The following is a 458,363-nucleotide window of genomic DNA, read 5'->3' as shown; positions in this document are numbered from 1 at the left end:
AGGCGCCCCTCTATCTCTTCGATGACAGCTTTTCGGCGTTGGACTACGACACGGACACCAGGCTGCGGCAGGCCCTGGACCAGCAGCTCGCCGCTGCAACCACCATCCTGGTTGCTGAGCGGATTTCCGCCGTGGAGGACGCAGAGCTCATATTGGTGCTCGACGACGGTGGGCTCGTGGCGCAGGGGACGCACCAGGAGCTGCTGGAAACCTCAGCCACCTACCGGGAGATTGCCGAGTCCCAGCTTGCGTTGGACGGCACGCTGTGACGGCCGCGGAGGAAGGCGGGGAAGCGGAGCAGGGGTTTTGGCCGACTGCCGGCAGGCTCCTGGGACTCCTGCGCCCCTTCCGGCTGCACATGCTGGGGGCAGTGGCGGCTACCTGCGCGTTCGCGGGGCTCAACGTTGCCGCCCCAAAGTACCTGGGTGATGCCACCGATGTGGTGGTAGAGGGCATCTTCGAAGGCGCCCTGGACCAGCGCCTCGGAATCCTGCTGGCCGCCGTGGCCACGATGTACGTCTTCGCCTCCCTGTTTAACTGGGTGCAGGGCGCGCTGACAGCCCGCGCCGTGCAGGGCCTCATGTACGGCCTGCGCGCCTCGGTCGAGGACAAACTTTACCGCCTTCCCTCCACCTACTTCCGGGAACGATCCCGGGGTGACGTCCTCAGCCGGGCCACCAACGACATCGACAACATCGCGCAGGCCCTCAACCAGGTCCTGACCCAGCTCATCGTGTCGGTGCTGATGCTGTTCGGTTCTTTGGCCATGATGCTGTGGATCTCGCCGCTGCTTGCAGCCATTGCCGTTGCCACCGTTCCCATCTCCACCTGGATCACTTTCCTGGTGGCCCGCCGGTCGCAGGAGCACTTCGCCGTGCAGTGGAAGGAGACCGGCGAACTCAACGCCCACGTGGAGGAATTCGTCAGCGGGCACGAGGTCATCAAGGCTTTCGGCCGGCAGGGACATGCGGAGGAGGTCTTCCGCCACAGCAACGGGCGCCTGGCACGGGCAGCTGCCAAAGCCCAGTACTCGGCGGGGGTGGTCCAGCCGCTGATGGTGCTGATGTCCAACCTCAACTACATAGCGGTTGCAGTGGTGGGAGCCCTGCAGGTCATCGCGGGAGCCATGACCATCGGGGGCGTCCAGGCCTTCATCCAGTTCAGCCGGTTGTTCACCCAGCCGGTGGGCCAGATCGGGGGGCTCCTCAATGTCATGCAGTCCTGCGCGGCGTCCGCGGGCAGGGTTTTCGTCCTCCTGGATGCACGTGAGGATCCCCATGAGCCAACCCTGCAGGAGCAGGATGGGCGGCCTTCCATTGCCCCGGCCGGAGGCCCCATCGTTTTCCAGGACGTCACGTTTGGCTACCCCGGCTCCGTCCCCGCGGTCCGCAACCTCACCTTCACGGTGGAACCGGGTCAGTCGGTGGCAATCGTGGGACACACCGGCGCAGGCAAGAGCACCGTGGTGAATCTGCTGATGCGGTTCCTGGAGCCCACGTCCGGCCGGATCACCATGGGCGGAACAAACATCGCGGACATCCCCCGGGACCACCTTCGTTCCCGGTTTGGCGTGGTGCTGCAGGATTCCTGGCTTTTCGCGGGCACCATCCGCGACAACATCGCCTACGGCCGGCCCGACGCCCCGGATGCCGCCATTGTGGCCGCCGCAGAGGCCACCCATGCCGACCGCTTCATCAGGTCCCTGCCGCACGGCTACGACACAGTCCTGGAAAACGGCGGGGAGCCACTTAGCCAGGGCCAGCGGCAACTCCTCACCATCGCCAGGGCCCAGCTCGCCGGGCGCTCCGTTCTGGTCCTTGACGAAGCAACCAGTTCGGTGGACTCCAGGACTGAGTTGCTCATCCGCCAGGCGATGCAGCGGCTCCGCCACGGACGGACAAGCTTCGTGATCGCCCACCGTTTGTCCACCATCCGTAACGCTGATCTAATTCTCGTCATGGACCACGGACGCATCGTCGAGCAGGGCACGCATGCAAGCCTCCTTGCCGCCACCAGCTACTACGCCAGGCTGTACAATGCCCAGTTTGCAGAACGCGACGGCAAGGCCGGCGCCTTGGAGGGCGGCCTGTGAAAGCTGCTGCCGACTTTCCCGGGTCCTGGCGGCCCAACCAGGCCAGCAGCGTAGCGCTCTTCGAGCAGCTTCGGCTGCAGGTCATCCACCTGGCGGACAGCGGTGCACTGGCGCCCGGCACCAGGCTCCCCGCGGTGCGGGCCCTCGCGGAACAACTCGACGTCGCCCCCCACACGGTGGCCAGGGCCTACAAGGAGCTGGAGGCGGCCGGCGTCGTCGCCACCCGTGGCCGCAACGGCACCGTGGTTTGTGCCCGTGATGAGCGGCTGGGAGGCCTCTCCGACGCCGCGGCCGCGTATGCCGCCGTCGCAAAATCCCAAGGCGCCAGCTTCGCCGAAGCGGTGAAGCTGCTGGCCGCGGCATACGATGTTCCCTGAGGGCGGAACGGTCAGTGTTCGAAAAAGTTTTCGATTAGCATTATGGGGTGCCTAAAGCCTTAGCTGAAGAAACCCCTGCCCCCTCCGCTTCCCTCGCCGTACGCTCAGCGGCCGCCCTGGAGCGCCCCGACCTCTCCCGCCTCGTGGTGAAGGGTGCGCGGGAGCACAACCTGCGCAACGTGGACCTCGACCTGCCGCGCGATGCCATGATCGTCTTCACCGGCCTCTCCGGATCCGGCAAGTCGTCCCTGGCGTTCGACACCATCTTCGCCGAGGGCCAGCGGCGCTACGTCGAATCACTCTCCGCTTATGCACGCCAGTTCCTGGGCCAGGTGGACAAGCCCGACGTCGATTTCATCGAGGGACTCTCCCCGGCGGTCTCCATCGACCAGAAATCCACCAGCAAGAACCCCCGCTCCACGGTGGGCACCATCACCGAGATTTACGACTACATGCGCCTGCTCTGGGCGCGCGTCGGCCGGCCGCACTGCCCCGTTTGTGGCGAACCGGTGTCCAAGCAGACCCCGCAGCAAATTGTCGACCAGCTCCTTGAACTCGACGAAGGCACGCGCTTCCAGGTTTTGGCCCCCGTGGTGCGCGGACGCAAGGGGGAGTTCGTCGACCTCTTCAAGGACCTCAGCGCCAAGGGCTACTCGCGGGCACGCGTGGACGGCAACCTCGTCCAGCTGAGCGATCCGCCCAAGCTCGGCAAGCAGTTCAAGCACACCATCGAGGTGGTGGTGGACCGCCTGGTGGTCAAGGAAGGGATCAGCCAGCGGCTGACCGATTCCATCGAGACCGCCCTGGGACTGGCCGAGGGCCGCGTCCTGGCGGAGTTCGTTGACGTTGATGCGGACGCTCCGGAGCGGATCCGGGCGTTCTCTGAAAACCTCGCCTGCCCCAACGAGCACCCCCTCGCCATCGACGAGATCGAGCCCCGCTCCTTCTCCTTCAACAACCCCTTCGGCGCCTGCGCGGCCTGCAGCGGCATCGGCACCCGGCTGGAGGTGGATGAGGAACTCATCGTTCCCAACCCGGAACTGTCCCTGTCCGAGGGCGCCATCGCACCCTGGTCCATGGGAACGGCCACCACGGAGTACTGGAACCGGCTCCTGGAGGGCCTGGCCAAGGAAGTCGGCTTCTCCATGACCACGCCGTGGGAGAAGCTGGGCAAGGACGTGCGCCAGATCGTCCTGCACGGCAAGGACCACAAGGTAGTGGTGCAGTACCGCAACCGCTTTGGCCGTGAACGCAAGTACAGCACCGGGTTCGAAGGTGCCATCCAGTACGTCCACCGCAAGCACGGCGAGACCGATTCCGACTGGGCGCGCGACCGCTACGAAGAGTACATGCGGCAGGTACCCTGCCCCGCGTGCAACGGCGCCCGCCTCAACCCGGCCTCCCTGTCCGTCCTGATCAACGGCAAGTCCATCGCCGAGGTTGCCGCCCTTCCCATGCGGGAATGCGCAGACTTCCTTAACAACCTGGTGCTGACCGGGCGCGAAGCCCAGATCGCCCACCAGGTCCTCAAGGAGATCCAGGCCCGGCTGACCTTCCTCCTGGACGTCGGACTGGAGTACCTCAATCTGGAGCGGCCCTCGGCCACCCTTTCCGGCGGCGAAGCCCAGCGCATCCGCCTGGCCACCCAGATCGGCTCCGGCCTGGTTGGGGTCCTCTATGTCCTCGACGAACCCTCCATTGGCCTGCACCAGCGCGACAACCGCCGGCTGATCGAAACCCTCACCCGGCTTCGCGACATGGGAAACACCCTGATCGTCGTGGAGCACGACGAGGACACCATCCACGTGGCCGACTGGATCGTGGACATCGGACCCGGCGCCGGCGAGCACGGCGGCCAGGTGGTCCACTCCGGCACATACGAGGAACTGCTGGACAACAGGGAATCGCTGACCGGCGACTACCTGTCCGGCCGCAAGGCCATCGAGGTACCCAAGAAGCGCCGCAAGTATGATAAGAAACGCGAGATCAAGGTCGTGGGCGCCCGGGAGAACAACCTCGTGAACGTCGATGCCGCCTTCCCTCTGGGCCTCTTCACCGCGGTGACCGGCGTGAGCGGTTCGGGCAAGTCGACGCTCGTGAATGAGATCCTCTACAAGGTCCTGGCGAACAAGCTCAACGGCGCCAAGCAGGTAGCCGGGCGGCACAAGACGGTCCAGGGCCTGGAGCACCTGGACAAGGTGGTGCACGTCGACCAGAGCCCCATCGGCCGGACCCCGCGGTCCAACCCGGCCACGTACACCGGCGTCTTCGACAACATCCGCAAGCTCTTCGCGGAAACCACTGAAGCCAAGGTGCGCGGCTACCTTCCGGGCCGCTTCTCCTTCAACGTCAAGGGCGGCCGCTGCGAGGCGTGTTCCGGTGACGGCACCCTGAAGATCGAGATGAACTTCCTGCCTGACGTTTACGTCCCCTGCGAGGTGTGCCACGGGGCCCGCTACAACCGGGAGACCCTGGAAGTGCACTACAAGGGCAAAACCATCGCGGATGTCCTCAACATGCCCATTGAAGAGGCCGCCGAATTCTTCGCGGCGTTCTCACCCATTGCGCGGCACCTGAACACCCTGGTGGACGTCGGACTGGGCTACGTGCGGCTGGGCCAGCCGGCCACCACCCTCTCCGGCGGCGAAGCGCAACGGGTCAAGCTCGCGGCGGAACTGCAAAAGCGCTCCAACGGACGCAGCATCTATGTCCTGGATGAGCCCACCACCGGCCTGCACTTCGAAGACATCCGCAAGCTGCTCATGGTCCTGCAGGGCCTGGTGGACAAGGGCAACACCGTGATCACCATCGAGCACAACCTGGATGTCATCAAAAGCGCGGACTGGCTGGTTGACCTCGGGCCTGACGGCGGTTCGGGCGGTGGCCAGATTGTTGCCGCTGGAACGCCGGAACAGGTGGCGAAGTCCAGCGCCAGCCACACCGGGAAGTTCCTCGCCGAAATACTGGGCTGAGCGAAGGAATTACAAGAGAAGTATTCCTCGCCGGGAATGCGAGTTTCAGGCACTCCTGCTGTCGTGAGAAACTAACCCGGTGACTTCAACAACAGTGCCCGTGATCTTTGACCTGGACGGCACTCTTGTCGACCCGGCCGGTGGAATAACCGGGGGGATTGCATCGGCCCTCCGCGGGCTGGGGCTCCCCGTTCCCGGCCAGGACCTGCTTGACTCGATGATCGGCCCCAAGCTGAGCGATTCACTGCTCAACGTGGCAAAGGTTCCGGCCGACCTCCTGGAAGAGGTGGTCCGCCGGTACCGGGAGTACTACGTCGCCACGGGCATCGCCCAGAGCCGGCTGTACCCGGGCATCCGCGAAATCCTCGAATCATTCGCAGAGGCTGGACGCCCCGTGGCCGTTGCTACCCAGAAACCGCAGCGGCTTGCCCATACGGTCCTGGCGCACCACGGCATCGACGGATTCTTCCACGGCATCCACGGCTCCGCGGACGACGAAACGTTGGTGGAAGGCGTCCCGCTGGGCAAGACGCAGATCATCGCCGCCGCCCTGCGTGACCTGGACACCCGGCACGCCATCATGGTGGGGGACCGAGCCCAGGACGTCTCCGGAGCGATCGCCAATGGACTGGACTGCATCGGGGTGGTCTGGGGCTTCGCGCCGGACGGCGAGCTGGAGGAAGCCGGCTCAGTGGCGGTTGTCAATACCGGCGAGGAACTCGTTGCCGTCATCGAGCGGCTCCAGGCGATCCACACTGCGGCCATGAGCGGGGTGAGCAACGATGGAAATGTTTGATGCCGTCCGCTGGACCACCCGCAACCTCATCGCCGGCACCTGCCGGCCCACCGTCGTCGGACTCGAAAACGTCCCTTCCGACGGCCCCTTCATCGTGGCACCCAACCACCTGTCCTTCTTCGACAGTGTGATCGTCCAGGCGCTGATGCCCCGGCCCGTCGCCTTCTTCGCCAAGGCCGAATACTTCACCACCGGCGGAGTTAAGGGCAGGGTCATGAAGGCCTTCTTCCAATCCGTGGGCTCCATCCCCGTGGAGCGCGGGGAACAGGCTGCCAGTGTGCAGGCCCTCAAGACCCTGCTGGACATCCTCGAAGCCGGGCGCGGCATCGGCATCTACCCGGAGGGCACCCGCTCCCGCGACGGCATCCTCTACCGGGGCCGTACAGGGGTCGGCTGGCTGGCGCTCACCACGGGGGCACCCGTGATTCCCGTAGGCCTGATCGGGACCGAGCAGCTTCAGCGCGCCGGCGAAAAAGGGGTCCGGCCCCAGCACTTCACGATGAAGGTGGGGGAGCCGCTGTACTTCGACAAGACAGGACCGGACCACTCCCTTCCCGCCCGCCGCGAAGTTACGGACCGGATCATGGACGCCATCGCCGAACTCAGCGGACAGGAACGTTCTGCCAGCTACAACCAGAGCAAGTCCACCGAATAGCCCGGCTGGCAAGGAGACCCGGCGCGACTCAGTAGACTTGATAGGTGGCAAATCCAGCAACTTACCGCCCAAAAACCGGTGAAATCCCCACCAACCCGGGCGTCTACCGGTTCCGTGATCCGCACGGCCGGGTCATTTATGTAGGCAAAGCCAAGAGCCTCCGGTCGCGGCTGAATTCCTATTTCGCCAACCCGGCCGGGCTGCTGCCCAAAACCTACGCGATGGTCCATGCGGCCAGCAGCGTCGAGTGGACCGTGGTGGGCAGCGAACTGGAATCGCTGCAGCTGGAATACACCTGGATCAAGGAGTTCAAGCCCCGGTTTAATGTGGTGTTCCGGGATGACAAGACGTATCCCTACCTCGCCGTGACCATGAGCGAGAAGTACCCCCGGGTGCAGGTGATGCGCGGCGACAAGCGGAAGGGGACCCGCTACTTCGGTCCCTACACAGCAGGGGCCATCCGGGAAACCATGGACACCCTGCTCCGCGTCTTCCCCGTCCGGAGCTGCAGCGCCGGCGTGTTCAAGCGCGCCGAGGCCAGCGGGCGGCCGTGCCTGCTGGGATACATCGACAAGTGCTCAGCACCCTGCGTCGGCCGGATCTCGCCGCAGGACCACAGGGCGCTGGCCGACGACTTCTGCGCCTTCATGGGCGGTGAAGCCACAAGGTTCATCAACAAGCTCGAGAAGCAAATGGGCGACGCCGTGGCGAAGCTCGACTATGAGCACGCAGCCAGGCTGCGGGACGATATCACGGCGCTGCGCAAGGTCTTCGAACGGAACGCAGTGGTCCTGGCCGAGGACACGGACGCCGACGTCTTCGCCCTTCATGAAGACGAACTCGAAGCGGCCGTCCAGGTGTTCCACGTCCGCGGCGGCAGGATCCGGGGCCAGCGCGGCTGGGTGGTGGAAAAGGTGGAGGACTTCAGCACCCCTGATTTGGTGGAGCACCTGCTCCAGCAGGTTTACGGCGAGGACGGCGATACCCACGGCCGGCTCCCGCGCGAGGTCCTGGTGCCCGTGGCGCCCAGCAATACGGAAGACCTGGCGAAGTGGCTGGCCGGCATCCGCGGCGCCAAGGTGGACATCCGGGTACCCCAGCGTGGGGACAAGGCGGCGCTGATGTCCACGGTGCGCGAGAACGCCGAGCACGCGCTGAGGCTCCACAAGACCCGGCGCGCGGGGGACATCACCGTCAGGTCCCAGGCCCTCCAGGAACTCCAGGAAGCCCTGGACCTGCCCGTGCCGCTGCTGCGGATCGAGTGCTTCGACGTTTCCCACGTGCAGGGCACCAACGTGGTGGCCTCCATGGTGGTGGTGGAGGACGGACTCCCCAAGAAGTCCGACTACCGCAAGTTCTCCATCACGGGTCCCGCGGCGGCCGATGACACCGCGGCCATGCACGACGTCCTGACCCGCCGTTTCCGCCACTACCTGCAGGACAAGTCCGCGCAGGTGGATGAGTCCGTCCTGGCGGCGGACGCGCTGGAAACGGACGGAGTGGCAGCGGACGGCCGGCTCGAGGATGTCCAGGCGGCCGAAACCGAAGCAGCCGCCCTGGACACCACCACCCCGGCGCCCAAGGCCAAATTCGCCTACCCGCCCAACCTGGTGGTTGTTGACGGCGGCCAGCCCCAGGTCAATGCCGCGGCCCGCGCCCTGAAGGACTTGGGTATCGATGATGTGTACGTCGTGGGCCTGGCCAAGCGCCTGGAGGAAGTGTGGCTGCCGGACAGCGACTTCCCGGTCATCCTGCCCCGCACCTCCCAGGGACTGTACCTGCTGCAGCGGATCCGTGACGAGGCGCACCGCTTCGCCATTACTTTCCACCGCCAAAAGCGCGGCAAGGCCATGACCGTTTCGGCGCTGGATGCCGTTCCCGGGCTGGGCGCCTCCAAGCGCAAGGCCCTGCTGGCGCACTTCGGCTCGGTCAAGGGCGTGAAGGCTGCCACCGCGGAAGAGCTCGCCCAGGCGAAAGGGATTGGCCCCGCACTGGCCAATGCCATCGTTAACCACTTCGCTGCCGACGGGCCCGAAGCGGTCACAGTGCCGGCCATCAACATGACTACCGGCGAAATCATTGAATCTTAGCTAGGGTAAAGGACGGGGCAGCGCCATCGCCGCCCATGGGGACAACGAGGAAACGGGGCAGGATTCATGGCAGACACGACGGCGGAATCCGGGGCCGGCCACGACGGGATGGAACCCGTCAAACCGGTCGAAGCGGAGCTGCTGGTGGTCACCGGAATGTCCGGCGCCGGACGAAGCACGGCCGCCGACGCCCTGGAGGACCACGGCTGGTATGTCGTGGAAAACCTGCCGCCGCAGATGCTGGGCACGCTGGCGGAACTCGTCTCGCACGCACCGCAGTCCATTCCCCGGCTGGCTGTGGTCATCGACGTCCGCAGCAAAGGCCTCTTTGCCGATATCCGTTCGGCGCTGCATGCACTTGCGGCAAGCGGGGTCACCTTCCGGGTCCTGTTCCTCGACGCAAGCGACAACGTCCTGGTCCGGCGGTTTGAACAGGGGCGCCGTCCGCACCCGCTGCAGGGCGGCGGACGCATCCTTGACGGTATTGCTGCAGAACGTGAACTGCTGCAGGAACTGCGCGACAGCTCCGACGTCGTCCTGGATACTTCCAACTACAACGTCCACGGCCTGGCCACCGCCATTACGGAACTGTTCAGCGAAACCGGCCCCGTCGCCCTGCGGCTCAACGTCATGAGCTTCGGCTTCAAGTACGGCCTGCCGGTGGACGCCAACTACGTGGCAGACGTCCGGTTCATCCCCAACCCGCACTGGGTGCCCCAGCTCCGCCCGCAGACGGGCCTGGACAAGGACGTCAGCGACTACGTGCTGGAGGCGGAAGGCGTCAAGAACTTCGTGGACCGCTACGTCCTGGCCCTGGAGCCGGTGCTGGAGGGGTACCGCAGGGAAAACAAGCACTACGCCACCATCGCCGTGGGCTGCACCGGCGGCAAGCACCGCTCGGTTGCAGTAGCCGTGGAACTTTCCAAGAAACTCGCGCAGTACCCGCGGGTCACGGTGACCACCGCGCACCGGGATCTGGGCCGCGAGTAATGGCCCTGTTCACCGGAGCCCTGCCCCTGGTGCCGCCGGCCGCTGGTAAGGGCTCGGGCCAGCAGGACAAGGGCCCCAATGTGGTGGCCCTGGGCGGCGGCCACGGCCTGGCGGCCTCGCTTTCGGCACTGCGGCTGCTCACCTCCGAGCTCACCGCGGTGGTCACGGTAGCGGACGACGGCGGTTCTTCCGGGCGTCTGCGCGAGGAGTACGGCGTCCTTCCGCCGGGAGACCTGCGCATGGCACTGTCCGCGCTCTGCGACGACACCGACTGGGGCCGGACCTGGCGCGATGTCATGCAGCACCGGTTCCGCGCCGGGAAGGGCCCCGGTGGCTCCCTGGACGAGCACGCCATGGGCAACCTGCTGATCGTGACGCTCTGGGAACTGCTGGGAGACGCCGTGGCAGGACTCAAGTGGGCCGGGGCCCTGCTCGGCGCCCGGGGGCAGGTCCTGCCCATGTCAACCGTTCCGCTCACCATCGAAGGCGATGTGCGCGTGGCCGCCCCGGACGGTGGCACCACCCTCCAGACCATCCGCGGCCAGGCGCGTTGTGCCGTGGCCGGCTCGCTGGAGGAAGTGCGGCTCCTTCCCAAGGCAGCCCCGGCGTGCACTGATGCCCTGACGGCCATCGAACTGGCGGACTGGGTGGTCCTGGGCCCCGGCTCCTGGTACACGTCGGTCCTGCCGCACCTGCTCCTCCCGGAGATGCGGCAGGCACTGTGCAGCACGCCTGCCAAGCGCTGCCTGACCATGAACCTTGCCACGGACACCAAGGAAACCACCGGCATGACGGCCGCGGACCACCTGCACGTCCTCCGGCGCTACGCCCCGGAGTTCAGCGTGGACGTGGTCCTGGCCGATCCCGCATCGGTGCCGGACCGGCAGGAGTTCGAGAAGGCTGCCGGCATGCTCGGAGCGGAAGTTGTCTTGGGTAAAGTAGGGGCGTCGGGACGCCGGCCCGTCCATGAGCCGCTTCGGCTGGCCACGGCGTACCAGGACATTTTTGGGAACAGTTAGGAAGGTGCCATGGCACTGACAGCATCAGTCAAGGAAGAACTGTCCCGTCTGGACATCAAGAAGTCATCAGTGCGCAAGGCTGAAGTCTCCGCAATGCTCCGGTTCGCCGGGGGACTGCACATCATCTCCGGCAGGATCGTCATCGAGGCGGAAGTGGACCTGGCATCCACTGCCCGCAGGCTCCGTGCCGCCATCGCCGAGGTCTACGGACACCAGAGCGAAATCATCGTGGTCTCCGCCGGCGGGCTCCGGCGCGCCAGCCGCTACGTGGTGCGCGTGGTCCGTGACGGCGAAGCGCTGGCACGCCAGACCGGCCTCCTGGACGGACGCGGCCGGCCCGTGCGCGGCCTGCCATCCGCCGTCGTCAATGGTTCAGCGGCGGACGCCGAGGCCGTGTGGCGCGGCGCCTTCCTGGCCCATGGCTCGCTCACCGAACCGGGGCGTTCGTCGTCGCTGGAGGTCACCTGCCCGGGACCCGAATCCGCCCTTGCCTTGGTGGGCGCCGCCCGCCGGCTGGACATCCAGGCCAAAGCGCGCGAGGTCAGGGGAGTGGACCGCGTGGTCATCCGGGACGGGGACACCATCGCCGCGCTCCTGACGCGCATGGGCGCCCATGACGCGCTGATGGTGTGGGAGGAACGCCGCATGCGCAAGGAGGTCAGGGCCACCGCCAACCGGCTTGCAAACTTCGATGACGCCAACCTGCGGCGCTCCGCGCAGGCCGCCGTGGCCGCCGGCGCACGCGTGGAACGGGCGCTGGAAATCCTGGGCGACGACGTTCCGGACCACCTGAAATACGCGGGCGAACTGCGGGTGGCCCACAAGCAGGCAAGCCTCGACGAGCTGGGCCGGCTGGCCGACCCCGTCATGACCAAGGATGCCATCGCCGGACGGATCCGCCGCCTGCTGGCCATGGCGGACAAGCGTGCGCTCGACCTGGGCGTTCCCGGGACGGACGCCAATGTGACGCCCGAAATGCTGGACGAGTAAGCGCCCCATAGAATCAGAAAGAATTCCGGGCACCAGCTGCCCGGATGCACAATCCGAGCGTTACCAAACCGGACCTCCGGGTCCACGATATTGGAGGATTTTGTGACCGAGTACGTATTGCCGGAACTCAGCTACGACTACGCCGCCCTTGAACCGCACATCTCCGCGCGGATCATGGAGCTGCACCACAGCAAGCACCACGCCACCTACGTGGCAGGCGCCAACAACGCCCTGGCCCAGCTGGCCGAGGCACGTGAAAAGGGCGACTTCGCCAACATCAACCGGCTCTCCAAGGACCTCGCGTTCCACACCGGCGGCCACATCAACCACTCGGTGTTCTGGAAGAACCTGTCCCCGGACGGCGGCGACAAGCCCGAAGGTGAGCTGGCTGCCGCAATCGATGACGCGTTCGGCTCCTTTGATGCCTTCCGCGCCCAGTTCTCCGCTGCAGCCCTTGGCCTGCAGGGATCGGGCTGGGGCTTCCTGGCCTACGAGCCCATCGGCGGAAACCTGGTCATCGAGCAGCTCTACGACCAGCAGGGCAACACCGCACTGGGAACCATCCCGCTGCTGATGCTGGACATGTGGGAGCACGCCTTCTACCTGGACTACGTCAACGTCAAGGCCGACTACGTCAAGGCTTTCTGGAACATCGTGAACTGGGCAGATGTTGCCCAGCGCTTCGAGGCAGCACGCACCAACGCCACGGGGCTCATCACCCTCCCGTAGTGACCCGCGTTATACATCGCTGTAACAAACTTCACATTCCGACTTAAAGCAGCCGGGATGTGGACCGTCCGCCCCCGCACTTGCGGGGGCGGACCCAGTTAAACGTAAGATAGGTCACGGAAGGCGGTTAGCCTTCAGCAATGAGGCTGGTCGCCCTCCGTGTAAATCATCTCTGCCCAATGGCGTGCGGGATCTGTTAGTTGGCTTCAACGCCCGCTCAACTAGTAGTGCTTCTCAAAGCACCAAGGAGACTGTAAAAGTGACGACCCGTATTGGTATCAACGGCTTTGGCCGTATCGGCCGCAACTACTTCCGCGCAGCGCTTGCCCAAGGCGCGGACCTGGAGATCGTTGCAGTCAACGACCTCACCAGCCCCGAAGCCCTGGCGCACCTGTTCAAGTACGACTCGGTCGGCGGCCGCCTGAAGGAAACCATCGAGGTCAAGGACGGCAACATCGTCGTCAACGGCAACGTGGTCAAAGTCCTGGCCGAACGCGACCCCGCAAACCTTCCCTGGGGGGAACTGGGCGTGGACATCGTCATCGAATCCACCGGCTTCTTCACCAAGGCGGCCGACGCGCAGAAGCACATCGCCGCCGGCGCCAAGAAGGTCCTGATCTCCGCTCCGGCCTCGGACGAGGACATCACCATCGTGATGGGTGTCAACCACAACCTCTACGACAACGCCAAGCACAACATCATTTCCAACGCATCCTGCACCACCAACTGCCTGGGCCCGCTGGCCAAGGTGGTCAACGACGAATTCGGCATCGAGCGTGGCCTCATGACCACGGTCCACGCCTACACCGCCGACCAGAACCTCCAGGACGGACCGCACAAGGACCTGCGCCGGGCCCGCGCCGCCGCCATCAACATGGTTCCCACCTCCACTGGTGCCGCCAAGGCCATCGGCCTGGTGCTGCCGGAGCTCAAGGGCAAGCTGGACGGCTACGCCATCCGCGTCCCCGTGCCCACCGGCTCCGCCACCGACCTCACCGTCACCGTGTCCCGCGAGACCACCGTCGAGGAAGTCAACGCCGCACTCAAGCGCGCCGCTGAGTCCGAAGAGCTCCAGGGCTTCCTGACCTACACGGACGAGCCCATCGTCTCCTCCGACATCGTGGGCGACCCCGCCTCCTCCATCTTTGACTCCGGCCTGACCAAGGTCATTGGCAACCAGGTCAAGGTTGTTTCCTGGTATGACAACGAATGGGGCTACTCCAACCGCCTCGTCGACCTCACGGAGCTTGTGGCATCCAAGCTGGGCTAGGGTTAGACACATGACATCTCACACCCTCAACGAACTGATCGCTGAAGGTGTCCGCGGGCGGTACATTCTGGTTCGAAGTGACCTGAATGTGCCGCTCGACGGCTCTACAGTCACTGACGACGGCCGCATCAAGGCCTCACTGCCAGTGCTGGCAAAGCTCACGGACGCCGGTGCCCGCGTGCTGGTAACAGCCCACCTTGGACGCCCCAAGGGCGCTCCGGAGGACAAGTACTCCCTGCGGCCCGCAGTGGACCGGCTCGCCGAACTGGCCGGCTTCAAGGTGACCCTTGCGGCCGACACCGTCGGTGATGCCGCCAAGTCTGCGGCGGCATCCCTGCAGGACGGCGAAGCCCTGGTCCTCGAGAACGTCCGCTTCGACGCCCGCGAAACCAGCAAGGACGACGCCGAACGCGGCGCCTTCGCCGATGAGCTGGTTGCCCTGACCGGCAGCAACGGCGCGTACGTGGATGATGCCTTCGGCGCCGTCCACCGCAAGCACGCCAGCGTCTACGACGTCGCCACCCGGCTGCCGTCGTACCAGGGCGACCTGGTGCACACCGAGGTGGAGGTCCTCCGGAAGCTGACCACCGATACCCAGCGCCCTTACGTGGTGGTGCTCGGCGGCTCGAAGGTCTCGGACAAGCTCGCGGTCATCGCCAACCTGATCGGCAAGGCCGACACCATCCTGGTGGGCGGCGGCATGCTGTTCACCTTCCTGGCAGCCCAGGGCCACAAGGTCGCCTCGAGCCTGCTCGAGGAGGACCAGATCCCTGTGGTCCAGGACTACCTGAAGCGGGCCGCTGACGCGGGGACCGTGTTCGTGGTTCCCACGGACGTCGTGGTGGCGGAGAAGTTTGCCGCCGACGCCGCCCACGAAACGGTTGCCGCCGACGCCATCGAAGGCAGCAGCTTCGGCGCCCAAGGCATCGGCCTGGACATCGGACCGGATACCGCTGCCGCCTTTGCTGAACAGATCAAGGGCGCACGCACCGTCTTCTGGAACGGCCCCATGGGCGTCTTCGAGTTCGAGGCATTCTCGGCAGGCACGCGAGCCATCGCCCAGGCCCTGACCGAAACCGACGGCTTCACCGTGGTGGGCGGCGGCGACTCCGCTGCAGCAGTACGCACCCTGGGTTTCGCCGACGACCAGTTCGGCCACATTTCCACGGGCGGCGGCGCCAGCCTGGAATACCTTGAAGGCAAGGAGCTCCCGGGCCTCAGCGTCCTGGACCGGTAGTACGGCCCCGCAGTCCTCCGGCCGGCAGGTTGCCCGCGGCAGCCTGCCGGCCGCACACATATCAAGAATCTTTTGGAGATCACGTGACTACGTCAACGAACGGCGCTTTCGACCGCAAGCCCTTCATCGCGGGCAACTGGAAAATGAACATGGACCACGTGCAGGGCATCACCCTCCTGCAGAAGCTGGCATGGACCCTCTCCGACGCCAAACACGACTACAGCCGCGTTGAGGTGGCCGTCTTCCCGCCGTTCACCGACCTCCGCGGCGTGCAGACCCTGGTCCAGGGCGACGACCTGCAGGTCGCCTACGGCGGCCAGGACCTCTCGCAGTTCGACTCCGGCGCCTACACCGGCGACATTTCGGGTCAGTTCCTGAACAAGCTCGGCTGCAAGTACGTCCTGGTGGGCCACAGCGAACGCCGCACCATCCACAACGAATCCGACGACGTCCTCAATGCCAAGGTCAAAGCGGCCTTCAAGCATGGCGTCATTCCTGTTCTTTGCGTCGGTGAGGGCCTGGAGATCCGCCAGGCCGGAACCCACGTTGACCACACCCTGCAGCAGCTTCGGGCCGGAGTGGCCGGGCTGACCAACGAACAGGCTGCCGAACTGGTGGTAGCGTACGAGCCGGTCTGGGCCATCGGCACTGGCGAGGTGGCCGGGCCGGAGGACGCACAGGAAATGTGTGCCGCCATCCGGGCAGAACTCGAAGGCATCTTCGGCGCCGACGTGGCAGCCAAGACCCGCCTCCTCTACGGCGGTTCGGTCAAGGCCAACAATGCCGCCGCCATCCTGCAGGAGCGCGACGTTGACGGCCTCCTGGTGGGCGGCGCCAGCCTTGACCCGGCGGAGTTTGCTAATATTGTCAGGTTCGAGAGCCACCTGGTCGCGGACTAATTCGCAACCAGCGCACACTCCCGCAAATCCAACTTCCGAAAGGCCGTCGTGGACGTTCTTCATGTCATTCTGCAGATCCTCCTGGGCATCACCAGCCTCCTGCTGACGCTGCTGATCCTCCTGCACAAGGGACGCGGCGGCGGCTTGTCCGATATGTTCGGCGGCGGCATGAGCTCGGGACTCAGCTCTTCAGGGGTGGCAGAACGGAACCTGAACCGCTTCACGATCATCCTGGGCGTCACCTGGGGCGTGGTGATCATCGCACTGGGCCTGATCATGCGTTTCAGCGGCGGGGACTCCTAGGCGCTGGGCAACGACACAAGGTCCTTTCGGCCCTGCCGGCCGCCGGGACTGCCAACTAAACTGTGGCTGACGGAATTCGTCAGCCACAGTTTTTTTGTCGCTGAACGCAGACATGAGGCAGGAGTTGCCATGGTCCACCCAGCATCAGGCTTCCGGGGCACCCGCGCCGGTGTGATCGCAGGCTCCGGCTCGACGCTGCAATCGAATGATGACTCGTCGTCCCAGCCTTTGCCGCGCATCAGGGTGTCTTACTGGTGCGCCAAGGGCCACGAGACCCAGCCCGTATTCCTGAAGATGCCTGAGGACCAGATTCCCAGGACATGGGACTGCAGGCGCTGCGGCGGCACTGCCATCCGTGACAGCCAGGCGGCGGCGCCGGACGACCTCTTCGAGGACGGCTACAAGAGTCACCTGGAATACGTTAAAGAGCGGCGCTCCGGCCAGGACGCCGAAGATGTCCTGGCCGGAGCGCTGGAAAAGCTACGCGCCCGCGGCGTCCTTCCGGACCAGCTGCTGCGGGACACGTGAGGCTGCGTTCTCGTCAATCAGCCACAGGGTGCGGGAGGTGCCTCGGGGGCCTGAGGCAGGCACCTGCACAGGGTTTGCCCCGGCCAAGGCAAGTCCCACTGCCCCAGCCTTGTCCTCGCCTGCCACCACCATCCACACCTCGGCCGCCGTGTTGATGGCGGGAAGGGTAAGGGAGATCCGCAGCGGCGGCGGCTTGGGGGAGTTCCGGACGCCCACCACAGTCCGGTCCTTTTCCCGTATTCCGGCCTGTTCCGGGAACAGCGATGCGATATGGGCATCCGGCCCAACACCGAGCAGCACCACGTCGAGCCGGGGGAGCGATGACGGTTCCTCTGGCCGGTCGTCGGACATGTCCGCCGCATGCTCGGCCGCTGCCGCTTCCCTCAGTTGCCGGGCGTAATCATCCGCGGCCTCCTCGGGAGTGTCGAAGTCGTCAGACGAGCCGGGCGAATGGATGCGTTCCGGGTCCACCGGAATATGCGAGAGCAACGCATCAAACGCCTGCTTCGTGTTGCGGTCCGGATCGGCAGAACCAACAAAGCGTTCGTCACCCCACCAGAAGTTGACTTTGGACCAGTCGACGGCGGGCGCCGCCGGTGAGTCCGCAACGGCCTTCAGCGTGCCGATCCCCACGGTTCCCCCGGTGAGCACCACGGTGGCTTCGCCGTACTTGTCCTGCACATCGACGAGCTTGGTGATCAGTCGTGCAGCGATGGCGGCCATAAGGACGGACGAATCAGGATGGATGCTTACTCGTGGATCAACGCTCACTGGGTCGGACGCTCCTTAGATTGGTACGTGGCAGTCCAATAGTAATCACTTCACCAAACACTTCATCCGGGTCCAGGCGGCGGAGTTCTTCGGCGAGGCAGTCGCGGAGGCTGCGTCGCGGAAGGGAGATCCGCTGGGCCGGCTGGCCCGGCTGGGTCAGTTCCGCCACGGACAGTCCCGGCCGGAAGAGCTGGACGTCGCCGCCCGGGCGGGTGAGCCGGACGCGCCGGATCCCGGTTCCGGCCGGGTCCGCCACGATGGTCACGGGGGCATCCAGGGTCAGGGTGAGCCAGGCCGCGAGCAGGATGGTGGAGGGTGAGTCCGAGGCACCCTCGACGGCGACGGCCGTCACCGGGGACGAATCCACTTCATCAAGGGCTGCAGCAAGTTGGATGCGCCAGTTGGTGAGGCGGGTCCAGGCGAGGTCGGTGTCGCCGGCCTTGTAGGTGCGGTGGATGCGTTCGAGCGCAGCCTGGGGATCGGGTTCGTTCGCGGAGTCGGTGATCCTGCGGTGCGCGATGGCGCCGATGGAGGTTTCGCAGGCGTTCTCGGGGGCGCCGTGCGGCCACCAGGCCACGATGGGCGCGTCCGGCAGCAGCAGCGCTGCGACCAGTGACTCGGATTCGTGTGCCAGCTGGCCGTAGCCGCGCAACACGATGACCTCCGAGGCCCCCGCGTCCCCGCCTACCCGGATCTGCGCGTCCAGCCGGTCCTTGGCGTCTTTCCCGGCGTCGGCGAGCACGATGATGCGGCAGGGGTGTTCGCGGGAGGCGTCGTTCGCGGCCTCGATCGCTTCTTCCTCCAGCCCGGACTTGGTCACCACCACCAGGGTCAGGACCCGGCCCAGGGCTATCACCCCGCCCTGCTCACGCAGGGCCATGAGTTTCTTGGAGACCTTGGACGTGGTGGTATCGGGCAGGTTAACGATCATGGCCTTCTCCAGGTTCGTCCGTCGCGGGCCAGCAGCTCATCAGCGCTGGCGGGGCCCCAGGAGCCGGGGGCGTAAGGTTCGGGCTGTTCGTTCAGCGATGCCCAGTATTCCTCGAACGGGTCAAGGATCTTCCAGGACAGCTCCACTTCCTCATGCCGCGGGAACAACGGCGGCTCACCCAGCAACACATCCAGGATCAACCGCTCGTAGGCCTCGGGGGAGGATTCGGTGAACGAATGCCCGTACCCGAAGTCCATGGTCACGTCCCGGACCTCCATCTGAGTGCCGGGAACCTTGGAGCCGAACCGGATGGTCACGCCTTCGTCAGGCTGGACCCGGATCACCACGGCGTTCTGCCCAAAGTCATCCTCGCCGTGGTCACGGAACAGCAGGTTGGGGGCGCGTTTGAACACCACCGCGATCTCTGTCACCCGCCGCCCCAGGCGCTTGCCGGCGCGCAGGTAGAACGGCACCCCAGACCAGCGGCGGGTGTGGATGTCCACCCGCACTGCCGCGTAGGTTTCCGTGGTGGAGTCGGCCGGGATGCCTTCCTCCTCCAGGTAGCCCAGGACCTGCTCTCCGCCCTGCCAGCCACCGCTGAATTGACCCCGGGCCGAATGGGTGGAGAGGTCTTCGGGGAGTTTGACCGCGGCGAGGACCTTTTCCTTCTCTGCGCGCAGGTCATCGGCGTTGAAGGAAATGGGCTCCTCCATCGCCGTCAGGGCCAGCAGCTGCAGCAGGTGGTTCTGGATCACGTCGCGGGCCGCTCCGACGCCGTCGTAGTATCCTGCCCGGCCGCCGGTGCCGATGTCCTCGGCCATGGTGATCTGGACATGGTCCACGTAGTTGGCGTTCCACAACGGCTCGAACAACTGGTTAGCGAACCGCAGCGCCAAGATGTTTTGAACCGTTTCCTTGCCCAGGTAATGGTCAATCCGGAACACTGCATCCGGCGGGAACACCGACTCCACGATGTCGTTCAGCTTCCGCGCCGATTCCAGGTCGTGGCCGAACGGCTTCTCGATCACCACGCGCCGCCATTTATCCCCTTCGGCCTGCGCCAGGCCGTGCTTGGACAGCTGCCGGCAGACTTGTTCGAACGCCTTGGGCGGGATCGACAGGTAGAACGCGTGATTCCCGCGGGTGCCGCGGACGTCGTCGAGTTCCTTGATCGTCTCGCCGAGCCGCTCAAAGGCTGCGTCGTCGTCGAACTCGCCCTGGACAAACCGGATGCCCTCGGACAACTGGTTCCAGACCGCCTCATCAAACGGCGTCCGGGCGTGAGCCTGCACCGAGGCCTTCACCTCAGCGGCGAAATCCTCCTTGTCCCACTCCCGGCGGGCGAAACCCACCAGCGCAAAACTCGGCGGCAACAGCCCGCGGTTGGCCAAGTCATACACGGCCGGCATCAATTTCTTCCGGGCAAGGTCCCCCGTCACCCCAAACAGCACAAGCGACGACGGACCCGCGATCCGGTTCAAACGACGGTCACGCGGATCACGCAACGGATTACGCGCGCGGCCCGCGCCCTTCCGGCCGTATTCAGTTTCTGGCATGTTGCTTTTGCGCCTTAGCTTTCGGTTGCGGATGCGCGGGTGGACAGTGCAGCGATGACGTCCTGCAGCTGCGCCACGCCGGCGGCACGGTCAGTGAGGTGGAGGCGCAGCACGGGACGGCCGTGTTCGCCCAGGACCTGGGCGTCGCCTGCAGCCTGCGCGGCGATCAACTCGCCGAAGGTGAACGGGCGGTCCGGGATGCCCAAATCCTCGGCTGGAGCGGCGGTGACCTGGAGGAAGACGCCGATGGCCGGACCACCCTTGTGGAACTGGCCGGTGGAGTGCAGGAACCGCGGGCCCCAGCCGAAGGTCACCGGGCGCCCGGTGGCGGCGGCCAGTTCGTCACGGATGCCCTCCAGCCCGGCGAACGCCAGCCGGTCAAAGTAGGCCTGGACGCTCAGGTAGCTGTCGGAGGCGAGCGTGCCCAGCAAGGCCTTGACCGCACCTTCCGCCGTCGCGGCGTCGCCGAGCCAGTCACCGCCGCGCACCTCGATGGCGCCATCAACGAACGCGGCCGGAGTGGGTTCCGGCTGGGCGTCCAGCAGTCCGCGCGCAGCCACCTTGGCAGCCTCGACGTCGGGCTGGTCGAAGGGGTTGATGCCGAGCAGGCGGCCGGCCACGGCGGTGGCGAACTCCCACACCATCATCTGGGTGGCGAGGCCGCCGGCGATGGCAACCTGGTTTTCGCCGAGTTCCACGTCGGCGTCAGCTGCCACAAGCCGGACCACCACGACGTCGGGCGCACCGGACGTGACCTCGGGGGCCTGCGGACCTGCAACCACCGGAAGGATGCCGGTGCCCAGCTTGCCGGTTGATTCGGCGATGAGCTGTTCGGCCCAGTCGGCGAAGCCAACGATGCCGGAGCCGTCTTCGGCGATGACGATCTTGTTCCGCAGCGGACTGGTTCCGCCCAGGGCGGTGCCCAAGGCCAGCCCGATGTTCTCGGGTGCGTCATCGTTGAGGATTTCCGCCGCTTCCTCGGCCTCGTCAAGGAAGGCCTGGATGTCCACGCCGGCCAGGCCGGAGGGGACCAGGCCGAAAGCGGTCAGGGCGGAGTAGCGGCCACCGACGTTGGGGTCGGCGTTGAAGACGGCCCGGTAGCCGGCCTCCCGGGAGGCCTTGTCCAGTGGCGAGCCCGGGTCCGTGACAATGATGATCCGGCTCTTGGCGTCCACGCCGGCCTCGGTGAAGGCCTGCTCGAAGATGCGCCGCTGGGAATCGGTCTCCAGGGTGGAACCGGATTTGGAGGAGACCACGATGGCGGTCTCGGCCAGCCGGTCCGCGAGGGCAGCCCTGACCTGGTCCGGGTCGGTGCTGTCCAGCACTGTCAGCTCGACGCCGGCGGTGCCTGCGATGACCTCGGGGGCCAGTGAGGATCCGCCCATGCCGCAAAGCACGATCCGGCTGACTCCTTCGGCACGCAGGGCATCACGGAGTTCCAGGATGTCCTTGACCAAGGGCTGGGAGACTGTGGCTGCCTCCACCCAGCCGAGGCGGATTGCCGACTCGGACTCCGCGTCGGGACCCCACAGCGTGTGGTCCTTGGCAAAAATCCGCGTGGCAATCCGGTCCTCAACGAGGGCGGAAAGGTGCTGTTCAAGCGCCTTCTGCGCCGCACCGGTGGCGTCGTAGCTGAGAGTGCTCATGGGTGTTAGGAAGCCTTCCGTGCAGAGGCGAGGGCGCCTTCGACGTCGGCCAGCAGTTCTTTCCAGCTGGCCACGAACTTGTCCAGGCCCTCGGTTTCGAGGAGTGCGACGACCTCGTTGTAGGACACGCCAAGCTCTTCCAGGGCGTCGAGCGTGGCGTTGGCGTCATCGTAGGTGCCCTTGATGGTGTCGCCGGTGACCACGCCGTGGTCGTACGTGGCGTCCAGGGTCTTCTCCGGCATGGTGTTCACGACGCCGGGCGCCACCAGTTCGGTGACGTACAGGGTGTCCGGGTAGGCCGGGTCCTTGACACCGGTGGAGGCCCACAGCGGGCGCTGGGGGAGTGCGCCGGCGTCGGCCAGCAGGGCCCAGCGTTCGGTGGCGAAGAGTTCCTCGTAGACCTGGTAGGCCAGGCGGGCGTTTGCCAGACCGGCCTTGCCCTTCAGAGCCTTGGCTTCGTCAGTGCCGATCTTGTCGAGGCGCTTGTCGATTTCGGTGTCCACGCGGGAGACGAAGAACGAGGCGACGGAGTGGATCTTGGAGAGGTCGTGACCGTTTTCCTTGGCCTGTTCCAGTCCGGACTGGAAGGCGTTGATGACCGCGCGGTAGCGCTCCAGGGAGAAGATCAGCGTCACGTTGACGCTGATGCCTTCGGCCAGGGTTGCCGTGATGGCTTCGAGGCCCTCGATGGTCGCCGGGATCTTGATGTGGACGTTGTCCTTGTTGACGCGCTGGGAGAGGTGCTTGGCCTCGGCGATGGTTCCTGCCGTGTCCCACGCGAGGCGCGGGTCCACTTCGATGGAAACGCGCCCGTCCACGCCCTTGGTGGCGGCGGCAACGGGGGCGAACAGGTCGCAGGCATCGGCGACGTCGGTGGTGGTGATCTCGAAGATCGTGTCCTCCACGCTGGCACCTTCTGCTGCCTTGCCGGCAATGATGTGGTCGTAGTCAGTGCCGGACGTGATGGCGGCGTGGAAGATTGACGGGTTGGTGGTCACACCAACCACGTTCTTTTCCTCGATGAGCTTGCGGAGGGTGCCCGTTTCCAGGCGTCCGCGGGAGAGGTCGTCGAGCCAGATGGAAACTCCGGCGTCGGAGAGCTGCTGGGTGGGAGTAGTCATTGCTGTATCTCCTGGAATTTGGGTTTAGGCCTGGGTGGCGGCGAGGGAGTCCTTGGCGGCGGCGGCAACTGCTTCTGCCGTGATGCCGAACTCCTGGAAGAGCCGCTTGTAGTCGGCGGAAGCGCCGTAGTGCTCGAGGCTGACGGAACGGCCGGCGTCGCCGACGAATTCCCGCCAACCCAGGGCCAGTCCTGCTTCAACCGAGACACGTGCCTTGACGGCGGCGGGCAGGACGGATTCGCGGTAGGCGGCGTCCTGCTTCTTGAACCATTCAACACACGGCATGGACACGACCCGCGCTGCGATGCCTTCGGCCTGCAGTGCTTCGCGGGCCTGGACGGCCAGCTGGACCTCGGAACCGGTGGCAATGAGGATGACGTCGGCCGGAACGGTGGCGCCGTCCTTGGATGCCTCGGCCAGGACATAGCCGCCCTTTGCCACGCCCGCGGTGGACGCGAAGGTATCGCCGTCGGCGTCGCCCTCGCCGCGTTCCCAGGTGGGGATGTTCTGGCGGGTTAGGACGATGCCTGCAGGGTTGGCGTGGTTTTCCAGCATGGTCTTCCATGCCGCTGCCACCTCATTGGCGTCGCCGGGGCGGACAACGTCCAGGCCCACGATGGCGCGCAGTGAGGCGAGCTGCTCAACCGGCTGGTGGGTGGGGCCGTCCTCGCCCAGGCCGATGGAGTCGTGGGTCCAGACGTACAGGGACGGCACACCCATCAGGGCGCCGAGGCGGATGGCGGGCCGCTGGTAATCGGAGAAGATCAGGAAGGTGCCGGAGAACGCGCGGGTGTTGCCTGCCAGGGTGATGCCGTTCACGATCGAGGCGGCAGCGTGCTCACGGATACCGAAGTGCAGGACGCGGCCGTAAGGGTTTCCGGACCATGCATCGGTCTGCTTGGAAGCAGGGACGAAGGACGGCGAGTCCTCGATGGTGGTGTTGTTGGACTCGGCGAGGTCGGCCGAACCGCCCCACAGTTCGGGCAGGACCGGGCCGAGTGCGTTCAGGACCTTGCCCGATGCCGCGCGGGTGGAGACGTCCTTGCCGGCCGGGAAGACCGGGAGGGCTGCGTCGACGTCGGCGGGCAGTTCCTGGGCCTCGAGGCGCTGCAGGAGTGCGGCGCCTTCGGGGTTGGCTACCTGCCATGCGGTGAAGGATTCTTCCCATTCCTTGCGCTCCGCGGCGCCGCGCTCCACTACCTGGCGCGCGTGGTCCAGGACTTCCTGGTCCACCTCGAAGGACTTGGCGGGGTCGAAGCCGAGGACTTCCTTCAGTGCGGCGACCTCGTCGCCGCCGAGGGCGGAGCCGTGGATCTTGCCGGTGTTCTGCTTTTTGGGGGCCGGGTAGCCGATGATGGTGCGCAGCGAGATGATGGACGGCTTGGAGGTCTCGGCCTTGGCTGCCAGCAGGGCGCTGTAAAGCTCCTGGACGTCTTCCTTGTATTCGCCGGTGCGGGTCCAGTCCACGCGCTGGGTGTGCCAGCCGTAGGCTTCGTAACGCTTGAGCACATCCTCGGTGAAGGCGATGTCGGTGTTGTCTTCGATGGAGATGTGGTTCTCGTCGTAGATGACCACGAGGTTGCCGAGTTCCTGGTGTCCGGCCAGCGACGAGGCTTCGGCGGTGACGCCTTCCTGGAGGTCGCCGTCGGAGGCGATGACCCAGATGGTGTGGTCGAACGGCGACTGGCCGGCGGGAGCGTCAGCGTCGAACAGGCCGCGCTGGCGGCGCTGGGAGTATGCAAAGCCGACCGAAGATGCCAGACCCTGGCCCAGCGGGCCGGTGGTGATCTCAACGCCGGCTGTGTGCTTGTACTCCGGGTGGCCGGGGGTCAGCGAGCCCCACGTGCGCAGTGCCTCCAGGTCCTTCAGTTCCAGACCGTAGCCGGAGAGGAACAGCTGGATATAGAGGGTCAGCGACGTGTGGCCGGGGGACAGGACGAACCGGTCACGGCCCAGCCACTGCGGATCGCGCGGATCGTGGCGCATCAGCTTCTGGAAGAGAAGGTAGGCGGCCGGGGCCAGGCTCATGGCGGTTCCCGGGTGTCCGTTGCCCACCTTCTCCACGGCGTCGGCGGCCAGGACGCGGATGGTGTCCACCGCCTTCTGGTCCAAGCTGGTCCATGACAGTTCTTGCTCTTCCAAATGTGGCACGAAAACCGGGCCCCTCTCTGTGCTGGCGGCGGCCGTACACCGGATCCGGTTGAGGGCGCCTGTGTGGCGCCCGCTGCGGTGTGTACCAGCCGTCCGCCATCGAAACGTTGATCCTTGCATTCAGTCACGGACAGCAGCGGGAATGCGTATTCCACCGCTTTCTTGCTGCGTGCTGATCTGGTGACAGCTTAGCTCTTATCCATACTCCGGGCGGGCCAAATCTCACGTTATGGACGCAATTTCCCCTTTTGTGAATCACCGTCACGACGCCGTGAGTTAATCTGCTCGAATGGGCGCGTGAGCGATCAAATGCGCATATCGCGGGGCAGGGACACGGCCATCGGCGCGGTATGATATTCGGAGGCCAACGCCGGGCGTGCATCTCTATCGCCGTCCGGGGTTCCCCGGCTGTTGCACGCACCTGATGCATTTCCTTCCTTTGTGCCGTGCCCGGGCCCGGGCCGCACGACCGGAGCTGCACTGCCAGCCTCAAACTGCCACACAGAACGGGTGACTGCCACCGTGAGCACAACAGATACGCCGCTGAAAGCATCCCGGGCCTCGGGCGCCGGGTTTGCCCGTAAGGCCAAGGCGTATCTCGCCCTCACCAAGCCGCGGGTGATCGAGCTGCTCCTGGTCAGCACGCTGCCCACCATGATCTACGCGGAGCGTGGCTTCCCGTCCATCGGGCTGATCCTCGCCACCCTGGTGGGGGGAGCCTTTGCGGCCGGCAGCGCCGGAGCCTTCAACTGCTACATCGACCGGGACATCGACAAGCTGATGCACCGCACGGAAAACAGGCCGCTGGTCACCGGTGAAGTCACCCCGCGCGAGGCGCTGGTGTTCTCATGGCTGCTTGGCGCAGCCGCCATCGCCATCCTCTGGTTCGGTGCCAACCCGCTGTCGGCCTGGCTGGGGCTGGGGGCCATTTTCTTCTACGTGGTCATCTACACCATGATCCTTAAGCGCCGCACCGCGCAGAATATTGTGTGGGGCGGTGCTGCGGGCTGTTTCCCCGTGCTGATTGCGTGGGCCGCCGTGACCAATTCCGTGGAGTGGCCCGCCGTCATCCTGTTCATGGTGATCTTCCTGTGGACCCCGCCGCACTACTGGCCCCTGTCCATGCGCTACGGCGAGGACTACCGGAACGCCAACGTCCCCATGCTTGGCGCCATCGCCGGCGCCAAGGTGGTGTCCGTCCAGGTGGTCCTGTACGCCTGGGCCATGGTGGCCTGCTCGCTGCTGATGATCCCGGCAGGCGGCGCCGGCTGGGTCTATACCCTTACCGCCGTCCTGGCGGGGGCCTGGTTCCTCTATGAGTCCCACGCCCTGTACGGCCGTGCGCAGCGCGAGGACATCCCGGACAAGCGCGCCATGAAGGTGTTCCACGGCTCCATCAGCTACCTGACGCTGCTGTTCATCGCCCTCGCGGTGGACCCTTTTATCGGGCATGCCATCATCGGCTAGCTCCGGCTAGCCATATGGGCTGAAAGGCAGCGGCTTCCGCTTCACGCGGGGGCCGCTGTTTCGTTTAAGCGGGCGGGCCACGCGTGCCGCCGCCCCTGAAGCTGTCCGGCCGCACTTCCCTCCGCTCCACGGTTGAGCTTCCCTGGCGGCAGATTTGTTGCCCTGGTCAACGACATGACATTTTTGTCACATCCATCACCTTTTCTGTCATTAAGCGCAGGTTCCTGCTTACGGTGGAGCGGACCCTTCCCCTGAAGCAAAGGAAATTCCATGGAAGTCCGTCCGTCCGCCGTGCCCGCCCCCTGCCACAGCCCGCCAGCAGGGAGGGGAAACCGCGGTCGGTTCTCCTTCCGCAGCGCTCCAATTCTTCGCCACCTCGGCGCCGATGTACCGGCATCCCTGGTGGTGTTCCTCGTGGCCCTCCCGCTCTCCCTCGGCATTGCGGCCGCATCGGGAGCGCCCATCATGGCCGGACTCATCGCCGCCGCCGTTGGCGGAATCGTCGCCGGAAGCCTTGGCGGTTCACCGCTGCAGGTAAGCGGACCCGCGGCGGGTCTGACCGTCGTCGTGGCCGGTCTGGTCCAGGAATTCGGCTGGCGGGTGACCTGCGCCATCACAGCCGCGGCCGGCGTCGTGCAGCTCCTTCTTGGAATCAGCCGCGTGGGCCGCGCCGCCCTTGCCGTCTCGCCGGTAGTGGTCAAGGCCATGCTCGCGGGCATCGGTGTCACCATCATCCTGCAGCAGCTCCATGTGCTGCTCGGAGCCAAGCCCGCCGGATCTGCGTTGGAAAACCTCGCAGCCTTGCCCGCCGCCATCACCAACCTTGAACTGCATGCCGCCCTGCTGGGTTTTGCCGTGGTGGCAATCCTCCTGCGTTGGAAGTTCCTTCCGGCGGCTGTGCAGCGGGTGCCCGGTCCTCTTGCAGCGGTAGGTGCGGGCACTGCGCTGGCCGTGGCGTTCGCCCCCGGTGTGGAGCGTATCTCCCTGGACGGATCCATTCTTGACGCCATTGCCCTGCCGCAGTTGCCTGGCGGAAACTGGCGCGCCTTTGCCTTCGCCATTCTCACCATGGCCCTGATCGCCAGCATCGAATCCCTCCTGTCCGCCGTGGCCGTGGACAAGATGCAGACCGGCCCCCGTACCAATCTCAACCGGGAGCTCATTGGCCAGGGCGCGGCGAACATCGTCTCGGGCTCCCTCGGCGGACTGCCCGTGACAGGCGTTATTGTCCGCAGCGCCACCAACGTGGAGGCGGGCGCCGCCACCCGCATGTCCGCGATTCTGCATGGCGTCTGGGTCCTCGCGTTCTCGGCCCTCTTTGCAGGCCTGATCCAGCTGATCCCGCTGGCGGTCCTGGCCGGTTTGCTGGTGGTGATCGGCGGGCGGCTGATCAAACTGGCGGACATCCGCACCAGCCATCGGACCGGAGACCTGGCCGTTTACGCCGTGACCCTGGTGTGCGTGGTGTTCCTGAACCTGCTTGAAGGGGTCATGATCGGCCTGGCCCTCGCGGCCGCCCATGTCCTGTGGCGTGTACTGCGCGCCCCCATCCGTGCCCACCGCCCCACAGCGCCGTCGTCGCCCTGGCGTGTGACCATCGGCGGCTCGTGCAGTTTCTTCGGGCTGCCGAAGCTCAACGGGGTACTTCAGTCCGTTTCGTCCGGGGCGGACGTGGTGGTGGAGCTCAACGCCGACTACGTGGACCATTCGTTCCGTGAGGCCCTGCTGGCCTGGCAGCGCCAGCAGGAGGCCACGGGTGCCACGGTGATCCTTGAAGAGCATGGCAACACCGTGTTCCGGGATGCTGCCAGCCAGGCCCCACGGCGCGAGGACGCCACCGAACTGCCGCTGCCGCCGCGCAAGGTGCCGCTGCTGGTGGGCATCAACAAGTACCACCGCCGGTTTGCCCATCAGGTGCGTCCGCTGGTCACTGACCTGACGGACGCGCAGAACCCAGACGGTTTGTTCGTGGCCTGCGTGGATTCCCGCCTCAACCCAAACCTGATCACCAGCAGCGGCCCGGGGGACCTGCTCACCCTGAGGAATATCGGCAACGTGGTGTGCAGCAACGCGGGCCAGGAGGCTTCGATTGACGCTGCCTTGTCCTTCGCGGTCAACGGCCTTGGCGTGCAGTCCCTGGTCATTTGCGGCCATTCCAACTGCGGTGCCATGAAGGCAGTAATTGCGGAGGCTGACGGCGGCGGCAACAGCTCTCTGGGGCAGGCATTCACGGGCTGGCTGGACCACGTCCGTCCGAGCTACGCGGAACTACTGGCCGGGCATCCGGTGGGCAGGCAGGCTGCGGCGGCCGGCTACAGCAGGGTGGACCAGCTGGCCATGGTCAACGTGGCCCTGCAGCTGGCCAAGCTGCAGGAACACCCGGTGGCCGGGCCGGCGCTGGCGGCCGGAAAGGTGCAGGCCGTGGGTCTGTTCTACGACATTGCCACGGCGAAGGTCCTGCGCATCAATGCCGACGGTCTCGAGGACCTGGAGGCGGAGTTCGACGCCGGGCTGCAGGGGAGGGCCTTGGCCGACCGGTAGCACGGGCAGCACCATTAACGGCAGGCGCCCCGGTCCCAATCGGGGCCGGGGCGCCTGCCGTTAATCCGTGGGCGGGCCGCTTACTGCAACCGTCTACCTTGCGGAGCTGCGCGTTTCCACCGCGCTGGAGTGGGCGATATCCCAAGCGTTGGTGGATGCGGCCATCAGCAGTGCCGCGCCCAGCATGTGGGCGGCAACCAGCAGCGCCGGGATGCCGTTGTAGTACTGCGTGAAGCCGATGATGGCCTGGAGGATGGTGACGCCCAGGAGCATCAGCACAGCGGTGCGGAACTTGCCGGTGATGCGTCGCCTGAAGACCAGCACCAGCGCCACGACGGTACCGGCGGTGACCAGGTAGGCCGGCACGGCGTGGATGTGCGAGAACAGGTCCCAGTCGAGGTCGTTGCGGGGAGCATTGGCGTCACCGGCGTGCGGCCCGGCCCCCGTGACCACCACGCCGAGCATCACGGCGACGGCGGAGAAAAGGGCGACGGCGGCTGTCACCGGGCGAAGCACGGAAGGCAGTGCGGCGGGACGGGCGGCGAGGAAGCGGCCGGTACGGCCGAACGCGCGGTTCACCAGCAGGGTGGCGAACACCACCAGGGCCATGGACACCATGAAGTGCAGGCCCACCACCCACGGGTTGAGGTTGGTGAGGACCGTGACGCCGCCAATCACCGCTTGTGCGGGGATGCTGGCGAGCAGTCCAAGGGCCAGCAGGAAGAGGTCTTTGCGTTCCTTCCGCAGATTCCACAGGTACACCAGCATGAGGGCGGCGACGGCGGCCAGCGCGAACGTCAGCAGCCGGTTGCCGAACTCGATGAAGCCGTGGATGCCCATCTCGGGGGTGTTCACAATCGAGTCCGAGGTGCAGCGGGGCCATGTGGGGCAGCCCAGGCCTGATGCGGTCAACCGGACTGCGCCGCCGGTGACCACCAGGAGCGTCTGGCCGATCAGGGACGCTACGGCAAGCCGGCGGATGCGGACGTCCACGGTGCGGGGGAGCCGCGAGGCCAGGCGGCCGGCGAACTGGGGAAGGCGTGAAGCCGTGGTCACGATTATCTCAATTCCACTTGAACCAACGGATGGCTGCAGCCCCGGCGAGAACCGTCCAAAGCAGCAGGATGAGGGCGGCGCCGCCGTTCACGGCCCCGCCCAGGAATGCGGCGCGCATCGATTCACCCAGGGCGCCGGACGGCAGGAAGTGCACCACCGCCTGCGCCGCGGCAGGCAGCCGCTCGGCCGGGATCACGATGCCGCCCATGGCCCCCAGAAGAATCCAGAGCAGGTTTGTGATGGCCAGCGTCGCTTCCGGCCGGACTGTCCCGGCCACCAGCAGCCCCAGGGCAGTGAACGCCGCGGCGCCCAGCGCAAGGAGTGCCAGCCCCGGAAGCCAGCCCGCCGCCGTCGGCTGCCATCCCAGTGCAAGGGCAACCAGGCCCACCACCACTACCTGGATGCACAGGACAGCCAGGACAGAGATGACTTTGCCTGCGATCAGCCCGCCCCGGCCCAGCGGCGTGGTGGACAGAAAGCGGAGCACGCCGTAGCGGCGGTCGAAACCGGTGGCGATGCCCTGCCCGGTGAAGGCGGTGGACATGGCGCACAGAGCCAGGATCCCCGGGACGGCCACGTTGATGCGGCTGGAGCCCGTGCCGTCCAGGAAGGGGGTCACGGTCAGGCCGACGAGTGCCAGCAGCGGCAGCACGATCGCCAGGATCAGCTGTTCGCCGTTCCGCAGCATGGTCAGTGCCTCGTATTTGCCCTGGAGCAGGACGCGCCGCGCCAGGGACGCCGGCTGCTGCGTCTCCTGCAATGCTGCCCCGCTCATCGGATGTCCTTTCCCGAAATGTCCAAAAAGACGTCTTCAAGGCTACGCGCCTCAAGGCTCAGTGATGCCGGCATGATGCCCTTCGCTTCCCACCATTGCGCCAGCGCGGACAGGTGGCGCGGTGTGAGCGCGCCGGTCACCGTGTAGCTGCCGGCCCGGGCTTCGGAGAAGTCCACGTCGTCCGGCAGCACTGCAGCCAGGTCGAGTCCGGCGGGTGCTTCAAACGCGAGCGTCCGGACGTGGTCTGCGCCGTGTTCCGTGGCCGGGCTGCGCTGCAGCAGTTCCTGGACGGTTCCTTCGGCGACGTTGCGGCCGCCGTCGATGATGTACACGTAGTCCGCCAGGCGCTGGGCGTCATCCATGAGGTGGGTGGTCAGGATGATGCCCATGCCGCCGTCGCGCAGTTCGGCGATCAGGTCGAACACGAGCTGCCGGGACTGCGGGTCCAGGCCGGCGCTGGGCTCGTCAAGGAACAGGACTTCGGGCCGTCCGATGAGGGCCGCGGCAAGCGCCAGCCGCTGCTTCTGGCCCCCGGACAACCTGCGGACGCTGGTGCGGCTGAAGGTATCGATGCCCAGCCGGGCCACCAGGTCCTCCAGCGGCCAGGGGCGGGCGTACAGCCCGGCGATGTGCCGCAACAGCGGCAAGGGACGGGCCGACGGCGGGAGGCCGCCGTCCTGGAGCATCACACCTACGCGGGAGCGCAGCTCAGCGCCGGCAGTTGCGGGGTCCTGGCCCAGCAGCGAGATGCTGCCGCCGGTACGCTTCTGCAGGCCCTGGGCGCATTCGAGGGTTGTTGTCTTCCCGGCACCGTTGGCGCCGAGAAGGGCAGTTACCTGTCCTCGTTCCGCAACGAGGGAAACGCCGCTGACAACCCTAAGCATCTTGCCGTCCATACTGGACAAGGGGCCTACGTCCTTGATGAGCCCATGGATGGACAGGACGGGGGACTGGGGGGATCGCACCACAGTATTCTACGGGATGTAGTATTTAGCGCTGTCCCGCCCACCCTCTCGGGTGCTGGGCATGGGTGCGGGAAATCGCCCCCCGGTCATAATCGGTTCAAACCCCGCAGGTCAGCCTGCCCTTACTGGAGCCCGGGACTAAATTACGACATGATTGTGTTGTGTATTCCATGACCAACACCACCGCTGTGCCCGTGGCCGGGCCCGGTCGTGCCGCATCCAGTCCTGTGGCTGATGCGGACGAGCGCACCCGGGACCGGGTCCTCGCTGCCGTCCTGGAACACGGGCCGGTCAGCGCCGCCGAACTCGGAGACATGCTGGGCTTTACCCCGGCGGCAGTCCGGCGCCATCTGGACCACCTCTCGCGTGCCGGCGTCATTGAAGTAAAGCGGGTTGCCAAGCCGGGAGCGGGTGCCGGCCGCCCCGCGCGCCGCTACGTCCTCAGTTCCCAGGGCCAGTCAAGCCTGGGCAACGACTACCTGGACATCGCCGCGCTGGCGCTTCAGGAGTTGCAGAAGGTTGCCGGCCCGGATGCGGTGCGGGCCTTCGCCGAGGAACGGTTTGCGGACATGGAGCGCCGGTACGCACCGGAAATCGAACAGGCCGGCCCGGACATCCGCGACCGTGCCACCGCACTTTCAACCGCACTGAGCCGGGACAATTTCGTGGCTTCCGCCGCGACCATCGAAGCCAAGGCGCCGCTGCCCGCGGCACTGTCCAGCGTGCAGCTGTGCCAGGGCCATTGCCCCATCCAGCAGCTCGCGGCCCGGTTCCCGGTATTCTGCGACGTCGAAACCGAAGTCTTCTCAAGGCTGGTGGGAGTGGACGTACGCCGGCTTTCCACCTTGGCGCGGGGCGGCCACGTCTGCACCACCCACATACCTACAGGCAGGCTGTCTGCCAAACCGGCCCCCGCGCCGGCGGCAGCCCCCGCCGGCCTGGACGAAGTAATCAACCATCAGCAAGAAAGGCCGTGATGACGGACCAACTATCAGAGAAAGCAGTAGCCGAAAACACTGTGATCTCGGAGATTCTGCAAAAGAATCCCGAGCTCCACGGCATCGGCAACTACGAGTACGGCTGGGCCGACAAGAACGACGTTGGCGCCAATGCACGGCGTGGTCTCGATGAAGAGGTAGTCCGGGACATTTCGGCCAAGAAGAGCGAACCGGAATGGATGCTGGACCTCCGCCTCAAGGGCCTGAAGTACTTCGACCGCAAGCCCATGCCCACCTGGGGTGCAGACCTCTCCGGCATCGACTTCGACAACATCAAGTACTTTGTGCGCTCCACCGAGAAGCAGGCTGACAGCTGGGAAGACCTCCCGGAAGACATCCGCAACACCTACGAGAAGCTGGGCATCCCGGAAGCCGAGCGCAGCCGGCTTGTCTCGGGCGTTGCCGCCCAGTATGAGTCCGAGGTGGTCTACCACCAGATCCGTGAGGACCTCGAGGCCCAGGGCGTCATCTTCCTGGACACCGATACTGCCCTGAAGGAACACCCGGAGATCTTCCAGGAGTACTTCGGCACCGTGATCCCGGTGGGCGACAACAAGTTCGCGTCGCTGAACACCGCGGTGTGGTCCGGCGGATCCTTCGTGTACGTGCCCAAGGGCGTCCACGTTGACATCCCCCTGCAGGCCTACTTCCGCATCAACACGGAAAACATGGGCCAGTTCGAGCGCACCCTGATCATCGCGGACGAGGACTCCTACGTCCACTACATCGAAGGCTGCACGGCACCGATCTACACCTCGGATTCGCTGCACTCCGCCGTCGTGGAGATCATCGTGAAGAAGGGCGCCCGCGTCCGGTACACCACCATCCAGAACTGGTCCAACAACGTGTACAACCTGGTGACCAAGCGCGCTGTCTGCGAAGCCGGCGGCACCATGGAATGGGTTGACGGCAACATCGGCTCCAAGGTCACCATGAAGTACCCGGCCGTTTACCTGGTGGGCGAACACGCCAAGGGCGAGACCCTGTCCATCGCCTTCGCCGGCGAGGGACAGCACCAGGACACCGGCTCCAAGATGGTGCACATTGCGCCAAACACCAAGAGCTCCATCATTTCCAAATCGGTTGCCCGCGGCGGCGGCCGTGCCGCCTACCGCGGCCTGGTCCAGGTCCGCGAAGGTGCCAAGCACTCGGCCAACACCGTGCGCTGTGACGCCCTCCTGGTGGACACCATCTCCCGCTCGGACACCTACCCGTACATCGACATCCGCGAGGACGATGTGCAGCTGGGACACGAGGCCACCGTTTCCCGCGTCAGCGAGGAGCAGCTCTTCTACCTCATGTCCCGCGGCATGCCCGAGGACGAGGCCATGGCCATGATCGTGCGCGGCTTCATCGAGCCGATCGCCCGCGAACTGCCCATGGAATACGCCCTTGAGCTGAACCGCCTCATCGAACTCCAGATGGAAGGATCCGTCGGTTAATGACTGCCGAAGCAACTACCGAAAAGGCGCGCATCGGCGCACCGTCGATCGCAGGTTTCACCGAGGAAGGCGAACACCTGGTCGCCTCCAAGGTTGACCGCCACCACAGCCACGGCACCCAGGTCATGGCTTCCCGGGCCGAGCGCCTCACCAGCCACGATGTGGCCGACTTCGCAGTGCCCAACGGCCGGGAAGAGGAATGGCGCTTCACGCCGGTTCGCGAACTGGCCAACCTGCTCTCCGACGCTCCGTCGGAGGACGGCGTCCTGGACGTTTCCGTCGAGGCGCCCGCCGCCGTCGTGCAGCGTACCCTTGGCGCAGGCGAGTCCCCCCGTGGTGCCACCCTGGTCCCCGCCGACCGTGCCGCCGTCGTCGCTTCCGCCAACGCCGCTGGCGCCCAGCTGATCTCGATCCCGGCCAACGCCGAGCTGGACGCTCCGGTACGTGTTGTCCTGACCGGCAACGGCGCGGGCCGCCGCAGCAACTCCCACGTGGTGATCGAGGCCGGCGCCAACAGCCGCGGCGTGGTGATCCTGGAACATGGCGGCATCGCCGACCACAACGGCAACGTCGAGGTCCTGGTCCGCGAGGGCGCCCAGCTGACCGTGGTTTCCGTGCAGCTGTGGGAAGACGACGCCAAGCACCTGGCCCAGCACGACGCCGAGGTTGCCAAGGACGCCGTGTACAAGCACATCGCGGTGACCCTTGGCGGCAAGATCGTCCGCCTGAACTCCAACGTCCGGTTTGCCGGTGAAGGGGCCGAGGCCGAACTTCTGGGCCTCTACTTCGCGGACGCAGGCCAGCACCTGGAGCACCGCTCCTTCGTGGACCACAACGTGGCCAACTGCAAGTCCAACGTCCTGTACAAGGGCGCGCTGCAGGGCAAGGGTGCGCACACGGTCTGGGTGGGTGACGTGCTGATCCAGAAGCAGGCCGAAGGCACCGACTCCTACGAGAAGAACCAGAACCTGGTCCTCACCGACGGCTGCCGTGCGGACTCCGTGCCCAACCTCGAGATCGAGACCGGCCTGATCGAGGGTGCCGGCCACGCCAGCGCCACCGGCCGGTTCGACGACGAGCACCTGTTCTACCTGATGGCCCGCGGCATCCCCGAGGATGTTGCCCGCCGCCTGGTGGTCCGCGGCTTCCTCAACGAGATCATCCAGCAGATCAAGGTCCCGGCCCTCGAAGAGCGCCTGACCGAAGCTGTTGAGCGCGAACTCGCGGCAACCGAAAACTAGGAACGGGCAGGGACGTATGAGCGGTACACCCAAGGGCGAACTGGTCTGCAGCGCCAATGACATCCAGGTCAAGCAGGCACTGCGGATCCTGATCGACGGCTACCCCGTAGCTGTGGTACGGGACTCGATGGGGGAGATCCATGCGATCGGCGACACCTGCTCGCACGCGGACATTTCCCTGTCCGAGGGCGACGTGGAAGGCTGCGCCATCGAGTGCTGGGGCCACGGCTCCCAGTTCGACCTGCGCAGCGGCCAGCCGCTGCAGCTCCCCGCCTACGATCCTGTCCCGGTGTTCGCCGTCGAACTCGACGGGGACGACGTCTACGTGGACGTCACCAACGTTTTGAACGGCGCGGCAGTAAACAACTACTGAGCGCCCGCAGCACCAGACTTACGAGCGAAAAAAGAAAGAAGAGCATGTCAACTCTTGAGATCAAGGACCTGCACGTCAGCATTGAGACGGAACAGGGCACCAAGGAGATCCTGAAGGGCGTCAGCCTGACCATCAGGACCGGCGAGACCCACGCCATCATGGGCCCCAACGGCTCCGGCAAGTCCACCCTGGCCTCCACCATCGCGGGCCACCCCCGCTACACCGTGACCAGCGGCAGCATCACGCTGGACGGCGAAGACGTGCTGGCCATGAGCGTTGACGAGCGCGCCCGCGCCGGCGTCTTCCTGGCCATGCAGTACCCGGTGGAGGTTCCTGGTGTCACCATGACCAACTTCCTGCGCACCGCAAAGACCGCAATTGACGGCGAAGCACCCAAGCTGCGTACCTGGACCAAGGACGTCAAAGATGCCATGGAGAAGCTGCGCATCGACGCCGACTTTGCCCAGCGCAACGTCAACGAAGGCTTCTCCGGCGGCGAAAAGAAGCGCGTGGAGATCCTCCAGCTGGAACTCTTCAAGCCCAAGTTCGCCGTCCTGGACGAGACCGACTCCGGCCTGGACGTTGACGCGCTGAAGATCGTGTCCGAGGGCGTCAACCGCGCCCACGCTGAGGGCAACATGGGCACGCTGCTCATCACCCACTACACGCGCATCCTCCGCTACATCAAGCCTGAATTCGTCCACGTGTTCGTGGACGGCCAGGTTGTCGAGGAGGGCGGCCCCGAACTGGCTGACCGCCTCGAGGAAGAAGGCTACGACCGCTACGCCAAGGGCGCCGGATCAGCCACCATCGCGGCCGAGGCCGCAGTACAGGCCTAGTAAGGACTCATTGTCATGACCGAAATCACGCCGGGCCGCACGGCCCTGGAGGACGTCGAAGAGGCGCTCAAGGACGTCATCGACCCTGAGCTTGGCGTCAACGTTGTGGACCTCGGCCTGCTGTACGGCCTGAAGTATTCCGACGACGACGGTGCGCTCCTGATCGACATGACGCTCACCACCGCCGCCTGCCCGCTCACCGATGTGCTCGAGGAGCAGGTAGGCCAGGCCCTGGACGGCGTCGTGGACGACTGGCGCCTGAACTGGGTATGGATGCCGCCATGGGGTCCCGAACGGATCACCGACGACGGCAAGGACCAGATGCGGGCCCTCGGCTTCAACATCTGAAAAAAGTACGACGACGGCCGGGCACCTTCTCCGCGAAGGTGACCGGCCGTCGTCGTTGGCTCATCGATTGCTCCATAAGCGCCGTTTGGGGCGCCAAAAGGGCGCTTACGGAGCAATGGATTGGGTTAGTTGATGAGTTACAGGGTTGCCGCGGAGAAAGTGTCGCACTGCTGGATGTCCCCGGACTGGTAGCCGCGCGTGAACCAGCGCTGGCGTTCCTCGCTGGAGCCGTGGGTCCAGCCTTCGGGGGAGACGCGGCCGGTGGCTGCCTTCTGGATCCGGTCATCGCCCACCGACGCGGCTGCCGACAAGGCATCGTTCACGTCCTGCTGGGTGAGGGGTTCCAGGTAAGGCTGGCCGGTGGCGGGGTCCTTTGTGGTGGAGGCGTACTTGGCCCAGAGTCCTGCGTAGCAGTCGGCCTGCAGTTCGGTGCGGACCGAGCCGGACTCCGGCCCCTGCGGATCCTGCTGCGCCCGTTTCAGGTCACCGAGCAGGTTCTGAACGTGGTGGCCGAACTCGTGGGCCACCACGTACTCCTGGGCCAGGGGACCACCGGAGGAGCCGAACCGGTCCACGAGTTCCTGGAAAAACCCGGGATCGAAGTAGGCGGTGGTGTCCGTGGGGCAGTAGAAAGGACCCACCTCGGAGGTGGCGGGCCCGCAGCCGGTGTTGGTGCTGCCGCTGAAGATCACTGCCTCGGGCTGCGGGTACTGCACCTTGTACTGCTTGAGGTAGCCGGGCCAGAACGCGTTGAGGCTGTTCACCGTGCCGGTGATCCTGCAGTCCAGCCGCGCATCCGCATCCGCTCCGGTTTTGCAGGCCGGAGCCGTGCCCTGGGACTGCCCGGCGGTGCCGCCGTCGGTCAGGCCGCCGAGCATGTTCGGGTTGATGCCCAGGAGGAGCGCAACAAGCAGGACCAGGCCGCCGCCGATTCCGCCGCCGACCTTCACACCGGTCCCCATGCCCCTTCGGTCCTGGACCTGGCTGGGATCAAGCTGCGCGTTGTCATTGAAACTCATATCGTCACAATACCCGCGGGCCCGGTCCTCAATCCGTGCCGGCCGGTAAAGTTGGTCCGTGCCATTCCTGAACAAGATCCAGCGCTGGGCTGAGCACCGGCCGCACGAAACCGCCGTCGTGGTTGGCGGGCGCCGGCTTGACTGGGCAGGGCTGTGCGATGCGGCCGCCGGGCTGGTGGCCGGGACGAAGTCGGTGACCACGCTCTGCGAAGCCAATTCCGTGGATTTTGCCGTGAGGTTCGCCGCTGCTGTGGCCGGCAACCGGCAGTGCGCCGTCCTGGATCCGGACTGGCCCGCGCCCCTGCAGGAAGACATCGTCAGGCACGTGGAGGTGAACAGTATTGCGGCGCCGGTGTCCCCGGACGAGGACCTCGTGGATGGACCGCCGGAGTCCACCTTCCTGATCGGCCTCACTTCCGGGACCACGTCGGTACCCAAGGCCTTCACCCGCTCCCGCGGGTCCTGGCAGCAGTCCTTCGATGCCTCGATCGAATTCTTCGGCCTCCGCCAGGATGACGTCACCCTTGCCCCGGGACCGCTGGCAGCCAGCCTCAACCTCTACGCCCTGGCTGAGTGCCTCTACGCCGGTTCCGAGTTCCAGACGCTGGAGACGTTCGACGTCGGCGACGTCCACGCCGCCATCACGCACGACCGCGTCACCCGGCTTGTCCTGGTGCCCACCATGCTGCGGATGCTCAGCGAACGCGGCCTGACGGGATGCGTTGACGCATCGGGGATCCGCAGCATCATCTGTGCCGGCTCCAAGTTGGACGCCCGGACGCTGGAAGCTGCCCGCCGCTGGGCCCCGAATGCCACCATCTACGAGTACTACGGCGCGTCGGAACTGAGCTTCGTGTCCGGGCTCGGACTGGCACCCGGCCAGGCTGCAGCCCCCGGTGGAACGGGAATCGGGCGGCCCTTTCCCGGCGTTGACGTCGCCATCCTGGATGACGGCGGCAGCGAGGTGCCGGACGGCGGGTACGGCAACATCTGCGTCCGCAGCGGCATGGTGAGCAACGGGTACCTGTGGGGCGACGACGGCCAGGCACTGCGCTCTTTCGGCAGTTGGTACACGGTGGGGGACCAGGGCTATCTCGAGGACGGGGAACTGCACATCCTGGGCCGGCGCGCCGACATGATTCTTACCGCCGGCCGGAACGTCTACCCCCACGAGGTGGAGTTGGCCCTGGCGGCAGTCCCCGGTGTGGCGGCCGCCCTCGCAGCCGGAATGCCGGACGATCTGCGCGGCCAGCGGGTGGTGGCCGGCGTGGTTCCGTCCCACGGCGGGATCACCGCCACCCAGCTCAGGGCAGGCCTGGAAGAACTCCTGTCCCGGCATAAGCGTCCCCTGCAGTACTACCTCCTGCCGGAACTTCCCACCACGGACAGGGGCAAGGTCAGCAGGAGCCTGCTGCTGGAGTGGATCAATTCCCGGGACCCAAGGGCGCGGCCCCTTGCCGGCTGACCTGCTGCCGCCGGAGCGCCAACCCGTCATCGTTGCCGCCCGGCGGACACCGGTGTGCCCGGTCAACGGTGCGCTGCGGAACCTGCGCGCCCATGAACTCCTCGCGCCGGTCCTAAGGGAGCTGGTCTCGGAGGTTGCACTCGATCCCGCGTCCGTCACCGACGTTGTCATCGGCAATGCCGTGGGCGGTGGCGGCAACGTGGCCCGGCTGGCCCTTCTCGAGGCCGGACTTCCGGTCAGTGTTCCCGGGATTACTGTCGACCGGCAATGCGGTTCGGGCCTGGACGCCATTGTCCTCGCCGGCCGATTGGTGGCAGCAGGGGGCAGCCCTGTCTATCTCGCTGGGGGAGTGGAAAGCACCAGCACAGCGCCTTTGCGCGCCCACAGGACGGACGACGGCGGCGCGGACTTTTACCGCCGTGCCCAGTTTGTGCCGGAAAGCTTCGGCGATCCGGACATGGGCGTCGCGGCAGAGACTGTGGCGCAGGAATTCGGCATTGGCCGGGAGCGCCAGGACGCCTTCGCGTTGGCCAGCCACCACAAAGCCTTGGCGGCCATCCAGGACGGTCGCTTTGCCCGCGAAATCGTCCCGCTGGCCACAGACACTGGCACGGTCTCGACTGACGGTGGCCCCCGGCGCGGCCTCACCCCTGCCATCATGGGCCGGTTTCCGGCCGCCTTCGTGACAGGAGGAACTGTCACCGCCGGGAACTCCTGCTTTGATGCCGATGCCGCCTCCGCCGTCGTTATCACTTCCCTGGAGCGCGCGCGGCAACTGGGTGCCCGCGACGGGCTGCTGGTGCGGGGCACCGCAACCGCTGGCGTTGAGCCCGGGCTGCTGGGCATCGGTGCTGTGCCGGCTGCCCGCGGACTGCTCGCGGAGGCCGGTGTAACGGCTGACGAGGTAGACCTCGTGGAGTTCAACGAGGCCTTCGCGTCGCAGACCCTCGCGTGCCTGGACCAGCTGGGAATCGACCCCCACCGGGCCAATCTCGATGGCGGGGCGCTGGCGCTGGGGCATGCCTATGGCGCCTCGGGAGCGGTGCTGGTGACCCGGCTGCTCGCGCAGGCGCGGAGGGCAGGAACATCGAAAGCCCAGGCGCTGGCCATGATCAGCATGGCGGGCGGAATGGGCACCGCCGCGTTGTTGGAATACCGGTGCCTCTAGCCTTTCACGGCAGCCGGCTTCAGTCCTCGGCCTCGCCCAGGCCCCGGGCGGCGAGTGCTTCACCCGTTTGCCGCGCATAAGCCACTGAGGTGATGAAGACCGGCAGGACCAAAGCCCGCGGATTGCGCTCCAGGCCGCGGGCCTTGGCGGAGTCACGGACATCGGCGAAGGTGCCGGCGATGAACGGGATGCTGCGGAGCATGATGCCGATTGTCAGGGCAAAGCGCTCCGGATCCGCGCCGAACCTCGTGAAGGGACGGGCAGCCCGGACGATGCCGTCGAGGAGCCGCTGAATGGGGGTGGTGGCGGTTAGCAGAGACGCGGCCACCACGCAGAGCAGGATGTTCAGCACGATCCTCGCCGCCGTGGGGCCACCGAGTTGCCACCACTGGAAGAGCGCAATCACCAACAGCACGGGGGCAAGCGGCCGGATGGCCTTCCAGAGCCTTTTCACTCCGGCGCCGGAAAGCAGGAAGAGGGCGCAAAGCGCGGCGAGTACGGCTGCGGAGATGCGCCAGTCAACAATGATGAAGGAAACCAGGCCGCAGGCGACGACCAGGAGGAACTTCAATGCCAGCGGCGCCCGGTGCAGGAGGGAATCGCCGGGCACATAGTTGGCCAGGAGGAAGCCGTGTCCCCTCACTGGACGTCCCGCCCCGTGTTGAGCCCCTGCATGCACCAGGAACGGTAGGCAGTCACTGCTTCTGCAGGGGCACCGTCGAAGGCCACGCGTCCGTCCTCGATCACCAGGACCCGGTCCATGTCCAGGGCCAGTTCGAGGTCGTGCGTGGACAGGATGATCTGCTGGTCCAGGCCCGCCAGCGTCCTGCGTAGCAGTTCGCGGTTGCGCAGGTCCAGGAGGGTGGAGGGCTCGTCGAGGACCAGCACTTTAGGGTCGACGGCGAGCACGGCGGCGAGCGCCATGAGCTGGCGTTCGCCGCCGGACAGTTCGTAGATGCTTTGGTCAGCCAGGTGCAGCAGGCCCAGTCTTTGCAGTGCGGCTTCTGCCTGGCTGCGGCGTTCGGCCGCGTTCCGGATGGACCGGCGCAGGGACAGCTCCACGTCCTCCCTGCCCGTGGGCATGACCAGCTGGGACAGCGGATCGGTGAACACAAACCCCACGTTGCGCCGGACTTTCCGGACGGCACGGACTGTATCGTCGCCGTCGACCGCTACTGTGCCTGTGGTGGGCTGGATCAGCCCGTTGACCAGGCGCAGCAGAGTGGATTTGCCGGAACCGTTGGCACCGATGATGCCTATGCGCGCTTCCTCCAGCCGGAGGTTCACCGGGTGAAGGAGCACCTTGGGGTGCGGGGAGTCCTCCCGTTCTACGGCGACGGACGCCTGGGCGAATGTCACAGCGGGCATGGGGGCCTAGGCGCTCTCGGCGGGCAGGGTACGGCGCCGGACGCGGCGCACCAGGACGTCCGGGAAGGCCCGATGAAGGGCGACGGCGATGGCGGCTGCCAGGACGTTCTTGATAATGTCGCCGGGGTAGAAGACGAGGTCGCTTAGGAAGGCCTGCTCCAGTGTGGCCTTGGAGTTCATCGCGATGCCGACGAACCCGAGCGTGTGCACGAAGACGATGCTCGTGGCTGTCGCGGCGAGGAAGAACCAGAGGGCACGGGCCTTCACGGTCCGCCGGATCACCAGGGTGGCCAGCCATCCCACGACGAATGCGGCGATGGGGAAGGCGATGATGTACCCGGCCGAGGGGCCGGCGAGGATGGCCAGGCCGCTGCGGCCCTGGCTGAAGATGGGCAGGCCGGCCAGGCCCAGGAGCGTGTAAAGGCCGACTGCGGCGAATCCGCGGGCGGGTCCGAGCACCAGTCCGGTGAGCATCACCGCCAGGGTCTGGAAGGTGATGGGGACGCCGAAGCCGTTCAGGGCCAGGCCCGGCACCAAGGCTGCGGCGGCAACCAAGGCAGCGAAAACGGCGATGAGGCCCAGGTCTGTGCCGTTCCAGCGGCGACGGTCCGTCGGAGGAGTGGTCTTGGTGGTGATGCTGCTCATGGCGGTCCTGTCGGGGTTGTACAAGCGGAATCTAATGTACAGCCGACGCTACCGGGGTGGCGCGGGGTCCATTTTGTAGGGGTTCCACTAACGCGGAGGGTCGCTGTTTTCGGGTTGGGCACAATGAGCGCATACCTAGAGTTCTTGATGCCTTCGGACGTTATGCGGGCCGACTATCAACGAAGGAGTCTGGACGGCGGTGGCTTCTAGGGTCGTAATCGAGGCGTTACTGGTCTCTTCTATAGCCTCGGTGTTTACGCCATAGAGCTCTGACTAAGCCTGCTGCGAAAGCTGTCACCAGGAAGAGGGAAACTGTGGTTATGGTCCAGGTGGCGGTGTAGCCAGCTGGGGGGCCTACGTAACAGGAAGTGTCTCCTTCATAGTCCTCGGTGTATCCAGCGCACCGTCCTATGGGCATCCAAAGCCATCCCGTGAATAGGACGATCGGGGTTATGAAGAATATCCATGGCCAGGATCTGTTCCACGGCCGCTCATCAATTTTTCCCATCATCCTGCCCCCTGTGGCGAGTGTATCGAGGAAGGACGGGGGAAAACATATGAAGGGGCTCTGGCCTTTTGACTTCCGGTCTTACTGTCATGGACCCAGCCGATGAGTAATAGCACCAGGGGTCCTGTGAGCGACAGGTTTGCGTGTTCCCCTCCGTATGACGCAGCCGGATGTGTCGGGGTGGACGCGCTGCGCGGCCGGCCCACAGGGCATAGGGTGTTCCACATCAGACGACTTTTGACAGCTTAGTTTGTGTCGCGCGGCGCCCAGTGGCGTCCGTTGGTTCTCAGGGGGAGGGATCGGGCTATGGCGAATAAAATCTCAGATGCTCTCACTTCCTTTGACGCGTTCGCGGAGTTGAGGGATGGGGTGGGAATCAACCCGTTCAAGCTGGCCTGTACCCTTACAGCTCCCGCGTCCCTTGAAGAAATCGAAGCATATTGGCGCAACGGCGTTCCGGCCGAGCTGCGGCAACTCTGGCTAACCAGCCGAAATGCACGTCTCTTTGAGGACACTGAATACGGACAGTGGGGTCTGGCCCTTCTCTCACCTAAGGAGGCGGCGGCACGGACGCTCGAGTTTCGTACTGCCCGGTCGGAAGACGCCATGCCAGCAGACATCGTCTGCGGTGAATTTTTAGGTGACTCGGACCTTCTAATCCTGTCTGGCAACGGAGACGGGATCCTGGTTGCTCTCCCGCTGGACCCTAGATCAGACTGGTACCGTCCTGCTCCAACCTTGTTGAGCTTTCTCGCCCAGTACCGTGAGGCGCTCGGGGAGAAGTACTGGGAATTCGAAATCCCCAGGGCTGGACTCTAGGGTGGGCAGCATCGCGGATGACGAGAAGGCGACATTGGGGGATGCAAAAGGCACTCGTGACCGCGGTCCATGGACGTTCGCGGCGGTTTGCGTCATGGTCGTCTCAATGGGCCTGCTGCTCTACGGCTTGGCCCAGGTGCCGCCGGGCCAACTGCTGCCCGGCTATACCGCCTCTTACCTTCTGATCGGTGCCTGCATCTTCGGTCCATTGAAGAAGGTGTCGTTGCGGCAGGCCGCGGCGTTCCTGCTGCCCGGCGCCCTACTCGCTGTCCTGGCACTGCTGGATTTTGGTTTCTGGGCTGGCGGCTGGCTGCTAGGGCTGCCGGCATGGGGTCTGCTGCTGAGCCGGTGGGCGCCGGAGAGCCCGCTCCGTGTGCTGCAGCTGCTGAAGTTCCTCGGCCTGCTGGTGCTGGGCATGGCCATCTTCACGTTCAACGTGATCTACCCGATCCCGAGCCTGGGCCTCTTTCTGCTGCCGGTGATCCCACTTATCCGGCTGGTCTTCCTGGTGTACCGGGCCCGGCCGCTGCAGGGCACCGTCGAAGTTCTCCTGGGGATCGCCGCCCTCGTGGTCGCCTTCATGATTGCCACCCCGGAAGGCTCCTGGTCGTCGCCCCGGACCCTCGCCGGCGGGGCCGCCACGGTCGGACTCATGATCGCGTTCTGGGCACGTGGTCAACCTCGCCGCTCCCGGGCACGCTGGGCACTTACGGCATCCCCGGCAGCGCCTGGTACGGGCTCCTAATCGGACCTTTCTTGGCTACCGGTAGCTGGCCGCCTGACGGTCTGCGGAGACCCTCGTAAGGAAGTCCTCGACTATCGCCGCGAACTCGTCGGGCCGTTCGATCTGCGGCATATGTCCGGTCTTGGCAAAGACGTGCGTCTCCGCGCGGGGCAGCGCCGCGGCGGCCGCTTCAAGGTGGCTGAACGGCAGGACGTGGTCGTGGTCACCCCACACCACCAGCGCCGGAACGTCGGACGTGGCGAGCGCCCCGATCAGAGCGGTGCGCCACCCGTCCCGGACACCGGAGATCGTTCCCAGGTCGCGGGCGACGTCGAGCAGTGTCCGGCGGTGCGCCTCCCGCTGCGACAGTGCGAGCGCGTGGCCGATGCGGTCGTCCGTGACCAGCGTCTTGTCGTAGAACAGCGACTGGACGGTCCGGCGTGATGCTTTCTCGTCGGGCCGCAGGAGCAGGGCCGCGAGCGGGCGGACCGCAAGGAGGCGAAGGACCAGTGCCACTTCCTTGCCGAATCCGGCGCTGTTGGCCAGCACGAGCGCGGAGACGCGGTCCGGGTGGTCGGCGGCCAGCTTCATGGCCACGGCACCGCCGAGCGAGTTGCCCATTACGGGCAGCGGCCCGGAAACCCCGATGGCGTCCAGGAAGGCCGGCAGGATCCCGGCCAGCTTTGCGAGGGTCGTCGTGCCGGGGAGCCGTTCGGAGTACGCGAAGCCGGGAAGGTCGACGCTGTAGACCGTGTGCCGGTCCGAGAGCCGCTCGTGCTGTTCGTTCCAGTCCTCAAGGCTCTGGCCGATGCCGTGCAGCAGCAGCACCGGATCCCCGCTGCCGGTCTTCCGGTAGCGCAGGCGTGTCCCCGCGACGGTGACATGGCCCGTTCCCGGCAGTGCGAGGGGATCCCGAGACGGGGGCGCGGGTTGCCGGCCGGTTTCCCGCACCGGCTGCCCGCGCCGGCCGAACCGGACGTGATTGGTCACCCGGCCGGCCCGGAGCAGGGCGAAGTCACGGAAGTAGTTCTGGTGCAGCCGCCACGGCGAGCCTGCGCCCTGCCGGGGCAACTGGTCGGCGCCACGGAAGATGTAGCCGGCCTTCAGGTCGATCAGCGGGGACAGCGTGCCGCTGGCGACGTCGGCGGGTGCCACGGGTACCACCCACTGGAGGTTCCGGCGGTCGAGCTGTTTGATCAGCCTACAGATGTAGCCGGCGACGAGGTCCGCCTTCAGGGTCCAGGACGCGTTGGTGTAGCCGATGGTGAGGGCAAAATTCGGCACCCCCTCCAGCATCATGCCCTTATAGGTGAGTGTTCTTCCGACGTCCACGGGCTCGCCGTCGACGGAGACCTTCATGCCGCCGATCACCAGTAGGTTCAGTCCCGTGGCCGTGACGATGACGTCGGCGGGCAGTGATGTGCCGGAGGCCAGGTCGATCCCGTCCGGGGTAATGCGGGAGATCGTGTCCGTCACTATCTCGGCAGTGCCGGCACTGATCGCCCGGTACAGGTCCCCGTTGGGGATCGCGCAGACCCGCTGGTCCCACGGCTGGTACGACGGGGCCAGGTGCGTGTCCACCGGGAAGCCCGCCGGGAGTTTGGCTACTGCCGACTTGCGCAGGATCGCCTTCATCGTCTCGGGCCGCCGTCGGCTGAGCTGGTAGGTGAACATGGAGAAAAGAATGTTCTTGAAGCGTACGACGTCGTACGCCAGTTGCGCGGGCAGCTTGCCCCGGAGGCGGTCGGCCAGGTGGTCCCGCGCGGGCACGGGGGCGATGTAGGTGGGGGAGCGCTGCAGCATCGTCACCTTGGCCGCCGACTTTGCCATGGACGGCACCAGCGTCACGGCCGTGGCGCCGCTGCCGATGACCACCACGCGCTTTCCCTCATAGTCGAGGTCGGCCGGCCAGTGCTGCGGGTGGACGATCGTTCCGGCAAAGGTGTCGGCCCCGTCGATGGCCGGGGTGAACCCCTCGTCATAGCGGTAGTAGCCGGAACAGACGGACAGGAACGAGCAGGTGAAGGTGACCGGCTCGGGGGAGGAGGCGGGGTCGCCGGACCGGAACTCGCCGCCGGAGGTGTGGATCGCCGTCACGGTCCACAGTGCGGTTTCGCTTGACCATGCGGCGGAAATGACCCGGGTGTTCAGGCGGATCTGCGGCGCCAGGCCCTCGTCGGCGACCGTAGCCTCAATGTACTCGCGGATGGACTCGCCGTCCGCGATCGCCTTGGCGCCGGCCCAGGGCCGGAAGGAGTAGCCGAGCGTGTACATGTCGCTGTCGGACCGGATCCCGGGGTACCGGAACAGGTCCCAGGTTCCCCCGACGGCGTTCCGCGATTCCAGTACGGTGAAGGTTTTTCCGGGTAGGTCGCGCTTCAGTCGGCTGGCGAAACCCACGCCGCTCAGCCCGGCGCCGACAATCAACACATCTAGGTGCTCGCTCATGCCGCCAAGTTATCGACTTAATGTTGAAGCAGTCAACACTGTGTTGAGAACCGGGACTAGGATGGGCGCATGGATCAAAGAGGAAGACGCAGCGCGAGGGTTTCCGGCGATGAGCGGCAGGACGCGATCCTGGTAACCGCGGAGACCCTCCTGGCCAGCCGTGCCTTCGACGACGTCTCCATCGAGGACCTGGCCCGGGGTGCCGGCATTTCGCGTCCCACGTTTTACTTCTATTTCCCCTCCAAAGATGCCGTGCTGCTGGCCCTGCTGGACCGGGTCATCACCGAGGTCGAGCACCGGGTGGGGCACCTTTCGCGCGATTTCGAGAGCGACCCCGCGGGCGCCTGGACCCGTTCCATTGGGATGTTCGTTGAGGTGTTTGTCTCCCACCGCGGCGTGTCCACCTCGGCCATCGCGGCGCGCGCCCGCAATGACGAGGTCCGCGGGCTGTGGTCCAAATCAATGCAGTCCTGGGTCGACTTCTCAAGCGACGTCATTCGTGCCGAGCAGGCCCGTGGGGCGGCGCCGGGCGGCATCGACGCGCACGATCTCGCGGTGAGCCTGAACCTGATGAACGAACGGGTCATTACTGCTGTCCTCAACCGGGAAAGTCCCGCCATCGCGGAGTCCGGAGCCCTGGACGTCCTGTCAACCATCTGGATCCGCAGTATCTACGGGTCCGACAACCCCGGCGGCCGCTAGGCCCGCGCCGAAAGGAAACTCTTATGCCCTCCATCAAGACGCTCACCGTGCTCGGCACCGGAGTGCTCGGCTCCCAGATCGCCTTCCAGGCCGCATTCCACGGTTTCGTGGTCACCGCATATGACGTCGACGAGGACGCCCTTGCCAAAGCGCGGGACCGTTTCACCCGCCTCGCCGGCATCTACCGGGCACAGGTAGCCGGCGCCTCAGAGGGCAAGACCGAAGCAGCCCTGGCGAACCTCCGCCTCACCGCAGACCTCAGGGACGCCGTCGTCGACGCGGACCTTGTGATCGAAGCCGTTCCCGAACTGCTGGAACTCAAACGTGACGTCTACCGCAAGCTCGCGGAGCTGGCGCCCGCCAAAACCATCTTCGCGACCAACTCGTCCACCCTGCTGCCCAGCGACCTGAAAGACTTCACCGGACGCCCGGACCGCTTCCTGGCCCTGCACTACGCCAACAACATCTGGGCGCAGAACATCGCCGAGGTCATGGGCACCGCCGAAACCGATCCGGCGGTATACGCCGCCGTCGTCGATTTTGCCCGGAACAGCGGGCTGGAACCGATCGAGATCAGGAAGGAGAAGGCTGGCTACGTCCTGAACTCGCTGCTGGTTCCGCTACTGAACGCGGCCGCCGGACTGCTGCTGCAGGGCGTCGCCGACCCGCACACCATTGACAAGACCTGGCGCATCGCCACGGGGGCGCCGAGCGGACCGTTCCAGATCTACGACGTCGTCGGCCTCACCACGGCGTACAACATCGCCTCGGCCTCGCCGGATGCCGGTTCGCAGGCGTTCGCCGAGCATCTGAAGGAGCACTACATCGACCAGGGCAAGCTGGGCGTCGCCTCGGGGGAGGGCTTCTACAAGTACTGAGCCGAGGACCTTAAGTGCTGCTGTAGTTCTTCCCGCTCCAGATCTTGGACAGACTGGCAGAGCAGGCAGAACTCATTGCTTGACTCCAAGCAACAATAACAAGCATGCTTATCATTCAAGCTGCGGCAGAGGCTCGACGATGAGGTGAACGATGGAGTGCAATGAAGAACAGCACGCTGTGGTGTCGGTTATCAACACCCTTGCCTGCAAATTCCCGGGACGCTCCAGGACTGACATTGAGGACGCAGTCTGCGAAGAGTATTCAGCCTTCAACTCGGGTCCGGTGCGGACGATGGTCCCCGCGCTGGTCGAGCGAGCAGCCATCAAGCGACTGCAAGGCATCCGCGTCTAGAAGCGCTGCGGACACACGTTCCCCAGGGTCCATATCCTGTGCTGCCGACGTACTGTGTTGAGCCGGCCGAATGGGTGTCGGCCAACTGGAACACTGGACGGTGTATCTGACATGGGATCAGGTCCTAGTCGCGTCGCATCTGAATGGTGACTTCGGAGGTGTCCGGGCCATCCTCAGCTTCGTCGATGCAGAGCGATTCTTCGCCGGTGCCGTCGAACTCCCTCTTGACGCACCCCATGCACCGCCCCGATACCGGGCCGCCTTCTTTGGAGTTCATGCCGAACCTGCTTGCTACTTCTTCAAGGCTGACCTTGTGGTCCACGGTCCACCTGGCGCTCAGCCGCAGGCAGGAGGTGTCGATGGAGAGACAGCCCGGATCGACCTTAGGGTTCTCGCGATAGACCTCGACCCAGTCTTTCTGCGGGACCTTGTCCGCCCGGGCCATTATCGCGGCGGCTTTCTCAGCTTGGGAGCCGCCACCGCCGTTGATGCTCTGATTAAGTGCTGTACATGCCGTGAATCCAAGACCGCACGCCAGGACCACCACCAGAACGATTCCACCCACGATCCAGGCTGTTTTACTCTTCTTTTTTTGCGGCGGTGGTCCCTGCCACCCGGGCTGCGGAGGCCCGTAGTAGGACTGTTGCTGATACTGGGCCTCGCCAGGCTGGGCCAGCGGAGCGCTAAAAACCGGCGCGGTGCCTCGCTGGGGGGCTGCGCTGTGGTCGTTTCCGGGGTGCTGCAAGGAGGATCCGGCCGATGTGGGGAAGAATGGGCGCCGTGACAAGTCCCCAAACCATGAACAAAAAGCCCAAGTCGCTCCTGCAACGCGTAGGGAATGTGTTGCTCGCCGCCGTGCTGATGCTGGTGGGGCCTGCCCTGATGGTGACCAGCTATCAGCAGGTGGACGCCGACGAAGAGCTTGCCCGCACCGGCGTCCAGGTCTCCGGAACCATCACCTACTTTAGCGACGCCAGGAAGGCATCGAACCGGGACATCACGGTGGAATACGTGGCGGCCGACGGAGTGACCCGATACGCCAATGCAGCGGTGGATCATGAGCAGCACCCATCCGTTGGCGAGCAGGTCACCGTCGCGTACAGCGAACAAGACCCAAACCAAGCAATCGTGCTCGGCTACGAAAGCAAAGGCGAGTTCCTCGGCGGTGTAGGCCTGATCCTGACGGCGATCTTTACAACGCTTGGTGTCATCATCATCGTCACCGGGCTGAGGAGGAGACGGCGGGACGAAGTCCGCAGCTCCAGCATGCGCGGCAATGTGGCAGAGTCGTGACGGACGGACCTGCGCCTCGCCGGGACCATGGAGAGAGACACTTCCAGGTGGCAGCCGAAGATCGAGATCCTTCCAGACGTCTTTCCAGTCAAAGGCTGCGTCTTGGCCGTAGGGCCGGTTCATCCGCCGGCGTTGCTGCCACTTCCCCCATGTCGTGAACCGGATTCTCCAGGCGCAAAGCGAGCCGTTGCACGGCCGCTAGGCTGAGACAACACATCATCAACCTGGGGGAACGATGAAACGCCTTGCTGCCGTACTGATTGCCACGCCACTGTTGCTGACTGGCTGTGTTGTGCCCTACGGAGGCGTAACGCCCTCCGCCACGACTGAACCTGTTGGCGGGCAAACCACAGCAACCGGTACACAAGCGCCGACTGTTGGAGCCAAGGAGTTTTCAACCCTGGACAAGGCCGGCATCGAGAAGATCAAGTCGTCGAAGTGTGCCCGGTTCGACATGACGACAGGCTGGCTCTCCAAAGAGAGCGTGGGACTCGAAGATGGCAGCAGCCAGGCGCCGGACGTCAGCATCAAGGACGGCACGATGTCCCTGGTCATCGAAGGACCGACGGGTGAGGTCTCTGCACAAACAGACCGATTACGTATGAACGGCATGAACACAGGGTCAAACTTCAGCGAGGTCACCTACTTCCTCACCGCCCAGTCCCTGGCCGAGTACACGACCATGATTCGCGACGGGGTGGACCGCTACGGGATCGACCACGAGTCAGCGGAACGGGTGATCGAGTCGATCTCCAGCAACCCGGAGGGCAAGACCGACTTCGCGATCAGCACCGGCATGAAGACCGGGCTCCAAGTCACCTATGACCTCCGCTACGACGGATCGAAGGGCACCCAGGTCATCATCGTGCACGTCAACCCCTTGTAGCAGCAGACACCGCGGAAGGAACGAGCCTTGCACGACCGACACCAGCTCATGCCTGTCAGCTACGTGATCTTCCGACGCGGGGATGCTGTGCTTCTCCAACAGCGACACGGCACCGGATACCTGGCCGGACACTGGTCCACCGCGCCTGCCGGCCACACCCAGAATGACTTCTGCTGCATCGAGCAATGGCACGAGCGCCCCCGCGCAGAGGTGCGAAAAACTCTGCGAATATGCCTGGGCCACGCCGGCCCAGCCGCTGGCTCTCTGTTGGTGGATACCGATGGTCGCCACGTTATCTTCGCCCCAAGCTGTTCGTTATTCTCCCGGTGGGCGATCGCCTTGCGGACGGCTACAAGGAGTTTGAGGTGTTCGTGGCGGTCTGGCTGATGAGCTTGTCGAGCAGATGAGCCTCTTCTGCGTTTGTGAGGCCGGAGGCGGGCTTGTCTGCTGAGGACAGTGGAAGCTCGCTTGTGAGGATATCGGCGAGTGTGGTGTGAAGGGCACGCAGTGCCAGGCCAGCTTCGACAGCTCGCCTGTTCGAGCGGGCATTCAAGCCATACCAGTCACGGTCTGCCAGCCACAACGGCAGGGACCGTTCACCCGACCACTGGTTCACGCCTTGCTCCAGCAGCCATTGCTCCGGTGCGTGAACCACAGGGCCTTCGTGGTGCGCCACCAACCGGGCAGCCTCGATGTGCTCCGGAAACGGGACGGGGTCGCCACCGGCGTTGAAGATCCCACTGGTCTTCATTTCAGCGACGTGCAAGAGCCAGGTCGCGAGATCCCGGACATCGATCAGTGCGGTCGGAAGCTCAGGGGTGTCTTGCACGAGGACTGCGCCGGCATCATTAGAGGGCTCCGCGAACCGGCGAACCCAGTACGTGGTTCGTCCCGAGGGGTCTCCGGGACCACCGATGAGTCCAACACGGGCTACGACGCTGCGCTCGGGGCCGAAAGCATCAAGTACGGCATCCTCGCATGCTACTTTCGCCGGTCCGTAGTCATCCGGGGCACTCATCCGCTCGGCCTCGAGTGGAGGCAAACGCTTCGCGTCCTCGTCGGCGCCCGTATCTTTGTGCGAGGCGTAGACGTTGACTGAGGAGACAAAGATGTACCGCTCTGCCATATCACGAAGGTCCCGAACCGCACGACGAACGTGGAACGGCTGCCGCGCGACATCAATGACCGCATCCCACTGATCCGCTGAAACCGCGGCCAAAGCATTGTCGTCGTCACGATCAGCGCGAATAAGGGTGGCTCCGTCCGGGACCCCCTCACCCCGAGCCAGGCATGTGACCTCGTGCCCCGACTCCACGGCAGTCTGAGCCACCGTGTATCCAAGCCACGCCGTTCCCCCAAGCAGAAGAATTTTCATGCTGGGAGCCTTCCAGCCATCACGTCCCAACGCACTGGCTTTCACTATCAGCACAACACTTCACGCTGCAGCGGGACGGGTGACGCGAAGTCCGCAAGCGGTCGCTCAAGGATCTCAGCTACCCCTTTGCCGATCCTTCTCGGGGACGCACAGTGTGGCTTCGCGGCATCAGGCGGGGTGGCAACCCGGTCCTTTTGACCCTGGGGCCCGGCTTGGCGCAACACTACAGTGATGCCATGAGTGAGGTGCTGGCGCTGAGTCCTCCGGTTCAACGGAACGTAGGCGCCAACCGGGCGCTGCACCCGGACCGTCTCTGGATCCGTCTGGTACGCGGCGGCGCCGGACTTGCCATGCTCGCGGCCCTCGGCCAGGAGCTATACGACGCAACCCAGCCCGGCAACTCCGTCGACATCCCCCAGCTCATCTCCCAGTTCACGTTCCAGTCAAACCTCGTCCTCGGGCTCGTGTTCCTTGTCTCCGCCGCGCGGCCCCGTGCGCGGCTGCCGCAGTGGTGGGATCACCTCTTCGGCGCCCTCGCGTTCTACCTGGTGATGACGGGCATTATTTAGGTGGTGCTCGTGGCTCCGCCTGACGAACCGTGGTGGATCCTGGACATGTACTGGCCGTGGATGGTCACCCATCGCATCGCACCGCTGGTCGCGGGGCTCGACTGGCTCCTGGTCACGCGCACCGTCCGGGGCCCGTGGCGGCGGCCCCTCGTCTGGCTTTGCTACCCGGGGGTGTTCCTGATCTTCTCCTGGGTGCGCGGCGCGCTCGACGGCTGGTACCCCTACCACTTCCTCAACCCGGGGCTCGACGGAGGCTGGCCGGCGGTCATCGCCACCAGCGCCCTGGTACTCGCCGCGTTTCTCTTGGTCGGCCTACTCGTGCACCTCGCCGGCAATGCCCGGGTGCGTCTCGCCCGCGGACCCGGAAGGAAAACCCCTGCCCAGCCCGCAGTCCCGGCCGGCTAGATGCGTCGTCACGCGGGCAACTGCGTCCGGCGAAGGCCGAACCCGAGATCGTTCGAGCAGGGGGGCGCATGGGACCGAACGGGGCGCGCTGGGACATTCCGTTACAGGCACCAAACGGGATCTTCCCCGGAGCGTTCGGACCAGTGACCCGGCGTTCCTGAATTGGTAACGTGTGGCACATGCCCATCAAACTCGAAAACGTTGGCATCGCCGTCCGCGACCTGGAAGAGGCCATATCGTTCTTCACCGACCTCGGGCTGACGGTACTGGGTCGTGACACGGTCAGTGGGGAATGGGCGGACACAGCTGTAGGCCTCGATGGCAACTACGCCAAAATCGCCGTGCTCCAGACCCCGGACGGCAAAGGCCAGCTGGAGTTCTTCGAGTACATTCATCCGGATGCCATCGAGACAAGCCCTACGCTGCCGAACGAGATCGGGATGCATCGCGTTGCCTTTTCGGTCGATGACATCGACGCCGCCCTTGAGATCGCCGCGAAGCATGGATGCCACCCGCTGCGCGGCGTCGCAACCTACGGAGACGTGTACAAGCTGACGTACGTCCGTGGCCCCAGCGGCATTATTGTGATGCTCGCCCAGGAACTCAACAAGTCCAGCAGAGACTAATCGCCCGGCGCACAACGGGTAAGGGGGCCCGCGCCGTGCTGCCATATACTCCGAACATGCCCATCACGCACCCACCCACCCATCCCCAACCGTCCGTCCCGCACCCAGACGGGGGCCACCTGTGAGCGGCGGGCTCGTCGCCCTGCTGGATGACGTCGCCGCCCTGGCCCGCATCGCGGCTGCCTCGGTGGACGACGTGGCAGCCGGTGCCGCCAAGGCTGGGACCAAGGCCGCCGGCGTCGTAATTGACGACGCCGCCGTCACCCCGCAGTACGTGTCCGGGGCCGACCCGTCCCGCGAGCTGCCAATGATCAAGAAGATCTTCTGGGGCTCCATCCGGAACAAACTCCTGATCATCCTCCCGGCGCTCCTGCTGATCAGCGCCTTCATCCCGGGGGTGATCCCCTTCATCCTCATGCTGGGCGGCACCTACCTCTGCTATGAGGGCGCAGAGAAGGTCTGGCACAAGCTCCGCGGCGGCCACCACGAGGCCGGAGAAGCGCCGGCTGTGGAGCGCGGCCCCGACGCCGAGGCAAAGGTGGTCAAGGGTGCCATCACCACCGACTTCATCCTGTCCTGCGAGATCATGGTCATCTCAATGAATGAGGTGGCAGCGGAGTCCATCTGGGTCCGGGCGTTCATCCTGGTCCTGGTGGCATTCGCCATCACCGTGCTCGTCTACGGCGCCGTCGGGCTGATCGTGAAGATGGACGACATTGGAATCCACCTGACCGGCAAGGATTCCGCCCGTGCCAAGCGTTTTGGTGAACTGCTGGTACGGGGAATGCCGGCCGTGCTCGGTGCGATTACGTTCGTTGGAACCATCGCGATGCTCTGGGTGGGCGGCCACATCATGCTGCAGGGCGCCCACGACCTGGGCTGGCATGCACCGTACGACCTGGTCCACGCCCTTGAGCACCCGGTGGCCGGCGTTGCGGTTGTCGGCGGTCTCTTGGCCTGGCTCGTCAACACCCTGTGTTCAGCAGTCCTTGGACTCATCTGGGGCCTGGTGGTCCTTGCGGTGATCGGCCCGCTCCTGAAAGTCCTGCCTTTTGGCAAGGCGAAGGACGGCCACAGCCAGGCCGCCGCTCCGGCTGCAAATGACGGACACCGCCCGGAAGACCACAAGGGCTGACCCTGCGCGGCCGGCGCCGCCGACACGAGCACAGTGCCTAAAACGCGTAGCGGATCCGGCAGTAGGGTGCGATCCTGTCGATCAGCGTTGTCAGCTGCTGGACGTAGCCCGCCTTGGTGCGCGCCCGGTACCGGACATTGCTGAAACCGTTCGACGAAACCTTGGCTTCCTGGAGGTCGGGACGCCACAGGACGTTCTCGGCCTGCGGGTGCCAGCCCAGGTTTACTTCGTGCAGTTGCTCGTTGTGGGTCAGGAAAATGACCTCGGCCGCCAGCTGCGCCTTGGCTGCCGGGGTCAGCGTCGCGTCGAGCTGGCGGAGCAGCTCCTCCCAGTCGGCCAGCCAGGTGTCGGTGATGATGACGGGGGAGAAGTTCACGTGCACCTCGTACCCGGCGTCGACGAACTCGTTGATCGCAGCCAGCCGTTCCGCCACTGGTGACGTCCGGACATCCACCGACTTCGCCAGGTCCGCCGGCATCAGCGAGAAGCGGATCCTGGTGTGGCCACCATGGTTCCAGCTAAGCATCTGCCGGTTGACGAACTTGGTGGCGAAGGACAGCTTGGCATTGGGCAGTTCGCGGAAGAGCGTGACGAGGTCCTCCACGTTGTCGCTGATCAGGGCGTCCACCGAGCAGTCGCTGTTTTCGCCGATGTCATAGACCCACAGCTCGGGGTCGCACTGGTTGGGTTCCAGTTTGAGTCCCTGGCGTGTAGCGTGCCGTTCCAGCGCCGCGGCGATCTGGCCGATGTTGGCGAACACCGTGACCGGGTTGCTGTAGCCCTTGTGCCGGGGGACGTAGCAGTAGGCGCAGGCCATGGCGCACCCGTTGGCCGTGGACGGGGCAATGAAGTCCGCCGACCTGCCGTTCGGCTTAACGGTCAGGGACTTCTTGACCCCAAGGACCAGGGCTTCCGTTTTGATCCGTGACCAGCGCGGCACGTTGGTTTCGTCACCGTGAAGGTCCGGAATGTTCCAATGGTTTTCCACCGGTACGACGTCGGCTTCGGGCCAACGTGCCACGATCTCCCGGCCGCGCGGCAGCTCCAAGGCGGCAGGCTGCGCATAGATACGGCGGATTTGCAGCAGCCGGTCGAATTCCATGTCCTCATTCTCCTTGAAGGGCCGTTCCGCTGCGGTCAGTTAAGCCGACGGCGTCCGTCCCAGCCTCCTTGCACGTGCAGAATGGAAAGTGCGCCGCCTGCCGGACGGTAGACTGGATTGTGCCGTTCTGACGGCCACTCTGCCCCAGCGTCCCCTGGCACTCCGTGTGCGGACCGTGGCGTTCCCTGTTGTGAAAGGCCTTACCTGCTGTGATTACTGTCCAGGATCTTGAACTGCGTGCCGGTGCCCGGCTCCTGATGGATCAGGTGAGCTTCCGCATCGACAAGGGTGACAAGATCGGCCTCGTGGGCCGCAACGGAGCCGGCAAGACCACGCTGACCCGCGTCCTTGCAGGCGAAGGCCTTCCTGCCGCCGGCAAGGTGACCCGCAGCGGCGAGATCGGCTACCTGCCCCAGGACCCCCGTACCCCGGACATGGAGCAGCTCGCACGGGACCGCATCCTGTCCGCCCGTGGCCTGGACGTCGTCGTCGGCAAGCTCCGGAAGGCGCACGACGAAATGGCCAGCGAGGACGCCGAGGTACAGCGGAAGGCCATGGGCCGGTACGACCGGCTGGAATCCGAATTCCTCGCGGCCGGCGGCTATGCGGCCGAAGCTGAAGCTGCCTCGATTTGCTCAAACCTGGCGCTCCCGGACCGCCTGCTGAACCAGCCGCTCAAGACGCTCTCCGGCGGCCAGCGCCGCCGTGTTGAACTGGCCCGCATCCTCTACTCGGACGCCGAGACCATGCTTTTGGATGAGCCCACCAACCACCTCGACGCCGATTCCATCGCCTGGCTGCGTGACTTCCTCAAGAACCACCAGGGCGGCCTGATCGTCATCAGCCACGACACCGACCTGCTGGAAGCCACGGTCAACAAGGTGTTCCTGCTGGATGCCAACCGCGCACAGATCGACTTCTACAACATGGACTGGAAGCGCTACCTCCTGCAGCGGGAGACCGATGAGCGGGCCCGGAAGCGGGAACGGGCCAACGCCGAGAAGAAGGCACAGGTCCTCATGGACCAGGCCAACAAGATGCGGGCCAAGGCAACCAAGGCTGTTGCGGCCCAGAACATGGCAAAGCGCGCCGAGCGCCTGCTCAGTGGACTCGAAGCGGTCCGCGAGCAGGACCGGGTGGCAGCCCTGCGGTTCCCGGACCCTGCACCCTGCGGCAAGACCCCGCTCACCGCGGACGGGCTCAGCAAGTCCTACGGGTCCCTGGAGATCTTCACCGACGTGGACCTGGCCATCGACCGCGGTTCCAAAGTGGTCATCCTGGGCCTCAACGGTGCCGGCAAGACCACTCTCCTGCGGATGCTCGCAGGAGTGGACGCCCCCGATACCGGCGAAGTCATCCCCGGCCACGGGCTCAAGGTGGGCTACTACGCCCAGGAACACGAGACCCTGGACCACCACCGGACCGTCCTGGAGAACATGCGCTCCGCCGCACCGGACATGAAGGACGCCGAGGTGCGCGGCATCCTGGGCTCATTCCTGTTCTCCGGTGACGACGTGGACAAACCCGCCGGCGTGCTGTCAGGCGGCGAGAAGACCCGCCTGGCCTTGGCCACCATCGTTGCCTCCAGCGCCAACGTCCTGCTCCTCGACGAACCCACCAACAACCTCGACCCCGCCAGCCGCGCCGAAATCCTGGGCGCGCTACGCAACTACACCGGCGCCGTCGTCCTGGTCAGCCACGACGAAGGCGCGGTCGAGGCCCTGAACCCGGAACGGGTTGTCATGCTTCCCGATGGCGTCGAGGACCTCTGGAACGAGGACTACCTGGACCTCATCACGCTGGCTTAGCGCACCTGCAGCTCCAGCGCTCCGGTAATGCTCCGGAGCTGTTCATAGGTAATGCTGAACATTGAGTTGTGGTCGCCTGCTCCGGCCCACAGCAGCTCGTGGGGCTGCAGGGACTCATCCAACAGGGTCCGGATCTTTTTCGGGTGGCCAACAGGTGCCACGCCACCTACCTCCTGGCCGGTGTGTTCCAGCACGAAGGCAGGGGAGGCTCTGCGAATCTTGCCCGTGCCGAGTTGCGCTGCGACCAGCGCCGTGTCGACGCGGGAGGCGCCGCTGGCCAGGATCAGCAGCGGTTCACCGCTGAGCTCGAAGATCAGGCTGTTGGTGATCGCGGCAAGCTCGCATTGCAGGGCCTCAGCTGCTGCGGCCGCCGTGGGGACTCCCGCTGGAAAGGTGCGTACGGTGTCGGCGAGCCCCGCCGTCAGCAACGCTGAGCGGACCAAGGCGACCGGGCCGCCGTCGTACGTCTCCATGCCTCAGTAGCCCTGCGCGTCCAGGAGGGCGTCTTCTTCTTCCTCGGCGGTGGCCTTCTTGCGCTTGCGCGGAGGAGCCGGCCGACGGCGAGGGGTCACCGCGGCATGGACGGCCTCATCGTCAAGCAATTCCTCGTCCTCGGCATCGATCGCTGCGTTCCGCGCCTGCTGCCGCGCCGCGTAGCCGAACCCGACGAACATGAGCACGCCGAAAGCGAACCACTGCAGGGAATAGGACAGGTGCGTCCCCTCGTCCGTGGACGGTTTGGGGAAGGCAACGGGCATCTCGGGGGCCGGCGGCGTTTCCGAGGCAAGCTGGCCGTACGCGCCCGTCATCAGCGGATAGCCCAGCTGCGCGGCGTACGTAGGGAGGTCGATGGACGCCAGCTGCCCTTCGGGGGCGCCGCGTTGAAGCTCCGGCTCGCCATGCTTCAAACGCACGACGGCGGTTACCTCACCTTGGGGAGGGGCAGGCACCGAATCGGGGCTGCCCGGATTCTTGTTGCCGATGGGCAACCAACCCCGGTCGATGACGACTGTCTCACCCGTGGTGAGGCGGAAGGGGACCACTACCTCGTAGCCGGGCTGGCCATTGAGCGGCCGGTTGCGCACAATCCGCTCCCCGGCGGCGTCGTACGTTCCCTTCAGTTCAACCTGGGTCCACTCCTTGGCCGGGTCCAGCTGGTTGAACTGGTCCCGTGCCTGGGCGAAGGGGATGGGCATTGCCGAGTAATTGCTGACCACACGATTAATTTCAGCGAGGGTCTCCGCACGGCGGTCCATCTGCCAGCGGCCCAGGAAAACACAGGCGGTGGCAAAGATGGCGGCCAGCAGGAGATAGCCCAGCCACTTGCTGGAAAAGAGGAAACGGTACATCTAAATGTCCTGCTCCAGCGATCCGCCGTCCCCGGCAAGAGGGAGGGTTTCCTTCCATAGCCCGCGCGTCTGCAGGTAGTCCTCGAGCCATTCCCGGTGGTCGGCGCAGGCCAGCCAGGTCTTGCGCCGCTCGGGTGTATGGATTTTGGGGTTGTTCCACAGAAGCTGCCAGGACGCCTGTGCCCTGCACGCCTTCCGGGAACACATGGCGGTCTCAGACGCGACGTCGGATCCTGCTGCAAAATCGAAAATGCTCATTTGGCTTGCCCCTGCTCTCCGCGCTCCTGGTCATCGTCCTTCACCAGCTCGCCCTGGAGCACGGCGCTTTCCGGTAAGTCTTCGGTGGCCGGGGGAGGCGGGCTTTCAAGCTCGGCCAACGGGGCCGAGTCCAGCAGCAGGTCGCTGGGCGTCTCCGCCTTGTCGCTGCCGTTGGCGATGACCACCGCAATCCAGGGCAGGAAGACTGCTCCCGCCACGGCAATGATCTTGAACCAGCCGTCCACCACGAAAATCAGGATCAGGCAGACCATGCGGATCCCCATGGCCAGGGCGTACTTGATCATCCGCTGGCGCATATCTTCCGAATGTGCGGCCGCGGCGTCCGTAATGCTGTGGACCTCGGCGTCGCCGGAGAACCGGCCCGGTTCTTCGGGCGCGGAACGTCCCGCATGGTTTTCAAGGGTCACGGTGGATGATCACGCTCCAAAGGCTTCCCTTAATTCTCGCACCATTGGCAGTGCTGCCCAAACCCGCCGCGGCCCTGCCGCTAAGATCGGAGGCAGCCCAAACCACACCCCGCTACCGCGGCGCAGCCTGCCGCAGAATTTCGGAGCACCCCTATGACAGAAACAGCGTCCGCACCCCGCAGCGTCCTGGTGACCGGCGGCAACCGCGGTATCGGCCTGGCCATCGCGCAGGCGTTCCTGGCCAATGGCGACAAAGTTGCCGTGACCTACCGCAGTGAAACGCAGCTTCCGGAGGGAATTCTCGGCGTCAAGGCGGACGTCACCGACGAAGCCTCGGTGGACGCCGCCTTCAAGGAAGTGGAAGCGGCCCACGGTCCCGTGGAAGTCCTGGTGGCCAACGCAGGCATCACCAAGGACACCCTGCTCCTGCGCATGAGCGAGGACGACTTCACCTCTGTCATCGACACCAACCTGACCGGAGCCTTCCGGGTCATCAAGCGCGCGTCCAAGGGGATGATCCGGCTCCGGAAAGGCCGTGTGGTCCTCATCTCCTCTGTCTCCGGCCTCTACGGCGCGCCCGGACAGATCAACTACTCCGCCTCCAAAGCCGGCCTGGTAGGCATCGCCCGGTCCCTTACCCGCGAGCTTGGCTCCCGAGGCATCACCGCCAACGTGGTGGCCCCCGGCTTCATCAACACCGACATGACCGCAGAACTCCCCGAAGCAACCCAAAAGGACTACCTGGCCAGCATCCCCGCAGGACGCTTCGCCGAGGCGGCAGAGGTGGCCGACGTGGTGCGCTGGATCGCCAGCGACGAAGCCGCCTACATCTCCGGCGCTGTTATCCCGGTTGACGGCGGCCTGGGCATGGGACACTGACCCTGCCGGTCTCCCGCCCCTGCAGGGTAGGCGCTGGAGGAAACTAGCCTCCGGGTCCTTCTTTGTCGAAGTCGGACAAGGGATGCCGGCCCCCGCCGCTGGCATGATGGACTGCAGGCCACAACGATTTAGATGTTTCGAACAAAGGAAGCTTGTATGGGACTGCTGGACAACAAGACAGCGATCGTCACCGGATCATCGCGCGGCATTGGCGCTGACGTAGCCAAGATCCTCGCCTCGGAGGGCGCCGCCGTCGTGGTCAACTACCGCCAGAAGGCGCCCCGCGCCAACAAAGTGGTGCAGGGGATCGAAGCCGCGGGCGGCCGCGCCGTCGCCGTGGGTGCGGACCTCACCACCCAGGAAGGCGTGCAGGCCCTCGCCAGCGCCGCCATGGAAAACTTCGGGTCCCTGGACATCCTGGTCCTGAACGCCTCCGGCGGCATGGAAACCGGCATGGGCGAGGACTATGCGCTCAAGCTGAACCGCGACGCGCAGATCAACATGCTCAACGCTGCAGTGCCCCTGATGCAGGAAGGGTCGCGGGTGGTCTTCGTGACCAGCCACCAGGCCCACTTCATCAACACCGTCCCCACCATGCCGGCCTACGAGCCGGTGGCCCGCAGCAAGCGCGCCGGCGAGGACGCCCTGCGTGAACTGATCCCGAACCTGGCGGAGAAGGGCATCTCCCTGGTGGTGGTGTCCGGCGACATGATCGAAGGCACGGTCACCGCCACGCTCCTGGACCGTTCCACCCCGGGCGCCATTGAGGCCCGCCGCGCGGAGGCCGGCAAGCTGTACTCCGTTGAAGAGTTCGCCCAGGTGGTGGCAGGGATGGCAACGGCCGACGTCGAGTCCGGCCACACCGAATACGCCGGCGGAGCGGATTACTTCGGCAAGAGCGCCGAGGCTTCCAGCTAGCAGCAGTTTGCAGAAGGCCCGGCCACTGGTTATCCGGTGGCCGGGCCTTCCCGCGGTTAGGGGGTGTCAGACGCCGGCGACGTGGCGGACTGCGTCCAGGTAGGGAATGTTCAGGGCGGCGTCGGCCACGGCGCGGACGGCCGGCTTGGCGTTGAAGGCCACCCCGATGCCGGCGGCGCCGAGCATGTCCAGGTCGTTGGCGCCGTCACCCACGGCCACGGTGTACTCAAGTGCAATCCCCTCGGCCGCAGCCCATTCCCGCAGGTACTTCTCCTTTGCAGCCCTGTCCACCACGGCGCCCAGCACCTTGCCGGTCAGCGCGCCGTCCACGATTTCCAGCTCGTTGGCCTGCCAGTAGTCCAGGCCCAGGTCGGCGGCGATCGGTTCGAGGATCTGGTTGAATCCGCCGGACACCACCGCAACGGTGTGGCCGGCGGCCTTGAACGCGGCCACCAGCTGGTCGGCGCCTTCGCTGAGCTTCACTTCCTTGCGGACGGAATGGACGACGTCGGCCGGCAGCCCCGCGAGTACGGCCACACGGGCGTGGAGGCTTTGGGCGAAGTCCAGCTCACCCCGCATCGCAGCTTCGGTTACGGCCGCGACTTCCTCCCGCTTGCCTGCATAGGCGGCCAGAAGCTCGATGACCTCCTGCTGGATCAGGGTGGAGTCCACGTCCATGATCAGCAGCTTGCGGGGTGCGGTGCGAAGGGCGGCGGGCACGATGGCAGTGTCGAAACCATCCATTGCCGCCTCCGCCACCGCGCGGCGCAGGGCGGCAAGCCCAGCAGCGGTCGCGTCGGGAAGGGCCAGTTCGAGAACCCGGACCTGGTAGCGGTCGTCGCCGGCAGCCGTTTCGGCAAGCACCTGGGCGCCCTCGGAGGCAAGGACGGAACGCAGCTGCTCCAGCCCGGCGGAGGTCATATTCAGGCCATAGCTGACCGCAGTCACGTTCGAAGTCATGCCTGCAATCTTAGCCAGCGGTCAGGGGGTGGCTTGAATTCATTGCGGGCCTCTGCCGCAGGGCCGTTAGGCACCCTTCACACCGGTTATCAGTCATCTTCTTTTTTGTCCTAGTGTCTACTCCTATGAGTGATGTTCTGGAACTGGACTCCGTCAGCGTTGTCCGAGGTAAGAAGACCCTGCTGGACAAGGTTGACTGGCAGGTCAACGAGGGCGAACGGTGGGTCATCCTCGGCCCCAACGGCGCCGGCAAGACCACCCTCCTCCAGATCGCGGCGGCCCGGCTCCACCCGAGCAGCGGCACGGCCGGCATCCTCGACGAAATCCTGGGCCGCGTTGACGTCTTCGAACTCCGGCCCCGCATCGGTCTCTCCTCCGCAGCCCTCGCCACCCAGATTCCCGAACACGAAAACGTCCTGAACGTCGTGGTCACCGCCGCCTACGGCGTCACCGGCCGCTGGCGTGAAGGCTACGAGCGCGACGACGAACGGCGCGCCTTCCGGCTGCTGAACGACTGGGGCATGGGCCCGCTGCTGAACAGGACCTTTGCCACCCTGTCCGAAGGCGAACGCAAGCGCGTCCAGATTGCCCGCGCCCTCATGACCGACCCGGAGCTGCTCCTCCTGGACGAGCCAGGCGCCGGACTGGACCTAGGCGGCCGCGAAGAGCTGGTCCACAAGCTCGCCGAGCTCGCCCGGGACGAGACCGCTCCTGCCATGGTCCTGGTCACGCACCACCTTGAGGAAGTCCCGCCGGGATTCACCCACGCCATGCTGCTGCGCGACGGCGGCGTGGTGGCTGCCGGACCCATTACCGAGGTCCTGACCGAAGAACACCTCAGCACTACTTTTGGGTTGCCGCTTGCGGTGACCGAGAACGCGGGACGCTACACCGCCACAGCGCGCCGCTAGAAGAGGCCTGCGCAACTACCTTGGAATTCTTCAGCAGCATCATTGTGTTCGTCGCCGGGCTGTGGGCCGGCACCATCAACGCGGTGGTGGGCTCCGGCACCCTGGTCACCTTCCCGGTGCTCATCGCCCTGGGCGTGGCGCCGGTGACGGCCTCCATGAGCAACGCGATGGGCCTGGTGTTCGGCACGGGCGCAGGTGCCTTCGGGTACCGCCGGGAACTGGCCGGCCGTGGGCGGCAGGTCATGCGCCTGCTGCCGGCGTCCGTCCTGGGCGGCATCACCGGGGCATACCTGCTGCTCCACCTGCCCGAAAAAGTCTTCCACTACGTGGCCCCGGTCCTGCTGGTCCTGGCCATGCTGATGGTTGTGTTCCAGCCACGGCTGCAGGACTGGGTGCGCAACCGCGAGGCCGATCCGGCGCAGGCCGCCAAGGATAAACGCCACGGGATCCTCCTGGTGGTGCTGGTCTATTTGGCCGGCGTGTACGGAGGCTACTTCGTGGCGGCGCAGGGGATCCTGCTGGTGGGCATCCTGGGCGTCTTCCTCAAGGGCACCATCCAGAACGCCAACGCCATGAAGAACTTCCTGGTCCTCGGCGTGAACATGGTGGCGGCCATCTCCTACCTGCTGTTCGCCTTCGACCGTGTGAACTGGCTGGTGGTGCTGCTGATCGCTGTGAGTTCCACCATCGGGGGCCTCATGGGCGCGAAGGTGGGCCGCAAGCTGTCGCCCCGCGTCCTGCGTGCCGTCATCTTCAGCCTGGGCATCGTGGCCCTGGCCGTCATGATCGCCAACCTGCTGCAATAATCACCCGGTGACTTTCCACTACCTCGAATCCGCCGACGACCCCCGGGTCAGCGACTACACCACCCTGACCGACGTGCACCTGCGGAAGCTCCGCGAACCGGCCGAGGGCATGTACATCGCCGAATCGTCCCGGGTGCTCCGCCGGGCGCTGGCCGCCGGGCACCAGCCAAGGTCGTTCTTCCTCGCCGAGAAGTGGATGGCGGACCTCGACGACGTCTTCAAGGCGTTCCCCGACGTTCCGGCGTTCATCGGCTCCGCTGCACTGCTGGAGGAAATCACCGGCTTCCACCTCCACCGCGGGGCCATGGCGGCAATGCAGCGGCCGGCCCCGGTGCCGCTGCCGGAGCTCCTGGCCGGGGCCCGCCGCGTGGCGGTGCTGGAAGACATCGTGGACCACACCAACGTGGGAGCGATCTTCCGCTCCGCGGCTGCGCTGGACATCGACGCCGTCCTGGTCTCCCCGCGCTGCGGCGATCCCCTGTACCGCCGCAGCGTCAGGGTCAGCATGGGCACGGTGTTCCAGGTTCCCTGGGCGCGGCTGCATGACTGGCCAGGGGACCTGCAGATGCTCAAGGACCATGGCTTTGCCGTCGCGGCACTGGAGTTGACACCGGACGCAGAGGACGTCGACGCCGTCGCGTCCCGCAACCTGGACAAGCTCGCCCTGGTGCTCGGCACCGAAGGCGCAGGTATGAGCCCGGAGACGCTTGCCGCCGTCGACCTCGCCGTCAAGATCCCCATGCGCAACGGCGTGGATTCCCTCAATGTGGCTGCCGCGTCCGCCGTGGCCTTCTGGGAGCTTCGCGCACGGGCCTAGCCAATGGTGCGCGCGTTCGTCAGCCCCACCGGCATCGGCTATGATGGATAGCTGGTTGTCCTGCTTTTTCAGCTTCGGCTGATGCAACAGAATCCAGCCATTCCATTCATACCTGGCAGCTGGCAAAATCCAGCTGCGCGAACAAAGGTCCCATTATGAAGTCTGATACCCACCCGAAGTACGAAGCTGTTGTCTTCAACGACCTGGCCTCCGGCACCAAGTTCCTGACCCGCTCCACCGTGTCTTCCTCCAAGACCATCGAGTGGGAAGACGGAAACACCTACCCGGTCATCGACGTCGAAATCTCTTCCGAGTCCCACCCGTTCTACACGGGCAAGCAGCGCATCATGGACTCTGCAGGCCGCGTCGAGCGCTTCAACGCTCGCTTCAAGGGCTTCGGCGGCAAGAAGTAATTCCTTCGCCCAAGCTGTTGTCAGGAAGCCCGCACCGGAAACGGTGCGGGCTTCCTGCGTTAACCGCGCACCGGATTTCTGGGGCAGGATGGGAAGCATGAGCGAGTCCGGATTTCCTGCCATTAATGCCGACAACCAGCGCCTGCACGGGGAGTACAAGGTGCCCGGTGGCAAGCTGGTGGTGGTGGACCTGAAGGTGGTGGATGGGGCCCTGGCGGACGTTTCCGTCAGCGGCGACTTCTTCCTGGAACCCGACGAGGCACTGGCTGATATCAACCGCGCGCTGACCGGGCTTCCGGACACCACGCCTGCCAAGGACCTCGCAGCCGCCGTCACCGCCGCGCTGCCGGTTGGAGCTGTCCTGTTCGGCTTCTCTGCTGACGCCGTGGCCGTCACAGTCCGCCGCGCGTTGGCTAAGGCTACCTCCTGGGGAGACCACGAGTGGAACGTCATCGCGCCCACCGTGCTGCCCACCGAAATCAACGTGGCCCTGGACGAGGTCCTCACCGAGGCAGTTGGCGCGGGGGAGCGTACCCCCACCCTGCGGTTCTGGGACTGGCAGGAACCATCGGTGGTAATCGGGAGCTTTCAGTCCGTGCAGAACGAGGTGGACCCCGAGGGGGTCGCCAAACATGGCATCAACGTGGTCCGGCGCATCAGCGGCGGCGGCGCCATGTTCATGGAGGCCGGCAACTGCATCACCTATTCGCTCTACCTGCCCCAGACCCTGGTGGACGGGCTGAGCTTCGCCGACTCCTACCCGTTCCTTGACGCCTGGGTCATGGCCGCATTGGAGAAGCTAGGCATCAACGCCTTCTACATCCCGCTGAACGACATCGCCACTGACCAGGGGAAGATTGGCGGCGCCGCGCAGAAGCGCCTGGCCAACGGCGGCATGCTGCACCATGTCACCATGAGCTACGACATCGACGCCGACAAAATGGTGGAGGTCCTCCGGATCGGCAAGGAGAAGCTTTCCGACAAGGGCACCCGCAGCGCCAAGAAGCGTGTAGACCCGCTGCGCCGCCAGACCGGGTTGGCCCGGATGGCCATCATCGAGGCGATGATCGAGGTGTTCAGCGAGCGCTATGGGGCTAGGCCGTCACAGCTGGCCGGACACGAGCTGGCAGCCGCAGAGGAGCGGGTGGCCAGCAAGTTCGGGACCGAGGAGTGGCTCCACCGCGTCCCCTAGTCCCATCGAGTGCTGAGTAATTGTCCTTTTGGCGCCCCAAAACGGCAGTTACGGAGCAATCGATGCGTGTTGGGGAGCGACGGCGGCCTGCGCCGTGAGTGCGCGCAGCAGGTGGCTGCGCTGCTCCACGATGATCCGCCGCAGGGCGTGCGGGGCGTCCGGATTGGCGGCCAGCCATTCGTCGGTCCGCCGTACCACTGGATGCCCTTCGGGGCGTGTCCCGGGGACCAAGTCCTGCGCCGCGGGGTAAAGGCCGCGGACGATGCGGCTGGCAATTTCGATGCTGCGCCTGTCCCACACCGCGCGCAGGCAGCCGAAGTAGGGCTCCACGTAGGGTTCCAGCAGCGCCGGCGGGGCAGTTGTGAAGCCGCTGATGGTCGCCGTAAGGATCTGGTTTGAGAGCTCGGTGCCTTCGACTGCTGCATCCCAAGCCGCTGCTTTGACAGCAGGGTCCGGCCGGGATGCCATTGCGGTCGCGTATCCTGCCCGGCCCGACGCCGTGGTGTCCCGGGCCAGTTCGGCGTCCAGTTCTTCTGCGCTGGCCTGTCCGTTGGCAGCGAGTGCATGCCACAGGTGCCAGCGGAGCTCGGCGTCCACTGCCAGCCCCTCCACGGGAGCGCTGCCGTTTAGCAGGCCGCGGAGGCGGGGGAGCAGGGTCGAGTCGTGCCGGCTGAGGGTGGCCAGTGTGCGGGCCCAGGCAAGCTGCTGGTCCGAGCCGGGGGTGGCCCGGTCCAGTTCGGCATCGGCCGCTGCCAGGAAGGCGGAACGCACCTGCTCCCTGCTGTCTACGGGCGTGTAGCGTTCGACGGCGGTGGTCGCGTTGTCGAGGACGTTCAGCAGGACTCCAATGCCGGTTTCAGCGGGGGCGAAGGCGGCCACGGCGTCCACGTAGAGCGATGCGGGGCTTTCGCCATCGCGGGCGGAGTTCCACAACGACGTCCAGCAGAGGGCGCGGGTCATCGGATCGGCGATCCTGTCGAGCGAGGAACGAACCGTTGCTTCAGAGGCCGGGTCCAGCCGCACCTTGGCGTAGGTCAGGTCGTCATCATTGAGCAGCAGGAGCGCCGGCCTCGGCTGGCCAGCGAGCTGGGGGAGGTCTGTCCGGGCACCGGTCACATCGGTTTCGATGCTGCCGGTCCGTACCAGGGCGCCGTCGGTGTCGAAGTCGTAGGAACCAACGCGGAGGCGGTGCGGCCGCAGCTCTTCCCGTCCCGTGACGGGGTCCGTTGCTTCCTGGACGATTGCCACCGCGCCCAGCAGCCCGTCGTCGTCCGCTGTTTTTGTGCCTTCCGCCGCACCCTCCGACCCGAAGTCCAAAGACAGCGCGGAGATCCCCGAGGTCTGCAGCCACTGCCGGGCCCAGCCGGACAGCTCCCGACCGGAAGCAGCATCCAGCGCGGCCAGCAGGTCGGCCAGCGAGGTGTTCCCGTAGGCGTGCTTCCGGAAGTACTCCCGGGAGCCGGCGATGAAGGCATCAAAACCCACGTAGGCCACCAGCTGCTTGAGGACCGAGGCGCCCTTGGCGTAGGTGATGCCGTCGAAGTTCTGCTTGGCCGCCTCGAGGTCCGGGATGTCCGCCACGATGGGATGGGTGGTGGGCAGCTGGTCCTGGACATAGGCCCAGGCCTTGCGTTTGTTGGCGAAGTTCACCCACGCCGTGTCCCAGTCCGTGGCCCGGTCGACGCCCAGCGTCCCCATGTAGTCGGCGAAGGATTCCTTTAGCCACAGATCGTCCCACCACTGCATGGTCACCAGGTCCCCGAACCACATGTGGGCCATCTCGTGCAGCAGGGTGTTGGCCCGTCCCTGGTACTGGGCGTCGGTGGCCCGGGACGTGAAGACGTAGCTCTCGGTAAAGGTAACCAGGCCCGGGTTCTCCATGGCGCCGAGGTTGTACTCGGGGACAAAGGCCTGGTCGTACTTGCCCCAGGGGTACGGGTAGTCAAAGAGCCGGTTGAAGAAGTCCAGCCCCTTCTTCGTGAGGTCGAAGAGGTGGTCCGTGTCGAAGGATTCGGCCATGGACGCGCGGCAGTAAAGGGCCAGCGGGACGTCCAGGCTCGTGCCGTCGTCGAGCGTTGCCTGCCAGCGGTCCTCGGCCTTGAAGTACGGGCCGGCCAGGACGGTGGTGATGTAGGTGGACATCGGCAGGGTGGTGGCGAAGTCCCAGCAAGCGGTAGCCGGATCGCTGGTGAGCAGGGTGCGGTTCACCTCGGCACCGTTGGAGGCAACCTGCCAGTGCGCCGGGGCCATGACGTGGAACGTGTAGGTGGCCTTGAGGTCCGGCTGCTCAAAGTTGGCGAACACCCGGCGGGCGTCGGCGGGCTCGTACTGGGTGTACAGGTAGCACTGGCCATCGGCGGGATCCACGAACCGGTGCATGCCCTCGCCCGATCGGCTGTAAAGGGCTGTTCCGGTGACCGTCACCTGGTTCTCGGCCCGCAGGTTCTCCAGCCGGATCCGTGCACCGTCCACCACGTCCTCCACCTGCAGGCTTCTGCCGTTAAGCAACACGCTGTGCACACTGCTGCCGATGAAGTCCAGGAACGTGCTGGAGCCGGCCTCGGCCGTGAAGGTGATGACGCTGCGGCTGGTGTAGCCGGCGACTGCCGGATCAGCTGCCTGCCGCACATCCAGGGAGATGTCGTAGCTGGTGGTGCTGATCAAGGCTGAACGTTCGGCGGCTTCGCGGCGCTGCAGATTCTCATTTGACACCCGGCTATCTAATCACGGTGTCCGGGCAAGCTCAGCCGGCGATGAGGAACGCTGCCCCCAGACCCAGCGCGGCAATCAGGAACCAGGATGCCAGTGCGGCCAGAAGGGCCCGGCCGCCGGTGTGCAGGAGGCTCCGGATCCGCACCGCCGAGCCCAGTCCAAACAGGGCCGCGCCCAGCAGGATGTCCTGCAGCGTGGCGCCGGCTTCGAGCCAGCCCTGGGGCAGCCAGCCGGTGGAGCGGAGCGCCACCATGACGATAAACCCCACCACGAACAGCGGCACCACCGGCGGCATCTTCGCCGCACCGCCCTCCGCCGCGCCAACAGACCGCGCAGCCCTCCGATGATGGGCACCCGCCATGGCGGCAACAGGCGCCAGCAGCAGCACCCGGGTGAGTTTGACGACGACGGCGATTGCCAGGGCAGCGGTGCCGGCGGTCTGCGCCGTGGCCACCACCTGCCCCACGTCATGTACGGACGCGCCGGTCCAGGCACCGAACACTGCTGCCGTCAGCCCCAGTGGATGGGCGACGAGGGGCAGGACACCGATGGCGAGCGTTCCGCAGAGGGTCACCAGTGCCACCGGCAGGACGGTTTCGGGGTGCCGGATGCGGCGGACGGCTGCCATGGCGCCAATGGCGGAGGCCCCGCAGATGGAGAACCCCGTGGCCACCAGGAGCGAGGTCACCGGCGGGAGGCGGAAGAGGCGCGAGATAGCGTACGTCCCACCGAAACTGGCCGCCACCACCGCCACGATAAGCAGCAGCGAAAGCCACCCCAGGCCCAGGACGTCCATGACGCTGACCTTCAGTCCCAGGAGGACGATGCCGGCGCGCATCAAGTGCTTACCGGCGAAGTCCAGCCCGGCACGTGCCCGCCCTTCGGTCCATCCAGCGGCGCCGGGAAGGTTGGCGGCGAGCACCCCCAGCACCACGGCCAAGGTCATCGCGGGGAGTGCAGGCAGCAGTCCATGCACCAGGAACGCCGCGGCGACGGCGGCTGCCGCGGTCAGCAGGCCGGGCGCCAGCCGCGCCGGGATGGGCCCGAGACGGCCATGGCCCGGCTCGGGGAGGCTTCTGCTGACTGGCACTTACCTACTGTGCCCGAAGAGGCCAGTAAAGTACGAACCGGGCCTTTGGTGCCAACACGCCACAATGGATGGCTGTAAATGAATTCGAAACAAAAAGATGGTTGGCTATTGGACATGTCAGACCTATTCCAGGATTACTCCGAGGCTGCAGGCCGCACCGGAGCCTACGACGAGATGTTCGCCCCCGGGCAACAGGCCAGGGACTCGTACGGGCAGGTGGCGGAAGCGCTCCGGAAGCTCTCCCTGGCGGACGTCAGCGCACGCGCGGACTCCATGGCCCGCACCTTCCTGGACCGCGGTGTCACGTTCGACTACGCGGGTGAGGAGCGGCCCTTTCCGCTCGATATCGTGCCGCGGGTCATCCCCGCAGCCGAGTGGGATGTCCTGGAACGCGGCGTCGCCCAGCGGGTGCGCGCCCTGGAAGCCTTCCTGAACGATGTCTACGACAAGATGACAGTGGTGTCCGACGGCGTGATCCCGCGCCAGTTGGTGACCACCAGCGCGCACTTCCACCGGCAGGTCCACGGTTTCGAGCCGGCGGGCGGGGTCCGGGTGCATATCTCCGGCATCGATGTTGTCCGCGACGCTGCCGGCACCTTCCGGGTCCTTGAAGACAACGTCCGGGTGCCCTCCGGTGTCAGCTACGTGCTGGAGAACCGGCGCGCCATGGCCAAGGGCCTGCCCGAAGCCTTTGGCCAGCAGCTCATCCGGCCCGTGGAGGAATACCCCCGCCGGTTGCTCTCGGCCCTCCGCAAAACCGCGCCGGCCGGCGTTGACGATCCCACCGTCGTCGTCCTGACCCCCGGCGTGTTCAACAGCGCCTACTTTGAGCACACCCTCCTGGCCGGCCTCATGGGCGTGGAGCTCGTGGAGGGCCGCGACCTCATCTGCCGCGGAAACCGCGTGTACATGCGGACCACCGCCGGCGAGCAGCGGGTGGACGTGATCTACAAGCGGATCGATGACGACTTCCTGGATCCGCTGCAGTTCCGCTCGGACTCCATGCTCGGCTGCCCTGGACTGGTGAACGCCGCCCGCGCCGGCGGCGTCACCATCGCCAACGCGGTGGGCAATGGCGTTGCCGACGACAAACTGGTTTACAGTTACGTGCCTGACCTGATCCGCTACTACCTCAGCGAGGAGCCCATCATCGCCAACGTGGACACCTACCGCCTCGAGGAAAAGGAGGCCCGGGAGTACACCCTGGACAACCTCGCGGAACTGGTGGTGAAGCCCGTGGACGGCTCCGGTGGCAAGGGCCTGGTCATCGGCCCCGACGCCTCCAAAGACGAACTGGACGCCCTCCGCCAGCGGATTATCGCCGATCCCCGCGGCTGGATCGCCCAGCCGGTCCTGCAGCTCTCCACGGTCCCCACACTGGGCGGGGACAAGTTCGGCCCCCGGCACGTGGACCTTCGCCCCTTCGCGGTAAACGACGGCGACAACGTCTGGGTGCTCCCGGGCGGCCTTACCCGCGTAGCCCTGAAGGAGGGCTCCCTGATCGTGAACTCCAGCCAGGGCGGCGGATCCAAGGACACCTGGGTCCTTGCCGACTCACCCCAGATGCCGGTGGAAACCGTGCCCCGGCAGTCGGTCAGCGTCCGCGAGCGGGTCTCCGTCTGGCCGGTGGAGAGCAACTGGCGCGACCGCCAGTCGGAGCAGCAGCAGTGAGCGGGGCACTTGACCACATTGCCGCCAGCGGGCATTTCTTTTCCAACGTTCCGGGCGCGCAGGAGGTAGCCGCGAATGCTTAGCAGAATTGCCGAGTCCCTTTTTTGGATCGGCCGCTACGTGGAGCGGGCGGACGGCACCGCCCGCATCCTCGACGTCCACCTGGAACGCCTGAACCACCTCCCCATGGAGGAGCGGAAGAGCGTTGCGCAGGAACTCCTGGCCGTCATGGGAGCCCGGCCGCAGAGCGAGGACTTCGGCCTGCCGGAACTGCTCCACGCCTTGGCCTACGACAAGACCAGCGCCACCTCCATCGCCGGGTCCCTTGGTGCTGCCCGCGAAAACGCGCGCCGGGCCCGGGAGACCGTGTCCTCTGCGCTGTGGGAGAGCCTCAACACCACCTACTACGGGCTGAGCCAGCACCGCAAGGACGTGGTGGGCACGTACCGGTTCTGCAACTGGACCCTGGAGCGCACCGCCATGGTCAGCGGCCTTGCCGATACCACGGTGAGCCATGACGAAAGCTGGCTCTTCCTGGTTCTGGGCCGCTCCCTGGAACGCGCGGACATGACGGCACGGATGCTCTCCACCCGCGACGTGCTCTCCGCGGGCATGTCCTGGGTCAACATGCTCCGCTGCGCCGGCGCCTATGAGTCCTTCCTCCGCACCCGCCGCGCGGCATTCGGGGACCAGCACGCCGCCGAATTCCTGCTCCTGGACCGGCTCTTTCCCCGGTCCATCGTCTACGCCCTGCGGGACGCCGACGAATGCCTGGCCAAGCTGGACCCGTCCGCGCAACGCGTGGGCTTCATCAACGACGCCCGCCGCATCGTGGGACAGGCACGGACCTTCCTTGAGTTCCACCGCACTGACGACCTCATGTCCGAGCTGCCCGAACACATGGAGCGGGTGCAGAAGGCAGTGTCCCAGGCCTCGGACGCCATTTCCCGTAAGTACTTCAATCAGGCGGATGAACTTGCCTGGGTGGGAGAAGTGTCATGACCCGGTTGAGCATCGTCCACAGGACGGCCTACAAATACAACAAGCGGGTGACCCTGTCCTACAACGAGGCCCGCATGACACCGCTGACCGACTCGCAGCAGGTGGTCCTGGAATCGGTGGTAAAGGTGGCTCCGTCGCAGGCGGCGGTCAGCACCTACCGTGACTACTGGGGGACCAGGGTCACGGCCTTCGACATGCAGATGCCGCACGAAAGCCTCGAGGTGGTCTCAAACATCACCGTCGAGGTGCACCGGGCGGAAAAGATCCCGGCCGAAGCCGACATCGTGGGCTGGGAGGACCTGAAGTCCCCGGAGACACTTGACGCCTTCAGCGACTGGCTGCCGCAGTCCCGGCTGAGCGGCCCGGGCGACGAAGTGCTGGGCATCATCCCCGCTGTGGTGGCCGGGAAGAACCCGCACGAAGCAGCCATGGCCGTCTTTACCTGGATGCGCGGCGAGATGACCTACATGTCCGGCTCCACCGCCGTCACAACCAACGCCGAGGAGGCCTGGGGCCAGCGCAAGGGCGTGTGCCAGGACCTGGCCCATCTGGCCATCGGTGCCCTGCGCAGCTGCGGCATTCCCGCACGCTACGTCTCCGGCTACCTGCACCCGCGCTCCAGCGCCGGGATCGGGGAGACCGTTGCCGGGCAGTCCCACGCCTGGCTTGAATGGTGGGACGGGGACTGGCGCAGCTGGGACCCGACCAACCACAAGCCCGCCGGCGACTTCCACGTCACGGTGGCCCGGGGCCGCGACTACCGGGACGTGCCCCCGCTGAAGGGCATCCTGTCAGGGGGCGGCGGGTCCGCCCTCAAGGTGAGCGTCGAAATCACCCAACTGGCGTGATACAGCTGGTTCCCCGGCCTTCCCGGCCGGGGAACCCGTCGTCGTGCAGTTGTTGATGTTCGCCGTCGTTCTATTCCTGCGACGCTTTTGCGGATCCGTTGATTTGGGTCCACCAGGTCATGGGATCAGTGACCTTGAAGCGGCGTCCCGTGACCGAGTCCGGGGTGATGCGGACAAAGGCATCCTTCCGGCCGGCCTGCCAGGGGAAAAGGTACAGGCGGGAGGTTTCCAGCACTTCCTCAGTGCTTTTGACCAGGGCAGCGGTGCCCTTGACCACCACGCTCCAGGCCAGGCCCGTGTCGGGGTCCACCCCGTCCGCCTCGACGGCAACGGCGGCTTCACCGCCGGTGGCAGCGGCCAGCTTGGTTCCCTGGGCGGTCCGGAAGACCAGCGTGCCGCCGTCCACTGTGTAGTTCACCGGGAAGATATCCGGACGTCCGTCCGCCAGCACGGCCAGCCTTCCCACGGACACCGTCCGCAGCATGGCCCAGCATTCGTGGTGTTCGAGGTTCTGCACTTGGGTGGATGACTCGTTGCTCATGCCGTGAGCATACGCCCATCACCAGGGGCTGGGCTTGTAATCCTTCAGGAAGACGCCGTACTGGTCCTCGCCCTTTTCACCCATGACGATGGGATCGTAGACGCGGGCCGCGCCGTCCACCAGGTCCAGGGGAGCGTGGAAGCCTTCCTCCATCAGCCGGACCTTGGTGAAGTGCGGACGTTCGTCGGTGATCCAGCCCGTGTCCACGGCCGTCATCAGGATGCCATCCGTGTCCAGCATTTCCTGCGCGCTGGTGCGGGTCATCATGTTCAGGGCCGCCTTGGCCATGTTGGTGTGCGGATGCCCCGGTCCTTTATAGGCCCGGGAGAACTGGCCCTCCATGGCGGAGACGTTCACAATGTACTTTCGCCGCGCGGTGGAGCGCCTCATGGCGTCCCGGAGGCGGCTGACCAACAGGAACGGCGCGGTGACGTTGCAGAGCTGCACCTCGAGCATTTCGAGCGGATCCACCTCGTCCACCACCTGCGTCCAGCTGTTGATGGTGGCCAGGTCGGGAACCAACCCACCGGCGTCGATGGCTGTTCCCGAGGCGATCCGTTCCAGGGACGCAGACCCGGTGGACAGCGCCAGCGAAGTGACGGCGTCGCCGGCCAGGACGGGGTGTTCCGTGACGCTGCCTGCGATGGCCAGCGGGTGCTTGTCATGGGCGTGGCCGAAGGTCAGCAGCTCCGGGCCGCCGTTGGCGTGCTCCAGCGCTGCAGGGAGGGGTTCATCCTCTGCATCCACCAGCGGTTTGTAGGCGTTGCCGGAACGGCGCACAGTCTGGGCAGCGTTGTTGATGATGATGTCCAGCGGGCCGGCTTCATTGAGGGAATCCGTGAGGGCCATGACCTGGGCAGGATCACGCAGGTCGATTCCCACGATCCGGAGCCGGTGCAGCCACTCGCCGCTGTCCTCCATAGCGGCGAAGCGGCGGGCCGCGTCCTTGGGGAACCGGGTGGTGATGGTGGTGTGCGCCCCATCCCGCAGCAGGCGCAGGGCGATGTACATCCCGATCTTGGCCCGGCCGCCGGTGAGCAGGGCCCGGCGCCCGGTGAGGTCAGCCCGGGCGTCACGCTTGCTGTGGCTGAAGGCGGCGCACTCCGGGCACAGCTGGTGGTAGAACGCGTCCACCTGGGTGTAGTGCTGCTTGCAGATGTAGCAGGGGCGGGACCTGATGAGATGGCCCGCGATCTTGCCCGTAGCAGACGGTTCCAGCTTGTTGCCGCGGGTCTCGTCGTCGATCCGGTCCGGCGCGGCGGTGGCGGTCTGGGCGATGACTGCCCTGTCAGCCTCGGCAATCGAATCACGCTTGGTGACCCTGCGGTGGCGCTTGACCGCTTTGAACATCTTTCCCGTCGCACGGCGTACCGCGAGATAGTCCGGGTGCTCCTCGTCGTAGGCGTGGATGGTGTTCAGGACCTTGAGGCAGGCCTGGATGTCCTCAGGGGTCAGATCGGGGGAGCTCATTGGGTCAATTTTACCGCGTGCGCAGCAGGCCGCGGCACCATCAGTGGTGCCCCGGCCTGCTGGCTTGCTGCGGGGAAAGCGGCGGCGGCGCGGGCGTCAGGAAAGCCTGCCGGCCGGTGCGGCCTCCGCGGCTGCGGCAGCATGCGTGCCGGCAACCTTGTCCGCGGCCTCGCGCATGTCGGGATACTGCTCCGCGGCGGCCCGGATGGCGTTGGGCAGGATGCTGACATGCTGCGCGGCAAGCTTCCGTTCTTCCTCGCCGGGCTCGGGAACCTCCTGGCCCTTGGACAGGACCGTGATGCCGGATTCGGTGACCTTGAACCCCCGTGCCCGGTCCAGGTCATGGTCAAGACCGATGGCAGCACCTGCGGGCACCTTGACGTTCTTGTCCAGGATGGCGCGGTTGATCACTGCCCCTTCACCCACCTGCACCTTGTCCATCAGGACCGAATCGATCACGCGGCCGCTGGTGGCTACGTAGACGTCGTTGGACAGCACCGAGCCTTCCACCACGCCGCCGGAAATTACCACGCCGTTGGCCACGATGGAGTCCAGCGCCGTGCCCACGGTGTTGTTCTTGCCGCGGACGAACTTGGCCGGCGGTGAAGTGGTCTGACGGGTGTAAATGGGCCACTCGGAGTTGTAGAGGTTGAAGACCGGCAGCGGCGAGATGAGGTCCATGTGGGCGTCGTAGAAGGAGTCGATGGTGCCTACGTCGCGCCAGTAGGTGCGGTCGCGCTCAGTGGAGCCGGGGATCTCGTTGAGCGTGAAGTCGTACACGCCGGCCTCACCGCGGTTGACGAAGTAGGGGATGATGTCCCCGCCCATGTCGTGCTTGGTGTCCAGGCGCTCGGCGTCCACGTGCAGCGCGTCCACCAGGGCGTCGGCGTCGAACACGTAGTTGCCCATGGAGGCCAGGAATTGTGAGGGGTCGGCGGCAAGACCCGGGGTGGTGGCAGGCTTTTCGACAAACGCGGCGATCTTCTGGGGATCGTTCTGGTCCGTTTCGATGACGCCGAACTGGTTGGCCATGTGCAGCGGCTGCCGCACGGCGGCGACGGTGGCCTTGGCACCGCTGTTCACGTGCTGGGCCACCATCTGGGCGAAGTCCATGCGGTAGACGTGGTCAGCCCCCACCACAACAACGATGTCCGGGTTGGCGTCATGGATGAGGTTCAGGGACTGGTAGATGGCGTTGGCGCTGCCCAGGAACCAGCTCTTGCCCACGCGCTGCTGTGCCGGGACGGAAGCGATGTAGTTGCCGAGCTGGGTAGACATCCGCCAGGTCTCGGAGATGTGCCGGTCAAGGCTGTGCGACTTGTACTGGGTCAGCACCACGATCTGCAGGTAGCGGGAATTCACCAGGTTGGACAGCGCGAAGTCGATGAGGCGGTAGCTGCCGGCGAAAGGCACAGCGGGCTTGGCCCGGTCTGCCGTCAGTGGCATAAGCCTGTTTCCCTCGCCGCCTGCGAGGACAATGGCCAGGACTTTTTTGGTTAACGGCATGATGGTCGCTCCTGTACGCCTTCGTAACTCCCCAAGACAGTCCGGTATGCCCGGACTCCTTCACACTAGAACAGTTATCCGTGAACGACTACCTTGGGTCTTGTGCGAATAGACATTGTGACTAAAGAGTTCCCGCCGGAGATCTACGGTGGCGCCGGGGTGCATGTAGCCGAATTGAGCAGGGTGCTTAGTAAGCACGTTGACCTGCAGGTTCGTGCTTTCGGCGCTCCCCGTGATGCCGATTACCATGGCGCAACGGTAACGTCCTACCAGGTCCCGGAGGACCTTGGCGGGGCGAACGCGGCGGTCCAGACCCTCGGTGTGGACCTGCGCATTGTGCCGGACGTGCAAGGCGCGGACCTGGTCCATTCGCACACCTGGTACGCCAACATGGCCGGCCATTTGGCCTCCCTGCTGCACGGAATTCCGCACGTTCTCAGCGCCCACAGCCTCGAGCCGCTGCGTCCCTGGAAGGCTGAACAGCTGGGCGGCGGCTATGCCCTTTCCTCCTGGGTGGAGAAGACGGCGTACGAAGCTGCGGCCGCGATTATCGCGGTGTCCGAGGGCATGCGCCAGGACATCCTGCGCAGCTACCCCAACGTGGATCCGGCAAAGGTCCGCGTGGTGCACAACGGAATCGACGTGGAGCTTTGGCAGCGTGACGAAAACGACGACGACGTCCGCGCCCTGGGGATCGATCCCGCCAAGCCGAGTGTCGTCTTTGTGGGAAGAAACACACGCCAAAAGGGCGTCCCCTACCTCCTGCGGGCGGCAGCGAAGCTGCCGGCCGACGTCCAGCTGGTCCTGTGCCTCGGCGCGGCGGACACCCCGGAACTCGCAGCAGAGACCGCGGCCCTGATCGAGGACCTGCAGAAGCAGCGCACGGGCGTGGTGCTGATCGAGCGGATGCTGCCGCGCCACGAGCTCATCCAGGTGCTCAGCCACGCCACCGCATTCGCCTGCCCCTCCATCTACGAGCCGCTGGGCATCGTCAACCTTGAGGCCATGGCCTGCGGCGCGGCTGTGGTGGCCAGCGCCACCGGCGGCATCCCCGAGGTCGTGGAGCATGGCCGCACCGGCCTGCTGGTGGATCTGGAGCAGGTCACGGACGGCACAGGGACACCCCTGGATCCGGAGAAGTTCGTCAGCGAGTTCGCTGACGCACTCACCGAGGTGGTGTCCGATCCCGACCGCGCCCGGGCGATGGGACAGGCCGGCCGGGAACGGGCTGAGAAGCACTTCTCCTGGGAGTCCATCACCGAGACCACCCTTGAGGTGTACCGCTCCGTGCTGCCAGCCGCCGGCTGATCGTCCCCGGCCGTACAACCTGCGACGGCGCCGCTCCCCTTGGCGGGGGAGCGGCGCCGTCGTCATTTCCTGGCTTTGCCGACAGGCGCGGCAGTTTGGCTGGTTAGCCCTTGCGGCCCGGCGCGGCGGTCCTCGCGATCAGCACCTTCTCATCCACCGGGGCCTGTCCGCTGGCACGTTCATTCCGAAAATGCGTACGGGCTTCGTCCTGGCGTGTCTTTTCGGCACCGGTAGCGATGGCTGCACGGACGTGCTCCTCGCCGTATCCAAAGGCGTCCACCAGGTCCAGCGCATGCGGGCGGATCTTCTCCAGCAGCCGGTTGATGTATCCGCCCACGGTGCGGGCCCGCTGCATGGAGAGGCGGCCGTTCATGAGGTACCAGGACAGGTTCTTCTCGATCAGCGACAGGCCGAACAGATCGCGCAGCCAGGTCAGTACCGTCCTGGTTCCCGGGTCCGCCACCTTGTGCAGGCCTTCCGTGAAGGCCTCCCACTGCAGCAGCTCCGCGTGGGCCTGGGCGGCGTCAATGAGTTCGTTCTGGTGCCGGTTGAACAGGGCGGCACCCTTGTCCTGCGGGAGGCGCTTGCTGCCCTTGAGGGCGGCTCCCGCCTCGGCCACCATGCTCTGCACCCGATCCGTGAGGAGCGCGCGCTGGCTTTCCTCGTCCCGCAGTGCGTTCGCGGCCTTCTGGACCGACCCGGAGTCCGCCACGAACTGGGCCACCTGGCGCAGGCCGGTGCGGTGCACGGCGACGCCGGCTGCCTGGTTCACCACGTAGCGGGCCAGGACGCCGAAGTCCACGTTGCGGAATTCCTTGGCGTAGTCGGCCAGCAGGCGCTTGGCCACCAGCTGGAGCAGGACCGTGTTGTCGCCCTCGAAGGTGGCGTACACGTCTAGATCCGCGCGCAGTGAGGCGAAGCGGTTTTCGATCAGGAACCCTGCGCCGCCGCAGGCCTCACGGCATTCCTGCAGGGTGTCCAGGGCATGCCAGGTGCTCAACGGCTTCAGCGCTGCCGCCAGGGTCTCCAGGTCCTGGCGGTCTGCGTCGGTGTCGTGGGCGCCGGAGAAGACATCGTCGAACTTCTCCAGGAGCTGTTCGTGGGCGAAGGCGGCCGCGTAGGTGGTGGCCAGCCTGGTGAACAGCCGCCGCTGGTGGCGCTGGTAGTCGAGCAGGACCTCCTCCTCCGTGTGGGAGGATGCGTTGAACTGGCGGCGCTCGGTGGCGTACTGGATGGCCGCTTTCAAGGCCACCTTGGAGGCGGCGACGGCGGCGCCGTCCAGGGACACCCGGCCCTGGACCAGGGTGCCCAGCATGGTGAAGAAGCGCCGGCCAGGGCTGGCGATGGGCGAGGTGTACGTTCCGTCCTCGTCAACGTTGCCGTACCGGTTCAGGAGGTTGGTCCTGGGGATGCGGACGTTGGTGAAGTGCAGGCGGCCGTTGTCGATGCCGTTCAGGCCGCCCTTGATACCGTCGTCCTCGCCGCCGATGCCGGGCAGGAACTCCTTGGTCTGCGGGTCCCGCAGGTCCACGTAGAAGGCGTGGACACCGTGGTTCACGCCGCGGGTGACCAGCTGGGCGAAGACCACGGCGCCCAGTCCGTCGGTGGCGGCGTTGCCGATGTAATCCTTCCACGCTGCCCGGAAGGGGGTATGGATGACGAACTCTTCGGTGTCGGGATCGTACGTTGCGGTGGTGGCGATGCTGGCCACATCCGAGCCATGCCCGGTTTCCGTCATGGCGAAGCAGCCGGGGATCTCAAGGTTCATGATTCCCGGCAGCCACTTGGTGTGGTGTTCTGCCGTTCCCAAATGCATCACTGCCGAACCGAAGAGTCCCCACTGGACGCCGGCCTTGATCTGGAGCGACGGGTCGGCCACCACCAGTTCCTCAAACCCTGCAATGTTTCCACCGTGGTCGTCCGAGCCGCCCAGCCCGGACGGGAAGGCGCGGTGCACGGCTTCGTTGTCCACGAGATATTTGAGCTGGCCGAAGACGCGCGCACGGTGGTCCGTGTGGGTCAGGCCTTCCACTTTGTGCAGTTCCGGCCTGGCAGCCAGGTCCCTTGCCTGGAGGCGGACGTCGGCCCACTTTCCCAGGAGCTGCCTGCCCAAAGCCTCGACGTCGATGGCGGGGGCGGGGCTCTTGTCCGGAGTGGCTGCAGGGGTTGCCGCGGGGCGCAGGCCCCTGCCGGCTTGGCGTTCCACTACATCAGTCATGTCACAGTCCTTCTTTGGCGGATAACTTGGTGGTTGGTGAAGCGGGGGTGAGTTCAGGGGCTATGCCAACACACAGCCACGCCGTGATCTGGCGGGCCATGGTCTCCTGCGTGGGCTTGGCGGGGGAGTCGGGGGTGCTGAGCCACTGTTCGCCGGCGTTGCGCACCAGGCCGATCGCTGCTTTGGGCCAGTACCCGATGACAGCTTCTCCAACGTCGCCGAGGTGCGAGCGCATGGGCTTGGCGATCATGTCCGCGATGGCGTCGAAGAAGTGCCCCAGCGGGCCGCCGGCGGCTGCAGGATGGGCAGGCACGGCCTGATCGGCGGGGGCGTAGCTGGTGACGAACGCGTAGACGTTGGGGCTGGTGTCCGCCATTTGCAGGTAGGCCGAGACCATCGCCAGCAGCCCTTCCCGGGGTGTGAGGGCGCTTTGCGCAGCCTCCTGGATGCGGTGCTGCATCTGGCTCAGGACCACTTCGCCCACAGCCTGCTGAAGCCCCGCCTTATCCCCGAAGTAACGGTAAAAGACCGACTTGGAGGTTCCGGCGGCGGTTGCGATGTCCTCCATGGACGCGTCGCTGCCAAGTGCATGCACTGCACGCCGGGCCTGCTTGATCAGTTCCCTGCGGCGTTCCTCACGGTGGCTTTGCCAACGCGAGGAACGCCCGTCGGAGCTTGCGGTCTGCTCAGGCCCGACGGCAGGAGGGAGGGTTGTGTCCTGAAAGTTCACGATACCCAGCGTATCAGGTACGCTGGGTATCGGTAACCGCATGTGACCCGAGGAGCCTTCCATGTCCATAGACGGACAGTCCACCCCCGCGCCTGATGGATCAGTTTCAGCCGCCTTCCCTGCAACCCGCAGGGCGGTGATCGTCGGCGGAAACAGGATTCCCTTCGCCCGTGCCGGCGGCGCCTATGCAAAGTCCTCCAACCAGGACATGCTGACCGCTGCCCTGGACGGCCTGATTGCACGCTTCGGACTTCAGGACGAGCGGATCGGCCAGGTGGCAGCGGGCGCCGTGCTCAAGCACTCCAGGGATTTCAACCTCACCAGGGAGGCGGTGCTGGGTTCTGCACTCTCCGCCGAGACTCCCGTTTATGACCTCCAGCAGGCTTGTGCCACCGGCCTTGAAACGGTGGTGGGACTGGCGAACAAGATCAAGTTGGGACAGATCGATTCCGCCATCGCCGGCGGCGTCGATTCTGCTTCTGATGCGCCGGTGGTTGTCAGTGAAGGGCTTCGTGAGGTCATCCTGGACCTGCACCGCGCCAAGACGCTTCCCCAGCGCCTCCAGATCCTGAGCCGCCTGCGGCCCAAGGACCTTACCCCACTGGCCCCCGGCACGGCAGAGCCCCGGACCGGCCTGACCATGGGCGAGCATCAGGCGCTCACCACCGCACAGTGGAAGATCTCCCGGGAAGCCCAGGACGAGCTGGCCCTGAACAGCCATCACAACCTTGCCGCCGCCTACGAGTCAGGGTTCTTTGATGACCTGATGACCCCCTACCGCGGTCTGACGCGCGACGCGAACCTGCGCGCGGATACTTCGATGGAGAAGCTCGCTGGCCTGAAGCCGGTCTTTGGCCGCAACCTTGGGGCAGATGCCACCATGACCGCGGGGAACTCCACCCCACTGACAGACGGCGCCTCCACTGTGTTGCTGGCGTCCGACGAATGGGCAGACGCCCGCGACCTGCCCAAGCTGGCAACCGTGGTCGACGCTGAGGCCGCCGCAGTGGATTTCGTCCACGGCAAGGACGGCCTCCTGATGGCGCCGGTGTTCGCTGTGCCCCGGCTCCTGGCCCGCCAGAACCTCACGTTCGCCGACTTTGACTACTTCGAAATCCACGAAGCCTTTGCGGCCACCGTCCTCAGCACGCTGGCCGCATGGGAGGACGAGGAATTCGGCCGGACCCGCCTGGGCCTGGAAGGCGCCTTCGGCAGCATCGACCGCTCGCGCCTCAACGTCAATGGTTCTTCGCTGGCGGCAGGCCACCCGTTCGCCGCAACCGGTGGCCGCATCGTCGGCACCCTGGCCAAGATGCTGCACGACAAGGCGGCCTCCACTGGCCGCCCCGCCCGCGGCCTGGTCTCCGTCTGCGCGGCCGGCGGCCAGGGCGTCGTCGCGATCCTGGAATCCCTGTAGGAGCGCGGCATGGCAGATAAATACACACAACTGGTCAACAGCGGCCCGGGCCGCAACCTTGCAAAGAAGCTCGGCCTCCCGCAGCCCGCTGTCCTGCGCCGGTACGAGCCCGGCCAGCCGCTGGTGGCGGGCCCCATCGTCGTCGTGGGGGACACCGCAGGAGCGGACAAGCTTGCTGTGGAACTGCTGTCCTGGGACCTTGACGTCAGGCGGCACGCGGTCCCGGCCGAAAAGCTCGGCGCCATCATCCTGGTGCTGGACGAGGTGGAGCACCCGGCGGACCTGGAAAAGCCCGTCCTGGCGGCGGCCGGTTCGCTCCGCGACCTGCGGGCCGGCGGCCGGATCATCACGTTGTCGCGTCCCGCGGCGGAGGCGTCCTCGCCCCAAACGGCAGCGGCACGGCAGGGGGTGGACGGCTTCCTGCGCTCCCTTGCCAAGGAACTGCGGGCGGGGGCAACGGGAAATGGGGTACTCCTGGCAGACGGCACCACGTCCACCAGCCCCAGCGCCCTTGGTGCGATCAGGTTCTTCCTCTCCGCCCGCTCCGCCTTCGTGGACGGCCAGTTCCTCACGGTTTCAACGGAGGACGGCGTGCTTCCCGCCGACCCGGAACGGCCGCTGGAAGGAAAAATTGCCGTCGTCACCGGCGCCGCGCGCGGCATCGGAGCCCAGATTGCCCGGACCATGCACCGGGACGGAGCCACGCTCATCCTGGTGGACATCCCGGCTGCCGGGGACCAGTTGGCGTCCGTAGCCAACGAGGTGCGGGGCACCGCCTTGCAGCTGGACATCACCGGCGCGGATGCGGGGCAACGGATCCTCGACCATGCCGTCCAGCGGCACGGGCGGCTGGACGTCGTAGTGCATAACGCAGGTGTCACGCGGGATAAGCTGCTGGCCAACATGGACCAGGCGCGTTGGAACAGCGTCATCAACATCAACATCGCCGCCCAGCTCCGGATCAACGAGGCACTGCTGCAATCAGGGCATTTGGGACCTACGCCGCGTATCGTTTCAGTTGCCTCCACCAGCGGCATCGCCGGGAACCGGGGACAGACCAACTACGCCGCATCCAAGGGGGGAGTGATGGGAATGGTTCGGGCCAGCGCCCCGCTGTTCGCATCCCGCGGCGGCACCATCAACGCCGTGGCTCCCGGCTTCATCGAAACCGAGATGACGGCCCGCATCCCGTTCGCCGTGCGGGAGGTGGCACGGCGGCTGAACTCGCTCCAGCAGGGCGGCCTTCCCTCCGACGTTGCGGAAACCATCGCGTTCCTGGCCAGCGACGCCGCGGGCGGCATCAACGGCGAGGTGCTGCGGGTGTGCGGGCAGAACCTGGTGGGGGCATGACACTCCAGCAACCAGTGATCCTGGCCGAGATGCCGTCCCTGTCCAAGCTCTACGTCAACGCCGCTGCGATGGCTGCACGGCGCAGGCTCCTGGGAAACCATGACACCTCGGTCCTTCCGGCGGAAAGCCACGAAGTCAGGGGCGTCGCTGTAGACGTCGAAAACCTCACTGCCTACCAGCACCTGATCGGTGAGACGGCCAGCGACGTGCTGCCGGCCGGTTTTATCCATGCCATCGCATTTCCCCTGGCCATGAGCGTCATGAACCGGGACGACTTTCCGCTTCCGCTGCTGGGCATGATCCATTTGCGCAACAGCGTGGAGCAGAGGTCGCCATTGGTTTTCACCGACGTTCTGGATATGACCGCCAAGGTGGAAAACCTGCGCGGACACCGTGCGGGCACCCAAGTGGACGTTGTGGCGGAGGTCCGGCCTGCCGGCTCTGCCGAGGTGCACTGGCGCGGGGTTTCCACCTACCTGGCCAAGGGGGTGTTCCTGCCGGGGATCGACAAACCCACCGCCGTGCCGGCAAGGGCTGACTTCACGGCACCGGACCCAACCGCCCTGTGGCACCTGGGTGTGGACGCCGGCCGTGCCTATGCCTCAGTGTCGGGGGACTTCAATCCCATTCACCTGAGTGTGCTCTCGGCCAAGGCATTGGGAATGCGCCGTTCGATCGCCCATGGCATGTACCTGGCGTCGCGGGCCCTTGCAGATGTGGGCCCGGCCCGCGGCGATTCCTTCACCTGGGAGGTGGAATTCGAGGCGCCCGTCTTCCTGCCGTCCCGGGTGGCCCTGGAGATCGACAGCGAACAAAGCCCTTCGGGGGCATGGAAGCACTCCAACTTTGTGGCCTGGAGCCCGCGCTCCGGGCGGCGCCATTTCACCGGCACCGTTGCAGCGCTTTAGTTCGCGGCGCGGCACATCCGGCATTAGTCCTTCGGCCGGACCGCGCGCAGGATCCGGTGAAGGCTGAGCAGGACCGATTCTGACGCAGGGACCGTTCCCTGCGAAGCGGGCCTGCCGGCGGTGGCGGCCATGCAGGCCTCCACCGCCGCAATGGCAGCGTCGTAGCGGTCCCTCCACTCCTGGGCGTCACCATCGGTGTCCGTGGACACCAGTTCCCCGGTGGCGGTGATGGCATTTGCGAGAGGTTCGTTGTCCTGCAAAGGGATGGCGTAGGGCACGTCGTCTTCCCAGATCACGTCGGAAAGCACGTCTGTCATGTCCTGGATATGGAAGGTGACCCGTTCCAGGTTTCTCAGGTCCTGGTAGTCCCGGTCGATGTCGCGCGGGTGCAGTTTCCGGCGTGGATTGGCGCGGCGGCTGGCATCGGCTTCCTTGACCAGGTGCCGCACCGACCTTGCCGCCTCGGCCAGTTCGTCCGACCTGCGGGACCACTCCTCGTGCTCGGGCGGCCATTTTTCCGTGAGGGCAGCGCCCATGTCCGTCAGCTGCCGGCCCAGTGCGAGCCGCAGGTCAGCCAAGCTTGAGGCAGCCGCATTGAGGTGCAACGGAGGGAAGATCAGGAAATTCACTGCAATGCCCACCGCTACTCCTGCCGCCATCTGCACCAGGTAGCCGTACGAGAAATCTTCCGCATTACTGCCGCCAACCAGCAGAACCAGCAGGGCCGCCGTCGGAATCCAATCGCTGCCTGACCCGATGCCCGGCAACCCGCCCAGCAACACGCCCACCCCCATGAACAGGGCGACGGTCAGTGGTGAGGGTTCGCTGATGCTCACCAGGACGAAAGCGAGGCCGATACCCATCGCAAGCCCCGCCAAGGCCTGTGCCCCCTGCTTCACCGAGCCGGCGACGTTGTGGTACATCGCCACCAGTGCACCCAGCGGCGCGTAATACGCGTAGTGCGACGCCGCGCCCGGCATGTGGGGAGCGATGGCGAAAGCCAGCCCGGCGGCGAGAGCCGCTTTGGCGGCCAGCTGCAGCCGCTGTGCCGCAAAGGCGGCAGAGAGTCCCCCTACCGCTTGTCTAAGTAATTGGGTCCCCCGAGCCCAGCGTGCGTCCGGCCGTGCCTGAGTATTGCCCATCCGGACAACAGTAGGGCCGGGCCTGCGTCAGGACAAACCTGCTGTTGAGCGCCGCACGGCAGCGGCCAGGCGGTGGGCCCGGCCCGGAGTGCGCCCCTCTTCCGCCCGCCGGGGGATGTAGCCGAAGCTCAGGCCATAGGACGGGTCGGCGAACCCGAGAGCAGCGTTGGCGCCCTCGTGGCCGAAGGCACGGTGGCTGCCAAAGTTCCGCGAGGGGTGCGGTTTCATGAAGACGACGGCGAAGACATTGTCCAGCCCTGAGGACCGGTCCAGTCCCCACACCTGCTCCCGGGTCATTGCCGTGATGGTGTCCGCTGTGAGGAACGGCTCAATGCCCTGGACGCCGGTCGTAGCGGCGGCGTACAGCCGGGCCAGGCCGTCAGCAGAGCCCACGCCGCCGGCGGCAGACATGCCCGCGGCGCGCACAGACCGGATGTTCGGCAGTTCCATGATGCTGCTCACGGGGGCGTTGCTGTTGAGGCCCTCAAGGCTGAGGGGGTCCACCCACGGTTGGCCCGGCTCCTCCTCGTAGAGGACGTCCCGGTACCGTGAGTCCAGGTCCTCGGGAAGGCCAAGGAAGAAATCCACTTCCTGCGGTTTGCGGATCCTCCGCTCATAGACATCCTGCAGCGCCTCGCCTGTGGTCCGGCGGCACAACTCCTCCATCAGGATCCCAATGGTAAGCGCGTGGTAGCCGAACTGCCGGCCAGGCTCCCAGGCGGGAGCAGCGGCGGCGAGCCGGCCGGCGGCCCGGGCGGTTGTGAACTCGTCGATGGCGAAGCCGCCGTCAACGCCCAGAAGCCCGGCCTGGTGGGACAGTGCCTCCCTGACCAGCAGCCTGTCCTTTCCATGAGTTGCGAACTCGGGCCAGTAGTGGGCCACTGTCTTGTCCAGGTCCAGAGCGCCATCCTGCACAAGGAGGGCGATAACCATGGCGGCAACGCCTTTCGAACACGAATACCCGCCGGTCAGCGTGTCGGCGGTCATTTCGGGCCCGCCGGTCAGGCGCACTACCGGCACACCCTGGTGGTAGGCAGCCAGTTGCGCGCTGTAACGGGAATCCTCGGCGAGAAGGGACTCGAACAGGGCCAAGACGTTTTCGTATCCCGGCGCCACAAAACCAAGAGAAGTCTGCATGCCTGACAGTGTAAAGGGAAAGCGGTTTCCTCTGTAGGGACTAGCGCTCTTTGGTGGCGCCGTGTCCCGGTGCCACTTCCTCACCCTGCCGGACAGGCCCGGGAGCGGTGCCATCGCCGAACGGCCGCCCGCCCAGGGCCCCACGGCCGTGCTCTTCCAGCCATCCGCCCAGGTCCGGGCCGGCGGGAACAATTCCGGTGGGGTTTATGTCCTCATGGACGATGTAGTAGTGCCGCTTGATCTGCACGAAGTCGATGGTGTCGCCGAACCCCGGAGTCTGGAACAGGTCCCGGGCATAGCCCCAAAGGTTGGGCATCTCGCTGAGTTTCTGCCGGTTGCACTTAAAGTGTCCGTGGTAAACGGGATCGAACCTGGCAAGCGTCGTGAAGAGCCGCACGTCTGCCTCGGTGATGGTTTCACCCACCAGGTAGCGCTGCCGCGAGAGGCGGTCCTCAAGCCAGTCCATGGCGGTCCACAAGCGTTCGTATGCTGCATCGTAGGCTTCCTGCGAACCCGCGAAACCGCAACGGTAGACGCCGTTGTTGACCTCGGTGAAGACCCGCTTGTTCACTTGGTCGATCTCGTCACGAAGGTGCTCTGGATAGAGCCGGGGCGCGCCCGGGCGGTGGAACTCGGTCCACTCGGTCGAAAAGTCCAGGGTTATCTGCGGGAAGTTGTTGGTCACCACTTCGCCGCTGCGCACGTCCACGATGGCAGGCACAGTGATGCCGCGGGGGTAGCCGGGGAAGCGTTTGAAGTAGGCCTCCTGGAGGCGCTCGATGCCGAGGACCGGGTCCACGCCGCCGGGATCGAGGTCGAAAGTCCAGGACCGCGCATCGTGGGTGGGGCCGGGCTGGCCCAGCGAGATTGCCTCTTCCAGCCCCAGCAGCCTGCGGACAATCACGGTGCGGTTGGCCCACGGGCAGGCCCTGGCGGCAATGAGGCGGTAACGCCCTGCCTCCACAGGCCAGCCCGGCTCGCCATTGCTGCCCGGAGCGGCGTTCCTGGTGATGCGGTCCTCAATGTAATTGGTGTCGCGGGTGAATTCCGCTCCGCCCGTCACATAAGCTCCGCGGGTGCTGTGCCCGTTGGTGCCGTCGGACGCTTTGTGGGTGCTTTCCGTTTCCTGGCTCATGCCTTCCAGCCTAGGCGCCGGCTTGGGAATCTAGGCGCCTTTGAACAGGATCATCGAAATTGGCTGCCAGGCCACAAGCCAGGCCCCGGTGACGATCAGCGTGAACAAGGTGATCCAGATCCCGGACGGAATCGAGGTGGCGCGGTACAGGAGATAGGCATCGGAGCTGGACAGCCGGTCCCGGCGGCGGAGGTGGACGTTGGTGAGTTTCAGCAGGTCGCGGACGCCGGCCACCAGCAGTGCCAGGCCGACGACGACGGAGACGTGACCCACGACGGAACCAGGCGCAAGGAACCCCAGGCCAGCGGCGCCGGCGATGGCTGCAGTGGTGATGGCGAATCCTGCCAGGTTGCGCAGGAAGACCAGTGACGCGGCCAGGACCAGCGCGCTGGTGGCCATGGCTGCCGGGCCCCAACCGTTGAGCCCACACCATACAAAAGCTGCACCAACCATGGCCGGCACAGGGTAGCCCCAGAAACACGACCACGCAGCGGCGAGCCTGCTCCGGCTATACGTGGTGGTGGTCCCCGAGTGATCAAGCCGGAGGCGGATTCCTGTTAATCGCTGGCCGGAGCTCACGGCTGCAAAGGCGTGGCCCAGTTCGTGCGTGGCGGTGGCGAGGAGCCCGAAGTAGCGCCAGCTGCGGCGCGGGATGGACAGGGCGACGGCGGCTGCCAGGGCCAGGAGCATCTCAGCCCACGTGACGGTGGGTACGTTTGTTTGGGTGAAGGCTGCGCTCAACGCGCTCCACACGCTGGCGGGGCTGTCCACCGCTGCCTCCTGGTTGCCGGGGCCGGCGTCGTACGTCTTGTGCCCAACTTTACGAAGCTGGGCTGGGTGAATGCTTAAAACCGAAAGGCACGCCTGGTGTGGCGTGCCTTTCGGGCAAAAGTAGTGGTCTTTGCCACTGGAAGCTTGTGACCCTAGCCTTCGCACTCGGTGCAGTAGCTGTGGCCGTCTTTCTGCCGGGCGATCTGGGACCGGTGGCGGACCAGGAAGCAGGAGTAGCAGGTGAACTCGTCCTCAGCCTGCGGGATGACCTGGACTACGAGCTCCTCAGCGACGAATTCGCCGCCAGGGACCCCGGCGCCGTCCAGCCCGTCAGCTTCGTCCAACTCCTGCACAACGCTGCGGGCGTCGGGAGCGTTAGCTGACTGGAGCTGCTCGAGTGAGTTGTCCTGCGATTCCTTGACGTCGGAACGCAGTTCATCGTAATCGGTTGCCACTTTGGGTGCTTCTCTTTTCTTAGATGGGCTGTCGGGTATGAAACGTACAGCATGGAGCCGGTATTCCCCAACAGGGAGCGTAGATCCGCCGCCGATTGGGTAAAGGATCAAAGGAATGGCCGCGGGTTTGGCACCGTATCGCGGCGGCATGGGCAGTGGAGGGACGGCCGGTAGCTGTTCCCTCTGCGTGACGGAAGGGGCAGATTTTGGAGCAACTCACCGCAGAGTTCGGCGGTGCGGGACAAGTCGGCGTGGGTGTCGGTCCCGTGCTGGAGAAGTTCGACGCAGTGTCCAGGATCGTGGTCCTGCGTGGGGGCGGCCTCGGGGACCTGATTTTCGCGATCCCGGCCATGGCGGCGCTGAAGGCGGCCTACCCGGCAGCAACCATCACCTTGCTGGGAACGCCGATCCACCAAGCGCTGCTCGCGGCACTGAAAAGCCCGGTCGATGAAGTGGTGGTCCTGCCCTTCGCTGAGGGAGTCCGGCCCGGCGAAGAGGACCCGGAAGAGCTGGAGCGGTTCTTTGCGCAGATGCACAGCCGCAACTTCGACCTCGCCGTCCAGGTCCACGGTGGCGGACGGTATTCGAATCCATTCCTGCTGCGCTTGGGGGCGCGCCACACAGTGGGCACCAGGACAGCCGATGCCGCCAGCCTGGAACGCACCATCCCCTACCTCTATTACCAGCACGAACCGCTGCGCGCCTTGGAGGTGGCCGGCTTCGCGGGCGCCTTCCCCGTTGACCTCGAGGCCCGGTTGGCACCCATCGAAGGGGGAGCGGCCCCGGAAGCTGCCGACGGCGGCCCCGGCCAGCCACTGGTGGTGATCCATCCCGGCGCCACCGACCCCCGCCGTCGTTGGCCGGCGGAGAAGTTCGCCGAACTGGCGGCCGCCTGCGCGGCCGACGGCTCCCGCGTGGTCATCGTGGGGGACAGCAGTGAGCAGGAGCTGGCGGAGGGCATTGCGGCGCGGGCGGCGTCAGCAGGCGTCCGCTCCGTGGCCGGGGCACTCGACATGGGCGGACTGGTGGCGCTGCTGGCCGAAGCTGATGTTGTGGTGGCGAACGACAGCGGCCCCCGGCACCTTGCGCAGGCGCTGGGCGTGCCCACAGTGGGGATCTTCTGGGCCGGCAACGTGATCAACGCCGGCGCCCTGGGCAGGAGCCTCCACCGCGTGCACGCCTCCTGGGTGACCACCTGCCCCACCTGCGGCATTGATGTCACCCAGGTTGGTTGGACCGCACCACGCTGTGAACACGACGACTCAGTGGTGGCCGCCATCGGGGTGCCTGAAGTCTACGAGGACGTCCTCAGCCTCACCGCCACCAAGTTTGCCAGGCAGGACGCATGACGGGCGCCGAAGCTGCCCGGCAGTCCAGCGACGCGATTCCTGCCGATGGTAAGCCGGAGCTCCTGGTCCTGCGCGCCTTGAAGCTGGGTGACCTGCTGGTCGCCGTGCCGGCCTTGAAGGGAATCCGGCGCGCATTTCCCGAGCACCGGCTGCGCTACGCGGCCCAGGGCTGGTTGTCCGAAGCCCTGGGATTGGTGGGCGGCTATGAGCTGCTGCCGACGCACGGCCTGGATGAGCCGCTGGCGATGGAACCGGGTGTGGTGGATGTGGCTGTCAATCTGCACGGCAGCGGTCCAGAGAGCCAGGGGCGGATTGAGGCGTTGAAGGCACGGCAGACCGTTGGCCACCGAAGTGCGCACCGGGATGGCCCTCCTTGGCGGCCCGAGCTGCACGAGCGCGAACGCTGGGTCAGGCTCGTGGAGTGGCATGGCATCGAGGCGGATCCGCTGGACGTGCAGTTGAACACACCGCACATGCCCAGTCCGGTTCCGGGCGCCACCGTCCTGCATGTGGGGGCTGCATACGGCAGCAGGCTGTGGCCGGCGGAGCGCTTTGCGGCGGTGGCCGCCGCGCTCGCAGAAGCGGGACACCAGGTGGTGTTCACCGGCGGGACATCGGAACGGGAACGGGCAGAGGAAGTGTGCCGTCTTGCAGGTCTTCCGGGCACCGCCGTCCTTGCCGGGGTACTGGGCCTTGGCGAGTTCGCCGCCACGATCGCCTCCGCACGCCTGGTGGTCTCGGCCGACACGGGGGCCGCCCATCTGGCATCCGCGTATGGGACACCCTCGGTGGTGCTGTTCGGTCCGGCGCCGCCGGAAATCTGGGGGCCCCCGCCGGGACCCCATGTGGTCCTCACCCGCGCGGATCTCCGGCGCGGGGACACCTTCGCGGTCCAACCCGATCCAGCCCTGCTGGCCGTCCAGGTGCCCGATGTCATGGCTGCGGTACGGGGGCTGGGGCTTCTGTAAACGCTGTGGAGTTGCTGGCCGTTGATGTGGGTCCGCAGGGGTTGGAGTACCGCCCCTGCGGCCTAAAATTGGTGCATGAGCACTGAGCTGGAAATCGCCTTGGTGTTGGGGACGGCGTTCTTGTGGATTACCGTGACGCTGACGATCCTGTCAGCCATCGACCGCCCCGAAAGGAAAGCGCGGCGGCAGGAACGGCGCGATATCCGGACGGAGAAGCGACGGATTGAGTACCGGCCGGTCGCTGCCGGTTCCCACCCCCAGGGGCGGAACCGGCACCCCCGGAGCCGCAGGCTGCACCCGCACTGACGACGGCGGGACTACCGCGGGTGCATCGGCGTGGAGCACCCGACGGCGGGCGGGGCGCCCGGGCTGGCGCCCGCCGTCGTGCTCCTTGCTGCGATGGGCTGCTGGACATAAGACTGCCGCTGCCCTTGCCTGCCGCAGCCTTGCGCGTCAAGTCTTGACGGCCTTCCTCGAAACCCTGACACTTTCCCGATGGGAGTAAGCGAAGAGTTGCGTGCCCTGGGCGACGTGGTGGACAGGCTGGCGGCGAAGTTTCCCGCCCTGTCCAGGGAACACATCGAGGACGTGGTCCAGCAGGAGCACAGCCTCTTGGACACCGGCAGGGTCCGCGCATTCATACCTGTCCTGGTTGAACACGCCGCCCGGGACCGTCTCTCCCGCTGAAACCGGCGAAGGCGCTTAAGGTGCAGGTGCGACGTCGATGAGCACCTTCCCGATTGCTCCCTGTTCCACAGCATCATGCGCTGCGGCCGTCTGCTCAAGGGTGAAGCGCGTCAGGGGCAGCCCGTGGTCGTCGCCCACCCGCAGCGCGCCCCCCGCCAGGGCCTCGGCGACGGCCGCTACAGCATGCTCTTTCTGTCCGTCCGTCACCGTGTAGGTGAGGATGAACTGGTAGCGGACGTTCTTGGTCATGCTTTCGCGGATGGGAACGTTGAGCGATTCGCCGGGGTTGGCTGCGTAAATGGAGACGGTGCCGCCAGGTTTGAGGACCTGCAGGTCTGTTTCGATGTTGGCCGGCGCGTTGACGTCCACGATGATGTCCACACCGTCCGGGGCCGCTGCCTTGACGGCCTGGACCACGTCCTCCGACCGGTAGTTGATGACCGTACCTGCGCCGGCACGGCGGGCAAGTTCAGCCTTCCGGTCTCCGCTGACGGTGGTGATGACGGCAGCCCCGGCCCAGCGTGCCAGTTGGATGGCCGCGTGCCCCACAGCCCCTGCACCTCCAGTGACCAACACGCTGCGGCCCGCCAGGGCTCCGGGGGAGAGCCTGTCCGGTCCGTCTTCGTTCGAGGTCAGGGCACGGTGTGCTGTCAGCGCAGGAATTCCCAGCGAGGCACCGGTGTCGAAGGATTCCGCGTCGGGCAGGGCCACCACCTTGTGGGCGGGCACCACAACGTATTCCTGCGCTGTACCTTCATTCCCGGCCCACGCGACATCCCAGAGCCACACACGGTCGCCCACGTTCCAACCGGCTACCCCGGACCCCAGCTGGTCGACAACCCCGGCTCCGTCCTGGTTGGGAACCTTGGGGGCGGGCAGCTTGTTGCTTCCGCTGCCGGACCGTGACTTCCAGTCGGTGGGGTTCACTCCGGACACCACCAGACGGACCCGCACTTCGCCCGCACCCGGGTCAGTTATCGGTTTATCCTGCAGCTTCAGTACAGATGAAGGACCTGTTGCTTCGTACACGATTGCTTTCACGTCTTCTCCCACGTCCGGTTGCATAGTTCCTACGGGTTCCAAGCTACCGCTGCCGGTCAGGGGTTGCGGGCGGCATCGGGGTCGGTGGGTGCCTCCGTGCGGCGTTTCTGGATAAGTTCCTTTGTCCGCACCAGGCGCAGGAGGGTTACCAGGATGATGCCGCCGAGCACGTTGAACAGCAGCGTGTAGCCGAACCAGCCCAGCCACTGCACGTAGCTGATGTCCGCGCCAGAGTGGATCGCAGCGAAGATCAGCAGGGAGTCGAGGATTGAATGGAAGAGCGGCAGCGCAGCCAGCAGGAACCCGCCGATAACGGTGGCCACAATGCGCGCCACGTCGTTGTCCGTGCCCTGCTGCATCCGGCTCATGAGGGTGATGGTGCTTCCGCCCAGGACCGCCAAGGCGATGGACTGCAGTGAGAATGGGGCATCAACGAAATGGTGGGCGCTCTCGCTGACCACCATTGACCACTCGGGGAATGCCACCATGACGATCCAGACGAAGATCCATCCGCCCAGCAGGTTGGATACGAGAGTTCCTCCCCACAGTTTTGCCAGTTGGGTGTAGCTCGCTTCCTTCGCAGCAACGGCCGCCACGGGCATCAGGAAGTTCTCCGTGAACAGCTCGCTGTGTGCCAGCAGGAGGGCGATAAGCCCCATGCTGAAAGCCAGGCCCGCGAGCAGATGGTTTCCCGTTTCATGGAGTGTCGCGAGGTAGGCCATGATGCCAAGTCCCACTTCAAAACCGCCGAACACGCCGGTCACAAGGATGTTCCGCATTGTTCGATGCAGCCGCTCAGCCCCCTGGCCCACCGTCCGTTCGAACGACTCCTGAAGGTCATGCTCAAGTGGGGCGTCAGACTCCCCGAGTTCCCGCCGTCGTTCTTCGCTCATGTGCCTCTCCACCGCCGGATCACCTGCACTGCTACTGGGTAAGTACCCGCAGGAGCCGGCCCCACCCATCCGGGTGCCTGAAATCAGAAGGAGACGAAGGCGGGACAGGCGGGGGCGGGAAGAGGCTTGGGAGCTAAGGTCCCCGGTTTGGCGGCGCGTCCAGTGTCGCCTGGCGTCCCAGGATCCATGAACCGTCCGTGTCCTGGTCAGAAGTCCTATGCCGCATCCTGCGGACCAAAATGACCAGGGGCAGCAACAACAGTTGAAGGAGACCGGCCGCGACCAACAGGGCTACGAACAGGGCGATGACCGGGAGATACAGGAGAAAGACGCCCACCAGGGTTGCGACGTATCCTGCGATGAACCCGAGTATGGTCCCGGCATCCATGTTGTGCTCCCTGAAAGACCATCCCGAAACGGGGGATGCAATAAGTGAAAGCCCACTGCACGACCTAAGGATGATCCAAGATCCACGAAGATCCGGTGTCAAGGGCAGGGAACGCCCTACGGGCAAGCTTGGGGGAATTCAGCCGGGGTTAAGGACCAGCCGGTAGCAGGCAGGGGTGGTTGCAAAGCCGGCCCGGGGGAAGACAAAAGGGCGCACCCCGTTCGCTGGGTGCGCCCTTTTAAGAAGTTGCTCGTTAGTCCTTGAAAGCGTCCTTGACCTTTTCGCCGGCCTGCTTCAAGCCGCCCTTTGCCTGGTCCGCCTGGCCTTCGGCCCGCAGGCTCTCATCGCCAGTGGCGTTACCCGCCGCTTCCTTGCCCTTACCGCCGGCTTTTTCGGCAGCGTTCTCAATCTTGTCGCCCAGTCCCATGGTGTTACCTCCTGTGGTTGGCAGCCGTTCGCATTCGGCTGACAACATCATAAGCATGCTTAGGATCTGTTTTTCAAGTCCGCGGGTGTGTCCGGGTTAGAAACGGGTGGTGCCGCGAAGCCCGCGGGGACGGCCGTCCGGGTCAACAATGAACTGGTAGATCCGCTCGGCCCAAAGGCGGTGGAGGGCCGGGACGGGTTCGGGGACGTGGCGGCGCACCTGCCCGGCGGGCCGTGGCGTGCGGCGGCCTGTGCTGTGCCAGTGGTCCAGGGCGTCGGCCGTGCGGTTCCATAACTGCAACGCCCCATCCATTTGCAGTTGGGGGTCCTCTTCGTCCAGGCCGAGGTGTTCGGCCCACAGCTGCCGCCGCAGCTCCGTGGCGAGCGGGCGGGACTCCGGGGGACGTCCTCCTGAGTCCTGCCGGCCTTCGGCGGACGTGTCGATGACGGCGCAGGTAAGCTCACTGTCGGTGGTCCAGGACCGGCGGTTGAAGTTGTCGGATCCGCAGGTGAACCAGGTGTCATCGATAATGCAGATCTTGGCATGGACGTAGATCGGTGTCCCCTCGGTGTTCTCAAGGTCAAACACCCCCACCCGGTCCGGTGCGGCCCTGCGGAGCATGCTGATGGCGCGCAATTGCCCCAAGCGCCTGGGCGGGCCGCCCAGAAAGCCGTCGGAGTCAGGGTACCTGGGCACCACGATGATCACATTCAGTTCCTGGTTGCGCTCCAGCGCGGCTGCTATCCCGCTTGCCACCTCCGGGGACCACAGATACTGGTCCTCGATGTAGATGAGGGAACGCGCCTGGCCAAACGCTTTTGCATAGCCCCGCGCGATGCTGCGCTCGCCGTCCGGCGCGAACGGGAAGGGCGGGTGCTTCAGGCCGTACGTGCGCAGCAGCTGAACCGCGTGAGGGCCGGCCGGGGGCGGGGGAGGAGCGGCCTCCGGGAGCGGTTTGGGGTGCCGTGGCATCCGGGCAAGGCGCTGCAACAGCATCCGGTACGGCGTGTGCCGGTCAAGCGGGTGGGGGTCGTTCCACCGTTCAGCAAACACGGCCAGCACATCGGCGACTACCGGGCCCCGCAGTTCGAGGGCGGCGTCATGCCACGGGGGCCGTTGACCGTACTTCGGATCCATCTTCACCGCCTGTGGGTCCCCGGCATGCCCGGCGTCGTCCCGGCGGCTGTGCGAAAGGTCGATTCCCCCCACGAAGGCGACGTCGCGGGAGGGGTCGTCGCGACGGCGGATGACCACCAGTTTCTGGTGGTGCGAGCCGAACAGGCGCACCCGCTGATCCAACAGGGCCTCCCCGCCGGCGTCGTTGATCTGCCGACTAAGAAGTTCGTTGGAGCGGCCGCTGATGGGCGCAGAAATGCGCTCGCCGTGGGATCTCCAGACGAGGCCGCGCACCTCCACTCCGGACCTGGCAAGCCCGGCCAGCAACCCGCCAATCGTGGTCCCGTCCGCTGCGATCTGCTCGTCGGCGTCGCCGCGCCAGTCGGTGAACCAAACCCTGTCGCCCGCCTGGAGGCCTCGCAACTCTTCCTGCAGCCTGGAGAAGTAGGCCGCTCCGTGCACCAGGGGGCGGACCAGGTTGCCTTCTGACCATGCCGGAGTTCCTGCACCACCCGCCTGGATATCGGAGGCGGGGTTGCCGCGCTCGACCCAGTTCAGAAACCACTTGCCAACCGTGCTGTCCACTCGGTGCTCCTTTCGGGGCCCGGGGGACCGGGCGACTGGGTTCCCAAACTAGCCTACGGACCTGAGCAACCGCTGTCCTCGGAAGGGGCGGCCGTCAGTCCAGCCGCAGCGGCAGCAGGAACGGCGGAATAGGCTTGACCATAGCCATTACCCCTGCCAATGGAGATTGAGGCACAACACCATGTCACTGAAGGAAAAGCTGAAGGGCGACGTCGTCGTCCACATGAAAGCCGGCAACAAGGTGGCCCTGACCACGGTCCGGAACGTCCTGGGCGAAATCGAAACGCGGGAAAAGTCCGGAAAGACACCCATCGAGCTCGATGACCTCCAGGTCACCGCGCTGCTGCAAAAGGAGGCTGCCAAGCGCAGGGATACCGCTGCCACCTATTCCGCGGCGGGCCACGCCGACCGGGCGGACGCGGAGATCGCCGAGGCTGAGGTGATAGAGACCTACCTGCCCAAGGCCCTGACCCGTCAGGAAGCCGAAGCCATCGTCGACGAGGTCATCGCCGGCCTGAAAGCGGACGGTACCGAGCTGACGGTGCGCTCCATGGGCTCCGTCATGAAATCCGTCACCCCGAAGATCGGCGGACGCTTCGACGGCAAGGCCGTCAGCGAGATCGTCAGGGCCCGGCTGGCCTGACCACTACCCCGGTGCATTGGGGGATTTGACCGAAATGCATTGGGGGATGATGAGGGGTCCCGCGGGCGGGATGATCTTAGTAGGCTCGCTGGTGGAACTGGGAGGCCCGGAGGAGTGGATATGCGCACTAAGACTGGTATGAAAAAAGCCCGCATCTGCAACAGGGCCATGGGTCTGTTGATGGCCACCACACTTGTTGCCTCTGCCACGGCAGCAACGGCCAGCGCGGCAAACAATCCGGCGGTGCCTCCTGGTCCGTCAGCCCGGGCAAGTTCCGCAAGCGCGCCGCTGCCCACCGATCAGTTCATCGTGAAATTCAAGCCTTCTGCGGCCGGCAGCGCCGTAGAACGGGGCAAGACATATGCGAAAGCTGCCGGCGATACCTCCATCGACGTCCGGGAGGTCAAGACAACGGCCGGGGACGCGAAGGTAGTGAAAGCAAGCCGCCGGCTCAACGCTGCCGAGTCCCAGCGGATGCTGGAGAGCATTGCCGCAGGTGCGAATGTCGCTTCCGTGGAGCCTGACATCCTCATGTACCCGTCGGCCACACCCAACGACCCCTACTACGCCCAGCAGTGGGCCCTGTCCGATCCCAACGTCGGCATCCGGGTCCCCTCGGTCTGGGATAAAACCACCGGTACGGGACAAACCGTCGCCGTGGTCGACACCGGCATCACGGCGCACAGCGACCTCAAGGCCAACGTCGTGGCGGGCTACGACATGATCGCGGATCCAGCTTCTTCAGGAGACGGCGACGGCAGGGACCCTGATCCCTCCGATCCGGGGGATTTCCGGACCGCAGGCGCTTGCGGTTCCGGCTCGTCCGCCAACTCGTCCTGGCACGGAACGCATGTGGCCGGGATTATCGCCGCCGTCGCCAATAACGCCGAAGGAGTCAGCGGCGCGGCTCCCGGTGTGAAGATCGAGCCGGTCCGCGCACTCGGTTCCTGTGGTGGTTATCTGTCGGATGTTTCCGACGGCATTACCTGGGCCTCCGGGGGGACTGTCACCGGGATACCCGCCAACCCCAATCCGGCGAAAACCATTAACCTCAGTGTGGGTGGAACTGCCGCGTGCCCTGCCACGATGCAGGCTGCCATTGATGGCGCCGTGAACCGGGGCTCCGCTGTTTTTGTGGCTGCAGGCAACGAGAACCAGGCAGCTTCGAACGACGCGCCGGCGAACTGCAACAACGTCATCGCCATCGGCGCCACCAATAAGTCCGGCTCCCAGGCGTCGTACTCCAATTTCGGTCCCGCGGTCGACGTCATGGCCCCGGGCGGCGACACGGATGCCGGGATCCTCTCCACGTTGAATGCAGGAACAACCAGCCCGGGCGCCGAGACCTACGGGTACATGATGGGAACGTCAATGGCCACGCCCATGGCGGCCTCTGTTGGCGCTTTGATGAAAGCGGCCGATCCCTCACTGGCGCCATCCCAAATCGAAGCAAAGCTCAAGGCCACCGCGCGTCCCCTTCCGGGAACCTGCTCAGGAGGATGTGGTGCCGGGCTGATCGACGCCTCGGCCGCCGTCGCCGTTCCAGTCCCGCAGACCCCGATAGCTGCCAAGGCAGCGTCCCTGAACGGCGCTCTCGGAGCGGCCACCACGGGCGAGGTTTACGGCCTCAAGGACAACGGTGGATACCAATGCTTCGAGCAAGGATGCATCCTCTATTCGCCTGCGTCCGGAGCACATGTCTCCAAGGGTGCGATCCGGGGCCTCTGGGCGGCCACGGGCTTTGAGAACGGCCGGCTGGGATACCCGGTGACGGATGAGGTCTCCGGACTCCGTGACGGCGGGGTCTACCAGAACTATCAGGGCGGAGCGATCATCTGGTCACCGGCAACGGGCGTGCACCTCTCCGTGGGAGCAATTCGCGGACTTTGGGCGGCCACGGGCTTTGAGAACGGCCGGCTGGGATACCCGGTGACGGATGAGGTCTCCGGACTCCGTGACGGCGGGGTCTACCAGAACTATCAGGGCGGGGCCATCATCTGGTCACCGGCAACGGGCGTGCACCTCTCCGTGGGAGCAATCCGCGGCGAATGGGCGGCGACCGGTTTCGAGAACGGCGTCCTGGGGTACCCGGTAACAGACGAAGTAACAGGGCTCCGCGACGGCGGCGTCTACCAGAACTACCAACGCGGGGCCATCATCTGGTCACCGGCAACCGGAGCGCACGCTTCTTTTGGGGCCACCCGATCCATCTGGGCCTCAACAGGGTTTGAATCCGGACGCCTTGGCTACCCGATAAGTGATGAGTATCCCACCGGCAATGATGGAAGTGTCGCCCAGAACTACCAAGGTGGCGTCATCCACTGGAGTCCGGGCGGTTATTACATCTCCTGGCAGTAAGGGCATGCTGGCCATCGGCTTTCTCTCCGTCCGTCCGGCAACCAATGACCATCTTGCCGCCGTCAGGGTGGGCGTCAGCGTTGCGGTTCCCCTGGCGGCCCTGCTTGTCCTCGGCCGCCCGGACCTGTCCATCTACGCAGTGTTCGGCGCCTTCACGGGAATGTACGGCAGGGACGAGCGCCACCAGCTGCGGCTCTACCACCAGCTGACGGCCGCGGCGCTGCTGATCGCCGGGGTCACGGCCGGTGCTGTTCTCTCGGCAGCCCATGCCGGGTCCTGGGTGCTGATCCTGGTTGAATCACTCGCGGCGGGTGCCGGCTCGTTGGCGGCAGACCGGGCGAACCTGAAACCTGTTGGACCTTTCTTCGGCATCTTCGCACTTGGCGCCTGCGCGTCCGTTCCACCCATTGCCCCGGTTCCGGTCGTCGGCGCTGTCGCCGCCGCCTCTGCAGGCTTTTCGGTAGCGGTCGGCGTGGCGGGCGGGGTGTGGCGCCGGACGGCATGGGAGGCAGGCGTACGCAGGGTAGCCCCATCGCTGACAGGGGCGCGGCTGCGGGTGGCGATGATCCATGCCCTGGCGTATGTCCTCGCCGTCGGCAGCGCGGGAGCGGCAGGCCAGCTCACCGGTGACCGCCACGCCTACTGGGCAATGGCTGCCGCGGCAGTGCCGCTTGCCGGCGCCGACTTTACGGGCCGTATACGGCGCGGGCTCCACCGCATCTTGGGAACTTTCGTCGGTCTCGGCCTTACCGCCCTGATCATGTCCCAGCAACCTGGCACGGTGCTCCTGGTGGCCTTGATCGCCGCCTTGCAGTTCCCTACTGAATTGTTCATGACCCGGCACTACGGCCTGGCATTGGTGTTTTTCACGCCATTGATACTGATCATGACCGAACTGGCCCACCCCACTGACCCGGGCCTTCTGATTGCGGACCGGGGCCTGGAAACTCTGATCGGTGCGATCATCGGCATGGCGGTAGCAGTCCTTGTCCTTGGGCGCGGCTCGCGCACGGCAGGGAGGCACAGCCGTTCGGCGCACCGGGAAAGTTGATAAGGGCCGGTGTAGCTATGGAAACGAAAGAAGCCCCGGAAAATCAGTGATTTTCCGGGGCTTCCCATTTGTGCGCGGAGGGGGACTTGAACCCCCACCCCCTTTCGAGGACTAGCACCTCAAGCTAGCGCGTCTGCCATTCCGCCACCCGCGCAGGTGGTATTCGCAGAAGCCGTCCCGCCTTTCAGCGTTTCGCGCCTCTCCGAAGCAGCGAGAAAAACTCTAACACGACTTTTCGGAGAACAACGAATCGGGCCAAGTGGGTAGGCTGAGGACAGCGATTCAAGCACGCGCCGCCCAGTCATTGCCTACCAAGGAGCCTTAAATGCCTGATGTCCTGCCCGAGGACGAAGTTGTCCGGATCTGCCAGGAACTCATCCGGATCGACACCTCCAACTACGGGGACGGATCGGGGCCGGGGGAGCGGGCGGCAGCGGAGTACACGGCGGGGCTCATTGAGGAAGTAGGCATGAGCGCGGAGATCTTCGAGTCCGCGCCCGGCAGGGCCAACGTTGTGACCAGGCTTGCAGGGGAGGACCCGTCCGCCAGCGCTTTGGTGGTCCACGGCCACCTGGACGTCGTCCCCGCGCTCCGTGACCAGTGGTCGGTGGACCCGTTCGGCGCTGAACTGAAGGACGGCCTGATCTGGGGCCGCGGCGCCGTCGACATGAAGGACATGGACGCCATGATCCTTTCGGTCCTGCGGAACTTCGCCCGGGAGGGCAGGAAGCCCAAGCGGGACATCATCTTCGCGTTCTTCGCTGACGAGGAAGCCGGCGGTGTCTACGGCGCCCGCTACGCCGTGGACAACCGCCCCGAACTGTTCGAGGGGGCCACCGAGGCCATTTCCGAGGTCGGCGGGTTCTCGGCCACTATCGGTGGCCAGCGGACGTACCTGCTGCAGACGGCCGAGAAGGGCATCTCCTGGCTCCGTCTGGTTGCCCACGGAAGGGCCGGCCACGGTTCCCAGATCAACACGGACAACGCGATCACCCGCCTTGCCGCTGCCGTCACGCGGATCGGCGAATACAAGTGGCCCATCGAGCTCACCCCCACCACACGGCAGTTCCTTGACGGGGTGACCGAACTCACCGGCGTGGAGTTCGACGCCGACAATCCTGAGCTCCTGCTGGACCAGCTTGGTACGGTGGCCCGGTTCGTCGGCGCCACCCTGCAGAACACCACCAACCCCACCCTCCTCAAGGGCGGCTACAAGCACAACGTCATCCCCGAGTCCGCCGAAGCACTGGTTGACTGCCGTACCTTGCCCGGCCAGGAACAGCAGGTCCTCGAGATCGTCCGTGAACTGGCCGGCAACGGGGTGGACGTCAGCTACGTCCATAACGACGTTTCGCTTGAGGTCCCGTTCGCCGGAAACCTGGTGGACTCCATGATCGACGCCCTCCACAAGGAGGACCCCGGCGCCAAGGTGCTGCCGTACACGCTCTCCGGCGGTACGGACAACAAGTCGCTGAGCCGCCTTGGGATCACCGGCTACGGGTTTGCGCCCCTGATGCTTCCGGACGAGCTGGACTTCACCGGCATGTTCCACGGCGTCGACGAGCGCGTCCCGGCGGACTCCCTGAAGTTCGGCGCCCGGGTACTGAATACCCTGCTCACCAACTACTGAGAGGAGCCGGCCGTGACCCCCGACGAACTGCTGCCCGATGAGCTCCTCGAGCGCATTCGCGGCCGCGCCGCCGCATATGACCGGGACAACGCCTTCTTCCACGAGGACCTCCAGGAGCTGGCAGCGGCCGGGTACCTGAAGCTCTTCGTGCCAACGTCCGACGGCGGCGCGGGGCTTGGACTCGAAGCGGCGGCGCAGTGCCAGCGGAGGCTGGCAACGGCTGCCCCCGCCACCGCGCTGGCCGTCAATATGCACCTGGTCTGGACCGGCGTCGCACACGTCCTGGCTGCCCGGGGCGACCACTCGCTGGCCTTCGTCCTCGAGGAAGCTGCCCAGGGCGAGGTCTTCGCGTTTGGCAACTCGGAAGCCGGCAACGACTCTGTCCTCTTCGACTCCCGGACCACCGCCACGCCGGATCAGGACGGCGGCTACACGTTCACCGGAACAAAGATCTTCACCAGCCTCTCGCCGGCCTGGACCCGCCTGGGCATTTTCGGAAAGGACCCGGATGCCCGGAACGGAACGGGTGAACTCGTCCACGGCTTCATCACCCGCGGGACCCCCGGCTACCGGATCCTGGACGACTGGGACACGTTGGGCATGCGGGCCAGCCAGTCCGCCACCACTGTCCTGGACGGTGTGGCCGTCCCAGCGGACCGGATATTCCGGAAACTTCCCGTAGGCCCCAACGCCGATCCGCTGATCTTCGCCATCTTCGCCTGCTTTGAGAGCCTCCTGGCGGCTGTCTACACGGGTCTGGGCGAACGTGCCCTGGCGGTGGGCGTGGAGACAGTGAAGCGGCGGACGTCCTACAAGAACGGTGGACGCAGCTATGCCCAGGACCCGGACATCCGCTGGAAGGTGGCGGACGCCGCCATGGCCATGGACAACCTCTACCCCCAGCTTCGGTCCGTGACGGCCGACGTCGACGCCCTGGCCGACCACGGAGCCCAATGGTTCCCCAAACTGGTGGGCCTGAAAGTCAACGCGACCGAAACAGCGCGCCGTGTTGTGGACCTGGCCATTCGCGTCAGCGGGGGATCAAGTTACTTCAGGGGCTCGGAACTGGAGCGGCTCTACCGCGACGTCCTGGCCGGGATGTTCCACCCCTCCGATGACGAATCGGCCCACAACACGGTGGCCAACGCCTGGCTGGGCCCCCTGGAAGATTAGGCGGTCCGCTGGGCCCGCATCAGCTAGACGGTCCGCTGTACCTGCATCACCCGGCGCCGCAGCCAAAAGCGCCTGCCGCCGCCCACGTAGAGCTTGCTGCGTTCCAGTTCCCACTTGCCGTATTCGGAGTGTTCAACCAACCGGCGCCGCGCCTCGGGCAGGGAATCATCAGGGCTGACGGTCAGTACGAGGTACTCGTACTGCCGCAAATAATCCCGTTCCCGCTGGACCGAGCTGGTGAGAAATTGTTCCTTCATTTGCTCTCCATTTTCGTCCTTTTCCCGCTAACGTGAAGTCATGAGCATCGATCCGCGTGTCGCGCTTTCGTCCCTGACCACCGCTTTGGAAGAACACCTTATAGCAGCATCGAACCGGCGCGGGGACGGTGACCCCTCAGTCGAGGCAGCATTTTTCGCAGTTGCCGATGCCTTCGAAGTTTACGAGGACGCGCTCTACGAGGCCTACAACGAGGTGACCCCGCTTCAGGTCTTCGACGACGAGGACGAAGAGGACGAGGAAGCCGACGTGGACGACGACGAAGACCTGGAGATCGTCGAGGAATAGCGCCGGCGGAACACCAGCAGGGCTAGGACGCTGCCGAAACGTCCTCCAGGGCGCGCGCAATCTGCGGCGGCAGCGGCGAAAGCTGGGCGTCGATGATTTCCTTCAACTGCACCGGCGTGCGGGCGCCGACGATGGCCGTGGCAACTCCGTGCTGCGACAGCAGCCACGAAAGCGCCACGTCCTGGGGAGTCCGCCCCAGCCCGTTGGCGGCCATGCACACGGCATCGACGATCCGCGACGGCTTCTCCGCAAGGTACGGCTCCACGTATGCGGCGTCGCTCACCGAAGCGCCGCGGGAACCGGCCGGGATAGTGCCCCGGTACTTCCCGGTGAGGACCCCACGGCCCAGCGGCCCCCATGCCATGACGCCAAGCCCTGCGTCCTCTGCGGCCGGCATCAGCTCAGCCTCAGCCGACCGGTTAAGGAACGAGTATTCGGCTTGGACCGCCACCAGCGGGACACTGCTGACGGCTGCCGCCTTCGCGGCCTGCCAGCCCTTGAAGTTGGAGATCCCTGCATACCTGGCCCGCCCGGACCGGACCGCGAAGTCAAGTGCGCCCAGCGTCTCGTCAAGGGGAACGTTTCCGTCCCACGCCTCGGCAAGCCAGAGGTCCACATAATCGGTGCCCAGCCTGGTCAGGCTGGCGTCCAATCCGGTGAGCATCGCCGTACGTGACGTGTCCACCGCGCGCCGGCCATCCGGCGTCGTCATTCCTGCTTTGGTGGAGATGGAAACCTCGGTGCGGGACACCACGTCACCCAGCAGGGAACCAAGGACTGCCTCTGAAGCGCCGCCCGCATATGAAGCCGCGGTGTCCACGTGCCGGCCACCGGCGTCAAGGAAGGTGCGCAGCAACTCTGAAGCGTCCTGGTCGTCAGTTTCCCCGCCCCAGGACCGGGTGCCCAGGGAGAGGGCCGAAACTCGCAAACCACTGTTGCCAACGTAACGCTGCTGCATAGCAGCAAGCTTACGGCCAGAAGCACCGGTGCCATGCCGTAGGGTCTTAGCGTGAACTGGTTTGAAGCGGCCCTGCTGGGCCTTGTGCAGGGACTGACCGAATTTCTACCGATTTCATCGAGCGCACACCTGCGGATCGTGGGGGAGTTCCTCCCCAACGCTGAGGACCCGGGGGCCGCCTTCACGGCCATCACCCAGCTCGGTACGGAAACCGCCGTACTGATCTTTTTCTGGCGCGACATCGTCCGCATCGTCAAGGCATGGGCCGGGTCCCTCACGGGCAAGGTGCCGCGGCAGGACCCTGACGCCCGGATGGGCTGGCTGGTGATCCTGGGCAGCCTCCCGATCATCGTGCTGGGACTGCTCTTCCAGGACCAGATCGAATCCGTGCTCCGCAGCATGTGGATCGTGGCCACCATGCTGATCGTCTTCGGCCTGATCCTTGCCGTGGCCGACGCCACCGGCGCCCAGAAGCGGGACCTGACCCACCTGACCTACAAGCACGGCATCCTCTACGGCCTGGCACAGGCCCTGGCGCTGATCCCCGGCGTCTCCCGCTCCGGCGGCACCATCACCGCGGGCCTGCTCATGGGTTACACACGGGAAGCCGCGGCACGGTATTCGTTCCTCCTGGCCATCCCCGCAGTGTTCGGCAGCGGGCTGTACCAGCTCTACAAGGTGCTCACCAAGGAAGGCATTTCCGGACCGTTCGGCCTTCCGGAGACCGCCCTTGCCACCGTGATCGCCCTGGTGGTGGGGTACGTCATCATTGGCTGGTTCCTGAAGTTCGTATCAACGCGCAGCTACCGCCTTTTCGTCTGGTACCGGATCGTCCTGGGCCTGGCGCTGTACCTCCTGCTCGGTTTCGGCGTCATCAGCGCCTAGGGCTAGGCTTGGGCTTGTGAAATCCTGGACTTCCCGCCCCGTTCCTGCCCTGCCCGGAAACATGCCCGCCATCCGGCTGTTCGACACTGCGGTGGGCCGCGAAGTGGCGCTTGAGCAGGAGACCAGGCCCTCCATGTACGTCTGCGGCATCACCCCCTACGACGCAACCCACATGGGACATGCCGCCAGCTACGTTGCTTTTGACCTGCTCAACCGCGCCTGGCGAGATGCCGGCAGCGAGGTTTCCTACGTCCAGAACGTGACGGACGTGGACGATCCCCTGCTGGAACGTGCCACCGCCACCGGTGTCGACTGGCGTGACCTCGCGGCAGAACAGGTGGAACTCTTCCAGACCGACATGGAAGCGCTGAACGTCCTGGCGCCGGACCACTACGTTGGCGCGGTGGAATCCATCGGCCTGATCGTCCCAGAGGTGGAACGGCTCGTCAGTATGGGGCTGGCCTACACGGTGCCAGGTACCAACGGCGAGCCTGACGGGGATGTGTATTACGACGTCGAAGCCGCCGGCAAGCAGTCCACCGCGCCTGACGCCTGGGTACTGGGCTGCATTTCCCACCTGGGTGAAAGCACCATGCTGGAGCTCTTCGCCGAGCGGGGCGGGGACCCGGGCCGGGCGGGGAAGCGGCAGGCCCTTGACCCGCTGCTCTGGCGCGTGGAACGGCCGGGCGAACCCAGCTGGCCCGGTGGCAGCCTGGGCGCCGGAAGGCCGGGCTGGCACATCGAATGTACGGTCATCGCCCAGAAGTACCTGCCGTCGCCTTTCACCGTGCAGGGTGGTGGCTCGGACCTGATCTTCCCGCATCATGAGATGGGCGCCGGCCACGCATATTCGCTTTCCGGCGTGCCCCTCGCCCGGCACTACGCCCATGCAGGCATGGTGGGGCTCGACGGCGAGAAGATGAGCAAGTCCAAGGGCAACCTGGTGCTGGTCTCCAAGCTCCGCGCTGCCGGCGAGGACCCTGCTGCAATCCGCCTGGCCATCCTGGCGCACCACTACCGCTCCGACTGGTCGTGGACGGACGAAGGCTTCGCGGCCGCCAAGGCTGACCTGGCGGCGTGGCGGACCGCACTGGACCACGCTCCCGCAGGATCCGGCGAGGCACTCCTGGCCGAAATGCGTGCAGCGCTGGCGGCAGACCTCAATGCCCCTGCCGCGGTTGCCGCAATCTCGCGCTGGGCACGTTCAGCGAACGACGGCGGTGCTGCCGCCAGCGCAGCTGACAGCGCACTGGCCAAGGACGCGGTGGACGCCCTCCTGGGCATCCGGCTCTGACGTTTTAGTTTCAAGGACCACAAAAGAGAGGGGCCTGGGCGGGAACTTTCCCGCCCAGGCCCCTCTCTGGTTGTCAATCAGGGCCGGTCCTGGCCCCGCCGCTTCAGGTACCGCTCAAATTCCCGGGCGATGGATTCGCCGCTGGCCTCGGGGAGGTCAGCGGTGTCCTTGGCTTCCTCCAACTGCCGGACGTAGGCGGCAATCTCCGGGTCCTCGGTAGCCAGCTCGTCCACGCCGCGTTCCCAGGCGTCGGCCTCCTCGGCCAGCTCGTGGGTGTCAAGGGGAACCTGCAGCAGTTCCTCAATGCGGTGCAGGAGGGCCAGCTGCGCCTTGGGGGAGGGAGCCTGCGCCACATAGTGCGGCACGGCGGCCCACAAGGACACCGCAGGGATACCCGCCAGGAGTGCCACCTCGGAGAGGACACCCACAATGCCTACCGGACCTTCGTACTGCGAGGCCTCCAGGTTCATGCGCTCCCTCAGTGGGGCGTCGTCGGAGGACGTGCTCACTGGAATGGGGCGGCTGTGCGGGACATCGGCCAGCAGTGCGCCGACCAGCACCACGTAGTCCACATTCAGCGCCTCCGCGTGGGCCAGCAGCTCTGCCGTGTAGGCCCGCCATTTGTAGGACGGTTCCGTACCCTGCACGAAGATGACGTCCACGTTGGAGTTGGGCGCTGCGGCCTTGTAGATCCGGGTGGAAGGCCATTTGATCTTGCGTTCGCCGGCCGCGTTCCTGCGGACCGTGGGGCGCGTGAACTGAAAGTCGTAATACTCGTCGGCATCGATGGATGCCACCTTCTTGCCGCCCCACAACTTGTTCAGGTAGCGCAGCGAATCGCTGGCCGCTTCTCCGGCATCGTTCCACCCTTCAAAGGCGGCAAGCATCACCGTTACGCGCTGTCCGTCAGCCACTGGCTGCAGGAACCGTTCCGGCTCGGGTCCGGCACCCTGTTCGGCGGTGTCTCCCTCGAAGCTATTCATTTCTTCACCCTACGTCCAAGGTGCAGGGTCGCGCATGGAATGAAGCGCCGCAAATCCGCGGGAACCAGTACAAACAGGACCGGCCCGGCACCATATTCGCCAAGGGCGTAGCCCACAGCCGCCGTCCAGCCATGCCCCGTAGACTGGCGTCATGGGATTTCCTGCAGCCGGTTCACCGCTCAAAGCCGTCCTTTGGGACATGGACGGCACCATTGTGGACACCGAGCCATACTGGATTGCCGCGGAACATGCGCTGGTGGAGGCCCACGGCGGAACGTGGAGCCACGACCAGGCAGTGCAGCTGGTTGGCCAGTCGCTGACCTTTTCCGCGGGCCTGCTCCAGGAGGCCGGCGTCGAGCTCGAAATCCGGGAAATCATCGACACCCTTACCGCGCAGGTGGTCAGGAGTGTCCAGCAGCAGGTGCCCTGGCGGCCGGGTGCCCGTGAGCTCCTTGAGGAACTGCACCTGGCCGGCGTCCGCTGCGCCCTGGTCACCATGTCCGAGGGCCCGCTGGCCCGCGAAGTGGTGGCAAGCCTTCCCCGGCCCTACTTCGAGGTGCTGGTCACCGGCGATACCGTGAGCCAGGGCAAGCCGCACCCGGAGGCATACCTGACCGCCGTGGAACTGCTTCAGGAGAACGACCCCCATCTCGGCATCCACCACTGCGTCGCCCTTGAGGACTCCGTGCCGGGCGTGGCCGCGGCCGTAGCCTCCGGCGTCGCCACCGTGGCCGTGCCCCACATTGTGCCGCTGCCGGACGACGGCAGCTTCGCCCTCTGGGACACCCTCGCGGGCCGCAGCCTTGGCGAACTGGAAGCCCTCCTGCTGCAGGCCGACCCAACCGGAGCGGCCGCCGCTTCAGCGGGTGATGCACGTGGCTGATCCGGGCGCCGGCCAAGGCACCAACCCGGTACGCCGCGAAGGGATCCCGCTGGGACGCATCGCCGGCGTCCCTGTCGTCCTTGCGTACTCGTGGTTCGTGATCGCGGCGTTCACCGTGATCGTCTATGGTCCTGTGTTGGCCAGGAACAACCCCATGCTGGGCGTGAGCGCCTACGTCGTGGCCTTCGCGTACGCCGTCCTGCTTCTGATCTCGGTGCTCGTCCACGAACTCGCCCATGCCCTGACGGCGAAGATCTACGGCTGGCCCACGCAAAAGATCGTCCTTAACCTATGGGGCGGCCACACCCAGTTCGAAAGCTTCACATCGTCCCCGGGCCGGTCAGTGCTGGTGGCGCTGGCGGGGCCGGCTGCCAACTTCGTCCTGGCGGGCGGAGCTTGGCTGCTGCTTGGCACGGACAGCCTGGGAAGCGTTGCGGAAATCCTGACGAACATCTTCATGTGGGCGAACTTCCTGATCGGCGTCTTCAACGTCCTGCCGGGCCTGCCACTGGACGGCGGCCGGCTGGTCGAGTCCATCGTCTGGAAGGCAACCGGCAGCCAGGCCAAAGGAACCGTGGCGGCCGGCTGGGGCGGCCGGATCATCGTCCTGGCCATTGCCTACTGGTTCCTCCTTCGTCCGTTCCTCGCCGGAGAGAACCCGGACTTCAGCCTCCTCATGATCACCATCCTGGTGGGCGGGTTCCTCTGGATGGGGGCGTCGGCGTCCATCCAGCAAGGCACGCTGCGCGGCCGGCTCCCGCTGGTCAGTGCCGCGGCGTTGTCGACGCCGGCCGCCGGAATGCCTGCCACCGGCACCGTGCGGGATGCCCTTCGCTTGGGGGCGGCAGGAACAAAGTCCGTAGTGGTCTGTGGACCCGATGGCAGGCCCCAGGGCGTGGTGGACCCGGACGCACTGGCGTCAGTGCCCGCTTCTGCCGCTGACACCACCCCCATCACGGCGGTTTCATTTCCACTGGCTGCCGGCGCCTACGTCCCCGAATGGTCCAAAGGGCAGGAGCTGATCCAGTTCCTTTCACAGGTTGAGGGACGCCACTATGCAGTGGTGGACCACAACGGCACCGTCACCGGGCTGATGACCCAGGAGGCGGTCCTGGCGGCCATCACCGGCAAGCGCCCGCGCAACGATAGGCACCCGCAGGGCCAGAACCGGTAGAGTTACGTGCCGGTCGTGCATTGCCGCCGCTAAGGCCACAACGTCCCGGGGGACTATCCGGCCGCGGCACAACAGGTTTACAGGAGCGAGGAAAAACATGAGCAGCGAAACTGCCGTCAACGACGCCAACGGAGCAGCACAATCCGGTGCTGCCGCCAGCGGCTCGCAGCCGGTGGGAGCTGCCCGTCGCCGCGGACCCTTCCGCGAAGGCGAACGCGTCCAACTCACTGATGAGCGGGGCCGCATGAACACCATCACGCTGGAACGCGGCGGCGCATTCCACACCCACCGCGGGTTCCTGAACCACGACGAAATTATCGGCAAGGTTGACGGCTCCGTAGTGGTGAACAACGTGGGCCAGCAGTACCAGACCCTCCGCCCCCTGCTCTCCGACTTCGTCCTCTCCATGCCGCGCGGCGCCGCCGTCGTCTATCCCAAGGACGCCGGCCAGATCGTCACCATGGCTGACATCTTCCCCGGGGCACGCGTGGTGGAGGCCGGCGTCGGTTCCGGCGCCCTCTCCATCTCCCTGCTCCGCGCCGTGGGCGACAACGGCTACCTGCACTCTTTCGAGCGGCGCCAGGAATTCGCGGACATTGCCCGCGGAAACGTGGAGACCATCTTCGGCGGCCCGCACCCCGCCTGGCAGATCTCACTGGGTGATTTCCAGGAGGAAGTGGTCAAAGCCGAGGAACCCGGTTCCGTGGACCGCGTTGTCCTGGACATGCTCGCTCCCTGGGAATGCCTCGACGCCGTCGCTACCGTCCTTGCCCCCGGCGGCGTGTGGATCAACTACGTTGCCACCGTTACCCAGCTCTCCCGCACCGCGGAAGCCATCCGCGCGGACGGCCGCTTCACCGAACCTGACGCCTGGGAGTCAATGGTCCGCGGCTGGCACCTGGAAGGTCTTGCCGTCCGTCCCGACCACCGCATGGTGGCCCACACCGGGTTCCTGCTGGTTACGCGGCGGCTGGCCGATGGCGTCACCGGCATTTCGGTCAAGCGCCGCCCGTCCAAGACCGAGTTCAACGAAGAGGACGTCAACGCCTGGACCCCGGGTGCCGTGGGGGAGCGGGCCGTATCGGACAAGAAGCTCCGCCGCGCCGCCCGTGACGCCATCGCAGGGACCAATGTCGTCGACACGCCCGAGGTCACGAACTAGTCCACATTTCGGGAGTCTCCATCCCTACCCGCCATCTTGGGACTAATGTCTTAAGAGAAGCGCAGGAAGGGGCTGATACATCATGGAGACACCAAACACGGACTCCGGACGTACACCGGCAGAGCAGTCTGCCGCCAACGACCTCTCGGTTGCTGACCGCCAGGTCAACATACTTCGGGACAAGCTCAGGCATATCGACCGCCAGCTGGCAGCAGCCACGCAGAACAACTCCAAGCTGGTCAGCATGCTTGAGACGGCGAAGGCAGAGATCCTCCGGCTGAAAAACGCCCTGGACCAGGAAGGGCAGCCGCCCTACAGCTTCGGCACCATCCTCCAGATCAACCCAAAGCGGCAACCCGCTCCGGGCAACAGCGGCCAGGCGGCCACTGAAGAATCGGTGGACATCTTCAACGCCGGGCGGAAGATGCGGGTAGGCATCAGCCCGCTGGTGAACATCAACCAGCTTGCAGTTGGGCAGGAAGTGCTCCTGAACGAGGCCCTCCTGATCGTGGCGGGACTGGGCTACGAGCGCGCCGGGGAGCTTGCCACCCTGAAGGAAATGCTGGGACGCGACCGGGCCCTGGTGGTTGGCCGCGCGGATGAAGAACGCGTCGTCCGGCTTTCCGGCGCCCTCCTCTCCGAGAAACTCAGGGTAGGGGACGCCCTCTCCGTTGACTCCCGGACCGGCTACGCCCTGGAAAAGGTGCCGCGCTCCGAGGTGGAGAACCTGGTCCTTGAGGAAGTTCCGGACATCACCTACGAGGACATCGGCGGCCTTGGCCCGCAGATCGAACAGATCCGCGACGCCGTCGAACTGCCGTTCCTGCACCCGGACCTTTACCGGGAACATGGCCTGAAGGCTCCCAAGGGCATCCTCCTGTACGGCCCTCCCGGCTGCGGCAAGACCCTGATCGCCAAGGCCGTGGCCAACTCGCTCGCCGCCCGCGCCGCGGAACGGTCCGGAAATGTTGACTTGAAGAGCTACTTCCTCAACATCAAGGGGCCTGAGCTCCTGGACAAATACGTGGGTGAAACAGAGCGGCACATCCGCCTGATCTTCTCCCGCGCCCGGGAAAAGGCCTCGGACGGCAGCCCGGTCGTGGTGTTCTTCGACGAGATGGACTCACTGTTCCGCACCCGCGGCACCGGCATCTCGTCCGACGTCGAGACCACCATCGTGCCGCAGCTCCTCAGCGAGATTGACGGCGTGGAGCGCCTCGACAACGTCATCGTCATCGGCGCGTCCAACCGCGAAGACATGATCGACCCCGCCATCCTCCGGCCCGGCCGGTTGGACGTCAAGGTCAAGATCCAGCGGCCCGACGCCGAGGCTGCTGCAGACATTTTCAACAAATACATCACCACGGACCTGCCGTTCCACGAGTCCGACCTGGCCGAACACAACGGGGACATCCAGGCCACCGTTGACGCCATGGTCCAGCGCACGGTGGAAGCGATGTACTCCACAGACAAGTCCAACGAGTTCCTGGAGGTCACCTACGCCAACGGTGATACCGAGATGCTGTACTTCAAGGACTTCAACTCCGGGGCAGTGGTGCAGAATGTGGTGGACCGGGCCAAGAAGTACGCCATCAAGGACCTGCTGACCACGCACCAGAAGGGGCTCCGGATCGAGCACCTGCTGCGCGCCGTGGTGGACGAGTTCCGCGAACACGAGGACATGCCCAACACCACCAATCCGGACGACTGGGCACGGATCTCCGGGAAGAAGGGCGAACGGATCACCTACATCCGCACCATCGTCCAAGGCAAGGCCGGCCAGGAGCCGGGTAAGTCCATCGAGACCATGCCGACCACAGGACAGTATCTATGACGGGTGCACAGGGATCTGCCGGCGGGGAGGCCCTCCCCGCCGGCGGGGCCATGCGCGTCATGGGAGCGGAGACCGAATACGGGATCCACGCTCCTTCCGCACCTTCCGCCAACGCCACCATGATGAGCGCCAGGGTGGTGCAGGCCTATGCCCAGGTCACCCGGCAACGCGCTGCGGGCGGAGCCGAAACCCGCTGGGACTACACCGACGAAGAGCCGCTGCATGATGCCCGCGGCTGGACAGTGGACAGGGGGGCCGCACATCCCACCCAGCTGACCGACCAGCCGCCGGTGCTTGACGCCGAAGCGGTGGCCCTGGCGTACGGCCGCGAGGAACTTGAGCTCGACGGCCAGGACGAGTCCGGGACCCTGCTGATGAACATGGTCCTGGGCAACGGGGCCCGGCTGTACGTGGACCACGCACACCCTGAGTACTCAAGCCCCGAAGTCACCAATCCGCGCGACGCCGTGACCTGGGACGCCGCCGGTGACCTGGTGGGCCTTGCCGCCGTCCGCCGGCTGGCCGCGGACCCTGCGCTCCCACCGGTCAACCTGTACAAGAACAACACGGACAACAAGTCCGTATCCTACGGTTCGCACGAGAACTACCTCATGCCAAGGTCGGTGCCATTCGGGGATATCGTGCGGGGGCTGACGCCGTTTTTCGTGAGCCGGCAGGTGGTTTGTGGTGCCGGCCGGCTGGGACTCGGCCAGGACAGCTCCATCCCCGGCTTCCAGATCAGCCAGCGGGCGGACTTCTTCGAAGCTGAAGTGGGCCTCGAAACCACCATCCGCAGGCCCATCATCAACACCAGGGATGAGCCGCACTCCACCGCGGACAAGTACCGGCGCCTGCACGTGATTATCGGGGACGCCAACCTCAGCCAGGTGTCCAACTACCTCAAGTTCGGGACAACGGCGATGGTCCTCAGCCTCATTGAAGCGGGGCTTGCGCCCAAGATCGAGGTCTATGAGCCCGTCGCAGCGCTCAAGACTGTCAGTCATGACACCTCCCTGACCGCGAAGCTGCGCCTACTGGACGGGAGGCGCGTCACGGCCCTGGACCTCCAGTGGATGTACCACGAAGCTGCGGCCAAACTCGCGCAGGACACCGGTGTAGGTGACGCCGTGGACGGTGACGGACATACCCACGAGGTCCTGGAGCGGTGGGCGTCCGTCCTCACCCAGTTGGACAGTGACAGGGCGGCCGCCGCCACCTCTGTGGAATGGCTGGCCAAACTCTCCCTGCTGGATGGCTACCGCCAGCGCGACGGACTGGAGTGGAGCGACGCGCGGCTGGGCCTGGTGGATCTCCAGTGGGCGGACATCAGGCCTGAGAAGGGCCTTTACTACCGCCTGCTGTCCAGGAACAGGATGCAGCGCGTGGTGGATGATGCCGCAATCGCCGCCGCTGTAGCGGAGCCACCGGCAGATACCCGTGCCTTCTTCCGGGGCAAGTGCATCAGCAGCTTTGGCAAGGATGTGGTGGGGGCAAGCTGGGACTCTGTCATCTTTGACGTGCCGGGTTACGGAAGGCTTCAGCGGGTGCCCACCCGGGAGCCCCTGAGGGGAACCAAAGCCCTGACCGGAGCGTTGTTCCAGCGCTATCGGGAAGCGGGACCATTCCTCGGAGAACTGCTGGGACACAACAGCACTCCGCCTGCGGCGTAAACCGCGCCGGAACGTCCGTCCCGTGGCAGGATGGGCATATCGGAGGATCCGCCGGATCTACCGAAGGAAGAAGGAGGGAACCCAATGGCAGGCCAGGAGCAGCAACAGCCGCAGTCACGCGACAGCCAGGTCGACGAAGACATCCCCGAGGCACCCCCGGCACCGCCTGAGGCGCAGGCTTCGGCATCAACCGAAGGCGTGGACGATCTGCTTGACGAAATCGACGGCGTCCTGGAATCCAACGCTGAGGAGTTCGTCCGGGCATTCGTCCAAAAGGGCGGCCAGTAACCCGGACCCGGAAGGTGGCGGAAGCCGCGGAAGGCCGGGATCTGTACCGACGTTGAAGTACCACGTTCAAGGAGTGATGAGTGCAGGAATCAACCGCCAACCAGGTAGCCGCAAACGCCACCTCGTCCTTTACGGAACACCTTCTACGGGACCGGCCCGAGCTATTGCCCTTTAACCGGTCCCTCCAAGGTGGTGCGTCCGCGGCTGCTCCGGTGCAGGTCCCACATGCCACCACCATCGTTGCCATGAGCTACGGCGGCGGTGTCCTGATGGCGGGGGACAGGCGGGCCACCATGGGCAATGTCATCGCCAGCAGGCACATCGAGAAGGTTTTTCCTGCGGACCACTTCTCGGTTCTCGGCATCGCCGGAACGGCGGGCATTGCGATTGACCTGACCCGGCTCTTCCAGGTCGAACTCGAACACTACGAAAAGATCGAAGGCACCCAGCTGAGCCTCGAGGGAAAGGCCAACCGGCTGGGGGCAATGATCAGGGGAAACCTTCCGCTGGCCCTGCAGGGTTTGGCGGTAGTGCCCCTGTTCGCGGGATTCGACACCACTGCCGGTGTTGGCCGCTTGTTTTCCTATGACGTCACCGGCGGCAGGTACGAAGAACACGAACACCACACCGTGGGCTCCGGTTCCGTCTTCGCCCGCGGTGCCCTGAAGAAGCTTTGGCGCCCCAACCTCACCGCAGCGGAGGCACTCTCCGTTGCCGTGGAGTCCCTGTACGACGCCGCGGACGACGATTCGGCCACGGGCGGTCCGGATACGGTCCGCCAACTCTGGCCTGTGGTCTACACGGTGGACAGGACGGGTGCCCGCCGGGTGCCGGAGCCGGAACTTGCCGCTGCCTCCCGCGGCGTGATCGAAGCGCGTACCATCGCCGGACGGGAGGCCTGAGATGACCCAGCAGTTTTATGTCTCGCCCGAACAGCTGATGAAGGACCGCGCGGATTTCGCGCGGAAAGGCATCGCCCGCGGCCGCTCGGTGGTGGTTATCAGCTGCGCGGACGGCATTGCACTCGTCGCCGAGAACCCCTCGCCATCCCTCCACAAGATCGGCGAGATTTATGACAAGATCGCCTTCGCCGCCGTGGGCAAGTACAACGAATTCGAAAGCCTCCGGCAGGCCGGCGTCCGCTACGCCGACGTCCGCGGCTACTCCTATGACCGCGAGGACGTGACCGCCCGCGGCCTGGCAAGCGTCTACGCGCAAAGCCTCGGTGCCGTCTTCACCGCCGAACAAAAGCCTTTCGAGGTGGAACTTGCCGTCGCCGAGGTGGGCAACACGCAGGCCGAAGACCACCTGTACCGGCTGACGTTCGACGGCTCGATCGCCGACGAGCACAGCTTCGTGGTGATGGGTGGCCAGGCTGAGAAGGTGTCATCGGCCATCGACGCCGGTTGGCAGGCCTCACTTGGCTTCGCCGACGCCGTGCGGCTGGCACTCAAGGGTCTTACGCCCGTCCAGGAGGGGGAGCAGTCGGCTGCGCCATTGCCGCCCAGCGCACTCGAAGTAGCCGTACTGGACAGGCTTTCCGAGAGCACCCGCGGCACGCGGCGCGCCTTCCGCAGGCTTAACGACGCGGACATCACAGCACTGCTGGCCTAGGAGGACCACATGGACAAGAGAATCTTCGGCATCGAAACCGAGTTCGGGATCTCTTACTCGAGCCCGGACTCCAGGCCTCTTGCTCCCGAGGAGGTGGCCCGGTACCTGTTCCGCAAGGTGGTCAGCTGGGGCCGTTCGTCCAACGTGTTCCTTACCAACGGTTCGCGGCTGTACCTCGATGTAGGGTCCCACCCGGAATACGCCACGGCAGAATGCGACGATCTTGCCCAGCTGATCGCCCATGACCGTGCGGGTGAGCTGATCCTTGACGACCTGGTGGATGAGGCGCAGGCCAGGCTGGCTGCCGAAGGGTTCAACGGCACCGTGTACCTGTTCAAGAACAACACAGACTCCGCGGGCAATTCCTACGGCAGCCACGAGAACTACCTGATTCCCCGGCGCGGTGAGTTTTCCCGTCTTGCCGAGATCCTGATTCCGTTCCTCGTAACCCGGCAGCTCATCGCCGGGGCCGGCAAGATCCTGAAGACTCCCCATGGGGCGACCTACGCGTTTTCCCAGCGCGCCGACCACATCTGGGAGGGTGTCTCCTCCGCCACCACCCGGTCCCGCCCCATCATCAACACAAGGGACGAGCCGCACGCGGATGCCGAGTTCTACCGGCGGCTGCACGTCATCGTCGGAGATTCCAACATGTCCGAAGCGACGGCCCTGATGAAGATCGGCACCGTGGACCTGGTTCTTCGGATGATCGAAGCGGGCGTGATCATGCGCGACATGCGGATGGAAAACCCCATCCGCAGCATCCGGGAAATCTCCCACGACCTCAGCGGCCGCGCCCTGGTCCGCCTGGCCAACGGCCGCCAACTCACAGCCCTTGAAATCCAGCAGGAATACCTGACCAAGGTCACGGCGTTCGTCAAGGAACACGGCGCCCACAACCAGCACGTTCCCGTGATCCTGGATCTGTGGGAACGCACGCTGCACGCCATCGAATCGGGTGATACCAGGGGCATCGACACGGAAATCGACTGGGCCATCAAGAAGAAGCTGATGGACAACTACCGCGATCGGCACGGTCTGGGCCTGGAGGCCCCCCGGATCGCCCAGCTCGACCTTACCTACCATGACATTTCCCGCAGCCGGGGACTCTTCTACCTGCTGCAGTCCCGGGGCGCGGTACGCCGGATCGTCGACGACACGGTCATCAAGAGTGCCGTGGACGCGCCACCGCAGACCACCCGCGCAAAGCTCCGCGGGGACTTTGTCCGCCGGGCACAGGAACTGGGGCGCGACTACACGGTCGATTGGGTGCACCTGAAGTTGAACGACCGTGCGCACCAGACAATCCTCTGCAAGGACCCCTTCCGAAGCGTCGATGAGCGGGTGGATGCGCTGCTGGACTCCATGGGTTGATCGGCTCCGGGCTGACGTCCAGCTTCAGGGTCTATTCTGGATAAGGTCCTTTTTAACGGGACCTCTCCACGGCACTGTCCGCCGCCACGCGGAATGTCGTATCCACCCTGCCCCGACGAAAGTTTTCCTACGTGCGCCGACTACTAGCAATCCTCCTCCCCGGCCTGCTGCTCCTGACCGCCTGCGGAGGTACAGCCTCCCAGCCCGAACCCAGCAGCCAGTCCGCCGGGGAGACTGCAAAGTTCGACTCCCTCAAGCTGACCGACAACGGCGACAAGAAGGCCCCGGGTGTGGACTTCGACAAGCCGCTGACCGTCACCCAGCCCACCATCAAAGTGGTCTCCGAAGGCAGCGGCGACACCGTGAAGGCCAACCAGGTCGCCAAGATCTCCATCCTGGCCCTGAACGGCACGGACGGATCCCAGCTGGAGGATACGTTCCCCAACGAACCTCAAAGCTTTGAGCTCAACGATGAGCTCAAGACCAGCAACGCCGTCATCTACAACGCTTTCGTGGGCGCAAAGGTGGGCTCCAGCCTTGCCCTCGCCGTCCCCGGCCAGCAGAGTGCGCCGTCGGCAAGCCCCAGCCCGTCCGACAGCGCAAGCCCCAGCGCCAGCCCCACTGCCGCTGCCGATCCCACCCAGTTGCTGATCATCAAGGTTCTTTCCGCCTCAGACCCCACTCCCGTTCTGGACAAGCCCCAGGGTGAAACCGTGTCGCCGCAGGCGGGGCTGCCCACGGTGACTGAGAAGGACGGCGTACCGGAAATCAACGTGGCCGGTGCAGCCGCGCCCACGTCCCTCGTATCGCAGGACCTGATCAAGGGCAGCGGTGCCACCGTGAAGGAATCCGACACGCTCACCGTGAACTACGTCGGCGTCAACCTCAGCGACGGCACCAAGTTCGATTCCAGCTTCGACCGTGGCCAGCCGGCCACCTTCCCGCTCTCCGGCGTCATCAAGGGCTGGACCCAGGGCCTCACCGGTAAAACCGTAGGCTCCCGCGTCCTGTTGGTCATCCCCAAGGACCTGGCCTACGGCGACGCCGGCCAGGGCCAGGCGAAGGGCGACCTGGTGTTCGTAGTGGACATCCTCGGGGTCAAGTAGCAAGACTTACAGGGACGCCGCGTCCTCCGCGGCAACCATAAGCACCGACACTTAGGAGCAAGCATGTCGTTTGGACAGCGGGAATTCGACCGCCAGAAGCCCGAGATCGATTTCCCGGAAGGCGACGTCCCCACGGAACTCGTCATCACCGACCTCATCGAAGGTGACGGCCGCGAAGCCAAGGCAGGGGACACCGTCTCCACCCACTACGTCGGCGTTGCCTGGTCCACTGGCGAGGAATTCGACGCCTCGTGGGGGCGCGGCGCACCGCTGGACTTCTGCGTCGGCGTCGGCCAGGTCATCCAGGGCTGGGACCAGGGCCTGCTGGGCATGAAGGTGGGCGGCCGCCGCCGCCTGGAGATCCCGTCGGAGCTGGCTTACGGCTCCCGTGGCGCCGGCGGCGCCATCGCCCCCAACGAAGCCCTGATCTTCGTCGTGGACCTCGTTGGGGTCCGCTGACCGCATTTAGGGACGCGGCCATGAGCGCGGCTGGATGGAGGAAGACCCTCCGTCCAGCCGCGCTTTCTGCTTTCCCCCGGGGAGTTTAGTAACGTAACCAACGTGTCCGTAACCCGCACTGAACGCCTCCTCAACCTGTTGATCGCGCTGCTCAACACCCGCTACGGGCTCCGCCGCAGCGAGCTGCGCGACAAGGTCTACCACGACACGTCCGGCAACGACGTCGCATTCGGTCGGATGTTCGAGCGGGACAAGAATGACCTCCGGGCGATGGGCTTTGACGTCGAGACATTGACGGAGCTGGGCTGGAGCGAAGACGATCCCGCCACAACGCGGTACCGGATCGGCAAAGAATCCAACCGGCTCCCTGATGTCGAGCTCGGGCCCGAGGAGTGGACCGTCCTCCTGCTGGCTTCCCAGCTCTGGGAGCGTGCTGCGCTGGGCACGGCAGCCCAAAGTGCGCTGCGGAAGCTGCAGGCATCCGGGCAGATGGCAGAGGTGGAACTGCCGGCCGGAGTCCAGCCCCGGATCAAACCGGCAGGGCAGGCCTTCGACGACATCGTGGCAGCCATGCACGGCCGGCATCCCGTGACCTTCACCTACCTGGCAGGCAGCACGGGCAAGGAAGAAGAACGGACTGTTGAGCCTTGGGGCCTGGGCAGCCGCTTCGGCCAGTGGTACTTGATGGGCTACGACCGGACCCGGAAGGCCGCCCGGCAGTTCCGGCTTTCCCGCATCACCAGTGCCGTAAGCACGCTCCCAAGAGAGCAGTACGAGCCGCCGGCCGACTTCAACATCCGGGCGGAGCTGGACCGGCTGCCTGAACTCCCGCTGCGCACCGCCGTCGTGGATGTCCGGAAAGGGCACCTCCTGGCCCTTCGCCGCCGGGCGGTCCAGGATGCCGGCGCGCAGGCCTCCGGCCGGCCCCGCGACGGCTACGAACGGCTCGTCCTGGAGTACCGCGACCCGGAAGTCCTGGCCGAAGAACTGGCATCCTACGGGCCGGACGCCCTGGCAGTGGAACCAGCCGGACTTGCCGGGGCCGTACGGCGGCGGCTGCAGGGCGCGGCAGACTTCAGCGCCGCACCTGTCCCCGCATACTCCTTCACCGACAGCCGTGCGCGCACCGGCAGGAAAGGGACCTCCGAGGACCAGCTCAAGCGAATGCTGCAGCTGGTGCCCTTCCTGGTCCACAACCAGGGCCTCCACATTCAGGATGTCGCCCGCCACTTCGGCGTCACCCGCGAAGAACTCGAGGCGGACCTCCGGATTCTCATTTGCTCCGGATTGCCCGGGGGCTATCCGGATGACCTGCTCGACATCCAGTGGGAGGACGACCACGTCTTCATCACCCAGGACCTCGACCTGAAAAAGCCGGTCCGGTTCACCGTCGAGGAGGCGTGCGCGCTGCTGACCGGGCTTGAGACACTCAATGGGCTGCCTGACCTGCCGGGCGGGGGCGCCCTGGAATCGGTCACCCTGAAGCTCCTGGCCGCCGCGGGGGAGGAAGGCCTGCGCGCTGCTTCCATCGCCGGCCCGCAGGTGGCTCCCGCGGACGCGGAAACGCACGCCACTGTCCGCCAGGCCATCGAGTCCCGTTCGCAGCTCCATCTCACGTACTTGTCACCGCAGCGGGATGCGGTCACGGAACGCGACGTTGACCCACTGCGGCTTTATTCCCTGGACAACACGTGGTACTTCGAAGCCTGGTGCCACCGGGTGGACGGCCTAAGAAACTTCCGCCTGGACCGGGTGCAGGACGTGCACCCCAACGGGGCGCCCGCCGGCAAGGCGGGGGAACGGGACAGGGGCGTCCCGGCCAAGCTGTTCACCCCGAACGACGACGACACAACCGTCACGGTCCAGCTCACCCGGCAGGGGAGGAGGCTGGCGGAGGATTATTACGCGGAGCGGACAGCCGAACTTCCGGACGGCGGCCTGGTGGCAGAGATCCGGTTTGGCAGTACGGGGTGGCTGCCGATGTTCGTGGCCCAGCACGGTGGCGCGGCCCGCATCCTGGCACCCGCCGATGTAGCCGCCGCCGCGCGGGACTGGCTGGCGGCCGCCCTGGACAGTTACGCCGGATAGACTTTTCATCATGCCTTGGTGGTCCTGGATTCTCATATGGGTGGCGCTCGTCGCCGTAGCCCTTCTTTTCTATGTCCTGCTGGGCATCCGTCTTTTCCAGCAGTTCATGGCGACCATGAAGGACCTCAGCGCCGCAGGCGCGAAACTGGGGCACCTGGGCTCCATTGAGGTCCCGGACGAAACCGGTGATTTGTCACGTACCGTGCCGGGCTCTGCCGTTTTTGCCTCACCCGCTGTCATGCGACATGATTACGAGGCATCCAAACTGGCCCGGCGCGAAGAACGCCGGCGCAGGCGAGTGCAGCGCAAAAAGGACCGGGGCCAGCCGCAGGCGCTCGGAGATCTCGACTTCACATAGAAGTAGGATGTAGTTAGAGGAAAGGATTTCCCGTGGGAAGACTCTTTGATGGCCCCTGGCCAATCGTAATCATCATCATCGTTGCTTTGCTTCTCTTCGCCGCCCCCAAGCTTCCGGCCATGGCCCGCAGCCTGGGCCAGTCCATGCGGATCATCAAGTCCGAGGTCAAGGAAATGAAGAACGACGGCAAAGCCGACTCCACCACCGACGCCTCCGGGCCGGTGGAAGGCACCATCGTGAACCACCCCAAGGCGAAGCCCGGTGAGCCGACAGACGGCACTGACGTTCCGCCGTCGACCCGCGCCTGACCTCCCGTGGCACTGTCGCGGGCCCGTAAAGCCAATCCCGAGGGGCGGATGTCGCTTTGGGAGCACCTCAAGGAGCTGAAGAACCGGCTGATTAAGTCGGCAATCGGCGTCGTCATCGGCGGCATTGGGGGCTGGATACTTTACGATCCGCTGCTGAAGGCACTGGCGGAGCCGGTAAACCGGATTTCGAATGAGACCGGCGGCCTCGCAGCCATCAACTTCGGGACCATCGCGTCGCCCTTCGACTTCAAGCTGCAGATGTCGCTCCTGATCGGGGCTGTCATCTCCAGCCCCATCTGGATCTACCAGCTCTGGGCGTTCATTACGCCCGGTTTGACCTCAAAGGAGCGGCGCTACACCCTGGGCTACATGGCCGCCGCCATCCCGTTGTTCCTGGCCGGAATCTGGGTGGGCTGGCTGGTGGTTCCCCAAGTGGTCCACGCGCTGACCCAGTTCACCCCCGCCGGTTCTTCCAGCGTCATTGACGCCAGGACCTACATCGAATTCGTCACCCGCATGGTGCTGATGCTCGGCCTGGCCTTCCTGGTGCCCGTGGTGCTGGTGGGCGTCAACATGGCGGGCATCGTGTCCGGCCGCACCATCCTCAAGGCCTGGCGCATCACGGTTTTCCTGGTCTTTGTCCTGGCTGCGATCGCCGCACCGGGTGCTGACGCCATATCGATGTTCATGCTCGCGGGACCGCTGCTGGCACTGTTCTTCGCAGCAATCGGCATCTGCATCATGAACGACAAGCGCCGCGACCGCCGCCAGGCCCGGCAAGTGGAGGAGACCGAGGCCACCGCCGACATCGCCACCCCAAGCAGCGAGCTCAAGAAGCTCTAGGCTGCCGTTAGGCTTGGGGTATGTCCTCCACCACCGGACCCTTCTCCACCGGCCCCATCGAACCTGAAGAGCTGTCTCCCGCTGAGCGTTACCGTGCCAGCGCCGAACGCAGGGCCGAGTCCGCCACCCCCCTCGGAGCGTTCAGCAGGACCCTGGACTTTGAGCTGGATGACTTCCAAAAGCAGGCATGCCGTTCCCTCCAGGAGGGCAGGGGAGTACTGGTGGCGGCCCCGACCGGTGCCGGCAAGACCATCGTGGGGGAATTTGCCATCTACCTCGCCCTGCAGCGTGGCCTGAAGGCCTTCTACACCACGCCCATCAAGGCACTCAGCAACCAGAAGTTCAGCGAACTCACCGAAAAGTATGGTGCGGACAACGTCGGCCTCCTCACCGGGGACACCAGCATCAACGGTGATGCCCAGGTGGTGGTCATGACCACCGAAGTCCTGCGGAACATGCTGTACGCGGAGTCGGCCACCCTGGACGACCTCGGCTACGTGGTGATGGATGAAGTCCACTACCTTGCCGACCGGTTCCGGGGTGCAGTGTGGGAGGAAGTCATCATCCACCTGCCAACCGAAGTACAGGTCGCCTCGCTCAGCGCCACCGTCTCCAACGCGGAGGAATTCGGCGCCTGGCTGGACACCGTCCGCGGAGACACTGACATCATCGTTTCCGAACACCGGCCGGTGCCGCTGTGGCAGCACGTCATGGTGGGCCGGCAAATCATGGACCTGTTCGCCGGGGAGACCACCTTTGACGAGATCGCCCCGCCCGTTGAGGATGAGGACCGGCAACCGGTCAAGCCCGGCAAATCTGCGGACAACGCCAAGGGGCGCGGCTTCGACGTCAACCCGGACCTGCTCACGGTGGCGCAGAGCGAAACCCAGCAGAGTTTCCGCAGCCGTCCAGGCCCCGGAGGCCGCGGCCAACGCGGCAGGCGCGGAAACGACCGCCTGGGGCGGGGCGGAGAGCCCAGGGGCGTCCGGCCGGCCAGCCGCCCCCAGGTCATCGCGAGCCTGGACCGGATGGACCTCCTCCCCGCCATCACCTTCATCTTTTCCCGCGCCGGCTGCGAAGCAGCGGTGGCCCAGTGTGTTGGTTCCGGCCTGTGGCTCACCACGGAAAGGGAGCAGCGGATCATCGCCCAGCGCGTCGATGAAGCCGGGCAGGACATCCCGCCGGACGACCTCGACGTCCTGGGCTTCTGGACCTGGCGGGATGGCCTGGTCCGCGGTTTTGCCGCCCACCACGCGGGGATGCTGCCCACCTTCAAGGAGGTAGTGGAGAAGCTCTTCGCCGACGGACTGGTGAAGGCTGTCTTCGCCACGGAAACCCTTGCCTTGGGCGTCAACATGCCCGCGCGTTCCGTGGTGCTGGAAAAGCTGGACAAGTTCAACGGCGAAGCCCACGTGGACATCACGGCGGGCGAATACACCCAGCTGACGGGCCGGGCGGGCCGCCGCGGGATCGACATCGAGGGCCACGCGGTGGTGCTGTGGCAGCCCGGAACTGACCCGACGGCGGTGGCAGGCCTGGCATCCCGGCGCACCTACCCGCTCAACTCGAGCTTCCGGCCCACCTACAACATGAGCATCAACCTCCTGGCGCAGTTTGGCCGGTCCCGGGCCCGCGAAATCCTGGAATCCTCCTTTGCCCAGTTCCAGGCCGACCGCTCGGTGGTGGGGCTGGCCCGGCAGGTACGCAGCCGCGAGGAATCGCTGGCAGGCTACGCCAAGTCCATGACCTGCCACCTGGGTGACTTCACCGAGTATGCCCGGCTGCGGAGGGAACTCTCCGATGCCGAGAGTGCCACATCCCGGACCAAGTCACGGGTCCAGAAATCGCTCAGTGGGGACTCCCTTGCCCGTCTCCTGCCGGGGGACGTGGTGAACGTTCCCGGCGGACGTGCCCCGGGACCCGCCGTCGTCCTCAGCTCCGACCACGGCAGCCGCGAACCCCGGCCTGCCGTGCTCACGCTGGACAACCAGTTGCGCCGCATTGGTACGGATGACCTGGAAGGTCCCATCGCGCCGGTGACCCGGATCCGCATCCCGAAGTCCTTCAATGCCAAAGTGCCCAAGTCACGGCGCGATCTTGCGTCCTCCGTCCGGAACGCGCTGCGTGAGAACCGGCCGCCCGCTCCCGGGCAGAACCGCAACCACGATTTCGGCCGTGGCGCCGCCTTCCCCAACCAGGAGAAGCGCATTGCCGCCCTGCGCCGGGCCCTGAAGGCGCATCCCTGCCATGGATGCAGCGAACGGGAAGACCACGCGCGGTGGTCGGAGCGCTGGTGGAAGCTGCGGCGCGAAACGGACGGGCTGGTCCGCCAAATCCAGGGCCGGACCAACACCATCGCCAAAACCTTCGACCGGGTCTGCGATGTCCTGTCCGCCTACGGATATTTGGAGGACACCGGGGACGGCGGGCTCAAAATCAGCCCGGATGGCCAACGCCTGCGCCGGATCTACGGCGAGAAGGACCTGCTGATCTCGCAGTCCCTGCGCCTGGGCGCCTTCGATGACCTGGACGCCGCCGAAGTGGCCGCCCTGGCCAGCGTGCTGGTATTCCAGGCCAAACGCGAAGACCGGGGACTGCGGCCGCGCATGCCCAGCGTCTCCCTGGAAACTTCGGTGGACATCGTGGTGAGGGAGTGGTCCGCGCTTGAGGACGTGGAAGAGGAAAACAAGCTTCCGTTGACCGGCGAGCCTGAACTTGGCCTGGTCTGGCCTCTCTACAAGTGGGCCCGCGGCCGCCACCTGCAGGATGTCCTCAGCGGCACCGACCTTGCGGCCGGCGACTTTGTCCGCTGGGTCAAACAGGTGGTGGACCTCCTGGACCAGCTGGCAAAGATCCCCGGCCTTGATCCGCGGCTGGCACGGCTTTGCGCCGAAGCCATCAACCTCATCCGCCGCGGCGTCGTGGCCTACTCGTCCGTCCTCTAATCCCGTATTTAACACCGCCGGCCGCCGCCGGCATGCCCAAACCCCAGGAGTCACTCCCACCATGCCCAGCCCTGAAGCCACGTCCCGTCCCGCCCCGGTGTTGTACCGGAATGGGTCCGTCTACACCGCGGCAGACCCCTTCGCCACGGCCATGCTGGTGGACGGCGACACCGTTGCCTGGGTCGGGTCGGAGCAGGCGGCATCGTCCATTGCGGACAGCTCCATGGAGGTCATCGACCTCCATGGCGCCCTGGTGGCCCCTGGGTTCGTCGATTCGCACGTGCACCTGACCGAAACCGGGATCGCCCTGGAGTCACTGCAGCTGGGGGCCGTGACCTCCGCCCGCGCCCTGCTGGACGCGGTTGCCGGGGCCGGTGGTAACGGGCCGGTGCTTGGCCACGGGTGGGACGAGACCACCTGGGCGGACTCCACCCTGCCCAGCGCCGAGGAACTGGAGCGGGCAGCGGGCGGCCGTCCGGTGTACCTATCGCGGGTGGACGTGCACTCGGCGCTGGTCTCGCCGGCGCTGGCACAGTCCGCGGACCTGCGCGGCAAGGACGGGTACGACGGCGGCGCCCGGGTAACGCGGGCGGCCCACGAAGCAGCCCGGCTGGCAACGCGCCGGTTGCCGCAGGAAGCACTGAAGCGGCACCAGGAGCGTGCCTTGGCGGAGGCAGCGGCCAACGGTTACGTTGCCGTAGCAGAGATGGGGGCGCCGCATATCGGCGGCGCCGAGGATCTCAAGCTTGCTGCCGCCTGGAACGGTGTGGACGGAGGGGCGCAGTTTCCCGAGGTGCTGCCGTACTGGGGTGAGCTGGTTTCGTCCGAGGAGCAGGCCCGCGTCCTCGTTGGGCAGTTCGAAGGAGGCATCCGCGGCCTTGCCGGTGACCTCAACATTGACGGTTCGCTGGGTTCCCGCACCGCCGCGCTGCGATCCGGCTACAGCGATTCAGCCCAGGAGCGCGGCGCGCTGTACCTCAGCGTGGACCAGGCAGCAGCCCACCTTGCCGCATGTTCCCTCGCCGGGATCCAGGGCGGGTTCCACGTAATTGGCGACGCCGGGCTTGACGCCGCGCTGGAAGCCCTGGACCTGGCGGCCAAGGAAGTGGGGGAGCAGCGGGTGCGTGCCGCCGCCCATCGCTTTGAACATGTAGAAATGGCTGATGCGGCTGCTGTGGCCAGGCTGGCCCACTACTCCGTGACGGTCAGCGTCCAGCCGGCCTTCGATGCAGCCTGGGGCGGGCCGGGTGGACTTTACGAGCAGAGGGTGGGGGAGCGCAGCCGGGCCATGAATCCGTTCGCCGCCTTCTACTCGGCAGGAGTTCCTGTGTGCTTCGGCAGCGACAGTCCCGTCACCCCCCTCCGTCCGTGGGCCAGCGTGCGCGCCTGCGTGGAACATCACAACGCTGCAGAACGAATCTCCGCACGGGCGGCGTTCCTGGGCCACACCCGCGCCGGCTGGAGGGCCGCCCGTCACGCGAACCCTATGGCCGGGCAGCTTGTTCCCGGGGCGCCAGCCAGTTTCGCCGTCTGGGAGGTGGAAGAACTGATGGTCCAGGTGGCCGATGGACGGGTCCAGTCCTGGAGCACCGATCCGCGGGCCAGGACCCCCCTGCTGCCGGCCCTGGACACCGGCTCGGACCCGGTATGCCTTCAGACCGTCAAAAACGGCACCGAACTGTTCGCCAGCCCGGCACTGCGTTCCTGACCCGGGAACCGTCCGCCCTATAATGGGGAGTTGCGCCCGGCGCCGGCAAGCCCGGCACCCGGTGCACCGACCACTTCCACCAGGAAAGGCCCTTTGTGCGCGTCCTTACGATCATTCCCACCTACAACGAACTGGAATCACTGCCCAAGACGCTCCAGCGCCTTCGGAAGGCCGTTCCGGCGTCGGACGTGCTGGTGGTTGATGACAACAGCCCTGACGGCACCGGGCAACTTGCCGACGGCGTCGCCGCCGAGGATTCCCAGGTCCATGTCCTGCACCGCAAGGGCAAGGAAGGCCTGGGCGCAGCCTACATTGCCGGCTTCAAGTGGGGCCTGGAGGCCGGCTACGACGTCCTGGTCGAAATGGACGCAGACGGTTCGCATCAGCCCGAACAGCTTCCCCAACTGCTCGAAGCGGTGGACCAGGGCGCAGACCTGGCCATGGGCTCGCGCTGGGTTCCCGGCGGCAGCGTAGTCAACTGGCCCCTGTACCGCCAGGCAATCTCCCGGGTGGGCAGCACCTACGCCCGGCTGATGCTGGGCCTGCCCATCAAGGACGTGACCGGCGGCTTCCGCGCGTTCCGCAGGACCACCCTCGAGAAGCTCAACCTGGACCAGGTGGACTCGGTGGGCTACGGCTTCCAGGTTGACCTGGCCTGGCGTGTTGCCAAGCTGGGCCTGCGCATTGAGGAACGGCCCATCACTTTCGTTGAGCGTGAGCTGGGGGCGTCGAAGATGAGCGGCAACATCGTCGTCGAAGCCATGATCAACGTCACCAAGTGGGGTCTGGCCGCCCGGTGGAACACCCTGGCCGGCAAGCTGAAGAACAAGCAGGCTTGATTTTCCGTTAGACGCGAACCCGCAGGGGACGGAATGCTGAAAAGGGGGTGGCCCCGCACCAAAGTGCGGGGCCACCCCTTTTTTTTGCGGCTGGCCCTAGGCCGAGCGGCGCTCCCCGCGGCGTTCGCGGAGGATGGTCAGGCGGTCCTCGAGGATCTGTTCAAGTTCAGGCAGGGAACGGCGTTCCAGCAGCATGTCCCAGTGGGTGCGCACTGCCTTGTCGTTGCTGGTGTCCGGCTTCTCGCCGTCGACCAGGAGCGCTTCCTTGCCGGTCTTGGAGACCCACACCGGAGGAATTTCCGCCTCGGAGGAGAACGTGACGAAGACCTGCTCGCCATCCGCGCAACGGTATTCAACCCGCTGGCGCGGAGCCGGCTCAACTCCGGACTCGGTCTCCATGCTCTGCGCACCAAGGCGCATGCCCCGCAGGCTGCGATCGCTCATGTTTTCTCCCTCTGGTCGGTTCGCGGATCAGGTCTCCGCGCTAGCCGGTGGCGCCGTGGCACCGCCGGACTACTGTGTGCACTGTGCTGCATCATTGGATTCAACGCATTGCGAAGCTTGGTTGTTCCAGCCGGTATACTCCTGCCGGACAAATACCCAATTGTACGGGTGATATTCCGTCAAAGCCAAAACAGGGAGGGTTCCGTGGTGTTCCGCGGAACCCTCCCTGTTTCCTGCGCTGCTAAGGCTGGCTGCGCTCGGTTGGCGTTTGCTCGAAGAGCCCGGACACGGCGGCTTCGGCATTGGTGCCACCGATGGCGCTGCCGATGCCCTTCAGGGCTTCCCCAACCTCGCTCGGGATGATCCAGAGTTTGTTGGCCGACCCCTCAGCAAGCTTGGGCAGCGTCTGGAGGTACTGGTAGGCCAGCAGTTTCTGGTCCGGATTTCCTTTATGGATAGCGTCGAAGACCTTCTGGATTGCCTGCGATTCGCCGTCTGCGCGAAGGATTGCGGCCTTGGCCTCGCCTTCGGCCTTGAGGATCGCTGCCTGGCGCTGGCCTTCTGCCGTCAGGATGGCGGACTGCTTGGTTCCCTCTGCGGTGAGGATGGCGGCGCGGCGGTCACGCTCCGCGCGCATCTGCTTCTCCATGGAATCCTGGATGGAGTGCGGCGGGTCGATGGCCTTCAGTTCCACCCGCGAGACGCGGATGCCCCAACGGCCGGTTGCCTCGTCCAGGACGCCGCGCAGCTGCCCGTTGATCTGGTCACGGGATGTAAGGGCTTCCTCCAGGTTGAGTCCGCCCACCACGTTGCGCAGCGTGGTGGTGGTGAGCTGCTCCACGGCCTGGATGTAGTTGGCGATCTCATACGTGGCTGCACGGGGGTCAGTCACCTGGAAATACACCACCGTATCGATGGAAACCACCAGGTTGTCTTCGGTAATGACCGGCTGCGGCGGGAAGGACACCACCTGTTCGCGCAGGTCCAGGAGCGGCAGGAGCCGGTCCACGAACGGAATCAGGATCGTCAGGCCCGGGTTGAGCGTCCGCTGGTACTTGCCGAGCCGTTCAACGACGCCGGCGCGTGCCTGCGGAATGATCCGGACGGCCCGGACCAAAACTATGATGACAAAGACGATCAGGACCACCAGCACGATGGCCAGCGCGGTTCCGCCTGCGTTATTCATACAACTCCTTGTTCCCCAATTGTCAGGTTGTATCTGGTCCGGTAGCCGCCGTCGGCGGTGCCGAAACCACTGCTGTTGCGCCGTCGATGGCCGCTACGACCACCTTCTGGCCCGCGGGAAGTACTCCCGCGGCGGAGCGGGCGCTCCAAATATCGCCACCGATTTTCACCAGGCCGCCGTCGGAGGTGACGGCTTCCATGACCACGGCCGGTTCGCCAATGAGCCGGTCCACGTTGGTCCGCTGTTCGGACGGGCCCTTTTTCAGGTGCGAGAGCGCCACCGGGCGGACAAAGGCAACCATGAGCAGGGACACGATGCAGAAGATGACCACCTGCAGCCAGGGATCGGCGCCGGCGAAGTCGGCGACCAGTGCAGCGAGTGACCCGCCGCCGAGCATAATGAAAAACAGGTCAAGCGTGATCATTTCGATCACGGCAAATGCCAGGAAGGCCGTGAGCCACACGGCCCACCAGTTTTCCCCAAGCCATTCGAACATCCCTGTTTCCCCCTTCGTCACAGGGGGCCGCATGCGCGGACCCGCCAGTAACTGTCTTTTCATCCTAGTCCGCGGTCCTGTGGTGTGGGCGGGATCATGGAAGCTGCCGGGGGATAGTGGCCAAGTCGTTACGGGGCGCCCTCGGTGGTGGGCCGGAAGACAAAGAGCCTGAACTTCGCCTGCGCTGCCACCGGCTCAGGAGTGTCTTCGAGCCGGGCGGCGATCCGCTCGCGGTCCAGGTGGTGGCCCGCAGGTCCCATGAACGCCAGGTCTGTGGCGGCGGCCCGGCTGAGCTCCAGCGCGACGTCGACGTCGAGGGTGCTTTCCGCCTCGAAGTGGCCGGCCATCGCCACGGCCAGGCGTTCGTCCTTGCCTTCTTCGATCCCCAGCATTCCGGTCACAGCGGCGAGCTCCGCGAGGTGTCCGCTGCGCGGCGTCACCACCACCAACGCGCCCGTGGGGCGCAGGACGCGGGCGAATTCGGCGGGGTTCCGCGGGGCAAAGACCACGGTGACCGCGTCCACCGAATTGCTTTCCACCGGAAAGGGCTGCCAGATGTCCCACACCAGGTTGACCGCTTCGGGATTGAGCCGCGCGGCGCGCCGGAGGGCGAATTTGGAGATGTCCAGGCCGATGGCGGACGCGTGGCGCCCGGTGGCAGCGGCGGCGTCGAGGATTTCACGCAGATAATGTCCGGTTCCCGTTCCGGAGTCCAGCACCACCGCATCTTCTGCCGGCAGGTGGGTTACGACGGCGGCAGCCAGCGCCTGCGCCATCGGTCGGTAGTGGCCGTCCCCCAGGAAGTTGAAACGGGACGCCACCATGGCCGCACTGTCCGGCTCGAAGGGTGAGCCCTTGCCCACCAGAAGGTTGAAGTAGCCCTGGCGGGCGGCGTCGAAGCTGTGGCCGTTGGGACAAACCAGGCGCGGTTGGCGTTCCCCTTCCGCTTCCAGATGCTCCAGCGGATCTGAGCAGACGGGACAGAGGAGGGGGACATCCGCGGAAGGCATGGGAACAATCTTAGGGCTGCCGGGACCGCAATTTGTCCCTGCAGCCCTGCCCTCGTGGCAGCTGGGTCAGTCGACGGAAATGCCGGCCGGACCGGCGTCGAACCCCAGGCCTTGCCGTGCCTTGCCGATGCCGGCCTCCGCCCAGTGCGCCGCATACTCCGCGTTGCTGCTCAGGGACCGGAGCTGGGCGCGGTCTATGTACAGGATGCCGTTAAGGTGGTCCGTCTCATGTTGCACGATGCGCGCCTGCCACCCGGCAAACTCCCGCCGCTGTGCCGCGCCGTCGGGCGTCAGATACTCCAGGAGCACCGACTCCGGACGGGCCACCACGGCCTGGAGCCCGTTCAAGGAAAGGCACCCCTCATAAAAGGACGCAAGTCCTGGCCCCAGGGGCGTGTATCGCGGATTCAGGATGGCAAGGAACTCCAGCGGGCTGCGGTTCCTTAGGGCTGCAGCTTCCGGGTCAACGTTGAACTGGTCCTCCAGGACAGCAAGTTGAAGGGGAATGCCCAGCTGCGGGGCGGCCAGGCCCACGCCGGGTGCCTCATGCATGACCTGGCGCATGGTCCCGATCAGGCGGTCCAGCTGGTCCGCACTCAACTGGCCGTCGAATTCCGCGGCGCGCTGCCGCAATGCCGGGTGGCCGGCCTGGACGATGGGTGGAAGGGACCCGGCGGATAGGATCCGCTCCACGGTCTCACGGATCTCGTCGGCACCGGCAGTTGTTCGGGGAACGGTCTGGGTCATGGGGACAGCCTACTGGCCAGCCCACGGGGAAACCTTCGGCTAGGGTCTACTGCATGGCTGACGCTTCCCGCCCTCCCGCATCCCCACTGGAACACGTCCTGGAATTTATCCGGGTCCTCGAGGCGGGTGGTGGGTCGGCGGAAATCCAGCCGTTCCTGTCGGAATCGTTCGTGCTGACCGAGGCACCGCATCTGCTGGCTCCGGAAGGATCCACCCGGACGCTGGCGGGGGTCCTTGCCGGTGCCGACCAAAGCCGCGAGGTAGTGAAGGACCAGCAGTTCATTGTGCGGCGCACCACCTGCGAAGGCGGGCGGGTGGTGGTGGAGGCCGACTGGTCCGCCACGGTGCTCATGGACCTGCGGTACTGGGACCTCGGCGAGACCATCCGCGCCAGGACGGCCTCGGTCTTTGAAGTGAGCCGCGGCGTGATCGTGAGCCAGGACAGCTACGACTGCTATTTCCGCTAACCCCTGCCTGCCTTATTCCACCGGGAGCCTAGTGCATGGTGAAGCGCCTGGCGACCCACCGGTTCACTGCCGGTATTCCAGCTGCCGCGCCTATGGCGGCGGTGCGAATTCCCAGGAGTTGTGACGGCAGCGGCCTGCCCAGCATCATGTTTACTTCCGCCTGCCGGCGGGCGAGGACTGCTGCCTTCCGGCGGCGCTTCTCGAAGTCCCTGAGCTGCCTGCCGGTTGGCTCGCCTGCCAGGGCCGCGCAAACCACCGGCAGCAACTCCCTGGCGTCCAGCCAGCCCAGGTTCATGCCCTGGCCTCCAATTGGGCTGATCTCGTGCGCTGCATCTCCCACCAGCACGGACCGTCCCGCAACGGTGCGGCGGGCAATGGTGGACCGCACGCTGAAGGCGCTCAGCATGGAATTCGAGGCCGCATCAGGAAGGAACCCGGTCCGGCGGCGCACCAGTTCCACCAGCTCCTGTGGGCCTGCCGCCGGTCCGGCGGGTTGTCCCAGCCGGACCACCCAGCGGCGCACGCCGCCGGGCAACGGGAAGGATTCCACGATTCCCTCCGGTTCCAGGAACAGGACGGCTTTGTGCCCGTAGTGCGTGCCGTCGTCGAAATCCCCCATGAGGTAATGGTCAGGATAGGTTGTGCTGGCCACCGGCACCTGCAAGGCGCCACGGAGCCGGGACCTGGCACCGTCAGCCACCACGAGCAAAGCTGCTGTGGCGCTGCGGTGTGTGGCACCGGAGCCGGACTCGACCTCCACGGAGACTGTGCCGCCGTCGTCCCTCACCGTGGTGACGTTAGCACCCCTGATGACCGCTCCGGGATCCAGCGCAGTCACGCGCTCTTCGAGAAGCTGCTCCGTGCGGAACTGCGGCAGCGCCAGCACAAAGGGAAAGTCCCTTGATACGGCGCCGAACTCCATGGTCCCCACGGTCCTACCGCCGCTGACCGCAACGCCGGTGCTGATGCGGATGCCCTCCTGCACCATGGAGTCAGCCACCCCAACCCCGGCAAGCGCCTGCAGGGCCGGAGGGTGGATGCCGATGGCGCGGGTATGCCGGTTCCGCGTTTGGCGCTGCTCAAAAACCTTGACAGAGACCCCTTCCTGCAGCAGCGCCGCAGCCAGGTACAGGCCCACGGGACCTGCGCCGGCGATCACAACCTCAGCGTCCACGGTCAGCCCTTACGGTAGGTCAGGACCTGGTGAAAGGCCCATGCGCGCTCCACTGACCAGCCCGGGGGAGCGGCGGCAGCCAACTCGGCAGGCCGGTAGCTCCGGCGGATGGAGGTGAGGCCGTCCTGGCGGATGAAGGAGCGGCGGAAGGGGAGTGCGGCAACGCTGAAGAGGGCAAAAGCGGTGGGGCTTCGCACAAGGTCGTTGTGCAGCGCCTTCCTTGATGCCAGGATTTCCGAGTCCGCCAAGAGTTGGCGGAGTTCTTCGGGTGCCAGGTGGTGCAGCATATGGTTGGAAATCACGACGTCGAATGCCGCGCCTTCCCGGACCAGCTCACCGCTGTGGGCCTGGCGGAACGCAACGCCCGGTACGGATCGTCGGCGCCTGGCAAAGCTGGCCGCGCGGGGATCGGGATCGATGCCGGTGATCTGCATTGGCATGCCGTCCCTGGCGGCCCATCCGGCCAGCATGACCGCCAGGTCGCCGCCGCCGCAGCCGATATCCAGGACGGTCAGCGGCGCCTGGCCCTGCCGCTTCAGGTTGCGCAACTCCCTGTTGTACAGCCGGCGCCACCCCGACAGGGCCCGGTTGATGATGCCGAACTGCCGGTAGGTGTTGTCCAGGAGCCGGGGGTCACAGTCGGGGTAGTCCATCTGCTCGATGTCTCCGGTGGCGCGCCGGCTAAGCAGGATGTCCATTGTTGTGGAAGCCCGGTCAGGCAAGCGTGGCCTCCGTTGCCCGGCTGTCCTGGAGCAGGGCGTCCTCCCCGGCATTATCCAGCCGGGCAGTGTTTGCCGGCCCGCCGGTTAGCTGCCGGAGCTTCGTAAACAGGCCCGTTTCAACGGTCAGGCCCGGCCCAAAGGCCATGGAACAGATCCGTTCATCCCCTTCCTGGAGGGGCTGTTCAAGGATGTGTTTGAGGACGAACAGCACGGTGGCGCTGCTCATGTTGCCGAAATTGCGCAGGGTCTCCCGGGCGGGAACCAGTTGCGGGTCACTCAGGCCGAGCCGGGACTGCACCTTATCCAGGATGCTGCGGCCGCCGGGGTGGATCGCCCAGTGGGGGATGGCGGTGTAGGGGAGTGCCGCCAGCTCCGGTTCCCTGGCCAGGAGCGGTTCCAGCGCGTCCACGATGTGGTCATCAATGATGTGCGGCACGTAGTTTCCAAGCACCATCTCGAAGCCGTTGTCGCCGATGTTCCAGGCCATGGAGTCCTCGCCGACCGGCGTCAGGACAGTTTCGAAGTGGTCCAGCTTCAGCAGTGCGGTTTTCTCAGCGCCTGGCCGGGCCGTCACGACGGCGGCTGCCGCACCATCGGCGAACAGGGCCGAGCCCATGATGGTGTCCGGGTTGTTGGAGGTGCGCACGTGCAGGGAGCACAGTTCAGCGCAGACCACCAGGACGACGGCGTTGGGATCCGCCTCACAGAACAGCTTCGCGGCGCGGAGTGCGGGGAAAGCCGCGTAACAGCCCATAAAACCCAGGTGGTAGCGCTGAACAGCAGGACTGAGGCCGAGTTCGCGGACAACCTTATAGTCAGGGCCCGGATTGAAGAAGCCGGTGCAGGAAACGGTCACCAGATGAGTTATGTCAAGTAAATCGAGTTCGGGGGCTGCCTCCAGGGCAGCGCGGGAAGCCTGCACGAACAGTTTGGTTGCCTCGCGGGCGAAGATGTCATTGCGGACCTTGGTGCTGGGGTTCAGCAGCAGGCCAGTTTCCTGGTCGTAGAACTGGGGGTTTTCGGAGCGGCCCGTGGTGGTCAGTTCCTCGACGGCGGTGAACCTCGTCTCAATGGCTGCGCCATCAAAGCAGGTGTTGACCAGCCGCGAACCCAAACGGGACAAGCCCGGCTGCGCCGCGAACACGTCGCGGGCTTCGGACTGGATCAGCTTTGTCGTCGGAACTGCAGTTTCAAGTGAACGCACGTAGACCGTCATTGATTCATTCTTGACGGGTGCCCGGATAAAGACAATGGCTCAGCGTCCTGACCAGCGCATTCATGGCTGATACTGCGGCCAGGGCTGCTTGCCCCGGGACCCCGTCCGGAGCCCTTCCTAAAACGCCGATAATCTACATTATGTCAAGTAGAACAGTGATTATTGCATCCGATGCATGATCATCCCTCCTCTGCCCATCAAGGGCCGCCAGGTAGTCGTCCACCATTAAAAAGCGCCCTTGACCTGCGTAAACACTTCACACGGCGTCGATGCAGGACACTTCGAAAAGCATCGACGGGGCGCACAATGCCACCAGGCATTCATGCTGGATGCCCCACTGAGCGGCGGATTTGCAGGGATTCTGCATTAATTGCATGATTCATGCATCCAATGCAATGCTTCAGGAGGGTTCATGGCGGTCGATTCAGCGGGACGGGTGCTGGGTCTCGGCGCGGTGCATTTCCTTCATCCGGAGGACGTCGTGTTCGCCCAGATGCTCACCGGTTGGCGGAATCAGCAGCTGAGCAGGAATCTTTCGTTTGGCACTATCGACGGCCGGGAGCGGCTGGTGACGCGGTTCCAGGAGTCGACGAATGAGTATCCGTGGCAGTGGACGCCGGCTCATGTGGATGAGTTCTTCGGGGATCTGCGCGGTGTGAAGCACGCGGCCCAGTCCACGATCCGGAGTTATCAGGCGGCGCTTCGGGCGTTCTGCTCGTACGTAGCCTCGCCGGATTATGGCTGGGACCGGGTCTGCGAGCAGTATTTCGGAACGCATCCTTCGCAGGTATGTTTCGACTGGAACACCGCGGTCCACGCCCAGAGCAACGAATCGCATCCCAAGCGGCGGCCGTTCACCCGGCAGGAGCTGCAGGCATTCTTTGACCGGGCCGATGACGAGGTGGACAGAATTGCGACGCTGGGCCGCAAGGGCTGGCTGCCAGCCTACCGCGACGCTGTCCTGTTCAAGGTGGCCTACTGCTGGGGTCTCCGGCGCAACGAGGTCAGGCACCTGCAGACAGTCGATTTTGCCCGCAACCCGCACGCCCGGGAATTCGGCAAGTACGGGGTCCTGCAGGTCCGCTACGGCAAAGCCATGAAGGGTTCACCACCCAAACGGCGCAGCGTCCTGACCGTGTTCGACTGGTCCACGGAAATCGTTGCCGACTGGCTGGAACGCGGCCACCCGCATATGACCGACGGCCTGGACCTGTTCCCTTCCGAGCGCGGCACCCTTGTCTCGGAGACGGCGCTGAACCGAAGGTTCAACCGGTACTGCGAGGACTTGGGCCTCTCCCCCGGCCTGGACATCCACTCACTCCGCCGCTCTTATGTCACCCACCTGATCGAATCAGGCATGGACGCTTTGTTCGTCCAGCACCAGGCCGGGCACGAGCACGCCTCAACAACGGCCCTCTACACCTCAGTCTCCAGCGACTACAGGGTCAAAACACTGCGCCGTGCCCTGGACTCCACGATCCGGGACGCGCTGGCCGGAATGGAAGACTGAACGCATGAAACGAGAGATCGACTACCGCTGGCGGCTTGCAGAACTTATGGCGGCCCGGGGAATGCACAACAGCACAGACCTCAGTCCCTTGCTCAAGGAACGCGGCATCGAACTCTCCGCCTCCCAGGTATACCGGCTCGTCACCCAACGCCCGGAGCGCGTCTCCCTCATGATGATCGCTGCGCTCTGCGACATCTTCTCCTGCGGACCCGAAGACCTGGTCACCGTCACGGCAACGGATGCCAAGGTCCGCAAAGTAGCCTCAGACGCGAATGTCGTGGACCTGAACAAGACCATCCGGCCCAAACGCGCGAGGGTAATCCGCGATGACGGCTGAGATCAGCCCCCGGCTGGCCGTTCGGGGTCGGCCCCGCACCACCGGGATCTTCACCTGTGACAGGTGCTCACGGTCAGCCGGTAAGCACCGTGCCAGCTGGCCGGAAGGCCGGATCTGCGGGACCTGCTTCACGATTGCCATGCGCACCCACGGCACCTGCCCCGGCTGCAGGACAGAGCGCATGCTCCCAGGCCGGTCAGCTACCCACGGGGATCAGCCGATCTGCGTCGACTGCGCAGGCATCACCCAGGACTACCACTGCTGGGGGTGCGGCACGGAAACTGAGCACTACCGTCACAACACCTGTGCCCGCTGCTCACTGCGGAACGACCTCACAGCGCTGATGCACGTCGACGAGTCCCAGGGCACGGAAACGACGGCAGCAAAACTGCTCGCCGCGCTCTGCGCAGCCCAGCGCCCCGAAAGCATCCTCACCTGGCTCCGCAAACCCGGTGTCGGCGAACTGCTCGAACGACTTGCCACCGGAGACATACCATTCAGTCACGAGGCGCTGGACAGGGAACCCAACGGCCTACGGGTGGAGCACCTGCGCAGCCTGCTCGTCCACCACAACCTACTGCCCGGGCGGGATCACTACCTCGCCCTCTTTGAGCGGTGGCTAGCCAGCAAGCTCGATGGGGTTGATGATCCCGAGGTTCGGCGACCCATCGAGTCCTTTGCCCGCTGGCACCACCTGCGACGCATCAGAGGCCTCTCTCTAGACGGGAAGCCCACCCAAGGTCCTGTGCACAGCGCCAAGCAGGAGATCACCGAAACCGCCAAGTTCCTCAGCTGGCTCAAACTCACCCACGGTCGGACTGCCACGTCCTGCGTCCAGGCTGACGTAGATGCATGGCTGGCCGACGGCCCAACCACCAGGCACGCCATCAGAACCTTCTTCGTCTGGGCGGTGAAGAACCGGACCTGTGTTAACGTCACCATCGGCTTCCGGCAGGCCAAGACCGTGCCGCTGCTCACGCAGGACCAGCGGCTCGCCATGCTCAAGGCATGTCTCACGGACGATGTCGACACGCTGTCCTACCGGGTCGCCGCAATTCTCCTGCTGCTCTACGCCCAGCCAACAGTGAAGATCGCCGCGATGAAAAGCACCAGTGTGATCCTCACGCCCGAGGGCCTGCACCTGTCACTCGGCGAAGGTGACCCAGCGCCGGTACCTGAACCGTTCGCCGCCCTGGTCAAACAGCACCTTGCCTCCCGCCCCAACATGCGCACGGGAAGCACTTCCGGAAGCACATGGCTCTTCCCGGGCTACCGCGCTGGCCAGCACATCCATCCCAACACCCTCATGGCACGGCTCCGGGAAAACGGCATAAACCTGATGGGTGCACGCAACGCATCACTCCGCGCCCTCGTCAAGGAAGTGCCCGCTCCTCTCGTCGCTGAGATGATCGGATACAGCTATCAAGTCACCCAAAAATACGCAGCTGCCGCCGCCGGGCAGTGGTCCCGCTATCCAAGAATCTAGGCCACGCGGATAATGACTGACACCATCGGAATCGATCATGGTTACGCTCTGGAGATTCTGGATTGACTGCGATGGATGGGGCCCGACTAATGGAGGCACGGTGGCCACAAAGGAAGAAGTGCAAAAGAGGCTTCAACGTATCCTCCGCTGGTTCCTTCCAGTAACGCTCCTCATGCTGATCTCCAGCGTCTTAAGCCTCGCCGGTGTCGATTCAGAGCCCTGGCTCTGGATTCGGACAATCCTCTTCAGCATCGCCGTTGTCATACTCTGCGTCCAAGTAACCAGGTTCTCGCTATGGCAGCGCGATGAGTACTGGCGCGAAAAAGGGCGAGATCCTAAGCATCCAGAACGCTTCCCGTCGAGTGGTACTACGGAATAGTTCCAAACCGAATAATCATCGTCGCCAGTAGTGCTGATGAGGACTGCCAGTCCTGCTCAGTGACGCCGTTGTATGGAGGCCCCCACCACGGCTCCCAGTCCCAGCCCCAGTGCAAAACCCCAGAATGGTGATTGGAACAACGCCAGCCCAAGGCTTATCCCCAGGGCCGCGCCAACCAGGCTGCATATCCACAAGGCTTTGTTCACAGTGCCTCCAGTAGGGCTGGGCCGACCTCGATTCCTGCTGCGACCCTACTGCATCCCTATCCTCTAGGCGGGCCAAAACGGGGAGTCCGGCACGGAAGTTGGGTAGCTCCCACCCATGCGCGCTGCGGCCGGGCGTCCTAACCTTTTGGACATGGCGGCAGGCCGGCCGGGCCAGCCGCGGGCGCGATGAAGCGGTCCCCGGACCACTTTCTTGTTCATGCAGACGGCGACGGCGCCCCGGTACTCCTTTCATTCCCTAGGACGTCCCATGCAGGAACTCCTCCGCCCGCAAGCGTGCACCCATTCCGCCGGCACCTGCCAGGGATGCCGTTCCCGAATGCGGGAGGATGCGCTGCAGCAGGCACCAGGCAGACCCATCATCCTCCTGCACCCCGCGCCCGTCAGGGTTCGGTCCCTCCCGGCAACTGCAGTCGCGTATACCGTAACCGACGTCCTCGTCGAATGGGACGGAGACGGCGGATACCACCTGCGCTGGGAGGCAAGCTGGCTTGTGCACCGCTGTGCACCCCGGCAGGCAGCGGCGCAGTAGGCCCTGTGCTGACTCCCCCGGGTCTTTCCGGCTGGGACCAGGGGGTGCCTCCCCTGCCGTAGGTAGGTAACACCTAATAAATCATTCAGGTACCCCTTACGCGTGTTTGCGCTGAGCCCCCAAACCTATCGTCGTAGCCAGGACGGCGGCCCATGCGGCTGTCGTCGCTGGTCAAGCCGGTTTTGCCTGCCCAACGGCAGGCGTGCACCACCGGATCCTTGCAGCAGCTCGAGGAGCAGGCGACCAGCCCCTTTCGGGCGCAATCGATGACGCTTTGCAGGTTTCCAGGCAGGGGCTCCGATGACAAACCTCTCCCCCCACTTACCAGCCGTCCAGCCACCTGTCTTCTTCGACGCCAGCGGAACCCGCTGGCCCCGCCTTTTAAACGTCCTGCTGGCAGCGGGGCTAACCATCGTCCTGGTGCTCGGCGCGGTGCTCCCCGCCGCGACCGCCCCCCTGCAGCAGGGCTCGATGAATCAATCCCCCGACTATCCGCGCCGGCTCCTTGCGCAGCAGGACGTGACGGATATCCCCCGCGTTGGATATGAGCAAGGCAACGAAATCTTCCACCGTATAGACCTCGTGGAAAGGCGGGACGGCATCGATTTGCTGAAGGACCCCTTCAGTAACCAGGTGTGGCGGGAGGCAACAGCGGAGGAAGCCGCTGCCATAGGTGACAAACCGTATGCAGTGGAGGCGTATGGACTCCCGCCGGACCATACCCTGATGCTGACCTTCGATGACGGGCCCGACCCGCGCTTTACGCCCCAAATCCTGGACCTGCTGTCACGGGAAGGAGTCCCTGCCACCTTTTTTGCGGTAGGTGAAAATGTCGTGGAAAACCCGGATATCTTCCGCCGGATGGTCCGCGAAGGCCACATGGTGGGCAACCACACCATGAGCCACATTGACTTTTGGGCGCACGATGATGCCTACAACAGGCAGGAGATTATCGGTGAGGACCGGGTGATGCGGGCCGCGGACAACTACGCCTCACGGTTGTTCAGGATTCCAACGGGTAATCCGGAAAACAACACCCTTGCCCTGCTCCAGGCACAGCAGCTGGGCTACCTCCACGTCAATATGGACCTGGATACCCGGGACTGGGAGTACTCCCCGGGTACCCCGATCCCTCCCCCGGACCTGGATGGCCTGGGCCACGTCATGCTGGTGCACGACGGTGGTGGGGACCGGACGGCGACCATCCAGATGCTTAAAAAGTTCATCCCCGAAGCAAAAGCCCAGGGCTATCGGTTCACCACCCTGGAGCCCATGCTGCCGGCCGGATTCGTCCCCCAGCGCAGCGTCACTGCAGGTATCCAGGACGACCTGACGCTTGGAGCCCTCACCGCATACCTGGTTACTCCAAACGTTGTGATGAACTGGCTGTTCTGGTTCGGGGTCGGCTCACTGACCATCCTGACGTTCCTGTTCGTTGTCCTTGCCCTCGTCAACAATGCGCGGCAGAAGAGACGGAAGTGGAACCTTCCCCACGCCAAGGACTGGCCGTTCGTCAGCGTGATTCTGCCGGTCTTCAACGAGGAGCCGGTGGTCACCAAGACACTCGACGCCCTCAGGGCCAGCGATTACCCGCGCTTCGAAGTGGTTGCGGTCAATGACGGGTCCACGGATGGCACACTCGCCGTCCTGAACGATTACGCCCACAGTTGGCCGCAGCTGCGCGTTTACAGTCAGCCCAACAGCGGCAAACCCGCGGCAAGCAATTACGGCATTTCCGAGTCGCACGGGCAAATCATCGTGACCCTGGATGGTGACACCCTGTTCGAACCCCAAACCATCAGGATGCTGGCCCGCCACTTCATGGTTCCACGGGGAGAAAAGGAAGTAGGCGCAGTCGCCGGGCACGTGAAGGTGGGAAACCGGCGCAACCTGGTCGCCTGCTGGCAAAGCCTGGAATACCTGTCGGGCATCTGTGTTACCCGAATGGCAGAAGGTCTCATGGGAGCCATCTCCATTGTCCCGGGCGCCTGCGCGGGATGGCGCAAGGAGGCATTGGTCAAAGCGGGAGGGTACCCGGCCACAACCCTCGCCGAAGACGCTGATCTCACACTCTCCCTGCAGCAACTGGGCTACAGCATCGTCCAGGAGAACGAAGCCGTGGCCTGGACAGAGGCCCCGCTGACGCTCAGGGGCTTGTTCAAGCAGCGCCTGAGATGGACTTACGGCAACATCCAGACGCTCTACAAGCACCGCTCCATGCTGTTCAACCCCAAGTTCGGCGCTCTGGGCATGCTGACCATGCCCTACGCCTTGATCTCGGTCCTGGTCCCGCTGGTCTTCATGCCGCTGGCTGTTGGCGTGGCGGTCCTAAGCCTCTCACGGGGTGAATGGCAGGCCATCGCCCTGTTTGCCGCCTTCGTAACGACGACGCATATGGTCATCTCCGTGGTGGCCGTCCTGATGGTCCACGAAAGTCCACTGCATCTGCTCATCGTGCCCTTCTACCGGATCATCTACGAACCCCTGCGGGCCTACGTGGTCTTCGGTTCAGCCATCCGTGCACTGAGGGGATCCGCCGTTGGCTGGTACAAGCCCCAGCGGACCAACAGCGCAACGCTGCCGTCCTCCCCGGCAGACCGACTGCCCCTGCCCCAGACCTCCGCAGGGGGGAGCCCCGGATGAGGAACTCGCGACATGCCGGCTTCTGGATCACGGTCCTTCTTTGCGCCACCCTGACCTTCGCCGGCTGCAGCGGTGGGCCGACGGAGGGGGCAGGGCCGGGCAGCGGAATCACGCCGGCAAACACGAACCCTGGATGGTTCGGAGGGTACCTCGACGTCTCACTCCCCCAAGGTCCCGAACTGGCAAACGGCGCTGGAGGAAGGACTACGACCGTGCTTGCCTTCATTACTGCAGACCCGGCAGAGCCGTGCACTCCGACTTGGGGTGGAACGCTGGGCCTGGAAGAGGCGGGGACAAATTTGCAGCTCGACGCAAAGATCCGGAACTTCCGTGCCGAAGGCAACGACGTCGCCGCCTCCTTCGGCGGCCAGCGCGGGCAGGAATTGGCCGCAGGGTGCCAGGACGTCGGTGCTCTTGCAGATGCCTACCAAGCTGTTATCGCCCGGTACTCCCTGGACGTTGTGGATCTGGACGTGGAGGGACAGGCAGCCGGCTCCGGAAAGGCCAGGCTCAGGGCACAGGCTTTCGCCAAGCTCCAGGCGGACAGGCCACCGGGACATCCCCTTCGGGTCTGGCTCACGTTGCCTGTCACAAGGGACGGACTCGACAGCGCCGGAAAGAACAGCGTGGAGGCTATGCTCACTGCCGGAGTTGATTTGGCCGGAGTCAACATCATGACGATGAATTTCGGCCAGCTCCGGAACGGCGAAAGCATCCTCACGGCCTCGGAGCTTGCCGCGGAGGCCACTTATCGGGACCTGGAGGAGTTGTACTCCAATGCCGGCATGCCCAAAGAAGCCGGGAAGATGTGGAGGAACATCGGGCTCACTCCCATGATTGGAGAGAACGATACCGAGGCCAATGTGTTCACGCTGCAGGATGCCGCCGGAATGAACAGCTTCGCCCGCGACCGGAACCTGGGCCGCATTTCCTTTTGGTCCCTCACCAGGGACGCGACGTGTCATGCAGGGGTGGAGGAAGACCAGCGGCCGTCCAGTTCCTGCAGCGGCATCGACCAGGACGCCGGCGACTTCGCCAGGATCCTCAGCAATGGCTTTACGGGTAACAGTTGATCATGATGCCGCGGGCGGGGAACAACCCGGGAAACCAGGTCTCAAGGGGTAACGGGAACGGGCGGCTGGGAAGGCTTCCATTGGCCGCGGCAGCTGCCTGCTGCATTGCGCTCGCGGCCAGCGCATGCACGGACAGCCCTTCCCATGGCGGGGACGAGTCAATCAGGACGGATGTCTTCGTCACCGCCTACACTTGGTTCGACAACACGCCTCCCGGATCCACGGTGATCAGCCATCCTGTGCTCCACAAAGAAGCCGGGGGAACCGGGACGTACACCGATCCGGTGACCATCGCCGTCGGGCATTCACGGAAAACCGGCCAGGATGTCCTGGACATTCCGTCCGGCACCCGGATTTACCTGCCGGACGTCCGCCGCTACTTCATCGTGGAGGACACATGCGGTGACGGACCCAAACCGGAGGAAGGCCCCTGCCACACAGGTGCCGAAAAATACGGGGATGCAACGCTCTGGATCGACATGTGGATCGGCGGCAAGGGTGAATCACAGTCCTTTGTGCGCAACTGTGCGCGAAAGGCCACGGGAGTGGGTACCGCCATCTTCAACCCGAAGGACAACTACCAGGTGGCTTCCGGCCACGGCGTCATCCACGACGGCACCTGCGACACGGGCTACGGACAGAAAGCCTCTGCCAAGTGACCTCCGCTACGGGGCGCGGGAATACTCCCAGGAGCGGCGGCTAAGCTCGATTCCATGAGTTCGTTGAAAACGAAGCCGGCAAAGACAGCTCCCGCAAAAGTAGTCCTGGCGGCGGCAGCAGCTGACATCGTGTTGATTCTCGCGTTCGCCGCGATAGGCCGGGACGCCCACCACCGCGAGGAGCCCGTCCTGGGGGTTCTCCTGACCGCGTGGCCCTTCCTGGCCGGTGCCGCGCTGGGGTGGATCGCCGCGCGGGCGTGGCGCACTCCCCTGTCCGTCCTCCGCGCGGGAGTTCCCGCCTGGCTGGGCAGCGTGGTCGCGGGAATGCTGCTCAGGGCGCTGACCGGCCAGACAGTTGTGCTGCCCTTCATCATCGTGGCCACCATTGCCTTGGCCGTCTTCCTGCTTGGCTACCGCCTCCTGGTCGCCGGAGTTGCGCGGTTCCGCAGCAAGTAAGGGCGGCGGGCCGACCGCCGGGGAAACAACTGCCCTTGTAATAGGCTGGCAGCAGACAAAACACGTGCCGGGCCCAGCTGCGGCGAAACTGATTAAAGGGGTGCAAAGTGGTTACCGCATTTGTTCTGATCAAGACTGACGCCGCCCGGATTCCCGAGACGGCTGAGGAGATCTCTGCCATCGACGGCATCAGCGAGGTCTACTCCGTCACCGGGGAATGGGACCTGATCGCGGTCGCGAGGGTACGCCGGCACGAGGACCTGGCCGATGTCATCGCCGACAAGCTCTCCAAAGTTCCCGCCGTGGTGCACACCACCACCCACATCGCGTTCAGGGCATACTCACAGCACGACCTCGACGCCGCCTTTTCCTTGGGCTTCGAGCAGTAAGCCGACCGCCCGGCTAGGCGCGGGACAAGGACACCCAGCGGTCCAGGACCGCGCCCGCAGCACCTGAGTCGATGGATTGGGCCGCCCGGGCGAACGCCTTCCGCATGCGTTCAAGGAACGGTCCTTCAGCTTCAAGGTCGAAAGCGACCAGGCCGGCCGCGGCGTTAACCAAAACCGCGTCCCGGGCCGGTCCCTCCTTGCCGGCGAGCACATCCCTGACCACACCCGCGTTGGCCGCCGCATCCCCGCCCCGCAACTGGTCGACGGTGGCCAGATTGATGCCGAGGTCCTGGGGCGAGAAGTGCAGTTCAGTGACGGCGCCGTTGCGGATCTCCCAAACAGTGGACGGGCCGGTGGTGGTGAGCTCGTCCAGGCCGTCGTTTCCGCGGAACACCAGGCCCCTGCTCCCCCGGCGCGCCAGGACACCGGCCACGAGCGGTGCCATCCGGGCATTGGCGACGCCGACGGCCGACGCCTGCACATTGGCAGGGTTGGTGAGCGGCCCCAGGAAGTTGAAGGCCGTGGGGATGGCCAGCTCGCGGCGGGGCACGGCGGTGTGGCGGAACGACGGATGGAACACCTGCGCAAAGCAGAACGTGATGCCTGCCTCTTCGGCGTTTCGGGCCACCTGCCCGATGGACAGGTCGAGACGGACGCCGAGCGCTTCGAGCACGTCAGCGGACCCCGACGACGACGATGCGGCGCGGTTGCCATGCTTCACCACCTTTGCCCCGGCCCCGGCAGCGACGAGGGCGGCCATAGTGGAGATGTTGATGGTGTTAAGTTGGTCACCACCGGTCCCGACGATGTCCAGCTTTTCACCGGAGATTGCCACCGGGTTGGCGTGGGCGAGCATCGCTTCCACCAGGCCGGAGAGCTCGTCAACCGTTTCACCCTTGGCGCTCAGGGCCACGAGGAACCCGGCAATCTGGGCCGGTGTACCCTCGCCGGACATGATGGTGTCCATGGCCCAGGAGGTGTTCTCCGCCGAAAGGTCGGTGCCCTTGATCAGTGCGGAGATCAACCGGGGCCAGGTGTTGCCGGACGCTGTGGATGCCAGTGAAGTCACCTGTTGATGCTATCGAGCGATGGCAGGCACTGACCAATGTGAACGGTGCGGGGAACTTTTCCCGGCAATTTCGCGTCTTTGTAGAAAAAGTCCCCGGAAAAGGCGGTTTGCGTTGGGCAGCGCGGACTTTTACAGACATAATGTCTATGTGACATCTGCGACCCATGCCCCCAGTACCCCGGCGCACCCCACGCTGAACCGCCCAAATATGGTTTCTGTCGGAACCGTTGTGTGGCTGTCCAGCGAGTTGATGTTCTTCGCCGGTCTCTTCGCCATGTACTTCACGCTGCGCTCCACGAGCGGACAGATGTGGGCGGAAGAGACAGCCAAGCTCAACTTCCCCTTTGCGCTCGTCAACACGATCGTCCTCGTGGCCAGTTCCTTCACTTGCCAGATGGGCGTCTTCGCCGCAGAGCGGCTGCAGCCACGGCGCACCGGCGGTGCCCTGCAGTTCGCCCGCTGGGGAATGAACGAATGGTTCACCCTGACGTTCCTCATGGGCGCGTTCTTCGTTGCAGGCCAGACCACCGAATACGCCATGCTGGTCTCCGAACACGTCTCGCTCTCCTCCAATGCCTATGGCTCAGCGTTCTACATGACCACCGGCTTCCACGGCCTGCACGTCATCGGCGGCCTGATTGCCTTCCTGCTCATCATGGGCCGGTCCTTCGCTGCGAAGAAGTTCGGACATTTCGAAGCAACGTCCGCGATCGTCACCTCTTACTACTGGCACTTCGTTGACGTCGTCTGGATCGGCCTCTTCCTGGTCATCTACGTTCTCAAGTAGCCAGCTTTGATTCTTTTTCTACAAGAGGCAGAATTTCAGGTAGCGGCTCCCGGAGCCGGCGCAGGATCGAATAAAGGAACCACCACGTGAAGGCACTCTCACAAAAGCGGCGTCACCCACTTGCAGCAATAGCGCTGCTTCTGATGGGGCTCCTCATTACGGGTGGGCTGTACGCCGTGGCAACCTCCATGAATGAGGCCAAGGCGAGCACCACCACCGCAAGCGCAAGCGACACCGAAGAGGGCGGCAAGCTGTTCGCCGCAAACTGCGCTACCTGCCACGGCATGGGCGCCAGCGGATCCAAGGACGGCCCTTCATTGGTAGGTGTCGGTGCTGCAGCTGTTGACTTCCAGGTGGGTACCGGCCGCATGCCGATGCAGATGAACGGTCCCCAGGCCATGAAGAAGCCCGTCCAGTTCAACGACCAGCAGATCCACCAGCTTTCAGCCTATGTCGCTTCCCTGGGAGCCGGCCCGGCAATTCCTTCGGAGGACCTGACAAACGGTGGCGGCGATGCAGCCGCCGGTGGCGAGCTCTTCCGCACCAACTGCGCCATGTGCCACAACGCTGCCGCGGCAGGCGGTGCGCTGACCCAGGGTAAGTTCGCTCCCGCCCTGGCAGATGTCAGCGGCAAGCACATCTACGAGGCCATGGCCACGGGCCCGCAGAACATGCCGGTGTTCAACGACGCCAACATCTCGCCTGAAGGCAAGAAGGACATCATCACCTTCCTGAAGCAGATCGAAACCACCGGTTCGCCGGGCGGCGCAAACCTGGGCTCCCTTGGCCCGGTCGCTGAAGGCCTGTTCGTCTGGGTTGCCGGCCTCGGTGTCATCATCGCCTTCACCATTTGGCTGACTTCCAGGACGTCCTGACGTTCCGCAGGAAGAACAAACTTCTGCTGCCCAGTCAGCAGCTTGATATTAGAAACTAACCCGGCAACAGCCGGGACGAGAGAAGGATGAGGCGAATTATGGGCAACCATAGTGACGGCAGTCCGAACCACTCGGGCACCGTAGCTACGGCTGGTCAGAATGAGGTGGAGAGGTTCCAGGATCCTGGAATTCCCCCGCATCGTTTGCGCCTGGCTGACACGGACCCGAAGGCCGCAAAGCGGGCAGAACGGCAGGTCGCCTTACTGTTTGGCATTTCTGTTGTTGGAACCCTGATCTTCCTGGTGGCGTACTTCGCCATCGATCTGGGCAACGATTCCAGCATTGCCACTATCCGGCTCCAGAATGCCCTGCTCGGCGTAGGCACTGCCTTCGCCATGCTGGGTATCGGTACCGGCATCGTGCACTGGGCCAAGGCCCTTATGCCCGATCACGAGGTCTCCGAGGAACGCCACGCGATCCGTTACGAGGAGGACCGCCAGGCAGCTGTCCGCATCGTTGACGACATCGTGGAAGAGACCGGCATCAAGCGCCGTCCGCTGATCCGCAACACCCTCCTGGGTGCCGTTGCGCTGGCTCCGCTTCCGGCTGTCGCCATCTTCGGTGACCTGGGACCCCGGCCTGACGACAAGCTCGCACACACCATGTGGGCGCCCCAGGACGGAAAGCTGAAGCGCCTCACCCGCGACCCCGATGGAACCCCCATCAAGGCCGCGGACGTTACCATCGGTTCCGCCTTCCACGTAATCCCCGAAGGCCTGAACGAGTTGCAGGAAGGCAAGCTCAACGAGAAGGCCAAGGCCGTTGTGCTCCTCATGCGCCTCGATCCTGCGTCGCTTAACCCTTCCAAGGGCCGCGAAAACTGGGGTTACAACGGCATCGTTGCCTACTCGAAGATCTGCACCCACGTTGGTTGCCCCGTTGCTCTGTACGAGCAGCAGACGCACCACCTGCTGTGCCCGTGCCACCAGTCCACCTTTGACCTCACTCAGGAGTGCAAGGTGATCTTCGGCCCCGCCAGCCGTCCTCTCCCCCAGCTGCCCATCGCAGTTGATGACGAGGGCTACCTCGTCGCTACCAGCGACTTCCATGAACCCGTAGGACCAAGTTACTGGGAGCGTGATGAGCATGAGCGCAACATCAACAGCTGAACCCGCTTTCGTCGCCAAGACCAAGACAGGCCGGTTTACCGACTTTGTTGATTCGCGTGTCGGCGGCTCTGGAATCCTCCGCGAATTCGGCCGTAAGGTCTTCCCCGACCACTGGTCATTCATGTTCGGCGAAGTGGCACTGTACTCCTTCGTCATCCTGTTGCTGTCGGGCACCTTCCTGACGTTCTTCTTCGATCCGTCCATGGCGGAGACGCACTATGACGGCGGCTATGTTCCCCTCAAGGGAGTGGAAATGTCGGTGGCGTACAGCTCGTCGCTGAACATCTCCTTCGACATCCGCGGCGGCCTCTTCATGCGCCAGGTTCACCACTGGGCAGCTCTGCTGTTCGTGGCGTCCATCGCGGTCCACATGCTCAGGGTCTTCTTCACTGGCGCGTTCCGGCGTCCGCGCGAAATGAACTGGGTAGTGGGCAGTGTCCTGCTGATCCTGGCCATGGCAGCTGGATTCACCGGCTACTCCCTCCCCGACGACCTGCTCTCCGGCAACGGCCTGCGCATCATCGACGGTGTCATCAAGTCGATCCCGGTTATCGGAACGTACATCTCGTTCTTCCTGTTCGGCGGGGAGTTCCCGGGAACGGCCATCATCAGCCGGCTGTACATGCTGCACATCCTGCTGGTGCCTGCGCTGATCCTGCTGATGATCGTCCTGCACCTGTTCATGGTCGTCGTCCACAAGCACACGCAGTACCCCGGCCCGGGCCGCAACGACAACAACGTTGTCGGCTACCCCCTCGGACCTGTGTACGCAGCCAAAGCCGGTGGATTCTTCTTCATCGTCTTCGGTGTGATCGCCCTGATGGCGGCGTTCTTCACCATCAACCCGATCTGGAACTACGGCCCCTACGACCCCTCACCCGTGTCGGCAGGTACCCAGCCTGACTGGTACATCGGCTTCGTTGACGGCGCCCTCCGCCTGATGCCGGGTAACCCGTACGGTTGGCATGTCGAACAGGTCTGGTTCGGCCACGTATTCACGTTCAACGTTCTCCTGCCCGCCCTGGTGCCGGCCGGCATCCTGTTCACGGTGATGTTCACCTACCCGTGGATCGAACGGTGGATCACCAAGGATGACCGTGAGCACCACGTGCTGGACCGTCCCCGCAACGCCCCGACCCGTACGGCTATCGGTGTAGCAGGTTTCATCTGGTACTGCGTCATGTGGGCGGCTGCAGGTTCCGACCTCATCGCCACGCACTTCCACGTGTCGCTGAACGATGTCACCTACTGGCTCCGCGCACTGTTCTTCATCGGCCCCATCATCGGCTTCATCGTCGCCAAGCGCGTTGCCCTCGCACTGCAGCGCAAGGACCGCGAGATCGCCCTGCATGGCCGGGAGACCGGCCGCATCGTCCGGCTTCCGCACGGTGAGTTCATCGAGGTCCACGCCCCGCTGGATGAGTACAAGCGCTACAAGCTGGTTGGTTTCGAATCGCCCCAGGTTATTCCGGCCATTCCTAACGAGCACGGCGTAGTCACCAGCAAGGAAAAGCGCCGCGCGTTCCTCTCGCGGTGGTTCTTCGAGGACCGCGTAGCACCTGCAACGCCTGCCGAGCTGGAGGCAGCCCATGGCCACGGCCACGAGGCTGTTGAAGCGGCAGAGGGAAGCAAGAGCCTGACGCACTAGCATTCAAAGCTCACGGGAAAGGCCCGATCCGGAATGGATCGGGCCTTTCCCGTTTAACGCGCAGCTGAACGGGGCTCCAGCCCCATTCACTGGCGCCGCATACAGCGTGCCTAGTGGTTGCGGGCCCTCCGTGCCCCGGGGCGCTGGAGAGGCACCCAGAGCTTGTACCTGTCCGCGCGGTAGTACGAGACCGAGTAGTCCACCATGGCCCGTGCCACGAACGCATGGCGCTGGATCTTCAATAGGGGCGCCCCCACTTCGACGTTGAGCAGCCTGGCCGTGGAGGGCGATGCTGCCGTAGCTTCGATCATGTCCTCCCCCCACTCCATGACCAGGCCGAACTGCTCGCTGAGGACGTTGTACAGCGAGGTGGGCGGCTCGCCGTCGAGCAAGCCGGGGACCCGGTGGGCCGGGATGAAGTTTTCGTCCACGCTCATCGGCTCCCCATCAGCCAGGAGGAGCCGGCGGAACCGGACCAGCGGGGTGCCCTCGTCAAGCTGCAGCTCGCGTGCAAGGAAGGCGCTGGCGCCGATCTGTTCGAAACTCAATACCTTGGCAGCCGGTACCATGCCGCGGCGCTGCATCTCTTCGCTGTAGGACGTCAGCTTCACCTGCAGGTCCAGTTTGGGCCGGCGGACGAATGTCCCCAGGCCCACCACGCGCTCAATGACTTCCTCCCCCACCAGCGCATCGATGGCCTGCCGTACGGTCATCCTCGCCAGCCCAAAACGTTCGGCAAGGTCACGTTCCGATGGAAGAGCCGAGCCCGGCGGGCAGGACTGCGCGATATAGGACCGCAGGATCTCGCGAAGTTGCACGTAGATGGCGGTTCCGCTGCCGCGGTCTATCTCCCCCACTATCGCGGTGGCGCCAGCTGCCATGATCTATCTCCTGCCGTTGGATTTGGACTCAATTTTAGGCCGGGCTAGACCACCTGCTGTACCACTTTGCTCCTTGTCGCGGACAGCGCCGGCCGCCGGATATATTTGGTCAGGGAATTTTGCCAACAGACGGATGGGGCCGTCTTTGACGTAGGAGACGCTTTGCCAATACAGAAGGCCGTGGTGGCTGCGCCTGTGGGCCTGCATGCACGTTCCGCCGCGGTATTCGTCCGTGCGGTGACCGACACCGGGCTGCCGGTGACTATCAGCAAGGCGGGCGCCGGCAAGGTGGATGCGCGGTCCCTGCTTCAGGTGATGACTGCTGACTTTCCCCAGGGCTGCGAGGTTGAACTGGCGGTCAGCGAGACAATGCTGGACGGCGATTTGAGCCGGCGAAAGGCCGAGGAAGCCCTCCGGGAGCTCAGGGAGCTGTTGGAGTCCCAGGGAAGCGCCTAAGGCGCTTTAGGCAAGGAATAACGACGTCGGGCCCCACCAAAAGGTGGGGCCCGACGTCGTTATTCTTTTGCTTGCCTAGTGCGCGTGGTCGCCGCGGCTGTATTCGTAGACCCAGCCTACGAGGGCCACGACGGCGATGCCGCCGGCAATCGCGATGATCCACGGGCCAAGTGCCAGGCCAGCGAAGCCGGTTGCGCAGGCGATGCCCAGAACCAGGGGCCACCAGCTCCACGGGCTGAAGTGCCCCTGCTCGCCGGCGCCTTCGTGGATCTCAGCGTCGCTGCGGTCCTCGGGACGTAGGCCTACACGGCGGCCAGTAAACCCGAGGTAGGCGCCGATCATCCCGGCAAGCCCGCCGACGAGGAGGATGCCCAGGATGCCGACCCACTCCCCCCAGCTGGTCAGGAAACCATAGATGATCGAGATGGGAAGGAAGAAGAAAACTCCGGAGCCAAAGATCCAGGATTCAATTTTCACTGTGCGGTGTCCTTCTGGTCGGCGTTGCCGAGCACCCCAGCTGCGGGAGCCGGCGACTCAACGGTGTGGACCTGGCGCAGTTCCGGGTGGTGCAGGTCCAGGGCGGGACGCTCCGAACGGATCCGGGGCAGGGACGTGAAGTTGTGGCGCGGCGGCGGGCAGGACGTGGCCCACTCCAGCGAAGCACCAAAGCCCCACGGATCATCAACCTGGACCTTTTCAGCGCTGCGCCAGGTGATGTAGACGTTCCAGAAGAACGGGATCAGGGATGCACCGAGCACGAACGATGCGATGGTGGAGAACTGGTTCATCCACGTGAAGTTGTCCTCCACGAGGTAGTCGGCGTAGCGGCGGGGCATACCCTCGACGCCCAGCCAGTGCTGGATCAGGAAGGTGCCGTGGAACCCGAGGAACAGGAGCCAGAAGTGGATCTTGCCCAGGCGCTCGTTGAGCATCTTGCCGGTCCACTTGGGCCACCAGAAGTAGAACCCTGCGAACATGGCGAACACGACGGTACCGAACACCACGTAGTGGAAGTGCGCCACCACGAAATAGGAGTCCGAGACGTGGAAGTCCAGCGGCGGGGACGCCAGGATGATGCCGGTCAGGCCGCCGAAGAGGAACGTGATCATGAAGCCGATGCTCCACAGCATGGGTGTCTCGAAGGTCAGCGAGCCGCGCCACATGGTGCCGATCCAGTTGAAGAACTTCACGCCGGTGGGCACCGCGATGAGCATGGTCATGAACGAGAAGAACGGCAGCAGGACGGCGCCGGTGACGTACATGTGGTGCGCCCACACCGTCACCGACAGGGCGGCAATGGCGATCGTGGCGTAGACCAGACCCTTGTAACCGAAGATCGGCTTGCGGCTGAAGACCGGGAAGATCTCCGAGACGATGCCGAAGAACGGCAGCGCGATGATGTACACCTCGGGGTGGCCAAAGAACCAGAACAGGTGCTGCCAGAGGACAGCCCCACCGTTTTCGGGGTCAAAGATGTGGGCACCGAACTTGCGGTCCGCACCCAGCGCGAACAGTGCGGCGGCCAGCGGCGGGAACGCCATAAGCACCAGGATGGCGGTGATCAGGGTGTTCCACGTGAAGATGGGCATCCGCCACATGGTCATGCCCGGGGCACGCATGCAGATGATGGTGGTGATGAAGTTGACCGCACCCAGGATGGTGCCGAAGCCGGACAGTGCCAGGCCGAACACCCACAGGTCACCGCCGATGCCCGGGGTGAACGTGGTGTTGGACAGCGGCGCGTAGGCGAACCAGCCGAAGGACGCAGCACCCTGCGGGGTAATGAAGCCGGACACTGCAATGGTGGAGCCGAACAGGAAGAACCAGAATGCCAGCGCGTTCAGTCGCGGGAACGCAACGTCAGGCGCGCCGATCTGCAGCGGCATGATCACGTTGGCGAATCCGGCGAACAGCGGGGTGGCGAACATCAGCAGCATGACCGTGCCGTGCATGGTGAACAGCTGGTTGTACTGCTCTTTGGTCTGCAGGATCTGCATGCCGGGCTCGAACAGCTCGGCCCGGATCAGCAGCGCCATGACACCGCCGAGGCAGAAGAACACGAAGGACGAGATCAGGTACATGTACCCGATGGTCTTGTGGTCAGTGGAGGTGATCCAGTTGACGACGATGCGCCCCTTGGATTTGGGTACCACGGGAGCCGGCAGGACTCCCGCAGGTGCGGATTGGGTGTACGTAGCCACGTCGCTCCCCTTACTTGGTTTCGTTCAGGTTCGGGTTGCGGTCGTACTCCACGCCGAGCAGGCCGGTGTTGCCGTCAGCCTTGAGCTGATCCATGTGGGCCTGGAATTCAGATTCCGACACCACCTTTACGCGGAACAGCATTTCGGAATGGTACTCGCCGCAGAGTTCGGCACACTTACCGTCGTAGGTGCCCTCTTTAGTGGGGGTGAACCGGATGTAGTTGGTCTTGCCCGGGATCATGTCGCGCTTCTGCAGGAAGGCGGGAACCCAGAAGGAGTGGATGACGTCGCGGGCGTTGAGTTCAAGGTCAACGGACTTGTTGACCGGCAAGTACAGGGTGGGAAGCTGTTCCTTGTCGATGGTGTTGCCCGTGAGGTGCGCCTGGACGCCTGCCTCGTGGAGGTCTTCCTTGATGACATCGCCGGACTTGTAGTTGAAGTCCCAGGCCCACTGCTTGCCGCGGACGTCCACTACGACGTCGGCCGGCTGGGAGCGGTCATCGATGGCCTGCTGGTCGCGGTCGGTGAAGTAGAAGAACACCAGGACCATGAAGATCGGGATGGTCAGGTAGAAGACCTCGAGGGGGAGGTTGAAGCTGGTCTGCCGGGGGAAGCCTACGGTTCCCTTGCGGCGGCGGTAGGCAACCAGGCACCAGATGATCAGGCCCCATGTAATGGTGCCCACCACGAGCGCAGCAATCCATGAGTTGACCCAGAGGTCCATGATGCGGTCGGTGTTGCTGGTGGTGCCACGTTCAGTGGGCATCCACCCTTTCTCTACCTCTGGCGAACATCCGGTCAAAACCAACGCGCCGGCAATTGCCAAGCTTGAGATCGTGGTGATCGTTTTGCGTCGGCTGCCGGTTCGGTTCTGCGAACTCACAGACGGCCCTTCCTACTTGTTGCTGTTGTCCGGGCAGCCAGAAAGGCGCTCCGGGCACAAAAAAAGTTTTACTACTCGGTGTAGAGCTTACCGCTCCGCCGGGCGTTTCGCCCACATGTCCGCGCCGAGCCCCCGTGCCGTTTTGGACGGCAGGGAACCCGGCGCGGACATCAGGCGAAATAACCGGCTTAGTGGAATGAATCACCGCAGGCGCAGGAGCCTCCGGCGTTCGGGTTGTCGATGGTGAAACCCTGCTTCGAGATGGTGTCTTCGAAGTCGATGCTGGCGCCGCTCAGGTACGGGACGCTCATCTTGTCGACGACGACTTCGACGCCGTCGAAATCGCGCACGGCGTCACCATCAAGGAGCCGTTCGTCGAAGTAGAGCTGGTAAATCAACCCTGAGCATCCACCGGGCTGCACTGCCACGCGCAGGCGCAGGTCCGTCCGGCCTTCCTGCTCAAGGAGGCTGCGTACCTTGCCGGCGGCGACGTCGGTCAGGTTGACCTCGTGAACGGGCAGTTCGTCGCTGGCCACGGTGGTGGCGGTGCTGGTTTCGTTGGTTGAGGTGCTCATTGGCCTACCTTCTTAGGACGGTCTGGCGGCACCGCCGAAACGGCGCCTGCCCCTACAAATACGGTATGGGCTATAGCTACATGCTACGCGCGGCAATCCTGTAGCTCTAACTCCTGGCGTAACCGTCAAAGCACTCAAGTTGTTCCCTGGGAGCAGACCCGCCTGCGCCGCTTGGTCCCGGGTGGCTAGTGCCCGCCTCCCAGGCCCTCGCTGTCCAGCCGGGCCAGCATCAGGGCCTCGGCAAGAATGGCGTTGCGGAAGTCGCCGATGTGCAGGGACTCGTTGGCACTGTGCGCCCTCGAATCGGGGTCCTCCACACCCGTAACCAGGATCTGGGCGGCGGGATAAAGCTCCGTCAGGTCCGCGATGAACGGGATCGAACCGCCGATCCCGGTTTCCACGGCGGGAACTCCCCACGCCTCCCCCAGGGCCCACGTGGCCACGGAGGCAGCTGCGGAGGAGGTGTCCGTCCGGAACGGGTTGCCGGCTTCGCCCGGGGTGAAGACAACCTTGGCCCCGAACGGCGCGTTGGCCTCAACGTGCCGGCGGACTGCTTCCATGGCTTCCGCCGGAACCTGGCCCGGCGCCAGCCGCAGGCTGAACTTGGCCCGGGCGCGCGGAAGGAGGGTGTTGGAGGCCACGTCCACGGCGGGGGCATCGAAGCCGATGATTGACAGTGCCGGCTTGGTCCACAGCCGTGAGGCGATGCTTCCGGATCCCGCCAGGCGGACCCCGTCAAGCACGGACGCGTCGGCCCGGTAGTCCGCCTCCGGCATCTCCACCGCAGCCGTGTCGCTGGCCACCAGGCCCTCGATGGCCACGTTTCCGTCGTCGTCGTGAAGCGTGGCGATCAGTCGCGACAGCAGTGTGGGCGCGTCCAGGACCGGCCCTCCGTACATGCCGGAGTGCACGGCGTGATCCAGGACCTGTACTTCAATGGTGCCGTCCACGAGGCCCCGCAGGCTGGTGGTAAGGGCAGGGACGCCAACTTTCCAATTGCTGGAGTCGGCAACCACGATGACGTCGGCCCGCAGCAGTTCGCGGTTGGCCTCCAGGAATGAACGGAACGTCGGAGACCCCGCTTCTTCCTCGCCCTCGATGAAGAACGTCACGCCCAGTCCCAGGGATTCGGCAAGGACCTCGGAAACGGCCGTGAAAGCAGCAATGTGGGTCATGATGCCGGCTTTGTCATCGGCAGCACCCCGCCCGTAGAGTCGGCCTTCCTTATCAACGGCGATGAACGGCTCAGTCTCCCACAAGGACTCATCGCCCACTGGCTGGACGTCGTGATGGGCGTACAGCAGGACGGTCGGCTTTCCTTCCGCGGCAGGGCGGCGGGCGACGACGGCCGGGCCGCCGGGCGTGCCGTCCGCTTTGTTCACCGACAGGACCTGGACCTCACCAAGGCCAGCGTTCCGGAGGAGTTCAGCGACGGCTTCCGCGCTGCGCTCCAGCGGTGTGCGATCGAAGCTGGGCCATGCAATTCCTGGGATGGCAACAAGCTCCTTGAGCCGTGCCAGCGTCCGGTCGAAGGAACGGTCAACGGCAGAACGGAGATCGTCCGTACGCACGTTGCCGGCGGCGCCGGCTTCCGGGATGTCTGTGGTGCTGCGCGGGGTGGCCGCGGATGATGAGGTCATGGCCAAAACATTACCCCCGTCACGTTTGCCCCCGGCCACGGCAGGCATGGGGGCAGCCGGCAGGCGCACTGCTGCAAGGTATTCTGGTCAGGTGTTCGGACGTAGAAAAGAAGCGCCCTCGGCGCAGCAAACAATAGACCAGCAGGCAGCGGAAGCGGCGGCGCGGCAGAACAGTGCGGTGGGCAAGGGCGCCCCTACCCCCACCCGGAAGGCCCAGGAGGCTGCCCGCAAACGCCCGCTGGTCCCCGAGGACCGCAAGGCGTCCAAGGCCGCCGAACGCCAGGCCGTCCAGGACCAGCGGCTGAAGATGCGCCGGGCTCTGGACACCGGTGACGAAAAGTTCCTGCCGCTCCGGGACAAAGGCCCGCAGAAGCGGTTTGCCCGGGACTTCGTGGACGCGCGGTTCAACCTTGGCGAGTACTTGATGTTCGGCGCGCTGGTCTTCGTGCTGGTGTCCCTGGTGGTCCCGGCCTCCAGCGACATGATGATCTACGTCCTGGGCGCATTCTGGGTGATGTTCCTGGCTGTCTTCGTGGACGTTTTCATCCTTTCCCGGAAGCTCCGCAAGCGGCTCACGGAAAAGTTCGGCTCGGTGGAGGGCGGTACTGTCTGGTACGGCTCCATGCGCTCCCTGCAGTTCCGCAAGCTGCGATTGCCCAAGCCCCAGGTCCAGCGCGGGCAGTACCCCGCCTGAGCGGGCCCCGACGTCAAAAAACGAAAACCCGGCGGAATGACCGCCGGGTTTTCGTTTTAAGGGCCCGTTTCCATGGGAGGAAAGTTTAACGACCACCCCAATTTCAGGAGCGGCGGTTCTTTGCCAGTTGCCTGTTGATCCGTGCCGCCCAGAACGGACCTTCATAAAGGAACGCCGTATAACCCTGCACCAGGGTTGCGCCGGCGTCGAGCCTTTCCTGTACGTCCTGGGCCGACTCCACGCCGCCCACCGCCACCAGCGTTAACGAATCGCCGGTGGCCTTTTTGAGCCGCTTGAGCACGTCGAGGGACCGCGCTTTCAAAGGGGCTCCGGACAGGCCGCCGGCACCGCACCTGGCCACCTGGTCTGTTGGCGAGGCCAGTCCCGTGCGGGCGATGGTGGTGTTGGTGGCGATGATGCCGTCCAGTTTCAGGTCCAGGGCGAGCCGCGCAACGTCGTCGATGTCCTCGTCGCTGAGGTCCGGGGCGATCTTCACCAGCAGGGGCACGTGCCGCCCGGCGGCCCGGTCAGCTTCCTGTCCCACTGCCGTCAGGAGAGGGCGGAGGGTTTCCACGTCCTGAAGCAACCGCAGTCCCGGAGTATTGGGGGAACTGACATTCACCACCAGATAGTCCGCGGCAGGTGCCAGGCTGCGGGCGCTCACCAGGTAGTCGTCCACGGCGTCTGCCAGCTCCACCACTTTGGTCTTCCCAATGTTGACACCGATGACCGGGCGCACCGCCGGGTACCGGCGCTGAAGCGCGGCGCGCGCCGCCTTCAGCCGGGGAGCAACGGCCGTGGCGCCGTCGTTATTGAAACCCATCCGGTTGATGACCGCACGATCCTCCACCAGACGGAACAGACGTGGCTTTTCATTGCCCGGCTGGGCCTGGCCGGTGATGGTGCCGACTTCCACATGGCCAAACCCAAGTTCCGTTAAGGCCTCGATGCCGAGCCCTTCCTTGTCAAAGCCGGCAGCCAGCCCGAAGGGCGAAGGAAATGTAACCCCAAAGGCAGTGGTTTGGAGGGACGGTGCCGGCGCCGTCAGCTTCTGCAGGAGCTTCCCGGCGCCTGACGCATGCGCGAGCCGGATGCCTTTGAATCCGATCTTGTGGGCGCGCTCGGCGTCCATCCATGAAAAGGCCAGCTTGAAGAAAGTGGGGTAAACGCGCATGCCTCCAGTTTCCCGTTTCCGGGGGCCGCATACCAAAACGAAGAAGCAGCCCGAGCGGAACGGACGCACCCGCCGGGCCGGTCTAGCATGAGGTCATGCAGTGGCAGCAGGACATCCTGGGCGGGGACTTTGAGTCCCATTCCTTTGTGGCCACCGGACCTGATGGTGTGGAGCGGACCGCAACCCTGGTGCGGCTGCGGCCCGGCCCGGACAGGGCCGCTGCCGACGGCCGCCGCGGTGCCGTGCTGTTCCTGCACGGCTGGAGCGACTACTTCTTCAATGTGGACCTGGCACGGTTCTGGGCTGGGGCGGGATACGACTTCTACGCCCTGGACATGCACAACCACGGCCGCAGCCTGCGCCCGGAATCACCTGGTGGGTATGTGGCAGACCTCGCGGCATATGACGCCGAGATTGAGGAAGCGCGGCGCATCATCCGCACCGAAGGCGCCCCCGGCCCCCTGGCGTTGATGGGCCATTCCACCGGCGGACTGGTGGCAGCCCTCTGGACAAGCCGCCATCCGGGGGATGTGTCGCTGTTGGTCCTCAACAGTCCATGGCTGGAGATGCACGGCAGCTCGCTCGTGCGTCGGGCTGCGGCCGGAATGGTGCGCCCGGTGGCCCGTCTCCGGCCCCAAACAGTCCTGCGCCTGCCCGAACGCGGCCATTACTGGCGCACCATCAGCAGCGCTGCCGACGGCGAGTGGCCGCTTGACGAGCGCTACCGGCCGAGGATGGCGTTCCCGGTGCGGGCAGGGTGGCTAAGGGCGGTATTGGCGGGGCATGCGCGGGTGGCGCGCGGCCTGGGAATCGAAGCGCCGATCCTGGTCCTGCTCTCCAAGGGGAGCGCCAACGGGCTGCTCTGGTCCGAGGAAATGCGCCGCACCGATGCTGTCCTGGACGTCAATACCATCAGCGCCCGCGCGCTGACCCTGGGCCGCACGGTGACCCTTGAGCGGATTGACGGCGCGCTGCACGACGTCTTCCTCTCCCCCGAGCCAATCCGGTCCGATGCCTACTCCAGGCTGGCCCGTTGGCTCCGCGCGTATGGGTGAAGCTACTCCGCCCGGAGCCCTGCCGGGGAATCGACCCGGGCATCCGTGGGAGCAGCAGCGGCATCCACGGCACCCCCGTACCGGCGGTCCCGCCGGGCATATTCCTCGACGGCGGCCCACAGGGTCCGCCTGTCCACGTCCGGCCACAGCGTGTCCATGAACACGAACTCAGCGTAGGCGGACTGCCAGAGGAGGAAGTTGGACAGCCTCTGCTCACCGGAGCTGCGCAGGAAGAGATCCACATCCGGCAGGTCAGGCTCATCGAGGTACTTTTGGATGGTCCGCTCCGTGATGGCACTGGGCTTCAGCTTCCCCGCCGCGACGTCGGCAGCAATGGCGGAAACTGCATCGGTGATTTCGGCCCGGCCGCCGTAATTAACACACATGGTCAAATTGCAGGTGGTGTTGCCGGCCGTGAACTCCTCGGCCTCTTCCAGCTCCCGGATCACCGAACCCCAGAGCTTGGGGCGCCGCCCGGCCCAGCGGACCCGCACTCCCCAGTCATCGAGCTGGTTCCGCTGCCGTCGAAGCACATCCTTGTTAAATCCCATCAGGAAGCGGACTTCCTCAGGCGACCTGCGCCAGTTCTCCGTGGAAAAGGCGTACACGCTGACGTACTCAATACCCAACTCGATGGCTCCGGCGATGACGTCAAGCAGCGCAGGCTCCCCCGCCTTATGCCCCTCGATCCGCGGCAGGCCCCGCTGGTTGGCCCACCGTCCGTTGCCATCCATCACGATGGCCACGTGGCGCGGAATGAACTCAGCTGGAATGGAGGGAGCCACCGCACCGGACGGGTGCGGGTAGGGAGCCACCACGGGATGGGTCCGCCTGCGGGCTGCGTTGTTCTTTTTTCCCAGGGCCACTGTCAGCTACGCTCCACATGTTTGAGGGATTTCAATACTCGTTCCAGATGCCACTGCAGGTACGCGGCCACCAGCCCCGCCGCCTCCTTGCGGTGCTGCAACTCGGAAGCGTCCGCCGTCCTCCAGTCCCCCGTCAGCAGCGCCGCCAGCAGGACCACGGTCTCCGGTGCAGGGGCCGGGGACCCCGGCGGCCTGCACTGGGGGCAAACCATTCCGCCCAGGGGCGCGGAAAACGCCGTATGCGGGCCGGGCATGCCGCAGCGCGCGCAGTCGGTGAAGCTGGGCGCCCACCCGCCGGTAGCCAGCGCGCGCAGCAGGTAGGAGTCCAGGATGAGGCCGGCGGCATGCTCGTCCCGGCTCAGCGCGGCGAGGGCCCCCACCAGCAGGTTGTACTGCGCGGTGCCGGCCTCGCCATCCACATCCGTGAGTTTCTCCGCCGTCTCGGTCATCGCTGCGGCAACCGTGTACCTGCCGTAGTCCGCGGCGATGCTTCCACCGTAGGCGCCTTTGGCGACGGCCTGGGTAACGATGTCCAGCGTGCGGCCGGACACCAGTTGGAGGTCCGCCACCATGAAGGGTTCAAGCCGGGCCCCGAAACGGCTGCTGGTGCGGCGCACGCCCTTGGCGACAGCGCGGACCTGCCCATGGTGCTTGGTCAGGAGGGTAATGATTCTGTCCGCCTCGCCCAGCTTGTGGGTGCGGAGCACCACGGCGTCGTCCCGGTACGCCCGGGAGGCGAAAGACTGTTGGGGCACGCTCTATCTTCCCATCCTGCACAGCATCATGCTGCCAAGGGGTGCTGGCGCCGCCGGTTGGGGCGGCGCCACCAGCTACAGGTATCAGGCCTGGGCGTCCCGGATGGCCCGGTTGACTGCCGAAATGACGGCCTTGAGGGAGGACATGCTGGTGTTGGCATCGATCCCGACGCCCCACAGGACCCGCTCCCCCACGGCGCACTCAACGTAGGCGGCGGCCATAGCGTTGCCGCCCTCGGACAGCGCGTGCTCGCTGTAGTCCAGTACCCGGACGTCCACACCGTCCTCGTGCAGGATGTTCAGCAGGGCCGCGATGGGACCGTTGCCGGTGCCGGTGCGGCTCACTTGGGCACCATCAATGGCGAGGGACGCGTGCAGCGTCATGCCGCCGTCGGCGTCCGTTTCCGTCTTGACCCCGCCCAGGGAGTAGCGCCCCCACTGTCCGTCAGCCTGCCCGGACGGCAGGTATTCGTCCTGGAAGATCTGCCAGAGCTGCGCGCCGCTGACCTCCCCGCCGACGGTGTCGGTGCGGCGCTGAATGACGCCGGAGAACTCGATCTGTGCACGGCGCGGCAGGTCCAGGCTGTGTTCATTCTTCAGCAGGTAGGCCACGCCGCCCTTGCCGGACTGCGAGTTCACGCGGATCACGGCTTCGTAGCTGCGGCCCAGGTCCTTGGGGTCGACGGGCAGGTAAGGCACCTGCCAGGTGAAATCGTCCACGGACTTGCCGGCTGCTGCGGCGTCGCGTTCAAGGGCTTCAAAGCCCTTCTTGATGGCGTCCTGGTGGGAGCCGGAGAAGGCGGTGAACACCAGGTCTCCGCCGTACGGTGAACGCTCCGGAACCGGCAGCTGGTTGCAGTACTCCACCGTGCGGCGGACGTCGTCGATGTTGGAGAAGTCGATCATGGGATCGATGCCCTGGACGAACAGGTTCAGGCCCAGGGTCACCAGGTCCACGTTGCCGGTGCGTTCGCCGTTGCCGAAGAGGCAGCCTTCGATGCGGTCGGCACCGGCCATGTAGCCCAGTTCGGCCGCCGCAACACCGGTGCCGCGGTCATTGTGGGGGTGCAGCGACAGGATGATGCCTTCACGCGGGTGCAGGTGCCGGCTCATCCACTCGATGGAGTCGGCGTAGACGTTGGGCGTGGCCATCTCCACGGTGGCGGGCAGGTTGATGATCACCTGGCGGTCCGCGGACGCTTCGAAGACGTCGGCGACGGCGTTGCACACCCGCACCGCGTACTCCAGTTCCGTGCCTGTGAAGGACTCGGGCGAGTACTCATAGGTCACGTGGGTGTCCGCGAGGGTTTCCTCGTACTTCTTGCACAGCCGGGCGCCCTGGAGGGCAATATCCAGGATGCCGTCCTCGTCCTGGTTGAAGACCACCCGCCGCTGCAGCACCGAGGTGGAGTTGTAGAGGTGGACAATGGCTTGCTTGGCGCCCACCAGGGACTCGTAGGTCCGTTCGATCAGGTGTTCCCGCGCCTGCGTCAGGACCTGGATGGTGACGTCATCCGGGATGTGGTTGCCCTCGATGAGCTGGCGGACAAAATCGAAGTCCGTCTGGGAGGCAGACGGGAAGCCAACCTCGATCTCCTTGTAACCCATGCGGACCAGCAGGTCGAACATCTTCATCTTGCGGGCCGGGCTCATGGGGTCGATCAGGGCCTGGTTGCCGTCGCGCAGGTCCACTGCGCACCAGCGCGGAGCCTTGGTGATGACCTTGTCCGGCCAGGTGCGGTCCGGGAGTTCAACCTTGATCTGGTCCTGGAACGGGGTGTACCGGTGGGCAGGCATTCCTGAGGGCTTCTGTGCGTTTCGCATGACGTTCGTGGCCTTTTCTATCGATCTTCAGTGAAAGGGTGGCCGGGCAACACAAACTCCGCAGCGAGGGTGGGCCGTGCGCTAGATAGCGTCTGTGGCCTCGCCGCGGCAGCTAAGGAGAAGGAGCTCTGCACGCACTCTTTGAGGGTAACACGGGTGCGTAAGATGAAAGGGCACTACCGTCCGTAAAGTCCAGCATGCAGACGCCTCGGGTGTTCCGCCCGGCAGCGGCGTCCCAGCAAAAGGAGTTGCAGTGCCCATTTCGGGGATCGATCTGTCCACCATTGATCACACAGTCCGGCCGCAGGATGACCTGTACCAGCACGTCAACGGCGCCTGGCTGAAAGCAACCGAGATTCCCGACGACCGGCCCCTTGAGGGAACCTTCACCGCGCTCCGCGACGGATCGGAGATCGCGGTCCGCGACATTATTGAGGAAGCTGCTGCCAAGGGGGCGGACGCCACCGGGATCGAGCGGAAGATCGGCGGCCTTTACAACAGCTTCATGGATGAGGCAGCTGTTGAAGCCAAGGGCATGGAGCCCATCCGCGGGCGGCTGGCCGAGGTCTTCGCCACCGGCTCGGTGCCGGACCTCATCGCGCTGGCGGGCCGGTTGTTCCGCGCTGACGTGGGCGGGTTGTTCTACATCTACCCTGCCCCCGACGCCGGCAACCCGGACAGGGTCCTGCTGTACACCGGACAGGGCGGCCTGGGCCTGCCTGACGAGTCGTACTACCGTGAGGAGAAGTTCGCTCCCATCGTCTCCGCCTACACCGCGCACGTGGAGAAGATGTTCGAACTCGCCGGAGTGGCCGATTCCCAGGGCGCAGCCGGCCGGGTTGTCCAACTGGAGACAAAGCTCGCATCCCACCACTGGGACAATGTCACCCTGCGTGATCCGCAGAAGACCTACAACCTGAAAACGGCCGAAGAAGCCAGCGAACTGTTCCCGCTCCTGGGCACCTGGTTCGATGCTGCCGGAATCGACGCCGACAAGCGCGCTGAAATCGTCGTCAGCACCCCTGACTTCTTTACCGGCGCCGCTGGACTCCTGGACGAGGTCCCCGTGGAAACCTGGCAGGAGTGGCTGGCCATGCGGGTCATCAGCGGGGCCGCTCCCTACTTGTCCTCAGCCTTCGTGGACGCCAACTTCGCCTTCTACGGCACCACCATCAGCGGCACGCCCCGCAACAAGGACCGGTGGAAGCGGGGCGTCGCCGTCGTCGAAGCCGCCCTGGGTGAAGCCGTCGGGCAGATTTACGTGGCACGCCACTTCCCCGAGACCCACAAGGCGCGGATGCAGACCCTGGTGGCGAACCTCATTGAGGCCTACCGACGCAGCATCACCGGGGTGGGCTGGATGGGCGAGGAAACCAAGGCCGAGGCCCTGCGCAAGCTGGAGGCATTCCGGGCCAAGATCGGCTACCCGGACAAGTGGATTGACTACTCCGCCGTGGAGATCGACCCCACCGACCTCCTCGGCAACGTTGAACGGGCGCATAACGCCGACGTCGACCGGCACCTGGATGAGGTGGGCAAGCCAGTGGACCGGACCAAGTGGCTGATGACGCCGCAGACGGTCAACGCCTATTACCACCCGATGATGAATGAGATTGTGTTCCCGGCCGCCATCCTGCAGCCGCCGTTCTTTACCGCCGACGCCGACGACGCGGTCAACTACGGCGGCATCGGCGCCGTCATCGGGCACGAGATCGGCCACGGCTTTGACGACCAGGGCTCGCAGTTCGACGGCGACGGAGCCCTGCGCAACTGGTGGACGGACCAGGACCGCCAGGCGTTCGAGGCCTTGACGGCGCGGCTCGTGGCCCAGTATGACGCCCTGTCCCCCACCGCCGCGCCGGGCCACCACGTTAACGGCCGGCTCACGCTCGGTGAGAACATCGGCGATCTGGCAGGCCTGACCATTGCCTTCAAGGCGTACCAGATCAGCCTCGACGGCAAGGAACCGGAAGTCCTGGACGGACTGACCGGGCAGCAGCGCTTCTTCGCGTCCTGGGCGGCGGGATGGCGCCAGGTGATCCGGCAGGAAGAGGCCATCCGCCGGCTTGCCACCGATCCCCACTCCCCCAATGAGTTCCGGACAAACGCGATCGCGAAGAACCTGGACTCCTTCCACGACGCGTTCGAGGTCACCGAGGACGACGGAATGTGGATGCCGGCCGCCGAGCGCGTCAGCATCTGGTAGCCAGATAAAAGTTGGGCCCCGCCTGTACAGGCGGGGCCCAAGCTTTTGCCGGCGGACTGACACTGTCGCCGTGGAACTGGTGCTACCGCACGATCAGCTCAGGGTTGGCCTGCTGACAGACTTTGTCTCCTGCAGTCTGGTTGACGATGTCCTGCGGCAAGGCAGGTGCAGTGCCACCGCCGGCTCCTGCTCCGTAAGTGGTGCCGCTGGTGAAATCGCTGCCGACGTAGACTTGCACGCCCGATACCCCCGGGGCAGGAATCATGAGGGTGGCCGGAATCCCCAGGAGCGCGGCGACGTCGGCCGCGACGTCGGCGAAGCCGTTGCCGTAGTACACGGCTGTCTTGGCCACGGGCTGGGCGAGGAACTGGCCGGTCTGCGTGAAGCCGCCGGCCACCAACGCCTGGACGATCTCCTGCGCGCGGCCGCTGACGCCGCTTCCGTTGGCGACCGTGACGGGCTGGATGGCCTTGTTATAGGGCGGCACCGGCGGAGCCGTCTCGGTCGGCGCCGGAGACGGTGACGCCGTCTCGGTGGGCGACGGCGAAGGAGGCGCAGTGGGATCGGTGAGGTCCACGTTCTTCCGCAGCGCCGAGAACAGCTGTGCACCCGCAGGCTCCGCGATAACGAGCCGGTTGGGATCAACGGGCGCCGGCGTGGTGGGCACCGCCACAAAGGCCACCTTGCTGATGTCGATGTCCTTGAGCCGGGTGCCGATGGTCAGCAGGGTGGGCACGGAAGCAAGCCCGTCATCAACGGTCAGATTCTGGGTCACGACGTCGGCGATCTTCAGCATTTTCGCAGGGTCCGACAGCGTTCCTTCATCCTTGATCTTGCGGGTCAGCGAGGACAGGAAGCCCTGCTGCGCCTTGATCCGCCCCAGGTCGCCGCCGTCGGCAAAAGCGTGGCGGGTCCGGAGGAACGCAAGCGCCATTTCACCCTGCACCGACGATGTTCCTGCGGGCAGCCGCAGCCGGGAATCGGGGTCGTAAACGGCGTCGCTGATGCAGACGTCGACTCCGCCCACTGCATTGGACAGTTCCTTCACGGCATTGAAATCGGCCATCATGAAGTGGTCCACCTGCATGCCGGTGAGCTTGTTGACCGTGTCCACAGCGCAGCCGATGCCGGCCTCGCTCATGGCCTCGTTGATCATCACACCGGTGCGGGCAGGATAATCCTTGCCGGATTTCTTGTCCTTGCAGTCGGGGATGTCCACCAGCAGGTCACGCGGGAAGCTGATGACGTTGACGCGCTTGTTGTCCTCGGAGATGTCCATCAGCATCATCACGTCCGACTTGCCGTAGCCGGTGGAATCGTCGGTGGTTCCGTACTCCGAGTTCTTCCCGTCGCGGGTATCCGAGCCGAGAATCAGGATCTGCAAGCGGCCGGTGGCATCGTTCCCGGCAGCCTCGGTGTTCTCCCCGCCGGCGTTCAGCGGCGCCTTGGAGATGTTGTTCTGGAGCCGGAAAAACCAGAACCCGCCGAAAGCGATAGCGGCCACGAGGACCAGTGCCACCACGCCAGTGACGGCCTTCAGCCATAACGGCATCCCGCGCAGGGGGCCTAGGTGGCGGGCAGCACCAACGGCACCGCCGTTTGCGTGGCGGGATACCGGTCCCGTCCCGGCTGACAGGTCAGCCTCGTTGTCGCGTCCATCGCGGCCTCGATCCACCTGGTGAACCTTCCTCTAAGTACGAAATCCGGTCCATTTTAGTGGTCCAGTGGGGAGAACTCGCCGGCGCCCTCCGCCGAACGCCTTTATCGTAGGTCAGAAACCCAGTTTGACCAGCTGTTTCGGGTCGCGCTGCCAGTCTTTGGCCACCTTGACGTGAAGATCCAGGTAGATCCGGGTGCCCAGGAGGGCTTCGATGCCCTTGCGGGCGTTCGTTCCCACTTCCCGCAGCCGGCTGCCGCCCTTGCCGATGATGATGGCCTTCTGGGATGGCCGCTCCACGTAGAGGTTGACCCGGACGTCCAGCAAGGGGTTGTCGTCCGGCCGGTCTTCCCGGGGGACGATCTCCTCCACCACCACGGCCAGCGAGTGGGGAAGCTCGTCCCGGACCCCCTCGAGGGCAGCCTCGCGGATGAGCTCGGCAACCATGACCGCTTCGGGCTCATCCGTCAGTTCACCGTCCGGATACAGGGGCGGCGACGGCGGCATGTGGCTGATCAGGACGTCGGCCACCGTTTCCACCTGGAAACCGTCAGCAGCGGAGACCGGAACAATGTCCTTCCAGCCGTCCTCCCCCATCACCTCGCGTCCCAGGGCCGCCACGGCAAGGAGCTGTTCAGTCAGTGCCTGCTTGTCCACGAGGTCCGCCTTGGTGACGATGGCGACCACCGGCTTGCGCCCGACGGCGGCAAGCTGGGCCGCGATGAATTTGTCGCCAGGGCCGATTTTCTCGTTCGCCGGGAGACAGAAACCAATGGCGTCCACCTCGGCCAGCGTGTCTGCAACGAGGTCGTTCAGGCGCTTTCCCAAGAGGGTACGGGGACGGTGCAGCCCCGGTGTGTCCACCAGGATCAGCTGGGCATCGTCACGGTGCACGATGCCGCGGATAGTGTGCCGCGTGGTCTGCGGTTTAGCGGAGGTGATGGCCACTTTCTTGCCTACCAGGGCATTGGTCAGGGTGGACTTGCCCGCGTTGGGCCTGCCGACCAGGACCGAAAACCCAGCGCGGAAGCCGCCGAAGTCGTCCGGTAGTTCAGCCTTATTTTTCTTGCTCACGTGGAACTCCCTGCTGGGTTGCTTCGGCCTCTTCCAGGAGGCCTTCAAGGTCAGTCTCTACTCTTGGTACGGCCGCCGCAATGATGTGGCTGACCCGGTTCCGGCGGCCCTCCAGCCGCTCCGCCCGCAGCGATACGCCCTGCACTTCCACGCTGCTGCCCACGATCGGGACTCGGCCAAGCGCCTTGGCGAGGAGGCCGCCCACAGTGTCCACTTCGTCGTCGTCAATCTCCAGGTCGAACAGCTCGCCGAGGTCGTCGATGCCCATCCGGGCGCTCACCCGGTAGGATCCGTCGTCCAGTGCCACCGCTTCCGCGCTCTCGGTGTCGTATTCGTCCACGATCTCGCCCACGATTTCCTCAATCAGGTCCTCGAGGGTCACAAGCCCGGCCGTTCCGCCGTATTCGTCGATGACGATGGCCACATGGGTGGATTCCTTCTGCAGTTCGCGCAGGAGGTCGCTGACGGGCTTGGACTCCGGCACGTAACGGACTTCGCGGGCGAGAGACTCCACCAGGGGCGGTTCCTGGTCCGCGCCCAGCTGGTGGATGACCGCGGCAACGTCCTTGAGGTAGACAATGCCGAGGATGTGGTCCGTGTTTTCGTTGATGACCGGGATCCGGGAGTAGCCGGAGCGCAGGAAGAGGGACATGGCCTGGTGCAGGCTGGAGCCGGCGTCGATGCTGACGATGTCCGTCCTGGGCACCATGACGGCCCGGACCAGGGTGTCACCGAAGTCGAACACCGACTGGATCATCTCCGCCTCGGTGTCCTCGATCATGTCGGACTCACTGGCCCGGTCCACGAGTTCACGGAACTCCTGCTCGCTGAAGAAGGCGTCATCTCCGCCGGGCGCTCCGGGGGCCGCCGAACTGCCGATGGCAACCAGCCAGCCGGGAACCGGTCCCAGCACGCTGGTGAGGAACCGGACCATGGGGGCAGTGAAGCGGACCACCGCTGTGGAGTGCAGCCGGCCGAGCTGCCGGGGCGAAACACCCACGATCACGAAGCCCAGGAGGGCCATGATGCCGGTGGCCACCAGGCCGGCGAGCCACACATTGTCCAGCAGGCTGGCGATCAGCACCGCGACGGCCACGGCCGAGGCCATCTCGAACCAGACGCGCCAGAAGCGCAGGGCCCGGGTGTGGGCCACGGGTTCGGCGAGGATCCGGCGCATGGCGGTGCCGCGGCTCCGGTGCAGTGCCTCCTCGGCGTCGTGGCGGGGAAGAAAACTGAAGGCGGCCTCGGCCGCGGTCAGCACGGCCGCGACGGCAAGGAAAACCAGTGCCACCGCGACCAGGAGCAGTTGCGTCACTGGGTTGTCTCGGCGGGGGCTTCTTTGCCGGTGAAGCCCGAGAGGAGTTCGCGCTGGAGCCCGAACATCTCGGCTTTCTCTTCCGGCTCGGCGTGGTCGTAGCCCAGCAGGTGCAGGATGCCGTGCGTGGTGAGCAGCAGCATCTCGTCCTGGAGTGAGTGGCCGGCGTTCCGGGCCTGGACCTTGGCCACCTGCGGGCAGATGGCGATGTCGCCCAGCATCCCCTGGGGCGTGGGCCGGTCCGGGGTCCCGGGGGTCAGCTCGTCCATGGGGACCGAGAGCACGTCCGTGGCGCCAGGTTCATCCATCAGTTCAATGTGCAGCTTCTCCATAGCAGGTTCGTCCACCAGGAGGATGGAAAGTTCGGCCTGCGGGTGGATGTAGAGCTGTTCAAAGATGTACCGCGACAGGGCAACGAGCTCCGATTCGTCCACCTGGATGCCGGACTCGTTGTTGACCTCGATGCTCACGCGTGTTCCCCCCGCTTTTCCCTGCTGGCTGAGTGCTTGACCCGGTTGCGCTGGGTTTCGTCCCAGATGCTGTAGGCGTTGACAATGTCTCCCACGAGCCGGTGCCGCACAACGTCGGCGGCGTCCAGGACGGAGAAGCTGACATCGTCGATGCCTTGCAGGATTTCCTCAACGATCCGCAGCCCGGACCGGGTGCCGAACGGCAGGTCCACCTGGGTGATGTCTCCGGTCACCACCATCTTTGATCCGAATCCGAGCCGGGTGAGGAACATCTTCATCTGTTCCGGCGTGGTGTTTTGGGCCTCGTCGAGAATGATGAAGGCGTCGTTGAGGGTTCGCCCACGCATGTAGGCCAGCGGCGCCACCTCAATGGTGCCGGCTGCCATGAGCCTCGGAATGGATTCGGGGTCCATCATGTCGTGCAGGGCGTCATAGAGCGGCCTGAGGTAGGGATCGATCTTGTCGCTGAGCGTGCCGGGCAGGAATCCCAGCCGCTCCCCCGCCTCCACTGCGGGGCGGGTGAGGATGATCCTGCTGACCTCTTTTTGCTGCAGCGCCTGGACCGCCTTTGCCATGGCCAAATAGGTCTTGCCCGTACCGGCGGGCCCGATGCCGAAGATCACCGTGTTGGCGTCGATGGCATCAACATAGTTTTTCTGGTTGAGCGTTTTGGGCCGGATGGTCCTGCCACGGCTGGAAAGGATGTCGTGGGTGAGCACGTCCACGGGATTCTGCAGCGACTGGGTGCGCAGGAGCGACACCAGCTGCTGCAGTACCGCGGGCGTGATGACAGTGCCCCTGGCCACCAGTCCGCGGACCTCTTGAAGGAGCCGCATAATCCGGGGGACGTCCGTGACGGGGCCACTGATGGACAGTTCGTTGCCGCGGGCGTGGAAATTGACGTCGGGAAACTGCTCTTCGATGAAGCGCAACGCCTCGTCGTGGCTGCCAAGTGATTGAACCATCTGGTCTGTGTTCTCAAAGAGGACAACTTCGGTCCGGGTGCCGGGCATGGAGTGGGGAAATTCCCCCGGACTGCCTTCGCCCGTGTTGAGCCGGCGCTTACCATTTGCTGATTCAGTCATGGTGCTGGCCCGCAGGCCCGTGGTCCCCTCGAAGATCGACATCACTTGTTTGCGTTTGGCTGATGCCGGTGCCCGTTGCGCGGTGCACCCTGCCCAGCGATCCCTTTATCTTACGCCAGCACGGGTAAGGAGCGGATATCCGGCTCTCTGGAAGCGTCCACGCCACCCATGAAATGGCTCCTAAACAAGAACTTAGATATCAACTTCATATCGGCCTCATATCGTTCCAGTTGCAGTTGGCCGGAAGGAGGCACAGAGCGGCTGACCGCGCGCACCCCTGTGCAATGCTGGAAATCCAGCATCTGCTGGGACGCCAGGCCGCCAGGGGGATCGGCCCGCCACGCCAGGAAAGGACATGGGCAGGACAGTGCCGGAAACCTCTGCGCCCAAATGGGCAGGACGACCCATGGGCCGCGTGCGCCCGGCTGTCCTTGCGGGAATCCTCGTGCTTGTTCCGATCCTGGCCGGCTGCACGGCAGAGGGCGGGCCCTCACCTGCAGGCACCACTGCATCGGTCCCCGCCTCCGGGGGCACCATGCCGGACGCCCCCTCCACCAGCGCCCCACTGGAAACCACGCAGTCCTCCAACAAGGCCCCGGTCTACTGGATTGGCCGCAGCGGTACGAATATCTTCCTCTACCGTGAATTCCGGGACGTCCCCGAGCAGGACAACCCGGTAACCCGGGCCCTGCGCGCCATGATGTCGGAGAAGCCCCTGGACCCTGATTTCTTCACACCCTGGCAGAACCCGGACAAGCTGGCCACTTCCATTTCAGGCAAGGATGTCATCACCGTAGATGTCTCCGCTGACGCCTTTAACAGCAACCTCGACGCAGACATGGCGGCGCGGGCCATCCAGCAGCTGATCTACACCGCCACCGCAGCGGCGGCCAGTTCGGGTCTGATCGACACCAGTCAGCAGATACGGGTCCGGATCCTGGTGGACGGCCATACGGACTACGTCGCGTTCGGAAAGATCCAGCTGGGCGCACTCATGACGCGGGCAGCAGGCCTGGTGGCGCCGGTATGGATTATCGACCCCCAGGAGAACGCCGAGGTGCCGGGCGGCAGCGTGAAGATCACAGGACGCAGCACCTCCCCCGGGGCGAAGCTCCACTGGCAGCTCCTTCGGACGGGGGACGGCGGCAGCAAGGCCCCGTTCCTGAACGGTGAAACCACGGCCGGCGCGGAGCAGGGACAGGCGGGCGCCTTCACGCTTGGCCTTAACCTGCCGCCAGGCGACTACGAGCTCCGGGTAGCGCAGGCCGGCTCCGGCGGCGAGCCTGACAAGAACGAGGACACGAGGTCCTTTAAGGTCCGGTAGCGGTCCAACGGCCAAGGATGTCGCTGGCCAGCACGACGGCGGCCGGGCCGGCTGTGGAGGACCGCAGGACATGGTGCCCCAGCAGGGCCGTCACAGCGCCTTTGTCGCAGAGCTTGGTTACCTCCCGGGGGCTGATGCCGCCCTCCGGGCCCACGATCAGCAGGATTTCACGGGGGCCCGTGCCTGCACTCCCCTGCCACGCCTCAAGGACGGTACGCAGCGGCCGCACGGCGTCTTCATGCAGGATGACCGCAAGGTCCGCCGCTTCCACGGCGGCGGCAAGCCCTGTGGTGTCGACGGCGGCCCGCACCTCCGGGATCCAGGCACGCCGCGCCTGTTTGGCGGCCGCCGTCACTGTTGACTCCCACTTGGCGTGCGCCCGCGCTGCGCGGTCGCCTTTCCAGCGGACGATGGACCGTTCAGACTGCCAGGGCACCACGGCGTCGATGCCCAATTCGGTGGCTGTCTCGATGGCCAGTTCGTCACGGTCTCCCTTGGCCAGGGCCTGGACCAGTACCAGCCGGATGTCCGGCCTGTCTTCCACCGTCAGGCTGCTGCACTCCACCTCGAGCCCGGACGGTGCGGCCGAGACGACTTTTCCGGTCATCCGGGTGCCGGCGCCGTCGACGATATCCACGGCCTCGCCCGGCGCCAACCGCTTCACGGTGACGGCGTGCCGCGCCTCCGCCCCTTCGAGGACGAACATGCGGCCCGGCGTCGTTGCGTCCAGGGACCCGGCGGAGGTGAAGAAGACGGGGTTGCTCACCGCTACAGGTTCCCGAACCGGTCCCGGAGCTTGGCGAACATACCGCCGCTGGCGGCCAACTTGCCTTCGGTGATTTGCTCACCGCGGAGCTTGGCAAGTTGCCGCAGGAGGTCCTCCTGCGCGGAGTCGAGCTTGGCCGGGGTGTCCACCTGCAGATGGACCTTCAAGTCGCCGCGGCCATAGCCCCTCAGATGGGTGACACCCAAACCGCGCAGGGTGATGATTTCGCCGGACTGGGTTCCCGGCTTCACGTCGATCTCCTGGGTACCGTCGAAGGTTTCCAGGCTGACGTCCGTGCCCAGGGCCGCCGCGGTCATGGGGATGTGCAGGGTGGCGTGCAGATCATCGCTTTCGCGCACGTACGTGGGGTCGTTGTTGACGCGGATCTCCACGTACAGGTCACCCGCCGGCCCCCCTGCAGGGCCTGCCTCGCCCTGGCCGGAGAGCTGGATGCGGGTACCAGTGGCGACGCCGGCGGGAACCTTGATGGTCAGCGACCGGCGGCTGCGGATGCGCCCCTGGCCACTGCATTCGTTGCAGGGATCCTTGATGACCGTGCCGAAGCCCTCGCAGGTGCCGCAGGGGGCTGCCGTCATGACCTGGCCGAGGATGGAGCGGACCGCCCGCTGGACCTGGCCGCTGCCGCCGCAGATGTCGCACCGTTCCGGCTGGGTCCCGGGGCGGCAGCATGATCCGTCACAGGTGGGGCAGACCACGGCGGTGTCCACCTCGAGCTTCTTGTTGACTCCGAACACGGCGTCACGGAGGTCGATCCGGACACTGATGAGTGCGTCCTGGCCGCGGCGGACACGCGACGCCGGGCCCGAAGTGCCGCCGGCGCCAAAGAAGGTGTCGAAGATGTCCTGGAACGCGAATCCCTGGCCTGCATAGCCGGCACCGCCGAAGCCGTTGTCCGTACCGTTTTCATTGCCGGTGGTGTCGTAGATCCTGCGCTTCTGGGGATCGGAAAGGACCTCGTAGGCGTGCGTTACCGCCTTGAAGCGTTCTGCAGCGTCGGCACCTGGGTTAACGTCCGGGTGGAGGGTGCGGGCCAGCTTGCGGTAGGCCTTTTTGATCTCTTCCCCTGTAGCTTCGGGTGAGACTCCAAGGACGTCATAGTGGCTGCTCAAAATTCGTGTCTCTTCCTTGTAGTACTGCGTTCAGTTGGTCGGCCAGGGCTCTCGTTCCACAGTCGGAGCAAGCTCCGGCGGCCAAGAGTCAGGGCCCCAAAATCCTGGAAAGGTAACGGGCTACCGCCCTGACGGCGGCCATGGTGGTGGGATAGTCCATTCGGGTAGGACCGAGGATTCCTACCTTGGCTGCGCTGTCCGGACCGTAGCCGGTGGCTACCACGGAGGCCTCGGCAAGGCCGTCATAGGGGTTCTCCCTTCCGATGCTGACGGCCACGCCCCGGTGGTCCTGGGCCATCTCGCTCAACAGCCGCAGCATCACCACCTGTTCCTCGAGCGCCTCCAGCACAGGGCCGATGCTGAGGGGAAAGTCCACATTGGACCTGGCGAGGTTGGCGGTGCCGGCCATGACCATGCGGTCTTCCCGGCTGCTCTGGGCCAGCGCCTCCAGGCCGAGTGCCAGCGCGTGTGCCGCCTGGCGCTGCGCGTGGGGTGTTGCAGCCACGACGGCGGGAAGGGCCTGGGCGAGGTGGCTCAGCCGGGTTCCCCCCAGGGCAGCCAGGAAACGGGTGCGCAACTCGGCCAGCGCGTCGTCGCCAAGGTCCTGGCCGACGTCCAGGACGCGCTGCTCCACCTTGCCGCTGTTGGCGATGAGGACCACGAGGACCTTCCGCGGTGCCAGCAGCACGAATTCGATGTGGCGGACAAGTGCCCTGCTCAGGTGCGGGTACTGGACCACGGCCACCTGGTTGGTCAGTTGCGACAGCAGCCGGACCGTGCGGTCCAGTACGTCGTCGAGGTCGTCCGCGCCTTCCAGGAGGGTCTGGATGGCACGGCGTTCTGCCGCCGAAAGGGGCTTGACTGCCGAGATCTGGTCGACAAAGAGCCGGTAGCCCTTGTCGGTGGGAATCCGGCCGGCGCTGGTATGGGGGGCGGTAATCAGCCCCTCGTCCTCCAGGGCGGCCATGTCATTGCGGATGGTGGCGCTGGAAACACCAAGATGGTGCCGCTCCACCAGGGCCTTCGACCCAACCGGTTCGCGGGAGTGGACGTAATCCTCCACGATGGCCCGCAGTACTTCCAGTTTGCGTGGCTCGCTCACTCTCCACCTCCATCCATGGTCCGGGGCCGCCCGCCCCGCCCGGTGCCACCCAGGGGTTAGCACTCGACATGCCTAAGTGCTAACAGTCTATTATGCCTCGGCCCGTTGTTAGCATTGGTACCGCTCCGGGCGAAACTCCCGGGCTGAGGAGCTAGCGCTAGGCGGATCGATTCCATGGATTACCAGAACTGGGGCCCCCGGGGCATTTCCGCTCCCACACGGGCGGAGCTGCCCGAGGTCGCCGTGGAGCGCGGCATGGTGCTTGAGGAAGTACAGTCCGGCTGGGTGGGCGCCGTGACCCGTGTGGAGAAGTCCGGCGGAATGCACGTCGTGGCACTGGAGGACCGCCGCGGAAAGTCCCGGTCCTTCAAGCTTGGGTTCGGTTTCCTCCTTGAGGGCCAGCCCATCCGATTGATGCCGCCGGCGCCCAAAGCCGCCGTCGGTCTTCCCGCCGGCAGGACCGCCTCCGGTTCGGTGCGCGTCTCGGGCCAGCGCGCCCAGGTTGCCAAGGCAAGCCGGATCTGGGTGGAAGGCAAGCACGACGCCGAACTGGTGGAAAAAGTCTGGGGAGACGACCTGCGCGTGGAAGGCATCGTCGTCGAGCCCCTCCACGGCATCGACGACCTGGCCGCTGCCGTCGCAGAGTTCAGGCCCGGCCCGGGCCGCCGCCTCGGCGTGCTGGTGGACCACCTGGTTCCCGATTCAAAGGAATCCCGGATCGCCGACGCCGTCATGGCGTCCCCGGGCGCGGCCGGAAACGTCCTGATCGTCGGGCACCCCTACGTGGACGTCTGGCAGGCGATCCGCCCTGCAGTCCTGGGCATCGAAAAATGGCCCGCTATCCCCCGCGGGCAGGACTGGAAGACCGGGATCCTCAAAGCCTTCGGCTGGCCCCACGCCACAAAGGAAGACATCGGCCTCGGATGGCAGAAGCTGCTGGGCGCCGTACGCACGTACGCGGACCTCGAAGCGTCCCTGCTGGGCCGGGTTGAGGAAGTCATCGATTTCCTCACCGTGCCCTGACGGGCGGGCAACGGCCACAAAGCCAGTATTCTTGGTAGTAGTCAGCACCAACTTGCACCTCAGAAGGACACAGACTGTGGCAGAAAACGCACGTGATCACAGGGACGGCCAGGGCCGTTCCGAGTACCATGGCGTACCCGCCAACGCCCTGCCGCTTACGGCCAGCGAAGACCGCCAATGGGCCACGCTGGCGCACTTCGGCGGGATCCTGGGGTGCATCCCCTCGCTGCTGATCTACCTGATCTTCCGCGACCGCGGGCCGTTTACCGCCCAGGAGTCCAAGGAAGCGCTGAACTTCAGCCTGCCGCCCACCATCGCCGCGGTGTTGGCCAACATCCTGGTCTTCATTCCGTACGTGGGGAACATTTTCGCGGTCATCGCCACACTGATCTGGGTGGCGCTCACGTGCTTCTCCGTGGCCGCCGGCATTCACGTCAACCGCGGCCAGCCGCACCGCTACCAGTACAACCTGCGCTGGATTAAGTAGCGGCCCAGGTCAGTCCGGGAGGATGCGGCGGACCACTGCGTCTGCCAGCAGCCTGCCCTTGAGGGTCAGGACCAGGCGTCCCCGGAAAGCGGCCGCGGGCTCCACCAGGCCGCACGCGATCAGCCCGGCCACCTCGTGCCGCCCCGCAGCGCTGAGCGTTGACACCTCGAGTCCCGACTGCAGGCGTGCCTCGAGCATGACTTTTTCCAGTTTCCTGGTTTCTGCGTCCAGGGTTTCCCTGCCGGCAGCCGGCGACAGCCCCTGCGACAGCCGGTTGGCGTAGGCGGATGGGTGCTTGACGTTCCACCAGCGGACCCCGCCCATGTGGGAGTGGGCGCCGGGCCCGATCCCCCACCAGTCGTCTCCCCGCCAGTAGGCGAGGTTGTGCCGGCACGCCTGCTCCGGAGTGCGCGCCCAGTTGCTGACCTCATACCAGCCGAGCCCCGCTTCGGTGATGAGCTGGTCGGCGAGCTCGTACTTGTCGGCGTGGTCGTCGTCGTCAATTCCCGGGACCTCGCCACGGCGCATCTGGGCTGCCAGCTTGGTGCCCTCCTCGACGATCAGCGCGTATGCGCTGATGTGGTCAGGCTGGTAGGAAAGGGCGGTTTCCAGGGAGTGGCGCCAGTCGGCCAGCGTCTCCCCCGGCGTGCCGTAGATCAGGTCAAGGCTGACAGTCAGGCCGGCTTCCCGGGCCCACCGCACCACCTGCGGAACCCGGCTGGGCGTGTGGGTGCGGTCCAGGACCTTGAGGACGTGCGGAACGGCGGACTGCATGCCGAAGGACACACGCGTGAAACCGGCTTCCTTGAGGATGGCCAGGGACTCAGGGGTGACCGAGTCCGGGTTGGCTTCCGTGGTGACCTCGGCACCGTCCTCAATGCCCCACTGGTCGATCGCAGCGCGCAGGATCGCCGCAAGGTCGTCTGCGGGCAGCAGCGTGGGCGTGCCACCGCCAAAGAAAACCGTGCTGAGCTTCCGCTCCGGCAAGCCGGAACCGGTCAGCACCCTGGCCGCCAGAGCCACTTCCGACACCGCCGTTTGGGCATACGCATCCTGGGATGCGCCGCCGCCCAGTTCCGTGGCGGTGTAGGTGTTGAAGTCGCAGTATCCGCAACGCACGGCGCAGAAGGGAATGTGGACATACAGGCCGAATGCCCGGCCCGCCGCACCGTCAGCTGCCTGTGCAGGCAGCAGACCGTCCGACGGCGCCGGGTCGCCGAGGGGAAGGACGCTGGGCATCAGCGCGTCCCCCGCTGCGCGGTGGTCACTTCTTCTTTGCCTTGTCCTTCGATTCGTCCGTGGTGAGGGCGGCGATGAATGCCTCCTGCGGCACTTCCACCGTGCCCACCATCTTCATGCGCTTCTTGCCTTCTTTTTGCTTTTCCAGCAACTTGCGCTTACGCGAGATGTCACCGCCGTAGCATTTCGCCAGTACGTCCTTGCGGATGGCCCGGATGCTTTCACGGGCGATGATCCGGGAACCGATGGCCGCCTGGATGGGCACCTCGAACTGCTGCCGCGGGATGAGTTCACGGAGCTTGCCGGTCATCATCACGCCGTAGGCGTACGCCTTGTCCCGGTGGGTAATGGCACTGAAGGCGTCCACCTGCTCGCCCTGGAGCATGATGTCCACCTTGACCAGGTCGGCAACCTGCTCGCCGTCGGCTTTCCAGTCCAGGGAGCCGTAGCCCCGGGTCTTCGACTTGAGGATGTCGAAGAAGTCGAAGACGATTTCCGCCAACGGCAGGCGGTAGCGGATTTCCACCCGGTCCTCGGAAAGGTAGTCCATGCCGTTCATGACGCCGCGACGTGACTGGCACAGCTCCATAATGGCGCCCACAAACTCGTTGGGGGCCAGGATGGTGGCGGAGACCATGGGTTCGCGTACCTCGGCGATCTTGCCCGTGGGGTACTCGCTGGGGTTGGTCACGCGGACCACCTTCTTGTCCTCCAGGGTCACCTCGTATTCCACGTTCGGCGCGGTGGAGATGAGGTCCAGGTTGTATTCGCGCTCCAGGCGTTCGCGGGTGATCTCCAGGTGCAGCAGGCCCAGGAAGCCGACACGGAACCCGAAGCCCAGTGCGGCGGAAGTCTCCGGTTCGTACACCAGCGCGGCGTCATTGAGCATGAGCTTTTCGAGGGCGTCGCGGAGTACGGGGTAGTCGGCGCCGTCCAGTGGATAAAGGCCGGAGAACACCATGGGCTTGGCATCGGCGTAGCCGGGCAGCGACTCGGCGGCCGGCTTGGCCAGGTTGGTGACCGTATCGCCAACCTTGGACTGCCGCACGTCCTTCACGCCGGTAATCAGGTAGCCCACTTCACCGACGCCCAGCCCCTTGGAGGGTGTGGGTTCCGGCGAGCTGACGCCGATTTCCAGGAGCTCGTGCGAGGCCCTGGTTGACATCATCTGAATGCGTTCCCGCGGGTGGAGCATGCCGTCCACCACACGCACATAGGTCACCACGCCGCGGTAGGTGTCGTAGACCGAGTCGAAGATCATGGCACGGGCCGGACCATCAGGGTTACCCTCCGGCGCGGGCAGGTCCCTGACAATCTTGTCCAGCAGTGCTTCCACGCCGACGCCGGTTTTGCCGGATACACGCAGGACGTCCTCGGGATCGCCGCCGATCAGGTTGGCCAGCTCGGCTGCGTACTTTTCCGGCTGCGCCGCCGGCAGGTCGATCTTGTTAAGCACCGGAATGATGGTGAGGTTGTTTTCCATGGCCAGGTAGAGGTTGGCGAGCGTCTGGGCCTCGATGCCCTGGGCCGCGTCCACCAGCAGGATTGCGCCTTCGCATGCGGCCAGGGACCTGGACACCTCGTAGGTGAAGTCAACGTGGCCCGGGGTGTCGATCATGTTCAGTGCATAACTCACCCCGTCCACCTCCCACGGCATGCGGACAGCCTGGGACTTGATGGTGATGCCGCGTTCACGCTCGATGTCCATGCGGTCCAGGTACTGGGCCTTCATGTCGCGCGCCTGGACAACCCCGGTGGACTGCAGCATCCGGTCAGCCAGGGTGGACTTGCCGTGGTCAATATGCGCGATGATGCAAAAGTTCCGAATGATTGCCGGATCTGTCGCGGCGGGCACCGGTGCGGTGCGGGCCATGGGAGACACGCAGGGTCCTTACTGTTGGCTTTTCTGCAGCCATCCGTCAGGCACGCGAAAAAGTGCCTGCGGTCCAGCCGCACATCTTGAACATCCAGTGTCCCACGTCCGGGACCCCGCCACCGCATCCTGACCGGCACATCCAGCGGCGTTTCGGCAGCGCAACCCCGCCGATAGGCTGTCCGGATGGCCATTGATCTCCGCTCCCTGGGAAACGCCGTCCGCCGCGGACTGCGCCTTCTGCAGACCGACCATCCGCTCCAAAGGCCCCGGAGCGCCTGCCGGACAGGCGCCCCGGCGGCGGGCGTCCCGCATCCGGCAGCGCCGGTGCTGCGAATGCCGCCTACCCTGGGGACTTCCGCGGCCGCACGGACATCCACTATGCCCCGCAGCCGGACGGCGATCCGGATCCGGGTGAGGTGGTGTGGGCCTGGGTCCCCTATGAGGAGGACCACAGCAAGGGGAAGGACCGGCCGGTCCTCTTGGTGGGGCATAACGGCCCATACCTCTTGGGACTGATGCTGACAAGCAGGGACAGGGTGCCCGCCGGTTCCACTTCATCCGAGTACGTGGACCTTGGTGCCGGCGGTTGGGACAAGCAGGGCAGGGCGAGCGAGGTGCGGCTGGACCGCATCCTTCAGATCCAGCCGGACGCCATCCGGCGGGAAGGCGCGGTACTGGACAGGGCGCGCTTCGATAAAGTGGCGGCCGGCCTCCGGAGGCGACACGGATGGACGTGACCGGCGCAAATGGCCACTGCCGCCGCTGACCTGCTATTCTTTATTGCTGTGTGTCCGTGCAGGTCGACGGTCACTGATGGTTGGCCGCCATAGGTATCCCCACGCCGCTCAGTCAAGGCCAGCTTGAAAGCCCTCTAGACCATTTCCGCATTACAAAGAGAGTTCACACGTGGCGAATATCAAGTCCCAGAAGAAGCGCATCCTGACCAACGAAAAGGCCCGTCTGCGCAACAACGCAGTCAAGTCCGAGCTGAAGACGGCCATCCGCGCCGTCAACACCGCTGTTGAGTCCGCTGACAAGGAAGCTGCTACTACTGCGCTCGTTTCTGCCAGCCGTAAGCTGGACAAGGCTGTCAGCAAGGGTGTTCTGCACAAGAACAACGCAGCGAACCGCAAGTCGGCGATCTCCAAGAAGGTCAACGCACTCTAAGGTTTCCAGTTCCCACGAACTGATGGTGTGGCCGGTACCCTCGGGTGCCGGCCACACGGCTTTAATCGTTTCGTCCGGGAAGCCGCGGCAGCCCGGCGTCGGCGGTCACCTGAAACGCTGTGCAATCTGCTGCGCGGCGGCTATAAGGCCTGCGCTGATGGGTCCTGTCGCTATCTGCCCTGGACAGACATGGCAATCACCGTCACGGCGTGCTCCACCGCGTAGACCGGATCCCGGGACAGGCCCTTGACCTGGGCGTCAGCCTCCGCCGTTGCCTGGATGGAGCGCACCAGGCCCTCCGGCGTCCAGCGCCGGACATCCCGTTGTGCCTGCTCGACCAGCCAGGGCTGCATGCCCAGTTCCGCGGCGATCTGCGCTGACGACCCAGAGGCACCCGCTACCCGGGCCACCGTCCTCAGCTTGGATGCGAGGGCTGCCACCAGGGGCACCGGGTCTGCACCGGTGGCGAGGGCATGGCGCAGGGTGGACAGGGCCACCGGCGCGTTTCCTGCCATGGCTGCGTCGGCCACCTTGAAAGCGGTAGCTTCGACCCGGCCGCCATAGTATTGGTCCACGGTGTCCGTGGTGACGGTGGTGCCCGCATCCGCGATCAGCTGGGCGCACGCGGCGGCAAGTTCGGACAGGTCTGCACCCACGGCGTTCACCAGCGCCTGGACGGCATCCTGGTTGATGCGCCGGCCGGCCGCCTTGAACTCTGCTGCCACGAATTGGACCTTGTCGGCATCCTTCTTCAGCGGCTGGCAGTCAACCACGGGCCAGCCGTCCTTCCGGATGGCGTCGAGGAGCTTCTTGCCCCGTGCTCCCCCGGCATGGCGGAGCACCACGACGGCGTCCTCCTCCGGGTGCTGGAGGTAAGCGAGGGCATCCGCGAGGAAGGCGTCATTCATGCCCTCCACGGCTTCCACCTCGATGAGCTTGCTTTCGCCGAACAGGGAGGGACTCACCTGCATGGTAAGGGCACCGGGCTCGTAGCCGGCAGCGTTCATGCGGCTCAATTCAACGTCCGGTGCAGCCGCCCTGACCTGCGAACGGATCCTGTCCATGGCCCTGATGCCCAGGTACTCTTCCGGCCCGCTTACCAGGACGATTCGGGCCGGAGCTACGTCCCGCCAGGAGGCCGTATTCGATGCCGGGGAGCGGGTTGCTCGCTTTTGCGCAGCGGCCATCGAAGGTCCCTTCCGGAGGTGTTATTGCAGTATCCCAGCCTGCCATGTCTGCGCCCGCGCTCCAAGCCACGCGAGCTGCGAAACTGTTGCAGACGCAGTTCCACCAGCCTGATCAGCACCACAGTGGCAGCATGGGATTGCCGTACCCTGCGGACAACCTGGACGGGCCGGGCCACCGCCCACACGGCGGCGAGTGTCACCGCCGAGAGCAACACCATGGAGAGCAGCCCGGGTACCCCCTCCGGCCAGGGAAGGGCGGAACCCGGCAATTGGGCTGCGCACCGGGCGACGCCACCTACTCCGGCGCTGAACATGCCTGCCACTGCTATCAGCCCCGTGGCCAGCCACGGCAGCAGAACCACCATGGGTACTGCAATGGTGCCCAGCAAGGTCACGGGAGCAACCAAGGGCGAGGCCACCACGTTGGCCAGCAGCGAATAAGTTGCAAACTGGGGCTGCAGGAGGACGATCACGGGTCCGCACAGCAACTGCGCCGACAACGGGACCGCAACCGCCGCGGCCAACCACCGTGGCACTGCCGCCGGTATCCAGCCGACGATCCGCCGTCCCAGGAGGATGATGCCCAGCGTGGCCAGGACGGACAGCAGGAATCCGAAACTCGAGCCCAGCTCCGGGTCGGACAGCAGGAGTCCAATAACAGCGAGGCACAGGAAGCTCAGGCCGCGGCCCGAGCGGCCACCTGCCAGGGACGCGACACCAATGGCCCCCATCAGCGCTGCGCGCAGGACGCTGGGGTCAGGTCCCACCAGGACAACGAACAGGGCCAGGCCGGCGAGGGCCGCTCCTGCAGCAGGAGCGCGGGGCAGCCGGAACCGACGGCACATCACCAGCAGCGCGCCCAGGACAAGGCTGCAGTTTGCGCCGCTGACCGCTGTTAGGTGGGTCATGCCCACGGCTTTCATCGCATTGCCCAAGCCCTCGTCCAATGCGCTGGTGTCACCGGTGACCATCCCCGGAAGCAGTCCGCGGGCGTCCGGTGGCAGGAAAGCGGAGGCGGCAACGAAACGGCCGCGAAGCTCCCTCGCTCCCGCCTCCAGCAAAGAAGCGTTGTCCAGCAGCGGGCTGCCTGAAGCGTTACGGGGACCCGTTGAGGCGTTGAGGTTCCCCGCTTCCTGTCCGCCGGGCTCTGGAGGCCGCAGCTTGCCGGTTGCCCGCAGGGTCTGCCCAGGAACAACATTCCCCCAGCCCTCTCCGCCCATGACCACCAACCGGGCCCGTACCCGCAGCAGAACCCCGCCCGTTGTCACTTCCCGGGTCAACACCGGCACTGACCAGCGTTCCCCCGATCCTCCCCGGCCGCCGATGGCGCGTGGATTTCCTGCCACCTCCACCACGGCGACGGCCGACTTCCCTGCCGCAACCGCCTCTGCGAGTGGACCAGTGGACCGTTGGCTGGAGGCTGTTGCCGAGTGGGCTGCGCCGGCAGCCGCCAGTAGCAAAGAGACTCCCACTGCCGCCCGAAAGCTGCGGCCCCGGGATGCCCGGAACATGGGACCTGCGGCTGGCCCGGTGCGGCTGTGGGCGCTGCGTTTCCGTCCATCCGTGGCTGCACGGGCCAGGAATGCACCGCCGAGCGCCACCAACGCGCAGCAGAGGACGGCCAACTCGGTGGGCGGCAGCCAAAGCCCCGCCAACGATGCGGCCCACACCAGTGCTGCCGGCAGGGCAAGCCGGAGGTCAGTTCGCTTCTGCAGCCCGGGAGGATTTGACGCCGCTTCTTCCCGGGACTTGCGGGTGTCGGCAATCCGTGTGCGCAGGCGGTCCAGGCCGGATGTCGGCGCGGCGTCCCGGTCTGCCGGTATTGCATCCACGCCCTGCACAGCCGACTCAATGAACCGCTTCCACGGGCTGTGCTCTCCCGGATGCCGGGTTACTGATGTCTGCCTTCCCTGACTTTGCGCCTCCGGACGGCGCGCTCCTTTACCACCCCCGCGATTCCGGACGGCCCCCTCCCGCGGCCGGTCCGTATTTCCCCTTCCCGGATTGATCGCCACGGCTACCCCTGGACCGTCACCAGGGGAAGCAAGGCCTCAAGCATCTTGGGGCCAACGCCGTCCACGGCGTCCAGCTCTTCGACGCTCTTGAAAGGACCGTGTTCCTTCCGCCAGTCCACGATCCGCTGTGCCAGCACCGGGCCTACCTTTGGCAGCGTGTCCAGCTCAGCGGCGCCGGCGGTGTTCAGGTTGACCTTCCCGGCCGGGGCCCCCTGCTGCCCGGTGCCGTTTGTCCCGGAGAAGCCGGCGCCGGAACCATCAGCTCCTGTGCCTCCCGAAGCCGCAGCGTCCGTCCCAGCGGGAAGGGGTTCCCCATGCTGTGGGACGTAGATCTTCTGGCCGTCCTCCGCCACCAGCGCGAGGTTAAGCCGGTTTGCATCGCCGTCCGCCAATGCACCGCCCGCTGCAGCAATGGCATCATCTACCCGGCTGCCCTGCTGCAGCCGGATGACACCAGGTTTGGCAACAGCTCCGGCGACATGAACCACCACCCATCCCGCAGCCTTGAGCTCCCCCTGGCCCGAAGCAGGGTCAGGTGCCGGACCCGCGCTGGCGTCATCCCTGGGTTCACCTGCGTGTCCCCCGGAACTGACCCCGCCCAGCGGCAGAACCTCAGGGACTGCCCCTCCTGCCTGGAACCAGAACCACGCCCCGGCGGCGGCGGCCAAAGCCGCCAACAGCACGGCGACGCGCAGGCCGACCCGCCATCGTAGTGAAGGTGCACGGCCGGAATCACTTTCAGCTCCATCCACGTCGCCGGGACCCCGGTACTCAAAACCGCCCTGCCCCTGGCCATGCTCCAATAGTCCGGGACGCGCCTCGCCAAGGGTCGCCTGAAGCCTGGCCCGTGCGTGCCGCGCCTGCTGACCTGCTGTTCCAGCATCGCGGCGTGACATAGCTCCACCCTAGGAACCCGGTCGGTTCCCCGGCGAGGCACCCATAGGCCTATGTGGAAACGTGCCCACGGCGAATGCAGCCCGCAGTCCAGTCCAGATGGCGGGCCGGGCTGGCTCAGAAGTCAATCCCCTTGACCAGGGTGATGAATTGTTCCTTGACCTGCTCTTCGGTGGGGCCGGCCGGTGAGATCAGGACCTGTGCGGTGAAGATCGCCATATTCCGGTCCCGAGCAACCATCAGGGACAGGGACGTAACCGGTACATCACTCGGAGGCCGGAGAGCTTTTGGTCCGCCCGGGTCTGACCGGATGACCAGGATTGCCCTGTCTCCAAGCCCTTCAATATCCTGCCCATCCGGCGGCATCGGCCCTGGGAGCAAGCCGGCGCCGCCCTCATGAAGTTCGATGGAGAAGATGAGCGAATCCGGCCCCGGCGTCCCCGGAGAACCAAACTGGTAGCGGCAGTTGCCCTCGCCCGGGAGAACCTGAGGCTGGGTTGTGGTGCCAAACGCCTCTTTGAGCGCATCGACGCTCACCATGGCGCAACGGGATTGTTCGTAGTGCTCTATGGACCGTCCTGTGGGGCGGATGGAAGGTTGAGGGTGGTGCCGTTGCCCCACCCTGCCTCGACAGCCGCCTGCGCGATTGCGCGCGCTGCAGCGTTGCCGTTCGGTACAGGGATCTCCGGCGACATCGGCGGCGTGTCCACGATGCGCAGGTCAAGGGACTCGTTGCCCCTGACAGCCTTGAGCACCGTGTTTGCTGATGCCCCTCCGGGCTCGCCCCGGAACCACCCCGACCACTGCAGGCAGGCGAAATCACCGATGCCGTCAACCATCGAGCAGTCAGGGGCCTTTTTCGCTTCGGTTATCTCGGCGGCTGATGCCGGTGAGATCAACGAGACGCTGAGCGCCCGGCTTTTGTTCGACTTGCAGAAGTAGCTGCATACATACGCGCGGCTTCCGGCCGGCTTCCCCTGCTACCCCATCTGTACCAGATCAGGGTCGATCTTCATCGCGATATCCGGCGTGATCAGATCGCAGGCAGGACTCCGGGAGCCGGACGAGGGAGACTGCTGCGACCCGGGCGGGCGGCCTACAAGGGGGTAAGCCCGTCAGAACCCGGAGGCGCAGGCGGGGAACTGTATCCGGGTCCTCCTGGAGCCTGCCAGTACCCGGCTTGCGAGTACCTGTCGAACCGTTGGCCCGAAGGGTTCTCACGCTGCGCGAGCAGCACGATCAGCACGATCCATCCGATCACCGGTAGAAGGGTGAGGAGCAGCAACCAGCCGCTGAGGTTGGCATCATGGAGGCGCCGGACCGCCACAGCGAGCGAAGGGACCACAGTGGCGAGAAACCAGATGCCCCCGAGCGCGCTGGACCCCGTCACCTGCCCATTGACGATTGTCGGGCTAACCGAGTTCAACACGGCGGACGCCAGTCCGGACGCGAGAAACCACCACCAATACTCGCTGCGGCTGGCTCGCCCGGTAAAGACGGCGTACTTCTGGAATACGCGCTTGACTGCCTCGACTGGAGGAGCCCCGTAGTAAGGGAACTCCAGCCCCGGGACCGCGTTCCGCGAAGCGTCTGGAGGCTGCTGCATGGTCATCGAACTGTCCCTTCCGATACTGCGCTGCCGCCCATGCTACGGAAACGGAGGCCCCTGCACCCGGGCCAGAGGGCCCTACTCCAGGGCCAGCCGGGTTCAAGACCTCAGTGAAGACAGAAAATCAGTGGGTTGCGGGGCTGCCGGCCGGAGCCGCTCAGCCCTCACATTCCACGCAGTAGGCATGACCGTCCTTTTCCCGCGCCATCTGGGAGCGGTGGCGGACCAGGAAGCAGGACCAGCAGGTGAACTCGTCGTCTGCCTGCGGAATGACCTGGACGACGAGCTCTTCGGCGATGAACTCTCCGCCAGGGGTCAGCCCGTCCAGGGTGTCGGCCTCGTCGAGCTCCTGGACCACGGACTGCGCGTCCGGGGCTTTGGCGGACTTCAATGCCTCCAGCGAGTTTTCCTGGGATTCCTTGACGTCGGTGCGGAGTTCGTCGTAATCAGTTGCCACGAAGGTACATCTCTTTTCGCTTGATGGGTGTTACCGGTGCTGCAACGTACAGCCCAGCGAAAGAATTCCCTGCCTTGAACTGCTCCCTCACTTATGGTGGCCCGCGAGCCCGTCATTTTTCGGCCGCTCGTCGACTTCCAGCCTGCCCACGATGACCGCGAGGACACCCAGCCCGGCGTGGGCGGCCAGGACCGCCGGCAGGGAGCTGATCTGCGCGGGGGGACAATCCGGAAGAGCCGCTTCCAGTCTGGCTGCCAGGCTCTCAGCCTCCTCCGGGTTGCCGAAATGATGGACGGCAAGGCACACGGACTCACCCGGACGGGGTGCCGCCTGGGCCACTACGATTTCCTCAAGGCGGGCCACGGCCCTCCCCGCAGAACGGACCTTTTCGAGCGGAACGATCCTGCCGCCGTGGACGGCCAGGATGGGTTTGATGGCAAGCATGGTTCCCAGCAGCGACGCCGCGGCTCCGATCCGCCCGCCGCGCCGCAATTGTTCCAGGCTGGGTACATAGAAAAAGACCTTGGTGCGTTCGGCCTGGGATGCCGCCGCAGCGGCCACCGCCGCCCGGTCTGCACCAGCGGCCGCGGCTTCCACTGCTGCTTGGACCGCCATCCCCTGCGCCATGCTGACGGTCCGCGTATCGACAACATCCACGGGGATTCCCGCCCTGGCTGCAGCGAGCCGGGCGGAGTCCGCCGTGCCCGAAAGTTCTCCCGAGATATGGACTGACACGACCGCCTCGAAGCCACGAAGCTCGGCAGCGCGGTAGGCCTGCTCAAATTGGCCCGGTGATGGCCGGGATGTCTTGACCGGTGTCCCCGCAGCCAATGCCACGGCGATGGTCTCCAGGATGTCGTCTTCACCCTCGCCGTAGATTTCCGCCCCCACCATGACGGGCATGGGCGTCACTGTCAGGATTCCATCGCGCGGAAGCCCGCGTGAATAGTCCTCCGGGAGGGCGGCAGCTGAGTCGGTCACGACGGCGGTGCGCACCGCGGCTGTACCGCCGCGCCTTGTTGCGGGCCGGGTGGCGGGACGGAACCCAGACAGCCGGGCACGCACCCACGGCCAGGCGGCGGCATTACTGTCAGGCAAAGTGCCTCCTGGAGACGGTGACCGGCTCAGTCAAGCCCAGCCGCCGGAGGATCTCCGACGGCCGGGCTGTGCTGCGGGGTGCGGCTAGGCCGGAACGATGTTCACCAGCTTAGGCGCACGGACGATCACAGTGCGGATGCCCCGGCCGTCCATGGCGCGCTGGACGTTCTCCGACGCCAACGCCAGCGCGCGCAGCTGGTCCTCGGAAACGTCCGGGGACACCTCCAGACGGTCGCGGACCTTGCCCTGCACCTGGACGACGGCAGTGACCGTGTCCTGGACAAGGAGGGCGGGATCGTGCGCGGGCCAGCCGGCATTGGCAACGGAGGCGGGGTGGCCCAGCAGGTTCCACATGTCCTCAGCCGTGTACGGGGCGAAGAGGCTGAGGATCACGGCGACCGCCTCGGCGGCTTCGCGGACTGCAGGGTCAGCTGCCCCCGCCCCGGAGTCGATCGCTTTGCGGGTGGCGTTGACCAGTTCCATCAGCTTGGCCACCACCACGTTGAACTTGTTGGCGTCCAGCAGCTCCGCGGCGTCGGCGATGGTGCGGTGCGTGACCGAACGCAGCCCCCGGTCGCCGCCGGCGAAGTCCACGCCGGGTGCGCTGGTGACGTCCTTGGCCAGGCGCCAGGCGCGGGCCAGGAACTTGGCGGAGCCGGACGGCGAGACGTCGGCCCAGTCCACGTCATCCTCGGGCGGGGACGCGAACACCATGGTCAGGCGGACAGCGTCCACACCGTATTTGTCCAGCTGTTCGCCGAGGTCAACACCGTTGCCCAGCGACTTGCTCATGGCCTTGCCGCCGTTGAGCACCTGGCCCTGGTTCAACAGTGCACTGAACGGCTCGTCCGCATCGAGCATGCCCAGGTCGTGGATGACCTTAGTGAAGAAGCGCGCGTACAGGAGGTGGAGGATGGCGTGCTCCACGCCGCCCACGTACTGGCCCACTGGCATCCAGTCGTTGATCTTCTGCGGATCGAACGGGCCCTCGGTGTAGTGCGGCGAAACGAAACGCAGGAAGTACCAGGAGGAGTCGACGAACGTGTCCATGGTGTCGGTGTCCCGCTTGGCGGGGCCGTGGCAGGTGGGGCATTCCACGTTGACCCAGGACTCGGCCGCGGCCAGCGGCGAGGTGCCTTTGGGTGCCAGGTCCTCACCGCGCAGATCCGAGGGCAGGGTGACCGGCAGCTGCTCGTCCGGAACCGGCACTTCCCCGCAGGACGGGCAGTGGATGATGGGGATAGGGGTGCCCCAGAACCGCTGGCGGCTCAGCAGCCAGTCGCGGAGCCGGAAGTTCACGAACTTCTCGCCGGTGCCCTGCTGCTCCAGCATGGCGATGGCGGCCGGAATGGCCTCAGCCTTGGGCAGGCCGTCCAGCTCGCCGGAGTTGATCAGGGTGCCCTCCCCCGCGGTGGCGGTTCCGGAGATTGCGGGATCCTCTTCGCCGGTGTCCAGGACGGCGCGGACGGGCAGGTCGAAAGCACGGGCGAAGTCGAGGTCCCGCTGGTCGTGGGCGGGGACGGCCATGATGGCACCCGTGCCGTAATCGGCCAGGACGTAGTCGGCTGCCCAGACGGGCAGCTTCTCCCCGTTCAACGGGTTGACGGCGTAGCGGCCGGTGAAGACGCCGGTCTTCTCCCGCTCGGTGGACTGGCGTTCGATCTCGGAGAGCGCCTTGACCCGTTCGCGGTATTCGTCCAGGGCGGCGGCGTGCTCTTCGGTGACGAGTTCGACGGCGAGCGGCGCGTCGGCTGCCACCACGAAGAACGTTGCCCCGTAGAGGGTGTCCGGGCGGGTGGTGAAGACCGTCACCTCCTTGGCGGGCTTGCCGCCGTCGGCCTCGATCACGAAGTTGACGTGCGCACCCTCGGACCGGCCGATCCAGTTCTTCTGCATGGCCAGGACGCGCTCGGGCCAGTGGCCGCGCAGCTCGTCCATGTCGTCCAGCAGGCGGTCGGCGTAATCGGTGATTTTGAAGTACCACTGGTTCAGCGACTTCTTGGTGACGGTGGTTCCGCAGCGCTCGCAGGCGCCGTTGACAACCTGCTCGTTGGCCAGGACGGTCTGGTCCTTGGGGCACCAGTTCACCGGTGAGTTCTTCCGGTAAGCCAGGCCGCGCTCATAGAAGCGCTTGAACAGCCACTGGGTCCAGCGGTAGTACTCGGGGTCCGAGGTGTGGAGGCGTCGCGACCAGTCGGCGGAGATGGCGTACCGCTTAAAGGACGCCGCCTGGGTGTCGATGTTGGCGTAGGTCCACTCGCTGGGGTGGGCGTTGCGCTTGATGGCCGCGTTTTCCGCGGGCAGGCCGAAGGAATCCCAGCCGATTGGGTGCAGCACGTCGTAGCCCTGCTGGCGCAGGTACCGGGCCACCACGTCACCCATGGCAAACGCTTCGGCGTGGCCCATGTGCAGGTCGCCCGACGGGTACGGGAACATGTCCAGCACGTAGCGGCGCTCGCGGGACCCGTCGTCCACCGGGGTGAAGACCTTGAGGTCTTCCCACACCTGCGGCCACTTGGCCTCCATGGCGGTAAAACTGTAGGTGCCCTCTTCAGGCTCCGCCGATACTGTTGTTGCTGTTCCGGTCTCTGTCTCCGGCTGAACGCCCACTGCTGCCCTCTTCTGTTCTGTTACGGCATCTGTGCTGCCATAACGGCCTGATCCCCCTGCTGCCGGCCCGGCGCCAAGCCCCGGACACACAAAAGCCCCTCACGAAGGGAGGGGCTGCCGCTCAGCTATCCGATAATCGGAGCCGGCGGCTACGTAAGCAGAAGGATCGCACGCATGAATCTACTTTAGCGCACCCGCACACCCCCTCAGCCTATGTCGCAAACGAGCGGCTGAGGGAGCAGCAACCGGAAGAGAGGGGCCGGAGACTCCCCGCCATGGTGTGGTGGGCACCGCGAAGCGGGCGGGCGGGAGTCTCCGGCCCCTCTCAGGGCCAGTTGCGGGCTACTTCACGTCCTCGTCGACCCAATCCATGGATTTGGTGACCGCCTTCTTCCAGAGCCGCATCTGGCGTTCCTGCTCGGCCTGGTCCATCTGCGGTTCCCAGCGCTTGTCCTCGGACCAGTTGGCCGAGCACTCGCCCAGGTCCTTCCAGAACCCTACGGCCAGGCCTGCCGCGTAGGCGGCACCCAGCGCCGTGGTCTCAATGACCTTGGGGCGGATCACCGGGACGCCAAGGATGTCCGCCTGGAACTGCATGAGGGCGTCGTTGGCCACCATGCCGCCGTCGACCTTCAACTCGCTCAGCGGCACGCCGGAGTCCGCGTTCACTGCATCCAGTACCTCGCGGGTCTGGAACGCGGTGGCTTCCAGCGCCGCCCGGGCAATGTGGTTCTTGTTGACGAACCGGGTGAGGCCGACGATCGCGCCGCGGGCGTCGGAGCGCCAGTACGGAGCGAAGAGGCCGGAGAAGGCCGGGACGATGTACACGCCGCCGTTGTCCTTGACGGACGCCGCCAGGGTCTCGACCTCCGGGGCGCTGCTGATCATGCCCAGGTTGTCGCGAAGCCACTGCACCAAGGACCCGGTGACGGCAATGGAGCCTTCCAGCGCGTAGTGCGGTTTGGCGTCGCCCAGCTTGTAACCCACGGTGGTGAGGAGCCCGTTCTTCGAGTGGACGATCTCCTCGCCCGTGTTGAAGATCAGGAAGCAGCCTGTGCCGTAGGTGTTCTTCGCTTCGCCGGTATCGAAAGCGGCCTGCCCGAATGTTGCGGCCTGCTGGTCGCCCAGGATGCCTGCAACCGGTGTCTCGCGGAGCAGCTGCGAGCTGTGGACGGTGCCGTACACCTCGGAGGAGGACTTGATCTCCGGCATCATGCTGCGGGGTACGCCAAAGATGCCCAGGATCTCGTCATCCCACTGCAGGGTTTCGAGGTCCATGAACAGGGTGCGGGACGCGTTGGTGACGTCGGTGACGTGGACGCCGCCGTCAACACCGCCGGTCAGGTTCCAGAGGACCCATGCGTCGGTGTTGCCGAAGACCAGGTCCCCCGCCTCGGCCTTTTCCCTGGCGCCGTCAACGTTGTCCAGGATCCATTTGATCTTGGTGCCGGAGAAGTACGTGGCCAGGGGCAGGCCGACCTTTTGTTTGAAGCGGTCTGCCCCGCCGTCCTTCGCCAGCTGGTCCACGATGTCCTGGGTGCGGGTGTCCTGCCAGACGATGGCGTTGTACACGGGCTTGCCCGTGGTCTTGTCCCACACCACGGCGGTTTCACGCTGGTTGGTAATGCCGACGGCGGCAATATCGTGCCGCGTCAGGTTCGCCTTGGAGAGGGCCGAGCCAATGACCTCACGGGTGTTGTTCCAGATTTCCGTGGCGTCATGTTCCACCCAGCCGGCCTGCGGGAAGATCTGCTCGTGTTCCATCTGTCCGCTGGAGACAATGGCGCCGCTGTGGTCGAAGATGATGGCGCGCGTGCTGGTGGTGCCCTGGTCGATGGCGATTACGTACTGGTTCATGATGACGTCCTTGTCTTTGTTGGTTGGAGTAGGTACGGGTCAGGCAGCAGCCGTGACGATGATGGGAACGATGCGGGCCACCAGACCGCCGAGCGCGCCGCCGACCAGCGGTCCGACGACCGGGATCCAGGAGTATGCCCAGTCGCTGGAGCCCTTGCCATGGATGGGAAGCACCGCGTGGGCGATGCGGGGGCCAAGGTCACGGGCAGGGTTGATGGCGTAGCCGGTGGGGCCGCCAAGGGAAACACCGATGCCGACCACCAACAGGGCGACGGCGAGCGGTCCAAGGCCGGAGGGGGTGCCGCCGAAAGTGAGGATCACGAACACCAGCACGAAGGTGCCGATGATCTCGGTAATCAGGTTCCAGCTGCTGGTGCGGATGGCGGGCCCGGTGGAGAAGACGCCGAGCTTGCCGGCGGGCTCGGGTTCGTCATCAAAGTGCTGCTTGTATGCCAGCCAGCAGACCACCGCGCCGAGGAAGGCGCCCACCATCTCGCCACCGAAGTAGGTGAGGGTGGAGGCGAAGTCCACGGTGACGCCCGGGGCGTATTCAGCCTTGCCATTGAGCAGCAGGCCGAGCGTAACGGCGGGGTTGAGGTGCGCGCCCGACTTGGCGGCGACGAAGACACCCGCGAAGACGGCGATTCCCCACCCCCATGTGACCATCAGGAAACCGCCGTTGTTGCCCTTTGTCCCCCGCAAAGCCACGTTGGCAACGACGCCGCAACCCAACAGGGTCAGCATGCCCGTGCCAAAGACTTCGGAGAGGAAGACTATTCCTAGAGACATCTTTGACTCCTTCTTTGTTTAGTTGTCGGTCCTCCGCGGGTGAAGGACCGTTGGGCCGGGGCGCTGGCGCGCCCCGGCCGGCTGCCCGGCCTTAGGAGACCAGGCTGTGCATTTCCACGCGGTGGAAACGCTGCAGCACGTCCTGGGCGTGCTTGATCTCAGCGGCGCGGGTTGCAGCGTCCCACTTGAGCGGGACGGACAGCACCTCCGCCACTTCGTTGAGAAGTTCTCCGGTGACCAGCCCGCGGAAGGCCAGGGAGGTCCGCCGGATGAATACATCCACGAGGTGCCCCACCTGCTCGTTTGCCGCCATGAACCCGAGTTCACGGACACTTAGTTCGCGGGTGGAGCGCAGTGGCTGGTCGGGTTCCGCGTCGAGGTAAGCGATCACGGCTTCGGCGCGGGTCCCGTAGCGGGTCAGCAGCCCGGCTGTGCGGTCTGCGTCGCGGCCGGCGCCCATGTGTGCCTTGATCCATTTCTGCACGCCGGCGTCATCGGCCGGGAAGCCGGCGCCACCGCCGATGGGGAGCTGCGCCGTCGACACCTTGCGCTGGACGCCGAGTTCGGAGAGGACCTCGTTGGTCAGGTGTTCGGCGAGGGCACGGAAGGTGGTCCACTTGCCGCCCACCAGGCTCAGGACGACAACGCCGCTTCCGTTGGCGCCGGAGGCCCGCCGTTCGATGCGGTAGTCGCGGGAGACGAAGCCGGGCTGGGTGGCGTCGTGGCTTGGCAGGGGGCGCACCCCGGAGAAGGTGTAGACGATGTCGTCGGGCGTCACGTCGATCGAGGGGAAGACGTGGCCGATGAGGTCGAAGAAGTACTGGATCTCCTCATCGGTGCAGATGGCGTCCTCCGTCATGTCCGCATCGACGTCGGTGGTGCCCACCAGTACGCGGTCGCCCATGGGGTAGATGAGGACGATCCGGCCATCGGTGTGCTCGAAGAAGATCTCGCGTCCGCGGCAGGCGTCGAGGAGGCCGGGGTGGTCAAGCACGATGTGCGAGCCCTTGGTGCCGCCCATGAAGGACGATGCCGCGCCCATGGACTCGTTGGTGAGGTCCACCCACGCTCCGGTGGTGTTGACGATGATGTCAGCTGTGAAGTCGAACTCTTCCCCGGTGAGTTCGTCGCGCAGCCGGACGGTGCTGCCACGGCCGGTTCCGGGGTTGGGTGCCGATGACATGGACTGCAGCGAAAGGTAGTTGCTGGCGCGGGCCGTGTTCCCCTGGGCGGCAGCCTGGGCACCGCCGGCACGGCCGGCCTTTTCGCCGTCCTGCAGGACATCGAGGGTCAGCCGCTCTGGGTTGTGGACGGAGGCATCGAAGTAGGTGGCCGTGTACTTGACGTCGGGCCGGAGGGCCGGCAGTTCCTGGAGTGCCGCTTTGTGGGTGCGGAACTGGTGCCGGGGAACGGTCCCGCCGTCACGGGAGAACGAATCGTAGAGGCTGAGGCCGGCCTTGATGAGGAACGCGCCGCGTTCCTTGGGCTTGCCTTGCTGCTTGTGCGTCAGGAAGCGGAGCGGTGCGGACAGGATCCCGGAGAAGGTGCTGAAGATGGGGATTGTTGTCTGCAAGGGCTTGACGTAGTGCGGGGCAATCTTCAGCAGGCGGTTGCGTTCCACCACGGACTCCCGGACCAGGCGGAATTCACCGTTCTCGAGATACCGGATGCCGCCGTGGATCATGTGCGAGGAAGCGCCGCTTGCACCTTGGCAGTAGTCGCCCCGCTCCACCAGTGCGACATCCACGCCCTGCAGTGCCAGGTCACGGAACGTGCCCACTCCATTGATGCCACCTCCCACCACCAGTACCTTGGCGTGGGGACGGCGGCGCAGGCTGTGGACCGAGGGGCGTTCGGCTCCCGGAAGGGGCGCGCTGACAGTGGGTTGAACAGATGAATCCTTGGGTCCCAAAACTACTCCCTTGGGGCTTTGTGTGATGCGGACACCGCTGGGTGGCGCCGCCGTTCTGCTCTATTGTTTGGAGAAATGGAAAATGGAGTCAAGGACTATGCACAAACGTGCAGAACGGAACTGAGATGGTACTTTCACGGGACCAGGACGCCCTCCGAGCTGCACAAATGTATTATCTGCAGGATCTGACGATGGACGCGATAGCACGTGAACTGCGCACGTCCCGGTCCACGGTTTCCCGTCTCCTGTCCTCCGCCCGGGAGTCGGGCCTGGTGCAGATCCAGATCCGCAACCCCCTGGATACCGGGCCCGAACTGGAGGGGATGATCCGGCGCCGGTACAACCTGGATGTCCATGTGGTTCCGATCCTGGGGACGCTCAATGAGGCGGAAACCCTGGACCGGGTGGCCATGCAGGCGGCGCGGACCATCGGGCCCGTGGTGGACTCCAACGCCATCATCGGCGTGGCCTGGGGATCCACCCTCAGTGCGGTGAGCAGGCACCTCACCAGGAAGATCACGCATGACAGCGTCATCGTCCAGCTCAACGGCGCCGGCAACATGCACACGACTGGTATCACCTATGCAAGCGACATCATGCGCAGGTTTGGCAGCGCGTACGGGGCAAGGGTGGAGCAGTTCCCCGTGCCGGCGTTCTTCGACCACGCTGCCACCAAGACCGCAATGTGGAATGAACGCAGTGTGCGGCGTGTCCTGGAACTGCAGGCCAAAATGAGCATCGCCATTTTCGGCATCGGTTCCGTGCACGCCGACTATCCCAGCCACGTCTACGCTGGTGGCTACCTGGACGAGGACGACCTGAACGCGCTCGCCAACTCCGACGTGGTGGGCGACGTGGCCACCGTCTTCTTCCGCGGCGACGGTTCCTCTGACGGGATCGTCCTGAACGAAAGGTCCACCGGCCCTGCACTGGCCCAGCTGCGGCAGGTCCGCCGCAGGATCTGCGTGGTGTCGGGAGTGTCCAAGATCAACGGCCTCCGCGGAGCCCTGGCGGCGCGGCTCGCCACCGATCTCATCCTTGATGAAGCCACTGCCCGACGCCTGGTCGATTACGAAGGACTGACCAGCTGAAGTGGGTAGAGTCGATGCCATGAGAACCTCACCCCGGCTCAGCCTGAACAACGGCGTGCTGATAGACCAGCTCGGCTTCGGGCTCTATAAGGTGCCGGCAGCAGACGCCGAAGGCCTGGTGGCCACCGCGCTCGCCGCCGGGTACCGGCACTTCGACACAGCCGCCATGTACGGCAACGAAACCGGCGTGGCCAGGGGCATCAGTTCCCAACTGGGCGCCGGGGCCGGCAGCGGTGGTTCCGGGGAACTGTTTCCGCCGCTTGGCCGGGAAGACGTGTTCGTCACCACGAAGGTGTGGAACGACCACCACGGCTACGATGCAACCCTGCGGGCCTTCGACGACTCCATGGTCAACCTGGGCCTGGATTACGTGGACATGTACCTGATCCACTGGCCCTGCCCGCGCCGCGGCTTGTTTCCCGAAACCTACCGCGCCCTGGAAACGCTCTACCGGGAAGGCCGGGTCCGCGCCATTGGCGTCAGCAATTTCCAACCGGCGCACCTGGACCGCCTGCTGCAAAGCGCTGAAGTGGTCCCCGCCGTCAACCAGATAGAACTCCACCCCTGGCTGCAGCAGCAAGAACTGCGCAGCAAGCACGCGGAACTCGGAATCCGCACCGAAGCATGGAGCCCGCTGGGCCGCGGCCAGGTCCTTGCCGACCCCGTCATCCAGGCCTGCGCCGCCGAGCACCGCAGGACGCCCGCGCAGGTGATCCTCCGCTGGCACATGCAGCTGGGAAATATCGCCATCCCCAAGGCCAGCTCCGAAAAGCGGATTCGGGAGAACCTCGACGTCTTCAATTTCGAGCTTTCAGAGCGCGATCTGGTGGCCATCAAGGAGCTGGACCGCGGGCAGCGGACCGGCTCCCATCCGGACAACGTCAACTAGGCCGGGCATGGATACAGTGAACCCGGAAACTTCCCCAGCGCCCGAGTACCTGAGCCCCGGCCTTCCCGCCCGAACGTCCGCCTCCAGTGTGACCCTCGACGGCGGAACAGTAGCCTTCTGGACCTACGAGCCCTTGGAAGAGACGCCGGATACGCGGACCATCCTGGTGGTCCACGGCTTCCGCGGCGACCACCACGGGCTCCTGCGCGTCGCGGACCAGCTCCCGGACATGCGCATCATCATGCCGGACCTGCCAGGCTTTGGCAGCTCAGAGGCGTTCGCCCGGGACCCTCACTCCGTGGAGCGTTACGGGCAGTTCATCACCGATTTCATGACGTCCCAGGGCCTGGGACCGGACACGGTGCTGCTGGGACATTCCTTCGGCTCGATGGTGGCGGCACACTTCGTAGCCAACAACCCGGATGCCGTAAACCCCCTGATCCTGATCAACCCCATCGCCGCCCCGGCCCTGGAAGGACCCAAAGGCGTGATGACCCGGCTGGCTGTGTTCTACTACCGGCTGGCGGCACGCCTCCCCCGGAAGCCCGGGCTTGCGCTGTTGCGTAATCCGCTGATCGTGCGGGTGATGAGCGAAACCATGGCAAAGACGCGCGACCGGGACCTGCGGGCCTTCATCCACGGCCAGCACCACGCCTACTTCAGTTCCTTCGCCGACCGGGACAGCCTGCTGGAGTCCTTCACCGCGTCCGTCAGCAACCATGTGGCAGAGGTGGCCGAACGCTTGGACCTTCCGGTGCTGCTGATCGCCGGTGAAAAGGACGAAATTGCCACCCTCCCCAACCAGCACCGTCTCCTGGCCCTGCTGCCGGACGGGCAGCTGAAGGTGATTCCCGGCGTCGGCCATCTGATCCACTACGAGACCCCGGAACCGGCCGCCCGCTACATCCGCAGCTTCCTGAAGGACCACCCCGCGTGAAGATTGTCATCGATGCACGTTTCACCCGCACCGACCACCACGACGGCATCAGCCGCTACGGAGCAAGCCTGATTGCTGCCACGGCGAAGATCGCCGACGTGTCCATGCTGGTCTCCGACGTCCGGCAGCTGGCCCTCCTGCCGGACGTTCCGTACACGCTCATCAGCAGCCCACTCTCCCCCCGCGAGCTGTTCGTGGCCCGGACGGTCAACCGCATTGGGGCGGACGTGGTGGTGTGCCCCATGCAGACCATGGGCACCTGGGGCCGCAAGTACGGCCTCATCCTCACCCTGCACGACCTCATTTACTACGAGCACCCCACTCCCCCGGGCTTCCTGCCCGGCCCCGTCCGGTTGCTTTGGCGGCTGTACCACAAGGCGTTCTGGCCGCAGCGCCTGCTCCTCAACCGCGCCGATATCGTGGCCACCATCAGCCGCACCACCGAGGCCCTGATGGCCAAATACCGGCTGACGCGCCGGCCCGTGCGCATCATCGCCAATGCCCCGCAGCCGGCACAGGAACAGCGCGACCCGGGCGATGGTGCGGACAGGACGATCATCTACATGGGCTCGTTCATGCCATACAAGAATGTGGACACCATGGTGGCGGGCATGGCCGGACTGCCCGGCTACACCCTGCACCTGCTCAGCCGCATAACGCCCCAGCGGCGTGCCGAGCTGGAACGCCTCATCCCGCCGGGCGCCTCCGTGGTGTTCCACAACGGTGTGACGGATGCGGAGTATGACGCGCTGCTGCGGCGGGCCACCGCGCTGGTGAGCCTCTCCAGGGCCGAGGGGTATGGACTTCCCCTGGTCGAGGCCATGGCTCTGGGCACCCCAGTGATCGCCAGCGACATTCCCATCTTCCGGGAAGTGGGAGCGGACGCTGCCCTCTACGTGGACCCGGAGTCCCCGGAGCAGTTCGCCGACGCGGTGGCACGACTGCAGGATGACGCGCACTGGCAGGACATGTCCCGGCGATCCATTGCGCGGGCACGCGAATTCAGCTGGGACGAATCGGCACGCCAGCTGGTGGACGCGGCCCACGAGGTCATGGCGAAAAGGCGCCGGAGCTAAGGCACGCCAACCCTAGAGCACGTCAACGCCGTCGAGGCGCAGCTGCACCGGCTCGGTGGTCCGCTTGGCTGCCACGGCTGCCCGGGTGACCCTCAGGACGCGGACGACGGAGGCAGCCTGGCCGTAAGGGAAGAACAGCAGGGTCCGTACGTCCTCGGCTGAGCGCCTGCCGGAGGGCGGTGTGCTGAACAACAGCGGCGCCGGGCCGGCAGTGCGCAGCGTTATTCCGCCGCGTGCCAGGTCCGCTTCCACGGCACCGGTGTAGTGCTCCACAGCGGCCCGCGGCCCCGTCACCGATGCAATCCGCACTGCCGGCGGCAGCTGCAGCTCCATCCGAAGGGACAACTCGCGCCCGGCGTAACCCTGCGGATCCCATCGCAGCAGCGCGCCGGTTGCTGCCGGGTCCGAGGCCGTGACCACCACCAGCCCCTTGTCCGGAGCGGGACGGACCAGGGCTGCAGCGTTGAACCAGCGACGCACAGTGTCTTCGCCGGCACGGAGGGTTTCGCGGCGGAGCAGGGAATCGCCGTCAAGGAGCAGCGCGGCGGCATACCCGGCCTCTGCCACAGGTTCGGCTCCCACTGTGGCCACCACCAGCGCCTTGCCCGCGCCCACCCTGGCCTTCACCTGGTCGCCTGAGGACGTGATGACTGTGGTGCCGGGAAACGCGCGGCCAAGTTCCTCAGCAGTGCGCAGGACTCCGGTGGCGCCTTTGCGGAGCCGCCGGCCCCCGCAGTGGGAGCACTTCCAGTCGGGGGCAGGGGTGGAACACCAGCGGCACTGCGCCAGCGCTGATGTTCCACCCAGCGCCAGGGGTCCTTGGCAGTGGCTGCAGCGGGCCGGTTCACGGCATGTTTCGCACACCAATGAAGGTGCATAGCCAGCCCTGGCTACCTGCACCAGCACAGGACCGCGTTCCAGTCCTTCCTTGGCGGCCTGCCAGGCGGCGTGCGGGAGGCGGGCAAGGGTGGCCAAAGGGTCCCGCGCCTGTTCGAAGCTGTCGGCAGTGCTGACGACGCGGGCAACGGTCCTGCGGAGGGTTGCCCGCTCGGTTTCGACGGGGACGGCCCAGCCGGCTTCCACCAGCCGCTGCACTTCCGTGCTGCGGGCATGCCCCGCGAGCAGGCAGGCGGTGCCCTCCTGTTCGGCCCGCAGGAGCAGGACCTCCCGGGCATGGGCGTAGGGTGCGCGCTGCTCGATGTGAAGGTCGTCGCCGTCGTCCCAGCAGGCCACCAGCCCCAGGTCCTGGACAGGGGCGAAGGCGGCGGACCTGGTGCCGATGGCGATTTTCGCAGTGCCGGCCAACAGCCGGAGGAAATTGCGGTAACGCGGCGTGGGGCCGTCGTCGGCGGTGAGCCGGGCCACCGCCTCCGCCGGGACCAGCTCCTTGAGCGCTTCCTCCAACCGGTCCAGATCCCGGTAGTCGGGCACCACCAGCACCGCGCCCCGGCCGGAGGTGTAAGCAGCAGCGGCGGCCTGGGCCAGCAGGTGCGGCCAGCCCCCAGGCCCGTAGCCCTGCAGGGGGTTGACCACGGCGCGGGGCGATCCCCCACCGGCCAGGTGCCGCAGGAAGGCCGCACCCGTGCGGTAGGCAGCCCAGGCGGAAGTGGCGGGGGTTCCCGCGGCTTCAGGCGCAGTCACCGCCTCCCCTGCGTCCAGCGGGTCGGGGTAGTCCTTTTCCAGCTTGGCCACCCGCGGCGGTACCGCCAGGCGGAGGACATCGCTGACTGTACCGGCGTAACGGGCAGCTACGGCGGTGGCAAGGTCGCGGACGGCGGGCGTGAGGACCTGGACCGGGGACACAACCTTCGCCAGGGGAACCAGGGTGTGCCCGGCGTCGGACTCCTCCACCCGCTCCAGGAGGAATCCGCTGAGGTCCTGGCCATTGAACTTGACCTTCACCCGGGTTCCGGGCTGGGCTGCCTGGTCCAGCGGCTCAGGGACGGCGTAATCGAACGGGCGGTCCAGGTGCGGCAGTGAGGACTCGACAAGGACCCGTGCCACCGGCAGCCGGCCAGCGGGGGTAACGCCGCCGGGCAGTTTGCGTGCAGGAAAACCCTGCAGCAGGGTGGGCTGGACGGAGCTGTCAGGAATTATGACAGTTACCTCCGTTCAGCTACCGGTTTGATATGAACAGCAAAGCACCGGGCACTGACATTAGGCGTTGAAGTACGCCTTCAGGTCGTCAACCCGGTCCAGTCGCTCCCAGGTGAAGTCGGGCTCATCCCGTCCGAAGTGGCCGTGGGCGGCTGTCTTGGCGTAGATGGGCCGTTTCAGGTCCAGGGCATCGATGATGGCCCGGGGACGGAGGTCGAAGATCTCGGCAATGGCTTCGCTGATCCGGGCGGGATCCACGGTCTCGGTGCCGAACGTTTCCACGTAGGTTCCCACCGGCCGCGCCTGGCCGATGGCGTAGGCGATCTGGATTTCGGCGCGCTTGGCCAGGCCCGCGGCCACTACATTCTTGGCTACCCAGCGCATGGCATAGGCGGCGGAGCGGTCCACCTTGGACGGGTCCTTGCCGGAGAAGGCGCCGCCGCCGTGGCGTGCCATGCCGCCGTAGGTGTCGACGATGATCTTGCGGCCGGTGAGGCCGGCGTCGCCCACGGGGCCGCCGATCACGAACTCGCCGGCAGGGTTGAGGATGTTGGCGGCGCGGGAAATGTCGAGGTTGGCAGCAGCCAGGACAGGTTCAATCACGACGGCGGCGAGGTCCGCGCGCAGCTGTTCAAGGCTTGCGCCCTCGGCGTGCTGGCTGGAAATCACCACGGTTTCAACGGATACCGGAACGTCTTTGTCATAGCCCACGGTGACCTGGGTCTTACCGTCGGGGCGCAGGTAGGCCAGCTGGCCCGTCTTGCGGACGTCGGTCAGGCGTTCCGAGAGCCGGTGGGCCAGCCAGATGGGGGTTGGCATGTAGGACGGAGTCTCGTCGCTGGCGTAGCCGAACATCAGGCCCTGGTCACCGGCGCCCTGGAGGTCGTAGTCGTCCTCCTGGCGGCCTTCGCGGGCTTCGAGGGAGTTGAAGACGCCACCGGCGATGTCGTTGGACTGCTGGCCGATCGAAACGGAGACGCCGCAGCGGGCACCGTCGAAGCCGTTGGCCGAGGAGTCGTACCCGATGCCCAGGATGGTTTCGCGGACGATCTGCGGGATTTCGACGTATGCGTCGGTGGTGACTTCGCCAGCCACATGCACCAGGCCGGTGGTGGCCATGGTCTCCACGGCCACGCGGGACTCTGGGTCGGCGGAAAGCAGCGCGTCGAGGATGGCGTCGCTGATCTGGTCGCAAATCTTGTCCGGGTGGCCTTCAGTGACCGACTCGGAGGTGAAAAGCCGGAGCGCGGAGGGCGTGGCCCCATGGGTGTGGGGAAGGTGCAGCGGTAAAGTCACTCAACTACCTTACTGGTTGGTGTTGGTACTCCCGTGAGGGAGAAGTCGATAGATGTCCCTGTGCTAAGCGAACGTGGCCAGGAACACCCAGGCGATGGGTGAAACACGTTCAGTTTGAGGCAACGTGGTTCAGTTCGAAACTGATGCGGCTGATGATGGCTTCCGAAACCTCGGTTTTGGAGCCCGAGGCCTCCTGTGGTTCGGAGCCTGAGCGCGAAAGGATGACCACCGAATTGGAGTCCTGCCCGAAGACTTTATCCGTCCCCACGTGGTTGACCACCAGCAGGTCGCAGCCTTTCCGCTGCAGTTTTGCTTCCGCATAGCCAAGGACATCGCCCTGGCTGTCCCCGGTCTCGGCCGCGAACCCTACGATGAGCTGCCCGGGCTGGGCATAGCCGGCGTTCCGCTGCTCCACGAGCTCCTGCAGGATGTCCGGGTTTCGGACCAGGGAAATGACCGGATCTGCAGCATCGTCCCGCTTTTTGATCTTGGTGTCCGAGACCTCTGCGGGGCGGAAGTCGGCCACGGCTGCTGACATGATGATGACGTCGGACCCGGCAGCGGCAGCCAGTGCGGCCTCCCGGAGTTGCAGGGCAGTTTCCACGCGGACAACTTCCACGCCGGCTGGCGGTGGAACGTCCATGTGGGCCGCCAGCAGCCGCACGGTGGCGCCTGCGTTCCGGGCAGCGACCGCCAGTGCCACGCCCTGCTTGCCGGACGACCGGTTGCCGAGGAAGCGTACGGGGTCCAGCGGTTCCCGGGTGCCGCCGGCGCTGATGGTCACGGTGCGGCCAGCAAGCGGGAGCTGGTAGTCGGACCGTCCCTGCACCAGTGCCATGGCCGCGTCGAAGATCATCTGGGGCTCGGGCAGCCTTCCCGGACCCGAGTCTGCCCCGGTCAGGCGGCCGGAGGCGGGTTCCAGGACGGCGGCGCCGCGGGAGCGCAGGGTTTCGACGTTGGCGCGGGTGGCGGCGTGCTGCCACATCTCGGTGTGCATGGCGGGGGCGAAAAGCACGGGGCCGTGTGCCATCAGCAGCGTGTTGGTGAGCAGGTCCCCGGCCTGGCCCGTGGCGGCTTTCGCCAGGAGGTCTGCCGTGGCGGGCGCCACCACCACGAGGTCGGCCTCGTGTCCAAGCCGGACGTGGTTGACCAGGTGCACATCATCGAAAACGCTGTTGCTTACCGGGTTGCCGGACAGCGCTTCCCAGGTGGCGGTTCCAATGAAGCGCGTTGACGCCTCCGTGGGAATCACGGTGACGTCATGGCCGGCTTCAGTAAAAAGCCGGAGGAGCGATGCCACCTTGTAGGCGGCAATCCCTCCCCCGACTCCGAGGACTATGCGCACGTGACCTCCGTCAACAGCAAGTCAGTTCAGCGGCAGGTTTACTCTGCGGCTTCGATCGGCGTGGAAACCAGCTTGCCTTCGTTGATCTCGCGCAGTGCGATCGAGAGCGACTTTTCGTTCAGCTTGGTGTCGACCAGGGGTCCGACGTATTCGAACAGGCCCTCGTGCAGCTGGGCGTAGTAGGCGTTGATCTGACGAGCGCGCTTGGCACCGAAGATCACCAGGCCGTACTTGGAATCGGCTGCTTCGAGCAGCGAGTCGATCGGCGGGTTGATGATGCCTTCAAGGTTCGTGGACACGGATTCTCCAAATTCCTAGCGTGCTGACGGTTCCGGCAGGTGTGGATGCGGTGTCAGCCCCATGAGTGAAACAAGCTCGTCCGCTGCCCGGCGGACGTCGTCATTGATGACGGTGTGGTCGAACTCCGGTTCAGCAGCAAGTTCCAGTTTAGCGGTTTCCAGGCGCCGCTGCTGTTCTTCCGGTGTTTCTGTGCCCCGGCCCACCAGCCGGCGGACCATTTCGTCCCAGGTGGGCGGTGCGAGGAAGACGAACTGGGCGTCCGGGACGGCTGCCTTGACCTGGCGGGCGCCCTGCAGGTCGATCTCCAGCAGCACGGACCGACCTTCGGCGATGGCCCGGTTGACGGTGCTCTTCAGGGTGCCGTAAGTGTTCTGGCCGTGGACCACCGCCCATTCCAGGAGTTCACCGTCCGCAATGAGCTGCTCGAACTCCTCCTTGGACTTGAAGAAGTAGTGAACGCCGTCCACCTCCCCAGGCCGGGGAGCGCGGGTGGTGGCTGAGACGGAAAGCCACACCTCGGGGTAGTTGTCACGGATGTAGGTGGACACGGTGCCTTTGCCAACAGCCGTCGGACCTGCGAGGACTGTCAGTCCAGGTTTCTTGCTCACGTATTCCTTTTGCCGCAGTTGGGGGAAAGACAGGCGCTGCCTGCCTCAATGCTCGTCTATAAAATCTACCAGCGCCCGGCGCTGGTGGACGCCCAGGCCCCTGACCCTGCGGGACGTTGCGATGCCCAGCTGCTGCATGATCGCGGCGGCCCGTACCTTCCCGATGCCGGGAAGGGCTTCGAGCAGCTCGGAGACTTTCATGCGGGCCAGGGCGTCGTCCTCCAAGGCCGAGCTGATGATGTCCGCCGCGGACCTGTCGCCGTTCCGAAGGCTTTCCTTGGCGGCGGCCCGGGTGGCCCTGGCTGCTGCCGCCTTGCCCAGGGCATCGGCCCGTTCAGACGCAGATAAAGGTCGCAGGACCATCACGGACACCCCCGAAGTCGGCGGATTTCATCCAAGGGCGGCCGCCCTTGGACCTGTCCTGAAACTACCCTCTGGTGCACCGTGAATCAATGCATCGGGGCAATTGCAGGCTATTGTCCCCGCAGCCCCTCCAAGGTCCGCAGGGCAGCCTCACGCAGGCCGCTGACCTCCGGCCCGGCCGACAGGATGTCGCGGCTGGACGTTCCCAGGACCAGCGGGTAGGCAGCACCAAAGGTGGCCCGAAGATCCGCCGGCGTAGCCCCCTGCGCCCCGAGCCCGGGCGCCAGGATGGGACCGCGGACGGCCGCAAGGTCCAGGTCCAGGTCCGCCAGCGCGCTGCCAACGGTGGCGCCGACCACCAGGCCCACGGACCCAAGGCTCCCTGCATACCGCGAGTTCTCGGCAGCCGCTGCTGCAGTGATCCTGCGGGCCACGGAATCCTTTCCGCCCACATGCTGGACGGAGGCGCCCTCCGGATTGGAGGTCAGGGCCAGCACAAACACACCGCGGCCGGTGGCTGCCGCCAGGTCAAGCGCAGGACGCAGCGACTCAAACCCAAGGTAGGGGCTGAGCGTGACGGAATCGGCCGCCAGCGGGGACTCATCACGGAGCCAAGCGTCGGCGTAGGCAGCCATGGTGGACCCAATGTCTCCACGCTTGGCATCGGCGATGGTCAGAACCGATTCGTCCCGCGCGGTGGCCAGGACCTCCTCCAGCACCGCCATGCCCGCAGATCCGTGACGCTCATACAGCGCCACCTGCGGCTTGACCGCGGCAGCGAGCGAAGCCACCGCCTCCAGGACGGTGAGGGAAAACCGCCTCAGCCCGGCGGCGTCGTCGTCCAGTCCCCAGCCCTTCAACAGCGCCGGGTGCGGGTCGATGCCCACGCACAGCGGGCCGCGGGCGGCCATGGCCGCGCCGAGCCGGGAGCCGAAGGACTCCCGGACGGCGTCGTGTGCAGGCGTACCGGGAACCTGCTCAGGCATGCTGCAGGGCCGCTTTCTGCGACTCCGCAAGCGCTGCCGCGTGCTCCTGCAGGCTGGTGACGGACCATTCGTAGGTGCGCATGGCTTCGATGGCCTGGACGGCGGCGTTGAACTCGGCCACCGTGGTGATGCACGGAATGCCGATGGACGTGGCCGCGGCGCGGATTTCGTAGCCGTCGCTGCGGGCCTCGCCGCCCGAGGGCGTGTTGAAGACCATGTCGATCTCGCCGGCGACGATCAGGTCCGCGATGGTGCCCTCGCCCTCGGCGCTGCTGCCCTCGGCCACCTTGCGGACCGGGGTGGCCTGCAGGCCGTTGCGGCGCAGGACGTCGGCGGTGCCGCCGGTGGAGACGATCTCGAAGCCGAGGTCCGAGAGGCGCTTGACCGCCATGATGACGGCGCGCTTGTCCCGGTTGGCCACGGAGACGAACACCTTGCCCTCGGTGGGCAGGGCGTTGTTGGCACCGGCCTGGCTCTTGGCGAAGGCGGTGTCGAAGTGCTTGTCGATGCCCATGACCTCGCCGGTGGAGCGCATCTCGGGTCCGAGCAGCGAGTCCACCACCTTGCCCTCGACCGTGCGGAACCGGCTGAACGGCAGCACGGCCTCCTTGACCGCCACGGGGGCGTCCAGCGGCAGGGTGGAGCCGTCGCCGGCCTCCGGCAGGATCTTGTAGGCCCCGCGCAGCTGGTTGATGGTCACGCCGGCGCCGATGAGGGCAGCAGCCTTGGCCATCTGCACGCCGGTGGCCTTGGACACGAACGGCACGGTCCGGGATGCACGGGGGTTGGCTTCCAGGACGTACAGGACGTCGGACGCCAGCGCGAACTGGATGTTGATCAGGCCCCGCACGCCCACGCCTTCAGCGATGGCGCGGGTTGCGGTGCGCACGCGTTCGACGACGTTGCTTCCCAGGGTGATCGGCGGCAGGACGCAGGCGGAGTCGCCGGAGTGGATGCCGGCTTCCTCGATGTGCTCCATGATGCCGCCCAGGTACATGTCGGTGCCGTCGAAGAGGGCATCGACGTCGATTTCGACGGCGTCCTCCAGGAACCGGTCGATCAGGACCGGGTGGTCCGGCGTGATCTCGGTGGCGTTGGCGATGTAGCGGGAGAGGTTGGGCTCGTCGTAGACGATTTCCATACCGCGGCCGCCCAGCACGTAGGACGGGCGGACCAGGACCGGGTAGCCGATCTCGTCGGCGATCTTCTTGGCGTCCTCGAAGGAAACGGCGGTGCCGTTCTTGGGCGACACGAGGCCGGCCTTGTCCAGTACGCGGGAGAACGCGCCACGGTGCTCGGCGAGGTCGATGGCTTCCGGGGAGGTGCCCAGGATGGGCACGCCGGCGTCGGCCAGCTGCTGGGCCAGCTTCAGCGGGGTCTGGCCGCCGAGCTGGACGAACACGCCCATGACGCCGCCGGTGCGTTCCTCGGCCGCGATGACTTCCAGGACGTCCTCAAGCGTGAGTGGCTCGAAGTACAGGCGGGTGGAGACGTCGTAGTCGGTGGAGACGGTTTCCGGGTTGCAGTTGACCATGACCGTCTCGTAGCCGGCCTTGCGCAGTGCCATGGAGGCGTGCACGCAGGAGTAGTCGAACTCGATGCCCTGGCCGATGCGGTTGGGGCCGGAGCCGAGGATCAGGATGGACGGCTTGGAGTGCAGCGCGACCTCGTCCTCCTCGTCGTAGGCCGAGTAGTGGTACGGGGTGTAAGCGGCGAACTCGGCGGCGCAGGTGTCCACGGTCTTGTAGACCGGGCGGATGCCCAGGGCCTGGCGGACGCCACGGACCACTGCCTCGGAGTTGTGCGTCAGCGCGCCGATCTGTTCGTCGGAGAAGCCGTGGCGCTTGGCGCGCTGCAGCATCTCCCTGGTCAGTGCGCCGGCCTGGCGGATCTCGCGGGACACCTCGTTGAGGAGTTCGAGCTGGTCCAGGAACCAGGGATCGATCTTGGTGGCCTCGAAGAGCTGTTCCGCCGTGGCGCCGCCCAGGAGGGCGCGCTGTACCTGGTGCAGCCGCTCGGTGGTGGGGCGCTTGGCCTTTTCGATGAGCTCTGCGACTTCGTATTCGGGGACGGAGCTGAAGTCCAGCTGCGAACCCTTCTGCTCCAGGGAGCGCAGGGCCTTCTGGAGGGCCTCGGTGAAGTTGCGGCCCATGGCCATGGCCTCGCCCACGGACTTCATGGTGGTGGTGAGGGTGTTGTCCGCCGCCGGGAACTTCTCGAAGGCAAACCGCGGAACCTTGACCACCACGTAGTCGAGTGTGGGTTCGAAGGACGCGGGGGTCTTCTGCGTGATGTCGTTGGGGATTTCGTCCAGGGTGTAGCCCAGGGAGAGCTTGGTGGCGATCTTGGCGATGGCGAAGCCGGTGGCCTTGGACGCCAGCGCCGAGGAGCGGGAGACGCGGGGGTTCATCTCGATGACCACCACGCGGCCGGTCTTGGGGTCGATGGCGAACTGGATGTTGCAGCCGCCGGTGTCCACGCCCACCTCCCGGATGACGGCGATGGCGACGTCGCGCAGCTTCTGGTACTCGCGGTCCGTGAGGGTCAGCGCCGGGGCTACGGTGATGGAGTCACCGGTATGCACGCCTACGGGATCGAAGTTTTCGATGGAGCAGACGACAACCACGTTGTCGTTCTTGTCCCGCATCATCTCGAGCTCGTATTCCTTCCAGCCCAGGATGCTCTCTTCGAGCAGCACCTCGCTGGTGGGGCTGTACTGCAGGCCCTGGCCGACGATGCGGCGCAGGTCTTCCTCGTTGTAGGCAAGGCCGGAGCCCAGGCCGCCCATGGTGAAGGACGGGCGGACCACCATGGGGTAACCGAGGTCGACGGCGGCCGTCAGGGCCTCGTCCATGGTGTGGATGATGTGGCTGCGCGCGGATTCGGCGCCGCAGCGCTCCACGACGCCCTTGAACTTCTCACGGTCCTCGCCGAGCTCGATGGCGGCGATGTTCGCGCCGATCAGCTCCACGTTGTACTTCTCCAGCACGCCGTTCTTGTCCAGGGCGATGGCGGTGTTCAGCGCGGTCTGGCCACCCAGGGTGGGCAGCACGGCGTCGGGGCGTTCCTTGGCGATGATCTTCTCCACCACCTCGGGGGTGATGGGCTCGACGTAGGTGGCGTCGGCGAACTCGGGGTCGGTCATGATGGTGGCCGGGTTGGAGTTCACCAGGATGACCCGCAGGCCTTCCTCCTTGAGGACACGCAGTGCCTGGGTGCCTGAGTAGTCGAACTCGGCGGCCTGGCCAATGACGATCGGGCCGGAACCAATGACGAGGACGCTCTTGAGATCTGTACGTTTCGGCATTACTTCTTGTCCTCAGTCTTGTTGTCGTTTTTGTGTTCAGCGCCGGCGGAGTGGGCGGAGTCCACCGGTTCCTTTGACAGGTTGGCCGTCCGGCCGTCGCGGGTGCCTTCCATCAGTTCGATGAAGCGGTCGAACAGGTAGGCGGCATCGTGGGGTCCCGCCGCCGCTTCCGGGTGGTACTGCACGGAGAACGCCGGGATGTCGAGGCAGGCGAGGCCTTCCACGACGTCGTCGTTCAGGCTGACATGGCTTACTTCCACGCGGCCGTAGCGCTCCTCGGGTGCCTGGGTGGCGCCGTCCAGCGGGGCGTCCACGGCGAAACCGTGGTTCTGGGAGGTGATTTCCACCTTGCCGGTGCGGCGGTCCATCACGGGCTGGTTGATGCCGCGGTGGCCGTAGCGGAGCTTGTAGGTGCCAAAGCCCAGTGCCCGGCCCAGGATCTGGTTCCCGAAGCAGATGCCGAAGTAGGGCAGCTTTTCGTCCAGGACCGAGCGCAGCAGCTTGACCTGCGCGTCGGCAGTGGCGGGGTCGCCGGGGCCGTTGGACATGAAGAACCCGTCCGGATTGACCGCCTTGACGTCTTCCAGGGTGGCGGTGGCGGGGAGCACGTGGACGCGGACGCCGCGCTCGGCGAACCGGACCGGGGTCATGGCCTTGATGCCGAGGTCGATGGCCGCGATGGTGAAGCGGGGCTCGCCGTCCCAGCCGTGGTCCTTCGGTTCAACCACGTAGGCTTCATCAACGCTGACCTCCTCGGCCAGGCGCGAACCCTCCATGGGGGCGCTGGCCAGGACGGCGTCGACCAGTTCCTTGTCCGTAACCTGGGCGGCCTCACCGGAGAAGATGCCGGCGCGCATGGTCTTGTGCTCGCGCAGGTGCCGGGTGATGGCACGCGTGTCCACGCCCTGGATGCCAACGATGCCCTGCGCCACCAGCTCTTCGTCCAGGGAGCGCTCGGAGCGCCAGTTGGAGGGGCGGCGTGCGGGGTCGCGGACGATGTAGCCCGCCACCCAGATGCGCCGGGACTCGGCGTCGTCATCATTGACACCGGTGTTGCCGATGTGCGGCGCCGTCTGCACCACCAGTTGGCGGGCGTAGGACGGATCGGTGATGGTTTCCTGGTAGCCGGTCATGCCGGTGGCAAAGACGGCCTCGCCCAGGGCGGTGCCCGTGGCACCGTAGCTGGTGCCGCGGAAAATGCGCCCGTCTTCGAGAACCAGCGCAGCTGGGGCCGATACAGGAGCGGAGGTGGTTGCTGTCAATGTATTCGCTTTCACTGTCTTACTTTCCACTGGTGGCACCAGCCGCTGGGGCTGACGAAATCAAATCCTGAAGGGCCTGGTACAGCACGTCTTTGTCCGCCGCGCGGCGGGTCCGGAAGCCGGTGTCCAGTTCATGGGCGCCATGCATCCACGCGAGCACCAGCAGGCCGTCCTTTTCCACGAACTTCCCTGCCATCCCGCTGTCCTGCCGGACACCGGTGAGGGAAGCTGCGGGGATGTAGAGCGCAGGTGCCCCGGACCGCCTGTAGAGGACCCCGTGCGGGTACACCTCCAGGGTGGAGTTGGTGCGGATGCCCAGCCCATGAACCGCGATCCGGTCAAGCCAGTCGCCTGACGTGGTGGTGGCAACGTACTGCCCGTCGGCAGCGGCGGTTGGCTCACCGGGTGCGGCAGGCACCTGGGGCAGTTGCTCGACGTCGGACTGGCGCTTCAGGCGGTTGCGCCAGCCAACGGCGAGGAGGACAAAGACGACGGCAACAACCGCCAGCATGGCAAGTCCGGGAAGGATCTTGTCCATCAGGCAGCGCCCGCCGGGGTTGCGCCGGCTTCCGGGTGCGGGGTGTTGAGGGTACCGTCCAGGACGGTGGGGTGCCCCTTGAAGAAGGTGGCCACCACCTTGCCCGGCAGCTCCCTGCCCTTGAACGGGGAGTTGCGGCCCATGGTGGCCATCTGGAAGGGGTCCACCGTCCAACGTGCCGCCGGGTCAACCAGGATCAGGTTGGCCGGTTCCCCGGCCTCGATGGGGCGGCCCTGGTCAGCCAGGCGGCCAATCTTCGCGGCAGCGGTGGAAGTGACCCTGGCGAAGTCAGCCCAGGTCATCAGGCCGGTTTCGATCATGGCGTGCTGGACCACGGACAGGGCGGTTTCCAGCCCGGTCATGCCCATGGCAGCCTGCGCCCACTCGCATTCCTTGTGCTCGCTGGGGTGCGGCGCGTGGTCGGTACCCACAACGTCGATCGTGCCGTCCGCCAGCCCCGCACGCAATGCCTGGACGTCGGCGTCGGTGCGCAGCGGCGGGTTGACCTTGAACACGGGGTCGTAGCTGCGCACCAGGTCGTCGGTCAGCAGCAGGTGGTGCGGGGTGACCTCCGCCGTGACGTCAATTCCGCGCTCCTTGGCCCAGCGGATGATCTCCACCGAGCCGGCCGTGGACACGTGGCACACGTGCAGGCGGGAGCCCACGTGCTGGGCCAAGAGGACGTCCCGGGCGATGATGCTTTCCTCAGCCACGGCGGGCCAGCCGGTCAGACCGAGGACGGCGGAGACATCGCCTTCGTTCATCTGTGCCCCGGCGGTGAGGCGGGGTTCCTGCGCGTGCTGGGCCACAACGCCGTCGAACGCCTTGACGTACTCGAGGGCGCGGCGCATGAGCACCGGGTCGTGGACGCAAATGCCGTCGTCGGAGAACATGCGGACCCGGGCGCGGGAATCGGCCATGGCGCCCAATTCAGCCAGCTGCTCCCCTGCGAGGCCGACGGTGACGGCACCGACCGGGCGGACGTCCACCCAGCCGGCTGCAAGGCCCAGCGTGTAGACCTGTTCCACCACGCCGGCGGTGTCGGCCACCGGGGTGCTGTTAGCCATGGCGTGCACGGCAGTGTAGCCGCCCAGCGCCGCGGCCCGGGTGCCGGTTTCCACGGTTTCGGCGTCTTCGCGGCCCGGTTCGCGGAGGTGCGTATGGACGTCCACCATGCCGGGCAGCGCCACCAGGCCGGCGGCGTCGATGACGGTGGCGCCATCCGCGGACAGGTCATGGCCGATCTCGGCGATGATGCCGTCGCGGATCAGCAGGTCCGCGGGCTCGCCGCCCAGGATGGCTGCGCCTTGGATCAGGTACGTTCCGGTGTTGGCTGCCATCAGTTGCTCTCCTTGGGGGAAGGGGCGGCGGCGTAGGCCGGTGCCCGGTGTGCGGCTGGTTCCCGGGTGTCTCCGGAGAGCAGCAGGTACAGCGCGGCCATCCGCACGGACACGCCGTTGCGGACCTGCGCCAGGACGGTGGAACGGGGCGAGTCGGCGGCGGCGGCGCTGATCTCCAGGCCCCGGTTCATGGGCCCGGGGTGCATGATGATGGTGTCCGTCATGCCAAGGTCGTCCAGGGCCCGCAGCCGGTTGTCGTCGAAGCCCCATCGGCGGGAGTATTCACGGGTGCTGGGGAAGAACGACGCGTTCATGCGTTCGCCCTGGACCCGGAGCATCATCATGGCATCGACGCCGTTGGCCAGGGTCTGGTCAAGGTCATAGCTGACGCTGCAGGGCCACTTGTCGACGCCGACCGGCAGCAGCGTGGGCGGGGCCACCAGGGTGACTTCCGCACCAAGGGTACGGAGCAGCCAGACGTTGGAGCGCGCCACGCGGGAGTGGAGCACGTCGCCTGCGATGGCCACCCGCATGCCCTTGAGATCGGTCCCTTCGGAGCCCGTACCCGAGAGCCGGGCCCAGTGGCGGCGCATGGTGAAGGCGTCGAGCAGGGCCTGGGTGGGGTGTTCGTGGGTGCCGTCGCCGGCGTTGATGACTGCAGCGTCGATCCAGTCGGTGGCTGCGAGGCGGTGGGGCGCGCCGGACGCCCAGTGGCGGATCACGACGGCGTCCGCACCCATTGCGGACAGCGTCTGGGCGGTGTCCTTGAGGGACTCGCCCTTGGAGACGGACGATCCCTTGGCGGCGAAGTTGATGACATCGGCCGACAACCGCTTGGCTGCCGCTTCAAAGGATATCCGGGTGCGGGTGGAGTCTTCGAAGAAGAGGTTGACCACAGTGCGGCCACGCAGGGCGGGGAGCTTCTTGACTTCCCGCTCCCCCACGGCCGACATCTCCTCGGCGGTGTCCAGGATGCGGATGGCGTTCGAAAGACTGAGGTCCTCGGTGGACAGGAGGTGTTTCACGCGCCCCCCTCGATCACGACTTCGTTGACCGGGCTTCCGCCGTCGGAGGAATCCGTCTCTTCCAGCCGGACCCTGACCTTTTCAACGGAGGACGTGGGCAGGTTCTTGCCCACGTGGTCCGCGCGGATGGGAAGCTCGCGGTGGCCCCGGTCGATCAGGACGGCAAGCCGGACGATGCGCGGCCGGCCGAGGTCCACGAGCGCGTCCAGGGCGGCACGGATGGTGCGGCCGGAGTACAGGACGTCGTCGATGAGGACAACCACTTTGTTGTCTATGCCGGTCCGCGGCAGCCTGGTGGGGTACGGCGGGCGGGTCCCCTGATGGGAAAGGTCGTCGCGGAACATGGTGACGTCGAGCTGCCCTACGATGGCCGCGGCATCAACGGTGTTGTCCGCGGCGGCGATTTTTTCCGCGAGCCGGACAGCCAGCGGGTAACCGCGGCGGGGAATGCCCAGTAGGACCAGGTCCTGGGAACCCTTGTTGGCTTCGAGGATCTCGTGGGCGATACGAGTGAGGGCCCGGTCAATGTCCGCCTGGCTGAGGACAACCCTGGCTGGAACCGGTGCGCTGGTGACAGATGTCAACGCTCGTCTCCCCTTTCCCCGCCTCACAGGACGGAATTAAAAAAGGAATGATTGCTGTTCAAAATTACCACACGGTCCTGCCGCGCCCGGCCCCGGACCAACGCGTTGCTGGTCACATCCCACGGAGCGCCGGACGGAAACCAAGGCCGCTTCCTTTGCGGCGCGGGAGCCCCCGCTTAGGCTTTCGGGTATGCCGATGTATTCGCAGCACCCTTCATCCGGACCTCCCGACGACCCCTACCGCGGCGCCGGTGGGCCGCCCCTGCCGCAGGAGGCGAATCCAAGCTGGATGGGGCAGGTGCAGCCGGAACACTACCGGGCGGCGCCGGGGCACCAGGGCGGGCCGCTGGCGGGCATGGTTCCCCCGCAGGCGCAGGGAACAGTGCTGCAGGGTTCGCGGGCCCGCAGCGGGTTGCTTGGTTTGAGCGTTGCCGGCGGCGTGCTGGCTTTCCTGAGCCTGTTCCTGGTGGTGCCGTTCCTTCTGTCCAATACCGGGGCGGCGGGGTTCCTGATTGGTTTCCTGGCGTCCCTGGTCCCGCTTGCTGTGGTGCTGACGGCAGTGCACATCATTGACAGGTGGGAGCCGGAACCCAAGCGGCTCCTGTTTTTTGCTTTCACGTGGGGCGCCGCAGTGTCCGTTGCCGTGACGCTGCTGATCCAGCCGTTCTTCGTGATCGTCTTCCAGTTCACGGACCAGCCTGACCTGCAGACCTATATGGCCACCGTGCAGGCACCCATTGTCGAGGAGTTCGCCAAGTCGCTGGGCCTGCTCATCCTCCTGCTGGCGGCCCGGCGCCAGTTCGACGGGCCGGTGGACGGCGTGGTGTTCGCCTTCACCATCGCCGGCGGGTTCGCCTTCACCGAGAACATCCTCTATTTCGGGCGGGCTATCGCTGAATCGGCGTCGCCGGCCAGCGACTTCGCCCAGATCTTCTTCCTGCGCGGCGTCATGTCCCCCTTCGCCCATGCGATCTTTACCGGCACCACCGGCCTCATCATGGGCTTTGCCGCCAGGCGCTGGCACACCGGCGCGTCGATCGGCGCGTTCTTCGTGGGCCTGCTGCCGGCCATGTTCCTGCACAACAGGTGGAACAGCATGGGCCAGGGATTCCTGCTGGACTACATCGTGGTCCAGGTGCCGATCTTCGTGCTGGCAGTGGCCGGCATCATCTTCCTGCGGGTGGCCGAGAAACGCCTCACCCGCCAGCGCCTGCTGGAGTATTCCGCCGCGGGCTGGTTTACGCCGGCCGAGGTGCAGCTGCTGGCCACCCGCGGCGGCCGGCGGACAGCCCTGGCATGGGCGGCCAGTGCGGGCAGGAAGCAGCAGATGAAGCAGTTCCTGAAGGCGGCCACCCAGCTGGCCAATACCCGCCAGCGGATCCTGAGCGGACGCGACGTGCCCCTCCACCAGGCCGAGGAAAGGCTGCAGCTCCAGCGGATCCTGGCGCTGCGGGCGTCCGTGGCCGCGTAACCCGTCTTTGCGGCCAACGCAAAAGAACCCCGCCAGCGGCGGGGTTCTTTTGTTGGTCCTGCAGGTTGTTTGTCCCGCGGAGAAGAAGCCTCAGGCCAGCAGCGAAGGCTTCAGCTGCTGCAGCCGGCCCAGGAGGCCGTTGATGAACTGCGGGGACTCATCCGTGGACAAAGTCTTGGCCAGCGCAACTGCCTCGCTGACCGCCACGCCGTCCGGGACATCGTCGTTGTAAAGAAGCTCCCAGGTGCCGATGCGCAGGATGATGCGGTCCACGGACGGCATGCGCTCCAGGCTCCAGCCCTGCGAGTAAGTCTCCAGGAACTCATCGATGGCTGCCTGCTGCGACAGCACTCCTTCGACGATTTCCAGGGTGTAGGGGTTGACCACCTGGTCGGTCTTTTCCCGGCGTGCGCGGAGCACGTCGAACGCCGAAACAGAGCGCTGCTCCGCTTCGAAAAGAACATCCAGTGCCCTGCTGCGGGCTTTACCGCGGGCGCTCACTAGTCGGTGACCCGGCCCAGGTAGCTGCCGTCGCGGGTGTCCACCTTAACCCGGGTGTTGTTTTCGATGAACAACGGGACCTGGATTTCGTAGCCGGTTTCCAGGGTGGCGGGCTTGGTGCCTGCGGAGGAGCGGTCACCCTGCAGGCCCGGCTCGGTGTAGGTGATTTCGAGGACAACGCTCGGCGGCAGCTCGATGTAGAGGGGGGTGCCGTCGTGGATGGCGATGTTGACCATCTGGTTCTCAAGCATGAAGTTGGTGGCGTCGCCTACCGTGGCACCGGAGACGGTGATCTGGTCATAGTCCGAGGTGTCCATGAACACGAAGTCCGCGCCGTCCTGGTACAGGTACTGGTAGTCACGGCGGTCAACGGTGGCGGTCTCGATCTTCAGCCCGGCGTTGAACGTCTTGTCGACAACCTTGCCGGACATCACGTTGCGCATCTTGGTCCGCACAAAGGCGCCGCCCTTGCCGGGCTTGACGTGCTGGAATTCGATGACGTTCCAGAGCTGGCCCTCGAGCTTCAGGACCGTTCCGTTCTTAATGTCGTTAGTGGTTGCCACTGGTTTCCTCTGGTTTCTTTGTCTGGCCGCGTGGTCAGATGCTGTATGCCGGGCGGGCACGCCGCAACGGCCCGCCTGCACGTGTTTGTCAAAAATCGCGTGGATGCAAAAATTCCAACAACCATTCTACCGGTAAATACCGGGCAGCCTGTCCGCAGCCTCTGGTTGCGGACTCAGCAGGCGAGGTCCAGGACGTCCCTGGCCCGCTGGAGCGCCACGGTGGACGAGTAGATCTGGGCGGCGTCGGCCGACTGCGCCACCCGCAGGTCCAGTGCCTTGGAGAAGGATTCAACCGCAGCGGAGGTCTGTCCGGCCGCGTACTGTGCCCTGCCCAGGTACTGGAGGGCCAGAGCCTCCCCCGGAGTGCCGTGCGCCTCGGCAAGGAGTTGACGGAACAGGCCAACAGCGCGGTCCATTCGGTGGCTGACGCTCAGCACTTCTGCTTCGAAGATGCGCAGGAGGAACGATTCCGGATCCTTGAACCGGGCTTCGGCCAGCAGCTCGGCAGCCTCGGACGCATGGCCCTCCACCAGCAGCACGAAGATCTGGTCAGCCGGATCCGTGGAGGCGGCCAGGGTTTCCCGGACCACGTCCTCGTTGACGATCTGCGGCTGCAGCGTGTCCGGATTGATGCGGATTCCAGGAAAGCCGGCTTCGGGCCAGTCAGCGGTGCCGCTCATGTCGCCCTGCATCAGGACGCAATCTCCTGGTAGGCCGCGAACAGCAGCGAGGCGTCCGGGACGTCGAGGATTCCGGGTTTGGCGATGCCGTCCAGCACCACGAACCGCAGCAGGTCACCGCGCGATTTCTTGTCGCGGCGCATTCCGTCCAGCAGGCCCTGCCACCGGTCCCGCCGGTAGGTGACCGGCAGCCCAAGTCCCTCAAGGATGCTCCGGTGCCTGTCGGCGTCGGCATCGCTGAGCCGCCCGACGCTCCTGGCGAGTTCAGCGGCGAACATCATGCCCACGGACACCGCGGCGCCGTGCCGCCAGGAGTACCGTTCCACGAGCTCGATGGCGTGGCCCAGGGTGTGCCCGTAGTTCAGGATTTCCCGCAGCCCGGACTCCTTGAGGTCCTCGGAGACTACTTTTGCCTTCACGGCGATGGCCCGCTCGATCAACTCACGGAGGGCATCGGAGCGGGGGTCCACCACCGCGGCCGGATCCTTTTCCACCAGGTCCAGGATGGCGGGGTCGGCGATGAAGCCGCACTTGATGACTTCGGCCAGGCCGGAAATGATTTCGTTCTTCGGGAGCGTGTCCAGGGTGTCCAGGTCGGCCAGGACGGCGGCCGGCGGGTGGAAGGAGCCTACGAGGTTCTTTCCCTCGGCAGTGTTGATGCCGGTCTTGCCGCCCACGGAGGCGTCCACCATGCCCAGCAGGCTGGTGGGCATGTGGATGACCTTGACCCCGCGCAGCCAGGTGGCGGCAACGAACCCGGCAAGGTCGGTGACCGCTCCCCCGCCCACGGCAACAATCGCGTCGGAGCGGGTGAAGTCGTTCTGGCCCAGGACCTGCCAGCAGAAGGCGGCCACCTGGATGTGCTTGCCTTCCTCGGCATCAGGGATCTCCGCGGTAAGGGACGTGAAACCCGCTTCTGCAAGTTCGTCCCGGACGGTGTCACCCGTGAGGCGCAGCGCGCGGGGGTGGATCACCAGGACCCGGCGGACGCGTTCTCCAAGCAGGGCGGGAAGGTCACCAAGGAGGCCGCGGCCGACCACGACGCCGTAGTTGTTGCCGGCGCCTTCGCCGGTGACGTTGATGACTGTTGATTGCGTGTTCACTTTTCAACTTCCTGTTTGGCAGCTGCATGGTTGCGCAGTGCTGCTTCCAGCCGGCCGCCCAGCTCGGATATCGAGCCGTGGCGGACGTCCAGGGTGATGTCGGCCAGCCTTTCGTAGACCGGCCCGCGGGTGGCGAACATGGCCGTCCAGCGCCCCATCGCATCTCCGGCAAGGAGCGGCCGTCCGGAGTTGCGGGCGATCCTGTCCGCGACGGTGTCGGCGTCGCACTCCAGGTACACGACAGTGCAGCGGCTGATCAGCTGCTGCGTGCCTGAGTCGAGCACGGCTCCCCCGCCGAGCGAGATCACCGTGGAGGTTCCATCGGCTTCCTCCACGGCCTCGGCCACGGTCCGGGCCTCAATTTCCCGGAACGCGTGCTCGCCGCGCCCTGCAAAGATCCCGGCGATGGAGCCGTGGCCGGCGACGATCACGGCGTCGGTGTCAATGAAAGGAACACCCAGCTGCTGGGCGAGCTGCTGGCCGATGGCTGATTTGCCCACGGCCATGGGGCCAATGAGCACGATCGGCCGGCTGCCAACCGCTCCGGGACTGCTGCGGTGGAGCACTACTGGCCGATCGAGTCCAGGGATGCCGGGATGCTGTCCAGGTAGCCCTTGATGTTGCGTGCGGTCTCTGCCACCGAGTCACCGCCGAACTTCTCGATGACCGCTTCGGCGAGGACCAGGGCCACCATGGCCTCGGCCACCACTCCGGCGGCCGGGACTGCGCACACGTCCGAGCGCTGGTGGTGCGCCTTGGCCGGCTCGCCGGTGCTCACGTCGATGGTCCGCAGGGCGCGGGGCACCGTGGCGATGGGCTTCATGGCTGCCCGGACCCGGAGAACGTCGCCAATGCTCATGCCGCCTTCGATGCCGCCGGCGCGGTTGCTGGCCCGGACAATCCGGCCTTCGCCGTCGCGGAGGATTTCGTCATGGGCAGCGGAGCCGCGGCGTGCTGCGGTCAGGAAACCGTCGCCAACCTCCACGCCCTTGATGGCCTGGATCCCCATGAGGGCAGCTGCCAGCCTGGCGTCCAGGCGGCGGTCCCAGTGGACGTAGCTGCCCAGTCCCGGCGGGAGTCCGTAGGCCAGGACTTCCACCACGCCGCCCAGGGTTTCGCCTTCCTTGTGGGCGGCGTCCACCTCGGCCACCATCGCGTCAGAGGTTTCACGGTCGAAGCAGCGCAGGGGATCCGTGTCCAGGGCGATGACATCACTGGGCACGGGCAGCGGACGGCCTTCCGGCACCGTCACGCTGGCGATGGACACCGTGTGGCTGACCAGCTCGATGCCGAGGTGCTTGAGGAACTGTGCGGCTACGGTCCCCAGCGCCACGCGGGTGGCGGTTTCCCGGGCGCTGGCGCGTTCCAGCACGGGGCGGGCCTCGTCGAAGCCGTATTTCTGCATGCCGGTGAAGTCCGCATGGCCCGGGCGCGGGCGGGTCAGAGGCGCGTTGCGGGCCTGGTCGGCGAGCAGTTCCGGGTCCACGGGATCAGCGGACATGATCTGCTCCCATTTGGGCCATTCGGTGTTCGCCACCTGGATGGCGACGGGACCGCCCTGGGTCAGGCCGTGCCGCACACCACCGAGGATGGTCACGACGTCCTGCTCGAACTTCATCCGCGCGCCGCGTCCGTAGCCGAGGCGGCGGCGGGCCAGGGAGTCTGCGATGTGGCCGCTGGTGATTTCCACACCGGCGGGGACGCCCTCAATAATTCCCATCAGAGCCGGACCATGGGATTCACCGGCAGTCAACCAACGCATAATTTCCATCCTGCCACGTAGGGCGGTCAGAACGCCCGCCGGGCAAGGCCGACTGCGTCACACATCACATCTATGACAGCTGCATTAACGTCTTCACCGCGGCGGGTGAAAAGCCGCACCTGCTCCACGGCCTGGTACAGCAGCATCTCCAGCCCGGGCACCACGCGGCCCCCGCCGGCTTGCCATACGGAGGCAATGAGGCTGGGCCAGGGGTCGTAAGCCACGTCCAGCAGCACACCCGGGGTCGCGGTCTTGAGCGCGGCGATTTCCGCGGCGAGTCCGTCTGCCGCGCGCGGCGGCAGAGTGGAGATTACGACGTCGGCTTCCGCCGTAGGGCGGGCGGCCGCGGCAAGGGAGCGGACCTGCAGGGCCATCCCCAGGCTTTCGGCAGCCGCACGGACGTCTGCAGTGCGGGACGCATCCCGGACAAAGACCTGGACCGTTTCGGTGCCGAGTTCCTTCAGCGCAGCGACGGCAGAGGCCGCCGTCCCGCCGCCGCCCAGGATGACGGCTGAGGGCGCGGCCGCAGAGCCGGCATGGCAGAGCGCGTTGACGATGCCGGTCACGTCCGTGTTGGAGCCCACCGTTTTAACCCCATCGGCGGTGTCCTCGAACGTCACGGTATTCACGACGCCCAGGGTGCGGGCCACTCCCCGTACCTCGTCCACCTCGTCCAGCATCGCCGTCTTAAGCGGCATGGTCACGGACAGCCCGCGCCAGCCCGGCTGGTGCCGGATCTGGCGCATGAACGACGGCAGCAGCTCCTCGGTGACATCGATGGCCGTATAGCTGATGCCCGCACCCAGTTGCCCGTAGGCCGCGAGGTGCAGGGCCGGGGATTTTGAGTGGCTGATCGGGTGGCCCAGGACGGCAGCCCGCAGGCTCATGTGCAGCGGCCCGCGTTTGCCTGGCACCAGGCGTTGTACTGCTCCACGTAGGCGTTGTGTTCAGCAAGGGTCTTGGCGAACTTGGTTTCCTTGGTGTCCAGGTTGACGGTCACCCAGTACAGGTAATCGTTGGTCTTTGGCTTGGCTGCCGCGTCGATGGCGGTCTTGCCGGGAGATCCGATGGGGCCTGGGGGCAGCCCGGGGTTCGCGTAGGTGTTGTACGGGTTGGACTTGTCCTTGCGCTGCTCATCGGTGAAGTTGAAGCTGCGGGTGCCCAGCCCGTACGTGACGGCGGAGTCAACCTGCAGGAAGCCGCCGGTCTGGTCGTTCGGCTTCAGCCTGTTGTAGATGGCGCCGGCAACGTCGCCGTAGTCGGCCTGGCCGCCCTCGGCCTGGACAATGCTCGCCACGATGACGGCCTGGTACTGCTTGGCGGGGTCCGTAATGCCCTGCGAGACGAGCTCGTCGGTGGTGGCCTTCACCAGCGCCTGCAGGATGTCCTTGGCCTGAGTACCCAGCGGGAAGCGGTACTCGCCCGGCTGCAGGTAGCCTTCCAGATTCTTCGCGTTGGCGGGCAGGCCAAACTGGGCGGGCTGGTTGCTGAGCGCCTGCAGCTGCTGGATGGAGACGCCGGACCCCTCGGAGATCGCCTGGAGGGATTCATTGATGCGAAGGCCGGCGCTCAGGGCGAAGTAAATAACCTTGGACTTGTCTTTGCCGGCAAGGACGTTGACAGCATCCGCGTTCTTCATCTCGGTCTTGAAGACGTAGTCGCCCGGGGAAAGAGTTGCGCCCGAGGCATGGAACGCCTGCATGAAGGTATCCGCGTTGGCCACGACGCGCTGGTTCTCCAGCTCCGATGCAACGGACCTGGTGCCCTCGCCGCTGGCGACGGTCACACGGACCTCACCCGTACCGGGGCCGGGGAAGTCCGCGGGCTTGCCGCTGCCCAGGAGGGGCTTGAGGAACTGGGCGCCTACGGCCACCGCCGCCACGAAGACAACGAGCGTCAGGAAAAGGGCCAGCAGCCTCCGACGGCGGCGGACCTTCTTTGAGGGACGTTTCACTACCTCGGTGGACGCGGCCGGAAGGATCCCTGCGACCGGGTCCGGATGGCCTGGTTCAGGATGGGACTCATGGTGGTAGTCGTGGACGTCCGTTTCATCGTGGATGTGGGCCTCTTGGTGCTCATAGTGGACGTCGTCCGAATATTGCGGGACGTCGTCGGGGTGGGCGTCCCGGTACTCATCGGCGTGGTGGTGAGGGGCGTTCCCGTGGTGCTGGCCGGCGTCGTGCTGCTGGTCAGCCACCGGCGCTTCGTGGTGGTCTTCTCCGTGGGAAGCATGCGCGGTTTGTTCGTCCTGGATGGACGGGGGCGTTTGCGGTGCCGCCGGAAGGTCACCGGCGCCGGGAAGCGGAGCGAAGGTGGAAGCGGCTTCCGGAGAAGCTGCGGCAGGTGGTGCGGCCGGTGGCGGCGGAACGTCGCCGGTTTCGTAGGCCTGTTCGGGCACGGCGTTGTGGCCCCCGGTGTTGAGGGTCTTTTCCCGGGCGCGCAGTTCCTTGCGGGTCAGCGGCCGCTGGACCCCAGTGCCCAGCGGGCCGGAGGTGTCATCAATGTTGGCAGGGCTCACTGTTGCCTTCCATTATCTGAAAATCGGGCCGTGTCTGCGGGGGCGGCGCGGACTGGTTCGTCCACCCCACCGGCCCCCAGGTCCACGGACGGGGATGGCGCTGTCACGCGTGAGCCGACATCCGCTCCCCTGGCTTTCTGCATGTCGATGGCGTGCTGAAGAATACCCGCCGCCGCGACCTGATCAACTACTTTACGGTGGTCCCTGCTGCTCATGCCAGCTTCGTGCAGGTTCCGGTGGGCCGTGACACTGCTGAGGCGCTCGTCAACCAGGTTGACCGGGACCGCCAGGCCGCGGCTGGAAAACTCGGCAGCCAGCAGCAACGCGTAGTCCGTGGCCATCCTGGCTGAGGCGTGTTCCTCGCCCTTCATGGTCCTGGGCAGGCCAACGATAACCTGCACAGCCCCCAGTTCCTCCGCCAGTTTCGCGATGACGCGGACGTCCGAGTTCTTCTTCGCGTTCCGGTCGAGGGTCTTGTAGGGCGTGGCAAGGATCGAATCACGGTCGCAAATGGCGACCCCTACCCGGACGGTGCCGACGTCCACCCCCAGTTTGACGCCCTGGGGGTAGCCGCCGGCAGCAACAGGATTGGTCATCGTGGAGTTAGCGCCTTGAGATGGCGTCGACGACGGCGTCCAGGGCGGCGCCGACCTTGCCGGCGTCCGTGCCGCCGCCCTGGGCAACGTCATCTTTGCCGCCACCGCCGCCGCCCAGCACACCGGCAGCGACCCGGACCAGGGCACCGGCCTTGACGCCGGCTTCCCTGGCTGCCTCGTTGGTGGCGACCAGGATCAGTGGACGGCCATTGGCGACGCCGGCGACGGCTACAGCAGCAGCTTCGGATCCGAGGCGGTTGCGCAGGTCCAGGGCCAGGCCGCGGAGGTCATCCGCGCCGCTGACGGAGCCCGCATCGTGGGCCACCACCCGGACGCCGGCGGCATCCTTGGCGGTGTTGACCAGGTTTGCGGCGGCTGCTGCCAACTGTTCCTTGCGCAGGCGGTCCAGCTCCTTCTCGGTGGCCTTCAGCTTGGCCAGGGTGGTGGCAATCCGGTCCGCGAGCTGGCCGGACGGAACCTTCAGCAGGTCGGTCAGTTCGGTGACCAGGGCGCGTTCGGCGGCCAGGTGGCGGAAGGCCTCCATGCCCACGAAAGCCTCCACGCGGCGGTTGCCTGAACCCACGGACTGCTCACCCAGGAGGGACAGGCTGCCGATCAGCGAGGTGTTGGCCACGTGGGTGCCGCCACACAGCTCACGTGACCACGCGCCGTCGATCTCCACGACCCGGACTTCGCTGCCGTAGTTCTCGCCGAACAGCGCCATGGCGCCCATGGCCTTTGCTTCGGCCAGTCCCATGATCTTGGTTTCCACCGCATAGTTGTTGCGGATGGCCAGGTTGGAGACCTCTTCGATCTCGGACCGGGTTGCAGTGCTCAGCCCTTCGCCCCAGGCGAAGTCGAAGCGCAGGTAGCCGGCCTTGTTGAAGGAACCACGCTGGGTCGCTTCAGGACCAAGGATCTGGTGCAGGGCGGCATGGACGATGTGAGTGCCCGTGTGCGCCTGCTCGGCGGCGTGGCGGCGTTCACGGTCGACGGCGGCGCGCACCAGCGAATCAGCGCCGATCTCGCCTTCCCGGACAATCGCCTTGTGCACGCTCAGGCCCTTCACCGGGCGCTGGACGTCCAGGACCTCGACGACGAAGCCGTCGCCGGTGATCAGGCCGGTGTCGGCAGCCTGGCCGCCGGCTTCGGCATAGAACGGGGTTTCGGCCAGCACAAGTTCGATCTCGTCCCCGGTGAGGGCCTGCTGGACCTGGCGGCCGGCGCTGAGCAGGCCGCGGATCCGCGACTCGCCTTCCAGCTCGGTGTAGCCCGTGAAGACCGTCTCACCCTGGGCCAGGAGGTCCTGGAAGACGCTGACGTCCGCGTGGCCGCCCTTCTTGCCCTTGGCATCGGCCTGCGCGCGCTGGCGCTGTTCCTGCATCAGGCTGCGGAATGCGGCCTCGTCCACCTTGAGCCCTGCCTCTTCGGCCATTTCGAGCGTGAGGTCGATGGGGAAACCGTAAGTGTCGTGCAGGGTGAAGGCGTCGGCACCGGACAGCGGCTGGTTGGCGGCCTTGGATTCCTTGACCGCGTCTTCAAGCCGGGCCGTTCCGGAGGCGATGGTGCGCAGGAATGCCTTTTCTTCGGCGTAGGCGATGCGGCTGATCCGGTCGAAGTCAGTCTCCACGATGGGGTACACGCCCTTCATCGCGTCGCGGGAAGCCGGCAGCAGCTGGGGCAGGCAGGCTTCTTCAACGCCGAGCAGGCGCATGGAACGGACGGCGCGGCGGATCAGGCGGCGCAGCACGTAGCCGCGGCCTTCGTTGGAGGGGGTGACGCCGTCGGAGATCAGCATCAGGGCCGAGCGGATGTGGTCGGCCACCACGCGCATGCGGACGTCGTCGGTGTGGTGGGGGTCGTCCGGGGTTTCGGCGGAGGTGTACTCCTTGCCGGACAGTTCCGCGGCCTTGTCGATGACCGGCCGGACCTGGTCGGTCTCGTACATGTTCTCGACACCCTGCAGGATCATGGCAAGGCGTTCCATGCCCAGGCCGGTGTCGATGTTCTTCTTGGGGAGCTCGCCCACGATGTCGAAGTCGACTTTCGACCTGACGTTCTCGATCTGGTACTGCATGAACACCAGGTTCCAGATCTCGATGTAGCGGGTCTCGTTCGCGATGGGACCGCCTTCCACGCCGTAGGCGGGTCCGCGGTCGTAGTAGATCTCCGAGCAGGGACCGGCGGGGCCGGGCTGTCCGGTGGACCAGTAGTTGTCAGACTTGCCCATCCGCTGGATGCGCTCCGCAGGGACGCCGGTGTTTTTCAGCCACAGCTCTTCGGCTTCGTCGTCCTCTTCGTAGACCGTGACCCAGAGACGCTCGGGGGCAAGTCCGTAGCCGCCGTCGTCAACGCTCTTGGTGAGCAGTTCCCAGGCGAACTTGATGGCGTCTTCCTTGAAGTAGTCGCCGAAGGAGAAGTTGCCGCACATCTGGAAGAAGGTGCCGTGGCGGGCGGTCTTGCCCACTTCCTCGATGTCGCCGGTGCGGATGCACTTCTGCACGCTGGTGGCGCGGGAGTAGGGCGGTTCCTCACGGGCGGTGAGGTAGGGAATGAACGGGACCATGCCGGCCACCGTGAACAGCAGCGAGGGATCGCTGGAGACCAGCGATGCGGAGGGAACCGCTGTGTGGCCCTTGCTGACAAAAAAGTCCACCCAGCGCTTTGTGATCTCCTGCGACTTCATGAGCTGTTTTCTTACCCTTCTTGGTCCGCGCCGGCGGGCGGCACGGATATTTCGTTCAAGTGGCCGGTTCCCGGATCGGGTTCCTGCCGGTTGTTGTCTGGCTGCCGGAGCAATGCCCGTCCGGGCTAGCGGCGGACCACTTCTGCGGACTCGATGCCAAGGGCGGTCCTCAGGTCGGTTTCACGTTCGCGCATCCCTGCCCGTACGGCGTCGGCGAAGTCATAGACGCTGTCGGCCAGCCGGCCCACTGCCCGGTTCATGCCTTCCGGGCCGAGGCTGGACTGCGCCTGGCTGACTTTGCGGAAGGCGATGACACCAATGGCCACGCCGATTCCCATCCACACAATTCTTTTCATGGTCTTCTTTTCGAATCTAGCGGCTGCGGCGGCCTGCAGCGGGCTTCCGGCGATTGGCGAAGGCACTGCGCACGCCGTAGCTGAATGCCGCAACCTTGATCAACGGGGAACCCACGGTGGCGGCAACCAGCGAGGACAGGGCGGAGATGTTGGCGGACGCGTCCGAAACGTTGGACGAGATGCCGTCCACCTTCTTCAACTGCTGGTTGGTGGTGGACACGGTGGCGGTGACCTCATCCATCAGGGGCGTGGCGCCGTCGCTGAGGGACCGGATGGTGGTCCGCATCTCGTCAAAGACCTTCCCCAGCTTCAGGATGGGGACCGCAAGCAACAGGACCAGGAGCGCGAACACCCCGGCAGCGATCAGGCCGGCAATATCGCCACCAGACATAGACGTTCATCTCCTCGAAATTCCGTGGTGGGGCCCCATCCGCGGCATGCACGGAAGGCCCGTTGCGCAGATGTCCCCCAAGTACCTTACATACAAAGAAGCCCGCGGCGCTTGCCACGGGCTTCTTTGGATACGCTGCTGGGATTTAGCGTGCGTAGAATTCGACGACGAGCTGCTCTTCGCAGGTCACCGGAATCTCGGAGCGCTTGGGGCGGCGCACCAGGCGTGCCTGCAGGGCCTCCAGCTTGACGTCCAGGTAGGCCGGAACGGCAGGCAGGACGTCGCGGTGGGCGCCGGCTGCGGCAACCTGGAGCGGAACCATGGTTTCGCTGCGGCTGTGGACGTGGACCAGCTGGCCCTCGCCGACCCGGAACGACGGGCGGTCAACGCGGACGCCGTCAACCATGATGTGGCGGTGCACAACCAGCTGGCGGGCCTGGGCGATGGTGCGGGCGAAGCCGGCACGCAGGACCAGGGCGTCAAGGCGCATTTCGAGCAGTTCGATGAGGTTTTCACCGGTCAGGCCCTTGGTGCGGCGGGCCTCTTCGAAGGCACGGGTCATCTGTGCTTCGCGGATGCCGTACTGGGCGCGCAGACGCTGCTTTTCGCGCAGGCGAACGGCGTAGTCGGAGTCCTGCTTCTTGCGGGCACGGCCATGCTCACCGGGGCCGTACGGGCGGCGCTCCATGTACTTGGCGGCCTTGGGGGTCAGAGCGATGCCGAGGGACCGCGAGAGGCGGGCCTGACGGCGAGCACGAGTGTTGTTAGCCACTTGTGTCCTTCCAATATCTGCGGTGTGTCAGTGTTACTGGCCTCCACGATGGAGAGCATCGGCCAACCGCTGCCTTTTGCTACTGGGCGCAGGGCATAACCTGTCCAACGTAAATTGGGGAGATTTTGCGTCCGCGCCTTGCCAGACAAAGATTCAGCTTACCATGCCATTACTTGCCCCGGACAATCTTCCGCAGGCGCTCCAGCCGTTGGGCGATGTCCCGTTCAGCACCGTTGCCCGTGGGTTGGTAGTAGTCGCGGCCTACCAGGTCATCCGGCGGGTACTGCTGGGTTGCCACGCCGTGCGGGGCGTCGTGGGCGTACTTGTAGCCCACGCCATGGCCCAGCTGCTTGGAGCCCGGATAGTGCGCGTCGCGCAGGTGGGCGGGAATGCCGACGCCGAGGCCTGCCCTGACATCGGCGATCGCTTTGTTGATGCCCATGTAGGCTGCGTTCGACTTTGGCGCGGTGGCCAGGTGGACCACGGCTTCGGCCAGGATGATCCGGCCTTCCGGCATGCCGATCAACTGAACCGCCTGGGCCGCCGCCACGGCGGTCTGCAACGCAGTGGGGTCGGCCATGCCCACGTCCTCCGCCGCCGAGATGACGATGCGGCGGGCAACGAACCGGGGGTCCTCCCCCGCCTCGAGCATCCGGGCCAGGTAATGCAGGGCAGCATCGACGTCCGAGCCCCTGATGGACTTGATGAAGGCGCTGGCCACGTCGTAGTGCTGGTCGCCGGCGCGGTCGTAACGGACGGCAGCTGCGTCCAGGGCGCGCTCGGTGTGCCGCAGCTCCACAACGACCGGTTCCCCGGTGACCGGGGCTTCGGTGACCGGCTCACCCGGTGCGCCTTCCTCCCCCACGGAACGCCCGACGTCGTCCGCGTCACCGAAAGCGACGCCCGCCGCGGCCTCCAAAGCCGTAAGGGCCCTGCGGGCATCTCCGCCCGAGAGCCGGACCAGGTGCTCCAGCGCTTCGTCGCTGAGCCGGACCTTGCCGCCCAGCCCCCGCGGATCCTCCACGGCCCGCACCAGCAGGCCTTCAATGTCAGCGTCGGTCAGGGGTTTGAGCGTCAGGAGCAACGAGCGGGAGAGCAGCGGCGAGACCACGGAGAAGGAAGGGTTTTCCGTGGTGGCGGCCACCAGGACCACCCAGCGGTTTTCGACCCCGGGCAACAGGGCGTCCTGCTGGGCTTTGTTGAAACGGTGGATCTCGTCCAGGAACAGCACCGTCGTGGTTTTGTACAGATCCCGGGCGGTCAGGGCGTCGTCCATCACCCGGCGGACATCCTTGACGCCTGCTGTGATGGCGGACAGTTCCACGAACTTGCGGCCGGGACCGCGGGCGATGACGTGCGCCAGCGTGGTCTTGCCGGTGCCAGGCGGACCCCACAAAATAAGCGAACTGGGCCCGGCAGGGCCGGCTGCGTCAGCGCCTGCCCCGGCTGCCAGCTGGCGCAGCGGTGAACCCTGGCCGAGCAGGTGCTGCTGGCCCACGACCTCGTCAAGGGTGCGCGGCCGCATACGTACGGCAAGGGGGCTCCGGGGCGAACCCTGGCCCCGTGCGCTGTTGCCCCGGGAACCGGCGCCTGCCCCGGCGACGGGACCGTCCTCGTCGTCATTATCCGGCCCGTTGCCGAAGAGATCATCCACATAGATAGGCTACTTCGAGTCAACCCCCGCTTTCTCCGCCCAAAGGATTCCCCATGCCTGCCCCTGCTTCTGCCGGCGGTCCACCCTCCGTCCGGACCGCCTTCGTGTCAGGCGCCCGGCTGGCGGGCTGGGTTGAACGGTTCGGGGCCTCGCACCGCGGGTACCGGCTGCAGGATGACGACGACGGCCTCCGCCTTGTGGCGGCCGACGGCGCCGAAGCCCTCCTGCAGGCGCCGTGGCCGGCAGACGGACGGCCCGGACGCGGCGACGGCCCCTTGGAGCGGCTGGCTGCCCTTGCCTCCCAGCCCCGCACGCTGGGACTGTTGCTGGTCCGGCGGGGCGGTTACGGCGTCGGTGTGGCACGTGAGGGCCTGCTGCTCGCCGCCAAGGCGGGGACCCGGTACGTCCAGTCGCGCACCGCCGCGGGCGGCCAGTCCCAGCAGCGCTTCGCCCGCCGGCGTTCCAACCAGGCGGATGTCCTGGTCGCTGCCGTGGCCGAGCAGGCAGGAATGGTGTTCGCGGGCCAGGCCTTCGAATACCTGGTCCCGGGCGGCGACAGGACGCTGGCTGACTTGGTCCTCGAAGAACCGGCCCTCCGGAACTATGCGCTGCTCCCCCGCCTGGCATACCTCGACGTGCACGAACCCCGGGCAGCCGTGTTGAAGAAGGCCGCAGCCGACGCCTGCTCGGTGCGGATCACGGTAACGGATCCGGCCGGGTCGCGGACTTGGCCATGACGGTTCAGCAGCCGGTGGGTGCCCGGCGGGGGCGTTCCTGCCGGTAGAGGTAGCGGCCGGCTTCCTGGAACCCGGCGTTGGAGTACAACTCCTGCGCGCCGTGGTTCGCTGCGGTCACCAGCAGCCAGAAGCCTGTCACGCCCCGATGGTTGCCGGCCTGCAGCAGCGACTCGAGGATCGCTGAGGCAAAACCGCGACGGCGCGCTTCCGGCAGGGTAGCCATGCAGTAAAGGCCGCCCTGGTTGCTGCCTGCGGGAACCGCAAGGCGTCCGACGGCGGCGGGCCGCCCCTCGTGGTCCCTCACCAGGGCGTAGACGGAGGGGCAGCCTTCAAGGATCTTCCGGGCGACGGCCCTGGCGTCCTCTCCACCGCGGCCGTCCACCTGCCACCAGACCTGTAGCCAATCCTCCGATGGATCCGGTGAGAGTTCCACAGCCGGGGTGGCCCGCGTGGCCGCAGAGGCGGGCTCCTGCGTGGCGGCGCTGCGGGTCATGACCAGGGTCCCGGACTGTCGGGTAAAGCCTTCCGCGTCAAGAAGTCCGTGCAGTTCCGTCGCAGCGGGGCCGTCAAACAGCTGGAAGATGACCGGCAACCGGCGGTTGCGGTACCAGGTCCGGGCCTGGCGGAGCAGCGCGGGAAGATCTTCAGCCGAGTGGCGGGCGGCACCCCTCGGCCAGATCGAGTTGGCCCGCTGGGTTACGCCGGCGGCTGCCCGGAGGACCCAGCCACCGGCAGTGTGCCGTTCCAAGGCCGGCCACGCGGCGTCCATGGCGGACTCGAGCATGGCGGATTCAACCTCCAGGGGTGCCGGCTTAGGGATATCCATCGGGCTCCTCCTTCCTTAACGGCAGGAGGTTCCCCGGCGGACCGGGGAACCTCCTGCACTGTCACGGCCTCAGGCAGCGGGTACTACTGCTTGTCTTCGGGCTTCTTCTTCTCTTCGGGCTTTTTGGCCTCCGGCTTGAAGTCAACGCCTGCTTCCTTGCGCTGCTGCGGCGTGATGGGGGCCGGAGCCTCGGTGAGGGGATCGTGGCCGCCGCCGGATTTGGGGAAGGCGATGACGTCGCGGATCGACTCCACGCCAGCCAGCAGCGAGACAACGCGGTCCCAGCCGAACGCGATGCCGCCGTGCGGAGGTGCGCCATACTTGAAGCCTTCGAGCAGGAAGCCGAACTTGGTCTGCGCGTCCTCCTTGTCCAGGCCCATCAGCTCAAAGACGCGCTCCTGCACTTCACGCTGGTGGATACGGATGGAGCCGCCGCCGATTTCGTTGCCGTTGCAGACAATGTCGTAGGCGTAGGACAGCGCCGACTCGGGGTCCTTGTCGAAGGTGTCCAGGAATTCCGGCTTGGGCGAGGTGAAGGCGTGGTGGACGGCCGTCCAATGCCCTCCACCGACGGCGACATCACCGGAGGCGACCGCGGCGGCTGCAGGCTCGAACATGGGAGCGTCAACCACCCAGCAGAACGCCCAGTCGGTGGGATCGATCAAGCCGGTGCGGTGGCCGATCTCCACGCGGGCAGCACCCAGCAGGGCACGCGACGGGGTCTTCGCGCCTGCAGCGAAGAAGATGCAGTCGCCCGGCTTGGCGCCAACCGCGTCGGCCAGGCCGGCGCGCTCGATGTCGGTGAGGTTCTTGGCCACGGGACCGGCGAGTTCGCCGTCTTCCTTGTACAGCACGTACGCCAGGCCCTTGGCGCCCCGCTGCTTGGCCCATTCCTGCCAGGCGTCCAGGGTGCGGCGCGCCTGTGAGGCTCCGCCCGGCATCACCACGGCGCCTACGTATGGCGCCTTGAACACACCAAAGTTGGTGTCCTTGAAGAACTCCGTCAGCTCGGTGAGCTCCTGGCCGAAGCGAAGGTCAGGCTTGTCCGAGCCGAACCGGGCCATGGCGTCGGCGTACGTAATCCGCTGGATGGGCGTGGGAATGTCGACTCCGATGAGCTGCCATACCGCCTTGACGATGTTTTCGCCCAGCCGGATGATGTCGTCCTGGTCTACGAAGCTGGCCTCGATGTCCAGCTGCGTGAATTCCGGCTGCCGGTCCGCCCGGAAGTCTTCGTCCCGGTAGCAACGGGCAATCTGGTAGTACTTCTCGAAACCGCCCACCTGCAGCAGTTGCTTGAAAAGCTGCGGTGATTGCGGCAGGGCGTACCAGGAACCCGGGGCCAGGCGTGCCGGAACCAGGAAGTCACGGGCGCCTTCCGGCGTGGAGCGCGTCAGCGTGGGCGTCTCGATCTCAACGTAGCCCTCCTGGTGGAGCAGCTCGCGCGCCACCCGGTTTGCCTCGGAGCGCAGGCGCAGGTTGCGGCTGGGGCCGGGACGGCGCAGGTCCAGGTAGCGGTGCTTGAGGCGTGCCTCCTCGCCGACCTCCACATGCTCGTCGATCTGGAACGGCAGCGGGTCGGAGGTGTTGAGGATGGTGACGTCCTCGGCGATGACCTCGATCTCGCCGGTAGCCAGCACAGGATTTTCGTTGCCCTCCGGACGCCGGGACACCGTGCCCGTGACCTGCAGGACGTACTCGTTGCGCAGCCCATGGAACACTTCTTCCTCGCGGACCACCACCTGCGCCACGCCGGAAGCGTCGCGCAGGTCCACGAATGCCACACCACCGTGATCACGACGGCGGGCCACCCAGCCGGCCAGGGTTACGGTCTGTCCAATGTGCTCGGAGCGAAGGGATCCGAGGTCATGTGTGCGCAGCACAGCACGCCTTTCTGCGGGAAAACAGTGGGAAGTTCAATATGATCGTTGCGGGAACGATCCCGTCCGAGTTTACCCGTTGGAAAGGGACTGCCGCCGCATGAGCGAACCGCAGCAGCTGCAACGACGGCTCGGAACCTTTGATGCCACCGCCATTGGACTGGGTTCCATGCTGGGTGCGGGCGTCTTTGTGGTGTTCGCCCCCGCCGCCGCCCTGGCCGGTAACCTGCTGGTCCTGGCCGTGGTGGTTGCCGGCGTCGTGGCCTACTGCAATGCCGTGGCTTCCGCAGCCCTCGCCGCTAAATACCCCACCAGCGGCGGAACATATGTTTATGGCCGGAAACAACTGGGCGAATGGCCGGGCTTCCTGGCCGGCTGGGGTTTCGTGACGGGCAAGACGGCGTCCTGCGCGGCCATGGCGCTGACCTTCGGCAGCTACGTGGCTCCGGCTTTCGCTGTTCCGGTGGCCATCGCCGCCGTCGTGGTGCTGACCGGCGTCAACCTGCTGGGCATTACCAGGACCGCCCTGCTGACCCGGATCCTGCTGTGCATGGTCCTGGCAACACTGGTTTTCGTTGCCGTCGCAGCAGTGCTGGGGCCGCACCCGGCGACGGAAACGGCAGGGGCTCCGTCGGCCGGTGCAGGCGGTGTCCTGCCCGCCGCCGGACTGATGTTCTTCGCCTTCGCCGGCTATGCCAGGATCGCCACCTTGGGCGAAGAAGTCAGGAACCCTGCCCGGGCCATACCACGGGCCATCCTCGCAGCCCTGGCAGCAGCGTTCATAATCTATCTGGTGCTGGCCCTGCTCCTGCCCGCCCACCTCGGCGACCGGCTTGCCGCCACCCGGACGCCCCTGCTGGACGCGGTGCTGGACTCCGGCCTGGCCGCGGGCGCGCCGCTGGTGCAGGCCGGAGCGGCCGCCGCATGCCTGGGCTCCCTTCTCGCACTGATCACCGGGGTGGGCAGGACAACGCTGGCCATGGCGAGGGAACGGGACCTTCCCGGACCATTGGCAAAGGTGGGCGGCACCCACACCGTTCCCTTCGTCGCGGAACTGGCCGTGGCCGCCGTCGTCATCCTGCTCCTGCTGACCACCGACGTGATGACCGTGGTGGGCTTTTCAAGCTTCGGCGTGCTGATGTACTACGCGATTGCGAATGCGTCCGCCTACACGCTCGCGGCGCACCCCGGCTACGCTCCGCGTTGGCTCAACGCTGTTGGATTCCTGGGGTGCGTGGTACTTGCCTTCACCCTGCCGGCCGCATCCGCCCTGACCATGGCGGCGGTCCTCGCGGCGGGGGTGGCCGGGCGCTGGCTGGTGCTGCGCTTCCGGCAGCGCCAGCCCCTGCAGTAGGTACCAGCCCCGGCCGTAAGCCCCCGGGCTATACCGAGGCGGGTGCGGGCGCGGTTATTTCAACCTGAACGGTCAGGTCCTCCAGCGGCGGCATCCAGGTTTCGGGGGCAGCAAGCACTTGCTCGCCGGTGCGGATGTCCTTGACCTGGTGGGTGCCGTCTTCCTCCGTGAACCACACGAAGGGGATGCCCCGCCGGTCAGCAAACTTGATCTGCTTGCCAAACTTGTCTGCCTTGGCCGCAACCTCGGTGGGGATCCCCCGGCTCCGCAGCAGGGCGGCGACGTCCTGGGCCGCTCCCCAACTGTCGTCATGGTTCAGGGCCACCAGGACGGTGGTGGGAACTGAACGGGAGGCCCTGGCCAGGTCCTGGCTCAGGATCCGCGACACCAGGCGGGTGACGCCGATGGAGAGGCCGACACCCGGGAACTTGCGGTTGCCCTTGGACGCCAGGGCGTCGTAGCGGCCGCCCGAGCAAATGGAGCCCAGCTGTTCGTGGCCCACCAGGACGGTTTCCACCACGGTGCCCGTGTAGTAGTCCAGGCCGCGGGCGATGCTGAGGTCCGCCAGGACCTTCCCCGGTGCCCGCTGGACGGCGGCATCGATGACCTGCTCAAGTTCGTCCAGGCCTTCATCAAGGAGTTCGTTGCTGACGCCCAGGGCCCGGACCTGGGCCACGAAGGAGGTGTCCTCGGTGCGGATGGCGGCCAACCGGAGGGCCTTGGCTGCCTGCTCATCCGTGGCGCCCAGCTCTGTTTTCAGCAGCTCTGCGACCTTTTCGGGGCCGATCTTCTCCAGCTTGTCGATGCTGCGCAGCACGCCTGCGGTGTCGTCGAGTCCGATGCCGCGGTAGAAGCCTTCCGCGAGCTTGCGGTTGTTGATCCGGAGGCGGAAGTCGGGGATGGGCAGTGCGCTGAGTGCCTCGGCGATGACCAGCGCAATCTCGACGTCGTAGCGGAAGGGAAGCTCGCCGTCGCCCACCACGTCGATATCTGCCTGGGTGAATTCGCGGGCCCGCCCTTCCTGGGGCCGCTCGCCGCGCCACACTTTCTGGATCTGGTAGCGGCGGAACGGGAAGGACAAATAGCCGGCGTTCTCCACGACATACCGGGCGAACGGAACCGTCAGGTCAAAGTGCAGGGCAAGCGCGTTCGGGTCGGCCTTTCCGCCCTTGACGGGGTTTTCGCTCTCATCCTCCTGCAGCCGGCTGAGTCCGTATACTTCCTTGTCGATCTCCCCCTTGCGGAGCAGTTGGCCCACCGTTTCCACGGCACGGGTCTCGATCGAGCCAAACCCGTGCAGTTCAAATACCCTGCGCAGGGTATCGAGCACATGCAGCTCCACCAGCCGCTCCTCGGGAAGCCACTCGGGGAATCCGGACAGGGAGGCGGTGCGTGCCATGGGGAAGGTTCTCCTTAGGAATGGAAGGGGCGCCGGAACTGCCGGCCCGCGCCCCTCAAAGGTGGCATGCGGCGGCAGCACAGCCAGCCATGCATAAACTATGTGCGGCAGCCAGTTTATGCGTCATCCGTGTGCATCTCTAATGCAGCGGACCCGCGAAGCCTGGCCCCTGACACCTGCGCCCTGCGGCCAACCGCCGGGCACCAGCAGCCCGACGATGAGGAGGACCCTTGGCGGCCAGTTCACGCAGTGCACGCGAAACAAAACGGCGCATCCAGCAAATGGAAGCCAAGCGTGAGCTCCGGCGCGGCCAGGAAAAGCGGCGGCAGCGCGACAACCTCGTGGCAGCCGGTGCCGGGGCCGCCGCGGTGGTGCTCGCCGTCGTCCTTCAACTGACAGCTTTCGCCGGCAATCCCACGGAGGACGAATACGCTGCTGCGCAGGCGGGGCTGACGGAACCGTCCGCTTCAGCGAGCTCCTCCCCCACACCGTCCGCGCCGGCGACCAACGGGCCGAACATCCCTGCTGCGGACACGGCGGCCGGCAAGACGTTCTCCGGCCAGCTGCTGCTGAACGGCAGCCCGCTGGGCGTGGAAGTGGACGGGACCAAGGCCCCGCAGGCGGCCGCCGTCTTCAAGTCCCTGAGTGACGAAGGCTACTTCAACGGCAAAACGTGCCATCGCCTCACCACGGCAGACAAGTTCGGCGTCCTGCAGTGCGGCTCCCCCAAGGGAGACGGCCAGGGCGACCCGAACTACACGTGGGGTCCGCTGGAGAACACCCCGGCCGACAACACATACCCTGCCGGCACCATCGCAGTGGCCCGCACGGGCAACAACGCGTACGGCAACGGAACGCAGTTCTTCATTGTCTACAAGGACACGGTCATCCCGGCCGACGCCGCCGGGGGCTACACCGTTGTAGGAAAGGTGACCTCCGGGCTCGACGTCGTCACCACCATCGCGGCCGCAGGAATCACGCCGGGAGCCAGCGACACGGACGGCGCGCCAAAACAACCAGTCACGATAGACTCGTTTTCTCTGAAGTAGGAAGCCGGGCCGGACTGGCACGGTGAGTACGTGAGTATTTCCCTCCAAGCGAAAGACTTTTAGCGGTGACAGACAGTCAGAAATCCGACGAAACAGCAACAGACCTGACCGAAACGGCGGCTCCCGCCACCGGCGAAGGTACCGGTCCTGATGCGAATGCCGAGCAGTCTCCTGCCGCACCCGAGGCTCCCGCAGCGCCAACGGCACCTGCGCCAGCTCCCGGGCCGCGGCCGTCTGCACCGTCTCCAGCCGCTTTCGCCTCCAGGCCCAAGCCTGCAGCCGCCGCACCCGCAGCCGCACCGGCTCCCGCTGCCCCCAGCACCTCGGTCGCCGAGGCGTCCAAATGGGGCCGGGTGGAGGGCGACGGCCACGTCTACCTGAAGATCGACGACGGCGAGCACCCCGTGGGACAGTACCCGGGGGTCAGCGACGACGAAGCCCTCCTGTACTTCGCGCGGAAGTACGACGACGTCGTGGCGCAGATCGTGCTGCTGGAACAGCGGGTCAGCTCCAAGGCACCCAGCACGGACATGCAGAAGACGGTGACGCACCTGCGTGAGCAGCTTGCCGAGCGGAACATGGTGGGTGACCTCCGCTCTGCCGAGGCGCGCCTGGATAAGCTGTCCGGCCAGATCACGGAGCTGGAAAAAGCAGAAAAGGCCGAGCACGACGCCGTGCGGGCCTCCGAGCTGGCAGCACGTGAAGCCATTGTTGCCGAGGCGGAGCAGATTTCAGGCCAGGATCCTGCTCAGACCCAGTGGAAGACTTCCAGTGCCCGGATGAACGAGCTTTTCGAGAACTGGAAGGCAGCCCAGAAGAGCGGCGTGCGGCTGGGCCGCAGCAACGAGGACGCCCTTTGGAAGCGTTTCCGTGCTGCCCGGACGGTTTTTGACCGCCACCGCAGGGCATACTTCTCCCAGCTGGACAGCAACAACTCGGCGGCCAAGGCCGCCAAGGAGAAGCTGATCGCGGAAGCCGAAGCCCTGTCCTCGTCCACGGACTGGGGCTTCGCCGCCGGCGAATACCGCCGGCTGATGGACCAGTGGAAGGCATCACCCCGGGCCAGCCGCAAGGACGACGACGCGCTCTGGGCACGCTTCCGCGCCGCGCAGGACGTCTTCTTCACGTCGCGCCAGGCTGCAAACGACGAGATCGACCAGGAATACGCGGCGAACCTCACGGTGAAGGAAGCACTGCTGGCCGAGGCCAACACGATCCTTCCGGTGAAGGACCTCGCTGCGGCCAAGAAGGCCCTGCAGTCCATCCGTGACCGCTGGGAAGAGGCCGGCAAGGTGCCGCGGGCGGACATGGGCCGGATCGAGGCCGGGCTGCGGAAGGTGGAGGACGCCGTGCGCCACGCCGAGGAAGAGCAGTGGCAGCGATCCAACCCGGAGCGCAAGGCACGCACCAACAGCGCACTGTCACAGCTGGAATCCGCCATCGCCGGGCTCCAGGAAGACCTCGCCAAGGCAGAGAAGAGCGGCGACCAGCGCAAGATCAAGGCTGCGCAGGAAGCCCTCGAAGCCCGGCAGGCCTGGCTCGACCAGATCCAGCGTTCGGCCAGCGAGCTGTCCTGAACAACCTTTAGGCTGACGGGCGCAGGCCCCGTTCCGGTTATCCACATAACCCGGGCGGGGCCTGTGCTGTTTAAGGGCGCCCGGGCAGGATGGGGCTATGGCCACTCCTCCGACTCCCTCCGCCGCCGGCCCGGGCAAGGAAGCCCGCACGCATGCTTCCCGTGCGGGTTGCCAGGAAAGCGGGGCGGACGCCGCCGCAGGGCCCCGCTTTCCGGAACTCTACGCTCCCGGCGGCCCCTTCGCCGGTCCGGAACTGCAGTCCCTCGCCGCAGACGGCCTGCTGGCCCGCTTCCATCAGCACGGCTACACGCTCCCGGGGATCCCTGCGTCCCCACAGCTTCGCGCACGGGCAGCGGCAGGGGCCGTACCGGCGGCAATACGGCAGCGCGTTGTTGCGGGGCGGATGACGGCCGCCTGGATCTACGGCTGCGCGGCGGAACCTGACCGCCTTGCGCTGCTGGTGGACGCCAAGCGCAGGGTATCCAGCCTGCGGAATACGCGGGGCTGTACGTTGCATGAAGTGAAGCTGGGCCCGTTCGACGTAATCAGCCTAGGCGGGCTGATGGTGTCCAGCCCGTTGCGGACAGCCCTCGATATCGCCCTTCATGTGGAACCGGAGCGCGCCGTGCCCGCCCTCGCCGGGCTGCTGGCACGGCCGCAGCAGGACGTGAAGCTGCGTCTCCTGGTCCGGGCCATCGAGGCAACGCCCCGGGTGCCGCACAAGCGGGCGGCCTTGGAAAAGCTTGCCCGGCTAGCTCCGGCGCTTGTTCCCGGTGGTGCGGTAGACGTCGAAGACCCCGTCGATGCGCCGGACGGCGCTCAGGACGTGGCTGAGGTACTTCGGGTCACCCATCTCGAAAGCGAACTTTGAGATGGCCACCCGGTCCGTGGAGGTGTGGACGCTGGCCGCGAGGATGTTGACGTGGTTGTCCGAGAGAACCCGCGTCACGTCGGAGAGCAGCGATTTCCGGTCCAGGGCCTCCACCTGGATTTCCACCAGGAACACGCTGGATTGCGTCGGCGCCCAGTCCACGTCCACGATCCGGTCCGGCTGGTCCTTGAGGTCCGAAATGTTCGTGCAGTCGGTCCGGTGAACGGAAACGCCGGAGCCCCGAGTCACGAAGCCAAGGATCGGGTCCGGCGGAACCGGCGTGCAGCAGCGGGCCAGCTTGACCCAGACGTCGCCTACACCACGGACCACAACACCGGAGTCGGAGAAGCGCGCCTTGGTGACCTGGGTGGGGATGCTGACCTCTTCGACGTCATCATCGGCACTCTCATTGCCGCCAAGGCTTTCAATGAGCTTCTCCATGACCGATTGCGCGGACGTGTGTCCGTCGCCCACCCCGGCGTAGAGGCCGGAGATGTCGGCGTACTTGAACTCCTCCGCAACGGCGGCCAGGGCCTCGTGCGTCATCAGCCGCTGCAACGGAAGGTTCTGCTTCCGCATGGCGCGGGTCAGCAGCTCCTTGCCGCGGTCGATCGCCTCTTCGCGGCGTTCCTTGCTGAACCACTGCCGGATCTTGTTGCGTGCCCTGGCGCTCTTGACGAAGTGCTGCCAGTCTTGGCTGGGCCCGGCGCCTTCCGCTTTGGAGGTGAAGATCTCCACCCAGTCGCCATGGTTCAGTTCGCTGTTGAGCGGGACCAGCTTGCCGTTGACCCTGGCGCCGATGGTGCGGTGGCCCACCTCGGTGTGGACTGCATAGGCAAAGTCCACCGGCGTTGATCCGGCCGGCAGGGCCATGACTTCGCCCTTGGGGGTGAAGACGAACACTTCGCGGGCGTTGATTTCGAAGCGGAGCGAGTCCAGGAACTCCCCGGGATCCGACGTCTCCTGCTGCCAGTCCACCAGGGACCGCAGCCATCCCATGTCGCCGTCGCGGGGGCTCCCGGGACCGACGGCGGTGCGGTTGGGCTGGTCCTTGTACTTCCAATGGGCCGCTACGCCGTATTCGGCCCGGCGGTGCATCTCATGCGTACGGATCTGAATCTCCACCGGCTTGCCGCCGGGCCCGATCACCGTGGTGTGCAGGGACTGGTACATGTTGAACTTCGGCATCGCGATGTAGTCCTTGAACCTGCCGGGCAGCGGGTTCCAGCGCGAGTGCATGATGCCCAGGGCGGCGTAGCAGTCCCGGACAGAGTCCACCAGGACGCGGACGCCCATGAGGTCGTTGATGTCGTCGAAGTCCTTGTCGCGGACAATCATCTTTTGGTAGATGGAGTAGTAGTGCTTGGGCCGGCCGGTGATCGTGGCCTTGATCTTGGCGCCGCGAAGGTCCTCGGTAATTTGGTCGCGGATAACGCCCAGGCTTTTTTCCCGCTCGGGGGTACGGTCCCCCACCATCCGGACGATCTCCTCATACACCTTGGGATAAAGCGCCGCGAAGGACAGGTCCTCGAGCTCCCATTTGATGGTGTTCATGCCCAGGCGGTGGGCCAGCGGCGCGAAGATTTCCAGGGTTTCCCGGGCCTTGCGCGCCGAGGATTCGGCGGAGACGAAACGCCAGGTGCGGGCGTTATGCAGCCGGTCCGCCAGTTTGATCATCAGGACGCGGATGTCCTTGGCCATGGCCACGACCATTTTGCGTACGGTCTCCGACTGGGCAGCCTCGCCGAAGCTGACCTTATCCAGTTTGGTGACGCCGTCCACAAGCATGGCTACTTCCGGCCCGAAGTCCCGTTTCAGGTCAGCAAGCGTGTATGGAGTGTCTTCCACGGTGTCGTGCAGCAGCGCTGCAGCCAGCGTGGTGCCGCTGAGGCCGAGTTCAGCGAGGATGGTGGCCACGGCCACCGGGTGGGTGATGTACGGGTCCCCGCTCTTGCGCTTCTGCCCGCGGTGGCTCCGTTCCGCTACGTCAAAGGCGCGCTGGATGAGGTCGAAGTCCTCTTTGGGATTGTTGGCGCGGACCGTGCGGAGCAGCGGCTCAAGAATGGGAGAGTAAGTGGCGGTGCCGCGGCCGGTGAGGCGGGCAAGGCGGGAACGGGTGCGCTCACGGCGGCCGGGGAACGTGGCGCGGGATCCTGAGTTGTCAACAGGAACCAGGGAACCAGGGCGCGCGGGCGCTGCCGCACCGGCTTGTACACCGGCAGGATTCTTTTCTTCCTGTGCCGTTGGCGCCGACGCCGAACGTTCTTCCAATGAAGCACCCCTCACCACGTTTTAATTACCCAGTCTATTCCTCCGGGCGGCCACTTTTATAACCGGGACAGAATAGTCAGGGCCGGGCGACGCATGGTCTGCGTCACCCGGCCCTTGATGGCTTTACAGCTGCCTGCGGCTGCCCGCCAGGCTCCGCGGTTGCCGGTCAGGCTTTCGCCGGCGCTGCCGGAGCTGACCGCTCTGCTGCCCCGGCGCGGCGCTGCTGGACGCGCCGCGCCTGCTTGACCAAGTCCGGTTCGCCCTGGCGGAGCCAGGCGTACATCGGTGCGGCCACGAAGATGGTAGCCGCCGTACCGATCAGGATCCCGACGAACAGTGCCAGGGACAGGTCGCGCAGGGTTCCTGCGCCCAGGAGTCCGGCCCCGATGAACAGGATGGCCCCCACAGGGAGGATGGCCACCATCATGGTGTTGATGGAGCGCACCAGCGTCTGGTTGACCGCCAGGTTGACTTCCTCAGCGAAGGTCCGGCGCGTGGACGCGTCGATGCCGGACGTGTTTTCGCGGATTTTGTCGAAGACCACCACCGTGTCGTACAGGGAGTAGCTGAGCACGGTCAGGAAACCGATGATGGCTGACGGAGTCACCTCAAAATCGCTCAGGGCGTAGACCCCGGCGGTGATGAACATGGTCACCGCCATGCCGGCAAGCGCCGACAGGGACATCTTCCAGGTGCGGAAGTAGAGGGCCATGAGGAGCGCCGCGAGCAGCACGAATACCACCAGGCCGATCAGCGCCTGCTTTGTCACGTCAGCACCCCAGGTGGGGCCGACGAACGTGGATGTCACCTCGTTGTCCGTAACGCCATAGGCGCTGGTGAGGCCCTGCTTGATCTTGAGGGTCTCGTCATCCGTAAGTTTGTCCGTCTGGATGCGCATGGTGTTGCCGGCCACGTTTGCCACACGGGGTACGCTGCCGGACACAACATCGGTGACGGCTTTCTCACCGATGGTGGCATCGGTGGTCTTGACGTTGGAGACGGTGAATTCAGAGCCGCCACGGAACTCGATGCCGAGGTTGAAGCCGCCCTTGGCCAACGGAATGATGATGGACAGCGCCACGCCCACCGCGGCGATGATGAACCAGATCTTCTTGGCGCCGACGAAGTCGTAGGAGCGCTTGCCCGAGTAAAGCTCGTTGCCGAAAGTGGCGAAGCCTGACATTACTTGTTCTCCTTTGCGGAGGTCTTGGACGAGCCAGCCAGCTGTTCCTGCTTTTCTGCCAGGCGCCGTTCGGCGATGGTCATGCGGCGCTCGGCCTCGGCCGCCGCGCCGGTGTTCTTGCTGCGGACCACCACAGGCCGGTCCTCCGGGGTCCGGATCCGCCCGGCACCGCGGTACAGCGGCGCCGCGCCCAAGCGTTCGGGGTCCAGGCCGGAGAACTTGTGGCCTTCTCCGAAGAAGCGGGTGCGGGCCAAGAGCTGCAGCGTGGGGTGGGTGAACATGAACACCACGATGAGGTCGGCGATGGCGGTCAGCCCCAGGGTGAAGGCGAACCCGCGCACGTTGCCCACGGCAACGAAGTAGAGGACCAGCGCGGCCAGCAGGTTGACCGCTTTGGAGGCCAGGACGGTGCGCTTGGCCCGCTTCCAGCCGTTTTCGACGGCGGAGACCAGGCCGCGCCCTTCACGCAGTTCGTCGCGGATGCGTTCGAAGTAGACGATGAACGAGTCGGCCGTCTGGCCGATGGCCACGATAATGCCCGCGACGCCTGCAAGGGACAGGCGGTAGTTTTCCGTCCAACCGAGAATGGCAATGGCGAGGTAGGTGAGTGCACCGGCCACTACCAGGGATGCAATGGTGACGAAGCCCAGGGCACGGTACTGGAACAGCGAGTAGACCACCACGAGCAGGAGCCCGATCAGGCCGGCCAACAGGCCCATGCGCAACTGCTCCCCACCCAGGGTGGCGGAAATCTGCTGTTCGCTCTGGATGTCGAAGCTGATGGGAAGGGCGCCGAACTTCAGCTGGTCGGACAGCGCCTTGGCGGTCTGCTCGGTGAACCCGCCGGTGATCTGCGGACGTCCGTCGGTGATGACGGCCAGCGCACGTGGCGCGGAGATGACCTGGTCGTCCAGGACGATGGCGAACTGCGCCTTGGGGTCGCTGCCCGACTGCCCGCCGGCGGCCGTGTAGAACTGGTTCAGGCGCTCGGTGACCTCTTTGAACTTCGCGGTACCGTCGGCGTCGAACTGGATGTTGACGGCCCAGTCATTGGTCACCGCACCCTGGGCGCCCTGCTGCAGCTGGAAGCTGGACGTGACGATGTTGCTGCCCTTAACCTCCACGGGACCCAGGATGTATTTGATCGCCGGGGACTTGTCGGTGGCAGGCTCGCAGGTGACAAGCGGCTTGGTGGGATCTGACCGCTGCGACTTTTCGGCGGCGGCGCTGTTGCAGTCCAATGCCTCGAACTGCTTGTAGATCTCTGGCGTGATCCAGTTGGTGTCGCTGCTGTTGGCCGGGGCGGCAGTCGGCTTGGGCAGCTGGTCCTCTGGAGTCTGCTTCTCCGGGGGCACTGCTGCGCCGTCGCCGTTCAGCAGGACGGGGCGGAAGTTCATGTCGGCGGAGGCCTGGATCAAGTTCCGGGTTTCGGCGGAGGGCGTGCCGGGAAGGCTGACCACCACGTTGCGCCCGGACTGGGTGCTGATTTCGGCCTCGGAGACGCCAGAGCCGTCAACGCGCTGGCGGATGATCGCCACGGCCTGGTTGAGCTGCTGCTCGTTGATGTCCGATCCGCCCTCCACCTTGGGGGCGAGGATCATCTGGGTGCCGCCCTCAAGGTCAAGGGCAAGTTTGGGTGCCCAGCTGGCCTGTCCGGCGATGGTGCCGCCGGCCAGGACGGCGGTCAGAGCCGCCAGGAGTACGCCGAGCCAGACCAGGACGCGGAGCCCCGGCTTATTGCGGCCAGTTCGTGCCATTGTCGATCTTTCTCTTATTCGCGGAGGAACCGCCGGCGCAGGCTGTGGCCCGCGCCGGCGGTGGTCCGCAGCGGTAGAGGGAGGAGAGGGGCCAGCGGGCCTAGCTGTCCTTCTTGCCCTCGTCGTTGAGGCGCTTCAGGGTTTCTTCCGGAGTCTCCGCGCCGGTGGCGGTGCTTCCGGTCTCGGGGGTGGTGAGGGAGGAAGCATCGTCCGGTACCACTGGGGAAGCAGCGGCGGGCTCGGCGGGGGTTTCCACGGCAGGCTCGATGACCTTGGTGACGGCCTGGCGGTGGACCGTGGCCAGGTTGCCGGGGGAAAGTTCAAGGGTGACCTTGTTATCGGCCTCGTCGATGTCCACGATCCGGCCGAAAAGGCCAAAACTGGTCATGACCTCCACGCCCGGGCCAAACTTCGACTGGAGCTCTGCCTGCTGCTGCTGCGTCTTCTTGTTGCGGCGGAACATCATGAAGATGAACACGCCGAGCATGACGAACAGGAGAATTGACATTGGATCCAAGGGGAATTCCGTTCTTTTTCTGGTACAGCTGGTTTTCCAGCGACGTCGGCTTCGCTTCGGCCGGGGCGGGCTGGTGATGCAGGCAGAGGGCCTGACTTTTCCTTCCCCAAGCGACGGGGGCGTCAGGGCCACCCGCGAAACAAAGACCCGAACGTGCCGGGCGTCATACCAGTCTAAAGGGAAAAGCTGAAGGGAGCCTGCTACTGGCCCTCCGGGGCCCATTCCCCTGCTGCGGAAGCGTCCCCGCCGGGCTCGAAGAGGTCCAGCTGCTCCTGCGCAAACACGTTGGACGGGATGGCGTAGCCCAGATGCGTCCATGCGGGCGCCAGCGCGATCCTGCCGCGGGGTGTCCGGCCCAGCAGGCCTTCGCGGACCAGGAAGGGTTCGGCGACGGTTTCCACTGTTTCGGTTTCCTCGCCCACGGCAATGGCGAGGGTGGAAAGGCCCACCGGGCCGCCGCCGAATTTGGTGATGAGGGCCTCCAGGACGGCCCGGTCCAGCCGGTCCAGCCCTTTCTTGTCCACTTCATACATGTCCAGGGCAGCGGAAGCGGCCCTGGCGTCGATTTGTTCGATGCCGTGCACCAGCGCCCAGTCCCGGACACGGCGCAGCAGGCGGTTGGCGATACGTGGCGTACCGCGGGAACGGCCTGCGATCTCAGCGAATCCGGCGGAATTGACCTTCAGGTCCAGCAGGCCGGCGGATCGGCGCAGGACCAGTTCCAGCTCGGGAACCGAGTAAAACTCAAGGTGCCCGGTAAAGCCGAACCGGTCGCGCAGCGGCCCCGGCAGCAAACCGGCACGGGTGGTGGCACCTACCAGGGTGAACGGCGGCAGTTCCAGTGGAATCGCGGTGGCGCCGGCACCCTTGCCCACGACGATGTCGACGCGGAAGTCCTCCATGGCCATGTAGAGCATTTCCTCGGCGGGCCGGGACATGCGGTGGATTTCGTCGAGGAACAGGACCTCGCCTTCGGAGAGCGAGGACAGGATGGCCGCGAGGTCGCCGGCGTGCTGGATGGCAGGTCCGCTGCTGAGGCGCAGCGGGGCGTTCATCTCGGCCGCCACGATCATGGCGAGGGTGGTCTTGCCCAGGCCGGGCGGCCCTGAGAACAGCACGTGGTCCGCAGTGCGCCCGCGCATCCGGGAGGCCTGCAACACCAAGGACAACTGCTTGCGTACCCGGTGCTGGCCAACAAAGTCGTCCAGGTTCTTGGGCCGCAGCGCCGCCTCAATGGCGCGCTCTTCCGGCTCCTCCCCCGCGGCAACCAGTGAGGGTTCAGCCACGGGTGCCTACACGGTTGCCGGCCCGGGCGCCGTCCTGGCCCAGCCACCGGAGCGTGGTGCGGAGGATCTCGGGAACGTTGCCGCGGAAGGACACTTCGGGTTCGTCGGCCAGCGCTTTGTCGATGCTGGCGGAGGCGTCCTTCTCGGACCAGCCCAGGCTGGTCATGGCGGCCACCACCTGGGGCTTCCAGGCGGCTTCGGCCGGGGTGCCGGCCCCGGCAGCGGGCGCGGTTCCCTGCGGAACGAGCTTTCCTGCGAGCTCCAGGACAATCCTGCCCGCGACCTTGGGACCGATCCCGGGGACCTTGGTGAAGGTCTTGCTGTCTCCCGTATGCGCCGCCACGCGGATGGCCTCGGGATCGTGGACGGCCAGGACGGCGAGGGCAAGCCGGGGGCCGACGCCGCTGACGCTCAGCAGGATCTCGAAAACCTCACGCTCGTCGTCGTCCGCGAACCCGAAGAGCGTGAGGGAGTCCTCGCGCACGATCAGCGAGGTGAACACCTTTCCCTCTTCACCGACGCGGAGGCGGCTGAGGGTCTGCGGGGTGGCGTACACGCTCATCCCGGCGCCGTTGAGGTCAATCACGGCCGTTGACAGGCCAACGTGCGCTACCGTTCCGCGGAGGAAACTGATCAAGGCCGGGCTCCCGTGGTACTGCGGGCCCCAAGGGCGGGGCCCGGCTATCCGAACATATCTACGAATACCCTAGCAAGCGGCAGGGACAATCAGCGTGCGCGGCGCGCCTTCGCCTCCGCTTCGGCCCACGCACGCTGGGCAGGCGTCAGGGATGAGTTGCCGGGGCCGGTCGTGGCCACGGCGGCACCGCTACCGGCGCGCCACGCATGCGTGATGGCCAGAGCCAGCGCGTCGGCCGCATCGGCGGGGCGCGGAGGGGCGTCCAGCCGGAGAATCTTGGTGACCAGCTTGGTCACCGCCTCCTTATTGGAGGATCCGCTGCCGGTGACAGCTGCCTTTACCTCCGACGGCGTGTGCAGGGCAACCGGGATTCCCCGCCGGGCCGCCGCAGCGATTACCACGCCGGAGGCCTGGGCCACCCCCATCACCGTGCTCACATTGAGCTGCGAGAAAACGCGTTCGACGGCGAGGACCTCCGGCTCGTAGCGGTCCAGCCACTCGTCGATGGCTGTGGCGATCACCAGCAACCGGCGGTCGAGGGTCTCGTCCGGGGACGTGCCCACGACGCCGACGGCCACCATGCTGGCGCGCCGGTTCCGTTCCACATCCACCACGCCAATACCGCAACGGGTGAGGCCGGGATCAACGCCCAGGACACGGAGGGTCACTTGTACTCCGCTCCGGCCGGGGACCCCGGCCCCAGCTCCTGCGGACTAGCGGGCAAGGTGGAACGTCACTCGGATTCCAGGGCGGCCTGGACGTCGTCGCTGAGGTCGGCGTTGCTGTACACGTTCTGGACGTCGTCGAGGTCCTCGAGGGCATCGGCCAGCTTCAGGAACTTGCGGGCGCCGTCAACATCCAGCTCCACCTGCATCGAGGGCACGAACTCAACTTCGTCCGTGTCGTATTCAATGCCGGCTTCCTTCAGCGCTTCACGGATGGCCTGCAGGTCGCCGGGCTCCGAGTGGATCTCGAAGGTCTCCCCGTTGTCCTTGACTTCCTCGGCTCCGGCATCCAGGACGGCCATCAGGACGTCGTCCTCGCTCAGGCCGTTCTTGGGCAGGTTCACCACGCCCTTGCGGGTGAAGAGGTAGCTGACCGAACCGGGGTCGGCAATGGTGCCGCCGTTGCGCGAGATGGCCAGGCGGACCTCGGAAGCTGCGCGGTTCTTGTTGTCGGTAAGGCACTCGATGAGGAGGGCAGAACCCTGCGGGCCGCGGGCCTCGTACATGATTTCGGTGTAGTCCACCACTTCGCCGGTAAGGCCGGCGCCACGCTTGATGGCGCGGTCGATGTTGTCGTTGGGAACCGAGGTCTTCTTGGCCTTGGTCACAGCCAGTTCGAGGCCGGGGTTGCCGGCCATGTCGGGTCCACCCATGCGGGCGGCAACTTCGATGTTCTTGATCAGCTTGGCGAAGGACTTTGCACGCCTGGCGTCAATGACGGCTTTTTTGTGCTTGGTCGTAGCCCATTTGGAGTGGCCTGACATGCTTTACGCTTCTCCTCTGATCATTCGGATAAAAAGTTCGTGTACGCGTTTTTCGCCGGTCACTTCCGGATGGAAGGAGGTGGCCAGCAGCTGGCCGGAACGCACTGCCACAATTCTAGCCGCCCCGGGCAGCTGGGCGGCGTGGGAAGCCTGGCCGGGCTCTGCCGGTTCCACCTGCGCGAGGATCTCCACGCCTTCCCCGACCCGCTCCACCCAAGGGCCGCGGATGAAGACGGCATGCACCGGATCCACGCCCGATTCCGTGGCACTGAAGTCCAGGCCCTTGAAGTCCAGGTCGGTTTCGAAGGACTCGCGCTGGCGGCCGAAGGCGTTGCGGCGGACAGTGATGTCAAGGCCGCCGAAGGTCTGCTGGGGCGCACCGGATAGATCGGTTGCCGGATCCGCGATATCGGACGCGAGCAGGATCATGCCTGCACAGGAGCCGTATACGGGCAGGCCCTCGCCGATGTATTTGCGGAGGGGGTCGGCAAGGTCGAAGGCCCGGGCCAGCTTATCGATGGCGGTGGATTCGCCACCCGGAATGATGAGGCCGTCCAGGCCGTCGAGTTCCTCCGGGCGGCGCACGGGAACGGCTTGGGCGCCGGTCGCTTCCGCGGCACGCAGGTGCTCACGGAAGTCGCCCTGGAGGGCCAGCACGCCGATTTTCAGGCCTGACCCCACGCGCGCCTGGGCAGCAGATGGGGGGTTTGTCATCTTTCCAGCATACGGCCCGGGCCGTATGGTCGACGCCGCCGGCGTGCTGCCGGCAAAGGTTGCATGCCGCTGCTGGGATATATTCAAAACATGGTCTTCTACAGTGTTCCGCTCGGCAAGCTGGTCCGCAGGGTGTCCCGGCTGCGGGGCGGCGGGTCCGCCCTGCCGGGCCTGGTGGTCGAGAAAATCGATCCCGGGTTCATGCGGCGGACACTCACCACCCTGCCCCACGGCGTGGCGGTAGTCAGCGGCACCAACGGCAAGACCACCACCACCAAAATGGTGGTGGAACTGCTGGAAAGCCAGGGCCTGAAGGTCTTCACCAACCGCACCGGCAGCAACTTCACGCGCGGCGTGGCGGCAGCCCTCCTCGGTGAAGTGGACTGGCGCGGCAGGCTGGACGCGGACATTGCCGTCCTGGAACTCGACGAAGCCCACGCAGTCCATTTCGTGAACAGTGTCCCGCCCCGGTACTGCCTGCTCCTTAACGTGCTGCGCGACCAGCTGGACCGTTTTGGCGAGATCGACAAGACCGCCCAGCTCCTGCAGCACATCGCCGCCAAGACCACCGGAACCGTGGTCCTCAACCGTGAGGATCCGCGGGTGGCACGCATCGCGGACACCCTGACGGGCCAGGAGGTCAAGTATTTCGGCCTTGACGACTCCCTGCTGGGGACCTTTCCCAACGACGACGACATGCGGGCTGCTCCCGGGAGCCCCGCCCCGGCGGGCCTGCCGGAAAAGCCGGCTGCCGACGTCGTGCTCCGAAAGGTGGGCGCGGACAGCGCCGAGTTTGAGTACGACGGCGGTAGGGTCACCACGGCGATGAAGCTGCGCGGCGTGTACAACATCTTCAATGCGGCTGCGGCCCTGACCCTTGCCCGCAGCATCTGCGGCGCGGGTGCCGCCACGGCGGACCACGCCACGTTGCTCGAGGCGCTGTCCAAGGTGGCCCCCGCCTTTGGCCGCGGTGAAAGCCTTACCGTGGACGGCCAGCCGCTGGACCTGGTACTCGTGAAGAACCCCAGCGGCTTCCGGCTTGGCCTGAAGTCATTCCCTGCCGGCGGTTACGCCACCATGATCGCGATCAATGACAACTACGCTGACGGCCGCGACATGTCCTGGCTCTGGGACGTGGAGTTCGATTCCCTCCGGGAGGGCGGCGTGGACATGATCACCGGGTCGCGGGCCTATGACATGGCGCTGCGGCTGCAGTACGACCAGGTTCCCCTCAGAGCAGTGGAAACGGAGATCCCCGCCGCCCTGGCAGCCTTCGTCAGGGAAGGCCGGGGCAAGCCGAAGCGGATCTTTTGCACCTACACGGCGATGCTGGCCATCCGCCGCGAGCTGTCCAAAATCACCACCGTGGAGGTTGTCTCGTGAATCCGGCACAAGCAGCGGCGGCGGACGGCGGGTCCAAGGGCACCCTCCGCGTGGTCCAGCTCTATCCCCGCGACATGAACATTTATGGCGACTGGGGCAATGCGCTGGTCCTGCAGCGCCGCATCCAGTGGCACGGGTACACCCCGGAACTGCTCGAGTACAACGTTGGCGATCCCTTCCCTGACGGCGTGGACATCATCGTAGGCGGCGGCGGCCAGGACAGCGGCCAGCTGGTGATCCAGGACGACCTGCAGGCCCGGGCCGGCGAACTCAAGGAGTTGGCAGAAGACGGTGCGCCCATGCTGGTCATCTGCGGCCTGTACCAGCTCTTCGGACGGTTCTTCAAAACCCGCACGGGCTCTGTCATCCCCGGTATCGGCGTCCTGAACGTGGAAACGCACGGCACCGACGAGCGGCTGATCGGCAACGTCAAAGTTTCAACCACGGAGTTCGGCGAAGTCCTGGGCTACGAAAACCACAGCGGCCAGACGACGCTGGGCGACGGGGTCCGTCCCCTCGGCACCGTGGCCAAGGGAACAGGGAACAACAGCAGCGACGGCCATGAGGGCGCCCGCTACCGCAACATCGTTGCCAGCTACCTGCACGGCTCGCTGCTGCCCAAGAATCCGGCCATCGCGGACTTCCTCATCCGTACCGCCGCGGAACGAAAGTTCGGCAGCTTCTCCCCCGGCCATCCGGACGACACCTATGCGGTCCTGGCCCGGGAGCACGCTGCCCGCCGCCCCCGCTGAGCTGCGAGGGCTTCTGCGGGATCGCATCCGGACTGACCGCTCCCTGGAGTGATCCGGTCCCGGGACTGGGCCGCTTCAGTGGCGCCTCAACGCCACTGGAAATACTCCCGGTGGATGTTGGCCCGGCGAACGCCCGCCGCCTGGAAGGCCTTCCGGAACTGCCGAAGCATGGCGTCCGGACCGCCCATGAACACCGACAGCCGGCGCGGTTCGGTGCCCACTGAGGCGAGGACCGCTTCCGGGGTGAGCCTGCCGTCGGCCGCGGTGTCCACCAGATGCACGGTAAGCCGGGGATGCTTCCCCGCGACGGCGGTAATCTCGTCAGCGAACGGGGAGCGTCCTGCCGAGGTGACGAAGAAGTGCACCTCTTCCTCCAGTTCCCGGCGGGGCTCCGCATCCAGGGCCCGCAGCCAGCTGAGGAATGGCGTGATTCCCACTCCTCCCGCAATCCAGACCTGGTGTGCAGTGCCGCGGTGCCGGTCGAAACGGCCGTAGGGACCACCCACAACCGCCGGCATGCCTGGCTGGACCACATCGGGAAGCTTGGTTGTGTGGTCGCCCAACGCCTTCACCGTGATGCTGATTCCACCCTCCGGGGTAGGTCCTGAGATGGAGAAGGGGTGCCGCTGCCAGCCGTCGGCGGTTTCGAGGTAGACCATGGCGAACTGGCCGGGCTTAAAGGCCAATGGCCGTCCCAACGGACGCAGTGCTACTTCCACCAGGTCGGCAGCAACCGGCCGGACTCCTGCCACCTGATAGTCGTGATGCGGCAGGAAGCGGCGCGCCAGCAGTTCCCGGTAGGCATAGAAAGCCAGGCCTGTTCCGCCGATGGCCACGTAGCTCCACCGCAGTGCGGGCACAGCTTCGAATGCGCTGGCATCGAGCAGGCCGTGCAGGAATCCGGCCGCCAGGAACAGGCCGGTCAGGCGGTGGAAGCCCCGCCACCGCTCGTAGCCGCCCAGCAGGCGGGCCGCCACCTGGACCGGCTTGGACTGCAGCGCGATGACCACCAGCCGCCGGATGGGTGCCGGAAGCATGGTGCGCCATCGCGGCAGGATTGCCCACACCATCAGCGCTGCCAGGCCGCAAATGGCCATCACGGCCAAGGTCTTTCCCAGGCTGGTGGCCTCGGGGTTGGCGGCGAGTTCGATGTGCGGCAGCAGCAAGATAGTCGCCGTAATCGCCGCCCTGCGGTGCCAGATGGCGGCGTGGTCAATGCCGCCGAAAACAGGCTCGACAAGGGGAAGCGTACTGACCAGCACCAGTGCGATCGAATACAGCAGCACGGACTCGCCCCCGAAGAGCTGCCCCACGTAGCCCGTAACGGACTCGTTTTCCGGACGCGCCAGGTACCAGAAAATGCCATACGCGGCCACGAGCACCATGACCACGCCCGGTCCCAGCCACCGTAACGGTATGCCCAGGACGGCTGTCCCGGGCCTCGTGCCACCTTTGGTCATGGGCCCCGGTCTCCTTCGTCATTACCCGAACTGGGCGTTTGCCCTGCTGGGCGCACTGGTTGCAGTCCTGGCCGGACTCCCTAGCGGCAATTGTAGGGATGCCGGCTGGGAGGACGCCGCCACTCGCGGTGATTGAGAAGCGTGCCCCGCTGTGAAAGGTTTACCCCATGACGAACCCCCTCCTCACCGCCAGTCCCATGCCCTATGGCCTTCCACCGTTCACGGTGCTCACGCCGGAGCAGTACGGCGAGGCCATCGAAGCGGGCCTCGCCAGGCACCTGGACGAAATCCGGGCCATCGCGACGAACGCCGAACCGGCCACGTTCGAGAACACGGCCCTCGCGATGGAACGCTCCGGACAACTCCTGAACCGGGCAGCGGCGGCATTCTTCACCCTGGTGTCGGCGGACGCGTCTGAGCAGATCAGGGAATTGGAAACCGTGCTGTCACCGCGGTTTTCCGCCCACCAGGACGAGGTGTACCTCAACAGGAGACTGTTTGAGCGCTTTGCAGCCATCAATACGGCCGGCCATGATCCCGAATCAGTCAGGCTGGTGGACGAGTACCTCAGGGAGTTCCGCCAGTCAGGCATCCAGTTGGACGGTCCGGGCCAAGAGCGCCTGCGGGCCATCAACGCCGGGCTGGCCCGGCTTGGCACCGAGTTCGGCCAACGCGTCAAAGAGGGAATGAAATCCGCGGCCCTCCTGCTGGAGGACGCCCATGACCTGGCGGGCCTGCCCGCCGATGACGTCGCCAGCGCCGCGGAAGCTGCCCGCGCCGCCGGGCACGACGGCAAATACCTGCTCACCCTGATCCAACCCGGCAACCAGCCGGCCCTCGCCTCGCTCGAAAACCGGGACGTCCGCCGTCGGCTGTTCGAAGCATCGGTGGCCAGGGGCAGTGACGGCGGGAGCCTGAATGTCCTGGACCTGGCCAGGGAAATGGCCGGGCTGCGGGCGGAAAAGGCGCAGCTGCTGGGCTTCACCAACTACGCCGAACTGGTGGCCGACCGCCAGACGGCCCCGGACTTCGAGGCAGTCCAGGCCATGCTCAGCCGGATGGCGCCGGCGGCTGTCCGAAACGCGGACGCCGAGGCTGCAGCCCTGGCCGAGGTTGCCGGCCACCCGCTGGAAGCATGGGACTGGGCCTACTATTCCGCGAAGGTGCGGCGGGAGAAATACGACGTCGACGAGCAGGCCCTGCGCCCCTACTTCGAACTGGACCGGGTCATTACCGACGGCGTGTTTTTTGCCGCCACGTCGCTGTACGGCATCACCTTCCAGGAGAGGGCAGATCTCAAGGCCTACCATCCTGACGTGCGCATCTGGGAAGTCCGAAATGAGGACGGCACCAGCCTGGGCCTGTTCCTCGGCGACTATTATGCGCGTGAGTCGAAGCGGGGCGGCGCGTGGATGAACTCACTGGTTGACCAGTCCTCCCTGCTTGGCACCCAGCCAGTGGTGATCAACACGCTCAACATTTCCAAACCGCCCGCGGGAGAGCCGACGCTGCTCACCCTGGACGAACTGCGGACCCTGTTCCACGAGTTCGGCCACGCCCTGCACGGCCTCTTCTCCAACGTCACCTATCCCCGTTTCTCCGGCACCACTGTGCCGCGGGACTTCGTGGAGTACCCCTCGCAGGTCAACGAGATGTGGATCATGTGGCCGCAGGTGCTGTCCCACTACGCCCACCACCACGTCACGGGCGAGCCGCTTCCGCAGGACATTGTGGACCGGCTCAACGCATCCCGGCTGTGGGGCGAAGGCTTCGCAACCACCGAGTACCTGGGCGCAGCCCTCCTCGACCTCGCCTGGCACACGCTGGAGCCGGGTGAAGTGCCGGACGATGCCTTGGAGTTTGAAGCCAAGGCCCTCGCCGCGGCAGGTATCGCCCATCCGCTGATCCCGCCGCGGTACCGGACCGGCTACTTCCAGCACATTTTCGCGGGGGCAGGATACGCGGCCGGGTACTACTCCTACATCTGGAGCGAGGTCCTGGACGCCGAGACGGTGGATTGGTTCACGGAGAACGGCGGCCTCACCAGAGGCAACGGCGAACGCTTCCGCCAGGAGCTCCTAAGCCGCGGCAACAGCCGCGACCCCCTGGAGTCCTTCCGCAAACTGAGGGGCCGCGAGGCGCGGCTCGAGCCCCTCCTTAAGCGCCGCGGCCTGGATTAACCCCATCGATTGCTCCGTAAACGCCGTTTTGAGCCTCTAAAAGGGCCGTTACGGAGCAGTCGATGTTAAAGAACGACGCCGGTCCCCCACCAAGAAGAGGTGAGGAACCGGCGTCGTCAGTTACAGAACCCAAGGCGCCCAAAGAAGACGCGAGGAGAGAGTTACCAGCCGCGTTCGGCGAGGCGGTGCGGTTGGGGGATCTCGTCGACGTTGATGCCCACCATGGCTTCGCCCAGCCCGCGGGAGGCCTTGGCGATGACGTCGGGGTCGTCGTAGAAGGTGGTGGCCTTGACGACGGCGGCGGCGCGCTGGGCCGGGTTGCCGGACTTGAAGATACCGGAGCCGACGAAGACGCCGTCCGCGCCGAGCTGCATCATCATGGCCGCGTCAGCGGGGGTGGCGATGCCGCCTGCGGTGAAGAGCACGACGGGGAGCTTGCCGGCTGCGGCAACTTCCTTGACCAGTTCGTACGGTGCCTGCAGTTCCTTGGCCGCAACGTACAGTTCGTCCTCGGGCAGGGAGGAGAGCTTGGCGATCTCGGAGCGGATCTTGCGCATGTGCCCGGTGGCGTTGGAGACGTCCCCGGTCCCGGCCTCGCCCTTGGACCGGATCATGGCCGCACCCTCATTGATGCGGCGCAGGGCCTCACCGAGGTTGGTGGCACCACAGACGAAGGGAACCTTGAAGTTCCACTTGTCGATGTGGTTGATGTAGTCGGCCGGGGTCAGGACCTCGGACTCGTCGATGTAGTCAACGCCGAGGGACTGCAGGACCTGGGCCTCGACGAAGTGTCCGATGCGGGCCTTGGCCATGACCGGGATGGACACGGCATCGATGATCTGGTCGATCATGTCGGGATCGGACATGCGGGACACGCCGCCCTGGGCGCGGATATCGGCCGGGACGCGCTCGAGCGCCATGACCGCCACGGCACCGGCGTCTTCGGCGATGCGGGCCTGCTCGACGTTGACGACGTCCATGATGACGCCGCCCTTGAGCATCTCGGCCATGCCACGCTTCACGCGGCTGCTGCCCGTGACGCTGTTCGCGGACGAACCGGCCTCGTTGCTTACATCAGGTGTAGACACAAAAACCCCTATGGGTAGACAGATGATCTTCGCCGGGCATGCGGCGGCAGCTGCCGGGGGTGCACGCACGGGTTGCCGGGTCCCTTGACCGGGCACTTATATACTAGTCCCCCGCCGCGCGCCCGGCTTAATCATGCTTAATCAGCGGGCGTGGGTTCCGCCAGCGCCTGCCGGCGGACTGAGACGATGCGCTGCACCACCGTGACGAGGCTCGCCACGGCAAGGAGGACCAGCGTCACCAGGAGGACCACCGGCGGGAGCCCCAGGCCGGTCAGGCCGGTGACCACCAGGACGGATACCAGGCGTTCGGCACGTTCTGCGATGCCCACGTTTGCGGTGAACCCCAGTGATTCGGCCTTGGCCCTGGCGTAGGAAACCACCATGCCCAGGACAAGGCACAGCAGGGCGGAGACGGCGATGGCGGTGTTGTTGCCGCCGGTGAAGAACCAGACGGAAACGCCGGCGAAAAGAGCGCCGTCGGCGATCCGGTCCAGGGTGGAGTCGAGGAAGTTCCCCCAGCGGCTCTTCACGTCCTGCATGCGGGCCATGATGCCGTCCAGGACATCGGAAAAGATGAACGCCGTGATGAAGAGGGTGCCCCAGAAGAGCTGCCCCAGAGGGTAGAACACGAGGGCTCCCGCCGCAACCCCTGCAGTGCCAAGAATGGTCACCGCGTCCGGGGAAACACCGATCTTCAGGAGCCAGCGGGCCAGCGGGGTAAACACCGCGGTAAAGAAGCCGCGGGCATGCCTATTCAGCATCCGACTCCCCGGGCCAGGCGTCGGCCACCTGCTGACGGACCTCATCGAGGGTCTGGGTGATGGCCTTGGTCTGGGCAATGATTGGGAAGAAGTTGCCGTCCCCGCCCCACCGCGGAACGATGTGCTGGTGGAGGTGCGCTGAGATTCCGGCACCCCCAACCACTCCCTGGTTCATGCCCAGGTTGAAACCGCCCGGATTGGAGACCTTGCGCAGCACCCGCATGGCCGTTTGGGTCAGGTCAGCGAATTCTGCTGTTTCTTCCACCGTGAGGTCTGTGTAGTCCGGGATGTGCCGGTACGGGCAGACCAGCAGGTGGCCCGGATTGTAGGGGAAAAGGTTGAGCACCACGTAGCAGGTCCGGCCGCGGTGGACGATGAGGGCCTCTTCGTCGGTGCGGCCTGGACCCACGCAGAACGGGCAGTCGTTCTCGTTCTTGAACTGGTGCTGCCCGCCCTTGATGTAGGCCATGCGGTGCGGAGTCCACAGGCGCTGGAAGGCGTCTGGGACACCGGCGAGGGCAAAATCGTCGGTAACGCCGTCATCGCCTGGATAACCTGCGCCTGTGTTCTCCTGCACTGTGCTGCTTCCGTTCGGCTAGCTGGTCCGGTTGCGGACGGCGTCGGTAATCCGTTTGACGGCTTCCTCCACCGGTACGCCGTTGTCCTGGCTTCCGTCCCGGAAGCGGAACGACACCGCGCCTGCTTCCGCGTCGTCGCCGCCGGCGATCAGCACGAACGGGATCTTGTCCTTGCTGGCGGTACGGATTTTCTTGGGGAACCGATCGGACGAAGTGTCCACCTCTGCACGGATCCCAGCGGCCTTGAGCTGGTCGACGACGTCGAACATGTACTCGTTGAACGCTTCGGCAACAGGGATGCCCACCACCTGGACCGGCGCCAGCCAGGCGGGGAACGCACCGGCGTAGTGTTCGGTGAGGACGCCCATGAACCGCTCCACGGAGCCGAACAGTGCGCGGTGGATCATCACGGGGCGCTGGCGGCTGCCATCGGCGGCCTGGAACTCCAGTTCGAAGCGTTCGGGCAGGTTGAAGTCCAGTTGGATGGTGGACATCTGCCAAGTACGGCCCAGCGCGTCCTTGGCCTGCACGGAGATCTTCGGACCGTAGAACGCAGCTCCACCCGGGTCCGGCATAAGTTCCAGGCCGGACTCCTGGGCCACCTCGGCAAGGGTTTTGGTGGCTTCCTCCCAGGTGGCGTCATCGCCGACGTACTTTTCCGGGTCCTTGGTGGACAGTTCCAGATAGAAGTCGTTCAGCCCGTAGTCCTTGAGCAGGTCCAGGACGAAGTTGAGGGTCTTGGTGAGCTCATCCTTCATCTGTTCGCGGGTGCAGTAGATGTGGGCGTCGTCCTGAGTCATGCCGCGGACACGGGTGAGGCCATGCACCACACCGGACTTTTCGTATCGGTAGACCGAACCGAATTCGAAGAGCCGCAGGGGCAGTTCGCGGTAGGACCGGCCGCGGGAGCGGAAGATGAGGTTGTGCATGGGGCAGTTCATCGGCTTCAGGTAGTAGTCCTGGCCGGGCTTGCGGACGGTGCCGTCCTCGTTGAGTTCAGCGTCCACGTGCATGGCCGGGAACATGCCGTCCTTGTACCAGTCCAGGTGGCCGGAGACCTCGTAGAGGTGCCCCTTGGTGATGTGCGGGGTGTAGACGAACTCGTAGCCGGCTTCGACGTGGCGCCGGCGGGAGTAGTCCTCCATCTCCTTGCGGATGATGCCGCCCTTGGGGTGGAAGACGGGCAGGCCTGAACCGAGCTCGTCCGGGAAGGAGAACAGATCCAGTTCGGAGCCCAGCTTGCGGTGGTCGCGGCGTTCGGCCTCGGCGATGCGCTCCTGGTAGGCCTTCAGGGCGTCCTTGGTGGGCCAGGCGGTGCCGTAGATGCGCTGCAGCTGCTGGTTTTTCTGGTTGCCCAGCCAGTAGGCCGACGACGACCGGGTCAGGGCGAAGGCGTTGGAGATGAGCTTGGTGTTGGGCAGGTGCGGGCCGCGGCAGAGGTCGCACCAGACGGTGGTGCCTTCCTTGCGTTCCACGTTGTCGTAGATGGTGATGTCACCGGCACCCACCTCGACGTTCACGCCTTCCCCGGCCTCGGCGGCGTCGTTCTTCTTGCCGAGCAGTTCGAGCTTGTAGGGCTCGTTCTTCATCGCTTCGCGGGCCTGGTCCTCGGTGACGACGCGGCGCACGAACTTCTGGTTCTGGTTGACGATCTTCTGCATCATCTTTTCGAGGGTTTTGAGGTCCTCGGGGGTGAAAGGCTCGGCAACGTCGAAGTCGAAGTAGAAGCCGTCGGTGATGTAGGGGCCGATGCCGAGCTTGGCGTCGGGACGCAGCTGCTGCACGGCCTGTGCCATGACGTGGGCGGTGGAGTGGCGCAGGACGTTAAGGCCGTCGGGCGAATCAATGGTGACGCCTTCCACCTCGGCGCCTTCGGGAAGCTCCTGGTCCAGGTCCTTCAGTTCGCCGTTAACGCGGGCAACCACAACGTCACGGCGCTCAAAGAAGAGTTCCGCACCGGTTGTCCCGGTAGTCACCTTGGTCTCTTCGCCATCGACGAGAAGGGTGATCTGCTGGGCATCTGACACGGGTGTCTCCTATTCAAAGTTGTGGCTTCATAGCTTGTGGCATACGGGGACCACAGCCAGCCACCGTCAATGCTATCGGTTCCGGTCGGGCCGACCAACGCGGCGCACGGCAGGTACGCCCCACAAAAACTGCGGGCTCACCCGTTGAAACCAGTGATCGCCAATGTCCTGCTGATGCCATCCAGCGGATGGGACACGTCTCCGCCGCCCGCCGTCGCGGACTCTGGGAAGGGCAAGGTCTCTGTCCTGCTGAGGTCCCATGCCATGCTCGCACTGATGCTGATGCCACGGGGTCCGGTCCTGCGGGTGGTGCCGCGGATCAGCAGCAGGCGGGTGCCGAACAGGAGCGGCCCGGCACTTTCCTGGGCCTCGTGGAAGAAGACCGAATCCACGCAGCCGGTGCCGTCGTCGATGCTGATGAACACCACCCTCCTGCCGCCGCGCATGGGAGGCGTTTGGGTGGCGACTCGCACTCCTGCCACCAGCACTTCCGTTCCGTTGCGCAGGCCGAGGAGCTTATCCGCTGTGGTGACTCCCAGCCTTTCCAGCAGCGGCCGGTGGCTGTCGATCAGGTGGGTGCTGACATCGACGGCCATGAGGTCCAGTTCTGCCCTGACATTTTCCACCAGCGTGGGGGCGGGGAGCCCGGGCTTGATGTTCCGCAGTTCGATGTCGCCCAGGGGAAGGGCCAGCTGACCTTCCAGCACCTCCACGCCTTTGCGGTTTCCGTTGGCGGTTTGGAGCTGCTGCAGGTGCTGCACCAAATCCGCCCGGTTTGCCGGGCCTCCTGCTTCCCGGTGCAGGGAATCAAAGGCACCCAGCTGGGCAAGGCGCCGGATGCTCGGCTTGCTAAGCCGCGAGCGCGCCCGAAGGTCAGCCAGCGAATCATAGGGCTGCCCGGCCACGATGCGCTTCAATTCGGCGGCCGACAGTCCGTAGATCCCGTTCAGGCTGAGCCGGATTCCCAGCTTGCCGGTGTCCTTGCCAAATTCGATCCGCTCCACCCGGTACTCGGCTTTGCTCCTGTTGATGTCCAGGGGAAGGATGGGGATGCCCAGCCGCCGGGCTTCGGCCACCAGAAGCCGTTTGGGATACATCCCGGGATCGTGCTCCCACAAGCCTGCCAGGAAAGCTTCGGGATGGTGTGCTTTGAGCCAGGCGGACTGGTAGGTGGGAACGGCGAAGGCAGCGCCATGGGCCTTGCAGAAGCCGAAACTGGCAAAGGACTTCAACGTCCCCCATACCTTGTCCACTACCTCGGGGGTGTACCCCTTGGCCTTTGCGTGGCGCCGGAAGTATTCCTCCACCTGCGCTTCCCCCACCTCGTTGCTTAACGCCCTGCGGAACTCGTCGGCCTTGGCCAGCCCGCATCCGGTCATGATGTCGAGGGTTTTCAGGATCTGTTCGTGGAAGACCGTGACCCCATGGGTTTCCTGCAGCACGGGTTTGAGGTCGGGGTGCGGATACACCTCAGGGGCAAATCCGTGGCGGTGTTCCAGGAAGGGCCGCACCATGTCCGATTTCATCGGCCCGGGGCGGAACAGGGAGATATCGATGATGAGGTCGTTGAATTCCCGGGGCGCCATCTTGCCGATCAGTTCCCGCTGCCCGGGGGATTCAATCTGGAAGCAGCCCAGGGTGTGCGTGCTCCTGATCAGTTCGTAGGTTGGTTCATCGTCAAGGGGGACGGCATTGAGGTCGATCCGGCCGTCCCCTGCAATGTAGTCCGGCCCGGTGCCGTCGGGTCCCACCGGGTGCCCTCCCGCTGCCACCACGTCCTTTTTGGTGGGGTGGATGCGGATGATCTCCCGGACCGCGAAAGCCATGGCGCTTTGCATGCGGACACCCAGGACATCGAGTTTGAGCATGCCCATGGGGTCCATGTCATGTTTATCGAACTGGCTCATGGGCAGGCCAAGGCCGCTTGGCTGGACCGGGGTGCGGTCCAGGAGCGTGGCATCGCCCAGGATCACCCCGCATGGGTGCATGGAGATGTGGCGGGGCAGCCGGTCCAGGCGTTCGGTCAGGTCCACCAGCAGGTCCAGCTGCTGGTTGCCATCGGCATCGCGCTGTTCAACCCGGCCGGCGAACTCCCGCAGCTCTGGCTTTTCCTGCAGCGCCTCACGGAACTTCCGCGCCGAGAACCGCCACAGCTGCTTTGCGATCTCCCCTACCTCGCCGTCGTCCATCCCCAGCGCCAGCCCGGCGTCGCGCACTGCCCCCCGCGCCCGGTATCCGTTCTGCATGCTCATCAGGGTGACCCGTTCGGATCCGAACCGCTCGAAGATCCGCCGGTAGACGTTGTGGCGTTCAGCGCTTTCGACGTCGATGTCGATGTCCGGAAGGGTGGCGCGGTCGTTGGATAGGAACCGTTCAAAAATGAGGTCGTGCTGGAGGGGGTTCACATGGCTGACGTCGATCAGGTAGTTGACCAGGCTGGAGGCCCCCGATCCCCTGGCAGCCGCCCTGACCCCCATGTCCTGGATCATTCGGGATACCTCCGCCACCGTGAGGAAGTAGGAAGAGAAACCGAGGTTGTTGATGATGCCCAGCTCATGGTCCAGCCGAAGCAGCATGTCCCTCTCTGCCTTCCCGCTGACACCGGGGAACCGCCTGCCGATTCCCGCGTGGCAGCGCTGGATGAGTTCGGCGTGCGGATCCTGGTCGATGCCAATGACTGATGCCTCAGGGACCACAGGCTGTTTCCACCCCATATCTGTGGTGGGATGGATCCGGCAGAGATCGGCGAGCGCCTCGGTCTGGGCCATCAGCTGCTTGAGGTCCGCGGCGCCATAACCTGCAGCGGAAATGATCTCCTTCCCCAGTGCCAGCATCTGCTCCCCGGATTTCAACCACCCCTGCCCGGTAGGCTGCAGCAGCGGCTCCCCTGCCAGTTCCGGCAGGGACTTCAAGGTCCTGGCAGAGTCCAGGACATCGGCAGTTGGGGCTCCATCGGCAGCGCAATAGCGGACCGCATTGGTGAGGATGGCTGGTACATGGTGTTCCTCGGCCAGCCTGAGCATGCGGACGGCATGGGCAGTGCTGAACGGGGTACCCGGTGCGCTGAGCTGGGAGACGATTTCCGCCACCACTGTTCCCGCGGGCATGGCATCGATCCATTGCTTGAACAGGGTCCGGGGGCGCAGGTACCGCCGCCCGCCCATGGCCCGGCCGACGTCGGAGTCAGGGCCGAGCAGGACAGTCAGCACCGGTTTGAGGGTTTGGAGGTCCAGGGTGCGGGAGGCAAGTTCAGCGCGGGTGACTGCCGCGGGCACCGCTCCCCCGGCCTTCCCCGAAGTCCTGGCATGGGCGTCGGAAACCAGGCGGCAAAGCGCACGGTACCCTGCACCGTTGTTGTTGCCCCTGGCCAGCACCACCACCCGTCCGGCGACCTGCGTGCGGTGATCGCCGTCGTCGTCAAAGACTGCCAGGTCCACCCCCACAATGGGATCGATGCCGGCAGCCATGCAGGCCTTGAGGTGCTTTATGGTGCCGTACAGGCCGTCCCTGTCGGTGCAGGCAAGGGCAGTGGCCCCGTCCGCGGCGGCTGCCATGGCCAGCTCCTCCGGCCAGGAGACGCCGTAGTGGGCGCTGAATGCTGTGGAAACGTGAAGGTGGGTGAAGCTCATGCTGTTCTGTTTCAAGCAGTTCTGGGGCGTAGCGCGTCATGGATCCGCAGCAGCCGCCACCGGCCGCTGGGGATGTGGCGGGACAGGTCCAGGGTGAGTGGTTCTGGGCCGCCAGGATCATTGAAATCACCGGAACGGGATGGCTTCCGGTCGGGGACCACCTGGATGCGCCAGATTTCGTGGTCCACCACGCCCTGTCCGCTTCCCAAGGGAGCCCTGGCGTCCTCCGCCCACCATTGCCTGCGTTCGTACCACCGGACAGGTTCTGCGCAGACCGTGTAGGACCCGCCTGCCCAGGTGAGGGATTCCGGCTGGCCTGCAGCGGAGCACACCACGTCAACGGACTCGCTGAACATGCCCACGGCGCCTCCCCGGACGGTAAACCTGGATTAAGTATTCGAACATGTATTCGAATGCTGCCAGTCTACGCCGCCTCCGCAGCAAAACATAGGCGGGGGTGGACGGAGCGTGCGGCAGGGAGCAGGATGTTGGCATGAGTACCGATGACGCACTCCTCAAGCAGGCAAGCATCAAGGCCCAGGACTCCACCATCCTTGCCACGTTCGATATCGACGGCGCCATTCCGGAATCCGGCGCCTACGTGGTGGGGTTGATGGGAGCCTCGCCGGACTATTCATTCCAGCGGCGGCTGTGCATTGAATTCATGAACGGGGAGGCAATCGCCTGCTACTCGTTCAACCGGGACCAGGGGGTCGAGGAGGATTACGACCTGTCCGGGGTGTCCCATTCGGACAACAGCATTACCGGGAGCTTTCCCCTGTCAGCGCTGGATGGCCTGGGGAAGGGACATGTCATCTCTGCCTTCAGCGAGGCGGACGGACGGGAGTTCCAGCACGGCGTGCCGGTGGAGGAGGCTCTTTAGGCCACCTCCACCAACACTTTAAAGGTCAGCTGTTTTCTTTGTGGATCCGCAGTTCAAGTTCAATGAACGCGGAGATCATGGCCCGGTAGGTTGACTCCACGATGTCCGGGTCGATGTCCTTTTTCTCCGCCGCGGAACGGACGTGCTCAATGATGCGCTCCACCCGTCCGGGGGCGCGCACCTCGGCGTCATCGCCCTTGAGGGTTCCGGCAATCCTGATCAGCCGTTCGCGGCGTGCGATGAGGGTGACAATCTGCTCATCCACCTCGTCAACGGCAATCCGGACGGCCGCGAGCTGTTCCTTGTCGGCCCGGGCATCCCTGTCGTTTCCTTGAATTGTCGCCATCGTCTGACAGTATCGAAGCATGGAGCCCAGAGTCGACTTTATCTCCCTCGGTGTCCGCAACGTTGCGGATTCGCGCGCCTTCTATGTTGACGGCCTCGGCTGGCCGGTCCACCGGGAGGCGGCCGGGGAGGTGCTGTTCATCCAGGTGAACCACGGCCTGGTGCTCTCTCTCTGGGACGCACGCCAGATGCAGGCCGAAGCAGGCACCAATCCTCCGTCCGGCGTCCCCTGCATCACCCTCAGCCACAACGTGGCAAGTCCGGCTGATGTGGACAGGGTGATGGAGGAGGCAGCAGCTGCGGGCGCTGCCATCATCGCCGAGCCGGTCACCCAGCCCTGGGGCGGCTATACGGGGTACTTCGCCGACCCCGACGGCTTCCGCTGGGAAGTGGCCTACAACCCCACCTGGGCAGTGGACGACGACGGCACGGTCACCGTGTGAAGGCAGGGTTCATTGAGCTGGGCTGCTAGAACAGTGCCTCCACAGGTCGGATAAGTTCCGGGCCGTTGTTCCGGACGTTGCCCACTTCCTTGCCCACTGACTCAACCTGCCAATGGGCGGCGGCGTCCTTGACCCGGGACCGCACCAGGTCCACGAGCCCGGCTGCATCATCGGCCTGGGGGTCCAGCCAGGCTTCCATGGTGGCCTGGTCCATGGGCAGGGGCACCCTGTCGTGCAGTTCCGTCAGCTTCCCAAAGATGGTGGATTCGGTCCCCGGCGGGGGCGTGTCAGCGGTGAGGATGGAGGTGGACAGCAGCCAGCGGCCCGGCTCCCCCTCGGGCACGGACGGGTCCCTCCACCATTCATAAAGGCCGGCGAAAACAAGACCGTGGTCCTGGCCCGGGTGCACGTAGTACGGCTGTTTGGACTTCCCGGAGCCCTGCTTCCATTCGTAGTAGCCGTCGGCCGGGACTGCGCAGCGCCGGGACTGTACCGCTTTCCGGAACGCGGGTTTCTCCAGCACTGTTTCGCTCCGCGCGTTGATCATGCTGGACCCGATTTTCACGTCTTTCGCCCAGGACGGGACCAGGCCCCACCGGGCCACGTGCAGTTGCCGCACCTGCCTGGGCCCGGCGTCGCCCTCCTTCACGCGCTCCAGCACGATGGCGACGGCGTCGGTGGGCGCCACATTCCATGACGGCGGAATGCTCACCTCATCCTCCAGTTCGGCGTCGAACTCAGCAAGGAGGTCCCCCACGGCACGAGCCATTACGTAGCGTCCACACATGGCACCAGCTTGCCACCGGCCGCCATAAACTGTCATCCAACGCCGCCCAGGCACTGCGGGACGGGGGAATACCGGCGACCGCGCTACGGTTGAACGTAAGGAAACCTTCCAAGCGACGTATAGGAGCTCCCTGTGGACTTCACTCCCGAATCCGGCACCATCACCATGTTTTCCACCACCTGGTGCGGCTACTGCAACCGGCTGAAGAAGCAGCTCGATGCGCAGGGCATCGGCTACAACGAAATCAACATCGAAGAGGTGGAGGGCACCGCGGAGCTCGTGGAGCAGCTGAACGGCGGCAACCGGACCGTTCCCACCGTCCTTTTCCCGGACGGCACCGCAGCCACCAACCCGTCTGCTGCCGAGGTCAAGACCCGCCTGGCCGCCTGATCGGTTACATCCACCTGCGGCGCCCGCCGTACAACTCTTTGCGGGTCATGCCCCCAGGCTGCTGAACGAGGCAGTTTCCAGGGCGGCATGGCCCGCATACGTTTCCAGCAGGGCCTGCTCAACAGCTGCCACGTCCAGGCCGGGCACCAGGTCATTGGCCGCACCGGCGGTGGCAGGGTCCCAGTCCAGGCCCAGTGCCGCGTAGCTGTCCGTGAGGACTTTGCGGATCGGGGCCGAATCCTCCACCACAATGACGGAGCTGAACAGCCATCCGCCGGACACCACCCGCTGGGCAGTTCCCACCAGTTTCACGCGCCGTGAGCCGTCCTTCGGGTCGGTGCCGTGCACGCTGAATTCCCCGGGGCAGTACTCCCCCGGGATCTCGCCCACCGCCGCCTGCACCCCCACGCTTCGAAGCGCCGTCGCAAAGAGTTCGCCAAAGTAGCCGAAGCGCGCCTTGGACCCGGCGACGGCATCGGCGTCCGGTTCGATATGATCCACCACCAGCGTGCCCTGGTGGTAGGCGGCAGCGCGTCCCCCCGCCCTGCGGACCAGGGGTTCAAATCCGTTTTCCCGGCAGGCCCGGGCTGCGGCATCGAAGCCGGGCAGCCGGGTGTCCCGCTGTCCGAACGCCACGGTGGGGGCCGGCCGGTACAGCCGCAGGGTGGGCCCGATCCCGCCACTCCTGGCCCTGGCCAGCAGCTCCAGGCCAAATTCGAGGTCGCGGCCCGCACCAAGGGAGACGTCCTGCCGCACCACGGTGAGCGGGCGGAGTCCGGTGGCGGTGTCTTGCATGGCGAAGCTCCCTGGGCTGTGGCGTCGACGGTTTCGGTGGCGACAGGTTTGATGGCGGCGGCCGGACAGGCCATCCCTAGGGTACGCCCGACGGCGGCACGGGCTTTAACGCCCCCGGCGCCCCACCCACAGCGCGTGCAGCAGCGGCAAGGCCGATGCTGCCATCAGTACATTGCTTAGCGCGAGGTCGTCGACGCGGACGATCGCGCCGGCGAGCAGCAGCGCGCCGAAAACGACGGCGGAGGCCGAGCGGCGCACGGCCCTTTCCAGCCGGGCACCCTGCCGCTCCAGCCGCGGGACGGCCACCTGCAGTGATCCCTCGTCGATCCGTGTGGCCAGGGCGTCCAGCCGGCGGGGCAGGCGGAAGGCCACGGCGGCGGCGTCGACAGCCTGCCGGGCCACATCCTGCACCACGTTGCCGCGCTCGTCCCGCAGCAGCTGCGCCGCGTAGGGTTCCACCGAATCCCACAGGTTGAACCGTTCATCGAGGGCACTGCAGACCCCGGATGTCAGGGACATGGCCCGGATGATCAGCAGGAAGTTTTCCGGCAGCTGGAACGGCAGTGAGCGGACCACGTCGCCGAACTCAACGGCAAAATCGCGGAACTCCCGCGGGTCCACTTCGCGCAACTCGGCAAAGCCCATTCCGCCGAAGCGGGCAAAAAGCTGTGTCATGGCCCGCTCCAGCCCCGCGCTGTCGGCTGACGGCATCAAAACGCCCACATCGTTGATGGCTGCAACAAGTCCCTTGCCGTCGCGTGCGGCGGCGGCGATCAGCAGCTTCCGCAGCCCGCTGCGGGTGGAGGCTGTTACCTCCCCCATCATGCCGAAGTCGATGAACGTCAGTTTCCATGCAAGTTCCCCTGTTCCTGGCGGGACCGGGGTCACGAAGATGTTTCCCGGGTGGGGGTCGGCGTGGAAGAAGCCGTTGGTGAAGAGCTGGTCGAACATGATGGACGCGAACACCGGCGCAACCTCGGCGGGATCGATGCCGGCGGCCCGGAGCGCGCGTACGTCTGTGATCTTGATGGCCGTCACGTCCTCGAGGGTCAGCACGCGGCGGGTGGTCCGCTCCCACACCACGCCCGGAACCTCCACGCGGTCATCGCCGGCGAAGTCCGCGGCGAAACGCTCTGCGTTGACGGCCTCGTGCAGGTAGTCGATTTCCTGGAGGCTGGTCTGGGCGAATTCCTCCACGAGGGCCGGCATGTCGGCCCTGCGCGACACGAGCCGGATGTGGCTGAGCCAGCCGGCCACCTTGCGGAGCGCGGCGAGGTCGACGTCGACTATGGCCCCGATGCCGGGGCGCTGCACTTTCAGGACCACGGCGTCGAGCCCGGTGTCCCCGGCATCAACGGTATTGAGGCGGGCCCGGTGGGCCTGCCCCAGGGATGCAGCGGCGATGGGCGTTTGGTCCAGGGTGGCGAACACGCTTGCCAGGGGTGTCCCCAGTTCCTGTTCCGCCAGGGCAGCGATGGCCGGGAAGGCGACCGGCGGCACCTCGTCCTGCAGCCCCTCCAGCTCCTTGGTGATCTCGGGCGGAAGGACATCGAGCCGGGAGGACAGGAACTGGCCCACCTTGATCATGAGGCCGCCGAGTTCCACGGCCAGATCGTGGAACCGCTGCGCGAATCGGCGCATCCGGCTGGACCGTGTGCGCGAGGAGATCCCGCCGAGTCCTATCCGCGGCAGGAACAGTTCGAACCACCACGTGGCGGCGAGGTTCCGGGCGGCGAAGCGGAGGATGCGCCGGTAGCGCGCCCGGTGCTCGCGCATGGGCAGCGGCGGGTCGGCGGCCTTGTCCTGGACAGTCGACGCCACCCGGGTCAGTCCTGGGCGAGGATGGCGTACAGTCGGCGCCGGGCCTCGTCCAACGCCGCCACCGCCTGCTGCACCTGTTCCGGCGAGCCAATCCGGGCTACCTGGGCTGCCGCCTGGGCCAGCTCAATCCCGGCCTTGGGGAGGGAAGCAACTCCGGTTCCGTACTGGCTGTCCGCCGGATCCCAGGGCGCAGCACCGTGGTGGGCCGCCACTTCCTCCCGGCCAGCTTCGGTGAGGGAGTAGATCTTCCGGCCGTTGGATTCCTCGGCGCTGATTGTTCCTTCATCGGCCAGCAACTGCAGGGTGGGATAGACAGAACCTGCGCTGGGCTTCCAGCTGCCGCCGCTGCGCTCCTCGATTTCACGGATGATCTGGTAACCGTGCATGGGCCGCTCTGCGAGCAGGGCCAGCACGGCCGCCCTCACCTCGCCTTTCCCGGCGCGGGTTCCCACCCGTTTTTCGAACCGGGACCTCAGCTCTTCGACGGCCTGCCACATCCCGTCGAAATTACCGGCCCCGAATCCACTTGTTGGGTATGACGCACGCATGATGAACTCCTTCGTCAATCGCGAACGATATACAACGATACTCAGCGATACAGGAGGGCACCATAGCTGCGGGTCACGTCCTCCGAAGCGTCAGGATCTGTTCCGCGCGGCCAAACGGGCCCTGCCGATCGTGCAGCACAGTGGATGTGAGGCCGATCCCGTCACGGCCGAACGACACAGCGTTGTCCAGCCCCAGCCACTCCCCCTCAGGCCTGCGGTACATGTGGATCTGCAGGTCCAGGTTGGGGAACGCGTAGCTGTCCTTGCCGGGCGGAACCCGGGCGGCGATGCCGTTGGCGGTGTCCACCAGTCCCATGAGCCGCGCGAAATCCCCGCTGTCGGCGTGGTCGGTGAGCGGATGTTCGGTGCGCAGCCATACTTTCCCCGCCCCTGGCCGGTGCCCTTCGGCTACGCGCATCTCGAGGGACCGGATGTAGCCGCCGGGCCAGACGGCGGAGCCGTCATAAGGCTTGCATTCGTCAGGGCCCGGGATGGCGGCGTCCTCGACGGCGGCCACCTCACCGGTGTCGCTGGTCAGCATCCGCCACCCGGTGGCGCGGATCGCTGTCCGGCCGCCGGCCACCAGTTCGGCCTGCACCAGTTCGATGGTCCTGCCGGGCCGCAGCGTGGTGGTATCAATCCTGAACTCCCCACCAGGGATCAGGCCAAGGATCTCGTAGCTGATCCGCGCCATCCGCATGTCTTCGCGCGGCTGGTGCCGTTCCATGAGGTCCGCCAGCAGGCCGGATGCCGGTGCCATGTGCTGTTCATGGACATTCCAGGCCCCCTGGGCGTGGATGGTGGACCGGAACCGGCCCTCTCCCAGGTCCTGGTAGTAAAAGTTGCCCTCGGCGAGTTCGGGCAGGTCTGCGATCAAGGCTGGCCCCTTACGAAACGTTCAGTGAATTGCCACTAACTCTATCCTTCGCGTGAACGCCGCGCCGGGACGGCCGGCGAAATGTTAAAGGATGGGGGCGGCAATCCGACTAGAGTAAGGAACTGGTCCTGTCAGCAACCCTCAAAAGAGGTGTTTCATGCGCGTCATCAGCTACAACCTCCGCAAGCACGCTGCCAGCGGCGAACTCCTCGCCCTGGCACGGAACCATGACATCGATGCGCTGTGCCTCCAGGAAGTGGATGCCAGCGACCTTCCGGAAACCCTGGGCCCCCTTCATCTGGCCGACGCCACCAAGGGCAACCGGCTGGGGCTGGCTATTTATTACCGCACCAGCCGTTTTACTGCCCTGGACACCCAGTCCTTCGCGTTGAAGAAGTCCATGCATGACAGGGTGCTGGCCCCGGCCCACGAGCGGCTGATCGGCACCAGGGTGATGGACAACGAAACGCAGCATGAGCTGGTGATCGGCTCCTTCCATGCAGCCCCGCTCACGGCCTCCAATTCGCTGCGGCGCAAGCAGATCCATGCAGCGCACGCCGAACTGCTGAGCATGGGCAGGGGCCTGATGACCCTGATGGTGGGGGATTTCAACTACCCGTTCTTCACCAAGAACCTTGACATGCACATGAAGAACTCCGGGTACGCCCTGTCCCTCAGCAACAGGCGGACCTACACCCGGTACAAGGTGTTCAAGGGCCACTTCGACTTCGCTACGTCACTGGGCCTGGACATCGCCAGCGTGGAAACGCTGCCGCGCGGCAATTCGGACCACCTGCCCATCCTGGTGACGGCCGAGTACGGCGAAGGCTACTGACAGAAGACGCCGTCCGGCTTTACCAGGGTTCTTCACTCACCAAAGTTCCCCTTTTACCAAAGTTCCCCGGGATCCAGCCGCGCCAGCAGGTCCGGCCAGGCGGCCGCGAAGCCTGGATGCAGCTCCAGGGCCTCCACCTCGGCCACCGGGATCCAGAGCAGCGCAATGCTTTCGGGATCGCTGATGACGGGCTCGAAGGATTCCAGCACCCGCACCACCACGGTGGTGTAGGACCAGTACCCGTGGTCCAGTACCGAGGTGAACAGCACCTCGACGCTCTCCGACGGGACGGCAGCCTCCTCGAAGGCCTCCCGGAGCGCGCCTTCCACCGCTTCTTCGCCCTCATGCAGCGCCCCGCCGGGCAGCCCCCATGTTCCCCCGTTGTGGCTCCAGACGGCGCGGTGCTGCAGGAGCACGCCCTTGGCGGGGTCGTAGGCCAGGACACCGGCGGCGCCGAACCTGCCCCAGTACCGGCCACGGTCCCCTTCCACCCAGGCGTCGCCCGGGTCGCGTGGACCGGAGCGGGGCGGCGGGGTGGAGGATGTGCTGGAGTACGGAAAGTGATCCATTCCCCCAGTCTGACAGGTGGTGCGGCCGGCCGCAGTCCCGCCGCTCCACCCGTCAGGTGTTGTGTGCGCGGTCGACGGCGAAATCGCCGCCGGGATACATGACCGTTTCGTGCCCGTCGTCAAAGCGGACGACATAGGGCGGGCTTCCGCCCTCGCCGCGGACTTCCAGAATCACTCCGTGCCGGTCCGAGGACCCCACTGTCCTTCCGTGCACCACGATGCGGTCGCCTTGGGCTGCCTCCATGGCAATCACCTCCCAGCCCCCAGATTACGACTGCCGCGGGCACGGGAACAGGGCACCATGGCAGGATGCGCATATGCCATTGAACCTTGTCTTCATCGCCGACACCCACGTGCCAAAGCGCGCCAAAGACCTTCCCGGGCTGGTGTGGCGGGCCATCGAAAGCGCCGACGTGGTGTTCCACGCCGGTGACTGGGTGGAGGCCGCGCTGCTGGACGAGTTCGAGCGGCGAAGCAAGCGGCTGCTGGGCGTATATGGCAACAACGACGGCCCGGAGCTGCGCCGGCGGCTTCCCGGGACAACCACCACCACGCTGGACGGTGTCCGGTTTGCGATGGTGCACGAGACAGGGCAGGCAAAGGGCCGCGAACAGCGGTGCGAAGCGCTGTATCCGGAGGCCGATGTCCTGGTGTTCGGGCACAGCCACATCCCCTGGGACACCGTCTCGCCCAGAGGGCTGCGGCTGCTGAATCCGGGCTCGCCCACGGACCGCCGCCGGCAGCCCTCCTGCACGTTCATGGAAGCCGTGGTGGACGACGGGCGGTTGGCGGAGGTCAGGCTGGTGGAAGTGCGGCGGGATTGACGTTGCCAGGCCGAAGGGCCGCTTGGCAGGGCGGGGTTTCATTGCCTAGGCTAGGGAACCGTAAGCATGCTTAGCTTTTTGGGTTCTGCGATTCCCTGAATGCAGGCTGCTTCAGTTTCCGGGGCGACGAACCAGCCCGAGTCCGCACGAACAGGAGGACCACCATGACTGACCAGTACACCTTCCGTAATCCCGTGACTGCCTACGAAAAGATTTCCCCGCCCAAGCAGCACCAGCCCGAGCCGGGCCTGGATGCCGAACTGGCACCCAAGGCCGATCTGGGCGAAGAAACGTACCGCGGAACGGGCCGGCTGGAAGGCCGTCGCGCCATCGTGACCGGCGCGGACTCAGGCATCGGCGCCGCAACGGCCATTGCCTTTGCCAGGGAAGGCGCCGACGTCGTCCTTTCCTACCTGCCCCAGGAAGAGGAGGACGCCTCCCGCATTGCCGGAATCATTGAGGCCGCAGGCCGCAAGGCGGTCAAGGTGCCGGGCGACCTCAAGGATTCGGCGACATGCCGGGAACTGGTGGATACCGCTGTTGCTGTGCTGGGCGGGGTGGACATCCTGGTCAACAACGCCGGGAAGCAGGTGGCCCAGGAAGACCTGCAGGACATCACCGACGAGCAGTTCGACCACACCCTGAAGACCAATGTGTACGCCATGTTCTGGGTGACCAAGGCCGCCGTCCCGCACATGCCGGCCGGGTCGACCATCATCAACACCACCTCGATCCAGGCGTACAACCCGTCCCCCACCCTGGTGGACTATGCCACCACCAAGGCCAGCATCAACAACTTCACCAAGGGGCTGGCGCAGCAACTGGCCCCCAAGGGCATCAGGGTGAACGCCGTGGCCCCGGGCCCGATCTGGACCCCGTTGCAGGTCAGCAGCGGCCAGCCCAAGGAGCAGCTGCCGGAATTCGGGCAGTCCACCCCCCTGGGCCGGGCAGGACAGCCCGCGGAGCTGGCACCCGCCTACGTCTTCCTGGCCTCACCCGAGTCCAGCTATGTGGTGGGCGAGACGCTGAACGTCAACGGCGGAAGCCCCACGCCTTAGCAGGGCCCCCGGCCTGGCTGACCCGTCAACTTGGGGTCAGTCAGCGGCCTGGGCGGCCAGGATTTCGTCGGTGGCAGGATCCGGCTCGCCGTCGAAGAACTGGGCCAGGACGGTCTTGAACACTGTTTCTCCGGGTGCCGCCCGGAGAAACAGTGTCATGGACGACCGGAGCTTTTTGGCATCGATGCCGCCGAAAATGTCCTCGGCGGACTGGTCGGCATGGTTCGCCAGGACCAGCGCGCACTCCAGCAGCCGTGGTCCCAGTACCTCGTGGTCCAGGTAGGCGCGTGCCTCGGCGAGTGACGAGATGGCGTACTTGCGGGACGTTGCGCTCTGCCCCAGGCCGGAGATCTGCGGGAAGACGAACCACATCCAGTGCCCGGATTTCCTGCCGACCTGCAGCTCCCCCAGCGCCTGGTCATAGGTTCCGCCGCTGTTTTGCGCGGCAACAAAACGGTCAAGGTCAAAGTGCTCGTTCATGTGGATCTCCCGGTTTTCGAGGTCAAAGGGGCAAATCGTTTTCGAGAGCCGCTGCCGCTGCCTGAAGCTGCGGATCCGGGTCGTCCCGCCACCTCGCAAGGACCACACCGGCGCGCTGCCGCTCGCGCTCCCCGAGGCCGGACAGCAGCGGCACCAGGACGTCGGCAAGGAGGGGTTTCGCCAGCTCAGCCGCCTGGGCAGAACGCAGGAAGCCTTCCAGCCGGGTCAGGTCCGAGTGCCGGAGCAGGCGCACCCTTGACTGCAACAGCACCACGGCCGCCAACCGGCGCTCAAACACCGGGCGGGAGCCGGGCCTGGGCTGTCCCCACAGGGCGGAGGCAAGCATCACCGTGGCGTCGTGGTCCAGGTCCTTGAATTTGCGCAGCGCATCGCGCACCGTGCCGCGCACCGCTCCGATGGAGGAGCCGTAAGAGTCCATCGCCCAGCCCAGCCGGTTCCCGACGTCGTCCGCCCGGTACCAGGCGCCCTCGTTCTGGAGGGTCCGGTCAACGAACTCCACCGCCGCGGACACCATGTCCGCCGAGCCAGTCATCGTCCCCGGCCCGAAGACGCGTGCAGAATACAGAACGGCGTCCATGGCCGCGCTTCCAGCCTGCCTTCCGCAATGGATTGTCCACACACTGCACAGATGCCATAGGTTCCCCCGGCCAGGCGGGCCAGCGCCGCGTCAATCTGGTCCAGGCCGGCCGAGCTCTGCTTCAGGAGCGCCGAAGCCTGCGAAAGCTCGAAAGCGATGGTGGCCCCTTCGGGATCGTGCTCGTCATCGACATTGGAGTCCTGCCGGGCCGAATTCGCCGCCGCGATGTCAGCCCGCAGCGCCGGCAGCAGCTCCAGCCGCCGCGCCCGCTCCTCTTCGAGCAGCTCCCGGAACCGGTCGAAATCTGGCATGGAAACAGCCTAGCGGTCCGACGGCGGAGTGTCGGAATGGAAACGGCCATTGCGATGAGGGGGCAGCACTGTGACCGCGCGTCCGTATCCGTAGCGTTACCTGTCCTGATGCCCTGGCATTAGACGAGGTCAAACCCGGCCGCCGATAACATCCAAACGTTTGCGGAATTCGAGAGCGGGACCTCGTATGTTATCCAAATGTGACAATGCCGCCGCATGTGGGTTATGGTCTTCAGGTGTCCCTCTCAGTCGGGACATTCCCATCAGTATGCCGAGCCCTGCCGCTGATCATGGGATACAACCGCTCCAGCTGGCAGGGACGGGGGAACCAAGTTTCCGCGGCCACTTGTGGCCTTGGGGTTAAGTCGATAGCGCCTCCGTCCGTTACGGGGTTGCTTCCGGCCGGGTATCTCCAGCCCGAACCCGACAGCTCACCCCGCAGGCATGGGAGAGGCGATCAACCGTGTCAAAAAATTCCACCACTGCCCGTCACCGCGCAACTCCGGCCCGCTCGATTGTTCTCGAGGGCCTCGCCGTGACAGCCAAGTCCCAGGCCCGCTCGCTGGGCCGCCCCGCGCTGGCAGTTGCTGCAGCGTCCGGCATTGCCTTCGGCGTCGGCGCGCCGGCCCACGCCGGTGTCACCGGCCCGGACACCACTGAAAAGACCAACGTGCAGGCCTACTCCGCACCTGCCGCCCCCGTTGCGGCTCCGGCAGCGGCAGCAGGAAGCGTCCACACCGTGGTTTCCGGCGATACCCTCGGTGCCATCGCGTCTGCTTACGGCGTCAGCCTGAACGATGTCCTGTCCGCCAACGGCCTGGCCCTGTCCTCGGTCATCTACCCGGGCGACCAGATCCAGATCCCCGGTGCCGGCTACACCGCGGCACCGGCTCCGGCTCCCGCAGCAGCACCCGTGCAGACTGCAGCCGCCGCTCCGGCCAACACCGGCATGAACATGTCCTACGCCTCGGCCACCCCTGTGTCAGCTCCCACCGGCACGGGCACCGGCGCTGCCATCCTGGCAAACGCCTACGGCCAGCTGGGCATCAAGCAGGACTGCACCGCCATGGTTGAGAAGGCGCTGCGCTCGGTGGGCAAGTCCGTCGGCGATCTTGCCCCCACCCAGTTCTTCCAGTACGGCACCATGGTAAGCGCTCCTGCTCCCGGCGACCTGATCATCACCTCCGGCCACGTGGGCGTTTACGCCGGCAACGGCCAGGTTGTCAGCGGCGGCGTGAACGGCTACGACACCCAGGTGCACTCCATCAGCTGGCTCGGCGGCTACTCCGCGGTCCGCGTCGCCTAATCTTCGCGCAACCGCGCAGGCATAAAAAGAAAGGGCGGCAGCCGGTAAAACCGGCTGCCGCCCTTTTCCGCATCCGCCCTTCGCATCTGCAGCTGTCAGGTCCCGCAGAAGGTCATGTAGTTGCCGAAGTCTTCAGGGGCGCCTTCCGCGTAGCGTTCAAGCCCGGGCCGTTCGGTAAAGGGGTCGCTGACTGCCTCCAGCAGTTGCTGCAAGGGGGACAGGTTTCCGCCCGTGGCAGCGGCCAACGCCTCCTCCACGAGGTGGTTCCTGGGGATGTACGCCGGGTTGACGCTGTCCATCAGCTCCGCGTCCGGTTTCAGTGCCTGCCACCGCTCTGCCCAGGAATCAAACGCAGCCAAATCAAGGACCATGCCGCGCACCGGACGAAGGTCGCCCCGGGCCGCCTTGCCAAGGTTACGGAAGAAGAGGGTGTAATCCACGGGTCCGTCCTTCAGGATGGCAATGGTGCCGTCCACCAGCGCGGACATGGTTTCCCCGTCACTCTCCCCGCTGCCGAGGCCGAGTTTGGCATTCATCCCGCTGGTCCATGCCCTGCTGTATTGCCCCCGGAACCGGCCCAGCACCTCCACCGCCGGGGCAACCGCCTGCTCCTGGTCTTCGTGGATAAGCGGCAGCATCGCCTCCGCCAGCCGGGCAAGGTTCCACTCGGCCAGAACCGGCTGGTTGGCGTAGGCGTAGCGGCCACTGACGTCGATCGAACTGTAGACGGCGGCGGGATTGAACGCGTCCATGAACGCGCAGGGGCCGTAATCGATGGTTTCCCCTGAGATGGTCATGTTGTCCGTATTCATGACCCCGTGGACGAATCCCACCAGCATCCAGCGGGCCACCAGTTCCGCCTGGGCGGAGACGACCAAGGCGAACAGTTCGAGGTAGGGGTTGTCGGCGCCGGCGGCGTGGGGGTAGTGCCTGCTGATGGCGTGGTCCGCCAACCGCTTCAGGAGCTCCATGTTTTCCGTGGCACGCGCGTACTGGAAGCTGCCCACGCGAAGATGGCTGCTTGCCACCCGGGCCAGGACGGCGCCCGGCAGCATATCGTCGCGCCGGACCTGGCGGCCCGTTCCCACGACGGCGAGCGAACGGGTGGTGGGAATGTGCAGGGCGTACATGGCCTCGCTGACGAGGTATTCGCGCAGCATCGGCCCGACGACGGCCCGGCCGTCCCCCGCCCGGGCGAAAGGCGTGCGTCCCGAGCCTTTGAGGTGGATGTCAAGGAGGCGTCCGTTGCGGTCCGTGACCTCGCCCAGCAGAAGCGCCCGCCCATCACCGAGCAGCGGCGAGTATCCGCCGAACTGGTGGCCGGCGTACGCCTGCGCCACCGGGGTGGCGCCAGGAGGAACGTGATTTCCCACCAGGAGCCGCACGCCTTCGGGACTGCGCAGGTACTCCGGGTCCAGGCCCAGGTCACGCGCCAGCTTCTCATTGAGGACAAGGAGGCCGGGGCTGGGGGCTTCCTCGGCCTGCCAGGGAACAGCGAGTTCCGACAGTTCACGCGCGAAGCGGCCGTCAAAAGCCACCGTGGATTCAGCTGCTGCCGTCATGGTTTAACCCTATCGCCGTCTATCGCCGTCATAATGGTCCGCTGTTTCCCGCACCTGGTGCCGCCGCGGGGGAACGGCTATGCGCTGCAGGTCATGGGCTGCGATGACCGTGGTCCCTGCAGCGCGTGCCTGCGCTTGTTCCGCAAGCAGGGACATGTCGTCGCCGTACCGTGCGGAAAAGTGGGTGAGCACCAGCGTGCGGGACTTTCCGGACGCCGCCAGCTCCCCTGCCTGCCCGGCGGTCAGGTGCAGGTATTGCTGCGCCAGCTCACCGTCGTCGTTGCGGAATGTCGACTCGGTGACCAGCAGGTCCGTGCCCTCGGCCAGTTCCTCCGCGCCGACGCACGGCGCGGTGTCCATGATGAACGCGAAGCGCTGGCCGGGCCTGGGAATGCTTACGTCCTCCAGCGCGACTGCGCCGAGGGAGCCTTGGCGCTGCAGCCGGCCCACGTCAGGCCCTTCGATTCCTGCCGTCCGGAGCCGTTCCGGAAGGAAGGTACGGCCGTCAGGCTCGGTGAGCAGATATCCGTACGTCTCGATGCGGTGCCTAAGGGGCCGGATCTCCAGGCCGTCAGCCACGGGTCCGGCGCCGGAGTGCGGATGGAGCCGCAGGTCGATGCCGGGCGAACTGACAGCCACGAGGGCCTGGACAATCTGCTCCCCGGAGGCCGGATAGTGAAGGTGAACGGGGTGAGCAGCACCGTCCAGGGCCATTCGGGACAGGACTCCCGGCAGGCCGTAGCAGTGGTCTCCGTGCACATGCGTGAGGCAGATCCTGGTGATCTGGCTTGCCGCCACGCCGGCATGGACCATTTGGCGCTGGGTGCCCTCGCCGGGGTCGAACAAGAGTCCTTCGCCATCCCAGCGCAGGAAGTAGCCGTTGTGGTTCCGTGTACGGGTGGGAACCTGGGAAGCCGTGCCCAGCACCACGAATTCACGCACCGGGGGCGTCTGCCGGCTCCGCGTGCAGCCCTTTGGCATATGCTGCCTGGCCGAGGTGCTGGAGGCAGTCCCCCAGTATGCTGATTAGCCGCACTCCGAGGGTTACGGGCGGGTCCCAATGTTTGTCGACCACGCGGTCCAGGTCCGGATCGCTGATGTCCCGCAGGACCTTGGCGGTCTGCCGGTGGACCGCCTCGTAGTAATCCTGCAGAAGCTCGCGGGGCGCTTTGACGGCGTCCACCTGTTCGCTGGTGTGGCCGTAGCCCGTGTCGCGTTCCGCCAAGGGCAGCCCGAAACGGGAAGCAAAGCCTTCTGCCGTCCAAACCTGCTCCAGCCCGGAGGCGGAGGCCACCTGCGCATCTTCCACCCGGCCCGTATGCCATATCAGCCAGCCAATGGAATTGCCGTTACCGGCAGGACGGCGCTGCAGGTCCGCCTCGTCCAGCCCTTCCAGTGCCTGGCGGACGAGTGACGGGAGCCGGTCGAAGGCCTCAAGCAACAGTTCCTTGGATTGCATCTCTCTCCCTTCCCAACTGTCCGGGTCCTGGGCCCGGACCCTTAGGCCGCTAGCGCTCCAGGTCGTCCGGCTCGAATTGGCTGAGCGGCGAGCCGCCGAAGTTTTCCTCATCGTCGCTGGCGTCCGCTTCAGGGCCTGTTGGGTTTTCGCCGAAATCGACGTCGGCCGCAGCCTCCCCCAGGGTGGGCGTGCCCGGGGGCACCTGCTCATCGCCGGAGCGGTAGCGGGCCTGCGCGCTTTCGTCCCGCAGCGTCTGCTCGCTCAGGAAGTCCTCTTCTTCTCCCGAGACGGCCTCATTCTGCAAGAGGGGGTCTTCCTGCCAGCGTTCCGGATTGTTCTCCGCAGCGCCCGGGTAGTTGTCGGGTTCCCCCATCACAGGGTCCAGTTCCAGCGACGATGCCGCGCCGGGAGTTTCGTCGAGAAGCACATCGTCCTCCTCCACGACTTCCAGCTCATCGTCAGGGACGTTCTGCTCAGTCATGGTGATGCCTTTCCTGTTGCCGTTCAGCGGACATTAGTAAGCATACTGACGAACTGGCGTGGATGTGAACCGTCATGGGTAAGGAACAGGCAAATGGGGAAGAAAACGTGATGGCCAGCAAGGAGATTTTGCATGGAACCCAATATGTCCCCCGACGGGCCCGCGGCACAGCCGTCCCGGCCCCAGTCCTTCGCCGCCCGGATGTCCCTCCTGTGGACCGACGGATTGGGCCGGGCCGGCATCCGCGCCATCCAGGCACTTTCCGTCCTGGCCCTTGCCTGGGTGGCGGTGACGGCCGCCATCCGCGTCCCGCTGGTCACCATCCCGGTACTCGTCGCGTTGATCCTGGCGTCAGCGATGGCTCCTGCCGTCCGCTGGCTCGCGGCACGGGGCTGGCCCCGCGCCCTGGCGGTACTGTCTTCCTTCCTGGTGATCCTGGCGATGGCGGCCGGAGTAGTGGGTGGAATCATCGCCCTGGTACGGCAGCAGGCCTCCGTCCTGGCTGCCCGGGCAGAAGCAGGCATTAGCCAGCTTCAGCAATTCATCACCACTGGCCCCGTGGCCCTGACCAGTGACCAAATCGACGCAGCCCGCGGCGAGTTCCAGAAGTTCCTGACTGGAGGAAGCCTGGGGGCCGACGCGCTGACGGGCCTGCGAACGGCCGGGGAGATTGTGGCAGGTTCAGTCCTGACAGCCGTGATCCTGTTCTTTTTCCTCAAAGACGGCGAGAAGATCCGGGGCCTCCTGATCGGGTTCCTCCCCGGGACCCGCCAAGGCAAGGCACATTTGGCGGCCGAACGCAGCATCGTGGTGCTGGGCGGCTACGTCCGGGGGACACTCATCATCGCAGCCATTGACGCCGTGATTGTCCTTGCCGGACTCCTGATCCTGCGGGTTCCGTTGGCGGTCCCCCTTGCCGCGGTGGTCTTCCTGGGCGGCTTCATTCCGATTATCGGCGCAACCACCGCCGGCAGCCTGGCGGTGCTGGTGGCCCTGGTGGAGAACGGACCGGTTCCCGCGCTGGTGGTCCTGGTGATCCTGGTTGCTGCCAACCAACTGGAACACCACCTCCTCCAGCCCCTCTTCATGGGCCGGGTCCTGAGGATCCACGGGCTGGTGATCATCCTGGCACTGGCCGCGGGGGCAACGCTGGCCGGCGTCATCGGTGCGCTGCTGGCCGTGCCGCTGACCGCCGTCGGCTGGACCATCTACAGGACGCTGGCCGAAAGGGACACACCCGGCCCGGAGCCTATTGCTCCGGCAGCGCCCGGGGCGTAAAGCGCCCCTGAACAGCGCTTCCGTGACTTTCGGCCCTAGAGAGCCGATGGGACCCGGGCCAGTCTTGAATGGCAGTAGCCAGTTCACCGACAGGCAGGAAGTGCGGCCATGACATCCCGGAAACCCATAGCTGTGGGCACCAACGACTCAGCACAAAGCCGGGCCGCCGTCGTGTGGGCCGCCCGCCGCGCCCACCGTGCGAACCTGCCACTGGTAATCCTCCATGTGGTGGACGACAGGTGGGTTGCCGAACCCTATCCGTGGTTTGGAACGCTTCAGCAGGCCGGGGAGGAACTGCTGAAGACAGCCGCCGGACGCCTCGAAGGAACGGTTACGGTCACCCCTGAAACGGAGTTGTTGACCGGCAGCGTGGGCGGGTCCCTTGCCAAGTACTCCAAGAGGACCTCGATGATGGTCATCGGTTCGGGCAGCGGGCACTTCGGCGGCACCCTTGCCGACCGCGCGCTCCAGGTGGCCACGGCCGCCAAGGTCCCTGTCGCCGTCGTCGGAACACAGGATCTCGAAGGCAGGTCCGGAGTGGTGGTGGGCGTTGACGGGTCCCCGGAATCCACCCAGGCGGTCGCCTTCGCGGCCGCGGAGGCAGACCGCGAAGGCGACGAACTCACGGTCGTTTACGCCGTTGATGTGCCGGATCCCATCATCGACGCCGGCTTGTCGCCCGCGGCCATGGCAGAGCTTATCGCCGACGAGGAACGCGTGGTGCTCTCCGAGGCAGTGGCAGGACTCAAGGAAGACTACCCGGACTTGATTGTGCACCAGCGGCTTGAAACCGAACGCGGAGCGGTTGCCGCCCTTGTCGAGGCCGCCGCCGGGGCGAGGCTGCTGGTGGTGGGCAGCCGGGGCAAGGGCGCCTTCAAGCGCCTCCTGCTCGGGTCCACCGCGCACGGCGTCCTGAAGCACCTTCCGTGCCCCGTGATCATCACCCGGACCGACGCTGCCAACGCTGTGTAGGCTGCACCGCCTTTGCTGGCCTTGCTGCCGGCACCCTGTATTCCGTGCGCGGAAGGTTTTGACCCCATGAAAAAGCCCGCTGCCATCATCATGCTGATCCTCGGGATCCTCATCACGCTCCCTGGCTTGGCTGCACTGGCAGGCGGTGCCGTGGCGTCAGCAGTGGGAACCATCCAGGGCGACGGCTATCTGACGTCCGGTACGTCACGCTTTTCCGTCAATTCCTTTGCGCTCACCTCGCCCCGGGCCGATGCAATCGGCGAGGACGTTCCCGGCAGGCTGCCCTTTGACATCGGCACGCTGCGGCTGCGGGCTGAATCAGTGACCCCGGACAAGCCGGTGTTCATTGGCATCGGTCCGCAGGCCGACGTGGAGCAGTACCTGTCAGGCGTGCACCACTCGGAGCTGCTGAACATCCGGCAGCAGCCCTTCCGTGCGGACTACCGGGACGTGCCGGGCGGCAATCCGGCGTCGCCCCCGGCGGACCAGCGCTTTTGGACTGCCTCCGCTTCCGGTTCCGGGCAGCAGGAGCTCACCTGGAACATCGCGCCCGGTACCTGGGAAGTAGTGGTGATGAACGCCGACGCCTCCCAAGGGGTGGATGTGCGGCTGCAGGCAGGCTTCCACTCGGACCTGTTCCAGCCGGCAGCCACGGGCCTGCTGGTGGGCGGGATCATTGCCTTGGTGATCGGCATCCCCCTCATCATCTTTGGGGCGTCCGGCCTCGGCCGGCACGCCGCGCCGCCCCCTGCCGGACCTCCGTACGGCGGACCCCCTTCCGGCGGCCCGCCGTACGGCACACCGCCCTACGGCGGCCCCCAAACGGGCGGGCCGGCCACAGGTGCCGGATATCCCCCGCCGGTGACGGGAGCACCACCGGCACCCGGGGCCGCGCCGCCCTCGGGGCCCTTGGCCCCGGTACCAGGCGGTCCCGGCTACTTGGCCCCGGTACCAGGCGGTCCCGGCTATCCCGCAAGGCTTTTCGGTGAGCTGGATCCCGCCCTGTCACGGTGGATGTGGCTGGTGAAATGGTTCCTCGCCATCCCGCATTTCATCCTTCTCTTCTTCCTCTGGTTCGCTTTCGTCATCACGACCATCGTGGCCGGGTTCGGCATCCTGTTCACCGGCCGCTACCCGCGGGCCCTGTTCGACTTCAATGTAGGCGTCATGCGGTGGAACTGGCGGGTGGCGTTCTACGCCTACGCCGCCGTCGGCACGGATCTGTATCCTCCGTTCACGCTCAGGCGCACCAATTACCCCGCCGACTTTGACGTGGACTACCCCGAGCGGCTGTCCCGCGGGCTGGTCCTGGTGAAATGGTGGCTTCTCTCGATCCCGCACCTGCTGGTTATCGGCGCGTTTACCAACACCACGTGGCGCTGGCGGGCGGACAACAACTTTGGCGGAACAACCTATGTACAGGAGGCAGGACCGTCCCTGCTGGGGGTGCTGGTCCTGATCGCGGCAGTTATCCTGCTGTTCACCGGCCGCTACCAGCGCCCACTGTTCGATTTCATCCTCGGCGTCGACCGCTGGATCTACCGGGTCCTGGCGTATACCGCATTGATGCGGGACGAATATCCGCCGTTCCGGCTGGACCAGGGCGCCACCGAACCTGAATGGCCCGGACCGGCCATTCCACCGGCCGGTACGCCACCGGCCGCTATGCCACCCGCCGGGGCGCAATGACCTTCGGCCCTAGCCCAGGCCTGCACATGCAGGCATGATGGGCGTGACAGCGTGGGCAACCCTGCCGGGCCGGACCTAGGGAGCGAAATGAGCATTGCCGGGGCACCAATCGCCAGGATCGTAGTGGGCGTTGACGGTTCGGAGCCGTCCGTGGAGGCGCTCCGCCAGGCGCAGCGGCTCGCCATTCCGCTGGGCGCCAAGGTCCAGGCGGTGGCGTGCTGGGAGTACCCGCAGATGTACAGCGGCTACGTCATGATGGGGATCGAGGGCTTCGAGGAGGGTGCCAAGAAGGTCCTGGACGAGGCCGTGGCGCAGGCGTTCGGAGCGGAGACGCCGGCAAATGTCACCTCCACGCTGGTCCGGAGCCACCCCCGCGAAGCGCTGATCGATGCCAGCCGCGACGCCGACATGATCGTGGTGGGCCGCCGAGGGCACGGCGGATTCGGCGGCCTGCTCCTGGGCTCCGTCAGCTCCGCCATCGTGGCCCACGCCCACTGCCCCGTCCTGGTGGTGCACACACCGGAGGAGCACTCCGAAGGTTCCGGGAACAGCTGACCGGCACAGCTACAGGGCAGGCAATTAACGTCCGGGGCGGGTGAGGGCGGTGCCGGCCAGTGAAGCACGACGGCGGACCACCAGGAAGGGGCGGTTGAAGAGTCCGGTGCCGGGATCGGGCCGCCGAAGGCAGGACGGTGCCCAGGATCCTGCCCACCATGGGCTGCCGGTACACGAAGTGGTGATCCTGCTGGGAACGGACGCCGTCAGGGGCCTGGGCCATGACGAGGTGCAGCGCCGGCGCGCGCAATTCGGGCGAAACGAGCTTCCGCGGTCGCGCAGCGGGGGCATTGCCCACAAGCTGGGACGCCAGTTCAACAACCCGCTGGTCTATGTCCTGTTGGCCGCCGCCGTGGTGACCGTGTTCCTTGGTGAATTCCTGGATTCCGGGGTCATCCTCGCGGTGGTCCTGGTCAACACACTGATCGGGTTCGTCCAGGAGGTGCGGGCAGAAGCAGCCCTGGATGCCCTCCACTCGCTGGTCCGCACACACGCCGCCGTGATGCGCGGCGGTGAAAGGAAGCAGGTCCCCTCCGAAGACCTTGTCCCCGGAGACCTTGTGGTGCTCGAGGCGGGAGACAAGGTACCCGCCGACCTGCGCCTGGTACGCCTGTCCACCCTCCGGGTGGACGAATCCGCACTTACGGGAGAATCGGATCCCGTGGCCAAGGACGAGGTGGTACTCCCCCGGGTCACGCCCGTGGCCGACCGGAGGAACATGCTGTACAGCGGCACACTGGTGACCGCCGGCACGGGCGCAGGAATCGTCGTCGCCATCGGCGGCGAAACCGAACTCGGCGAGATCCACCGCCTCATGGGCGCCGTCCGCCCCGTGGCCACGCCGTTGACCCTGAAGCTGGCACGGTTCAGCACCACGCTCACCCTGGCCATCCTTGCCCTCGCCGCCGTGGCCTTCCTCGCCGGCCTGGCACATGGGGAACGCCCGGGACAAATGTTCACAGCCGCCGTCGCACTGGCCGTGGGCGCCATCCCGGAGGGCCTTCCCGCCGCCGTGACCGTGACGCTTGCCATCGGCGTCCGCCGGATGGCCCGCCGCCGTGCAGTGGTCCGCCGGCTTCCCGTGGTGGAAACGCTGGGCAGCACCACGGTGATTTGCTCGGACAAGACGGGCACTTTCACGGAGAACCAGATGACCGTGCGGACAATCTGGACGCCGTCGGGCAGGTACGACGTCACGGGTACCGGCTACGGACCGGAGGGGCACATCATCCCGTCAACCGGAGACGGCGTCCCCGGCGGACAGGCACCTGGCGCGGCAGCGCCGCCGCAGGAGCGGGACGCGGCCCTGTACTGGTCCCTCCTGGGCGGTGCTGCCTGCAACGATGCAAGCATTCGGCCCGAGGCGTCCGGCTGGCAGGTTCGGGGTGACCCTACCGAGGCGGCGATGCTGGTGGCAGCAGGCAAAGGCGGCATCCGGGTCCGGGATTTCCTGGCCGCCAACCCGCGGCAGGCGGAGCAGCCATTCATCTCCGAGCGGCAGTACATGGCAACACTGCACGCCCCGGCGCCTCCCCACGGCGGCGGCCGCACGGTGTTCGTCAAGGGCGCCGTGGAGCGGGTGCTGGACCTCTGCGGCCACGCAATGGACACCGACGGCGGCGCCGGGCCCCTCAGCAGACATTCGGTGCTCACATCTGCACACGCGCTTGCGGACACCGGGCTCCGGGTGCTCGCCACCGCCATGATGCGGCTTCCAACGGACGACGGCCACCTGTCCGCCATGGAGTTGCGGGGCCGGATGACCTTAACCGGGCTCCAAGCCATGCACGATCCACCCCGGTCAGCGGCCGCGGCCGCAGTCGCGGCCTGCCAGCGTGCCGGGGTGGGAGTCAAGATGATCACCGGAGACCACGTACGGACGGCGGTGACGGTGGCCTCGGCGGTCGGTCTGGCCGCGGACCACGACGCCGGGACCGCCCTGACGGGTGCGCAGTTGGACGACATTCCGGCTGACCGGTTCCCGGATGCCGTGGAGCGCGCCACGGTTTTTGCACGCGTTTCGCCTGAACAGAAGCTTCGCCTTATTGATGCCCTGCAGTCCCGCGGGCACGTGGCCGCCATGACCGGCGACGGCGTGAATGACGCCCCGGCCCTGCGGCAGGCGAACGTTGGCATTGCGATGGGACGCACCGGCACCGAGGTGGCCAAGGAGGCCTCGGACATTGTCCTGACCGATGACGACTTCGCCACCATTGAGGCAGCGGTGGAGGAGGGGCGGAATGTCTTCGACAACCTGACCAAGTTCATCGTCTGGACCCTCCCCACCAACATGGCAGAGGGACTGGTGATTCTCGTGGCCATCCTGCTGGGGGCGACGCTGCCTATCCTGCCCACCCAGATCCTCTGGATCAACATGACCACCGCCGTCGCCCTTGGACTGATGCTCGCCTTCGAGCCAAAGGAGCCGGGCCTGATGTCCCGGCCACCCCGGGCACCTGACCGCCCCCTCCTGACGTGGGCACTCACTCTTCGGACCCTGCTGGTCTCGGCCCTCCTGGTCGCAGGGACCTGGTGGCTCTTCGAACACGAGGTCGCCGTAGGCGCATCTGTAGCGCAGGCCCGCACCTCCGCAGTGAATCTCTTCGTGGCGGTGGAGGTGTTCTACCTTTTCAGCTGCCGGTCCCTAACCCGCCCCGCCTGGCGGATAAGGCCCTTCGGCAACCGCTGGCTGCTCCTCGGCGTCCTGGTCCAGACAGCCGGCCAGCTGGCCCTCACCTACATCCCGCTGATGAACGAGCTCTTCCACACTGCCGCCATCAGCGCAGAGGCGTGGTTGCGGATCTTCGGCCTCGCGCTGCTGGCCGCCATCGTCGTCGCCGTGGACAAGCGCTTCCGGCGCCGGGGCTTTTAGTTAAGCGGGTTCAGCAACCCGCTTAAGCCGTTGCGGTTCCCGCACCGTCCGGCAGCGCTGGAACAGGACCAACGGCTCTCCCGCCCGCGCCGGGAGCGCCCGATACTGAAAGGGAAAGGCAGACGGCTGGCGCCCGCCTTGTAGGACCGGAGGTCGTGGAAGTGTACGGCTGGAATGACGGCATGGGCCTGTGGGGCTATGTCCTGATGAGCATCAGCATGGTGGTGGTCTGGGGGGCGATCATTACCGGTATCGTCCTGCTGGCCCGTTCCCTGCGGGCACCCTCCCAGCACCCCATGCAGCCAACCCCGCGGATGGCGGAGGACGTGCTCGCCGAGCGCTTTGCCCGCGGGGAAATCGACGCGGTGGAATACCAGAACCGGCTGGCCGTCCTGCGCGGCCAGCCTGGTACTTGATTCCGTGGTTCCCGCAGGCAACGGACAGTGGGGTGCAGCTGTGCCACTCTCTGAATTCGAGAAACGCGAACTCGAACTGATCGGCCATGGCCTGGAAGGAGACGATCCCCGGCTCGCCGGCCTGCTCAGCCGGGATATCGCCGCGCTGTCCCTCCGGACCCGCATCAGCCGGGGATTAATGCTCTTCGCGGCAGGCGTCGGCATCCTCCTCCTTGGCCTGGTGATCCGGGTCCCTTCGGTGGGCATCGCAGGGTTTGCCGTCATGAACGGCGGCGCCTATTGGGCCATCAAGGACCTTCGGTGGTCCTTGCGCAGCAGGAACCGGCACGTCGGCCAACTGGAAGGCAACAACGAATGAACGGAAACGGCAAGGACCTATCGTCTGAGCGGCAGGCGCTGCAGGCAGTGGAGGCCCACCATGCGGATATGCTGCGGCACCTCAACGGGCTGGTGGGGCTGCTCATCGAGGCTGTGGAGGGTGACGCCGCCGCTGCCCAGGCTGCGCAAAGCACCCTTCTCGACTGGTGTGACAAGGAACTGGTGCCACATGCCCTGGCCGAGGAAGGTCCGCTCTACAGCGGGCCGCACGGCACGCCTGAGGCCAAGCTGCTGGTGGACGGCATGCTGGCCGAGCATCAGGTCATCGTGGGCCAGGTCGAGGAGCTCAGGACGGCCGATGGGGTCTCCGCCGCAGTGGCGGCCGGCGCCATCCAGCGGATCTTCGCGCTGCACCTGGACAAAGAGAACCGCCTGCTGATGCCCTTCGTCGTCCAATCCCCCGGGCTGTCGCTCGCCCATGCAGTTGAAGGACTCCACGAACTGGTGGGAGAAGGCCGGTCAGGGCACCACGGCTGAACGGGGATGGGCACCGCCCACTTCTTCGGCCGCCGCCTCTGTCCGCGTCTCTGTCTCCGGGGCTTCTGTCTCGGGGCTGTGGACCACCAGCACCGGGCAGTGCGCGTGGCTCACGCACGCCGAACTCACCGAACCGGGGACGAAGCTTCCGTGCCCCCGCCTGCCGACGATAAGCAGCGAGGCATTGCGGCTGGCATCAATCAGCGCCGGGCCGGGCTTGCCCCGGACCAGCCGCGGATGCACGAACGGCGGCACTTCCTCGAAAGCCTCCGCGAGGGCCTGGTTGAGTACTTGTTCCGCGGCATACTTGAACCCCTCGATCCCGACGGCAAGGTACACCCCATAGCCCGCCGGAACGTCCCAGCACGCCCAGGCTTCGACTTTCGCCGACATGGGTTCCGCCATGGCCCTGGCCACCCGGAGCGCGGCGACGGAGGCTTCGGATCCGTCCACGCCAACGATGATCCTCGGGTGCGGTCCAGGGGCATTCATACCGGCTCCAATCGCTGTCCTGCCATCCACTTTCCTGTGGCCGGGTACTCTCCTGCGAATTGTCCCAGAATGGACCACAAACGCTGCCCGGGGAAGGGCCGAAGGTCATCAGGTGGGGGCGGGCGGGAGTGGTTGGGCCATCGGGCGGTGGGATTCGGTTATATGGCTTTGGTCCCTTCCCGCTCCCGCCTCCCCGGGTAACAATGGGACCATGCCCTCCCCGGGGCTACCCCGTATGCTGCGGGGTCAAGATCCTGAAGACATTGGGAGCGTTCGGTGCACAAGCATGAAGCAGGGACTGATGGGCCAACAGGATCTTTGGGGCCGGTCCGCGTGTTCATCCTCGATGACCATGAGCTTGTCAGGCAGGGGCTGAAGGACCTGCTGGAAGGCGAAGGGTTCCTTGTAGTAGGCGAAAGCGGGTCTGCTGCCGAAGCGACCCGCCGCATCCCGGCCCTGCACCCGGACATTGCCATCCTTGACGGGCGGCTTCCCGACGGCACGGGAATCGAAGTCTGCCGGGACGTTCGTTCCCTTGATCCGCGCCTGCGCTGCCTGATCCTCACCAGCTACGACGACGAACAGGCCCTGCGCGGGGCAGTCCTGGCAGGGGCCTCCGGATACATCCTGAAACAGATCAGGAGCGACGATCTCCTGGCCGGGATACGGAGGGCCGCTGCCGGCGAATCGCTGTTTGACCCGGGAGTGGAGCAACAGATCATCACCGGGCTTTCCACCGCACCCACCGATCCCCGGTTGGAGGGCCTGAGCGCGCAGGAAAAGAAGGTGCTGGCGCTGATCGGCCAGGGGCTGACCAACCGCCAGATCGGCGACGAGCTGTTTCTGGCGGAAAAGACCGTTAAAAACTATGTTTCGTCCATCCTGGCCAAACTGGGCTTCGAGCGCAGGACGCAGGCGGCCGTGTACGTCACCAAGAGCTCACCGGACTCCGCCTGACCGGACAGGTCAGGCGAGTGGTACCGACCACCGGACAGACGTGCCCTGCCCCGGCTCACTGTCGATGAGGCAACTGCCCTTCAGCAGTTCCGCACGGTGGCGCATATTCGCCAGGCCGCTCACCTGGCCGGGCTCGGCGAAACCCCGGCCGTTGTCATGGATGAGGAGCTGGACCGCATTGCGGACATTGGCACTCCCGGCATTGGCGTTCCTGCCATCAGCACTTTTACCCGAAGCATTGCCAGGCTCCACCGCGACGGTGACCTGGATGTCGTCGGCACCGGAATGCCGCAGTGCATTGCTGAGCCCCTCCGACAGCACTGACAACAGATGCACCGCCACGTCCTCACGGATCGAGTCCACCGGTCCGTCCAGGGACACCTTGGGGGTCAGGGCGTAGCTGCGCGAAGTCTCCCGGACCACCCGCAGGATCCGGCCCGTCAGCGGTTCGCGTTCCTCATCCGCTGTCCGGAGGGAGTAGATGGTGTCCCGCAGCTTGCGGATGGTGTCATCGAGCTCCGCGGTCACTGCGGCGATACGCTCATGCGCCACAGGATCCAGGGTGTAGCGCCGCAAGCTCTGGACGCTCAGCCCTGCGGCAAACAGGCGCTGGATGACCAGGTCGTGCAGGTCCCGGGCAATCCGTTCCCGGTCCGTGAACAGAAGGTTCTGTTCACGCAATGCGTTCACACGGGCCAGGTCCAGCGCCAGTCCGATCCGGCTTCCAAAGATGGCGCTGGACTCTGCCTCAGCCTGGCTGAACACAGCCGTACCCTGTGCGCGCGCCAGCAGCAGGACCCCATTGTCGCTGGAGCTGTGCCCGAGCGAACACACGAGTACGGAGCCGAGCTTTTCCGCGACCCCGTCCTCGAACACCTGCCGCGGATCCTTCACCACCAAAGATCCGCCGCCCTCGAGGACGCTCGATACCGCTTGTGAAACCATGAGTTCCTGGCCTGCCTGCAGACCCTGCACCCCGAGGCATGACCGGCAGCGAAGCGTGCCGTCACCAGCCGGAACGGCCACGACTGCAAGCGCGGAGTCCGACACCTTGAGGGCGGTATCGGCAACAACATCCAGGTTGTCCCCATCCCCGGGGTGGGAGGTAACGATCAACCTGCTGCTCAGCTCCATCCCCGCCTCGAGCCATTTCTGCCGCCGGCTGCTGTCTTCGAACAGGCGGGCGTTTTGGATCGCCACTCCGGCCGCTGCAGCAAGGGCCACCGCAAGGTCTTCATCTTCCACGGTGAAGTCTTCCCCGCCCTGTTTCTCAGTCAGGTAGAGGTTGCCGAACACCTCATCCCGGACGCGGACCGGCACGCCCAGGAAGGTCCTCATGGGCGGATGGTTCGCAGGAAACCCGGACGTAATGGGGTGCTGGCCAAGGTCATGGAGGCGCAGGGGTTTCGGCTCGCGGATCAAGAGGCCCAGCACGCCGTGGCCGGTGGGAAGGTCGCCGATGGAACGGATTCCTTCTTCTTCGATTCCCACCGTAATGAAGTGGCTCAGCCTGCGGTCCTCGCCGATGACTCCCAAGGCGCCGTACCTCGCGCCCACCAGGGCGCAGGCGGACCGCACAAGCCGGTCAAGCACGGCCTCAAGGCTCAGGTCCTCAGCGAGGGCCACCACCGCCGCCAACAGTCCGTTGATCCGTTCCTGCGTGTCAAGCAATTCGTCCCCGCGGGCCGTGAAGTCCCGCACCAGGTCTTCAACTCTGTCCCTCATCGGCGAGCGCCAAGGCTGCTCAGAACTCACGTGCCACCTCCTGCGGCAGGAACCTGCGGCGCTGCAGGTCCCTGGCGCGGTCCAAGTGTTCGAAACGGAAGTGCCGGCCTCCGCCCCCAATTCCACCTTCACCTGAGCATGAAGGCTCTTCGCAACTAATTCTAGGAGGGCATGGGGAAAAATACCTTCGATAGTGCCGGATTGGGGGCGCTAGGGGGCGCGGGACCTTCTTCCCTAGCCGGGGACGGCGCCCGGCTTTAGGCTACGGCCATGAATACTGCCGCGACTGAACCGGAAATCAAGGAACTGGGCGTCCACGATTGCTGGCGATACCTTCGTTCAACGTCCCTTTGCAGGATTGCCTTCACCGATGGGGACACGGTGGAGAACTATCCCGTGAACTTTGTCCCCACCAACGGCACCTTGCTGATCCGCACCGGCGAAGGAACAAAGCTTGCCTCCCTCACTGAACGGAGAGCAGTGGCCGTCGAGGCGGACGGGATGAACCAGTACGGCACCATTGCCTGGAGCGTCATCCTCAAGGGGCACGCGGTGATCGTTTCCGATGCCGAGGAAACCCAGGACGCCATGGATGCCGGGCTTTCACCCTGGCAGCCCGGCCAAAAGAACATCCTGATCCGGATCACGCCGCAGGAGATCAGTGGGCGCAGGTTCGTCATCGCCGCGCCAACCCACTGGTGGCCGCCGCGGGAACCGACCGCGGATTAGGCCGGCAACCGAACGCTCCCCTGCTCCAGCAGAGCACTCCCCCAAACGAACCCACAAAGGATGGTCACCCATGGCACCTGCCAAGCCAATCGCCGTCGGCATCACCGATTCCTCGGCGTCCAACGCCGCCCTGTTGTGGGCAGCAGCCCGGGCCAACAGGCACAAGCTCCCCCTCGCCGTCGTGAATGTTGTGGACGACCGGTGGATGGCCGCCGAAGTCCTGCCCTACCTTGAAGTCCTGCGGGAGTCGGGCCTGGGCCTGCTGAAGGAAGCCGGCGAGAAAGCCACCGCGGCCGAGCCCGGCCTGCAGGTTACCCTCCAGCTCCTGGAAGGCGGCGTAGGGGCCGCCCTGGGTGACTACTCCAAAAATGCCAGCATGCTGGTCCTTGGCACCAGTGGCCACACCCGCGGCGCGCTGACGGACCGGGCCCTGCAGGCGGCGGCTACGGCAGAGTGCCCCGTGGCTGTCATCGGCGATGCCCAGGAGCACGGCCGCGGCATCGTGGTCGGCGTGGACGGATCACGCGAAGCAACGCAGGCCGTTGCCTTTGCAGCAGCAGAAGCTGACGCCCTCGGGGAGGAGCTGACGGTCCTCTACGCGTTCACCGGCCCCAACCGCTGGATCTCCGCCGGACTGCCGCAAAGCAGTTTCGCAACCCACGTTATGGAGGAAGAGCAGATCGTCTTGTCCGAAACTGAGGCCGGCCTCCGGCAGGACTACCCGGATCTCAGGGTGCAAACCGTGATGGAAACCGTGCTGGAGCCTGCTGACGCCTTGCTCCGTAAAGCTGCCGGCGCCCGTCTGCTGGTCCTGGGCAGCCGTGGCAAGGGTGGCTTTGAACGGCTCCTTCTGGGGTCGACGGCACACGCGGTGCTGACCCAGCCGCCCTGCCCCACGGTCATCACCCGTATGCACAGGCAGCAGCACCAGGACTGACCGGGTCAGCATCCTGGCCTGGCCATGACGATAGCTGGGGGAAACGGGGTTCCGGTCCCGGGCCTGGACGTGCGCCATGCCCGGGAGGGACTCTCCGCTGCCGAAGTGCGGGAGCGCACTGCTGCCGGCCGCATCAACGGTGTGCCCACCGCTACCAGCAGGACGGTCGGAGAGATTGTCCAGGCCAACGTGTTCACCCTTTTCAACGGCGTGGTGGGCGGGTGCTTCATCCTGCTGTTGGTTCTTGGCCAGTGGCGTGATGCGCTGTTCGGGTTGTCTGCCGTCAGCAACTCGCTGATTGGCATCATCCAGGAATACCGGGCCAAGCGCCTGCTGGACCAGCTTGCCATTTTGCATGCCGCCAGAAGCACGGTGGTCAGGAACGGTGCCCGGGAAACCATTTCCTCGGAAGAACTGGTCCCGGACGACCTGGTGGTACTCAACGCCGGGGACCAGGTCACGGCGGACCTGGTGCTGCTGGACGGGAATCCGCTTGAGGTGGACGAATCGTTGCTGACCGGCGAATCGGAGCCCGTCCCCAAGCAGGGCGGTGCCGTACTGCTCTCCGGCTCCCTGGTCCTCGCGGGCAAGGGGCGGGCCACCGTACTCCGGGTGGGGCCGGACACCTTCGCCTACGGTTTGGCAGCCGAGGCGCGCCGGTTTTCCCTGGTGACGTCGGAGATCCGGCGGGGCCTGGGCAAGGTCTTTGCCGTGATCACGTGGCTGCTTCTTCCCACTGCCCTCCTGCTCACCAATGCGCAGATGCAGGAGCAGGGCGGGTGGGCCGGTGCCATGGGATCAGGGCGGTGGGTACCGGCGGCCGTGGGGTCCGTTGCGGGCATCATGGCAATGATTCCGCTGGGGCTGCTCCTCATGACCAGCGTGGCCTTCGCCGTGGGCGGGCTCCGGCTTGCCCGCCAAAAAGTGCTGATCCAGGAACTTGCCGCCGTGGAGGTGCTGGCACGGGTGGATGTCCTCTGTTTGGATAAGACCGGCACCCTGTCCTCCGGCTCCATCGTGTTCGACGCCATCCACGACGCCGGGACGGTTCCTGCCCCCGGCTGGCGGGAGGCGCTGGAATGGTTCGGCGCCAATCCCGAGGCCAGCAGCACAGCGGCAGCCATCGGAAAAGCCTTCCCTGCGCAGGTTCCGCCGCAGGAGCAGGACTCGGTTCCCTTCTCGTCTGCACGGAAGTGGAGCGCCGTGACGTTCGCGGCCGGCTCTGCAGCTGCCGGCACCTGGATCCTGGGAGCACCGGATGCGGTGCTGCACGCCCCCGGCAGCGCTACGGCGCACGGCGCTGCCACCGCCCTCGCCGCAACGGGCCTGCGGACCCTGGCGCTGGTGTACCTGCCGGCGCCGCTGCCCCCGGATGCCGCAAGGACAGGGCTCCCGCCCGAGCTGGTCCCGGTTATGCTGCTGACCTTCCGCGAGAGCATCCGACGGGATGCAGCTTCGACCCTGGACTACTTCCGGCGGCAGGGGGTCACCGTCAAGATCATCTCCGGAGATGATCCCCGCACGGTGGGGGCCGTGGCGCGCGGGGTGGGCTTTGGAAGCGGCGTGGCCTATGACGCCCGCACGCTTCCCACCGATCCCCTTGAACTGGAGGAAACGGTGGAGGCCCACAGCCTCTTTGGAAGTGTGACGCCGTCCCAGAAACGGGACCTGATCCAGGCCCTGAAACGGCGGAGGCACACGGTGGCGATGACGGGGGACGGGGTGAACGATGTCCTGGCGCTCAAAGAGGCGGACCTGGGCATCGCCATGGACTCTGCGTCCCCCGCAACCAAGGCCGTGGCCCGCCTGGTCCTGCTTGACGGCCGCTTCGAGCGGCTGCCCGCTGTGGTGGACGAGGGACGGCGGGCCATCAGCAACATTGAGCGCGTTTCCCTGGTGTTCCTGAGCAAAACCGTCTACGCCACCATCATCTCGGTGGTGTCCGGCATCCTGTTGCTGGCCTTTCCGTTCCTGCCCCGGCAGCTGTCGGCCCTGGACGGGCTGACCATTGGCCTGCCGGCGTTCTTCCTGGCCCTGCAGCCCGGCGGGCAGCGCTACGCTCCCGGCTTCCTCGGGCGTTCCCTGGCGTTCGCTGTGCCAGCGGGCATCTGCGCCGCCCTCAGCGTCCTGGCGGTCAGCGGCTATGCCCAGACCTGGGGTGGACACAGCGAGGAGTCTGCGCAGTCCGCAGCCACCCTGGCCCTGGGGCTGGTGGCTGCGTGGATCCTGGTGATGGCCTCGCGTCCCCTCAACCGGATCAAAGTCCTGATCCTGGCCGGAATGTATGCGGGGCTGCTCCTGTTGTTCACCGTCCCGGTGGCACAGGACTTCTTCCGGGTGGACTGGCCACCCCCCGGCCTGCTGATCCTTTCCACCTCAGTTGCCGCCGCAGGTTGCGTGGCCATCGAGCTGGTGGGGCGGTTCACCCGGCGGCCATCCCTGCGTAGCCACCAAGGCCGGCTGGGACCTTTGACTCTGGAAGCGGCGGCACGGGAAGGGGATGGTGGAAATGCCGGGCAACGCGATGGTCCGGCTTCCACTTGAGCAGGAGGCAAGAATGACTGACCTGATGAGATGGTTCGATACCCGGCGCTCCCCGATGGATGTCATCGAGAGGCTGTTCGAAGGCGACATGGGTTCCTCGGCCATTCGGGTTGAGGAGATGATGGACGGCAACACGCTCGTGGTGCGGGCTGAACTGCCCGGCATAGATCCGGAAAAGGACGTTGATGTCACAGTTGCCGATGGCGTGTTGTCGATCAAGGCGGAGCGGCAGGAGAAGCAGGAGCAAAAGGGCAAGGACAGCTACCGGTCCGAATTCCGCTACGGTTCCTTCATGCGGCGCATTCCGCTCCCCAGCGGTGTCCAGCAAGGCGACATTACTGCCTCGTACAAGGACGGCCTCCTCGAAGTCCGGGCTCCGATGCCGGCGCAGGAGCAGGAAGCCGGGGCGTCAAAGATCCCCATCAGCAGGGGTTGAGGACGATTAAGTACGACGCCGGTGCCTGGCTTCCCAGGGGATGGAACCTTGGGGGCCAGGCACTTTCGCGCGCCGGCATCGAACGTGACGCAGCAGTCAGGCCTGGCGCACCGTCCCAGCCGGCTGCAGCCTGGAAGTCCGTGCCTCCGCCGCTGCTATAACCGGGAGCGTCCGCACGTAGGTGTCAGGGTTCAGGGACACGGAATCGATGCCCTGGCTGACCAGGAACTCGGCGAGGTCCGGATGGTTGCTGGGCCCCTGTCCGCAGATGCCGATCTTGATGCCGGCGGCGTGGGCCTTGCTGATCGCCTCGGCAATCATGGCCATCACTGCCGGATCCCGCTCGTCGAACAGTCCGGCAAGCTCCTCCGAGTCGCGGTCCACGCCCAACACCAGCTGGGTGAGGTCGTTGGACCCGATGGAGAAGCCGTCAAAGCGCTTGGCGAATTCCGCTGCCAGGACCACGTTCGACGGGATCTCGCACATCATGTAGAGCTGCAGCCCGTCCCTGCCGCGGACCAATCCCTGCTCCTCCATCGCCTGGATCACCTGGTCCGCTTCCCGCACCGTGCGGCAGAAGGGAACCATGACGATGACGTTGCCGAACCCCGCCTGCTCGCGCACGCGTTTCAGGGCTTTGCATTCCAGGGCGAACCCTTCCCGGTAGTGGCTGCTGTAGTAGCGGGAGGCACCACGGAACCCGAGCATGGGGTTTTCCTCCGGGCGTTCGAAGGCGCTGCCGCCGATCAGGTGGCCGTACTCGTTGGTCTTGAAGTCGCTGAGCCGGACGATCACGGGCTTGGGATGGAACGGGGCGGCAATCTTGGCGATTCCGGTGGCCAGCACGTCGACGAAGTACTCCTGGGGGTCTTCGTAGCCGCTGGTCAGCTGCCGGATGAGCGCAGCCTCGTCCGGGTCCGCCACCTTCTCCGGGTGGACCAGGGCCATGGGGTGGATGCGGATCAGGTTGTTGATGATGAACTCCATCCGGGCCAGGCCCACGCCGGCGGCCGGCAGCCGCCACCACTTGAAGGCCGCGGCAGGGCTGGCGATGTTGATCATCACGGCCGTGCGGGTGGCCGGAAGCGCCTGCATGTCCACGTCTTCCACTGAGAAATCCAGCAGTCCCTCGTAGACGCGGCCCTCCTCGCCTTCAGCGCAGGACAAGGTGACCTGGACGCCGTCGGACAGTGCTTCCGTGGCGTTGCGCGTGCCCACGACGGCGGGCACGCCCAGTTCGCGGCTGACGATAGCCGCATGGCTGGTCGGGCCGCCGTGGTCCGTGATTATGCCTGCCGCACGCTTCATCACGGGCACCCAGTCCGGATCCGTCATCCGGGTGACCAGCACGGAGCCGTCCACGAAGGATTCGATGTCCTTGGCCTCCCGCACCACGCAGGCCTGGCCCCGGGCTATCGCGTCGCCTATCGCGGCGCCGGTGACCAGGACCTTCCCGGGCTCTGCAAGATGGTACGTCCGGAACGTGGTTGTGCTCCTGCGGGCCTGAACGGTTTCCGGCCTTGCCTGCACCATGAAGAGTTCTCCGGTGATCCCGTCCCTGGCCCACTCCATGTCCATGGGCCGTCCGTAATGCTCCTCCACGGCAGCGGCCCAGCGGGCCAGCAGGACCACCTCCCGGTCAGCCAGCACCAGCGAGCGCTGCTCCCGTTCGGAGGTCTCCACCATCCTGGTCCGCGCATCCCCACCCTGGCTGTACACCATTTTGCGTTCCTTGGCGCCCAGTTCGCGCTCGATCACGGGGTTGAAACGCTCTTCAGCCAGGAGCGGCTTGAACACCTGGTACTTGTCCGGGTTGATGGTTCCCTGGACCACCGTCTCCCCCAGTCCCCAGGCTGCGCTGATCACCACCACGCCGGGGAAGCCGGACTCGGTGTCGATTGAGAACATCACCCCGGATGCGCCAAGGTCTGAGCGGACCATCCGCTGCACCCCCACGGACAGGGCGACGTCCAGGTGGTCATATCCCTTCATTTCGCGGTAGCTGATGGCGCGGTCGGTGAACAGGGAAGCGTAGCAGCGCCGGCACGCATCCAGGACCGCGCGCCCGCCTGCCACGTTCAGGAAGGTTTCCTGCTGGCCGGCGAAACTGGCGTCCGGCAGGTCCTCCGCGGTGGCGCTGCTGCGGACCGCAACGGCGAGCTGGTCCTGCCCCGCCCGCTGGCACAGGGCGCTGTAGTGTTCCTGGATGTCCGCGGCAATGTCCGCAGGGAAGGTGGACTGCAGGAACAGCTCCCGGATCGCCGCCCCGGCCTGGCGGAGCGTGGATGTTCCGGCCCGTTGGTCCTCCATGTGCTGCCTGATCCGCGGCTCCAGGCCGTTGGCAGCAAGGAACGCGCGGTAGGCGGCGGCCGTGGTGGCGAACCCCTCGGGAACCCTGACCCCTGCGGACTGCAGCGCACGGCTCAACTCGCCCAACGAAGCGTTCTTCCCTCCCACGGAAGGGATGTCCGCGATCCCGGTGTCTTCGATCCACTTGACGTTGGCGTTGGCCAGGGACGTTTCTGCGGCGGCACTCATGGCTTGATTCTGGTCTTCGCCGGCCGGGGCATGCAGAGTCTTAGGTCCTGCTCCGCCGCAGCCGCCCCCGGGCCGATTTGTGGATCCAGTCCGCCGTCAGCACAGCAGGGGCCGCGAGGAGCGCCAGCAGGAAGCCCACCGGTGTTGGCGGTGCCTGGCCCAGCAGCATGGCGAGGTAGGGCACGTACAGGCAGACGGCAAGGATGGCCAGTTCAGCCAGGACGGCCCATACCAGGAGCCTGTTGGTCCCCCACCCCAGCTTCCAGGGCGGCACCGTGGCGCTCCTGCAGGCGAAGGCGTTGGCCAACTGGCCCAGGACGACGGCCGTGAAAGCAGCACCGGAGGCAACCATCAGGACCCCTGCCTCCGGTACCTGGCCCCGGCTCCACCCGCCGCCGGCCAGGACAGCGGAGAACACGGTCATTTCCATGAAAGCCTCCACGGGACCCAGGATGCAGAAGACCCGGATGATCAACTGCCGGTCCATCAGATGCCGTCGTTCGGGTGGCCGGGCCAGGATGCGCCTGCCGGGCGGCTCGGCACCGAGGGCCAAGGCGGGCAGCAGGTCGGTGCCGATGTCCAAAGCGAGGATTTGCAGGACCCCGAGGGCAAGCGGGAACTGGCCGCCGGAGAGCGCCCAGACGACAAAGGGGGTCAGTTCGGCCACATTGTCCGTGAGGTGGTACGTAAGGAACCGGTGGATGTTGGCGTACGTGGCCCTGCCCTGTTCGATGGCGGCCACGATGGTGCCGAAATGGTCGTCGAGGAGGACCAGATCCGAGGCTTCACGCGCCACGTCAGTTCCACTGAGGCCCATGGCCACACCGATGTCCGCTTCGCGGAGTGCCGGGCCGTCATTGACGCCGTCACCGGTCATCGCCACCACATGGCCGCGGCTCTGCAGTGCCTTGGCCACGCGGAGCTTTTGCTCGGGCGAGACCCTGCTGACCACCACGCCGTCGCGGTCCAGGAGTGCGCCCAGCATCTGGTCGTCCTCCGGCAGGTCGGCGCCTTCCAGCACCAGTTCGGGGCTGCCGGTCAGCCCGATCTGGCGGGCAATCGCCGCTGCCGTGGCCGGGTGGTCGCCGGTGATCATGGCGATCCTGAGTCCCGCCTGCCGCGCCGTGCGGATCACGTCCCCCACATCCGGCCGGGGCGGGTCCTGCAGCCCGATCAGGCCCAGGAGTTCCATGCCGGTTTCAAGCTCCAAGGCTGGAGTGGACTGCCAGGCAACAGGCGCTCCCCCGAGCCGGCGCCGGGCCACGGCGATGACGCGCAGCCCGCGCGCAGCCATCACCTCCACCTGTTCCTTGACCGGACCGGGCACGGCTTCACAGACCGGGAGCACGGTTTCGGGAGCGCCTTTGCAGAAAAGGTCCGTCCCAACCAGGGCCGATTCCCGGCGCCGCACCGGATCGAACGGCAACCGGCGCCAGGGGGCAGGGCCGGCCTCGGTGCCTGTCAGCCTGCGGGCCAGGACGTCCATGGCCGCTTCCATGGGGTCGCCCTGCGCCCGCCACTGTCCGTCGCGGAACTCGGCCCGGCCCTGCGAGGCCGTGCGCGCTGCCAGCGCCGCGTCGGCAGCCTCTTCCACCCCGCTCCCCTGGACGCCGCCGTCGGGCGCATATCCCTGGCCCGCCACCTGGACAGGACCGGCCACTGTGAAGACTTCGACGGCGTTCATCCGGTTCTGCGTCAAGGTTCCGGTTTTGTCGGTGCAGATGAAGGTGGTTGAGCCCAGGGTTTCGACTGCTTCGAGGTTCCGGACCAGCCCGCTGCGGCCTGCCATGCGCTGGGCCCCCATGGCAAGCGACAGCGTGACGGTTGGCAGGAGGCCTTCCGGGACCAGTGCAACGGCAACGCCGATGGAAAACAGGAACGAGTCCCGCCATTGGAAGCCCACCAGCAGCGATGCCAGGAAGAAGACCGCAGCGATGCCCAGCGCCATGCCAGCGGTCACGCGGACGATGCGGCGCAGTTCCTGGGACAGCGGCGTGGGCGGAGGAACCGCCCCGCTGGTCAGGGCAGCGATCCCGGCGAGCCTGGTTCCGGCACCGGTTGCCGACACTGAGGCCTCGCCATAACCGTTGACCAGGAAGGTGCCGCCCCAGGCCGGATCACCCGCGATTTTCGGCACCGGGGCACTTTCTCCGGTCAGCATGGATTCATCCACGGCGCAGGCCGATGCTGACAGCAGCACCGTGTCCGCGGGGATGCGGTCGCCGGCAGCGAGGAGCACCACGTCACCCACCACCAGCTCACTGGCGTGGACCTTGCGCACCGTCCCGTCCCGCCGGACCACTACGTCGGCGGGCAGCAGGCCCCGCAGCCTGGCGGCGGCATGCTGGGCGCGTTCCTGCTGGATGTGCGCGAAAACTCCGTTGACAATAACGACGACGATGATCGCCACTGCGAGTTGCGGCATGTCAGCGATGAAGGCCAGCCCGGCGGCGCACCACAGCATGAGGGCGAAGAAGTGCGTCATTTCGCCCCAGAGCTTCCGCCACTGCGGAACGGGTTTTTCCGCGGGAAGCTGGTTGGGGCCTGCCTGCTTCAGGAGCTGCGCGGCCCGTTCAGAGCTTAGGCCCTCCGCGGTGCTCACACAGCGTCCGCCTCCTGCCCAACCAGGAGCACCGGACAGTTGGAGTGGGCAGCGCAGGCCTTGCTGACGGAGCCCATGGACGACTTGAGCAGGCCGCCTTCGCCGTGCCGTCCAACAACCAGCATCTGCGCCCGCCGGCTCTCGTCCACCAGCACCTTCGCCGGTGATCCGAACTTGATGGTCACGTCGATGTTTTCCGGCCGGTCACCGGAGAACGCCCGGCCAAGGGCGTCCTCCACCAAGCGCCCGGCAGCATCCTCCAGCCTGGCTGTAAACTGCCGGTCCGCCCCCTCCAGCCGTGACATGACCAGGTAGTCCGGCATCCCGATGCAGGAGATGACCTCGAGCCGGGCGCCCAGGCGGGCCGCCAGCGTGCCCGCGTAGCGGAGGGCTGCGGAGGAGTATTCGGACCCGTCCACGCCCACGATGACCGGCTTGGCTCCTGTTTCTGCGTTCATGTTCACCACGATCCCGGCTGAGAGCTGGGCTGGGAAGGGCCAAAAGTCATGCCGCCGGCAGTCTCCGTGGACCGTGTTTCCGGCCGGCACTGGGCTTCTTGTCAGCACCATGCAGTGCCCTGAGCCCGTTCAGGATGGTGGCCAGGTCAACCAGTTCCTGAAGGAGCGCGCCGGCGACGGCGGGAATGTATCCGGTCATGGCGATGGCCATCAGGACAAGGCTGAGTCCTATTCCCGTCCAGATGCTCACCAGGGCGACGGCCACCGTGCGCTTTCCGATGGCCACGGCCTGGGCCACTTTGGAAAGGTCATCGAGCATGATCACCACGTCCGCCGATTCGCTCGCCGCCGTGGCGCCCTTGGCCCCCATTGCGATGCCAACGTCCGCGGCGGCCAGGACGGGAGCGTCGTTCACCCCGTCGCCCACCATCAGGACCGGCCGTTCCGCCAGGGCGGCGACAGTGGTGACCTTGTCCTCGGGAAGGCACTCCGCCTGGACTTGCCCTATCCCGGCTTCCTCGGCAATATGGGCGGCCGTGGCGCGCGCATCGCCGGTCAACAGCATGGTGTTCTGCACGCCGAGGCTGCGCAGGCGTGCCAGGGTGTCCACGGCATTGCCGCGCAATGGGTCCTTCATGATCAACGCGCCGGCGTACCCGCCGTCGACCGCCACGTGGACGGCCAGTTGGCCGCTATGGACCGCAGGCTCCCGGAACCCGGTTGATGAGCTGCGGACCAGGCCTGCTTTTCCCACCACCACCTGTTGGCCGTCGCAGACGGCCTCCACTCCGTGGGTGGCGTTCTCGGTCGCCTGCTGCACGGGCAGGAGACGAAGGCCGGCTGCCGTGGCGGCGTCGATTACCGAGGCTGCCAACACATGCGAGGAGTACTGCTCCGCGGACGCGGCAAGCTGCAGGATCTTCCGGCTCCCCAGCGTTTCCCCGTGGCCGGGTGCCACCCTGATCTCATCGAGGACGGGACGCCCGGAGGTGAGGGTGCCGGTCTTGTCGAAGACCGCAGACTGTGCCTTCGCCAGCTGTTCAAGAGTCCTGGTGTTCTTGATGATGATGCCCTTGTGGGCGGCCTGGCTGGTACCGGCCAGGAATGCCACCGGCGCGGCGATCAGCAGCGGGCACGGCGTGGCCACCACCAGGACCTGGGCAAAGCGCAGCGGCTCACCCGACAGCAGCCAGCCCGTTCCCGCCATGGCCAGGGCCAGGAGGGTGAAGGGCACTGCGTAGCGGTCGGCCATGCGGACCACCGGGGCGCGGCTGTTGGAGGCCTCCTCCACCAGGGCGATGATGCGGCTGTACTGCGAGTCGGCCGCGGTGGCCGCTGCCCGCATCCGAATGGCCGCCACGCCGTTGACCGCGCCGCTGAGCAACTGTTCCCCCCGAATGCGTTCCACCGGCAGGCTTTCGCCCGTCAGCGATGATTCGTCAAGGGTGGCTGAATCGGACAGGAGTTCGCCATCGACGGGTACCAATTCGGACGGGCGGACCACCAGTACGTCCCCGGGCGCAACCTCGCCGATAGGGGTGTCCGCCAGCACGGCGCCGGATTCCTCGCGGTGGGCAAAACGGGGAGCCCGGTCCAGCAGGGACCGCAGTTCGCGCGCAGCGCGTCCTTGCGCGAAGTTCTCCAATGCCTCCCCGCCGGTGAGCATCAGGATCACCACCAGGGCCGCCAGGTACTCGCCCACCGCAACCGTGCTGGCAATGGCCATCAGGGCCAAAAGGTCGATGCCCCACCGGCCCCCGCGCAGCGACCGGACCATGCCGGCCGCACGCGCCACCACGATCACCGCCGCGTAGGCCGACGCGAGGATGCGGACCTGAAGTTCCAGCCCGAACTGAACCAGCACCAGCGTGGCCAGGAGCACCAGAAGGGTCAGGGCGACGACGGGATACCGCCTGAGGAAGCCCCACGACTTTTCCATGGGGGAACCGGCCGGTTCCCCGGCATCAAGGCTGCCGGGACCCCCGCCGGTTGCCGCGGGTGGGGAAGCCTGCTTCCTCATCCAGGGCCCGTCGGCAGGGGGCGCTGAACGTCATCGCACATGGCACTGAACCTACCCTGCTGCCGCCGGGCGGGCTAGGGCATTTGGCCCCGGCCTGTCCCCCTGCACGCTCCGGCATGCGACCTTCGGCCCTTCCCACGGCACCTAATGCCGCGGCATGCTTGGAGCGCAGACCTGCCGCCGACCCATACCGGAGCGTATATGGAAGCCATAACAATCAACGCCGGCAAGGCTTAGGGCGGTTGTCGGTACAGCCGCGGGCGGTGGAGCAGTTCTTTGACGGAGCGCCCACCGCGCTTGTTCTCTACGAAGCCGCGGAGCGGATGGCGGCGGCCCTGGGACCCCATGAGATAAGGGTGGGGAAAAGCCAGATCTCCTTCCGCCGGCGCCGCGGGTTCGCGTACCTCTGGCGGCCCGGGGTCTATGTGAAATCCTCCGTTCCGCTTGTCCTGTCTTTGGCACTGCCGCGGGACCTGGGTTCGCCCCGCTTCAAGCAGGTCGTGCATCCTTCGGCCGGAACATGGATGCACCATCTGGAGCTCTCTGACAGCAGCCAACTCGATGCCGAGGTCCGGACCTGGATGCAGGAGGCATACGGCGCCGCGGGGTGACAGTTAGAGTCCTATGGCCCTGTCACGCCGGGGCCGGGCTGGCAAGGCTGATGCCATGAGTGAAAGTGGCCAGCAGCCCCGAAAGATCCATGTCGCTGAACAACCTGTTGCCGTAGTGCGTGAAAAGGTCCCCATGGAGGCGCTGACCAGCTTTTTCGGCCGCGCTTTTGGCGCCGTGATGGCCGCGGTCCAGATGCAGGGAGCCAGGCCAGCCGGCCCGCCGTTTGCCATGTACCACGGAATGCCGGGGGAAACCGTGGATGTTGAAGCCGGGTTCCCTATCACCGGAAACTTCCAAGGGACAGGCGAAGTGGCCAGCGGGGCGCTTCCTGACACGGACGCATTCGAAGCTGTCCATACCGGCCCTTATGACACTTTGGGCACCACCTACGATGCCATCCGGCAACGCATGGAAGCTGACGGCGCCACCCCCTCCGACACAATGTGGGAGTACTACCTGACCGATCCGGAACAGCAGCCGGATCCTGCAACCTGGCAAACCAGGGTCGTTTGGCCGGTCACGTAAGGCGGCGGGCCCGGAACCTGAAGACGCGGGGCCGGGAAGGCAACGTGCCGGCCGGCCGTCCGGGTCATGAACCCCTGCGGCGGATAAAGGTTAAGTCCCACGGCTGCGCCCCGTGGCTGGCTTCCGTCCAGCCGTCGCGGGCCAGGTCACTGCGGAGCTGGCTAAGGCTGGCCTGCAGGCCTGGAGCCCAGGCTTCTGCGGGCGCGGTGGCGTTCAGGGGCGGCCCGGGGAATGTGTCGCTGGCATAAAGCCTCCGCCCGTCCTCCGCCCTGCCAACAAACCGCAGCTGGGTGCGTCCATACTGCGAGCCAAGGGTGTAGAGGATTCGCGCCCACCACTTTACGGATGCCGCGTCCTCCAGCTCTATCCGCAACCTCTCCTCTGCGCCGTCGCCCGGGTGTGCGTCATTTGTCGGCATGTCTTCCTCCCGTCACGGCAATCGATATTCAAGGCGGCATTTTGTCAGGAAGCCGCGCAGCGGGCCAGGGACCTTGGTCACGCAAGGCAGCAACCGCGGGACATGGCAGCCGGGCCCAACGGCACTGTTTGGCGCGCTCCACGAATGGCAGGCTCCAGGCATGAAAGGGCATGGTGCGTCCCAGGCGCAGCCGGGGTGGGGCCTCCTCTATCTCACGGCGGGGGCGTCATCGATCCTGTTCGTCCTCCTGTTGATAGCTGCGCTGGTGCTCGACTTCCTGGCGCCCCCTCCGGTGCACGGCGGAGCCGCCACGCTGCAGTTCATTGCGGCCAACAAAACGAACTACGTGGCCGAGCAGGTCCTGTGGATCCTGCCGAACATCCTGCCGGTGCTTGTTTTCACAGCCCTCTTTGTGGCGCTTATGCCCTTCCGGAAGAGCCTGCCCCTGATCGCACTGATCTTTGGCGCCCTGCCCTGGGCGCTCCTGCTTGCTGTCCCGGTCAGCAGCCGGGGCTCCCTCAACCTCGTCTATCTCAGCGACCGTTACATTGCCGCCGGGACGGATGGTGAACGCAGCGGCTACGCCACCGCCGCTGAAGCCATCATCGCCGAAAACAACACACCCGCCATCGTCGGCGTCCTCTCTGCCCTCGGAATTCTCCTGATGGGACTGGCAATGCTCACGGCAGGGGCGCCCTTCCCGCAGTACCTGGCGTGGCTCGGCATTGGCACCGGCGCCTTGGGGGTGCTCAGCGAGGTCCTTCGCCATACAGTCCCAAATTTCTACTGGGGCTACGGCGTCCTGCTCTGGTTGTGGTTCATTGGCACCGGAATCGCGTTGATACGCCTGTCCCGCCCCGCCGGCTAGCATCCCCGGAGCCGCCAGTCAGGGACTTTGGTCCCTAAAAGACCGGTCCGGCCCTTTGAGAAGCTGGTTGCAGGCCGGATGATGCACCGTTGCTGGGTTGTGCGTCCCGGGTTGCTGGACCGGAAGTCGGGCCAGGCCGCCGCCTGCGTCAACGTCGACGCCGGCAGGACCCTGAGGAGAGAACAAGGCATATGGCAGGTACGTTCGAACTGTTCGTTGATGAGGACTCGCAGATCCGGTTCAGGCTTGTGATGCCCGATGGGCATGTTTTGGCAGTTTCCGGACAGTTCACCGACAAACAGGAGGCGGCTGCAGCAATAGCGGAGGTACGCGAGTGCGCAGGGACCGGACTGATCCGGGACGTTGCGCCCACGCCGCCGGGCATCGTGCTTGCCGCGGCCCCGCACCCCCGTTACACCGTGCGCCGCAGCGCTCGCAGGCTCGGTACCGTTGGGGCGGCATAAGGCCGAAGCGCGTGTAGGGCGGCAGGCGGACTGCCGTTCAGCCAGTTAGGCCCGTAGGGCTCATCGAGGACGATGGGCCCCACTCCTGTGTGGTCTTCTGCTGGCAAGGCGGCGACAAAGACCCCGGGAGAACTAGAAGCCGGACGAACTGCCGGAGCCGGAGAAGCTGCCGCCGCTGCTGCCGTAACCGGTGGTGCTGCCGCCGCCCCTGGCCGAATTGACGCCGCTGACCCCGGTATTGAATCCGGAGTTGAAGGTGGCGACAGAGAAAAACTGGTAGGACGGGTACACCGTCCCCAGGATGCTGGGCTCGTAGGTCCGCTGACGGCGGTGGTCCAGGCCCTCATGCGCCGTCTCCATCTGCTCGCGCATCAGCCGCGCCTCCCGCTCGTTCTTTGCAAAACCCTGGATGACCGTTTCCGCGTGGTTCTCCAAGAGTTCCGAAAGCCGGGTACGTGCTTCGTAAAGACGGTCCAGGGCCCTTTCCGGTGAAATCCGTCCGTCCGCCAGTTCTGCGGTCCACCGCTCGATCTCCCGCAGGCTTTCGTCACGGAAGGACCGCAGCGCGGCGGCCGTGGCGGAGTCCCCTTGTCCGTGCCGCTTGGTTAGGAGCTGCTCCAGTCCAGCCAGGTCCTTGCGGAAGGGGGCAAGTTGACGGTCCCATGCAGTGGGCCAGGTGTCGGCGCGGTTCAACAAGGCGTTGCTGTCAGCAATGACGTCGTCCAGCGCATCCAGTTCGGCGGCGCTGTCCGCGAACCCGCGGGCAAGCTTGAGGTTCTTCCGGCTGCTCAAGGACCGTTTGCCCAACGCGTGCACCTGGTTGGACAGTTCCGTGACGGTGGCATAGCGGCTCAGGAAGGTGCGGTGTTTCTCCAGGACCTGGCTCCCATAGCGGGACGATTCCGGGATGGTCCCGGCGTTCAGTTCCGTCACGTCCAGGTCCATGCTGACGTTGGAGTAGCTGCGGTCCCCGCGTTCGATCTGTTTCCGGCAGGCGCTCCTGGTCACGGCGCGGACGATTAACCATGCGGCAGCACCCAGTGCCGCAATGCCACCGGTGACCCATGCTGTGATCAGGAACGCGGCGGACCGGTACCACGGCTGGTTGATGAGTTCGGCGGCACGGCGAATGCCGGCCACCGTGCCGTCAGTCCACTGGGCATCGCGGAACAGGTCCTTTGACGCGTCCTGGATGTCGCTGCGCTGTTCCAGCGACACCTTCCGGTCCTCGCCCATGTAGGTGCCCACATGGCGGCCAACGGGGTCGAGCGCGAAAATGAACAGCCCGTCGGCCCATTTCTGACCGTCGGCGCTGATCCACTCGGGATGTTTGGACCGGGCGAATTTGAGGACCTGTTCATTAAGGTTGTCCTCGGTCCTTCCGTTGTAGGTGAAGACGGCGACGCGGGTGGGCTCATAGAACTGGATGCGCTCGACGGCGGGCAGCAGGGTGTTCTGGTCAAGCACCCCTGCGGTGTCCTCCACAACGACAGCAACGGGTGCCACCGCTGTGCCCGGCGCCGCAGTCCCCAAAAGGAGTGCAACCAGGACAAGCATCATCGCGGCAATCCGGCTGACCACGCTGCCCATATCCCTCCCCGTTACTTAGAATCAGGATGAAACCAAGGGGCAGGGCTGCCAAAGGGCCGAAGGTCCCCCGGGGGTGATGGCCGGTCCGGTCAGGAGGGCAGTCAGGTGATGCAGGAGCCAAAAGCCGTGGTTGCCGGCTATGACGGATCGGATGAGGCCGCGGCCGCCGTCCGCTGGGCAGCCCGGCATGCACGGGCGGTGAGGTGCCCGCTGAACGTTGTGCACTGTTCAATGTGGCCGCTGCTTACCAGGCACCTCGGCCCGGTTCCGGGCGTATCCGGCAGCGGCCTGGAGCAGTCCGCCCAGTCCATCCTGGAAGAGGGCGTTGAGCATGCGGCAGCGGAGGTTCCCGGGCTTCAGGTCAGGAGCACACTGCTCCACGGACTGCCTGCGCAGCTTCTGGCCCAGGTTTCCACAGGAGAAGGACTGCTGGTCGTCGGCAGCCGCGGCCTGGGCGGTTTCCTAGGCCTGCTTGTGGGGTCCGTGAGCCTGGAACTGGCGGCCACCGCTGCCTGCCCAGTCGCCGTGATTCGCCAGGACCTCCACCCGGACGGGCCGGTGGTCGCCGCCGTCGACGCCTCGGGTTCCCCCGCGGCACTGGAGGATGCCTGCGCCCTCGCAACGGCGTGGCAGGCAGCACTCACGGTGATCCATGTCCAGCATCAGCCCCCGGGCCACCGGCGGCCGGCTACGCAGGAAGCCGACGCTGAGGCCCAAAGAATCCTGTCGTCCGCCTTGGACCGTGCGCGCTCCGTGGCACCCGGTATTCCCGTTGACGGAAAGATCTTTACGGACAGCTCGGTCCCGCACGCCATCCTCCAGGCCTCTGCAGAAGCCCGGATAGCAGTGGTCGGCTCCCAGGGCCAGGGCATCCTCAGGGAAACCATGGGCTCCACCGCCCACGCAGTTCTGCACCACGCCCACGGTCCGGTGCTCATCTCCCGGCGGGGCAGTTGAAGCAGCGGAAGTCGACACAGTGGCAGCGGCTGTTAAGGAAGGAATGCGGGTGGAGTGTCGGCCCGCTGCCGTCGGAACCTGGCGCCTAAGCTGGTCCGGTGACCCCTGTTCCCTCCCCCGACCCCCTGGACGTCGTCGTCCATTCCGGACCGGCGGACTGGTGGGTCATCCTCGCGGGGCTGGGCCCCCTGGCCGTGCTCATCGCGGCCCTGCTCGCCTTCTACATCAACTGGCGCACCCTGAAGCAGCGCACCGCCGCCGACAAGACGGCGCTGGATCAAAAACGCGAGGCCGATGCCGACGCCCTACGGCAAAAGACCGAGGCGGACAGCCGGGCGGAATGGTGGCGCCGCACCCAGTGGGCCTTGGACCGGGCGTTGGACCCGGATGAAGGGACCAAGGCACTGGGGCTGGCGACCTTGGAGGTCCTGGCCAGAAGCGAGTTGGCCCGCACCGAGGAACTCGAATTGTTCGATATCGCTTGGAAGAGCGTCTCTGGCGACGAGAACGGCGACGATGCCCAGGTGGACGACGGGTCGGGGCAGGAGCTGGCCTTCGTGGACGACCGCGACAACTTAGGCGAGAATGGAATGACGGATGACGACAGTACCAAGGAGGTTGGACCGTGAGCGCAACATCGCCTGAACACCGTTTCGTCCACACTCCCCGGACCACGGCGGCCAAGCCCGCCAAGAAAACCGGTACGGCCGCCGAGCACCGTGTCCAGGTTGCCGCAGCGCGCCTGCGCGTCACGCTCGATCAACGCCTGGGCCGCGAAACGCCCGCCAAGACCAAGGCACTGGCCAAGGAACCGATCTAAGTCCCGCCCGGTGTTTGACGTTCGACGGCGCGTGGCCGGGTGCGGTGCGCAGTGGCTGCAGTAATTCTCGGATGCGACTCAAACGGGCTGGTGCGCTGGGACTACCAAATCGTCGTTGAGCGCGTGGCAGAGTCCGGCAGGGCAATCGCGCGGTGGTGCCTGGAGCATCGGCCGGATGTCAGCCCGGGCACCGAAGCCTGGCTCCTGCTGCACGGCAGTAACGAAGCGGGTAGTGGTTTGATCGGTCACGGCGTGGTCGCGTCGGAGCCCTACCAGCCGGCCGGAGCGGGCGATTGGTTCATTGCCGTCACCTTCGACGCACTGCTTCCACTGGGCGAACAGATACGTCCCGGCGTCGTCGCCGACGCCCTCCCCGGTGACCACTGGCCCGAGGCGGACGGACCCTCCATGGTGGCCCTGCCGCCGTCGTACGAGCCTGCCCTGCGCCGGCTGTGGCGTGAATGCGGCCCGACGACGGCGGCCCGCGCCGAGGTGGTGGGCGGCACCTTTCCGCCGGACGCCGTCAGCACCGTCCAGGTAAGCCGCTACGAACGGGACCCTGACGCCCGGCGGATCTGCGTGGCGTTCCATGGCACATCGTGCGCGGCCTGCGGGTTCTCTTTCGAGTCCGCCTACGGTGGCAGCGCACCAAAGGCCCTGGCCGTGCACCATGTGGTGCCGCCGGAAATGCTGGACAGTGGCTACCAGCTCGACCCCGTAGCCGACCTCATTCCGCTGTGCCCCAACTGCCATGCGGTGGCCCACAGCGTGAACCCGCCGCGCACGGTGTCCGAACTTCGGAACATGAACCCCGCCCCCAGCCAGGCGATGAGGGGCGAAGTGGTGACAACCTTGGCCCTGAGGGCCCAGGAGGATGCGCGGCGGATCATGGACGGCAGGCACGGGTAAGGCCCGGGTCGGCCGTTAAAATGGAGGAATGACGGTGGCTGCCCATTCCGGTGGCGCTTTCCCGCTGGCCCGCCGGGCCAGGACTGCGTTGCGCCGCGTCCCTGTGTGGACGTGGCGCCTGCTGATGCGTTCGGTCAGCTCGCGGGAGCGCGTCCGGTTCAACACCGATCCCGTCACCGAGGTGGCATATGTCCACGACCTCGACTACGTGGGCGACGGCCTGCGCGCCCACCGGCTGGATGTATTGCTGCCGCTGGCCCATCCGTCGGGTGAAGTAGCGGCCCCTGGCGGCGGGGGCCTGCCGGTCTATGTGTATTTCCACGGCGGCGGATGGACGTCCGGCGACAAGTCTGCGTTGACCAAGTACTGCGCCAACCAGGCCCTGGGCGGGATGGTGGTGGTCAACGTCAACTACCGGCACGCGCCGCGGTTCCACATGGGGCATGTGCTCGAGGACGCGAACGCCGCCCTTGCGTGGGTTGCCGCGAATATCGGGGAGTACGGCGGGGACCCTGCGCGCCTGGTCCTGGGCGGGGACTCCGCGGGCGGGCAGATTTCGGCCCTGCTCACCGCCATCAGCCTGCGGCCTGAACTGGCCGCGCACTATTCGTTGCTGCCAGCCGTTCCGGCAGGGCATGTGAAAGGGCTTGTCCAGCACTGCAGCGCCGTTGATTTTTCGGTGTTTTTTGAAAGCGGCTTTGTCCTGAGCCTGAACTTCGTCCGCATGCTGCTGCCGGCCACGGCTCCCCTGACCGCGGCACGGCTGCGCTCTGCAGCCGGCTACCTGTCCCCCATCGAGTGGCTGGACGGGAACCACCCGCCGGTCTTCGTCACCACATCCGAGCGCGACTTCTTCTACCGGTCCAACCTCAATTTCATCGAGCGGCTGCAGGACCATGGCGTTCCCGTGGACGCCCTTATCTACCCTTGGGCCAGCGCCAACACCGAACATACCTGGCAGCAGGATTACCGCTACCCGGAATCGCAGGAGGTGTACCGGCGGCTCCATGCGTTCGTGGGCAACGTGGCAGGTCCGCCCGCTGCCGCTGACTAGGCCCGCCCGGCTGGGCTATCTTGGGACCATGCCGGAGCCGGGCCAACGAGAGTTCGGGGTTGATCCCGAGGAGTTTGGCTCTGCCCGCGTGGATGCGGCCGCCTTGCAGGATGCGGAGCTGGGGGACGTCGACTGGTCCGTACCGCCGCCTGGCTCGGTACAGTTCACGCTTGACGTCCCCAGCGGCAAGCTCGCGGCCATGGCGCTTGGCGATCCGGATAATCCGTGCGTGGTCCTCGTGCCCGGCGCCACAGGCTCGAAGGAGGATTTCTCGCTCATGATGCCGGACCTGGCCGGCGCCGGATACTACGCACTGGCTTATGATCTGGCGGGCCAGTACCAATCAGCGGGCGCAGGGCCGGAGAACCTGGTGCCGCCCCGAAGGCATTACGACTACCGGTTGTTCGTGGACGACTTCGTGGCGGTCATGGAATCCAGGGCCACGCCCGTGCATGTTGTGGCTTATTCCTTCGCGGGCATCATCGCCCAGCTTGCCTACGTGGAGCGGCCGGACCTCTTCCGGTCCATTACCTTCCTGGGCTGCCCACCGGAGCCGGGCCACAGTTTCCGGGGCGTGAGCCGCATCGGCCGGTTCAGCACGTGGGTCAACGGCAGGGCCGGTGCCGCATTGCTGATTTGGGGGATCCGCAGCGGCAGGGTGGCCCATGTCCCTCCGGCAAGGCAACGGTTCGTCAATTACCGCTTCCGTTTCACCCGCCGCTCCTCGATCCGCGATATCTACACCTTGATGCAAAACGTTCCGGATCTACGGCAGGAACTGGCGGAGGCCGGGCTTCCCAAGTTCGTGGCCGTGGGCGAGCATGACCTGTGGCCGCTCCAGCTGCACCGGCTGTTCGCGCAGTCGATCCGTGCCCGGATCGGGGTCTACAGGGGTGGGCACAGCCCCTGCGAAACATCCCCGCATGAGTTCAGCCGCGATCTCCTGGCGCTTTACGCAAAGGAGGAGGAGTCCTAGCGCGGAGTTCCTGGCCTTACAGCGGCACCGTTTCGGCGCGCTTGCGAAGGTTGAGCAGCATCTTCCGCATCATCCAGATGTCGCCGAATTCCACGAGCGCCGAGAAGGCAAGGTTAGGCGGGAACCAGCGGTACCGGGCGCGGATACGGCTGATAAGCCGGGTGGTACCGTCGCTGCTGGGCTCAAGCTGCCACGTCCAGCTGGTGTCCCCCGGCGTGCCCCAGACCATGGACAGTGGCGGGTCGATTCTCTGGACCTGAATTCCGTGTTTGCCGTCGGGACTCATGGGGAGGATGTCGCCTACGGCGAGGTTCTGCAGCTCAGGGATGATTTGCCGCGCACTTGGCCGGCCCAGGTTGTCGAGAATGTCATAGCTGTACCAGCCGCCGCGGCCAAGCCCCACCTGGACCAGCCATGGCCATATCCCTTCCGGCGCTGCAGCGATGGTGATGGCCCTCGTGGCGTTGAAGGTCGGTTTGGGCACCAGTTCGTCGCCGGGCATCGCCCGGGCGACCTCTTCCGGCGTGGCGCCCCAGGTGAGCTGCCAGGGACGGAACCAGCGGACATAGGCTCCTACGGCGGCCGCAATGCCCAGCACGGGGAGTACGCGCATGGGGAGTCGCATCACCTCAGTTTGGGGTGCTGCCAGGCCCCGGGACAGTGCCGAATGTCCTGTGGCCCGGTCAGCGCCCGGCGAGCCCCTGCAGGATGGCTGCCGCATTCGCCAAGGCCAGGAAGACCACTGCCGGAGCGCTAAGCGCCCAGGCCGCGCGCCGCCGTCGTGCCTGGACAATGAGGTACCTGAGCGCGTCGAACTTTTGTTGCAGCACGCGCGGGTCGCATCGGTTTCCTGGAACTGTGCGTTCGGGCTAGGATCTCCACCACGCCTCGACGCACTGGCGTGCGTCAGCGGCAGAGGAGGAGGCTGGCGTGACCCGAGGATCAAAGATGAACGGACCCCACTGGCGTCGCGTGCTGGCGACGCTGGGCAACGCTGATGCCAGGACTGCCTATGCCCAGATAGTGCTGGGGGCAGCGCCTCATGATGTCCTGCCTGATGTGAAGGAGCAGCGGCGCCAACGGGCCATCGCCGGCCTGCTGGAATCCGGACTCGTCCAGCGGCACGCATCCGGTGAGCTTGTGGCTGGGGAAACGATATTCCGGGACCTGCTGGCCCAGCAGCCCCGCCGGCAGCCGCAGACCGGGCTGGACAGGTTCATGCGGCTCGGCCGGATAGAAAGATATCCCGCGAATCTAACCGAGCGTCGGGCGCTGTTGGCGAGAATCGCCACCGAGGTCATCGCACCGGCTGAAAAACTCACTGAGAGGCAGGTCAACGAGCGGCTGCTCAGCTATACAGACGACGTGGTGCTGCTGCGCCGCTACATGGTCGACTTCGGCGTGCTGCAGCGCACGCCTTCGGGTTCTTCGTACTCCTTAGCGGAGTAACCCCTCCCCTGCGCTGACGTGCTGCGCAGTAGTTTTGACGGCATGAGCGACTCGTCACCGGTGGGGCCGGTAAGCGATATCAAGGGGGCATTGGCCTTCGGCGCGGTGGCGCTGTTGTGCGTTGTGGCAGGTGGCCTCGTCGCCGCCGTAACTGGTCCGCTTCATCTTGAGCACGGGTCGTGGGCGGCGGCGTATCTCGTTCTCGTCGGAGGAGTGGCGCAGGGCGTCTTGGGCATAAGCCAATACTTCCTGGCGCCGCGACGCTTCAGCGGCTGGAGAGTTGTCGCGGAGCTGGTTGCGTGGAACGCTGCCACCGCGCTCGTTATTGGCGGCACGTTGGTTGCAAACCCTTGGGTGGTCGATGCCGGCGGCGTACTGCTGGTTGCTGCGCTGGCGTTGATGTTTGACACTGTTCGCGGCCCCGGTACAAAGCCCGGGTGGGCGCTGTGGGTTTACCGGGCCCTGGTGGCGGTGGTGGCCGTCAGCATCCCCGTCGGACTGGTGCTGGCCCCCCCCTGCGTGCTTCATAACCGCTCCGATTCGGACCGGGGCCGCGTGAGCAGTTTCTCCTGCCCCATATCGTCTAAAGAATCCGCTGAAACATGCGGTGGTCCTGCCACATCCCCGCTATCCGCAAATAGGCTCGCGCGGTGCCGTAGGACTCGAATCCGTTCTTTTCCAGCACCCGCTGCGATGCCGTGTTATGGACCAGGGTCGCGGCTTCAAGCCGATGCAGCGCGAGGTCATGTTTGGCGATGTTGACGGCGGCAGCCACTGCCGCCGTCATGATTCCGGAACCCTGCAAAGCCTGGTCCATCCAATAACCCAGGTGCGCGTTTTGGAAGGCACCCCGCACCATGGAGCTCAAGGTCAGCAGGCCGACCACGTCCTCTTTGCGCACCAATACCATTGGAAGGCCGGTGCCTGCAGAAAGTTCCCGCCGCTGCCTGGTGATCACCTCCTGTTGTCCTTGAACTGTGTAGAACTTGTCGGGACGAATCGGTTCCCACGGCGCAAGATGGGCGCGGTTCTTCTGGAACGCCTCTGTCAGCGCCCTGGCGTCCAGCTTCTGGACCGGCCGGAGGACCACGCCCTCAGGGAGTTCGAAAGAGAAGTTCATTTGTTCACACTACCCAGTAGAAGGATTCCCTTGGACCCGTCACCGTTGTCGGTACCCGCGTGCCCACATGACCTCGGCGACCCCGGCCAGGGCAAGGGGGAAGGTCACGACGACGGCCAGGTGGCGTAGCAGGTTGTAGGGGTTCGTCCAGGCAGCCCACCCCACCAGCATCCCTACAAGGCCGACGCAGACCGTCACCCATATAGGGTTGCCCCGCACATGTGACAACAGGGCCGCCGTCACGGACAACACGCACCCTGCATAGACGTAAGGGCGGCCAACATTCGCCTTCTCCACCAGCGCTGGTTCCGGAGCCCAAACAAAGAACAAAGTCCCGGACAGTCCAATGACGATCAAGGCCATCGAAGCCAGGACCAGCATCGCCCATGCGATGGTTCCGGCCCACCGGCCGAGGAAGTTCATGTCGCCTAGACTACTGACATGCCTACACTTGTTCACGAGTTTTCCTGGCCTGACAGGGTCGTTATCGGCACCGTCGGTGTTCCGGGGGCGCGCACCTTCTACCTGCAAGTACGCACGGGCAAGCAGATCGTGACTATCGCAATGGAGAAGCAGCAGGCGGCTCTGCTCGCGGAGAAGATTGACGATGTTCTCGACCAGCTCAACGCCCTTGAGGGCAACCCCTTCAGCGTTCCCACCAGTACTCCCATTGAACTCGTCGATAACGATCCGCTCGAGGCCGTTGAAGAGCAATTCCGAACCGGCGCCATGAGCCTGGGTTGGGACCCCACAACGGCGCAGGTGGTCATAGAGGCTTACCCCATCAGCGATGCGGATGACGACGACGAAGCCCTCGATCAGGACGACGCTGAAGTACCCGAAATGGTGTTGGTGAAAATGCCGGTGGGCACCGCCCGCGCATTTACCAAGCGCACACGGGAAGTAGTGGGCGCCGGGCGTCCCCTCTGCCCGCTGTGCGGGCACCCTATGGACGCTGACGGTCACATCTGCTCCCCTCCCGAAAGCTGATGGGGCGCGCCGCGGGTAGCCGGCGCAGGCCCTTGAACGCAGTCATCGCCTACGAGGGTGTCGATACGACGCGCTGCAGGTTCTGGAGAGTGGCAGGAGTGGCTGCAATTTCAATGACGCCACCGTCTGAGTTCAGGGTGATGACCTGAAAGTCCAATGGCACTTCCTGCTTGTTGTCGTGGCGGTTCGCCTTCCGCGGTAGGGACTTCATAGCCCTGAGTCCCGTAAAGGCCTTGCTGCGGCCGGTGGGTATCAGTTGGTCATGCACGGTTGGCTGGAAATCTATCCGTCCCGGGCTTGGGCTGGCAACGCCCACCTGCCATATGCTGCTGAGCGAGCCCGGGGATGAGTCGGGGAAACGCAGGAAGATGATAAATCTGCCGGGCTCATCAAGCTTGGCGGTGTCCGTCGGGAACCTCGTCAGGAAAAACACGCCGCCACCGATCATCAGAGCGTAGAAGACGGCATTGGCGACCGCGTCGTCGAGGTCGCCCCCGAGGATGAGACCGGCCGCCACGATGGCGGCAAAGGCAACGACGCCCACCAAAACTGCACGGAGCGCGGGATGCATTTCGCCCCACTTCCTCATGGGTTGCTCCTATGTCAAGCCGCTAAGGCGGCGCAAGTCGTGGTTTGTTTCTGGTGGTCGGTTCGAAGGTTGTTGAAGACGATCCGGGCGAGGCGTCGTTTGAGGCAGCGCAGGGCTTCGGGTTTACTGTCTCCGCCGTCGAGGCGTTTCTCGTAGTACACCTTTCTGGCCGAGCTCGCGGCCGACCTCATCGACCGCAACAAACGTGTGCGTGCGCTTGTGAACATCCGCGCCAACGACAACCATGGTGGTTGCCTCCTTCCATTCTGAGGACGGCTGGGCCGGTCGGCGGACAAACCTCAGTGGGGGCGATGCCACGCTCCTATCAAGTCACGCCGGCCGGTCCATCACACCCGGACGCCGGCATAACCCATGCACGCCAACCCGAAGACGGCAGCCAGCCTAAGAGCCAGACACCCAGGTGATCAGGATCCAACCACCGCAACAGCGGCAAGACCACCCTCACACTGACGCCATCCTAGGGCCGGACCCTGCGCTCCGCTACGGCTGGGTCCCATGAGAGCAGGATGAGACGCTCGTGGCCGGGAAACGGGTACTACAGTGTATGCATGGCTGCCAGCCGGAAACCGCTCGACGAACTGCGCGAAACCATCGGCCACCTGGCCGATCAGCTCAAGCTGCCCGGTTCGGAGCGCGTCGATGACCTGGTCGGCGATCTCATCGGTCCAAGGTCCGGGCCGGCCCGGCCACTTTCCGAGCTTCAAGCCGAACTCGACGCACTGGTTGGGCTGGAGACCGTCAAGGAACAGGTGCGGGCCCTCGTCGCACTGCTCCAGGTCCAGGCGCGCCGCAAGGCACACGGCCTGCCCGAGGTGGCCACATCACAGCACCTGGTCTTCCTTGGGAATCCGGGCACGGGCAAGACCACCGTGGCACGGCTCCTGGCCGAAATGTACCGCGCAGTCGGCTTGCTGCAGAAGGGCCATCTGGTCGAGGTCGACCGTTCCGGCCTGGTGGGGCAGTACGTCGGCCAGACCGCCATCAAGACGGACCGGGTGATTCGGCGTGCGCTGGACGGCGTCCTGTTCATCGATGAGGCCTACGCGCTGGCCCCTGAGGACGGCCGGATGGACTTCGGCCCCGAAGCGATCGAGGTCCTGTTGAAACGGATGGAGGACCACCGCCACCGCCTGGTGGTGATCGTGGCCGGGTACCCGCGGCTAATGGAGTCCTTCCTGCTCTCGAACCCTGGGCTGCGCTCCCGGTTCGCCCGCGAGATCACTTTTCCCGACTACTCCGTCGACGCACTCCAGACGATTTTCCACCAGATGCTGGCCCAACACGAGTACAGGCTGGAGCCTGATGCGGACCAGATGCTGCGCCGAATCCTCGCCGGGCTGCACGCGGGCGAGGACTCCGGCAACGCACGCTTCGCCCGCACGCTGTTCGAGCAGGCGCTCAACCGCCAGGCATTGCGGCTGTCGCTCGACGAGGAACAAGGTCTTGACACGCTCGATCGTGACGCTGTCATGACGCTCACCGAGGACGACATCGTCAAGGCCGCACTGGCCCTGGGAGAAGAGCCGGAGCCGGAACCGACGCCGGAACCGGAACAGCCGCGCTGGTGGCGCTGGCTGCTCTGACCGATTTTGCGGCCGTCCTGGACGGTGTCCTAGTAGTCGATGGCCTTCCGGTCCATGGACTTCAGCGCCGCAAGCCTTGCCTCCACTTCGGTCTGCTCGCCGAGGTCTTCCAGGGAGGCGAACTGGGCATCCAGTGATGAGGCCGCGAGTTCCTGCTGGCCGCGGGCCGTGGCTTCCTGGCGGCGGACCTTGTCCTCGTAACGGCCGATCGCCGATGTAGGATCCCCGCTGTCCAGGGCCTTGAGGGCCTCGTTCACCTGGGACTGGGTGGCTGCCACCCGGGCACGGTTGACCAGCTCGTTGCGCTTCGCGGTCAGCTCCCTGAGCTTTCCGCGCATCATCTCCAGACCGTTCTTCAGCTGGTCCACCACCTGATTCTGCGCGGCCAGGTTTGGCTCCTGGGCCTTGGCGGTGGATTCGGCAGTGAGCTGCCGGCCGATGGCAACCTTGGCGAGGGCGTCGAACTTGTCCGCGTCAACACTGTTCCCGGCGGCGCGTAACTCATCGGCCTTCCGGGAGGCGGCGATTGCCTTGTTACCCCAGGTGTTGGCATCGTCCATTGCCCTGTTGTAGTCGTCCTCGGCCATGCGGAGGTTGCCGATGGTCTGGGCGACGGCGGCCTCGGCTTCGCGGATATTCTCCGAGTAGTCGCGAACCATCTGGTCCAACATCTTCTGCGGGTCTTCGGCGGAGTCCAGGAGGGCGTTCAGGTTGGCCTTGGCGAGCTGGGCGACCCGGGAGAAAATACTCTGCTTCACTGCGGTCTTTCTATTGTTGGTGGAATTGGCATCCTATCCGAAGGAAAGCAACCTGGGACCCAGCGGTAGTGACCCGGCCACTCTTGAGCAAACCTTGTGCCCATCATGGGCTGCCGTTTAGGAACGGCTCCTATCTTTGAGGGCAAGATCCTGCCGCTGGGGCAGGATCTAGACATGGGGACAGGGCCGGCGGCAGAAGCATCCCGAGACCGGATGCGGCCCCCCAAACCGCCGCCGGCCCTTAACCCGGCTCCCGGACGCCCGCTGATCCGGGCGCGGCTGCTACTACCCGTCCTGGTTGTTTGCCCCGCGTCGATGGTTCCGCTCGGCGTGGCGTGGGCGTCAACGGGGTGCGACGAATCCACTTCGATCGTCCATGCTGTGGTGCTCGTCCTGCGGAAAGAGTCCGGCAAGGATCCGGTCCGATTCGGCCTGTGCCGCGACGTCGAAGGCTCCGCCCGTGATCAGCAACTCGTCAGCTCCGGAGGCCACGAGCACGTGTTGGACCTGGGTCCGCACCTCGGAGGCCGTGCCGTAGAGCGAGCTTGCCAGGCTCCTTTCGACCGCTTCCTTTTCCCGTACAGTCAGGGCGGCCCACTCGGCCGGGCCTACGGGCGCCAGGGCGGCGAATTCGCCGGTGGTCCTGGAGCGGGCCAGCGCGACGGCCTCGGGCAGAAGCAGTTCCCTGGCTGCCTGGCTCGTGGCGGCCACCGCTGCGTTGGCGGAAACCATGACAAAGGGCCGTTGGAACCACCGTGATGGACGGAACTGTGAGCGATACCTTTCCAGCGCCGGGAGTCTGCCGTTCTGATCCGTCCGAAACACGGCTGGCCCGCCCAGCACCACCGCCAGGCCGGCACGGGCTGCGATATCGATTCCCGACCCGGTGGCCAGCACGAATACCGGTGTCGCCGAGTCGTTCCGCGGCCGGGCAGTGATGGACGCGGTTCCGGACAGGTAGGCAAGCAGTTCGAACACCTGGTCTTCAAACCGCTCCGCGTCCTGTTTCCCGGCGTGCAGCGCATCCCGGACTGCAGGCGTGAAACCCACAGACCGGCCGACGCCCAAATCGATCCGTCCGGGGTGAAGGGCCTCCAGCGTGGCCGCCTGTTCGGCCACCACGAGTGGCTGGTGGTTGGGAAGCATTATGCCTCCTGAACCGACCCGGATGGAGTGCGTCCGGGCAGCAACGGCGGCCATCAGCACGGCCGGAACGGAACCGGCGATGCCTGGTACCGCATGGTGCTCTGCGACCCAGAAACGGTGGTAACCCAACTCCTCGGCCCACTGAGCACGTTCCAGCACCCGGTTCAGGGCGTCGGCAGCAGGAAACCCGTCGCGAGCATTGGCACGGTCGAGAATGGAAATCCGGGGAGGGGGAAGGGCCATACTGCTGGAACCACGCCGGGCGAGGAAGAATTCCGGTCCGGAACGCAGGTACGGAGTCCGGGTCCGACGCAGTTCAGCCTGAGGTGTGCAAAATGACCCCGCATGCCTCAGCATGCGGGGTCATTCGGGCCCACCATTGAAGAAGGAAGAAGACTAGAAGTCCCAGTCCTCGTCTTCCGTGTTCACGGCCTTGCCGATCACGTAAGAGGAACCCGAGCCCGAGAAGAAGTCGTGGTTCTCATCCGCGTTCGGGGACAGGGCCGAGAGGATGGCCGGGTTCACGTCGGTGACGGACGCCGGGAACATCGCCTCGTAGCCCAGGTTCATCAGGGCCTTGTTGGCGTTGTAGTGCAGGAACTTCTTGACGTCCTCAGCCAGGCCCACGCCGTCGTACAGATCGTGGGTGTACTGGACCTCGTTCTCGTACAGCTCGAACAGCAGCTCGAACGTGTAGTCCTTGATTTCCTGGCGGCGCTCCGGGGAAACGGACTCCAGGCCACGCTGGAACTTGTAGCCGATGTAGTAGCCGTGAACGGCCTCGTCGCGGATGATCAGGCGGATCAGGTCTGCCGTGTTGGTGAGCTTGGCGCGTGAGGACCAGTACATGGGCAGGTAGAAGCCCGAGTAGAACAGGAAGCTCTCCAGCAGCGTGGAGGCCACCTTGCGCTTCAGCGGATCGTCGCCCTGGTAGTAGTCCATGACGATCTGGGCCTTCTTCTGAAGGTTCTCGTTCTCGGTGGACCAACGGAACGCCTCGTCGATCTCCTTGGTGGAGGCCAGCGTGGAGAAGATGGACGAGTAGCTCTTGGCGTGCACCGACTCCATGAAGGCGATGTTCGTGTAGACGGCCTCCTCGTGGGGGGTCAGCGCATCCGGAATCAGCGAGACGGCGCCCACGGTGCCCTGGATGGTGTCCAGCAGGGTCAGGCCGGTGAACACGCGCATGGTGAGCTGCTGCTCAACCGGGGTCAGCGTGTTCCACGACTGGACGTCGTTGGACAGCGGCACCTTCTCCGGCAGCCAGAAGTTGTTCACCAGGCGGTTCCAGACGTCAACGTCCTTATCGTCCTGGATGCGGTTCCAGTTGATGGCCTCGACGTGGCTAAGCAGCTTGACCTTCTCGGTCATGTCATCCCCTAAGCGTTGGGTGGGTTTCACTAAGTTAAAGCGTACGACGGCGGGCGGCCGCCCGCCGTCGTACTGGCACCTTTAGTTGACGGTGCAACTAGAGCATGCAGCTGACGCAGCCCTCAACCTCAGTCCCTTCCAGCGCGAGCTGGCGGAGACGGATGTAGTAGATGGTCTTGATGCCCTTCTTCCAGGCATAGATCTGGGCCTTGTTGATGTCTCGCGTGGTGGCCGTGTCCTTGAAGAACAGCGTCAGCGACAGCCCCTGGTCAACGTGCTGGGTGGCGGCAGCGTAGGTGTCGATGACCTTCTCGTAACCGATCTCGTACGCGTCCTGGTAGTACTCCAGGTTGTCGTTGGTCAGGTACGGCGCCGGGTAGTAGACACGGCCCAGCTTGCCTTCCTTGCGGATTTCGATCTTGGACGCCACCGGGTGGATGGAGGAGGTGGAGTTGTTGATGTAGGAGATCGAGCCGGTGGGCGGAACAGCCTGCAGGTTCTGGTTGTAGATGCCGTGCTCCATGACGGAAGCCTTCAGCGCCAGCCAGTCAGCCTGGGTGGGGATGTGGACGTCCTTGAAGAGCTCGCGGACCTTCTCGGTCTGCGGCACCCACTCCTGCTCCGTGTACTTGTCGAAGTATTCACCAGACGCGTACTTGGACTTCTCGAAGCCGCCGAACGTCTGGCCGGTTTCGATGGCCAGCAGGTTGGAGGCGCGGACCGCGTGGTACACCACGGTGTAGAAGTAGATGTTGGTGAAGTCCAGGCCTTCTTCGGAGCCGTAGTGGACCCGCTCGCGTGCCAGGTAGCCGTGCAGGTTCATCTGGCCCAGGCCGATGGCGTGGCTTTGGTCGTTGCCCTTGGCAATGGACGGCACCGAGGTGATGTTGGACATGTCCGACACTGCCGAGAGGGACCGGATGGCGGTCTCGATAGTCAGTCCGAAGTCCGGGGAATCCATGGTCTTGGCGATGTTCAGCGAACCCAGGTTGCAGGAGATGTCCTTGCCGGTGTCGGCGTAGGACAGGTCATCGTTGTACGTGGTTGGCTGGGAAACCTGGAGGATCTCCGAGCACAGGTTGGACATGATGATCTTGCCGTCGATCGGGTTGGCCCGGTTCACGGTGTCCTCGAACATGATGTACGGGTAACCGGACTCGAACTGGATCTCGGCGAGGGTCTGGAAGAACTCGCGGGCCTTGATCTTGGTCTTCTTGATCCGGGAGTCGTCCACCATCTCGTAGTACTTCTCGGTGACCGAGACGTCGGAGAACGGCATGCCGTAGACGCGTTCCACGTCGTAGGGCGAGAACAGGTACATGTCCTCGTCCTTCTTGGCCAGCTCGAACGTGATGTCCGGGATGACGACGCCGAGGGAGAGGGTCTTGATGCGGATCTTTTCGTCCGCGTTCTCGCGCTTGGTGTCCAGGAACCGGTAGATGTCCGGGTGGTGTGCGTGCAGGTAAACGGCACCTGCACCCTGGCGGGCGCCGAGCTGGTTTGCGTAGGAGAAGCTGTCTTCGAGGAGCTTCATCACGGGGATGACGCCGGAGGACTGGTTCTCGATCTGCTTGATCGGGGCGCCGACTTCGCGGATGTTGGTCAGCGCGAAGGCCACGCCGCCGCCGCGCTTGGACAGCTGCAGGGCGGAGTTGATGGAGCGTCCGATCGATTCCATGTTGTCTTCGATGCGGAGCAGGAAGCAGGAGACCAGTTCGCCGCGCTGCTTCTTGCCGGCGTTCAGGAACGTGGGGGTGGCCGGCTGGAAGCGGCCTTCGATGATCTCGTCCACCATCTGGGTGGCAAGCTGCTCGTTGCCGCGGGCAAGGTGCAGGGCAACCATGCACACGCGGTCCTCATAGCGCTCCAGGAAGCGCTTGCCGTCGAACGTCTTCAGGGTGTACGAGGTGTAGAACTTGAAGGCACCCAGGAATGTTTCGAAGCGGAACTTCTTCTTGTAGGCGCGGTTGAACAGCTCACGGATGAAGTTCATCGTGTACTGGTCAAGCGTCTCGCGCTCGTAGTACTGGTTCTTCACCAGGTAGTCGAGCTTCTCTTCCAGGTCATGGAAGAACACCGTGTTGTTGTTCACGTGCTGCAGGAAGTACTGGTGCGCAGCCTCGCGGTCCGCGCCGAACTGGATTTCGCCATTGGGACCATAAAGGTTCAGCATGGCGTTCAGCTCGTGATAGCCCAGCCCCTTGTAGGCGGCAGGCATCTCAGGTTTCTGGGCCCTGGTTACTTCTGTGTCTGCGACAGTCGTGTCCAAAACTTGTCCAATCCTTGGTTGACCCGGGTGACGTCTTCCGGCGTTCCCATAAGTTCGAATCGATAAAGGTGGGGTACCTGGCACTTGGCGGCGATGATGTCCGCGGCCATGCAGTAGTTATCCCCGAAGTTTGTGTTGCCGGCGCCAATAACACCGCGGAGCAGTTTCCTGTTCTGCGGGTTGTTCAGGAACCGGATGACCTGCTTGGGAACGGACCCCTCTCCCCCGGTGCCGCCATAGGTGGGCACCACCAGCACGAACGGCCGGGTGGCGAGAAGGGGTGCGTCCTTTGCATATAGTGGGATCCGGGCCACCTCACGGCCAAGCTTCGCAACGAAGCGGCTGGTGTTCTCGGATGTGGAGGAAAAGTAGATGAGCTGGCTCTCCGTGAGGGCCTGCCCAAGATCGTTCCGATCTGTGGCCGGCGGGGACACCTCCACACGCTGAGCCGTGTGGTCACGCTGTGCTGTTGGTGCCATGGGAGTCACCTCAGCTGGTAGTTGGTTGCCGGCAGGAAAAGCTGTGGCTCCTAGGCCACGGAAGAAACGGCAGAGAGTGCCAGTTCTTCGATCTTGTCCGGGCGGAAGCCGGACCAGTGGTCCTGGTCGGTGACCACAACGGGAGCCTGCATGTAGCCCAGTGCCTTCAGGCGCTCGAGTGCCTCGGCGTCCTGGGAGATGTCAACGCTCTGGTAGGTGATGCCCTTTTTGTCGAGCGCGCGGTAAGTGGCGTTGCACTGAACACAAGCAGGCTTCGTGTAAACCGTTACGGTCATTTGTCCCTGTCCCCTTAGTTGAACTCTTGCTGGGGCGGTGTCCCCGTCCAGCTGTATGTAGATACTACATGTAGTGCAGACGCCTCTTTGGAACCCCAAGATGATGTATTACAAGTATGTCATTTAATGCACCTTTAATCCACAGGCCGGACCGAAAAAAATGCCCGGGATCCCGGGTTTTTTGCGGGGTTGGTCCACACCCTGTGGACGGACTTGCACACTTTTGCACAGTGCGCGTGTCGCAATTCCCCGGCGTGTCGCCCTGCCAGTCCCACCACAGGAAAAGGGCCCTCCATCACTACATGTAGTGATGGAGGACCCTTTGATCCAGCACGCGGCAGTGGAAGATTTCCTCCCGTTCCTACCTGCCGCCGGGATTGAGCCTGGCGATTGCTGTGGACAATACGGTGGCGAACCCGCACCAGGCGGCATACGGAGCGAGCGAAACGCCGGCCGTGCGGTTCAGCCGGTAGGTCCTCCGCACCAGGTCAGCGCTGCTGGCCGCCAGCACCCCTGCTTCGGCAGCTCCCAGCCACGGCCGCCGGGAGCGCCAGAAAAACCAGCTCCACGACGCGTTAAGGACCAGGTTGGCGGCCAGTGCACCCTGGTAGGAACGCAGCTCCCGGCGGTGGTCCTTACGGACCGGGCCGGGACTGTCGGCAGCTTTGTCCCGTTCAGCAGCCCGGTCCAGCGCGACTGCGGACGTCAACGCCAAATCGGCGTACAGGGCAGTCCACACCACAGGAAACGCAATAGCCGGTGGCTGCCAGTCGGGCTTACGCAGCTTGAGGTACCAGCTGCTCTGGGGGTCGGTAGCCACCCCGCCTGCCGCGGCGGTGGCGACCGTTGCCGCCGTCGTCCATGCCAGTGTCTTGAGTTTCATCCCTGTTCCTCCCCTTCCCTTAACAGGCAAACCTAGAGCTGCGCCTCCCGGCGGTCCAGCACTATCTGCTGCACGTCCAGGTACCCCGACTGGAAACCGGCGCGCGAGTAGCAGAGGTAGAACAACCACATCCGTTGGAAGACGGCATCGAAGCCCAACTCCCCCACTTCCCGGGACCGCGAAAGGAACCGCTCCTCCCACAGCCGCAACGTGGCGGCGTAGTGGTCACCCATCCCCATGCGCTCCCGGACGCGCAGGGTGGTGTGCTGCTGGGTCACGCCCTCGATGGCCCGGACCGACGGCAGGAAACCGCCGGGGAAGATGTACTTGTGCACCCACGTGTACGCGTTGCGGGTGGCCAGCATCCGCCCATGCGGCATGGTGATGGCCTGGATGGCAACCTTTCCGCCGGGGGCCAGGACACGGTCGATCGTCTGGAAGTAGATGGGCCAGTATTCATAACCCACGGCCTCAATCATTTCCACGGACACCACGGCGTCGTACTCGCCTTCCACCGCCCGGTAGTCCTGCAGGGCCACGGTCACCCGGTCCGCGAACCCGGCCTCCGCGATTCGTGACTCGGCCAGCGCCTTCTGCTCGCTGGAAAGCGTGACGGAGTAAACGGTGGCGCCTCGGGCAGCGGCGCGCAGGGCAAGCTCACCCCACCCGGTGCCGATTTCCAGCAGCCGGGTCCCCTGGCCCACGCCGGCCTTGTCCAGCAACCGGTCAATCTTGGCCTGCTGGGCTTCCGCGAGGAGGTCCCAGCCCACAGAGGACAGCGGGCCGGCCTTGTCCGGGAACAGTGCCGACGAGTAGCTCATGGTGGCGTCCAGGAAGTTGGAGAACAGCTCGTTGGACAGGTCGTAGTGCCTTGAGATGTTGCTCCGCGTGTTCTGTTCGGCATTGCGTTCCTGGCGGGGCGTGCGGGGCAGGTACAGCGAGCGCAGCTTCTGCAGCGGCATGGGAATCAGTACGTCCACGGAGGCGGCGAATACTTCAAGCACCGCGGCCAGGTCGGAGGCTTCCCAGTCACCGGCCATGAAGGACTCCCCCAGTCCGATCAGGCCGTTGTCGCCGATCCGGTTCTCGAAGGCCTCCGGCCGCACCATGGTCATCACAGGGGCATCCTGTCCGCCCGTTCCCAGCACCGTTCCGTCCGGATATTCCACCCGCAGCGGCAGCCGCTTGACTGCCCCCTTGAAGAGCAGGCCGGCAGCTTTGCCGGCGACGTCAGCCTTGAGGCCCGACGGCGGTGTGGCAACACCGGGCCAGCGGTCCGGATCGATGGTGGCGGGCGACGCCGGCACACCGGTTGCGCCCCAGGCTGCGGAATGATGCCCGGCGGTGGTGCCGTTGTCGTCAGTCATTGTCATTGAACTGCCTCCTGTGAGGGGTGATGTGGTCTGGCAACGACGGGCAGGCGTCTTGCCCAGAGTTTAATGCCCTGAATCCGGATCAGGGCGGATACCAGCAACGGCGCGGCAGGCACCGCCAGGGCGGCCGCCAGGATGTTCCGGACCGTGGCCGGCCTCCGCCGTCCGTCCATGGTGGCCACGAAGGGCCGCTGCCCCTCCCGGTCCAGGATGATGGATACCGCCAGCCGGTCCCCTGGGGCCGGAAGCTTCATCCGGTACTGCCCGTCGACGTCGTTGAAGGGTGAAACGTAGAACGCTTTCGGCACGGACGCCCGCCCGCTGGTGTCGGTGCGCAGCAGGTAGCAGTGGCGTTCCCCGTAGGTGTTGTGGACCTCGGCCACCACGCACTGCAGGTCTCCGCCGGAGCGGTAGCACCAGAACAGGGTGAGTGGATTGAAGACGTACCCAAACACCCTGGCGCTGGCCAGCATGTGGATGGGGCCGCCGTCGGGCTCCAACCCCTGGGTCCGCAGGTACCGCTCCACGTTGGCCCGGATGCTGCTGTCCGGGTCGCCCAGGTGGTCCCCTGCGCGGAACACTGCCAGCGGGCGGAGCAGGAACGGCAGCCGCGGAATGGCGTCCACGTCCACGAACCAGCTGTAGCTCCGGTATGTGAACGCGTTCTTCAGGGGACTGCGCCGTACGTGGGAAATGGAGGTGCGGTAAATCGAGGCGTCCATGGTCATGCAGGTTCCGGGGCCAGTTCCCGCTCCCCTTCACCGGCGGCGTCGCCCGAGTCGGCGAGCGCCACCGGCCACGTACGGCCCAGCTTCTGCGCGGCCCGCACGCCGGAGAGGGCGCCGTCCTCGTGGAAGCCCCAGCCGAGGTAGGCCCCGGCGTACGCGATCCGGCTGTTGCTCAGGGCGGCGATGGCCTGCTGGGCCTTGAGCGACTCAGGGGTGTACTGCGGGTGCTCGTACACAATCCGCTCCAGCACGGCGTCGTCAGCGATCAGCTCTGATTCGCCCAGGCTCACCAGGTAGGGCCGGCCGTCCGCCGGCGTGAGCCGCTGCAGCCGGGTCAGGTCATAGCTCACCAGGACCTTGTCCGGCCGGGCGTCGCAACCCGGAAGCCGGTAGTTCCAGGACGCCTTGGCGTTGTCCGCCGCGGGCAGGACGGCGGGGTCCTGGTGGAACACGGTGTGGTTCACCGAGTAGGGCATCCCGCCCAGCGCTTCCTTCTCTTCAGGAGTGGCGTCGGCCAGGAACCCCAGTGCCTGCGCAGGATGGGTGGCGATGATGACGGCGTCAAAGTCTTCCAACCCGCTGTCCGTTGCGAGCTCCACCCCGTCAGGCAGCCGCCGGATGGCCATGACGGGCGTGTTCAGCCTGACGTCGCTGAGTGTTGCGGCGAGTTTCTCCACATACCGGGCCGAGCCGCCGGTGACCGTGCGCCACTGCGGCGAGCCCTTGATGCCCAACATCCCGTGATGGCCAAGGAATGTGAAAAGGTACCGCGCGGGATAGGCAAGGGCGGTGGTGGGATCGCAGGACCAGACGGCGCTGACCACCGGGGTCATGAAGTGCGAGATGAAGTAGGGGCTGAACTTCTCCCGCTCCAGGAAGGCGCCGAGCGTCAGTTCCGGGATGTCCACTTCGTCGCTGACGGCCGACGGCGGCGCGGTCCTGAGTAGTTCCCTCGCCTTCCGGTAAAAGCGGGTGACCTCCAGCAGCATCAGCAGGTAGCGGCCACGCAGCAGGCTGGAAGGCTTGGCTATGATCCCCCGGGCACCATCCCGGGCGCCGGCATACTCCAGTCCGCAGCCGTCGCAGCGGATGGACATGCTCATCTCCGAGTCCTGCGTTTCCACGCCTAGTTCGGCGAACAGCCGCAGCAGGGTGGGATAGGTGCGCTCGTTATGGACAATGAACCCTGTGTCCACCCCGATGACGCCTCCGTCCGGCTGCGGCATGTCGTGGGTGTGGGCGTGGCCGCCCAGCCGTGAGTCTGCTTCGAACAGGGTGACGTCGTCCTGCCTGTTCAGGACATAGGCGGCCGTCAGTCCTGCCACGCCGCTGCCGATCACGGCGATGCGCCGCCTGCCTGCACTTCCTGCTGGGTTAAGTGACAACTTATGCTCCTCTGCTGAACATTTGTCGCTGGGCCGGGTATACAGACGGCAATTCGGCGCAGTACCGGCCGCGGATGGGTGCAGTACTGTGGGCTGGTGGTAAATCCCGTGCACCTGAAGACCCTCCTGGAGGTCACGCGGCTGGGCTCGTTCGCTGCGGCCGCCGCGACGCTCGGCTACACGGCATCGGCCGTCTCGCAGCAGATGTCCGCGTTGGAGCGGGAAACCGGCGTAACCCTCTTCCAGCGGTCGGCGCGTGCCGTCGTCCCCACGGAGGCCGCCGTCGTCATGACCCGGCATGCCGCCAAGGTGCTCACGGACATTGAGGCACTCATGGCCGCCGCGTCAAGGACGCAGGACAGCGAAAGCCAGGAGCTGCGGCTGGGGATCTTCCCCAGCCTGGCCACCTACGTGCTGCCCCGGATCCTGAAGAACCCGGCGTGGAAGAAACTGGGCATTGATTTACGGGTATCCGTTGCGGAACCCGGCCAGACCATCCAGGGCCTGCGCACCGGCGGGGACCTCGACCTGGCGGTGGTGTTCCAGGTGGGGCAGACGGGCTTCGCCTGGCCCAACACCATCAACCGGCAATGGATCGGCGACGACGACTTCCGGGTGGTGCTGCCGGCGGGCTGGGGCTTCCGGGCCGATGCCAAGGTGGCGGCGGACCACCTTTCAGAGATGCCATGGATCATGCACCATCCCGGCACCAGCGACGCCATGGTGATCGAGCGGCTGTTCGCCGGCTGCAACCTGCACCCCCGCGTGGTGGCACACAGCGACGACTTCCACGCCAGCCTGGAGATGGCCGCCGCGGGACTGGGCGCGGCCCTGGTTCCGGAGTTGGCGCTGCGGAACAAACCGGCAGGCGTGGTGGTGCTGGACGTGCCCGAAATCCGGCTGGCACGGAACGTGTTTGCCCTGCTGATCAACGACCGGAAGACAGCCCGGGTGCAGCTTTTCGTTGACCTGCTGGCCGAAACCCTTGCCGGGATGCGCACCGCGGTGAATTAGGGCCGAACGCTGGAATGGTCTGCCCTACGGGTCTATGTTGAGACTATGAACAAGGTAGCGAGCCAGCACTTTGGGGAGATCGAGCTCAACCACGGCAAGGATCACCTCTTCGCGGCCCAGCACGAGCTGCGGGGCCACGCGCTGGAACTCGACCTGAACATCAACGCGCACGACCACTTCGACGAAGCCGCGCTCCGCAAGGTCGAATACCGGCTGCGCTTCCTCCCCGAACTGGTGGACGAGGTCCGCGCAATGATCGCGGAGGAGCTTGAGCAGGAGGGCACCAGCCCCCAGGAATACCTGCACTTCCACTGCAACGCCCTCAAGGACGAGCACCTGCACAAGGTGTTCGGCGTCCAGGACCGCAGCCAGCTCACCAACGAGGTCTTCCTCAAGGCCCTGAAACTGGGCCACGTGGCCATCTATCCCGGCCAGCCCGAGCGCTACTTCGTCATGGACTTCACCCTGGGCCAGCACTTCACCGATGAGGTCCTGGTGGCCTGCGCCGACCAGGACGGCGTGGTGGACGACGAAATCGTCTGGGAGTCCTGAACGGGGCGTTCGACTCTGGCGCCGCCGCGCCGGTGGTACCACCATGGGAGTTATGCAAGAACCCAGGGCCGGCACGTTTCGACTCGCTGCGTCACTGCTCCTGGCCGGCGTGCTCGCCTCGATACTCGCCGGCGCGTTCCATGCCGGGTCCCATGATGCAAACGACCACATTGCCTCGTTCACTGCGTACGCCAACAGCGGCATCTGGACCGCCGTCCACCTCGGTCAGTTCGTGGGGATGGCGCTGGTATGCGCGGCTCTCGTCTCCCTGTGGGCAGCCCTTGAGGTCCGTCAGCACGCTGTGGCCTGGGTTGCCCGCTTTGGTGCCCTTTCCGCCGCCGCGGCCCTGGCGCTTTATGCGGCACTCCAGGCGGTGGACGGCGTGGCTTTGAAGCGGGCGGTGGACGCCTGGGCCGCTGCCCCGGAGCCCGAAAAAGCAGCCCGTTTCGCTACGGCCGAAGGCATCCGCTGGCTGGAATGGGGCATGCGCAGCTACCAAAGCCTCCTGCTCGGAGCTGCACTGGTGCTGCTTGGCATTGCTGTGGCTGCCACACATCGTGTTCCCCGGATCATCGGACTACTCATGGCGCTGTCCGGGCTGGCCTACCTGTCCCAGGGGTGGATCATCGGAGAATCCGGGTTTTCCGACGCCAACTCGGTGCCTACTCTGGTCGGCATCCTGGCGATCGTCGCCGCAAGCGTTTGGCTGGCAGTCAGCGCCTGGCGGATGAAGCAGGCGACGGCGGCCGGTCACCTCGGGTGACCAAACCGCCGTCGTCCGCTTCTTAAGGTTTCGACAGGCCCAACCACCGGTGGTTGAACCTGTCGAAACCAGCACTTACTTGGCCGCTTGCAGCAGTTCCGCGCGGACCGTTTGCGTGGCCTTGACCAGGTTCCGCAGCGACTCCTCGGTCTCGGCGTAGCCGCGGGTCTTCAGGCCGCAGTCCGGGTTGACCCAAAGCTGGCGGGACGGGACATGCTTGACGGCCGTGGAGAGCAGCTCGGTGACCTCAGCCTCGCCGGGAACGCGGGGCGAGTGGATGTCGTAGACACCCGGACCAACCCCGCGGCCGAAGCCGTGGCATTCGAGATCGTGGACAACCTCCATGCGGGAGCGGGCGGCCTCGATGGAGGTAACGTCGGCGTCCAGGCCGTCGATCGCGTCGATGATCACGCCGAACTCCGAGTAGCAGAGGTGGGTGTGGATCTGCGTGGAGTCGGCGGCGCCCGCCGTGGCCAGGCGGAAGGAGTCCACCGACCACTTGAGGTACTCGGCCTGGTCTGCCTTACGCAGCGGGAGGAGTTCGCGCAGGGCGGGCTCGTCCACCTGGATGACCTTGATGCCTGCAGCTTGGAGGTCCGCAATCTCGTCCCGCAGCGCCAGGCCAACCTGGTTGGCGGTCTCAGCCAGCGGCTGGTCGTCCCTGACGAAGGACCAGGCCAGGATGGTCACCGGACCGGTGAGCATGCCCTTCATCGGCTTTGCGGTCAGGGACTGTGCGTACTCGGCCCACTTAACGGTGATGGGGGCGCTGCGGATGACGTCGCCCCACAGGATGGAGGGGCGCGTGCAGCGTGAGCCGTAGGACTGGACCCACCCGTGGACGGTGACGTCGAAGCCTTCAAGGTTCTCGGCGAAGTACTGCACCATGTCGTTGCGCTCGGGTTCGCCATGCACCAGCACGTCGTAGCCCAGCTCTTCCTGCAGGTCCACCACGCGCTTGATTTCGTCCTTCATGAGCTGTTCGTACTGCCCATCGCTCAGCTCGCCCTTGGTGTTGCGGGCGCGGGCGGTACGGATCTCGGAGGTCTGGGGGAAGGAGCCGATGGTGGTAGTAGGCAGCGGCGGCAGGTCCAGCGCCTCTTCCTGGGCTGCCTCGCGCACGGCGTAGTCGGAGCGGGTGAAGTCTGCGGCGGTAAGCGCTCCGGTGCGGGCCCTGACGTCGGTGCGGCGGACCCCTTCCGCCGTGGCGCGGGAAGCGATCACGGCCGTGGCCTCCTGGATGGCAGCCTTGGCCGAGGCCGGGTCCGCGAGGTAGGACGCCAGGGTCGTGACCTCCACGGCCTTCTGGTCCGAGAAGGCCAACCAGCTGCGGAGCTGCTCTGACAGCTGCGTTTCCTCAGCAACGTCATGCGGGACGTGCTGGGTGGAGGTGGAGGTGGAGACGGCGAGCTTGCCGGCGGCGGCCTTCAGTTGGTCCAGCTTGGCGGCGGAGGCGGCAAGGTCGTTGCGCCAGATGTTGTGGCCGTCCACGACGCCGGCCACCAGGGTCTTGTTGCCCAGCCCCGCCAGCGCGGCGGCGGAGGGAACGGCACCCTTGAAGACGTCGATGTGAAGGGCCTCGATGTTGGTGGCGGCGAGGGTGCCCAGCTGGCCTTCGAGCGAGCCGTACGGGGTGGAAACGAGGATCTGCGGACGGTTGGCCGCGGCGGTCAGGACCTCATATGCCCGTGCAACAGCTGCTTCGACCTCTGCAGCCGGGGTGTCCTGGTCGACCACCAGGGCCGGCTCGTCGAGCTGCACCCAGTTGGCGCCGGCGTCGGCGAGCTTTTCGAGCAGCTGGACGTAGACGGGCAGGATGTCTTCGAGGCGGGACAGCGGTGCGAAACCGGCCGGGGCGTCGTCGGAGGCCTTGGACAGGAGCAGGTAGGTCACCGGCCCAACAATGTACGGGCGGATTTCGATCCCATTGGCCAGGGCGAACGCGAACTCATCAACCTTGGCGCTGGAGGCCAGGGTGAACTCTGTCTCCGGGCTGATTTCCGGCACCAGGTAGTGGTAGTTCGTGTCGAACCACTTGGTCATTTCGAGCGGCTGCTGTTCCTTGTTGCCGCGGGCCAGGGTGAAGTAGCCGTCGATGTCCAGCTGCCCATCGGCGTTGAGCAGCTTGCCGAAGCGGGCAGGCACGGCACCCAGGTGGGCGGTGGTGTCGAGGACCTGGTCGTAGTAGGAGAAGGTGCCCGGCACGGCGGCGGCTTCGGTGAGGCCGAGTTCCTGAAGGCGGCGGGCGGTGGCCAGCTGGATGTCCTTCGCGGCGGCGTCCAGGGCGGCTGCGTCGATCCTGCCGGCCCAGTAGGCCTCCACGGCCTTCTTGAGTTCGCGGCGGCGGCCGATGCGGGGGTAGCCGAGAAGTGAAGCGGACGGGAACGGGGTGCGGGGGGTGTTCTGTTCAGTCATGGGGTACTCCTGGAAGTGGAAGGGCGCGCCGATCAGCGCAGCGCAAAGGAACGCAGCACGGGACGGTGCGCGCAGTGGTGGAGGTGTTTAGTGGGGCGGCCGGTCACCCGGCGGCCTGGTGCAACGTCAGGTTTGGTCAGCTGGCGAGCTGGATGCGGGCTACGGATTCCCGCCGGCTGTGCTGGTTACCGGGACGGCTCCGCCGGGGAAGGTTGAGCTTGTCCAGCACTTCCAGCGCGCTCTGGTGCTCGTTGAAGGTGTAGATATGGAGGCCGGGGGCGCCTGCGTCCAGGGCCGCGTTGGCCAGCTCCACTGTGGCATCGACTCCGATATGGAGCCGCTCCAGGTCGGTATCTGCGGCGGCCAGCTTGGCCATCAGTTCCGGCGCGGGTTCCACGCCGGTGAGCTGACCCAGGCGGTTAAGCCGGCGGAGGCTGGTGAGCGGCATGACGCCGGGGATGATGGGGATGGTCACGCCGGCGCGGCGGGCCCTGGTGAGCAGGTCAGCGTAGTGCCGGGTCTCAAAGAACACCTGGGTGATGGCGAAGTCCGCGCCGGAACGCTGCTTGGCCAGCAGCACCTCGACGTCGTGCTCCTCGCTGGGCGATTCCGGGTGGCGGGCGGGATACGCCGCCACGCCGACCGCAATTTTGCCCGCACAGAGCAGGGCCGAACGGCGCTGCTCGACGCGGCGGATGAGTTCAATGAGGTCCTGGGCGTACCGGAGGGATCCGGCGGCGGGTGCGCTGGCGTCCTTGGGAAGGTCTCCGCGCAGGGCAAGGATGCCCCGCACACCGGTGTCCAGCAGCTCGCCCACGATCGCGGCGAGTTCCTCCGGGCTGTTGCCCACGCAGGTCAGATGGGCAAGCGGCCGCAGCGTGGTCTCCAACAGGAGCCGGTTGATGAGTTCGACGGCGGTGTCCCGGTTGGAGCCGCTGGCGCCATAGGTTACGGAAACATAGTCCGGCTCAGTGGTTTCCAGTTCCCGGATGGTGGTCCAGAGCGTTTCCGCGGCTGCAGGCGAACGGGGCGGGAACAGCTCATAGGAAAGCGCTACGGGAGCGGCATCGGAGAGGTTCGGGTGTGCGTCAATCAGGCTTGGTGGTGACATTTGCGTCCTTGGCTTTGGGCCATTGCCTGCTTCCCGTCGACAAACGGCGGGGTCACTGGCAATGAGTTGAGTTTGGGGAACACGGAGGGACTCCACCAGGGACGCAGCCGCGACTGTTACGCCTTGCATGAAGTAGTCCGTGAGCAAATGTCAGGCCCACATGGGGGCACCCACACCCTCCAGACGGAGGATCGCTGACACGTTACCGCGGTAACTTGTCCACGACTCTATGGGCAGTCCCGGGTGCAGGACAAGTCGGCGCCGAATTAAGACACTGTTTTACAGGTGGTTTTCCGAGGCAACAGAATTTTCTTCGCCCGTAGCATGCCTTTACCACGGGCGCTCCACGGCTGTCCCGTCGCTGCTGTCCAGGTACTCTTCCCGCTCGCGCCCGCTGTTCCGCTCCCGTTCCGCCTGCCGCGCGCTGTCCTGGAGCTGGTCGAGCTGGCCCTGCCGGGGATCTGCCGACGGGGCCGGCGGCGGGTCCGCCCCTGGTGCCGGTGTCCCGGCCGCAGCCTGTCCTGCAGCGCCGAGCTTGCCCTCCAGCCTCTCCTTGGCATCAGCGAGCCGGCCGCCGGTGTCGGGATTCACGGCCAGGCAGGCTTCCGGCGCCTGCCCGGCCGTTGCCAGCGCTTCCTTGAACAACAGGACGGCCGACGCCGGGTCCCTGGCCTGCTGCCGCTGGTCACCCAGGCGTTCGATCGCCAGCACGAGGTTGACCCGGATGATGCACCCGTCCCCCGAGTTGGCGGGAACCATGCTTAGGGCTTGTTCGAACTGCGTCCTGGCACTCGCATAGTCCTCCGCGGCCACGGCTGCGTCACCGGCCGCAAACGGCGCCTTGTGCGGCTCCACGACGTTGGCGAATCCAAGGCCCCGGGCGGCGGCATCAACGGCGGCAGCGTTCCCGGCGGAAAAGCCGGCGGCGGCGCGGTCAGCGAGGACGCCCAGGCTGAGCAGTTTGGCGGCGAAGCACAGCACCAGGAGCACCGGCAGCGCGGACCACAGGAGCAGGCGGCGCCTGCGGGACCGTGGTGTCGACTGTGCCGTCACGGCTTTTCCTCCTTCCGGCCTGCGCGCGGGAATCCGCGAAGCTGCCGCACGATTGCCACGGCTTCCGGCAAGGCCAGCAGGAAGGCGCCGGCAGCGAGGATCCAGTAGAGCTCCGTCCCTGCCCCCAGCGAACCATCATCGTCTGTGCGTTCCACCCTTCCGGGATGCGCCTGCTGCATCATGTCAGCAACAGGGGCGCCTGCAACGCGATGGACGTATGGCACCCCAAGCTGCCCGGCGATGGCCTGCAGCCGCCCCTCGTCAATCATGGAGAGCGCGTCGCCGGTGCTGCCGGCCCGGCTGTCCTGGACGTAGCCGCCACTCCGGGTGCCGGCCGCCCCTCCGGCGGTCCCGCCGTCGTCCACCCCTGTGTTCTCCTTCATCCGGCCGCCTCCGGATGTGCCGTAACCCAGCACTGCTCCCCCGGCCACCAATCCGCCGTCGACCTTCAGGGGCTCCGGCTCCTTGCCGCTGGTCTGCTCGCCGTCGCCCAGGTAGTACACCAGCCGGGGCCTGCCCGGGTGGCTGTCCCTGGCTGCTGCCAGCCGCTCGGACAGCACCTGCCTGGCGACGGTGATGCTGCTGCCCTTGGCGTAGGCGGTTACCTGCGGTTCCAGGACGTCCGTGATGGTTTCCAGGGCAAGGGTGTCGGTGCTCAGCGGCATGCGGACGTGCGCGGTGGTGTCGAACGTGATGACGGAGAACCGGGCGCCGGGCAACTGTTCGGCGATGGTCATAATGTCCTTCCGGACGCCCTCCAGCCGCGGGCTTCCGTTGCCATAGTCCTCGGCCACCATGCTGGTGGTGGTGTCCACCACGAAGAACACGTTCAGGTCGGCGCTGGCGGCCTGGACGGTGCCCCCCGGAAGGTGCGGCCGCAGGACCGCTGCAAGGAGCAGCAGGACCATGGCTACGCGCCGCAGCCAGGTCCGGCTGCGGAGGGGGACGCGCTGCAGCCGCCAAAGAACGGCGCTAAGGGCAAGGGCGGACAGCAGCGCAGCAGCCAGCGGCAGGCCAGGGATATCTGTGAACACAGCCCGGGGCGCCCCCTGGACCGCAGTAGTCTCCGTCTGCTCAACCCCGGCGACGATCCCGGCCACGGCGTCAGGGCTGTCAAGGGCAAAGTACGCGCCGCCGGTGGACTCTGCGGCTGCCCGCAGTTGTGCGCCGGGCTGGTCAGGACCGGAGCCGTAGTCCAGGTCCGCCGGGTTCAGCGCATAAACGTGGACGGACCGCTCCCTGGCCAATCCGGCCGCCTGGTCCAGCGTCATGATGGGCTTGCCAGACAGGAAATTGTCTGTCGCAAGCACCACAGACCGCGAGCGCTGGGGGTCGCTTTCCCCGCCGGTGGCCTCCTGAGACTTGCGGGCGTCCGGAAAACTGTTGAGGCAGGAGGCCAGGCCGTCGCCGATCAGGGACGAGCCCCTGCCGCTCCACGTGCCGTCAAGGAATCCGGAGCTTCCGGGTTCGCCGTCGAAGGCGTCCTTGGCACTGCGGAGCTGTTCCTGCGCATAGGCGTAGTCGTCCGTCAACGGAAAGACCTGGATGGCGCTGCTGTCGAAGATGGTCAGTCCGATCCGTTCGCCGTCGAACTCCCGTGCCAGTTTGGTGAAGACGTCCACTACCGCGGCGTCGGCGCTGCTCATGGACCCGGACGCATCGAGGCAGAGCATGATGTCGCGGTTGTGCTGCTCCGGCCTGATGGTGTCCGCGGAGACGGGACGGGCCGCTGCTATCGAGGTGGACACCAGCAGCAGGGCCAACGCGGTTCCGGCCAGCGCCAGCCACCGCCGGTACCGCCGGAGGGCTGCCTGGTATTCCGGCAGCGCGGTGAGCCTGTCCGCGTGCGCCACGGGCCGTCGTCGTACGCTGCTCCCCCCTTTGCGCCGCAGCGCTACCCATACCGCAACACCGGCCGCGGCGGCCGCGACGGGCAGCAGCCACCAGAACATCAGCTCCACGCGCGCACCGCCGCCGAGGCTCTTGCCGCGGACGCGGCCACGGAAGGCAGCGGCCCGGGACCGAATTCAGCCGGGTAGAGTGCCTGGACCGCGTCGGCCGCGGTCGGAAGAGGGTGCCGGGCGAGGTCCTGGTGGGTCATCCTGGTGGCATCCACCCCCGTGGCGTCCCGGACAAACCCGCGCAGCAGGAGGCTGATCTCCTGGTGGGCCGGCCGCGCGCCCAGCGTGCCCGCTGCCGCTGCCTGCTCCACGTCGTGGATGCGCTGCAGGTAGGCAGCTTTGAGCCCGGGCAGGTCGGTAAGCGCAGACCGTTCCTGGGCCCTGCCGGCCGGCTCCGGGCGCCTGGCTGTGCGGGTGGTGGTCAGCACGAAGACGTACCACCCTGCCACCAAGGCCAGCAGCGCTGCCCCGCACCACGCCCAGGCGGGGCTGTATTGCAGAGGGGCGAAGAACCCGGGATCAGCCTGCACGCCGGTGCCTCTCCAGCAGCGCGAACAGCCCGGTGATGACATCCCCGCTGCCCGCCACGTCCCCTTCGGTGATCCCGGCCGTGCGCAGCATGGCCTTCCGGCCCGCATCACGCTCCAAGGTCGCTTTCGTGTAGGCGGCCTCCACGCCTGGGGACACTCCGGGCGGCCAGGGCAGGAGGGACTCATCGGCCACGCTGTAGGTTTCAGGGGCATCGGGCTCAGTGGCGGGTGCCAGGTCCGCGTCCCGCACTGTCAGCCACAGGACTTCGTGCTGGGCGCGTAGCCTGCGCAGGAGTTGGGCGGTGGGAGCGTCCGCAGCCAGTTCGTCCGCGACGACAAAGAGCAGGTGGCGGCCTTTGACGTTGCGGGCCACGTAGGCCAGCTGGTCCTGGAACTTGCTGGGCGCCCCGTCGAGGCGCGTCTGGGAGTCCACGTGCCTGAGGAGCCGTTCCAGGTGGGCTTCGCCGCTCTTTGCCGGCAGGGAGCGGGTTGCGGTGGAGTCGCCGCATACCAGGCCCACCACGTCCCCGTGCCGGTGGGCCAGGTAGCCCATAACTCCCAGCGCCAGCACGGCGATGTCCTTTTTCGTTTCCCCGGACCGCGCCTCCGCCGCCATGTTCCGTCCTGTGTCGGTAACCAGGAGGACGGTCTGCCGGCGGACGGCCACGTAGCGCCGGATCAGGGGTGAACCATGCCGGGCTGTGGCCTTCCAGTCGATGTCGCGCACCTCGTCACCCGGTACGTAGGCGCGCAGGTCGTCAAAGTCCAGGCTGCGGCCCCTGAATACGGAACCGTATTCGCCGTCGAGCATTCCACGCGCTTTGCGGTGCGCGAAGATGGCCATCTTCGACTTCACCCGCTGGAGGAGGCTGGCCATGCGGGATCAGGGAGTCTGGACCGCGGCCACGACGGCGTCAATCACCGATTCGACCGGGACCTGCTCGGCCACTGCGTCGAAGTTGAGGATCAACCGGTGCCGCAGCACCCGGTGGGCCAGCGACCTGACGTCCTCCGGGATCACATGGTCGCGGCCGTGCAGCAGCGCCACTGCACGCGCGGCCTGGCTGAAGGCGATGCTGGCCCGGGGGCTGGCGCCGAATTCGATGAAGCCGGCCAGCCGGGCATCGATGTATTGGGAGGCGTTCCGCGTTACGTAGACCAGCCCCACGATGTAGTTGACGATAGACGGATCCAGGTAGACCCGCCCCACCAGGTCCTGGATTTCGATGATGGCGTCCAGGGAGGCGGCGGCCGCGGGTCTTTGTTCCCGGCTGTAGACGCCGGCATCGATCCTTCGGATCACCTCGGCCTCTTCCGCGGGAGTGGGGTAGTCCAGCACGTCCTTGAGCATGAAGCGGTCCATCTGGGCCTCGGGCAGCTGGTAGGTGCCCTCCTGCTCGATGGGGTTCTGGGTTGCCAGGACCAGGAACGGCGAGGGCAGGGGGTGGTCCTGCCCGCCAATGGAGGTTTGGCGTTCCTGCATGGCCTCAAGCATGGCGCTCTGGGTCTTGGCGCTGGAACGGTTGATCTCATCCAGCAGCACGATATTGGCATGCACCGGGCCGAGCTGGGTGCGGAAGTTCCCCTTGGCCGCATCGTAGATCTGGGTTCCCACGATGTCGCTGGGCAGCAGGTCAGGGGTGCACTGTATCCTGCGGAATTCGGCGCTGACGGCTTCGGCGAGGGTTTGCGCGGCCGTGGTCTTGGCCAGTCCGGGGACGCTTTCCAGGAGGATGTGCCCGCCGGTCAGCAGTCCCACCAGCAGCGATTCCCGCAGCCGGGACTGCCCCACCACTTTTGCATCGAAACTGCGGGAGATGTTGGCCGCCACCTGCTGCGCCCTGGCCAGCTCCGCCGGCTGGATTCTTGCGGGCACGCTGGTCGAAAGCACTGGATTCCCCCTGATGACGGTGTTGGGTGTACGGGCCGGGCTGCCTTGTCCCGCCCGCCATCCTATCCAAGCCGGGGCCCTGGAGTCCGGCAATGGGCACCACTCCCCTAAAGGGACCTGCAGGTCTATTCTTTTGCCATGATTGAGCTTCCAGCCAGTTACAAGGAATACCTCGCCGACAAGAGCCAGCACTTCGTGGACACCGTCCGGCCGGTCCTGATGCAGTCGGCGGCGGAAAAGCTGCACGGGGTCCGGGTGGTGAACAATCCCACGGGACATCAGGCGCACCTGGACGATACCCTGCCTTTCGGCGTGGTGCTCGAGGACATTGACTAGCCCCTGACGGCTCCGGCAAGGGGCAGTGCGTTACCGGATCCACGCGCCACGATGACGTACAGGGCCAGGACCGGAACGGAATAGAGGATCGAGAATGCGGCCAGCTGGCCGTAAGCCACTGCGCCGTGCTGGCCGAAGAAGCTGAAAATCGACACAGCCGCGGGCTGGTTGGCCTCGGACAGCAGGAGCACGAACGGGACAAAGAAGTTTCCCCAGGCCTGGATGAATACAAAGATGAACACCACGCCCAGGCCCGGTCCCATGAGCGGTAGCACGATGGACCGCAGCCCGGACAACCTCGATGCGCCGTCAACCCACGCCGCCTCCTCCAGTGCCACCGGCACGGCGTCCATGAAGTTCGTGGTCATCCAGATGGCCATGGGAAGGCTGGTGGCGGCCAGGAACAGCACCGTGGCAGGCATGGAGTCCAGCAGCCGAAGCTGGACGAACAATCCGTAGACCGGCACCATGATGGCAGTGACGGGAAGGCAGGTGCCGAACAGGATGGCCGACATGAACGGCGTGTTGAACCGGGACCGGTAGCGGGAGAGAGGATAGGCGGCCAGCACGGCTGCCACGAGCGTAACGACTCCGGTTCCAGTCGATAGCAGCAAACTGTTCCACAGTGGCCGGAACAGCAGCTCCGGGGTGAAGACGGCGGCGAAGTTGCCCAGTCCGGCCTGCTCGGGGATTCTGGTTTCGTGTCCGGCGGCGGGGTCAAGGGATCCGAGGACCAGCCACAGCAGCGGCAGCAGGAAGCAGGCGCCGATCAGCAACAGGACCACATCCGCCCACGTACTGCGGCTACGCCCGTGCCGGTCTGTCACGGTTTCTGCTCCCGGAGCAGGCGCAGGTAGGCCAGCCCGAACACGGCCCCGATCAGGATGAGGACCACAGCGACGGCCGTGCCGTAGCCGATGTCGCCAAACTTGAACGCCTCCTGGTAGGCAAGGACAGGCAAGGTGGTGCTGCCGTTGGCGGGACCACCGGCGGTCATGACCCAGATCAGGGTGAAGACCGCCAGCGTCTGCAGTGTGACCAGCATCAGGTTGGTGGCGATGCTGCCGCGGATCACTGGCAAGGTGATGAAGACCAGCCGCTGCCAGGCACCGGCACCGTCCATCTGTGCAGCCTCGGTCAGCTCGGCCGGGACGCCGTTCAGCGCCGCCCGGTACACCAGCATGGAAAAGGCTGTCCCGCGCCAGGTGTTCGCCAGTATCACTGCCACCATGGGGACGGCGTAAAGCCAGTCGGTTTCGGCCAGCCCAAAAGCGCCCAGCAACTGGTTGAACGTGCCATCCCGGCTGAAGAAGGCATAGGCGGCGAAGGCCGCCACGATTTCCGGCAGGACCCAGGCTGCCACCACGGCGGTGCCAACAGTTGCCGAAACCGCCGGGCGTGCCCGCCGCATGAGGACCGCCAGGGCCATCCCCAGCACGTTCTGGCCCGCGATGGCCGAACCTGCCACGAACAGCACGGTCAGCACCACCGAGAGCGGGAAGGCCGGGTCCTGCAGCAACCGCTGGTAGTTCTCCAGTCCCACCCACTCGGGGTTCCTGGCGTGCCGGCCGGTCAGTCCGGCGTTGGTGAGCGAGGCGTGGAAGGCCCACACCACGGGGCCGGCCAGAAACACGGCCAGCAGCACGACGGCGGGCAGGACCGGCAGGTAGCGCAGCACCTGCCGGTCGCTGTGGTGGGCGGCCACTGCTACTTCCGGATGGTCTTGTCGCCGCCCACGATACCGGCCACGGCCGTGTCATAGTCGGCCGCCGCCTGCTCCGGGGTCCGGTTCCCGGTGATGACGGCCTCGGTGGCTTCCTGGACGGCAGCGGAAATCCGTGGGTAGTCGGAGGTGGCCGGCCGGAACCGGGTCACGGACACCAGGCCGGAGACATCCTTCACGAACGGGTTGGCGGACTGGTAGCCGGGATCGGCGGCGACGTCGGCGCGGACGGCAATCTGCGAACTGGCCACCGTGAACGCCAGCGAATTCTTTGCATTGAGGGCAGTGGTGAGGAAATTGAAGGCCAGGTCCGGTTGCTTGGTTTCTGCGCCGACGGCCAGTGTCCAGCCCCCTGACATGCTGACCTTGCCGGGTGCCGCTCCATTCTGTGTGGGGAACGGGGCCACGCCCATCTCCTGCGCGTAACCGGGCCACGCGTAGCTGCCGCCGTCCTGCCAGAACGACGGCGCGTAGGAGCCTTCCACGGTTGCCCCCAGTTTTGCTTTGGGGAACCACTCGCCGAACACCTTCTTCCAGACGTTCGGGTCCAGCGCTTCAGCCGGGGGAACGGCCAGGTGCTCCTCATAGAGCGTGTCCAGGAAAGTGAGCGAGTCCTTGAACCCTGCCGAGCCAACCACCCACTTCTTGGAGTCCTGGTCGTAGAGGCTTGCTCCGGTGCCGTACAGGAGTTCGTAGAACCCCTGCATCACGGTTCCTTCACCGGTGCCCTTGCCGGCGTACATGTTGAAGGGGATCACGTCCGGGTTGGCGGCCTTGATCTTCCGGGCGGTGTCCAGGATGTCCTGCCAGCTGGACGGGTGCCACGGCAGTCCAACGCCGGCTGCCTCAAAAACCTTCTTGTTGTACCAGATGGCCCGGGTGTCGGTGCCCAACGGCACCGCATACGTGCCGCCGTCGTCCGCTTTGCCCGCTTCCTTCGCGGCGTTGTCGAAGGTGGCCCAGTCCCCCCAGCTTGCCAGGCGGCTGTCCAGGTTCAGCAGGTACCCGGCGTCCACGTCGGAGCGGACCTTGAAGGTGTCTTCGTAGAAGACGTCCGGTGCTGTCGAGGGCGACCGCAGGGCCAGGGCCAGCTTGGTGCCGTAGTCGTCGTCGTTGGCCTGGATGGGCTGCAGTTCAACTGTGACGCCCTGGTTGGCGGCTTCAAACTCCTTCTTCGCCTCCTGCAGCATGGTGTCCAGGGCGGTGAATGAGTCTGTCTTCTGGTAGGCCACCTTGATGGTCTTATCGCCGCCGGCGGGATCTGCGGGTGTACAGGCTGCGAGGACAAGGACCGCGGCGGCCAGCAGGGATGCTGTCTTGGATGCCCGGGGAAACATGCCGGTCAGCTTTCCAGCAGGAGCCGCTGGGCACGGGGCGCGAGGGTATGTTCCAGGACCAGGGAGGCGGCCCCGATGGCCCCGACGTCCTCCCCCACGCCTGTGCCCACTACCTCGATGGGGTGGATCAGGCGGGCCGCGCTGTTGCCGTCCAGCAAAGGCGGGATCCGGTCAAGGTAGCGTTCGGCCAGGCCGCTCCAGAAGGGGCCGCCGAACACTACCCTTTCAACGTCCAGGGCGTTGGTGATGACCGACGCCGCCCGGGCCACCAGGACCGCGGACTTATCCAGGATGGCGGCGGCCTGCTCGTTGCCGGCGTCGGCAAGTTCACACAGCCGGGAGAAGCTTTGCTGGACTTCAGCGCCGCTGTTCCCAGCGCGGGTGCCGTCGAGGATTCCGGCTGCTTCCGCCTCTGCCACCAGAACCTGCGGGATGGCGGAGGACTTGACGCAACCGCGCTGGCCGCAGTCGCAGAGCGGGCCGTCCGGGTCCACCACGATGTGGCCGATCTCGCCGGCATTGCCGGAGGTGCCGCGGACAACCTCATCGTTGAGCACGATGCCGCAGCCGATGCCTGTGCCCATGTACATGAAGACGAAGCTGCCGGCTCCGCTGGCGCCACCCGCCCAGGTTTCCGCCACTGCCGCGCTGGTGACGTCCTTGTCAACAAGCACCGAGTAGCCGGTGGCCGTGGCCAGCGCGTCCCGCAGTTCCACTCTGTCCCAGCCGGGAAGCAGGGGCGGGTCCACCACGGTGCCGTGATCCAAGTCGATGGGGCCGGGTGCTGCCACTCCCAGTCCTGCGATCCGGCCACGGTCCACACCCGAGTCCTCAACGAGCTGGGCGATTTCCGCGGCGATGGTGGCAATGACCGCGGCAGGATCATTGCCGCCGGGAGTCTTGATCCGGGAATGGCGGACCACCGCCCCCACGAGATCCAGCACCACGAACGTGGTGACGGCCGGATCCAGATGGACCCCCAGGGCGTACATGCCGCCGGGGTTGAGGCGCAGGATGGTGCGCGGCTTGCCCGGGCCGGTGCCTTCCTTGCCGGCCTCGACAATGAGGTTCTGGTCCAGGAGGCGGCGGGAGATGTTGGAGATGGTCTGTGGGGACAGGCCCACGATCTGGGCCAGTTCCACCCGGCTGAGGCCACCGGATGTCCTGCGGATCGCGTCGAGGATGACCGTGAGGTTAAAGTCCCCCATCCTGGGCAAGTTGGTTCCGCGTCTCGGCGAGGATTGGCGGATCTCAGACACTGTGTCCCCTAAACGTCTTCGGCTACCGGTGATGGTGATGCTTTGAATCGTACGTTACGGGTGGGCCGCCGCCCATATGCGTGAACGGCGGCGCGGCGCGCATGTTTTTCCGGTTCAGCGGGGGCTGCGCGTACTGCGGGTGACGGTGAACTTGGCGTTCCGGCCCTCCACCACGGTGGGCCCCACATAGCGCTCCAGAGCAGGCTGGTAGGCCAGGTGCCGGTTGAACACGGTCCACAGCTCGCCCCCTGGAACCAGGACACGGCCCGCGGCCTCGATCATTTTCAGACCGGCTCCGGCATGGACTCCGGCGCCGACATGGAAAGGTGGATTGAGCAGTACGGCGTCCACTGATCCGTCGGGGAAGCTGCTGAGCGCATCGTCCTGCAGGACCCTGACCCTGTCAGCCAGTCCGTTCGCCTGGGCGGTGGCGAGCGCGGACTGCACGGCGGCTGCGGACTGGTCTGTTGCCGTTACGGAGGCGGCAGGGAACTGCCGGGCGTACATGGCGGCGAGGATCCCGGTGCCGCAGCCCAGGTCCACGGCGTGCCGTGCCGGCTTCATGGCGGGCAGGAACGTCAGGAGGAACCGTGTGCCGATGTCCAGCCGTGGGCCTGCGAAGACAGCGCCGTGTGCAGCCACGTCCAGGTCCAGTTCAGCCACGTGCTCCACTACCGGGAAGCGCGGGGCGGCAATGGCAGGCTTGGGGCCGCTGCACAGAAGGACCCGCGACTTTTGCCGGGCGAGCTGCGCCTGAACGGACACGAAGTACCGTTCAAGGACTGCGTTCATGCCCAGTGACATGTGCTTCACCCGGCCGCCGGCCAGCAACCGGACGTCCGGCGCCGCGTACCGCGCTATGGCCGTGGCGATTTCCTCCAATTCGGCAAGGGTCTTGGGAAGCTGAAGCAGGACGGTTCCTGCTCCCTCCAGGAGTTCACGGCCAAGGGGCAGCTGGACGAACCCGGTTCCGGTGCCTTCGAATCCGCCGACCTCCCGGCAAGATTCCAACCCGGCTGTCTGTCCGGTCTCCAGTTCTGCCGCGTTGAGCCGCAGGGCCCTTTCCCCGGTGATGAGGTCCTGGTGCACGCGCAGCGACGCGGGGGCAAGCACCGCGGAAGCGCCGAGCGTCAGGGCGCCGTAGCGGTCACCAATGACGGCGATGGTGCTGCCGGCCCGCCCAAGCTGCACGGCCGTCTCCAGCAGCAGCCGGTCTGTGGCGTCCCACGCCTGCAGATTGGGGGCCTCCACATCGGGCCGCCGGCGCAGGACGGCGAAAATGTCCTCCAGCGTGTTAGCTGCCACCGGTGTCCTGCCGCCTTCTGTTGCGATTGCCGGCCCCGGCACCCGGGGCATCACCCCCACGTTACCGGTTCCGCCGCCGCCGCCATTCCAGGCAGCCCCATGATCGCCGCCACTGCTGCCCTGCCCGCCCGGTTGGCACCAATGGTGGACGACGACGGGCCGTAACCCACCAGGTGGACGCGCGGCTCGGCTGCCACCTGGGTGCCCTCCATGGCGATCCCGCCGCCGGGCCCCCGCAAGTGAAGCGGCGCGAGATGTTCCAGTTCGGCCCTGAAGCCGGTGGCCCAGAGGATGACGTCGGCTTTCAGGAGGCTTCCGTCCGCCCGGCGGACCCCGTCGCGCTCGATGGAGGTGAACATCGGTTGGCGGTTGAGTGCGCCGCGTTCTTTGGCGGCCCGCAATGCAGGCGTCCAGATCAGTCCCGTCACGGAGACCACGCTCTGCGGCGGAAGCCCACGGCGAACCCGTTCCTCTACCAGCGCCACGGCGTCGTGGCCGGCCTTGGCATCGAACGGCCCGTCCCGCCACACCGGTTCCCGGCGGGTGAACCAGCTGGTGGTGGTGACACAGGAAATTTCCTCGAGCAGGCCGACGGCGGAGATACCCCCGCCTACGACGATGACGTGCTGGCCGCGAAACTCTTCGGCGGAGACGTAGTCCGCGACGTGCAGCTGGCGGCCGCGGAACGAGTCCTGACCGGGATAAATGGGCCAAAAGGGGCGGGTCCACGTACCGGTGGCGTTGATGACCGCCTTGGCCGTCCAGTCGCCGTCGGATGTTTCGATCCGCAACCGCCCGGCGGGATTGTCGTCTTCCCGCCGGACAGCGCGAACTTTGACGGGCCGGCGGACGGAGAGGCCCAACTCCGCTTCATAGTTGCCAAAGTAGCGGGTCAGGAATTCGGAGCTGGGTTCGGCGGGGTCCACCTCCGGCTTGGGAATGCCGGGCAGGTCGCTGATCCCGTTGACGGTGGCCATGCGCAGGCTCTTCCAGCGGTGCCGCCACGCACCGCCCGGACCTTCCTCGGCGTCGAGCACGGCATAGTCGAGTCCCCGGCGCTGGAGGTGGTAGGCGGCCGACAGGCCGGCCTGGCCCGCACCGATGACCACCACATCGATTGGGTCAGGAATCACTCCCCCATGATAGTCGCGCCTGTGATGGTCGCGGAGGCCAGCGCGGCCTTAGGGTGGGCGCATGGAAACTGGAGCAGCAGTACCAAGCGGAACCGGAACCAAGGGGCATGCCGCCCGGCTGGAAAAGGCCCTGGGGGTGGTGCTGGGCACCGGGCAGATACCCCTCCGGCTGCGGGTGTGGGACGGCTCGGAGGCGGGCCCCGCCGGCGCGCCGGTCCTGGAGTTCAAGTCCCGGAAGGCCCTGCGGCGGATGCTTTGGTCGCCCGGGCAACTGGGGCTGAGCCGGGCGTATGTGGCCGGCGACATCGACACCCCGGGGGACATCTTCGCCGCATTCTCGGCGTTGAGTTCAGCGGGCAAGTTCGCCGAACCCGGTCCGTTCAAGCCGCTCTCCGCGGGTGAGCTCTGGCTGCTGGTGCGCACCGCGGTTCGACTTGGGGCTGTGGGACCCAACCCGGCCCCGCCGCCCGAGGAGGCCCGCGTCGCCAGGAAGGGCAGGATGCACTCCAAGAGCCGCGATTCGGCCGCGATCTCGCACCATTACGACGTCGGCAACGACTTTTACGCCCTGGTGCTGGGTCCGTCCATGGTTTATTCATGCGCCGTGTGGCCCGCCGACGGAGCCGCACGGCCGGCAGGTAATAGCGTGGACGCTGGCGGGCTCGGCGACGCGCAAGACGACGGGCTGGATGCCGCGCAGGAAGCCAAGCTGGACCTGGTGTGCCGAAAACTGGGCCTTCAGCCCGGAATGCGGGTCCTGGATGTGGGCTGCGGATGGGGCAGTTTCGCCATTCATGCTGCAGCGCGCTACGGCGTCACAGTCGTGGGCGTGACGCTCTCCACGGAGCAGGCGGTCCTGGCGAGAAAACGCGTGGCAGAAGCCGGGCTGACAGACAAGGTGGAGATCCGGGTGCAGGACTACCGGGACGTGGAGGACGGGCCGTTCGACGCCATCAGTTCCATCGGGATGTCCGAGCACGTGGGACGGGCCCAGACTCCCGCCTACGCCGCCGCGCTCTTCGCGCTGCTGCGTCCTGGCGGCCGGCTCCTGAACCATGCCATCTCTTGGAACGCCGGCCCCACCAGCCCCGACCCGGACTCGTTCATCCCCCGGTACGTCTTCCCGGACGGCGAGATGATCAGCCTCGGTGAGATGGTCTCCGCCCTGGAAACCGCCCGGTTCGAAGTCCTTGACGTGGAGGCCCTCCGGCGCCATTACGCCCTGACACTCCGGGCATGGGTCAGCCGGCTGGAGCAGAACTGGGACGAGGCTGTCCGGCTGGCCGGCGAAGGGCGCGCGCGGGTGTGGCGGCTGTACATGGCTGCGAGTGCGCTGGGATTCGAAAACGGGCTGACCGGGGTCAACCAGGTCCTGGTGCGGCGGCCGGGCGGAGAAGAACCGCCGCTGCGGCGGACTGCCTGGCTGTGACGGCAGGCCGGGCAACCGTGCCGCGGCCTGCTGCGGCCGGGTTTAAGCAGCGCCCTCCTGCCGGGACGTAACCCGGCAGGAGGGCGGTCTATCCCGGCGCTGCACCCGACCGTCCCTCCAGGGCACCTGCCGCCGGCAGGCCGGGCGCCTGCGCCGTCAGGCGACCGGTGAAGGCCCGCCCGGCTGGGTGAAATGCTGGGTCTTCTCGATCTGTACCACTTTCGGGTCCGTTTCATCCGCCGCGTAGTCGGTGGGCCGGGTGAGATCCTCCCCCGTCCGGACCTTCAGGGCCCGCATCACCAGGGTCAGGACGGCGGCGACCACCAGGTTCAGCGCGAAGGCTGACACTGCGATGTAGACGCTGAAGTCTGTACCGGGGATGGGGGCCACCGAGCCGCCGAAGTGTGCCTTGGTGACCGGATTGACCACGTTGTAGGCGGACACGGTGCCGAAGATGATGCCAACCGCCCAGCCGATCAACAGCGCCCACCGGTCGAACCACCGGGTGTAGAGCCCAGCCACCACCGCCGGGAAAGTCTGCAGGATCCAGATGCCGCCCAGCAGCTGCATGTTGATGGCTGCCGACTGGTCCATGGCGATTACGAAGACCAGGGCACCCACCTTCACCACCAGCGAGACGATCTTGGACACTTTCGCCTCAGTCCTGGCGTCAACGTCCGGCCGGATGAAGTCCCGGTAAATGTTGCGCGTGAACATGTTGGCTGCCGCGATGGACATAATGGCTGCCGGCACCAAGGCACCGATGGCGATGGCGGCCAGCGCGATGCCGGCAAACCAGGCCGGGAAGTGGTCAAGGAACAGCTGGGGAACCACCAGCTGCGGGTTGATCGAGCCGTCCAGGTCGATGGGCTTGGTGCCCGCCTGGATGGCAACGAAGCCCAGCAGTGCAAGGAACCCAAGCATCAGCGAGTACAGCGGCAGGATGGCCGCGTTGCGCCGGATGGTGTTCCGGGCCTTCGAGGCGAGCACCGCCGTCACCGAGTGCGGATACATGAACAGCGCCATGGCCGAGCCCAGTGCCAGCGACCAGTACGCGGAGTAGTTGGCGCCTCCCGGGATGAAGACGCCGGCCGGCTTGCCCGTAGCCTGGTTCACCGTGGCCAGCTTTGACTGCGCCGAGCCAAAGATCGTGTCCCAGCCGCCGAACTTGATGGGCAGGTAGATGACGGCAACGATCACGGCGAGGTAGATCAGCAGGTCTTTGACGACGGCGATCATCGCCGGGGCGCGCAGTCCCGACGTGTAGGTGTAGGCGGCAAGGACAACGAAGGCCAAAATCAGCGGCAGGTCAGTCAACAGCACATTGCCGGAGCTGCCCAGGCCAAGAACCGTGAGCACGGCTTTGATGCCCACCAGTTGCAGGGCGATGTAGGGCATGGTGGCAACAATGCCCGTGACGGCAACGGCAAGGGAAAGCCAGCGGCTGCCGTAGCGTCCGCCGACAAAATCTGCGGAGGTCACGTAGCCGTGGCGGTGGGACACCGACCACAGCCGGCTCATGATGATGAAGATGATGGGATACAAAACGATGGTGTAGGGGACGGCGAAGAAGCCGCTCACCGCGCCAGTGGCCCACATTGCCGCCGGCACCGCCACGAACGTGTACGCGGTGTACAGGTCCCCGCCCAACAGGAACCAGGTTATCCAGGTGCCGAATCCGCGGCCACCCAGGCCCCATTCGTCCAGGCTGTGCAACCCTTCCACTTCCGTGCTGCGGCGCCATCTGGCGGCCAGGAAGCCCATCACGGCGACGACGACAAAAAGCAGCACGACAATCACAAGCGCCGTCCAGTTGATCTGCCGCCCGGTCATGGCCGCTCCCCTTCCACGCCGGCCCCGGCAGAGGCTGCCCCTTCCGGGGGCGGGCCGCCGGCACGGGCCTCTGCCCGCCGTCGTCGGTCCTCCTTGGTGACCAGCCAGTAGGCGCTGCCGGTCAGGATGGCCGAAATTGGCACCCACAGGAGCTGGTACCAGTAAAAGAACGGCATGCCGCCAAGCCGCGGCGCATCAAAGGCGTAAAGCTGGGGCATCAGGGGGAACAGGATGGCGGCGGCCAGCAGGATGCCGGCGCCGATATAGGGGGCAGGCCTGGCCGGCCCGCGGATGGCCGTGTCGCGTGTAAGCCGTGATTCCCCGGGAAACGATTCACCGTTCGGGTTGTAGCCGGAACCATCTGCGTGGGACATCTGTGACCTCCTCGTCAGCCCGTCCCGCGGCCGCCGCTTTGGATGAAAGCAGTCCGGAGGCGGAACGATGTGCCCTCAATCACAGTTGTACCGCGCTTTGACCTGCGCCGGAAGAGTTTCGGTCCACGAACAGTTGCCGGTGGCAACAAGAAAGGGAACCATCACGTGGTGATGGTTCCCTTTGTTCCTGTATCGGTGGAGCTGAGGGGACTCGAACCCCTGACCCCCTGCATGCCATGCAGGTGCGCTACCAGCTGCGCCACAGCCCCGTACTTTTGTTCCTTCCGGTCGAATTCCCCGGAGCAACCTGACCAGAGTAATGCACTTTTCCGTTGGACGCCAATCGGCCGGCGGAAGCCTGGAACGGCGCCTCCCCTGAGCACCTGCCGCTGGACAAACCACTCCGGAACGCGTCGGTGCAAAGAGTCCGGGCGGCGGTGCAATCCCCAAATCGGGCCAGCCCGGAGGGAAGGGAAAACGAAAAAATCCGCCGGAACCTAGGTTCCGGCGGACTTACCGGTGGAGCTGAGGGGACTCGAACCCCTGACCCCCTGCATGCCATGCAGGTGCGCTACCAGCTGCGCCACAGCCCCGGATTGTTGCCGCTCCAAGCGAGCCTCCTTTCGGGGTCTCCCCCGAAGCAACTCAAATATCTTAGAACAGCAATTCCTAAAATTCCAAATCGGGAATATTCGCCGGTCGGGGGCCTACTCGCTCTCGGTTGCTGCGCCGGCTTTGGCGGAGGCGTCGTCGCCGAGCTGCAGGTCCACTACGGGGCAGTCCTTCCACAGGCGCTCCAAGGCATAGAACACGCGGTCTTCCTCGTGCTGGACGTGGATGACGACGTCGGCGTAGTCAAGCAGGACCCAGCGTCCGCCGGAGCGGCCCTCGCGGCGCACCGGACGCAGGTCCTGCTTGGCCAGTTCTTCCTCAATGCCGTCCACGATGGCATTGACCTGGCGTTCGCTGGGCGCCGACGCGATCAGGAAAACGTCAGCCAGGGCCAGGCGTTCGCTCACATCCATGGCGACGATGTCCTGGGCGATCTTGTCCGCGGCGGCCTTGGCGGCCGTACGGGCAATGGCGATTGATGATTCTGTTGCAGTCACGGGACTCCTTGATTTTTGTTAAGTGTTGGTGCCGGCAGGCAGGTCAGCGGGACATGCCGCTGACGATCAGGATGATGCCGGCAACGAGGGCCAGGATCCCGAACGCGAGAATGCAGAACTGGAGGATCCGGTTACGCCGTGCCCTGGTCAGGCCGGCGGTGGCGGCGTCCAGTGGATCGAGGCCGTAAGCGGAACTGGCGGGAACGCGGGGAAGGTCCTCAAAGAGGTCCTCCGACGGGTTCTCTGGCTGGGCCGCCAGACGCGTCACCGGTTTGGGACGGCCTGCTGCCTTCGCGGCAGCCTCCGCCCGGGCAATGACCTGGGAACGGCCGGTGGCCGAGTCAGCCGCAGGCGCCTTGGGCCGGGTCGCCGGTTTACGCTTCCCGCCTGGGGGCACCTTTGTTCCTGGGGAAACCTTCGTACCGGGCCTGGTGGTCACCGGAACATGGGAGGTTGCCGGCGGCTTCATCACCGGACGGTCGACGCCGGGCACCTGGACAAACTCGAGCGGCGTCACCATCGCCAGGTTGTTGGCAGTGGAGGGCCCAGGTTTGCTGGCAGTGGAGGGGCCGGGTTTGTTGGCGTTGGAGGGACCGGGCTTGTCCGTGGGAGCGGCAGGCCTGCCCTGGACGGCAGGGGTCCCCGCCTGCTCGGCAAGCTTCTGCCGGGCCATGGCCCGGCGGTTGAGCACGGCGGCACGTTCTGCGAGGGCGATCTGCTCGGCCAGGATCTCCGGATCCACGGCTTCGGGATCCATGGAGGCAATGTGCTCCATCTTGGCGATCTGGTTCCGCGCCTGTGCGGCGATGAGCTCCCGCGCTTCCAGCGCCTGTTCGACGGTCATGCCTTCCGGGGCGCTTCCGGGAGCCTGGGTGGGGCTGTCCGGCTTCTGGCCCTCGGGCTTATTCCCAGGCCCGCCGCCCTTTCCAGGGCCGGGGGAAGGCTGGGAAGGCGGCGCGGCGGGAGCTGGAGCAGCAGCCTGGACAACGGGGTTGGCCGCCGTCAGGGCCTGCTCTTTGAGTTGCTGCAAACGCAGCTGCCGCCGGGTGGGTGGCCCCCCGGCGGAAAGCTGCCCTTCCTTTTCCTCAAGCTCCTTGATGGCGCGCAGCGTGGCGCGGTCCCGGGCCCGGATCTGCGACGAACGCTGCGTGGAGGGCTGGTCCGGGGCTGTCTGGGGGCGGGCTGCCGGTGCAGGCGCGCGGTCAGCCGGCCGGTCGGCGGCAGGCGGGCGTTGCTCCGTGGAAGGCGGGGTGGCCTGTTGGGCTTCCCTGGCCTTCCGGAGTTCCCGGCGGCTGCGGATTGGTGGCTGTTCCTGACTCATTGAGAACTCATTCAGTACTGGCTGGTTCGCGTGCTTCGGAAGTTTGTTCCTCCGCGCTTGCGGGCGCGTCGGAATACAGGCCGTACTTGGCGATGTACTGAACCACCCCGTCCGGGACCAGGTACCAGACCGGGTTGTTCGCCGCCACGCGGGCACGGCAATCGGTTGACGAGATGGCCATCGCCGGAACTTCCAGGAGGCTGACGTCTTCACGGCCCATGCCATCCAGGACGTGACCGGGCCGCGTGACTCCCACAAAGTGCGCCAGCGACCAGAGTTCGTCGATGTCCTTCCACGACAGGATCTGCGCCAGGGCATCTGCTCCGGTAATGAAGAACAGATCGGCATCCGGGCGTTGTGCCCGCAGGTCGCGCAGGGTGTCGATGGTGTAGGTGGGACCGGGACGGTCCACATCGACGCGGCTGACGGTGAACCGCGGATTGGACGCGGTGGCGATGACGGTCATCAGGTAGCGGTGCTCAGGCTCGCTGACCTGTTTATGGGACTTTTGCCACGGCTGCCCGGTGGGGACGAAGACAACCTCGTCAAGGTCGAATTCCGCCGCGACCTCGCTGGCCGCAACAAGGTGGCCGTGGTGGATGGGATCGAACGTCCCGCCCATCACGCCCAGCCGCAGCCTCCCCCGGGCACCATTGCGGTGCAGGTTGTGGGAAATCTTAGTGACCCTGCCCGCGATCGTGCTTGTTGGGGTGCTGCCGGTGCGGATCCGCGTGCTCCTCGGTGGCAGCGTGCCGGTTGCCCAGGTTGTTGTACGACCAGGCGATGAACATCAGGACCACCAGGATGGCGAACATGGATACACCGAAGACCCACGGCTCAGCCCACAGCGGCGCAGGCTCCTCATGGCCTGATTCACCGGCGGCGGCGACGGACATGGCAATCTGCTGGAGCAGCATTTTCTCCCCTTGTTCAAGGATTTAAAGGCAGCGGAACCTTCCACTGCCTTACGGGTTCTGGTCTATGTTACCGCGTTGCTACCCGCGGACCTGGCCTTCACCCTGGACGATCCACTTCGTGGTGGTGAGCTCGGTCAGCCCCATCGGACCGCGGGCGTGCAGCTTCTGGGTGGAAATGCCCACCTCGGCACCAAGGCCCAGCTCGCCGCCGTCGGTAAAGCGGGTGGAAGCATTGACGATTACCGCTGCCGAATCCACCTCCGCAATGAATCGCTCCGCGTTGGCAAGGTGGTTGGTGAGGATCGCCTCGGTGTGTCCCGTGGACCAGGTCCTGATGTGCTGGAGGGCTTCATCCAGGCTGTCCACCATGCCCACTGCCAGGTCAAGGTCCATGTACTCGGTACCCCAGTCCGCGTCCGTCGCAGCTTCGGTCTCGACGCCGGGCAGCGCCGCCTTGATGCGGTGGTCCACGTGGAGGCGGACGCCGGCGTTGCGGAGTGCGGTGGCGACGGCGGGCAGCACCTTTGAACCGGAGTGGACCAGCAACGTCTCCACGGTGTTGCAGACGCTGGGCCGCTGGGTCTTGGCGTTGAGCAGGATCTCCACGGCCATGTTTTCGTCGGCCGACTCGTCGATAAAGATGTGGACGTTGCCCTCCCCTGTCTCGATGACGGGCACGGCGGAATTGGTGACCACGGTCTGGATCAGGTCCCGGCCGCCGCGGGGAATCAGCACGTCCACCCGGCCGCGCGCCTTCATCAGGACGTTGGCACCGGCGCGGCCGTACTGGTCCACGGTCTGCACAGCATCGGCGGGAAGGCCGACTGATTCGAGGGCCTCCCGAAGCACGCGCACCAGGACCTGGTTGGTGGCTTCCGCTGCACTGCCTCCGCGCAGGATGACTGCGTTGCCGCTCTTGAGGGCCAGCCCCGCGATGTCCACGGTGACGTTGGGACGTGCCTCGTAGATGGCTGCCACCACGCCCATGGGCACGTTGACCTGGCGGAGGCGCAGCCCGTTGGGCAGGGTCTGGCCGCGGACCACGTTGCCTACGGGGTCCGGAAGGTTGGCGAGATTCTCAAGGGCCGATACCAGGCCGGCAACCCGGGTTTCGGTGAGGGTGAGCCGGTCCAGGAGGGCCTTGGAGGTGCCGTTGTCCTTGCCCCGCTGCACATCCATGGCGTTGGCGGCGAGGATGGCCTGGACGTTCTCCTGCAGCGCGGCACCCACGGCGCGGAGGCCGCGGTCTTTCCAGGCGCGGTTGGCGGTGGACATCCTGCGGGCTGCGTGGCGGGAACGGTCGGCAATGGCGTGGACGGCCGCTTCCACGTCCGCGGGGGAAAGAGCGTCCACCGCTGATGCCTGCCCTGCCGACGGACCCGGCTGCGCCTGCGCAGCGGTGGTTCCGGAATTGTCAGCAGTATGGATCAGGGCTTCAGTCATGCTCCAAGTTTAGGCGAGCCTGCAGCTCACAACAGCACCAGATCATCAACATGAACAACTTCGCGGTCGTAGCCGCTGCCCAGTTCCTCGCCAAGTTCCCTGGTGGAGCGTCCCAGCATGTGGGGCAGTTCCTGCGATGAGTAGTTGACCAGTCCACGGGCAACAACGGTTCCGTCAGCGCCTGCCAGTTCCACGGCGTCGCCCGGCTCAAAGTCTCCGTGAATGGCGGAAATGCCCGCCGGCAGCAGGGAGGTGTGGTGGTGCAGCACGGCGCGGACAGCTCCGTCGTCCAGGACCAGGCGGCCCTGCACGGAGGCGACGTGGGCCAGCCACAGGAGGCGGACTGGTTTGCGGGAGCCGTTGACGGAGAACCAGGTGCCCACGTCCTCGCCGTTCAGGGCCGCGGCGGCGTTGGGTGTGGAGGTCACCAGGGCGTGGATGCCGGAACCGGCCGCCATGCTGGCAGCTTCTACCTTGGTCATCATGCCGCCGGTGCCCACGCCGGCCTTGCCCGCCTTGCCGATGGACACGCCCTCAAGGTCGTGCGCGCCGGTGACCAGGGGGATGCGCTTGGCACCCTGGGCGGGCGGACCGTCATACAGGGAGTCGACGTCGGACAGCAGCACGAGCGCGTCGGCCCGCACCAGGTGGGCCACCAGGGCGGCAAGCCTGTCGTTGTCGCCGAAGCGGATTTCATGGGTGGCAACGGTGTCGTTTTCGTTGACCACGGGGACCACGCCAAGGTTCAGCAGCCGGTCCATGGCGCGCAGGGCATTGGTGTGCTGGCTGCGCCGCATCAGGTCCTCGGCCGTGAGCAGGACCTGGCTGACGGTGACCCCGTGGGCGCCGAAGGCCTGCGTGTAGCGGGCCATCAGCAGACCCTGGCCTACGCTGGCGGCGGCCTGCTGCGTGGCGAGGTCGCGGGGCCGCTTTGCCAGTCCAAGCGGAGCCAGTCCGGCGGCGATGGCGCCGGAGGACACCAGGATGATCTCGGCGCCGGCGTTGCGCTTGGCCGCCAGCGTGTCGGCCAGGGCGGTGAGCGACTCTTCCGAGATGCCGCCCTTGATACTGGTCAGCGAGGATGATCCCACCTTCACCACGATGCGCCGGGCATCTGCCAGCGCACTCCGGTCCGCGGCGTACCCGGCCGGTTCCGCGGTCAAGCTCCTAGAGGTCATCGTCGGCGTCCAGTCCGCTTTCCTTGAGGGGCCGGGCGGCGCGGCGGCCACTGACGGATTCGGTCCAGATCCCTGCTTTCCGTTCCGCCTCAAGCTCGGCACGGGCGGCGGCCTTGGCCTCCCGGCGTTCCAGCTGCTCCTCGCGCTTCTGGCTGCGGGTGGGGCGGTCGCCGATGTCGGCGAACCGGGGATCGGTGCCGCGCGGCGAGGCAAGGAGTTCGGCCCCTGCCATCATGGTGGGCTCCCAGTCGAAGACAACCCCGTCGTCCCCTCCGATGACCACGGTGTCCCCCGGTTTGGCGCCCTGCTTGAACAGCTCGGTCTCAACGCCGAGCTTGGCCAGGCGGTCCGCGAGGTAGCCAATGGCTTCCTCGTTGGTGAAGTCGGTCTGCTTGACCCAGCGCTCAGGCTTTTCACCCAGGACGCGGAACAGCGGCTCCAGGTTCTTCTCCTCGCGGCGGATCTTGAACCCTGCTTCATTGACGGCGCGCGGCCGCAGCACGGTGGGCTGGACCTTGGGCGGGGCGGCGGCCACGGCGTCCCGCGCGGCCTGGACGATCTCGGCCATGGCGAAGCCGAGCTGGCGCAGTCCCTCGTGGCTGGTGGCGGAGACTTCGAAGACGCGGTAACCGCGCGATTCGAGTTCCGGGCGCACAAACTCTGCCATGTCCTTGCCGTCCGGCAGGTCCACCTTGTTGAGGGCAACCAGGCGGGGGCGGTGGTTCAGGGGGACCACTTCACCGTCCTGGCCGGCGTAGCTCATGTCGACGGCGTACTTCTCCAGCTCACCCTCAATGATGGCGAGGTCGGAGAGCGGGTCCCGGTCCGATTCCAGGGTGCCGCAGTCCAGCACGTGCACCAGGGCAGCGCAGCGCTCAACGTGGCGCAGGAAGTTGTGGCCCAGGCCGCGTCCTTCGCTGGCGCCTTCGATGAGGCCGGGGACATCGGCGATGGTGAAACGGACATCACCTGCCTGCACCACGCCCAGGTTGGGAACCAGGGTGGTGAACGGGTAGTCCGCGATCTTGGGGCGGGCGGCGGACATCGCTGCGATGAGGCTGGACTTGCCGGCGGAGGGGAAGCCCACCAGTGCGATATCAGCGATGGACTTCAGTTCCAGCACGATGTCGCGGGAGTCACCCTCAAGGCCCAGCAGCGCGAAGCCAGGGGCGCGGCGCTTTTGCGATGAGAGTGCGGCGTTACCCAGGCCGCCCAGGCCTCCGGCGGCCGCCACGTACTCGGCACCTTCGCCGACGAGGTCGGCGAGCAGGGTGCCGTCCTTGGTCTTGACCACGGTGCCGTCCGGAACGGGCAGAACCAGGGTCTCGCCGTTCTTGCCGCCGCGCCAGTCACCCATGCCGGGGCCGCCGTTGCTGGCATGCCGGTGGGGTGCGTGGTGATAGTCGAGGAGGGTAGTGGTCTGGTGATCGACGCGAAGGATCACGTCACCGCCGTTGCCGCCGTTGCCGCCGTCGGGCCCACCCAGCGGCTTGAACTTCTCGCGGTGGACGGAGACGCATCCGTGGCCGCCCGATCCGCCGGATACGTGCAGGACTACCCGGTCTACAAAGCTGGCCACGTGGATCTCCTCAAATGCTGTTTACCTGGCGTCCGGAACGCCACATCGATTGTAATGCGGTTAAAAGAACAGTGGAGCGGACCCACAGGCCCGCTCCACCGCTTCAGAACTGGATGTTACTCTGCAGCTGCAGCAGCAACGATGTTGACCACGCGACGACCGCGGCGGGTGCCGAATTCAACGGCGCCCGGGGTCAGTGCGAACAGGGTGTCGTCGCCGCCACGGCCAACGCCGGCGCCCGGGTGGAAGTGGGTGCCACGCTGGCGGACGATGATCTCGCCTGCGGAAACTACCTGGCCGCCGAAGCGCTTGACGCCGAGGTACTGAGCGTTGGAATCGCGGCCGTTGCGAGTGGAGCTCGCGCCCTTTTTATGTGCCATCTGAAATGCCTGCCTTTAAAATTCTGGGGAATCTGCTGGAAAACCTGAACAGTAACCGGTGGTTACTTGATGCCGGTGATCTTGACCTTGGTCAGTTCCTGGCGGTGACCCTGGCGCTTCTTGTAGCCGGTCTTGTTCTTGTACTTCTGGATGACAATCTTAGGACCACGCAGGTCCTGGAGGATTTCAGCCGTAACAGTTACCTTGGCCAGGTCAGCGGCGGCGGAGGTGACCTTGTCACCGTCAACCAGGAGCAGTGCGGGCAGCTCGATGGTGCTGCCGGCTCCACCGGCGACGCGGTTCAGGGTAACGAAGTCTCCAACGGAAACCTTCTCTTGGCGGCCGCCTGCGCGGACAATCGCGTACACCACTTGGGAACTCACTTCTCTCGACGTTTATTACAAAATTTGCGTGCGGCACCCGGCTCAGAAATTGGCTGGGTTCCCGCTGTGCCTCAACGCCGTGGATTTCCCGGGGAAATCCGTGAGCCGTCCCGGTGGAGAAGTCCGCTTGTTATGCACAGCGAATTGCTCCAGGGTCATAACCCAAGTGTTGGCGTAAGCACCGAAGATCCAGAATACGCTAAATCCGTCCACGGCCGCAAATGAGGCTGGTTCCGGCGGCCCGGCTGTGGTAGTAACCACAAACCCGGCGGGCAGCACCGCAACCATGCTCCTCCATCATAGCGGCGGCGCTGCCGGCAGCCGTCAGGAATGCAGCCTCGGCGCGTCGAAGAATTCCACTTCCAGGCGGCAGGACTGCTTGAACGCGGTGACCATCGCTGCCCTTTCATGATCGGAGGCTTTCCGCCCCGCTTCATCCACGATGGCAATAGCCCGGCGGGTGGCCTCGGCGAAAGCCTCGTCGGCATAGGTGCGGAGCCAGGCAGCGTAGGCATGCCCGTCCGGCTCGCCGGCGGCAAGGAACTGCGCGTGCAGCTTCTCCCCCACCTCGGCATAGAGCCAGAAGCAGGGCAGGACGGCGGCAGCGAGGACTGCGTAAGAGCCCGACGCCGAAGCTGCGGTGAGGTGGTCCACGTAGGCCTTCGTGACGGGGCCAAGTCCGCGCTGGGCGGGCCGGGTGCTGAGCCAGGAGCGGTGGAGTTCCGTTTCCACTTCCAGGCAATGCTGGGCCGATCCTGCCCAGAACAGCTGTTCGGCCTCAGAGGGGGCCAGGGCGCTGGTGCGGGCCAGCACGCGGGAGTAACCGTTGAGGTACAGGGCGTCCTGGGCCAGATAGTAGGCAAAGTCCTTCTCGGCCAGGTCTCCGGCGGCCAGGCCGCGGATGAAGTCCAGCGCATAGATATCGTCGAGGTCCTGCTGGGCTTCCGCCCACAGCCTGGCCGCGAAGCCGCCTTCCTGCAGTGCCGGCCGCAGGTGGTGGAAGTGGTGCACGGGTCCGTTCCCCTGGCCCACCTCCAGCAGGCCCGAGTTCTCAAGGGCACCGGCCAGCCAGGGCTTGACCGTCCGCAGTGACGCTTCCCAATCGCCCAGGCGGGCCTGCACCGTTGCCATGGCAGAGGAAAGGGAGCAGCCGGTGCCGTGGCTGTTGCGGGTGGCGATCCGGTGGCCCGGGACTTCCACAACATCCTGTCCCAGCAGGCCCGCGGTGTTGACCAGCGCGTCCGGGCAGTACTCCCCTGCCAGGTGCCCGCCCTTGACCAGCACGGTTGCCCCGGTGGCATTGGCCAGGCGCCGGCCCTGGGCCAGTGCCTCGTCCCAGTCCCCGGCGGGGGCCGCGCCCACCAGCATGGCCAGTTCGGGCAGGTTGGGGGTGATGAGATGGGCGAGGGGCAGCAGTTCCCGCAGCGCGGCTTCCGCCGACTCCTGCAGCAGCCGGTCACCGCTGGTGGCCACCATCACCGGGTCAAGAACCACGACGGCGGGACGCACCTTTTCGAGCCACCCGCGCACAGTGCGGATCACTTCCCGGTCACCCAGCATGCCGATCTTGACGGCGTCGATGCTGATGTCGTCACTGACCGCATCCAACTGCTGGGCCAGGAAGGCGGCCGGAGGAACATGCACAGCCTGTACGCCCTGCGTGTTCTGGGCCGTGAGGGCGGTGATGGCGGCCATGCCATAGCCCCCGTGCGCAGCGATGCTTTTCAGATCTGCCTGGATGCCTGCGCCGCCTGACGGGTCCGAGCCCGCAATGGAGAGGACGCGCGGAACGTCCCGGCCTGCGGGCAACGCGGCGGATGCATCGGATGCAGTTGGCAGGGGCATGGAAAGGGTGGAAGACAAGAGACATCCCTTCGCCGGTACTAGCCGGACAGGTTCAACGGGTCTGGATCTCAGCCGGCCTGTGCGCGGCACCCCGTGTCGGTTTCCAGCCTAGCGGCTGGGGCCTGTCCGCAGGAAAGGTGACAGCACCTCCTGCAGCGGAGACCGGGCTGCCGCATATAAGAATCCCCGCCCTGTGGACGTTTCCCCTTGAAATACATGGGGGAAACGTCCTCAAAACGGGGACTTCTGGATGTTCCTAAGCTGCTGCCTGTCCTGGCCTCCGGCTTACAGCTCCGAGGCCGGAACGCCGACGCCGAGGATGATGGGTTCCTCTGCCGCCTTGCCCTGTTCCGCGGTGGCCTGTGCCTTGTCCGTTTCCGGGGCCTTGGCTGCGTGCGAATGGCCTCCGGCAGTGGCCTGGACGTTTTCGTGGTGCTGGACAGCGGTCTGGTTCGCGGCACCCTGGGCACGGCTGGCGCCGCGGTGGCGCCGCGGCCTGCGCTGCCGGGACTGTTCCAGCGTGTGGTCCGAATAGTCCTTTTCGGCTGGAGCTTCCACTGCGGGGCGGGCTTCCGCTCCCCCGGTTTCGGCTTGCCCTTCCGGCGCGGGCTGTTCCGTTGCCGGCTGTTCCGCTGCCTCCGGCGCCTCGACGGTCTTGGCTGGAGCGTCCTCAATGGACGACGCCGGCTGGCCGAGGTGGGCGAATGCTTCAGCCAACCGGTCCAGGGTGAGGGCCGGCTTGGGCTGCTGCTCCTCCGCGTGCTCCACGAACGGAAGCGGGACTTCCTCGCCGCCGAACGTCAGGACAGCTGCGGGACGCGTGGGGGCATCGGCGTCGTGCTTCTCCTCTGCCGGAGCGGGCGCAGGCGGGGCTGCGGGCACCTGCCGGGTTGCCGCCACCTCGTCGTCGTGCAGGTGCGCAGCGTGGGCAGCAGCGGCGATGTTTGCCAGGGCAAGCCGGGTGGCTTCTGCCTTGGCATGCCGCTCGGCGTCCGTAGGCTCCGGGTGGACGGTGTGGACCTGGACGGCAGGCACCGGCGCGGCTTCGGGCTGCTGGCCGCCGCGTCCGCGCCGCCGCTTGCGTTCCGAACGTGCGCCGGGCTGGTTGTTGTCAGTTCGCTGGCCTTCGGTGCGGTGGGCTTCCGGCCGGGCTTCGGGCCGGTTGTCGCTGCGCTGGACGTGGTGGTGCTCGGCGGCAACGACGTTGGCGCGGCGGTGCTCCACGGGATCGTCGTGGGTCACCACGCCGCGGCCGGCGCAGGCCTCGCACTGTTCGCCGAAGACTTCCAGCAGCCCGGTGCCCATGCGCTTGCGGGTCATCTGGACCAGGCCGAGGGAGGTCACTTCGGCAACCTGGTGCTTGGTGCGGTCGCGGCCCAGGCATTCGACCAGGCGGCGCAGTACCAGGTCGCGGTTGGATTCGAGCACCATGTCAATGAAGTCGATCACGATAATGCCGCCGATATCGCGCAGCCGCAGCTGGCGCACCACTTCCTCGGCAGCTTCGAGGTTGTTCTTGGTGACGGTTTCCTCGAGGTTGCCGCCGCTGCCGGTGAACTTGCCGGTATTGACGTCCACCACGGTCATGGCCTCGGTGCGGTCGATCACCAGGGAGCCGCCGGAGGGCAGGAAGACCTTCCGTTCGAGGGCCTTGTGGATCTGCTCGTCGACGCGCCAGGCGGAGAAGATGTCCTGGTCCTTGGTCCACTTCTCGAGCCGGCCCACCAGATCGGGCGCCACGTAGGTCACGTAGGCCTCGATGGTGTCCCAGGCCTCCTCGCCGGAAACGATGAGCTTGGAGAAGTCCTCGTTGAAGACGTCGCGGACAACCTTGATGGTCAGGTCCGGTTCGCCGTAGAGCAGCTCGGGGGCCAGGATCTTGGTGGACGCCGCCTGGCTTTCGATGCCTTCCCACTGGGCGCGCAGCCGGTTGATGTCGTGCGTGAGTTCTTCCTCGGACGCACCTTCGGCGGCGGTGCGCACAATCACGCCCGCGTGCTCGGGCAGCCGGTCCTTGAGGATGCGCTTGAGGCGGTTGCGTTCGACGTCGGGCAGCTTGCGGGAGATGCCGGTCATGGAACCGCCGGGCACGTACACCAAGTAACGGCCGGGGAGCGAGATCTGGCTGGTGAGGCGGGCACCCTTGTGGCCCACGGGGTCCTTGGTCACCTGGACCAGCACGGTGTCGCCGGACTTCAGCGCGTTTTCGATGCGGCGCTGCTTGCCTTCGAGGTTCACGGCCTCCCAGTTGACCTCGCCGGCGTACAGGACGGCGTTGCGGCCGCGGCCGATGTCAACGAAGGCAGCTTCCATGGAGGGCAGCACATTCTGGACCTTGCCCAGGTACACGTTGCCGATCAGCGAGTCCTGCTGGGTCTTGGACACAAAGTGCTCGGCCAGGACGCCGTCTTCGAGGACGGCGATCTGGATCCTGTCGTCGCGCTGGCGGACGATCATTTGCCGGTCCACGGACTCACGGCGCGCCAGGAACTCGGCTTCGGTGATAACCGTGCGGCGGCGGCCCGTGTCGCGAGATTCGCGGCGGCGCTGTTTCTTCGCCTCCAGTCGGGTGGAACCCTTGACACTGGTGACGCGGTTGCTGGCGGGCGCCTCGCTGACAGTCCGCGGGGCGCGCACGCGCGTCACCGTGTTGGGGGGATCATCGTCCCCGCCGCCCGTCAGCTCAAGGTCCTGGTCCCCGCGGCGGCGGCGACGGCGACGGCGGGACGTCACGCCGTCCTCCACCGTCCCGGAGGTGTCCTCGTCGGCTTCGTCCTCGGCGTCGGCATCAACGATGCCGTCCTCGTTGTCCTCTTCCGCCCTGTCACCGATCCGGCTGCGGCCCCTGCGGCCACGGCTGCGGCGCCGGCGGCGGTTGGAGGAATCGTCCGTATCTTCGGTTTCCTCCTCCTCAGGCTCCTCTGCGGCGGGGGCCGCGGGACGGACCACGGTGCTGAGGTCCGGCGCCTGGAAGAGCACTGAGGTGGGCGAAGCGGGCTCCAGGAACAGGGAGGCGAAGGGGCTGGCCGCTGCCGCGGCTTCAGGTTCGCCGCCCTTAGACGCTGCGGGGGTTTCCTGCGCCGCCCCGTTGGCGGTTTCCACGGCCTGCGCGGCTGCCGGCTCCTGAACTGTCTCCTGCGCAGCGGCTGGCTCTTGAACTGTCTCCTGCGCGGCGGCCGGCTCCTGCACTGACTCCTGTGCGGCGGCATCCGGTGCTGCTGATCCTTCCACCACGGCTTCAGCGGCGGCGGGGGCGGGCTCGGCGGAGGCGGGGGAAGCAACCTTGCGGGTGGCTACCCGACGGCGGCGGACCGGCTTGCTTTCGACGTCCGCGGTTGGTTCCGCAGCGGGTGCGGCGGCGGCAGCCTCAGCAACGGAGCTGGCAGCGTCAGCAGCCGCCGACCCGGCGGAGGCGTCAACGCCGGCACCGTCGGCGGCGACACGCTGGTCAGCGGGGGTGGCTTCCTCCGCGAAGGTGGGCAGCGTCTCCGCAACCTCCACCTTCTTCCGGGTCCGGGTGCGACGGGCCGGAGCCTTGGGGGCCTTTTCCGCGTCGTCGGACTGCGTGGCTTCAGCCTGGATGGAAGCCGCTTCTTCCGGAGCCGCAGCCACGGCTCCCGTCACCTCGTCCATAGCCTTGGGGGCCACTTTGCGGCGGGCGCGTGGAGCCCTCTTGGGTGCCGCAGCCCCCGCCGCTGTTTCTTCGTTAACGGCCAGTTCCTGATCATTGTCCATATGTGGCAACACTCCTGCCCCTGACGTACCGCCACATCCGGCACCCATTGGGGCACATATTGTCAAAACCCGCAGGCGTTGACAGAAGTCAAGTGGATACTCCCAGGTTCGCACCGTCGTTGGGGTGCGGCAGCCCGTAGGAGCCGGTGGATGCTCTGAAAACCCGTTGTTCTGCGTGCCACAACCAGGTGCCGCCCAATGGAGTTGCGGGTGTGCCGGAAGAATCCGAAGCCTGCCCTGCTCATCATTGGCGGTCTTGGGAACAAACCACCGGACCGGAGTCCGAATGTGGATCGGCTTCCAGCCACGTTCATTCTCTCATACCCGGGCTGGATCGCCGCGGAAGCAGGGTCTGCTGTTCCCGTTCCTGTGAAGTGGCTTCAGGCGCCGGCGTTACAATCAGGCAGAGGAGCACCGGACGAAAAGGACGCCAAACCCATGCCCAGCATCTCCCACGTCAGCGCCCGCGACGAGAATCGCGCCGCCGATTCCCACGCCACTGCGGCTGCCGCCGTTCCGCGGATGGCCCGGAACCGGCCTTTCGGCTGGCTGCTGGTCATCACGGGCATCGTGGGCTGGCTTGCGTCCGGAACCCTGGTCCTGGAAAAGCTCGAAGTACTCAAGGACCCCAACCACGCAACCGTATGCGATGTGAACCCTTGGATCTCGTGCGGCCAGGTGATGCAGACCTGGCAGAGTTCGGTGTTCGGCTTCCCCAACATGTTCATCGGCATCGTGGCCTTCGCCATCACCACCACCGTGGGCATGGCCCTGCTTTCGGGCGCCACCTTCGCCCGCTGGTACTGGTTGGGACTACAGGCAGGGGTCACGCTTGGTTTTGTGTTCGTTGTCTGGTTGTGGTCCCAGGCCCTCTACTCAATCCACATCCTGTGCCCTTTCTGCATGATCGTCTGGGCGGCCATGATTCCGCTCTTTGTGTGGACCACCATCAGGAACATCAGCGCCGGCGTCATCCCCATGCCTGCAGGCGCAGCCCGTGTCCTGGGTGATTCCGGCTGGATCATCACCGCCCTGCTGTACGTGGCCGTCATCGCCACCATCTTCTTCGCGTTCATCCAGGTCTTCGTGGGGACCTCGGGCTTCTAAACCCCTTCCGCCCACCGGATGACAGATAAGGCCAATGTTCATCGAGAACATTGGCCTTATCTGTAAGTTCGCGGCTTCTGAGTGCGCGGAGTCTCCGGTTAGTTGAACCAGATCTTGATCTCGCGCTCGGCGGAATCGGTTGAGTCGGAGCCGTGTACCAGGTTCTGCTGGACTTTCAGGCCCCAGTCCCGGCCGAAGTCGCCGCGGATGGTGCCGGGTGCCGCCGTCGTGGGGTCCGTGGTGCCGGCCAGCGAGCGGAAGCCCTCGATGACGCGGTGGCCTTCGAAGATGGCAGCCACCACGGGCCCGCTGAGCATGAACTCCACCAGCGGCTCGTAGAACGGCTTGCCAACGTGCTCCTCGTAGTGCTGCTCCAGCAGTTCACGGGTGGCATCAACCTTCTTCAGCTCAACCAGGCTGTAGCCCTTGGCTTCGATGCGGGCCAGGATGGCGCCCGTCAGGTTACGGGCGACGCCGTCGGGCTTGATCAGGACGAGGGTGCGCTCTGTAGTCACAACTGCTCCAATGCGTTGGTGGGGTTTCGGGACAAGTCTACGGGGGCCGGCGAACGGGGACGCGCCTACGGGGACTGGGGCTGGGCGGGGCCGGCGGCCTGGTCCGGATGGGCCGCCTCCCATTCAGCCTGCTCGCGGGCACGCTGCGCCGCTTCCCGGTCCAGCCGGATGCCGGTCCGGATGCCGTACCACCAGGCCAGGGCGAAGAGCGCGCCCACCAGGAACATGGCCGGCTCAAAGATGCCGGTGAGGATCAGGACGAGCTGCAGGATCCAGCCCAATCCAATCCCCCAGGGTTTGTTGAGGACCGCGCAGGCGAAGACCATGACCGCGCTGAGGGCAATGCCCACGCCGAGGATCAGCGCCGGCGGAAATTCCCCGCGCCGCAGGCCGAACACCACCAGGGTGGCGAAGAACATGACGAACGCTTCCAGGAGCAGCACCGTGGAGGCGAACATCACCTTGGTGGACCGGCGCTTCTTCGGCATCCCGGGACGCCATTCCCGCTGTGCCTTGGTCAGTTTGGCCATGCCTACGCCTCCGTCTTGCCGAGCAGGATGCGTGCTTCCGCCACCAGGGTGATCGATCCGGTGACCAGCACGCCGCCGGAGAGGTCGTCGTTGGCTTCGGCCCGCTCAACGGCCCATTCCAGTGCGTCGTCCAGTTTCTCGGCGATGTGCACGTTGTCCTCGCCAAAGCCGAGGTCCACCGCAAGCTCGGCGAGCTCGGCGGCCGGAACGGCGCGCGGCGAGTTGGACTGGGTGAAGCAGTACTCCGACGCCATGTCGCCCAGGGATTCCCTGAGTTCACGGAGGATCTCCTCGGCGTCCTTCTCCTTGAGTACGCCGACCACCGGAACCAGGCGGGTGAACGTGAACGCTTCCTGCAGCGCGGCGGCCGAAGCCTTGATGCCGTCGGGGTTGTGGGCGGCGTCCACGATGATGGTGGGCGCGGTCCGGACCACCTCCAGCCGGCCCGGGGACGTGACGGCCGCGAAGCCTTCCTGCAGGACCTCGAAGTCGAGTTCCTTTTCGCCGCCGAAGAATGCCTCCAGGGCGGCAACCGCCACGGCTGCGTTCTGTGCCTGGTGTGCGCCGTGCAGCGGCACCAGCAGGTCCGGGTAGCGGCCGGCGATGCCCTGGATGGTCACCACCTGTCCGCCAACGGCCACCGTGCGGGACTCGACGCCGAACTCCACGCCCTCGAAGCGGAACGGCACGCCCACTTCCTTGGCCTTCTCCAGCAGTACCTGCGCCGCGTCGAGGGGCTGGGCAGCGCTGACAAGGTACCCGCCGGGCTTGATGATGCCGGCCTTTTCGCGGGCAATGTCCTCAGTGGTGTCCCCCAGGAGGTCGGTGTGGTCCAGCGAAATCGGCGTCACCACCGAGACCTGGCCGTCGCCGACATTGGTGGCGTCCGTGATGCCGCCCAGGCCCACTTCGATGATGGCCACATTGACGGGCTGGTCCGCGAAGATGGCGAAGCCCAGGATCGTGAGGCACTCGAAGTAGGTCAGCCGCGGCTGGCCCTCGGCCTCGAGTTCGGAGTCCACGATCTGCAGGTAGGGCCGGATTTCGTCCCAGATCCTGACGAACGTTTCGTCCGGCACCGGGTGGCCGTCGATGCTGATCCGCTCCGTGACCTTGGACAGGTGCGGGCTGGTGTACCGGCCCGTGCTCAGTCCGTGGGCGCGGAGCACGGACTCGATCATCCGCGACGTCGAGGTCTTGCCGTTGGTTCCGGTCACGTGGATGATCGGGTACGCCTTATTGGGCTCCCCGAGGACATCCATGGCGCGGAACAGCGGCGCCAGCCGGGGCTCCATCTTGTTTTCCGGCGCCCGTCCCAGCAGCTCGGCGTAGACGCTTTCCACGGAAAATTCGTCGGTCATGTCCTAGGCCTCCACTTTTTCAACGGCGACGGCGGGTTCAGCCGCGGTGCCTGCCTGGGCGTCCAGGTCCACCGTCAGCGTTTCGCCCTTGACGAGTGCGGCGTTGGCCAGCAGGGCATCCACCACGTTCTGCGGTGCGGTGACGGACGTCCGGATCCGGTCGCTCACGTTCAGTCCGGCGTCCTTGCGCGCCTGCTGGATGGCGCGGACCATGTCGCGGGCCAGTCCTTCGGCTTCAAGCTCCGGCGTGACCTCGGTGTTGAGGACCACGAACCCGCCTCCGGGCAGCACGGCAACAGCGGCCGAACCGCCCTCGGACTCCGCCACCACGGTCTCCAGCGTGTACTCCTGGGGCTCCAGCTGGAGGCCCCCGGCGGTGACCACACCGTCGTCGTCCACTGACCAGTCGCCGGACTTGGAGCCCTTAATGGCCAGCTGGACGTTCTTGCCCAGGCGCGGGCCGGCGGCCCGGGCGTTGACCACCAGCTTCTGCTGGATGCCGAACTCCTCGGGCGAAGCGGTGGCGGCGTCCAGGAGGCGGACGGAACGGAGGTTGAGTTCGTCGGCGACGACGGCGGCAAAACCTTCCAGCGCGTCCGCGCCGGGTGCCACGACGGTGAGTTCCTGCAGCGGCAGGCGCACCCGCAGGTTCGCTGCCTTGCGCAGCGAGGAGCCGGTGGAGCAGATCTGCTGGACCCGGTCCATGGCTTCCACCAGGGACGGGTTGGCCGGGAACAGGTCCGCGTCCGGCCAGTCGGCAAGGTGCACGGACCGGCCGCCGGTCAGGCCGCGCCAGATCTCCTCGGACACCAGAGGCAGCAGGGACGCCGCGGCACGCGTGACGGTTTCCAGGGCGGTGTACAGGGCATCGAAGGCGTCCTGGTCCTCGTCGAAGAACCGCTGGCGGCTCCGCCGGACATACCAGTTGGTGAGCATGTCCAGGTAGCTGCGCAGCGAGTCGCAGGCTCCGGAGATGTCATAGGTGTCCAGCTGGGCGGTCATGCTGCGGACCAGGTCGCCGGTGTTGGCCAGCAGGTACTGGTCCAGGGTGTCCCGGTAGCCCTCGTAGCGAAGCTTGGCTTCGTATCCCGCGCCGCCGTTGGCGGCATTGGTGTACAGGGCGAAGAAGCTGTAGACGTTCCAGAGCGGCAGGATGACCTGGCGCACGCCGTCGCGGATGCCCTGTTCGGTGACGATGAGGTTGCCGCCGCGCAGGATGGGGCTGGACATCAGGAACCAGCGCATCGCGTCGGAACCGTCCCGGTCAAGGACTTCCGACACGTCCGGGTAGTTGCGCAGGCTCTTGGACATCTTCTGGCCATCGGAGCCCAGCACGATGCCATGGCTGATGACGTTGCGGAACGCGGGCCGGTCGAAAAGCGCGGTGGAGAGGATGTGCAGCATATAGAACCAGCCGCGGGTCTGGCCGATGTACTCGACGATGAAGTCGGCCGGGTTGTGGGTGTTGAACCAGGCCTCGTTCTCGAACGGGTAGTGTACCTGACCGTACGGCATGGAGCCGGAGTCGAACCAGACATCCAGGACGTCCTCCACTCGGCGCATCACGGACTGGCCCTCTTCGGGCGTACGGGGGTCGTCCGGGTTCGGCCGGGTGAGCTCGTCGATGAACGGCCTGTGCAGATCCACCTCGCCGTCCTTGTTCAGCGGCAGGCGGCCGAAGTCGGCCTCGATCTCGGCGAGGGAGCCGTAGACGTCGGTGCGCGGGTATTCGGGATCCGTCGACTGCCACACGGGGATGGGGCTGCCCCAGAACCGGTTGCGGCTGATGGACCAGTCGCGGGCGTTTTCCAGCCACTTGCCGAACTGGCCGTCCTTCACGTTGCCGGGGATCCAGTTGATCTCCTGGTTCAGTTCGGACATGCGGTCCTTGAACTTGGTGACCTCCACGTACCAGGAGGACACCGCGCGGTAGATCAGCGGGTTGCGGCAGCGCCAGCAGTGCGGGTAGCTGTGCTCGTAGCTGGCCTGGCGCACCAGCCGGCCCTGGGCCCGCAGCACCTGCGTGATCGGCTTGTTGGCCTCGAAGACCTGCAGGCCCACGATCCCGTGAAGGTCGCCGTGCTTGAACAGCGGCAGGAACCGCGCGCCTTCGTCGACGGAGAGCACCACGGGGATACCCGCCTCCTCGCAGACTTTCTGGTCGTCTTCACCGTAGGCGGGCGCCTGGTGGACGATGCCGGTGCCGTCCGTGGTGGTGACGTAGTCGGCCACCACGAAGCGCCAGGCGTTCTCCATGCCGTACTTCTCGTTGTCGGCGAAGTCGTCCCAGAGCCGCTGGTACTCGAGGCCTTCGAGTTCGGAACCGGCGTAGGTGGCCACGACGGCGGCTGCCGCGTCCTCGAAGCTGTCGTAGCCGAGGTCTTTGGCGTAGCTGCCCAGCAGGTCCGCGGCGAGCAGGAAGCTGCCGGTGACAGGGGCGTCGGCAGAGGCGGCTTTGATGCCGTTGGGTCCGGCGGGCAGCACGGCGTACGTGATGGAAGGCCCGACGGCGAGCGCGGCGTTGGTGGGCAGCGTCCAGGGGGTGGTGGTCCAGGCGAGGGCCTGCACGCCGGCAAGCTCCCTGGACAGCTCCGACTCCCCCGGAAGGATGGGGAACGTGACGGTGACGGTCTGGTCCTGGCGGTTCTTGTAAACGTCGTCGTCCATGCGCAGCTCGTGGTTGGACAGCGGGGTTTCGTCCTTCCAGCAGTATGGAAGGACGCGGTAGCCGTTGTACGTCAGGCCCTTGTCGTGCAGCTGCTTGAACGCCCAGAGGACCGATTCCATGTACTCGACGTTGAGCGTCTTGTAGTCGTTGTCGAAGTCCACCCAGCGGGCCTGGCGGGTAACGTAGCTGCGCCATTCGTCGGCATACTTCATCACCGAGGCGCGGCAGGCGTCATTGAACTTGTCGATGCCCATGGCTTCGATCTGGGTCTTATCCGTCATCCCCAGCTGCTTCATCGCCTCGAGCTCGGCGGGCAGGCCGTGGGTGTCCCAGCCGAACCGGCGCTCCACGCGCTTGCCCCGCTGGGTCTGGTAGCGGCCCACCAGGTCCTTGGCGTAACCGGTCAGGAGGTGGCCGTAGTGCGGCAGGCCATTGGCAAAGGGCGGGCCGTCGTAGAACACAAACTCGTTGCTGCCCGGCTCACCGCCGGGAACGTCGGCGCTGCGCTGGTCGACGCTGGCCTGGAAGGTGCCGTCCTGGTCCCAGTACTTCAGGATGCGCTCTTCGATCTCCGGGAACTTCACGGAGGCAGAAACGCCGGCGCTGCCGTTGGAGGAAGTGCTGGAGGCTGAGGCCTTGGGGTAAAACGTCATGTTCGACATCCTGGGTTGAGCGCGGTGAACCCCCGGCAGCGGCCGGACGTTCCGTTCAGGATGCGAGGACGGCTGCCGTGCCGTCCCTAAGACGTCACGCCCACCGCGGTACCACCTCACTTACCGGCGCCGCATGTTCCCAAAGGAACCCTGATGCCCCGGCCTCTCATTACTGCTGTGACGGGCTTACCCGTCCGGTTCTACTGACGCGACGGACCTTGGAGGTCGCGGCCGCGGGTTCTTCCGGAAGCTCACCGGTGATTGCCGGGTCATAGCCACTCCAGAGTCTACTATCGCGGCAGCTCCAGTGCCATTCAGCACGAGCCGCACGGGTCGGGTCCACGTTGCCCTTCCCTATGGATGCCAGTGCAAAGGAGCAGCCCCGCACCCGGGGCTGACGGGGACTCGCGCATTGCCTAGACTCGCTTCATGGCAGCTTCCGGCCACCCCGCCTGGGGTCGGCGTGCAACCACGGCCTGCAGATGGCTGTTCATTCCGGTTGCCCTGCCGGTTGCGGCGGTGTCAGTCATTCGCGCCGTCCCTGCCGATTGGCCCCTGCCGGCGGTCCAGCTCGTTGCGTTCACGCCCTGGTTCGCGGTGCCGGCGGCCGCAGCCCTGCTTCTTGCCTTCCTGGGACGGAGACGGTGGCAGCAGGCGGTGGCCGCGGCTTTGCTGGGTTGCCAGGCGTTCTGGCTTTTCCCACTGGATGTCAGGGAACCTGCTGCCGAGGCTGCAGGGGCCCGGGCGTCCCTGGTTGCCATGAGCATCAACGCGGAGTTGGGCGGCGCGGACGCCGCCGGCATCGTGGCCCTGGTTCGTGAAGAACGCGTGGAGCTGCTGGCCATCGAGGAGTACACGCCCCAACTGGGACGAAGGCTTACAACCGAAGGGCTGGACGCGCTGCTTCCACATCGGGTTGCCCATGCCAGGGATGGCGCCGGCGGCACTGCCATCTACTCCCGGTACAACCTCGAGGATGCCGGCGTGCTCCCCGGCACCCAGTTCACCATGTCGGTTGCCCGTCTAAACATCGGCCCCGGCAAACTGCAGGTGGTGGCCGTCCATACCCTGGCACCGGTAGGCAACGGCCTCCATCAGTGGCGCAGCGACCTGGCCACCGTGGCCAGGTCGGACAACGGTTCCGGGCCCCTGCTGCTGGCGGGAGACTTCAACGCCACCTTCGACCACCGGGAGTTCCGGGCCCTGCTGGCAGGACAGGGCGCCGGCCGGACCCTGGTGGACGTAGCGGGCTCGTTGGGAAGCAGGCTGGTGCCCACCTGGCCGATGCGCGGATACCGCCTGCCCGGAATTACGCTCGACCACCTGGTGACCAGCCCGGACATCAGGGGCTCGGGATACTCCGTCCACCGGGTTGCCGACACGGACCACGCAGCAGTGGTGGCAACCCTGCATATCCAGGGTCCCTAGTTCTTCCCGGCGGCACTTCCTCCTGGCACGGTTTGCCCTGGTCCGCTTAGCCCTTCCGGATGAGCTTATAGTTGGCGGCCTGCGCCACCGGCCGGATGACGATCTGGTCCAGGTTGACGTGGTGCGGGACGGTGACGGCGTAGCGGACAACGTCGGCCACATCCTCCGCCGTCAACGGCTTCTCCACGCCTTGGTACACCTTGCCGGCGGCCTGCGGGTCCCCCAAGCGGTTCAGGGCGAACTCCTCGGTCTGCACCAGGCCCGGCGCTACCTCGATGACACGCAGGTTGTGCTCGGCTTCCTCCAACCGCAGCGCGTTGGTCAGGGCGTGCTGGCCGAACTTGGCGGCGTTGTAGCCACCGCCGCCCTCGTAGGCATCCAGGCCCGCGGTGGAGGTCAGGTTCAGCACCGTTCCTTCGCCGGTGGCCCGCAGCATCGGGAGGAAGGCCCGGGTGAGCTTCATGGTGCCCAGGACGTTGACGCGGTACATCCACTCCCAGTCGGCCGTGCTGGCGTCGCCCACCTTGTCAGCGCCGCGCGCGCCGCCGGCAATGTTGACCAGCGTGTCAATGCCGCCCGCCTCGGTGACCTGCGCGAGCACCCGGGACACGTCGTCGTCCTCTGCAATGTCTGCGGGAATCGCGATGGCGCCGGATTCGCTTTCCAGAGCCGCCAGGCGTTCGGCGCGGCGCGCTACGGCGAAAACCGTCCAGCCGTCGGCGCGCAGCGCACGCACTGCCGCCTCCCCGATTCCGCTGCTCGCGCCGGTTACCAGTGCTGCCTTTTTCTGCAAGTCCTTCGTCATGGCACCACCCTAGCGGGATCAGCCGGCCGGACGTCCTTGGAGGTACTCAAGCAGGACCCGTGCATTGTTTTCCTCCGTGTTGCGGGCGGCGTAGAGAAGGGTGACGCGGGGGTGCGCGGCAGCCAGTTCCAGCAGGGTCTCCACTGCCGGGTTGTGATCCAGTTCCAGCCGGTAGCGTTCGCTGAATTCGGCAAACCGCTCGGGGCGGTGGTTGAACTCCTTGCGCAGCTCCGTGGACGGTGCAGCGTCCTTGAGCCAGAGGTCGACGGCGGCACCTTCCTTGGGCATCCCACGGGGCCAGAGCCGGTCCACCAGCACCCGGACGCCGTCGTCGTCCGCCGGCGGTCCATAGATGCGCTTCACTCTGAAGGTGCCTTGGATATCGCCCATAGGGCGCATGCTACCCGCGCCCGCGCGCCGTCGGGGCCGGACGGGTTGGGTGGGATGCAAGCCGGCATGAAAGAATTGCCCAATGGCTGAAGACACTCAGGGTACAGACACGCCCACCACCGCCCCCATCAACGTTCCGGACAAGCCGGCCCTCGAAGGCCTCGAAACGGCGCTCACCCAGCGCTGGCTTGCCGAGGGAACCTACAAGTTCAACCCCGACACCACCCGGGAGCAGGTCTACTCGATCGACACTCCCCCGCCCACCGCGTCGGGATCCCTGCATGTGGGGCACATGTTCTCCTTCACCCAGACGGACGTCCAGGCCCGCTACATGCGCATGACCGGCAAGAACGTCTTCTACCCGATGGGCTGGGACGACAACGGCCTGCCCACCGAACGACGTGTCCAGAACTACTACGGCGTCCGCTGCGATCCCGCCATCCCCTACAACGCCGACTACCGGCCGCCGGCGCAGCCCGCGAAGAACCAGCGCGACTTCGACGTTGTGTCACGCCAAAACTTCATTGAACTGTGCGAGGAACTGGCCGTCGAGGACGAGAAAGTCTTCGAAAACCTGTTCCAGACCCTGGGCCTCTCCGTGGACTGGGACCTCACCTACCGCACCATCGATGACACCTCCCGGGCAGTGTCCCAGCGCGCCTTCCTGGCCAACCTGGCCGCCGGCGACGCCTACATGGCCGAAGCGCCCACGTTGTGGGATGTCACCTTCCGCACCGCCGTCGCCCAGGCCGAACTGGAGGACCGCGACGTCCCCGGCGCCTACTACCGCTACCCCTTCTTCACCGAAGACGGCGACAAGGTCTTCATCGAAACCACCCGCCCGGAGCTGCTGGCAGCCTGTGCAGCGCTCGTGGCAAACCCCGACGACGAGCGTTACCAGCCGCTGTTCGGCAAGACGGTGAAGTCCCCGCTCTTCGGCGTAGAGCTCGAGGTCAAGGCCCACCCGCTGGCCAAGGCGGACAAGGGGTCCGGCATTGCCATGGTGTGCACCTTCGGCGACCTGACCGACGTCACCTGGTGGCGTGAGCTGCAGCTTCCCACCCGCCCCATCATGGGCCGTGACGGCCGCATCATCGCCGAAACCCCGGACTGGATCACCAGCGAAGCCGGCAAGCAGGCGTACGCGGCCATCGCCGGCAAGACTGCCTTCTCTGCCAAGGAAGCCGTGGTGGAACTGCTCAAGGAAGCGGACCTGCTGGACGGCGAACCGAAGAAAATCACCCACCCCGTGAACTTCTTCGAGAAGGGCGACAAGCCCCTGGAAGTGGTTACGTCCCGCCAGTGGTACATCCGCAACGGCGGCCGCGACGAGGACCGCCGCGAACGCCTCATCGGCCGGGGCAAGGAGATCGACTTCCACCCGTCCTTCATGCGCTCCCGCTACGAGAACTGGATCGCCGGCCTGAACGGTGACTGGCTGGTTTCCCGCCAGCGGTTCTTCGGCGTGCCCATCCCGGTCTGGTACCCGCTAGATGCCCAGGGCAACCCTGACTACGACAACCCCATCCTGCCCCCCGACGAGTTGCTGCCGGTTGACCCCGCGGCCGATGCCGCCCCCGGCTTCGACGAGGCACAGCGCGACCAGCCCAACGGCTTCACGGGCGACGCGGACGTCCTGGACACGTGGGCCACATCATCCCTGACCCCGCAGATCGTAGGCGGCTGGAGCCGGGACGAGGACCTGTTCGCCAAGGTCTTCCCGTTCGATCTCCGCCCCCAAGGCCACGACATCATCCGCACCTGGCTGTTCTCCTCCGTGGTCCGCGGCGACGCACTCCAGAAGTGCGCGCCCTGGAAGCACGCGGCCATCTCCGGCTGGATCCTGGACCCGGACCGCAAGAAGATGTCCAAGTCCAAGGGCAACGTGGTGGTGCCCACCGATGTCCTGAACGAGTACGGTTCGGATGCGGTCCGCTATTGGGCTGCCTCCGCTCGGCTGGGCGCGGACACCGCTTATGAGATCGCGCAGATGAAGATTGGCCGCCGCTTGGCCATCAAGCTGCTGAACGCCTCCAAGTTCGTGCTGAACCTCGGCGCCACGGAAAACTCCGTGCTCACCCAGGACCTCGGCGTCCTTACCAATCCCCTGGACCGGGCACTGCTGGCCCAGCTGGCCGACGTCGTGGCACAGTCCACCAAGGCGTTCGACAACTACGACTACGCACGCGCCCTGCAGCTGACGGAGACCTTCTTCTGGCAATTCACGGACGACTACGTGGAGCTGATCAAGGACCGCGCCTACGGCGCCGCCGGCGAAGCGGAGCAGGCATCCGTGCTGGCTGCCTTGGCCACCACCCTGGACACCCTGCTGCGGCTCTTCGCCCCGTTCCTCCCGTTCGCCACGGAGGAAGTGTGGAGCTGGTGGCGCAACGGATCCGTGCACCGCGCCGAATGGCCGGCTGCGCTGGAGATCCCCGGCGGGGACACCACCATGCTGGCAACCGTTGGCGTGGCCCTAAGCGGCGTCCGCAAGGCTAAGTCGGAGGCCAAGGTCAAGCAGCGCACCGAAGTGCTGTCCGCAACCATCACCGCCCCTGAGGCGCTGACGGCACAGCTGCAGGCCGGGCTGGCTGACTTGCAAGCGGCGTCAAACGCCCGTGAGATCACTTTGGCGGTGGGTGACGGCGACCTTGCAGTGACCGACGTTGCCCTTGCACCGAGCGACGAGCCTGCCAAGGCCTGACACTCGAAGGTTTCCGGACACAGGGGAAGCCCCATCAGCGTTTTGCCGTTGGTGGGGCTTCGACTGTTTCGGCCATCCGGTGACGTGCTCTGATGGTCTGGCAGGATCCGCTGATCTTCAGGTCTTACTACCCCGTCACTGGTAGCTTGCAGCAACTTTGCCGATGGCTGCGTCAACTACATATCACTGAATCTTTGGCTCCTGCGTCCCCTTCTTTCGAAGTGGTAAGAACAATTGTTCTCCCGCCCAGGACCACGTGCAAGGGCCCCGGGAAAACTACATTTTGGTAGTTTTCCCGGGGCCCTTGGCTTTCCGGTTTTGGTGGCCGGGCGTCCGCCGGTCAGTCGAATTCGGGGCTTTCGGTGCGGCTGCGCTTCAGCTCGAAGAAGTGCGGGTAACCGGCGATCGTCGTGGTGGCATCCCAGATGCGCCCGGCTTCCTCGCCCCGCGGAATGCGGGTCAGGACGGGACCAAAAAAGGCGGTTCCATTGAAGGCAACCACAGGGGTGCCGACATCCTGGCCCACGAGCGAAATGCCTTCCTCGTGGCTGGCCCGCAACTGCTGGTCGTAGGCATCGGTGTTGGCGGCATCAGCCAGCGAGGCCGGAAGGCCGCATTCAGCAAGCGCCTTGGTGATGACCGCGGAGCGGTCCTTCATACCCTGGTTGTGGATCAGGTTGCCCATGGCATCATAGAGCGGCTTGATGAACTGCGGCCCCTGCTCTTCCCTGGCGGCGATGATCACCCGGACCATGCCCCAGGCGTTGTCCATGGACTCGCGGTAACCGGGGTCCAGGTCGCGTCCCTCATTCAGGACGGCAAGGCTCATCACGTGCCACTCGGTCTCGATGTCGCGGACGCTTTCCACCTCGCCGATCCAGCGGGAGGTGACCCAGGCGAACGGGCACAGGGGGTCGAACCAGAAATCGGCTTTGTTCTTGGCAGGTGAAGTCACGAAGGTCCTCTCGGTCAGGCAGACTTACGGCGCTTGGCCACGTGCGGAATCATGGTGGGTTCGGCTCCCCGCAGGACCACGTCTTCGGTGATGACTACGCTGGCAACGTCCTCGCGGCTGGGAAGATCGAACATCACAGGAAGCAGGACCTCTTCGAGAATGGCTCGGAGGCCGCGGGCACCGGTGCCGCGCTCCAGTGCCTGGTCGGCGATGGCTTCCAGGGCGGTGTCATCAAAGACCAGTTCCACGCCGTCGATCTGGAACATCTTCTGGTACTGCTTCACCAAGGCGTTCTTGGGGGTGGAAAGGATTTGGATCAGGGCGTCCCGGTCCAGGTTGGACACCGTGGTGATCACGGGGAGCCTGCCGATGAATTCGGGGATCAGCCCGAATTTCAGCAGGTCCTCCGGCATGACCTCGCCGTAGGAGTCCACCTTCTTGCTGGCCTCGTTGAGCGGGGCACCGAAACCGATGCCCTTGCGGCCGGAGCGGGACCCGATGATTTCCTCCAGGCCTGCGAAGGCGCCGGCGACAATGAACAGGACGTTCGTGGTGTCGATCTGGATGAATTCCTGGTGCGGGTGCTTGCGTCCGCCCTGCGGCGGGACGGAGGCCACGGTGCCCTCCAGGATCTTTAGGAGCGCCTGCTGCACACCCTCGCCGGAGACGTCACGGGTGATGGAGGGGTTCTCGCTCTTGCGCGAGATCTTGTCGATCTCGTCGATGTAGATGATGCCCTGTTCGGCCTTCTTGACGTCGTAGTCCGCGGCCTGGATGAGTTTGAGGAGGATGTTCTCCACGTCCTCACCCACGTAGCCGGCCTCGGTGAGGGCGGTGGCGTCCGCCACCGCGAACGGAACGTTCAGGCGCCGGGCAAGGGTCTGGGCGAGGTAGGTCTTGCCGCACCCGGTGGGGCCGATGAGGAGGATGTTGGACTTGGCGATTTCGACGTCGTCGTGATGCCCGCCCTCCCCCAGGCTCCCGGACTTTGGCGCATGGCCTGCCTGGATTCGTTTGTAGTGGTTATAAACCGCGACGGCGAGGGAGCGCTTGGCAGGCTCCTGGCCGATGACGTATTCCTGGAGGAAGTCAAAGATTTCACGGGGCTTGGGCAATTCGAAGCTGCCGAGGTCGGCGACCTCCGCCAGCTCCTCTTCGATGATTTCGTTGCACAACTCGATGCATTCATCGCAGATGTAAACACCGGGCCCGGCAATGAGCTTGCGCACCTGCTTCTGGCTCTTTCCACAGAAAGAGCACTTCAGCAGATCCGTGCTCTCGCCAATCCGAGCCATATGTGAACCCCTTAGTATCCCGCTGCCAGGCAGCCCTGCACCGTTGCTGAAATCTTCCGGACCAGCGCGGACCGGATTGTGACACCATCCACTCTAGGTCACATTCGGCCCCAAGGGTGGAAAGAAAAGGCCGGTGCGGCCAAATGAACTGGGCCGCACCGGCTTTCCGTACTGCTACCTCGTGATTGCCTGAGGCTTGATCTTGCGTGAATCAAGCACCTGGTCGATGAGGCCGTATGCCTGGGCCTCATCCGCGGTGAGGATTTTGTCGCGCTCGATGTCGTTGTTGACCTGCTCCGACGTGCGGCCGGAGTGCTGCGCCAAGGTGTCCTCAAGCCAGGAGCGCATGCGCATGACCTCTGCCGCCTGGATCTCCAGGTCGGAGGCCTGGCCGCCCTGGCCGCCGGACAGTGCCGGCTGGTGGATCAGGACGCGGGCGTTGGGCAGGGCAAGCCGCTTGCCGGGGGTACCAGCCGCCAGCAGGACTGCAGCCGCGCTGGCCGCCTGGCCCAGGCAAACGGTCTGGATCTCGGGGCGGATGTACTGCATGGTGTCGTAGATGGCCGTCATGGCCGTGAAGGAGCCACCCGGCGAGTTGATGTAGATGGTGATGTCGCGGTCCGGGTCCGTGGACTCCAGGACCAGCAGCTGCGCCATGATGTCGTCAGCGGAAGCGTCGTCCACCTGCACGCCGAGGAAGATGATGCGGTCCTCGAAGAGCTTGGTGTACGGGTCCTGGCGCTTGAAGCCGTAGGGGGTGCGTTCCTCGAACTGCGGCAGTACGTAGCGGCTGGACGGAAGATTGCCGGCTGACCACCCGAAGTTGTAGTTCATTGTGTTTGCTCCTGATCGAAGGGGTTCTGGATGCCGGTTAGCTCTGGGAGTCGGATTCGCCGGAGGAACCGTTGGACGTTCCACCGCCGCCTGACACGGAGCCGGCGTGCGCGGCGATCTTGTCGAAGAAACCATATTCAAGGGCCTCTGTGGCAGTGAACCACTTGTCGCGGTCGTTGTCCTTGAGGATGGTTTCCACGGTCTGGCCGGTCTGTTCAGCGGTCAGTTCCGCCATGACCTTCTTCATGTGCAGGATGAGTTCGGCCTGGATCTTGATGTCGGAGGCGGTACCGCCGATGCCGCCGGAGGGCTGGTGCATCAGCACGCGGGCGTTGGGGGTGGCGTAGCGCTTGCCCTTGGTGCCCGACGAGAGCAGGAACTGGCCCATGGAAGCGGCAAGGCCGGTGGCGACGGTGACGACGTCGTTGGGGATGAACTGCATGGTGTCGTAGATGGCCATGCCTGCCGTGACGGAGCCGCCGGGCGAGTTGATGTAGAGGTAGATGTCCTTTTCCGGGTTCTCGGCCGAGAGCAGGAGCAGCTGCGAGCAGATCGCGTTGGCGTTGTCGTCACGCACCTCCGAGCCCAGCCAGATGATCCGCTCCTTGAGAAGGCGGTTGTAAATGTAGTTGTCCTGGGCTGCAGGATCGACGGTCGCCATCCGGGGGGCCTCTGAGTGCTGTGACATGTTTACTTACCTCTCACTGGTGACGGTGACATCACTGAAAATCACTACTTGGACACTAACCGGTTTCGCCGGTGTTTTGTTCGCGCACTGACGGCTGTTCGCTGACGGCGCACGATCGTCGAATCCGCGGTGCGTTGTTACAGCTTCAACGCGAACGGCCCCCGGATCGGAGTGATCCAGGGGCCGTGCTGCGGGTCGGTGGGGACTAGGCCTTGGCCTCTGCCGTGGCGTCCTCGGCTTCGACAACCTCGGTCTCAGCGGCGTCAGCTTCGGTCGACTCAGCATCGGCTGCGGGAGCTTCCTCGCCGCCGGGGCGGACGAAGTCGCTCAGGTCCACTGCCTTGCCCTCGGTGTCGGTCACCGTGGCCTGGCCCAGGACGACGGCCAGTGCCTTGCGGCGGCGGACCTCGGACACCATCATGGGCACCTGGCCGCTCTGGTCGATGATCTGCGCGAACTGGTTGGGGTCCATGCCGTACTGGCTGGCCGTGGTGACGATGTAGTCGATCAGCTCGTTCTGGCTGACGTTGACTTCTTCCTTTTCGGCGATGGCGTCGAGGATGATTTCGTTCTGGAAGGCGCGGGCCGTGTTAGCGCGGACCTCTTCGCGGTGCTCCTCGGTGTCGTGCTCGCCGTCTCCGTGGCCGTTCCCCTCCTGGAAATGCGCTTCGAGCTGCTCTTCGACGACGGAATCCGGAACGGGAACCTCAACGAGTTCCACCAGCTTGTCCAGGACCTTGTCGCGGGCTTCAACGCCCTGCTCCACGATCTTGGAGTCGGCCGCCTGCTTGGCGAGGTCTTCACGCAGCTCGGCAAGGGTGTCGAACTCGGAGGCGAGCTGGGCGAAGTCATCGTTCGCCTCGGGCAGTTCGCGTTCCTTGACGGCCTTGACCACTACCTTGACCTGGGCTGCTTCGCCGGCGTGGTCACCGCCCACCAGGGTGGTGTCGAAGATGGCGTCCTCATCGGCGCTGAGGCCGGTGACGGCTTCGTCCATGCCCTCGAGCATGGTCCCGGCGCCAACCTGGTAGGACAGGCCGGCAGCGGAGTCAACCTCTTCGCCGTCGATGGTGGCGGTGATGTCGATGGTGAGGAAGTCACCGTCGACAGCGGGACGGTCAACGGACTTCAGGGTGCCGAAGCGGCCGCGCAGTTCGTCAAGGGCCTTGTCCACGTCGGCTTCGGATGATTCCGCAGCCGCAACCTGGACCTCGATGCCGGCGTAATCCGGGAGTTCGATTTCGGGGCGGACGTCCACCTCGGCGGCAAACTTCAGGCCGCCGTCGGTTGCGGAGGGATCGGGCACCTCGGTGATTTCCACCTCGGGACGGCTCAGGGGGCGGATGCCGGACTCCTGCACGGCAGCCTGGTACCAGCCGTTGAGGCCCTCGTTGATGGCCGTTTCCAGGACGTAGCCACGGCCGACGCGCTGGTCGATGAGCTTGGCGGGAACCTTGCCCTTGCGGAACCCGGGGACCTGGATCTGCGAGGCAACAGTCTTGTAGGCCGAGTCGATGCTGGGCTTCAGTTCCTCAAAGGGGACCTCAACATTGAGCTTGACCCGCGTGGGGGTGAGGTTCTCGACAGCGCTCTTCACGGTCTAAGTACTCCTGGGTTGTGGGATGGGTTTCTGCAACGCATTGTGTCCAGGCCTACTGGTCCTGGCCGCAGAGTCGGGGTGACAGGATTTGAACCTGCGACTTCCTGCTCCCAAAGCAGGCGCTCTAGCCAAGCTGAGCTACACCCCGTAAGTGCACAGGCAAGTCTACGGTGATACGCGTCGCGATTGCACATTTGACACGTAGGCCATGGATTAGGTTTAGTTGTATCCGGCTTGAACAGCCAGCCCGGAGTTTCCGCGAAAAACGGATCTTCCTTCGGGGACGTAGCTTAATGGTAAAGCCTCAGTCTTCCAAACTGATTACGCGGGTTCGATTCCCGTCGTCCCCTCCAGAACAGAAAAAGGCCCCTCAGTCGAGGGGCCTTTTTGTTTTTGCTTCCTACTACTGGGGCTGCTGGCAGAACGGGCACCAGTAGAGGTTCCGCCCGGCCAACTCCGCGATCAACACGACGGTGCGGCACACCCGGCAGGGCAGTCCGTGCCGCTTGTAGACGAAATGGACGTCGTCGCGGTGCGGAAAGCTGCTGCTCTTTGCCGGAACGGGCACCCCCGCCGCAGCTGCCTTCGCAGCCGTGGTGCCATCGAGCGTCCAATACTTCGGCGGGGTGGTGATGATCCGCCCGTCCGCCACGCCGTCGGTCATGACGGCCACGATGTCCCGCCAGAGCTTGCGGGCATCGCCGTCCGCCAAAGCACTTCCGGGCAGCCACGGGTCCAGGCGGCGGCGGAAGAGGACTTCGGCGCGGTAGACGTTCCCGACGCCGGCAATCACCTTCTGGTCCATGAGCAGCGCCGCCAGCGGGGTCCTACGCGACCGAAGGTTCGCGGCGAACCTGCCGGCGTCCCCGCGCAGATTCCGCAACGGATCAGGCCCCAGCCGGGCCAGCACAGCGTCCGCTTCCGCCGCGGTGATGGTTTCGCAGGTGGTGGCACCGCGAAGGTCCGCCCAGCCGTGGCTTCCGGCGAGCCGGACGCGCACGGCCCCGACGGGTGCCGGCGGTCCCGCATAAGGTGCGGCGCCGTCGTCGTCCGCCTCGCCAAAGGCTTCCTGCTCCCCTACCCGCCGCGGCGCGCCGATGCTGGAGGCACCGCTGAAGGTGCTGTCACCGCCGAAACTCCAGGCGCCGTAAAGGCCCAGGTGGACGTGCAGCACCAGCGAGTTGTCGAAGTGCAGAAACAGGTGCTTCCCGTGCGCCTCGGCGGCAAGCATGGTGCGGCCGTCCAGCAGCGCCGCTCCCCCGCTGAACCTGCCCTGGGGGCTCGAAACGGCCAGGGCCTCGCCGGTGAAGACGTCACCGAACTGCCGGGCCAGCCTGCGGACGGAATGGCCTTCAGGCACTACTCGATAACCTCGCCGGTTGCTTCGAACACGGCGATCTTTTCGATCCGGCGGATGTGGCGTTCATCGTTGCTGAATGGTTCGGCCAGGAATGCCTCGACCAGTTCGGTGGCTTCTTCCACCGTGTGCTGGCGGCCGCCCAGGGCCACCACGTTGGCGTCGTTGTGCTCGCGGGCCAAGGTTGCAGTGGAAAGGTTCCAGGCGAGGGCGGCACGGATGCCCTTGACCTTGTTGGCGGCGATCTGTTCACCGTTGCCGGAGCCGCCCAGCACGATGCCCAGGGCATGGACCCCGGCCTCCCGGTCCGCCACCACGGCAAGGGCGGCGTTGATGCAGAAGGACGGGTAGTCGTCCTGGGCGTCGTAGACCTTGGGCCCGTGGTCCACCACCTCGTATCCCTTCCCGGTCAGGTGGGACACCAGGTGGGCGCTGAGCTCCATGCCTGCGTGGTCGGTGGCGATGTGGACCCGCGGGAAGGCAGGGGTAGTGGTCACGTGCTAAGTCCGTTCATTTCGTGGGGCTGGCGGGCCGCCGGTGGAGGCCGGAACGACACCGATAAGGATACTAGGACTGCCGCCTGTCAGGGCCCGGGCCATCCACTGGCGGCGGGCCTCCGCCGCGCCGGGCCCTGGCGGCTACCCGGGTGAGGACCTCGGCCAGCCGCGCGGCCGAGGCCTGGCTGCCGCCGCTGACGGCAACGCGCTGGCCGTCCGTCTTGCTGACGACGACGGCGGGCCCGCTGCTGACCAGCATGGCGGCGGTTCCGCGGTGGTGCCGGTAGCCCCACCCGCCATAGTCCGCTGCTTTGACGTCCGCGGCGCTGGCATCTGAAATGGCGCCGGCAGGCACGTCCATGACCGGGACCACCCCGGCCAGCAGGACCTTCAGCCCCCGCCGGTCCGCCCTGATGCGGGCAAAGAGGAATGCCGCACCGATGACAGCCAGGACAACCAGGAGGATCCCCAGCCACGGCACCACCACCGCAATCAGTGCTGCCGGGAACAGGGAGGCGATGGCGATCATCACGAAGACCGAACTCCGGGCATGCACCCAGAGCCGAATGCTGTCCCTGGCAAGGTCGGGATCCAGTTCCCTGGCGATGGCAACCTGCAGGGCCCGGTCGTCATCCGGCGACCATTGCCGGTCCGCTTTGTACACCATGCCCATGGCCACGCCGAGCGATACTGCGGCACCGCTGCCGAGGGCGAGGACTGTCATGTCCACATGAGACTGCCGGGCGTCGGCCAACCCGGTTTGGCCGATCAGCCCGGCGGCAAGGGCCGAGGTGATGAACAGGCTGAGGAACAGCCCGGCTCCCATCATGATGCGGCGCATCATGACCGGCCGGCCAAGCGGTACCGCCTGCAGCAGGACCAGCCAGCCTGCCACGACGATTCCCGCGGCACCAACCCCTACGTAGGCGCCGAACGGCGCGAAGGCTGCACCGCCGTCGTCCGTCCACTGGATGGCGAGTGGATCCGGGAGGTCCGGACGCAGCAGGAACGCACAGTAGACGAAGGCGGCGGCCAGCACAACGGGGAACCCGACAGCGAACCGCATCGCCTTGGTGTCCACCGAATCCAGCAGCTTTCCCATGTATTCAACGCTACCCCTGTGGCACCCCCGCCAATCGTCCGGCCCGAAAGGGAACCGGCTGTGACCCGCGCAACTTGCCAAGGACTGCAGGGATGGAAGAATGCATCACAGTGCCGGAACCGGGACCACCGGCCGGCAGCCGCAACTTCTTTGGAGGACCTCCTTTGCCAGGCATGAACCTGACGCGCGCCGAAGCCCGTGAGCGCGCCGAACTGATCACCGTCGAGTCCTACGATGTCAAGCTTGACCTGACCCGCGGCGGCGAGGTCTTTGGCAGCACCACCACCGTGAAGTTCACGGCGGTGCCGGGATCCTCCAGTTTCATTGACGCTGTAACCCGGACAGTGCACGGCGTGACCCTGAACGGCCGCAGCCTTGACCCGGCAACCGTGTCGGATGGCGTGAGGATCCAGTTGCCGGACCTGGCGGTGCACAACGAACTGACCGTTGTGGCCGACATGCCCTACATGAACACCGGCGAAGGCCTGCACCGGTTCGTGGACCCGGTGGACAACGAGGTCTACCTGTATACGCAGTTCGAGGTTCCCGACTCGCGCCGGATGTTCACCGTGTTCGAGCAGCCGGACCTGAAGGCCACGTTTGCCTTCACCGTCACGGTGCCCTCGCACTGGGACGTCATCTCCAACTCCCCCACACCTTCGCCGGAGGAAGCCGCCCCGGCAGAAGACGGCTCGGCCAGGTCCGTGTGGACGTTCGCCCCGACGCCCCGGCTGTCCTCCTACGTCACGGCCCTGATTGCCGGGCCCTACCAGTCCGTCCGCAGTGAGGTCACCAGCTCCGACGGCCGCGTGATCCCGCTCGGGGTCTTTGCCCGGAAGTCGCTGATGCAGTACCTGGACGCGGACAACATCTTCGAACTCACCCGGCAGGGCTTTGGGTTCTTCGAGGCGCAGTTCGGCTGCCCGTACCCGTTCGAGAAGTACGACCAGCTGTTTGTTCCGGAGTTCAATGCCGGCGCCATGGAGAATGCCGGTGCCGTAACCATCCTGGAAGGCTACGTTTTCCGCAGCAAGGTCACCGGGGCCCAGATCGAGCGCCGCGCCATCACGGTCCTGCACGAACTCGCGCACATGTGGTTTGGCGACCTTGTGACCATGCGCTGGTGGAATGACCTCTGGCTCAACGAGTCCTTCGCCGAGTACATGTCCCATCTGGCGGCCGTGGAAGCAACGTCCTTCACCAGTGCCTGGACCACGTTCGCGTCCGTGGAGAAGTCCTGGGCATACCGGCAGGACCAACTCCCCACCACGCACCCCATTTTCGCGGAGATCAACGACCTGCAGGACGTAGAGGTCAACTTCGACGGAATCACCTACGCCAAGGGCGCCTCGGTGCTCCGGCAGCTGGTGGCCTGGGTGGGGCCGGAGCAGTTCATGGCCGGTGTCCGCGAGTACTTCGCCAAGCACTCCTGGCACAACACGGAACTCAGCGACCTGCTGGTGGAACTGGAGAAGGCCAGCGGACGCGACCTGGATGACTGGGGCCGGCAGTGGCTGGAGACCGCCGGCGTCAACACCCTGGCCCCCGAACTGGACGTGGACCCTGACGGGAAGCTGCGGTCCTTTGCAGTCCGGCAGTCGGCGGTTCCCGAGTGGCCCACGCTCCGCCCGCACCGCCTGGCCGTGGGGTTCTACAACCTCAACGGCGCCGGCAAGCTGGAGCGCGTGCACCGCGAGGAGCTGGACGTCGACGGCGAACGTACTGAGGTGCCGGCGCTGGGGGGCCTTGCCCAGCCGGACCTGATCCTCATCAACGACGACGACCTCGCCTATGCCAAAGTGCGGCTGGATCCCAAGTCGCTGGCCACCGCCACCGCCCATCTGAAGGACTTCGCCGAAAGCCTGCCCCGGACCCTGGTGTGGAACTCGGCGTGGGACGCTGCCCGGGACGGCGAGACTCCGGCCCGGAAGTATGTGGAGCTGATCCTGGCCAACGTGGCAGCGGAGACCGACTCGTCCGTGATCCTTGTGCAGCTCCGACAGCTGGCCACCACACTGAATTTCTATGTGGCCGAAGAACACCGCGAGGCAACCACGGTGGCGGCGGCCGACCGGCTTTGGGATCTGGCTGCGGAGGTTCCGGCAGGCTCCGACGGACAGCTGCAGTTCGTCAAGGCCTTTGCCCTCCTGGCGCGCAGCGGGTCCCAGCTGGACCGGGTGGCCGCCCTGCTGGACGGGTCCGGTTCCCTGGCGGGATTGAGCCTGGACCAGGACCTCCGGTGGGAACTGGTGGCCTCGCTGGTGGCCGGGGGCCGGATGGGCCAGAACGGCATCGACACTGAACTGCAGCGGGACAACACCTCCAGCGGACAGAATGCGGCCGCTCTGGCCAAGGCCGCCATCCCCACCCCGGAGGCAAAGGCCGCGGCCTGGGAGTCCATCGTGGTCAAGGGCGAACTGTCCAACGCGCTGCAGGGATCGGCGGTGACCGGCTTCATGCGGGTGCTGGACCGCTCCCTCCTGGAGCCGTACTCCGAAAAGTACTTCGCGGCTGTGCCGGGCATCGTGGCAACCCGCACCCACGCACTGGCCCAGCAGATCGTCGTCGGCCTCTACCCGGCGCTGCTGACCACCCAGGCCACCATCGACCGGACCGACGGCTTCCTGGCGTCGCTGCCGGCCGAAAGCGCCGCACTGCGACGCATGATGCTGGAAAACCGCGACGGCGTTGCGCGCGCCCTGCGTGCACGCGCCGCTGACGTGGTGGCGGACGGCGGCCCGCAGTGAGCCTTGGCGAACACCACTACTCCCTGGCGGTCCAATGGACCGGCAACCTCGGAGACGGCACCTCGTCCTACCGGAGCTACTCGCGCGACCATGACGTGCTCATTCCGGGCCTGCCACCCCTGAAGGGCTCGGCCGATCCCACGTTCCATGGGGACCGGGAACGGTACAACCCGGAGCAGCTCCTCCTGGCCGCGCTGGCCCAGTGCCACATGCTGTCCTATCTGCATGTGGCCGTGAAGCACGGTGTGGTGGTCACTGACTACCGGGACGAGGCAACCGGGCTGATGCGGCTCAACCGGGACGGCAGCGGCCAGTTCGAGCGGGTGGTCCTGCATCCGCGCGTGACGGTGGCCGACCCCGCGCAGGCCGAACTGGCGGCATCGCTGCACAACGAGGCCAACCAGGTCTGCTTCATCGCGCGGAGCGTGAACTTTCCGGTGGAACACCGGCCGGAGACCGTGGCGGGCTAGAGCCGGGCCTGGCTGCCGGGATGCGCATTGCTCCACGCTGCGGCGCTAGGGTTGAAAGAGAACAGAGCAATATCCCAAGGAGCTACTTCCACCCATGGTCAGCATGTTTTCCCTCCTGCCCCCTGCCACCAGCCAGCCAAGCGGCGTAAGCATCCCGGGCATCGTGATCAGCCTCGGCATTGGGGTCGCCATCTGGCTGGTAGCGACCTTCATCATCTCGCGCATCACCAAGCGCGTCGCGGCGGGAAGCAATTTCTTCAAGAAGCCAACCTTCAAATGGGTGGCGCCGGCCTTCCGCGCCCTGGACCACGAACGCCGGGTCCAGCGCGCGGAGACGATTGGTTCGCTCCTGAACAGTGTGGTGGGGGTGCTGGTGGTGATCATCACCGGCATGTACGTACTGCAGAACCTGGACATTAATATTGCCCCGCTTCTGACCAGCGTGGGAATCCTCGGTGTGGCCATCGGCTTCGGCGCCCAGCAGCTGATCCGGGACTTCCTGGCCGGGATTTTCATTACCATTGAGGACCAGTACGGGATTGGCGATGTGATCGAAACCAGCGAAGTGGTGGGCGTGGTCGAGTCCATGGGCCTGCGCATCACCCGCGTCCGCTCGGACGACGGCGCCATCTGGTACCTGCGCAACGGCGAGATCCTGCGCGTGGGCAACCGGTCGCAGGGGCGCTACGTCCCGCTGCACGAATCCGACGACGGGACCACCGACCAGGGCTCGGCGCACGTTGAGACCAAGAAGACAGACCAGAAAGCCGGGGACTAGCATGTCGCTTCCCATCGAGCCGCGCCGCCCTGACCAGGGGCAGCGGCCACCGCTGATGCAGAACGATCCCTTCAGCAAGCCGGAGTACACCGACAGCTTCTATGACGCAGTGGGCGGCCACGACACTTTCGTAAAGCTCATCGACGTCTTCTACGACGGCGTGGCTACTGATCCGCTGCTGCGGCCGATGTACCCGGAGGAGGACCTGGCCCCCGCCAAGCGCCGGTTCCTGATGTTCCTGGAGCAGTACTGGGGCGGCCCCACCACATACGGCGAGGAGCGCGGCCACCCGCGCCTGCGGATGCGGCACATGCCGTTCAAGGTCACGCCCGAGGCAAAGGACCGGTGGCTGTTCCACATGCGCACCGCCGTGGATGCCCTGGAATTACCGCCGCTCTACGAAGGCACCCTGTGGGACTACATGGAGCGGGCCGCCCTGTCCATGGTGAACAGCCCTTCGGGATCCTGAGCTCTTGGTATCCGCCCATGCAGATCCGGCCGCAGCCGCAGGGCCCTAAAGCAGGCCGCTGCCAGTGCGGGCCAGGACGTGGCCCCGGGGGCCGCTGAGCCGGAACCAGCGGCCGGCGCGGTACAGCTTTTGGTCGCCGTCGCCAAGGAAACCCAGCGCGAAGGCTGCGAAGGCAGCGCCGGCGGGCAGGCCGGCGTCGTCAAGTTCCCTGCCCCACACGGACGCCCGTGCGTTGTTGACGATGAGGGCGCCAGGCCTGTCCGGGACGATATTCGCCACTTCGGCGATGCCTGACTCGGCAGCCGCCCGGAGGCGGGCGTCGCTGAGCGATCCCAGCAGCTCCCACCCGCCCCGCGGCGCACCCACCCCGGTCCACGATTCGGTGACGGTGGTGGGCGGAACCGGCAGTTCGGCGTCCTGCTCCCCCGCCCGCGCCAGCCGATCCAGGACGGATGACAGCGCAACGGTGACATCTGTCCCGGACGGTTCCGCCAAGGCCATTGTGCGCAGGCCCAGGATGGTGGGGGTCGATTCGCCCAGGAGCCTGGGCCGCAGGACGCACACATACGCGGCAAGGACGGAGCCGGCGGCCTGCAGGCGGATGGCTCCGGCATCGTCGATGGCCTTGGCCCGGGTGGCAAACGTCCTCAGGTCGGCCAGATCGCGGGGATCGGCGAAACGGAAGGACGAGGTGAGAAGTTCAGACACACCTAAGACACTACCGGCTGCAGTCCGGTTGAGCGGTTCGCCGGGCGCCGTCTAGAGTCGGACCATGACTGAAGCCGAAGCCGGACTGCTGGCGCCGCCAAGCGGAGACCCCACCTCATCGCTGATTGAACTGCTGGACCTTGGTGAGCTCGAGGGCGCGCGAACGGATGAGGACATTTTCCTGGGTCCCTCACAGCGGCAGCCGCACCACAGGGTGTTCGGCGGACAAGTGCTGGCGCAGTCGCTGGTCGCGGCCACCAGGACGGTGGATCCGGAGCGGTTCGTGCACTCCATGCACGGCTACTTCCTGCGGCCCGGCGACGCCAACAAACCCATCACCTTCGGAGTGCAGCGGCTGCGCGACGGCCGGTCCTTCTCCGCCAGGCGCGTCCACGCCTACCAGGACGGGGTGCCCATCCTGTCCATGATTGCCTCCTTCCAGGGTGAAGATGCAGGCATCGACCACTCCTCCGCCATGCCGGCTGGAATCCCGGACCCTGAGTCGCTGCCCAGCACGGCTGACCTGTTGGGGAAGTTCGACCACCCCGTGGCCAGGCATTGGGCGTACGAGCGCCCCTTTGACATCCGGCACGTGGACCCGCCGCTGTACGTGTCCGCCTCCGGGCCGCGGGAGGCCCGCAATGCCGTGTGGATGAAGACCTTCGGCCCGATGCCGGACGACTCCAACCTGCACCGCGCCGCCCTGGCCTACGCCAGCGACTACACGCTTCTCGAATCCATCCTGCGGCGGCACGGCCTGAACTGGACCACCCCGGGGATGAACGTCGCCAGCCTGGACCACGCGATGTGGTGGCACCGCCCGGCACGGGTGGACGAGTGGCTGCTTTACGTTCAGGAGTCCCCCAGCGCCCACGGCGCCCGCGGACTGGCCACCGGCAAGATTTTCAACCGTGAGGGACACCACGTCGCCTCGGTTGCCCAGGAGGGCATGGTCCGCATTCCCACTCTCCCGGAAGACTCATAGAGCCTGCCGGCAGCTCCAGCGGCACTTTCACCCATGGATATGGGTAAGGCCGGCACCGGGGTGAACTGTTCATCTTGAACAGTTCACTTCGGGTGCCGGCCTTACTCTTATGCGATGGCCAGCCGTTGCCGGACCCCGCGGACTAGTCGCGGGTGAGGCGCCGGTGGGTGACGCGGTGCGGCTTGGCGGCGTCGGGGCCCAGCCGCTGGACCTTGTTCTCCTCGTAGGATTCGAAGTTGCCCTCGAACCAGTACCACTTGGAGGGGTTTTCGTCGTCGCCCTCGTAGGCCAGGATGTGGGTGGCCACCCGGTCAAGGAACCAGCGGTCGTGCGAGACCACAACGGCGCAGCCGGGGAACTCGAGCAGCGCGTTTTCCAGGCTGCTCAGGGTTTCGACGTCGAGGTCGTTGGTGGGCTCGTCAAGCAGCAGCAGGTTGCCGCCCTGTTTAAGGGTGAGGGCGAGGTTCAGCCGGTTCCGCTCACCGCCGGAGAGGACGCCGGCCTTCTTCTGCTGGTCCGGGCCCTTGAAGCCGAAGGCGGCCACGTAGGCGCGGGACGGCATCTCGACATTGCCCACCTGGATGAAGTCGAGCCCGTCGGACACGACCTCCCACAAGCTCTTGTTGGGGTCGATGCCGCCGCGGCTCTGGTCCGCGTAGGAGATCTTGACCGAGTCACCGATCTTCAGGTCGCCGCCGTCGAGCGGTTCCAGGCCGACGATGGTCTTGAACAGGGTGGTCTTGCCCACGCCGTTGGGGCCAATGACGCCCACGATGCCGTTGCGGGGCAGGGTGAAGGACAGCCCGTCGATCAGGACCCGGTCCTCGAAGCCCTTCTGGAGGTTCTTGGCCTCCAAGACCAGGCCGCCCAGGCGGGGTCCCGGCGGAATCTGGATCTCTTCGAAGTCAAGCTTGCGGGTACGGTCTGCCTCTGCAGCCATCTCCTCGTACCGGGCCAGACGGGCCTTCGACTTGGTCTGGCGGCCCTTGGCGTTGGAGCGGACCCACTCGAGTTCCTCTGCGAGGCGCTTGGCCTGCTTGGCATCCTTCTTGCCCTGGATTTCCAGGCGGGCGCGCTTCTTCTCCAGGTAGGTGGAGTAGTTGCCTTCGTAGGGGTAGAGGTGGCCGCGGTCCACTTCGGCAATCCATTCAGCCACGTGGTCCAGGAAGTAGCGGTCGTGGGTCACGGCAAGGACGGCGCCGGGGTAGCTGGAGAGGTGCTGTTCGAGCCACAGTACGCTCTCGGCGTCCAGGTGGTTGGTGGGCTCATCGAGGAGCAGCAGGTCCGGCTTCTGCAGGAGCAGCTTGCAAAGTGCCACGCGGCGGCGTTCACCACCGGAAAGGTTGGTGACGTCGGCGTCGGCCGGCGGGCAGCGCAGCGCGTCCATGGCCTGTTCCAACTGGGAGTCGAGGTCCCACGCATCGGCGGCGTCGATGGCTTCCTGCAGCTTGCCCATCTCTTCGAGGAGGGTGTCGTAGTCAGCGTCGGGGCTGGCCATTTCCTCGGAAATCTCGTTGAAGCGCTGGATCTTTCCGTAGATTTCGCCGACGCCTTCCTGGACGTTGCCCAGGACGGTCTTTTCCTCGTTCAGGGGCGGTTCCTGGAGCAGGATGCCCACGCTGTAGCCGGGGCTGAGCCTGGCCTCACCGTTGGAGGGCGTGTCCAGGCCGGCCATGATCTTCAGGATGGTGGACTTACCGGCACCGTTGGGGCCCACAACACCGATCTTCGCGCCCGGAAAGAAGGACATGCTTACGTCATCAAGGATGAGTTTTTCGCCAACGGCCTTGCGGGCCTTGGTCATTGTGTAGATAAATTCCGCCATGGTCTCAAATCTAGTGGGTTGGCGGGCAGATCTCACATTTGCAGTCGGCAGGCCACTGCGATCAGGACCCCACGAAACATTTACCGCTGGCCAGCACCGGAAGGACCGTGACGGTTACGGCGCCTTCACGCACCTGCCCGATGACACAATCCCTCCCCTGAAGCACGGCCGCTTCGATGGCATCCGCTTCCAGTCCCGTGGGTGTCCGGCTTTGCGAGACCTGCAAAACACCAGGCGCGATACCTGCACTCGTCAGGGCTTCGCTGACCTGGGCTGTGGCCGGCTTGGGGGTTCCGCTTGCCAATTTGGTCAGAGTGTCCGTAACAGTGCGTTTCATCTTCTCGGTGGCCGCTGCAGCCGCTTGCGTCCCACCGGACGTGTCGGCCAGCGGTTCTCCGCTGGGACGAGTGCTTCCCGGGGCCGAACCGGTTGCCTGGGCCGGCTCCTGCGTTACACCGCCGGTTGCCCTGGCCTGCGACGACGCCTGCCCGTCATTGGCCCCAATTGCCGGTTGGCTTGCGGAAGGCCCGGCAACACACCCTGACAGGACACAGGCCAGGACGGCGAACGCCAGTGCTGCACCGGCGCCTTTGTTCGGCCGCTGGTAAGGGGTGGGATGCATGGTGTCATTCTGTCATGGAAGCAGGCAGGCACCGGCGTGCACGACCGGCACCGGGGGTGGGCTTGCGGGAAACATCGTCCGGCACCAGCAGCAGCAAATCGTCCGGAACCATCAGCAGCAATAGGCGGCCCGCCGTCAGGCATTTTTGGCGGGCGGACGGAAGGCGGCCGGGGGGTGCCGCCGTCCATCCGCCCGGGACTGAAAGGGGACGCTGGTATCTGATAAGTGTTTCCTAGACTTCGGCGAGTTCCCCCGTTTCCAGGTCCAGCGAGGCGAGGGCACCGTCACTGTCCTCGATGACGACTGCGGGTTGGCCGTGGTCCCCGGGGTGTTCGTCCTCGTGGTCCTCCAGTTCATCCGGAACCTGGCCCATTCCGGCGTCGTCATCCGGAACCGGCGGCTGCTCCACCAGGGAAAGGGCCGGCCTGGACGCGGTACGAATGAAGTTTGCCGATCCGAAGGTGAGATCGTGCCCCACGGCCTCCGCGTCGATGATGGTGGAGTGGTACACCCGGCCGTCCTTTTCCCAGGTGTCGATCTTCAGCTTGCCCACAACAATGACCGGCTGGCCCTTCCGGATGCTGCACCCCAGGGTTCCAGCAAGGTTGCGGTAGCCCTGGACCGTGAACCAGTTGGTGGGTCCGTCACCCCAGGTCCTGGATGCCCGGTCAAAACGACGGGCGGTGGACCCGAGCCGGAAGGAGGCCGTTGCCACTCCCCCTGGCGTGGTGGAACTCGTTATCTCCGTGGCCACGAAGCCCCGGATGGTGATGATCGTTTCGCTCATGTCTACGTCCTGTCTGGATGGTGGCGCCTTTAGCAGGCATGACCAGCATCGCGCCGGATAGCGCCGGACAGCAGGCATGGATTCCCATATGTGGACAACAATCGCCGCTACGCCACATGTGGAGGAGGGGTGACGGCCGGATGCCGCCACCTGCACCCCGGGCAATGTAAACTTTTGGAGGCGCCGGCCCGAGGGGCTGGAAGCCAATGCCTCAGTAGCTCAGGGGATAGAGCAGCGGCCTTCTAATCCGCCGGTCGGGGGTTCGATTCCCTCCTGGGGCACCGGAACATGCGGTCCCGGCCAGTCGACGCGCTGGGCGGGACCGCATTCTTGTTCTCTTCGGAGTCGATGTTCTGCTCTTCCTGCAGAAAAGTCTTTCATCCGGCCTTCCCGTTTTGATGCAGGGAGATCCCGTCCATTAGATTAAGTCCGGCATTCCATGGGGGAATGGGATGAGGCAGGTCCAGTGAAAACGCGGGTGGCAAAAGCACTGTCATACACTGGCGCGCTGGTACTGGTCAGCCTGGTGTCATGGATGAGGCTCCCGGCGCACGCGCAGGGCGTCCTCTGGGCAGAGGACGGGGCCGTCTTCGTGTCGGATGCGATGGCCCCTGACGATCGATGGACACCATTCAAGCCCTACGCCGGATACTTGCATTTCATACCCCGCATAGCCGCGGAGATCGTGGTGCGGGCGTTCCCTGTACCTGATTATGCGTACGCGATGAATTTCCTGGCCTGCGCAGCCCTCGCCTGCATCGCACTGATGACCTTCCACTGCTCCAGTTCCCTGACGACGAGTGTCTGGATACGTGGAGCCTGGGCAGCGATCCCCATATTCGTCAACGTGGGAGCCATTGAAACACTTGGCAACTTCGCGAACTTGCACTGGTACTTACTCTGGCTTGCACCATGGCTCCTGATCAAACCAGCAAGAACGCGGGCTGAAGCACTCCTGCTGTTCGCTGCAGCATTCGCCACGGCAACGACGGAGATCATAACGGTCCTCTTCACCCCGTTGTTCTTCTACCGCTGGCGCAACCGCAGCCTGTGGCCTGCGAAAGCAGGCCTTGCACTGGGATTGTGCGCCCAGTTGTACACCACGGTTACTTATCCCAGGGCCCCGTACACGCAATACCAACTGGATCCCGCATCACTGATCTACGGGTGGCCGCTCAACACCGCAGGGCCCCTGGTCTATGGTTACGCCCGGGCGCTGACCCAGCAGATCGTCAATTTCGGCGCCGCGCCGGTAATACTGGCGTTTCTGATCATTGCTGTCGCCACCGCGGCCGTCTTCATGTACGGGCGGCGGCAGCACCGCCGCCTTGCCATGATGTTCCTCTCCGCGTCCATCCTGGTGTGGATTGCCTGCGCCGCGGCGAACCCGGCTCCGTTCCTCGATTACGCCCGGTTTACCGACGCCGATTGGATCGAACAGTTCGCGTTTACCCGTTATTCGGTTGCGGCCACCATGTTTGTCCTGGCCATAGTGCCGGTGCTTTCATCGGCGTTGGTGAGATGGGCACACTGGACACAGCCCGCGATCCTGGTCAGTTTTAGCCTGCTCCTCGCATCCATGTACTTCCCTCCCTTCACGACCAGGGACTCAGGACCCGCCTGGGCGGAACAAGTGGCCACGGGGGCAGAGAAATGCAGTTCCGGCCATGCGACCGCTTTCACCGCTGCTGTCGCCCCGCACTACTTCACCGGCTCCGTCGAGATACCCTGCCCGGCGCTGGAAAAATGACTGGTGGGGAAGATCGTCGGCCATTCTGCTGAAGACGCGGCTTTTTCCTTCAGCGCTACTGCAGCCGGTGCGGCGCCTCCACCAACGACCGGATGACGCTGCCGGCTGCACCCAGCAGGGCTCCCGACTCCCCCACCGCGGAGACTGTGACCTGTTCCGACGCATACTTGCCCGGCGCGTACTTCTGCACGCTTTCGATCAACGGACCACGCAGCCATGGCTCGAGGACCGCGAAATGCCCACCAAGGACCACCGACTGAATATTGACCACTCGCGCCGTTGACGCGAGCGCGATGCCCAGGCAGCGGCCCGCTCGTTCAACGGCGGCAACGGCCTTGGCGTCTCCGGCCCCCAGCGCCCCAAGCAGCGCGGACATGCTGGCGGACCGTGATGAAGCCTCCGGGGCCACGCCGGACGCAGCGAAAATGGCGTCCTGGCCAGCCACGGTTTCCAGGCAACCGGTACCGCCGCAGGAACAGCGGCTGCCGTCCGGCTCCACCACGATGTGCCCCACTTCGCCGGCATGGCCCTCCGGACCCGTGAACAGCTCGGACCCGATGACGATCCCGCCACCAACACCCACTTCACCTGAGACAAACAGGAAGTCGGAGGCACCATCCGGCCGGTACCTCAGTTCCGCCAAGGCTGCGGCGTTGGCCTCATTGAAAAGCGCCACACCCAAGGGGGCTTCGGGCAGCAAAGCACCAAGGTCAAGGTCCACATCAACCCAGCCAAGGTTGGGGGCGGTGAGCACCCGCGCAGCAGCAGGGTCAACGAGTCCAGGAACGGCCAGCCCGCCGCCGAGGACCTCAACCCCCCGCTCACCCGCCGCGCTCCGTACCCGCGCGGCCAGGACTGACAGTGCAGCCAGCACCGCGGCGTCCGGACTGTTGCGGTTATCGCGCTCCTCCACTTCACGGATCAGGACATTTCCGGCGAGGTCAACTACGGCCGCCGAGATGTAGTCCACGTTGATTTCCATCCCCATGACAGCGCGGCCGGGGTTGAGCTCAAGTCCGACACCTGGCCGGCCGCGCCCCTGCGGGTTCAGGCCTATTTCCCGGATGATTCCGGCGTCCAGGAGGTCCAGCACCAGGCTGGATACCGACGCCTTGGTCAAGCCTGTTGCGCCCGCGATCTGTGCCCGGCTGGGACAGGTATCGGGCGGGAATTCGGCGATCGCGCCCAGGACCAGCGCAAGGTTGCTGCGCCGGACATCCCCCACGCTTCCGGGGGCTGCGCCTCCCGGTCCCGCCACTGCTGGCGCCGGCATCACCATCACAAAGCTCCTCAGTTCACGGCTCCGATAAATTTTCCGGCTGTCCCAGCTGGACCTATTGACCCCACCCTACGTCCACTCATATAGTTCAGGCAATGAACTAATGCTTCGCAATCCCGCGGAGCGCTCGATGCAAGGACGCAACCATGACTCTCTCCCCCACCCCGGCCGACAAGTTCACGTTTGGCCTCTGGACCGTCGGCTGGACCGGCGCCGACCCGTTCGGCGTCGCAACCCGCAAGGCCCTCGACCCAGTGGAAGCAGTCCACAAGCTCAGCGAGCTGGGCGCTTACGGCATCACCTTCCATGACAATGACCTGGTTCCGTTTGACGCCTCCGCCTCGGAACGGGAACTGATCCTGAAGAACTTCCGCGCAGCCCTGGCTGAGACCGGGCTGAAGGTACCGATGGTCACCACCAACCTCTTCAGCCACCCTGTGTTCAAGGACGGCGGCTTCACCTCCAACGACCGCTCGATCCGCCGCTTCGCCCTGTCCAAGGTCCTGCGCAACATCGACCTCGCCGCCGAACTCGGCGCCGAAACATTCGTCATGTGGGGAGGCCGCGAGGGCAGCGAATACGACGGATCCAAGGACCTGGCCGCCGCCCTGGACCGTATGAAGGAAGGCGTGGACACCGCCGCCGGCTACATCAAGGAAAAGGGCTACAACCTCCGCATCGCCCTGGAGCCCAAGCCCAACGAACCCCGCGGCGACATCTTCCTGCCCACCGTGGGCCACGGCCTGGCCTTCATCGCCCAGCTGGAACACGGCGACATCGTGGGCCTGAACCCGGAGACCGGCCACGAGCAGATGGCAGGGCTGAACTTCACCCACGGCATCGCCCAGGCTCTGTGGGCCGGCAAGCTCTTCCACATCGACCTTAACGGCCAGCGCGGCATCAAGTACGACCAGGACCTGGTCTTTGGCCATGGCGACCTCACCAGCGCCTTCTTCACCGTCGACCTGCTGGAGAACGGCTTCCCGAACGGCGGCCCCAAGTACGACGGCCCCCGCCACTTCGACTACAAGCCCTCCCGCACCGACGGCTACGACGGCGTGTGGGAATCCGCCAAGGCCAACATGGCCATGTACCTCCTGCTCAAGGAACGTGCCCTGGCCTTCCGCGCAGACCCGCAGGTACAGGAAGCCCTCAAGACCTCGGGCGTCTTCGAACTCGGCGAGTCCACCCTCGCCGCCGGTGAAAGCACCGCGGACCTGCTCGCAGACGCCGCAGCGTTTGAGGACTTCGACGCCGACAAGGCAGCGGAGCGTTCCTTCGCGTTCGTCCGGCTCAACCAGTTGGCCATCGAGCACCTCCTGGGCGCCCACTAGCCCACCGAATACCCGCTGCGGGGCCTTGGAGATGATCCAGGCCCCGCAGCGTTTCCATTCCTGCACAAAGAAAAGAACAGCCATGCCGCTCGTAGCCGGAGTCGACAGCTCCACCCAGTCCTGCAAAGTAGTCATCCGCGACGCGGACACCGGGGCGCTCGTCCGCCAGGGCCGGGCCACCCACCCCGAGGGCACCGAGGTCCACCCGGACCACTGGTGGGCTGCCCTGCAAAAGGCCGTGGCGGACGCCGGCGGCCTCGATGACGTCAGCGCGGTTGCCGTCGGCGGCCAGCAGCACGGCATGGTCTGTTTGGACGGTGACGGCGCCGTGATCCGACCGGCGCTGCTGTGGAATGACACCCGCAGCGCAGGCGCAGCCTCTGAACTCATCGAGAATGCCGGCGGCGGTGATCCCGCCGCCGGCGCCCAGTACTGGGCCAGTGCCACCGGCACCGTTCCGGTCGCATCCCTGACGGTGACGAAGCTTCGCTGGCTGGCTGCCAACGAGCCGGAGAACGCCGCGAAGGTGGCTGCGGTCTGCCTCCCGCACGACTGGCTGACCTGGCGGCTCGCCGGCTATGGGCCCGGCAGGGGTGCAGAGGGCCTGGCCGCGCTGGCCACTGACCGCTCGGACGCCTCAGGCACGGGGTACTATTCGACCGCCGAGGGCACGTACCTTCCGGATGTCCTGGCCGCATCGCTCGGCCATGTGCCGGCCCTTCCCAAAGTCCTCGGACCGCTGGAAACGGCGGGAAAGACGCCGGCAGGCGCTCTCCTGGCTGCAGGCGCCGGGGACAACGCAGCCGCCGCCCTCGGTGCAGGGGCCGCACTGGGCGACGTGGTGATGTCGCTGGGCACGTCCGGTACCGTATTTGCGGTGTCTGACAGCCCGGCGGCAGATCCTTCCGGGCTCGTGGCAGGGTTCGCAGATGCGGCCGGCCACTACCTGCCGCTGGTATGCACGTTGAATGCCACCCGCATCTTCGATGCCACGGCTGCCCTGCTGGGGGTGGACCTGGCGGAGTTCAACCAGCTGGCATTGTCCGCTGGTCCGGGCGCGGGTGGTCTCACGCTGGTCCCCTACTTCGACGGCGAGCGGACGCCCAACCTGCCGGATGCTACCGGTTCACTGCATGGCATCACCCGGGCCAACTACACCCCTGCCAACCTGGCGCGCGCCGCCGTCGAAGGCGTGGTGTGCTCCCTGGCCGACGGCCTGGCGGCCCTGCAGGCGCAAGGCGTGCAGCCAAGGCGGATCCTCCTGGTTGGCGGGGGCGCCCAGTCTGTTGCTGTGCAGGAAGTCGCCGCCAGCCTGCTGGGGGCGGCCGTTACCGTCCCCCAGCCGGGTGAGTACGTTGCCGACGGTGCCGCGCGCCAAGCGGCGGCGGCACTTACCGGACAGTTCCCCACGTGGGCGGCAGACGCCGTCGACCTTCCACACGGAACGGACGACGCCGGCGTGCTGGCGAGGTACCGCAGGTTCGCCTCGCTGTACGCCACGGCCGGCGGCAAGGGCTAGCACCGGGAAACGCACGGGCAAAAGGACCCGGACCGGCGGTGGGCCAACCACCGCGGTCCGGGTCCTTCCATGTGGGGCGCAGGCTCCTGCCGTGACGTAGCAGGAACCCGCGGTCTTGTATCAGGTCACGCGTACGGCAGGATCAGCTCCGCGTACCGCTCTTTGACCGTGGCCAGGACAGCGTTGCCGTCCGTATCCCAGATCTCCTGATTGAAAATTTCCACCTCAATGTCACCGGTGTACCCGGCCTCGCGCACCCAGGTGCCGATGGTGGCAAAGTCCACCACGCCGTCGCCCATGTACCCCCGGGACAGCAGGGGATCGGCGGCGATGGGCATGTTGAAGTCGCATACCTGGTAGGAGGCGATCCGGTTCTCCCGTCCGGCACGTTCAATCTGCGTCTTCAGTTCGGGGTCCCACCACACATGGAAGGTGTCGACGGCGACCCCCACCGTCGCGGCATCGAACGGCGCCGCGAGGTCCAGCGCCTGGCCGAGGGTGGAGATGAGTGCGCGGTCCGCAGCGTACATCGGATGCAATGGTTCCAGCACCAGGCGGACACCGTTTTCCTGCGCGAAAGGCACCAGGTCAGTGAGCCGGTCGGCCACGCGCTGCCTGGCGGCCACGATGTCCTTCTCCCCCGGAGCCAGGCCACCGACCACCAGGAACAGCTCCCTGGTGTCCAGGGCTACGGCCTCGAGGATGGCCGCGCGGTTGTCCGCCAGCGCGGCGGCCTGTCCTTCGGCGTCGGCGGCGGTGAGGAATCCGCCACGGCAAAGGGAGGACACACGGAGGCCGGCGTCCTTGATGAGGCGTGCAGCTTTATCAAGTCCGGCTTCCTCGACGCGGTCCCGCCAGGGACCGATAGCGGGAATCCCCGCGTTGACACAGCCCTCGACCACCTGGGCGAGCGTCCACTTCTTGGTGGTGGCGCTGTTGATGGAGAGACGGGAGAAGTCGCTCATACTCCCACCCCGTTGATCCGCAGGTAATCGGACATCCGGAAGGCTGCCAGTGCCGGGTCCCTCAGCAGGCCGGCCTTGTCAGCCAGCTCAAAGGTTCTTGAGAGGTGGCACACTGAGCGCCCCGAGTGCAGTCCGCCCACCATCTGGAAGCCGGGCTGCTTGCCGTTGAGCCAGGACATGAAGGCGATGCCGGTCTTGTAGTAGAACGTGGGGGCGCTGAAGATGTGCTTGCCCAGTTCCCGGGTGGAGTCCAGGATTTCGCGTGCCTTGGCGGCGTTTCCGGCCTCGTAGTTCTGCAGGGCCACCGATGCGGCCGGGTAGATGGCGGCGAAGATCCCCAGCAGGGCGTCCGAGTGGTGGGTACCGTCCCCGTCAATGAGTTCCGGATAGTTGAAATCGTCGCCGGTGTAGAGGCGGACGCCCTTGGGCAGCGCAGCGCGCAGGCCCACCTCGTGGCTTGCGTCGAGCAGCGAGACCTTGACGCCATCCACCTTGTCCGCATTGTCCCGGATCAGGCCCAGGAAGGTTTCGGTGGCCGTGGCGACGTCGTCGGAGCCCCAATAGCCGGCGAGGGCGGGGTCGAACATGGTGCCCAACCAGTGCAGGATGACCGGCTGGTCAACTTCCTGCAGCAGCGTGGAATAGACGCGAAGGTAATCCTCCGGACCACTGGCCACCTTTGCCAGGGCACGCGATGCCATCAGGATGACCTTGGGCCCCGCCTCGGCGATGACGGCGATCTGTTCGCGGTAGGCCTCAAGGACTGCCATGATCCCGGCCTCACCGGCGGGCAGGGTGTCAATGTCCAGCTGGTCGGTGCCGGCGCCGCAGGATACGAGGTCCCGGACCGATTTACCCGCGGTGGCCGGACTGTTGGCCGACACCACGGAGGCAGCCTCCACCCCTGTGCGCTTGATGAGCTGCTGCGTGGCGGCCCAGTCCAGGCCCATGCCGCGCTGGGCGGTGTCCATGGCATCGGCAACGCCCAGGCCGTAGGACCACAGCTCATGCCGGTAAGCCATGGTCGCGTCCCAGTCGAGGCGCGCGGGGGCGCCCGGGGTGTTGTCGGCGAGGACCTCGGGAATGACGTGGGCGGCGGCGTAGGCACGGCGCGCCGTCAGGGGGGAGGTGGGCCGGGTCCAGGCAGTGCCGCCCTGCAGGCGGTACTCCCTGGTGCCGCCGTCTTCGGAGGGAAGGATGAGTGAAGTCATTAGAGGGTGATCTCCGGGATGTCGATGGTGCGGCGTTCGTCGCTGGAGCGAAGGCCGAGCTCGGCCAGCTGGACACCGCGGGCGGCGGACAGCAGGCCGAAGCGGTGTTCGCGGCCGGCGACCACATCGCGCAGGAACTCTTCCCACTGCAGCTTGAAGCCGTTGTCCAGCTCGGCGTTGGCGGGAACTTCCTGCCACTGGTCGCGGAAGGACTCGGTGACGGGAAGGTCCGGGTTCCAGACGGGCTTGGGCGTGTGTGCGCGCTGCTGGGCGACGCACTTGTTCAGGCCGGCAACTGCGGAGCCGAGCGTGCCGTCCACCTGGAACTCCACCAGTTCGTCGCGGTAGACGCGCACTGCCCAGGAGGAGTTGATCTGGCCGATGACTTCATCGCCGCCCGGGGTCTCGAGTTCAAAGATGCCGTACGAGGCGTCATCCGCGGTGGCCTTGTATTCCTTGCCCGCCTCATCCCAACGGGCCGGGATGTGGGTAGCCGTTTTGGCGTTGACGCTCTTGACCTTGCCGATGATGCCTTCAAGGACATAGTTCCAGTGGCAGAACATGTCAGTGGTCATTCCGCCGCCGTCTTCCTTGCGGTAATTCCAGGACGGGCGCTGGGCCGCCTGGATGTCGCCTTCGAAGACCCAGTAGCCGAACTCGCCGCGGATGGAGAGGATGCGGCCGAAGAAGCCCTCATCCACCAGGCGGCGGAGCTTGACCAGGCCGGGAAGGTAGAGCTTGTCATGGACGACGCCGGCGGTAACCCCGGCTTCCTTGCCGATCCGCGCCAGCTCGATGGCCTCGTCCAGCGTTTCCGCCGTGGGCTTCTCCGTGAAGATATGTTTTCCCGCCAGCATTGCCTTCTTCAGGGTGGCGGCGCGCAGGCTGGTCATGGAGGCGTCGAAAACGACGTCGACAGTGGGGTCGTTGATCACGGCGTCCAGGTCAGTGGTCCATTCAGAGACCTTGTGCTTTTCCGCCAGCTCCCGGATTTTGGCCTCGTTGCGGCCCACCAGGATCGGCTCCACCTGGACCCGGCTACCGTCCTCGAGGGTGAAGCCTCCGGCGTCGCGGATGGGCAGGATGGAGCGCAGCAGGTGCTGGCGGTAACCCATCCGGCCGGTTATGCCGTTCATGGCGATGCGGATCGTTTTCGTTTCGAAGCCCATGTGTCCTCCACGGTGAGTGAGCAATGTACTGAAGCTGATTGGGAAAGCGCGTTCCCGCTGCTTCAATGATGCACGGCGTGGTTGCCGTTGGCAAGCGCTTTCCGGAAGTAGTTTGAACTGCCATAATGTGCTTAGCTTTTGAGCCCCACCGACGACCAGGAGATGCAGTGGCTGCAAGTACCCTTACCGAGGTGGCACGCCTTGCCGGCGTCTCCCCCGCCACGGCTTCACGCGTGCTGAACGGCTCGGCCCGCAAGCCGGGCAAGGACATCGCCGAGCGGGTGCGGCAGGCGGCGGACTCGCTGGGCTATGTTCCGAACGCGCAGGCCCAGGGGCTGGCGAAATCCAGCTCGGGCCTGATCGGGTTGATCGTCCACGATATCGCCGACCCATACTTTGCCGCCATCGCACGGGGAGTCCAGGAAGCCGCGAGGGAACAGCGCAAGATGGTGCTGCTGGCCACCACCGGGGGCGGACCGGCGGAGGAGAAGGAAGCGGTGGCCGCCTTCGCAGCCCGCCGAGCAGACTCGATCGTCATTGCCGGATCCCGCTCCTGCCGGGAGGAGGACCAGGACGGCAACGCCGAACTGGCGGCGGAGCTTGACCGGTACTGCCGGAACGGCGGCCAGGTGGCTGTCGTGGGACATCCTGTGGTGGGTGCCACCGTCCAGGAGGGTTACCACGTGGTCAAAGTCCCCAACCAAGAGCTCGCCGGCCAGTTGGCCACCGAACTTGCGGCAGGCTGGGACGGCGGCTTCGTCATTGTCGCCGGACCCGAGGGTCTTCTGACCTCCGATGACCGCGTACGCGGCTTCCAGGAGGGACTGGAGCGCGCAGGGCGGGCACCGGCCGAAGTGCTCAGGACCGCATTCAACCGGTCCGGCGGCTATGAGGCCGGGCTTCAACTGGCCGAACGGGTCAAGGCGGCCCAGACCGGCGGGACGGGGGCACAGAAGCTCTGCATTTTCGCCGTCAACGATGTGATGGCCATCGGAGCAGCCGCTGCCCTCCGCGCGGAGGGGTTGCGCATCCCGCGGGACGCCGCGATCGCCGGCTTCGACGACATCGAAACCCTTCGGGACTTCCGGCCGGCCCTTTCCACCGTCCGCCTGCCGCTGGAGGACATTGGACGCTTTGCCACCCGCGCCACGGGTCCACAGCCCAACGGCGAGGAGGCGGACGACGCTCTTCCCGCCGATGTTACCGGCGAGGTCACATTGCGGCGCAGCACGGAAGCGGCCTGATGGCGCCCCGAGGGCTGACCGCCGTTCCGGCACATCCGGAAGCCGCTGGGCCCCGGCCGGCAATCCTGGTCCTCCCCGGCGGAGGCTATGCCCGGCAGGCCGACCATGAGGCCGAACCCGTAGCGGAGTGGCTCGCTTCCCTTGGCATCCACGCCTTCGTCCTGCGCTACCGCGTGGCACCGCACCGGCATCCAGCGCCGCTTGAAGACGCCAAGGAAGCCATGCTGTATATCCGGAGCGGGCAGCACGGGCTCGCTGTGGACCCGGATCGGGTGGGCGTCCTGGGCTTCTCGGCCGGGGGACATCTGGCCGCCACCCTGAGCACGGCCGCGGCCACGGGGAATCCTGGGCTTGACCTTCCCGCCGCGGTGCCGGACCTTACGGTGCTGTGCTACCCCGTGGCGTCGCTGACCCACGAAACGCACCAGGGATCGGTGGCGAACCTCCTTGGCGACGCACCGCCGTCGAACCTCCTGGCGGCCCTGTCGGCGGAACTGAACGTCACTCCCGGGACTCCTCCGGCGTTCCTCTGGCACACCGCCGACGACGAAGCCGTGCCGGTGAGCAACAGCCTGAACTACGCCAGGGCCTTATTCGCTGCCGGTGTCCAGGCGGAGCTCCATGTCTTTCCGCAAGGACGGCACGGACTGGGTCTTGCCCCGGGCGAGGCAGGGCCGGAACAGTGGACTTCCTTGTGTGCCGCGTGGCTGGAACGTGCCGGTTGGGCGGACTCTCGCGCGGTGGCCGCCGCAGCCAGCCAACGCTAGTCCAGGGCCCGGATGGTCCAGGCCGCCGAATGGGACTGGCCGGGCTGCAGGTGTACCAGATCCGTTCCCGAATTCAGGGCGTCCGGCGGGCAGGTCATGGGTTCAACGGCCAGCCCCAGCCGGTCCGGGCCAATGGGCTTGTCACCGGTGTGCACCTGGACCCAGGGCCACTCTGTTCCCCACTCAAGCTCCACGCCGGTGCCGGACGGATCGTGCACGCGCACCCGCGCCAGGCCGGAACCGTCGCGCGAAATATCCGTAAAGGCGTGGTCGATCTTGACCTGCCCCAGGCGCCGGACCGAACGGAAGTCGAAGGCGTCGCCGTCAACCTGCCGCAGGGCTATGGGCAGCAGCCGGGCGGGCGTGACCTCAAGGTAGGTGCGGGCAGGAAGTTCCAGCGACCAGTCATCCAACGGGGAGGCGCCTGCCACGAGATAGGGGTGCGGGCATACCCCGTACGGGGCGGGGACAGAACCGGTGTTGACCGCATGCACCGTCGCATGGAGGCCATCCTCTGCAAGGGCATACGTTACGGTCAGGTCGAGATCGCCCGGGTAGTCGGGCCCGGAGGGGATGTGGCATGCCAGGACGGCCCGGTCATTAGCCACTTCCTTAACCTCCCACACCCGGTGGATCGCCAGGCCGTGGAGGGCGGAGCCGCGTTCCGGTTCGTTGACGGCCGCAGCATAGGACTTTCCGGCGTAGGTGTAGGTCCCGTCCGCAAGCCGGTTGGGCCAAGGGGCGCAGATGACTCCCTTGTAGTCGGGAACGGGGCCGTCCGGGCCGAAGCCCACCACCAGGTCCCTGTCGCCATGGCGCAGCTCGCGAAGCGCTCCCCCCCGGACGGTCACGACGGCGGAGTAGGCTCCGTGGGCCAGGTGGACTTCTGTTCCGGGCATGGGTTCCCTCTGCTTCAGTATGTGTTAGCGCTCACCAGCGTACCGTACACCCCGGTGCAATACTGGCTAAAGTGGCGCTCATGGAAGAGGCTGCTGACCAGGACCTTGTTGCCGCCATCCGTGGGGCGCTGCGGGAGCTCGCCGACCCGGCGCGGGCGGCAGGCGCCCAGGCGTACATGAAGTCCTCACTGCCCTCCCTGGGTGTGCGGGTTCCCGAAGTCCGGCACATCGCCGCGAGGGCTGCCCGGGAGTTTCCACCGGCCTCTGCCGGACAGCTGCGCGCCACGGTCCTGGAGCTGTGGAGGAGTTCCACCTTCCGGGAGGAGCGCTACGCCGCGATCGACCTCACGGCACACGGGGTGCTGGCCGGGGACCTGGACATGCTGCCGGTCTATGAGGAGATCATCCGGACCGGCGCATGGTGGGATTTCGCCGACGGTGTGTCCGGCCGCATCTGCGGCCTGCTGTCCTCGCACCCCGGCGAGATGTCCAAGGTGCTCCGGCAGTGGAGCCGGGATCCGGACTTGTGGATCCGCAGGGCCGCCATCACCTCGCAGCTGCGGGCCAAAAAGACCACCGATCCGGAGCTGCTCGCCGCCGTCATTGAGCCGAACCTCGCAGACAGGGAGTTCTTTATCAGGAAGGCGATCGGCTGGGCGCTGCGCGAGTACGCCAAGACGGCGCCGGAGTGGGTGGAGGGATTTGTCGCCCGGCACAAGGCGGACATGAGCCCGCTGTCGCGGAAGGAAGCCCTGCGCCGGTTGACGGCCCGCGCGCCGCAGTAGCTTGGCTGCTAGATGACCGGGCGTTCGACGACGGGCTCGTGCGTCTTGCGGAACAACCGGCGGGTGCCGGGATCCCAGAAGATCAGGTACAGGGCAAACAGGAGGGCCGTCAGCGCGGCAGCCACGCGGGCCAAGGCCAGCGCGAAGCCCAGGTCCTGGGTCTGGAGGTACGGGAAGACGTCCAGCTGATCCGAGATGGCATAGATCATGAAGAACGACACCACAAAGTACAGTGCCTTGACCTGCCAGTCATTACGAATGCCCGTCACGGCGAAAAGCGGTATCAGCCAGACGACGTACCAGGACTGGATGATGGGGGCCAGCAGGACCACTGCGGCCAGGGAAAGCGTCAGGCGGCGCATCAGCCTGTCGTAATCACCCTTGAAGATTTGCCAGGCGATGATGCCCACGGCAAGCAGCTTCCCGGCGTCGAACACCCATCCCGCGGGTACCGACCCGTCAAAGCCCAACGCAGTCGCCAGGGACCCCACCACTTGGCCGATCAACCCGACGGGGGCGTACCAAATGGAGATGCTGCCCGGGGCGGACAGCCCATTGATCCACCCGAAGCCGAACCCGTTAACCATGCTCATCGCAGTCAGGAGACCCAGGCTGAGTCCTGCCGTCAGCGCCCAGAACGCCACCTTCCGCAGCCACCCGGCATTCTTGCCTGCCCACAACAGTCCAATGAACGGCAGGAAGACAATGGTGATGGGCTTTACCGCAATGGACAGGGTCACCAGCAGGATGCCGCGAAGCTGCCGCCGGGTGGCTGAGTAGTACAGCCCGGCCAGGGCCAGCCCGATCATCAGGGAGTCGTTGTGGACGCTGGCGATGAAGTTGGTCAGGAAGAGCGGGTTGGCCACAGTGAGCCAGAGGGCCCGGTGCGGGTTGACGCCGTGCAGTTCGGCGAGCCGGGGGACATAAAAGACGCACAGCACCACGCCGGCCAGCGCCACCAGCCGGAAGAGCATGACGCAGGCCTCCGGCTGGACATTGGTGACCCAGACGACGAACTGCTCGATCCACAGGAACAGCTGGCCGTAGGGAACAGGCGCTTCAGTCCACATCTTGTCTGCGCCGAGCTGGAAGTAGTTGGACAGGGCAGAGATGCCGTTTTCATACGGGTTGAACCCCTCCACCATGAGGCGGCCCTGCCCGATATAGGCGTAAACGTCGCGGCTGAACAGCGGCACGCTGAACATCATCGGAAGACCCCAGGCCACCACAGCGGCCAAGGTTGCCTTCCGCGCCTGGTTGCCCCACACGCGGACCTTCTGGCCGAGCCGCAGCCACGCGCGCACCAGGAGCATCCCGCCTACGGCCACCAGGATGATGGACAGCGCCACTCCCGGGGCTTCGGTGCGCATCCAGATGAAGAGGGGCATGCGGCGGAGTTCCGAGACAGGCGCCAGCCAGCCCACGCCCATGGATCCGACCAGCATGAACATGGAGCCCACGAAACCGGCAAGCAGGGGTGAGCGTGGATTGTCCACCTCGGCTTTGCCCTCCCGGGCAATGCCGGCCGCCGCCATCTCCCCCGTTATGGGCACAGGCGCCGTCATCTCAGGATCGTCCAATCTTCTTGCGTTTCCGCTGTTCGCCCGGCAAGCCATGCGGGCCGGGCCGGGACATGGTTCAGGGCCGAAGGGCGACCCGCCGCGTACCCGAAATCCTAGCATCGGCAGGGCGTCCGGAAGTGTAACGGTAGGCTGGTCCGGTGCCTATATCTAACGAACGAATCGTCTGGATCGACTGCGAAATGACCGGTCTGGACATCAAGAATGACGCCCTCATTGAGGTGGCAGCCCTGGTCACCGATTCGGAATTGAACATCCTGGGTGACGGCGTGGACGTGGTGATCAAACCCGACGATGCAGCGGTGGCGCAAATGTCCGATTTTGTTCGGGACATGCACACCAAGTCCGGGCTGCTTGCGGAACTCCCGCACGGCAGGACCATGGCAGAAGCGGAGGCCGCCGTGATGGAGTACATCTCCGCCTGGGTTCCGGATCCGCGGAAAGCACCGCTGGGCGGCAACTCCGTGGGAACTGACCGCGTGTTCCTGTCACGGGACATGCCGGCCGTGGTGGAACACCTGCACTACCGGGTGATCGACGTCAGCACAATCAAGGAGTTGTCGCGCCGCTGGTACGCCAGGGCCTACTTCCAGTCCCCCGCAAAAAAGGGTGGCCACCGCGCACTCGGAGACATCAAGGATTCCATCGACGAGCTGCGGTACTACCGCGAAGCGGTCTTCGTGCCCGCGCCCGGACCGGACAGTGCCACGGCTCAGAAAATCGCCCAAGGGATCGTCAACGGGGACGCCGCCGCACAGTCCGCGGAGTAATCTGCGCCACGTTTCGATGAATTTTGCCCCAAATCGCAGAAAGTGGACAAAGCACCCCTTCCGAGCAGGTAAGCTATTTGAGTTGCGTTTCCGGGGAGCCGCTACAGCGGACATCCCCTGAGGCACATGGTGGGCGTAGCTCAGTTGGCAGAGCGCCTGGTTGTGGTCCAGGAGGTCGCGGGTTCAACCCCCGTCGCTCACCCTCACGGGGCGGCACATGCAGCCGTCAACAAAGGAGGCCGCACCGGATATCCGGTGCGGCCTCCTTTGTTGTGCCCCACCGGGGCACGTGCACTGCAGCCGGGGACACCGCGAAGCCGAAGGACTACTGATATGACTGTTCTGCCGATCACCATTTGGGGCGAACCCGTCCTGCACCGGCGCGCCAGCGAGGTGGAGGTATTCGATGACGAACTGCGCACCCTGATTGCCGACATGTTCGAGACCAACGACGCCGCCAACGGCGTGGGCCTCGCCGCCCCGCAGATCGGCGTGGGCAAGCGGATCTTCGTGTACAAGTACGCCAACGACGACGGCGCTCCCCCAACCGGCGTCGTCGTGAATCCCGTCCTGACCCTGTCCAAGGTCTCCGGTGCCGCTCCCGACCCCGACGAGGAGGAAGAGGGCTGCCTGTCCTTCCCCGGCGAGCAGTATCCGCTCAAGCGGGCAGAGTGGGCACGGGTGGAAGGCTTCGACGGGGACGGGAACCCGGTGAAATTCGAAGCGACGGGTTGGTTCGCCAGGGTCATCCAGCACGAATACGACCATCTGGACGGCAAGCTGTACGTCAACCGCCTGATGGACCGCTACTCCCGGAAGGCCATGAAACAGGCCAAGAAGAACGGATGGGGCGTACCCGGGCTGACGTGGATGCCCGGCGTGGATCCCGACCCGTTCGGCCACTGAACCCCAAAGGCTTTCCACTGATACGCAAAGGCCCATGCCCCCTGGACAGGGCGTCGCTCAGCGGGCAGTGGCTGTCTGCTGGACCCTGATGGTCTGCTGCTGCGGGCAGGATGAGAGGACGCGCTTCATGGCATCCTTTTCGGCCGCTGTCACCCAGAGCCCGTAAGCAGCCTTCACCGAGATTTGGCGCGCAACATAATGGCAGCGGATGGCCGTGTTTTTCGGCAGCCAGGTGGCCGCATCCCCCGCGCTTTTTTGCTGGTTGGCAGCGCCGTCGGCGGCAACAAGGTTCAGGGGGTCATTGGCCAGGCTTTGGCGCTCCTTCGGCCCCAGCCCCTGGGCTCCCTTTTGCCAGGCATCGCCCAGTGCAACCACATGGTCGATCTGGACCGCTCGGCTGCTGTCGGAACCGCGGCGGAAGTCGAGGTCCTGGCCCGTGTAGGGTTCGCGGAAGTGCCCGGAAGTAACCTTGCACGTGGATCCTTCGGCGAAGACCACACCAGCGAGGTCCCTGCGCAGGATGTCATTGCGGGTGTCGCAGCCGTTCCGGTCAACATCGAGCCAGGCCTGGCCGAAAGCCTCCCGGCTGTAATCGGTGTTCGGTGCCCGGCCCTTCACCGCAAGGCCCTCCAGCGCCGAGGCAGCGGTCCCGGCCGGTACGGGATGGGGCTCCTGCACCGGTTTCATCCACGCGGCGTCAAAGACAGGTACCTCCGTTGGTCCTTGCTGCGCGGGCCCGGCCGCGGCGAACTGGCCGGCGGTGAAGAACCAGAAGAGCGCTGCAAGGATGGCGGCAGCCGCGGTGATGAGCATTGCCCACGCCTGCCGGGAACGGCGGCGCGCACGGCGGTAGGCGGACCAGCTGATGGTCACGGAGTGGACGGCGGAAGGAAATAGTCGGGCACCCCACGAGCCTAGAACGAAGGGCACGTCCGGCCGTTGATATCCACACTGTTGGGGACGAGTGATGGGTCACACGGCCGGGCGGTCAGTCCGTGGTTACTGCTCCCGGGTGACCCTTCGGAGGTCCTCCTCGGCGATGGCCAACAGTCCCTCCAACTGGCGTACCCGCTCGTCGGAAACATCGCCGGTCTTCTGCCCGGCGCGGGCCCGTTCCAGCAGCCGGACGGCTTCCTTATGGTTGGCCTTGGCTACGTCCAGGGCGTGTTCGAGGGTGGTTTCGTGCTGAAGAGTCGATTCGTTGTCCATGCCACCAGTCTGGTCCCGAATCCCGACTGATTCCAGAGAACCAGCCGGGAATTCGCAGGACGTGACGGACTCGTTAGACAGCGATGGCGGCCAGCGCCGCGGCGCTTTCCTTGGCGGGGAACGACGGCGGGTTGACGCCTGCCATTTCCTCCATGACCCGGACCACCTGGCAGCTGTAGCCGAACTCGTTGTCGTACCAAACGTAGAGAACCAGGTTCTTGTCGGTGGACACGGTGGCCAGGCCGTCCACGATGCCGGCGCGGCGTGAACCAACGAAGTCGGTGGAGACGACCTCGGGCGAATCGATGTAGTCGATCTGCTTGCGCAGGTCCGAGTGCAGCGACATCTCGCGCAGGTAGTTGTTGACCTCGTCCTTGGTGGTGCCGTGCTCGAGGGTGAGGTTCAGGATGGCCAGCGACACATCCGGAGTGGGGACGCGGATGGAGCTTCCGGTGAGCTTGCCCAGGAGTTCGGGCAGGGCCTTGGCCACAGCCTTGGCGGCACCGGTTTCGGTGATGACCATGTTCAGCGCTGCGGAACGGCCGCGGCGGTCGCCCTTGTGGAAGTTGTCGATCAGGTTCTGGTCGTTGGTGAAGGAGTGGACGGTTTCCACGTGGCCGTGGACCACGCCGAACTTGTCGTTGATGGCCTTCAGGACCGGGGTGATGGCGTTGGTGGTGCAGGAGGCCGCGGAGACGATCTTGTCCGAATCGGTGATGTCCCGGTGGTTGATGCCGTGGACGATGTTCTTCAGTTCACCCTTGCCGGGAGCGGTCAGCAGGACCCGGGCAACGCCCTTGCTCTGCAGGTGCTGGCCCAGCCCCTCGGCGTCGCGCCAGCGGCCGGTGTTGTCCACCACCAGGGCGTTGTTGATTCCGTAGGCCGTGTAGTCGATGGCGGCGGGGTCGTTCGAGTAGATGACCTGGATCCGGACACCGTTGGCCGTGATGGTGTTGGCTTCCTCGTCGATCCGGATGGTGCCCTCGAAGGAGCCGTGGACGGAGTCGCGGCGCAGCAGGCTGGCGCGCTTGGAGAGGTCGTTATCGGAGCCACGGCGCACCACGATGGCGCGCAGGCGCAGGCCGTGGCCGCCACCGGCCTTTTCGATGAGGAGGCGTGCCAGGAGCCGTCCGATGCGGCCAAAACCGTAGAGCACGACGTCGGTGCTGGTGCGGTCGTCGCCGCCCCGCTTGCCTACGATCTCGGCCAGTTCGGCCCGGAGGAACTCTTCAAGGGAGGCGCCGTTGCCTTCTTCCTTGAACTTCTGGTTCAACCGGGCGATGTCGATAGCGGCGGCGCCCAGCTCGAGCCCGGCCAGGGTGTTCAGCAGCGGTGCGGTCTCCTCCAGGAGCAGTTCGTCCTTGGCCATCCGGCGCGCAAAGCGGTGTGCCTTGAGAATGTTCATGGTGGACTTGTTGATCAGGCTCCGGCCGTGGATGCTGGTCACCACGTTGTTTTCGCGGTACAGCCTGCCAATGACCGGGATCATGGCCTCGGCAAGGGCCTCCCGGCCCATCCACGTATCAAGACAAGAATCAGACGTCTGGCTCACAGAAATACCTTCCTCGGTTCAGCCGTGTACGTCCTCGTACACGGATGTAGGCCACCTGATGATGTCCAGGGGCACCGGCACCTGCAGGGATGGCCCCCAGGCACCTGGATCGCGTGCAAAGAAAAACCGCCGGCTGCGAACGCAACTTCGGCGGTAGAACTCCTGCGTCCGGGATCCATTCTAATTTGGCCCGCTCCGGGGAACACGCTTACGCTGCGTGAAATCACTCACACGCCCCCATCGCGCCTGTGATGCCGGCGGCGCATCAGTTGTTGATGGCCGAGTACAGGTTCAGGCTGGCCGAAAACACCAGCCAGGAAAAGTACGGCAGCACCAGGTATCCGGCGGCGGCGTCCACTGGTCCGAACTTCAGGATGAGGAACCCCAGGGTTGCGGTGAGGGCACAGATGACCGCGAAGGCAGACCACAGGGCCACCGCTCCGAGCATTGGGTACAGCGCGAAGAAGGTCACCGGCCACGCGGTGTTCAGCACCAGCTGCGCTGCATAGCCAACCAGGGTGCCTCCGGTGAGCCCGCCCTTGCGCCAGACCAGCCAGGCAGCAGCGGCCACGCCGGTGTACAGCACCATCCAGGTGGTCCGGAACATCCACGACGGCGGCATCCACGGCGCTTTCAGCGACGTTGCGTACCAGCCATTGGAGTTGAGGGCGATCGGAACCGAGGCGAGGATCCAGGCCAGGGCGGAAAGGCCCAGGAAACCGGCGAGCGCAATGCCTTGGGAACGGGCGCCGGGAACGCCCGCGGCGAGTGCGGGGCGGGGTTCGGGAATTACGGGCACGGTTCAGCATCCCCGACGCGTTGCCCGTGGTCAAACGCGGTTTGCGGATGGGACAGCCGGTACGCCGGGTTCTGTTCTCCCCTTCCGTTACCGGAAATGGGAGCGACGGCCATCCATCTACGAGTACCGTTGCCGGCACCCTCCAGCGGCCTACCCGGACACTCGGGCGGGCAGCCCTCGAACGTGTCCTGTCTGGCCTTGCTCCGGGTGGGGTTTACCTAGCCTTCCCGGTCACCCGGAAAGCTGGTGGTCTCTTACACCACCGTTTCACCCTTACCTGCCCTTCCGGCCAAAGCCGGAATGCAGGCGGTCTGTTTTCTGTGGCACTGGCCTGCGGGTTACCCCGAGTGGGCGTTACCCACCACCCTGCCCTGCGGAGCCCGGACGTTCCTCGAGCCACTTGCGTGGCGCGCGGCCGTCTGGCTGTCCCATCCGCGTCCAGTCTACCGGCGCCGCCGGCCGTCTTCGTCGCCGGTAGGATCGGACGGTGCTGATTCTGCTTCCTCCCTCCGAAGGCAAGACGCCCGCGCTGAGGGGTTCCGCCGTCGACTGGTCCACCCTGGGCTTTCCCGAGCTCAACCCCTACCGGGCCAAGGTCCTTGAGGCATTGGGGACGGTCAGCGCGCACCAGGACGCCCTCGCCTTGCTGGGTGTGGGCGCATCATTGCGTGACGACGTCGAACGCAACACGCGCCTGCACGCCGAACCAGCGGCGCCGGCACACAGCATCTATTCCGGTGTCCTGTACGACGCTTTGGGCTACCGGACCTTGACGCCGGCCCAGCGTCGCAAGGCCGATGAGTCCATCCTGGTGATCTCTGCGCTATGGGGAGCCCTGCGCTTTAACGACAGCGTTCCCGCCTACCGATTGTCCATGGGGACAGCCTTGCCCGACGTCGGCCGGCTGGCTCCGTTCTGGAAGGGGCAGCTCGGCGATACTTTGGGCGCCGCCGCACAGGGACACCTGCTGGTGGACTGCCGCTCCAGCACCTATGCGGCGGCGTGGGCTCCCCCGCCGGAACAGACGGTCTCGGTGAACGTCTTCACCGAGACCGGCGGGGTCCGCAAGGTGGTGAGCCACTTCGCCAAGCACACCCGCGGCGAACTGGCGCGGCACCTGCTGGTGCGCCGTGGAAAAGCCCCGGCCGCGCCGTCGGACCTTCTCAAGGCTGCAAGCGAAAAGTGGGATGCCGAGCTCGTGCCAGGCACCGCCCGGAAGCCGCACGCCCTTAACATCATCTTGGCGGGCTGACCCGCCAGGCTGGTGCAGCCCGGGCCAGGCTACCGGGCGCTCAGGACCACTCGTCGGAGCGGACCAGGATGGCGCCGGAGTCCGGGCAAAAGACGATCTCGTCGGAAGCGGCAGCCTTAATCTCGGCGAGGTCGCCGGGACTGAGCTTCATGCCGGAGGCCTCCGAGGTGCCATGGAAGAGCCGCGCCGCGCCCACTCCGCGCTTTGCCAGGGTCTTTTCGTAGACCGCCAGCAGGGCCGCGTCCAGGCCGGCAGCGAATTCGTCACGCTGGGCGCGCAGCCCTGCGGCTTCGGTTTCCACCTCGGCGAGGGCAGCATCCAGTTCAGCGCGGATGGTGCCGAAGGAGCCCTGGATGTCATCGACGATCTGCTGCTGGGCCGCCTGCCGCTCCCGCAGCGATTCCAGCCGCTCCATGACTTCCAGTTCCGCGTCTTCAAGGTCTGAGCGCCGCTTGTTCAGCGAGGCGATGTCCTTCTGCAGGGCCACCAAGTCTTTCGAAAGGCCCGTGCCGCTGTTAAGCCGGGCCTCGTCGCGTTCGATCCGTGTGGCAACCTGTTCGACGTCGGCTTCCGCCCTCTTCAACTCGGCTTCGGCGTCGTGGACGGCAACCTTGGCCGCGCCCAGTTCACCGTTTGCCACGGAAAGTGCGGCCTCGAGATCCTTGATGCGCGGGTCATTTTCCAGGGTGCGGCGGCGGTTGGTGAGGCCCTTCAGCCTGGCGTCGAGCCCTTGGAGTTCGAGCAACTTCAACTGTTCCGCCGGTGCTGCCTTGGCCACTTTTTACCTCCGCTGGATCCCTTCCGGCCGGAGCCGGGCGCCGAACCGGCGCTTCCTAGACTCTAGCCCCTGGCCCGTCCGCCTTGCCCGGCGCCACTCAGCCGGGAGTGAGGATGAAATCCCACGGATCGGTGTTGGTGGTGCTGACCCTGATTTCCACCTCGTGGCCCTGGTCAGCGAGGACGTTGCCCAACGCTGCGGCCGCGGCCGGCAACCACAGCCATTCGCTGGCGAAGTGCGAAACATCCACCAGGTAGGGCCGCCCGTTGAGGGCAGCTTCGCGGGCCTCCGACGCCGGATGGTGGCGAAGGTCCGCTGTGACATAGACATCGGCGTTGCTGGCCCGCACTTCAGTGAACAGCGAGTCCCCGGCACCGCCGCACACGGCGATGCGCCGCACCAGTCCGTCCTTGTCTCCGGAGACCCGCACTCCCCCGGCAACGGACGGAAGAATCCCGTAAACGCGCGCCGCGAAGTCGCCCAGGCTCATGGCTTCAGCCAGGTCGCCCACCCGCCCAATGCCTTCTTCCGGCAATCCATTGGCGGCAGTCGTGAGCGGGGCTGCGTCCTGGAGCCCCAAGGCGTCGGCCAGCACGTCGGAAACGCCTCCGACGGCGGAGTCGCCGTTGGTGTGCACGGTCAACAGTGCCGTTCCCGACTCGATGAGCCGGTGGACCGCCCGGCCCTTGGCCGATGTGGCGGCCACCGACGTGACACCCTTGAGCAACAGCGGGTGGTGCGTGATGAGCAGCTCGGCTCCCCACTCAACGGCTTCCTCGATGACTTCCAGCGTGGGATCCACCGCGAACATCACCTTGGACACGGCCGCGGACGGGTGGCCTGCCACCAGCCCTACCTCGTCCCAGCCCTCCGCCAGCGATTCGGGCCACAACTCCTCCACTGCGAGGAGCAGCTCAGCCAGGGTGGGGACGTTGGCGGACCCGGCCGGAGCCGGCGTGTCGGAGGAGGGTTCGCCGTCGTGATCTGCCTTGCCGGTAGCGTCGGTGTCCACAGGTTCCATAGTCTTAGTTTTACCCCATCGGCTTCGGACCGCCGCAGTTTGTCCCATGCGCGCTGACGGCCGCGGGGAATGATCCGGCGCCGCCAACCATTGAAGAGGTCATGAAAACTTTTGTTCTGGGCGGAGGGTGCTTCTGGTGCCTTGACGCCGTTTACCAGAAGACCAGGGGCGTGACCTCGGTGGTATCGGGCTACACCGGTGGCCATGATCCCGAGCCCGACTACTACTCGGTCTGCAGCGGAACCACCGGGCACGCCGAGGTTGTGGCTGTGACCTTCGATGAGGAGGTCATCCCTGCCGAAGTCGTACTTGATATGTTCTTCGCCCTGCACGACCCCACCACCCTGAACCGCCAGGGATACGACGTGGGCACCCAGTACCGTTCCTCGATGTTCTACGAAACCGACGAGGAGAAGATCCTGTTTGAGGAAGCGATCGAACGCAACCAGGCGCTGTGGCCGCATCCCATCGTTACCGAGGTCAGCCGGTTGCCCCGGTTCCATGTGGCGGAGGAATTCCACCAGAATTACTACGCCAAACACCCGGAGCAAGGGTACTGCCAGGTGATCATCAACCCTAAGCTGGCCAAGGCCCGGAAATATTACTCTGCATGGCTTAACGCTTAGCCACCGTTTCACGGCCTCGTTAGGCTGACCTCAGTATTCACCCCTTAGAGATAGGCGTATGTACATGGCACGGATCTATGACGATGTGACGCAACTGGTCGGCGGGACCCCGCTGGTTCGGTTGAACCGGCTCAGCGAGGGGCTGGACGCCACCGTTGCCGTGAAGCTGGAGTTCTATAACCCGGCCAACAGCGTCAAAGACCGCATCGGCGTTGCCATCATCGACGCCGCTGAAAAGTCGGGCGCCCTGAAGCCCGGTGGCACCATCGTCGAAGGAACGTCAGGCAACACGGGCATCGCCCTTGCCATGGTGGGTGCTGCCCGCGGCTACAAGGTCATCCTGACCATGCCTGAGACCATGTCCACGGAACGCCGGGTCATGCTGCGCGCCTTCGGTGCCGAGATCGTCCTTACCCCGGGATCCGAGGGTATGCGCGGCGCCGTCGAAAAGGCCCAGGAGATCGTAGCCAACACCGAGAACTCCATCTGGGCGCAGCAGTTCGCCAACGAAGCCAACCCGGAGATCCACCGCAAGACCACCGCTGAGGAGGTCTGGGCCGATACCGACGGCGCCGTGGACATCTTCGTTGCCGGCATCGGCACCGGCGGAACCATCACCGGCGTGGGCCAGGTCCTGAAGGAGCGCAAGCCCGGCGTGCAGATCGTGGCCGTGGAACCGAAGGACTCCGCCATCCTCAATGGCGGCGCCCCGGGCCCGCACAAGATCCAGGGCCTGGGCGCCAACTTCATCCCGGAACTGCTGGACACCAGCGTCTACGACGAGGTCCTGGACGCCACTCTTGAGGATTCTGTCCGTGTGGCCCGTGACCTGGGCGTCAAGGAGGGCATCCTGGGGGGTATCTCCTCCGGCGCAATCGTCTGGGGCGCGCTGGAACTGGCCAAGCGCCCCGAAAACGCGGGCAAGCTGATCGTGGCTGTGGTGTGCGACTTTGGTGAGCGTTACATCTCCACCGTGCTCTATGACGACATCCGCGGCTGATCAGTCCGCTGTCCGCCCGTTTCCTGTAGAAAGAACTTTGTGGGCTTTTTCGCAAGACTGAAGGAAGACCTCGACGCCGCCCGGTCCCACGACCCGGCGGCTCGAGGTTCTTTTGAGAACTTTTTCGCCTATTCCGGCCTGCACGCCATCTGGATCCACCGGCTGACCCACCGCATGTGGCAGAACCCGGCCCTGCGGTTCCCGGCACGGCTCCTGTCCCAGCTGGGGCGCTCCTGGACCGGTATCGAAATTCATCCCGGCGCCACCATTGGCCGGCGGTTCTTCATTGACCACGGCATGGGCGTGGTGATTGGCGAGACCGCCGAGATCGGCGAGGACGTGATGATTTACCACGGAGTGACGCTCGGTGGCCGCTCCCTGGCCAGGATCAAGCGGCACCCCACGATCGGCGACCGGGTCACCATCGGTGCGGGAGCAAAGGTCCTGGGGCCCATCACCATTGGCCGCGACAGTGCCATAGGCGCCAACGCGGTGGTGGTCAAGGACGCGCCGCCGGAGTCGATTGTTACAGGCGTCCCTGCCAAATGGCGGCACCGCGACGCGCAGCGGGAAACCAAGCCCGCCGTGGATCCGGCCGAGTACGACATCGAATACCGGATTTGACCCGTTTCTGAGCACTGACAAAGGCGGGCAGTTCCACCGGGAAACCGGGGAACTGCCCGCCTTTTGCTTTGCGGCAGCGGCTGCTAGTGCGTGTCCACCGCTTCAACCTCGGACTTGTCCTCGCCCCACAGGGTGTGGAAGGTGCCTTCGGTGTCGATGCGTCCGTACGTGTGTGCACCGAACAGGTCACGCTGGCCCTGGATCAGGGCGGCGGCTACGCGCTTGCGGCGCAGGCCGTCGTAGTAGGCCAGCGATGAAGAGAACACCGGGACCGGGATGCCCAGCCGGACGGCCGTGGCGACGACACGGCGCCAAGCCGGCAGGGCGTCGGCGATGGCCTTGGTGAATGCCGGGGCGAACAGCAGGTTTGCAGGCTTCTCGTCAGCGGCGTAGGCCTTGGTGATGTCCTTGAGGAGCTCGGCGCGGATGATGCAGCCGGCACGCCACAGGGACGCGATCTCGTCCAGCTTCAGGTCCCAGCCGTATTCCTTGGCGGCGGAAGTCAGCATGTCCAGGCCCTGGGCGTAGGAAACCAGCTTGGAGGCGTAGAGGGCCTGGCGGACGTCCTCCACGAACGTCTCCGGGATCTCGACGGTGGCCTCGTTGCCGGCCAGCAGTTCCTGGCCCAACTTGCGCTGCGCGGCCTGGGAGGAGAGGGCGCGTGCGAAAACGGATTCGGCGATGCCGGATACCGGCGAGCCGAGTTCCAGGGCGGAGATGACGGTCCAGCGGCCGGTGCCCTTCTGGCCGGCGGCATCAACGACGACGTCGACGAACGGCTTTCCGGTCTTGGCGTCAACGTGGCCCAGGACCTCGGCGGAGATCTCGATCAGGAAGGAGGACAGCTCGCCCTTGTTCCAGTCGGAGAAGATCTTGGCCTGTTCGGCAGGCTCGATGCCTGCGCCGGAACGGAGCAGGTCGAAGGCTTCGCCGATGACCTGCATGTCCGCGTACTCGATGCCGTTGTGGACCATTTTGACGAAGTGTCCTGCACCGTCGGTGCCGATCCACGCGCAGCAGGGCTCGCCGTCGACTTTTGCGGAGATCTTCTCCAGCAGCGGGCCCAGGGCCTTGTAGGACTCCTTCGAACCGCCCGGCATGATGGACGGGCCGTTCAGTGCGCCCTCCTCGCCGCCGGAGACACCGACGCCCACGAAGTGCAGGTCCTTCTTGGCCAGCGCCGCTTCCCGGCGGCGGGTGTCCTCGTAATGGGAGTTGCCGGCATCGATGATGATGTCGCCCGGCTCCAGCAGCGGCTCCAGCTGCTCGATGACGGAGTCCACAGGCTTGCCGGCCTTGACCATGATAAGTACCCGGCGCGGCTTCTCCAGGGAGTCAACCAGTTCCTGCAGGGTCTCGGTCCGGATGAAGTCACCCTCCGAACCGTGCTTTTCCAGCAGCGCGTCCGTCTTCTCCACCGACCTGTTGTGCAGGGCAACCGTGAACCCGTTGCGGGCCAGGTTACGGGCCAGGTTGGCGCCCATGACGGCGAGGCCGGTGACACCGATGTGTGCAGACATCAATAACTCCAATTCATTGTTCGCCTCGGCTGCAGGCTTCCATGGCGGGAAGCCACCGGGGCAGATCAGGGGGTCCGAATAAAGCATATATATTCTGGCGGTGACGCGAAAGTAACGTCCGCGTCATGGAACCGGTTTGTGTCGGTGCCAGTCTAGGACTCCCGCCCTGGTCTCTGCTGCGGAGGTCCGGCTGCGCACTTCCAGCTGGCAGACGCGGGGCTTCCAACAACTAGGCTTAGCAGCATGACCAGCAGCCTCCACCACCGTGCCATCGAAAACCTTGGCACCCGGATTATCTCGGGGGACCTCCCTGCCGGCCACGTCATGCTCGCCGAGCAACTCGAGGATGAGCTGAAGGTTTCCCGTTCGGTTATCCGGGAAGCAGTCAGGGTCCTGCAGTCGCTGGGGCTGGTGGAAACCACCAAGCGGGTGGGCATCCGGGTGTTGCCGTCAAGCCGCTGGAATCCTTTCGACCCGCAGGTAATCCGGTGGCGGCTGGCCAGCGACGCCCGCGGCGCGCAGCTGCGTTCCCTTGCCGAATTGCGGGCCGCGGTGGAACCGGCGGCTGCAGAACTGGCAGCACAGAACGCCCCGGCGCAGCTGCGGATGGAGCTCGTGGATGTTGCCCGCGCAATGCGGGAGGCCGGGAACAATGGGGAGGTTGCCCGCTTCCTGGAACTGGATATCCGGTTCCACTCGCTGCTGCTTTCGGGTTCGGGCAATGAGATGTTCGCCAACCTCATGGGTCAGGTGGCCGAAACGCTGACAGGCCGTACTGTCCACGGCCTGATGCCGGACCACCCTCACCAGGCCGCGCTGCAGTGGCATGAGGACGTGGCGGAGGCGATCGCCAGGGGCGACGCCGCCTCCGCCCGGGAAGCGTCCGACCGGATCATGCGCCGCACGATGTCCCAGATGGCCGATACCTGGACGCAGCAGCCTCGGGTGTTCATCCCCGTCAGGCAATGACGCGCCACCCTCTGCTGTGGGCAAAGCACCGGTCCCATGCCCCAAGGGCCCCGGCTGTGTCATGAATCGCGGGTAGCTTTTTGTTTCCGGCAGTTCACGGTATATTCATCCCAGGCCCTCCCCCGCGGCATCCCCCAATAGTCGCGGTGGAGGGTTTTCCAATGCCCTGAACCAGCCAGCATGGCAGCGAGCCTTTAGGCTGCCCCCGCTGCGGATTCCCTCAGCTGCCACCCGCCTCCCACGCCGTCGCGCTGCAGGTACATGGTGGCCAGGGCCGACCTGCTGTTGTTTCCCAGCCTGACCTGCAGCTGCAGGACCTCGACGTCCACGCCGCCGCTGCCCTTTGGCATCCGGCGGCTGGTTTCCCACCAGTTGACGCGCTCGAACCATCTGACCGGCTCGGCACCCACGGCCCATTCCCTGCCCCTGCTCAGCACCGCCGTCGGCATTCCGTCGCTGTCTGTGTGCACTATGACGTGTTCCATTGCTGCAACCTATGGCAAGGGTCAGACAATGGCGCCAGGAGGGGTGAAAAGAAAAAACCCCGTTGCCTCCGCAAGGGGGGGCAACGGGGTTTTGCTGGTGGGTCCTACCGGGATCGAACCGATGACATCCACGGTGTAAACGTGGCGCTCTACCAGCTGAGCTAAAGACCCAAAACGCGTTGATTCCGGCCGTTCCGCCGCAACCAACGAACATAGACTCTACCGGACCGGAGGCCGGAAACGCGAATCGGGACGGAACCGCGACTAAAGGGAGGGAAGTTCAGCCGCAAGGTACTGCAGCGCCTGGCTGACCCCCGCCTCGAGCTTGATGGTTGCCCTGTCGTCGCCCCGGGTGGCACCCCGGTTAATAATGACCACTGGCTTGTCCTCCTTGGCGGCGTGCCTGACAAACCGCAGGCCGCTCATGACCGTCAGGGACGAACCGGCAACCAGCAGGGCAGCTGCCTGATCCACCATGGCGTACGAGCGTTCAACCCGATCCTTGGGGACGTTTTCCCCGAAGTAGACGAAGTCTGGCTTCAAGGTTCCGCCGCACGCTGGACAAACCGCCACCACGAAGCTGTCAATGAGGGCCTGATCCTCCACGGTGGCGTCGGCGTCCGGCGCCATCTCCACCAAGCCGGTTGCTGCAGCCCGCTCCAGGAAATCAGGGTTGAGTTCTTCGAAAACACCGGCTAGGAGCCGCCGCGAGTAGGTACGCCCGCAGTCAAGGCAGATGACCTGGTCATACCTGCCATGGAGATCGACGACGTTGGAGCTGCCGGCGTCCTGGTGCAGCCGGTCAACGTTCTGCGTGATCAGGCCGGTAAGGTAGCCGCGCCGTTCCAGTTCCGCGGCGGAGTAGTGGCCCTGATTGGGGTCCGCGTGCCGCATGTGCGACCATCCGATGTGGTTCCTGGCCCAGTAACGCCGCCGGTTCTCTGCGTGGCGGACGAATTCCTGGTAGGTCATGGGCGACCGGGGCGGCGAATCCGGGCCCCGGTAATCCGGTATGCCGGAGTCGGTACTGAGCCCGGCACCCGTCAGCAGCGCGAACGGGGCGCCGGCAAGCAGGTCACGGATCCGGACCAGCACCGCCAGCTCCTCCCCTGACGGCGGTGCAGGGGGCACCGGCGGCATGCTGGCAAACCCGGTAAGGCCCGTCCCCCGCCGCTGCCCAGGCATGGCGGCTCAGGCCTGCTTCAGGTCCGCCAAGGCGGTGCGGTACTCGTTGAAGTTGCGCGCCTGGCCGCGCGGATTCACCACGCTGTAGCGGACCTTGCCTTCGGAATCGATGATGAAGGTGGCCCGTTTGGCCATGCCGCTGCCGGCGTCGAACACTCCGTATGCTGCGGCGACCGCTCCGTGTGGCCAAAAGTCGGCGAGGAGGTCGAAGGTGTAGCCTTCTTGCGCAGCATAGGCCCGGAGACTGAACTTGCTGTCAACGGACACTGCCAGGACCACTGCCTTCGAGTCCTCGAACATGCCCAGGTTGTCCCGTATTTCGCACAGCTCTCCCGTGCAGATGCCGGAGAATGCAAAGGGATAGAAAACGAGTGCCACGTTTTGCCCGCGGAAGGAGGACAACCGCACGGGCTCGCCGTACTGGTTGGCGAGCTCAAAGTCAGGCGCTGTTGCTCCCAGCGCAGGGACAGCTGCAGAAGCGGCATCAACCGCTGCCGTCATTTGTTCTTCCTGCTGACCAGGCGGGTGGCGCTCCAGTCCTTCGAGACTCCGGCGGAGGTGGTGACATGCAGGCCGGCGGTTGGTGCGGCTTCCTGGATGTCCGCGGGTGAGACGTATCCGTCCCTGCCGGATTTGGGGGTAAGGACCCACACAACGCCGTTTTCGCTCAGGGTGGTGAGGGAATCCACCAGGCTGTCCACCAGGTCGCCGTCGCCGTCGCGCCACCAGAGGATGACGGCGTCCGCCACTTCATGGTCGTCCTCGTCCAGCATCTCGGAACCGGTGAGGTCCTCAATATCGTCACGCAAGTCGAAATCGACATCGTCGTCGTAACCGAACTCCTGAATCAGATCCCCGTTTTTGAAACCCAATTTTTCCGCCACATTTACCGAAGTGGCGGCGTCGGCCTCGCTCACGTGTTCCTCCAATACCTCATATATGCGGTGTGCATAGTGATTTCCATTACTCCCAGCCAACACCCTTTGCGCCTGTGCTTCAAGCTGCCGCCCCCGGGATTGCGCATATTTTGCGTCACATCCCCGGCGACAACCCCGCCGCAGGGGCTTTTTGCCACACAAACAGTATGACGAACGAAATACAACTGGAGCACCGGGCCGCAGCTACGCATCGGCTTGCTGTCAGGGCTAGAGTGGCTGGTGACAACTATGCCTGCGGGACGACAACCGTGTGACTCCGTGCAGACATAGGAGCGCTAGGAAGCTGTCCGGCACACATGACCGGGCTGTTGTAACCGATACGTCGCACACGGCGTATATACGCCGGGCAGTCACCCTGCCTGGCCTGAGTGCGCCGATTCATGCGCGCAAAGAGAGGTTGGACGTGGCTGCAGGAGAAGATACCTCCCATATCCTCAGCGGGTTGACTAACCAGCTGCCTGATCGTGATCCGGAAGAGACTGCCGAGTGGGTTGAGTCCCTGGATGCGTTGATCAGGGAACAGGGTACCGAGCGTGCCCAATACATCATGCGGAGCCTGCTGCAGCGCGCGGGCGCGCAGAGCGTGGGTGTGCCGATGGTGACCACCACCGATTACGTGAACACGATCCCGGTGGACCAGGAAGCGGAGTTCCCGGGCAACGAGGAATACGAGCGCCGCTACCGGGCGTACATGCGCTGGAACGCCGCGGTCATGGTGCACCGGGCGCAGCGGCCCGATATCGGCGTTGGCGGCCACATCTCCACCTACGCCGGAGCGGCGACCCTGTACGAGGTCGGGTTCAACCACTTCTTCCGCGGCAAGGACCACCCCGGCGGCGGGGACCAGGTCTTCTTCCAGGGCCACGCCTCCCCCGGCATGTACGCCCGCGCTTTCATGGAAGGTCGCCTGTCCGAGGAGGACCTGGACGGGTTCCGGCAGGAGAAGTCCCGCGAGGGCCATGCCCTGTCCTCCTACCCGCACCCGCGGTTGATGCCGCACTTCTGGGAATTCCCCACCGTGTCCATGGGCATCGGGCCGATGAACGCGATCTACCAGGCCCAGAACAACCGCTACCTGCACAACCGCGGCCTGAAAGACACCTCCGACCAGCAGGTCTGGGCGTTCCTGGGCGACGGGGAAATGGACGAACCCGAATCCCGCGGCCTGCTCCAGCTCGCCGCGAACGAGAACCTGGACAACCTGAACTTCGTGATCAACTGCAACCTCCAGCGCCTGGACGGCCCGGTGCGGGGCAACGGCAAGATCATGCAGGAACTCGAAGCGTTCTTCCGCGGCGCGGGCTGGAACGTGATCAAGGTCGTCTGGGGCCGGGAGTGGGATGACCTGCTCACCCGCGACACCGACGGGTCCCTGGTGAAGATCATGAACGAGACCGTCGACGGGGACTACCAGACCTACAAGGCAGAATCCGGCGGGTTCGTCCGCGAACACTTCTTCGGCAAAACCCCGCAGACCAAAGACCTCGTCGCGGACCTGTCCGATGACCAGATCTGGAACCTCAAACGCGGCGGTCACGACTACCGCAAGGTCTACGCCGCCTACAAGGCCGCCACCGAATTCAAGGGCAAACCTACCGTCATCCTCGCCCACACCGTCAAGGGCTACGGCCTCGGCCCCCACTTCGAAGGCCGCAACGCCACCCACCAGATGAAGAAACTCACTCTGGATGACCTGAAGAAGTTCCGCGACCACCTCCGGATCCCCGTCACCGACGAGCAGCTGGAGAAGGACTCCTACCGGCCGCCGTACTACCACCCCGGTAACGACGCCCCGGAAATCAAGTACATGATGGAGCGCCGCGCCGCGCTGGGCGGATCAGTCCCGGAGCGCCGCAACACCCACGCCGAAATCGTGCTGCCCGAGGCGAAGTCCTACGAGGTTGCCAAGCGCGGTTCAGGCAAGCAGATGGCCGCCACCACCATGGCGTTCGTCCGGCTCCTCAAGGACCTGATGCGGGACAAGAACTTCGGTAAGCACATCGCCCCGATCATCCCCGACGAAGCCCGTACCTTCGGCATGGATGCGTTCTTCCCGACGGCGAAGATCTACAACCCCAAGGGCCAGAACTACCTGTCGGTGGACCGTGACCTGGTCCTGGCCTACAAGGAGTCCCCTGCGGGCCAGCTGATCCACCCCGGCATCAACGAAGCCGGCGCCGTGGCAGCATTCACCGCCGCCGGAACCTCCTACGCCACCCACGGCATCCCCCTGGTCCCGGTCTACGTGTTCTACTCCATGTTCGGCTTCCAGCGCACCGGCGACGCCTTCTGGGCCGCCGCGGACCAAATGACCCGCGGCTTCATCATCGGCGCCACCGCAGGACGGACCACCCTCACCGGCGAAGGCCTCCAGCACGCCGACGGCCACTCCCCCCTGCTGGCCTCCACCAACCCCGCCGTCCTCACCTACGACCCCGCCTACGGCTACGAAATCGGACACATCGTCCGCTCCGGCCTGGAACGGATGTACGGGGAAAACTCCACGGACAAAAACGTCATGTACTACCTCACCGTGTACAACGAACCCATCATCCAGCCCGCAGAACCGGAGAACCTCGACGTCGAAGGCGTCATCAAGGGCATCTACCTGCTCGCCCCGGCAAAGATCGACGGTCCCCGCACCCAGATCCTCGCCTCCGGCGTCTCCGTCCCCTGGGCCCTCGAAGCCCAGCGCGTGCTGGCCGATGACTGGAACGTCTCCGCCGACGTCTGGTCCGTGACCTCCTGGAACGAACTCCGACGCGACGGCCTCGCCGCCGAAGAAGAAGCCTTCCTCAACCCCGGCCAGCCCGCCCGCGTCCCCTTCGTCACCCAGCAACTCGAAGGAGCCACCGGCCCCATCGTCGCCGTGTCCGACTACATGAAGGCCGTCCCGGACCAGATCCGGCAATTCGTCCCCAACGAATTCGCCACCCTCGGCGCCGATGGCTTCGGTTTCTCCGACACCCGCGCCGCAGCCCGCCGCTACTTCAAAAACGACACCCACTCCATCGTGGTCCGTGCCCTCGAAATGCTGGCGCGCCGCGGCGAGGTGGATGTCGACGCTCCGGTGAAGGCGATCGAGAAGTACAAGCTGCTCAACGTCAACGCCGGCACCACCGGCAACGCCGGAGGCGAAGCCTAGCCTTCCGTTGGACAGCGGAACCAGCAGCAAACGACGGCGGCCCTCACCCCACAAGGTGAAGGCCGCCGTCGTTCGTTTAGAAAGCGGCCGGAAGGCTGTGACCCAGCGCAAAGCGGATTGTAGCCTTCGCACAAATGGAGCTTGCGCGGCGGTGGCCGTATGCTCAAAGAATGCCAGCACCAGCAAGCCCGTCTTCGAAGCGGAAACCGCCCGCGCCGAAGGTCACCCCGGAGAAGTCCGAGACCCTCAAGCAGCTCCGGGCGAATGTGGGACAACTCTCCACCACCACTATGCGCAAGCTTGAGCAGTCGCTGCCGTGGTACAGCCGGCTCAGCGCCGACGAGCGGTCTGCACTGGGCATGGTGGCGCAGAACGGTATCGCGGCCTTTGTCACCTGGTATGAGCGGCCCAGCTCGCCGTCATGGATCCTTACCGATGTATTCGGGACCGCCCCCACCGAACTGACCCGTTCCATCAGCCTCCAGAAGGCCCTGCAGCTGATCAGGATCGTGGTGGAGGTGGTGGAAGACCAGGTTCCGGTGATCGCACCGGAGGCAGACCAGCCATCCCTTCGCGAGGCGGTGCTGCGCTACTCAAGGGAAGTTGCCTTTGCAGCCGCGGATGTTTACGCAAGGGCTGCCGAGTCCCGCGGATCCTGGGACACGCGCCTGGAAGCTTTGATCGTGGATGCGATCCTGCGGGGCGAAAACACCGACGCCCTGCGCTCACGCATTGCCGCGCTTGGCTGGAAGGCGCAGGAACGGTTCACGGTCATGGTGGGCAATTCACCGTCCGAACCCAGCGCCAGCTACGTGAGCGAGTTGCGCCGAATGGCCGGACGGTACGCCGAGGATGCGCTGGTGGGGATCCAGGGCGACCGGCTGATCCTCATCCTCGGCGGGGTCCAGGACCGCGAAACGGCCTACGTGAAGCTGAGCGACATGTTTGCCCCCGGCCCCGTGGTCTACGGCCCGGAGGCCAGCTCGCTCCTGGAGGCCAGCGGGTCCGCCCAATCAGCATTTGCCGGGCTGACCGCAGCCCGGGCCTGGCCCTCCGCGCCCCGTCCGGTGGCCGCCGATGACCTGCTGCCGGAGCGGGTTATTTCCGGAGACGACGCTGCCCGCCGCTCCCTGGTAAAGAATATCTACCGGCCGCTGCTGGCCGCATCCAACGGCCTGGTGGAAACGCTGGGAACGTACCTGGAGCTGGGCCATTCCCTGGAGGCCACGGCGCGGGAACTCTTCGTCCACGCCAACACCGTCCGGTACCGCCTGAAGCGGGTCTGCGACGTCACCGGTTGGGACCCGCTGCTGCCTCGGGAGGCGTTCGTGCTGCAGGCGGCACTGGTGGTGGGCCGTCTTTCAGCCCCGCCCAAGGCCGCCACGGAGCGGCAGGCTTCCCGGAACCAGGCCTGAGGCATTGTAGACTTCCTACAACCTGACCCCGTGAGGTTGGTGCGGTGAAACACCGCTGGATCACACAGTAATTTGGAAAGCTGGTTACGTGCTTGCAATAGTCTGCCCTGGACAGGGCTCGCAGACCCCGGGTTTTCTGGCCCCTTGGCTGGAACTACCCTCGGTGGCAGGCCAGCTGGCCTCCCTGAGTGACATCGCAGGCATTGACCTGATAGCCCACGGGACCACCTCCGACGAGGACACCATTAAGGACACTGCTGTCGCGCAGCCCCTGATCGTTGCCGCGGGCCTGGTCACCGCCGCTTCCCTCTTCGATGTTGAACTCAACTCCCTTCCAGTCATCCTGGCCGGCCACTCTGTTGGCGAAATCACCGCCGCCGCCCTCGCCGGCGTGTTGACGGAGCAGGAAGCCATGACGTTCGTCCGGGAGCGCGCCAACAGCATGGCCGCCGCGGCAGCCGTCACCCCCACCGGCATGAGCGCCGTCGTGGGCGGCGACCCGGCCGAGGTGCTTGCCGCGATCGAGGCATCCGGCGCCGCGCCGGCGAATGTCAATGGCGCCGGCCAAACAGTTGCCGCAGGTACTTTTGAACAGCTCAAGGCGCTGGCCGACAACCCGCCCGCCAAGGCGCGCGTCATTCCGCTCAAGGTGGCCGGCGCATTCCACACCAGCCACATGGCACCTGCAGTCAGCGCGCTGGAGGCGCTCGCTCCGCAGCTGAATCCCGTGGCACCGAAGGTGCCCCTGCTGTCGAATTACGACGGCGGGGAAGTCACCGACGGTGGGGCCGCCGTCGAAAGCCTGATCGCCCAGGTGTCCCGTCCGGTGCGCTGGGACCTCTGCATGGAAGCCATGGTTAAGCGCGGCGTTACCGGGCTGATCGAGCTGGCTCCCGCAGGCACCCTGGCCGGACTCGCCAAGCGCGGAATGCCCGGCGTCAAAACCGTCGCAGTCAAGACCCCCGACGACCTTTCCGCCGCGCTGGCGCTCTTCGCAGAACTGGAGGGCAACGCATGAGCGTTCCCACGCTGAAGCAAGCTCCCATCCAGGAGCACACCCGGATCGTGGGCCTCGGTGCTTACCGGCCGGACGTCATCGTCACCAACGAGGACGTATGCCAGTGGATCGATTCCTCGGATGAGTGGATCCGCCAGCGCACGGGCATCATTACCCGCCACCGCGCTGCCGCGGACGTCAGCGTGATCGACATGGCTGAGGGCGCAGCGCGCGAAGCCATGGAGAAGGCCGGCATTGACGGCCCGGACCTCGGCGCAGTGATTGTCTCCACCGTGACCCACCCCTACGCCACACCGTCGGCCGCAGCAAGCCTGGCCGACCGGATAGGCGCCACTCCGGCTCCCGCCTTTGACATCTCCGCAGCGTGTGCCGGGTACTGCTACGGCATTGCCCAGGCCGACGCCCTGGTCCGCTCCGGAGCCGCAAAGTATGTCCTGGTGGTCGGCGCAGAGAAGCTGTCGGACGTGATCGACAACCGTGAACGCACCATTTCCTTCCTCCTTGGCGACGGTGCCGGCGCCGTCGTCATTGGCCCCTCCGACACCCCGGGCATCGCTCCGTCGGTGTGGGGTTCGGACGGCAGCAAGTGGAATGCCATTGGCATGACCCGCTCCCTGTTGGATGTCCGCGACCTGGGACTCGCCGCCCGCCAGTCCGACTCCACGGGCGACCTCGCACTCCTGGAAGAAGCCCAGGAACTGTACCCCACCCTCCGGCAGGACGGCCAGACCGTATTCCGCTGGGCGGTTTGGGAAATGGCCAAGGTGGCCCAGCAGGCACTCGATGCCGCAGGCATTCAAGCCGAGGACCTGGTGGCCTTCATCCCCCACCAGGCCAACATGCGCATCATCGACGAGATGGTGAAGAAGCTGAAGCTGCCCGAGACGGTTACAGTGGCACGGGACATTGCCGAAGCCGGCAACACCTCCGCTGCCTCCATCCCGCTGGCAACGCACCGTCTCCTGCAGGAGAACCCCGGACTGAGCGGCGGGCTGGCCCTGCAGATCGGTTTCGGTGCCGGGCTGGTCTTCGGCGCACAGGTAGTTGTCCTTCCCTAGATACGCCCAAGGGCCGCAACCGCGGCCTGGACCGTTTCCGGCAGCCCCTGCCGGCAATACAAGAAAAGGAGCCACCAATGGCTAGCAACGAAGAGATCCTGGCCGGCCTGGCTGAAATCGTCAACGAGGAAACCGGCCTGGCCCCGGAGGCCGTCGAGCTGGACAAGTCCTTCACCGAGGACCTGGACATCGACTCCATCTCCATGATGACCATCGTGGTCAACGCCGAGGAAAAGTTCGGCGTCCGCATCCCGGACGAAGAGGTCAAGAACCTCAAGACTGTTGGCGACGCTGTCAGCTTCATCGCCGGAGCACAGGCCTAGTCACAGGCTTTTCGCCGTCTTACGGCTTGGCGGGGCTGCCGGTCCGGATTGACCGGGCCGGCAGCCCGCCGCATTTATCCGGCGCAGTACCCGGACCGGGACTGGCCGATCATCAACATGTGCGGGACCCTGCGGTGGACGCAGCCGGATTCCCCACCGACGAAAGAGTGATCCCATGACACGCAAAGTAGTCATTACCGGTCTGGGTGCCACCACGCCCATCGGCGGCGATGTCCCCACCATGTGGAACAACGCCCTCAAAGGGGTCTCCGGTGCCCGCACCCTGGAGGACGACTGGGTAGCCAAGTACGAGCTTCCCGTCCACTTCGCCGCCCGGTGCAGCACGCCGGCCCTCGACGTGCTGAGCCGTGTTGAGGCCAAGCGGATGGACCCCTCCACCCAGTTCGGCGTCATCGCCGCCCGTGAGGCCTGGGCTGATTCCGGCATCACGGAAATCGACCAGGACCGGCTTGCCGTGGCCTTCGCCACCGGCATTGGCGGCGTCTGGACGCTGCTGGACGCGTGGGACACCCTCAAGGAAAAGGGCCCGCGCCGCGTGCTGCCCATGACCGTTCCCATGCTGATGCCCAACGGTGTGGCCGCGGCCGTCAGCCTCGACCTTGGGGCCCGCGCCGGCGCGCACACCCCGGTTTCCGCCTGCGCCTCCGGCACCGAGGCCATGCACCTTGGCCTGGAGCTTATCCGCTCCGGCAAGGCGGACGTGGTGATGTGCGGTGGTGCGGAAGCTGCCATCCACCCCATGCCGCTGGCAGCGTTCGCCTCCATGCAGGCACTGTCCCGCCGCAACGACGAGCCGGAGCGCGCCTCCCGCCCGTACGACACCGCACGCGACGGCTTCGTCATGGGCGAAGGCGCCGGCGCCCTGGTCCTCGAGGCCGAGGAACACGCTCTTGCCCGTGGAGCCCGCATCTACGCCGAGCTTGCTGGAACGTCGGTCACTGCGGACGCATACCACATCACTGCCCCGGACCCCGAAGGGCTCGGCGCAACCCGCGCCTTGAAGGCTGCCATGTTCGACGGCCGGATCCACGCTGAAGACGTGGTGCACGTGAACGCGCACGCCACCTCTACCCCCGTGGGCGACAAGCCCGAGTACACCGCGCTGCGTGCCGCCCTGGGCACCCATGTGGACAACGTGGCCGTGTCCGCCACCAAGTCCCAGATGGGCCACCTCCTGGGAGCCTCCGGTGCGGTGGAGGCTGTCCTCACCGTCCTGGCCGTCCATGAGCGCAAGGCGCCGGTCACCATCAACCTTGAAAACCAGGACCCTGAAATCCCGCTCGACGTTGTCACCTCCGCCCGCGACCTGCCCGCAGGAAACATCGTGGCCCTGAGCAACTCGTTCGGCTTCGGCGGCCACAACGCCGTGGTGGCCATCCGCAGCGTGTAGCCACGGCGGGGCAACTGCCCCGGATACGAAAGGAGGCCCCGCCGATTGGCGGGGCCTCCTTTTGTGCTATGGAGGTGTTGGTGCGGTTTTGGCCGCCCTGGAGTCGCCCTGGAAAGGACGACGGCGGTCAGCCCACTTGGTGGAGCCAGCGGACAGGAGCGCCCTCGGCAGCATGCCGGAACGGCTCAAGTTCCTCATCCCAGGCTTCGCCCAGGGCGAGGGAGAGTTCGTGGTAAACAGCAGAGGGGTCCCCGGCACCGGACTCATACGCGTAGCGGATGCGGTCCTCGGACACCATGATGTTGCCGTGTACATCAGTGACGGCATGGAAAATCCCCAGCTCGGGGGTGTGCGACCAGCGGCCGCCGTCCACGCCCTGGCTGGGCTCCTCGGTCACCTCATAGCGAAGATGCGCCCAGCCACGGAGGCAGGACGCCAGTTTGGATCCCGTACCGGGTGCGCCGGTCCAGGACAGCTCGGCCCGGAACATTCCGGGCGCGGCAGGCTGAGCGGTCCACTCAAGGTCCGTCCGCTTGTCCACCACAGCGCCCACCGCCCACTCAACGTGGGGGCACAGCGCCGTAGGGGCCGAGTGAACGAACAGCACACCGCGGGTCATTGCAACAGACATTCCATCCTCCATAGCTCTAGGTACGTCTTCCCCAACGACCTCTGCCTGGATGGAACTGCCATGCCCTTCAACGCGGCGGTGGTTCCCTGTATTTAGATGTATCAGATTAAGCTGTGTCCGGGCTTGCCGCGCCGCGCGAAACCCGAAGGGCTTCAAGCGGTACTTGAAAGTTGCCGGACGTGACTCTTATTGTGCCGTACCTCATGGAATTACGCCAGTGCGATTAGCTACGGTGGTCAGGCCCTGGGATGGGCCTGCTGATAGCTCTTCCGCAGGCGGTCCACCGAGACGTGCGTGTAGATCTGGGTGGTGGCCAGGCTGCTGTGGCCCAGGATCTCCTGCACGGCGCGAAGGTCCGCGCCGCCGTCGAGCAGATGGGTGGCGGCAGAGTGCCGGAGCGCGTGGGGTCCTGTCGCGGACGTATCTCCCAGCGCCTCGAAGAGCATGTTCACCATGGCGCGGACCTGGCGCTGGTCAACCCGTCCACCGCGGGCTCCGAGAAAAAGCGCCGGCCCACTGGTCTCCTTGGCCAGTGCCGTGCGCCCCCGCCGGAGCCAGTCGTCGAGGGCCACGGCTGCGGGGACTCCGAACGGGACTGTGCGTTCCTTGTTGCCCTTGCCGATGACCCGCAGCGTCCGGCGGTCCGGGTCCAGGTCATCGACGTCCAGGCCCACGAGTTCCCCCACCCGGATGCCTGTGGCGTAGAGGAGTTCAACCATGGCGCGGTTCCGCACAGCCATGGGTTCGCCCTCCATGGCGGAGATTTCGAGCCGCTCCAGGATACGCGTGAGCTGGGAGGCCTGCAGGACACCCGGCAGTGACCCTTCGCGTTTGGGTGCCTTCAGGCGCAGCGCAGGGTCCACGTCGAGGAGTTCCTCGCGGAGCGCCCAGGCCGTAAAAGTCCGGGCCGTGGCAGAGCGGCGCGCGAGGGTTGCCCGGGAGGCGCCCAATGAACTTTGACTGCCGAGCCAGCGGCGGAACGTTCCGAGTTCAAGGTCCTTCAGCGCTGCCGCGCCTTCCGATGCCGCGTAGGACAGGAAGCTGCGCAGATCGCCCAGGTAGGCACGCCGGGTATGGGCCGACACCGCACGTTCCCCAGACAAGTAACCGGCAAAGCCATCCAGGGCCTTGCCGAGCTCCATCGGCAGTTCATCATTCTCCACTCCCCTACTTTCCCAGTTGCATGGCCTCCGCCCCAGGGGGACACGGTCATCCCTTGCCGCGTTTCCACCCGCCCCGTTCGGACACGGCGAGTCCCAGCAGCCCAAGCCGGCCCAGTCCTGCCCGCACCGAGTCCTGGCCAAGGCCGGCCACGGCCGAGAGCTTTTCCACGGAAGTGGTGGAACGCAGCGGCAGCGCGTCCAGCAGGATCAGGTCTTCCAGGGTCAGTCCGTCCTGTACTGCAGCTTGCGCCGTTCGCTGTTCCGGCAGGTCGGTTCCGCTCGGTGAGGCCAGTTCGGCCACCTCCGCGGCGTCGGTGACACAGACGGCGCCGCCGTCCCGAAGGAGCCGGTGACAGCCGGCGGAATTGGCGCTGTGCACCGATCCGGGAACGGCGCCGACGGCACGGCCCAGGGTTTCAGCGTGGTGGGCCGTATTGAGTGCCCCTGAGCGCCAGCGTGCCTCCACCACCACCGTCACAGCGGAGAGGGCAGCTATCAGCCGGTTTCGCTGCAGGAACCGGTAGCGGGTTGGTGCCGACCCCGGCGGCACCTCGGCCAGTACCGCACCCTGGTTGGCCACGGCCCGGAGCAGGTCATCGTTGCCGGATGGATAGAAGCGGTCCACTCCCCCTGCCATGACGGCGATGGTAGGGACAGCGGACGAGCCGCCGGCAAGCGCTGCCCGGTGTGCATGGGCATCGATGCCGTAAGCCCCGCCCGATACCACCGTAAAGCCGCGCTGCGCCAGCGAGTACGCAAGGTCGCCTGTCACGGCAGCTCCATAGCTGGTGCTGTCCCTGGATCCCACCAGGGCGATGCACTTGTCCATGGCTGGTAACGGCTGCTGCTGGCCGCGCCACCAGAGACAGATGGGCTCCTGGATTCCCAGGTCCGCGAGTTGGGCGGGCCAGAGCTCGTCCCCCGGAATAATAAGGCGGCCACCGAGGCGGGCCATGGTGGCAAGATCACGTTCCGGTGCAAGGTCGGGAAGCCGCGGCTGCCAGCGCTTCAGTGCGGCGGCCAGCCCCGCCCAGCTTTCGCCGGCGCCGCTGTCTGCCAGCAGCAGGGTGATCTCGCGCTCCAGGTCCGGCCCTGCCGCCACCTGGCCCGTGGCGATCCGCAGGGCGTCGGTTGCCCCTGCGATCCGCACGAGGGCCAGGCCGGCGGTGTCCTGTGGCTCCATCAGCCGTGAAAGCGCAGCCCGGGCTACCCGTTCCGCGCCCAAAGCCGATTCCTTTTTCACGCCCGGTTCCTCTTCCACGCCCATCTTCTTCAGCCCGTTCTGTCCTGCCACGCCTGTCATGCCGCAACCGCCGCAGCCTGCCGCAGGCCCAGTGCCTGCCCGATGTCGTTTGTGTCCGGCGCGTCCCGGTGCCCCAGGTCTGCCAGGGTCCATGCAAGCCGAAGGACCCGGTCGTACCCCCGGGCGGTCAGCACTCCCCGCTCGAGGGACTGGTCCAGGATCCGGGTGGCACCTGCTGGGAGCCGAAGTTCACCGCGAAGGACCCGTCCCGGCACCTGCGAGTTGGTTTCGAGGCCGAAGCAGTGCAGGCGTTCGGCCTGCCTGGCCCGGGCGTCCAGCACCCGGCCTGCTATGGACGACGTGTCCTCTTCCGTGCCGGCCTGTCCAAACTCGGCCAGGGACACCCGCTCCACCTGCAGCTGAATATCCACCCGGTCCAGCAGTGGCCCTGACATTCTGGCCAGGTACCGGCGGCGCATCATGGGCGTACAGGTGCAGTCCAGGCCCTTGCCCGATGCCTTGCCGCAGGGGCAGGGATTGGCGGCGAGCACCAGCTGGAACCGGGCCGGATAGGCTGCCGTCCCGGCAGACCGGTGGATCACCAGCTCACCGCTCTCCAGCGGCTGCCGCAGGGCATCCAGAACGCGCCGTTCGTATTCCGGCGCCTCGTCAAGGAAGAGCACACCTCGGTGGGCCCTGGAAGCAGCGCCTGGCCTGGGCAGGCCCGAGCCGCCGCCGATGATGGCTGCAGCGGTGGCTGAATGATGGGGGTTCTCGAAGGGCGGCCTGCGCAGGAGCTGCACCGAAGAGGCCGGCAGGCCGCACAGCGAGTGGATGGCTGTGACCTCCATGGACTCATGGTCGCCAAGATCCGGCAGAAGACCGGGCAGTCGCTCTGCCAGCATGGTCTTGCCCGCGCCCGGGGGACTGCACACTTAAGTATGCATGCGCGCTGACCTGCGGTTATGTCCGAAAACGGACATCGCAGCGTGGGAGTTTTTGGAGGCTCAGCTCTCGTCGAACGGCAGGCCGACGACCTCATCGCCCGGGTCTTCCGGACCTGCTGGCGGAGCCGCGCTCGGGTGGTCCTGGTACAGCGCGTCGGAGGCGCTCTGGTCGTAGGCGTCGGAGAGGTCTGCACCCTTGGTCCCGAGGACCTGCTCCCAGTTGAATCCCATACACACGACTTTATCGGCCGGTATCGAACTCGCGAAGGATCGCCTCGACGCGCGCGGTGAGTTCGTCGGCGCGTTTGAGGATCTGCTCTTCCTCCTCATGTGACATCTGCCGCCGGGGGCTGGCCGGCATCGCAGCTGCAGCAGGCACCGGCGCAGGTGCGGGCTCCGGACCGTCGAGCAGCAGGGCCGCGGCACTGATGACCGCCGACAGCGAGGATGGGTGCATGGAGCGGTAGGCATCGATCCATCCCCAGCGGTCCATGGCTGGCAGCAAGCCGATGGAGAGGTGCCAATCCGGATTGGGATCCGGCCGCAGGTGCCGGTGCGCGGAGCCTACTTCGTCGCGGCGGTGTCCCAGGACCCGGACGGAACTGTGCGACCACCCGCTGTTGGTGCCGATCACATCAAGCCACGACCAGGTGGCGCACGCCGGGCAGGCGCTCGGGTCCTCGGCGATGCCAATCCACTGGCGCAGCTCGCGCATGCTGTCCGACCGCAGTCCCAGCGCACCTGACCTGTCCAGTCCGAGGCCTCCGTGGGAGCGCGGTGCGAGTAGCACCGCAGCGAACAGAATCCTACGCAGCCGCAGCCGGAAGACCCAGTGCGTGCCGGGGTGCTGGATGATCGCCGTCCCACGCCGGATCAGCCGCTGCAGTGAGCCGGCGTCCTCCCTGTGCCCGCGCGGCCACGCCGGGGCTGGTGGATCTTTGGGAGCCAGCCGCCGGCGCAGTGTCATGAGGACAGCCCGGGACGGCTGTACTTGCTGCACAAAGCGAGAGACTGTGGCCTCGTCGATTCTTCCGGCAGGCACGCCCGTGACCGAGCACCAGTCGGTCCAGAGGTCGGGAAGCGCCGTCGTCATCCTAACGATTCTCCTACCGCGGCTTGGTTCGACACGAGCGTCGCCTCAGGCGAGGGTCAGGCCTGCTATTCGCGACCGCTATTGTCCGCATAACTCTCGATGGGCCATCCGCCGATGCTCAGCTATCAAGCCCGAAAGCAGCGGTGACGTGCTCGATCGTGAACTGGTTTCGCAGCCTTGTAGCCGTGTTCTGGTTGGCGAAAAGACCCGTTTTCCGCACGGCCTCCGCTTGCGGAACGGCCCGTATCCATTCGACCGGAACAACCCATTCAGCATTGTCGTCGTTCTCATCACCCTCGTGGCGATAATTCCCGGAGAGGTCGAGTTCACGCAGCTGTCGCTCGGCCCCGTTCACGAGAAGCGTGCTTTGGTCGTATCGCTGGGCTTCGCCGGCGACGGTACCAACTCCTACATACCCAATCTTGGGAATGTAGGCGAAGACTCTGGCACCAATCGGCAGATTCTTGAGCGTCTGAGAGTACCTCTTGCCGCCACCGCCCGAGACGAAACCGTACTTCATGCCGTCGACCCATTGCCGGCCTGTTGGCTCTTCACCAAATGAGACGTACCAGTCAGACCCGTTCCAAGGCTCACGTGTCTTATTCTTCCGCGAGATCGCGGAAATGGACGACTTGGCTTGTTCGCTCTGATCGACCAGCCAGCTGCGGGCAAGGTACGAAGATCCGTTGTCCTGAAAATGTCTGAAGAAGACGACGTTGATGGGAACATCGAAGTCTTCATTGAGGAACCGCACGATGCGCTCGGTAGCGTTGTCAACGCTGGCGGCAACGATTGTAAATTCTTGTGCAGTGTTGACCTCTTCAGGAAGAGTGTCGCCGAAGCGATCGGCAAACGCTTCTTCAAGAGCAAGGCCTGGACGGTAGGTGGCGAAGATATTGTCGATATCGCTTCGGCCAAGGGTTGCTGCCCAGGAGCCGTAATCGAGGGTTTGAGCGGCAACATCGCGTGGAGTTTTGTCGCGTTTGAGTTCGATTACGTGCAGCGACGCCGTTTCGTCCAGGGCGAGCAGATCTACGAATCCCCCGTGCGCGGTCGGAACCTGCCGGCCAATGACGAGAAGCGGCTCGCCAAGCACTGACGGGTCAGACTCGATGTAGCCCTCCAACTGGGATTCCAAGCCGATTGATGTCGGCACTATCCGGCTGAGTTGGCCGCCCTCTGCCCGCCACAAGCCCATCTCAACAGCCATTCGTCATTCCCATCCTGCCTGTTGTCGTTCGACGAGTTTCTTGAGCTGAGCGTCGTAGACATAGTCGGTGATCTCGCCGGACATGATCATTGCGACGGCTTTGTTGATGGTTTCCAGCGGCACCACGAACCACTCCGATGGGTCGTAGTCGCGTCCCTTCCGGTCGACCTGCGTCAGGTCCAGACGCACCTCGGCGAACACCCGGTGCAAGAGGTGCTCCAGCCACGACGCACGCACATTGTAGAGGCGGTAGTCTGCCAGCACCTTCACGGGTGCCATCAGGTAGGTCGGCGACTTCGCCGCGTTTTTGATGCGGGTCTCGACTTTGGTAGTCGAGAAGCCGATCTTGTGGAGATCCTTCATCCCAGCGACAACAGGATCCTTGCTGAGCGACTGCAATACGTAGATGTGGCCGCTCTCCACGTCGGCGTCGAGGGCTTCGGTAGCATCGTGGCCTGTCCGCGCCAGGACCTGGCCCTGTGCTTCGTACATGCGGGTCATGAGGCTCTGTTTGTACATCGCCGATTCAGTGCCGTTTTCGAAGACGAGGCGGAGCCGCTGCTTCTGCCTGGGCTTGCCGCCGACAATCAGGTCCACGTCTTCACCGACCTCAGCGACAAAGCACATAACGCCACTGAGAACGAAGAACGCACCCTCACGGATAAGATCCATGCCGGTGAAAGGCACCAGACTATATGTGCCTTCGGCCAGCTCGGCGTGCTTCGCTTTGAACAAAGGTTCGAACAGGTCGAAGTCCTCGGCCTTTACCCGCTGAGCGACCGAGTCCGGAGACTCGGGCCGTTTGATCACGGGAAGATCCGATACGTCGAGGATGCCACTGTCGTCGCCGAGCAGATCGTCCAGGTCATCGCTGTCAAGAAGCTCGTCCAATGACTCTGGCGCTGCCTCTACAGCCAGGAGTTCGAACTCCGTGTCGAGGTGTTTGAGCGCTGCGATCTTTTCGTCGTTGGCCAGGATGCCCTCCAGGCGGGCCCCAAGCTTCCGCTCGGCGATCTCCCTCGTCGCCGAGCTCGGCAGACGCTCGTGTGTCCGGCGGAACTCCACGATCTCTAGGAAAGCCCGCTCAAGGCGGTCAGACGAGGTTACCTTCTTGGCTTTCTCAGGCACGTTGAGCAGGCCATCGAGGTCGTTGTCGATGAGGTCTTGCAGGGAAGCCGGCGCTTCCTCGAAAATTTCGTCGTTATCGATCATTCGTCCGTTGCCATTTCAGTCGCACGCTTTTGGGCTTCAAGTTTCTGCTTGGCCCGCTGGAGCCAGAGCAGCGCGTCGGCGTATCGTTTCTCAGTCGGTTCCTCGGCACGGGAGTCTGGCCGTCGATTGTTGACCTTGATCCAGTTCTTGATCCGGGGAACAAGAGCCAGAGCCTCTTCCTCAGTGAACTCGACGCGGGTAGCCGTGATCTGGTCCTGGATGATCCGCAGTACGGAGGGAGTCACCGACTTGGACATGACCTCGAAGGCGCGCTGGAAGGGGTTCACCGAGTCGATGAGGTTGATGGAGAGTTCATCGATGTTGACGAACTTCTCTGCCATCTTGATGAAGCGTTTGTCTCCGACTTCGCGGACCTCACCGTTCTTGACCACTGAGTCCACGACGACCTGCTGCCGCACCTCCTCAACCTGCGAGTCGCTGAGGTCCGGGTACTTTTCCCGGATGATCTTCGGGATCAGGAGCTTGTTGGCGGTCTCAGCGTCGATTGAGCCGGCAGCTGCGCGAGCGAAGGTGTCGTCTTGCAAGATCGTAGCTTTCAGGTCGTTCAGGTCCGTCTCGACGATCTGCCTGACACGCTCCGTCGAGGGCTCCTTGAAGCCCTTGATCTTCAGCTGACCGGGGATCTTCGAGTCGTCACCATCGAACTTCTTAGTTTTGAAGGTGAAATTCTGTGCGAGTACCTGCTCCATAAGCAACGATGCCGTAATGGCCTTCAGCATGTTGTTCACCGAGACCTTCACTTCACCCTGAGTGGCGTCGGGCTCAGCGATCAGGTTCGTGAACTGGGCATGCTCCTTGCCGGGGCTGTCGCGGGTAACGCGGCCGATGATCTGGATGACCTCGGTCAGCGAGGCACGGTACCCGACGGTCAGGGCGTGCTCGGCAAAAGGCCAGTCGAAGCCTTCCTTCGCCATGCCCAGGGCGATGATGATGTCCACAGCGTCGCGCTCTTTCGAGGCGACATGGGAGAGATAGTGGAGCGTGTCAGCACGTTTTTTCTGGTCAGTGTCATCCACGAGGTCGGCGACGCGAAGAATTTCACCGGTATCTTTGTGGCGAATGCTGATGATTCCGGTATCGGGGTCAGTGGCTTCGACATGGCCGATCGCATCGATGATGAACCCGACTTCTTCGATCTTGTCCTTGGTGGACTCCCCCGAGTTGACGTTCGGAATATGAACGATGGTCTTCTTATCCAGGTGCAGGACTTCACCTATAGCGTCCGTATAGCGGCCCTGGTAGAAGTGATGGCCGATGCCGAGCGAGTGCAAGTGCTCATAACCGTTGAGCTGGTCGTAGTAGTTGAACGTGACCGGCGTGAACTGTGCCTCGTCTTCAGCGGACAGAACCGGCACTGAGTCTCCGCGGAAGTACGAGCCGGTCATTGCCACGATGTGCACGTCCGAGCCGTTCATGACTTCACGCAGGAGCGCGCCGAGGCGGTTGGCTTCAGTATCAGCGGAGACATGGTGGAACTCATCAATCGCCAGCACGATGCCGTTGAACGCTTCCGGTGCGAGTTTCTCAAAGGCGAACCGTAGCGTCGCGTGCGTGCAGACCAGTGTGGCGTCGGGGCCTTTGAGAAAGTCGATGAATGCTCCGACCTTGCCCTGCGAGGAACCGGCGTCGCAGAGGTTGTGCTCGGCTTTGATTTCCCAGTCTGCGAAGAATCCGTGCGAGGTGAGCTTCGTCGAGGAGAAGGAGGCTCCGATGGATCGCTCGGGGACGGCGACGATGACCTTTTTCCGGCCCTGGTTATAGAGCTTGTCGAGCGCAACAAACATCAAAGCCCGCGACTTGCCTGAGGCCGGCGGGGCCTTGACCAGAAGGTGCTGGGCATCTCTCTTGGCGAAGACGCGCTGCTGCATCTCTCGCATACCTAAGGCATCGGTGTTAACCGACGCCTTGGTGCGGGCATAGGTCACGTCGACGATGTTGATCGGCTTGTTCACTTCTTCTTGCTCCCCTTTGCAGATTCCGCTGCCATCTCTTCATACATAGCAAAGAGGTCCGACAGTCTTTGCTCATCGGTCTCGTATCCGCGCTTGGAGTAGATCGAATCCACCAACACATCAATCTCGGCATGCGCCGTCCGCAGGTCCTCCGGCATAAAGTCCGGATCGTACAAATCGGCGAAGTTGCTCTCGCAGTGGTACTCACGTACGTCAAGCACACGCAATGCCGTAATGGTCAGCTTCTCCTTCATCGCATCCGACAGGGGCGGCAGCGGGAAATTGTTGTAGACGATCGTATTCGAGTAGCGGATTCGGGTTTCCAGTTGCCCGCCAACAGCTCGGGTCCAAACCATGTGCATCCGAGACATTAACAAAGCGAAGACCCAAGGCTTCGCGTCATACACAGCGTTCGCCGAATCTCCGACAACGGTCTCTGGCCCCAGATAGCCAAAGGGTATGTACTTGCGTCGCTCGGAAGAGTGCCGAGGGACAATGATGGATTCCGTCGGCTTGTAGCTAATTTGTACAAATCTATGAGGTTGAGAGGCGTACGCGGCCGTGCTGGCCGCTTTGCTCTTGCTTCGTTCCTCCGCTACGCGGGCCAGTCGGCTGGCGATTGGTGCGATGGATAAGGCAGTCGCAGCGAAGCCGTCAGGAATCCAGAGGCAGTAGCGTTCTCCATCGTTGATCACTTCGGATGTTCCCATGAATCGCTTGATGAACTGACCGCTCTGCGGGTCGTTGTCGATCATCTGCTGGCGCTCATCCGGAGACAGTAGGAGACCACCACCGTCACGCGGCATCGAGCCGAAAACCATGTCGGGCAGCTGAGCACTGAGTGGCTTCTTGCGCCGTTCCATGACGACATTGGGTCCATCAGCGAGATAGCCGTTGATGTTGTCCGCTGTAATCTGAAGGTCCTCGGTATAGAGGTACTTCGGCTCCGTCCGAGCCATTCGCAGGCTGATTACTGCGACGGTGACGCCGGCGTTGCGTTTGGCGTTGTTCTCCCACTTGAAGGACGTGTAGGCGAACCCGATTTCTATACCCTTGGTGAAGATCATCGGGAACATCAGGCCAACGTGTTCGCCCTGAGACACCGAGTTCGTAGTGACGAACGCGAGCTCGGCTCGCGTGCCCTCGATATAGTCCGCACCCTTCAGGAACCAGAGCGCGATGTAGTCCAGGTTCTTCGAGTATGGACGGCGTCCGAACACGAAGTCGTAGTCCGCCTTTTGATCCTTGGTCTGGGTCTTCGCCCCGACGTACGGAGGGTTTCCGATGAGATAGATCTCCGCCTGTCCGTTGTTCGAGCAGACCGTGTTCCAGTCGGTACGTGCGGCGTTGCCAGCCTGGATCTGTCCGGTCTCCTTGAGCGGGATCAGCGGGATAGAGATGTTGAACTTATCTTTGAACTCTGCATTCATCTGGTGCTTGGCGATCCAGAGGGAGAGGATCGCCACCTCGACTGCGAAATCGTCGATCTCAATACCGTAAAAACTCTCGATGTTGATCTTCGACTCGGCATACAGCATCTGGTGCTTCGGATCGATCTCGAAAAGGCGTTCAAGGATCGCGTGTTCCAGCCGGCGCAGTTCCTTGTACGCAATGATGAGGAAGTTGCCGGACCCACAGGCAGGATCGAAAACTTTGATCGCGCTGATTCGCTCGAGCAGTGCTTCAAGCTTTTTGACTGAGTCGAACCCTGCATCGAGCTGTTCCTTCAAATCATCCAGGAACAGCGGCTCGATGGTCTTGAGGATGTTCGGCACTGACGTGTAGTGCTGGCCCAGGTCGCTGCGCTTGCCCGGGGTGACAATGGCCTGGAACATCGAGCCGAAAATGTCCGGGTTGATGTCACGCCAGATCAATGTGCCCAACTCAATCAGCAGGTCGCGGGCCTTTTTCGTGAAGACCGGAACGATGTGCTCAGATGACATCGTGAACAGTCGGCCGTTGACATACGGGAACCCTGCCAGGTGTGTGGGCTTCTCGGCGGCATCTTCAGTATCCAGTGCCAGAAAGACCTCGGTGAGGAACTCCGCGACGTCGGATCCATCAAGCTGAGTATGAGAGCCGACTGCATTGACGAAGACACCCTCTTCGAAGATGCCGGTGTCTTCGGCGAAGAAGCAGAATAGGAGCCGGGTGAAGAACACGTTGAGCGCGTGACGCCCGTGCGCCATGTCGAACATTCCGGGGTTCGCCGCCAGCAGTTCGTCGAACAATTTGCCCATTTTCTCGGCAGCTTTGACGTCAGCGTGCGCCTCAGCGACATATTGTGCCTTCTCCATGCCGGCCCAGGGCAGGAAGAACGTGAAGTACTGGTCGATGTCCCGGATCGGGATCATCAGGTTCTCGCCGGTCTTCGTATCGATGGCCAGCAGTTCCGTGTAGTCGGTGACGATCACGAAGCGGGTGTTGTATCGGACGACCAGCGGTGAAGTCTTCAGCTCGTCGATGACGGCGAGAGGATCACCGGTCGTCTCCTTGAAGTAGACGACGTTCTTTTGTGCCACTTCAGTGGACGGGTCATGGGCAACGTTGAGCGAACCATTCCGCAACCTGGTCACGTTGCCTTGCGGCTTGCCGTAGGCCAGCAGCAGGCTGAAAATGAACTCGCGATCGTAGGATTCACGGCCCCCGAGCGGGGCAACGCGTTCCTCGACGGCTTTCAGGTTGAGCTTCACCATGAACGAGTTTCCTTCGCGAACATGATCCCATCATGGGCCGCGGTGCAATTGGTGATGAGGCCCTTGTCCCTGGCACTAGCTGAAATACCGTCGGCAGACGACCACGGTTCACACACGTTGTTACTCCTTACATGGCAGGGCGGGACGCTCTACCTCCCCGTGATCTTATCCGGGACGGTGCGGCGGTTGTTTTTCCCTCACCGCGTCACGCGAGGGCAGTCTTCCTCCATGCCCCGATAAGCGCCCTTACCAGAGACCCGGTTCGAAGCCGCCCCGTCGATCGCGGGTATGGGGAATCGCCACTGACAGACCATTGCGACTTGGATTCTCCGGCCAGTGAGTCGAGACTGGAGTCATGGCAGTACAGGTGAGGCTCGCAGCGCTCAGCGCTCCCACCGTCCCACCTGAACCGGAGGTGGACGACGAGCTGCGCGAGCTCGAAGAAATTTCGCGGTCTTTGGAAGGACACACGCTGTCTGCTGCCACCCGGCGCGCCTATGCCACGGCGTGGCGTGCCTTTGATGACTTCTGTACCGGCCACGGACTGGAGGCGCTGCCTGCGCATCCGGAGACCGTGCGCTGGTACGTCGCCTGGATGTCCACGCAGCTCGATGACGACGGGCTCCCCCGGTTCTCCGTCGCGACGATCCGCCAGCGCCTGGCCGGTATCGGCGAGAGGCACCTGCGCGGCGGGCTTCTGGATCCCACGGCCCACCGCGGCGTGGTGGATCTCGTGCGCGGGCTGGCCAAGCTGCGGGCCACCAGGCCCCGGCGCAAGCGCCCTCTGCTTCTGGACGACGTGGTCCGGATCATCGCGGTGATGGAGCACGACACATATCCGGCAGGCGTGTCAGCCACCAGGGACGCCCTGGCGGTGTGGCTCGGGTTCGCAGGGGCCCTGCGCAGGAGCGAGGCGGCGGCCCTGACGCTGAACCGGCTCGAGCTGCACCCGGTCGATGGTGTCCACGTTCATGTGGGGGCCTCGAAGGCCGACCCGGAGAACGCGCTGCCGGACGTGGTCGTGCTGCCGTTCGGGAGCTCGCCGGCATCCTGTCCCCCGTGTGCGGTGCACCGTTGGGTCGTGCTGCTCGGGCTCGCCCGGCAGGACGATGCGCGCACACGGCGTCGCGGGATCATGCAGCAGCTGTTCTCGTACGGTCTCGAGGAGCACGTCTGCGGAGCCGCCGGCTCAACGGCGCTCATCAGCAGCGCCGACCTGGCCTCGGGCGCGCCCCTGCTCCGGGCAACGTACCGCAACAGGAAGGACGCCCGGATCCATGCACGGGCGGTGAGCGGCGACGCGCTGCACACGATGCTGCTCTCGCGCATGGTCGAGGCGGGGATGAACCCTGCTGCCTACGGCTTCCACTCGCTGCGGGCCGGGCACGTCACCCAGGCGCGGCGCAACGGTGCGAGCACGGAGGAGATCATGCGCGCCGGCCGGTGGAGCCGGGCAGCGACGGTAGACGTTTACGACCGCGAGTTCAATCCTGCGGCACGCAACAGCGTCATGCGTCTGGGGTTGTAGACCCCTCGATGCCGGGGGCAAGCCGGTGCCCGTACTGGTCGTCCTCCTCGACCGGGACGCGGGCGTCGATGCTTTCCATGAGGCGGAAGTCGACGACACCTTTGAGTTGAGCGCCGCCGCCGAGCACTTGAATGGCCTTGGAGAGCCGCAGCACCTCCAGCCTGTTCTTCTCCCACTCGCGCTGGGCCGCTGCCAGGTCGGCGAGGTACTGCTGCAGCTGGGCCTCGCTCTCTGCCTCCGGATCCTCGGCGACCAGGATCGCCAGGGGGACGTCCAGGGCCTTGGAGGCGGCGACCGCCTCGTCCAGGCGGACGGCGCGGATTTGCTGCTCTATCCGGGTCACCGCCGAAGGGTCGACGTTCGTTCCAAGGATCTCGGCAATCCTGCGGGCCAGCTCAGCCTGGCTGATGCCCAGGCGTTCCCTCTCCTGTCGCAGTCGGCGGGCGAAGAGGTCTCCGGGCAAGGCGTTCATCTGGTTTGGGCTCCTGGTCGGGTACATGGGCGCGAAGGGCTCAGCAAGAAGCGTATGCCGAGCCGTGCCGGAGCCGCACACCGCGCGCCCCGTCATGTGAAATCTACACGTTTTTGAGCAGAACGTCAGTCCTCCCGCCGACACCTCGTTTGCGCTGGTCTTCGAGCACATTTTGGACTCGTATCCGACTCGTCACGGATACGACTATGACTGATGACTCGAATGATGTAGATTGGTCACTGAAGATGTGCACGTATACGAGTCCCTAGAGAGGGGTCGGCCGCATGATTGCAGGCATGTCGTCCCGCTCAACGGGGAGTCACGTCGCATCGGGAGAGACCATTGATAGGGCGCTGTGCTCTGTCTAGGCGAATCGGTTGTGCCAGTCGCCTCGTGACACATGTCATGCAAGCGACCATTCGATAGGCGAGAGGAAAGAACCATGACGAAGATTTACGAGGCGGCACTCGAGCGGGTCGCCCTGCCCACCGCGGCCTGGGACCTGACGAGCTTCCTGGAGAACGCGAAGTCCCAGATCCAGCTCTGGGGCGGGCTGCTGCTCATGCTCCTGGGTGCGGTCGGACTGGTCTGGGGCGGCGTGCTCCTGATCAAGAAGCTGATGGCCACCCCGCAGTCCGCGGGCCAGCAGCAGGGCTGGGGCACCATCGCCCTGCTCATCCTGGTCGGCGGCGCGCTCGGCACCGGTGGGTGGTCGCTGATCAACACCATCGGCTCCGGCGGCCAGAAGACCCTCGAGGACCTCGGCGGCGGCTCTGTCCTCGTGCAGACGGTCAGCCACGTACTGACCAGCGGCGTCCTGGGCTAAGCCCGGCGCGGCAGGAATCAACGGCCGGGCACACAAAGCGTCGACGGACCGCACCGGGTCGGTTGAGGTCACCAGGCCTCAACCGGCCCGGTGCGTCGTTTCCGGGGTCGGACGACGGCGCTGACGACGAGCAGGACAGGCAGAGCAAGGAACAGGACGAACGGGAACGGACATGGGGATCAAGGACAAGGCGCTGGCCTTCGGCAAGCGGTTCAAGCTCGACTCGCACCACGCAATCGAGCGCTTCGGGGTGTTCTTCGGCATCTTCGCTGTGATGGGGCTGGTCGTGGTGGCCGGCTCGGGTGCCGCCGCCTTCAAGGCGGGCAGCGACGCGGTGTCGCACACCGCGCTCTACAACACCGAGTTCACCTCCTCGAAGACCCAGCTCAAGGGCACGGTCGACGGGGTCTACACCAATCACACCGGCAACAGGGCACTGGTCATGATGCACTTCCCCGCCAGCGCGGCGATCTCGTACAACGCGGCGGACTACCAGGCCTTCCTGCTGGGCACCAACGACAAGCTGCAGACCGAGAAGGTCAGTACCAGCGGAATCAGGGGCACCTTCCACGTTTTCGGCTCGACCGGTTACGTCGGGGTCCTCCTGGACGCGGACCGGCCCTTCGACCGGCAGGTGCTCAACCTGACCGTCCGCGCGAACGCCGAGCTGACCTACGACGAGCGGCAGCAGAGCAGGGATGACCAGGTCGTGGGCGACTCGAGCTTCAAGAAGTACGACCAGTGGCGCGTGATCATCAACCCGGGTGCGTCGGGCACCACCGACATCCCGGCCCTGGACGCGGCCAGCTTCGACCCGGCCCGGGCCTATTACGACGTCGTGCTGAAGACCCAGGAGCAGCAGACGCGGGACAAGCTCGACCAGAAGCTGCTCGCGACGCGCACGAGCCTGAAGCAGGTCGAGTCGTACACCTCCGACCTGGCGACCACCAAGGTCGATGGGCTCTTCCTCCGTCCGCCGGCCGTTCCGACCTCCATCGCAGGTGATCAGGTGGCTGGTGTCTCGGCGGCCGAGGCCAAGGACGGGAAGGCGACGCTGGAGCTGAAGACGGGCCATGTCGTGCCCGGCGGATTCGACTTCAACTGGCGCGCGGGCAACGTCTATGCCGGCTACCTCGACACGCTCGTGCCCGCCGGTAAGGGCTATGTGCAGTTCCTCGCCGACAAGCGCGCCGAGGGCAGCGACAGCACGAGCCAGCAGGTCTCGGACATGAAGTGGGTCCTCTCCGACGGCACCGACCTGAAGAAGGACTACCGGTCCTCCGAGGTGACGATGCGCCCGCTCACGAACGTGATGAACAACCTCTCTCAGGCCTACCAGGACTACGGCAAGGCCAAGTCGGAGTACCAGTCCGGGCTTCTGCTCGAGCTGCTCGGCCTGGACGTGAAGCTGCGCGATGTGCAGTCCAACAGCACTGCGAACTCGGCCGGGGACTTCCTGACCGTCTATCACTGAGCGCGCTCCACGGAGCGGGCAGTCACCACCCAGGCATCGAGCCGGAAAGGACAAGCTTATGGCCATCGACCAGCCGACGCGGCGGGATGACCCGGCCCGGCGCGCTGCATCGCCCCGCGGGGACCGCAGGTCCGCCGACGGGGGTGCGAAGGAGGAGTCGCAGCCCCCTCGTCGTGAGGGGTCCGGCGTACGCCGCGCCGGGCCCCGTACCGGAGCGGCCTCCGCTCCTTCCCCGTCCGGGGATGCAGCCAAGGGTCTGCCGAAAACCCCGGGGGCCGCCCCCGCGCCGCAGCCCGTGGACCCGACGCCTGCGGGCCGCGGGTCGAAGCACCTGGGAGCCGCACCGGCCCCGGACGCAGCGGCTGCCGCTGGCAAGGCCACAGGTGCGGCCGACACAGCCAGCAAGACCAGCAAGGCCGCCAAGGCTGCCAAGAGCCTCGACGGTGTCGCCGCCGGGGCGGCCGGGGGAGCTGCCCGCAAGGCGGTCGAGGGTGACGGCAGCAGCGCGGTCCGCCGCGGTGCCGGCCGGTACGCGGGAGCGGCTGCCTCGGGAGCTGTCGCCGGGGCGCAGGCCGGAGCCGCCGCCGGTGGTGTCGGCGCGCTGCCCGGGGCAGCGGTCGGCGCTGCCAAGAATGTGGGCCTGGAGACCGGCAAGGATGTTGTCGACGGTGCGTCCAAGGTCACCGGCGGAGGTCCGGACGCCGAGCCTGCCGACAAGCGGCTCGGTGCCGGGGGCACCGGCTACGAGCGGACCTCGCAGAAGGAGAAGGACGGCCAGCTGCTGTCCAAGACCGCCAGGGGTGTCGCCGTCGGCGGCACCGCGGCGGCCGCTCCCCCGGCTGCGGGGCTTCTCATGGTCATGGCCTTCCTGAAGTGGCTCAAGACCATGTTCTTCGCGATGCTCGCGATGGCCGCCAACGCGGCCAGCATGATCTGGGGTTTCATCCTTGGGATCGCCAAGGCGGTCGGGCACACGATCGCCGCACCGTTCATCGCACTGGGCGGGCTGGTCGGCAAGGCGGCAGGAGCCGTGTTCGGGGTCACCGTGACGGCCACCGTCGCCCCGGTGGCCACGGCCGCATCCGGGGTGGCTGCGACCGTTGCCGCGGTGGCTGTGCTCAGCACGGTCCTCACGGGTGTGCTCGACCAGGCCGGCCTCGATGGCGGCCGCGGCTCGACCATGACCAACTGCATCGTCAATGTCAGCCGCAACGGCCCCGGCGCTGACGTCCCGGCGAATACCGAGGCGAACGCCCGGGCGGTCTACTCCGTGCTGAAGACCTGGGGTATGCCCGAGGAGAACATCGCGGGCATCCTGGGCAACTGGTCGCAGGAGTCGGGCGTGGACCCCACCAGCGTGGAGGGCATCTACAACGAGCCCTACCAGATCGGCCCGCGCAAGCAGACCGCCTGGGACGGGAACTTCACCCACATCCCCGGCCAGTCGCACGGCGGCATCGGTCTGGGCCAGTGGTCGAACGGGCGCACCACGATGCTCCTGGATTATGCCAAGTCCAAGAACCTGGACTGGTACACCATCAAGGCCCAGCTGGCATTCATGGCGGAGGGCGACAGCCCGGGGGACGTGGCCGTGTTCAAGGACATGATCAAGACCTCGCAGGGCTCTCCCTCTGCTGCTGCACTGCACTTCCACGACAAGTGGGAGCGCTCGGCCGACAACGCTTCACAGCTGCAGGAGCGTAAGGCCGACGCCGAGATGTGGTTCGGCAAGATGAGCGGCTGGACCGTCGACACCTCGGTCGTGGGCGGGGTCCAGGACATCGTGGGCGGCATTGTCGACACGGTCGGCAGCGGGATCCGCTCCATCTTCGGCAACTGCGACAGCGACACCAAGGTGCGCCCGGGCAGCCTCGTCGACGGCGGCATGAACGAGGAGCAGGCCCGGCAGCTGATCGACCTGTACAACCAGGAGGGCGACAAGTTCCTGGACGACAAGTACGGCGCTGGCGGACCGGGCTCCTGCGGCGACAACCACGCCATGAACTGCGTGTCGTTCTCGGTCTACTTCATGAACAAGTACACCTCGTTCCAGCAGTACCCGCCGGGCGACGGCATCCAGACAGCCCACGCGATCGCGTCCATGACGGGCAAGCAGGTCTCGAGTACGCCGACGGCGTACTCGGTCGGTTCCGGGCCGGGTACGGGGTCCGCGGGCCACACCCTCGTGGTGCTGGGCGTGCAGGGCGACAAGGTCATCCTCGGTGAGGCCGGCTACTGCGCGTTCATGGGCCGCGTTCGCGTTGACAGTGCGGAGCGGATGAAGTCCGAGGGGTGGGTGTTCGTCGACGTCACGGACCTCATCACCACGGGCGGCAACCTGCCGGCGTAGCCGGCGGAAGCAGGGCCGGTGTCCGGACGATCCGGGCACCGGCCCTTTCTGCGTCCCGATCCGTGCGCAGTGACCTGTCGAATGGGGCAGACTCGTTATTGAATGACCATTACAGATAGACTTGGAGTCATATATGAGGACAACACGAGAAAGGGCGGGCATCGTGACGAGTGCGGACGATGATGCGCATGGCAGGGCCGGGGACACGGTCAAGGACGAGGACGGCGCGCCGAAGAAGCTGAAGGCCCCCGCCACCCGCAGGCGGGTCAGCGGGGTCGAACTCGAGGCCCGCTTCGAGGGCTGGCGCTCCGAGCGGCGCGGAGAGCGGCAGGCACGCACTCCGGAGGAGTCGGCGCGGCGGACGCGCCTGGTTTTGAGCGCCGCAATGGGCGTGGCGATCCTCGGGCTCGCGGCGGCCGCGGGAGTGAGCGGCAAGGGATTCGAGGTGGAGCACGCGGCCAACGCCGACCGGATCTCCGCGCTCCAGGTCCAGATCGAGGATGCCAGGAGCACTCCGGTCGCCCCGGATCTGCCCGGAAAGATGACGCGGCTGATGGAGGCAGCCGCAAAGGACGCCCAGAAGGTCGCGGAGGCCCAGCAGCGCTTCGCGCAGCTGCACCACGAGGCGGCGACACAGCCCAATGCGGGCAACGGTACGCCGAACGCGGCGACACTGCAGATCGCCGAGCACCGCCGGACGCTGGCACCCCTGTTCAGCCCGCGCTCGTTCCTGGCCGACGAGAAGGGGGCCTACTCCTGGACCTCTGTGACGCCGTTCGACCCGAGCACGCAGATCGACCCGCGGTTCCCCTGGTACGTGCGCTACGAGGGTTTGAAGGCTTCCTCGCCCGGAGCGTACGCCTGGTCGGTCGAGTCGGTAATGCCGGACCTCGCCACCCAGGACGCCACGGGCACCACGCGCACGGCGCGGGTGATCTGGCTGTGCCGGGACACCGCGGGTGGACAGGTGCTGGCGTGGGCGAACGCGGCCTACTCCTACGACGGGAAGGCCGGGACTTTCGCGGATCTCAAGGTCGTGGTGACCGCCGCCGGCGCGGAGCACCAGCAGGGCGCATCGACGACGGGTAACGGAAGCGGAGAGGGCTGATGATGCAGGAGCAGCAGATTGACGGCACGGACGAAACGGCAGCGCCGGAACCGGGCTTCATGCGGCGCAACGCCCTGGTGGTCGGGGTCACGGTACTGCTGGTTACCGCCGTGACGGTGACCGGCCAGACATGGGGGTCCCAGCGCAGTGCACTGGATCAGCAGCAGCAGACGATCACGGGCCTTCAGGGCCAGCTTGCCTCGGTCGGGACCGCGAAGTCCGAGCAGGTCGAGCAGGATGTCATGCAGTCGCTCGGCGTGAGCCAGAGCCGGATCCACGACGACACGCAGATCGTGGACCGCCTGGTGAAGACGGCATTCACCTGGGACTCCGGCCAGGCCTACGAGGCCGCTCGCCGGGACCTGAAAGAGCGCTACCACCTGTCCGAGGACGAGCAGTTCCTGAAGCAGTTCATGCCGCCGGCGCGCTTCAACGAAGACGCCGCGGGCAAGCGCTACTACTACATCGACACCCAAGGGCTGAACTCGGCGGTCAATGCCGACGCGGACCTCGAGGTCGTGAAGGTCACCGCGGACGAGTACACGTATGCCGTGCAGATCGAGGTGGCGGCTACCTCCGATGCGGTGTCCCAGAACAAGGTGGCACCGGACCGGGTCAAGTCGTACCGGACCGTGCTGGTGTACCTCACCGTCGACGCGCAAGGGAAGGTCTCTGGCCTGTCCGCCATTCCCGCTGGCGGTTCGACTCGTCATTCCAGATGATCCGACTCCCTTTCGACTCATCTTCTTGATAGAGTTGTACTGGTATTCGAGACGAAGAGCGAGTTGAGGGGCAATGGCATCGACAAAGATCGGCCAGTCGGGTGTGCAGGCTGACAAGCCTGTCCGCAAGACCCGCTTCGTGGCCGCGCCGGACGCCGGTGCGGCACCGGGCGACGCCGACCCCACTGGGGACGGAAATGTCCCGGGTGCGCTGATGAGCCGCCGGGCGGCCATCGGCGGGGTGTGCACGGGGGCAGCTGCGCTGCTCTGCTTCCTGGTCGGCGCAGGTCTCTCTGGTGGCGAGGCCACCGTCAGCCAAGACAAGGCTCAGCAGATCGTCTCCCTGCGCGAGCAGATCCGCACCGCCGAGGTGCGCACCGACGCCCTCCCGGAGGCCAAGGACGCTGACCGCGCCCTGGTCACGGCACAGGGAGCTGCGGAACAGATCGCCCGGTTGCAGAACGAGTACCGCTACCTGACACCCTCGGTGGCGGACTCGGGCGGGACGCTGGACCAGGCTGCCGCCGAGCCGACGCGCCGGAACCTCACCCCGTACTTCGCCCCCGACGTCGGGACCACTCTCCAACCCTGGTACCTGCTGGCCGCCGACAAGGACGTCGCCGCGGGCAACGAGATTCCGATGAGCTTCGACTCCGGCTTCAAGTGGGTCGCCCAGCGCCCTTACTCGGTCGAGGTGGACGGCACGATCCGGGTCACCTGGTTGGCGGTGCAGACCCGCCCGGCGGCCGGGCAGGCCCCGGCGGTACTGGCCTGGGCCCGGGCTGACTACGACATGACCCGCAAGAGCTTCTCCGGGGTCCAGACCGGAACGACGACCACGGGCGAGGCCCTGCGGCAGGAGGTGAAGGCACCGTGATCGAGGACGTGAAGGACTGGGTGCGCGCGAGGGCCGGGAAGGTCCTGGTCTGCAGCACCGGAACGCTGCTGGCGCTGTCGCTGCTCTCTCTGGCCCCGGCGCTGCTGGCCGACGGTTCGGCGGACGCCGACGCCAAGGCCGACCAGCTCATCGTCCAGCTCCAGGGCAAGCAGGAGGACGCGCAGGCGGCACTTGAGACCAAGCATGCCCGGTTGCTGGCTGCCCTGCCGGGGATGGATGCCGAGCGGGCCGACCGGGACCGGGCCGCAGCGCGCTCGGTGCTGCTGAGCCTGACGGATTCTTCGGCCGCCTCGCGGACCGTCAAGGAGACGCAGGCCGCCCTCGACGCCCGGTACGGGTTTCTCGGGACCTCGTCCCGGGCCCTCACCGAGTTCATCCCGGAGTGGATGGCAGCGACCGGTGCCGGAAAGGGCGCGGGGACGGCGTACCAGCTGGCCGACTTCGACGTCGACGTTGCCGCGGTGAAGGGCCTGGACTACTCCGTCATCGGAGTGGCGC

Annotated in this window: 428 protein-coding genes, 8 tRNA genes, 1 other RNA gene, 1 pseudogene and 2 riboswitches (2 of these 440 cut by a window edge); of the genes and pseudogenes, 193 read left to right on the top strand and 245 right to left on the bottom strand. The window is 65.7% G+C overall.

Annotation, left to right across the window (positions count from 1 at the left end; genetic code table 11):
- The 16 genes from FBY30_RS17850 to FBY30_RS17775 form a co-directional block, all read left to right on the top strand.
- A protein-coding gene (locus FBY30_RS17850) for an ABC transporter ATP-binding protein (protein WP_235009482.1) crosses the window boundary here: on the top strand, nt 1–269 show its end. Its footprint begins 1,486 nt before the window's first position; only the last 269 of its 1,755 coding nucleotides appear in the window; its start codon lies off the left edge, out of view; its stop codon occupies nt 267–269.
- Nucleotides 266–2,092: an ABC transporter ATP-binding protein gene (locus tag FBY30_RS17845; protein WP_442858288.1), complete on the top strand. Its 1,827-nt coding sequence runs from the start codon at nt 266–268 to the stop codon at nt 2,090–2,092. Before FBY30_RS17850 ends, FBY30_RS17845 begins: the two co-directional genes overlap by 4 nt.
- Nucleotides 2,089–2,469: a GntR family transcriptional regulator gene (locus FBY30_RS17840; protein WP_142133923.1), complete on the top strand. Its 381-nt coding sequence runs from the start codon at nt 2,089–2,091 to the stop codon at nt 2,467–2,469. The genes FBY30_RS17845 and FBY30_RS17840 overlap by 4 nt, the downstream gene beginning before the upstream one ends.
- A 47-nt stretch (nt 2,470–2,516) precedes the next feature.
- Entirely contained in the window at nt 2,517–5,441 is a 2,925-nt protein-coding gene (gene uvrA, locus FBY30_RS17835) for an excinuclease ABC subunit UvrA (protein WP_142133922.1), read from the top strand.
- Nucleotides 5,442–5,520: 79 nt separating this feature from the next.
- Nucleotides 5,521–6,237 (top strand): HAD hydrolase-like protein, encoded by a 717-nt coding sequence (locus FBY30_RS17830; protein WP_142133921.1) that lies wholly within the window; start codon nt 5,521–5,523, stop codon nt 6,235–6,237.
- Nucleotides 6,224–6,892 carry a lysophospholipid acyltransferase family protein gene (locus FBY30_RS17825; RefSeq protein ID WP_142133920.1) on the top strand — a complete coding sequence of 223 codons (669 nt, stop codon included), beginning with the start codon at nt 6,224–6,226 and terminating at the stop codon, nt 6,890–6,892. The genes FBY30_RS17830 and FBY30_RS17825 overlap by 14 nt, the downstream gene beginning before the upstream one ends.
- A gap of 44 nt (nt 6,893–6,936) precedes the next feature.
- Nucleotides 6,937–8,982 (top strand): excinuclease ABC subunit UvrC, encoded by a 2,046-nt coding sequence (gene uvrC / locus FBY30_RS17820; RefSeq protein WP_142133919.1) that lies wholly within the window; start codon nt 6,937–6,939, stop codon nt 8,980–8,982.
- Between the two features lie 66 nt (nt 8,983–9,048).
- Nucleotides 9,049–9,972, top strand: a complete 924-nt coding sequence (gene rapZ / locus FBY30_RS17815; protein ID WP_142133918.1) for an RNase adapter RapZ — start codon at nt 9,049–9,051, stop codon at nt 9,970–9,972.
- Nucleotides 9,972–10,991, top strand: a complete 1,020-nt coding sequence (locus tag FBY30_RS17810) for a gluconeogenesis factor YvcK family protein (RefSeq protein ID WP_142133917.1) — start codon at nt 9,972–9,974, stop codon at nt 10,989–10,991. The genes rapZ and FBY30_RS17810 overlap by 1 nt, the downstream gene beginning before the upstream one ends.
- Before the next feature lie 9 nt (nt 10,992–11,000).
- Entirely contained in the window at nt 11,001–11,981 is a 981-nt protein-coding gene (gene whiA, locus FBY30_RS17805; protein WP_142133916.1) for a DNA-binding protein WhiA, read from the top strand.
- Nucleotides 11,982–12,083: 102 nt separating this feature from the next.
- On the top strand, nt 12,084–12,710 hold the full coding sequence (locus FBY30_RS17800) for a superoxide dismutase (protein WP_142133915.1): 627 nt from the start codon (nt 12,084–12,086) through the stop codon (nt 12,708–12,710).
- Between the two features lie 259 nt (nt 12,711–12,969).
- Nucleotides 12,970–13,980: a type I glyceraldehyde-3-phosphate dehydrogenase gene (gene gap, locus FBY30_RS17795; protein ID WP_142133914.1), complete on the top strand. Its 1,011-nt coding sequence runs from the start codon at nt 12,970–12,972 to the stop codon at nt 13,978–13,980.
- A gap of 10 nt (nt 13,981–13,990) precedes the next feature.
- Nucleotides 13,991–15,217 (top strand): phosphoglycerate kinase, encoded by a 1,227-nt coding sequence (locus FBY30_RS17790; RefSeq protein ID WP_142133913.1) that lies wholly within the window; start codon nt 13,991–13,993, stop codon nt 15,215–15,217.
- A gap of 83 nt (nt 15,218–15,300) precedes the next feature.
- The gene (gene tpiA / locus FBY30_RS17785) at nt 15,301–16,116 is read left to right on the top strand and encodes a triose-phosphate isomerase (RefSeq protein ID WP_142133912.1); all 816 of its coding nucleotides are present in this window, start codon (nt 15,301–15,303) and stop codon (nt 16,114–16,116) included.
- A 48-nt stretch (nt 16,117–16,164) separates the two neighbouring features.
- Entirely contained in the window at nt 16,165–16,419 is a 255-nt protein-coding gene (secG, locus tag FBY30_RS17780) for a preprotein translocase subunit SecG (protein WP_142133911.1), read from the top strand.
- A 129-nt stretch (nt 16,420–16,548) separates the two neighbouring features.
- On the top strand, nt 16,549–16,947 hold the full coding sequence (locus FBY30_RS17775) for an RNA polymerase-binding protein RbpA (RefSeq protein ID WP_142133910.1): 399 nt from the start codon (nt 16,549–16,551) through the stop codon (nt 16,945–16,947).
- Here the strand turns inward: FBY30_RS17775 and pgl are convergent.
- From pgl to tkt, 6 genes are read right to left on the bottom strand one after another with little or no spacing between them, the layout of a single operon-like run.
- Nucleotides 16,900–17,670 carry a 6-phosphogluconolactonase gene (gene pgl / locus FBY30_RS17770; protein ID WP_235009573.1) on the bottom strand — a complete coding sequence of 257 codons (771 nt, stop codon included), beginning with the start codon at nt 17,668–17,670 and terminating at the stop codon, nt 16,900–16,902. The genes FBY30_RS17775 and pgl overlap by 48 nt on opposite strands.
- A gap of 37 nt (nt 17,671–17,707) precedes the next feature.
- Complete coding sequence (locus FBY30_RS17765) at nt 17,708–18,649, bottom strand: glucose-6-phosphate dehydrogenase assembly protein OpcA (protein WP_142133908.1); 942 nt, start codon at nt 18,647–18,649, stop codon at nt 17,708–17,710.
- A complete protein-coding gene (gene zwf / locus FBY30_RS17760) occupies nt 18,646–20,205 on the bottom strand; it encodes a glucose-6-phosphate dehydrogenase (RefSeq protein WP_142133907.1) in 1,560 nt (519 codons plus the stop codon). Before zwf ends, FBY30_RS17765 begins: the two co-directional genes overlap by 4 nt.
- A gap of 14 nt (nt 20,206–20,219) precedes the next feature.
- Complete coding sequence (locus tag FBY30_RS17755) at nt 20,220–21,851, bottom strand: glucose-6-phosphate isomerase (protein ID WP_142133906.1); 1,632 nt, start codon at nt 21,849–21,851, stop codon at nt 20,220–20,222.
- A 5-nt stretch (nt 21,852–21,856) separates the two neighbouring features.
- Nucleotides 21,857–22,972, bottom strand: coding sequence for a transaldolase (gene tal / locus FBY30_RS17750; protein WP_142133905.1), 1,116 nt, complete (start codon nt 22,970–22,972; stop codon nt 21,857–21,859).
- 24 nt (nt 22,973–22,996) lie between these two features.
- Nucleotides 22,997–25,114: a transketolase gene (tkt, locus tag FBY30_RS17745; RefSeq protein ID WP_142135402.1), complete on the bottom strand. Its 2,118-nt coding sequence runs from the start codon at nt 25,112–25,114 to the stop codon at nt 22,997–22,999.
- A gap of 519 nt (nt 25,115–25,633) precedes the next feature.
- Between tkt and FBY30_RS17740 the strand changes: the two genes are divergently transcribed.
- Complete coding sequence (locus FBY30_RS17740; protein WP_142133904.1) at nt 25,634–26,590, top strand: heme o synthase; 957 nt, start codon at nt 25,634–25,636, stop codon at nt 26,588–26,590.
- A gap of 270 nt (nt 26,591–26,860) precedes the next feature.
- The gene (locus tag FBY30_RS17735; protein WP_142133903.1) at nt 26,861–29,131 is read left to right on the top strand and encodes a SulP family inorganic anion transporter; all 2,271 of its coding nucleotides are present in this window, start codon (nt 26,861–26,863) and stop codon (nt 29,129–29,131) included.
- A 93-nt stretch (nt 29,132–29,224) separates the two neighbouring features.
- Here the strand turns inward: FBY30_RS17735 and FBY30_RS17730 are convergent, their stop codons facing one another.
- Genes FBY30_RS17730 through FBY30_RS17720 form a run of 3 tightly spaced genes read right to left on the bottom strand, consistent with a single transcriptional unit; the run spans nt 29,225 to nt 31,927 of the window.
- Entirely contained in the window at nt 29,225–30,187 is a 963-nt protein-coding gene (locus FBY30_RS17730) for a COX15/CtaA family protein (RefSeq protein ID WP_142133902.1), read from the bottom strand.
- Between the two features lie 7 nt (nt 30,188–30,194).
- Nucleotides 30,195–30,962: an ABC transporter permease gene (locus FBY30_RS17725; protein WP_142133901.1), complete on the bottom strand. Its 768-nt coding sequence runs from the start codon at nt 30,960–30,962 to the stop codon at nt 30,195–30,197.
- Nucleotides 30,959–31,927 (bottom strand): ABC transporter ATP-binding protein, encoded by a 969-nt coding sequence (locus tag FBY30_RS17720; protein WP_142133900.1) that lies wholly within the window; start codon nt 31,925–31,927, stop codon nt 30,959–30,961. Before FBY30_RS17720 ends, FBY30_RS17725 begins: the two co-directional genes overlap by 4 nt.
- Nucleotides 31,928–32,097: 170 nt before the next feature.
- On the opposite strand from FBY30_RS17720, the gene FBY30_RS17715 reads away from it, so the two are divergent.
- Genes FBY30_RS17715 through FBY30_RS17690 form a run of 6 tightly spaced genes read left to right on the top strand, consistent with a single transcriptional unit; the run spans nt 32,098 to nt 37,168 of the window.
- Nucleotides 32,098–32,904 (top strand): helix-turn-helix transcriptional regulator, encoded by an 807-nt coding sequence (locus FBY30_RS17715; RefSeq protein WP_235009481.1) that lies wholly within the window; start codon nt 32,098–32,100, stop codon nt 32,902–32,904.
- A complete protein-coding gene (gene sufB, locus FBY30_RS17710) occupies nt 32,904–34,367 on the top strand; it encodes a Fe-S cluster assembly protein SufB (protein ID WP_142133898.1) in 1,464 nt (487 codons plus the stop codon). Before FBY30_RS17715 ends, sufB begins: the two co-directional genes overlap by 1 nt.
- Nucleotides 34,367–35,608, top strand: a complete 1,242-nt coding sequence (gene sufD / locus FBY30_RS17705; protein ID WP_142133897.1) for a Fe-S cluster assembly protein SufD — start codon at nt 34,367–34,369, stop codon at nt 35,606–35,608. Before sufB ends, sufD begins: the two co-directional genes overlap by 1 nt.
- A gap of 16 nt (nt 35,609–35,624) precedes the next feature.
- Complete coding sequence (locus FBY30_RS17700) at nt 35,625–35,981, top strand: non-heme iron oxygenase ferredoxin subunit (protein ID WP_142133896.1); 357 nt, start codon at nt 35,625–35,627, stop codon at nt 35,979–35,981.
- A 44-nt stretch (nt 35,982–36,025) separates the two neighbouring features.
- Nucleotides 36,026–36,820, top strand: a complete 795-nt coding sequence (sufC, locus tag FBY30_RS17695) for a Fe-S cluster assembly ATPase SufC (RefSeq protein ID WP_142133895.1) — start codon at nt 36,026–36,028, stop codon at nt 36,818–36,820.
- A 15-nt stretch (nt 36,821–36,835) separates the two neighbouring features.
- Nucleotides 36,836–37,168: a metal-sulfur cluster assembly factor gene (locus tag FBY30_RS17690; protein ID WP_058267279.1), complete on the top strand. Its 333-nt coding sequence runs from the start codon at nt 36,836–36,838 to the stop codon at nt 37,166–37,168.
- A gap of 137 nt (nt 37,169–37,305) precedes the next feature.
- On the opposite strand, the gene ypfJ is transcribed toward FBY30_RS17690, so the two are convergent.
- Nucleotides 37,306–38,187 (bottom strand): KPN_02809 family neutral zinc metallopeptidase, encoded by an 882-nt coding sequence (gene ypfJ, locus FBY30_RS17685; protein ID WP_142133894.1) that lies wholly within the window; start codon nt 38,185–38,187, stop codon nt 37,306–37,308.
- 58 nt (nt 38,188–38,245) lie between these two features.
- On the opposite strand from ypfJ, the gene FBY30_RS17680 reads away from it, so the two are divergent.
- Both FBY30_RS17680 and FBY30_RS17675 read left to right on the top strand, forming a co-directional pair.
- Nucleotides 38,246–39,652: a class I adenylate-forming enzyme family protein gene (locus tag FBY30_RS17680; RefSeq protein ID WP_142133893.1), complete on the top strand. Its 1,407-nt coding sequence runs from the start codon at nt 38,246–38,248 to the stop codon at nt 39,650–39,652.
- Nucleotides 39,642–40,820: a thiolase family protein gene (locus FBY30_RS17675; protein ID WP_142133892.1), complete on the top strand. Its 1,179-nt coding sequence runs from the start codon at nt 39,642–39,644 to the stop codon at nt 40,818–40,820. The genes FBY30_RS17680 and FBY30_RS17675 overlap by 11 nt, the downstream gene beginning before the upstream one ends.
- Before the next feature lie 19 nt (nt 40,821–40,839).
- Here the strand turns inward: FBY30_RS17675 and FBY30_RS17670 are convergent, their stop codons facing one another.
- The 3 genes from FBY30_RS17670 to FBY30_RS17660 are packed head-to-tail and all read right to left on the bottom strand — an operon-like array spanning nt 40,840 to nt 42,833.
- Nucleotides 40,840–41,463: an energy-coupling factor transporter transmembrane component T family protein gene (locus FBY30_RS17670; protein ID WP_142133891.1), complete on the bottom strand. Its 624-nt coding sequence runs from the start codon at nt 41,461–41,463 to the stop codon at nt 40,840–40,842.
- A complete protein-coding gene (locus tag FBY30_RS17665) occupies nt 41,460–42,188 on the bottom strand; it encodes an energy-coupling factor ABC transporter ATP-binding protein (protein WP_142133890.1) in 729 nt (242 codons plus the stop codon). Before FBY30_RS17665 ends, FBY30_RS17670 begins: the two co-directional genes overlap by 4 nt.
- A gap of 6 nt (nt 42,189–42,194) precedes the next feature.
- Entirely contained in the window at nt 42,195–42,833 is a 639-nt protein-coding gene (locus FBY30_RS17660) for a biotin transporter BioY (RefSeq protein WP_142133889.1), read from the bottom strand.
- 814 nt (nt 42,834–43,647) lie between these two features.
- Here FBY30_RS17660 and FBY30_RS17655 point away from each other — a divergent pair.
- The gene (locus FBY30_RS17655; RefSeq protein ID WP_142133888.1) at nt 43,648–44,160 is read left to right on the top strand and encodes a hypothetical protein; all 513 of its coding nucleotides are present in this window, start codon (nt 43,648–43,650) and stop codon (nt 44,158–44,160) included.
- A 94-nt stretch (nt 44,161–44,254) separates the two neighbouring features.
- A complete protein-coding gene (locus FBY30_RS17650) occupies nt 44,255–44,905 on the top strand; it encodes a hypothetical protein (RefSeq protein ID WP_142133887.1) in 651 nt (216 codons plus the stop codon).
- Between the two features lie 15 nt (nt 44,906–44,920).
- On the opposite strand, the gene FBY30_RS21045 is transcribed toward FBY30_RS17650, so the two are convergent.
- Nucleotides 44,921–47,332 carry an alpha/beta fold hydrolase gene (locus tag FBY30_RS21045; protein WP_160141490.1) on the bottom strand — a complete coding sequence of 804 codons (2,412 nt, stop codon included), beginning with the start codon at nt 47,330–47,332 and terminating at the stop codon, nt 44,921–44,923.
- Between the two features lie 69 nt (nt 47,333–47,401).
- Between FBY30_RS21045 and FBY30_RS17640 the strand changes: the two genes are divergently transcribed.
- The 3 genes from FBY30_RS17640 to FBY30_RS21260 all read left to right on the top strand — a co-directional run bounded on the left by FBY30_RS17640 (nt 47,402) and on the right by FBY30_RS21260 (nt 49,264).
- Complete coding sequence (locus tag FBY30_RS17640; RefSeq protein WP_142133886.1) at nt 47,402–48,034, top strand: TetR/AcrR family transcriptional regulator; 633 nt, start codon at nt 47,402–47,404, stop codon at nt 48,032–48,034.
- A gap of 23 nt (nt 48,035–48,057) precedes the next feature.
- Nucleotides 48,058–48,912 carry a 3-hydroxyacyl-CoA dehydrogenase gene (locus FBY30_RS17635; RefSeq protein ID WP_142133885.1) on the top strand — a complete coding sequence of 285 codons (855 nt, stop codon included), beginning with the start codon at nt 48,058–48,060 and terminating at the stop codon, nt 48,910–48,912.
- A gap of 151 nt (nt 48,913–49,063) precedes the next feature.
- Nucleotides 49,064–49,264 carry a three-helix bundle dimerization domain-containing protein gene (locus FBY30_RS21260; protein WP_142133884.1) on the top strand — a complete coding sequence of 67 codons (201 nt, stop codon included), beginning with the start codon at nt 49,064–49,066 and terminating at the stop codon, nt 49,262–49,264.
- Nucleotides 49,265–49,388: 124 nt separating this feature from the next.
- Here the strand turns inward: FBY30_RS21260 and FBY30_RS17625 are convergent, their stop codons facing one another.
- The gene (locus FBY30_RS17625; RefSeq protein ID WP_142133883.1) at nt 49,389–50,009 is read right to left on the bottom strand and encodes a hypothetical protein; all 621 of its coding nucleotides are present in this window, start codon (nt 50,007–50,009) and stop codon (nt 49,389–49,391) included.
- Between the two features lie 35 nt (nt 50,010–50,044).
- Here FBY30_RS17625 and FBY30_RS17620 point away from each other — a divergent pair, with 35 nt between their 5' ends.
- Nucleotides 50,045–50,557, top strand: a complete 513-nt coding sequence (locus FBY30_RS17620; RefSeq protein WP_235009480.1) for a DUF3592 domain-containing protein — start codon at nt 50,045–50,047, stop codon at nt 50,555–50,557.
- A gap of 235 nt (nt 50,558–50,792) precedes the next feature.
- On the top strand, nt 50,793–51,443 hold the full coding sequence (locus FBY30_RS17615; RefSeq protein ID WP_142133882.1) for a hypothetical protein: 651 nt from the start codon (nt 50,793–50,795) through the stop codon (nt 51,441–51,443).
- 349 nt (nt 51,444–51,792) lie between these two features.
- Here the strand turns inward: FBY30_RS17615 and FBY30_RS17610 are convergent, their stop codons facing one another.
- Entirely contained in the window at nt 51,793–52,818 is a 1,026-nt protein-coding gene (locus FBY30_RS17610; protein WP_142133881.1) for an NAD-dependent epimerase/dehydratase family protein, read from the bottom strand.
- 236 nt (nt 52,819–53,054) lie between these two features.
- Here FBY30_RS17610 and FBY30_RS21040 point away from each other — a divergent pair, with 236 nt between their 5' ends.
- The 4 genes from FBY30_RS21040 (at nt 53,055) to FBY30_RS17595 (ending at nt 55,553) form a co-directional block, all read left to right on the top strand.
- Nucleotides 53,055–53,387, top strand: coding sequence for a hypothetical protein (locus FBY30_RS21040; RefSeq protein WP_235009479.1), 333 nt, complete (start codon nt 53,055–53,057; stop codon nt 53,385–53,387).
- A gap of 9 nt (nt 53,388–53,396) precedes the next feature.
- Complete coding sequence (locus tag FBY30_RS21035) at nt 53,397–53,792, top strand: Pr6Pr family membrane protein (RefSeq protein WP_235009478.1); 396 nt, start codon at nt 53,397–53,399, stop codon at nt 53,790–53,792.
- Nucleotides 53,793–53,971: 179 nt separating this feature from the next.
- Nucleotides 53,972–54,418 carry a VOC family protein gene (locus tag FBY30_RS17600; RefSeq protein WP_142133880.1) on the top strand — a complete coding sequence of 149 codons (447 nt, stop codon included), beginning with the start codon at nt 53,972–53,974 and terminating at the stop codon, nt 54,416–54,418.
- A gap of 121 nt (nt 54,419–54,539) precedes the next feature.
- Nucleotides 54,540–55,553, top strand: coding sequence for a DUF808 domain-containing protein (locus FBY30_RS17595; protein WP_142133879.1), 1,014 nt, complete (start codon nt 54,540–54,542; stop codon nt 55,551–55,553).
- Between the two features lie 37 nt (nt 55,554–55,590).
- On the opposite strand, the gene FBY30_RS17590 is transcribed toward FBY30_RS17595, so the two are convergent.
- Entirely contained in the window at nt 55,591–56,655 is a 1,065-nt protein-coding gene (locus FBY30_RS17590) for a spore photoproduct lyase family protein (RefSeq protein WP_142133878.1), read from the bottom strand.
- 209 nt (nt 56,656–56,864) lie between these two features.
- Here FBY30_RS17590 and abc-f point away from each other — a divergent pair, with 209 nt between their 5' ends.
- A complete protein-coding gene (gene abc-f / locus FBY30_RS17585) occupies nt 56,865–58,463 on the top strand; it encodes a ribosomal protection-like ABC-F family protein (RefSeq protein WP_142133877.1) in 1,599 nt (532 codons plus the stop codon).
- On the opposite strand, the gene FBY30_RS17580 is transcribed toward abc-f, so the two are convergent.
- Genes FBY30_RS17580 through FBY30_RS17565 form a run of 4 tightly spaced genes read right to left on the bottom strand, consistent with a single transcriptional unit; the run spans nt 58,460 to nt 60,498 of the window.
- A complete protein-coding gene (locus FBY30_RS17580; RefSeq protein WP_142133876.1) occupies nt 58,460–58,936 on the bottom strand; it encodes a YbaK/EbsC family protein in 477 nt (158 codons plus the stop codon). The genes abc-f and FBY30_RS17580 overlap by 4 nt on opposite strands.
- Nucleotides 58,937–58,939: 3 nt before the next feature.
- Nucleotides 58,940–59,812 carry an SURF1 family cytochrome oxidase biogenesis protein gene (locus FBY30_RS17575; protein WP_142133875.1) on the bottom strand — a complete coding sequence of 291 codons (873 nt, stop codon included), beginning with the start codon at nt 59,810–59,812 and terminating at the stop codon, nt 58,940–58,942.
- Entirely contained in the window at nt 59,813–60,070 is a 258-nt protein-coding gene (locus tag FBY30_RS17570; protein WP_142133874.1) for a hypothetical protein, read from the bottom strand. It lies immediately after the preceding gene.
- Nucleotides 60,067–60,498 carry a DUF3099 domain-containing protein gene (locus FBY30_RS17565; protein WP_142133873.1) on the bottom strand — a complete coding sequence of 144 codons (432 nt, stop codon included), beginning with the start codon at nt 60,496–60,498 and terminating at the stop codon, nt 60,067–60,069. Before FBY30_RS17565 ends, FBY30_RS17570 begins: the two co-directional genes overlap by 4 nt.
- Before the next feature lie 153 nt (nt 60,499–60,651).
- Here FBY30_RS17565 and FBY30_RS17560 point away from each other — a divergent pair, with 153 nt between their 5' ends.
- Together FBY30_RS17560 and FBY30_RS17555 are read left to right on the top strand one after the other, a co-directional pair.
- Nucleotides 60,652–61,377 (top strand): beta-ketoacyl-ACP reductase, encoded by a 726-nt coding sequence (locus FBY30_RS17560; RefSeq protein ID WP_142133872.1) that lies wholly within the window; start codon nt 60,652–60,654, stop codon nt 61,375–61,377.
- A gap of 156 nt (nt 61,378–61,533) precedes the next feature.
- Complete coding sequence (locus FBY30_RS17555; protein WP_142133871.1) at nt 61,534–62,295, top strand: SDR family oxidoreductase; 762 nt, start codon at nt 61,534–61,536, stop codon at nt 62,293–62,295.
- 66 nt (nt 62,296–62,361) lie between these two features.
- Here FBY30_RS17555 and serB read toward each other — a convergent pair whose 3' ends face one another.
- Nucleotides 62,362–63,255 (bottom strand): phosphoserine phosphatase SerB, encoded by an 894-nt coding sequence (gene serB / locus FBY30_RS17550; protein WP_142133870.1) that lies wholly within the window; start codon nt 63,253–63,255, stop codon nt 62,362–62,364.
- A gap of 125 nt (nt 63,256–63,380) precedes the next feature.
- Between serB and FBY30_RS17545 the strand changes: the two genes are divergently transcribed.
- The 5 genes from FBY30_RS17545 (at nt 63,381) to FBY30_RS17525 (ending at nt 67,394) form a co-directional block, all read left to right on the top strand.
- On the top strand, nt 63,381–64,166 hold the full coding sequence (locus FBY30_RS17545; RefSeq protein ID WP_142133869.1) for an ABC transporter ATP-binding protein: 786 nt from the start codon (nt 63,381–63,383) through the stop codon (nt 64,164–64,166).
- A gap of 20 nt (nt 64,167–64,186) precedes the next feature.
- Nucleotides 64,187–64,972 (top strand): sulfite exporter TauE/SafE family protein, encoded by a 786-nt coding sequence (locus tag FBY30_RS17540; protein ID WP_142133868.1) that lies wholly within the window; start codon nt 64,187–64,189, stop codon nt 64,970–64,972.
- 7 nt (nt 64,973–64,979) lie between these two features.
- The gene (locus FBY30_RS17535; protein ID WP_142133867.1) at nt 64,980–65,789 is read left to right on the top strand and encodes a TrmH family RNA methyltransferase; all 810 of its coding nucleotides are present in this window, start codon (nt 64,980–64,982) and stop codon (nt 65,787–65,789) included.
- A 155-nt stretch (nt 65,790–65,944) separates the two neighbouring features.
- Entirely contained in the window at nt 65,945–66,202 is a 258-nt protein-coding gene (locus tag FBY30_RS17530) for a type B 50S ribosomal protein L31 (protein ID WP_018761303.1), read from the top strand.
- A gap of 97 nt (nt 66,203–66,299) precedes the next feature.
- A complete protein-coding gene (locus FBY30_RS17525) occupies nt 66,300–67,394 on the top strand; it encodes a lipoate--protein ligase family protein (protein WP_200830714.1) in 1,095 nt (364 codons plus the stop codon).
- Nucleotides 67,395–67,442: 48 nt separating this feature from the next.
- Here FBY30_RS17525 and pepN (FBY30_RS17520) read toward each other — a convergent pair whose 3' ends face one another.
- Both pepN (FBY30_RS17520) and FBY30_RS17515 read right to left on the bottom strand, forming a co-directional pair.
- Nucleotides 67,443–70,106, bottom strand: coding sequence for an aminopeptidase N (gene pepN, locus FBY30_RS17520; protein WP_142133865.1), 2,664 nt, complete (start codon nt 70,104–70,106; stop codon nt 67,443–67,445).
- A gap of 31 nt (nt 70,107–70,137) precedes the next feature.
- A complete protein-coding gene (locus FBY30_RS17515) occupies nt 70,138–71,196 on the bottom strand; it encodes a YeiH family protein (RefSeq protein WP_142133864.1) in 1,059 nt (352 codons plus the stop codon).
- A gap of 114 nt (nt 71,197–71,310) precedes the next feature.
- On the opposite strand from FBY30_RS17515, the gene FBY30_RS17510 reads away from it, so the two are divergent.
- The 3 genes from FBY30_RS17510 (at nt 71,311) to FBY30_RS17500 (ending at nt 74,717) form a co-directional block, all read left to right on the top strand.
- Nucleotides 71,311–72,867 (top strand): circularly permuted type 2 ATP-grasp protein, encoded by a 1,557-nt coding sequence (locus tag FBY30_RS17510; RefSeq protein WP_142133863.1) that lies wholly within the window; start codon nt 71,311–71,313, stop codon nt 72,865–72,867.
- A gap of 75 nt (nt 72,868–72,942) precedes the next feature.
- On the top strand, nt 72,943–73,869 hold the full coding sequence (locus tag FBY30_RS17505; RefSeq protein WP_142133862.1) for an alpha-E domain-containing protein: 927 nt from the start codon (nt 72,943–72,945) through the stop codon (nt 73,867–73,869).
- A complete protein-coding gene (locus FBY30_RS17500; protein WP_142133861.1) occupies nt 73,866–74,717 on the top strand; it encodes a transglutaminase family protein in 852 nt (283 codons plus the stop codon). The genes FBY30_RS17505 and FBY30_RS17500 overlap by 4 nt, the downstream gene beginning before the upstream one ends.
- A gap of 70 nt (nt 74,718–74,787) precedes the next feature.
- Here FBY30_RS17500 and FBY30_RS17495 read toward each other — a convergent pair whose 3' ends face one another.
- The 3 genes from FBY30_RS17495 to glgC form a co-directional block, all read right to left on the bottom strand.
- Nucleotides 74,788–75,258, bottom strand: coding sequence for a pyridoxamine 5'-phosphate oxidase family protein (locus FBY30_RS17495; protein ID WP_142133860.1), 471 nt, complete (start codon nt 75,256–75,258; stop codon nt 74,788–74,790).
- Between the two features lie 18 nt (nt 75,259–75,276).
- Nucleotides 75,277–76,728 (bottom strand): SDR family NAD(P)-dependent oxidoreductase, encoded by a 1,452-nt coding sequence (locus FBY30_RS17490; RefSeq protein WP_142133859.1) that lies wholly within the window; start codon nt 76,726–76,728, stop codon nt 75,277–75,279.
- A gap of 96 nt (nt 76,729–76,824) precedes the next feature.
- Entirely contained in the window at nt 76,825–78,234 is a 1,410-nt protein-coding gene (glgC, locus tag FBY30_RS17485) for a glucose-1-phosphate adenylyltransferase (protein WP_142133858.1), read from the bottom strand.
- Nucleotides 78,235–78,336: 102 nt separating this feature from the next.
- Between glgC and glgA the strand changes: the two genes are divergently transcribed.
- The gene (glgA, locus tag FBY30_RS17480) at nt 78,337–79,542 is read left to right on the top strand and encodes a glycogen synthase (protein WP_142133857.1); all 1,206 of its coding nucleotides are present in this window, start codon (nt 78,337–78,339) and stop codon (nt 79,540–79,542) included.
- A gap of 103 nt (nt 79,543–79,645) precedes the next feature.
- Here glgA and FBY30_RS17475 read toward each other — a convergent pair whose 3' ends face one another.
- A complete protein-coding gene (locus FBY30_RS17475; RefSeq protein WP_142133856.1) occupies nt 79,646–81,760 on the bottom strand; it encodes an acyl-CoA dehydrogenase family protein in 2,115 nt (704 codons plus the stop codon).
- Nucleotide 81,761: 1 nt separating this feature from the next.
- Nucleotides 81,762–82,532 (bottom strand): TetR/AcrR family transcriptional regulator, encoded by a 771-nt coding sequence (locus FBY30_RS17470; protein ID WP_142133855.1) that lies wholly within the window; start codon nt 82,530–82,532, stop codon nt 81,762–81,764.
- 19 nt (nt 82,533–82,551) lie between these two features.
- Between FBY30_RS17470 and FBY30_RS17465 the strand changes: the two genes are divergently transcribed.
- From FBY30_RS17465 to FBY30_RS17455, 3 genes are read left to right on the top strand one after another with little or no spacing between them, the layout of a single operon-like run.
- A complete protein-coding gene (locus FBY30_RS17465) occupies nt 82,552–83,907 on the top strand; it encodes an acetyl-CoA C-acetyltransferase (protein ID WP_142133854.1) in 1,356 nt (451 codons plus the stop codon).
- A 9-nt stretch (nt 83,908–83,916) separates the two neighbouring features.
- Nucleotides 83,917–85,257: a 3-oxoacyl-ACP reductase gene (locus FBY30_RS17460; RefSeq protein ID WP_142133853.1), complete on the top strand. Its 1,341-nt coding sequence runs from the start codon at nt 83,917–83,919 to the stop codon at nt 85,255–85,257.
- Entirely contained in the window at nt 85,254–86,165 is a 912-nt protein-coding gene (locus FBY30_RS17455) for a MaoC family dehydratase (RefSeq protein ID WP_142133852.1), read from the top strand. Before FBY30_RS17460 ends, FBY30_RS17455 begins: the two co-directional genes overlap by 4 nt.
- 23 nt (nt 86,166–86,188) lie before the next feature.
- On the opposite strand, the gene FBY30_RS17450 is transcribed toward FBY30_RS17455, so the two are convergent.
- The 5 genes from FBY30_RS17450 to FBY30_RS17430 form a co-directional block, all read right to left on the bottom strand.
- Nucleotides 86,189–87,307, bottom strand: a complete 1,119-nt coding sequence (locus tag FBY30_RS17450) for an FUSC family protein (RefSeq protein ID WP_235009477.1) — start codon at nt 87,305–87,307, stop codon at nt 86,189–86,191.
- 27 nt (nt 87,308–87,334) lie between these two features.
- Nucleotides 87,335–88,444, bottom strand: coding sequence for a serine hydrolase domain-containing protein (locus FBY30_RS17445; RefSeq protein WP_142133851.1), 1,110 nt, complete (start codon nt 88,442–88,444; stop codon nt 87,335–87,337).
- A gap of 40 nt (nt 88,445–88,484) precedes the next feature.
- Nucleotides 88,485–89,579: a glutathione S-transferase family protein gene (locus FBY30_RS17440; RefSeq protein WP_142133850.1), complete on the bottom strand. Its 1,095-nt coding sequence runs from the start codon at nt 89,577–89,579 to the stop codon at nt 88,485–88,487.
- 30 nt (nt 89,580–89,609) lie between these two features.
- On the bottom strand, nt 89,610–90,350 hold the full coding sequence (locus FBY30_RS17435; RefSeq protein ID WP_142133849.1) for a M50 family metallopeptidase: 741 nt from the start codon (nt 90,348–90,350) through the stop codon (nt 89,610–89,612).
- Between the two features lie 152 nt (nt 90,351–90,502).
- Nucleotides 90,503–90,805, bottom strand: coding sequence for a DUF4193 domain-containing protein (locus tag FBY30_RS17430; protein ID WP_018761323.1), 303 nt, complete (start codon nt 90,803–90,805; stop codon nt 90,503–90,505).
- Nucleotides 90,806–91,011: 206 nt separating this feature from the next.
- Between FBY30_RS17430 and FBY30_RS17425 the strand changes: the two genes are divergently transcribed.
- The 4 genes from FBY30_RS17425 to FBY30_RS17410 all read left to right on the top strand — a co-directional run bounded on the left by FBY30_RS17425 (nt 91,012) and on the right by FBY30_RS17410 (nt 93,809).
- Nucleotides 91,012–92,154 (top strand): glycosyltransferase family 9 protein, encoded by a 1,143-nt coding sequence (locus tag FBY30_RS17425; RefSeq protein ID WP_142133848.1) that lies wholly within the window; start codon nt 91,012–91,014, stop codon nt 92,152–92,154.
- Complete coding sequence (locus FBY30_RS17420; protein ID WP_142133847.1) at nt 92,151–93,122, top strand: glycosyltransferase family 9 protein; 972 nt, start codon at nt 92,151–92,153, stop codon at nt 93,120–93,122. The genes FBY30_RS17425 and FBY30_RS17420 overlap by 4 nt, the downstream gene beginning before the upstream one ends.
- A 75-nt stretch (nt 93,123–93,197) precedes the next feature.
- Nucleotides 93,198–93,428, top strand: a complete 231-nt coding sequence (locus FBY30_RS17415) for a hypothetical protein (protein ID WP_142133846.1) — start codon at nt 93,198–93,200, stop codon at nt 93,426–93,428.
- A 189-nt stretch (nt 93,429–93,617) separates the two neighbouring features.
- On the top strand, nt 93,618–93,809 hold the full coding sequence (locus tag FBY30_RS17410; protein ID WP_142133845.1) for a three-helix bundle dimerization domain-containing protein: 192 nt from the start codon (nt 93,618–93,620) through the stop codon (nt 93,807–93,809).
- A 15-nt stretch (nt 93,810–93,824) separates the two neighbouring features.
- Here FBY30_RS17410 and FBY30_RS17405 read toward each other — a convergent pair whose 3' ends face one another.
- From FBY30_RS17405 to FBY30_RS17385, 5 genes are all read right to left on the bottom strand, one after another.
- The gene (locus FBY30_RS17405) at nt 93,825–94,850 is read right to left on the bottom strand and encodes an NADPH:quinone reductase (RefSeq protein ID WP_142133844.1); all 1,026 of its coding nucleotides are present in this window, start codon (nt 94,848–94,850) and stop codon (nt 93,825–93,827) included.
- Nucleotides 94,851–94,906: 56 nt separating this feature from the next.
- Nucleotides 94,907–95,743 carry a formate/nitrite transporter family protein gene (locus FBY30_RS17400; RefSeq protein WP_142133843.1) on the bottom strand — a complete coding sequence of 279 codons (837 nt, stop codon included), beginning with the start codon at nt 95,741–95,743 and terminating at the stop codon, nt 94,907–94,909.
- 133 nt (nt 95,744–95,876) lie between these two features.
- Nucleotides 95,877–96,131 carry a hypothetical protein gene (locus tag FBY30_RS17395; protein ID WP_142133842.1) on the bottom strand — a complete coding sequence of 85 codons (255 nt, stop codon included), beginning with the start codon at nt 96,129–96,131 and terminating at the stop codon, nt 95,877–95,879.
- Between the two features lie 253 nt (nt 96,132–96,384).
- Entirely contained in the window at nt 96,385–96,558 is a 174-nt protein-coding gene (locus FBY30_RS17390; protein WP_142133841.1) for a CsbD family protein, read from the bottom strand.
- 96 nt (nt 96,559–96,654) lie between these two features.
- Nucleotides 96,655–98,259, bottom strand: a complete 1,605-nt coding sequence (locus FBY30_RS17385; protein WP_142133840.1) for a phospholipase D family protein — start codon at nt 98,257–98,259, stop codon at nt 96,655–96,657.
- Nucleotides 98,260–98,440: 181 nt separating this feature from the next.
- On the opposite strand from FBY30_RS17385, the gene FBY30_RS17380 reads away from it, so the two are divergent.
- The 3 genes from FBY30_RS17380 (at nt 98,441) to FBY30_RS17370 (ending at nt 102,311) form a co-directional block, all read left to right on the top strand.
- Nucleotides 98,441–98,902: a GatB/YqeY domain-containing protein gene (locus tag FBY30_RS17380; protein ID WP_142133839.1), complete on the top strand. Its 462-nt coding sequence runs from the start codon at nt 98,441–98,443 to the stop codon at nt 98,900–98,902.
- 120 nt (nt 98,903–99,022) lie between these two features.
- On the top strand, nt 99,023–101,260 hold the full coding sequence (locus tag FBY30_RS17375; RefSeq protein WP_142133838.1) for a S8 family serine peptidase: 2,238 nt from the start codon (nt 99,023–99,025) through the stop codon (nt 101,258–101,260).
- A gap of 4 nt (nt 101,261–101,264) precedes the next feature.
- Entirely contained in the window at nt 101,265–102,311 is a 1,047-nt protein-coding gene (locus FBY30_RS17370) for an FUSC family protein (protein WP_142133837.1), read from the top strand.
- A gap of 71 nt (nt 102,312–102,382) precedes the next feature.
- Here FBY30_RS17370 and FBY30_RS17365 read toward each other — a convergent pair.
- Nucleotides 102,383–102,465: transfer RNA gene (locus FBY30_RS17365), tRNA-Leu, on the bottom strand.
- 171 nt (nt 102,466–102,636) lie between these two features.
- Between FBY30_RS17365 and FBY30_RS17360 the strand changes: the two genes are divergently transcribed.
- Both FBY30_RS17360 and FBY30_RS17355 read left to right on the top strand, forming a co-directional pair.
- Nucleotides 102,637–103,941, top strand: a complete 1,305-nt coding sequence (locus tag FBY30_RS17360; RefSeq protein ID WP_142133836.1) for a M20/M25/M40 family metallo-hydrolase — start codon at nt 102,637–102,639, stop codon at nt 103,939–103,941.
- Between the two features lie 12 nt (nt 103,942–103,953).
- A complete protein-coding gene (locus FBY30_RS17355; protein WP_142133835.1) occupies nt 103,954–105,114 on the top strand; it encodes an acyl-CoA dehydrogenase family protein in 1,161 nt (386 codons plus the stop codon).
- A 23-nt stretch (nt 105,115–105,137) separates the two neighbouring features.
- Here the strand turns inward: FBY30_RS17355 and FBY30_RS17350 are convergent, their stop codons facing one another.
- Nucleotides 105,138–105,371, bottom strand: coding sequence for a DUF5703 family protein (locus tag FBY30_RS17350; RefSeq protein ID WP_018771130.1), 234 nt, complete (start codon nt 105,369–105,371; stop codon nt 105,138–105,140).
- Between the two features lie 40 nt (nt 105,372–105,411).
- Between FBY30_RS17350 and FBY30_RS17345 the strand changes: the two genes are divergently transcribed.
- On the top strand, nt 105,412–105,678 hold the full coding sequence (locus tag FBY30_RS17345) for a hypothetical protein (protein ID WP_141941360.1): 267 nt from the start codon (nt 105,412–105,414) through the stop codon (nt 105,676–105,678).
- 22 nt (nt 105,679–105,700) lie between these two features.
- Here FBY30_RS17345 and FBY30_RS17340 read toward each other — a convergent pair whose 3' ends face one another.
- Complete coding sequence (locus FBY30_RS17340) at nt 105,701–106,636, bottom strand: aldo/keto reductase (RefSeq protein ID WP_142133834.1); 936 nt, start codon at nt 106,634–106,636, stop codon at nt 105,701–105,703.
- 51 nt (nt 106,637–106,687) lie between these two features.
- Here FBY30_RS17340 and FBY30_RS17335 point away from each other — a divergent pair, with 51 nt between their 5' ends.
- Nucleotides 106,688–107,521 carry an undecaprenyl-diphosphate phosphatase gene (locus tag FBY30_RS17335; RefSeq protein ID WP_142133833.1) on the top strand — a complete coding sequence of 278 codons (834 nt, stop codon included), beginning with the start codon at nt 106,688–106,690 and terminating at the stop codon, nt 107,519–107,521.
- A 16-nt stretch (nt 107,522–107,537) separates the two neighbouring features.
- Complete coding sequence (gene mshC / locus FBY30_RS17330; protein ID WP_142133832.1) at nt 107,538–108,815, top strand: cysteine--1-D-myo-inosityl 2-amino-2-deoxy-alpha-D-glucopyranoside ligase; 1,278 nt, start codon at nt 107,538–107,540, stop codon at nt 108,813–108,815.
- A 77-nt stretch (nt 108,816–108,892) separates the two neighbouring features.
- On the opposite strand, the gene FBY30_RS17325 is transcribed toward mshC, so the two are convergent.
- Nucleotides 108,893–109,798, bottom strand: a complete 906-nt coding sequence (locus FBY30_RS17325) for a PAC2 family protein (RefSeq protein ID WP_142133831.1) — start codon at nt 109,796–109,798, stop codon at nt 108,893–108,895.
- Nucleotides 109,799–109,949: 151 nt separating this feature from the next.
- Between FBY30_RS17325 and FBY30_RS17320 the strand changes: the two genes are divergently transcribed.
- From FBY30_RS17320 to FBY30_RS17235, 18 genes are all read left to right on the top strand, one after another.
- A complete protein-coding gene (locus tag FBY30_RS17320) occupies nt 109,950–110,681 on the top strand; it encodes an HAD family hydrolase (protein WP_142133830.1) in 732 nt (243 codons plus the stop codon).
- A complete protein-coding gene (locus FBY30_RS17315; RefSeq protein ID WP_142135394.1) occupies nt 110,668–111,855 on the top strand; it encodes a site-2 protease family protein in 1,188 nt (395 codons plus the stop codon). Before FBY30_RS17320 ends, FBY30_RS17315 begins: the two co-directional genes overlap by 14 nt.
- Nucleotides 111,856–111,952: 97 nt before the next feature.
- Complete coding sequence (locus tag FBY30_RS17310; protein ID WP_142133829.1) at nt 111,953–113,017, top strand: tRNA (adenine-N1)-methyltransferase; 1,065 nt, start codon at nt 111,953–111,955, stop codon at nt 113,015–113,017.
- Between the two features lie 82 nt (nt 113,018–113,099).
- Nucleotides 113,100–114,851 (top strand): proteasome ATPase, encoded by a 1,752-nt coding sequence (arc, locus tag FBY30_RS17305; protein WP_142133828.1) that lies wholly within the window; start codon nt 113,100–113,102, stop codon nt 114,849–114,851.
- Nucleotides 114,848–116,521, top strand: a complete 1,674-nt coding sequence (gene dop / locus FBY30_RS17300) for a depupylase/deamidase Dop (RefSeq protein ID WP_142133827.1) — start codon at nt 114,848–114,850, stop codon at nt 116,519–116,521. Before arc ends, dop begins: the two co-directional genes overlap by 4 nt.
- Before the next feature lie 84 nt (nt 116,522–116,605).
- Entirely contained in the window at nt 116,606–116,809 is a 204-nt protein-coding gene (locus FBY30_RS17295; protein WP_015937113.1) for a ubiquitin-like protein Pup, read from the top strand.
- A gap of 80 nt (nt 116,810–116,889) precedes the next feature.
- A complete protein-coding gene (gene prcB / locus FBY30_RS17290; protein WP_142133826.1) occupies nt 116,890–117,711 on the top strand; it encodes a proteasome subunit beta in 822 nt (273 codons plus the stop codon).
- Nucleotide 117,712: 1 nt separating this feature from the next.
- Nucleotides 117,713–118,423: a proteasome subunit alpha gene (gene prcA, locus FBY30_RS17285; RefSeq protein ID WP_142133825.1), complete on the top strand. Its 711-nt coding sequence runs from the start codon at nt 117,713–117,715 to the stop codon at nt 118,421–118,423.
- A gap of 9 nt (nt 118,424–118,432) precedes the next feature.
- Nucleotides 118,433–119,797 (top strand): Pup--protein ligase, encoded by a 1,365-nt coding sequence (pafA, locus tag FBY30_RS17280; protein ID WP_142133824.1) that lies wholly within the window; start codon nt 118,433–118,435, stop codon nt 119,795–119,797.
- Between the two features lie 131 nt (nt 119,798–119,928).
- Nucleotides 119,929–120,903 (top strand): FKBP-type peptidyl-prolyl cis-trans isomerase, encoded by a 975-nt coding sequence (locus tag FBY30_RS17275; RefSeq protein WP_142133823.1) that lies wholly within the window; start codon nt 119,929–119,931, stop codon nt 120,901–120,903.
- A gap of 63 nt (nt 120,904–120,966) precedes the next feature.
- On the top strand, nt 120,967–121,362 hold the full coding sequence (locus tag FBY30_RS17270) for an FKBP-type peptidyl-prolyl cis-trans isomerase (protein ID WP_142133822.1): 396 nt from the start codon (nt 120,967–120,969) through the stop codon (nt 121,360–121,362).
- A gap of 102 nt (nt 121,363–121,464) precedes the next feature.
- Nucleotides 121,465–123,450 (top strand): helix-turn-helix transcriptional regulator, encoded by a 1,986-nt coding sequence (locus FBY30_RS17265; protein ID WP_142133821.1) that lies wholly within the window; start codon nt 121,465–121,467, stop codon nt 123,448–123,450.
- Nucleotides 123,451–123,460: 10 nt separating this feature from the next.
- Nucleotides 123,461–123,808: a hypothetical protein gene (locus FBY30_RS17260; protein ID WP_142133820.1), complete on the top strand. Its 348-nt coding sequence runs from the start codon at nt 123,461–123,463 to the stop codon at nt 123,806–123,808.
- A gap of 32 nt (nt 123,809–123,840) precedes the next feature.
- Nucleotides 123,841–124,116, top strand: a complete 276-nt coding sequence (tatA, locus tag FBY30_RS17255; RefSeq protein ID WP_142133819.1) for a Sec-independent protein translocase subunit TatA — start codon at nt 123,841–123,843, stop codon at nt 124,114–124,116.
- 48 nt (nt 124,117–124,164) lie between these two features.
- Nucleotides 124,165–124,959, top strand: a complete 795-nt coding sequence (gene tatC / locus FBY30_RS17250; protein ID WP_142133818.1) for a twin-arginine translocase subunit TatC — start codon at nt 124,165–124,167, stop codon at nt 124,957–124,959.
- Between the two features lie 20 nt (nt 124,960–124,979).
- The gene (locus FBY30_RS17245) at nt 124,980–127,904 is read left to right on the top strand and encodes a DEAD/DEAH box helicase (protein ID WP_142133817.1); all 2,925 of its coding nucleotides are present in this window, start codon (nt 124,980–124,982) and stop codon (nt 127,902–127,904) included.
- Between the two features lie 61 nt (nt 127,905–127,965).
- The gene (locus FBY30_RS17240) at nt 127,966–129,612 is read left to right on the top strand and encodes an amidohydrolase (RefSeq protein WP_142133816.1); all 1,647 of its coding nucleotides are present in this window, start codon (nt 127,966–127,968) and stop codon (nt 129,610–129,612) included.
- 95 nt (nt 129,613–129,707) lie between these two features.
- The gene (locus FBY30_RS17235) at nt 129,708–130,451 is read left to right on the top strand and encodes a polyprenol monophosphomannose synthase (protein ID WP_142133815.1); all 744 of its coding nucleotides are present in this window, start codon (nt 129,708–129,710) and stop codon (nt 130,449–130,451) included.
- A 96-nt stretch (nt 130,452–130,547) separates the two neighbouring features.
- Here the strand turns inward: FBY30_RS17235 and FBY30_RS17230 are convergent, their stop codons facing one another.
- The 5 genes from FBY30_RS17230 to FBY30_RS17210 form a co-directional block, all read right to left on the bottom strand.
- Nucleotides 130,548–130,895 (bottom strand): RNA polymerase-binding protein RbpA, encoded by a 348-nt coding sequence (locus FBY30_RS17230; RefSeq protein WP_026266052.1) that lies wholly within the window; start codon nt 130,893–130,895, stop codon nt 130,548–130,550.
- Between the two features lie 241 nt (nt 130,896–131,136).
- Complete coding sequence (locus tag FBY30_RS17225) at nt 131,137–132,081, bottom strand: SPFH domain-containing protein (protein ID WP_142133814.1); 945 nt, start codon at nt 132,079–132,081, stop codon at nt 131,137–131,139.
- A gap of 22 nt (nt 132,082–132,103) precedes the next feature.
- Nucleotides 132,104–132,577, bottom strand: coding sequence for an NfeD family protein (locus tag FBY30_RS17220; protein ID WP_142133813.1), 474 nt, complete (start codon nt 132,575–132,577; stop codon nt 132,104–132,106).
- Between the two features lie 128 nt (nt 132,578–132,705).
- Entirely contained in the window at nt 132,706–133,587 is an 882-nt protein-coding gene (locus FBY30_RS17215) for a putative RNA methyltransferase (protein WP_142133812.1), read from the bottom strand.
- A gap of 66 nt (nt 133,588–133,653) precedes the next feature.
- Nucleotides 133,654–134,334 (bottom strand): peptide deformylase, encoded by a 681-nt coding sequence (locus tag FBY30_RS17210; protein ID WP_142133811.1) that lies wholly within the window; start codon nt 134,332–134,334, stop codon nt 133,654–133,656.
- A gap of 53 nt (nt 134,335–134,387) precedes the next feature.
- Between FBY30_RS17210 and FBY30_RS17205 the strand changes: the two genes are divergently transcribed.
- Nucleotides 134,388–134,801, top strand: coding sequence for a nuclear transport factor 2 family protein (locus tag FBY30_RS17205; protein WP_142133810.1), 414 nt, complete (start codon nt 134,388–134,390; stop codon nt 134,799–134,801).
- 28 nt (nt 134,802–134,829) lie between these two features.
- Here the strand turns inward: FBY30_RS17205 and FBY30_RS17200 are convergent, their stop codons facing one another.
- The 3 genes from FBY30_RS17200 to FBY30_RS17190 are packed head-to-tail and all read right to left on the bottom strand — an operon-like array spanning nt 134,830 to nt 137,913.
- Entirely contained in the window at nt 134,830–135,975 is a 1,146-nt protein-coding gene (locus tag FBY30_RS17200) for an FAD-dependent oxidoreductase (RefSeq protein WP_142133809.1), read from the bottom strand.
- A gap of 2 nt (nt 135,976–135,977) precedes the next feature.
- Nucleotides 135,978–136,673, bottom strand: coding sequence for a class I SAM-dependent methyltransferase (locus FBY30_RS17195; protein ID WP_142133808.1), 696 nt, complete (start codon nt 136,671–136,673; stop codon nt 135,978–135,980).
- A gap of 16 nt (nt 136,674–136,689) precedes the next feature.
- Entirely contained in the window at nt 136,690–137,913 is a 1,224-nt protein-coding gene (locus FBY30_RS17190; protein WP_142133807.1) for a type III polyketide synthase, read from the bottom strand.
- Nucleotides 137,914–138,325: 412 nt separating this feature from the next.
- Here FBY30_RS17190 and FBY30_RS17185 point away from each other — a divergent pair, with 412 nt between their 5' ends.
- The 8 genes from FBY30_RS17185 (at nt 138,326) to FBY30_RS17145 (ending at nt 147,601) form a co-directional block, all read left to right on the top strand.
- Nucleotides 138,326–139,423 (top strand): tyrosine-type recombinase/integrase, encoded by a 1,098-nt coding sequence (locus FBY30_RS17185; protein ID WP_142133806.1) that lies wholly within the window; start codon nt 138,326–138,328, stop codon nt 139,421–139,423.
- Nucleotides 139,424–139,427: 4 nt separating this feature from the next.
- Nucleotides 139,428–139,760, top strand: coding sequence for a helix-turn-helix domain-containing protein (locus tag FBY30_RS17180; RefSeq protein WP_066275886.1), 333 nt, complete (start codon nt 139,428–139,430; stop codon nt 139,758–139,760).
- 181 nt (nt 139,761–139,941) lie between these two features.
- Nucleotides 139,942–141,246: a hypothetical protein gene (locus FBY30_RS17175; protein ID WP_235009475.1), complete on the top strand. Its 1,305-nt coding sequence runs from the start codon at nt 139,942–139,944 to the stop codon at nt 141,244–141,246.
- Nucleotides 141,247–142,681: 1,435 nt separating this feature from the next.
- The gene (locus tag FBY30_RS17165) at nt 142,682–145,024 is read left to right on the top strand and encodes a bifunctional polysaccharide deacetylase/glycosyltransferase family 2 protein (RefSeq protein WP_142133804.1); all 2,343 of its coding nucleotides are present in this window, start codon (nt 142,682–142,684) and stop codon (nt 145,022–145,024) included.
- A gap of 299 nt (nt 145,025–145,323) precedes the next feature.
- The gene (locus tag FBY30_RS17160) at nt 145,324–146,097 is read left to right on the top strand and encodes a glycosyl hydrolase (RefSeq protein WP_160141489.1); all 774 of its coding nucleotides are present in this window, start codon (nt 145,324–145,326) and stop codon (nt 146,095–146,097) included.
- Between the two features lie 80 nt (nt 146,098–146,177).
- A complete protein-coding gene (locus FBY30_RS17155; protein ID WP_142133802.1) occupies nt 146,178–146,756 on the top strand; it encodes a hypothetical protein in 579 nt (192 codons plus the stop codon).
- A 54-nt stretch (nt 146,757–146,810) separates the two neighbouring features.
- Nucleotides 146,811–147,212 carry a DUF3054 domain-containing protein gene (locus FBY30_RS17150; protein WP_142133801.1) on the top strand — a complete coding sequence of 134 codons (402 nt, stop codon included), beginning with the start codon at nt 146,811–146,813 and terminating at the stop codon, nt 147,210–147,212.
- Between the two features lie 107 nt (nt 147,213–147,319).
- On the top strand, nt 147,320–147,601 hold the full coding sequence (locus FBY30_RS17145; protein WP_142133800.1) for an Lrp/AsnC family transcriptional regulator: 282 nt from the start codon (nt 147,320–147,322) through the stop codon (nt 147,599–147,601).
- 13 nt (nt 147,602–147,614) lie between these two features.
- Here FBY30_RS17145 and trpD read toward each other — a convergent pair whose 3' ends face one another.
- Nucleotides 147,615–148,670 (bottom strand): anthranilate phosphoribosyltransferase, encoded by a 1,056-nt coding sequence (gene trpD / locus FBY30_RS17140; protein WP_142133799.1) that lies wholly within the window; start codon nt 148,668–148,670, stop codon nt 147,615–147,617.
- A 112-nt stretch (nt 148,671–148,782) separates the two neighbouring features.
- Between trpD and ctaE the strand changes: the two genes are divergently transcribed.
- From ctaE to qcrB, 4 genes are all read left to right on the top strand, one after another.
- Entirely contained in the window at nt 148,783–149,457 is a 675-nt protein-coding gene (gene ctaE, locus FBY30_RS17135; RefSeq protein WP_307426876.1) for an aa3-type cytochrome oxidase subunit III, read from the top strand.
- A gap of 86 nt (nt 149,458–149,543) precedes the next feature.
- Nucleotides 149,544–150,332 (top strand): cytochrome bc1 complex diheme cytochrome c subunit, encoded by a 789-nt coding sequence (gene qcrC / locus FBY30_RS17130; protein ID WP_142133798.1) that lies wholly within the window; start codon nt 149,544–149,546, stop codon nt 150,330–150,332.
- Between the two features lie 98 nt (nt 150,333–150,430).
- The gene (gene qcrA, locus FBY30_RS17125; protein ID WP_142133797.1) at nt 150,431–151,501 is read left to right on the top strand and encodes a cytochrome bc1 complex Rieske iron-sulfur subunit; all 1,071 of its coding nucleotides are present in this window, start codon (nt 150,431–150,433) and stop codon (nt 151,499–151,501) included.
- Nucleotides 151,479–153,149, top strand: coding sequence for a cytochrome bc1 complex cytochrome b subunit (gene qcrB / locus FBY30_RS17120; RefSeq protein WP_142133796.1), 1,671 nt, complete (start codon nt 151,479–151,481; stop codon nt 153,147–153,149). The genes qcrA and qcrB overlap by 23 nt, the downstream gene beginning before the upstream one ends.
- 110 nt (nt 153,150–153,259) lie before the next feature.
- Here qcrB and FBY30_RS17115 read toward each other — a convergent pair whose 3' ends face one another.
- The gene (locus tag FBY30_RS17115) at nt 153,260–154,030 is read right to left on the bottom strand and encodes a GntR family transcriptional regulator (RefSeq protein ID WP_142133795.1); all 771 of its coding nucleotides are present in this window, start codon (nt 154,028–154,030) and stop codon (nt 153,260–153,262) included.
- Between the two features lie 162 nt (nt 154,031–154,192).
- Between FBY30_RS17115 and FBY30_RS17110 the strand changes: the two genes are divergently transcribed.
- A complete protein-coding gene (locus FBY30_RS17110; protein ID WP_142133794.1) occupies nt 154,193–154,486 on the top strand; it encodes an HPr family phosphocarrier protein in 294 nt (97 codons plus the stop codon).
- Nucleotides 154,487–154,561: 75 nt separating this feature from the next.
- On the opposite strand, the gene FBY30_RS17105 is transcribed toward FBY30_RS17110, so the two are convergent.
- The 5 genes from FBY30_RS17105 to FBY30_RS17085 form a co-directional block, all read right to left on the bottom strand.
- Entirely contained in the window at nt 154,562–154,963 is a 402-nt protein-coding gene (locus FBY30_RS17105; RefSeq protein WP_142133793.1) for a cytochrome c oxidase subunit 4, read from the bottom strand.
- Nucleotides 154,960–156,687: an aa3-type cytochrome oxidase subunit I gene (ctaD, locus tag FBY30_RS17100; protein WP_142133792.1), complete on the bottom strand. Its 1,728-nt coding sequence runs from the start codon at nt 156,685–156,687 to the stop codon at nt 154,960–154,962. The genes FBY30_RS17105 and ctaD overlap by 4 nt, the downstream gene beginning before the upstream one ends.
- Nucleotides 156,688–156,697: 10 nt before the next feature.
- A complete protein-coding gene (gene ctaC / locus FBY30_RS17095; protein WP_142133791.1) occupies nt 156,698–157,570 on the bottom strand; it encodes an aa3-type cytochrome oxidase subunit II in 873 nt (290 codons plus the stop codon).
- A 188-nt stretch (nt 157,571–157,758) separates the two neighbouring features.
- Entirely contained in the window at nt 157,759–158,145 is a 387-nt protein-coding gene (locus tag FBY30_RS17090) for a HesB/IscA family protein (RefSeq protein ID WP_043456239.1), read from the bottom strand.
- A gap of 185 nt (nt 158,146–158,330) precedes the next feature.
- Nucleotides 158,331–159,785, bottom strand: a complete 1,455-nt coding sequence (locus tag FBY30_RS17085; protein WP_142133790.1) for a dipeptidase — start codon at nt 159,783–159,785, stop codon at nt 158,331–158,333.
- Between the two features lie 91 nt (nt 159,786–159,876).
- On the opposite strand from FBY30_RS17085, the gene FBY30_RS17080 reads away from it, so the two are divergent.
- Nucleotides 159,877–160,479, top strand: coding sequence for a DUF3043 domain-containing protein (locus FBY30_RS17080; protein WP_142133789.1), 603 nt, complete (start codon nt 159,877–159,879; stop codon nt 160,477–160,479).
- 103 nt (nt 160,480–160,582) lie between these two features.
- Here the strand turns inward: FBY30_RS17080 and FBY30_RS17075 are convergent, their stop codons facing one another.
- The gene (locus FBY30_RS17075; RefSeq protein ID WP_142133788.1) at nt 160,583–161,653 is read right to left on the bottom strand and encodes a quinone-dependent dihydroorotate dehydrogenase; all 1,071 of its coding nucleotides are present in this window, start codon (nt 161,651–161,653) and stop codon (nt 160,583–160,585) included.
- A 95-nt stretch (nt 161,654–161,748) separates the two neighbouring features.
- Between FBY30_RS17075 and FBY30_RS17070 the strand changes: the two genes are divergently transcribed.
- Nucleotides 161,749–162,708, top strand: coding sequence for an alpha/beta hydrolase (locus FBY30_RS17070; protein WP_142133787.1), 960 nt, complete (start codon nt 161,749–161,751; stop codon nt 162,706–162,708).
- A gap of 2 nt (nt 162,709–162,710) precedes the next feature.
- On the opposite strand, the gene FBY30_RS17065 is transcribed toward FBY30_RS17070, so the two are convergent.
- The 3 genes from FBY30_RS17065 to leuA all read right to left on the bottom strand — a co-directional run bounded on the left by FBY30_RS17065 (nt 162,711) and on the right by leuA (nt 166,153).
- Nucleotides 162,711–163,574, bottom strand: a complete 864-nt coding sequence (locus FBY30_RS17065; protein WP_142133786.1) for an isoprenyl transferase — start codon at nt 163,572–163,574, stop codon at nt 162,711–162,713.
- 2 nt (nt 163,575–163,576) lie between these two features.
- Nucleotides 163,577–164,329, bottom strand: coding sequence for a DNA repair protein RecO (gene recO / locus FBY30_RS17060; protein ID WP_142133785.1), 753 nt, complete (start codon nt 164,327–164,329; stop codon nt 163,577–163,579).
- Between the two features lie 84 nt (nt 164,330–164,413).
- On the bottom strand, nt 164,414–166,153 hold the full coding sequence (leuA, locus tag FBY30_RS17055) for a 2-isopropylmalate synthase (RefSeq protein ID WP_142133784.1): 1,740 nt from the start codon (nt 166,151–166,153) through the stop codon (nt 164,414–164,416).
- Nucleotides 166,154–166,406: 253 nt separating this feature from the next.
- Here leuA and FBY30_RS17050 point away from each other — a divergent pair, with 253 nt between their 5' ends.
- Nucleotides 166,407–168,359, top strand: a complete 1,953-nt coding sequence (locus FBY30_RS17050; RefSeq protein ID WP_142133783.1) for a M13 family metallopeptidase — start codon at nt 166,407–166,409, stop codon at nt 168,357–168,359.
- A gap of 82 nt (nt 168,360–168,441) precedes the next feature.
- Here the strand turns inward: FBY30_RS17050 and FBY30_RS17045 are convergent, their stop codons facing one another.
- From FBY30_RS17045 to FBY30_RS17025, 5 genes are all read right to left on the bottom strand, one after another.
- Nucleotides 168,442–170,034, bottom strand: coding sequence for an LCP family protein (locus FBY30_RS17045; RefSeq protein ID WP_142133782.1), 1,593 nt, complete (start codon nt 170,032–170,034; stop codon nt 168,442–168,444).
- A gap of 96 nt (nt 170,035–170,130) precedes the next feature.
- On the bottom strand, nt 170,131–171,090 hold the full coding sequence (gene era / locus FBY30_RS17040; RefSeq protein ID WP_142133781.1) for a GTPase Era: 960 nt from the start codon (nt 171,088–171,090) through the stop codon (nt 170,131–170,133).
- Nucleotides 171,074–172,405 (bottom strand): hemolysin family protein, encoded by a 1,332-nt coding sequence (locus FBY30_RS17035; RefSeq protein ID WP_142133780.1) that lies wholly within the window; start codon nt 172,403–172,405, stop codon nt 171,074–171,076. The genes era and FBY30_RS17035 overlap by 17 nt, the downstream gene beginning before the upstream one ends.
- Nucleotides 172,402–172,875 carry an rRNA maturation RNase YbeY gene (ybeY, locus tag FBY30_RS17030; RefSeq protein WP_142133779.1) on the bottom strand — a complete coding sequence of 158 codons (474 nt, stop codon included), beginning with the start codon at nt 172,873–172,875 and terminating at the stop codon, nt 172,402–172,404. Before ybeY ends, FBY30_RS17035 begins: the two co-directional genes overlap by 4 nt.
- A complete protein-coding gene (locus tag FBY30_RS17025; protein WP_142133778.1) occupies nt 172,872–173,960 on the bottom strand; it encodes a PhoH family protein in 1,089 nt (362 codons plus the stop codon). Before FBY30_RS17025 ends, ybeY begins: the two co-directional genes overlap by 4 nt.
- Before the next feature lie 406 nt (nt 173,961–174,366).
- On the opposite strand from FBY30_RS17025, the gene FBY30_RS17020 reads away from it, so the two are divergent.
- Nucleotides 174,367–175,284: a GerMN domain-containing protein gene (locus FBY30_RS17020; RefSeq protein WP_142135390.1), complete on the top strand. Its 918-nt coding sequence runs from the start codon at nt 174,367–174,369 to the stop codon at nt 175,282–175,284.
- On the opposite strand, the gene FBY30_RS17015 is transcribed toward FBY30_RS17020, so the two are convergent.
- The 3 genes from FBY30_RS17015 to hrcA form a co-directional block, all read right to left on the bottom strand.
- Nucleotides 175,271–176,050 carry a 16S rRNA (uracil(1498)-N(3))-methyltransferase gene (locus FBY30_RS17015; RefSeq protein WP_142133777.1) on the bottom strand — a complete coding sequence of 260 codons (780 nt, stop codon included), beginning with the start codon at nt 176,048–176,050 and terminating at the stop codon, nt 175,271–175,273. The genes FBY30_RS17020 and FBY30_RS17015 overlap by 14 nt on opposite strands.
- A 2-nt stretch (nt 176,051–176,052) precedes the next feature.
- Nucleotides 176,053–177,180, bottom strand: a complete 1,128-nt coding sequence (gene dnaJ / locus FBY30_RS17010) for a molecular chaperone DnaJ (RefSeq protein ID WP_142133776.1) — start codon at nt 177,178–177,180, stop codon at nt 176,053–176,055.
- 88 nt (nt 177,181–177,268) lie between these two features.
- Nucleotides 177,269–178,282, bottom strand: coding sequence for a heat-inducible transcriptional repressor HrcA (gene hrcA, locus FBY30_RS17005; protein WP_142133775.1), 1,014 nt, complete (start codon nt 178,280–178,282; stop codon nt 177,269–177,271).
- 174 nt (nt 178,283–178,456) lie between these two features.
- Here hrcA and FBY30_RS17000 point away from each other — a divergent pair, with 174 nt between their 5' ends.
- Nucleotides 178,457–179,305, top strand: a complete 849-nt coding sequence (locus FBY30_RS17000; RefSeq protein ID WP_142133774.1) for a DUF3097 domain-containing protein — start codon at nt 178,457–178,459, stop codon at nt 179,303–179,305.
- Nucleotides 179,306–179,381: 76 nt separating this feature from the next.
- Nucleotides 179,382–179,792, top strand: coding sequence for a DUF4870 domain-containing protein (locus FBY30_RS16995; RefSeq protein WP_056336732.1), 411 nt, complete (start codon nt 179,382–179,384; stop codon nt 179,790–179,792).
- 9 nt (nt 179,793–179,801) lie between these two features.
- Here FBY30_RS16995 and hemW read toward each other — a convergent pair whose 3' ends face one another.
- Together hemW and lepA are read right to left on the bottom strand one after the other, a co-directional pair.
- On the bottom strand, nt 179,802–181,031 hold the full coding sequence (gene hemW / locus FBY30_RS16990) for a radical SAM family heme chaperone HemW (protein ID WP_142133773.1): 1,230 nt from the start codon (nt 181,029–181,031) through the stop codon (nt 179,802–179,804).
- Between the two features lie 25 nt (nt 181,032–181,056).
- Entirely contained in the window at nt 181,057–182,913 is a 1,857-nt protein-coding gene (gene lepA / locus FBY30_RS16985) for a translation elongation factor 4 (RefSeq protein WP_142133772.1), read from the bottom strand.
- A 410-nt stretch (nt 182,914–183,323) separates the two neighbouring features.
- On the opposite strand from lepA, the gene FBY30_RS21200 reads away from it, so the two are divergent.
- Complete coding sequence (locus tag FBY30_RS21200) at nt 183,324–183,644, top strand: type II toxin-antitoxin system PemK/MazF family toxin (RefSeq protein ID WP_327437017.1); 321 nt, start codon at nt 183,324–183,326, stop codon at nt 183,642–183,644.
- Between the two features lie 169 nt (nt 183,645–183,813).
- On the top strand, nt 183,814–184,074 hold the full coding sequence (gene rpsT / locus FBY30_RS16975) for a 30S ribosomal protein S20 (protein ID WP_018761400.1): 261 nt from the start codon (nt 183,814–183,816) through the stop codon (nt 184,072–184,074).
- Between the two features lie 170 nt (nt 184,075–184,244).
- Here rpsT and holA read toward each other — a convergent pair whose 3' ends face one another.
- The 12 genes from holA to FBY30_RS16920 form a co-directional block, all read right to left on the bottom strand.
- The gene (gene holA, locus FBY30_RS16970; RefSeq protein WP_142133771.1) at nt 184,245–185,261 is read right to left on the bottom strand and encodes a DNA polymerase III subunit delta; all 1,017 of its coding nucleotides are present in this window, start codon (nt 185,259–185,261) and stop codon (nt 184,245–184,247) included.
- A complete protein-coding gene (locus FBY30_RS16965) occupies nt 185,195–187,093 on the bottom strand; it encodes a ComEC/Rec2 family competence protein (protein WP_235009474.1) in 1,899 nt (632 codons plus the stop codon). The genes holA and FBY30_RS16965 overlap by 67 nt, the downstream gene beginning before the upstream one ends.
- A gap of 185 nt (nt 187,094–187,278) precedes the next feature.
- A complete protein-coding gene (locus tag FBY30_RS16960; RefSeq protein WP_142133770.1) occupies nt 187,279–188,172 on the bottom strand; it encodes a ComEA family DNA-binding protein in 894 nt (297 codons plus the stop codon).
- 115 nt (nt 188,173–188,287) lie between these two features.
- On the bottom strand, nt 188,288–188,710 hold the full coding sequence (locus FBY30_RS21030) for a hypothetical protein (RefSeq protein WP_235009473.1): 423 nt from the start codon (nt 188,708–188,710) through the stop codon (nt 188,288–188,290).
- Nucleotides 188,711–188,736: 26 nt separating this feature from the next.
- Entirely contained in the window at nt 188,737–189,009 is a 273-nt protein-coding gene (locus FBY30_RS21025; protein WP_235009472.1) for a hypothetical protein, read from the bottom strand.
- Between the two features lie 257 nt (nt 189,010–189,266).
- Nucleotides 189,267–189,782: a DUF805 domain-containing protein gene (locus FBY30_RS16950; protein WP_142133769.1), complete on the bottom strand. Its 516-nt coding sequence runs from the start codon at nt 189,780–189,782 to the stop codon at nt 189,267–189,269.
- A 154-nt stretch (nt 189,783–189,936) separates the two neighbouring features.
- Nucleotides 189,937–190,236, bottom strand: coding sequence for a DUF4193 domain-containing protein (locus FBY30_RS16945; protein ID WP_142133768.1), 300 nt, complete (start codon nt 190,234–190,236; stop codon nt 189,937–189,939).
- An 87-nt stretch (nt 190,237–190,323) separates the two neighbouring features.
- Nucleotides 190,324–191,334, bottom strand: coding sequence for a DegV family protein (locus FBY30_RS16940; RefSeq protein ID WP_142133767.1), 1,011 nt, complete (start codon nt 191,332–191,334; stop codon nt 190,324–190,326).
- Between the two features lie 84 nt (nt 191,335–191,418).
- On the bottom strand, nt 191,419–193,944 hold the full coding sequence (leuS, locus tag FBY30_RS16935) for a leucine--tRNA ligase (RefSeq protein ID WP_142133766.1): 2,526 nt from the start codon (nt 193,942–193,944) through the stop codon (nt 191,419–191,421).
- Between the two features lie 342 nt (nt 193,945–194,286).
- Nucleotides 194,287–195,801, bottom strand: a complete 1,515-nt coding sequence (gene glpK / locus FBY30_RS16930) for a glycerol kinase GlpK (RefSeq protein WP_142133765.1) — start codon at nt 195,799–195,801, stop codon at nt 194,287–194,289.
- A 39-nt stretch (nt 195,802–195,840) separates the two neighbouring features.
- The gene (locus tag FBY30_RS16925; RefSeq protein WP_142133764.1) at nt 195,841–196,590 is read right to left on the bottom strand and encodes an MIP/aquaporin family protein; all 750 of its coding nucleotides are present in this window, start codon (nt 196,588–196,590) and stop codon (nt 195,841–195,843) included.
- Between the two features lie 91 nt (nt 196,591–196,681).
- Complete coding sequence (locus FBY30_RS16920; RefSeq protein WP_142133763.1) at nt 196,682–198,502, bottom strand: glycerol-3-phosphate dehydrogenase/oxidase; 1,821 nt, start codon at nt 198,500–198,502, stop codon at nt 196,682–196,684.
- 125 nt (nt 198,503–198,627) lie between these two features.
- On the opposite strand from FBY30_RS16920, the gene FBY30_RS16915 reads away from it, so the two are divergent.
- Genes FBY30_RS16915 through FBY30_RS16900 form a run of 4 tightly spaced genes read left to right on the top strand, consistent with a single transcriptional unit; the run spans nt 198,628 to nt 202,495 of the window.
- Complete coding sequence (locus FBY30_RS16915; RefSeq protein WP_142135385.1) at nt 198,628–199,593, top strand: sugar-binding transcriptional regulator; 966 nt, start codon at nt 198,628–198,630, stop codon at nt 199,591–199,593.
- Nucleotides 199,594–199,612: 19 nt separating this feature from the next.
- Nucleotides 199,613–200,482, top strand: a complete 870-nt coding sequence (locus FBY30_RS16910; protein ID WP_142133762.1) for an aldo/keto reductase — start codon at nt 199,613–199,615, stop codon at nt 200,480–200,482.
- Nucleotides 200,483–200,489: 7 nt separating this feature from the next.
- Nucleotides 200,490–201,419, top strand: coding sequence for an alpha/beta fold hydrolase (locus FBY30_RS16905; RefSeq protein WP_142133761.1), 930 nt, complete (start codon nt 200,490–200,492; stop codon nt 201,417–201,419).
- Nucleotides 201,416–202,495, top strand: coding sequence for a glycosyltransferase family 4 protein (locus tag FBY30_RS16900; protein ID WP_142133760.1), 1,080 nt, complete (start codon nt 201,416–201,418; stop codon nt 202,493–202,495). Before FBY30_RS16905 ends, FBY30_RS16900 begins: the two co-directional genes overlap by 4 nt.
- 12 nt (nt 202,496–202,507) lie before the next feature.
- On the opposite strand, the gene FBY30_RS16895 is transcribed toward FBY30_RS16900, so the two are convergent.
- From FBY30_RS16895 to pyrR, 13 genes are all read right to left on the bottom strand, one after another.
- Nucleotides 202,508–204,592, bottom strand: a complete 2,085-nt coding sequence (locus tag FBY30_RS16895; protein ID WP_142133759.1) for a primosomal protein N' — start codon at nt 204,590–204,592, stop codon at nt 202,508–202,510.
- Nucleotides 204,593–204,652: 60 nt separating this feature from the next.
- Nucleotides 204,653–205,888, bottom strand: coding sequence for a methionine adenosyltransferase (gene metK / locus FBY30_RS16890; RefSeq protein WP_142133758.1), 1,236 nt, complete (start codon nt 205,886–205,888; stop codon nt 204,653–204,655).
- Nucleotides 205,889–205,997: 109 nt separating this feature from the next.
- A complete protein-coding gene (coaBC, locus tag FBY30_RS16885) occupies nt 205,998–207,233 on the bottom strand; it encodes a bifunctional phosphopantothenoylcysteine decarboxylase/phosphopantothenate--cysteine ligase CoaBC (protein WP_142133757.1) in 1,236 nt (411 codons plus the stop codon).
- A gap of 38 nt (nt 207,234–207,271) precedes the next feature.
- On the bottom strand, nt 207,272–207,532 hold the full coding sequence (gene rpoZ / locus FBY30_RS16880; RefSeq protein ID WP_003800778.1) for a DNA-directed RNA polymerase subunit omega: 261 nt from the start codon (nt 207,530–207,532) through the stop codon (nt 207,272–207,274).
- 15 nt (nt 207,533–207,547) lie between these two features.
- Nucleotides 207,548–208,141, bottom strand: coding sequence for a guanylate kinase (gmk, locus tag FBY30_RS16875; RefSeq protein WP_142133756.1), 594 nt, complete (start codon nt 208,139–208,141; stop codon nt 207,548–207,550).
- A 45-nt stretch (nt 208,142–208,186) separates the two neighbouring features.
- On the bottom strand, nt 208,187–208,504 hold the full coding sequence (gene mihF / locus FBY30_RS16870; protein WP_200830713.1) for an integration host factor, actinobacterial type: 318 nt from the start codon (nt 208,502–208,504) through the stop codon (nt 208,187–208,189).
- Nucleotides 208,505–208,614: 110 nt separating this feature from the next.
- On the bottom strand, nt 208,615–209,490 hold the full coding sequence (gene pyrF, locus FBY30_RS16865; RefSeq protein ID WP_142133754.1) for an orotidine-5'-phosphate decarboxylase: 876 nt from the start codon (nt 209,488–209,490) through the stop codon (nt 208,615–208,617).
- Nucleotides 209,483–212,797, bottom strand: coding sequence for a carbamoyl-phosphate synthase large subunit (gene carB, locus FBY30_RS16860; RefSeq protein WP_142133753.1), 3,315 nt, complete (start codon nt 212,795–212,797; stop codon nt 209,483–209,485). The genes pyrF and carB overlap by 8 nt, the downstream gene beginning before the upstream one ends.
- Nucleotides 212,797–214,059, bottom strand: a complete 1,263-nt coding sequence (gene carA / locus FBY30_RS16855; protein WP_235009471.1) for a glutamine-hydrolyzing carbamoyl-phosphate synthase small subunit — start codon at nt 214,057–214,059, stop codon at nt 212,797–212,799. The genes carB and carA overlap by 1 nt, the downstream gene beginning before the upstream one ends.
- Nucleotides 214,060–214,078: 19 nt before the next feature.
- Nucleotides 214,079–214,597, bottom strand: a complete 519-nt coding sequence (locus FBY30_RS16850; protein ID WP_142133751.1) for a PH-like domain-containing protein — start codon at nt 214,595–214,597, stop codon at nt 214,079–214,081.
- Nucleotides 214,597–215,937, bottom strand: coding sequence for a dihydroorotase (locus FBY30_RS16845; RefSeq protein WP_142133750.1), 1,341 nt, complete (start codon nt 215,935–215,937; stop codon nt 214,597–214,599). The genes FBY30_RS16850 and FBY30_RS16845 overlap by 1 nt, the downstream gene beginning before the upstream one ends.
- Nucleotides 215,937–216,962, bottom strand: coding sequence for an aspartate carbamoyltransferase catalytic subunit (locus FBY30_RS16840; RefSeq protein WP_142133749.1), 1,026 nt, complete (start codon nt 216,960–216,962; stop codon nt 215,937–215,939). The genes FBY30_RS16845 and FBY30_RS16840 overlap by 1 nt, the downstream gene beginning before the upstream one ends.
- Nucleotides 216,959–217,546, bottom strand: a complete 588-nt coding sequence (gene pyrR / locus FBY30_RS16835; protein WP_142133748.1) for a bifunctional pyr operon transcriptional regulator/uracil phosphoribosyltransferase PyrR — start codon at nt 217,544–217,546, stop codon at nt 216,959–216,961. The genes FBY30_RS16840 and pyrR overlap by 4 nt, the downstream gene beginning before the upstream one ends.
- Before the next feature lie 196 nt (nt 217,547–217,742).
- On the opposite strand from pyrR, the gene FBY30_RS16830 reads away from it, so the two are divergent.
- Nucleotides 217,743–219,017, top strand: coding sequence for a PrsW family intramembrane metalloprotease (locus FBY30_RS16830; RefSeq protein WP_235009571.1), 1,275 nt, complete (start codon nt 217,743–217,745; stop codon nt 219,015–219,017).
- 90 nt (nt 219,018–219,107) lie between these two features.
- Here the strand turns inward: FBY30_RS16830 and nusB are convergent, their stop codons facing one another.
- The 14 genes from nusB to FBY30_RS16760 all read right to left on the bottom strand — a co-directional run bounded on the left by nusB (nt 219,108) and on the right by FBY30_RS16760 (nt 232,599).
- A complete protein-coding gene (nusB, locus tag FBY30_RS16825) occupies nt 219,108–219,518 on the bottom strand; it encodes a transcription antitermination factor NusB (protein WP_142133746.1) in 411 nt (136 codons plus the stop codon).
- Nucleotides 219,518–220,081: an elongation factor P gene (gene efp / locus FBY30_RS16820; RefSeq protein WP_142133745.1), complete on the bottom strand. Its 564-nt coding sequence runs from the start codon at nt 220,079–220,081 to the stop codon at nt 219,518–219,520. The genes nusB and efp overlap by 1 nt, the downstream gene beginning before the upstream one ends.
- 173 nt (nt 220,082–220,254) lie before the next feature.
- Nucleotides 220,255–220,773 (bottom strand): tetratricopeptide repeat protein, encoded by a 519-nt coding sequence (locus FBY30_RS16815; protein WP_142133744.1) that lies wholly within the window; start codon nt 220,771–220,773, stop codon nt 220,255–220,257.
- Nucleotides 220,773–221,864, bottom strand: a complete 1,092-nt coding sequence (gene aroB, locus FBY30_RS16810) for a 3-dehydroquinate synthase (protein ID WP_142133743.1) — start codon at nt 221,862–221,864, stop codon at nt 220,773–220,775. Before aroB ends, FBY30_RS16815 begins: the two co-directional genes overlap by 1 nt.
- Nucleotides 221,861–222,430, bottom strand: coding sequence for a shikimate kinase (locus tag FBY30_RS16805; protein WP_142133742.1), 570 nt, complete (start codon nt 222,428–222,430; stop codon nt 221,861–221,863). Before FBY30_RS16805 ends, aroB begins: the two co-directional genes overlap by 4 nt.
- Complete coding sequence (gene aroC, locus FBY30_RS16800; RefSeq protein ID WP_142135380.1) at nt 222,430–223,629, bottom strand: chorismate synthase; 1,200 nt, start codon at nt 223,627–223,629, stop codon at nt 222,430–222,432. Before aroC ends, FBY30_RS16805 begins: the two co-directional genes overlap by 1 nt.
- Before the next feature lie 23 nt (nt 223,630–223,652).
- A complete protein-coding gene (locus FBY30_RS16795) occupies nt 223,653–224,513 on the bottom strand; it encodes a shikimate dehydrogenase (RefSeq protein ID WP_142135383.1) in 861 nt (286 codons plus the stop codon).
- A complete protein-coding gene (gene mltG, locus FBY30_RS16790; RefSeq protein WP_142133741.1) occupies nt 224,510–226,144 on the bottom strand; it encodes an endolytic transglycosylase MltG in 1,635 nt (544 codons plus the stop codon). Before mltG ends, FBY30_RS16795 begins: the two co-directional genes overlap by 4 nt.
- The gene (gene ruvX / locus FBY30_RS16785) at nt 226,141–226,740 is read right to left on the bottom strand and encodes a Holliday junction resolvase RuvX (RefSeq protein WP_142133740.1); all 600 of its coding nucleotides are present in this window, start codon (nt 226,738–226,740) and stop codon (nt 226,141–226,143) included. The genes mltG and ruvX overlap by 4 nt, the downstream gene beginning before the upstream one ends.
- A gap of 7 nt (nt 226,741–226,747) precedes the next feature.
- Nucleotides 226,748–229,426 carry an alanine--tRNA ligase gene (gene alaS, locus FBY30_RS16780; RefSeq protein WP_142133739.1) on the bottom strand — a complete coding sequence of 893 codons (2,679 nt, stop codon included), beginning with the start codon at nt 229,424–229,426 and terminating at the stop codon, nt 226,748–226,750.
- Nucleotides 229,427–229,551: 125 nt separating this feature from the next.
- A complete protein-coding gene (locus FBY30_RS16775) occupies nt 229,552–229,782 on the bottom strand; it encodes a hypothetical protein (RefSeq protein ID WP_235009470.1) in 231 nt (76 codons plus the stop codon).
- A gap of 16 nt (nt 229,783–229,798) precedes the next feature.
- Nucleotides 229,799–230,173, bottom strand: coding sequence for a DUF948 domain-containing protein (locus tag FBY30_RS16770; protein WP_142133738.1), 375 nt, complete (start codon nt 230,171–230,173; stop codon nt 229,799–229,801).
- 145 nt (nt 230,174–230,318) lie between these two features.
- Nucleotides 230,319–230,945 (bottom strand): 30S ribosomal protein S4, encoded by a 627-nt coding sequence (gene rpsD, locus FBY30_RS16765; RefSeq protein WP_009357431.1) that lies wholly within the window; start codon nt 230,943–230,945, stop codon nt 230,319–230,321.
- Nucleotides 230,946–231,114: 169 nt separating this feature from the next.
- Nucleotides 231,115–232,599, bottom strand: coding sequence for a replication-associated recombination protein A (locus tag FBY30_RS16760; RefSeq protein WP_142133737.1), 1,485 nt, complete (start codon nt 232,597–232,599; stop codon nt 231,115–231,117).
- Nucleotides 232,600–232,652: 53 nt separating this feature from the next.
- Here FBY30_RS16760 and FBY30_RS16755 point away from each other — a divergent pair, with 53 nt between their 5' ends.
- Nucleotides 232,653–233,336 carry an acVLRF1 family peptidyl-tRNA hydrolase gene (locus FBY30_RS16755; protein WP_142133736.1) on the top strand — a complete coding sequence of 228 codons (684 nt, stop codon included), beginning with the start codon at nt 232,653–232,655 and terminating at the stop codon, nt 233,334–233,336.
- A gap of 4 nt (nt 233,337–233,340) precedes the next feature.
- On the opposite strand, the gene FBY30_RS16750 is transcribed toward FBY30_RS16755, so the two are convergent.
- Both FBY30_RS16750 and aspS read right to left on the bottom strand, forming a co-directional pair.
- Nucleotides 233,341–234,162: a GNAT family N-acetyltransferase gene (locus tag FBY30_RS16750; protein ID WP_142133735.1), complete on the bottom strand. Its 822-nt coding sequence runs from the start codon at nt 234,160–234,162 to the stop codon at nt 233,341–233,343.
- Between the two features lie 83 nt (nt 234,163–234,245).
- Entirely contained in the window at nt 234,246–236,045 is a 1,800-nt protein-coding gene (gene aspS, locus FBY30_RS16745) for an aspartate--tRNA ligase (protein WP_142133734.1), read from the bottom strand.
- Nucleotides 236,046–236,142: 97 nt separating this feature from the next.
- On the opposite strand from aspS, the gene FBY30_RS16740 reads away from it, so the two are divergent.
- Nucleotides 236,143–237,396, top strand: a complete 1,254-nt coding sequence (locus FBY30_RS16740; protein ID WP_142133733.1) for an APC family permease — start codon at nt 236,143–236,145, stop codon at nt 237,394–237,396.
- A 28-nt stretch (nt 237,397–237,424) separates the two neighbouring features.
- Here FBY30_RS16740 and hisS read toward each other — a convergent pair whose 3' ends face one another.
- Nucleotides 237,425–238,795, bottom strand: coding sequence for a histidine--tRNA ligase (hisS, locus tag FBY30_RS16735; protein ID WP_142133732.1), 1,371 nt, complete (start codon nt 238,793–238,795; stop codon nt 237,425–237,427).
- A 230-nt stretch (nt 238,796–239,025) separates the two neighbouring features.
- Here hisS and FBY30_RS16730 point away from each other — a divergent pair, with 230 nt between their 5' ends.
- The 3 genes from FBY30_RS16730 (at nt 239,026) to FBY30_RS16720 (ending at nt 242,292) form a co-directional block, all read left to right on the top strand.
- On the top strand, nt 239,026–239,844 hold the full coding sequence (locus FBY30_RS16730; RefSeq protein WP_142133731.1) for a peptidylprolyl isomerase: 819 nt from the start codon (nt 239,026–239,028) through the stop codon (nt 239,842–239,844).
- Nucleotides 239,845–239,909: 65 nt separating this feature from the next.
- Nucleotides 239,910–241,421, top strand: a complete 1,512-nt coding sequence (locus FBY30_RS16725) for a DUF349 domain-containing protein (RefSeq protein WP_142133730.1) — start codon at nt 239,910–239,912, stop codon at nt 241,419–241,421.
- Between the two features lie 97 nt (nt 241,422–241,518).
- Nucleotides 241,519–242,292 carry a hypothetical protein gene (locus FBY30_RS16720; protein WP_235009469.1) on the top strand — a complete coding sequence of 258 codons (774 nt, stop codon included), beginning with the start codon at nt 241,519–241,521 and terminating at the stop codon, nt 242,290–242,292.
- Here FBY30_RS16720 and FBY30_RS16715 read toward each other — a convergent pair.
- From FBY30_RS16715 to pdxT, 9 genes are all read right to left on the bottom strand, one after another.
- Nucleotides 242,173–244,563 (bottom strand): RelA/SpoT family protein, encoded by a 2,391-nt coding sequence (locus tag FBY30_RS16715; protein ID WP_200830712.1) that lies wholly within the window; start codon nt 244,561–244,563, stop codon nt 242,173–242,175. The two genes, FBY30_RS16720 and FBY30_RS16715, sit on opposite strands and share 120 nt — an antisense overlap.
- Before the next feature lie 166 nt (nt 244,564–244,729).
- Nucleotides 244,730–245,746, bottom strand: coding sequence for a protein translocase subunit SecF (secF, locus tag FBY30_RS16710; protein WP_142133729.1), 1,017 nt, complete (start codon nt 245,744–245,746; stop codon nt 244,730–244,732).
- Entirely contained in the window at nt 245,746–247,503 is a 1,758-nt protein-coding gene (secD, locus tag FBY30_RS16705; protein WP_142133728.1) for a protein translocase subunit SecD, read from the bottom strand. Before secD ends, secF begins: the two co-directional genes overlap by 1 nt.
- 100 nt (nt 247,504–247,603) lie before the next feature.
- Nucleotides 247,604–248,011: a preprotein translocase subunit YajC gene (gene yajC, locus FBY30_RS16700; RefSeq protein WP_142133727.1), complete on the bottom strand. Its 408-nt coding sequence runs from the start codon at nt 248,009–248,011 to the stop codon at nt 247,604–247,606.
- A 209-nt stretch (nt 248,012–248,220) separates the two neighbouring features.
- Nucleotides 248,221–249,306, bottom strand: a complete 1,086-nt coding sequence (ruvB, locus tag FBY30_RS16695) for a Holliday junction branch migration DNA helicase RuvB (RefSeq protein WP_142133726.1) — start codon at nt 249,304–249,306, stop codon at nt 248,221–248,223.
- Nucleotides 249,299–249,943, bottom strand: coding sequence for a Holliday junction branch migration protein RuvA (gene ruvA / locus FBY30_RS16690; protein ID WP_142133725.1), 645 nt, complete (start codon nt 249,941–249,943; stop codon nt 249,299–249,301). The genes ruvB and ruvA overlap by 8 nt, the downstream gene beginning before the upstream one ends.
- A gap of 89 nt (nt 249,944–250,032) precedes the next feature.
- On the bottom strand, nt 250,033–250,611 hold the full coding sequence (gene ruvC, locus FBY30_RS16685; protein WP_142133724.1) for a crossover junction endodeoxyribonuclease RuvC: 579 nt from the start codon (nt 250,609–250,611) through the stop codon (nt 250,033–250,035).
- A gap of 65 nt (nt 250,612–250,676) precedes the next feature.
- Nucleotides 250,677–251,432 carry a YebC/PmpR family DNA-binding transcriptional regulator gene (locus FBY30_RS16680; RefSeq protein WP_142133723.1) on the bottom strand — a complete coding sequence of 252 codons (756 nt, stop codon included), beginning with the start codon at nt 251,430–251,432 and terminating at the stop codon, nt 250,677–250,679.
- 3 nt (nt 251,433–251,435) lie between these two features.
- Nucleotides 251,436–252,146 carry a pyridoxal 5'-phosphate synthase glutaminase subunit PdxT gene (pdxT, locus tag FBY30_RS16675; protein WP_142133722.1) on the bottom strand — a complete coding sequence of 237 codons (711 nt, stop codon included), beginning with the start codon at nt 252,144–252,146 and terminating at the stop codon, nt 251,436–251,438.
- A 90-nt stretch (nt 252,147–252,236) separates the two neighbouring features.
- On the opposite strand from pdxT, the gene FBY30_RS16670 reads away from it, so the two are divergent.
- Together FBY30_RS16670 and FBY30_RS16665 are read left to right on the top strand one after the other, a co-directional pair.
- The gene (locus FBY30_RS16670) at nt 252,237–253,529 is read left to right on the top strand and encodes a Mur ligase family protein (protein ID WP_200830711.1); all 1,293 of its coding nucleotides are present in this window, start codon (nt 252,237–252,239) and stop codon (nt 253,527–253,529) included.
- Nucleotides 253,526–254,281, top strand: coding sequence for a type 1 glutamine amidotransferase (locus FBY30_RS16665; protein ID WP_142133720.1), 756 nt, complete (start codon nt 253,526–253,528; stop codon nt 254,279–254,281). Before FBY30_RS16670 ends, FBY30_RS16665 begins: the two co-directional genes overlap by 4 nt.
- A gap of 86 nt (nt 254,282–254,367) precedes the next feature.
- Here FBY30_RS16665 and FBY30_RS16660 read toward each other — a convergent pair whose 3' ends face one another.
- Nucleotides 254,368–255,741 (bottom strand): ferredoxin reductase family protein, encoded by a 1,374-nt coding sequence (locus FBY30_RS16660; RefSeq protein ID WP_142133719.1) that lies wholly within the window; start codon nt 255,739–255,741, stop codon nt 254,368–254,370.
- Between the two features lie 167 nt (nt 255,742–255,908).
- Between FBY30_RS16660 and FBY30_RS16655 the strand changes: the two genes are divergently transcribed.
- Complete coding sequence (locus FBY30_RS16655; RefSeq protein ID WP_142133718.1) at nt 255,909–257,921, top strand: M3 family metallopeptidase; 2,013 nt, start codon at nt 255,909–255,911, stop codon at nt 257,919–257,921.
- Nucleotides 257,922–258,082: 161 nt separating this feature from the next.
- On the opposite strand, the gene pdxS is transcribed toward FBY30_RS16655, so the two are convergent.
- The 6 genes from pdxS to FBY30_RS16625 all read right to left on the bottom strand — a co-directional run bounded on the left by pdxS (nt 258,083) and on the right by FBY30_RS16625 (nt 266,366).
- Nucleotides 258,083–259,009 (bottom strand): pyridoxal 5'-phosphate synthase lyase subunit PdxS, encoded by a 927-nt coding sequence (gene pdxS, locus FBY30_RS16650; protein WP_142133717.1) that lies wholly within the window; start codon nt 259,007–259,009, stop codon nt 258,083–258,085.
- A 137-nt stretch (nt 259,010–259,146) separates the two neighbouring features.
- The gene (gene pgsA, locus FBY30_RS16645; protein WP_142133716.1) at nt 259,147–259,770 is read right to left on the bottom strand and encodes a phosphatidylinositol phosphate synthase; all 624 of its coding nucleotides are present in this window, start codon (nt 259,768–259,770) and stop codon (nt 259,147–259,149) included.
- Nucleotides 259,760–260,347 (bottom strand): HIT family protein, encoded by a 588-nt coding sequence (locus FBY30_RS16640; protein WP_142133715.1) that lies wholly within the window; start codon nt 260,345–260,347, stop codon nt 259,760–259,762. Before FBY30_RS16640 ends, pgsA begins: the two co-directional genes overlap by 11 nt.
- 18 nt (nt 260,348–260,365) lie before the next feature.
- Nucleotides 260,366–262,375, bottom strand: a complete 2,010-nt coding sequence (thrS, locus tag FBY30_RS16635; protein ID WP_142133714.1) for a threonine--tRNA ligase — start codon at nt 262,373–262,375, stop codon at nt 260,366–260,368.
- A gap of 137 nt (nt 262,376–262,512) precedes the next feature.
- Nucleotides 262,513–266,004 carry a DNA polymerase III subunit alpha gene (locus FBY30_RS16630; RefSeq protein ID WP_142133713.1) on the bottom strand — a complete coding sequence of 1,164 codons (3,492 nt, stop codon included), beginning with the start codon at nt 266,002–266,004 and terminating at the stop codon, nt 262,513–262,515.
- Nucleotides 266,005–266,015: 11 nt separating this feature from the next.
- On the bottom strand, nt 266,016–266,366 hold the full coding sequence (locus FBY30_RS16625) for a hypothetical protein (RefSeq protein WP_142133712.1): 351 nt from the start codon (nt 266,364–266,366) through the stop codon (nt 266,016–266,018).
- A gap of 131 nt (nt 266,367–266,497) precedes the next feature.
- Between FBY30_RS16625 and FBY30_RS16620 the strand changes: the two genes are divergently transcribed.
- Nucleotides 266,498–266,887, top strand: a complete 390-nt coding sequence (locus tag FBY30_RS16620; RefSeq protein WP_142133711.1) for a hypothetical protein — start codon at nt 266,498–266,500, stop codon at nt 266,885–266,887.
- Nucleotides 266,888–266,912: 25 nt separating this feature from the next.
- On the opposite strand, the gene FBY30_RS16615 is transcribed toward FBY30_RS16620, so the two are convergent.
- Complete coding sequence (locus FBY30_RS16615) at nt 266,913–267,233, bottom strand: chorismate mutase (protein ID WP_142133710.1); 321 nt, start codon at nt 267,231–267,233, stop codon at nt 266,913–266,915.
- Nucleotides 267,234–267,252: 19 nt separating this feature from the next.
- Between FBY30_RS16615 and FBY30_RS16610 the strand changes: the two genes are divergently transcribed.
- Nucleotides 267,253–267,675 (top strand): VOC family protein, encoded by a 423-nt coding sequence (locus FBY30_RS16610; protein WP_142133709.1) that lies wholly within the window; start codon nt 267,253–267,255, stop codon nt 267,673–267,675.
- A 25-nt stretch (nt 267,676–267,700) separates the two neighbouring features.
- Here FBY30_RS16610 and FBY30_RS16605 read toward each other — a convergent pair whose 3' ends face one another.
- On the bottom strand, nt 267,701–268,462 hold the full coding sequence (locus FBY30_RS16605) for an SOS response-associated peptidase (protein ID WP_142133708.1): 762 nt from the start codon (nt 268,460–268,462) through the stop codon (nt 267,701–267,703).
- Nucleotides 268,463–268,594: 132 nt separating this feature from the next.
- On the opposite strand from FBY30_RS16605, the gene FBY30_RS16600 reads away from it, so the two are divergent.
- Entirely contained in the window at nt 268,595–268,852 is a 258-nt protein-coding gene (locus FBY30_RS16600; protein WP_050054887.1) for a mycoredoxin, read from the top strand.
- Nucleotides 268,853–268,897: 45 nt separating this feature from the next.
- On the opposite strand, the gene FBY30_RS16595 is transcribed toward FBY30_RS16600, so the two are convergent.
- From FBY30_RS16595 to FBY30_RS16580, 4 genes are all read right to left on the bottom strand, one after another.
- A complete protein-coding gene (locus FBY30_RS16595; RefSeq protein WP_142133707.1) occupies nt 268,898–269,647 on the bottom strand; it encodes a lipoate--protein ligase family protein in 750 nt (249 codons plus the stop codon).
- A 105-nt stretch (nt 269,648–269,752) separates the two neighbouring features.
- Nucleotides 269,753–271,423, bottom strand: a complete 1,671-nt coding sequence (locus tag FBY30_RS16590; RefSeq protein ID WP_142135370.1) for an ABC1 kinase family protein — start codon at nt 271,421–271,423, stop codon at nt 269,753–269,755.
- 50 nt (nt 271,424–271,473) lie between these two features.
- Entirely contained in the window at nt 271,474–272,016 is a 543-nt protein-coding gene (locus FBY30_RS16585) for a PadR family transcriptional regulator (protein WP_142133706.1), read from the bottom strand.
- A 73-nt stretch (nt 272,017–272,089) separates the two neighbouring features.
- Complete coding sequence (locus FBY30_RS16580; protein WP_142133705.1) at nt 272,090–272,893, bottom strand: thioesterase family protein; 804 nt, start codon at nt 272,891–272,893, stop codon at nt 272,090–272,092.
- 157 nt (nt 272,894–273,050) lie between these two features.
- On the opposite strand from FBY30_RS16580, the gene FBY30_RS16575 reads away from it, so the two are divergent.
- Nucleotides 273,051–273,728 carry an endonuclease/exonuclease/phosphatase family protein gene (locus tag FBY30_RS16575; protein WP_142133704.1) on the top strand — a complete coding sequence of 226 codons (678 nt, stop codon included), beginning with the start codon at nt 273,051–273,053 and terminating at the stop codon, nt 273,726–273,728.
- 53 nt (nt 273,729–273,781) lie between these two features.
- Here FBY30_RS16575 and FBY30_RS16570 read toward each other — a convergent pair whose 3' ends face one another.
- Both FBY30_RS16570 and FBY30_RS16565 read right to left on the bottom strand, forming a co-directional pair.
- Nucleotides 273,782–274,297: an NUDIX domain-containing protein gene (locus FBY30_RS16570; RefSeq protein ID WP_142133703.1), complete on the bottom strand. Its 516-nt coding sequence runs from the start codon at nt 274,295–274,297 to the stop codon at nt 273,782–273,784.
- A 52-nt stretch (nt 274,298–274,349) separates the two neighbouring features.
- Nucleotides 274,350–274,541 carry a DUF1918 domain-containing protein gene (locus FBY30_RS16565; RefSeq protein WP_142133702.1) on the bottom strand — a complete coding sequence of 64 codons (192 nt, stop codon included), beginning with the start codon at nt 274,539–274,541 and terminating at the stop codon, nt 274,350–274,352.
- A gap of 73 nt (nt 274,542–274,614) precedes the next feature.
- Between FBY30_RS16565 and FBY30_RS16560 the strand changes: the two genes are divergently transcribed.
- Nucleotides 274,615–275,121, top strand: coding sequence for a metallophosphoesterase family protein (locus FBY30_RS16560; RefSeq protein ID WP_200830710.1), 507 nt, complete (start codon nt 274,615–274,617; stop codon nt 275,119–275,121).
- A gap of 164 nt (nt 275,122–275,285) precedes the next feature.
- Nucleotides 275,286–276,179 (top strand): glucose 1-dehydrogenase, encoded by an 894-nt coding sequence (locus tag FBY30_RS16555; protein WP_142133701.1) that lies wholly within the window; start codon nt 275,286–275,288, stop codon nt 276,177–276,179.
- A gap of 36 nt (nt 276,180–276,215) precedes the next feature.
- Here FBY30_RS16555 and FBY30_RS16550 read toward each other — a convergent pair whose 3' ends face one another.
- Genes FBY30_RS16550 through FBY30_RS16540 form a run of 3 tightly spaced genes read right to left on the bottom strand, consistent with a single transcriptional unit; the run spans nt 276,216 to nt 277,568 of the window.
- Nucleotides 276,216–276,659 carry a DUF1810 domain-containing protein gene (locus FBY30_RS16550; protein ID WP_142133700.1) on the bottom strand — a complete coding sequence of 148 codons (444 nt, stop codon included), beginning with the start codon at nt 276,657–276,659 and terminating at the stop codon, nt 276,216–276,218.
- Nucleotides 276,660–276,681: 22 nt separating this feature from the next.
- Entirely contained in the window at nt 276,682–277,212 is a 531-nt protein-coding gene (locus FBY30_RS16545; RefSeq protein WP_142135365.1) for a DNA alkylation repair protein, read from the bottom strand.
- A complete protein-coding gene (locus FBY30_RS16540) occupies nt 277,209–277,568 on the bottom strand; it encodes a TraR/DksA family transcriptional regulator (protein WP_142133699.1) in 360 nt (119 codons plus the stop codon). The genes FBY30_RS16545 and FBY30_RS16540 overlap by 4 nt, the downstream gene beginning before the upstream one ends.
- A 289-nt stretch (nt 277,569–277,857) precedes the next feature.
- Nucleotides 277,858–278,028, top strand: a riboswitch (cyclic di-AMP (ydaO/yuaA leader).
- Between the two features lie 3 nt (nt 278,029–278,031).
- Between FBY30_RS16540 and FBY30_RS16535 the strand changes: the two genes are divergently transcribed.
- On the top strand, nt 278,032–278,874 hold the full coding sequence (locus FBY30_RS16535) for a LysM peptidoglycan-binding domain-containing protein (protein WP_142133698.1): 843 nt from the start codon (nt 278,032–278,034) through the stop codon (nt 278,872–278,874).
- A 95-nt stretch (nt 278,875–278,969) separates the two neighbouring features.
- On the opposite strand, the gene FBY30_RS16530 is transcribed toward FBY30_RS16535, so the two are convergent.
- Genes FBY30_RS16530 through FBY30_RS16515 form a run of 4 tightly spaced genes read right to left on the bottom strand, consistent with a single transcriptional unit; the run spans nt 278,970 to nt 282,376 of the window.
- Complete coding sequence (locus FBY30_RS16530) at nt 278,970–280,436, bottom strand: protein adenylyltransferase SelO (protein ID WP_142133697.1); 1,467 nt, start codon at nt 280,434–280,436, stop codon at nt 278,970–278,972.
- Between the two features lie 9 nt (nt 280,437–280,445).
- Entirely contained in the window at nt 280,446–281,378 is a 933-nt protein-coding gene (locus FBY30_RS16525) for a ribonuclease Z (protein ID WP_142133696.1), read from the bottom strand.
- Nucleotides 281,371–281,895, bottom strand: coding sequence for a mycothiol transferase (locus tag FBY30_RS16520; RefSeq protein ID WP_142133695.1), 525 nt, complete (start codon nt 281,893–281,895; stop codon nt 281,371–281,373). Before FBY30_RS16520 ends, FBY30_RS16525 begins: the two co-directional genes overlap by 8 nt.
- Before the next feature lie 49 nt (nt 281,896–281,944).
- The gene (locus FBY30_RS16515; protein WP_142133694.1) at nt 281,945–282,376 is read right to left on the bottom strand and encodes a hypothetical protein; all 432 of its coding nucleotides are present in this window, start codon (nt 282,374–282,376) and stop codon (nt 281,945–281,947) included.
- A 132-nt stretch (nt 282,377–282,508) separates the two neighbouring features.
- Here FBY30_RS16515 and FBY30_RS16510 point away from each other — a divergent pair, with 132 nt between their 5' ends.
- From FBY30_RS16510 to FBY30_RS16475, 8 genes are all read left to right on the top strand, one after another.
- The gene (locus FBY30_RS16510; RefSeq protein ID WP_235009467.1) at nt 282,509–283,654 is read left to right on the top strand and encodes an AI-2E family transporter; all 1,146 of its coding nucleotides are present in this window, start codon (nt 282,509–282,511) and stop codon (nt 283,652–283,654) included.
- Nucleotides 283,655–283,762: 108 nt separating this feature from the next.
- On the top strand, nt 283,763–284,626 hold the full coding sequence (locus FBY30_RS16505) for a universal stress protein (RefSeq protein ID WP_142133693.1): 864 nt from the start codon (nt 283,763–283,765) through the stop codon (nt 284,624–284,626).
- A gap of 66 nt (nt 284,627–284,692) precedes the next feature.
- A complete protein-coding gene (locus tag FBY30_RS16500) occupies nt 284,693–286,315 on the top strand; it encodes a DUF4389 domain-containing protein (protein ID WP_142133692.1) in 1,623 nt (540 codons plus the stop codon).
- A gap of 87 nt (nt 286,316–286,402) precedes the next feature.
- Complete coding sequence (locus FBY30_RS16495) at nt 286,403–286,870, top strand: universal stress protein (RefSeq protein WP_142133691.1); 468 nt, start codon at nt 286,403–286,405, stop codon at nt 286,868–286,870.
- Nucleotides 286,871–286,964: 94 nt separating this feature from the next.
- The gene (locus FBY30_RS16490; protein WP_235009466.1) at nt 286,965–289,742 is read left to right on the top strand and encodes an HAD-IC family P-type ATPase; all 2,778 of its coding nucleotides are present in this window, start codon (nt 286,965–286,967) and stop codon (nt 289,740–289,742) included.
- A 155-nt stretch (nt 289,743–289,897) separates the two neighbouring features.
- Nucleotides 289,898–290,158: an SHOCT domain-containing protein gene (locus tag FBY30_RS16485; RefSeq protein WP_235009465.1), complete on the top strand. Its 261-nt coding sequence runs from the start codon at nt 289,898–289,900 to the stop codon at nt 290,156–290,158.
- 40 nt (nt 290,159–290,198) lie between these two features.
- Nucleotides 290,199–290,516 carry a DUF3040 domain-containing protein gene (locus FBY30_RS16480; RefSeq protein ID WP_142133690.1) on the top strand — a complete coding sequence of 106 codons (318 nt, stop codon included), beginning with the start codon at nt 290,199–290,201 and terminating at the stop codon, nt 290,514–290,516.
- Nucleotides 290,513–291,013, top strand: coding sequence for a hemerythrin domain-containing protein (locus FBY30_RS16475; RefSeq protein WP_142133689.1), 501 nt, complete (start codon nt 290,513–290,515; stop codon nt 291,011–291,013). The genes FBY30_RS16480 and FBY30_RS16475 overlap by 4 nt, the downstream gene beginning before the upstream one ends.
- On the opposite strand, the gene FBY30_RS16470 is transcribed toward FBY30_RS16475, so the two are convergent.
- On the bottom strand, nt 290,996–291,505 hold the full coding sequence (locus FBY30_RS16470; protein ID WP_142133688.1) for a universal stress protein: 510 nt from the start codon (nt 291,503–291,505) through the stop codon (nt 290,996–290,998). The genes FBY30_RS16475 and FBY30_RS16470 overlap by 18 nt on opposite strands.
- A 333-nt stretch (nt 291,506–291,838) precedes the next feature.
- Between FBY30_RS16470 and FBY30_RS16465 the strand changes: the two genes are divergently transcribed.
- Nucleotides 291,839–292,462, top strand: a complete 624-nt coding sequence (locus tag FBY30_RS16465) for a response regulator (RefSeq protein ID WP_142135354.1) — start codon at nt 291,839–291,841, stop codon at nt 292,460–292,462.
- Nucleotides 292,463–292,471: 9 nt separating this feature from the next.
- Here the strand turns inward: FBY30_RS16465 and FBY30_RS16460 are convergent, their stop codons facing one another.
- Nucleotides 292,472–294,187, bottom strand: coding sequence for a GAF domain-containing sensor histidine kinase (locus FBY30_RS16460; RefSeq protein ID WP_142133687.1), 1,716 nt, complete (start codon nt 294,185–294,187; stop codon nt 292,472–292,474).
- A 270-nt stretch (nt 294,188–294,457) separates the two neighbouring features.
- Between FBY30_RS16460 and FBY30_RS16455 the strand changes: the two genes are divergently transcribed.
- The 4 genes from FBY30_RS16455 (at nt 294,458) to FBY30_RS16440 (ending at nt 298,833) form a co-directional block, all read left to right on the top strand.
- Nucleotides 294,458–294,916, top strand: coding sequence for a pyridoxamine 5'-phosphate oxidase family protein (locus FBY30_RS16455; protein ID WP_142133686.1), 459 nt, complete (start codon nt 294,458–294,460; stop codon nt 294,914–294,916).
- Between the two features lie 70 nt (nt 294,917–294,986).
- Nucleotides 294,987–295,853: a universal stress protein gene (locus tag FBY30_RS16450; RefSeq protein WP_142133685.1), complete on the top strand. Its 867-nt coding sequence runs from the start codon at nt 294,987–294,989 to the stop codon at nt 295,851–295,853.
- Nucleotides 295,854–295,877: 24 nt separating this feature from the next.
- Nucleotides 295,878–298,397, top strand: a complete 2,520-nt coding sequence (locus tag FBY30_RS16445; RefSeq protein ID WP_142133684.1) for an HAD-IC family P-type ATPase — start codon at nt 295,878–295,880, stop codon at nt 298,395–298,397.
- 13 nt (nt 298,398–298,410) lie between these two features.
- On the top strand, nt 298,411–298,833 hold the full coding sequence (locus FBY30_RS16440; protein ID WP_142133683.1) for an Hsp20/alpha crystallin family protein: 423 nt from the start codon (nt 298,411–298,413) through the stop codon (nt 298,831–298,833).
- A gap of 96 nt (nt 298,834–298,929) precedes the next feature.
- Here the strand turns inward: FBY30_RS16440 and ppsA are convergent, their stop codons facing one another.
- Genes ppsA through FBY30_RS16420 form a run of 4 tightly spaced genes read right to left on the bottom strand, consistent with a single transcriptional unit; the run spans nt 298,930 to nt 306,451 of the window.
- A complete protein-coding gene (gene ppsA / locus FBY30_RS16435) occupies nt 298,930–301,371 on the bottom strand; it encodes a phosphoenolpyruvate synthase (protein ID WP_142133682.1) in 2,442 nt (813 codons plus the stop codon).
- A 40-nt stretch (nt 301,372–301,411) separates the two neighbouring features.
- Nucleotides 301,412–303,973: a cation-translocating P-type ATPase gene (locus FBY30_RS16430; protein ID WP_142133681.1), complete on the bottom strand. Its 2,562-nt coding sequence runs from the start codon at nt 303,971–303,973 to the stop codon at nt 301,412–301,414.
- Nucleotides 303,970–304,431, bottom strand: a complete 462-nt coding sequence (locus tag FBY30_RS16425) for a universal stress protein (RefSeq protein ID WP_142133680.1) — start codon at nt 304,429–304,431, stop codon at nt 303,970–303,972. Before FBY30_RS16425 ends, FBY30_RS16430 begins: the two co-directional genes overlap by 4 nt.
- 46 nt (nt 304,432–304,477) lie before the next feature.
- Nucleotides 304,478–306,451 carry a heavy metal translocating P-type ATPase gene (locus FBY30_RS16420; RefSeq protein WP_142133679.1) on the bottom strand — a complete coding sequence of 658 codons (1,974 nt, stop codon included), beginning with the start codon at nt 306,449–306,451 and terminating at the stop codon, nt 304,478–304,480.
- Between the two features lie 242 nt (nt 306,452–306,693).
- Between FBY30_RS16420 and FBY30_RS16415 the strand changes: the two genes are divergently transcribed.
- Together FBY30_RS16415 and FBY30_RS16410 are read left to right on the top strand one after the other, a co-directional pair.
- A complete protein-coding gene (locus tag FBY30_RS16415; protein WP_142133678.1) occupies nt 306,694–307,062 on the top strand; it encodes a DUF5655 domain-containing protein in 369 nt (122 codons plus the stop codon).
- 55 nt (nt 307,063–307,117) lie between these two features.
- On the top strand, nt 307,118–307,588 hold the full coding sequence (locus tag FBY30_RS16410) for a GyrI-like domain-containing protein (protein ID WP_142133677.1): 471 nt from the start codon (nt 307,118–307,120) through the stop codon (nt 307,586–307,588).
- A 64-nt stretch (nt 307,589–307,652) separates the two neighbouring features.
- Here the strand turns inward: FBY30_RS16410 and FBY30_RS16405 are convergent, their stop codons facing one another.
- Nucleotides 307,653–308,006, bottom strand: a complete 354-nt coding sequence (locus FBY30_RS16405; protein WP_142133676.1) for a hypothetical protein — start codon at nt 308,004–308,006, stop codon at nt 307,653–307,655.
- Between the two features lie 160 nt (nt 308,007–308,166).
- Between FBY30_RS16405 and FBY30_RS16400 the strand changes: the two genes are divergently transcribed.
- Nucleotides 308,167–308,874: a DUF4386 family protein gene (locus tag FBY30_RS16400; RefSeq protein ID WP_160141488.1), complete on the top strand. Its 708-nt coding sequence runs from the start codon at nt 308,167–308,169 to the stop codon at nt 308,872–308,874.
- A 191-nt stretch (nt 308,875–309,065) separates the two neighbouring features.
- On the top strand, nt 309,066–309,338 hold the full coding sequence (locus FBY30_RS16395; RefSeq protein WP_142133674.1) for a YegP family protein: 273 nt from the start codon (nt 309,066–309,068) through the stop codon (nt 309,336–309,338).
- 132 nt (nt 309,339–309,470) lie between these two features.
- Here the strand turns inward: FBY30_RS16395 and FBY30_RS16390 are convergent, their stop codons facing one another.
- A complete protein-coding gene (locus FBY30_RS16390) occupies nt 309,471–310,928 on the bottom strand; it encodes a DUF5129 domain-containing protein (protein ID WP_142133673.1) in 1,458 nt (485 codons plus the stop codon).
- Nucleotides 310,929–311,036: 108 nt separating this feature from the next.
- Here FBY30_RS16390 and FBY30_RS16385 point away from each other — a divergent pair, with 108 nt between their 5' ends.
- The 6 genes from FBY30_RS16385 to FBY30_RS16360 all read left to right on the top strand — a co-directional run bounded on the left by FBY30_RS16385 (nt 311,037) and on the right by FBY30_RS16360 (nt 315,644).
- A complete protein-coding gene (locus FBY30_RS16385) occupies nt 311,037–311,885 on the top strand; it encodes a universal stress protein (RefSeq protein WP_142133672.1) in 849 nt (282 codons plus the stop codon).
- A 98-nt stretch (nt 311,886–311,983) separates the two neighbouring features.
- Nucleotides 311,984–312,514 (top strand): hypothetical protein, encoded by a 531-nt coding sequence (locus tag FBY30_RS16380; protein ID WP_142133671.1) that lies wholly within the window; start codon nt 311,984–311,986, stop codon nt 312,512–312,514.
- Nucleotides 312,511–312,705, top strand: a complete 195-nt coding sequence (locus tag FBY30_RS16375) for a hypothetical protein (protein ID WP_142133670.1) — start codon at nt 312,511–312,513, stop codon at nt 312,703–312,705. Before FBY30_RS16380 ends, FBY30_RS16375 begins: the two co-directional genes overlap by 4 nt.
- A 51-nt stretch (nt 312,706–312,756) precedes the next feature.
- Nucleotides 312,757–313,614 carry an HNH endonuclease gene (locus tag FBY30_RS16370; RefSeq protein WP_142133669.1) on the top strand — a complete coding sequence of 286 codons (858 nt, stop codon included), beginning with the start codon at nt 312,757–312,759 and terminating at the stop codon, nt 313,612–313,614.
- Between the two features lie 28 nt (nt 313,615–313,642).
- Nucleotides 313,643–314,668 (top strand): alpha/beta hydrolase, encoded by a 1,026-nt coding sequence (locus FBY30_RS16365; RefSeq protein ID WP_235009464.1) that lies wholly within the window; start codon nt 313,643–313,645, stop codon nt 314,666–314,668.
- A 28-nt stretch (nt 314,669–314,696) separates the two neighbouring features.
- A complete protein-coding gene (locus tag FBY30_RS16360; RefSeq protein ID WP_142133668.1) occupies nt 314,697–315,644 on the top strand; it encodes an alpha/beta fold hydrolase in 948 nt (315 codons plus the stop codon).
- 16 nt (nt 315,645–315,660) lie between these two features.
- Here the strand turns inward: FBY30_RS16360 and FBY30_RS16355 are convergent, their stop codons facing one another.
- Together FBY30_RS16355 and FBY30_RS20725 are read right to left on the bottom strand one after the other, a co-directional pair.
- Nucleotides 315,661–316,269, bottom strand: coding sequence for a hypothetical protein (locus FBY30_RS16355; protein ID WP_235009463.1), 609 nt, complete (start codon nt 316,267–316,269; stop codon nt 315,661–315,663).
- A 58-nt stretch (nt 316,270–316,327) separates the two neighbouring features.
- On the bottom strand, nt 316,328–316,474 hold the full coding sequence (locus tag FBY30_RS20725) for a hypothetical protein (RefSeq protein ID WP_160141487.1): 147 nt from the start codon (nt 316,472–316,474) through the stop codon (nt 316,328–316,330).
- 100 nt (nt 316,475–316,574) lie between these two features.
- Here FBY30_RS20725 and FBY30_RS16350 point away from each other — a divergent pair, with 100 nt between their 5' ends.
- Entirely contained in the window at nt 316,575–317,093 is a 519-nt protein-coding gene (locus FBY30_RS16350) for a DUF2087 domain-containing protein (RefSeq protein ID WP_142133667.1), read from the top strand.
- A gap of 583 nt (nt 317,094–317,676) precedes the next feature.
- Here the strand turns inward: FBY30_RS16350 and FBY30_RS16340 are convergent.
- Complete coding sequence (locus FBY30_RS16340) at nt 317,677–318,213, bottom strand: GNAT family N-acetyltransferase (RefSeq protein WP_142133666.1); 537 nt, start codon at nt 318,211–318,213, stop codon at nt 317,677–317,679.
- A 39-nt stretch (nt 318,214–318,252) separates the two neighbouring features.
- Complete coding sequence (locus FBY30_RS16335) at nt 318,253–318,636, bottom strand: hypothetical protein (RefSeq protein WP_235009462.1); 384 nt, start codon at nt 318,634–318,636, stop codon at nt 318,253–318,255.
- 18 nt (nt 318,637–318,654) lie between these two features.
- Here FBY30_RS16335 and FBY30_RS16330 point away from each other — a divergent pair, with 18 nt between their 5' ends.
- Nucleotides 318,655–319,203 (top strand): DUF3090 domain-containing protein, encoded by a 549-nt coding sequence (locus FBY30_RS16330; protein WP_142133665.1) that lies wholly within the window; start codon nt 318,655–318,657, stop codon nt 319,201–319,203.
- 49 nt (nt 319,204–319,252) lie between these two features.
- Here FBY30_RS16330 and FBY30_RS16325 read toward each other — a convergent pair whose 3' ends face one another.
- Nucleotides 319,253–319,792, bottom strand: a complete 540-nt coding sequence (locus FBY30_RS16325; protein WP_142133664.1) for a hypothetical protein — start codon at nt 319,790–319,792, stop codon at nt 319,253–319,255.
- A 569-nt stretch (nt 319,793–320,361) separates the two neighbouring features.
- Here FBY30_RS16325 and FBY30_RS16315 point away from each other — a divergent pair.
- A complete protein-coding gene (locus FBY30_RS16315; RefSeq protein ID WP_142133663.1) occupies nt 320,362–321,396 on the top strand; it encodes an AAA family ATPase in 1,035 nt (344 codons plus the stop codon).
- Nucleotides 321,397–321,425: 29 nt separating this feature from the next.
- Here FBY30_RS16315 and FBY30_RS16310 read toward each other — a convergent pair whose 3' ends face one another.
- From FBY30_RS16310 to FBY30_RS16265, 10 genes are all read right to left on the bottom strand, one after another.
- Entirely contained in the window at nt 321,426–322,154 is a 729-nt protein-coding gene (locus FBY30_RS16310) for a PspA/IM30 family protein (protein ID WP_142133662.1), read from the bottom strand.
- A 342-nt stretch (nt 322,155–322,496) separates the two neighbouring features.
- Entirely contained in the window at nt 322,497–323,543 is a 1,047-nt protein-coding gene (locus tag FBY30_RS16305; RefSeq protein WP_142133661.1) for an MsnO8 family LLM class oxidoreductase, read from the bottom strand.
- Nucleotides 323,544–323,696: 153 nt separating this feature from the next.
- Complete coding sequence (gene nrdF, locus FBY30_RS16300; protein WP_142133660.1) at nt 323,697–324,671, bottom strand: class 1b ribonucleoside-diphosphate reductase subunit beta; 975 nt, start codon at nt 324,669–324,671, stop codon at nt 323,697–323,699.
- 97 nt (nt 324,672–324,768) lie between these two features.
- The gene (gene nrdE / locus FBY30_RS16295; protein ID WP_142133659.1) at nt 324,769–326,889 is read right to left on the bottom strand and encodes a class 1b ribonucleoside-diphosphate reductase subunit alpha; all 2,121 of its coding nucleotides are present in this window, start codon (nt 326,887–326,889) and stop codon (nt 324,769–324,771) included.
- Between the two features lie 20 nt (nt 326,890–326,909).
- Complete coding sequence (gene nrdI, locus FBY30_RS16290) at nt 326,910–327,380, bottom strand: class Ib ribonucleoside-diphosphate reductase assembly flavoprotein NrdI (RefSeq protein WP_142135345.1); 471 nt, start codon at nt 327,378–327,380, stop codon at nt 326,910–326,912.
- An 89-nt stretch (nt 327,381–327,469) separates the two neighbouring features.
- Complete coding sequence (nrdH, locus tag FBY30_RS16285; protein WP_013601222.1) at nt 327,470–327,715, bottom strand: glutaredoxin-like protein NrdH; 246 nt, start codon at nt 327,713–327,715, stop codon at nt 327,470–327,472.
- Between the two features lie 361 nt (nt 327,716–328,076).
- Nucleotides 328,077–328,598, bottom strand: coding sequence for a TspO/MBR family protein (locus FBY30_RS16280; RefSeq protein WP_142133658.1), 522 nt, complete (start codon nt 328,596–328,598; stop codon nt 328,077–328,079).
- 32 nt (nt 328,599–328,630) lie between these two features.
- Nucleotides 328,631–329,971, bottom strand: a complete 1,341-nt coding sequence (locus FBY30_RS16275) for a class I SAM-dependent methyltransferase (RefSeq protein WP_200830709.1) — start codon at nt 329,969–329,971, stop codon at nt 328,631–328,633.
- Complete coding sequence (locus FBY30_RS16270) at nt 329,968–330,699, bottom strand: DUF1365 domain-containing protein (RefSeq protein WP_142133657.1); 732 nt, start codon at nt 330,697–330,699, stop codon at nt 329,968–329,970. Before FBY30_RS16270 ends, FBY30_RS16275 begins: the two co-directional genes overlap by 4 nt.
- Entirely contained in the window at nt 330,696–332,084 is a 1,389-nt protein-coding gene (locus FBY30_RS16265; protein ID WP_142133656.1) for an NAD(P)/FAD-dependent oxidoreductase, read from the bottom strand. The genes FBY30_RS16270 and FBY30_RS16265 overlap by 4 nt, the downstream gene beginning before the upstream one ends.
- 96 nt (nt 332,085–332,180) lie before the next feature.
- Here FBY30_RS16265 and FBY30_RS16260 point away from each other — a divergent pair, with 96 nt between their 5' ends.
- The 3 genes from FBY30_RS16260 to FBY30_RS16250 are packed head-to-tail and all read left to right on the top strand — an operon-like array spanning nt 332,181 to nt 334,413.
- Nucleotides 332,181–333,098 (top strand): LysR family transcriptional regulator, encoded by a 918-nt coding sequence (locus FBY30_RS16260; protein WP_142133655.1) that lies wholly within the window; start codon nt 332,181–332,183, stop codon nt 333,096–333,098.
- Nucleotides 333,099–333,143: 45 nt separating this feature from the next.
- On the top strand, nt 333,144–333,650 hold the full coding sequence (locus FBY30_RS16255) for a DUF2004 domain-containing protein (RefSeq protein WP_142133654.1): 507 nt from the start codon (nt 333,144–333,146) through the stop codon (nt 333,648–333,650).
- 52 nt (nt 333,651–333,702) lie between these two features.
- Nucleotides 333,703–334,413 (top strand): DUF4386 family protein, encoded by a 711-nt coding sequence (locus tag FBY30_RS16250; RefSeq protein ID WP_235009461.1) that lies wholly within the window; start codon nt 333,703–333,705, stop codon nt 334,411–334,413.
- 75 nt (nt 334,414–334,488) lie between these two features.
- Here FBY30_RS16250 and metE read toward each other — a convergent pair whose 3' ends face one another.
- From metE to FBY30_RS16215, 7 genes are all read right to left on the bottom strand, one after another.
- Nucleotides 334,489–336,828, bottom strand: coding sequence for a 5-methyltetrahydropteroyltriglutamate--homocysteine S-methyltransferase (metE, locus tag FBY30_RS16245; RefSeq protein WP_142133652.1), 2,340 nt, complete (start codon nt 336,826–336,828; stop codon nt 334,489–334,491).
- A 136-nt stretch (nt 336,829–336,964) separates the two neighbouring features.
- Entirely contained in the window at nt 336,965–337,939 is a 975-nt protein-coding gene (locus FBY30_RS16240; RefSeq protein ID WP_142133651.1) for a methylenetetrahydrofolate reductase, read from the bottom strand.
- Nucleotides 337,940–338,269: 330 nt separating this feature from the next.
- Nucleotides 338,270–338,992 carry a hypothetical protein gene (locus FBY30_RS16235; protein ID WP_200830708.1) on the bottom strand — a complete coding sequence of 241 codons (723 nt, stop codon included), beginning with the start codon at nt 338,990–338,992 and terminating at the stop codon, nt 338,270–338,272.
- On the bottom strand, nt 338,989–340,944 hold the full coding sequence (locus FBY30_RS16230; RefSeq protein WP_142135338.1) for a vWA domain-containing protein: 1,956 nt from the start codon (nt 340,942–340,944) through the stop codon (nt 338,989–338,991). Before FBY30_RS16230 ends, FBY30_RS16235 begins: the two co-directional genes overlap by 4 nt.
- The gene (locus FBY30_RS16225; RefSeq protein WP_142133650.1) at nt 340,944–341,423 is read right to left on the bottom strand and encodes a hypothetical protein; all 480 of its coding nucleotides are present in this window, start codon (nt 341,421–341,423) and stop codon (nt 340,944–340,946) included. Before FBY30_RS16225 ends, FBY30_RS16230 begins: the two co-directional genes overlap by 1 nt.
- Entirely contained in the window at nt 341,413–342,300 is an 888-nt protein-coding gene (locus FBY30_RS16220) for a DUF58 domain-containing protein (protein ID WP_142133649.1), read from the bottom strand. Before FBY30_RS16220 ends, FBY30_RS16225 begins: the two co-directional genes overlap by 11 nt.
- Before the next feature lie 6 nt (nt 342,301–342,306).
- Nucleotides 342,307–343,314 (bottom strand): AAA family ATPase, encoded by a 1,008-nt coding sequence (locus tag FBY30_RS16215; RefSeq protein ID WP_142133648.1) that lies wholly within the window; start codon nt 343,312–343,314, stop codon nt 342,307–342,309.
- Between the two features lie 138 nt (nt 343,315–343,452).
- Here FBY30_RS16215 and FBY30_RS16210 point away from each other — a divergent pair, with 138 nt between their 5' ends.
- The gene (locus tag FBY30_RS16210; RefSeq protein WP_142133647.1) at nt 343,453–343,650 is read left to right on the top strand and encodes a hypothetical protein; all 198 of its coding nucleotides are present in this window, start codon (nt 343,453–343,455) and stop codon (nt 343,648–343,650) included.
- Here FBY30_RS16210 and FBY30_RS16205 read toward each other — a convergent pair.
- The 6 genes from FBY30_RS16205 to FBY30_RS16180 all read right to left on the bottom strand — a co-directional run bounded on the left by FBY30_RS16205 (nt 343,647) and on the right by FBY30_RS16180 (nt 350,407).
- Nucleotides 343,647–344,477, bottom strand: coding sequence for a carbohydrate ABC transporter permease (locus FBY30_RS16205; protein ID WP_142133646.1), 831 nt, complete (start codon nt 344,475–344,477; stop codon nt 343,647–343,649). The two genes, FBY30_RS16210 and FBY30_RS16205, sit on opposite strands and share 4 nt — an antisense overlap.
- Nucleotides 344,474–345,355 carry a carbohydrate ABC transporter permease gene (locus FBY30_RS16200; protein ID WP_142133645.1) on the bottom strand — a complete coding sequence of 294 codons (882 nt, stop codon included), beginning with the start codon at nt 345,353–345,355 and terminating at the stop codon, nt 344,474–344,476. The genes FBY30_RS16205 and FBY30_RS16200 overlap by 4 nt, the downstream gene beginning before the upstream one ends.
- 2 nt (nt 345,356–345,357) lie before the next feature.
- Entirely contained in the window at nt 345,358–346,710 is a 1,353-nt protein-coding gene (locus tag FBY30_RS16195; RefSeq protein ID WP_142133644.1) for an extracellular solute-binding protein, read from the bottom strand.
- Between the two features lie 5 nt (nt 346,711–346,715).
- Nucleotides 346,716–347,918, bottom strand: a complete 1,203-nt coding sequence (locus FBY30_RS16190; protein WP_142133643.1) for an ROK family transcriptional regulator — start codon at nt 347,916–347,918, stop codon at nt 346,716–346,718.
- Nucleotides 347,919–348,083: 165 nt separating this feature from the next.
- Nucleotides 348,084–349,274 (bottom strand): class I SAM-dependent methyltransferase, encoded by a 1,191-nt coding sequence (locus tag FBY30_RS16185; protein WP_235009460.1) that lies wholly within the window; start codon nt 349,272–349,274, stop codon nt 348,084–348,086.
- Between the two features lie 50 nt (nt 349,275–349,324).
- Nucleotides 349,325–350,407, bottom strand: a complete 1,083-nt coding sequence (locus FBY30_RS16180; RefSeq protein ID WP_142133641.1) for an FAD-dependent oxidoreductase — start codon at nt 350,405–350,407, stop codon at nt 349,325–349,327.
- A 61-nt stretch (nt 350,408–350,468) separates the two neighbouring features.
- On the opposite strand from FBY30_RS16180, the gene FBY30_RS16175 reads away from it, so the two are divergent.
- Nucleotides 350,469–351,836 carry a class I SAM-dependent methyltransferase gene (locus tag FBY30_RS16175; protein WP_142133640.1) on the top strand — a complete coding sequence of 456 codons (1,368 nt, stop codon included), beginning with the start codon at nt 350,469–350,471 and terminating at the stop codon, nt 351,834–351,836.
- Nucleotides 351,837–351,992: 156 nt separating this feature from the next.
- On the opposite strand, the gene mctP is transcribed toward FBY30_RS16175, so the two are convergent.
- The 15 genes from mctP to FBY30_RS16100 all read right to left on the bottom strand — a co-directional run bounded on the left by mctP (nt 351,993) and on the right by FBY30_RS16100 (nt 367,933).
- Nucleotides 351,993–353,669 carry a monocarboxylate uptake permease MctP gene (gene mctP, locus FBY30_RS16170; protein ID WP_142133639.1) on the bottom strand — a complete coding sequence of 559 codons (1,677 nt, stop codon included), beginning with the start codon at nt 353,667–353,669 and terminating at the stop codon, nt 351,993–351,995.
- Complete coding sequence (locus tag FBY30_RS16165) at nt 353,666–354,043, bottom strand: DUF3311 domain-containing protein (protein WP_142133638.1); 378 nt, start codon at nt 354,041–354,043, stop codon at nt 353,666–353,668. Before FBY30_RS16165 ends, mctP begins: the two co-directional genes overlap by 4 nt.
- Nucleotides 354,044–354,239: 196 nt before the next feature.
- A tRNA-Ala gene (locus FBY30_RS16160) sits at nt 354,240–354,312 on the bottom strand.
- A gap of 251 nt (nt 354,313–354,563) precedes the next feature.
- A tRNA-Ala gene (locus FBY30_RS16155) sits at nt 354,564–354,636 on the bottom strand.
- Nucleotides 354,637–354,750: 114 nt separating this feature from the next.
- Nucleotides 354,751–355,152 (bottom strand): ribosome silencing factor, encoded by a 402-nt coding sequence (gene rsfS / locus FBY30_RS16150; RefSeq protein ID WP_142133637.1) that lies wholly within the window; start codon nt 355,150–355,152, stop codon nt 354,751–354,753.
- Between the two features lie 43 nt (nt 355,153–355,195).
- Complete coding sequence (locus FBY30_RS16145) at nt 355,196–356,473, bottom strand: hypothetical protein (RefSeq protein WP_142133636.1); 1,278 nt, start codon at nt 356,471–356,473, stop codon at nt 355,196–355,198.
- 7 nt (nt 356,474–356,480) lie between these two features.
- Complete coding sequence (gene nadD, locus FBY30_RS16140) at nt 356,481–357,095, bottom strand: nicotinate-nucleotide adenylyltransferase (RefSeq protein ID WP_235009459.1); 615 nt, start codon at nt 357,093–357,095, stop codon at nt 356,481–356,483.
- Between the two features lie 55 nt (nt 357,096–357,150).
- Nucleotides 357,151–357,390: a hypothetical protein gene (locus tag FBY30_RS16135; RefSeq protein ID WP_142133634.1), complete on the bottom strand. Its 240-nt coding sequence runs from the start codon at nt 357,388–357,390 to the stop codon at nt 357,151–357,153.
- Nucleotides 357,391–357,468: 78 nt separating this feature from the next.
- Nucleotides 357,469–358,833, bottom strand: coding sequence for a glutamate-5-semialdehyde dehydrogenase (locus FBY30_RS16130; RefSeq protein WP_142133633.1), 1,365 nt, complete (start codon nt 358,831–358,833; stop codon nt 357,469–357,471).
- A 26-nt stretch (nt 358,834–358,859) separates the two neighbouring features.
- Complete coding sequence (proB, locus tag FBY30_RS16125; protein WP_142133632.1) at nt 358,860–360,011, bottom strand: glutamate 5-kinase; 1,152 nt, start codon at nt 360,009–360,011, stop codon at nt 358,860–358,862.
- Complete coding sequence (obgE, locus tag FBY30_RS16120) at nt 360,001–361,590, bottom strand: GTPase ObgE (protein ID WP_142133631.1); 1,590 nt, start codon at nt 361,588–361,590, stop codon at nt 360,001–360,003. Before obgE ends, proB begins: the two co-directional genes overlap by 11 nt.
- Nucleotides 361,591–361,706: 116 nt before the next feature.
- Nucleotides 361,707–361,970, bottom strand: a complete 264-nt coding sequence (rpmA, locus tag FBY30_RS16115) for a 50S ribosomal protein L27 (RefSeq protein WP_009372867.1) — start codon at nt 361,968–361,970, stop codon at nt 361,707–361,709.
- Nucleotides 361,971–362,032: 62 nt separating this feature from the next.
- On the bottom strand, nt 362,033–362,341 hold the full coding sequence (rplU, locus tag FBY30_RS16110) for a 50S ribosomal protein L21 (protein ID WP_141946370.1): 309 nt from the start codon (nt 362,339–362,341) through the stop codon (nt 362,033–362,035).
- Between the two features lie 336 nt (nt 362,342–362,677).
- Nucleotides 362,678–364,198 (bottom strand): bifunctional hydroxymethylpyrimidine kinase/phosphomethylpyrimidine kinase, encoded by a 1,521-nt coding sequence (gene thiD, locus FBY30_RS16105; RefSeq protein WP_142135336.1) that lies wholly within the window; start codon nt 364,196–364,198, stop codon nt 362,678–362,680.
- 7 nt (nt 364,199–364,205) lie between these two features.
- A riboswitch (TPP riboswitch) is annotated at nt 364,206–364,302 on the bottom strand.
- A 181-nt stretch (nt 364,303–364,483) separates the two neighbouring features.
- Complete coding sequence (locus tag FBY30_RS16100; protein ID WP_142133630.1) at nt 364,484–367,933, bottom strand: Rne/Rng family ribonuclease; 3,450 nt, start codon at nt 367,931–367,933, stop codon at nt 364,484–364,486.
- A gap of 438 nt (nt 367,934–368,371) precedes the next feature.
- Here FBY30_RS16100 and FBY30_RS16095 point away from each other — a divergent pair, with 438 nt between their 5' ends.
- Nucleotides 368,372–369,040, top strand: coding sequence for a vitamin K epoxide reductase family protein (locus FBY30_RS16095; protein ID WP_142133629.1), 669 nt, complete (start codon nt 368,372–368,374; stop codon nt 369,038–369,040).
- 98 nt (nt 369,041–369,138) lie between these two features.
- On the opposite strand, the gene ndk is transcribed toward FBY30_RS16095, so the two are convergent.
- The 4 genes from ndk to ileS all read right to left on the bottom strand — a co-directional run bounded on the left by ndk (nt 369,139) and on the right by ileS (nt 374,767).
- Entirely contained in the window at nt 369,139–369,555 is a 417-nt protein-coding gene (gene ndk, locus FBY30_RS16090) for a nucleoside-diphosphate kinase (protein ID WP_142133628.1), read from the bottom strand.
- 65 nt (nt 369,556–369,620) lie between these two features.
- On the bottom strand, nt 369,621–370,085 hold the full coding sequence (locus tag FBY30_RS16085; RefSeq protein ID WP_142133627.1) for a DUF4233 domain-containing protein: 465 nt from the start codon (nt 370,083–370,085) through the stop codon (nt 369,621–369,623).
- 2 nt (nt 370,086–370,087) lie between these two features.
- Nucleotides 370,088–371,446 carry a bifunctional folylpolyglutamate synthase/dihydrofolate synthase gene (locus FBY30_RS16080; RefSeq protein ID WP_142133626.1) on the bottom strand — a complete coding sequence of 453 codons (1,359 nt, stop codon included), beginning with the start codon at nt 371,444–371,446 and terminating at the stop codon, nt 370,088–370,090.
- 3 nt (nt 371,447–371,449) lie between these two features.
- Entirely contained in the window at nt 371,450–374,767 is a 3,318-nt protein-coding gene (gene ileS / locus FBY30_RS16075) for an isoleucine--tRNA ligase (RefSeq protein WP_142133625.1), read from the bottom strand.
- 429 nt (nt 374,768–375,196) lie between these two features.
- Here ileS and FBY30_RS16070 point away from each other — a divergent pair, with 429 nt between their 5' ends.
- A complete protein-coding gene (locus FBY30_RS16070) occupies nt 375,197–376,195 on the top strand; it encodes an endonuclease/exonuclease/phosphatase family protein (RefSeq protein ID WP_142133624.1) in 999 nt (332 codons plus the stop codon).
- Between the two features lie 46 nt (nt 376,196–376,241).
- Here the strand turns inward: FBY30_RS16070 and FBY30_RS16065 are convergent, their stop codons facing one another.
- Nucleotides 376,242–377,000: an SDR family oxidoreductase gene (locus FBY30_RS16065; protein WP_142133623.1), complete on the bottom strand. Its 759-nt coding sequence runs from the start codon at nt 376,998–377,000 to the stop codon at nt 376,242–376,244.
- A gap of 18 nt (nt 377,001–377,018) precedes the next feature.
- Nucleotides 377,019–377,390: a DUF488 domain-containing protein gene (locus tag FBY30_RS16060; RefSeq protein WP_142133622.1), complete on the bottom strand. Its 372-nt coding sequence runs from the start codon at nt 377,388–377,390 to the stop codon at nt 377,019–377,021.
- A gap of 82 nt (nt 377,391–377,472) precedes the next feature.
- On the opposite strand from FBY30_RS16060, the gene valS reads away from it, so the two are divergent.
- A complete protein-coding gene (gene valS / locus FBY30_RS16055; RefSeq protein ID WP_142133621.1) occupies nt 377,473–380,094 on the top strand; it encodes a valine--tRNA ligase in 2,622 nt (873 codons plus the stop codon).
- A 340-nt stretch (nt 380,095–380,434) separates the two neighbouring features.
- On the opposite strand, the gene FBY30_RS16050 is transcribed toward valS, so the two are convergent.
- From FBY30_RS16050 to FBY30_RS16025, 6 genes are all read right to left on the bottom strand, one after another.
- The gene (locus tag FBY30_RS16050; RefSeq protein WP_142133620.1) at nt 380,435–381,049 is read right to left on the bottom strand and encodes a mycothiol-dependent nitroreductase Rv2466c family protein; all 615 of its coding nucleotides are present in this window, start codon (nt 381,047–381,049) and stop codon (nt 380,435–380,437) included.
- 14 nt (nt 381,050–381,063) lie between these two features.
- A complete protein-coding gene (gene clpX, locus FBY30_RS16045) occupies nt 381,064–382,344 on the bottom strand; it encodes an ATP-dependent Clp protease ATP-binding subunit ClpX (RefSeq protein WP_142133619.1) in 1,281 nt (426 codons plus the stop codon).
- A gap of 174 nt (nt 382,345–382,518) precedes the next feature.
- The gene (locus FBY30_RS16040) at nt 382,519–383,178 is read right to left on the bottom strand and encodes an ATP-dependent Clp protease proteolytic subunit (protein ID WP_142133618.1); all 660 of its coding nucleotides are present in this window, start codon (nt 383,176–383,178) and stop codon (nt 382,519–382,521) included.
- A 37-nt stretch (nt 383,179–383,215) separates the two neighbouring features.
- Nucleotides 383,216–383,839, bottom strand: a complete 624-nt coding sequence (locus tag FBY30_RS16035; protein ID WP_142135333.1) for an ATP-dependent Clp protease proteolytic subunit — start codon at nt 383,837–383,839, stop codon at nt 383,216–383,218.
- Between the two features lie 232 nt (nt 383,840–384,071).
- Complete coding sequence (gene tig, locus FBY30_RS16030; protein WP_142133617.1) at nt 384,072–385,463, bottom strand: trigger factor; 1,392 nt, start codon at nt 385,461–385,463, stop codon at nt 384,072–384,074.
- A gap of 76 nt (nt 385,464–385,539) precedes the next feature.
- Nucleotides 385,540–385,614: transfer RNA gene (locus FBY30_RS16025), tRNA-Pro, on the bottom strand.
- A gap of 131 nt (nt 385,615–385,745) precedes the next feature.
- On the opposite strand from FBY30_RS16025, the gene FBY30_RS16020 reads away from it, so the two are divergent.
- A tRNA-Gly gene (locus tag FBY30_RS16020) sits at nt 385,746–385,819 on the top strand.
- Between the two features lie 50 nt (nt 385,820–385,869).
- Here FBY30_RS16020 and FBY30_RS16015 read toward each other — a convergent pair.
- From FBY30_RS16015 to FBY30_RS16005, 3 genes are all read right to left on the bottom strand, one after another.
- A complete protein-coding gene (locus tag FBY30_RS16015) occupies nt 385,870–386,826 on the bottom strand; it encodes an Fpg/Nei family DNA glycosylase (RefSeq protein WP_142133616.1) in 957 nt (318 codons plus the stop codon).
- Nucleotides 386,826–387,320, bottom strand: coding sequence for a ribose-5-phosphate isomerase (locus FBY30_RS16010; protein ID WP_142133615.1), 495 nt, complete (start codon nt 387,318–387,320; stop codon nt 386,826–386,828). The genes FBY30_RS16015 and FBY30_RS16010 overlap by 1 nt, the downstream gene beginning before the upstream one ends.
- Before the next feature lie 70 nt (nt 387,321–387,390).
- Nucleotides 387,391–388,422: a hypothetical protein gene (locus tag FBY30_RS16005; protein ID WP_142133614.1), complete on the bottom strand. Its 1,032-nt coding sequence runs from the start codon at nt 388,420–388,422 to the stop codon at nt 387,391–387,393.
- A gap of 173 nt (nt 388,423–388,595) precedes the next feature.
- Between FBY30_RS16005 and pepN (FBY30_RS16000) the strand changes: the two genes are divergently transcribed.
- From pepN (FBY30_RS16000) to FBY30_RS15985, 4 genes are all read left to right on the top strand, one after another.
- Complete coding sequence (gene pepN / locus FBY30_RS16000) at nt 388,596–391,169, top strand: aminopeptidase N (protein ID WP_142133613.1); 2,574 nt, start codon at nt 388,596–388,598, stop codon at nt 391,167–391,169.
- Nucleotides 391,166–391,639, top strand: coding sequence for an OsmC family protein (locus FBY30_RS15995; protein ID WP_142133612.1), 474 nt, complete (start codon nt 391,166–391,168; stop codon nt 391,637–391,639). Before pepN (FBY30_RS16000) ends, FBY30_RS15995 begins: the two co-directional genes overlap by 4 nt.
- 94 nt (nt 391,640–391,733) lie before the next feature.
- Nucleotides 391,734–392,417, top strand: a complete 684-nt coding sequence (locus FBY30_RS15990) for a mechanosensitive ion channel family protein (protein ID WP_142133611.1) — start codon at nt 391,734–391,736, stop codon at nt 392,415–392,417.
- Nucleotide 392,418: 1 nt separating this feature from the next.
- Nucleotides 392,419–392,886 carry a globin gene (locus FBY30_RS15985; protein ID WP_142133610.1) on the top strand — a complete coding sequence of 156 codons (468 nt, stop codon included), beginning with the start codon at nt 392,419–392,421 and terminating at the stop codon, nt 392,884–392,886.
- Between the two features lie 45 nt (nt 392,887–392,931).
- Here the strand turns inward: FBY30_RS15985 and FBY30_RS15980 are convergent, their stop codons facing one another.
- Nucleotides 392,932–393,594 (bottom strand): hypothetical protein, encoded by a 663-nt coding sequence (locus tag FBY30_RS15980; RefSeq protein ID WP_142133609.1) that lies wholly within the window; start codon nt 393,592–393,594, stop codon nt 392,932–392,934.
- 64 nt (nt 393,595–393,658) lie between these two features.
- On the opposite strand from FBY30_RS15980, the gene FBY30_RS15975 reads away from it, so the two are divergent.
- Nucleotides 393,659–394,579, top strand: a complete 921-nt coding sequence (locus FBY30_RS15975; protein WP_142133608.1) for an acyl-CoA thioesterase — start codon at nt 393,659–393,661, stop codon at nt 394,577–394,579.
- Between the two features lie 142 nt (nt 394,580–394,721).
- Here the strand turns inward: FBY30_RS15975 and ettA are convergent, their stop codons facing one another.
- From ettA to FBY30_RS15960, 3 genes are all read right to left on the bottom strand, one after another.
- Complete coding sequence (gene ettA / locus FBY30_RS15970; protein WP_142133607.1) at nt 394,722–396,404, bottom strand: energy-dependent translational throttle protein EttA; 1,683 nt, start codon at nt 396,402–396,404, stop codon at nt 394,722–394,724.
- A gap of 61 nt (nt 396,405–396,465) precedes the next feature.
- Nucleotides 396,466–397,026, bottom strand: coding sequence for a DUF6993 domain-containing protein (locus FBY30_RS15965; RefSeq protein WP_142133606.1), 561 nt, complete (start codon nt 397,024–397,026; stop codon nt 396,466–396,468).
- A gap of 232 nt (nt 397,027–397,258) precedes the next feature.
- A complete protein-coding gene (locus FBY30_RS15960; RefSeq protein ID WP_142133605.1) occupies nt 397,259–397,813 on the bottom strand; it encodes a single-stranded DNA-binding protein in 555 nt (184 codons plus the stop codon).
- Nucleotides 397,814–398,021: 208 nt separating this feature from the next.
- Here FBY30_RS15960 and FBY30_RS15955 point away from each other — a divergent pair.
- Together FBY30_RS15955 and FBY30_RS15950 are read left to right on the top strand one after the other, a co-directional pair.
- A tRNA-Arg gene (locus tag FBY30_RS15955) sits at nt 398,022–398,094 on the top strand.
- A 185-nt stretch (nt 398,095–398,279) separates the two neighbouring features.
- Nucleotides 398,280–399,563 (top strand): hypothetical protein, encoded by a 1,284-nt coding sequence (locus FBY30_RS15950; RefSeq protein WP_142133604.1) that lies wholly within the window; start codon nt 398,280–398,282, stop codon nt 399,561–399,563.
- A gap of 55 nt (nt 399,564–399,618) precedes the next feature.
- On the opposite strand, the gene FBY30_RS15945 is transcribed toward FBY30_RS15950, so the two are convergent.
- On the bottom strand, nt 399,619–400,842 hold the full coding sequence (locus FBY30_RS15945; protein ID WP_142133603.1) for an ROK family protein: 1,224 nt from the start codon (nt 400,840–400,842) through the stop codon (nt 399,619–399,621).
- Nucleotides 400,843–400,988: 146 nt separating this feature from the next.
- Here FBY30_RS15945 and xylA point away from each other — a divergent pair, with 146 nt between their 5' ends.
- Together xylA and xylB are read left to right on the top strand one after the other, a co-directional pair.
- Nucleotides 400,989–402,176 carry a xylose isomerase gene (gene xylA, locus FBY30_RS15940; RefSeq protein ID WP_142133602.1) on the top strand — a complete coding sequence of 396 codons (1,188 nt, stop codon included), beginning with the start codon at nt 400,989–400,991 and terminating at the stop codon, nt 402,174–402,176.
- A gap of 82 nt (nt 402,177–402,258) precedes the next feature.
- The gene (gene xylB, locus FBY30_RS15935) at nt 402,259–403,695 is read left to right on the top strand and encodes a xylulokinase (protein ID WP_142133601.1); all 1,437 of its coding nucleotides are present in this window, start codon (nt 402,259–402,261) and stop codon (nt 403,693–403,695) included.
- 125 nt (nt 403,696–403,820) lie between these two features.
- On the opposite strand, the gene FBY30_RS15930 is transcribed toward xylB, so the two are convergent.
- Genes FBY30_RS15930 through FBY30_RS15920 form a run of 3 tightly spaced genes read right to left on the bottom strand, consistent with a single transcriptional unit; the run spans nt 403,821 to nt 407,040 of the window.
- Nucleotides 403,821–404,660 carry a sugar phosphate isomerase/epimerase family protein gene (locus tag FBY30_RS15930; protein WP_142133600.1) on the bottom strand — a complete coding sequence of 280 codons (840 nt, stop codon included), beginning with the start codon at nt 404,658–404,660 and terminating at the stop codon, nt 403,821–403,823.
- Nucleotides 404,657–405,871 (bottom strand): dihydrodipicolinate synthase family protein, encoded by a 1,215-nt coding sequence (locus FBY30_RS15925; protein WP_142133599.1) that lies wholly within the window; start codon nt 405,869–405,871, stop codon nt 404,657–404,659. The genes FBY30_RS15930 and FBY30_RS15925 overlap by 4 nt, the downstream gene beginning before the upstream one ends.
- Nucleotides 405,871–407,040, bottom strand: a complete 1,170-nt coding sequence (locus FBY30_RS15920; RefSeq protein WP_142133598.1) for a Gfo/Idh/MocA family protein — start codon at nt 407,038–407,040, stop codon at nt 405,871–405,873. Before FBY30_RS15920 ends, FBY30_RS15925 begins: the two co-directional genes overlap by 1 nt.
- A 167-nt stretch (nt 407,041–407,207) precedes the next feature.
- Between FBY30_RS15920 and FBY30_RS15915 the strand changes: the two genes are divergently transcribed.
- A complete protein-coding gene (locus tag FBY30_RS15915; protein WP_142133597.1) occupies nt 407,208–408,284 on the top strand; it encodes a LacI family DNA-binding transcriptional regulator in 1,077 nt (358 codons plus the stop codon).
- Entirely contained in the window at nt 408,284–409,051 is a 768-nt protein-coding gene (locus FBY30_RS15910) for an alpha/beta hydrolase (protein WP_142133596.1), read from the top strand. Before FBY30_RS15915 ends, FBY30_RS15910 begins: the two co-directional genes overlap by 1 nt.
- On the opposite strand, the gene FBY30_RS15905 is transcribed toward FBY30_RS15910, so the two are convergent.
- Nucleotides 409,048–409,950, bottom strand: a complete 903-nt coding sequence (locus FBY30_RS15905; protein ID WP_142133595.1) for an aldose 1-epimerase family protein — start codon at nt 409,948–409,950, stop codon at nt 409,048–409,050. The genes FBY30_RS15910 and FBY30_RS15905 overlap by 4 nt on opposite strands.
- Before the next feature lie 80 nt (nt 409,951–410,030).
- On the opposite strand from FBY30_RS15905, the gene FBY30_RS15900 reads away from it, so the two are divergent.
- Nucleotides 410,031–410,735 (top strand): DNA alkylation repair protein, encoded by a 705-nt coding sequence (locus tag FBY30_RS15900; protein WP_142133594.1) that lies wholly within the window; start codon nt 410,031–410,033, stop codon nt 410,733–410,735.
- An 8-nt stretch (nt 410,736–410,743) separates the two neighbouring features.
- Here FBY30_RS15900 and mptB read toward each other — a convergent pair whose 3' ends face one another.
- Nucleotides 410,744–412,300 carry a polyprenol phosphomannose-dependent alpha 1,6 mannosyltransferase MptB gene (gene mptB / locus FBY30_RS15895; protein WP_200830706.1) on the bottom strand — a complete coding sequence of 519 codons (1,557 nt, stop codon included), beginning with the start codon at nt 412,298–412,300 and terminating at the stop codon, nt 410,744–410,746.
- Between the two features lie 155 nt (nt 412,301–412,455).
- On the opposite strand from mptB, the gene orn reads away from it, so the two are divergent.
- The 3 genes from orn to def all read left to right on the top strand — a co-directional run bounded on the left by orn (nt 412,456) and on the right by def (nt 413,991).
- Nucleotides 412,456–413,085, top strand: coding sequence for an oligoribonuclease (gene orn, locus FBY30_RS15890; RefSeq protein WP_142133593.1), 630 nt, complete (start codon nt 412,456–412,458; stop codon nt 413,083–413,085).
- Between the two features lie 129 nt (nt 413,086–413,214).
- A tRNA-His gene (locus FBY30_RS15885) sits at nt 413,215–413,287 on the top strand.
- 131 nt (nt 413,288–413,418) lie between these two features.
- Complete coding sequence (gene def / locus FBY30_RS15880; RefSeq protein ID WP_142133592.1) at nt 413,419–413,991, top strand: peptide deformylase; 573 nt, start codon at nt 413,419–413,421, stop codon at nt 413,989–413,991.
- A 57-nt stretch (nt 413,992–414,048) separates the two neighbouring features.
- On the opposite strand, the gene FBY30_RS15875 is transcribed toward def, so the two are convergent.
- The 5 genes from FBY30_RS15875 to rnpB all read right to left on the bottom strand — a co-directional run bounded on the left by FBY30_RS15875 (nt 414,049) and on the right by rnpB (nt 417,982).
- Nucleotides 414,049–414,864 (bottom strand): HNH endonuclease family protein, encoded by an 816-nt coding sequence (locus FBY30_RS15875; protein ID WP_142133591.1) that lies wholly within the window; start codon nt 414,862–414,864, stop codon nt 414,049–414,051.
- A 126-nt stretch (nt 414,865–414,990) separates the two neighbouring features.
- Nucleotides 414,991–415,200 (bottom strand): hypothetical protein, encoded by a 210-nt coding sequence (locus FBY30_RS15870; protein WP_142133590.1) that lies wholly within the window; start codon nt 415,198–415,200, stop codon nt 414,991–414,993.
- Nucleotides 415,201–415,273: 73 nt separating this feature from the next.
- On the bottom strand, nt 415,274–416,752 hold the full coding sequence (locus tag FBY30_RS15865; RefSeq protein ID WP_142133589.1) for a glyceraldehyde-3-phosphate dehydrogenase: 1,479 nt from the start codon (nt 416,750–416,752) through the stop codon (nt 415,274–415,276).
- 265 nt (nt 416,753–417,017) lie between these two features.
- Nucleotides 417,018–417,551 carry a TspO/MBR family protein gene (locus FBY30_RS15860; RefSeq protein ID WP_142133588.1) on the bottom strand — a complete coding sequence of 178 codons (534 nt, stop codon included), beginning with the start codon at nt 417,549–417,551 and terminating at the stop codon, nt 417,018–417,020.
- 44 nt (nt 417,552–417,595) lie between these two features.
- Nucleotides 417,596–417,982: RNase P RNA component class A (rnpB, locus tag FBY30_RS15855), an RNA gene on the bottom strand.
- Between the two features lie 56 nt (nt 417,983–418,038).
- On the opposite strand from rnpB, the gene FBY30_RS15850 reads away from it, so the two are divergent.
- The gene (locus FBY30_RS15850) at nt 418,039–418,803 is read left to right on the top strand and encodes a YaaA family protein (RefSeq protein ID WP_142133587.1); all 765 of its coding nucleotides are present in this window, start codon (nt 418,039–418,041) and stop codon (nt 418,801–418,803) included.
- 40 nt (nt 418,804–418,843) lie between these two features.
- On the opposite strand, the gene FBY30_RS15845 is transcribed toward FBY30_RS15850, so the two are convergent.
- Both FBY30_RS15845 and FBY30_RS15840 read right to left on the bottom strand, forming a co-directional pair.
- Complete coding sequence (locus FBY30_RS15845) at nt 418,844–419,581, bottom strand: zinc ribbon domain-containing protein (RefSeq protein WP_142133586.1); 738 nt, start codon at nt 419,579–419,581, stop codon at nt 418,844–418,846.
- Nucleotides 419,582–419,678: 97 nt separating this feature from the next.
- The gene (locus FBY30_RS15840; protein WP_200830705.1) at nt 419,679–420,602 is read right to left on the bottom strand and encodes a Nif3-like dinuclear metal center hexameric protein; all 924 of its coding nucleotides are present in this window, start codon (nt 420,600–420,602) and stop codon (nt 419,679–419,681) included.
- A gap of 101 nt (nt 420,603–420,703) precedes the next feature.
- Between FBY30_RS15840 and msrA the strand changes: the two genes are divergently transcribed.
- The 3 genes from msrA to epsC all read left to right on the top strand — a co-directional run bounded on the left by msrA (nt 420,704) and on the right by epsC (nt 422,852).
- Entirely contained in the window at nt 420,704–421,228 is a 525-nt protein-coding gene (gene msrA, locus FBY30_RS15835) for a peptide-methionine (S)-S-oxide reductase MsrA (protein ID WP_142133585.1), read from the top strand.
- A gap of 64 nt (nt 421,229–421,292) precedes the next feature.
- Nucleotides 421,293–422,228 (top strand): cysteine synthase A, encoded by a 936-nt coding sequence (cysK, locus tag FBY30_RS15830; RefSeq protein WP_142133584.1) that lies wholly within the window; start codon nt 421,293–421,295, stop codon nt 422,226–422,228.
- Between the two features lie 39 nt (nt 422,229–422,267).
- A complete protein-coding gene (gene epsC / locus FBY30_RS15825) occupies nt 422,268–422,852 on the top strand; it encodes a serine O-acetyltransferase EpsC (RefSeq protein ID WP_142133583.1) in 585 nt (194 codons plus the stop codon).
- An 83-nt stretch (nt 422,853–422,935) separates the two neighbouring features.
- Here epsC and gndA read toward each other — a convergent pair whose 3' ends face one another.
- Nucleotides 422,936–424,372, bottom strand: a complete 1,437-nt coding sequence (gndA, locus tag FBY30_RS15820; RefSeq protein WP_142133582.1) for an NADP-dependent phosphogluconate dehydrogenase — start codon at nt 424,370–424,372, stop codon at nt 422,936–422,938.
- 243 nt (nt 424,373–424,615) lie between these two features.
- Between gndA and FBY30_RS15815 the strand changes: the two genes are divergently transcribed.
- Nucleotides 424,616–425,341 (top strand): FadR/GntR family transcriptional regulator, encoded by a 726-nt coding sequence (locus FBY30_RS15815; protein ID WP_142133581.1) that lies wholly within the window; start codon nt 424,616–424,618, stop codon nt 425,339–425,341.
- A gap of 194 nt (nt 425,342–425,535) precedes the next feature.
- Here FBY30_RS15815 and FBY30_RS15810 read toward each other — a convergent pair whose 3' ends face one another.
- The 5 genes from FBY30_RS15810 to FBY30_RS15790 form a co-directional block, all read right to left on the bottom strand.
- Entirely contained in the window at nt 425,536–425,826 is a 291-nt protein-coding gene (locus FBY30_RS15810; RefSeq protein ID WP_200830704.1) for a hypothetical protein, read from the bottom strand.
- Between the two features lie 95 nt (nt 425,827–425,921).
- Nucleotides 425,922–425,997, bottom strand: a tRNA-Val gene (locus tag FBY30_RS15805).
- Nucleotides 425,998–426,090: 93 nt separating this feature from the next.
- Complete coding sequence (locus FBY30_RS15800) at nt 426,091–427,011, bottom strand: NAD-dependent protein deacetylase (RefSeq protein WP_142133580.1); 921 nt, start codon at nt 427,009–427,011, stop codon at nt 426,091–426,093.
- A gap of 6 nt (nt 427,012–427,017) precedes the next feature.
- Complete coding sequence (locus FBY30_RS15795; protein ID WP_142133579.1) at nt 427,018–427,512, bottom strand: peroxiredoxin; 495 nt, start codon at nt 427,510–427,512, stop codon at nt 427,018–427,020.
- Entirely contained in the window at nt 427,509–427,928 is a 420-nt protein-coding gene (locus FBY30_RS15790; RefSeq protein WP_142133578.1) for a DUF3052 domain-containing protein, read from the bottom strand. The genes FBY30_RS15795 and FBY30_RS15790 overlap by 4 nt, the downstream gene beginning before the upstream one ends.
- Nucleotides 427,929–428,352: 424 nt before the next feature.
- On the opposite strand from FBY30_RS15790, the gene aceE reads away from it, so the two are divergent.
- From aceE to fabF, 6 genes are all read left to right on the top strand, one after another.
- Nucleotides 428,353–431,094, top strand: coding sequence for a pyruvate dehydrogenase (acetyl-transferring), homodimeric type (aceE, locus tag FBY30_RS15785; RefSeq protein WP_142133577.1), 2,742 nt, complete (start codon nt 428,353–428,355; stop codon nt 431,092–431,094).
- Between the two features lie 170 nt (nt 431,095–431,264).
- On the top strand, nt 431,265–432,509 hold the full coding sequence (locus FBY30_RS15780; protein ID WP_142133576.1) for a PucR family transcriptional regulator: 1,245 nt from the start codon (nt 431,265–431,267) through the stop codon (nt 432,507–432,509).
- Between the two features lie 88 nt (nt 432,510–432,597).
- Nucleotides 432,598–433,527 carry an ACP S-malonyltransferase gene (locus FBY30_RS15775; RefSeq protein ID WP_200830703.1) on the top strand — a complete coding sequence of 310 codons (930 nt, stop codon included), beginning with the start codon at nt 432,598–432,600 and terminating at the stop codon, nt 433,525–433,527.
- Nucleotides 433,524–434,585, top strand: coding sequence for a beta-ketoacyl-ACP synthase III (locus FBY30_RS15770; protein WP_142133574.1), 1,062 nt, complete (start codon nt 433,524–433,526; stop codon nt 434,583–434,585). The genes FBY30_RS15775 and FBY30_RS15770 overlap by 4 nt, the downstream gene beginning before the upstream one ends.
- 77 nt (nt 434,586–434,662) lie before the next feature.
- Entirely contained in the window at nt 434,663–434,908 is a 246-nt protein-coding gene (locus FBY30_RS15765) for an acyl carrier protein (protein ID WP_009359314.1), read from the top strand.
- 175 nt (nt 434,909–435,083) lie between these two features.
- The gene (fabF, locus tag FBY30_RS15760; RefSeq protein WP_142133573.1) at nt 435,084–436,319 is read left to right on the top strand and encodes a beta-ketoacyl-ACP synthase II; all 1,236 of its coding nucleotides are present in this window, start codon (nt 435,084–435,086) and stop codon (nt 436,317–436,319) included.
- 127 nt (nt 436,320–436,446) lie between these two features.
- Here fabF and FBY30_RS15755 read toward each other — a convergent pair whose 3' ends face one another.
- The 10 genes and pseudogenes from FBY30_RS15755 to FBY30_RS15715 form a co-directional block, all read right to left on the bottom strand.
- Nucleotides 436,447–436,950: a DUF3145 domain-containing protein gene (locus tag FBY30_RS15755; protein ID WP_142133572.1), complete on the bottom strand. Its 504-nt coding sequence runs from the start codon at nt 436,948–436,950 to the stop codon at nt 436,447–436,449.
- A gap of 236 nt (nt 436,951–437,186) precedes the next feature.
- Nucleotides 437,187–438,113: a tyrosine recombinase XerC gene (locus FBY30_RS15750; RefSeq protein ID WP_200830702.1), complete on the bottom strand. Its 927-nt coding sequence runs from the start codon at nt 438,111–438,113 to the stop codon at nt 437,187–437,189.
- Nucleotides 438,114–438,159: 46 nt separating this feature from the next.
- Entirely contained in the window at nt 438,160–439,380 is a 1,221-nt protein-coding gene (gene dprA, locus FBY30_RS15745; RefSeq protein WP_142135319.1) for a DNA-processing protein DprA, read from the bottom strand.
- 32 nt (nt 439,381–439,412) lie between these two features.
- A pseudogene (locus FBY30_RS15740) lies at nt 439,413–440,282 on the bottom strand (YifB family Mg chelatase-like AAA ATPase); the annotation flags it as partial.
- Between the two features lie 81 nt (nt 440,283–440,363).
- Nucleotides 440,364–440,534, bottom strand: coding sequence for a hypothetical protein (locus FBY30_RS20720; RefSeq protein ID WP_156400141.1), 171 nt, complete (start codon nt 440,532–440,534; stop codon nt 440,364–440,366).
- Nucleotides 440,535–440,544: 10 nt separating this feature from the next.
- Nucleotides 440,545–441,396: a hypothetical protein gene (locus tag FBY30_RS15735; protein ID WP_056387349.1), complete on the bottom strand. Its 852-nt coding sequence runs from the start codon at nt 441,394–441,396 to the stop codon at nt 440,545–440,547.
- Nucleotides 441,397–441,514: 118 nt separating this feature from the next.
- The gene (locus FBY30_RS15730) at nt 441,515–442,606 is read right to left on the bottom strand and encodes a hypothetical protein (protein WP_056387352.1); all 1,092 of its coding nucleotides are present in this window, start codon (nt 442,604–442,606) and stop codon (nt 441,515–441,517) included.
- A gap of 3 nt (nt 442,607–442,609) precedes the next feature.
- Nucleotides 442,610–443,818: a GIY-YIG nuclease family protein gene (locus FBY30_RS15725; protein WP_056387355.1), complete on the bottom strand. Its 1,209-nt coding sequence runs from the start codon at nt 443,816–443,818 to the stop codon at nt 442,610–442,612.
- A complete protein-coding gene (locus FBY30_RS15720; protein WP_056387358.1) occupies nt 443,815–445,791 on the bottom strand; it encodes a DEAD/DEAH box helicase in 1,977 nt (658 codons plus the stop codon). Before FBY30_RS15720 ends, FBY30_RS15725 begins: the two co-directional genes overlap by 4 nt.
- Nucleotides 445,788–448,487 carry a DNA methyltransferase gene (locus FBY30_RS15715; RefSeq protein WP_056387359.1) on the bottom strand — a complete coding sequence of 900 codons (2,700 nt, stop codon included), beginning with the start codon at nt 448,485–448,487 and terminating at the stop codon, nt 445,788–445,790. Before FBY30_RS15715 ends, FBY30_RS15720 begins: the two co-directional genes overlap by 4 nt.
- A gap of 355 nt (nt 448,488–448,842) precedes the next feature.
- Here FBY30_RS15715 and FBY30_RS15710 point away from each other — a divergent pair, with 355 nt between their 5' ends.
- Nucleotides 448,843–450,015, top strand: a complete 1,173-nt coding sequence (locus FBY30_RS15710) for a hypothetical protein (RefSeq protein WP_056387362.1) — start codon at nt 448,843–448,845, stop codon at nt 450,013–450,015.
- Here the strand turns inward: FBY30_RS15710 and FBY30_RS15705 are convergent.
- Nucleotides 449,996–450,487 carry a helix-turn-helix domain-containing protein gene (locus FBY30_RS15705; RefSeq protein ID WP_082581619.1) on the bottom strand — a complete coding sequence of 164 codons (492 nt, stop codon included), beginning with the start codon at nt 450,485–450,487 and terminating at the stop codon, nt 449,996–449,998. The genes FBY30_RS15710 and FBY30_RS15705 overlap by 20 nt on opposite strands.
- Before the next feature lie 442 nt (nt 450,488–450,929).
- Between FBY30_RS15705 and FBY30_RS15700 the strand changes: the two genes are divergently transcribed.
- The 7 genes from FBY30_RS15700 to FBY30_RS15670 form a co-directional block, all read left to right on the top strand.
- Entirely contained in the window at nt 450,930–451,313 is a 384-nt protein-coding gene (locus FBY30_RS15700) for a hypothetical protein (protein WP_056387364.1), read from the top strand.
- A 172-nt stretch (nt 451,314–451,485) separates the two neighbouring features.
- Nucleotides 451,486–452,787, top strand: a complete 1,302-nt coding sequence (locus tag FBY30_RS15695) for a hypothetical protein (protein WP_142133571.1) — start codon at nt 451,486–451,488, stop codon at nt 452,785–452,787.
- Nucleotides 452,788–452,845: 58 nt separating this feature from the next.
- Nucleotides 452,846–455,137: a phage tail tip lysozyme gene (locus FBY30_RS15690; protein ID WP_142133570.1), complete on the top strand. Its 2,292-nt coding sequence runs from the start codon at nt 452,846–452,848 to the stop codon at nt 455,135–455,137.
- A gap of 133 nt (nt 455,138–455,270) precedes the next feature.
- Complete coding sequence (locus FBY30_RS15685) at nt 455,271–456,245, top strand: hypothetical protein (RefSeq protein WP_056387374.1); 975 nt, start codon at nt 455,271–455,273, stop codon at nt 456,243–456,245.
- A complete protein-coding gene (locus FBY30_RS15680) occupies nt 456,245–456,967 on the top strand; it encodes a hypothetical protein (protein WP_142133569.1) in 723 nt (240 codons plus the stop codon). The genes FBY30_RS15685 and FBY30_RS15680 overlap by 1 nt, the downstream gene beginning before the upstream one ends.
- A 73-nt stretch (nt 456,968–457,040) precedes the next feature.
- Entirely contained in the window at nt 457,041–457,844 is an 804-nt protein-coding gene (locus tag FBY30_RS15675) for a hypothetical protein (protein WP_056387380.1), read from the top strand.
- Nucleotides 457,841–458,363: the 5' portion of a hypothetical protein gene (locus tag FBY30_RS15670; protein ID WP_056387381.1), read on the top strand. Its footprint extends 209 nt past the window's final position; 523 of the gene's 732 nt are visible here — the first part of the coding sequence; the start codon lies at nt 457,841–457,843; its stop codon lies off the right edge, out of view. The genes FBY30_RS15675 and FBY30_RS15670 overlap by 4 nt, the downstream gene beginning before the upstream one ends.

The organism is Arthrobacter sp. SLBN-83 (genome assembly GCF_006715285.1).
GTDB lineage: Bacteria > Actinomycetota > Actinomycetes > Actinomycetales > Micrococcaceae > Arthrobacter.
The sequence above is the reverse complement of the archived record's forward strand: the minus strand, read 5'-3'. Positions and strand labels throughout refer to the sequence as shown.

What these genes read in the sequence shown, in the direction of transcription:
- FBY30_RS15780 (WP_142133576.1), top strand. Translation starts at nt 431,265, where the DNA reads ATGCCAGCACCAGCAAGCCCGTCTTCGAAGCGGAAACCGCCCGCGCCG.
- FBY30_RS16775 (WP_235009470.1), bottom strand. Translation starts at nt 229,782, where the DNA reads ATGAAAAGAATTGTGTGGATGGGAATCGGCGTGGCCATTGGTGTCATC.
- FBY30_RS16925 (WP_142133764.1), bottom strand. Translation starts at nt 196,590, where the DNA reads ATGTCTCTAGGAATAGTCTTCCTCTCCGAAGTCTTTGGCACGGGCATG.
- prcA (WP_142133825.1), top strand. Translation starts at nt 117,713, where the DNA reads ATGACCCAGCAGTTTTATGTCTCGCCCGAACAGCTGATGAAGGACCGC.
- FBY30_RS16405 (WP_142133676.1), bottom strand. Translation starts at nt 308,006, where the DNA reads ATGCCGACAAATGACGCACACCCGGGCGACGGCGCAGAGGAGAGGTTG.
- FBY30_RS16175 (WP_142133640.1), top strand. Translation starts at nt 350,469, where the DNA reads ATGGAAACTGGAGCAGCAGTACCAAGCGGAACCGGAACCAAGGGGCAT.
- FBY30_RS16445 (WP_142133684.1), top strand. Translation starts at nt 295,878, where the DNA reads ATGACGATAGCTGGGGGAAACGGGGTTCCGGTCCCGGGCCTGGACGTG.
- hisS (WP_142133732.1), bottom strand. Translation starts at nt 238,795, where the DNA reads ATGGCACGCACCGCCTCCCTGTCCGGATTCCCCGAGTGGCTTCCCGAG.
- FBY30_RS16570 (WP_142133703.1), bottom strand. Translation starts at nt 274,297, where the DNA reads ATGGATCACTTTCCGTACTCCAGCACATCCTCCACCCCGCCGCCCCGC.
- FBY30_RS17245 (WP_142133817.1), top strand. Translation starts at nt 124,980, where the DNA reads ATGTCCTCCACCACCGGACCCTTCTCCACCGGCCCCATCGAACCTGAA.
- qcrB (WP_142133796.1), top strand. Translation starts at nt 151,479, where the DNA reads ATGAGCGCAACATCAACAGCTGAACCCGCTTTCGTCGCCAAGACCAAG.
- FBY30_RS16220 (WP_142133649.1), bottom strand. Translation starts at nt 342,300, where the DNA reads ATGGCCAGCCTCCTCCAGCGGGTGAAGTCGAAGATGGCCATCTTCGCG.
- FBY30_RS21025 (WP_235009472.1), bottom strand. Translation starts at nt 189,009, where the DNA reads ATGGTTGACGGCATCGGTGATTTCGCCTGCCTGCAGTGGTCGGGGTGG.
- FBY30_RS17700 (WP_142133896.1), top strand. Translation starts at nt 35,625, where the DNA reads ATGAGCGGTACACCCAAGGGCGAACTGGTCTGCAGCGCCAATGACATC.
- FBY30_RS16815 (WP_142133744.1), bottom strand. Translation starts at nt 220,773, where the DNA reads ATGCAGGGCGACATGAGCGGCACCGCTGACTGGCCCGAAGCCGGCTTT.
- FBY30_RS17215 (WP_142133812.1), bottom strand. Translation starts at nt 133,587, where the DNA reads ATGCCTTCCGCGGATGTCCCCCTCCTCTGTCCCGTCTGCTCAGATCCG.
- FBY30_RS17315 (WP_142135394.1), top strand. Translation starts at nt 110,668, where the DNA reads ATGCACGTGGCTGATCCGGGCGCCGGCCAAGGCACCAACCCGGTACGC.
- FBY30_RS17690 (WP_058267279.1), top strand. Translation starts at nt 36,836, where the DNA reads ATGACCGAAATCACGCCGGGCCGCACGGCCCTGGAGGACGTCGAAGAG.
- FBY30_RS17505 (WP_142133862.1), top strand. Translation starts at nt 72,943, where the DNA reads ATGCTTAGCAGAATTGCCGAGTCCCTTTTTTGGATCGGCCGCTACGTG.
- FBY30_RS17510 (WP_142133863.1), top strand. Translation starts at nt 71,311, where the DNA reads ATGTCAGACCTATTCCAGGATTACTCCGAGGCTGCAGGCCGCACCGGA.
- FBY30_RS17390 (WP_142133841.1), bottom strand. Translation starts at nt 96,558, where the DNA reads ATGGGACTGGGCGACAAGATTGAGAACGCTGCCGAAAAAGCCGGCGGT.
- FBY30_RS17715 (WP_235009481.1), top strand. Translation starts at nt 32,098, where the DNA reads ATGACCAACACCACCGCTGTGCCCGTGGCCGGGCCCGGTCGTGCCGCA.
- FBY30_RS16605 (WP_142133708.1), bottom strand. Translation starts at nt 268,462, where the DNA reads ATGTGTGGACGCTACGTAATGGCTCGTGCCGTGGGGGACCTCCTTGCT.
- leuA (WP_142133784.1), bottom strand. Translation starts at nt 166,153, where the DNA reads ATGCGAAACGCACAGAAGCCCTCAGGAATGCCTGCCCACCGGTACACC.
- FBY30_RS16315 (WP_142133663.1), top strand. Translation starts at nt 320,362, where the DNA reads ATGGCTGCCAGCCGGAAACCGCTCGACGAACTGCGCGAAACCATCGGC.
- FBY30_RS16505 (WP_142133693.1), top strand. Translation starts at nt 283,763, where the DNA reads ATGACATCCCGGAAACCCATAGCTGTGGGCACCAACGACTCAGCACAA.
- FBY30_RS17175 (WP_235009475.1), top strand. Translation starts at nt 139,942, where the DNA reads ATGCTCCCAGGCCGGTCAGCTACCCACGGGGATCAGCCGATCTGCGTC.
- FBY30_RS16145 (WP_142133636.1), bottom strand. Translation starts at nt 356,473, where the DNA reads ATGAGTCAGGAACAGCCACCAATCCGCAGCCGCCGGGAACTCCGGAAG.
- tal (WP_142133905.1), bottom strand. Translation starts at nt 22,972, where the DNA reads ATGACTACTCCCACCCAGCAGCTCTCCGACGCCGGAGTTTCCATCTGG.
- FBY30_RS17085 (WP_142133790.1), bottom strand. Translation starts at nt 159,785, where the DNA reads ATGACCTCATCATCCGCGGCCACCCCGCGCAGCACCACAGACATCCCG.
- FBY30_RS16960 (WP_142133770.1), bottom strand. Translation starts at nt 188,172, where the DNA reads ATGTCACGCCGCGATGCTGGAACAGCAGGTCAGCAGGCGCGGCACGCA.
- FBY30_RS16850 (WP_142133751.1), bottom strand. Translation starts at nt 214,597, where the DNA reads ATGGACAAGATCCTTCCCGGACTTGCCATGCTGGCGGTTGTTGCCGTC.
- qcrA (WP_142133797.1), top strand. Translation starts at nt 150,431, where the DNA reads ATGGGCAACCATAGTGACGGCAGTCCGAACCACTCGGGCACCGTAGCT.
- nadD (WP_235009459.1), bottom strand. Translation starts at nt 357,095, where the DNA reads ATGGGCGGGACGTTCGATCCCATCCACCACGGCCACCTTGTTGCGGCC.
- proB (WP_142133632.1), bottom strand. Translation starts at nt 360,011, where the DNA reads ATGACCTCTAGGAGCTTGACCGCGGAACCGGCCGGGTACGCCGCGGAC.
- FBY30_RS17260 (WP_142133820.1), top strand. Translation starts at nt 123,461, where the DNA reads ATGCCTTGGTGGTCCTGGATTCTCATATGGGTGGCGCTCGTCGCCGTA.
- FBY30_RS16130 (WP_142133633.1), bottom strand. Translation starts at nt 358,833, where the DNA reads ATGACTGAAGCCCTGATCCATACTGCTGACAATTCCGGAACCACCGCT.
- FBY30_RS15800 (WP_142133580.1), bottom strand. Translation starts at nt 427,011, where the DNA reads ATGCCTGGGCAGCGGCGGGGGACGGGCCTTACCGGGTTTGCCAGCATG.
- tatC (WP_142133818.1), top strand. Translation starts at nt 124,165, where the DNA reads ATGTCGCTTTGGGAGCACCTCAAGGAGCTGAAGAACCGGCTGATTAAG.
- FBY30_RS16035 (WP_142135333.1), bottom strand. Translation starts at nt 383,839, where the DNA reads ATGGCGACCGTCGATCCTGCAGCCCAGGACAACTACATTTACAACCGC.
- fabF (WP_142133573.1), top strand. Translation starts at nt 435,084, where the DNA reads ATGACACGCAAAGTAGTCATTACCGGTCTGGGTGCCACCACGCCCATC.
- mctP (WP_142133639.1), bottom strand. Translation starts at nt 353,669, where the DNA reads ATGACCGGGCGGCAGATCAACTGGACGGCGCTTGTGATTGTCGTGCTG.
- nrdH (WP_013601222.1), bottom strand. Translation starts at nt 327,715, where the DNA reads ATGACCGTAACGGTTTACACGAAGCCTGCTTGTGTTCAGTGCAACGCC.
- ruvX (WP_142133740.1), bottom strand. Translation starts at nt 226,740, where the DNA reads ATGACCAATCCTGTTGCTGCCGGCGGCTACCCCCAGGGCGTCAAACTG.
- ypfJ (WP_142133894.1), bottom strand. Translation starts at nt 38,187, where the DNA reads ATGAGTTTCAATGACAACGCGCAGCTTGATCCCAGCCAGGTCCAGGAC.
- FBY30_RS17790 (WP_142133913.1), top strand. Translation starts at nt 13,991, where the DNA reads ATGACATCTCACACCCTCAACGAACTGATCGCTGAAGGTGTCCGCGGG.
- FBY30_RS17375 (WP_142133838.1), top strand. Translation starts at nt 99,023, where the DNA reads ATGCGCACTAAGACTGGTATGAAAAAAGCCCGCATCTGCAACAGGGCC.
- FBY30_RS16085 (WP_142133627.1), bottom strand. Translation starts at nt 370,085, where the DNA reads ATGGCCAAACTGACCAAGGCACAGCGGGAATGGCGTCCCGGGATGCCG.
- FBY30_RS15695 (WP_142133571.1), top strand. Translation starts at nt 451,486, where the DNA reads ATGGGGATCAAGGACAAGGCGCTGGCCTTCGGCAAGCGGTTCAAGCTC.
- arc (WP_142133828.1), top strand. Translation starts at nt 113,100, where the DNA reads ATGGAGACACCAAACACGGACTCCGGACGTACACCGGCAGAGCAGTCT.
- FBY30_RS17650 (WP_142133887.1), top strand. Translation starts at nt 44,255, where the DNA reads ATGGTCGTCTCAATGGGCCTGCTGCTCTACGGCTTGGCCCAGGTGCCG.
- mptB (WP_200830706.1), bottom strand. Translation starts at nt 412,300, where the DNA reads ATGACGGCGCCTGTGCCCATAACGGGGGAGATGGCGGCGGCCGGCATT.
- FBY30_RS15725 (WP_056387355.1), bottom strand. Translation starts at nt 443,818, where the DNA reads ATGATCGATAACGACGAAATTTTCGAGGAAGCGCCGGCTTCCCTGCAA.
- FBY30_RS17755 (WP_142133906.1), bottom strand. Translation starts at nt 21,851, where the DNA reads ATGAGCACTCTCAGCTACGACGCCACCGGTGCGGCGCAGAAGGCGCTT.
- FBY30_RS16720 (WP_235009469.1), top strand. Translation starts at nt 241,519, where the DNA reads ATGGCCACTCCTCCGACTCCCTCCGCCGCCGGCCCGGGCAAGGAAGCC.
- FBY30_RS17600 (WP_142133880.1), top strand. Translation starts at nt 53,972, where the DNA reads ATGCCCATCAAACTCGAAAACGTTGGCATCGCCGTCCGCGACCTGGAA.
- FBY30_RS16590 (WP_142135370.1), bottom strand. Translation starts at nt 271,423, where the DNA reads ATGCGCGAGCACCGGGCGCGCTACCGGCGCATCCTCCGCTTCGCCGCC.
- FBY30_RS17665 (WP_142133890.1), bottom strand. Translation starts at nt 42,188, where the DNA reads ATGCCCGCTGTGACATTCGCCCAGGCGTCCGTCGCCGTAGAACGGGAG.
- sufC (WP_142133895.1), top strand. Translation starts at nt 36,026, where the DNA reads ATGTCAACTCTTGAGATCAAGGACCTGCACGTCAGCATTGAGACGGAA.
- FBY30_RS21045 (WP_160141490.1), bottom strand. Translation starts at nt 47,332, where the DNA reads ATGAGCGAGCACCTAGATGTGTTGATTGTCGGCGCCGGGCTGAGCGGC.
- FBY30_RS15770 (WP_142133574.1), top strand. Translation starts at nt 433,524, where the DNA reads ATGAGCGTTCCCACGCTGAAGCAAGCTCCCATCCAGGAGCACACCCGG.
- FBY30_RS16755 (WP_142133736.1), top strand. Translation starts at nt 232,653, where the DNA reads ATGCCTGCCCCTGCTTCTGCCGGCGGTCCACCCTCCGTCCGGACCGCC.
- FBY30_RS16630 (WP_142133713.1), bottom strand. Translation starts at nt 266,004, where the DNA reads ATGAGCTTCACCCACCTTCACGTTTCCACAGCATTCAGCGCCCACTAC.
- FBY30_RS15755 (WP_142133572.1), bottom strand. Translation starts at nt 436,950, where the DNA reads ATGTCTGTTGCAATGACCCGCGGTGTGCTGTTCGTTCACTCGGCCCCT.
- FBY30_RS16060 (WP_142133622.1), bottom strand. Translation starts at nt 377,390, where the DNA reads ATGGGCGATATCCAAGGCACCTTCAGAGTGAAGCGCATCTATGGACCG.
- pafA (WP_142133824.1), top strand. Translation starts at nt 118,433, where the DNA reads ATGGACAAGAGAATCTTCGGCATCGAAACCGAGTTCGGGATCTCTTAC.
- FBY30_RS17240 (WP_142133816.1), top strand. Translation starts at nt 127,966, where the DNA reads ATGCCCAGCCCTGAAGCCACGTCCCGTCCCGCCCCGGTGTTGTACCGG.
- FBY30_RS17735 (WP_142133903.1), top strand. Translation starts at nt 26,861, where the DNA reads ATGGAAGTCCGTCCGTCCGCCGTGCCCGCCCCCTGCCACAGCCCGCCA.
- FBY30_RS16545 (WP_142135365.1), bottom strand. Translation starts at nt 277,212, where the DNA reads ATGACTGGCTCGGCGGACATGGTGTCCGCGGCGGTGGAGTTCGTTGAC.
- FBY30_RS16440 (WP_142133683.1), top strand. Translation starts at nt 298,411, where the DNA reads ATGACTGACCTGATGAGATGGTTCGATACCCGGCGCTCCCCGATGGAT.
- pdxT (WP_142133722.1), bottom strand. Translation starts at nt 252,146, where the DNA reads ATGACAAACCCCCCATCTGCTGCCCAGGCGCGCGTGGGGTCAGGCCTG.
- ettA (WP_142133607.1), bottom strand. Translation starts at nt 396,404, where the DNA reads ATGGCGGAATTTATCTACACAATGACCAAGGCCCGCAAGGCCGTTGGC.
- FBY30_RS17660 (WP_142133889.1), bottom strand. Translation starts at nt 42,833, where the DNA reads ATGAGCAGCATCACCACCAAGACCACTCCTCCGACGGACCGTCGCCGC.
- FBY30_RS15920 (WP_142133598.1), bottom strand. Translation starts at nt 407,040, where the DNA reads ATGGGCTTCGAAACGAAAACGATCCGCATCGCCATGAACGGCATAACC.
- FBY30_RS16210 (WP_142133647.1), top strand. Translation starts at nt 343,453, where the DNA reads ATGATTGAGCTTCCAGCCAGTTACAAGGAATACCTCGCCGACAAGAGC.
- FBY30_RS16065 (WP_142133623.1), bottom strand. Translation starts at nt 377,000, where the DNA reads ATGACGAAGGACTTGCAGAAAAAGGCAGCACTGGTAACCGGCGCGAGC.
- FBY30_RS17530 (WP_018761303.1), top strand. Translation starts at nt 65,945, where the DNA reads ATGAAGTCTGATACCCACCCGAAGTACGAAGCTGTTGTCTTCAACGAC.
- FBY30_RS17475 (WP_142133856.1), bottom strand. Translation starts at nt 81,760, where the DNA reads ATGACTGATGTAGTGGAACGCCAAGCCGGCAGGGGCCTGCGCCCCGCG.
- FBY30_RS15715 (WP_056387359.1), bottom strand. Translation starts at nt 448,487, where the DNA reads ATGGTGAAGCTCAACCTGAAAGCCGTCGAGGAACGCGTTGCCCCGCTC.
- FBY30_RS17640 (WP_142133886.1), top strand. Translation starts at nt 47,402, where the DNA reads ATGGATCAAAGAGGAAGACGCAGCGCGAGGGTTTCCGGCGATGAGCGG.
- FBY30_RS16520 (WP_142133695.1), bottom strand. Translation starts at nt 281,895, where the DNA reads ATGCAATCCAAGGAACTGTTGCTTGAGGCCTTCGACCGGCTCCCGTCA.
- FBY30_RS16680 (WP_142133723.1), bottom strand. Translation starts at nt 251,432, where the DNA reads ATGTCAGGCCACTCCAAATGGGCTACGACCAAGCACAAAAAAGCCGTC.
- FBY30_RS16005 (WP_142133614.1), bottom strand. Translation starts at nt 388,422, where the DNA reads ATGGGAAAGCTGCTGGATTCGGTGGACACCAAGGCGATGCGGTTCGCT.
- FBY30_RS15705 (WP_082581619.1), bottom strand. Translation starts at nt 450,487, where the DNA reads ATGAACGCCTTGCCCGGAGACCTCTTCGCCCGCCGACTGCGACAGGAG.
- FBY30_RS17000 (WP_142133774.1), top strand. Translation starts at nt 178,457, where the DNA reads ATGGATTACCAGAACTGGGGCCCCCGGGGCATTTCCGCTCCCACACGG.
- FBY30_RS17325 (WP_142133831.1), bottom strand. Translation starts at nt 109,798, where the DNA reads ATGAATAGCTTCGAGGGAGACACCGCCGAACAGGGTGCCGGACCCGAG.
- FBY30_RS17075 (WP_142133788.1), bottom strand. Translation starts at nt 161,653, where the DNA reads ATGCGCGTTTACCCCACTTTCTTCAAGCTGGCCTTTTCATGGATGGAC.
- FBY30_RS16550 (WP_142133700.1), bottom strand. Translation starts at nt 276,659, where the DNA reads ATGAACGAGCACTTTGACCTTGACCGTTTTGTTGCCGCGCAAAACAGC.
- FBY30_RS16610 (WP_142133709.1), top strand. Translation starts at nt 267,253, where the DNA reads ATGGAGCCCAGAGTCGACTTTATCTCCCTCGGTGTCCGCAACGTTGCG.
- FBY30_RS15960 (WP_142133605.1), bottom strand. Translation starts at nt 397,813, where the DNA reads ATGAGCGAAACGATCATCACCATCCGGGGCTTCGTGGCCACGGAGATA.
- FBY30_RS16390 (WP_142133673.1), bottom strand. Translation starts at nt 310,928, where the DNA reads ATGGGCAGCGTGGTCAGCCGGATTGCCGCGATGATGCTTGTCCTGGTT.
- FBY30_RS16750 (WP_142133735.1), bottom strand. Translation starts at nt 234,162, where the DNA reads ATGGATATCCCTAAGCCGGCACCCCTGGAGGTTGAATCCGCCATGCTC.
- FBY30_RS21030 (WP_235009473.1), bottom strand. Translation starts at nt 188,710, where the DNA reads ATGGTGAGCGTCGATGCGCTCAAAGAGGCGTTTGGCACCACAACCCAG.
- FBY30_RS17445 (WP_142133851.1), bottom strand. Translation starts at nt 88,444, where the DNA reads ATGCAGACTTCTCTTGGTTTTGTGGCGCCGGGATACGAAAACGTCTTG.
- FBY30_RS16500 (WP_142133692.1), top strand. Translation starts at nt 284,693, where the DNA reads ATGAAAAAGCCCGCTGCCATCATCATGCTGATCCTCGGGATCCTCATC.
- FBY30_RS17180 (WP_066275886.1), top strand. Translation starts at nt 139,428, where the DNA reads ATGAAACGAGAGATCGACTACCGCTGGCGGCTTGCAGAACTTATGGCG.
- FBY30_RS17310 (WP_142133829.1), top strand. Translation starts at nt 111,953, where the DNA reads ATGAGCAGCGAAACTGCCGTCAACGACGCCAACGGAGCAGCACAATCC.
- FBY30_RS15840 (WP_200830705.1), bottom strand. Translation starts at nt 420,602, where the DNA reads ATGGAACCTGTGGACACCGACGCTACCGGCAAGGCAGATCACGACGGC.
- FBY30_RS16770 (WP_142133738.1), bottom strand. Translation starts at nt 230,173, where the DNA reads ATGTCTGGTGGCGATATTGCCGGCCTGATCGCTGCCGGGGTGTTCGCG.
- FBY30_RS16540 (WP_142133699.1), bottom strand. Translation starts at nt 277,568, where the DNA reads ATGCCAGATTTCGACCGGTTCCGGGAGCTGCTCGAAGAGGAGCGGGCG.
- FBY30_RS16560 (WP_200830710.1), top strand. Translation starts at nt 274,615, where the DNA reads ATGCCATTGAACCTTGTCTTCATCGCCGACACCCACGTGCCAAAGCGC.
- FBY30_RS17570 (WP_142133874.1), bottom strand. Translation starts at nt 60,070, where the DNA reads ATGAGCATTTTCGATTTTGCAGCAGGATCCGACGTCGCGTCTGAGACC.
- FBY30_RS17345 (WP_141941360.1), top strand. Translation starts at nt 105,412, where the DNA reads ATGAGCATCGATCCGCGTGTCGCGCTTTCGTCCCTGACCACCGCTTTG.
- FBY30_RS17380 (WP_142133839.1), top strand. Translation starts at nt 98,441, where the DNA reads ATGTCACTGAAGGAAAAGCTGAAGGGCGACGTCGTCGTCCACATGAAA.
- FBY30_RS16165 (WP_142133638.1), bottom strand. Translation starts at nt 354,043, where the DNA reads ATGTCCCACGCAGATGGTTCCGGCTACAACCCGAACGGTGAATCGTTT.
- sufB (WP_142133898.1), top strand. Translation starts at nt 32,904, where the DNA reads ATGACGGACCAACTATCAGAGAAAGCAGTAGCCGAAAACACTGTGATC.
- FBY30_RS17775 (WP_142133910.1), top strand. Translation starts at nt 16,549, where the DNA reads ATGGTCCACCCAGCATCAGGCTTCCGGGGCACCCGCGCCGGTGTGATC.
- FBY30_RS16135 (WP_142133634.1), bottom strand. Translation starts at nt 357,390, where the DNA reads ATGCTGCTCCAGCAGATTGCCATGTCCGTCGCCGCCGCCGGTGAATCA.
- dprA (WP_142135319.1), bottom strand. Translation starts at nt 439,380, where the DNA reads ATGGGCGTGGAAGAGGAACCGGGCGTGAAAAAGGAATCGGCTTTGGGC.
- rpmA (WP_009372867.1), bottom strand. Translation starts at nt 361,970, where the DNA reads ATGGCACATAAAAAGGGCGCGAGCTCCACTCGCAACGGCCGCGATTCC.
- FBY30_RS17610 (WP_142133881.1), bottom strand. Translation starts at nt 52,818, where the DNA reads ATGAAAATTCTTCTGCTTGGGGGAACGGCGTGGCTTGGATACACGGTG.
- FBY30_RS16195 (WP_142133644.1), bottom strand. Translation starts at nt 346,710, where the DNA reads ATGTTTCCCCGGGCATCCAAGACAGCATCCCTGCTGGCCGCCGCGGTC.
- FBY30_RS15815 (WP_142133581.1), top strand. Translation starts at nt 424,616, where the DNA reads ATGACCAGCAGCCTCCACCACCGTGCCATCGAAAACCTTGGCACCCGG.
- FBY30_RS16515 (WP_142133694.1), bottom strand. Translation starts at nt 282,376, where the DNA reads ATGACTGAGCAGAACGTCCCTGACGATGAGCTGGAAGTCGTGGAGGAG.
- secD (WP_142133728.1), bottom strand. Translation starts at nt 247,503, where the DNA reads ATGGCACGAACTGGCCGCAATAAGCCGGGGCTCCGCGTCCTGGTCTGG.
- FBY30_RS15680 (WP_142133569.1), top strand. Translation starts at nt 456,245, where the DNA reads ATGATGCAGGAGCAGCAGATTGACGGCACGGACGAAACGGCAGCGCCG.
- FBY30_RS17545 (WP_142133869.1), top strand. Translation starts at nt 63,381, where the DNA reads ATGAGTGATGTTCTGGAACTGGACTCCGTCAGCGTTGTCCGAGGTAAG.
- FBY30_RS15710 (WP_056387362.1), top strand. Translation starts at nt 448,843, where the DNA reads ATGGCAGTACAGGTGAGGCTCGCAGCGCTCAGCGCTCCCACCGTCCCA.
- FBY30_RS17460 (WP_142133853.1), top strand. Translation starts at nt 83,917, where the DNA reads ATGGCAGATAAATACACACAACTGGTCAACAGCGGCCCGGGCCGCAAC.
- FBY30_RS15810 (WP_200830704.1), bottom strand. Translation starts at nt 425,826, where the DNA reads ATGGAACACGTCATAGTGCACACAGACAGCGACGGAATGCCGACGGCG.
- FBY30_RS15905 (WP_142133595.1), bottom strand. Translation starts at nt 409,950, where the DNA reads ATGCCCGGAACAGAAGTCCACCTGGCCCACGGAGCCTACTCCGCCGTC.
- FBY30_RS15765 (WP_009359314.1), top strand. Translation starts at nt 434,663, where the DNA reads ATGGCTAGCAACGAAGAGATCCTGGCCGGCCTGGCTGAAATCGTCAAC.
- clpX (WP_142133619.1), bottom strand. Translation starts at nt 382,344, where the DNA reads ATGGCTCGGATTGGCGAGAGCACGGATCTGCTGAAGTGCTCTTTCTGT.
- FBY30_RS16330 (WP_142133665.1), top strand. Translation starts at nt 318,655, where the DNA reads ATGCCTACACTTGTTCACGAGTTTTCCTGGCCTGACAGGGTCGTTATC.
- FBY30_RS16530 (WP_142133697.1), bottom strand. Translation starts at nt 280,436, where the DNA reads ATGACGGCAGCAGCTGAATCCACGGTGGCTTTTGACGGCCGCTTCGCG.
- FBY30_RS17825 (WP_142133920.1), top strand. Translation starts at nt 6,224, where the DNA reads ATGGAAATGTTTGATGCCGTCCGCTGGACCACCCGCAACCTCATCGCC.
- FBY30_RS16455 (WP_142133686.1), top strand. Translation starts at nt 294,458, where the DNA reads ATGAATACTGCCGCGACTGAACCGGAAATCAAGGAACTGGGCGTCCAC.
- FBY30_RS17165 (WP_142133804.1), top strand. Translation starts at nt 142,682, where the DNA reads ATGACAAACCTCTCCCCCCACTTACCAGCCGTCCAGCCACCTGTCTTC.
- FBY30_RS16950 (WP_142133769.1), bottom strand. Translation starts at nt 189,782, where the DNA reads ATGACCATGCAGCAGCCTCCAGACGCTTCGCGGAACGCGGTCCCGGGG.
- FBY30_RS15910 (WP_142133596.1), top strand. Translation starts at nt 408,284, where the DNA reads ATGGCGCCCCGAGGGCTGACCGCCGTTCCGGCACATCCGGAAGCCGCT.
- FBY30_RS15975 (WP_142133608.1), top strand. Translation starts at nt 393,659, where the DNA reads ATGACTGAAGCCGAAGCCGGACTGCTGGCGCCGCCAAGCGGAGACCCC.
- FBY30_RS15945 (WP_142133603.1), bottom strand. Translation starts at nt 400,842, where the DNA reads ATGGTGATGCCGGCGCCAGCAGTGGCGGGACCGGGAGGCGCAGCCCCC.
- valS (WP_142133621.1), top strand. Translation starts at nt 377,473, where the DNA reads ATGGCTGAAGACACTCAGGGTACAGACACGCCCACCACCGCCCCCATC.
- FBY30_RS16595 (WP_142133707.1), bottom strand. Translation starts at nt 269,647, where the DNA reads ATGCAAGACACCGCCACCGGACTCCGCCCGCTCACCGTGGTGCGGCAG.
- FBY30_RS16670 (WP_200830711.1), top strand. Translation starts at nt 252,237, where the DNA reads ATGGTCTTCTACAGTGTTCCGCTCGGCAAGCTGGTCCGCAGGGTGTCC.
- FBY30_RS15700 (WP_056387364.1), top strand. Translation starts at nt 450,930, where the DNA reads ATGACGAAGATTTACGAGGCGGCACTCGAGCGGGTCGCCCTGCCCACC.
- glpK (WP_142133765.1), bottom strand. Translation starts at nt 195,801, where the DNA reads ATGAACCAGTACGTAATCGCCATCGACCAGGGCACCACCAGCACGCGC.
- FBY30_RS16910 (WP_142133762.1), top strand. Translation starts at nt 199,613, where the DNA reads ATGAGAACCTCACCCCGGCTCAGCCTGAACAACGGCGTGCTGATAGAC.
- FBY30_RS16615 (WP_142133710.1), bottom strand. Translation starts at nt 267,233, where the DNA reads ATGGCGACAATTCAAGGAAACGACAGGGATGCCCGGGCCGACAAGGAA.
- FBY30_RS16410 (WP_142133677.1), top strand. Translation starts at nt 307,118, where the DNA reads ATGAGTGAAAGTGGCCAGCAGCCCCGAAAGATCCATGTCGCTGAACAA.
- pgsA (WP_142133716.1), bottom strand. Translation starts at nt 259,770, where the DNA reads ATGCTGAATAGGCATGCCCGCGGCTTCTTTACCGCGGTGTTTACCCCG.
- nrdF (WP_142133660.1), bottom strand. Translation starts at nt 324,671, where the DNA reads ATGACCGAGAAGGTCAAGCTGCTTAGCCACGTCGAGGCCATCAACTGG.
- rapZ (WP_142133918.1), top strand. Translation starts at nt 9,049, where the DNA reads ATGGCAGACACGACGGCGGAATCCGGGGCCGGCCACGACGGGATGGAA.
- FBY30_RS16620 (WP_142133711.1), top strand. Translation starts at nt 266,498, where the DNA reads ATGAGTACCGATGACGCACTCCTCAAGCAGGCAAGCATCAAGGCCCAG.
- FBY30_RS15990 (WP_142133611.1), top strand. Translation starts at nt 391,734, where the DNA reads ATGGTCAGCATGTTTTCCCTCCTGCCCCCTGCCACCAGCCAGCCAAGC.
- FBY30_RS21260 (WP_142133884.1), top strand. Translation starts at nt 49,064, where the DNA reads ATGGAGTGCAATGAAGAACAGCACGCTGTGGTGTCGGTTATCAACACC.
- FBY30_RS16905 (WP_142133761.1), top strand. Translation starts at nt 200,490, where the DNA reads ATGGATACAGTGAACCCGGAAACTTCCCCAGCGCCCGAGTACCTGAGC.
- FBY30_RS17450 (WP_235009477.1), bottom strand. Translation starts at nt 87,307, where the DNA reads ATGGGCAATACTCAGGCACGGCCGGACGCACGCTGGGCTCGGGGGACC.
- FBY30_RS17470 (WP_142133855.1), bottom strand. Translation starts at nt 82,532, where the DNA reads ATGCGGTTACCGATACCCAGCGTACCTGATACGCTGGGTATCGTGAAC.
- holA (WP_142133771.1), bottom strand. Translation starts at nt 185,261, where the DNA reads ATGGCCGCTGCGCAAAAGCGAGCAACCCGCTCCCCGGCATCGAATACG.
- FBY30_RS20720 (WP_156400141.1), bottom strand. Translation starts at nt 440,534, where the DNA reads ATGGGATTCAACTGGGAGCAGGTCCTCGGGACCAAGGGTGCAGACCTC.
- FBY30_RS17205 (WP_142133810.1), top strand. Translation starts at nt 134,388, where the DNA reads ATGGCTGACGCTTCCCGCCCTCCCGCATCCCCACTGGAACACGTCCTG.
- FBY30_RS17020 (WP_142135390.1), top strand. Translation starts at nt 174,367, where the DNA reads ATGGGCCGCGTGCGCCCGGCTGTCCTTGCGGGAATCCTCGTGCTTGTT.
- FBY30_RS17090 (WP_043456239.1), bottom strand. Translation starts at nt 158,145, where the DNA reads ATGAGCACCTCAACCAACGAAACCAGCACCGCCACCACCGTGGCCAGC.
- FBY30_RS16395 (WP_142133674.1), top strand. Translation starts at nt 309,066, where the DNA reads ATGGCAGGTACGTTCGAACTGTTCGTTGATGAGGACTCGCAGATCCGG.
- FBY30_RS16565 (WP_142133702.1), bottom strand. Translation starts at nt 274,541, where the DNA reads ATGGAGGCAGCCCAAGGCGACCGCATCGTGGTGCACGGAAGGACAGTG.
- FBY30_RS16475 (WP_142133689.1), top strand. Translation starts at nt 290,513, where the DNA reads ATGAACGGAAACGGCAAGGACCTATCGTCTGAGCGGCAGGCGCTGCAG.
- FBY30_RS16460 (WP_142133687.1), bottom strand. Translation starts at nt 294,187, where the DNA reads ATGAGGGACAGAGTTGAAGACCTGGTGCGGGACTTCACGGCCCGCGGG.
- FBY30_RS17190 (WP_142133807.1), bottom strand. Translation starts at nt 137,913, where the DNA reads ATGACGGTCTACGTGCGTTCACTTGAAACTGCAGTTCCGACGACAAAG.
- FBY30_RS16915 (WP_142135385.1), top strand. Translation starts at nt 198,628, where the DNA reads ATGGTACTTTCACGGGACCAGGACGCCCTCCGAGCTGCACAAATGTAT.
- FBY30_RS16095 (WP_142133629.1), top strand. Translation starts at nt 368,372, where the DNA reads ATGCCCAGCATCTCCCACGTCAGCGCCCGCGACGAGAATCGCGCCGCC.
- FBY30_RS17560 (WP_142133872.1), top strand. Translation starts at nt 60,652, where the DNA reads ATGACAGAAACAGCGTCCGCACCCCGCAGCGTCCTGGTGACCGGCGGC.
- FBY30_RS17810 (WP_142133917.1), top strand. Translation starts at nt 9,972, where the DNA reads ATGGCCCTGTTCACCGGAGCCCTGCCCCTGGTGCCGCCGGCCGCTGGT.
- FBY30_RS17400 (WP_142133843.1), bottom strand. Translation starts at nt 95,743, where the DNA reads ATGAGCGAAGAACGACGGCGGGAACTCGGGGAGTCTGACGCCCCACTT.
- FBY30_RS17195 (WP_142133808.1), bottom strand. Translation starts at nt 136,673, where the DNA reads ATGGACATCCTGCTTAGCCGGCGCGCCACCGGAGACATCGAGCAGATG.
- sufD (WP_142133897.1), top strand. Translation starts at nt 34,367, where the DNA reads ATGACTGCCGAAGCAACTACCGAAAAGGCGCGCATCGGCGCACCGTCG.
- FBY30_RS17210 (WP_142133811.1), bottom strand. Translation starts at nt 134,334, where the DNA reads ATGACCCAGACCGTTCCCCGAACAACTGCCGGTGCCGACGAGATCCGT.
- whiA (WP_142133916.1), top strand. Translation starts at nt 11,001, where the DNA reads ATGGCACTGACAGCATCAGTCAAGGAAGAACTGTCCCGTCTGGACATC.
- FBY30_RS16080 (WP_142133626.1), bottom strand. Translation starts at nt 371,446, where the DNA reads ATGACCGACGAATTTTCCGTGGAAAGCGTCTACGCCGAGCTGCTGGGA.
- FBY30_RS16585 (WP_142133706.1), bottom strand. Translation starts at nt 272,016, where the DNA reads ATGCGTGCGTCATACCCAACAAGTGGATTCGGGGCCGGTAATTTCGAC.
- FBY30_RS17370 (WP_142133837.1), top strand. Translation starts at nt 101,265, where the DNA reads ATGCTGGCCATCGGCTTTCTCTCCGTCCGTCCGGCAACCAATGACCAT.
- FBY30_RS17320 (WP_142133830.1), top strand. Translation starts at nt 109,950, where the DNA reads ATGGGATTTCCTGCAGCCGGTTCACCGCTCAAAGCCGTCCTTTGGGAC.
- ppsA (WP_142133682.1), bottom strand. Translation starts at nt 301,371, where the DNA reads ATGAGTGCCGCCGCAGAAACGTCCCTGGCCAACGCCAACGTCAAGTGG.
- FBY30_RS16360 (WP_142133668.1), top strand. Translation starts at nt 314,697, where the DNA reads ATGCCGGAGCCGGGCCAACGAGAGTTCGGGGTTGATCCCGAGGAGTTT.
- FBY30_RS16100 (WP_142133630.1), bottom strand. Translation starts at nt 367,933, where the DNA reads ATGGACAATGATCAGGAACTGGCCGTTAACGAAGAAACAGCGGCGGGG.
- mihF (WP_200830713.1), bottom strand. Translation starts at nt 208,504, where the DNA reads ATGGTCCTGCGACCTTTATCTGCGTCTGAACGGGCCGATGCCCTGGGC.
- FBY30_RS17025 (WP_142133778.1), bottom strand. Translation starts at nt 173,960, where the DNA reads ATGACTGAATCAGCAAATGGTAAGCGCCGGCTCAACACGGGCGAAGGC.
- pgl (WP_235009573.1), bottom strand. Translation starts at nt 17,670, where the DNA reads ATGGCCGCCATCGCTGCACGACTGATCACCAAGCTCGTCGATGTGCAG.
- zwf (WP_142133907.1), bottom strand. Translation starts at nt 20,205, where the DNA reads ATGCCAGAAACTGAATACGGCCGGAAGGGCGCGGGCCGCGCGCGTAAT.
- FBY30_RS17295 (WP_015937113.1), top strand. Translation starts at nt 116,606, where the DNA reads ATGGCAGGCCAGGAGCAGCAACAGCCGCAGTCACGCGACAGCCAGGTC.
- FBY30_RS16845 (WP_142133750.1), bottom strand. Translation starts at nt 215,937, where the DNA reads ATGGCAGCCAACACCGGAACGTACCTGATCCAAGGCGCAGCCATCCTG.
- FBY30_RS15675 (WP_056387380.1), top strand. Translation starts at nt 457,041, where the DNA reads ATGGCATCGACAAAGATCGGCCAGTCGGGTGTGCAGGCTGACAAGCCT.
- FBY30_RS16385 (WP_142133672.1), top strand. Translation starts at nt 311,037, where the DNA reads ATGCAGGAGCCAAAAGCCGTGGTTGCCGGCTATGACGGATCGGATGAG.
- FBY30_RS17420 (WP_142133847.1), top strand. Translation starts at nt 92,151, where the DNA reads ATGACGGGCGCCGAAGCTGCCCGGCAGTCCAGCGACGCGATTCCTGCC.
- FBY30_RS16190 (WP_142133643.1), bottom strand. Translation starts at nt 347,918, where the DNA reads ATGGGGGACTTTAACCTCACGGTCATCCTCGACGCGATCCGCAGGACA.
- FBY30_RS17340 (WP_142133834.1), bottom strand. Translation starts at nt 106,636, where the DNA reads ATGCAGCAGCGTTACGTTGGCAACAGTGGTTTGCGAGTTTCGGCCCTC.
- FBY30_RS15735 (WP_056387349.1), bottom strand. Translation starts at nt 441,396, where the DNA reads ATGACGACGGCGCTTCCCGACCTCTGGACCGACTGGTGCTCGGTCACG.
- FBY30_RS15965 (WP_142133606.1), bottom strand. Translation starts at nt 397,026, where the DNA reads ATGCATCCCACCCCTTACCAGCGGCCGAACAAAGGCGCCGGTGCAGCA.
- FBY30_RS17360 (WP_142133836.1), top strand. Translation starts at nt 102,637, where the DNA reads ATGCCTGATGTCCTGCCCGAGGACGAAGTTGTCCGGATCTGCCAGGAA.
- FBY30_RS16040 (WP_142133618.1), bottom strand. Translation starts at nt 383,178, where the DNA reads ATGAACTACAACTTCGGGTGGTCAGCCGGCAATCTTCCGTCCAGCCGC.
- FBY30_RS17590 (WP_142133878.1), bottom strand. Translation starts at nt 56,655, where the DNA reads ATGGAATTCGACCGGCTGCTGCAAATCCGCCGTATCTATGCGCAGCCT.
- FBY30_RS17490 (WP_142133859.1), bottom strand. Translation starts at nt 76,728, where the DNA reads ATGAGCTCCCCCGATCTGACCCCTGAGGACATCCAGGCCTGCCTCAAG.
- FBY30_RS16470 (WP_142133688.1), bottom strand. Translation starts at nt 291,505, where the DNA reads ATGAATGCCCCTGGACCGCACCCGAGGATCATCGTTGGCGTGGACGGA.
- FBY30_RS15685 (WP_056387374.1), top strand. Translation starts at nt 455,271, where the DNA reads ATGAGGACAACACGAGAAAGGGCGGGCATCGTGACGAGTGCGGACGAT.
- FBY30_RS15690 (WP_142133570.1), top strand. Translation starts at nt 452,846, where the DNA reads ATGGCCATCGACCAGCCGACGCGGCGGGATGACCCGGCCCGGCGCGCT.
- FBY30_RS16070 (WP_142133624.1), top strand. Translation starts at nt 375,197, where the DNA reads ATGGCAGCTTCCGGCCACCCCGCCTGGGGTCGGCGTGCAACCACGGCC.
- FBY30_RS17350 (WP_018771130.1), bottom strand. Translation starts at nt 105,371, where the DNA reads ATGAAGGAACAATTTCTCACCAGCTCGGTCCAGCGGGAACGGGATTAT.
- FBY30_RS17150 (WP_142133801.1), top strand. Translation starts at nt 146,811, where the DNA reads ATGAGTTCGTTGAAAACGAAGCCGGCAAAGACAGCTCCCGCAAAAGTA.
- xylB (WP_142133601.1), top strand. Translation starts at nt 402,259, where the DNA reads ATGCCGCTCGTAGCCGGAGTCGACAGCTCCACCCAGTCCTGCAAAGTA.
- FBY30_RS15870 (WP_142133590.1), bottom strand. Translation starts at nt 415,200, where the DNA reads ATGGACAACGAATCGACTCTTCAGCACGAAACCACCCTCGAACACGCC.
- yajC (WP_142133727.1), bottom strand. Translation starts at nt 248,011, where the DNA reads ATGTCAATTCTCCTGTTCGTCATGCTCGGCGTGTTCATCTTCATGATG.
- FBY30_RS16280 (WP_142133658.1), bottom strand. Translation starts at nt 328,598, where the DNA reads ATGAAACTCAAGACACTGGCATGGACGACGGCGGCAACGGTCGCCACC.
- FBY30_RS16425 (WP_142133680.1), bottom strand. Translation starts at nt 304,431, where the DNA reads ATGAACGCAGAAACAGGAGCCAAGCCGGTCATCGTGGGCGTGGACGGG.
- FBY30_RS17765 (WP_142133908.1), bottom strand. Translation starts at nt 18,649, where the DNA reads ATGATCGTTAACCTGCCCGATACCACCACGTCCAAGGTCTCCAAGAAA.
- secF (WP_142133729.1), bottom strand. Translation starts at nt 245,746, where the DNA reads ATGTCAGGCTTCGCCACTTTCGGCAACGAGCTTTACTCGGGCAAGCGC.
- serB (WP_142133870.1), bottom strand. Translation starts at nt 63,255, where the DNA reads ATGACTTCGAACGTGACTGCGGTCAGCTATGGCCTGAATATGACCTCC.
- dop (WP_142133827.1), top strand. Translation starts at nt 114,848, where the DNA reads ATGACGGGTGCACAGGGATCTGCCGGCGGGGAGGCCCTCCCCGCCGGC.
- FBY30_RS17555 (WP_142133871.1), top strand. Translation starts at nt 61,534, where the DNA reads ATGGGACTGCTGGACAACAAGACAGCGATCGTCACCGGATCATCGCGC.
- FBY30_RS16555 (WP_142133701.1), top strand. Translation starts at nt 275,286, where the DNA reads ATGACTGACCAGTACACCTTCCGTAATCCCGTGACTGCCTACGAAAAG.
- FBY30_RS16740 (WP_142133733.1), top strand. Translation starts at nt 236,143, where the DNA reads ATGAGCGAACCGCAGCAGCTGCAACGACGGCTCGGAACCTTTGATGCC.
- FBY30_RS17225 (WP_142133814.1), bottom strand. Translation starts at nt 132,081, where the DNA reads ATGAATAACGCAGGCGGAACCGCGCTGGCCATCGTGCTGGTGGTCCTG.
- FBY30_RS17440 (WP_142133850.1), bottom strand. Translation starts at nt 89,579, where the DNA reads ATGAGCCAGGAAACGGAAAGCACCCACAAAGCGTCCGACGGCACCAAC.
- FBY30_RS17495 (WP_142133860.1), bottom strand. Translation starts at nt 75,258, where the DNA reads ATGAGCAACGAGTCATCCACCCAAGTGCAGAACCTCGAACACCACGAA.
- FBY30_RS16420 (WP_142133679.1), bottom strand. Translation starts at nt 306,451, where the DNA reads ATGAGGAAGCAGGCTTCCCCACCCGCGGCAACCGGCGGGGGTCCCGGC.
- FBY30_RS17230 (WP_026266052.1), bottom strand. Translation starts at nt 130,895, where the DNA reads ATGAGCGATCGCAGCCTGCGGGGCATGCGCCTTGGTGCGCAGAGCATG.
- FBY30_RS17395 (WP_142133842.1), bottom strand. Translation starts at nt 96,131, where the DNA reads ATGGATGCCGGGACCATACTCGGGTTCATCGCAGGATACGTCGCAACC.
- FBY30_RS16450 (WP_142133685.1), top strand. Translation starts at nt 294,987, where the DNA reads ATGGCACCTGCCAAGCCAATCGCCGTCGGCATCACCGATTCCTCGGCG.
- pyrF (WP_142133754.1), bottom strand. Translation starts at nt 209,490, where the DNA reads ATGCCTGAGCAGGTTCCCGGTACGCCTGCACACGACGCCGTCCGGGAG.
- FBY30_RS21040 (WP_235009479.1), top strand. Translation starts at nt 53,055, where the DNA reads ATGAGTGAGGTGCTGGCGCTGAGTCCTCCGGTTCAACGGAACGTAGGC.
- FBY30_RS15985 (WP_142133610.1), top strand. Translation starts at nt 392,419, where the DNA reads ATGTCGCTTCCCATCGAGCCGCGCCGCCCTGACCAGGGGCAGCGGCCA.
- def (WP_142133592.1), top strand. Translation starts at nt 413,419, where the DNA reads ATGACTGTTCTGCCGATCACCATTTGGGGCGAACCCGTCCTGCACCGG.
- xylA (WP_142133602.1), top strand. Translation starts at nt 400,989, where the DNA reads ATGACTCTCTCCCCCACCCCGGCCGACAAGTTCACGTTTGGCCTCTGG.
- FBY30_RS17615 (WP_142133882.1), top strand. Translation starts at nt 50,793, where the DNA reads ATGAAACGCCTTGCTGCCGTACTGATTGCCACGCCACTGTTGCTGACT.
- pepN (WP_142133613.1), top strand. Translation starts at nt 388,596, where the DNA reads ATGAACCTGACGCGCGCCGAAGCCCGTGAGCGCGCCGAACTGATCACC.
- FBY30_RS17115 (WP_142133795.1), bottom strand. Translation starts at nt 154,030, where the DNA reads ATGGCAGCTGGCGCCACCGCGATAGTGGGGGAGATAGACCGCGGCAGC.
- FBY30_RS16255 (WP_142133654.1), top strand. Translation starts at nt 333,144, where the DNA reads ATGAACAAGGTAGCGAGCCAGCACTTTGGGGAGATCGAGCTCAACCAC.
- msrA (WP_142133585.1), top strand. Translation starts at nt 420,704, where the DNA reads ATGAAAACTTTTGTTCTGGGCGGAGGGTGCTTCTGGTGCCTTGACGCC.
- FBY30_RS16305 (WP_142133661.1), bottom strand. Translation starts at nt 323,543, where the DNA reads ATGGCCCTTCCCCCTCCCCGGATTTCCATTCTCGACCGTGCCAATGCT.
- FBY30_RS16340 (WP_142133666.1), bottom strand. Translation starts at nt 318,213, where the DNA reads ATGAACTTCTCTTTCGAACTCCCTGAGGGCGTGGTCCTCCGGCCGGTC.
- FBY30_RS16510 (WP_235009467.1), top strand. Translation starts at nt 282,509, where the DNA reads ATGGAACCCAATATGTCCCCCGACGGGCCCGCGGCACAGCCGTCCCGG.
- FBY30_RS16325 (WP_142133664.1), bottom strand. Translation starts at nt 319,792, where the DNA reads ATGAGGAAGTGGGGCGAAATGCATCCCGCGCTCCGTGCAGTTTTGGTG.
- glgC (WP_142133858.1), bottom strand. Translation starts at nt 78,234, where the DNA reads ATGCCGTTAACCAAAAAAGTCCTGGCCATTGTCCTCGCAGGCGGCGAG.
- FBY30_RS16250 (WP_235009461.1), top strand. Translation starts at nt 333,703, where the DNA reads ATGCAAGAACCCAGGGCCGGCACGTTTCGACTCGCTGCGTCACTGCTC.
- FBY30_RS16335 (WP_235009462.1), bottom strand. Translation starts at nt 318,636, where the DNA reads ATGAACTTCCTCGGCCGGTGGGCCGGAACCATCGCATGGGCGATGCTG.
- FBY30_RS16830 (WP_235009571.1), top strand. Translation starts at nt 217,743, where the DNA reads ATGTATTCGCAGCACCCTTCATCCGGACCTCCCGACGACCCCTACCGC.
- FBY30_RS16655 (WP_142133718.1), top strand. Translation starts at nt 255,909, where the DNA reads ATGACGAACCCCCTCCTCACCGCCAGTCCCATGCCCTATGGCCTTCCA.
- FBY30_RS15930 (WP_142133600.1), bottom strand. Translation starts at nt 404,660, where the DNA reads ATGAGCGACTTCTCCCGTCTCTCCATCAACAGCGCCACCACCAAGAAG.
- FBY30_RS17270 (WP_142133822.1), top strand. Translation starts at nt 120,967, where the DNA reads ATGTCGTTTGGACAGCGGGAATTCGACCGCCAGAAGCCCGAGATCGAT.
- metE (WP_142133652.1), bottom strand. Translation starts at nt 336,828, where the DNA reads ATGACTGAACAGAACACCCCCCGCACCCCGTTCCCGTCCGCTTCACTT.
- FBY30_RS17465 (WP_142133854.1), top strand. Translation starts at nt 82,552, where the DNA reads ATGTCCATAGACGGACAGTCCACCCCCGCGCCTGATGGATCAGTTTCA.
- nrdE (WP_142133659.1), bottom strand. Translation starts at nt 326,889, where the DNA reads ATGCCTGCCGCCTACAAGGGGCTGGGCTATCACGAGCTGAACGCCATG.
- FBY30_RS16355 (WP_235009463.1), bottom strand. Translation starts at nt 316,269, where the DNA reads ATGCGACTCCCCATGCGCGTACTCCCCGTGCTGGGCATTGCGGCCGCC.
- FBY30_RS15795 (WP_142133579.1), bottom strand. Translation starts at nt 427,512, where the DNA reads ATGACGGCAGCGGTTGATGCCGCTTCTGCAGCTGTCCCTGCGCTGGGA.
- FBY30_RS17655 (WP_142133888.1), top strand. Translation starts at nt 43,648, where the DNA reads ATGGCGAATAAAATCTCAGATGCTCTCACTTCCTTTGACGCGTTCGCG.
- FBY30_RS16230 (WP_142135338.1), bottom strand. Translation starts at nt 340,944, where the DNA reads ATGTTCTGGTGGCTGCTGCCCGTCGCGGCCGCCGCGGCCGGTGTTGCG.
- FBY30_RS15925 (WP_142133599.1), bottom strand. Translation starts at nt 405,871, where the DNA reads ATGACTTCACTCATCCTTCCCTCCGAAGACGGCGGCACCAGGGAGTAC.
- thiD (WP_142135336.1), bottom strand. Translation starts at nt 364,198, where the DNA reads ATGCCCCTGCCAACTGCATCCGATGCATCCGCCGCGTTGCCCGCAGGC.
- FBY30_RS16400 (WP_160141488.1), top strand. Translation starts at nt 308,167, where the DNA reads ATGAAAGGGCATGGTGCGTCCCAGGCGCAGCCGGGGTGGGGCCTCCTC.
- FBY30_RS17635 (WP_142133885.1), top strand. Translation starts at nt 48,058, where the DNA reads ATGCCCTCCATCAAGACGCTCACCGTGCTCGGCACCGGAGTGCTCGGC.
- FBY30_RS16495 (WP_142133691.1), top strand. Translation starts at nt 286,403, where the DNA reads ATGAGCATTGCCGGGGCACCAATCGCCAGGATCGTAGTGGGCGTTGAC.
- FBY30_RS17220 (WP_142133813.1), bottom strand. Translation starts at nt 132,577, where the DNA reads ATGTTCGAATGGCTTGGGGAAAACTGGTGGGCCGTGTGGCTCACGGCC.
- FBY30_RS16575 (WP_142133704.1), top strand. Translation starts at nt 273,051, where the DNA reads ATGCGCGTCATCAGCTACAACCTCCGCAAGCACGCTGCCAGCGGCGAA.
- cysK (WP_142133584.1), top strand. Translation starts at nt 421,293, where the DNA reads ATGGCACGGATCTATGACGATGTGACGCAACTGGTCGGCGGGACCCCG.
- FBY30_RS17185 (WP_142133806.1), top strand. Translation starts at nt 138,326, where the DNA reads ATGGCGGTCGATTCAGCGGGACGGGTGCTGGGTCTCGGCGCGGTGCAT.
- FBY30_RS15900 (WP_142133594.1), top strand. Translation starts at nt 410,031, where the DNA reads ATGGAAGAGGCTGCTGACCAGGACCTTGTTGCCGCCATCCGTGGGGCG.
- FBY30_RS15730 (WP_056387352.1), bottom strand. Translation starts at nt 442,606, where the DNA reads ATGGCTGTTGAGATGGGCTTGTGGCGGGCAGAGGGCGGCCAACTCAGC.
- carB (WP_142133753.1), bottom strand. Translation starts at nt 212,797, where the DNA reads ATGCCGAAACGTACAGATCTCAAGAGCGTCCTCGTCATTGGTTCCGGC.
- gndA (WP_142133582.1), bottom strand. Translation starts at nt 424,372, where the DNA reads ATGTCTGCACACATCGGTGTCACCGGCCTCGCCGTCATGGGCGCCAAC.
- FBY30_RS16660 (WP_142133719.1), bottom strand. Translation starts at nt 255,741, where the DNA reads ATGACCAAAGGTGGCACGAGGCCCGGGACAGCCGTCCTGGGCATACCG.
- FBY30_RS17580 (WP_142133876.1), bottom strand. Translation starts at nt 58,936, where the DNA reads ATGGAGACGTACGACGGCGGCCCGGTCGCCTTGGTCCGCTCAGCGTTG.
- FBY30_RS17500 (WP_142133861.1), top strand. Translation starts at nt 73,866, where the DNA reads ATGACCCGGTTGAGCATCGTCCACAGGACGGCCTACAAATACAACAAG.
- FBY30_RS16275 (WP_200830709.1), bottom strand. Translation starts at nt 329,971, where the DNA reads ATGACAATGACTGACGACAACGGCACCACCGCCGGGCATCATTCCGCA.
- FBY30_RS16795 (WP_142135383.1), bottom strand. Translation starts at nt 224,513, where the DNA reads ATGAGCCTGCGGGCTGCCGTCCTGGGCCACCCGATCAGCCACTCAAAA.
- FBY30_RS16365 (WP_235009464.1), top strand. Translation starts at nt 313,643, where the DNA reads ATGACGGTGGCTGCCCATTCCGGTGGCGCTTTCCCGCTGGCCCGCCGG.
- FBY30_RS16270 (WP_142133657.1), bottom strand. Translation starts at nt 330,699, where the DNA reads ATGACCATGGACGCCTCGATTTACCGCACCTCCATTTCCCACGTACGG.
- FBY30_RS17525 (WP_200830714.1), top strand. Translation starts at nt 66,300, where the DNA reads ATGAGCGAGTCCGGATTTCCTGCCATTAATGCCGACAACCAGCGCCTG.
- FBY30_RS17070 (WP_142133787.1), top strand. Translation starts at nt 161,749, where the DNA reads ATGCAGTGGCAGCAGGACATCCTGGGCGGGGACTTTGAGTCCCATTCC.
- FBY30_RS17455 (WP_142133852.1), top strand. Translation starts at nt 85,254, where the DNA reads ATGACACTCCAGCAACCAGTGATCCTGGCCGAGATGCCGTCCCTGTCC.
- hemW (WP_142133773.1), bottom strand. Translation starts at nt 181,031, where the DNA reads ATGCCCAGCGTCCTTCCCCTCGGCGACCCGGCGCCGTCGGACGGTCTG.
- FBY30_RS17725 (WP_142133901.1), bottom strand. Translation starts at nt 30,962, where the DNA reads ATGAGCGGGGCAGCATTGCAGGAGACGCAGCAGCCGGCGTCCCTGGCG.
- alaS (WP_142133739.1), bottom strand. Translation starts at nt 229,426, where the DNA reads ATGAAGTCGCAGGAGATCACAAAGCGCTGGGTGGACTTTTTTGTCAGC.
- FBY30_RS17415 (WP_142133846.1), top strand. Translation starts at nt 93,198, where the DNA reads ATGAGCACTGAGCTGGAAATCGCCTTGGTGTTGGGGACGGCGTTCTTG.
- FBY30_RS17575 (WP_142133875.1), bottom strand. Translation starts at nt 59,812, where the DNA reads ATGTACCGTTTCCTCTTTTCCAGCAAGTGGCTGGGCTATCTCCTGCTG.
- FBY30_RS16240 (WP_142133651.1), bottom strand. Translation starts at nt 337,939, where the DNA reads ATGTCACCACCAAGCCTGATTGACGCACACCCGAACCTCTCCGATGCC.
- FBY30_RS17410 (WP_142133845.1), top strand. Translation starts at nt 93,618, where the DNA reads ATGGGAGTAAGCGAAGAGTTGCGTGCCCTGGGCGACGTGGTGGACAGG.
- ileS (WP_142133625.1), bottom strand. Translation starts at nt 374,767, where the DNA reads ATGACGTTTTACCCCAAGGCCTCAGCCTCCAGCACTTCCTCCAACGGC.